We start from the raw sequence: 356422 nt of genomic DNA on the forward strand, positions 1-356422 counted from the left end.
CAAGGCGGTGCCAAGCGACGGGGTTTGCCGGCACCGCCCCCAATCGCACCGGTAACACGGGAAAAGCTAAGACTACTGCAAGGCTACAACCGCATTTGCGCCCTCGGATAGGGAAGCGAGACGAGCAACGCCACATGGGGAAATTGCCGAGTACGACAGACCACAACGCGCCAGTGCTAGTGGATCAGGTCGCGCAAGTTATATGGAGCAGTGATGAAACCGATGAGCCCCTATTACGGGAGAGCTTGCGGTCCTGGGCTGCGGTGCAGGTTCCCAACCGACTGCGGACGGCCGGGCTCGTCGCCGCATCGTTGTTCGTGCTGCTTACGATCGCGGTCGCCTTCATTCCCTGGACACAAACCATCACGGCGCACGGCCAGCTCTCAGCCTATTCCCCTTTCGATCGACCGCAGGACATTCACGCCAAAATCACCGGCCGAATCAAGCAATGGCACGTCTTGGAGGGCGAAGAGGTCAGCCGCGGAGCCCTGATCGTCGAACTCGAAGATGTGGACCCCAAGTTCATGGCGCCCGAACTCTTAGAATTGCTGCGGCAATCCAAAGAGGCCCTCGCCCAAACCAGAGAGGCCGCAATAGATCGGGCGGAGCAATTGTCGCAACGCATCGAAGAGATGAAGAAACTCTCTCAAGCGGCAGTTCCCTCGGCAAAGGCCCGCGTCCTGGAAGCAGAGAACAAAATCCAAGCTGTCACCCAACAGATCGTCTCCGCCCGCATTGCCTACCAGACGGCTCAATTGAACGCCAAGCGCCATCTCCAGCTCGCCGAGAACGGCCTCGTGTCTCAGCGGGAACTCGAGGTTGCAGTTCAGACTCTGATCGCGACTCAGGCGAATCTCAAGGCGGCCCAAGCGGCCCGGGAACAGGCCAAACAGGCCAAACAGGCCCTCACCTTCGGGCGCGATCAAATCGGCGCCGACATGGCACAGCGTCTGCTGGACACAAAGGCCGCCCGCGCCGCCGCCCGGGCAGAAGCCGCGAGCGCGGCTGAAAAATTAGCTGGCATGAAACTGAGGCTATCTAATGCGGCTCAACGCAGACGCGCCGCCCGTGTGACAGCCCCCATCGACGGGACGGTCGTGCGCATGACCCATGTGGGAGCGGGGGAACTGGTCACCCCCGGGGAGAGGCTGGTCCGGATCAGTCCGCTGAGCCATAGCCGAGCCGTGGAGTTCCGAGCGAAAGGGTTGGACGCCCCCCTGCTCCGGCCGGGGCGCAAGGTGCGCCTGCTCTTTAAGGGAATGCCCGCCATCCCGATTCCAGGCTGGCCTGAGATCATGTCCGGGACTTTCGGCGGCGAGATTAAAGTCGTGGATCAGTTGGACGACGGCCGGGGACAATTCCGCTTTTGGGTAGTTCCTGACCCAAATGACCGACCGTGGCCGGATCAGCACCACGCGCGCCAAGGGATCCAGGTGATCGGATGGGTCATCCTGGATCGCGTCCCACTGTGGTACGAGCTGTGGCGGCGCTTCAATCTATTCCCCCCCGATTACCAACCCATGCTGCTCGAAACGGTCCTCCCCAAGGCCGGTCGAGGGGGAAAGTAGCGCCCGGAAGGGAGACACCGCATGATTAGACGCTCACAGGTTGCCTGTGTATTCATTATCTCCTTAGCGGCTGCGGGCCAGGCTCTCGGGGTTGATCTTATGATAGCGCCCTCGGATATACCCACCGCAGCGAAAACGCTCTCTCTGCGTGAGGTGTTTTCCCGAATCGATCACTCGCATCCGCTCCTTCAAGGCGCCGGTACCGAAAGGCTCATCGCCAAGGGCAAACTTCTGCGCGCGCTGGGCGCCTTTGAACCAACCTTGGTCAACGATATCGAAGTAGAGCGCTTCCTGTCAAAGAGCCGCGAAAGTACCCGCACCGCCGGCTTCAACGATACCTTTTTAGACGTGCGTCACCCCTCCGGCGTCCGGGCGATCGCCGGCATTCGACAATCGATCGGAGAGGCGACGATCCCGGATCTCGGTTTCAATGATGACCGGCAGCAGGTTCTGCTGGGCGCATTCATTCCCCTGCTCAGAGGATTCTTGATGAGTCCGGAAAACGCGGAATTGAAGCGCTCCCAGTTGGCGAAACCACGCGCCGAGGTGCAAATCGCCCAGACACGACAAGATCTCTTCTTCGGAGCGGCCACCCAATATTGGGATTGGGTGGCCGCCTGGAAGATAGTCCGGGTCCAGCAACGGATGCTGGCGGTGGCAAAGGATCGGCTGGAGGAGATCCGCCAGCGGGCCAAGGCCGGCGCCTCCGCGCCGCTGGACGTAACGGAGGCGGAACAGGAAGTGCAACGCCGCACAGAGAGCCTTATTGCCGCGCAACGCAAAGGCGAGCAGGAGAGCTTCAAACTCTCGCTATTCCTTTGGGAGGCAGATCAGCCCGCCGTACCGGCGGCGAAGCGTGTCCCTGGATTTCCCATGATCAGGCCATCCCCGTCTCAAACCACGGCGACCACCGACAAACAGAACGCCAAAACACACCGACCGGAGGTTCGGGCGGTCATGCTAGAAGCCAAACTCAACGATATTAATCTGAAGTTGGCAAAGAACAATTTGCTGCCGAAGCTCGACTTGGAAGCGGCGCCAGCCAGGAGCCCGGAAAAGTTCGTTCTGGGTCTAGGATATCGGTTCGGCGCGACATTGCAGGTCCCCTTTTTGCAACGCCGAGCACGCGGCGAACTCATGCAGGCCAACGCCAAGGCGGAACGTTTCGTGCTGATGTTGAAGTATCGCGAGGAGCAGGTAGCCATAGATATGGACAATGCGCTCTCGGCCTTAGCGAGAGCAAAGGAGCGAATCCAAGCCGCCACTCGATCCCTCCGGCTCGCGAGAGCCCTGCTCAAGGGCGAGCAGAAACGATTCGATTTAGGCGCGACGAACATTTTGTTCGTCAACTTGCGCGAGCGTAACGCAGTCGAGACCGAAACCCGGTTGATCCAGACGCGGGCGGATTATGAGAAAGCATGGGCATTCTACCGCTGGGCATCCGGCACTTGGGCGGTCGGCGCGAGCAATGTCGCCCAGAGTCCTTAACTAATTCACCTTTCCGTCTGCCGAGATAAAGAACCATGACTGCTCCGGATTTCGAGGGACAGCACGCAGAGCAACAGCACGACCTGTTGCGCCCGACTCTCACCCGCTTGCGGGCAATCCTGCTCCAGGAACGGCGCATCCTCATCTTCCTGATACTGTATGCGCTGGCAATCGGTTTTTTCTGGCTCATCATTCCCCTCACCGTCCAGGAACTGGTCAACACATTCGCATTCGCCATCCAACCGATCATGGTGGTGACCCTAGCCGCCATCATGGCGGCGGTGCTCCTGTTTGTCGGAGCGTTCCGGATCCTTCAATTCTATGCCGGCGAAATGCTCGAACGTCGGCTTTTCGTCAGAGTCGCCCTGGCGCTCGCATCATACCTTCTACGCTTCAGGCCGGACTCTTTCAGGCCGGAGCATGCCACCCGTTTCTTCGAAACGGTCCTCATGCAGCGCGCACTGTCCTCGCTGCTGGTCGATTTTATCAATGTCCTGGTCGGCGGCACCATTGGAATGGTGCTCCTAGTTTTCTACCATCCGGCTTTCCTCGTCTTCGATTTCTTCTTAATTGTAGCCGTGTTTGTCATTGCGTTCCTCGGCCGGGGTGGCCTCCGGGCAACTCTCGAGATGTCAGAAGCAAAATACGACGTATTTCACTGGTTTCAGGAGGTCACGAGCAATTTGCTCCATTTCAAGGCGACCCGCTGCGCGCCGCTCGTCCTTCGGAAGGCCGATATGCTGTCGGCATTCTACATTGACGCCAGGAAAGCTCGATTCAGAGTGTTGGTCCGGCAGTATGCGGGATCGTTGCTGCTGCAGGTGATGATTCACACCGGGCTGCTGACAATGGCCGGCTGGTTAGTCGCCATCGGCCAGTTGACGATAGGCCAACTCGTCGGAGCGGAAGTCATCATCGCAACCCTGATAGTCAGTCTCGAGTCCGTCGTCAAACGGACCTACGTTATATTCTATTTTTTCACAGCCCTGGTTGAGCTTGACCGACTCTTCTCACTTCCCAAAGATCGACAGCCAGTGGTGCGAATCGCATCCCAGCCCGTATCGTCCAGGCGCGGTCTCAAAGTGACCTGCCGCCGTGTCTCCCTCTCCCTCGACGGGGCTGCTTTGCTGCAGAACGCACACTTCGAGATCGGCGCCGGCGAAAAATGGGGCATCGTCTGCGAGAGCGAGACAGTATGTCATATGCTCTCCCGCGCCCTGGCGGGAATCGAGGTGCCGGCCGCTGGCGTCATTCGATATGATGAAGTCGATCTCCGCGATCTGGGTCCCGATACGGTGAACGCATCTCGAGGCCTCGTAGTCAACTGGCAGATTTCTCTGTTCGAAGGAACACTGGAAGACAACATCACCATGGGGCGAGAAGGCATCCTTGCGGAGGACATCTTGTGGGCCTTGCGACTCGTGAACTTGCTTGAAGACGTCGAACAATTGCCACATGGCCTTGGGACCCCGGTCGGATTGGGAGGCAAAAGCTTCACGCCTAGCCAGAAGCTGAGAATTCTCCTCGCCCGGGCCATCGTAACGCGTCCACCCCTCGTTATCCTGGGTGGCGCACTCGAGGAGATCTCCAGCAGGGTCCGCGAGGCGATTCTGCGGCACCTGTGCTCGCCGGATCAGCCGTGGTCAGTCCTGATTGTCACCACCCACCCCGAGATCAAGAAAATGTTGCAGTACTGCATCGAGGTGCGCTAGCAGGACCTGCTGTGGTGGGTACCGACCGCCCCCTTTAGCGCGCAGGCGCGGCGGCGAGGGATCCCCTCGCCGGCTCCAGCGTGAAATCGTTTTTGCTGCACAGTAGAAGATAGTGGCCGCATCAGGATATCGCCTTCGAGCAGTATCCAGGCGCTCAGAGCGCTGGGCAGGTAGGGGCCAAGGCAGCCGCGCAGTTGGGGATATCGAGGCCATGCCCATAGGCGAACACGGTCCAGATAAGGTATTCAGCGTGAAGGAGCCCGCCGCCCCACGAGTAAACCGATCCGAAGCCGAGAAACACCGGCAGGAATTAAAAGCGTATCCCCTCGAATTGCCGCACGAGGAGGAGAAAAGCAAGATGCGATCACGACTTCTAACAGCCGTGCTGATTCTGTTGTTTGTGCCGTCAGCCGTTTTCGCGACCTCGCCGATCGGGCTGTGGAAAACCATCGATGACGAATCCGGCGAAGCCAAATCCATCGTGGAAATCTACGAGCAGGACAGCACGCTCTATGGCCGCGTGATCGAGCTGCTGAATCCCCCGCCGGACAATCCCAATCCCGTTTGCGAGAAGTGCGAAGGCGATCGAAAAGACGAGCCTATCGAAGGCATGGTCATTCTCCACGGAATGAAGCCGGACGGCGACGCCTGGTCAGGCGGCGCGATCCTGGACCCAGAAAATGGCAAGACCTATCGCTGCAAGCTCTGGGTGGAGAACGGCAAGCTCAAGATCCGCGGCTACGTGACGTTCTTCTACCGTACGCAGGAGTGGTTGCCGGTGGAGCGGTAACGATCACCGCGGTGGGGTAAGCCCGTATCCGCACCGCCAAATCCCGTTTGTTCTGATGCTGCCCCGGCAATTCCCAGCCATGATAGTGGCCTCGAACCGACTCTGACTGGCTCCAAATCAGGTTCGGTTGGCTAGAGCAGCAAGTGGCCGAACGCACACCAACGCGGCGCACGCGGTAGGACGCGCCTGGTTACATGACGCGAACCGCCTTCCAGAAGTGGGATTTCCAGTAGCCACTGTCGAGCCGGCTCATCGTTACGCCGGAACTCGTGGAGGCGTGGATGAAACGCCCGCCCTCGATGTAGATGCCGACGTGGCGTTTGCCCCAGCCTGTGTGAAAGAACACCAGGTCACCGGGGTGCAGCCGGTTCACGCTGACCCGCGGGCCGGCGCGGGCCTGCCGCTCCGTGCTGCGGGGCAGATGGATGCCGAACCGCGAAAGGTAGGTCACATAGACAAAGCCGGAGCAGTCCGCACCCCGTTTGGAAGTACCGCCATACCGGTATTCGACTGCCCGCCATTCGGCAAGCTGGGTGTATAAGGCGCGGGCAATATCGCCGCCACCCGCCGGCATGCTCCCCGCCACCGCGGGCCGCTTCTCCGGGAGCTCTGCGCATCCCGCCAGGGCAAGTAGCAACGCGGCAGCGAACGCGAGCACGAACTCGAACCGGCACAATCGGTCTCCCGGGCCCTGTCGAGTCGGGTTCACGCCGTCGGTGTCGGTCCGTGGCTGACCGGACCGGGAATGCTCTGTGAAGCGCGGCGCGGGGTTGCCCATATCCCAAAGGATGAGCCGTGCCGGCGGGCTTCGCAACTGTGCGTGCCGCTACGCACCATTCCGTCTCAATGGCCCCTTGAACCGGGCCAAGCTGACGGTGCGGGAGTTCGAGAAAGGGAATCGCACCCATTATGCGTGGAGTTTGTGGAGATTGCAGGACCGAGCCTGTTGAAAGCGAGCCTGTTGAAAGCTCGCAACGGTAGGGGTGCCATCGGGCAACCTCCCTAGACATGATGTTTTGAGCTGCCCTCGTAGCGGAGCACGTGGTTGCGTGGGCCTCGATTCATGGCACCCGGCAATTTCAACAGATTGGCGGCCCGCCAGTGGGCGTGTGGCGGGAAGCCCGGCGATCGACCTCTGAACAAAAGGGCATCATCGAAGAAATTCGGCAATACACGGATGCACCAGTAAGAATATTTATTGTCAGGTTTTGTTTTAATACATTGTGCGCGATACCCACGTCACTATGTGCCACTCACTGCGAATCGAGTTCTCCGGTGCGCTCTATCATAGGATGGCGCGCAGCAATGCATGCGAGAAAGCCAGCCGCAACGCCGCAATCGAACAAGGTAAGTTTGAGGGCCATCGGGGAATACTTCGACTTGCGCTACGCCACGGCCAGCCGGATCGTCCGAGACGGAATATGGCAGAGCAAGATGTGACCCGAAAAATGGTTTCTCGCTTTAGCGGTTGTTATTGAATACCCGTAGACGGTAACCGCGGCGCACGCCGAGGGCATCGGACGGCCACGGTTGGGCCCACTGGAGTGGATCACGCGCACGCTGGCACCCTGATAGGGCTCGCTGTTGACCCGTTCCAGCGCGGCAGCCCGCTCGCCCTCGCCCAATTGCCGGGCTCCGAAACCGTCGCCGAGGCGCTGGCGCTTTTGTAATCGCAGATCGTGTTCCCTGGGCTTGCGAGCCCACGATAGCGGCAGCGCAATTCAGCCCAATCTACGGCCTCACCCCGTTGCCCCACAGCTCCACTAGCTCACCGTTGTCAAGCGTGGACATTACGCCATAATAGATCACAAAAACCTAGTCGGGCCGGCGACGGCAGCGTATCTCCACAGCTCCGCCGCGCCAGACCATAACGCCGGCGTGCAGATCGGCCTGCACGGCTCGCACGGACCCGATCCGCGCGACAGCGCAGCTAATGCCGCAGCAGATTGCCGAGTTCGAGGCCGATTCATGGTATTTCACCAGCCACACCCGCAAAAACCCTGGCGACAAGATCCACATCCAGGTGCTCTGCCACTGACCGCAGCCGCACGCCGATGAGCGGTGTCGCGATCGGGATCGACCTCGGCACCGGCGGCGCCCGGGCTGCACTTGTGGATCCCGATGCTTTGGTGCTGGCGACCGGGGCGGCGCCGATCGCGCCCACCCGGAACCGCGATCCCGGAGCCTGGTGGCACGCTGTTGCCCGAGCGCTTGCCGCGCTGCGCGGGCGGGCGAGCCTGGCCGCCGCGTGCGCGCTTGCGATCGACGGCACCTCGGGGACGGTGCTACCGGTTGATGCGGCGGGAAGACCGCTCGGCCCCGCCAGCCTCTACAACGATCCGGCCGATCCTGAGAACGTGGCATCTCTGGTGGACATCTTGCCGGCCACCAGTGCCGCGCACGGCGCCACCTCGCCGCTCGCCAAATTTCTGCACCTGCAGTATCTCCCTGGGCTCGCACGGATGCTGCACCAGGCGGACTGGATCGCCGGGCGGTTCACCGGCCAGTTCGATGCCACGGATGAGAACAACGCGCTCAAGACCGGCTATGACCCGGTTTCGCGACGCTGGCCCAACTTTCTTTCCCGGCTCAGCGCCGATCCGGCGCGGTTGCCTTCCGTGCACCCACCCGGAACGCCGCTCGGGACGATCCTACCCGATGTCGCCGATACGCTCGGCTTGCCGCGCCGAACCATTATTGCCGCCGGCACTACCGACGGCTGCGCCGCCTTCCTCGCCACCGGCGCGACCGAGATTGGTGAGGGGGTGACCTCGCTCGGCACCACGCTCACGCTGAAGCAGCTTTCCGATACGCCACTCTTTGCGCCGCAATTCGGCATCTACAGCCATCGGCTCGGCGATCGCTGGCTCGCGGGCGGCGCCTCGAACGTCGGCGGTGCTGTACTGGCGGCCCATTTCGAGCCGGCGGTGCTCGCGCGTCTCAGTGCGGCGATCGATCCAGCGGTCGAAAGCTCGCTCGATTATTACCCATTGCTGCGGCCAGGTGAGCGGTTTCCGATCGCCGATCCCGCGCTGGCACCGCGTGTAACCCCACGGCCGGATGATGACGCCGCGTTCCTGCATGGGCTGCTGGAAGGGATCGCGCGGGTGGAGGCGCTCGGCTACAACCGGCTGGCTGAACTCGGCGGCCCGCCGCTGGTCGCCGTGCGCAGCGTCGGCGGGGGCGCGCTTAATGCCACCTGGACGGTGATCCGAGCGCGGGTGCTGGGCGTTTCCATGCGACCCGCCGCCGCCGAGCAGGCGGCCGTGGGCGCCGCGCGCCTCGCGCTCGCTGCCCTCAGCTGAGGGGCGCCGTCAAAGCTTGCCAGCAAACGAGTGTATTTAGCGTCAGGTCTTGTTTCCCACACATTAAGCACGATCGCGGTGCGCTGTGCCATATGCTGGCGCGCAGCAATGTCTTTCAGGCAGCCAGCCGCAACTTGGTGTTGCAAATCAAGCACCTCTCGGTGCTCGTGAAGTCGTAGCAGTCCTTACCATCCGCCGCAACGCTATTACGCCGTCGCCTAGCGATCCGTGCTACCGATATAGGCTCAATCCCGCTCGGGATTGTCGTTCCGCGGCTTGTTCACGTGCTTTGCCACCGGTCACTTGGTCAGCACCCCGGCGCCAGGCGTACCGTCTTGCGGGGTGCGTTGGGATCATCCAGGTCAGGATAAAGCCACGCCTCCCTAGAACGAGCCAGGCGATGCGGGACAATAGCGACATGTCCGCCGCTTTGCATAAACGAACACTCGCTATCGCGCTACCAATGATCGTGTCCAACCTGTCAGTCCCGATGGTGGGCATGGTGGACACGGCGGTCGCCGGACATTTGCCGGATGTGGCCTATCTGGCCGCGGTCGCCGCGGGCACGACGATCTTCAACTTCCTGTTTCTGGGACTGAACTTCCTGCGTATGGGCACCACCGGGCTCACCGCCCAGGCGCACGGCCGGGGCAATTTCAGCGCGGCGCGCAGCGTGTTGGCGCAGGCGCTGCTACTGGCGCTGGGGCTGGCGACCGTGCTGCTGATCCTGCAATGGCCGCTGCGCGAACTGGCGGTGGTGCTGATGGCGCCTGGCGAGCAGGCTGCAGGCTACGTCCGCAACTATTTCACGGTGCGTATCTGGAGCGCACCGATGGTGCTGGCTAACTATGCCCTGATCGGCTGGTTTTTGGGCATGCAGACGGCGAAGGCCCCGCTGGCGATGATGCTCACCATCAACCTGGTCAACACCGGCCTGGATGTCGCGTTCGTTTATGGCCTGGGCATGCGTGTGGAAGGCATCGCGCTGGCCTCGGCGTGCGGCGAGACCGCTGGCCTGGTCGCGGGTTCGTGGCTGGCCTACCGCGTGCTGCGTGCCTATCCGGCAGCCTGGGAGGCGCGACGACTGCGTGACTTGCGCTCCTGGCTTGAGCTGATCACCGTCAACGGCAATATCCTGATTCGCACTCTGTGCCTGATGGTTTCGTTCGCGCTGTTCACGGCGCTGGGTGCGCGGCTGGGCGCGGTAGTGCTAGCGGCCAACGCTCTACTGCTGAATTTGCAAAACATGCTGTCCTATGGGCTGGATGGTTTTGCCCACGCCGCCGAGGCGATCGCGGGCCGCGCCTGGGGGCAGCGTGCGCTCGTGTCCTTCCGCGCCGCGGTCAACACCGTGCTGATCTGGTCGTTGGGCATCGCCGGTGGTTTTACCCTGCTCTACTGGCTGGCCGGGCGCGGACTGATCAACCTGCTGACCGATCTGCCCGACGTACGCGCCGCCGCCTACGCGTTTCTGCCGTGGATGGTGCTGTCGCCACTGGTGTCGGTCTGGTCGTTCGTCTACGACGGCGTGTTCATCGGCGCGACCTGGGCGCGCGAGATGCGTAACGCCATGCTCATCGCCACCTTTGGCGTGTTCGTGCCGCTGTCGATCTGGCTAATCAACCTATGGGGCAACCACGGATTATGGCTGGCGTTTCTAGCATTTTTGGGCGCGCGCGGTGTGGCTATGGCCGGCTGGTACCGGTGGCGCGTACAGCGGCCGGCGTCCGCATCCCCAGCAGGGAGCTCCACCGCCCGTGAAAACTTCAAAGCGGGAAATAAGGCGGGTGGATAAGCGAAGAGGCCGTGTCAGCTTGGGTCAGGTCGCCACGCGCGTCGGCGCCTCCGCCGCGACGCTACGGAGACGCCGAAGCGCGCCGCAAACTGCTCCTGTGTCATACCGAGGCGCCGGCGCAGCGCCATTACATCCACCGGTTCCGGCCGGTAGATGCGACCGTGCGTTTTGCTGCCCTTGGCATGGTCGATGGCCTCTTCCAGGCCGGTCTTGATGCTATCGAATCCGCTACCCATGTGAGATCACCTCTTGATCCAAGCCCGCACCTGCACCTGCACCTGCACCTGCACCTGCACCTGCACCTGCACCTGCACCTGCACCTGCACCTGCACCTGCACCTGCACCTGCACCTGCACCTGCACCTGCACCTGCTTGGACAGTTCGTTGCGCTCGGCCTTGCTCAGGTTGGCCTGCTCGTGCTTACCGAACAGGGTCAGCAGGTACAACGGCATCGCCTCGCTGCGGAAGTAGTAGATGACGCGGACCCCGCCACTCTTGCCTCGTCCGCCTCGGCGCCACCGGAGCTTACGCACCCCGCCGGTACCTTCCATCAGGTCACCCGCCCTCGGGTGCGCGGCGAGGTAGTCCATGACGTTCCGGCGCTTCTGATCGCTCAGCAGCTCTCCGCCCGGCGGATGAACTCCGGGACTTCGGCAATGGTTATCATAGACTTGGGGTCTAATCCAATGGATTAGTTCCACGCCAGACCGCATATTGTCAGATTCGGGTTCATGGGCACGACCGCTGACACCCGCCGCCACGCGAGAAATGCCGCAGCGAGTAGATAATCTGCTTTCCTCCCCAATGATGAGGAATCAGACCATGTATCCATATAGCAATGCCAAGCCGGCAGCACCGTGGAACAAGGGCAAAATCATTGGCCAGAAGCCGCCCCTGAAGGTGAGAGAGATCTGGGCGCTCCGCGTGCGCCTGCAACTGGCCCATCGGACTCGCGAGCTTGCGCTGTTCAACCTGGCCATCGACAGCAAACTCCGAGGCTGTGATCTGGTGCGACTCCGCGTCCGCGATGTGCAGCCCGGCACGCAGGTCGCTCGGCGGGCAATCGTGATGCAGTCGAAGACGCAACGGCCGGTGCAGTTCGAGCTGAGTGAGCAGACGCGCGAGGCCGCCAGCGCCGGGATCGCAGAAGCACACTTGAGCGCAGACCAATTCCTGTTCCCGAGTCGAATGACTCGCTCGCCTCACATCTCGACACGGCAGTATGCGAGACTCGTCGAGTCCTGGATGGCACAAATAGGGCTCGATCCGGCCGCATACGGCACACATTCGTTACGCCGCACCAAAGCGACCCTGATCTACCGCCGAACGCGGAACCTCCGAGCCGTTCAACTGTTGCTTGGCCACACGAAGCTGGAGAGCACAGTCCGGTATCTGGGAATCGAGGTTGATGACGCCCTCGAGATAGCTGAACAGACGGAAGTCTAGCCGTCGGAGCCGGTGAGGACCGTCCGTGCGATGGTCGCTCACCGACCCAATGCGGCCAAAGAAGAACTGGCGCTTTCACTCATGAGGAGAAGTTCACTCTGGCCACCGATCTGGTCGGAACCGCACACGAGCGGGCTTTCCCTCTCGGTATACCTATTGGCTAAACCAACCGGCCGAAAGCAGGTATAAAAACCCGCCGAAGCGGGTTTCCATTGGCTGCTTAGAGGAGAGTCTTACGACGCTTTACGAGTGATGCGACACTAGCCTGCACACGGTCGCGAGAGAGCGCGGTGTCGCCATTGGCGGGTTGGTGTTGTTTCGAGCCAAGTGCGATCCCGAATTCACGGCCGAAGATAAGCGTCCATTGACAAAATTGGTCCCTTTCATTACGCATGCGCTGGCCGCCGCGCCCGCCGGCGAGGTTCCGCTGGTGGACAGCGGATATGGGGGATTTATTATCGCCGATCTCAAAGGCAAGATACGCCGTCAGTCGGCGGAAGCGCGCCGGCTCCTGATTTTGAGCCACCCAACCGACGATCATGGCCGGAATCCGCAGCACTGAACTGGAATTGCCTGCCCCGGTCGTAGAGCTTTGTCGGCGCCTGGCTGCGGTTTTCAATGGGCGCGACGCCTGTGCTCCGCCCACCTATCATTACCGTAATTGCTTGGGCGGCTTCACCTTTCGAGCCTACGTTTTGAATCCGGATGGACTGCCGGAAACCACGCCGGAAGCTGTGCCGCTGGTCGGCATTCATATTCGTCATCAGGAGCCGCAAACGGTGCGTATTGTTCGTCGGCTGGGGGACATGCCAGGCTTGTCGCAACGTCAGATGCAGATCCGTCTGCTGCTGGCCACGGGCGTCCCCAATGCAATAATCGCCGGGCAGATGAACATGAGTTCGCACACGGTCGTCACCCACACCCGACGGCTCTACGAAAAGCTGGAAGTGCACAATCGCTTCGAGCTGGTCGCTAAATTAACGGCAGTGTGAGGCGCTGGTGCCGGTTGTGTCCGGTTGATTTCGGAGCCAAGACATTAGACAAAGTGCGAAAGATTCTGGACACTACCGCTTAAGGCGCGCGGCTTCGCTCAACTCGGTTTGTAGTTCTTCTTGCGACATATGTTTCACATCTGACCTGGTCGGGTAGAACCCAATTTTTTCAACGACCTTGTCGGACTACGGGTCAGTCGACAGGCGGCCATTTCACCGTTTCCCCCGGAATGATCTCGCCGTCCCAGCCAACCACTGGCACACCCCCGTCGCGCGAGTGTCGGCGAATTGCAGCGGCAAGGTTCGACGGACGATAGGGCGTATCCGGTGTGTTGTCGTGGACGACCGTCTTAGCCCATCGCTCTAGAGTCGAGACATGAATCCGCTCGTTTATGAACACCGATCCCTCGGGGGGAATATTGCGCCGGTCGAGACTGCGGAAGGTATCGCGAAACCAGTCGCCGATACCGGAGCCCTTCGGTATGCATTGGTTGACCAGTCGCTGGTATGGGAAGGCGACGCTGCCCTTGTACAAAGCAGTTCGGCTGTCGATGCCGTCGCCCCTGATATCGGGTTTGACGTGCTCGCGGATGTATTCCTCGTCGAACGCCAAGCCGGTGTTGGCGGCAACGCGCTTGATCATCCACTCCAGCGCGATGTCGGACAACCCCGCATCGGCATAGGAGCCGCCGATATTCGAGTGAACGCCGCAGAACCACACCTGCTCGACAGTTTGCCCCTCAACCGGTGCGTCATCCTCTTTGCGAACCCACAGCGTCGGCGCGAATGCACTGCGTTTCTCATCGATGGCAACGGCATGCAAAGCGACGTCGACTTTGCTGCTCAGCTGCACGTCGTGAAAGTAATACTTCTTCGCTAACCGCCGACCGAGGTCTCCGGGAATACCCAGTGATCCGACGGTGTCCCAGACACCGACGCAGCGGATACCCACATCCGGGCGACGATTAATGCCCAGCTCGTCGATCCTCTCGCGCTTTTGCGCCAAGCTCAGGTGTTCTTCGCGGTACACCTCGAGCACCCGCCCCAGGTTGCGGCCGAGCTCCAACGGTGAGAGCAGCCCGGCAAGGGCAATGAAACCCACTAAGCTCCGCGCCGTATACGCACCACGGGAGAACCCGAAAACGTAGATTTCGTCATCGGAGTCGACGTTGTTGGCCAGGAAACGGTATCCATTGACCAAATTGGCCGTCAGGCCCTTACCCGATGCGCCGCCAAGCAGGCGATCGACCGGACCGTCGGTTCCCACACCCTTCTCATAGAAACACGTCTGGCTGACCCCGCCCGCCTGATTGCACACGGCGCGCAGCAGCTTCACGACATTGGTCGGCTTCTCCCCAGAGTCCGGAGTGTTCCAAGTACCGTCGAAGCATACAAGAAATCGACGCAGAGCCATTATGCATACCTATGCGCTTAGCACCTAATATATGTATATTTTACGGCATTTCTAATATGAGCTTAGAGCAAAGGATGAGTGTAGAGGACCCGGATTAGCTCTGGTGCGAGTTCCCGACGACATTAAAGGAGTTCGAGCGACGCTTCCCGGATGAGGCGGCCTGCCGGAGTATCTTACCGAGCTCTTCGCTGGGGCGGCGTGCCCAGCTCGTCTACGATGCCAGAGCACGCGCCTCTCGGGGGTTAAGCTCATTTTTGGTGTATGAGGGGAAATAGAAGAGGTAGCGTATCCTGCTGACTGCTCACGACCAAGATCACAGTCAGCAGAGAGGGTGGATACGCCATGAGCGAGTCTACGGTGGGTGCTCCTTCACGACCAGAGACCGCGCTCACTGGTAAGAGGCTGCTCACAATCTTCTAATGAGCAGAACGAGGAACGTCAGATGGACGAACTGCAGACTGGTATTGAGCGTACGCTCGCAGTTCTTCCATAAGCGGCGGCATTTTTCCAGACAGCCGAAGGAGCGTTCCACGACCCAACGCTGGGGCAGCACGACAAAGGTGTGCGCTTCGTTGCGTTTGACCACCTGTACCGTCGCCTGAAGCTTCTTCTGTACGGCTTGCGCAAAAGGGCGCCCCGTGTAACCCCCATCCACCAATACGCTCTGAACCGACTGTAGATTCGATGCGCAGCGATCCATGGCCGCCAAGGCCCCTTTGCGGTCGGTCACATCGGCCGTGGTGATCCCGATGGCATGCGGCAACCCTTGGGTATCCACCGCAATAGGGCGCTTGATTCCCGAGACCTCCTTGCCCGCGTCATATCCCTTGTGTTCGGCGCTGTCCGTGTTCTTCACACTCTGTGCATTAACGATCAAAAAGCTCGTTGTGGCGCTACGCCCCTGTTTGGTACGGGCCGCGCCAACCTGATTTTTTTAACGCCTGCTCCAGCAGGCTGCCATCCTCTCCTCGCGGTTCGCTCCACTTGGCAAAGTAGAAATGAACCGTGCGTCACTTTGGAAACTCGCCTGGCAACATTCGCCACTGACAACCGCTTTTGAGTAGATACAGGATCGCGCAGAACACCTCGTAGAGATCCACCGTCCTCGATTTGGTGTGCTTGCGCGCACTCTCCAGTAAGGGTCTGATCTGTTCAAACTGCTCGCGCGTGATATCGCTTGAATATTGCTTCCTCATCCCCTCATTATCAGGAAAAGAGAGATTGTGAACAGGCTCTTAGGCTTACCCTGCAGAAAACGCAGCTTGTAGCCCCCGTGTGCGAGGTCGAGGTGTACGGGTGCGCCGTTAGCATCGTCGCTGCCTACGCGTACAGAGGTAACCTGGCGGCCTAGCGTGATGCGGCGCTGAGGGAGCTTGAACGCCGAAATCAGCTACTGCCGTCGCGGCCAGATGCAGCGCCTGGTTCGGCGGACTCGCTACTCAGCCGCGGCCCACGGACGCCATCGAGGCTCAGAGGGCCGTTCCCGTCGCCCCGGCGGATGACGCTGAACGATCCGTCCGTCTCCAGGACGACGGCTTCGGCTTCATTCAAGGACGCAAGCCCGGCCGACCGGATCGCCGCCCGCACCTCGTCTTCGGCTACCCGCCCCCGCCGGAGGGCTGCGGGTAGAAACTCGCCGCGGTAAAGCAGCATAAGCGGTTCCCCCGTGACCCATTGCCGCACCCAACGCGCCCGGACGCTGGTCCATGTGACGGCGAACTGAAGCCCGATAAGCAGAGCAAGGGCCAGTATCCCGTCGGCCAGGGAGACGTCCTTGCTCAGCAGCACAGTGGCCAGAGTCGAGCCGAGGGCGACCGTCACAACCAAGTCAAAGGCGTTCATCTTGGAGAGCGTCCGATTGCCCGAGATCCGCAGCAAAACCACGAGCGAGACGTAGGCCAGCACCCCAACGACCAACGTCCGGATGAGGCTCTCCGAGCCGCTATATAGCATGTCTTCCAAGTTATCCCTCCGCCGCCGAACGGTGATTAGGTGGAAGTCTTCGATATTAAACCATTGTGACTTCCTCGTAACTTCGCAGTGTTACCGTTGACGCCCCGTCTAATCTAGCTCTGCCTCCACCGCCTGAGCGATCAGATCCCGCGCGCCTCGGCGCAGCAGCGCATGGAGCGGCGCCGTGATCTCGGTCTCTGGTTGCGAAAGAGCGCGCAGCGTAGGCTCGCTCACGGCGTATCCATCCTCTGCTGACTGAACAATAAGAACAATAAGAACAATAAGAACAATAAGAACAATAAGGTAGAGTAGAGAACAGGCTCTCGCCTGCCCTCCCTCATCAAACCGTGCATGCGATTTTCCCGCACACGGCTTTCCGATGTTCTTCATGCCGAGGCATGCGCCGTTTTCCAGCCGGCTTCCATGGGAGGTTTGTATAGCCCGTAGCGCTCATACAGGTCTCGGCGCGGGAATTTGACCAGCCCCGCCATTCGATTCCTGACTTTGTAGCGCTTCCGCAAGTGGGTACGCAGCCGTTCTTCCGCGTGGTATCTGACCTTGCTCATCCTGTCGGAGGAGTTCCGGTAGTGGAAGTAGTTCGCCCAGCCTCTCAGGCTGCGGTTCACGTTCGCCACCACGTCCCCCAGCGGAATGCAGGTCAGCTCCCGTTTTGTCAGTTCCGTCAGTTGCACCGTAATCTTCTTCACGGCCTTGTCCGACGGACGGACGTTCGGATACGGTTTGCCCGACTTCGCCCCCCGACTCATCTGGATCGTGAGACCCAGGAAGTCGAAGCTCGCTTCGTTGGCGTCCACGATGTGGGTCTTAGCCTCGTTGAGGCTGAGGTCCAGCCGTTCCAGTACGTGGCGCACCACCTTCAGCGGTTCTTCCACACCCTTCTTGCACAGCACCACGAAATCGTCCGCATAGCGGACGAGGTGCGCACCTAGTTTCTCGCGCAGGCGATGCCGTTGCCACAGCCGGTCCAGGATATGCAGGTAGGCGTTGGCCAGCAGCGGCGTTTTGACACCCTGAACGCAAAAGGTAACTTTGGTCGGGGATCGTCACATTGCCATTGGAGGGTGGCGGTTGGGTGCTGGCCGAAGGCGTAGTTGGTTGCGCCGGGATCGAGTGGCGGATGGTGATAGTATCATCATCAACCAAGACCTCCTTAACCAGCAAGCGGACGATTCTCTGGCGGTCACTGATTTCCAAAGTCTCTGCCGATTCCCGCAGTCGCTGGAGGAAAGCGGTCAATGTTTCGGCCAAACGCAGGAACGACATGCGGTCGGCGGCCTGACTGAAGATTGCCTGCAGCTCGGATTTCAATCCCTGTTCGCGGGCCCGCAGTTCGGGCATGCGGCCTCGCAGTTCGTCCAAAGACACGAGGTCTTCCTGGTAGGCGGTCACCAGGCGGTCCATGCTTTTGCTCAGGCGCGTGAGGTCGCGTTCGACAGCGTCCTGGCGTTTCTTCGTCGGTTCACTCGCACGGGCCGCATCCAGGCGGCGGTCAAGCTCGGCGTTGATGAGCCCCGGATCGGCGATCAGCCGCATCACCTCCTGCCACACGATGTGGTCGAGCAGGTCCTGGCGGATCGGGCGACTGTCGCACACGGATCCGCCGAGATGACGCCAGCCATCCGAACCCAGGCAGCGGTAATAGTGGATTTTGCGTGCACTCGTGCGGGTCGACGCGCGGTAGAGCGCGTAGCCGCATTTGCGGCACGAGACCAAGCCCTGCACAAGGCTGGGCTCGATGGTCCGGCGCGGTGCGAAACGCTTGTTGTCGGCCAAGCGCTCGGCCGCCAAAGCGAAGGTTTCCTCGCTGACAAGGGCGGGGACCGGCACTTCGATCCATTCCTCGCGCGGCCGCTCATGTGCGCTGGTCTTCACCATGGACCGACCGACCCGACAGACGGAATGGCTTGGTCACCTTTTGCCTCGGCCCGACCTGTGTCTTGTTGAAGCAGGCGGTGCCCTTATAGGCGGGATTGCGCAACATCCCCCACACGACCGAACGCTCCCAACGGGTCACTCGCCGGCGAGTCGGAGGGCCCATCTCCCGCAACAGCCGGGCGATGGCGCCCATGCTCACACCGTCTACGGTGTATTTCTCACACACCAGCCGCACGACTGCCGCCTCGGCGGCATCCATCTCCTAACGCGCCAGCGTTTCGGGCATCTTGCGAATGTAGCGATAGCCGTAGGGCGCCCCGCCGAGCACGGAGATCTCGCCCGATTTGGCGCGCTGACGCTTGCCACGGCGGGAGCGTTCGAGAATCTGGGCGCGTTCGTACTCGGCGATCATCCCTTGGAATTGCAGCATGAGCTGATCTTCGGGCGTGGCGGAATGCGGCGCCTTGATGAAGATGGCTTCGACACCATGGCGGGCGAACTCTTCGGTCAGCAGAACCTGATAGGCATACTTTCTGCTCAGCCGATCCGGCGAGTGGATGAGCACTGCTTGGATTTGGCCCTCGGCCGCGAGGTCGCGCAGCCGCTCCAAGCCGGGCCGCAGCAGGCTGGCGCCGCTGAAACCTTCGTCCTCGATTATCCATTCATCGGGTACGGTGAACCCCTGCTCGCGGGCGAACTCGATCAATGCCGCGGTTTGGCTGGCGATCGTGTTCGCTCCCTTCTGTTGGTCGGAGGATACCCGGGCATAAATCGCGGCGATCTTCATCGCTCCCCTCCCTTACGCACGGTCCCACACCGGCGACACGGACCCGCTCCGGTACCAAAATCCCATAGACCTGTTCCAGTTTGACGGCGAGGAGACGGTCAAACGCATGCTCGAGACGGACGCTGCGATCACTGGCGCCGCGCCGGTCAGCCATTGCCGCCGGCTTCGTCGAGAAACGCGCGCAGCGCCCGACTGACCATGTCGCTGATCGTCGTCTCCTCGGCCGCAGCCCGCGTTCGAATCGCGTCGACCAAACTGGGCGGAAGCTTGAACGTCACGGCCGTCGTTGGCTCGGTCACTGGCACCGGCCGGCCGATTGCCTGGGCCGCCTCGATGTAGCGATAGGCCTGACGTCGGGACAGCGTGAATTGGCGCGACAACAACACGGCAGCCTCCGCCACCTTCAGCCCACGCGCGAGCAACCCATAGGCCGCATTGAGACGTTGCGCCTTCTGCGTATCGGTCGATCGCGACATATGACATACGTATATTACCTCCTGAGACGCAAATCAAGCACAGAACGGGAACGGTCGAGCGGGATTGTCCGATCGAAGCCGAAGTTACCCTTTGCGTTCAGGGCGTGCTAACGCCGCCTTGCGGCGTCCCTCGGCTGCTACCTTGGCCGCCACCTACCGCCTTACGGGTTCCGCTTTCATCTTCGCCGATGACCGGAGCTTTGAGCCATTGCTTGATCAGGGCGAGAATGCCCCCATCGACAATGCGCTCGGCCACTACGACCAACAACTTGGCGTGCGGGATGCTGTCAAAACATCTCGACAGGTCGGCATCGATGACTTGAGTGTGGCCGGCCCAAAGCGTATTGGCGATGTCGTCCACGGCATCGTGGGCCGATTTCCTGGGCCGGAATCCGTACGAGTTCGGACAGAAGCCGGCTTCGAAGATCGGTTCGATGACGAGTTTCACCGCCATCTGCACCACCCGGTCGCGGATCGTCGGTATCCCCAGCGGCCGTAGACTGCCGTCCGCCTTGGGGATCATCACGCGCCGTACCGGTTGGGCTCGGTAGTTCTTCGCTTGCAGATCACGGGCCAATTCCCGCAATAGCCTGTCTACCCCTTCTCCGTGCTCGATGGCCCCGAAGCCGATCCCGTCGATGCCGGGACTGCCTCCGTTGGACCGGACAAGTCGCCAGGCATGACTGAGGATGTCTTCCCGGCTGACTTTGTCGTAAAGCGCATAGAAACGGTAGGCCGGTTCTCGCTTGGCCTTGGCATAGAGCTTCCTCTGGAGCGTCCTGATCGTAGCCGGGGTGGCTAGCATTTCCGCAATCCCCTGATCCTCCGCCCTTCGGTTGCATGAACAAAGCAGGGTCCCTTCCCTCGGCGGGGGTTGTGTTGTCCCTTCGCCTCGAACGGTACTTCGAACCCCTCCGATTTCCATTTCGGGCCGAAGCGCTTTCGTTTCCTTATACGCATCGGTCGGTGGCCTCCCCACCCCCCGAAATGGATCTCCAGCACTGGACAGCAAATCTTCGAGAACATGCCGACCCTGCTACCCCCGGAGTCGATGGCCGCTACTTCCGTTGTTCCGGCGTCCATCCAGCGGCCTTCCCCTTCTGTCCACAGGGTCGGCTTCTCCAGTTCGTTTACGAGGCTACTCATGGGTTCACTTGCGTTACGGCCTGCTCTCTTGCTGTGCGGAAACTTACGACCCCGCGTTACCGCGACGCCGCTTCCTCATGCTACCGGGGCGTACGGACAACTCCCCGGACGGGACTTTAACCCGCTAGACTTACTGTTGTTACTGCGTACGGACAGACCACGATTCAGTCTGTTAATCTCCGTCGAGAAACCGTGGTCTGTCCCTTATTGTCCCTTATTATTCCGCGCTGCGCGACCTAGGGCTGATTCGGGAGACTGAGTGGCGCACGCTCACTCGTGCGGTGCTCGCCGATACCGCCCTCATGGGCCGGGTGCGCAAGCGCTACGCACCCCTTGGGCTCAGCGAGGATAAGCTCACCGAGGAGGCGGTGGCCGAACTGCACGCCGACTGGGCGGGCGCGGTGAGGCGAGAGGGTTTGTGCGCCGGGCCTTTGAGCGCATCCGCGATTTCCTGCGCGCACTCGGTAATGCGCTGCGCGGGCGCGGCTTCCACACCGCCGATAGCGTCTTCCGCGCAATCGAGCGTGGCGAGGTGGGCGCCCGGCAGCCGCGCGATGCGCAAGGGCGGTTTGTAAGCCCACAGGCGGCTGGTAGCGCCATTGACCCGGCTGATCCTCGGGTTCGATTCCAGACTTCCGAAATAGCCGATGTCCTTGAATCAGCGAGTCGAACTGGCAATCTGCAACGAAAGGCCACGCTTGGGGCTGTGTCCGATTGGCTTGTTGGCGTTGCCAAGGAAAAGGCTGGGTTGGATCTGGCTGGCTTTGTTCACATCATAGACACCTCGGCAGTTCGCCATATCCGCAAGGTCCACGGCGATGCGGCCCGAGAAGAACCTCGCGGTCAAGTGGCCGTCACGGATGAGGATCTGCTGCGCTTGCCGGAGTTGCTGTCTAGCCCGGATACAGTGATCTTCGGCACGAAGAATCGCCTTGGCCGCGATCAAGTGATCTATGTCAAGCGGCAAAAAGACGGTTCGACGTTATACCTTGAGGAGGTTAGAACAGGCCGGAAAAATCTGGCGGCGCAGTCGATGAGGAAGTATCCCGCCACGATGAATGCCGCCAGCATTTTGGAGACCCTCGATCCCAACGCCCGAAGCGATGGCGGGAATACCGTTACTATAGTGCCGGTGCCTGCGGATGCCAACCGCTTCTCCGTAATGGCGCGCCACGCCAACCCCGACATCCGCTACGCGCTGCGCGAGGATGTGACCGACCCGACCGCCCGTGGCGGCGCGCAGGCCCGTCAGCGCGCGGCGAGCCGCTGGTACGACGCCCAGCCGCTCGACCAGGCGATGCGCCTGCCCTTCCACGTCTTCGGCGGGATCAACGAGCGCAACGAATGGATTTGGGGGGCGAGGCTCCACGAGAAGTCCGCGCGCATCATCACCGAGGCGAAGTTCGATGCGGACGGGCGCTTTGCCTGGATCAACCCCACCCTTGAGCGGCGCTTACCCCAGTGGCAGAGCTCTTTTTGCGGCTGATGTTGCGCAACAATCGCAGCTGGACGCGGCCCGCGGGACGGGAGAAACTGGCCGAGGCGTTACGCTTTTACACACAAACCGCCGCAACGGCACAGCCGGGGGCCGATCTGCTTGGCGAGACGGCACCGGCGCCCGAGCGCATCCTAGAGCTTGCGAGGCAACGACAGCATGGCGACGAAGAAGAGCAGCAAGACCTCCTTGCGCAACCCGCTCGCCGCACTCGCGGCGACCCACGACCACATGGCCAAGAGCGAGCCGAACGCGCTGAACCGGATGGATCACAAGCGCGCGGCGAAGAAGGCGCGGGAGCTCGCGAGGGCGCAGCCCAAGCCGAAGGGCTAGATTCCGGCCCGCTCTGGTGGGCGGGCTCAGCAGCCGACTGGAGGGACAGCGGTGCATCTCTGGGCAAGCCCCCATCGTTCTGAGGCCGAAAACCTAAGCGCAGCGGCTGATATCCTGGCGTTCGGTTGCCGTATGGCCGGAACCCACTGGTAACCCGAGCATGGTGCATCAGGGGCGCGGTTTCCTGATGGGGCCTTACTCCGGCCTGCAGTGGGTTCCGCGACCGATATAGCGCCAGGACGGTTGACGGGCCAAGCTGTAACAGGCTGTGTTGACGAACGAGTCGGGTCACGAGGCGTTACGGTCAGCCGGTTTCGCCGCCGCGTAATGCAGCGGTGCGCGGGGCCGCCCGGATGCTGCCATCATCGGTATAGCTCTTGATCAGCCTTGAGGAAAGCATGTCGGCAAAGCGTTTGACGGCGGAGCATAAGGCTTTTTTGGTTCAAGCGTTGGCGCAGTTCGAAACACCCAAAGAAGCGGCCGCAGCGCTCAAGGGCGAATACGGCGCTGCGATTTCTCCACAGGGCGCTGAGGTTTACGATCCAACTAAGCGCGCCGGCAGGCAGCTGAGTCAGCGCTGGTGCGAGCTGTTCTACGAAACGCGGCGGCGTTTCCTGAAGCGCCTAGAGGACATACCGGAAGCGCACAAAGCTGTGCGTATCCGGCGGCTTGCCCATGCCTCACGGGTGTATAAGGCCCGCGGCAACTACCGCCATATGGCCGACATGCTCGAGCGGATCGCCAAGGAGGTCGGTGACGTATACTCAAATCGTCGCGAGCTCACCGGCAAGAGCGGCGGGCCGATGCGCATGGACTACAGCCATCTGACCGACGAACAGCCCAATGCCAGGATCGCCCAGCTCCTCGGGGTCACCGGGTTGACCGTGCTGGGTGAAAAGGAGGGACGGAGCGCTAGCCCAAGTTTAACGTCCCCAAAAATAACTTCGCGATACTCAGAGAGTTAAGATCGGCCGCGGCGGCGAGTGGCACTACATTACGTTCATTTTATAAATCAGCGGGCTCACACGATTGTTTTCTGCACGCCGCCCGGGGCGGGATCGGCCCCGAGGGCCTGATAGATTCGCGCCTGATCGGGCTCGGCGCGGGTGGCCTTGCGCACGTGCAGGGTGCGGCCATCGCCGCGGTTGAACGTGGCGGTGACCCGGCACTGGCCGGCGAGGGTATCGCGTAGCGTGCTCCAACGCTCGCAGATGCCGTGGGCGGCGAGGCAGTGGCGGATGAGCTGGACGAACTGATAGGCGAGCACGGTGATGAACAGGTGCCCCTCGGCACGCTCTTCCTTGTGATGGAAGATCGGGCGCAGGCCGAGCTCCGATTTCAGGCTTCGGAAGACCGCCTCAAGGTCGGTGAGCATGATGTAGGTGCGCCACATTGTCTTCTCGTCCCAGCCGGTCTCGTTGCTGCGCAGGCAATAGACGCCCGGCTCGGTGACCAGAGAGCCTTTCACGGGCAGGCGCTGCCAGTGGATCGCACGGGCGCGCTCGCCGCTGTCACCGGCGATCACTTCAATGTGGTAGTGCTGGCCGAGGCCGCGGCTTTTCTCCTTGAGCCGCCCGATGCGCTCCCAGAGCTTGTCGATGCGCTTGGTGGTGCCCCGCCGGCTGAGTCCGGTCGCAAGCTTGTCGAGCCCAGCCTCGAAGCGGTCCATCAGGCGCCCGGCGATCGCTTGCTCCTTGCGCACGCGGCCCTCGGAGCGACAATACAGGCGCACCTCCTGGCCATCGGCCGAGGGCACTTTGAGTAGCTCCACGGCCTGCCCGCCGGCGTTGTCGAGGGTGATGGCCTCTTTAAAATCGACCGCGCGGCGGCGCTCGCGGCTGACCACCAGATAGCGGTAGCCCTGCTCGGCCAGCCAGGCGAGGTTGGCCTCGGTGGCCACCCCGCGGTCCATGACCACAAGCGCGCCGGCGGGCGCCGCGAGGCCGGTGAGCATCCCCTGGAGGGTCTGCGCCTCGGCCGCATTGCCAGCGAAGACCCGCGAGCGGCGCACAAAGCCGCAGCATCGAGCACCAGCGCCAGGGTGAGCAGCGGGCAGTCGCTGCGCCGCTCCTTGGAGTGGCCGTGGCGCGCGGCCGGATTGACCGGTGCCTCGCCCTCGAAGTAAGTGTTGGTCAGATCGTAGAGCGTGATTGTCGGGGCGAGCGCGAACAGATCGCTCACCCGGGCGAACAGATGCCCTTCGAGGGCCGCGCGGTGGCGCAGCAGGATATCGGAGGTACGGTAGAGCTGCATCGGGCTCATCGCCTCGAAGTCCACCTCCAGCAGCTCGCCGAGGCCGCTGCGCCGGGCGAGCCACTGATACGTCGCCCGCTCCGAGCCCGGGGCGGCCATGCGGGCAACGATCAGCCCCAGCGCCGCCGCACGTTGCGGGCCGGTCAGCCCCAGCGCTTGGAGCTGCTCCTCCAAGCCCGCCTGGCGCAGCGCCCACAGGGCGAGCTGCTCGACGCCCACCGAGCGCGGGCGCACCAGTGAGAGCGAGTCCACGTCCACCGACTGCACGTCACCCCCACCGCCGGGTACACCGCCAGCATCGGCCGGTGCCGGCGTACCGCCCTGCTCGGCGAGCAGCCGCGCCGCAATACGCTCGGCCTGGCGCTCGACGGCGAGCGGGAGGCCCTTCCCCTCCTCGTCGAACAGCGCCGCCTGGCCGCTGAGCCGTTGCTCGATGCGCGCACACAACGCCGACCAGTGTGCCTGCGCCACTGGGAAGTGCCGCCCCAGGTTCAACAGGGTGCGCTGGCGGACCTTACCGGCGCGCTGCTCGGAGCGCACCAGACGATACGTGACATACGACTCGCCGGTGGCCGTGCTGCGGGTCTGGGTGCGGCGGATGAACATGCCCGCGAGGCTAGCGTGGGCGGGCGCTCCGCACAAGGGATAACAATAAATATTATGGCACCACATCCAGCGCGCCACCCTCGCCACTATACGAATCAATAACTTCTCTTCGCATACACGCCCAAATCAGCCCGAAATCAGGCAGAGAGCGTTAAAGATGGGCTAGCAGCCGCCACAATTGAGGAGTCGCGGATTAGGAGCCTCTTTGCGGTGAAGCATGACCGCCTAGCATGCAGCTAGCAGCAGCACGATCCTTGGCAGCGCTGATCGCGGAAGCCGGGCGGAACGTGGCGAACGGGATCGAGCGTCAAGCTGCATACTATCACCCGGCTATGGGCTAACTCTCGCCAATTTTCGCCACCGCTCGCCAGATGTTCGCCACGCCGAAAGCCAAGCGTAGCAACCGTTTTCGCCGGATTCGCCGCTTTCGCCAAGCCACGGCGCTCATATCGCATGTGGAGCTTACTGGTCAGGCAGGACGGAGCCGAACAACACCTGTTGATAATGTTGGTGTGGGTGGCGGCCACTCGGTTCGTTTGCGGTTACGCCTCTACATAGGCTCTACATGAAAAATTATACTGAGTAATACGTTGCAGTAAGCCACTGTTTTTATGGTGGGCCCGGTAGGACTCGAACCTACGACCAAGGGATTATGAGTCCCCTGCTCTAACCAACTGAGCTACAGGCCCGGTGAGGTGTGGTTTGTGGAAACTCCGCAGGGCGCAAGTATAACCCTTGCCAGGGAGCTTGACCTAGTAGCGCGTTGCGTAAGGGGCATACGGAACCCGGGAAGAGAGTGACTGGTCCTGCTTCCGCTGCGTGGGCGACAAGTCCCGAACTAGGACTTACCGCCACGCAACGCTTCGAGTGCTTGCGGCAATAACCACGTCCCGGCAAATGATTTCAGGTCTCGTCCAGGAAACTGCGCAGCGACTCCGAGCGGGTCGGATGGCGCAGCTTGCGCAGCGCCTTGGCCTCGATCTGGCGGATCCGCTCGCGGGTGACGTCGAACTGCTTACCGACCTCCTCTAAGGTGTGGTCAGTGTTCATATCGATGCCGAACCGCATCCGCAGCACCTTCGCCTCGCGCGGGGTCAACCCAGCCAACACCTCGCGCACCGACTCTTTCAGACCCTCGCGGGTTGCCGAGTCGACCGGCGACATTACGGCTGCATCTTCGATGAAATCCCCGAGATGGGAATCCTCATCGTCGCCGATGGGGGTTTCCATCGAGATGGGCTCCTTGGCGATCTTTAGGACCTTGCGTACCTTGTCCTCGGGCATCTCCATGCGCTCGGCCAGCTCATCAGGCTGCGGTTCGCGGCCCATCTCTTGGAGCATCTGCCGCGAGGTTCGGTTGAGCTTGTTGATGGTCTCGATCATATGGACCGGGATACGAATGGTCCGCGCCTGGTCGGCGATCGAACGGGTGATCGCCTGACGGATCCACCAGGTGGCGTAGGTAGAGAATTTGTAGCCACGCCGGTATTCGAATTTGTCCACCGCCTTCATCAGGCCGATATTGCCCTCCTGAATCAAATCCAGGAACTGCAGGCCGCGATTGGTGTACTTTTTAGCGATGGAGATGACCAAGCGCAGATTCGCCTCCACCATCTCCTTTTTCGCCCGCCGTGCCTTAGCCTCGCCGATGGACATACGGCGGTTGATCTCCTTGACCTCACTCACCGCCAACCCGGTAGCCTCCTGGATGGCTGCCAAACCGACCTGGGCTTCGAGCAGCATCTGCCTACGCTCGGCCACGGCCTCGGAATACGGCTTATCCGCCCGGATCAACTCGTCCACCCAGCTCGGATCGGTTTCCCGCCCCGGAAACAAAGTGATGAACTCCTTGCGCGGCATACCAGCCTGCTTGACGCAGATCCGGGTCACCTCTCGTTCGGCACGGCGGATGCGCTCGACGGCTTTACGCAAGTTCTCGGCCATGCCATCGATCACCTTTGGGGCAAGCTTCATGGAGAGGAAGAGATTACCCATCTCCTCGCGCAGCTCGCGGCACTGCTCCGAGCCACTGCCGCGCTCCTGCAAAGCGATCAGCAGCGCTTCGTGTAGCTCCCGAATGCGATTGAACAGCTGGACCGCCTGCTCCGGATTCGGGCCGCTGTCCGCAGCGGCATTGGAAGCGGACTCTTCATCCTCGTCGTCTCCGTCTATGCCCACCGAGACATCCACCGCATCTGCGCCGCCGTCCAGCTCGTCTTCCAAACCCCGGAAGCCGGCGAGGATCTCCTGTAAACGAAGCCGCCCGGCCTCCACGTGCCTGTGCAGGGAGCAAAGCGTGCGTGCCGACTCGGGATACGCTGACAGCGCGCGCAACACCTGATCGAGACCTTCCTCGATGCGTTTGGCAAGCTCGATCTCGCCCTCTCGGGTGAGCAGTTCCACCGTCCCCATTTCACGCATATACATGCGCACGGGATCGGTGGTTCGACCGAATTCCGCGTCCACAGAGGCGAGCGCCGCTGCAGCCTCCTCGGCTTCGTCCTCGTCCGTCGCGACAGCGGCATCACTCAGGAGCAGCGTATCGGAGTCAGGCGCCGTCTCATGGACGCTAATCCCCATGTCATTAATCATGCCGATAATGTCTTCGATCTGCTCCGGATCTACGATATCATCGGGTAGGTGGTCGTTGACCTCAGCATATGTGAGGTAGCCCTGTTCCTTACCGCGGGCGATGAGTTCTCTAATTTGGGACTGCTGATCCTGAATAGTCATAATGGGTCTATTGGCTGGCTTAATGAGATTGTACGGTGTCATAGGCTTATAAATACTATTAAGTGTTAAATATAACCTATTGAGTTCGCATGTCTACTCTGGTAGATATAACGGCTTTGTCTTAGGAGTGCCGCTTGAGGTGCACCCACTCTTGCCACTCTGCGGCGGTCAATTCGCCTCGCTGCAATCGTTCATTTAAGTATTGCAGACGCTTGCGGTGCAGCAATGCGCGCACCCGCGCTAAGGCGTCCCGAAACTCCGCTTCCATCCCAAAATCCGGAACCATAGGGTCCCACGTTGCAAGTTTCCACAGCGCCGTTGCATGCTCACTATCGTGATAACGCTCCAGCAACGCACCACTGCTGATATGCGGTTCCATGTGAATCAACTCAAGTAGTTGCACTAACAGCGGCAAACCTGGGATCGTTAAATCCCGCAGGCTGTCAACTTCATCGTCATCGACCAACTGCGCCAACGCCGGACGGTGCAAAAGCAACGCCAGCGCCAAGCGCACCGGCGTGCGCCGCACCGTCGGCATCCCGCCCAGCCGTCGCGCAGAACGCGGAACCGACTTCAATCCAGAGCGCTCACCCGTACCGACGCAAGCTTCGATATAATCGGGCTCCAGCTGCGCCAGCCCCGCCAACCGCTCGATCAGCATACGCCGGAACACGTCCACCGGTAGCCGTTGCAGCAGCGGTAACGCCTCGTCCACCAAGCGGGCCCGCCCATCGATGCTGGTCATATCCACGCCGACGGTTAGCCGCTCAAGTAGAAAATCCGATAACGGTTGCGCCTCGCGCAGTACAGCCGCTGTCGCCGCCTGCCCGTGCGAGCGCACGAAACTATCCGGATCCTCACCCTCGGGAAGGAAGAGGAAACGCGCCTGGCGCCCGCCCTGCAGCCCAGGCAATGTGTTCACCAGCGCCCGCCACGCAGCTTGACGACCCGCTGCGTCGCCATCGAAGCAAAATATCAAATCGCGAGTTAAGCGGAACAACCGCTCAACCTGAGTCGTGGACGTAGCCGTACCCAGCGTGGCCACTACGCGTGGCAGGCCATATTGCGCCAGGGCCACCACGTCCATATAACCTTCTACAATCAGAATATCGGTCGGTCGCCGGTCCGACTCAAGAACCTTGTCGAGGCCGTAAAGTTCTCGCCCCTTGTGAAAAATTGGGGAATCCGGAGAATTCAGATACTTAGGCTGCCCCTCCCCGAGCGAGCGCCCACCAAAGCCGATTATACGTCCCCGCTGATCGCGAATCGGAAACATAATCCGATCGCGGAACCGATCATAGGTTCGCTTGCCTTCTCTCTGAACAAGCAGCCCAACGGCCACCAAATCGTGATGCTCGGATATCGCCCGAGCGAGGTGGTTCCACCCAGGCGGAGCAAAACCGAGCTCAAAGCGCGCCGCGATTTCGGCATTGAGTCCGCGAGCTTCGAGATAGCCCAACGCCCGCCGACCCTGCGGGTGACGGTGCAACCAATGTCGATAGAGCTCCGCGGCCCGGCCAACCACCCGGTAGAGCTTCTCGTGCCGCTCAACCTTTTCCTCGCGCGCCGCCGCCGGGAGCTCCAAGCCGACCCGCCACGCAAGCCGGCTCACCGCCTCCCGAAAATCCATCCGCTCGTATTCCATCAGGAAGCGGATGGCGGTGCCATGCGCACCACAACCGAAACAATGATAAAATTGTTTAGTTTGGCTGACGGTAAAGGAAGGCGTTTTCTCGCCGTGAAAAGGACACAGGGCGTGATGGTTATTTCCCGTTCGTTTCAGCTGCAGACGCTCGCCGATGACATCGACGATGTCGGTTCGACTGAGCAGCTCATCGATGAAACGCTCGGGTATTTTTCCGGCCATGGCCCGGTTGTCGATTAACCTCCTCGGCGCGTAACAAGCCCGTCCCGGAACATGCACGAGCGTTGACCGGGTACATCATACGCTCGACAAACGCCCTTTCACACGGGCACTAACAACGCTCAATTCGGCTCGGCCTTGTACCTTGGGCTTGAGTAGCCCCATGACCTTGCCCATGTCTTTGATGGACCGGGCTTGCGTCTCGGTGATCGCCGCATCGATGAGCTGGTTGACTTCGGCATCCGAGAGCGGCAGCGGCATGAACTCGCTGATGCATTCAATCTCGGCCTGCTCCTTCTCGGCCAGATCCTGACGCCCGGCGTCGCGGTATTGCGCGTAGGACTCGCGTCGCTGCTTGAGCATTTTGCTAAGAACGGCCAGAACATCGCCATTCGAGAGTTCGCGTCGTTCATCCACTTCACGTTGCTTGATGGCCGCCATGACCATGCGTAACGTGCTGAGACGCACCTTGTCCGCGGCGCGCATCGCGGCCTTCACCGCTTCATTGAGTTGGTCTTTCAGCTCGCTCATTTGGGAGGGCACCAGGTGGTCCGCTGCACTCGATCAATAGAAGCGCTGCCGGCGTAGTTGCTCGCGCTGCAAACGTTTGAGATGCCGCTTGACGGCAGCCGCCTGCTTGCGTTTACGAACTTGTGTTGGCTTTTCGTAGTGCTCCCGACGGCGTATCTCGGAGAGAATCCCAGCCTTCTCGCAAGAGCGCTTGAATCGACGCAGAGCGACCTCGAAGGGCTCGTTTTCGCGCACCTTCACCTGTGGCATGTAGCTAAACACCTCCTCTTGGCTAGCTGTTGTACTATCCGTTTTGATTTAGACTCAAGAAAACCGAACTTGTGGGACAAACGCGTAATAGTAATCAACATGCCGGCTATTTGCAAAACCAAATAACAGCTGCATTCAAACACCCGAGGCCAATGGAGAACCCCACCCCAATGCGTGTACTGGGTATCGAGACCTCTTGCGATGAAACAGGCGTAGCGGTCTATGACGGCCAAGCTGGCCTGCTCGCTCATCGCGTCTACAGCCAGGCCGACTCGCATGCCCGCTATGGCGGAGTTGTACCGGAGATCGCCTCACGCGATCACATTCGCAAGCTGCTGCCGTTGCTCGACGAAACGCTACAGGCCTCGGCCACTGAACGCTTGGCGCTGGGCGGCGTCGCTTATACGCGCGGCCCCGGCCTGGCCGGAGCCCTCCTGGTTGGCGCGGCTCTCGCGCGCAGTCTCGCCTACGCATTAGGCATCCCGGCACTCGGCATCCACCACATGGAGGCCCATCTGCTGGCCCCCATGTTGGAGGAACCTCCACCGCGCTTTCCCTTCCTCGCGCTACTGGTCTCCGGGGGCCACACCATGCTCGTCCAAGTCGCCGGTGTCGGCCGCTACCGGCTGCTCGGTGAGTCCCTGGATGATGCGGCAGGCGAGGCCTTCGACAAAGTTGCCAAACTGCTGGGGCTCGATTATCCGGGCGGTCCTGCATTGGAGCAGCTGGCAAAACAGGGTGATCCGGATCGGTTCCGCTTCCCGCGTCCCATGACCAACCGCCCGGGGCTGGATTTCAGCTTCAGCGGCCTCAAAACATACACGCTCAACACCCTACGCGGCGCCGCTGAATTCGATGATCAAATACGCGCCGATACGGCACGGGCGTTCCAGGACGCGGTGATCGATACACTCTATCTAAAGTGTCGCCGAGCGCTTAGGCAAACAGGGGCGAAGCGTTTGGTGGTGGCGGGCGGAGTGAGCGCCAACCGCAAGCTACGCGAACGCTTGGCACAGCTCGCTCGAACGTCGGGGGCCCGAATTTACTACCCGCGCATCGAATTCTGTACCGACAACGCCGCCATGGTTGCCTATGCAGGCTGGCTGCGGCTCTCTGCCGGAGAACACGATTCGCTCGCCTTTGATGTCACAGCGCGTTGGCCACTGCCCGAGCTGCGCGAACCGCCGGCGCGCTGAGCCGGCACTCGAGCGGCGCCACCAATCCTAAAGCCCGATTTTCTTCTCCTTGCCGGCGACGAGATTAGCGATGTTGCTCCGGTGACGCCAATAGAGCACGAGCGTCATGATCGCCATGGTGCCGGCCAAGACCGCGCTATGTGTTGTCCACCATAGGAAACTGGGCGCGAGCAGAAACGCCATCAGCGCGGAGAACGATGACAAACGTGTGAGCATCGCCACGAGCAACCAGCTGCCGCCGGTCAGGGCCGCCGCCATCCAGGACCAACCCAGCAGCACCCCCAGGCCCGTCGCCACTCCTTTGCCGCCGCGAAAGCCAAAGAAAAGCGGGTAAAGATGGCCTGCAAAGGCCGCCAACCCCACCACAGCGATAGCAGCCATATCGTCGGTAACCGCCCGCGCAATGAGCACCGGGAGCGTGCCTTTGAGAAAATCGCCCACCAGGGTCAAAGCGGCGGGCAGACGCCCACCGATCCGCAGAACATTGGTCGCGCCCGGGTTGCCCGAGCCCTCGCCACGGGGATCCGGTAGCCTCAACGCCCGGCATACTACAACCGCCGTAGAAACGGAGCCAAGCAAATAGCCGAATACGGCAAACCCGATAGTCAGTGCGATCGATGACATGGCCGCTATTGCAATCGCTCCAACTGTGCGGGTCAAGTCGGCGTGATTGGAGATGCCCGCTCAGTATCGATATAGTTGCAAACAGTAACACGCGGCAATACGCGCGGGGGGTGTGATGGATTATATTTTCCTGCGCGAGCTTCGAGTCGAGACTGTGATCGGTGTCTATGACTGGGAGCGGCGCATCCGTCAAACGCTCATCTTCGACCTCGAGCTAGGCACCGACGTGCGGCGTGCGGCAACCTCCGGGAAGCTCGCCGACGCCTTGGATTATTCCACCGTTGCCAAGAGCATCAGTCAGTTCGTGGTGGCCGGTCAATTTTATTTGCTGGAAAGTCTCGCCGAAGGCGTTGCTACGCTCGTGTTGGAGCGTTTCCCGGTATCGTGGCTGCGCCTGAGTGTCGGCAAACTGCATGCACTGTCAAACGCTCGAATCGCCGGCGTCACCATCGAGCGGGGCAAACCGGGAGCGAAATGAAACGCGCCTACGTCAGTATCGGCAGCAACATCGATCGCGAAACTAATGTCCGTTCGGCCATCGCGCAATTGCGCCGTCGTTATGGCCGCCTTATTATCTCGCCGATCTACGAAAGCGAGGCTGTAGGCTTCGTGGGTGCTGCGTTCTACAACGGCGTAATCGGCTTGTGCACCAATGCCGATGCACTGACCCTGAACGCCGAGCTTCGGGCGATCGAACGTGCGCATGGACGGCGGCGGAATGCGGCCAAGTTCTGCTCGCGCAGCCTCGATCTGGATCTACTCACTTGGGGCGATGCCGTGATGCAGCACCCGGAGTTAATTCTGCCGCGCCCCGAAATACTTGAACAAGCCTACGTCTTGCGGCCACTGGCGGACATCGCAGGCGATGTCCGCCACCCCTTGGATGGTCAAACCTTGCATGCGCTCTGGCTGCAACTCAAACCCAGTGCTCAGGCCATGCGCGTTGTCGAGCTCGCGCTCGACTGAGAAAGATCATGCGCCGATCAACACATCGTGCGCCCTTGCCCAAACCGGACCCAAGCGCCGCTGAGCATAGCGCCCGCTTAGCCGAGCGAGTCCGTGCGGCCATTGGGCGAGCAGGTGGTCGACTGCCGTTCGACCGCTACATGGCGATCGCTCTCTATGAGCCCGGACTCGGGTATTACAGCGCGGGGCAGCGGCGCTTCGGCCCGGCCGGGGATTTCACCACGGCGCCGCTGATCTCGGAGCTGTTCGCTCGGACGCTGGCCCAACAAGTCGCGCAGATACTAACAGCGCTCGACGGTGGGGTGGTGCTGGAGCTTGGTGCCGGAACCGGCCATATGGCCGCGGATCTATTGAGCGAGCTGGAACGTCTCGAACACCTGCCCGAGCGTTACCTCATCCTGGAGGTCAGCGCCGCCTTGCGCCAGGAACAGGCGCAAACCATCGCCCGTACCGTACCCAAGCTGCGCTCGCGCGTGGAATGGCTCGATCGGTTACCGGAAACGCCGCTGCGGGGGGTTATCCTGGCCAACGAGGTAATCGATGCCTTACCCGTAAAACGGTTCCAGATAAATTCCAACGGCGTGCAGGAACAGGTGGTGACGCTCGGAGAAGATGCGACATTGACCTGGGCGCTCGCTCCGGCGGACCCCAAGCTCGACACGGCGGTGGCGAATATCGAAGCGGAGCTGGGCAGGCGGCTCCCCCCCGACTATGTCTCCGAGTGGTGCCCCCGACTCGCCCCGTGGATCGCGAGCCTTGCCGGAGTGATGGAGGCCGGAGCAGCGTTATTTGTCGATTACGGCTATCCAAGGGCCGAGTATTATCATCCGCAACGGCACATGGGAACGCTGCTCTGCCATTATCGTAACCGCGTCCATGATGATCCGCTGGTGCTGCCCGGTCTGCAGGATATTACCGCTTTCGTCGATTTTACGCTCGCGGCCCGGGCCGGCATCGAAGCCGGGCTGGAAGTGCTCGGGTTTACTACGCAGGCGCATTTTTTGATCGGTGCCGGCTTGCCTCACCTGCTGGAGGCCGAGACGGCACGCGCTCCCGAGCAGGCCGTACACCTTACCCAGCAGGCCAAGGCACTGCTCTTTCCAGGCCAAATGGGCGAGCGCTACAAAGTGCTGGCTCTAGGCCGTGGCATCCCCACGCCACTGAGCGGCTTCAGCTGGATCGATTTCAGCAACCGCTTGAGCTGTCGTTACAGCGTAACCACAAAGTAAATTGTATAGTTACCCATTTCGAAGATGTTAGGGGGCGGCACAGACAAGCTGGTGACCGACGAACGCAAACCAATCGTACTCGTGGTTGACGATCACCGTTTCTCACGAACGGTCCTCAGTCGCATCCTCAACGCCGCAGGGTATCGCGTCGAAGTAGCGAAAAGCGCCCCGGAAGCGTTGGAGCAGATACGCCACTGTGAACCGGATGCCTTCATCCTCGATACGGAAATGCCGGGGATGGACGGCATCGAGCTTTGCTGGCGACTACGCGAGCAGGCGCGTTTTCGGATCACTCCCATCCTGGTCTGCACTGCCAACGAAGACCGTCATCTACTACGCTCAGCTTTTACCGCGGGCTGCGACGACTTCCTGGTCAAGCCTCTGGAGCCGCTGCTGGTGGTCGCCCGATTAGGCGGTCTTATTAAAAAATTCGACTACTATAAGCAGCTTGAGCGCGTCCGTGCCGATTTGGCACGCTACGTCTCGCCGCGGATCCGCAAGGTCATCGAAAGCCGCGCCGAAGACCCGAGTGCCCTGCCACTACCACAGCAACGCGAGGTATGCGTTCTTTTCTCTGATATTCGCGGCTTCACGGCGCTTTCGCAGTGTATCGAACCCACCGAGCTGTTCCGGGCTGTCAGCCAACACCTCGGGACCCAAGTGGAATGCGTCTACGCCCATCACGGCTATGTTGACAAGTTCAGCGGCGATGGCGTGATGGCGATCTTCGACGGTGAGGAAATGACCCATGACGCCTGTCGCTGTGCCTTGGACATTATGGAGCGGGTCGGCGCTTTACCGCCACTGAGCGACAGCAACTCGGTACCGGTCGGCGTTGGTATCCATGCCGGCCCGGTAGTGATCGGCAATATCGGTAGCGGCGATCATCTCGATTACACGGCCGTCGGCGAGACGGTCAACGTGGCGGCACGGCTATGCGGCCACGCCGATCCCATGGACGTCATCGTCTCGCAAGCGGTGCATGAAGCGGTACGATCGAGCGCGGATTTCGCCTTCGGCAAAGGCGAATCCGTGCTCATCCGGAGTCTCACCGCACCCGTGACCTTATATCATCTGCGCCGCCATACCGCCCGCAGAAGCGATTCCGTAGCCAAACGAAACAACCATTAATATCCAAAATATCCAAGATGAGCTACTTACATGCCTTTTGGTTGGCGCTGGTGCAGGGTCTGACCGAGTTTTTGCCCATCTCGAGTTCCGCCCACCTGATCCTCATGCCGCACTTGTTCGATTGGCCGGATCAAGGCCTGTATTTCGATGTTGCCACGAATACCGGCACTTTGCTTGCCGTACTGCTCTACCTGCGCCAGGAAGTACGAGAGCTGCTGCTTGCTTGGCTAGGCTCGTTCCGCAACGGCGCAACGAACCGAGATGCCCGGCTCGCCTGGGCGGTCGTCTGGGCCACGGTACCCGTTGGAGCCGCCGGTCTACTCGCGGCCAGCCATGCTGAGCTGCTGCGAACTCCGCTGGTGATCGCAACAACCTCGATCGGTTTCGGACTGCTGCTCTGGATAGCGGATCGCAGCCGCGGCCGGCGTAGCGTCTACGAGATCCGCGCTGCCGATGTGGTGGTGATTGGCTGCGCGCAGGCACTCGCCTTAATCCCGGGAACCTCGCGCTCGGGCATCACCATGACGGCTGGGGTATTCCGAGGTTTATCACGGCAAAGCGCCGCCCGTTTCTCCTTTCTGCTGGCGATTCCGGTAAGCCTGCTTGCTGGCGGTCTTGATTTAGTGCACTTCATCACTCATCCGCAGGCACTGCCATGGGGAATTTTCGGTTTTGCCGTACTCGTGGCCTTCATCAGCGGCTACGCCTGCATCGCGCTGTTTCTACGCCTGATCGAGCGGATCGGCTTCACGCCCTTCGTGATCTACCGCGTAGCTCTGGGTGCCGTCTTGCTTCTACTTTATTTATAATAATAACTTAATGAATCGACCGCCCCATCCGAGCCCTGTGGCTCAGAGCCGCGGCCATCGTCGGCGCACATCTGCCACTGCCTCGATACGCCCGCGCTGCAAGGCCTGACCGATCTCCCGGCCCTGCAAGCCTTGCTCGAGCAACGGCTGTATCGGCACCGCCGCAGCCGCCCGATACGCCTCGGTAAGGTAACGCGCCGACGGATAGTCACGATGCTCGAAGCCAGCCCGCCCTCGTGCATCGGCCTCACACGCCGCCAGGAACGAAGGCAGCTGCTCCGGGCGGCGGAATGCATCCAACGCCTCTAATAAAGCCACAACCGTTGCCGGCCGCAGCTCCAGCGCACGGTGACACTTGAGGTGATAGCGGGCAACCCGCTTTGCCAGATCACGACAAGCACGCGGAACCCGAAGACGTGCGCAAACCGCCTCCACCAAGAGAACCCCCCGCTCCTCATGCCCCCTGTGCCGTGGGAGTTCCGTGGCGGGTGTGGTCCCTTTACCTAAATCGTGCATCAGCACCGCAAAACGCACCGCCAACCGATCCGAGAGCTGCACCGACAGGTCAAGGGCAAGCAGGACATGCACCCCGGTATCCACCTCGGGGTGAAAATCCGCCCGCTGCGGAACCCCGAACAAGCGGTCTAGCTCCGGCAATAGCCGCTGCAATGCCGTGCTCTCGCGTAACACTCGGACGAAGGCCGAAGGCGTCGGCTCCATCAGTGCGCGGGCGATCTCTTGCCATACCCGTTCCGGCACCAGGGCATCGACCTCCCCAGCCGCCACCATCTCCCGACACAGCTCCAGTGTCTCCTGCGCAATGGTGAACCCCAGATGCTCAAGCCGAGCGGCGAAGCGGGCAAGGCGCAGAATACGCACCGGATCCTCGCGGAAGGCAGGCGAGACATGGCGCAGAATACGCGCCTCGAGATCCCGCCGACCGCCGAACGGGTCGATGACTCGGCCGTGCTTATCTTGCGCTAAGGCATTGATCGTAAGATCACGCCGTTGCAGATCTTGCTCCAGCGTCACCGCAGGACTGGTATAAAAGGTAAAGCCATGATACCCGCGGCCCACCTTGCGCTCGGTTCGGGCAAGCGCATACTCTTCACCGGTCTCTGGATGAATAAACACCGGAAATTCTCGCCCTACCGGGCGGAAGCCACGAGCGATCAGCTCCGCCGGCTCGGCACCCACGACCACCCAGTCCCGCTCTGTGACCGTTAGTCCCAGCAGGCGATCGCGCACGGCACCACCGACCAAATAAGTTTCCATAAATTACAGTCTACCGAACCCCCTCATCTGAGCGCGCAGGTTGAGCTGTGGATCGCATCATCGTCCGTAAGCCTTGCCTCACTGCGCCGAGCCTGGCTGGTGAGCACGGTCATCAGGGATGCGACAACCACCTAATCCCTCCCTGCCGTTCGGCGAAAATCATCGTAACGTCGCTGGGCGCGCCGCCGGCCGATGTAGCCTGGCACTATGGCCTCTACGGCCGCCGCATGGATTCCGAGCCTGGCCAAGCCATCATCGCTACAAATATTATCGACCTTGCTCGAAAGGTAGTTGTCGTAGCTATACGGTTTACCTGGAACGCGCTCGAGGAGACGCGCCTGACGCTGCGACCAGGCTTCGTTGAGCCCGATGATGAGACGCCTTACACCAAGCAGCGTGGCGACATAATCCACCAACTCGCGCAGCGTGAAGACCTTGGGACCACAAAGCTCATAACACTGCCCGAAGGTCGCCTCATCCTCTAACGACTGCACGAAGGCTTTGGCCACATCGCCGACGTAAACGGGCTTAAGCCGCAGCCGCGGCGTGGGCAACAGCAACACCGGGAAGAATTGCAACAGCTGCGCAAAACGACTGAGGAAACTGTCTCCCGGACCGAAAATCACCGAAGGTCGAAACACGGTAACCGCCAAATTCTCGCTGTGGGCCGCTTTCACCACACATTCGCCGGCGGCCTTGGTTTGTTGATAGCGGCTGGCGGCATCCGGCGCGGCGCCCAGAGCGCTCATATGCAACAGGCGCCCAACACCGGCCGTCCGGCAAGCGGCTATGACATGCTCCGGGAGTTTTACGTGGGCATCTTCGAAACGATGTCCCGCGCCCCGGCCTTCGTTCAACACGCCGACCAGATTGATCACAGCCTGGCAACCCGCGAATTGCTCGGTCAACCTCTCTTGATCGTAGCCGGCCACCTCGATGAGCTGGAGATTCGGGATGGGTAGCAGCTGCCGGTTGCGCTCGCGATTGCGGGTCAAGACGCGTAACCTTACCCGAGTATTGGCGAGATGACCGGCAATGTGGCGCCCGACGAACCCGGTACCTCCGAGCACGCAAATGGTTTCGACTCGCATGTCTGCTTACTCCAGTGCTGTATCAGCCTCGCTACCAACGGCGCGGCGTGATCTTATTTTACGCTACATTAATAGCGCCACTTAGCGGTTGCCGCTTAGTGGACTCTATAAGAGGATCAGCCGACCGGGCTCAGCCTCCGTTGCGGTCGCGTCGGTTTTTCGGTGGTGCCCCTGTCGATCGCGATGGGCAAGAACGGCTGGCCCACCGGCACGAGGCAGTCTCCGGTGGGTGGAATTCGGACGGACGCTTCTCGGTTGAATACGTGCTAGCAGTCGACCGCTAACATCCCTGGCGCTCACCGGATAATTCACGCTGCTCGGGCAACGCCTCACTCATGCACAATCGGTTTTTCCGTAAACAGAAATTCCCTTAACTGCTGATCAAAAACCGGATCTTTACGTCGAATCCACTCGAGGACCATAGCAGCATGCTCTTTTTCTTCATCTCTATTGTGAGCTAATATTGCTTTTAATTCTATATCCTTACAAGCAGCAACCCGTTGGTTATACCAATCGGCCGCCTCCAATTCTTCCATTAAAGAAACAATAGCGCGATGCATATCACGCGTCTCATCAGAAAGCTCTTCAATTGGCTCATGGTAGCCTTCACTCGCCATAATTAACCCTCCTATTACAGGTTGTAAAAATTAAATACTCTATTTATTTGACAAAAAATAAAATTAATATTGCGGATATATTACAATCAATAAAACCCAACTAATTACTCATGTACCACATACCACGAAAATAAATAAACACTATACATAATCCAAAGATTACAAGCAATTCTAGTGCTCCTCACGCAGTTTCATCGATAGACCTTCCCCTCTATGCAGCGCTTTACGATCTTGCCAGAAAGCCAGCGGGCTGACCGAATCCTGTTAATCTCCGAAACTTCCAGACGATTCACGCAACAAGGTCAGCCACTGGCGGATAGCACAGATCCAATTATCAATAGACGAGATTAAACACGTTTGAACGTGGCCCAATACCAGCCATTCTACCCGCCTCCGAAACGCGCGTTGCGCAACTGTGTACGCGCCAATATTTGCCATAATAGCCTAGGATTTGCTGGATCGCTGGCGAAGGCAAGCAGTGCACAGTTATCTTTTCTATTTGGCCACAGGGGCTTGCGCCGGTTTGGCGTCGGGGCTGTTCGGCATCGGCGGCGGGCTGATCCTCGTTCCGGCCCTACTGTTCGTTTTCACCGCTCACGACATACCCGAGTCGATAGCAATGCATCTCGCGGTCGGCAGTTCGCTCGCAAGCATCGTAGCCACTTCCGCCTCCTCCGTCAGTGCCCACGCTTTCTTCGGCAGCGTGCTGTGGCGTGTCTTCAAGCCCATTGCGATTGGATTGCTCATCGGAGCACTGCTTGGGGCGCAAATCGCAGGCCTGCTCTCCGGGCTTATCCTCAAACGGATTTTTGCTGTATTCATGCTGATTACGGCGGCGCAGATGGCCTTTGCTCGCCAACCGCTCGCATCATCTCGACGCTTGCCCGGCAAATACGGGTTAGTGGGCGCCGGCCTGATAATCGGCTCCGTGTCGAGCTTGGTTGGCATCGGCGGTGGCAGCCTAATGGTTCCTTATTTGAGTTGGTGCGGAACGCAAATGCGCCAGGCGGTCGGCACCTCGGCTGCCGCCGGTTTTCCGATCGCCATAGCCGGCACCACGGGTTTCATCCTTGCCGGCTGGAGCGAGCCGATCCTACCGAGCGCCACCACCGGTTTCGTATACTGGCCGGCCGTTGGCGGCATTGTGGTGGCAAGCATACTAGTCGCTCCAATAGGAGCGAGGCTCGCTCATCTCCTGCCCGCCAAGGTACTCAAACGGATATTCGCGGTGTTTCTGCTAGTGGTTAGCGCGCAGTTCTTTATGGAAACGGGCTATTAGCTTAACGCCGCCCGAGCTGGCAGCAGAAACAGTCTATTATTGTCAACGTGCCGCGTCCGTTGAAACGGCCTGATTTAAACCAACAAGCCTCCAAAATTCCATTGACGATTCAAGGAAATAAACAAGATTCTGAGCTCGGCACCCAATTGCGGGTACTGTGTCAGCACGGCGCACCGCACATGCAGGCAGTTCTTGATCTTTTTTGGTTTTCATCAGACCCTACTATTTGAAGCACAGTGCGCGACAGATCGCACGACCTGGGCTCGGCCCACGTCACCTGCGTAAGCATCGCAAGGATGCAGGTTGCATTTATGATCAGCACCATTTCCTCCACCCCGATTCCGACCACCGCATACACAGCCACACCCACACGGGGGAATTCGGTGCAGCACACCGCCACCGAGCGCGACGCCGCGCAGACCGAAACGGCGGCGCGCATCCGAGAGCTGCGGGCGACCGACCGCCGCGTGCGGGCACACGAGGCGGCGCACTTGGCCGCCGCGGGCGCGCTGGCTCGAAGCGGCGCAAACTTTACAATGGTGCGCGGGCCCGACGGGCGCAGCTACGCCGTGGGCGGAGAGGTGTCGCTCGACGTCTCGCCCGGTCGCTCGCCCGAAGAGACTCTTGCCAAAGCGCAACAAATTCGCGCGGCCGCGCTCGCGCCCGCCGACCCCTCGACCCAGGATTTCGCCGTCGCCGCGCAAGCCGCTCAAATGGCGCAGCAGGCGCAGCAGGAAGCCACTGCAGGCGGCGCATCCGAGACCATCACGGAACGCGGTACGCACGAGAAGATCGCCAGTGCGCTCGCCGACTTCGAGACCCGCGAGCCGGCAGGCACACGGATCGATCTTTTCTCCTGAGCCTCGCGCGCCGATCGCTCAAGTAGCGTCAATGCCAGAGTGCTGGCAGCCTTACTGTAGACGTCGGTGTAGGCGGCTAGCAGGCAAAGTCCAAATCATCCGGCTTCTTCGCGGTATCCAGGTACCGCCTTGTTCCGCTACGATCACGCAGTCAAAGGAATGCCTGAGCGGCACAGAGACGATGGCAAGAAAGCAGCAGGCGGCAACCCAGAGCAAACCCCGACGCGCCTCGATCGGCGAAGGCTGACGGACCACGGACGAGATCGAGCGCCGGCGGCGGCGGGCGGAATCGGAGGGTTTGCGGGTCCGCGCCGATGCCGCACAGGGCGCTTTCTTCGGTGACTATATCGTGGGCTCGCGTGAGGGTCACAGCTACCGGGTGGAGTTCCGCTCTTCGGAGCAGCCGATCAACTCCTGCGACTGCGTGGATTACGAGGTCAACGGCCTCGGCACCTGCAAGCATATCGAGGCGGTCCGCCAACATCTGCGAGGCAAACGCATGTCGACGCAGCGGAGCGTCACCGAGGTTTACCTGGACCGCTGCGATCAGTACGGAGAAGGCCCGAGAATCCGGGTGCTATGGGCAGACCAACTGCGCACCGATGACCGCGTCAGCGAAGTAGTGCGGCCGTTTTTCGGCGCCAGCGATGTGCTGCTCGGTGAGCCGGCGGATGCGCTGCCCGCGCTCGACCGCGCAGCCCAAGAAGCGGGACTCGGTCTGGAACGGGTTCGACTCTCCGAACACATCACGCCATGGATCAAACGGCTGCAGCGCCAACGCCGCCGAGCGTCGGGCCGCAGACACCTACTCGCCGACGTCGCCGCAGGCAAGCAGAACCTCGACGTGCTGCGCTACCCACTCTACGCCTATCAGCAAGAGGGCATGCTGCATCTGGCCTTTAAGGGCCGCGCCATCCTAGCGGACGAGATGGGCCTCGGTAAGACCGTGCAGGCCATAGCCGCGTGCGAGCTGCTGCGCCGGCTGCGGGGGGGTGGAGCGCGTGCTGGTGATCAGCCCCGTGTCCCTAAAAACCGAGTGGGAAGAGCAGATCGCCCGGTTCACCACTTTGCCGGCCCAGGTGATCATCGGACGGCGCAGCGAGCGGCTGCGTCAATACCGCCAGGGCCGCCTTCTTCAATCTCGCCAACTATGAGCAGGTTCGCTACGACGGCGAGGACATACAGCGCCTGCTGACACCGGATATCATCATCCTGGACGAAGCGCAGCGGATCAAGAACTGGCAGACCAAGACCGCCGAGGCGGTCAAACGCTTGTCAAGCCCGTACGCTTTCGTTCTGACGGGAACGCCGCTGGAAAATCGCATCGACGAAATCTACTCCATCGCCCAAGTCGTGGACTCGCATCTGTTCGGGCCGCTGTTCCGCTTCAAACGCGACTTCCATGAGCTCGACGAGAAGGGCCGGCCGGTGGGCTACAAGAATCTCGACGCACTGCACCGGCGCTTGCGCTCGGTGTTGCTGCGCCGGCGCAAGGTGGATGTGGAGGACGAGCTGCCCGAGCGCACGATCAACACCTATTTCGTTCCCATGCATGAGGAACAACGCGCACGTTATGAGGAATACAGCGCCAAAGTCGCGCGTCTCATGCAGGCGGCACGTCGGCGCCCTTTCTCGCCCGACGAGTTCCAGCACCTCCAGCAACAACTCGCCTGCATGCGCATGCTCTGTGACACACCCTATATCCTAGACCAAGAGTGTCGGGTATCACCCAAACTGGAAGAGCTGGGCCGAATCCTCGACGAACAACTCGCCGAACCTGAAAGCAAGATTGTCGTTTTCTCCGAGTGGACACGCAGGCTCGAGCTGGTCCGCGAACATGTGGAGACGGCCGCATTCGGTTACGCTCTGCACACGGGGAAGGTGCCGCAGGAGCGGCGCCGCCAGGAGATCAACCGCTTCAAACAGGATCCAGCCTGCCGCCTTCTGCTCTCCAGCGATGCCGGCGCCACCGGCCTCAACCTTCAGGCCGCCAACGTGGTGATCAATCTCGATCTGCCCTGGAGCCCGGCCCGGCTCGAGCCGCGTATTGCCCGGGCTTGGCGCAAGCACCAGCGGCGCCACGTGAGCGTGATCAATCTGGTCTGCGAGGACAGCATCGAGCACCGCATCCTGCATCTGCTGGAGCAGAAACGCTCGCTCGCCGAAGGGGTGCTGGAGGGGACGGGTGAAACCGCAATGGCGCCGCCCTCCGGGCGCAGGATGCTCATCGGACGGCTGGAATCGCTCATGCAAACCCGACTCGCGGAGCAAGTGCCGGCCACGGAACAAGCGCCGCCCACGACTGTGGGCTTGGAGGACTTGTCGCGCGAGTTGGAGGCGCGCCACCCGCAGGGTTTGGAGGCCATGGCCGTATACGGTACCGAACGGGAATGCCAGACGGTACTGGCCGTCGTCCACGGCGACCCCGAAGCGCGCCGCAGCGAACTCGCCGCCGCGGTGGCCCGCATCAACGACCACCCGGAGGTCGAGGTCGTGGACCGCGCCACTATGGCCACGATCCAGCGCTTAGTCGAGGCGGGCGTCCTTTCCATGAACGCGCCCCAGCGGACCCTCCACGGTACACTGGCGGGCCCGACGCAGCCCGCCGGCAACTTGCGGCAGCGCCGGCTCGAGGCGGCTCGCCAGCGGTTCGCCGCCGCCGAGCGCAAGCTGGGCATGGCCCGCCATCTCGCCGAGGGCGGCTTCGAACACGAAGCCGCCAGCGCATTGGCCGAAGCTCTAGAGGAGGCGCTCGGCGCCCTCGGAGACAGCAGCCGCACAAAACTCCCCATCCCGACCCCTTGGCTTACGTCCGCTCGACGCTCGCCCCACTGGCCGGACTCGGCGACAACACGCTCGCCCTATTGGCTATCCTGTGAGAAGGGGACGCCGGCGCGCCGCTGGCTTCTGTCGCGACCGTCACCGAGGCCATCGAGTGGATCGGCGCGAGCCTTGAGCGCCAGGTACTGGAGTAGCTCGCCGATGGGGTAGGTAGGCCTGCCGCCGGTCAAAGGCCGCGAGCGCGCTAAGCATTCTTGCCGTAGACACCGTCTTGTATACCGCAGTCACGCCATTCCATACATTTGAAACGCTTTTTTAGCCGAACCAAAACCAGCCCGACCAATATTCATATGTGACCCCTGCCTCTCATCCATCAGCCGCTTTCACTTTCAAGCTGGCCGATCCAAGCAATTGATTAATATATAATTAACCGCGCTTTTTTTGTTACGCCCCAACAGGAAAAAAACCATCTTCGAACTATACTATCTAATGTAGGAGTCGTTGAAAGAACAGGGATCGTGCAAATTATTTTCAGATCGATTTATGCGAATAGGGAGGCGGCGGAAATGCACAGAGACGAGATGATGTACAGTAATCAGGTCCACGACGCGTGGCACAACATGAGCGGCAACTGGCATATCTTCAAGGGGAGGTTGCGGCAGCGCTGGGGGGAGTTCACCCACGAGGATCTGGATCATCTTGCCGGGGGGTTTTATGAAGAGCTCGCCGGAAAGCTCCAGAAGGTCTATGGCATCAGTAAGGAGGAGGCGGATCGGCAGATCAAAGAATGGTTAGAGAATGATCATGATCCGCATGTCTGGAGCACCAGCGGAACCGAGTATTCAGACATTTGACTCTGCAGACTCTGCGTAAGGAGCAACTCCAAATAGAGTGTGAGAGTGAGTGGCAAAACTTTTCTTGCCTTGACGGGTGGGGGGATACGCAAAAGCAAACCTCCCCCACCCGAGGCAAAGCCTCTTCCACGAGTTTTTCTGTAGCAATCCTACATACACTACTGCAGTGAAGCGTCTATCCACCGATAGGCACACTTTCCATTCAAGCTCATTGTCGTTGGAAGAGGTTGTTTCGGTACACACCAGGCGGGATCTGGCATAATTATTTGTTTGCTTGCCAATCAAGTGACGTTGGATCCCTGCGAGTATGACGCGAAAGATACTGGTTACAAGCGCTCTTCCCTATGCCAACGGCCCGATCCATCTAGGTCATTTGGTCGAATACATCCAAACGGACATCTGGGTTCGCTTCCAGAAGCTGCAGGGTAACGAGTGCTACTATGTCTGCGCCGACGACGCCCACGGTACGCCCATCATGCTCAAAGCCCGCGAGCAGGGCATCACGCCGGAGGAGCTCATCGAACGTTTCGGAACCGAGCATCAGGCGGACTTCGCAGCGTTTCTGATTGAATTCGACAACTACTACACCACCCACTCCGCAGAGAATCGCCACTTCGCCACCCTGATCTACGAACGCCTACGCGATGCCGGCCACATCGAGCGTCGCGAGATCACCCAAGCCTTTGACCCGCAAATGAACATGTTCCTACCGGACCGCTATATCAAGGGCACATGCCCGCGTTGTGCGGCATCGGACCAATACGGCGATAACTGCGAAGTCTGCGGTGCCAGCTACTCTCCTGGCGAACTCAAAGACCCTGTTTCCGTACTCTCCGGCGTGCGCCCGGTCGAGCGGACCTCGGAACATTTCTTCTTCCGGCTCCAAGACTTCGAGAGCATGTTACGCGAATGGGCCAATCCTGCGCACACTCAGGAGGAGGTAGCGAACAAGCTTAAAGAGTGGTTCGATGAAGGCCTGAAATCCTGGGACATCTCCCGCGATGCACCCTATTTCGGATTCGAAATCCCGGATGCACCCAATAAATATTTTTACGTATGGTTGGATGCGCCGATCGGCTACATGGCCAGCTTCAAAAACCTCTGTGACCGCACGGGCCTTGACTTCGATACCTTTTGGCTCCCGGGCTCGGAGGCCGAGCTGTACCATTTTATCGGCAAGGACATTGTTTACTTCCACGCCCTGTTCTGGCCGGCCATGCTCGAGGGCGCCGGATTCCGCAAACCGACCCGGCTTTTTGCCCACGGTTTCCTCACCGTCAACGGCCAGAAAATGTCCAAGTCTCGCGGCACCTTCATCACGGCCCGCACATACCTACACCACCTGAACCCCGAGTACTTGCGCTACTACTTCGCGGCCAAGCTCGGCAGCGGGGTGCACGACCTCGACTTGAATCTGGAGGACTTCGCGCAGCGGGTGAACGCGGATCTGGTCGGCAAGCTGGTCAACATCGCCAGCCGCTGCGCCGGCTTCATTGAAAAGCGCTTTGCGGGGCGGCTCTCAGCAACTCTGGCGGCACCGGCACTCTATCGCAAATTCACTGCTCAGGGGGCTCAGATCGCCGAGCTCTACGAGAAGCGCGAATATGGGCGGGTTGTGCGCCAGGTCATGGCGCTTTCCGACGAAGCCAATCAATACATCGATCAGCAAAAACCGTGGCTGCTTGCCAAACAAGCAGATCAGGCCGATCAAGTCCAAATGATCTGCACCATGGGCATCAATCTGTTCCGCCTGCTAACAGCCTATTTAAAGCCCATACTGCCGCGGATGGCGCAGCGCGCCGAAGCCTTCCTCAACCTGCCGGCGCAAAATTGGGACGATGCCAGCCGACCCTTACTCGACCACACCATTAATGCGTTTACGCCACTCATGACCCGGGTCGACAAGGCTGATATCGAACGCATGATCGAGCAGTCTCAGGAGACCTTAACTCAAGGGGGCATCTCTGCAATGACCGGGCCGAGCGCCGCTACATCGTTCACACTGGAACCGATCGCCGAGCCGATCGACTATGAGCAGTTCGCTCGGATCGACTTGAGGATTGCACGCATAACCGAAGCGCGGCTCGTCGACGGGGCCGAGCGGCTGCTGCGCCTTAGCTTGGATCTCGGCGGCGAGCGGCGTATGGTGTTCGCTGGTCTAAAAACCGCCTACGATCCCGCCGATCTCGAGGGACGCCTAACCGTGGTGGTGGCGAATCTCAAGCCCCGCAAGATGCGCTTCGGCGTCTCCGAAGGCATGCTCCTAGCCGCCGGACCCGGCGGTAAAGAGCTTTGGCTGCTGGAGCCTGATGCGGGAGCCCAACCCGGCATGAGGGTGCGATGATACGGTTCTTCGCTCCGCTCCGCTCCGGTCGACGCCGGCCGGATAACGCGTGAGTTTCGGCATGCTTACTGCGTCCGCCACAGCCCTCACCCGCCTCGCTGCGGCAGCCGGCTGGCTGTTCGGCTGGAGGACCCGCCGCCACGGCAAGCCGCGACCCGATGCCGAGCAAATCGACGCGATCCTGCCGCAAACTCAATGCGGGCGCTGCGGCTATTCCGCCTGCCGCCCTTATGCAGAGGCGATCGCCCGCGGGGAAGCGGACATCAATCAATGCCCGCCGGGTGGAGAGCTCACCGTGCACGCGCTCGCTGAGCTACTCGGGCGCAAGCCCAAGCCCCTCAATCCTAAGCACGGCACGCTCCCACAGGAGCCGACCGTTGCCTGGATCGACGAGACGGCATGCATCGGTTGTACGCGCTGCATTCAGGCCTGCCCCGTAGACGCTATATTGGGTACGGCCAAGCAGATGCATACTGTGATCCGCACCGAGTGCACAGGCTGCGCGCTCTGCATCGCGCCCTGCCCGGTGGACTGCATCCATCTGCGGGCGGTAACACAGGATATCGACGCCGCCCAAACTCGTCCCGATCAAAACCCGGCTGCGGCGAACATTTCTTGTAGCAAGCCCCAACTCCAGAGCTGGGAGCAACTCCGAGACAAGGCTGATCGCGCGCGCGAACGCTACGAGTACCGCCTGACCCGCCTCGCCAGGGAACGCGACGAGCGAGAGCAACGGCAACAATCCAAGAAAGCGATACCCGGGCGTGACCTCGGCAACATCGATAAAAAAGCGGTGATTCAGGCGGCCGTGGCTCGGGCGCGACGACGCCAAGCGGCCTTGGCCACCGCCCGCGGCACATCCTTGCCCCCCCGCCCGAAATAGAACGGCTCGCCCACGGATGAACCGTCAGAAACGCACTGCCATTTTCCATCGCCTAAAGACTGCAAACCCGGCCCCACGCACCGAGTTGTGCTTCAGAACACCATTTGAGCTACTCATCGCCGTCATACTCTCGGCCCAGGCCACCGACCGCAGCGTCAACAAAGCGACCGAGCGGCTGTTCGCTGTTGCCGATACGCCCGGCGCCATGTGGGCGCTGGGTGAGCCGCGCCTCAAGGAATACATCCAGACCATCGGGCTGTTCAACACCAAAGCTCGCAACATCATCGAATGCTGCCGCATCCTGCTGGAGCGGCATCAGGGCCTCGTGCCGAACAATCGCCATGACCTCGAAGCGCTGCCTGGAGTAGGGCGTAAAACCGCCAACGTAGTGCTCAATACCGCGTTTGGCCAGCCCACATTGGCCGTGGATACGCACATCCTGCGAGTCGCCAACCGCACCGGACTCGCCCGAGGCCATACCCCGCGGCAGGTGGAAGACAAACTGACACGGTGGATACCGAAGGAATACCTGCAGGATGCTCATCATTGGCTGATCCTCCATGGTCGCTATGTCTGCACCGCACGCAAACCGCGCTGCGCCGCGTGTGTGATCTATGATCTCTGCGAATTCGAGGATAAAGCGGCCTACGCAAGGAATTAAACGCCCCTCCTGCCACCCGATGGAATCATCCAGTAGATTTCGTTGTCCTATTAATTAGGGCGAGATCTTTTTCGAACCATCGGCTTTCAGGAAGGCAAGACTGGGGCTTGATAGCGGCAAAGCCTATCCAAGGATAGCGGACGTCGGAAGCGCCCACTTTATCGAGCAATGCGCCAAGGATGCGGTAGGCACGGCTCGACTCACGCGGTTAAGTGCATCTCAGCAAGCGATAGGCAATTACCGTCTCGGAAAAGACTCGCCCACCTCCTCTTTTTTCCGGCAACCAACGGTATCATTATGGAGTGGATGCAATGCACCGTGTTGCCATAACCTCTTTCGAGCAGAGTCACAGCGCGGCCCGAGCACAGGCGTTGCTTTCTAAATTAATGAGCGATCAACCAACACGCTGGCAGATGCGTTGCAATGTTTTTCAGCCAAGACCGCAGTGAGCTCCGCCGCTTCTACCTGGAGGCGTGGCACAAGGCCCGAGCCGGTTTACCGATGGCACCGCTGGAGCAGATGGTCGCCGCTGTGGTGGCCGAGCACCCCGAGTACCAGCCTCTGCTGGAGAACGAAGAGCGGGCCTTAGAGCGCGACTACCGGCCCGAACACGGCGAGACCAATCCATTTCTCCACATGGCCCTGCACATCGCTGTGCGGGAACAGGCTGCCGCCGATCGCCCGCGCGGCGTGTATCGCATCCACACCGCGCTGAGTGGGTATTTCGGTGGTCGAACCGAGACGGAACACCGTATGATGGAGTGCCTTGCCGAGACTCTATGGCATGCTCAACGCTATAATGTGTTGCCCGATGAGGCCGCCTATATGGCCTGCCTGGAAGCACTGGCACGGCGAATTCTCGGCAACCGCAATGACAAGCTTTAGCGGCCATCGAGGCATTCAATTATCGTATATATTAATGGTGACATCGGTGAGCCATTTGATCGTACGCGCTGGCGTGCGGAGACAAAACACGCACGATTTGTTTAAGGTCGCCGTAACCAAAGCAATTTAGATAGGCACCTTCCGATGGAAATTCAACCGAAGTTCACGATCGGGCAGCTGGTTCACCATACGCTATTCGATTATCGGGGCGTGATCGTCGACGTCGACCCCGTATTTCAAGGCACCGAAGAGTGGTACGAGATGATGGCAAGGAGCCGCCCACCAAAGGATAAACCTTGGTATCACGTACTCGTACATAATGCCAACCATGGCACATACGTCGCTGAGCGCCATCTGGAGCCGGACGAAAGTGCAGAGCAGATCAATCATCCGGCCTTGAACGAGATCTTCGACCGCTTCGTCGAGGGCCGTTATTATCGTTCCAGGGGCACCCACTGAGCCCACATCGTTACCCACAACTCGACTCTTGCATGGCACGTGTAGCTTCGAGCGCGAGCACAAAATCGCGACCGCGTTGCAGCCCGATCCATATTGTCTGTGGACCCGGAAAGCCATCACCTTTGCGGTTCAGGAATCCGCTGAAACCGGCCACCCTGCGCACCCTCTGATCGAGTGGGGGTGGTTATTCGGGCGGCGGTTTACGTTTGGCGACGATGTAGATGGCTTCCCACTCCTTCTCGGCAAAGACCACATCACACGGCATTTCCGAGCATTCGCGGCCCAGCAGGGTCAGATACAGCACCCGCCAAGCGATGATCATGTAGAGGGCCAGTGTCGGCTCCAGGCGCTCGAGCTTCTCGAGCTGCAATTCCTCAACCTTGCAGCCCGATTTCAGGATGCGAAAATAAATCTCCACTTGCCTGCGACAAAGCTAGCATTGCAGCAGTTCGCCGGCCTGCTCGGCCGTGTCCACCGGTAAACGGCTCAGTAACAGCCACTCGATGGGCTCAGCTCCGGCGGGCGGATCCAGCTCTTGCGCCAGCAACGCGCTCATTTCGACATCGGGTGGTTGGTGGTTGCTGCAAAACGGCGCCTTGAGCGTAACCCGTACCGAGCGCAGGCTCTGGGCGATGCGCCTTACGCTGTCCGCTCTTGAGTATATCGAACTCGATCCGATCGAGCTCGGGGGCCTCATCGAGGGCTTGGCGCAACGTTCTGTCGTCGCTGAGCTTGCGATCGTGCTGGCCACGAGTCAGTCACTCGGCCGCGGGCCTGTTCGCCTCTCGTTCGACGAAGATTTCGTAGACATGATGTCTAAATTCTCCCTATTACCCAAAGAAACAGACGGAATTGGAGTTGTCGGCGTACAAAACGGGCGTGCGCCCTTGAGCTCGCGACTTCTCGGGCACTTGCGTGCAGAATCTCCGCCGTAGCGTTTCCTCCACTTCATGCCGCAGAATAGCGTCATGCCGCGCCGACACCCGGCATCTGAGTTCTCATCGACGAGAGGATAAGAACATGCCCGATCGCGCGCACCGGGGGCGGTTGCCGCTGGATGAGCTGCGCGCCGGCGTGGCGGCCGGCACGCTTCATACCGTGATGCTCGCCATGGTCGACATGCAGGGGCGATTGCAGGGCAAGCGTCTCACCGCCGAGCACTTCCTCGACGAGGTGGTCGAGCGCAAAGCGGAGGGCTGTTGCTACCAGCTCGCGGTGGATGTAGAGATGAACACCGTACCCGGCTACCGACACGCCTCCTGGTCCACGGGCTACGGCGATTTCGTGTTCGCACCGGACCTCACCACCCTGCGGCGCATCCCTTGGCACGCGGGCACGGCGCTGGTGATGAGCGATTTGGAATGGGCGGACGGCGCGCCGGTGGTGGTCTCGCCCCGGCAGATTCTGCGCCGCCAGATCGAGCGCTTGGCCGAGCGCGGACTCATCGCCTTCGCCGGCACGGAGCTTGAGTTCATCGTCTTCCGCGAGAGCTACGAAGAGGCCTGGCGCAAAGGTTACCGTGAGCTCACCCCAGCCAATTTCTACAACGTGGATTACGCGCTGCTCGATACCGCACGCCTGGAGCCGCTGCTGGCACGCATCCGCAATGGGATGCAGGGAGCGGGGCTGCCGGTAGAGGACTCCAAGGGCGAGTGCAATCTCGGCCAACACGAGATCAATTTCCGCTACCGCCCGGCACTGGAGACGGCCGACGGCCACGCCATCTACAAAACCGGCGCCAAGGAGATCGCCGCGCAGGAGGGCTATGCACTCACCTTCATGGCCAAATTCAATGAGCGCGAAGGCAACTCCTGCCATATCCACCTCAGCGTGCGCTCGGCGGACGACACGCCGGTGATGGCCGAGGGCCATGCGCTGTCCGCGCTCGGCGCACACTTCGTCGCGGGTCTACTGGCTGGACTGCGCGAGCTGACACTGTTCTTCGCGCCCAACATCAACTCCTATAAACGCTATGTGGCCGGCAGCTTCGCCCCCACGGCCGTGGCCTGGGGGCGCGATAACCGCACCTGCGCCCTGCGTCTGGTCGGGCACGGGCCGTCGCTGCGCATCGAAAACCGAGTGCCCGGTGGGGACGTGAATCCCTACCTGGCGCTCGCGGCCATGATCGCCGCCGGCATCCACGGTATGGACCACAAACTTACGCTGGAATCCGCGTTCACCGGCAACGCCTATCAGGCCGACAAGCCGTGGGTACCGCACACCCTTGGCCAGGCCCGGGAGCTGTTCGCCGGCTGCGAGCTGGCCCTGGAGGCGTTCGGCGCCGAGGTGGTCGAGCATTACCTGCACATGGCGCAGGTGGAGTTGGAAGCCTTCGAGGCGGCGGTAACGGATTGGGAACGTTACCGGGGGTTCGAACGGCTCTAGCGCGAACCGCCGACGGGAATGACGGAGAACACTGTGACCGGAACCCTTCGCATCGTCAGTCCCGTAGACGGCTCGATCTATGCCGAGCGGGCGTTGGCCGAGCGCACCGAGGCCCTGGCAGCAGTGGGAGCTGCCGCTAAAGCACAACGGGGATGGCGGATGACCCCGCTCGCCGATCGCCAGCGGATCCTCTCCGCCGCGGTGGACCGATTCATCGCGCAGCGCGAGGCCATTGCCGCGGAGCTCGCCTGGCAGATGGGTCGGCCCGTGCGTCAGGGGGGCGGCGAGGTCGACGGCTTCGAAGAGCGCGCCCGCTACATGATCGAGGCGGCCCCGGCGGCGCTCGCGAATATTGATCCCGGCGCGAAGCCGGGCTTGCGGCGCTATATTCGTCGCGAGCCGGTGGGAGTCGTATTCACCCTAGTGCCCTGGAACTTTCCCTACCTGACGGCGGTGAACTCCGTCTGGCCGGCGCTCGTTGCCGGCAACGCCGTGATCCTCAAGCACGCCCAACAAACCGCGCTTTGCGCCGAACGCCTAACCAGAGCACTCGCCGAAGTCGGTCTGCCCAAGGGCGTGTTCCAGGCGCTACACTTGAGCCACGCCACCGCCACGGCGGTGATGCAGCACGAGGCCGTGCGGCTGGTGTGCTTCACCGGCTCGGTACGCGGCGGTCGGGCAGTACAGCGCGCCGCCGGCGCGGGCTTCGCCGGCACGGGGCTTGAGCTGGGCGGCAAGGATCCAGCCTATGTGCGCGCCGATGCGGACCTGACAACGGCTGTCACCGGCGTCGCCGAGGGCGCCTTTTTCAACGCCGGGCAATCGTGCTGTTCGCTGGAGCGAGTCTATGTACACGAGTCGGTCTATGACGGGTTCGTGGCCGGGTTGGTGGCCGAGGCGCAGCGGCTGGTGCTCGGCAATCCGCTGGATCCGGCTACCACACTGGGTCCCATGGTCCGTCCTGCGGCGGCGGCCTTCGTCCGCGCGCAGATCGCCGCGGCGGTGCACTCAGGCGCTCAGGCGTTGATCGACCCCAAGTCCTTTCCGGCCGATGATCCCGAGGGCGCCTATCTGGCACCCCAAGTGCTGGTCGATGTAGACCACGGTATGCGCGTGATGACCGAGGAGAGCTTCGGCCCGGTGGTCGGGGTGATGCGAGTGCGCTCGGACGCCGAGGCGGTGCGTCTGATGAACGACAGCGAGTTCGGCCTGAGCGCCTCCATCTGGACGCGCGATGTAACGGCGGCCGAACGGATCGGCGAACGGCTGGAGACCGGCACCGTATTCATGAACCGCTGCGATTATCTGGATCCCGCGCTCGCTTGGACGGGTGTCAAGCACAGCGGGCGCGGGTGCACACTCTCGGCGCTGGGCTACGAACCGCTTACGCGGCCCAAAAGCTTTCACTTGCAGGTGGAATGACGACGGTGCAGCGCACTTCGGCACCATGCGCACTGCGCGATACGTGCCGGATTCGGGAGGACAATATGGCCGTAAACGGTTTCGATCCTGCAACCATCACCGCTGATTGGGGTTTCCCCAACCGCGTGCTGGTCGGCCCAGGGCGGCTCGCCGAGCTACCGGGGCTGTGCCGGGAGCTCGGTATCGCCCGGCCGTTGCTGGTGACGGACGCCGATCTACGGGCACTGCCGATGATCGAGGATACCCTGAGTGCACTCCGGAACGCGGGTCTCGCCGCGGCGCTGTGCGCGGAGGTTCAAGGTAACCCGGTGGAAGCCAACGTCGACGCCGGTGTCGTGGCTTATCGGTCCGGCGGTCACGATGGCGTGGTGGCCTGCGGCGGCGGCAGCGCGCTCGACGTAGCCAAGGCCGTGGCGTTGATGGTGGGGCAACGCCGGGCCATCTGGGATTTCGAGGATGTGGACGAGAACTGGCGACGGGCGAATGCCGAAGCCATTGCTCCCGTAATCGCCATCCCGACCACTGCGGGCACCGGTTCCGAGGTGGGACGAGCGGCGGTGATCATTAATCCGGCCGACCACCGCAAAGTCATCGTCTTCCACCCCCGCATGCTGCCCCAAGCGGTCATCCTGGACCCCAAGGTAACCGTAGAATTGCCCGCACCGCTCACCGCCGCCACCGGCATGGACGCCTTTGTACACTGCTTCGAGGCATGGTGCGCATCGGGCTTTCACCCGCTGGCCGACGGCCTCGCGTTGCAGGGCATGCGGCTTATCGCCGACGCGCTGCCCCGCGCCTACCGCGACGGTGGCGATCTACAGGCGCGTACCCATATGCTCGCCGCCGCCAGCATGGGCGCGCTCGCCTTCCAGAAAGGGCTGGGCGCGGTGCACGCCATCGCCCATGCGGTGGGTGCGCTGTACGGCACGCATCACGGCCTGACCAATGCGGTGATCCTGCCGTACGTGATGCGCTTCAACCGGCATGCGATTACCGCCCGCCTGGAACCCGTGGCTCAAGCGCTCGACATTGGAAGCGGCTCGTTCGAGGCGGTGCTGGAGTGGGTGTTGCGCTTGCGCGAACGCCTAGGGATCACTCCTACGCTAGCGGGACTGGGTGTAGACGCCGACCGGGCGGAAGAAATCGGCCGGCTGGCCGAACTCGATCCATCCGCGGCAGGTAACCCGCTACCGGTCACAGCCGAAGACTTGCAGCGGGTGTTTATCGAAGCCGTACACGGGCGGATCTAACCCCCCGCACTCATGCACCCAAGCCTTGCCCACCCAGCAGAGCTCAGCGTTATACGCAAGCCCTTTCGAGAGTCAGGATAATGGACTTGCAGGAGGATTTGGGCTGCTGTCGGTATCTTGCGGGGCATTCCTTAGCCGGTACCATTCCCTGAGCTTCTCGTCAGCCTCCTTCTTGCTGATTCCATAGGCCTTTTGGATCTTCCCGGTCAGCTCTTCCTCATAGCCCTCAGTGAGGTGATCCAGATCCTGGTTGGTAAGCATTCCCCACTGCTGCCGGACTTTGCCCTTCAAGATATGCCAATTGCCACCGATCTGATCGCGAAACATTTTGGGTCTCCGTCATGCATCTGTGACTGGCTTTGCGAAGTATGAAACCTCAGGAAAGCACTGTACTTTTAGTATAGTAAATTTGCCGCTTTGCTCAGCACGAGGCATGGCTTAACCGGCCGTTGCCGTATCGCAAGGCTCGGGCCGAGCGATTCACTCCGAAGGGGCTAGCCGTAGTTCGTGGGCAGCACCTCCGAGAATTGGAAATCCAGCAACTGCATGGTCTCGCGGAACTTCTCGTGCAGCTCCTGCTCGCTCTCGCCACCGAGGAACAAATCGGCGATCTCATAGCTGTAACTGTCCTGGGCGCGGAGCTCGGAGAGTTGCATGCCCTCCTCCACGTAGACGTGTACGACCAGCTCGGGGTGATGACGCTTGATGGCCTCGATCTCCGCCGCCGAGGGCACCCGGTTAACCACTGCATTGCCGTAGACCCTAGGCATGAACTTCGCCGCCATGGGGAAGCGGCCCTCTGGGTGCGGAAAATCCGGACGGCGGACCAGCGCGATATCGATGGCCACCTCGTGGTGGGAAGCGCCCGTGGCCATCTGGAATATGGGGCAGTGCGATTTCGAGATCCGCGGATTGATCTCCAGCAACCAGATGTAGTCGGTCTGCGGATCCCAGAAGAACTCCATATTGAACGGGGTCTGGTTCAGACCGATATGCTTCAAAATTCGCTCGGCATAGGCCCGCATGCGGTTCTGGATGCCATCGGGTAGCTGCGAGGGGTATTGATAGCTGAGAAAGCTGACGTTGTTGGAACCCCGCAGGGAATCGATCACAGCGTAGGTCACCACATCGCCCTCGTGGACGTATCCCTCCAAGGTGCAGAGATGGCCGCCGATCAGGCCCTCGGCGAGCACGGTGGCCCCATTGCCGTGCGCCGGTAGCGCCGAGCGGTTCTCGCAGTGCTGCAGCATGTAGTCGAAAGGCTCGGCGAAGACGTGGATATTCTCGCGAATAGTGGCCATAGCCTCGCGGTACCGATCCTCATTGTCGATGCGAAAGCCCAGATACGAGGAGAAGGCCGTGGTGGGCTTGAGCCAGAAAGGGTAGTCCAGCTCCAGGTCACGCACCGGATCGTCGCTGTAGGGGTCGAGCCCCTGAAAAGGCGGCGTACACTCCGGCACCGCCTCTTGGTGGGCGATGCGGCTCCAATACTTGCTCTCGCAGTAGAGCACGCTCTCCAGCGTCGGCGAGGGCAGACCCCACTCCCGGCGCAGGATCGGCAGCATCGAAGTGGTGGGAAAATCCCAATGGCCAATGATCGCGTCCACGCTCGGCGCCTCGGTGAGCGTCCGGCGAGCCTCCGCCATGATCTCCGCCATCGGATAGGAAGGTGGGTTGACCATGGTCTCGTAGGAGACGAGGCCGTGGAATTCGTACTCGGCGGCGTTGTGTACGGTCTGGAGCTCGCGCAGGTTGAACTCGTCCAGGCCAATCACGAACACGTGCTTGGTCATAAAACGAACCTCTATCGTAGCGGCGCTCGACTAATAAAAGCATAAACACCGATTTTGCTCGGGTCGATCCAGTCTCCGACAGACGCTGAGTTCACTCGCCTCCCCTAAAGAAGCTTTGATTTAGTCCGCTCATGCTCCGGGCTATTCGTCAAACTTACGGATCAGCATGAGCAGACACAAAATTACAGAACATCACAATGTCGCCATCGAGCGGCCTGTGCAAGCAAAGGGTGCAATATGGCGACAGGGTCGCGTACCCAATTTGAAACGAAACTTGACCCTCACATTGGTGCTTTGACACCCTGAACGCAAAAGGTAACTTTGGTCGGGGATCGTCACATTGCCATTGGAGGGTGGCGGTTGGGTGCTGGCCGAAGGCGTAGTTGGTTGCGCCGGGATCGAGTGGCGGATGGTGATAGTATCATCATCAACCAAGACCTCCTTAACCAGCAAGCGGACGATTCTCTGGCGGTCACTGATTTCCAAAGTCTCTGCCGATTCCCGCAGTCGCTGGAGGAAAGCGGTCAATGTTTCGGCCAAACGCAGGAACGACATGCGGTCGGCGGCCTGACTGAAGATTGCCTGCAGCTCGGATTTCAATCCCTGTTCGCGGGCCCGCAGTTCGGGCATGCGGCCTCGCAGTTCGTCCAAAGACACGAGGTCTTCCTGGTAGGCGGTCACCAGGCGGTCCATGCTTTTGCTCAGGCGCGTGAGGTCGCGTTCGACAGCGTCCTGGCGTTTCTTCGTCGGTTCACTCGCACGGGCCGCATCCAGGCGGCGGTCAAGCTCGGCGTTGATGAGCCCCGGATCGGCGATCAGCCGCATCACCTCCTGCCACACGATGTGGTCGAGCAGGTCCTGGCGGATCGGGCGACTGTCGCACACGGATCCGCCGAGATGACGCCAGCCATCCGAACCCAGGCAGCGGTAATAGTGGATTTTGCGTGCACTCGTGCGGGTCGACGCGCGGTAGAGCGCGTAGCCGCATTTGCGGCACGAGACCAAGCCCTGCACAAGGCTGGGCTCGATGGTCCGGCGCGGTGCGAAACGCTTGTTGTCGGCCAAGCGCTCGGCCGCCAAAGCGAAGGTTTCCTCGCTGACAAGGGCGGGGACCGGCACTTCGATCCATTCCTCGCGCGGCCGCTCATGTGCGCTGGTCTTTTCACCATGGACCGACCGACCCGACAGACGGAATGGCTTGGTCACCTTTTGCCTCGGCCCGACCTGTGTCTTGTTGAAGCAGGCGGTGCCCTTATAGGCGGGATTGCGCAACATCCCCCACACGACCGAACGCTCCCAACGGGTCACTCGCCGGCGTGTCGGAGGGCCCATCTCCCGCAACAGCCGGGCGATGGCGCCGATGCTCAGACCGTCGACGGTGTATTTCTCAAACACCAGCCGCACGACTGCCGCCTCGGCGGCATCGATCTCGTAACGCGCCGGCGTTTCGGGCATCTTGCGAATGTAGCGATAGCCGTAGGGCGCCCCGCCAAGCACAGAGATCTCGCCCGATTTGGCGCGGTGACGCTTGCCACGGCGGGAGCGTTCGAGAATCTGGGCGCGTTCGTACTCGGCGATCATCCCTTGGAATTGCAGCATGAGCTGATCTTCGGGCGTGGCGGAATGCGGCGCCTTGATGAAGATGGCTTCGACACCATGCGGCGACTCTCGTCAGCAGAACCTGATAGGCATACTTTCTGCTCAGCCGATCCGGCGAGTGGATGAGCACTGCTTGGATTTGGCCCTCGGCCGCGAGGTCGCGCAGCCGCTCCAAGCCGGGCCGCAGCAGGCTGGCGCCGCTGAAACCTTCGTCCTCGATTATCCATTCATCGGGTACGGTGAACCCCTGCTCGCGGGCGAACTCGATCAATGCCGCGGTTTGGCTGGCGATCGTGTTCGCTCCCTTCTGTTGGTCGGAGGATACCCGGGCATAAATCGCGGCGATCTTCATCGCTCCCCTCCCTTACGCACGGTCCCACACCGGCGACACGGACCCGCTCCGGTACCAAAATCCCATAGACCTGTTCCAGTTTGACGGCGAGGAGACGGTCAAACGCATGCTCGAGACGGACGCTGCGATCACTGGCGCCGCGCCGGTCAGCCATTGCCGCCGGCTTCGTCGAGAAACGCGCGCAGCGCCCGACTCACCATGTCGCTGATCGTCGTCTCCTCGGCCGCAGCCCGCGTTCGAATCGCGTCGACCAAACTGGGCGGAAGCTTGAACGTCACGGCCGTCGTTGGCTCGGTCACTGGCACCGGCCGGCCGATTGCCTGGGCCGCCTCGATGTAGCGATAGGCCTGACGTCGGGACAGCGTGAATTGGCGCGACAACAACACGGCAGCCTCCGCCACCTTCAGCCCACGCGCGAGCAACCCATAGGCCGCATTGAGACGTTGCGCCTTCTGCGTATCGGTCGATCGCGACATATGACATACGTATATTACCTCCTGAGACGCAAATCAAGCACAGAACGGGAACGGTCGAGCGGGATTGTCCGATCGAAGCCGAAGTTACCCTTTGCGTTCAGGGCGTGCTGCCGCCTCCCCTTGCAAGCGTTGGTTAGGCGATTTTCTCAGCCACGTTCCTCCCAGCAGTAGGAGGTGGCAGAGGTTTGCCTTCCTGCTTCATAAGCTCAATCCATTCATCAACGATATTACAAAGCTCTGCGTAGACTTGCGCTTCATCGTCGCCATGACAACATGGGCCGATGACGCCTGGACACTGGCCAACGAAGCTTTCGTCTTCGTCGGACCATTCCACAATCTTGATATACCGAGCACTTTCTTTCATTGCTGTGACTCTTGAATCCTTCGTCTCACCTCACGTTCTCGATATGGTTTGGCATTTGCGCCAAGTTTTCCAAACAGAGTAACGCGCATACCTTTGGGATGCTCAAAGCTTCTATGACTTCCCTTGCCACCTCGATTGATGAAGCCCGCTCTCTTCAGATCCCGGATCAGTTCGCTTATCTTCCGAGGCATGTTTTAGCCTGAAGTTCCGCCAGTTGGCGCGCAAATCATTGAAATTATTGGCTCATGAACTTTGTAGCGATGTAATGACATATACAATAATTTCAGTAGGTTAGCGTCGCTTCGCGGAACTTCAAATTAATCTCTAAATGGCGGAGGTTGGCCCTGCTGGCGCGTTGCCCGCCCGTGGTGGACTCGTGCGGGGAAGATCGCACCGGTTTTATGAGCGCGATGGGGGCCGCCGGCGAGAAGCCGAGCTGCGCATGTAAGACATAGTGACGTCATACAAGATGATGCCAACGCATCAAAACCCCTTTGGTTTGGGCCGCGGATGCCCGAAAAACGCCGGCGCCAACTACACTCACCGTGTTATAGCAACAAGGCTACGCAGTGGTGCCATTGCCAACAGAATCGAACAGCCAAGAGGACGATTATGCAACGATCCCGGGGCGCGGCTTTGCCGCTCACGGTCATAGTGCTGTTCGCGGCCGACGTGCCGGCGGCGGCGCCTGATGCGGCGGCGATCACAAACCACGGCGACGAGCGCGGCGCCGCGCCCTGTACGAGTTGCCACGGTGGCGATGGCGGCGGGCAGACGGCAAGCGGGTTTCCACGGCTGGCCGGGCTCGATGCCAGCTATCTGTACAAACAGCTGAATGACTTCGCCTCCGGCGCTCGGGACAACGCCGTGATGCAGCCGATCGCCAAAGCGCTCAGCGAAGATGAACGCAAGGCGCTCGCCGATTACTACAGCCAGATGCCGGTGCCGGCGGCTGCGGCGAAGCCGCAAGGACCCATGCCGGCGCACGACAGCCGCAGCGCGGCGCTGGCCATCCGCGGTCTGTGGACGCAACAGCTACCGGGCTGCGTGCAGTGCCATGGCCCGCAGGGGCTTGGCGTAGGTGAGCATTTCCCGCCCTTGGCCGGCCAGCCGGCGGTGTATATCGCCAATCAACTCCGGGCCTGGAAGCAAGGAGCGCGCCGTAACGACCCGCTGAGGCTGATGCAGCATGTGGCCAAGACACTCGGTGACAGCGACATCCAGGCCGTCGCCAAATGGTTCGCCGCGCAACCGCTCGAAGCGACCGGAGACACGCCATGAAGATCGCGCCCCGCTTGCCGCATGCCCTCGCAGCCAGTGCCGGCCTATGCCTGCTCGCGGTCAGCCCGGCACAATCTTCCCCAGCATCGACACCCACCACCGGGGCCGGCAGCACCGCCGCAGCGGCGACCCCCAACAGACCGGCCCGAGCGAGGACACACGCCGATACAGCCTCGACCTTCACGCCCCCGGCTGAGAAGGACATTCCACAAGGTCCGATGGGTGAGATGATCCGCAAGGGCCTGGCAATCTTCGTGGACACGCCAACTCACGCCGGAGACTATGTCGGCGACGGGCTGTCCTGCAGCAACTGCCACCTGGATGCCGGCCGCCGCCCTAATGCGGCACCGCTGTGGGCGGCGTGGCTGCGCTACCCACGCTACCGCAGCAAGAACGAGCACGTGAATACCTTCGTCGAGCGCCTGCAAGGCTGCTTCAAATACAGCATGAACGGCAAGCCCCCGTCGGCCGACGCGGCGGTGCTCGTTGCCCTGCAAGCCTATGCGTATTGGCTCGCCACCGGCGCGCCGACCGGTGTGGACCTAGTCGGCGCGGGCTTTCCCAAGCAAGGCTTCAAACCACCCCAGCCGCCGGACTATGCGCGCGGCCAGCAGGTGTACCAGGAGCAGTGCGCGCTGTGCCACGGCGACACCGGGCAAGGCCAACGCGTGGCCGGGCGCCACGTATTCCCACCGCTGTGGGGAGCGGATTCGTTCAACTGGGGCGCCGGTATGCAGCAACTCGACAATGCCGCCGCCTTCATCAAGGCGAACATGCCCTTGAGCCGCGGCGGCACGCTAAGCGACCAGGCGGCCTGGGACGTGGCCTATTTCATGAACAGCCACGAGCGCCCGCAGGACCCACGCTTTACCGGCTCGGTCGCCGAAACGCGCAAGCGATATCACGCCACGCCGATGTCGCTGTACGGCGTCGAGATCAATGGCCACCTGCTCGGCTCGACACCGACAGCCCGCCGCGACAACAAGTGAGCGCAACTCATCATCGGCCGGCACGTCGCCGGATCCGCCGCGCCCGCACTCACAATGCGGCCCGGCGCAGACGCCGCGCGTTGGTGATCACCGACACCGAGCTCAGACTCATCGCGGCGGCGAGCGCCTGGGCCCGCTCGGCGAGCGCGGAGATCGTGATGTTCGCCTCGGCCATGGACGCGGCGTTGCCGGCGAGCACCGCCCGACCTTCAACCGTACCGCGTACGCCGCGGCCACCTGGGCGACGATGCGTGCAAGCAGCGTCTCACCCCCCACGTGGGTCGCGCGCATCACGAAGCCACCGTTACCGTTGACGGTCCCGCCGGTCACCGGGTCGCCAGCCGTCTTTTCCACCGGCACCGGCTCACCGGTGACCATGGATTCGTCCACACTCGAGCGCCCTTCGAGCACCTCACCGTCTACCGGCACTTTCTCGCCGGGGCGCACGCGCAGCCGATCATCCCGTTGCACCTGTGCCAGATCGATCTCCTCATCGGTGCCGTCAGAGCGGATACGCCGCGCCTTGGGCGGCACCAAATCCAGCAGTGCCTTGATGGCGCCCGAGGTGCGCTCACGGGCGCGCTGCTCGATCAGCTGCCCAACCAGCACGAGGGTGATGATGACGGCCGCCGCCTCGAAGTACAGCGGCACCCCACCGCCGTGCCCCAGGAAAGCCGCGAGCAACGCGGCAGGAAAAACGAGAGCGAACAAGCTGAACAGGAACGCCACACCAGTACCGAGCCCGATCAGTGTCCACATATTGAAGTTCGCGCCCTTGAGCGACTTCCAGGCACGCACAAAAAAACCGAGCCCCCATAGCAGACGACCGGAACGGTGAGCACGAGCTGCACTCAACCGTAGGCCGTGCCGAGCCAACGCTGGAAATGCACCCCCGGCAGCATATCGCTCATGGTGATCAACAGCAGCACGGCGGTGGGCGGCACGGCGACCCACAACCGTCGAGTGAAGGCCACGAATTCCGCGCTGGGACCTTCCGCGGCACTGGCGGTGCGCGGCTCGAGGGCCATACCGCACTTCGGGCAATCGCCCGGCTGGTCCTGCACGACCTCGGGATGCATCGGGCAGGTGTATTCGACCCGGCGCTGTGGCGTTTCGGGTTCGAGCGCCATGCCGCATTTGGGACAATCGCCTGGACCCTGCTGGCGCACTTCCGGGTCCGTGGGGCACGGTATACATCCCACCCGAGCCCGCGGTTTGCACAGCCTTCGGTCGCGCTCGACCTTCCAGGAAACGCTCGGGTTCGGCCAAGAATTTCTCACGGCAACGCGCCGCGCAAAAATAAAATGCCGTCCCATGATGCTCCGCCGTATGCTTCGTCGTGGCGGGATCGACATTCATGCCGCAGACTGCGGTCCTTAACCGACTTGCGCTCGCTTGCAACACCCGCTTGCATTTTTGCTCCTCACCCCAGGTCGTGGTGACAGCCGGTTTTGGCCTGCTATTCGCCTCTTGCCATACGCTGCTCTCATTTCGGCTCCGGTGCTGCGAGCGAGGCCAGAATCGGGCATTCGGCGGCCGGGCCTTCGCCCGAGCAACTGGCCGTGAACTCGGCCAATCCGCGCCGCATCCGCTCCAGATCACGGATCTTGGCTTCGACCTCGCGCAAGCGCGCTTCGGTAATACGCCTCGCCTCCGCCGCCCTCGCTCCGGCGCGGTGATGCAGCGAGAGCAACTCGCCGATGTCCTCCAGCGAGAACCCCAGCGCCTGCGCCCGGCGAATGAAGAGGAGACGCCGTTCGGCCACTTCCCCATACAGCCGGTAGTTGGCCGCGCTGCGCGCGATGGGCGCAATCAAACCCAGGCGTTCGTAATAACGCAGCGTCTCCGTAGCGACGCCGACCCGGTGGGCCAAAGCGCCGATTCTCACAGCGCGTGCTGTGTCCACGGTAACGCTTACAGCAGCCGATGTAGTAGTGGGCGACTCGTCCATGGTAGAATTAAACTTTACACATTACTGTAATGCCAAGAGATTTCCGGCGGCGATCCGAACGGCAACGCCCTTCGCCGCGGCGCAAGCACGCTCCGCGGGCGCAGGCTATTGCAGTACTGCCGATTGACGGCGGATGCAGAGGGCTTTCAGCGCGTCGGATCGCACCACCCGCCGATGCGGGCCGTCATGGCCTGGGCTTCAGCCGGCCCCCAACTGCCGGGTTCGTAGGCGTAGACCGGTGTTTCCGCCGCGAGCGCGGGATCCACGATCCGCCAAGCGGCCTGTACGCTGTCGCTGCGGGCAAACAACTCCTGGTCCCCCTTGAGCGCGTCGCCGATCAGGCGCTGGTAGGGCGGCTCGTCGGTCGAAGGATCGCTCGCCACATCCAGCTCGGTCTGCTGGCCGGCCATGATGTCACCGGGCTGCTTGGTGCGCGCGCCGATCGCGATCTCGATGCGCTCCGGTCCCAAGCGGAAACGCACGTGATTGGTGTTGGTAGTGACGGGCTCGTTGAAAATATCGTGCGGCAGACGGCGCAGGCGGACCAGGACCTCCTGGGCGCTTGCCGCGAGCTTCTTGCCGGTGCGAATGAAAAACGGCACGCCGGCCCAGCGCCAGTTATCGATATGCAACTGCAAGGCGGCGAACGTCTCTCGGGTGGAGCTGGGCTTCACACCCTTGATCTTGCGATAACCGGTATACTGACCGCGCACCACCTCCTGGGCCGAGAGCGGGCGTATGCCGCGCAGCAGCTTGGCCTTTTCGTCGCGCAGCGACTGCGCATCACTCGCCGCCGGCGGCTCCATGGCCAGAATGGCGAGCACCTGGAGCAGATGATTCTGCACGACATCACGAATCGCGCCGACCTCGTCGTAGAAGGCGCCACGATCCTCCACACCGAAGGACTCGGCCAGGTTGATCTGCACGCTCTCCACATAGGCGCGATTCCAGAACGGCTCAAGGAATGTGTTGGCGAAGCGGAAGTAGAGCAGATTCTGCACCGGCTCTTTGCCGAGAAAATGATCGATACGGAAAACTCGCTCCTCCGGGAAAAAGCGCAGCAGCGTCCGGTCAAGCGCTTGCGCCGAGGCAAGGTCGCGGCCGAACGGCTTCTCCACTACGACCCGCGCCGTCTTGGCCAGGCGCACCTTGTGCAAGGACTCGATCACACTGGGAAACAGGCTCGGTGGGATCGCCAGGTAGCAAAGCGGTCGCTTGCGGCCTTCGAGCCGACGCTGCAGCTCGGTAAAAACCTGATCGTCGCGGTAATCACCGTCGATGTAGTCAAGGCGCTCCAGCAGGCGCGCCAAGGCGTCCGGGTCGTCGTTCTGACCGTAGTCCTGGAGACTGGTCCGGACTCGCTCACGCAGCCGATCGGCATCCCAGCCGGATTTGGCGACACCGATCACCGGCACACCAAGCTCACCGGCCGCCTCGAGCCGGGCCAAGGCCGGAAAGATCTTCTTGTAGGCGAGATCACCGGTGGCGCCGAAGAGGATCAATGCGTCCGACTGCCCGCTGCGCGCTCCCATCTCAGCCCTCCCGCTTGGCGGCATGGCCGCCGAGTTCGCCAACTTTGGCCGAGCAGCGCCCATTGCCGAGCGAGGCCGCACGCCGGGTGGCGAAGCACCCAGGCAGCGTGCTCAGCCGCATGGCCAGTGTGGCACCCCGGGGGCGGTCCCTGCGAGCGGCTCCAATCAGCGTGAGTTGCATCAAGGGAATCTCGAATAACTCCCGAATTCCGTCACTCCGACCTACGCCGGAATCTATTCTCCCTTTTGAAACAGAAAGATGGACCCCGACCGCCGGATCGGTGGCTGGGGCAGGCTTCGCCGAGATGACGGAGCGGATAAAGTTTTTTGAGGTCTCCATCACTCATTCTCCGAACGGTTGTTTATGAGCGAATGCCTGCCGTGCTCAGCAGATCCCCGAGTGTAACCCGGAATACGCGCCGCCCTTGCTCTTCAAGCGCGTGGAAATCGCCGGCGGCCTGGGCTTGGAAGAGTTGCCCGAACGTATAGGGACGGCCGGGAATCTCCAAATCAGGCTGAACCTCGTCGATCACCTGTATGCAGACACCGTTGGCACGCCCGCCTTTGTGTAGCTGTCCGGTGGAGTGCAGATAACGCGGACCTAGACCCAGCGTGGTGGCCACCCGTAACCGATCACGCAGAGCCGTGCGCGCGCGCTGCAGCTGCGCGTAGGGCTCCGAGTCCGTGGCCACGTAGGCCTGAATTGCAAGGTAATCGCCGGGCCGTACCGCTGCGAGCGCTTGCTTGGCGCTCGCAGCGGGAATGGCGGGGAGGCCCTGCGCAAGCATCTTGCCCGCCGCCTTCTTCGCGGCTTCGACATCGGGTTGGTCGAACGGGTTGATGCGCAGCACTTGCCCCGCGATCGCGACCGCGAACTCCCAGCGAAAACACTCGGCGCCGATGCCGTAGGGGTCCATGTAGGGAAGACGGATAATCGGATATCCTTGCTCGGCCAGCACATCGAAACTGTCCGTCGCGCCGAGGCTCACGAAAAAGCGGTCTTCACCGTAGACTTCGGGCGGGCCGAGCGGCTCGTCCGCGACGGGCAGAATGCCCACACCGTGCTTGCCGGTGGACTCGGCGATCAGCTGTTCCAGCCAGCCACCAAAGCACGCGAGCTGCGCAGGCATGAGCAGCGTCAACTTGTCGCGGCCCTGCTGAGCGGCATAGCCAAGCGCCGCACCGAGCTGGACGCCCGGGTGCCGTTCGGCCGGTGTATCGGGCTTGCAAGCCGCGATCATCTGTCCCGCGCGGGTCAGCAGCTCCTCGACGTCCACCCCCAGCAGCGCCGCGGCCACCAGACCGAAGTGAGAGAGCGCGGAGTAGCGCCCCCCGATATCGGGATTGTTGCAGAAGATCTGACGGAACTTGCGCTCCCGGGCAAGCTTATCGAGCTCGGAGCCACGATCGGTGATCACCGCATACTGCGCCGGATCGGCCACCCGGGACCAAAAATAATCGAGGTGACAGCGGGTCTCGAGCGTACCGCCGGACTTCGATGCGAACAGGAACAGCGTCCGATCGAGCGGCAGCTCGTCGGCGGTTTGGTGCACGGTGCGCGGATGGCTGCTGTCGAGCACGCGCAACTCGAGCCCGCCGGCGCCGGCGAAAGCGTGCTGGAGCACCAGCGCAAACAGGCTCGATCCGCCCATCCCGCACCAGAGCACATGAGTCAGACCCGCAGCGCGCACGCCTTCGACAAAAGTTTGCAGACGCGGCACTTCGTCGAGCATCTCGCCCGGCGCATCGAGCCAGCCCAAGCGGTTGCTGATCTCACTCGGATCCGGCTGCCAGAGCGTGTGATCGCGGCGCCAGATACGCTCGACGGCCTGTTCCTCTGCCAGCGTCTCGATCTGCCGGCGCACACCGACTTCGAGCGCCCCTAGGTCGTCTTGCTCATAGCCGCTCGCCTCCCGCAGCTGCGCCAGCTTCTTTTCGATCCCCGCGAGCAGTTTGTGATAGGAATCGCTGAACTTCCGCTTGCCCTCCTCCTGTAACTCGTCTGCGAGCGCCGTGGTGTCGACACCGGCCTCGTTGATGGCCTCAAGCGTACGCTGCGCATCACCGCCGTCGGCATCGAGCAACTCGCCCACCGTGCCGCTCTTAGCAAAGGCAAATAGGGTTTCTTCGGGCAGGGTCGCAATCGTATCGGGGGCGGCCAATGCCGTAACGTAATAGCCTGGCGAGAGGCTCGGATCCTTAGTACCGGTGCTCGCCCAGAGCAGCCGCTGCGTGTGCGCACCCTGCTCGGCAAGCTGCTTCCAACGCGGCGAGTCATAAACTCGGCAATACGCCCGATAGGTCTGCCGGCCGATCGCGATCCCCAGCGTGTTCTCGAGCGGCTCGGGCAATCGGTCCACGCTGGCCTTGTCCCAGCGCGGGATGAAAAGCGAGGCAACGGAGGGGACGTGCGGGTCTTTGCGCTCGGCGAGCCGGCGCTCGATCCCGCGTAGGTAGGCTTCAGCCGCCTGAATATACTGTTCGGCCGAGAACAGCAAGGTGACGTTCACTGGAACTCCTCGGTAGATGAGCTCCTCGATCACCGGCACGCCGGCCGGCGTGCCCGGCACCTTGATCAGCAAATTGGGGCGGTTGGCCCGAGCCGCCAGCTCAAGGGCCTGCGCGATCGAAGCCTCGGTATCGTCGGCAAGATCGGGTGAGAGCTCGAGCGATACGAAACCGTCGCGCCCCCGGCTCTCGTCGTAGAGGGGGCGGAACAAATCAGCCGCCTCGGTCAGATCCTCGAGCGCCAGCTCGAAGAAAATCGCCTCAAGATTTGGATCGACCGCGTGGCGGTGCCGACCGATGCTCTCATCGTAGTCCGCGCTCCCGCCGATGACATGCTCGAAGATCGTGGGGTTGGAGGTGAGCCCGGTGAGGGCGAGCTCCTTGATATAGCGGGTCAGCGCTCCGCTTCTCAGCATACCCCGGCGGATGTTGTCGAGCCAGATGCGTTCGCCTTTTTCGTGCAGGATCTGCAGGGGATTCATCGCGTGCCTCCTTAGACATATCGAACGGGGTAGCAAACGCCTGGCCTTGGCCGACCAAGCCGACTTCGGTTTTCAGTTTAGCAACACCAGGCGCACGCAAGCGCCGTCCTGGATCCTCCCTCTGGTAACCAAGCCGCCAATGTCTGCAAGAAAACCAGCTCGCGCCTGTTGGGCTGCCCGATGGTTGCGGTGGAACCGTGTAGAATATATTGCTGGCTCGAATGGCGTTGTTAACGCTGGCATCAAACCGGCGTGAATGGAATAACCTGATCGCCTATGCACACGCCTGTGGCTCCTTCAGCGTCAACCTCCAGAAACCCACTTGCCGCCCTGGGCGGCGGCGCGGTCATCGGTGCGCTTGGTGGCTTAATCGGGCTGGGCGGAGCCGAATTCCGCTTGCCGTTGCTGATTGGCGCATTCCGCTTCGCCGCTTTGCAAGCGGTCATCGTGAACAAGGCCATGAGCCTGGTGGTCGTCACCGCAGCGCTTCCCTTCCGGGCGCGCGCAGTGCCGCTCGGCGCCGTGTTGGCGCATTGGTCGATTGTCGCCAATCTGCTGGCGGGAAGCCTGGTGGGGGCTTGGCTCGGCGCGGGTTGGGCCACTCGCGTGCACGCCACCACACTCTACCGGATCATCGCCGTGCTGTTGGTGTTCATCGCGACCGTACTGCTGCTCGGTCACGATGCAGCGGCGCCGGCACCGCTGCCCAATGGCCCTGTTCAATCCATTCTCGGCGTTGCGGCGGGTTTTGCCATCGGCGTGGTGGCCGCCTTGCTCGGCGTAGCCGGCGGTGAGCTGCTTATTCCGACCTTGGTTCTGCTGTTCGGGCTCGACATCAAACTGGCTGGCAGCCTGGCTCTGGTCATCAGCCTGCCTACGATGGTCGTCGGATTCACCCGCTACAGCCGGGATCGCAGCTTTGTGGTCTTGGCGGAGAACCGCACCTTAGTGCTTGTCATGGCAATTGGCTCGATCATTGGAGCCGGCATCGGCGGGCAGCTGCTTGGAATCATGCCGAGCGCGGTTCTCCTGCCGTTGCTCGCCGGTATTTTACTTCTTTCCGCAGCCAAGATCTGGCGACATGGGCAATCCTAAACGCCACTCTGGCTCCAGCGGGGCTCAGGCACGCCTTCTTCGGCAAACCGAGACCAAAGGACCAAACATAGTCAATAATAAATCTGACTGAGTACGAAACTCAGTGCAAATCGACAACGCTGTGCCGAGGCCCCACAACGCCTGGCTGCGCAGCACCCGAAAAAGCGTCGGATACCGTGGATTACCCACCCCTGGGAAACGTTCTCTGGTAACAACGGACGATGAAACTGCTGCTGGTTGAAGACTCCGAGCGGCTGCGCCATCAGCGGCGCGGCATCGGCGTTGCCTGTCCACAAAACCGACGGGAGGGGGGAGGAGTGCGCCGGCGAGGCTGTTGCTGATGCGGATTCGGGGGGCGTGACGCCGATCTGCACGCTGATGGGCGAGCCGGAGCGGCCTGCCGACAGCAAGTGCCGACGCCGATCAGGCGAGACTACCCGCTGCGAGCCACCGAAAAGGTGGTTTATACTGCCTATACGCTATACGCTATACGCCTGCAGGACATTCTTTGCCAAATCGACTCCAATGCGCTTGACTGTCATATGGGCTCCCCCTTCTTCACGATTGACTGTTTCACCTCTCAATCTGGCACATCACGATGCCGTGAGACGGGGGAGTCCATATAGCCTCCCTAACCCTCAAAAGACACGGTCCCTCAGGAGGCCCCCATGGCAGCGGAAGAGAAGTCGGGCGGCCAGCGCTCGATGGCATCTAGAAAGTCACTGCGTCTGACATTTCGCGTGTCCGACGGCTCGGTCGAGCTGCTCTCGGTCGAGCATCTTGCGATGATCACTCCGCCGCAGGCCGGGGAGGTTCCCCAAGCCGGCAAGCACAGCGGATTCTGGCTCGAACTGCAAGGGTCGAGGAGCAAGGTGCTGGCGCACCGTCTCATTGACCCGACGCAACTAAATTCCGTCGAAGTTCATTCTCCCGACGGAAAAATCGAACGAAAATTCAGTCCCGTCCGCGACGGTGTTTTCGAGGTTCTTCTCCCCGATATGGACGAGGCGAAGTCGGTCGTGCTGATGGGCGATCCCATCGCCGGCCGCGCCGAGAAGAAGAAGGCCGCGGGTGAAGCCGAAGGCAAGGCCGCCGAAGAGGCCGCGTCAAGCGAAATCGCAAGGTTCGAGCTCCCCCGCTCCGGGAAAGGAAGGTGAGCCATGGGCGCCAGCGACGGATATGTGGTTGGGACGACTAAGGTGGTCGACCACGGACCGGATAATCTCCGGTGGAACCTCGTGATCGTCGGGGACGGTTACCAAGCGAGCGAGCTCGCTAACTATCACACGCACGTTCAGAATTTCATCACCACTCTGCGGGGCACGCCGCCGTTTGACGAGCTTTACTGCGGCATCAACGTGCACCGCATCGACGTGGTTTCGACCGATAGCGGTGCGGACGATCCCGGCTGCGGCGGAAACCCCGCCGTCACTGTGAACACGTACTTCGACTCGACTTTCTGCTCGATGTTCGCCGGTTCGCCCCTCGAGCGACTGCTGACGATTGACTCCGGTCTCGCTCTTTCGGTCGCCACGGGGCAAGTTCCCTTGCGCCATCAGGTGCTGTGCATCGTCAATTCGACGAAGTACGGCGGATCCGGCGGATCCGTGGCGACGGCGTCGGTCAACGCGAGCGCAAGCCAGATCGCCATCCACGAGATGGGACACAGCGCCTTCGGCCTCGCGGACGAGTACGGCGGCAACGGGTCCGGCACTCCGGCGGGCGAGCCTTTGCAGCCCAACGTCACGCGTGACACCAACCGGGCGACGAACAAGTGGCGGACACTTATCGCAGCGACCACGCCGATGCCCTCGCAGTGCGACGGAACGTGTACGTCGTCCACTTGCGTGCCGCCGGCTTCCCCGCCCCCGGCCGGCGCGGTCGGAACCTACGAAGGCGCCATCTACTCCGACTGCAACACCTACCGGCCTCTGCCGTCCTGCTACATGCGGGATTACGGACCGTTTTGTCCGGTTTGCACGGGAGTGATTCGCACCACCCTACAACCCTTCCAGCCGGCTGAGGTCATCACGCTGGTCACTCCGAGCATCTCGTTTACCAACGTTCCGGCAGGCATGGGCGGCGTGGGCGTCACCACGTACCGCGCAATTCGCTGGGATGTCGTGACGTGCCGCAGTCTGACGTTCGAGATCACGGTCGGACCCACCGGCGGCTTCGGCACGCCGCAAGGAGCGTCGGTCACTGTCACCGCTGACTCCAATCTGCCGACTGCCGCGGCCCGGATTTGGCTCTCCTACACCTCGACCAATGCCGGCGACACCGCGAGCGGCAGCGTTACCGTGCGCTGCGTGCAGACGGGACAGTCGTGGACGATCAACATCAACGCCAACACCATCGCCCGTCCGCGCTCGGCCGTTTCGCTCGTCATCGACCGCTCGGGCAGCATGAACGACGACGCCGGCGACGGCATCACAAAAGTGCAGAAGCTGCGCGAGGCGGCCAATGTGTTCATCAACATCATGCTCCCGGGCGACGGCATAGGCTTGGTCCGATTCAACGACACCGCGCAACGCCTGATGGAGATCACCGACGTCGGCGCATCGCCCGGCGGTGCGGGCCGTACGGACGCGCTCAACCATATCGCCGGCAGTGACATCGACCCGTCCGGTGCTACATCCATCGGAGACGGCATCGTCAACGGCCGCAACATGCTCAACGACGCGCAGGCCGCGCCGATGCCCGATTACGACGTGACCGCCATGGTCGTGTTGACTGACGGCATGTGGAATCGTCCGCCGTCGCTCGCCGACGTCGCGGGCAGCATCAACGCCAATACTTACGCCGTCGGCCTCGGCATCCCCTCCAACATCAGCGTTCCTGCGCTTACTACGCTGTGCCAGGGCCACGCCGGCTATCTGCTCGTCACGGGCGCGCTCACCACGAGCCAGTCGATGCTGCTGTCGAAGTACTTCCTGCAGATTCTTGCGGGAGTGACCAACGCGCAGATCGCCGCGGACCCGTCCGGCGTGCTGGTGCGCGGCGCCGAGCATCGCATTCCGTTTTGGATCACCGAGGCGGACTACGGCATGGACGTCATCGTGCTGAGCCCTGCACCCTGCTTCATCGACTTTCAACTCGAAACGCCGGATGGCTCGATCATCACGCCGGCGTCCGGCCCGGGAGGAGCGAACTCGCAATTCGTTCCGAGCCAGTACGCTTCGTATTACCGCTGCGCCCTGCCGGTCTTGCCGGCAAACGCCAACGGCAGTCAGGAGGGTTTGTGGTACGCAGTGCTGCGGTTGGGTAGGCGCGCCGGCGGGAATTATTCATACGATGCTGGGTATTCCAGCAGCCAAGGCCCAAACATCCCGTATGAGATGGTAGCCCACACATATTCTTCGCTCACTTTTTCCGCGAACGTCACACAAACGAGCTATGAAGTCGGGGCGACAGCGGTGATCTCGGCAGCGCTGCTCGAGTACGACGCGGTTCCGTTCGGGCGCGCGTCGGTGTGGGCGGAGATTCGAAGGCCGGACGGCTCGTCCGACGCCGTCGCGCTTAGCCCGGCGCCGGGCGAGCGTTACGCGGCGAACTACAGCCTGGCGATTCCGGGCCTGTATGCGATTCACGTTCGCGCGAGAGGCGAAACCGTGTACGGCCGCTACTTCGAACGCGAGCAAACGCTGACAGCGGTCGCGGTACCGGGCGGCGACCACTGGAACCCGAACGACCCGCCCCACGACACAATCTGCGAGGTCCTCGACTGTCTGCGCCGGTCCGGCGCAATCAACGACGAGTTCCTGCACCGACTCAAGAAACTCGGCTTCGACCTTCAGCCCTTCTTGCGATGCCTTCAAAGCAAGTGCCGGGGGACCGACGACAAGGAGCGTCCAGCCGCTGGGCTGACCCGCGCTGACCTGAGCATAAGTCAGGCCATCCGCATCATCACCGAGGCCTTAACGCGCACCGATCGCGGCCCCGGCGTAGGATGAGTGAAGCATCAGAGGCGCGACCGCGCAGTCGCGCCTCTCGCCCGCTGGATTTCATCGCACGGCTGGCGGCCTTGGTGCCCAAGCCGCGGGTGAACCTCACCCGCTCCCACGGAGTATTTGCATCAAACAGTAAACACCGCGTGCTGGTGACCCGGCCCCAGGCCGTCGCGAAGCGGTCGGAGCGGTAACCCTGATCCAGCGCTTCGGCAGCGCGCTCAACCTCAACGTCCACTTCCACATGCTGTTCCTCGATGGGGTGTATGTCGAGCGTCCGGATGGCTCGCTGCGCTTCCGCTGGGTGAAGGCACCCACCAGCCCATCTTTAACCCATCTTTAACGCTCTCTGCCTGATTTCGGGCTGATTTGGGCGTGTATGCGAAGAGAAGTTATTGATTCGTATAGTGGCGAGGGTGGCGCGCTGGATGTAGTGCCATAATATTTGTTGTTATCCCTTGTGCGGAGCGCCCGCCCACGCTAGCCTCGCGGGCATGTTCATCCGCCGCACCCAGACCCGCAGCACGGCCACCGGCGAGTCGTATGTCACGTATCGTCTGGTGCGCTCCGAGCGGCGCGCCGGTAAGGTCCGCCAGCGCACCCTGTTGAACCTGGGGCGGCACTTCCCAGTGGCGCAGGCACACTGGTCGGCGTTGTGTGCGCGCATCGAGCAACGGCTCAGCGGCCAGGCGGCGCTGTTCGACGAGGAGGGGAAGGGCCTCCCGCTCGCCGTCGAGCGCCAGGCCGAGCGTATTGCGGCGCGGCTGCTCGCCGAGCAGGGCGGTACGCCGGCACCGGCCGATGCTGGCGGTGTACCCGGCGGTGGGGGTGACGTGCAGTCGGTGGACGTGGACTCGCTCTCACTGGTGCGCCCGCGCTCGGTGGGCGTCGAGCAGCTCGCCCTGTGGGCGCTGCGCCAGGCGGGCTTGGAGGAGCAGCTCCAAGCGCTGGGGCTGACCGGCCCGCAACGTGCGGCGGCGCTGGGGCTGATCGTTGCCCGCATGGCCGCCCCGGGCTCGGAGCGGGCGACGTATCAGTGGCTCGCCCGGCGCAGCGGCCTCGGCGAGCTGCTGGAGGTGGACTTCGAGGCGATGAGCCCGATGCAGCTCTACCGTACCTCCGATATCCTGCTGCGCCACCGCGCGGCCCTCGAAGGGCATCTGTTCGCCCGGGTGAGCGATCTGTTCGCGCTCGCCCCGACAATCACGCTCTACGATCTGACCAACACTTACTTCGAGGGCGAGGCACCGGTCAATCCGGCCGCGCGCCACGGCCACTCCAAGGAGCGGCGCAGCGACTGCCCGCTGCTCACCCTGGCGCTGGTGCTCGATGCCTGCGGCTTTGTGCGCCGCTCGCGGGTCTTCGCTGGCAATGCGGCCGAGGGGCAGACCCTCCAGGGGATGCTCACCGGCCTCGCGGCGCCCGCCGGCGCGCTTGTGGTCATGGACCGCGGGGTGGCCACCGAGGCCAACCTCGCCTGGCTGGCCGAGCAGGGCTACCGCTATCTGGTGGTCAGCCGCGAGCGCCGCCGCGCGGTCGATTTTAAAGAGGCCATCACCCTCGACAACGCCGGCGGGCAGGCCGTGGAGCTACTCAAAGTGCCCTCGGCCGATGGCCAGGGGGTGCGCCTGTATTGTCGCTCCGAGGGCCGCGTGCGCAAGGAGCAAGCGATCGCCGGACGCCTGATGGACCGCTTCGAGGCTGGGCTCGACAAGCTTGCGACCGGACTCAGCCGGCGGGGCACCACCAAGCGCATCGACAAGCTCTGGGAGCGCATCGGGCGGCTCAAGGAGAAAAGCCGCGGCCTCGGCCAGCACTACCACATTGAAGTGATCGCCGGTGACAGCGGCGAGCGCGCCCGTGCGATCCACTGGCAGCGCCTGCCCGTGAAAGGCTCTCTGGTCACCGAGCCGGGCGTCTATTGCCTGCGCAGCAACGAGACCGGCTGGGACGAGAAGACAATGTGGCGCACCTACATCATGCTCACCGACCTTGAGGCGGTCTTCCGAAGCCTGAAATCGGAGCTCGGCCTGCGCCCGATCTTCCATCACAAGGAAGAGCGCGCCGAGGGGCACCTGTTCATCACCGTGCTCGCCTATCAGTTCGTCCAGCTCATCCGCCACTGCCTCGCCGCCCACGGCATCTGCGAGCGTTGGAGCACGCTACGCGATACCCTCGCCGGCCAGTGCCGGGTCACCGCCACGTTCAACCGCGGCGATGGCCGCACCCTGCACGTGCGCAAGGCCACCCGCGCCGAGCCCGATCAGGCGCGAATCTATCAGGCCCTCGGGGCCGATCCCGCCCCGGGCGGCGTGCAGAAAACAATCGTGTGAGCCCGCTGATTTATAAAATGAACGTAATGTAGTGCCACTCGCCGCCGCGGCCGATCTTAACTCTCTGAGTATCGCGAAGTTATTTTTGGGGACGTTAAACTTGGGTTAACGCTCTCTGCCTGATTTCGGGCTGATTTGGGCGTGTATGCGAAGAGAAGTTATTGATTCGTATAATGGCGAGGGTGGCGCGCTGGATGTGGTGCCATAATATTTATTGTTATCCCTTGTGCGGAGCGCCCGCCCACGCTAGCCTCGCGGGCATGTTCATCCGCCGCACCCAGACCCGCAGCACGGCCACCGGCGAGTCGTATGTCACGTATCGTCTGGTGCGCTCCGAGCAGCGCGCCGGTAAGGTCCGCCAGCGCACCCTGTTGAACCTGGGGCGGCACTTCCCAGTGGCGCAGGCACACTGGTCGGCGTTGTGTGCGCGCATCGAGCAACGGCTCAGCGGCCAGGCGGCGCTGTTCGACGAGGAGGGGAAGGGCCTCCCGCTCGCCGTCGAGCGCCAGGCCGAGCGTATTGCGGCGCGGCTGCTCGCCGAGCAGGGCGGTACGCCGGCACCGGCCGATGCTGGCGGTGTACCCGGCGGTGGGGGTGACGTGCAGTCGGTGGACGTGGACTCGCTCTCACTGGTGCGCCCGCGCTCGGTGGGCGTCGAGCAGCTCGCCCTGTGGGCGCTGCGCCAGGCGGGCTTGGAGGAGCAGCTCCAAGCGCTGGGGCTGACCGGCCCGCAACGTGCGGCGGCGCTGGGGCTGATCGTTGCCCGCATGGCCGCCCCGGGCTCGGAGCGGGCGACGTATCAGTGGCTCGCCCGGCGCAGCGGCCTCGGCGAGCTGCTGGAGGTGGACTTCGAGGCGATGAGCCCGATGCAGCTCTACCGTACCTCCGATATCCTGCTGCGCCACCGCGCGGCCCTCGAAGGGCATCTGTTCGCCCGGGTGAGCGATCTGTTCGCGCTCGCCCCGACAATCACGCTCTACGATCTGACCAACACTTACTTCGAGGGCGAGGCACCGGTCATCCGGCGCGCGCACGGCACTCCAAGGAGCGGCGCAGCGACTGCCCGCTGCTCACCTGGCGCTGGTGCTCGATGCTGCGGCTTTGTGCGCCGCTCGCGGGTCTTCGCTGGCAATGCGGCCGAGGCGCAGACCCTCCAGGGGATGCTCACCGGCCTCGCGGCGCCCGCCGGCGCGCTTGTGGTCATGGACCGCGGGGTGGCCACCGAGGCCAACCTCGCCTGGCTGGCCGAGCAGGGCTACCGCTATCTGGTGGTCAGCCGCGAGCGCCGCCGCGCGGTCGATTTTAAAGAGGCCATCACCCTCGACAACGCCGGCGGGCAGGCCGTGGAGCTACTCAAAGTGCCCTTGGCCGATGGCCAGGGGGTGCGCCTGTATTGTCGCTCCGAGGGCCGCGTGCGCAAGGAGCAAGCGATCGCCGGACGCCTGATGGACCGCTTCGAGGCTGGGCTCGACAAGCTTGCGACCGGACTCAGCCGGCGGGGCACCACCAAGCGCATCGACAAGCTCTGGGAGCGCATCGGGCGGCTCAAGGAGAAAAGCCGCGGCCTCGGCCAGCACTACCACATTGAAGTGATCGCCGGTGACAGCGGCGAGCGCGCCCGTGCGATCCACTGGCAGCGCCTGCCCGTGAAAGGCTCTCTGGTCACCGAGCCGGGCGTCTATTGCCTGCGCAGCAACGAGACCGGCTGGGACGAGAAGACAATGTGGCGCACCTACATCATGCTCACCGACCTTGAGGCGGTCTTCCGAAGCCTGAAATCGGAGCTCGGCCTGCGCCCGATCTTCCATCACAAGGAAGAGCGCGCCGAGGGGCACCTGTTCATCACCGTGCTCGCCTATCAGTTCGTCCAGCTCATCCGCCACCGCCTCGCCGCCCACGGCATCTGCGAGCGTTGGAGCACGCTACGCGATACCCTCGCCGGCCGGTGCCGGGTCACCGCCACGTTCAACCGCGGCGATGGCCGCACCCTGCACGTGCGCAAGGCCACCCGCGCCGAGCCCGATCAGGCGCGAATCTATCAGGCCCTCGGGGCCGATCCCGCCCCGGGCGGCGTGCAGAAAACAATCGTGTGAGCCCGCTGATTTATAAAATGAACGTAATGTAGTGCCACTCGCCGCCGCGGCCGATCTTAACTCTCTGAGTATCGGGAAGTTATTTTTGGGGACGTTAAACTTGGGCCAGCGCCGAGCTTGCCCGACTGACCCAGAACCTGGCACGACGCATCGGCCGTTTCCTGGAGCGCCAGGACTTGTTGGAACGCGATGCGGAGAACAGCTATCTGGCTGGCGACGCGCTCGAAGCCGGCCCGATGGAACAGCTCCTGGGTTCGTCGATCACCTACCGCATCGCCGTCGGGCCGCAGCAGGGTCGCAAGGTGTTCACGCTACAGACGCTGCCGGCGTGTGAGGAGCCGTTCGATGCCGGGGTTGGCAAGGTGGCGGGGTTCTCACTGCACGCTGGTGTGGCGGCGCGGGCGGATCAACGCCAGAAGCTCGAGCGGTTGTGTAGGTATATCAGCCGTCCGGCTATCTCGGAAAAGCGCCTGTCGCTCGCGCCGAACGGCAACGTCCGGTACCAGCTGAAGACGCCGTACCGTGACGGCACAACGCACGTCATGTTCGAGCCACTGGACTTCATTGCGCGGGTGACACCGGGCAAGCGGGGCAAGGGAGGCCGGCATGCCACGACCGCGGATCCGGAGGAGCGGACAGCGGCCGAACGCCGCGCCGCGATGACCTGGGCGCAGCGCCTGAAGCGGGTGTTCGGGATCGATATTGACAAATCGGCAGGACAGCCGATTTGCACAGCCGTAGGCTACCGTGAAGCGGTCGGGCACAGGGATGTGCCCGATGAAACCTGCCCGACCTGCGGCGGAGCGATGAGGATCATCGCGTGCATCGAGGATCCGGAGATCATCGAGAAGATACTCGCTCACCTGGATGCGCACGTGACTGAGCCGGAAGCCACCAGGCGGCCGCCGTGCCGAGCGCCACCGCAGCGGGGGTTGTTCGACGAGACGGGGTGATTCCAGGATGACTTCGTTTGGGCTGTGCCATCAGCGGCGCGGCATCAGCGTTGCCTGTCCACAAAACCGACGGGAGGGGGAGGAATGCGCCGGCGAGGCTGTTGCTGGTGCGGATTCGGGAGGGCGTGACGCCGATCTGCACGCTGATGGGCGAGCCGGAGCGGCCTGCCGACAGCAAGTGCCGACGCCGATCAGGCGAGACTACCCGCTGAGAGCCACCGAAAAGGTGGTTTATACTGCCTATACGCGTTGACCGGCTCCACCAACTGACGTTCGTTGCATATGCTGTAAAGCACACTAAAACAACTGTGCCTGGATCAGCCGCTCTGGCGGAATGGACTCTCTAGCGTGTCGCAATAGATGCTACTTAAGAGCCAGTTCAGATTCTCCAAAGCCTCATCGAGCAAGGCTCTGATTGGGCGCAGCGGGTAATCAGCTGCTACAAACGACTCCGACCGTGCCGTTGTGAAAAAGGACTCCTGGAAAACATCTTCGCCGCGCACCGAGTAAAATCCTCAAAGAGTTATAATTTTCCGTAATGTATCTGGTTCAGTATTTACAGGCGACAAAATTAACAGCCTCTTTAAGTGTCGATAAAATTTACACCACCTTCATATAACAGAAGAAAATTACAATAAAAATATTATACCCTTATGTTTTACTAGCATTAATCCAGTCTGGCCTGATTAGTGCATGCCAACCACCAAAACCACTTATAGCAGGATATCGAGAAGGACCAGACACCTCTCATGCTGATTGCACGACAGCTTCGAAAAGCCAGTTGCCAAGTTTTGTGCTGTTTCAGTGCGCTGTGCACACTGGCATTGATGAGCCTGAATGCCAGTGCCGTGCAAATTCGCACTTTTGATGGCGCCGGCAATAATACAAATTATGCCTCGTTCGGGCAGGCGGGCACGCCATTGACTCGCCTGCTTGAGCCGGCCTACGCTGACTCGCAGTCCTCCCCTCGCGGCGGGGACCCCACCAGCCTGCCGAGTGCTCGGGCCATCAGCAATAGCGTTGCAAGCCAGCCCCTTTCAAAACCAAGCTCATCCGGTTTGACCAGCTGGATCTGGCAGTGGGGTCAGTTTCTTGACCATGATATTGATTTGACCGGTGCAGCAAGCCCCCATGAAAGCTTTAATATCCAGGTTCCCGCGGGCGACCCATACTTTGACCCCTTTGCCACCGGGACGCAGGAAATCGGGCTGGAGCGCTCTATTTATACCGTCGACAACCAGGGCGTGCGGCAGCAACTCAATCAGATTAGCGCCTATATTGACGGTTCGGGCGTGTATGGCTCTGACAGCATTCGAGCGGATTATCTGCGCACCCTGGATGGTAGCGGTAAAATGAAAACCGGCACCGCCGATAATGGCGAAATATTATTGCCCTACAATCTGGCCAACCTGGATAATGCCATGCAAGGCCCGGATGCCAGCGCCTTTTTTATCGCCGGTGATGTACGCGCCAATGAGCAGCTTGGCCTCACTGCAGTCCACACCCTGTTTGTGCGCGAACACAATCGCCTCGCCGACCAGCTGAGCGACAGACTGGCTCCATCGAACGCCGACCCGGCTGACCCGCTGCTGGCAATTCTGCGTGATCAAGCGATTGCGACAGCGGACAACGGTATCGACAACCAAGGCGATTTCATCTATTACGCCGCCCGTAAAGTGGTGGGCGCACAAATTCAAAAAATCACCTACAACGAATTTGTACCTGTCTTACTTGGCAACGATGCACTGGACGCCTATTCCGCTTATGACGAAAGTATCAACCCCGGCATCAGCAATGCCTTTTCCACCGCGGCTTATCGCGTCGGTCATACCATGCTGCCGTCGCAGTTGATGCGCAGCCATGATCTGGATGCAGCAAATGCCACAGCGACCCCATTAAAGGATGCCTTCTTCAATCCTGCGGACATTCAGACCAACGGCATCGATTCACTGCTACTCGGCCTGATGGTTCAGCCTGCAGAGGAAATTGACAGCTTTATTATTGATGATGTCAGGAATTTTCTGTTTGGCCCTCCCGGAGCCGGTGGTTTTGACCTGGCCGCTCTGAATATCCAAAGGGGGCGGGATCACGGTTTACCGGGATATAACCAGGCACGATTGGAACTGGGTTTGACCGCCCGGGAATCCTTTTTGGACATGACTGACGGCGATCAGTTGCTGGCAGAAGCTTTCAGCTCTCTGTACAGCTCGATCGATGAGGTTGACCTCTGGGCAGGTGGGCTGGCAGAAGCGCACTATAACGGCGGGCTGGTAGGTGAAACTTTTGCCTATATCATCAAAGATCAGTTCACCCGTACTCGGGATGGCGACCGCTTTTTCTTCATGAACCCGGATGAAATGACCGAGTTACTGTTGATTGATCCTCTGTTTATGCGCGATACCAGCCTGGGCAATATAATCGAGCGTAATATTGCTTATGTAGGCATGCCCGACAATATGTTCGTAACAGCTTATGTGGCCACACCCGGTTCATTACTACTGATCCTTGCCGGCTTGGGCGGCTTGCTGGTAACACGCATCAGGAGTTGAAGGCGTGAGGCGAGAACACAATGGCAATCAGCAGCGCTAAATAGAGCCCCGTGCCCGTGCTCTCCTCAATCAGCACATCATCTGCCGTCAACCCCTTCCACACGGCATAACCGGCAACCAGAGCAGCCAGTTACAGCACAGCAAAAGGGCTGCCATGAGTTTTCTGCACCTTGTCGGCCGGCTGCCTCATGGATTGAGGCGCCAGCGGATTTACCGGCAAAGTAGTCTGCAATTTCCGCCTGCTAAAATTCAGCAATAAGAGCGTCTTCAGAGGCTCTTCAATTCCACGGGCGCCCTGTCCGGCTTGGCGTAGGCCATACGCCGCGGGCGCTTCACGCTGTGGTAGGCATCGAGACCGCTGATGGCAACGCTACCGGCACCGGCGATGTCAATCGAACCATCCTCGGCAACCGTCTCATCGGGTAGCAGCAGATGCAGTATCTCGCCAATCACCAAATGGGTGCCATTGAGTCTGATAGGCAAATGTTCTCTGAGCTGCAGACCCATGGCAATGGCCGACTGCTCGACAAAGGGTGCGGTGAAACCCTTCATCCAGCGCTCTTGCAACCCGGTGGCAACAAATTCGGACACTTGTCGCGGGTAGCGCGCTGATGTCTGGTGCGCCTGATCAATGAAACTTTCATGCACATGATTAATGGTGTAATAGCCCACCTGCAGAATGTTATGCAAGGTATGGCGGTCACCCTGATCCGGCCGGATGATCAGGCCCAGCAAGGGCGGATTGGCGCCCACATGCACCACTGAGCTCATAATCGCCAGATTACTGTGGCCGTCGACATCCGCCGTGCCAATCAGGTTGGCAGCCTTGAAGCCGCTCAGGCAATTGATTAAATTTGCCCTGTATGCCCTGTAGCGGCGCTCCATGTCGGCGATGTCAACTCGATTCAAATACATTTTCGGCAATTCCTTGTTTTACCAGGGCAGTTTTGAGCCATTCCAGGACCAGAAACAGCCGCTTTCCTGCGGTGTCAGTTTATCCAGGGTATTGAGCATGTGGGCCGCCGGCACATTGGCCTGAAAGAGTTTGGACAACGGCGTATCAGTGGTACCCGGGTGCAGGGCCGCCACCACACAACGCGGCAGTACCCGCCGCCACTCAATACTGATGGTTTTCAGCGCCATATTGAGCGCGGCCTTGGAACAACGGTAACTGTGCCAGCCGCCGGAACGGTTTTCGGTGATCGAGCCCACCCGTGCAGAGACTGAAGCAAACACGGGCCGCTCGCTTGCCGCCAACGCCACAGCCGCGTGTTTAGCCAGTAGCAGGGTAGGCAGCGCATTGAGTTGCATACTGAACAGAAACAGCTCTGCATTAAATTTGGCAACCGCCTTTTCCGGACTCACTCCCGCCCCTTGCAGAAAGCCTACACAATTGATCAGGTAGTCCAACTCACCCGCATCTTGCAATAAGTCCGCAATGCAGCGCTCCTGCAGAACATCCAGCTCCCGCCACAGCAGCTTGTCATGGCGAATTAGCGGTCGTCTGGTATGCCAGGTAGCCACCACCTGCTCCAAACAATCGCGTTGGCAGAGTTTGAGCGCCAGCGCGCTGCCAATGCCACCACTGCCGCCCACCACCAGCGCTCTCATAGCAACTTTTGGGCAGCGGGATTCATGGCTGGCCCCTCGTCAGCGGGCACTGGCCGAAACCAGTCCGGGATCTTGCGCTTTCGCCAGCTGGCGAAATGAGCCTTGTCGCCGCAGTAGAAGTTGCGGCAGGCCGCTACCGCATCGCCGGGCACCTTGTAGCGGTCGGGCATTGCCTGGGCAAAACCGGTCAAACCGGCAGCTTCGAAGCGTATGCCCTGGATCTGCGTCAGTACCTCCATGGAGGCGTGATCCTGACGGCGATCGTAACGCCAGCAGAACTCACGGTTCAGGGCTTCGGCAAGTGCCACCAGCCACTCGAAGTTATCATAGGACGCACCAGCCCACAGCACGCAGGGGTGCTTGCTATGGGTAGATCGATAGGGCGTATCAAAGCCCTTCAGGTTCAACGCGGTGCAAAGAATCTGGGCGCTTTCCAGCACCATTTTTCCAACGTGCTGATCGCAGTGATAACGGGCACAGCGATCGATATCGGTATCCAGTACAAAAATATTCATAGCTCTGACATACGCCGGCAGCCTCTCCTCTCTCCGCCCCCCAATCCGGCTGACCGCATCACAAATCGTGTGTCTACATGTAGAGGTAGGAGCGAGGGCAGTCTGCGATGTCCCCATATTCGTTAAAAAAGCAAGCCATCGGCCTGGCCGGGTGGTTTCTGGTCAGCTTCATCACCGCCGCCATCGGCGCCGCGGCGTCCGTCCAGGCGAACTCGTTTTACACGCAATTAGCCCGTCCGGATTGGGCTCCTCCGCCTTGAGTCTTCGGGCCGGTCTGGGCAGTCCTCTATACGCTCATGGGTGTATCCGCGTGGCTCGTATGGTGCGCTGGCGCCTCGCGCGCGTCGCGCACCGCACTTGCTTTGTTCCTTGTACAGCTTGCGCCGAACGCGGTGTGGAGCTACCTGTTTTTTGTCTGGCAGCAGGGCGCTTGGGCGTTCGCGGATATTCTGCTCCTGTGCTTACTTGTCGTTGCAACGCTTGTATCGTTCTACCGCGTCAGCCGTGTGGCCGGGTCGCTGCTTATCCCCTACCTACTGTGGGTCAGCTTGGCGGCCGCTCTTAACTATTCGGTGTGGCAACTCAACCCGAAGCTATTGGGCCACTTGGCCTGATAACCTGAGCCGCAGGACGACTTCGCAAGGATGCGATCATGTTGCCTTCGCCGGTTGGCAGGGAAGCCAGTGCGGGTGGCGGCGCGCCGCCGTATGTGCGCCATTGCCCAGAGCGCACCCTCCTTTATTAACTCGTCGAGGAATACTATCCCGCGTTCAAGGCGCACCTGGCGGCGCAAGGGATGGACTTGCCCGGATATGTGGGGCAGGAGTTCGAGGAGTACCTCAAGTGCGGGCGTCTCGAGCACGGTTTTCTGCGGGTGCGCTGCGACAGTTGCCATGCCGAGCACCTAGCTGCTTTCAGCTGCAAGAAGCGCGGCTTTTGTCCCAGCTGCGGCGCCCGGCGCATGGCCGAGAGTGCCGCGCTGCTGGTCGACGAGGTGTTTCCCGAGCAGCCGGTGCGCCAATGGGTGCTGAGCGTCCCGTTTCCGTTGCGCATCCTGTTCGCCAGCCGCCCCGAGGTCATCGGCCATGTGCTCGGCATTGTCTACCGCTGCATCGCCACGCATCTGATCAAAAAGGCAGGGTTCTCGCGTAAGACGTCCCAGACCGGAGCGGTAACCCTGATCCAGCGCTTCGGCAGCGCACTCAACCTCAACGTCCACTTCCACATGCTGTTCCTCGATGGGGTGTATGTCGAGCGTTCGGACGGCTCGCTGCGCTTCCGCTGGGTGAAGGCACCCACCAGCGCCGAGCTTGCCCGACTGACCCAGAACCTGGCACGACGCATCGGCCGTTTCCTGGAGCGCCAGGACTTGTTGGAACGCGATGCGGAGAACAGCTATCTGGCCGGCGACGCGCTCGAAGCCGGCCCGATGGAACAGCTCCTGGGTTCGTCGATCACCTACCGCATCGCCGTCGGGCCGCAGCAGGGTCGCAAGGTGTTCACGCTACAGACGCTGCCGGCGTGTGAGGAGCCGTTCGATGCCGCCGTCGGCAAGGTGGCGGGGTTCTCACTGCACGCTGGTGTGGCGGCGCGGGCGGATCAACGCCAGAAGCTCGAGCGGTTGTGTAGGTATATCAGCCGTCCGGCTATCTCGGAAAAGCGCCTGTCGCTCACGCCGAACGGCAACGTCCGGTACCAGCTGAAGACGCCGTACCGTGACGGCACAACGCACGTCATGTTCGAGCCACTGGACTTCATTGCCCGGCTGGCAGCCTTGGTGCCGAAACCGCGGGTCAACCTGACGCGCTTCCACGGTGTGTTTGCGCCTAACAGCGAACACCGCACGCGGGTGACACCGGGCAAGCGGGGCAAGGGAGGCCGGCATGCCACGACCGCGGATCCGGAGGGGCGGACAGCGGCCGAACGCCGCGCCGCGATGACCTGGGCGCAGCGCCTGAAGCGGGTGTTCGGGATCGATATTGACAAATCGGCAGGACAGCCGATTTGCACAGCCGTAGGCTACCGTGAAGCGGTCGGGCACAGGGATGTGCCCGATGAAACCTGCCCGACCTGCGGCGGAGCGATGAGGATCATCGCGTGCATCGAGGATCCGGAGATCATCGAGAAGATACTCGCTCACCTGGATGCGCACGTGACTGAGCCGGAAGCCACCAGGCGGCCGCCGTGCCGAGCGCCACCGCAGCGGGGGTTGTTCGACGAGACGGGGTGATTCCAGGATGACTTCGTTTGGGCTGTGCCATCAGCGGCGCGGCATCGGCGTTGCCTGTCCACAAAACCGACGGGAGGGGGAGGAATGCGCCGGCGAGGCTGTTGCTGGTGCGGATTCGGGAGGGCGTGACGCCGATCTGCACGCTGATGGGCGAGCCGGAGCGGCCTGCCGACAGCAAGTGCCGACGCCGATCAGGCGAGACTACCCGCTGCGAGCCACCGAAAAGGTGGTTTATACTGCCTATACGCCGGTGGATCTCGCTGCGCACCGTGGTCCCTCGACACCTATGGCCTGTGCACTCTGCGCGGGAATCGCCGGCACCGAAGCGCTCAAAATATTGCTTAGACGCGGCCGTGTCATCATGGCGCCACACGGTTATCATTTCGATGCCTACCGCCAACGGCTGGCGCGTACTTGGCGCCCCCTCGGCAATCGCAACCCGACCCAGCAGACGGCGCTCGCGGTCGGACGAAAACGATTCGGCCAAGCCTTGCGGGCGGAACGCCCGGTGATGACCCCGTTCTCCGAGTCCCCCACGCCGACAGCACTGCGGATACTCGATCTCGCCCGCTGGGCGCCGAGCGGTGACAACACCCAGCCCTGGCGCTTCGAAATCATCGACGGTGATCATATCGTAGTGCATGGCCACGATACGCATGAAGACACCGTCTACGACCTACAAGGTCATGCGAGCCAGCTTTCGCTCGGCATGCTGCTGGAGACCCTATCAATCGCAGCTACGCAATTCGGTCGCCGAGCCGAAATCATGCGCCGACAGCATCTGCCCGACAGAACACCCACCTTCGACGTCCATCTACACATGGAACCACCCCAAGCCGCCGACGTGCTTGCGCCATTCATTTGCGCCCGTACCGTTCAGCGCCGCCCCATGCGCATGCGCCCCCTGCGGCCAGATGAGCGCAAGGCGCTGGAAACAAGTCTACCTAAACCTTACAAGGTGGTGTGGCTGGAAAGGCTCAGCAGCCGTCTGCGGGTAGCCTCGCTGCTGTCACAGAACAGCAAACTCAGGCTGACGATTCCGGAGGCCTACGACGTTCACCATCGAATCATCCGCTGGAACATCCGCTTCAGCGAGGACGGCATCCCGGACGCAGCCCTGGGAGTGGATATGCTCACCCGGCGCCTCATGCGCGTACTGATGAAGAGCTGGAAGCGGGTCGATTTCGCCAACCGCTATCTCGCCGGCACATGGATGCCACGGCTTCAGCTCGACTGGATTCCTGGGATCGCGTGCGCGGCCCATTGCCTGATCGTTGCCGACCGTAGGCCGGCGGGAATCGACGACTTCGTCCGTGCTGGCCGCGCTATCCAACGGTTCTGGCTCACCGCGACCCAGCTTGGCCTCCGCCACCACCACAGTGACCGGGACAGCGCCAGTCATGGCGCGTAGCGCCTTGACTGGCGCATACAAAAAAGAAAGGGAAGCGGATGCCCCCCTTTCTTGCTAAGAGTACCCGAATGGTCTCAGCTAGCTTTGCAGCGTCGGATGAACCCCAACCCTAATATTCCAACTCCTAACAGGGCCAAGACGCTTGGCTCGGGCACCACCTTCGAAGCATCAGCCTCACTGGAAGACCGGATGGCAAGCTGATAGTTGGTACCAGCCTCCAAAGCAACCGTCGTTGCGCTGAAAGCACCCGCATTGGCCATGCCCAAAGCAGCGCCCCTGAAGCTAGCCCCGTTAAACGGCGCGTTCCGGGAAACACCGTCATTCAGGCTGAAAGGATCTGTCTCCGCCATGAGACCAAATGCGGACCGACTGCCAACATCATCTCCTCCATTCGGTGCCCATGTGACCACATTAGTTCCGGCATCGAGGTCATCAATAGTAAAGATTAGGCTGTAGGCTGCAGAAGCGTTGGTCGGAAAGATTGCGTCCGCGTTGGTAAAGGCTTCCAGATAGGCCTCAGCGTCATAAGCGAAAATTAACGAACCACCCGAGCCCATTGCAAAATTGAAACTAACATTTAATCCATTATTAGCTTCGGCAGAACCAGTGTCGACCTTAGTGAGAGAAACATAGGCGCCGTGGCTCGCCTCAGCGCCCGCAACAGCTGGCCCTATGCCGGTTATGGGCGCGCCAGCCTGAAGCTGATCCGATGCGGCAAAGTGAGCTGAGGGATCTGGGGGTACGGCTGCACTGCTCTTAATAGGGAAGCTGCCAGCGGGGGCTATACCTGGTATGCACCCGCCTTGACACGCGATGCCCAGGCCAATCCCGACGGCCGGGATCGCGCCAACGTTAGCTGAGCTTCCCGCCGAACCGGCAACAGAGGCCAACGAGGCTGTGGTATCTGCGGTACTATTACCACTGAGGGCAGTAAAATCGGAGGCATCTAACACTCCAACCCCGTCGGAGATCGTCAAGTCAGTGAGTCTTAATACTGACGTGCCAAGGGCGCCGGCCTGGGCGGACCCAACGAACCCCACAGCGGTCAGCCCACCGACCGCTGCCGCGAGAACTGACTGTTTGAATTTGTTCATTGTCATCTCTCCACAATTGAATTAATAAATTAATAAGCAGATTTTATTCCATAAAAAATAAATAAATATAAATCAGCATATTATAAAAAAAATATAGCAATTACGTTACCTCTCCCACAGAATATGTAAACTATTTTGACAAATCTCCCAGGTGGACCAAATTTGCCTTCGCCGTTGCATAGGACGTCGAACTGAATCTAACGATGATCTCATCGCCCGCCTCTGCTGGCATAGTCCACGCTGCTCGCCGAGCCCGGTCACCTTACATCTATCGCCAGCTTGTAAGGTAGACTTGCATCGATCAAGCATTATGGAAGTTGATATTAAAGTGTCGGGTCCCGAATGATTTAATCAATGTCAGGAGCTATCCTCTGTGGGTAGCTCGAAGCGTTCTCGGTTATGTTGCCCGGGAGACTCGCTGATATGAACATCCGGCTTCATGCAAACGCCACCACGACACCCAAGATCCGGCGCTATATTCAGCGCTCCGAGAAGACCAACCGCGAGCTGGCCGAGGAGCTTGGCATTGCGCTGAGCACGGTGCGGATCTGGCGCGCCCGCCAAGACGTCCACGACCGTTCTCACACCCGGCATAATTTGCTAACCACGCTGAGCCCGGCGCAGGAGGCAATCGCCGTGGAGCTGCGCCGCACACTGCAGCTGCCGCTCGATGATCTGCTTGTGGTGGTGCGCGAGTTCCTCAATCCAGGCGTCTCCCGCTCGGGACTGGATCGCTGCCTGCGCCGCCATGGGGTCAGCCGGCTGGCGGATCTGCGCCCGGCTGAGCAGGCAAAGCGCCCGAGCAAGGCCTTTAAGGCCTATAGGCCGGGCTATGTCCATATCGACTACAAATACCTCCCGCAGATGCCCGATGAGACGGCGCGCCGGTATCTGTTTGTGGCCATCGATCGGGCAAGCCGCTGGGTTTACCTCGAACTCAAGGCGGATAAATCCGCCCGCTCGGCCAGCGCCTTTCTCAAGGCCGTGCGTGAAAAGGCGCCGTTTCGCATCCACCGACTACTCACTGACAACGACAAAGCCTTCACCGACCGTCTGCAGGGCAAACACCGCCAAGCCAGCGGTGAGCATCGCTTTGACCGACTCTGCGCCGAACTCGGTATCGAGCACCGCCTCGCCCCGGTGCGCCACCCGCAGACCAATGGCATGGTTGAGCGCTTCAACGGGCGCATCAGCGAGGTCTTGGCCACGCATCGCTTCGACTCACGCCAGGATCTAGAGGCAACCCTCAAACGCTACTGCTACTTGTACAATCATCACATCCCGCAGAAGGCGCTTGACCACCGAGCTCCCATCCAAGCCCTCAAGGATTGGCAGCACAAACACCCTGACCTGTTTCTACGTCAAGTTTATAATCATCCGGGACCCGACAATTAAGCGAGCGACATGTAAAGTTGCGCTGCGACAGTTGCCATGCCGAGCACCTAGCTGCTTTCAGCTGCAAGAAGCGCGGCTTTTGTCCCAGCTGCGGCGCCCGGCGCATGGCCGAGAGTGCCGCGCTGCTGGTCGACGAGGTGTTTCCCGAGCAGCCGGTGCGCCAATGGGTGCTGAGCGTCCCGTTTCCGTTGCGCATCCTGTTCGCCAGCCGCCCCGAGGTCATGGGCCATGTGCTCGGCATTGTCTACCGCTGCATCGCCACGCATCTGATCAAAAAGGCAGGGTTCTCGCGTAAGACGTCCCAGACCGGAGCGGTAACCCTGATCCAGCGCTTCGGCAGCGCGCTCAACCTCAACGTCCACTTCCACATGCTGTTCCTCGATGGGGTGTATGTCGAGCGTCCGGATGGCTCGCTGCGCTTCCGCTGGGTGAAGGCACCCACCAGCGCCGAGCTTGCCCGACTGACCCAGAATCTGCCACGACGCATCGGCCGTTTCCTGGAGCGCCAGGGTTTGTTGGAACGCGATGCGGAGAACAGCTATCTGGCCGGCGACGCGTTCGAAGCCGGCCCGATGGAACAGCTCCTGGGTTCGTCGATCACCTACCGCATCGCCGTCGGGCCGCAGCAGGGTCGCAAGGTGTTCACGCTACAGACGCTGCCGGCGTGTGAGGAGCCGTTCGATGTCGGGGTCGGCAAGGTGGCGGGGTTCTCACTGCACGCTGGTGTGGCGGCGCGGGCGGATCAACGCCAGAAGCTCGAGCGGTTGTGTAGGTATATTAGCCGTCCGGCTATCTCGGAAAAGCGCCTGTCGCTCACGCCGAACGGCAACGTCCGGTACCAGCTGAAGACGCCGTACCGTGACGGCACAACGCACGTCATGTTCGAGCCACATCGAAGAAAAGCGGGCTGTTCGCCCAGTCGCGGCCATGCGTATCGCTGCCGAAGATGACGATCCGGCCGAGGCGGCTGTCGAAGCAGGCGCCGGCGTGGGCCTGCCGCTTGAAGGTCGGATCATCATCGGGCCCCTGCTCGTGCAGGAGCAGCCAACGACCGGCCGGCATCTCGGCGAGGCGGGGGTTGCGGCGCGTCTCCTCGGCGGCCTGCGCAAGCTCGAACAGGACGAGGAACGCGAGTATGAGGTGGCGCATGGCGTTCGAGTACACCCGGCTCCCGGCCGCGTTCAGGCGAACTCTCCGATCACGCGCACAACCAGTATTAACGACCTTTTCTGCCCTTTGCGGCGGCAGGCGGTCTCCCCTCATCGGTATCGGCATCTGTGATAGGCGATCGCTCCGACTTGCCGATCGGCGGCACATCCACGGTCAGATCGTCGAAAGACCGCTACTTCGATGACTCGCACGACCGAGAACGGAGGATTACGTAGCTTATCTGTCGCACCATTGGAGTCGGCGCTTTAAGGTAGCCGGGGCTCGGCGGGAACGCTCAGCGATCCGGCTGACCCATTGGCGTGCCGGGACTGCGGCGTCCCGGGTCATCGCCCGGAATCGTTCCGAAGATCTTGTTGTTCCCCGGCTGGAACCGGGGCTGGCGCACGCAGCCATAGTGTTCGAGCTCCGGCAGCAGCATAAAGCCCGCATCGCATTTGCAGCTCTGCACATTGCCGTGCCAGACGGGTGTCCCGTGCGGACCGCAATCCTTCACGCCGCGGGCCACGCCTTCCGTCGGCTCGCTCTCCTCGGTATCGAATCCGGGCAGGGGCTCGACCTCGTCGAGTCCTATGCCCATTGCGTACAGGCGCTTTACCGCCCCCCGGTGCCCATGCACATGGGCGGTCTTATACCAGCGCGCCGCCTGGTTGAGGTCTTTGGCGACACCGCGGCCGGTCTCGTAGAGACTGGCAATGTTGAACATGGCCGTGGGGTGCTGCTGCGCAGCCGCTTTACGAAACCAGTACATGGCCTGCGCGTAGTCGCGCTTTACCCCGAGACCGTGGAGAAAAGCGTAGCCGTAGCTGTTCTGCCCCTGCTTCCAGCCGCCCTGCGCCGAGCGGCGCAGCCACACGATAGCGGCCCGAGGATCTTTCGCGACCCCGCGCCCCCGCAGATACGAGCGCCCGAGCGCGTCCATCGCTATGAGGTCGCCGCGTTGCGCCGCAAGGCGAATCCATCGGATCGCGCGAACCTCGTCCACCGCGCCGAAATCACCGGCGCGATAGCACCAGCCCACGCCGTAGGCGCCCGTTGCGTGACCTGCCTCGGCCGCCGCCCGGAATAATTCGCAGCCGCGGCGCTTGTCGGTGGCGACCCCGTTGCCGTAGTAATAGCGGATTGCGCGATCGTAAATGGCCTGCGCGTTTTCCGCGACCGCGCTCGGCGCGAGTGCGCTCAGCATCATCCAAACCGCCAGCCAGGCGGCGGCACGTCTCCCGTACCTAGTCGCCCGAGCGCGCGCAGCGCGCGACGACTTCGGGGTATTTGTCACGGTATTTATCCAGTTGCGCGTTGAGCTGGGCGATTTTCGCCGAGACGCCCGCGACCGCGAGCCGGGCACGGCGATGCGCGTCGACGAACTCAGTCAGGTTGGTGGCGAGCGGCTTGCCGCCGCTGCCGAGCCCCACGTACTCCGCGGCCCTGACGGTATCCGGCACATACCGTCTCTCCTCGCCGGCGATATAGGCGGCGACGTAGTCTTCGAACTTGCGCTTGGCCTCGTTGTAGCGAGCAAGCAGCGCGGCGTCCTTTTTGCGAAAGTCGGTGCAGAACTGCTTTTCGGCGTCCAGCACTAGAGGCCGCTTAGCCGCACAGGTCTCCATGTATTTAACACCGTCATCGCTTGCGCGTCGTTCGTTGAGCTTGCTCAGGCGCCACTTGGCGAACCTGTAGGAAGTGTGCTGGCTCAGCCTTTGCCACTCGCGTTGCAAAAACGCGTAGATGGCCTGATCACGTTGGTACTCGGGGTCGTTTTCGTGCTCCTCGATGGCATCCTGCAGGGCGTGAATGGTGCGGCAGCCGGGCATCTCGTCAGCCCCGAAGACAGGCGCGGCCCCGCCGAGTAGCGCCGCGCAAAACGCGGCCAGCAGAGGCTTCGGGACGGGGGTGCGGACATCTGCGCTCATAACCACCTCCGCAACCGGGTATGCGCGCTGCCACCCTGCCGCGCTTTGGCGAGGCCGGAAAACCCCTCTCTTGTATCGAATATAGTCAGGTTGAGCGGATTTATCGAAACGATGCCGACGCGGCACAGCCGAACTGTTATATCTGAAATTGCATATATCTGAATACACGCATATATTTCCAACCATCGCCGCCCGGCTTCCATGGCCTTCGCCGCCGGATCCCTTTGACTTTGAATCGTTTAGGTCAACGAGCGCATGGACGTACCGCTTGAAACAGACGACTCGACGACACCGCACTGCAGCCCGAAGCGCTCTTCCGCGCCCTGTCCGAGCGCACGCGGCTGCGGGCGGCCGTGCTGCTGGCACGCTCGGGCGAGCTCTGCGTCTGCGAGCTCATGATCGCCCTGCGCGTGCCCCAACCGAAAATGTCACGTCACTTGGCCGTGCTGCGCGAGACGGGGCTCGTGGACGCGCGCCGGGACCGGGTCTGGATCCATTACCGCCTCGCCGGCGCCTTCCCCGCCTGGGCGCGCGAGACAATTCACGCCGTCGCCGATGGGTGTTCTCACCAGCCCCCGTTCACGCAGGACGACGAGCGTCTGCAACGCATGCCCGACCGACCGACCGACCCGGCGGGCGTTGTTCAATCTGACCGGCTGGGAGCGACCCATGTCCAGACCGTTACACGCGCTCTTTGTCTGCACCCGCAACGCCTGCCGCTCCCAGATGGCCGAGCAAAGGGCAGGGTCAGACCCATGCAAGCAATTGACATGCATGGTGGTTCTGCGGTATCCGGGCGCGATTTCTGCCTTAGATGCTGCATTTTGAAGTTGAAAACGACGCTTCAGGGAGGAAGCCGATGCCCCGCGCCCCACCGCTACCATCCGCCAGGTTGCATCTGGCACATCACGCATCGCTGCCACCAAACAAAGGGCGTTTCTGCTCAAGTTCACGCGCGATCGCAGGCGCTGGCAACACGGGCTGTTCGAGGCCAGGAAGCGCTTCGGGTTGCAGGTTCTCAACTGCATCGCGACGTCCAATCCCGTCCACTCCCGGGTGCAAGTCGAGGGCAAGGCGAGATCGCGCCCAGCGTGCAGCTTATCGCAGGGCGTACAGATCAAGAGTTCAACCGGTGCGGCCGGAAGGGGCGTTTTGGGAAGACCGCTACCGTGCGACCGCCGTGGACAGCGCGGGTCATTGGGTCCGCTGTCTGGCCTACATCGACTTGAACATGGTCCGGGCCGGGGCAGTGCGTCATCCTGAAGCGTGGGACGCATGCGGGTCCCGGGAGATTCAACGGCCGCCCAAGCGCTATGCGGTGATTGATCGAGATGCACTTGCCGCTTTGCTTGGGCTCACCGACAGCGGCGAACTCGCCAGTGCCCAAACACGCGGGGTCGCTGATGCACTGCGAGTGCACTCGCGGAGTCGCGAACCCGTTTCGACCGAGCGCCTTGCGGCGGGTCGCCAGTCCTTTGTGGAAGAGATCCGGCTGCGGCTGGGGATCTCCGCTCGCTACCGCTCTGTCACCGCCGTTGACGGCGCCTTTTCACCCCGGGAGCCGGCCGGGGCTTATGCGGGCGATTTCGACCCCGAAACTACGCTTCTAAGCTCATGAAAGCGACTCTTTTAAGAATAAATAAATTATATTTCATATAGTTGCGTTTGTCCGACTCTGAGGCTCTGTCAGCCTGCCTACGATGGTCGTCGGATTCACCCGCTACAGCCGGGATCGCAACTTTGTGGTCTTGGCGGAGAACCGCACCTTCGTGCTTGTCATGGCAATTGGCTCGATCATTGGAGCCGGCATCGGCGGGCAGCTGCTTGGAATCATGCCGAGCGCGGTTCTCCTGCCGTTGCTCGCCGGTGTTTTACTTCTTTCCGCAGCCAAGATCTGGCGACATGGACGATCTTAAGCGCCATTCCGACGCCTCTTGCGAACTGAGCCGGGTGTGCCAACTGCATTATCCCGCCACCTTGCTGCGCAGCGTCCGAAAAAACGTCGGATACCGCGGATTAGTCACCCTTGGGAAACGTTCTCTGATGCCAATGGAAGATGAAACTGCTACTGGTTGAAGACTCCGAGCGGCTGCGCACCAGCCTCCAGCGTGGCCTGCGTGCGGCCGGATTTGCGGTGGGCGCCGCCGTCGACGGCACCGAAGCCCGCGGCTTCCTCGAGACCTATGATTACGAGCTGATCGTGCTCGATCTGATGCTGCCGCACGTGGATTGGCTAACGCTACTGCGCGGGCTAGCCAACCGGCCCGCACGGCCGCGGGTGCTGGTGCTCTCGGCGCGCGATCAGGTCGCCGACCGGGTCGAGACGCTCGATCGCGGCGCCGATGATTACTGGTCAAGCCGTTCGCATTCGATGAGCTGCTGGCACGCCTGCATGCCTTGGCGCGACGGCCCAAACAGGCGCAGCCACCATTGCTCGAGCTCGGGGCGTTGCGCATCGACCAACGTGCCCACCGTGCGCTCGCGCACGGTCAGGTCATACCGCTCACCCCACGCGAATTTGCCCTGCTCTCGCTACTGGCGCGCCATCGCGGCCGCGTGTTCACACGCAACGAAATACTCGAGCGCACCGCCGGCAGCGACTCGGAATCCTCCGAGCGCAGTGTCGAGGCGCTGGTATTCGGCTTGCGCCGCAAACTCGCCGCCGCCTCCCTAGACGGGCTGGTGCAAACCCGGCGCGGCATCGGCTACCTGATCCCGTGAAAACCGGCTCATTGTCCAACCGAGTCGTACTGCTGCTCGGCAGCACCATCGTGTTGGTGCTCAGTATCGCTGCCCTACTCATGGACCATCTGGTCGATGCAGAAATGGAACAGCGCTTCGACTCCAGGGCTGTTCAATGCTGAGAGAATGATGCAGATTGTCTTGTAACCTGCAGGATTACTAGTGATACTCATGCAGCTCAAGGCTTACCTATCAGCGATTCCCGATCATCGCCGGACTCAGGGCCGGATGTATGACCTAACCCACCTTCTGCTGTTCAGCATCCTGGCCGTGGTCTCGGGTGCGACCTCTTACCGAAAGATCCAACGATTCATGGATGCTCACCGTGAACGCCTGAACGCTCTGTGCCAACTGCACTGGAAGCGCGCGCCGGCCCATACCTCCATTCGCTACGCCCTCCAGGGCTTGGCTGCCAAAGCCGTCGAGCTTGCCTTCCGTCGCCATGCCTCTGATCTGGACGGCGAGGGAGCGCAGCACGCTATATCGCCATGGAGGGCAAGACCCTGCGCGGCCGCTTCGATCACTTCGAGGACCGCAAGGCCGCTCAGGTGCTCAGCGCACTGGCCACTAAGAGCCTGTTCATAGCCTTCGATGTGCCCGAGAACGGGAAGATGAGGAAGCAAAGCCTTGCCCAATGACACCTTCTGATTCCCCGGGGCCGCTCGATAGCGGAGGGCGATGAACGAATTCATGTGAGCCTCCCTATGCTGACCCTTACCCATAAGTTCGCTGACATCAGGGCGGGCGTTGACGGGCCGTGAGGATCCGAGTCAGCTCCCGGTACATCACCGTAAGGTCATCGAGTCGCTGCAGGCCACGCCAGATGGTCTGGATGCCGGGCTCGCCGTCGCCCTTACGCCCGAGAAAGCCGCCGAGCTGAGCAACCAAGCGCATAGCCTCGCGCAAGCTGGGCTCATCGCCGGACTGGGGGTCGGCCTTGGCGCCGGTGCGGATCAGCAGCGCCTTCCACTCATCGTCCTCGAAGTACACGCTGGCCGAGGCGTTGGCCTACTCGCGACCCTGCTTGGCCAGATGGAAGACCCGCCAGGCGACCACCAGATCGATCGCAAGGCAGCTCTCCAGGCGCTGCGCACTGCCAAGCTGGCGCTCTTCGCGGCCGCGCTCGAGGCGACGCTGCGGTGGTGGCACGAGTGGAGCGCGCGCTGCGACGTGCGTGGCGAGTACCACGAGCCGGTGGTGCGTTCTTTGATTACGCTGAAGGCACTGACCGACAGTGAAACCGGCGGCATGGTGGCCGCGCCGACCACTTCGCTGCCGGAGCAGCTCGGCGGCGAGCGGCGCCTGCCCGAGCGCGAGCTCGACTGGCTGAGCGGCTATGAAGGCAGCCGCCCGGTGCGAATCGGCAACGGCGCTCATACTCAGACCCTAATACTGCTACCTTAACGAATTCGTTGGCCGACGGATGGCTTGGCACGCCGCATGGCGGGGCCTGGTGAGCAAGGGATAGGGCTTAGGGCGTCGTTTGACTGCACGGGGTTGTGGCAGGCGTTTTTGCCGGCCTATTGGGGACAACGCCATCGCCTGCAGCAATGCGGTGGCAAAAGCTTGCAGTGCCTTTCCAGACAGTAGCAACAGCTGGGAGGCGGCGTTGTTGAGCAATTGTAGCGCCGATTTGAAGCTGAGTTGGCGCGGGATTTTCTCGAAGCACTGCGCGGCTCGGTTCAAGTTGGCGCGCACGAGATTGTAGGCCAACAAATGAGCCGCGATCTCTTTTCTGACCCGCTCTGGGCTCTTGCAGCGCAGCCGCTCCATGGCCATATCGGTTTTGATGCTGCGCAGATCCAACTCGATCGTCCAGCGTGAGCGGTAGTGCTCGGCCAGGGCGCGGCGGGGGTAGCGTTTGGGGTTCGATAGGGTGGTGACGTAGACGATGCCGTTGACTGCCAGCTCGCGAATGGTCAGCGTCGGCGGCAGCTTGAGGTAGTCTTGTGCGCTCATCCACACGGGCTTGCGGGGCGGCTTGGCCCATTTAATGAGATGATCCTTGGCGCCGAGTCGCTCGCCGCGGTGCCAATGCGGCTTTCGCTGGGCATGCTTTTGAAAGAGCCCCTGCACCCCGTGGTGGACCAGCAACGCCATGATCGCGTAGGTGCAGTAGTAGCGGTCGGCGAGTAGCAGGTCGCCCGGCTGCAGGGTGTGCAGGAGGGTGCTGAACAAAGAGCTCTCTCCGCTGCCCTTGCCCTGATAAGGGCCGAGGGCATAATCGAGCACAGCACCCGCGCCGAGCGAAATCAGGGCCACGATGCGCACGATGGGAAACCCGAGGCCGGGTTGTTGGTTGCCCTGTTGGGGGAACTCACGCTGATTATCGAGCGTATCGGGCATCAGTGCGGTAGTGCCATCGGCGAGCACCACGCGATGGCCACGCCAACCCCAGGCTGAAGGCGCGCGTTGGTGCAGCGTCTGTCCGCTCTCCCGGACCGCGTTCTCCAAGGGCGCACGGGGCAGGCGTTGGCGGGCTTTGCAATACGGCCCGGTGTTGATGGAATTGGCGCTTTGGCCGCTTTGCAGCCGCTCGGACAGCACCCGCGCCACCGCGTGTTTGCACGAACCGTCCTGACTGAGCACCTGGAAGAGGAAGGCTTTCAATACCACCAAGGGGGTGAATATCCGATCACGCCCGCCGCACGCGCGTTCGGCGAACTGGCTCAACACACGGGTGGATAAAACATCGAAAAACGGCAGTCCGCGCACTTGTAGGAAGGACCTCTTCAAGCGCTGGATTTGCCATGAGCGGGCGCAGCGAATAGAGTTTTTCATGGCTAGGCTCTCGGGATCGGATGGGAGGGTTTTCTCACAATCAATTCTATCCGAAATGCTCCGAGAGCCTAGCCTTTAATAATCACACAACTTCATGATCAATATACAATTGTGGTCGTTAAGGTAGCAGTATTATACTCAGACCCAGCTCGACATTTACGGCGAGATTATAGATGGTCTGTATACGGCCCGACGCCATGGCATTCAGCCGGATGACGACACCTGGCGCGTCCAGCTCGAGCTGCTCAAATACCTCGAAAAACATTGGTGGGACAAGGGCTCCGGGATCTGGGAGATGCGCGGGCCGCCACGCGATTTCACCCATTCCAAGGTAATGACTTGGGTGGCGTTTGACCGCGCCGTCAAGGCGATCGGACACTTCGGCTTGGAAGGCGATGCTGCGCACTGGCGCGCGCTACGTGAGACGGTCCACAGCGAAGTCTGCGACAATGGGTTTAGCGAACGGCGCAACGCGTTCGTACAGTATTACGGCGGTGAAACACTTGATGCCGCTGGTCGGCTTCCTGCCGCCTGACGACCCGCGCATCAAGGGCACAGTCGAGACGATTCAGAACAATCTGATGAACGACGGCTTCCTCATGCGCTATTCCCTGGCGGAAGGAGCGGACGGTGTACCCGGTGACTAAAGCGCCTTCCTCATCTGCTTGTTCTGGCTGGCCGATACTCTGGCGCTGATGGGGCGCCAAGACGAGGCGCGCGAGCTCTTCGAGCGCCTGCTTGTGATCCGCAACGACGTCGGCTTGCTAGCAGAAGAACATGATCCGCGGCGGCAGCGTCTGCTCGGCAATTTTCCACAGGTTTTTCCCCATGTCGGGCTCATCAATACCGCGCACAATCTGGGCCTGGAGCGGCAAGGGACGGCACTTCATCGCCTCCCCGGTCGATGAATGCAGCGGGCTTTTGCCTGGCTTGCCCGAAAGCCTAAGCCGGCCGGACGACGGCCTGCGGAGCAGCCAGCTGCCCTCACAACGTATCTCGGAATTTAATCACCCCCATCCAAGCCAGGGGAGTCGGCACAGGGCACCGTGAAGTGAAAACTCGTGCTCACGCCGGACTCCGCAGTTGCCCATAACCGGCCCCCGTGCGCCTCGACAATGGAGGCACTGATCGGCAATCCTAGCCCCATGCCCTCGGGTTTGGTGGTAAAGAAGGGATAGAAAAGCAGCTCATGAACGCCTTCAGCGAACCCCCAACCCGTGTCGCGCACGGTAATCGTCACACTATCATCGCCCGCCCGCTCGGCTTGTATCGTGAGCTCCCGATGAGCAACCCGAGGATCGTTCATCGCCTCAAGGCTGTTACGCATCAGACTCGCTAAAACCTGCTGGATTTGAATGGGGTCGACTCTCACCCTAGGCAACGATTCAGCCAGCTCGACCCGCAGACGAACTCTTTCCTGACAGACCTCGGCGGCCATACAGACCTCGGCGGCCATATAGTCGACCGCTCTGCGAATAAGCGCATGCAAATCCATTGATTCTCGCTGCAGCGGTGCCTTGCGCATGAGCGCGCGCAGACGCCGAATGATCTCGGCGGCCCGCTGCCCCTGCTCGGCGATCTGTTCGATTGCCGCGATAAGCGCGTCGGTACTGGCCGTGCCCGAGCGCAGCAGATTAACGCAAGCCTCGCTGTAATTGACGAGCGCGGTCAGCGGCTGATTGAGTTCGTGGGCGATCCCCGCGGCCACTTCCCCAGCAAAGTTAAGCCGCCCTCTTTTCGCGAGCGCTGCACGCAGGTGGCGTTGCTCTTCTTCGGCCAATTTCCGATCGGTGATGTCCATGAGCACATTGATCGCCCCAAGAAGCACCCCGGAATCGTCCCTGATCGGGTTAGCGTTAGCCAGCATAGTCAGACGTTTGCCGTCCGGGCGCTCAAAGATGATTTCCCGATCGTTGTATCCTACCCCCTCACGCAACGCCAACGCCATCCAGCATTGGTCAAGCGGCAGCGGTGAACCGTCTTCTGCGGAATACAGCCGAGAAGAGCCGCAGTATCGGTCTTCGGGATCATTGAGTTTGGGGGCACGCCCCCAGAGCTCGACCGCCCGCTGGTTGTAATACATAATCAGCCCATTCGAATCACATACATACGCCCCGGCCGGTAGCCTGTCGAGCAAATGATGGAACCCCACGCCTCGCTTGAACAGAGTAGTAACCGAACTCCCTGCATGCGGGCTTCGCCTCACAGACCCCCCTTGAACCACCGCCGACTTACTCCCCATCGATAACTCCACCGACTGCAGCAAGCCGGCTTACCAGATCCCTTACCCATAGAACATCCCAATACAAGGATTTTACATACTAATGATAACTTATCTCGGCTATAGATAAGCCTGATCTATGTCAATAGATTTATTGATCGATTGCCTGCCATGTGCCGATGGAAGCGGCCTCATGCAAAGCCCGCTGCTTTTGCTCTTGTAGCGAAGCTATACGACCCAGCAGCCTCGCGTCGGCCCAAGATTTGGATAGGGTAACCCCGAACGGCGCCCAGGTTCGCCCGAATACCCCAACTAGAACCGCTCGGTTATGGTATTTCAGGGATGCGGCACATGGACGTGCCGCACCCCGCACCAACCCATCTGAGCAAACGCTCACACCGCACCGATTCTTATTCGATTCGGCACAGGTGAATACACGATGAGAAGCGGTAGTGCGCCGCAGCCGATTCCGGCTATATCGTCACCGCGGGCGGCATGCTCGCCATCAGCCACCCGGGCCCCAGCCCGGCGCACGGCTATCCAGACGCCGCCGCCTCTGAGCATGGACAGTTGGTCAGGAAATCACTCATGAGAAGCATAAACACCCTTCCACGCAGCGTCCCGCCACGGGTGCTGCTCGATCACCAACTATGCATCGTGCGCGCCAATCGCAGCATGTGTCGATCATTCGGAGTATTGGGGGATAATTTGATCGGTAGCCGGACCGACGACTGGATCAACGTGGATCCGATGTTTCTGCACCGTTTGCGCAGCAAGATCAGAACCGGTACCATGTCGTGCCACGTCACCTTATGGCTGCGCTTGTCCGGATTACAAGTTTTGGTTGTTTCACAATCCTTAGAACCCCTGCATAGTCGGCGTGCTGGCTATATATTGATATCACTGGCTGGTATCGAGGTGACCGAACGCAGGCAAACGGCGTTACATTGCCTTCAATAAGTGTTTGCCCAAGTATTCAATGCTACATGGGCTTACCATGCCCGAGTTCGCGGTCAAACTCAGCGATGCGCATTAAATCGTAGAGTGAATTCGCACGGAGTTTTTCCATGATCTTCTTCCGATGGAGTTCTACGGTTGAAACGCTGACGCCGAGATCGGTGGCTATCGTCTTATTGTAGCGGCCATTGGCAACCTGCCGTAGGATTTCCCGCTCGCGCGGTTTGAGCAACGCCAAACGCGCTGTGAACGTCGCCTCCTCACGGCGTCGCTCCCTGCGCTCAGCATCGAGAATCAGCGCTTCGTCGATCAGGGGCATCAGTGTGGACGGAGCGAACGGCTTCTCGATGAAATCGAGGGCGCCCGCTTTCAACGCACGCGCCGCCATCGCCACATCGCCATGGCCGGTAATAACAATCACCGGCAACGTATAACCTCGTTCATGAAGACAATGCTGCAGATCAAGCCCACTCAGACCGGGCATTCGAACATCTACGATCAAACAGCCACTGGCCTCGGGCGGGCAAGCCTGCAGGAAAGCCCTTGCATCGGCGAAACCGCGGCTCTGCTGTCCCCTCGAGCGTAGCATCATCACCAATGATTTCCGAACTTCCGGACTGTCGTCCACTACATAGATTATGCTCGACTCAGGCATTTACTGCGCCGAGCAAGGTTTGTCGTTCAGGCCTATTTTTTTCGTTGCCGTGGAATACACTCGCGGCCACGAAGTCTCAACGCGAACGCACTTTTCCATGGCCAACTGCAAAGCGGCAAAAGCGCGCACGCAGCTGGCATCGCGCCGCTCGGAAGACCAATCGAGGCGGCGTGCGAAGCGCAACCAGGCTTGAAAATGCTTATGATTGGCCATCGTCTCTCCCGTTACTTTTTCAGCCGTTCGGTTTTTCCTCAACGCAACACCACAAGCTCGGAAATGCGTTGGCATTCGTGGTATTCCTAGTAAGGTACTGCTTTACAAGGTTTCTGTACGAATATCGATCTGACTTTCAAGCGATTCGCCATACTTTAAATATCAATCGATGCTCGGTAAATGCGGGAGAACCGCAAGCTTACTCCGGCTTCTACCCCGCTCCGGATCCTCCCTTAATGAGCCGTAGCGCGGGCCTTGTAGGGTTATGGTCGTTTCGGGACGCGAGGAGACACCCAGCTGGGCGAAGGAGTGCCGGTCATGTTAACAAGTGATAATCCGACAGTTTACGTTATCGATTCCGATGCCCTCATCGTTGCAACACTCCAAAAGCTATTCTCCTCAGTACATATCGAGGCCGAATACTTCAACTCCGCAGATGCGTGCCTCGCGCGAATAATGCGATGCAGCCGGGGCTGCATACTCGCCGATGCCTCGACACCCGAACTCTGCGTGGCCACCTTCCAGCATCGCCTGAGCGAGGACGACATCGAGCTCCCCGTGATTTTTCTATCTAAGGGCAGCGACGTCGCAACGGCCGTTGATGCCCTCAAACACGGCGCCGCCGATTTCCTAGAGAAACCATTCAATGACCAAATGCTACTCGATGCCGTGCACCGAGCAATAGAAATCGACCAAGTTGCAGCAGCGGACAGAGCCGCGCGACAGACTCTGCGAAACCGTTTCGACGCTCTTACGGCGCGGGAATGGGAGGTGCTCATACCAATGATCAAGGGGAGTTCGAACCGCATGATTGCGGGAGAATTAGGGCTCAGCAAGAAGACAGTTGAGGCCCATCGCGCGCGGATTATGCGCAAGACCGAGGCAACCAATCTAGCGGAACTGATCCGAATAGCGCTGCGCATCGATTTACTGGGCGAGCTTACCCAGCGCCCGTTCGGACGGCAGCGGAAAGACCACCCCCCCGTTGGCCTCTCTAGTTTTCTTCCCGAGAGTGAACGTTAGCACAGTGTGCCCCCTTTCAGCGGAGGAGACTACCGCGATTGTACTTGGGTAGCGTACTGGGCATCGATTCGACGCGCACCACCCTCCAGTGAATCGCCGTATCATTTGGCAGAATCGGTTGCCCGACCAAAATTCGGCAGTGCGACGGCAACAAGAAAGTAGGCATCGATATAGATCATGAGTACATTCAAACAGCTCTTCCAGCAGCCGGCAGCGGCGGGCATTCTCCTGATGGGCGCGGCCGCAGCGGCCATGATCGCTGCCAACGCCCCTCCTTTGGCACCACTTTACGAACGCCTGCTGTCCCTCCCGCTCGGCATCCAGGCCGCAGACGCCACACTGGTGAAGCCCCTGTTGCTGTGGATCAACGACGGTTTGATGGCGATTTTCTTCCTGCACGTGGCCTTGGAGATCAAGCGCGAGTGCCTCGAAGGCACCCTTTCCAGCCCCACGCGAGCGGTGTTACCGGGTATTGCCGCCCTCGGCGGCATGCTAGCACCGATCGCCATCTATACCGCGATCGCCTGGGATGACCCAATCGCCCTAGCTGGTTGGGCGATTCCGGCGGCAACGGACATCGCGTTCTCCCTCGGCGTTCTGGCGTTACTCGGCTCTCGCGTACCATCCAGCCTCAAAACGTTCCTGCTTGCGCTCGCGGTGATCGATGACATCGGCGCCGTAGTGATCATTGCGATCTTCTACACAGGCAACCTCGCATTGCCTGCCCTGCTGCTGGCCGTCGCCGCGGTTGCAGGGCTTGCCTTGCTTAACGTCCTGGGCGTGCGCCAAATCGCGCCCTACGTCCTGTTGGGCGCGTTTGCATGGCTCTGCGTGCTGCAATCGGGCGTACATGCCACCCTGGCGGGCGTGGCCGTGGGGCTGACTGTCCCGCACCGTGGCGGCCGCGTGGGGGAGAAATCACCGCTGCAACGCATGGAACATGAGCTGCAGCCGTGGGTCGCGTTCGGCATACTACCGATTTTCGCTTTCGCCAATGCCGGCATTTCGATCGACGCCATCGATTCGGCGGTGCTCACCAGTCCGGTCACATGGGGAATCGCCCTGGGGTTGTTCATTGGTAAGCAGGCCGGAGTATTCACCCTATCCTGGCTCGCCATTCAGATGGGCTGCGCGCAACTACCGGAGCGTGTGGGTTGGCGACATCTCTACGGCGTCTCGCTGTTGACCGGCATCGGTTTCACCATGAGCCTTTTCATCGCTTCGCTGGCTTTTGACCACGTCCAGGGCAACTCGGTAGTGGTAGCACACCGGGTTGGCATCATGCTGGGCTCATTGATATCGGCCGTGACCGGCTACACAGTGCTACGGCTCACGACACCCGTTACCGCCGTACAATGGCAACGGACCACTCAACCGATGATCCCGTCTCACACTTCACAGTAACCCGTCTCCGGACACGCGCGCGCTTTGTCGAGGGTGAACGACACCCATCGTCTCCCCGAAGCACCGGCCTAGTCCACCTTGACGGCATCCACCGGTTTGCGCGCGCGGATACCGAGCTCCCGCAATGCCGCCTCCTCCACCGGTGCCGGCGCCTGCGTGAGTAGGCAGCTGGCCGTCTGGGTTTTGGGGAACGCCATAACCTCGCGGATCGAACCCACGCCGGTCAACAGCATGATCATCCGGTCGAGCCCGAAAGCGATCCCCCCATGGGGCGGCGCCCCATATTCAAGGGCTTCGAGCAGGAAGCCGAATTTCTCCCGAGCCTCCTCCGCCCCGATACCGAGCAAATCGAACACCGCATATTGCATCTCCGGGCGATGGATACGCACGGACCCGCCACCAAGTTCGGTACCGTTTAGCACCAAGTCGTAGGCGCGGGAGAGCAGCCGTTGCGGGTCGTCGCGCAGCTGCTCGGGATCGCTCATGCGCGGTGCGGTGAAGGGGTGGTGCAGCGCATAGAACCGGCGATCGGTTTCGTCGTATTCGAACATGGGGAAGTCGATTACCCATAGCGGCCGCCAGCCCGGTTCCACCAGGCCAAGTTCGTGGCCGAGCTTGATGCGCAGCGCGGCAAGCGATTCGTTGACCACCTTGGCGCGGTCGGCGCCGAAAAATATCAAATCGCCGGCCTCGGCCGCCGTGCGCTCAAGGATGCCGGTCACGGCCGAGCCTGGGAGAAATTTCAGAATTGGTGACTGCAGCCCCTCGCGGCCACGCGCCGGATCGTTCACCTTGATGTAGGCCAAACCCTTGGCCCCGTAGCGAGTCACGAATCGAGTGTAATCATCGATGGCTTTACGACTGAGCTCGCCGCCACCCGGCACGCGCAGCGCCGCCACGCGCCCCTTGGGATCGTTGGCCGGCCCGGCAAAGACCTTGAACTCCACGGCCGCCATGAGGTCGGCCACCTCAACCAGTTCCAACGGTATGCGCAGATCCGGTCGGTCGATACCGAACCGCTGCAGCGCCTCGGCATAGCTCATGCGCGGAAAGGGCTCCGGCAATTCAACCGCGAGCACCTCGCGGAAAAGCTCGCGGATCATGCCCTCCATGAGGGCCATGATGGCCGACTCATCGAGGAAGGAGGTCTCGATGTCGAGCTGAGTGAACTCTGGCTGGCGATCGGCACGCAGATCCTCGTCGCGGAAGCAACGCACGATCTGGTAGTAGCGATCCAGCCCCGAGATCATCAGCAGCTGCTTGAACAACTGCGGTGACTGCGGCAGAGCGTAGAAAGATCCCTGATGCAATCGGCTCGGCACGAGAAAATCACGCGCCCCCTCCGGGGTCGCCCGCGTGAGCATGGGCGTTTCGACATCCACGAAGCCGTGTCGATCGAGATAGCGCCGCAACACGCCGGCGACGCGGGCACGCGTGCGCAGCTGCTGCTGCATCGCCTGACGGCGCAGATCGATGTAGCGATACTTGAGGCGCACATCCTCGCCAACATCCACTTCATCGAGCTGAAACGGTGGGGTTTTAGCCCGATTCAGGATTTCCAACTCCTGGCCGAACACCTCGACCAGGCCGGTATTCAGGCTGAGGTTCTCCGTTCCCTCAGGGCGCCGACGCACTTTGCCCCGCACTCGCAGCACATACTCGCTGCGCACCCGATCAGCCGCCTGAAAAGCGCCCGCCACGTCGGGATCGAAGACCACCTGCAGCAGGCCTTCCCGATCACGCAGATCGATGAAGATGACGCCGCCGTGATCCCGCCGTCGATGGACCCAGCCGCAGACCTCGACCTCCTCGCCGAGCAACGCCTCGGCCACCTCGCCGCAATAGTGAGTACGCATTGAATGAGCCGCTGATCCGTGTGCTGCCAATGAAAATCGCCCTGCCCCACAAGACGGCAACGCGCCGGGAATGGTAAGAGCTCCGCCGGGGTCGCGCAAGCCGCCACCCTGGTCGGGCCGGCAACGCATCAGGCTTCCGAGGAAGCCCTAGTCGAGCTTTCCGGCTTGCCGCCTGAATCCTTTTTACCCTTTACCGATTTTCCTTCAGCCGATTTGCCCTCGGCCGACTTGCCTTCCGAGGACTTTGTTTCCGAGGATTTGCTCTCGGCGGCAGCGTCGCCCGCCAGATTGCGCTTATTGTTGGTCTTGAAATCCGTCTCATACCAGCCACCGCCTTTAAGGCGGAACACCGGAGCGGAGATTAACTTGCGCAGCTCGGCTTGCCCGCACTCGGGGCAGTCCTGCAAAGGCGCTTCGCTGATCGCCTGCAAAGCCTCCATTTCATGGCCGCAGGCATTACACATATACTCGTAGATCGGCATCGTTGGTTACCTTGGCTGAATTCACCGGATCGCGATATAGGGTCCGACCAGGTCCACTACAAGTGGCTAAAGCTCGATAATACCCAACTTCAACGGCGCGCGATACGCACGCCGTCACAGCGAAAACCCGGCTTGATTCCTAACCCGGCGGACCGCCACACCATACCAAGCACCTTCTTGGATAGCGGGGCGCAAGTGTTTCCCTTCCGGCTGATCTTCGCAGCAATGACGTTTGCAGTACTCTTCGCGCTCATCCAAGTAGGGCTGCTGAGCATTGCGTTCGATAAGCTCGGACTCTCGTCGGACTCGGCGATGCTGCTGCTGATTAGCTCGTTACTCGGCAGCGGAATCAACCTGCCGCTGTTCAGCATGGCGGCCGGACCTGGCGCCGACCCGCAGTGGCAACGCCCGCCCACCTGGCTCACTCCGCTGCTGCGCAGCCGACCCGGCCAGATCGTGGTGGCGCTGAACGTCGGCGGCGGACTCATCCCCGTCGCCTTCTCGGTGTTCCTGTTGAACCATAACCCGTTGCCGCTCGGCCAGGCCATGCTTGCCACCGGCATCGTCGCCACGGTTTGCTACCTCGTCAGCCGGCCCATCCCGCGGCTGGGTATCGGCATGCCGATTTTTGTCGCTCCCATTACGGCCGCGCTGGTGGCCATCATCCTGTTGCCGCAACAAAGTGCACCGCTGGCCTACATCTGCGGTACCATCGGCGTCTTGATAGGAGCCGACCTGCTCCGCCTCAAAGACATACGCGCGCTCGGAGCCCCGCTTGCCTCGATAGGAGGAGCCGGCACTTTCGACGGAATTTTCATCACCGGGATCGTCGCGGTCTTACTCGCTTAAATCGCCGCGCGACGCACACTCGAGTGATTCTCCAGCCCCACGGCAGGCGATACCGCAACTTGGCAGCAAATAGAGCATTCCTCCAGCCATGAAGCACAGCAGCAACAACAACGATAAGCGCTCGATCCTGATCACCGGCTGTTCGAGCGGCATCGGTCTGGAAATCGCCAGGGGGTTGCGCAAGCGCGCTTGGCGGGTCTTTGCCACAGCTCGACGAATGCAGGACGTCGAACGATTGAGCCGGGAGGGACTGGAGAGTCTGCCGCTCGATGTCACCGATTCGAACTCGATTCAAAGTGCCGTCGCCGGCGTGCTCGAGCGTACCGGCGGCGGCTTGGACGCCCTGTTCAACAACGCCGGTTACGGCCAGCCGGGCGCCGTGGAAGACTTGAGCCGCGCGGTCCTACGCGCACAATTCGAGACCAATCTGTTCGGAGCCCACGAACTTGCCTGCGCCGTGCTCCCGATCATGCGCCGCCAGGGCTATGGCCGAATCATTCAGCACAGCTCGGTGCTAGGAGTGGTCGCGCTTCCCTACCGAGGGGCCTACAACGCCAGCAAGTTCGCGCTCGAGGGCCTAACCGATACGCTGCGTCAGGAACTGAAGGGCAGCGGCATACACGTCTGCCTATTGGAGACCGGGCCCGTGCGCAGCCGTTTCCGTGCCAATGCCTTGCTGATGTTCCAGCGCCACATCGACCGTGAGCGCAGTGCCCATCGCGAGACTTACCATGCCTTGGAACGACGGTTCGCGAGCTCCACCGATGATCCTTTCACGCGAGACCCGCAAGCGGTGCTGCGCAAACTCGTGCATGCCCTGGAGAGCCCACGGCCGAAACCGCGTTACTGCATCACCTTTCCCAGCCATCTCTTGAGCACGCTGCGCCGGGCGCTGCCGACACGGGCATTGGATACCTTTTTACTGTTCGGCACCGCGTGGGAGCGGCGCTGACCGAGTGGCAGCTTAGGCGATACGGATGACCCAGGCATTTACCCTGGCGGGCCAATCAGGCCTTATATCGGAAACCTGAGCGAAACATTCCCTCCCATACTCCCGGTGAATATTTAGTCCATTTGCTCATAACTCCATCTTCTCAAGAGTTGGAACCTCTGGGGGTAATCAGAACGGTTCAAGCTTTACGAGCACCACGTATATTGCGATACGCCTGCGTGACTCTATAGATTGCTCGTGACGCGGCCCGCAGCCCCTTGCCGGGCACTTTCTGCCATTCCCACCATTTGTTCACAGGTATTGTCAGGAGGTCCGGCCATTCGCGCTCGATCACGCGTTGGTGCACGGCGGACCGCACTTTTGCCTCAGCGGGAAGGCGCAGCATCACCTCCAGCACGCGCCTGTGCGCCATAGGCCAAAAAATCATGTCCGGCTTTGCCACCCCCCAACGCAGCACCCCAGCCCAGCACCCTAAGCGCTGCTCTACATACAGCAGGTCTTGTGGCTCAAGTGAATATGATCGGGATTCACTCCTGTAGTAATAGCCCCGCAGGGCTTCTCCGCCATGCCCTGTAAGTCGTGTTCGTCCGTTATAGGGAAAGGAAGAACCTGCAATGTTATAAGAAGCCCCCGCAGCAGATCTCCCCGCCCGTTTTAGCCATTCGTCTTTTCTTGCCTGCGGCGCTTCAACATTTTTTAGCGTTTGATGAGGGATTGACTGCTGCTTACAAAGACGCGGGGCCGTCACCACATCAAGACGGCCCGTTGCCGGATGGGCGTTGTGGGTGTGGCATTGCAGTTGGGCTACATGATCTCTTGCACATGCAAGGAGCATTCGGCTGTCGTACCCTGCCGTGAGGGGGAGCTGCAAGGGGTGTTTGCTGCTTACGGCATTAATATTGTGTCTTACAACAAGTCCTATAATTGTTGCTGCTTCGTCTATGGTTATTGTGCCGCGGGGGTTTTCTTTGGGCCAAAGCCTGTGCTGCGACCACGAATTAAGATCCAAGTAGTGATTCGGTAGTAACCGGCTTACGCCATTCTTAGGAGTTAGGCCGAAAGGATACCAGTTATCTGGTACCGGGATGTCCATGAGACCCACAAGCGTGGCATTGTCCGAAGCGGGGATTAGGTCAGGATTCGTCGCTACTCGCCCATGCCCGTAGACAAGCGAGAAATGCCCGAAGGCATCCGTGTAGAGCGTGCGTTTATCCAGGTGAAAAACCGCCCACGGACCACCCATTTCATATAGATCATCAGGCAGATCACCCTCTACAAAACGTCCTTCATAAGTTGGCTGCCCGATCAACCAGCCACACTCAATCTCCGTCAGATGTTCGGCCGTGCTGACTTCAATATGATCCGCATCCGCCCATGCCATTGCCATGGTAAATATCAACAACTACGGCGCAGAGTCAGTTTTGCACTACCGATGACATTCGCCACTTCGAAAAAGCCGTTCCACGGCTGCGAGGCCAAACACCTTCAGGGCAATGAAGCGCGCCAGAAAGTGCGAAAAACACGGTCGCGCCAAGGCTCAAGAACAGGTTGGCGAGATTTCACACAACACGTCAATGCCGATCTTTCGACTCATGTCTTGCACGAAACCACACCTTGAGAATCCGCGAGTATATTCCGCCCCTCAGTTAGACTCGCTGGTCTACCGAAATCGTTGCGTAGGCCTGCTCCGCTTGCTGACGGGTATACTCCTCAAGCCACCAGCGGTTGGTGTTTTTGAACTGCAACTCGCCGGTGTACTCATACCGCCCTGGCGGTAGACCGTGTTGCTCGCGAAGGCGGGCGACGATCTTCGCATAGTAGGCCGATGGATCGCGGCAAAAATCCTCGTACTGGATCACAAGCTTGTGGTGCTCCGAAACCGACTCCAGTGCGCTTTGGACGGAACGGTTAATCGCGTGAATCTGCCCCGCCACAGACTCGAGCGGGTCGAGGCCCTTGAGCCGCGGATACTCTTTGATCTTGAAGGAATACCAGGTGCGGATGTCACCATACTGGCGCTTTCGCGCCGCCAGCGCCGATTGTATGTTGAAGATGGGATCGCGCCTGATCCAGACGAACAGCACCTTATCGAATAACGACTCCAGCACGGGAATGTTCTGGTTCATGATCATCGCTTTCAGCGAGAAGGGTTTTTCGAAGATGTTGGCCAGCGCATTGAGTTCATCTCGCAGGCCCGCCAAGTCTGCGCGCGCCCGAAGTTCGTCGTCGGGAAGATAGTCCAAACCGCGAAACGGCAGGAAACGACGCCAGAAATACCAAAACTCGTTAGGCGCCAGGGCGCCCTTGGTCTTGCCGTTTTCGGAGGAGAAATCGATCACCGAGTTGAAATCCAGGATTTCGTTACGGAAATTGTAGCGGGGATCGGTCAGTAGCTGCTGGATTCTCGCGCCGATGAGCGGCGCGCCGTAGAACCTCGAGAGCAGATTGGTCGGATACGCAGTCAGGCTCGTTGTGGCGAGCCACTGGGTGAAAAGAGTCGTTCCGGAGCGCAGCGGCCCCATAACTAAAACTTTGGAGAACCGCTCCTGGGCGTCGACTACTAGCGCCTCGTTAGCCGACTTCAACAGAATGTTGATCTGTTGCAGGAGCTCTTCCAGAGATGCGTTACGTGAGAAACCGCGTGACCGCTTCGTCATTTCACCCATTGGCTACACCAGTGTATTCGCGTCTAGAAGCTCTGTGATCTTGCCCGGCGGGCAGCACATTAGGATGTCGATGATGGACAGGTTTGGGACAAAGCCCGTCCGCCCCTGGTCATATACGACATCCTCCATCTGGAGGAACAGCAGTTCACAACCTTTGGCGGCGAATGACGCCCGGCTGTATAGCTCGCGGCCACCAATACTGTTGACATAGGTCGTCGCCCCCAGCGCCTGGCAGATTTCTATGAGCTTGTCTTCAGCAGAAGCGGCTCTGTCGTACTTAATCTCGCTGGAAAGCATTATGTGCTTCCCAACTCCTAGATACTCGAAGACCTCTTCCAGCCCCGCTCGGCAGACGGAAGGTATGGCCCTGTCTGGGTAGAGAAGAACCCTTTCCACCATCGGATACACAGCATCGAAAAAAGGTGCGCCAGAATAAGAATACTGCAACATTCTCAATATCTTGGAGACGTCCTTGGAAAACTGCAGATCCTTTATGATTTTGTTCTGCGAGGCGCCGGGCACGGGAATGGTGAACCGACACGCTTGCCCGTTGCTCAGCAGAGAGTTCCGATTGATATACCCGCGCTTGATGAAGGTGACGTCGTCGTATAGCACGAACAGGTCGGAACAGTGCACTAGCTGGTAGTAGCCCAGATAAGGGAAGATGTAGGGCTGCATGATGGCGACTCTCACGAAGCCACCCGCTCTACGACGCTCACGATCTTTGCAATGTCCCTATCCGTCAAACCAACGTATATCGGTAGACAAATGATGCGCTTGGCGACGTCGTTCGAATGCCGGTTACGGGTCCCGATACCGAAGTAGTCCACCGAGTCCAGCGAGGGATAGAAATAGCGCCGGGTGTAGACCCCAACCTCCCTCAGCGCCGCCATGGTGGCCTCAACGTCAGTTTCCGAGCTCAGCAGCACGGGCGCATAGGCGTAGTTGTTGCTGGCGTTGGGATTACGGAGCTGCAGCTGGTAGCGCCCCCCCTGCAACGCCGATTCGTAGGCTTGCCAGATCGCCGCTCGCACCTGGAGGTTGGCCTCCATCTCGTCGAGTACGCAGAGTCCCATGGCGGCTTGGAACTCGTTCATCTTCGCGTTGATGCCCAGCCCCTCGATCGTCTCCGGCCCCGTGATGCCGAAGTTGATCAAGCGCTTGGCGTATTCCAGGTGCGCTTCGTCCTTGAAGACGATTGCCCCGCCCTCCAGGGTGTGAAACAGCTTCGTGGCGTGGAAGCTGAGCGTGGTTGCATCGCCGCGTGTCAACAGGCTTTTGCCTTGGTACGCCACGCCGAAGGCATGGGCGGCGTCGTAGATCACCTTGAGCCCGTCCCGCTGCGCAACCTCCTCAAGGGCTTCGACATCGCAGGCGTTACCGAAGACGTGTACCGGCACGATCGCACGGGTACACGATGTAACGGCAGGCCCAACCTGGGCAGGATCGAGGCACCAGGTATCCGGATCGATATCGGCGAAGACCGGTTCGATCCCTTCCCATTTCAGGGAACTCGCCGTGGCGATAAAGCTGAACGGCGTCGTGATGGCTTCCCGGCGCTCGCCAACCGCGCAGCCCGTTACTCCAAGGGCTCGGTATGCGATCTGCAACGCGAGCGTCCCGTTGCTGACTAACAGCAGGTTGCGCACGCCCAGGTAGTCCTCCAGGCGCCGGGTGAGTTCTTGCACCAGAGGGCCCTTGTTAGTCAGCCACTGGCGCTCGTAAATGCCGTCCAGGTACCGGTCGAGTTTTTCACGACTGGGCAGGTACGGCCTGGTGACGGGGATCATGAGCTACGCCTATCGCCTCGGTTCGCGCATGGCATCCAGGCACCATGGTTCGACATTAATTCTCCTTGATCGACTATCCTGTTTGATTGAAATGAAGCGTCTGCAGGCTGAGACCTGTAAGACCTAGAAACTCTAGAACTTTCTCAGAGGCCTGCGGATCGGACAGGTTCATTTCCAAAAGGTGACCAGGCTTGTCGGAAAAATAAGCGGTAGCCTCCTTCAAATGCGTTTGGTAGGCCGCCTTATAGGTCTCCGGATCGTAGAGCGCCCGTTCGTCAATTCCATATCTAAGACGCTGCGCATCCCTCAACCATCAGACATAACAGCAAGGGAAGACTTTAAGGTCGTCTGCAGTGGGCGCCCTTCCTTTACCGACGATCTTCGCGTGAAGGTGAATAAGCAGGTTGGTACCACTCGTCTGCCCTATTGCGCTTGGTTAGAATGAACTTTGCGTCTGGAAAGGCCTCGAATAGCGCGCGATAAGTGCCTGAATAGCTGAATGACACGTCCTGAAGGGCTTCGTATCGTCTGCAAAATTGGATTAGTCGGCGAAAGTCACCTCGCGCCCAATCGCACAACAGCATCTCACCCTTGTGTTGCGGGGCAACTTGAAACCCGGCGTTAGCTAAGAATGCCCCGAGAGATATCGTACTGGACTTGTCCGGTCCGATGCAGAATACCCGCCGGCTGACATTATTGCTAAAGTGGATCGCGGGAAGGTGCCTCAGTTCCAGGCCGATGTTCACTTGGGCGCTTTTGAATCGCATGCCCGCTCCCTCCGTGGCAGGCAGCAACCATAGCACGAGCAGCTCAACAGTTTACAACCGCAAGCCGTGAGTTGCTCCACCCCAGCAGGCTGGGTTTGAATCTGAATTCTAAGCACGCTCAGTAATGTACTGTCAGATCGTTGACGATTGCATCGATCGCTCTTGGCATGCATTGGTTGTCGGCTACGCAGTGATACGAGGCTTTATTGACGGAGAAGGCGCCCCTCATGGACATCCACCTGCGCAAGAACGCCACGACCAGCCCGACCTCTCGGATAGCTACCCAGCGCTCGAACGAGCCTATGCGGCCGCTTGCGCAGGAATTCACCGTCTTGCAGGACAACCACCCGCCGGTGGGCGCGCCGCTTGGCGCGGCATCGGCTGCGAGCACCGCCTGCCGAGCAGGCCCTCGCTGCCCAACGGCCTGGTCGAGCATTGCAACGAGCGTATCAGCGCGATCCTGACCATCCACCCCTTCGACAGCGCCACAGCTGGCTCTACAACCACCGTTTTACCCAGAAGCTTCCTCGGGCACAAGAGCCCGGTCAAGGCCATGAAAAACTGGTACGCTAAACGCCCGATTTGTTCAATCGAAAGCCACGCAGTCAGACGAGGGCCGACAGCTAGATAGTATGCTCCGCCAGAGAACTGCTACAGGTGTACTTTGGAGTTTCTCGCAGCAATTGAGTCAGCGCGGCATCGGTATTCTGGTCACGCTGCTTCTAGCCCATTTTCTTGTGCCCGCCGATTTTGGCCTCATGGCGATGCTGGCTGTTTTTATCACTATTGCGGGCAGTTTGATGGAATCGGGTTTCAAACAAGCCTTGATACGTAAGAAGGATGCCTTACAAAGGGATTTCAACACTGCATTTTACGCCAATATACTTTTAGGATTTCTGTCCTACGGATTGCTTTTTATTATCGCACCCGCTGTTGCGGTATTCTATGATGAGCCCCGACTGACTGATCTGATTCGGGTCGTTGGAATTTCTATTCCAATAACTGCTTTTCAAGTGGTCCAAATAGCTAATCTCAGCCGTAGTCTCAATTTCAAAACACAGCTAAAGGCTACGGTACCCGCAACCATCGCTTCAGGGCTTATAGCGATAAGCTTAGCCTATCTCGGCTTCGGCGTTTGGGCCTTGGTTGCACAAACCCTGATGGTTTCAACGCTGACGACGCTCATTCTGTGGGCCATGCAGTTATGGCAGCCAACTCTAGAGTTCAGCCGACAGTCACTATCTGATATGTTCGGGTTCGGTTATAAACTGTTCTTATCAGATCTGCTCAATATCGTCTTTAAGAATCTTTATATAGTAGTAATTGCAAAACTGTTTTTAGCGCCTATTGCAGGTTTTTATTTTTTTGCTGAAAAAATAAAAGACTTGATTATTAGCCAGCTTGTACTCTCCATTATGACAGTCACCTATCCAGCTTTATCGATTCTTCAGGATGAGGATATTCGCCTGAAGGCCGCCTTGCGCAAAGTAATTCAGGTGACTACCTTCTTACTTTTCCCAGCAATGCTTTTCCTGGCGGCCTTGGCGGAACCTTTATTTCACGTCTTTCTCCCTGATACATGGCTCCCCGCTGCAGTCTATTTGCAACTCATGTGTATAACTGCGTTGCTTTATCCTCTGCATTCCATCAATCTCAATATATTGAAAATTAAGGGACGCTCCGATCTTTTCCTTTACATTTCGATTATCAAGAAATTGATAATCCTTATAATCTTGCTTATCAGCCTACCCTATGGTGTCATAGGCATTCTTATCGGCCAGATCGCCGCATCGGTATTAGCCTACATCCCGAACAGTTATTACTCGGTAAAACTTATCAATTATTCCATTCGAGAGCAGCTTGCAGATGTCTTTCCGGGGCTTTTCCTTAGCGTTTTTATAGCAGGAGTGATTTATGGGGCCATCGAGCTCTCAGTTTTCGCCACGCTGCTACAATTAGTCATATTTAGTGGGATCGCGGTAACTGGCTATCTGCTTGGCGCCCACCTGCTTAGACTTAATGCGCTTCAGCTCGCCATGTCGCTCTATCGAGAAAGATTCGGGAGAATAAATACATGAACGAAAGCACAAAACCGCTGTTAAGTATTTGCTGCACCACTTATAACCATGAAAATTACATCGCACAAACGATTGATGGTTTTTTGATGCAACTGACCTCATTTCCCATTGAGATATTAATTCACGATGATGCGTCTACCGATCGAACGGCAGACATTATTCGTAGGTACGAAGTGGAACAGCCCGATACAATCAAGGTGATTTATCAATCGGAGAACCAATTCTCCAAGGGAAAGCGGCCGATGCTGCTCAATTTTAAACGGGCCCAAGGTGAATATATCGCTTTTTGTGAAGGCGATGACTATTGGACCGATCCGTACAAATTACAAAAGCAAGTCGAGTTCCTAGAAAAGAACCCGACAGTGGCGTTTTGCGGGCACGCGGTCAAGCAGATCGATGCGGATGGAACGACATTACAGGAAAGTCAATTTAACATCCTTGAAGACAAGCACCTTGCACAGGAGGAAATAGCTTTTGGGCATCTTGGCGTCCCGACGCTTTCTCTTCTTTTCAGAAATTATGGGAATTTTCCTTCCCACAGCCTAATTAATGGTGACCGTGTTCTACTCTCTTTTCTTTCGAACTTTGGCGGGGGTTATCTTTCCAAGGAGAACATGGGCGCGCGCCGCATTCATCCAGGTGGGATCTGGTCATTACGTCCGCTAAAAGAGCAAATTGATGCGAGGACGTTGACGCTTTCAAAGATACCACAATTAATCGATTCAGAGAGAAAATCGCTTGCTTATTTTCGGTTTTTTATCCACTCCATAAAAGAAGACTACTCATGGAAAAGAAAACTTAAAAATATCCCCCTCTCCTTTATTATGACACTTTTCTGGTTAAGGCCGACTTCGCTGAGATTTATCTTTGCACGGATCAAGAAAAAATTCTATGGAACCAGCCACTTGCAGCAATCCCCTTGCCAATGACGGCGAGGACAGGTTCTGAGTCTAAACCACATACTACTGACTTTATCCTAGGGTAAGCCTGTTCAAGGCTATAGATATTTATAGGTCAACATCCGCTTGAGACACAGCGCAATTGTCATTCCGATTCTTGCTCGATACCTCCACGCTGTTGCATCGCCTGAGATGTGGGGGCGAAAGCGCGTAGCAAGATGAAAATGCCTATGAGAGTGGAGCCGCGTACGGAAAGGGTTGTGCCACAGTTCGCTACTTACACTTGACTTACACTTGGAAGCAAACCACCTCGCGACAGCATCTCACCGGCCATAGACACGCCATCGCGCCTGCGGCCCGCGCGCTGGAATGGCGAGAGCGGCTTATTCTACCGCTTTCATTTTCCGCTGGCTCCTCTTTGTCAACCTGGACACCCAAGTTCCGCAGCTAAACTCGCAAGCGTTTGATTCGATTGAGGCGGCACTGTCGAAAATGACACTACACGCCGCTCTTAGGGTTTCGGTATCTCCAGCGCGGCGAACAAGTCCAGCTGCTCTTGGGTCGTTTTGCTGACTCCGCTGTAGGCGTGCTCTGCGATTATCGCGCGGTGGCGCTGGATTCGGCGAAGCAGTTCCAATGCCGTCTCCGGGCTCACGGTGCTGCCGTGTGCCTTCAGCCGCATGCGCATGATGCGGTAGAGCACCAGGGCCAGGAAGCAGATCAGCGCGTGAGCGCGGATGCGATCGGGCAGACGGTGGTAGACCGGCGCGATCTCCAGGTCGCTCTTTAGTACCCGAAAGCCTCGCTCGATGTCGGCGAGCGCCTTGTAGCGCGCCACGACCTCGGCGGCGGAGAAGTCCACTACGTTGGTCAGCACCACCAGCTTGCCGTCGAAGAGCTCGGCGCGGGCGATGGCCTCCTCGTCCACGCTGTAGCTGAAGCGATCGGCCTGGTAGTCCGCCTGGATGAACCGGGTGAGTTCGGCCTCGGCCACCGCCCGCTGGAAACGACTGTAGGCGCCACGATCACTGGCCCGTCGTCCGCGCGTGCTCTGTCCCGCGTCTTGAACATCGAGCTTGCGCACCAGCGCCTCGGCGAAAGCCTCAAGCTCTGCGATTCGCTCTCGGCGCCGGCTCGATTGCTCCGCCGCGCGCTGCGGATCGTGAGCAACGACGAGACGCTGCTCGGCGAACCGCCCCTCGGCCAGGCCTTGTGCGAAGTCCATACCCTCCAGCGTGCCACCGAGCTCGGCGTACCGCCGGGCCGGCACCGCGAGGATGAACTGGAGCTTGCGTGCACTGGCCTCGGCCAACGCGACCAACTCCGAGACGTTATCCAGGCTCAGCAAGCCGCGGTCAGCCACCAGAATGACCCGTTCCACGGGAAAACGCTCCAGCACCTGGCACAACATGCCTTGCAGCGTCTTGGTCTCGGCGATGTTGCCGGCGTGCACCGTGTGCATCAGCGGCAGTTCGTCGGCGGACTGCACCACGCCCAGCACGAACTGCCGGGCAATGGCACCCGTTTCCTTGTTCATGCCGAAGGCGCGCACATCCTCGGGCAACTGCCCTTCGCCGTGAATGCGCACGGTGGTGAGATCATAGAACACCACCGAGAGCTGCTGATCGAGCATCGCACGCAGCTGCTCGGCGGCGCGCGCCTCCACCGCCTCAGTGCGATCCATCAGCGCGTCCATCGTGCGCAACAACTGGTCATGGCTGATCGACTCCGGCATGCCGGGGATGCTCACCGTCTCCAGCCATTGCAGACAACCGAGCTTGGAGTCCGGCGCGCAGAGGCGGTTGAACACCATCGCTCTGACCAACGCCTCGGCATCGAAGCTGCGCCGCGAAGAGCGCAGCGCCCGCTTGATGGCCTGCCCGAAACCCAGTCCCTGCCAGAGCTCGTGTAGGGCGTAGACATCACCGAACGCACGGGCGCTGTCGTATTCGACCGGATGCGCGGTGTTCTCAGCCCGGCCCAGGGCCCGGTTGAGGCCGTTGATCAGAGGGTCAAGGTGCTTCGGCTCGAGCTTGTCCAGCCGGCCGAGGTTGGCCACAACGCGCTGGCGCACACCGCCACTGTCGGTGCGATAGGACTCGACGAGTTGAAGATAGGTGCGAGATCCCGAGCGGGTGAGGCGCGTATACATGTGGCTACGATAGCACCGACGCGATACGAAAGGTAAGCCTTTTATACCGCCTGCGTGACACTACATGTGTCCACGACATATACTGCTTCCGTCACGATAAGCGCCTGTTTCTTCAAGCCACTGAATGCCCGAAAACCTCAAAAACAGCTCGCGAACTGCGGAACTTGGGGGGCTCCTCTTTGTCAACCTGGACAGCACTGAGTGTGTATGGATTTAGTGACAGGTTGCCGTCTCTGGCGCTATGCCATAGCCTGATGTCCGCTGACGCTTCGTCCCTGGGTCAGCGACGGTCGGAGCTAACTGCCCGAACCGAGTACAGGCTGAATGCCCAAGTAAAATCGCATAATAATTTCCGTTCATATAGATACGGAGATATACTAATATAGTTTCTAGGAACATAGGGGGTGACGTCGCAAGAGATGCTATGCCATGCGACGGTTCACCGAAATTGACCAGATTGAGCTGCCTTGGTGGTTGCCAAAGGACCGTCGGGTGGTGTGCCTCGCCGAGGCACAGGTGAGCGATTATCAGCCGCCGTTACAACGCGTGCCAACGGGCTTAACCCCGGCGCAACGGCGCGGCGATTTGCCGCTATCGGCAGAAAGACTTTCATACGGTGCATCCTCGAGCGTCGGTTCGCGCTCTACGTCTCCCGGTAGAGTTGCTGTGGCCATCGTAGAAATCTCTGGTAGTCCCGCCCGAGTGCCGCGCCTGCCTGATCGCAAAGCGCGTTTAAGGTGCAGAGATCTTCGCCCGACACCGATCATGCCGCGTTCTGCCACATCGATTCACCCGCGGTCGAGCGGGCCTCTGGAGTGAGTCACTCCCACCTCTCGACAGTCAAGCGCAATTGGATTGCTTTCCGAGGATTCTATGGATGGAAAAAACACGGTCGTGGAGTTAGCCAAACCTCGGCTCGACCGCCGCAAGCCAGCTGCTGACACTCTTTGCGAAATCGATAAAAGCGTTGAGCTGGCTCTAACGAACAGGCGCGTGCACACTGCCCATCGCTTCGCTTGGGATGCCGTCGCACGGCGGGCAACACATGCCCGTCAGGAGCAGAAAACGCCATGAACGAGACAGGCGTACCTGTTCAAACCACCTCGCGGCGTTTCGTGGTCTATTGGCGTCAGGCAGATTGGGGCTTTTTCCACCGGCGCAATGAGGCGTTTACACGAACACTCGCGGCGCAAGGCTCGGTCGATGAAGTCGTTCATCTCGAGACGATCAGCCTCAAGGGATTGGTGGCGAGTGCTGCTCGCGCGCTCCTCCTGCGTAATCCGCGGCTGCGTTCGGTTTACCGCCTGCACGTGCGCAAGGCCCTAGCGTGCCGGCCAGTCCGCATCGATGAACGATTGCTGGTCAAATCAATGTTGATTGTGGCGCGCTCTGAACGAATCTGGCTCGAGCGCCTCAACCGCTGGCTCTTTCATCGGCAAGCGCGGCGCCTACGCGCTTCGAAGCAGACCGTTTTACTGGCCTATCCACCGGCTATTTATCTGCAGGAACTGAGAGCTGCGCTGCAGCCTGATCTCACGCTGGCGGACCTGGTGGATGACGTACCGGCCCAGGAATACGCCCCCCGCCGTCGGGCGGCGCTGGAAAAAGCGTTCGTGGAAATTCTGCCGCTGTGCGCTGCGGTCTTCGCCACTTCCGAAAGCCTAGCGCAACGCTACGGGACCCACGCACCGTCAGGCATCGAGTTTCTTCCTAATGGAGTCAAACCCTTGGACCCCCTTGTCTGCGACGAGCACGAACGAGTGCCCAGCCGGCTCCCACGGGTCGGTTACACCGGCACACTTAATCGCACCCTGGATCGCTCGCTGATCGAGTACCTGTTGAGCCATAACCCGAATGTGGAGTTCGTCCTCATCGGGCCGGTGGAGCCAACGGCAGGGGAGTTCATACAGCGGCTCACGGCACGCTTTCCCAATTGCCGCTATCTCGGCCGCAAACGACACGATGAGCTGCAGTCGCATATGGCGGACTGCGACGTCTTAGTAAACCTCAAGCGCGCCGATGCCGGCACGCGCGGCAATGACTCGATCAAATTGTATGAATACCTCGCCACCGGCAAGCCCGTGGTGAGTACACCCATTGCACCGGCTGACCGCCTGCGCGACGTGGTCTATGTAGCTAAGGATAAGACCCAATTTCACCGTTTGCTGCAATGTGCGCTGGCGGAAAAAGCCCCGGGAAAACGCCAGCAACGCCGTCGCATCGCCGCCGCTAACACCTGGGACCGGCGGGTCGCACGGATACTCGAACGCGTGGAACAACTCTATGGCGGTGATTCCGGCCAGCCACAAGAGGCAAAACGCGCATGAACCTGCATCGAAGCGGTGCCTACGCGGCCGGCTGGGCACTGATCCAGAAGCCCGGCTACCACGCGCGGATCAAGCTCGGCCCGGCCCATAAAGATTGCGCGTTTTGGGCGAGTATCTTCATCGGCGTCGCGGCACCGACTCAGCGTCAAGCGCTCTGGTGGCTGCTCGCCCGCCGAACACCAGCACATGGAGTGCTGCGGTCATGACAGAAGACTCGCCGATTTTCATCGTCGGCATGCCCCATTCCGGAACAACGCTGCTGCAGGCATCGCTCGCCGCGCACCCGCAGATTGCGATCGCTCCGCAAACGCGTTTCTTGAGCTATTGGGTGCCACATCATCCAACAGCCGAGCCGCAGGACGAGCGTGATTTCGAGCGTTTTTGGACCGAATTCGTGGACAGCTCTCAGTTCCAGAATTTGGGACTGGATGCGGACACCTTATACGATCGGCTGCTCGCCAGGGGCGTTCCTACGTTCAAAACGGTGTTCTCGACCCTACTGCGTGCACACGCCTGGCGCTGCGGCAAACCCCAGTGGGGCGAACAGACATCCAGCCACCGCTGCTATATCGGCCAATTGCTGGACTGGTATCCGAGCGCACGCATCATTTACATGCTGCGCGACCCGCGGGCGATAGTCGCATCGTTACTGGACGCGCCATGGACCAACGCGGCCCCGGAATTCCACGCCGCGCACTGGCGTGACAGCATCCAGGCACTGCTGCGTTGGGGGTGCGACGAGCGGCTCTACCGGGTCCACTACGAAGCGCTGTTGATCGATCCGGAAGCCGTGCTGCGCAAAGTCTGCGCTTTCCTCGGCGAACCGTTCGATCCCGCCGTGCTGGCTCGTTGCGAGGCAACCGTAACCACCCCGGCAAGCCATGCAAAGTGGGGGCGACGCCATTTGAGCAATGCCCTCGGCCCTCTTCGCACGGACTGTTTGACCAAATGGCAGTTGCGACTCACGCCGAATCAAGTCGCGATCGTGGAATACCTAACCCGGAAAGGCATGCTCCGCTACGGCTATGAATTGAGCTCGGAGGGACCCGGAGCTCTGCTCTGGTCCACGCTCATGCTCAAGCGCCTTTGGGCACGAGTGAAACTACAGAGCAATCGGCTACGAGGACAAACCGCACGTCCGATCGACCCGCCGTCATGGGTAAGCGACCAAGCGCAACCCGCCATGGGAGTAGACCGAAAAACCGACGAAGAGGCTGCGGACGCTCAGCAACGGCAGTCGCTAGGACCATGATCGGTCGGGCGGAGCAAATGCACAGCCAGCCGGCAAGTACGGTTCGGCATACACGTAAGGCGAGAAATCACGATGATGAACGAGGTCTTCGCATACCTGCTCATTTTCTTATTCGTGGCTCTACTGACCGATTTTCTCCGACGGCAGGCGCACAGTGTCGGTCTGATGGATTATCCTTCCAGCCGCAAACGCCATCAAAAGCCCGTGCCACCGGTGGGCGGGGAAGCGATTTTCATCGGCTGCCTGATCTCCGTTCTGGCGCTCGGCGTACCCATGACGCACGTTGCGGGCCTGTTCGCCATTGGCGCGATCATCGTGCTGACCGGGGCGCTGGACGATTACTATAATTTTTCTCCCCGATCGCGTCTGCTCGCTCAAACCGCAGCCGCGCTCGCCATGGCGCTGCTCGGCGGCGCCACCGTCGAACAGCTCGGCGCCATCGCGCCCGACGGGCAGGTTTTTCATCTACACGCCTTTGCCGTGCCCTTCACGGTGCTCGGTGTCGTAGGCGTGATTAACGCGCTCAACATGGTAGACGGCATGGATGGGCTCTCCGGCAGTCTGGCACTCGTGGCGTTGATCGCGCTCGCATTGATAGCACAGGTAGGCCAGGCACCCGTGATTCTAGCCATGGTGCTGGTCATGGCGAGCGGCATCGCCGCATTTTTGACGCTCAACTTACGCTCCCCCTGGCGCTGGCGTGCATCGGTTTTTCTCGGTGATGCGGGCAGTATGTTTCTCGGATTTGCACTATCCTGGTTCATTATCCGGTTATCCCAGGATCCCGTCTCGGCCATGTCGCCGGTCACTGGGCTTTGGCTTCTGACCATACCGCTATTCGATGTCCTCTTCGCCTTGGGACGGCGTATCCTCAGTGGGCATCACCCATTCCTCGCTGACCGGCAGCATCTACACCACTTCTTCCTGCGCGTGGGGTTTTCGGTCAGTCAGACACTCGGGCTGATTCTCGCATTCGCCATCGCCAGCGCCGCCATAGGTACCGCGGGGGAGTTCCTCGATATACCCGATCGCGCGATGCTGCTCGCTTTCTGTGGTCTGTTCGCTCTGTACTGCCTCACCATGACCCTCGCCTGGCGGGCCTACCCGCGGATCAGATACCGGCTCGCCCAACGCCGGCGTCATCGTGGTGCCAGCACTACCTTGCCGGTGCTGGCCAGGGCGCGCGCCACGGGTATTCGCGAACTGCCGCGCTGATGGCCTAGCCTATGAACAGGAAACGATCGAGCCACCTACTGGAACTTAGAACCGGACCGCAGTCGGCGGCCTATTCACCGGTCGAACCGCACTGGACGGAAACGGCCCAGCCGGGGCAGGAAACCGGGCTGCTCGAGTATCTCCGCGTGTTGGTACGCCACCGCCTACTGATTATCGGCGTGGTGACAATGGCTCTATTGGCGGCGCTGAGCTACGGCCTGCTTCAGACACCCCTGTATCAGGGGGTAATGACCCTGCACATGCGGGCCAATCCGCCGGTCTATGTCCACGCGCTGCAGGACCTGCAGACGCCGACTGATACCAAAATGTTCTATGTCACGCAAATGGACATCATCCGAAGTCGAGCGGTGGCCGAGCGAGTGGCCGAGCGGCTGACCCCAGAGCAGCGCAAGCAGCTACGCAGTCCGCCGGCTGTGACCAACTATTTGGCGAGCCTCGTGAACACGCTCTGGAATCAGGTACGCGACTGGCTGGGCCTCGACGAATCGGATCAAACTGCTCTTGCAGCGGATCCGCAACGGGCGAGCCGTGCCTTAGTCAAACAGATCCAGAATAACCTGAGCGTTATCCGGCGCAAGGATAGCGAGCTCGTGGAAATCCAGTATTATGCACCGACGCCGGAGCTCGCGGCCCGGATCGCCAATCTACTCGGCGAGTCCTACCGTGCCACGCAGATCGATCAACGTCTGACGGTCAGTAAAGAAGTCCACGCCTGGCTCTCTGAACAGCTGAACAAACTCGGCGCGAATCTCTCCCGAGCCGAACGCTCGCTGCAGCAGTACAAAGAGCAACAACAGCTACTCGACTCCAAGAATCTCGAGCAAATAAAGTCTACGCAGCTTTCCGGCCTCACGCAGAATTTGCTCGAAGCACGAGCTGAGCGCATGCGCGCTGAGGTGCTTTATCAGCAGGTTCAAGACGCCGACAGCGTGGCCGCCTTGAGCGCCGTGCTGAACAATCCGGGGATCCAACCACTCAAGATGCAGCAAGGCACCTTGCGCGCCAAGCTTGAGAATCTGAGAACCCATTACGGAGAGAACGCCCCCAAGATACAGGCCATCCGTGCGGAGCTCGAATCCACTTCGGCTCGGTTGCATCAGGAAATCGATCGCGCCGTAACATCCATTCGCGAGCAGTACGAAGAGGCCAAGCAACGCGAACGCCAGCTCGAAAAGGCGGAGCAAGAACTCGGTGAAGGCGTACGCAGCCGATCCGCCGAAGCATTGCAACTCGCCACTCTGGAGCGCGAGGTCGAGACCAACCGCGAGCTTTTCGAGGCGTTTCGCGACCGAATCAAGGAAATCAGCCTCGCAGACACCATGGGCGCCAGCGGCATCCAGATCCTGGACCGCTCGTTACCACCGAATGCGCCTTTCTCGCCGAACTTCTCCCGCCTGCTTGGCATCGCTGGAGTGCTCAGCCTGTTCTTGGGGATCGGACTTGCGTTCCTGTTGGAGAATCTGCGCCGCACCTTCCACACTTCCCAGGCCGCGGGACAGCGGCTTCAGCTCAGAGACCTGGGTGTTATGCCGAGAGTGCGCCTGCAGCGGCCGGCCACCCTATCGCGCCTGGCGGTGCTGGAGCCGGAATCAGCGTTCACCGAAGCGCTTGGCAGCATCCGCGCCCGCCTCCAGGTGAGTGATCCCAGCGGCACCGGACCCCAGTTGGTGATCGTCACCTCCGCGGTCCAAGGGGAGGGTAAGAGCACACTCAGCAACAATCTCGCCTCCAGCTACAGCCAGCTCGGGCCTACCTTGCTGGTGGATGCCGATCTGCGCCATCCCAGCCTCTCCAGCGGCTGGAAGCGTGCCGGGCTGACCGAGTTCGTGCTCGGCAAGGCGCCGTTGGGAGGCTGCATTTACCGCGACAACATCTCTCCGAACCTCTTCGTCATAGGCAAGGGCGACACCCTGGTCAATCCGCTGGAGTTCTTCGCGACCGCGGATCTGGCAGGCGCTTTTACCGAGCTACGCAGGCACTTCAACAAGATCATCGTGGATACCGCCCCGGTGCTCAGCGTAAGCGATGTCGAAACGTTGGGAATGTATACCGACGGCGCCATTCTCGCGGTCAAGGCGGGGAAAACACCCAGCGAGGCCGTGGCCGAGGCGTACCGACGGCTCCAGGAGGCCCACGTACGGGTGCTTGGGATCATTCTGACTCAAGCCAATATGGGGGAGGTGGCCCGCTATGGCGGTTACGTCTATGGACCTTATTGAGCCGAAGGGGGCCGCGCAAGTCTACATCGTAGTGCTGAACTGGAACGGCTGGGAAGATACGCTGGCTTGTCTGGAGAGCATCATGCGCAGCGACTACCCGGCCTTCCGCGTGATCGTCTGCGACAACGCCTCCACCGACGGCTCCCCCGAACGCATCAAAGCCTGGGCAGCCGGGAAGCTTGAACCCTTGCGCTCGCCGGCCGAAACCGAACGCCGATACTCGCCGATCGCCAAACCGATCGCGTGCCTCGAAATAACGCACGCCGAAGCGCAGACAATGGCTCGTTCGCTACCGGATGCCCCACTTACCCTCCTGCATACCGGAGGCAATCTCGGCTACGCCGGTGGCAACAATGCGGGGCTGCGTTATGCCCTGGCTCGAGGCGACGCCGATTACTGTTGGGTGTTGAACAATGACCTGGTGATCGCCTCCGATGCGTTATCCAGGTTGGTGGAGCGCATGAGCGAGCAACTCGAGGCCGGACTGTGCGGTTCGGTGCTGCTTGATTATCACGCTCCGGAACGCGTCCAGGCCCTGGGTGGCGCGACCTACAATCCCTGGCTTGGCACGCACCGCGCCATCGGCGCCGGAGCCTCGGCGGGGAGAAGAATCGATCGAGAGGCAGTGGAACGGCGGATGTCCTATGTCATCGGTGCCGCCCTATTCGTCTCGCGCCGCTGGCTCGATGAGATTGGCCTGCTCTGCGAGGATTATTTCCTCTATTTCGAAGAAATCGACTGGGCAGTCCGCGGCCGCGGGCGCGGGCGCTTTCAACTCGCCTTCGCGCCACGCAGCCGCGTCTACCACAAAGGGGGGGGCTCCACGGGGCGACCCAGCCAATCCCCGGCAGCAGACTATCTGGCACTTCATAATCGCCTTCGGTTCACCCGCAAGCACATCCCCTGGGCGCTGCCGACGGTATGGCTCGGCTTCCTGTTGGTACTTGCCAACCGGCTGCGGCGCGGTCAATTCGATCGAATCATACCGATTTTGGCCATCATGCTGGGCGGGGCGCCGAACACTCGGCAATTTACCTCTTCAAAGAAGTCGGTTGAACGATGGCATGAACGGCAAGTCTAGCTCGAAAACCATTCCGTATGCAGTGGGGCGACGGCATCCGCGCGCGGGTCTTGCCGCCCTCACAAGCATCGCTGTATTGATCATGCTGCCGATCCTAACAGCGCGGGCGGCCGATGCCATTTTGGCGCGGGAGGGTCATACGGCTTATCGCATCGCCCCGGCCACCGAGGGCACCCCGCTCACGGAGCACGCCGCCGCTGAGCTCGCGAGCTATCTCCGGCGCGTCACCGGCGCCCAGTTTGCCATTTCTTCGGCCGACTCCGGCGGGCCGGCAATCAAGCTCTCCACGGAGGCTTCCAGCGAGTTATCCCGCGAGGGCTTCCGGATTCGCTCCGCCGGTCGGGATATTCACATCACCGGCGGCAGCGCGCGCGGACTGCTCTATGGCGTCTACGCTTTTCTGGAGGACTACGTCGGCGTGCACTGGTACGGACCTGATTACACCCACATTCCGCAGCGCCCGAGCTTGACCGTTCCGGCCATCGCCCGAACCGAAGCGCCCGCATTCGCATATCGCGAGGTATTCGTACGAGAGGCGGATAAACCGGAATACAGTGCTCACAATCGGTTGAATGGGCGTTTCGGTCATCGCCTGGTGCGCGCCATGGGCCAGTATCCCGAGGCGTTCGTACCTCTGCGCATGTTACCCATTTTTAAGCTGATCCCCCGCAAGAAATATGCAAAATCGCACCCGGAATACTACGGCGGCGGCCAGTTGCGCTTCGCCGAGCCCGAGGTGCGGCGGATCGCGCTCGAGGCACTGCGCAAAAAGCTCGAGCGATGGTCTCATGCTGATGCGCAACCGTATTACCTGCTCATCGAGCCGGCGGATCGGAACACCTATTACCGGGGTGGCACGGATGGCGAGCTCATCGCTCGCCACGGCAGCCCGGGCGCCGCGTATGTGGATTTTGTGCGCCGCCTCGCCGAACAAGTGGCCAGCGATTACCCCAACGTCACGCTGCTGGCCTTGGCCTATCAGTGGAGTCGCAAACCGCCCCGGGACATGACGCTGCCTAACAACATGGGAGTGATGTTCTCGGACATCGAGCGCGACTTTGCCCAACCGCTGCAGGCAAGTAACAATCGTGCCGTCCGCACTGACCTCAAGGGATGGAATACGCTTACCGGGCAGATACTAGTATGGACCTACATCACCAATTTTGGCGGCTATTTGCAGCCCTATCCCGATTTGCGTGCGTTGACGCAAGATGTGCCTCGGCTCGCACGCGAGCCGGCAATAACCGGCTTGTTCGCCCAAGGCGCCTATAACACGACCGGCGGCGAATTCTCCGTGCTGCGCGCCTGGGTGCTGGCGCACTTGCTCTGGGATCCAGGCCAGGATCCAGAGCAGCTCATCCAATCCTTTCTAGAAGGCTATTACGGCGTAGCGGCGCCGCACATCGCTGCCTACATCCGTTTGCTGCACGATAGCGCGGCGCAGATTGGAGTCCGGCTAAGCGTCAAGATGCCGCCGACCGCTGCCTACCTCACGCCCCCTTTATTGCAGAAAGCAGATCGGCTCTTTGAACGTGCCGAACGCGCCGTGACCGACGATCCGACCCGCCTGCGTCACGTGCGCATCGCGCGCAGCGCCCTAGATTACGCCATCTTGGCTTCCCCTCAGGCCGAGGGCGATGGCTCGAGCTGGATCAACCGCACCGCCCGCCTCGAACGACTACAGGGTTACCTGAGGTTGTCCGGGATGCGAGCGTATCGCGAGGGCGGCGGGGCGTCTCCCAAACGGCTGCTGGAGGCATTGTCCATAGCGCGGAACGCGCCACAACCGCCGGCCGTGTGCCAAAACACACCGGCCGATGACTGTCGTTCGGTGCAGGAGCTTACGCTCGATCTCGCCGGCGGCGCACGGATGGTACCGGACCAAGCTGCCTCCGACGGCGCCGCCGTGACCATGAAAGGCGACAAACGGGTCTGGGGTATTCAGTTACCGCTCGACCGGCTGTTGCCGGACAGCGGTCGGTGGCGGGTATACATTGCGGCCCGTGTCGCCGCAGATGGCCATGCACGCGTATTGCTGCGGACCGGAATCTATCCGGGCAAGCGCCGCAGCGTCACCGTCGAAGACCTCGCTGGCGAGGGCTACCGGCTCATCGAACTGCCTGGCCTCTGGCAGCGCGGAGCGGGGCGTTACCTTTGGGTGGCTCCACCCGGCGCCAAGTCGGTGCAAGCCATTTACGTCGATCGCATCATTGCGGTCCGCGCGGACGACTCATGAATCGTCCGCTAGCACACCCGTATTCGCCGGGACCGCCCGGTATGAGCATGACCGCCACCACGGACTATAGATCGAGCATCGCGACTGCTCCGATAAGCACGCGCAGTTGGCTGCTCTGCGCCTGGGCCGTACTCTGCACGCTTACACTCTCAGCGGTCAAAATCCCCATCGGCTTCGATTTGCGCCTCGGCCAAATTGCGCTCGCCGGCACTTTTTTTGTGCTGATCCTGCACGATATGCACCGTGAACAATTGCACTGGGGTGCTTTGCTCTCGGTCACAGGCTGCGGCCTAATGCTGAGCGCGCTCAGCCTGTTCTCCAATTACCCACAGGTAAATGAGCTTACCTTCATCGTCAAGTACGTGCTGGTCTATCCGATGGCGTTCTATACCGGGATGAGGTTAGTATCACTGGTCCGAGCCGGGCGCATGGCGGAATTGCTGGAGCTGGTGCTGCTGTTTGCCGCGGTGCTCGCCGTCGTGCTGTTTTTCCATCCGATTCCCGCGCTGATTCACGAGCGCCCCGCTTATCTGTCCTATGGGCTCAAAGGCAGCTTCTGGGAGCAGGGGGAATTCGCCTTTTTCAGCGGGCTCTTCTTGCTCGCCGCCCTAGCCCTGCGCCTTGAGCACCGGCACTGGCCGCAGCGACGCTGGCCCATAGCCCTACTCTACTTTTTCGTCATCGGCTGCGCGCTTGCGAGCTATAACAAAACGATCTGGATCGCGCTGATAGGCGCTTGCCTGGCCGCCGCCCTCTTTTATCGGGGGCGCTCGCACATCAGCGGCGTAGCCCGGGGCTGGGCCCTGCGTCTGGCACTGATCGCCACTGTCGGCGCGGTTGCACTGGCCGCCTACAACGAATGGCTGCCCGCTGGCGAGAAATTGGTCACCGCCGCAATGCTCCAAAACAAATGGGATAACGAGCGGGGCGCCGCACTCCGAGTGGCCTGGGATTTGGTCATGCAGGCACCCTTGCTTGGCCACGGTTTCGGATTTGTCGAAGCCTATTTCGGTAATTATCCGTCCGAGATCATTGGCCTTGGCAGCGGTTCCGCTCAGCTGTTCAATGTGTACCTGGATATCTGGCTGTCGGCCGGTGTCCCTGGACTCATCTACGCCCTCGGCATGCTTATTGTCGTATTCAGTGGCCGAAGTCTGTTCTCGGTGCTGGTGGTGAGCTACCTGTTCGTGTTCGCCAACGCCAACCCGGTTGGCCAACACGAATATTACCATCTTTTTCTCGGCATGGCCTTTGCCGCGGGGCGCGACCCATCTCAGCCGGTGACTGCTTCTTAACTACAGCACAGCACATGGGCTTTATATCAACGCACTCTCGGCAAGGAATGTAAGCATGCAGGTGGCAGCAGCAGCAGCAACCAACGAATATCAATCTGAGAAAATCGCACCGCGCATCGTCATTTCGGTGGTCAGCCATGGCCAGGGGGATTTGATCCGTGGGCTACTCACTGACATCCATAAGCACTGGAATTCCGAGGGTCTGCATCTGGTGCTGACTCAGAATCTGCGCGAGGACACGCCCTTGGAGATGGAGCGTCTCGCGTTTCCCACACGAGTGATCCGAAACACCCACCCCAACAGCTTCTCGGCCAATCACAACGCCGCCTTCGAGGTCTTCGATAGCGACGTCTTCTGCGTGGTCAATCCGGATATACGTTGCCCCGAGGATCCCCTGCCGGCGCTGCTGGGGGCGCTGGCACAGCCTGATATCGGAGTAGCCGCACCTCTGGTAAAAACCCCCCAGAGTGTGGTGGAGGGCAGCGCACGGCGGCGAATCACACCGTGGCGCCTAGCCTTACGTATCAGCGGCCTAGCTCGGAGACTGGAGTACAAAATCGAGCGGGACCCGATCTATCCCGACTGGGTAGCGGGTATGTTCATGGCTTTGCATTCGGGAGATTTCCGACGGCTTGGCGGATTCGACGAGCGCTACCGATTGTACTGCGAGGATGCAGATCTGTGCATGAGGCTATGGGCCGCCGGTCGGCGCGTGATGCTCGTACCCAAGGCACTCGTCGTGCATGACGCCCAGCGGGACAGCCACCGCAAGTTGCGCTATCTGAGCTGGCATGTGGCAAGCCTACTCCGGTTTTTCGTCTGCCATCCTTTCTATCGGCGCATTCGTGCTGCTCCGACCGAACGCATGGAGGTTCCGTGCCGACACCTTTGACTAACTCACCCCCCGCTAGCGGATTTAGCCTAACGACATCGTGCGCTCCGACCGCTCGACTGCGGGTGGCCTTCGTAGCCGTATCCTACACGGCGCAACGCGACGGAGTGAGTATCTACGCGGAGAATCTGCTGCTGGAGATCCTGCGGCAGGCACCGCGGCAAGGCTTGGCGCTGCAGGTGGATATTTTCGTCTGTGGTCGGGCCGCTGGCGTGCTGGAAAACATTCTTCGGCAGGAAGACGCCATCACTCCCGAAATACGCATCGTTGCCACCGTCTATGACGGCCCACTCATCAAATATCTGGGGGTGCCATTGCGCCTGCGTTCGCACGGACCCTACGACTGCATATTCGTCCCTAACTTGCAGCCACTATGGTTGCCCGCACGCCGCACGCTCGGGGTACTCCACGATCTTACCTATCAAGTGGCAGGCGCCTATTTCCCGAGTTGGCGGGTGCGCTATATGGATCTGCTGACGCGGTTCTGGCTGTGGCGTGGGATGACCATCGGCTGCATCTCAAGGACGACTATGCATGATCTGGAAAGGTTCTATCCGACAAGTTGCAGCAGACCACACCCGTACTTGCCGAACGGTCTCCCGGCCAAGCTGGCGACTGCTCCACGACCGGGCCGTAAAGAAACGGAGCAAAAATTTACTGCGACACCGCTCGAGTTGATTTTCGTGGGCCGCCTGAACCACCTCAAAGGCTTCGACCGAGTCCGCTCTGTCTGTCTTCGGTTGAGCGAATACGGCGCGGCCTGGGGCATCGAGGTAACCCTCCATGTCGTAGGCAAGGACACGCCCGAGAGCCCACAACTGTTGGCTGAACTCCGGCTGCCACGGATCCGACTAATTCGGCACGGTTATCTGGACGATCGCGCGCTGAACGAACTTTATCGGCGTAGCGGCTTCTGCCTGTTGCTCTCCCGTAACGAGGGATTTGGCCTGCCATTGCTGGAGGCAATCAGGCAGTGCTGTGTACCGCTGCTCTCGGATATTGCCATCTTCCGAGAGGTAATGGGCCCAGAGTATTCCCTGTTCGCCGGGGACGCTGCAGGCATCGACGGCCTGGTGGAGTTCGTGCACCGCATACGCACCGATCAGATGTATCGGGGAGATGTCCTGAACCGGATGGACCGGGTACTCGCTGTTTGGGAAGGAGGTTATAGCCAGGCCGCCCGGAACATGCTTGCCTGGGCTACGGGAAATGCCGAATCGATAGGCGAAGGTGCGTGAGCGGATTCATTATCGATGCGCCCCAATTTCGCATCGCATCACATTTTGTTATCTGAACCGGCTTACGCTTGCAGAAACAGCCGCCCTGAAAAACCACATCGTTTTGTCAGGCACTTTTATCAGGTATATAAAATTCAATAAAACATCGAAACCGTCCAACCCCACCTAGATGGTGTTGGATCGCACAGCGAACCAAACGGCAATCATCGACAATGCCGCCAACATACGCGATAAGCGGATAGAATTAACTTTTATTATTTGGTTTGGTTGCTACTTAAATATGCCTCTAAACATAACGCAATTGATCGCATCATGTCGGGATGAGCCTGTCTCTCGCTTGCACCGTGGCGTCCTCTACGAGACGATTACACCACTCCGGCATGCTATTCCCACGAAGGCGATACTTCAGTAACCGCTGATTGCGTTATGTTTAGAAGCAAGTTGGTTAACTAAAATTCAACACCTAGAGAGAAGTTCACAAGGTGAAAAATGCCTAATATATTCCAGAAATTCGTTCGCACCAATCGAGACTTATCAATACAATTAAGAGAGCGGGTTGGTTTTTTCTATGAAGAAAACTTTTATGACCATCTTAGGGATGCCTTAAACAGCGTTCTGAAATCGAACGGACGACAGACTATTCTTGAGGTGGGCGGCGCCGACAGACCATTTTTAAAAAAAAATAAACGCTACGAATACCATGGCCTGGATATAGTAGACGGTTTGTCATTTAAAGATAAATACGATCGTTTTTATGTTCAGCCAGCAGAACAAAAATTTCCAAATAAATATAATCTTGTGTTCTCCGTATCCGTAATCGAGCACATTAAAGACAATAGGAAATGCTTTAAAACAGTGTATGACAGCTTGCTAAACAACGGAAAAACTATCCATTATTTTTCATGTAAAAACCATCCCTTTAGTTTAGTCACGCGGAGTGTTGGACATAAATTTCAAAATATACTTATAAAATATCTGCGCCCAGAATTTGCTGATCTGACAGGATATAAAACATATTACGACAAATGTTCCAAGCGGGATATAGAAAGACTTTTAACCGAGCTTGGATATAAAAATATAGAAATAAAATGTTTTTTTGGGGCAGCCGATTATTTTGGTTTTTTCCTACCATTTTTTGCTTTAATAACTATTTTTAATAAATTTTGTAGATTGCTCAATCTCTCTGCCTTTGCATCGGGTGTCATCGTATATGCAGAGAAAACTAGCCAAGATTGCTATCAGTCTGGCAACACCCCTGCGCCTGTGGCATAGGGCGCCGACCAGGGGAACCCTAAAATCCCGTTTATGCCGAGTCCTTCAACAGGATTCTCCTAAGCGAAGTGGAAGGGCTATGAACGAGCAAATCAATTAGTCAGCTTCCTTAGGGAAATTGCTTAATTTCTCTCTGGTTATTCTGGTGAAAACTAAAATTCGACCGAACCAATAACCTGGATACCGATCTGCACCGACAAGACGAATAGGTCAGTTTTTCTGAACAGGAGATCGCAAATTGAACCGCTGCACACCGCCAATCATCATCTTGGGCATGCACCGCTCGGGCACCAGCCTGGTTGCACGTATGCTCGAGGAGATCGGGTTGTTTCTAGGTTGGCGCAAAGATATCAATCACGAGGCTTGGTTTTTTCTCAGGCTCAATGATTGGCTGTTGCGCCAATGCGGCGGTGCTTGGGATCACCCTACGCCCATACACCATTTGCTCACTAACTCTCTCGGTCGCAGGATGGTAACCGATTATTTGCGCTTCATGCTCGGTGCGCCACGTGCCGCCACGTACCTGGGGCTGCAGCAATATTTCCGCTATCGATCCATACCGGCGATCGAGCGGCCCTGGGGATGGAAGGATCCGCGCAACACCTTCACATTGCCGCTCTGGCTGGACCTGTTCCCGGAGGCTCGGATAGTACACGTCTATCGACACGGTATCGATGTGGCAGCCAGTCTCACGCATCGCCAAGGCGAAAACCTAGCTCTATCGCAGCGCCGTTTCCGGAGCCGGCAGTGGCTTTACGCGTTCATTACCCCCCGCCAAGACGGGTTTACAGAGTCCTGGCGCTGTGCGGAACTCGACGAAGCATTGCGCCTCTGGTGCGAATACATCTACAAAGCGCGGGCTCATGCGGCGAATCTCGGCAATCGGGTCATGGAGATCCGCTACGAGACTCTGCTGGAGAACCCGCATCGCGAGCTTTCGAGCCTCGCGGCATTCTGCTCTTTGCCCGTCTCGAAGAAACTACTGGAACGGGTCGCGGGTCGTATCCATCCATCGCGCGCATTCGCCCACCGTCACGATCCGATGCTGCGGAAGCTGGCCGAGCGCTGGCGCGAGCAGTTGCAGCCATTTGGTTATTGATTTGGACAGCACAACGAGGTCGTGCATGAAGAGTCATTCCCATATAGATGCTGCGCTCGACGGATGCAGGCGAAAACCACACCCGATCAACACACGCTCGACACCGGAAACCGGCATCGAGCCGATGCTGGCTTTACCGGGAGGGGGGATCCGATGCCCCTAACCCGCCGCGCCCTGCCAGCGTTGTTGATCGCCGCGATAGTGGTGTCTTGCGGTGCTCGGGCCGCGCCGTTGACACCAACACCGCCGCGGCCCGAAGGCAAAACCCTCGGTGCCTACGTCTACGGTGGCGGCATCTATAACAGCAACCCCTTCCTGATTTCGAACGATACCGTAGCCCGAAACCGACTCGGAACCACCGATACCGGCGATTTTATCACCCGGGCCGGGGGCGGGCTGCAAATGACATGGCCGATCGGCTTGCAGATGCTACACTTCGACGGCTGGATCGAGCGTAACAAATACCAGAATTTCACCTCCCTCGATCACACCGCTTTCGATGCCAATCTCGGCTGGGACTGGGAAATCGGCCGATTGTGGAGCGGCACGGTCGAGACAGGCTATTCACGCGGCATCGCAAGCTTCCAGGAATTCCGAGCTCTGGACAAAAACGTCACGACTAGACAGGTGACGTCCGCCGACGCCGGCTTGCGGTTTCTACCCGATTGGGAGTGGGTACTCGGAGCGCACCGGCGCTCCACCTCCTTTGACAAACGCAGTGACCTCGACCGGGTGGAGAGCACCGGTTTTACCGAGGTGCACTACAATTCGGCGGTGAACACCCGCATGGGACTGCGCGCCGAAATCACCCGAGGCGACCTGAACCGGGACGAACGGCTCGCTGACGGCACCGTGCTCGGCAACGATTACATAGAGACTCAATACAGTGTCGTGCTCGGCGTCGAGGGCAGCGAGGAATTGTCCTATCTAACAGGCCGCTTCGGGTTTACCCAGCGCAAGTTCGATGATCGACCCGAACGCGACTTCTCTGGTCCGACGGCACATCTGTCCTACCTATGGAAAGTGACTGCAAACACCGGCCTCAGACTTTCCGCCTGGCGCGAGTTGCAGGCCCAGAACAATGAAATCGCCAACTACCTAATCTCCCAAGGCTACAGCTTGGAGCCGATCTGGCAAGCCACGGTCAAAATCCGGGTTCGCGGTCATTATTCCTTCCAAAACAGGGATTACCAAGGCAGAGAGACACCGGGCAACCTCAACGCCGGCCGAGAGGACGACCTACACACGATCGGACTTGGCATCGACTACCAGGCGCTGCCCAATCTTTACCTGTCCCTGGAAGCCAAGCACCAGTCTCGGGATTCCAATCGCGAAATAAGAAATTTCGACTATGAACAGATATCTGCCGGAGTCACTTATGAATTCTTTTGATCAATCCAACCCGTCTCAATGCAACCTTATGCCCGCCCTTCTGCGTCTAGGCCAAACAGCCATAGGGTTTGTCATGGTGGCCTTGTTCGGCTTTACGCTGCTTGCCTCGGGAATCGTGAGCGCACAACAAGCCGAACCGGAGTCCTACCGACTCGGCACCGGCGATCGAATCTCCGTGAATGTGGCCGGTAGCCCGGAATTCGATACCATCACGCGGATTCGTGAGGACGGTGCCATCGGCTATCCTTACCTTGGCACCGTTCAGGTGGGCGGCCTGACCCTGGAAGAGGCGGAAAACCGCATCGAACGGCAACTGCTGGCGGCCAAACTGTTGCGTAGCCCCCAGGTCACGGTGACAGTGGAGCAATACCTTAGTCGCCAGGTTACCGTGCTCGGCCAGGTCAAGAACCCCCAGCGTTACGGGCTTTCCGGGCCAAGCACTGTGCTGGATCTGATCGCCGAAGCCGGCGGCCGCCGCGAGGACGGTGCCGATTACGTAATACTCATCCGCCGCGAGAACGGCCAATCGAAACGCCACATCCTGACCATAGACGCACTGACGGCCGGCAATGCCGTAGGTACTCGGGTGCAGGCCGATGACGTGGTAATCGTACCGCGGATGAACGTGTTCTATATCGAGGGTGCGGTGCAAAAATCAGGGATGTATCGACTGGAGGAAAACATGACGGTGATGCAGGCCATCTCGGTCGGCGGTGGCCTAAGCCCACGCGGCAGCTATAGCCGCATCGAGATCAAACGACACGAGAACGATGGGCAAATTGCGACCTTGGGTGCGGAGCTCGATGATATCCTCAAGCCCGGGGACTTGCTGCACGTCAAGGAACGCATCTTCTGACGGTTTGCCGGGGGTATTGGGCTGTTCTCGATTTATCGCCCCGCCCAGGCGTTGCCAAGCAGGGCAGCGCTGCCCAATAATGGCAAGACCCACGGAGACAGCTCCTCTTGCCCCCGGCCGACAACATCAACACACCGAACAGCAGTGGCCGCTTTACCAATTCTCTTCGAGCCAGGCGGCGAGCTCCGAGAGATCCAAGTGCTCAGCGTAGTCCACTAGTTCAGGTAATCTAGCGCTTTCATCAAGCAAGATGGGCTTGTCCATCGGCAAGAGCGGAGCGAAGCGGAAATACCGCTCCCGTAAAAGTTGGCGGCACTGAAAATCAGTGATCGCCACACTGGCGTCATTCATGAGATCCAACAACCCGGCGCCGAGCCAGTGAGTACTACCCCAATCGTGCCGGCGGCCGGAAATGTACCTCCCCACGTTGCCATTGCCGAGGGAGAGCACACGGAGTTCCGGTAAGGTAAGCGCCGAGGCTTCGCAGCGGGCACGCACCGCATGCGCGATAGCCACCATGCTCGGGTTGTTGGCGTATACCCCTCCATCTATAAAGCCATCCACCGATGGGAAGTACATGGGGGCCGCGCTTGTGTAGAGGGCCACACGATAGACGAGCCGATCGGCGTCTTCCGAACCCGATAGATTGTGGAATAGCTTCGGTCGCCAGGTGCGCTCCCAGGGATCCACCGCCTCATTATCCAAATCGCAGGCCGGCACGAGAACTTGTTTGTGCAGATCTGCGAGCCGAGTCGCCTCTCCCAGGCTGCCCTTGAGCTCTCGACACAGCGCCCCGTTGTCATAGGCCGCTGTCGGCCGCTGACCCACCTCAGCACCGAATGGCCGGCGGCTATCATGGAAAATGGCCTGCCCCTTGCGCTCATAGAGCTGCCGTAGCTGGGTCGGAGAAAGACCACCGGCCAAACCCAAAGCAAGAATGCCGCCGCTCGATGTACCAGCCAAAAGATCGGCCACGCCGATCAAACTGGGAGCGACTTTGAGCAAACGCTCCAGAAGCACTGCCGTAACCACACCACGCACACCGCCACCGTCGAGCGCCAAGATGCGATATTCCCCCATAATCCAATCCTCTGCTGCCACAGTCTCAACCGTACGAGCGCCACACCTGAGAAAACGCTGCCGCCACAGCGGCGAGTCTGGCAAGCCCTGTGAAGCCGCGTTGCAGCCACCCAACATGCCGAACCGAGGGCTGTTCTACGATAGAATCGTCGAATTCATCGTATACACGATCCAGCGTGCGTTTGTACAAAATCCAATCGCGACTCGGCGCTCACCGCATGGCTCACTTCAGGATGCAATGACGGGCGGGTTGCGGGCTTGCTCTAGTAGACGGTAGGCAGTCCGACGAGAGGCAATTTGCAGGGAGCCGGCCACGTCGCAGTGTGGTGCGGTCCGCGGTAGCAGGAATTTCGGCACCCGCCAATACCCGGAGCAACAGCACACCGTGGAAATTCTGCAAGATATCGTAATCCTGCTCACCGCCTCGGTCATCGTGGTCGCTGTCTTCCGCCGCCTCGCCTTGCCCCCCGTTATCGGCTACTTGTTCGTCGGAGTGGCGCTCGGCCCTTCCGCCAGCGGCGTGGTCTCCGATGCTCTGAACATTCCTCTATTGGCGGAGTTCGGAGTGGTCTTCCTGCTCTTTACCATCGGCTTGGAGTTCTCGTTACCCCAGCTGCGGACTATGCGCTGGACAGTGCTCGGTCTGGGGGGCGCTCAGGTGCTGATAACCAGTGTGCTCGCAGCCGTGGCCGCTTGGTATCTGGGAGCCAGTTGGCCGGGGGCGGTCGTAATCGGCGGCGCCCTGGCACTGTCGTCGACCGCCATCGTGATCAAACAACTGACCGAACAGGCCGAGATTCACTCCCGCCACGGACGCAAGGCGCTCGGCGTGCTGCTGTTCCAAGATCTTGCCGTAGTACCGTTGTTGATCCTCATACCGATTCTCGCCAACACATCCGACGGCAGTATCCCATTGGCGCAAGCGTTGGCCCTGGCTTTGGTCAAGGGTGTGGGGGTATTTCTGCTGATCATCTGGCTAGGACGCAGAGCATTGCGGCCCTTGTTTCATGAAGTGGCGGCCGCTCGCTCAAATGAGCTTTTCACACTGGCGGTACTGTTGGTTGCCCTGCTCGCGGCATGGATGACGCAATTAGCCGGCCTATCCCTGGCATTAGGGGCCTTTCTCACTGGGATCATGTTGAGCGAGACCGAGTACCGTCACCAAATCGAAGCCGATATCCGTCCTTTTCGCGACGTGCTGCTGGGGCTGTTCTTCATTACCGTGGGGATGCTGCTCGACCCACGCGATCTGCTCGACAACTGGCATTGGGTGCTGCTGCTCGTTACGGCGTTGATGCTGTTCAAGGCTGTGCTGATCTATGTGCTGGTCCTGGTCAGCGGAGATGACAGCCGGGTTGCGGCGCGCACCGGCGCAATCCTCGCTGGCGGTGGGGAATTCGGCTTTGCCGTGCTCTCTCTGGCATTGGCGAGCCATCTGATCCAACCGGCTGTTAGCCAGATTGTGCTCGCCACGATCATCCTTAGCATGATCATCACCCCGTTGCTGGTTCGACACAACGGGCTGCTTGCGCAGCATATCGCCAACATCGGTCTTGCAACCCACGGTAGCGGGACCGTACAAGCGATTGCCCAGAGCGCTCATGAGTTGCGTAACCATGTCATCATTTGTGGCTATGGCCGCACGGGTCAGAACGTAGCCCGCTTTTTGGAACGCGAAGGTTTTGCCTATCTCGCGCTGGACCTCGATCCGGCTCGCATCCGTCAGGCCCGGATCGCCGGCGAACCGGTCAACTTCGGAGACGCGGCCCAGCACACCATCCTGGAAGCCGCCGGGCTCAAAAGAGCACGAATGGTCGTCATCAGCCTCGACAACCCTGCCGCGGCCCTTAAGGTAATGCAGCATACGCGCGAGCAACGACCGGATCTCCCGGTTTTGGTCCGCACTCGGGACGACACTTGGCTGGAGCATTTCGAGCAGTCCGGTGCCACGGCCATCGTGCCGGAGATTCTGGAGGCAAGCCTGATGCTCGCCTCGCATACGCTCGCCCTACTCGAGGTTCCTCTCTCCCGGGTCTTTCGCTATGTACGAGAGGTGCGCTCGGATCGCTATCGTCTGCTGCGCGGCTACTTCCATGGCGAAGAACGACTCGATCTGGAGCAAGGCGAGCGGTTCCACGAACAGCTGCACGCCATGGCCTTGCCTCACGGCGCCTATGCAATCGGTAAGCGAATCACGGACACCGGCCTGGAAGAGATCGACGTAACGATCACAGCAATCCGGCGCGGCGGCATTCGTGGGCCACAGCCGGAACCGGATACCCGCTTATTGGCTGGTGATGTACTGGTCCTCTACGGCGCTCCCGAGAACCTGGAAAAGGCCGAGGCTTTACTCCTCACCGGCATATGATCAAACGGAACCTAACCACTACCCACCCCTGCCAGGGCTGTTCAATGCTGAGAGAATAATGCAGATTGTCTTGTAACCTGCAGGATTAATAGTGATACCCATGCAGCTCAAGGCTTACCTATCAGCGATTCCCGATCATCGCCGGGCTCAGGGCCGGATGTATGACCTAACTCACCTTCTGCTGTTCAGCATCCTGGCCGTGGTCTTGGGCGCGACCTCTTACCGAAAGATCCAACGATTCATGGATACTCACCGTGAACGCCTGAACGCTCTGTGCCAACTGCACTGGAAGCGCGCGCCGGCCCATACCTCCATTCGCTACGCCCTCCAGGGCTTGGATGCCAAAGCCGGCGAGCTTGCCTTCCGTCGCCATGCCTCTGATCTGGACGGCGAGGGAGCGCAGCACGCTATATCGCCATGGACGGCAAGACCCTGCGCGCGGCAGTTTCGATCACTTCGAGGACCGCAAGGCCGCTCAGGTACTCAGCGCACTGGCCACTGAGTGCACCCTTGTGCTCGGCCACGTGTGGATCACCGATGAGGAGGGCGAGAAGCATCACGAGATTCAGGCCGCCCAACAGCTGATTGAAACGCTTGGATTATCGGGTCGTCTATTCACCCTGGATGCGCTCCACACCCAAAAAAAACCACCGAGCTCGTGATCGCCACGGGTAACCACCTGCTCGTCCAACTCAAACGCAACCAGCCCTTGCTCCACGATGCGATGTCGAATACACGCGTGGTCATCCCTTCGTGGATGAGCATCACACTCATGAGTTCGGCCGACGCAATCGGATCGAGAAGCGCGCCGTCCATGTCTGGCACCTGCATCCGGGCCTGGGCAGCAAACCCTGGTACGACCATTTCCGCGCGCTGATCCGCGTACAGCGTCATACCGAACGCTTCGATACCCGGCTGAGAGACTGGCGCGTCTCCAAAGAGTGCGCCTACTACCTCTGCGACCTCGTGTTGCCCACCGCGCGGTTCAGCGAAGCTATTCGCAACCATTGGTGTGTCGAAAACCGCGCACACTACGTACGCGATACCCGATTCCAGGAAGATGCCAGCCGCATTCGTCGCAACCCCTGCATCTTCGCACTGCTCCGCTCTTTCGCACTCAACCTCATGCGCTTCAATCGCGTGGAGAACACCAGCCAAGGCCTCTACGACAATGCGCTGTGCCTCGATCGGGTGCTGGCTTATGAGGGGCTGTAGCATTGAACAGCCCTGCCACCCCTGCCACGCAGAATCTGATCCAAGAAAACTTATCTTACCGATCCTCTCCGAAGTTTTCAGAATCGAAACCCCAATTAAAGTGGTGCTCGACATGAGATCTCATTACCCTTTACGATAAACTGCTGAGAGGAATAAATGGAATCTAACAATAGCTAAAGAGGGTTTAGAGTAAATATGAAAAAGATCATCACAGGCTCAATCATTGCTGCCTCCCTCACACTCGGCGGCTGTGCAACTTCCGTGCCATATGGAGCATTCTATACCAAGCTTGATCTCCCAGTTACAGCAACCAGTAACAACGGCCCAGCCATGAAAGTGGGTGTCGCCAGCTGTAAAAGCATCCTCGCCATCGTGGCAACGGGTGATTGCAGCATAGAGACGGCCAAGAAAAACGGTGGTATCACTGAAGTCCATCATGTCGACTGGAAAGCCGAAAACACTTTGGGCATCATCGGCAACTACCAAGTGGTAGTTTACGGTAACTGATTACTGATCGCTGTTAGTCTGATCGTTTTCTAAACTTACCCCGCGTGGCGAGGGGGCTGCCGTCATGGGTATTGGGTCAGGCAAATGCTTGGGCCCGAGAACAAAGCAGTGGGAAACGAGCCAGCGTGGGGCTCCCGAGATACAGCGAGCTCAACAATGGTTCGAAGGTTAGTATCATATAGATAGGCACCCCCTCCCGCGGGATTAGGATCTAGCCGCAAGTCAACCCTTCGCCCTCAGCGAGGTGTTGGCGTACCTCCAACGCCCGTCGACACCTGCCTCGACGAGTATGAGAGTTGTGTATTAAGCACACGCACCCCCTGATGCGCAAAATCAGTTCACCACAGCGCTACGCTTTAAATACAACTTTAATATACAACTATTAGGCACTGGGCACTAATTAAGAAAACTATAAAATGCTACTAATAGATGGCTATCCTAAATTAAGGATTGCTTACACTGGGAGGAATGCTACTCTTAAAGTCCGCTATGCTAAACAGTGCAGTTGCGATGACTGGACCGGGCGTTCAGGTGGACACTATAGTAAGTAGCATTGTGCATGTGTTAGTTGGCATGTGGCGCTTATTGGGAAACACGGTAGCCGAGTTCGACTTCATTCACCGGATTCGGGATAGGGCGGCATACCAATGTCGCGATTACGAAAAGCGAGTATGTTGCCCCCCACCCATCTTACCCACGTGCACCAGGTTGTATTTCGGCCTGTGGTAAAACAGGCTACTCCCAGCTTGGGGTTCAGGACAGACGACGGATGCTTCCTCCTCACCGGCGCTGGGCACGCACGCGCAGGTCGACCCGGCAACAACCGGAGAGACATACTTCGTTGGCCGAGGAACCCGCTCGGCAAAGCATACGGGCACCGCACACTTCATTTCCATCGGCACGGTAAGTGCACCTTCCCAATCGACCACCATTCGCAAGGAACGCACGGCATCCGGTACCGAACGGGACAAATCCGCAGAAAGGGGGCATTCGGTGTCGGTTTCAGCACGGCGCGCGTCCTATTTCAGTTGCAAAATTATTATTTATTGATTAGTAAACTAGGTTTTACTGCCATCGGGGATGCGGCATTAGGCGTGCTCATACCACCGCCGCCGCGGCATTATCGGCAGTATTGCAAGGCCCTGGGACGGGTCGATAACGTGACATAAAACAAAAGCAATAAGGATAAGTTCATGTGTCAGCAAAATATTATAGATACGACAAGTGTCGATTTACGACGAGGAGGCTAGCGACATGAGCGATTCAGAAAAATCTAGGCGACAGGGTAAGCCAACCCATGGCGACAATCCGTCGGTCACGAACCCGGCCGGCAATCCACTGGCGGGAAATCCCAACGCCGCAGCAGCGGGCACGCTACCGGCAGCACCCAGCAACGTTACTGTCGCAGAAACCGTACCGCCGGCGGAGATGGGGGCGGCGATTGCGGCGGACGCGGCAAAGAAGGCCAAATTCCCCGTTTCTCATCTACTGGTCCGCGGTTTTTTGTGTACGCCCTTTCTGGGCTATGGAGCCGCTGTGGTCTTCGCCATGGTCTCCGCCGGCATACCGCTCGGCGCGGCCGGACTGATTTTCCCGGTAGGCTACGTCACGCTGAGCTTCCTGGGCCTGGAGATGGCGACCGGCAGTTTCGCGGTAATGCCCATCGGCTTGTACGCCGGGACCGTTACGCTATGGCAACTCATCCGCAACTGGTTTTGGACGCTGGTGGGGAACCTGATCGGGGGCATCTTCTTCGCCTGGCTGCTCTGGTTCTCCTTGACCTATGGCGGGGCCGTCCCGCCGAATCCCATGCTCGTCCACATCGCCCACGTCGCCGAGCATAAAGTTGCGTATAGCCAGTTCGGTATCATCGGCTGGTGCGCCGCCATCGGCATGGGCGTGCTCTGTAATTGGCTGGTGAGCCTGGGATCGGTCATGTCCAAGTCCTCGCGCAGCACCTTGGGTCGGGCGGTGCTGATGTGGATACCGATCGGGACGTTCTTTGCGCTGGGCTTCGAGCACACCGTGGTGAACATGTGGCTCATCCCGACGGGCATGTTCTCGGGCGCCGACGTGAGCATCTACCAGTGGTGGGTGTGGAATCAGATCCCGGTCACCATCGGCAATATCCTCGGCGCGATGGTCTTCAACGGTACCCTGTGGTACTACACGCATGCACTGAATCCGTAAAACAGCAGAAGCTCAGCTGTTGGATTCTCGGCCTGTTTTTTTTCAGAGAGGGCCGCGAAAGGGACCGCAAAGCATTGATGCCTTACCGATGAACGCCCTTTATTGACCAGATTGCCAAGGGTAATGACAAGACGGCTCGGAAAAATGCTTTTTGACCCAGCCATCTTACCCGAAGCGATGCACAACCACATCTGACTAAAGGCATCAGGAGAGGCGAAATGACAGGGACGTCATTTCGCCTTCAGTAATAAAAGATCGATTTCGGGCCACACCCCACACCGAGCTGCAAAAATACCCACACACTATTGGTCTCTGATCAAGTCCTAAAAATAGCCGCACGAGCAGATATTTTACCTTAGGCTACGGCAACGTGGTGCGCGCCGCACACGAAAACGAGCGCTCCGTCCCGAGCATCTACCTTGATGGTATCGCCAGCGCCAAAACGACCCTCGAGAATGGCTTGCGCGAGCGGATTCTCCAGGCGTTGTTGGATGACCCGCTTGAGCGGACGGGCGCCGTAAACTGGATCGAAACCCGCCTGTGCTAGCATCTCCAAGGCCTCCTGCGTAAGCTCGATGCCCATATCCTGCTCGCGCAATCGGCGATCGACATAGGCGATCTGGATCTCGGCAATTCGCTGAATTTGCTCGCGATCCAGCGAGTGAAATACGACCACGTCGTCGATGCGATTGATGAACTCCGGTCGAAATTGCTGGCTAACGATCTCCATGACCGCCTGCCGCATCGCCTGGTAGTTCTCCTCACCCGCCATCTCCTGGATCACCTGAGAACCCAAATTCGAGGTCATGACGATGACCGCGTTGCGGAAGTCCGCCGTACGGCCGTGACTGTCGGTCAGCCGACCGTCGTCAAGTACCTGCAGGAGAACGTTGAAGACATCGGCATGGGCCTTCTCCACCTCATCGAGCAGAATCACGGCGTATGGCCGCCGCCGAATTGCTTCAGTCAGATAACCGCCCTGCTCATAGCCGACATAGCCGGGCGGTGCACCGATGAGTCGTGCGACCGCGTGCTTCTCCATGAACTCGGACATATCGATCCGAACCATGGCCTCCTCGGTATCGAATAGAAAGGTCGCCAACGCCTTGCACAGCTCGGTCTTACCGACGCCGGTCGGCCCGAGGAACAAGAACGAGCCGTTGGGTCGCTTGGGATCGGCCAACCCTGCCCGCGAGCGACGGATGGCATTGGCGACTGCAGCGACGGCCTCCTCCTGACCTATAACCCGCCCCTGCAGGGCCTGTTCCATGTGTAGAAGCCTCTCCCGCTCACCTTCCAGCATCTTGCTCACTGGGATACCGGTCCACTTGGACACCACCTCGGCAACCTCCTCCTCCGTGACCTTGTTGCGCAGCAGCTGCATATCCTGCATCTCGGCCTCGGAAGCCACCTCAAGCCGCCGCTCCAGCTCCGGGATGCGGCCGTATTGCAGCTCGGACATGCGTGTGAGATCGCCCGCACGGCGCGCCGTCTCCAGTTCCTTGCGCGCCTGCTCAAGAGATTCCTTGATGGCATGTGTCCCTTCGACCGCAGCCTTCTCCGAATCCCAGATCTGCTCGAGGTCCTGATACTGGCGCTCCACCTCTTCGATCTCCCGCTCCACCGTCTGCAGGCGTTTTTTGGAGGCCTCGTCGGCCTCCTTAGCCAACGCCTCGCGCTCGATCTTGAGCTGGATCAAACGTCGCTCGAGACGATCCATCGCCTCGGGCTTGGAGTCGATCTCGATACGGATGCGACTCGCCGCCTCGTCGATCAGATCGATGGCCTTGTCGGGTAACTTGCGCTCGGTGATGTAGCGCTGCGACATCGTCGCGGCCGCGACGATGGCCGGATCCGTGATCTCGACCCCGTGGTGGACCTCGTAGCGCTCCTTCAAACCGCGCAGGATGGCAATCGTATCTTCGATGGTGGGCTCTTCCACGGTGACCTTTTGGAAGCGCCGCTCGAGTGCAGCATCCTTTTCGATATACTGGCGATACTCATCGAGAGTGGTAGCGCCGATGCAGTGCAGCTCGCCCCGAGCCAGCGCTGGCTTGAGCATATTGCCCGCGTCCATCGAGCCTTCGGCCCGGCCCGCACCAACGATGTTGTGGATCTCGTCGATAAATAGAATGATTTGGCCCTCCTGTTTGGCCAAATCCCTCAGCACGGCCTTGAGCCGCTCCTCGAAATCACCACGAAACTTGGCGCCTGCCACCAACGCACCCATGTCGAGCACGAGCAGGCGCCTACCCTTTAGAGCCCCCGGTACCTCGGCGTTGACGATACGCTGGGCGAGCCCTTCCACGATCGCCGTCTTGCCGACCCCGGGTTCACCGATTAGGACCGGATTGTTCTTGGTCCGGCGTTGCAGAACCTGAATCGTACGGCGAATTTCCTCATCACGGCCGATTACCGGATCGAGCTTGCCCTGCTCAGCACGCTCGGTAAGATCGATGGTGTATCGCTCAAGCGCCTGCCGTTGCTCCTCGGCGTTGGGATCGCCAATCTGCTCGCCGCCGCGCAGTTCGTCGACCGCTTTCTCCAGCGCCGCCTTCGATGCACCGGCCCGAGTCAGGATCTCTCCCAACCGGGTACGGCCGTCCGTGACTGCAGCCTGCACCAGTAGCTCGCTCGATATATATTGATCCTTGCGCTGCTGGGCAAGCTTGTCGGTGAGATTGAGCAGGCGCGCCAGCTCTTGGGACATGTGTACCTCACCGCCGGTGCCCTGAACCGTAGGAATGCGATCCAACGCCTCACCAAGCTGCGAGCGCAGGTAGTTGACATTGACGCCGGAGCGTTGCAATAGCTGACGTGCAATCCCCCCTTCCTGATCCAGCAAAGCGGTCATCAGGTGTTCGGGCTCGATAAACTGATGATCGCGCCCGACCGCCAGTGATTGCGCATCGGCGATCGCCATTTGGAATTTGGTCGTCAATTTATCCATGCGCATAAGAAAAACCTCAAATTCAAATTTAGCTTTCTAAAGTCAAAGATGGGGCAAATAGCGGCTATTTCAACGGATTCACGGCAAAGATGCGCATCAATAAAACCATCTTCGCGAGGAGTGAGATCAAGGTGGCTTGCCGGGACCATCGGCCGCCTGGCAATACTCACGTAGGTTTAGTAAGCCAAAGTAAGCTGGCCATCCGACCTGTGCGCCCGTCCCGGCGGTAGGAATAAAAGCGCCGCGCATCGCTGACCGTGCAAAAACCGCCGCCGTAGACGCGCGCCACACCGCAGCACCGAAGTCGGTGGCGGGCAAGATGATAGAGATCAGCCAACCACCGCCCGTGCGGTATGGCGCGGAAGGCGGTGACGAGGTCAGAGTCGACAGCTACAAAGGCGTCGCGCACCTCAGCACCCACCTCGAAAGCCTGCGCTCCGATAGCCGGTCCCAACCAGGCCAACAGGCGCGCACCGGGTACGCCGAGCGCGGCGTGCGCCGCCTCGATTACCCCGGCCGCGAGGCCACGCCAACCTGCGTGGACCAGCGCCACCCGACGACCATCCCGGTCACAAAGGAAAACCGGCAGGCAATCGGCCGTCTGGATAGCGCAGACCACACCGGCACGCATTGTCCATACCGCATCCGCCGCGGTGCTATCGCGCCTTACCTGCTCAGCCGCAGCCACCCTGACGCCATGCAGCTGATGCAGCCAGCGCGGCTCTTCTGGCAGTGCGAGTCCGGAGCGTAGCCGCCGGCGATTCTCGGCCACATGCTTCGGGCAATCCCCCGTGCGAACCCCCAGATTGAACGACGCATACGGCGGCTGGCTCACACCACCGCAGCGCGTAGTCACCGCTGCCCGAACACCCGCCGGGGCGGGCCAATCGGGAATCAGCCAAGATACCGTTGCAGGCACGGCTAAGCTCCTCGCACTCGGCACGGCTTGAAGCCGGTGGAAGCATTGCCAGACGGATCCAATAGAATTTTAGTAAGACCGTAGGCCGCCTGGACGGCGGCCTACGAGCCCACAAGGATGTGTTGACGGCGTGCCTTATCAAGCCCAACCGGACCCGTCCCCACACATCGGCACTCACTTTTGGTAGCCACCATGCAGGGCGCTGCCGAGCGCATCTGGATTAAATTGCACCACCTCTATCGGCAGCCGCGCAAAACCTCCAACAGATAAGCGTAGTCGGCAGGCAACGGACTGTGCCAACCCACGGCTTGCTCCGTAGCCGGATGCACCAGCCGTAGCTCGAGCGCGTGCAACGCTTGGCGTCGAAAACCGCTCAACGCGGTTTTGAGCTCCTCGCTCGCACCCTTGGGCAGCCGGGTCCGACCGCCGTAGACCGGATCGCCCACGACCGGCTGGCGCAGCCAAGCCATATGCACCCGTATCTGATGTGTGCGGCCGGTCTCCAGACTACAGCGTAACAGTGTATGGGCCGCAAAGCGCTCCACTACCCGGAAATGCGTTACCGCCGCTCGGCCATCCTGGCGTACGGCCATACGCGTGCGATCCCGCCGGTGCCGGCCGATTGCGGCCGTCGCCCGGCCACCGCTCGTAACCACCGCCGAGACCAGCGCCAGGTAGTCTCGTTTCACGCTCCGAGCCTGTAGCTGCTCGACCAGTAGCTTATGCGCGGTCAAATTCCGAGCCACCACCATGAGGCCCGAAGTCCCTTTGTCCAAGCGGTGCACGATGCCAGCGCGCGGCAATCCCGCCAGCCGTGGGTCATAGTGGAGCAGGGCATTCTGCAGGGTGCCGCCCGCATGACCGGCGCCGGGATGCACGATGAGGCTGGGCGGCTTGTCGATCACCAGCAGGCTATCGTCCTCGTAGACGATGCGCAGCGCAATCGGCTCGGCCGCCACCGCACCTTCCTCCTCGAGCAGGACGCTCAAGCGCACCTGCTCACCGCCGCATACGAGGTCCTTGGCACGCAGCACAGTGGTATCTACCGTAATCGCACCAGATTTCAACCAGGCCTGTAGGCGGCTGCGGGAGTATTGTGGAAATATGGTGGCCAGCGCCCGATCGAACCGCTGCCCGGCTTGCGCAATGGGAATAATTGCGGTGTGCTCGATTCGCTCGCTCACGGTGCTGGGCGAACCTCACGCTTTCCCCTACAATAAAGTGCTTTACATGCGGTTATCACGCCAAATCCTACTTTTGATATGATCAAGCTGCTGTTGCCCGTCTTGGTTACCGTGCTCATTGGCTGCACCGGCAATCCCGCTGCGGACGAGCCTGAGCAAAGCCAGCAAGCCGCCACGCTGTATGATAAAGCACGTGAGTTGCTTGATGCCGGCGACTACATGGCGGCCGTAAAACGATTAGAGGATCTGCAAGCGCAATATCCGTTCGGGCCTTACTCGGAGCAAGCCCAGCTCAACATCATTTACGCATACTATAAGGCGAACGATACCGTATCCGCCGTAGCCGCAGCCGATCGCTTCATCCGATTCAATCCCCGCCACGCGAAAGTGGCCTATGCCTATTACATGAAGGGCGTAGCGCAACAGGAGCAAGGGCTAGGCTTTATCCAATCGCTGCTGCACATGGACCGCGCCAAACGCGACCCGGAGCCCCTACGGCAAGCCTTCTACAGCTTTCGCAGCCTACTCGAGGCCTATCCTGAGAGCCGCTACGCCGACGACGCTCGCCAGCGCATGGCACAGTTGCGCGACCTGCTTGCTCAACACGAGCTCCAAATCTGCCAATATTATATTCGCCGAGGCGCTTGGGTCGCGGCAATAAACCGCGCGCGCAGCGTTGTGCTGGACTATGCTGGAACGCCGGCGGTTGCCGAGGCGCTGCATCTGCTGCTGCAAGGCTACCAACACATCGAACTGCCGGCGCTCAAAGAGGACGTGCGCCGCGTGCTACGCTTGAACTACCCTCACCACCCAGCGCTCGCGGAAAGCGGCTAAACCGCCTGCTCATCCTCCTCTCCCGTACGAATACGGATCACGCGGTCGACATCGGCAACGAAGATCTTGCCATCGCCGATCCGGCCGGTTCGAGCCGCGCTGCTGATGGCCTCTACGCAGCGCTCGACCTGCTCATCGGTCACCACGACCTCGAGCCGCATCTTCGGCAGGAAGTCGACCACATACTCGGCACCGCGATACAGTTCAGTATGCCCTTTCTGGCGCCCGAACCCTTTCACCTCGGTCACCGTCATGCCGGTAATACCGATCTCGGAGAGGGCCTCGCGGACATCGTCGAGCTTGAACGGCTTTATGATGGCCTCAACTTTTTTCATAGTCTTTGCCTACCCTGCTGAGGAAGCTCTGAAATTCCGTTCATGCTGAGCCCTTCGACTATACTCAGGACAAACTTGTCGAAGCACGAACGGAATTTATAAAGCAATTCTAATATGTTAAATAATGCCCTCTGACAAGCTCTGGGCGAACGGATTAATTAATCAAGAGCTCCCTAATGGATTGCCTGCCTCGCCGAGCGCCTTCCATTGCGCAAAACTCGAAATATTTTAGCCCTCATGCATCAAGGCTTGCCTAATGTAGTACCTCGCCCGCAACTCCTCACATAGAGGCCGCGCCCCGAACCCCGCCTCTAACAACCGATGCGTTCGCTCCTTAGGTGGCACATGGTGGCCGGCAACAGCGCCGTGCCCGATCCATCGATTTCGCTAACGCCCTCGTGCGAAGCCGGAGGTAATCGGGTAGCGCCGATCACGACCGAACGCCTTGGTGGTGACCTTGACCCCAGGCGGTGCCTGGCGGCGCTTGTACTCGTTACGGTGGACAAGTCGCACCACCTCCTCAACCGTCGCGCGATCATAACCCTCGGCAACAATTTCCTCCACCGAGCGATCCTCCTCAACGTAGGCCGCCAGAATTGTATCGAGCACGATATACTCGGGCAGGCTGTCGGTATCCAGTTGATTCGGACGCAACTCGGCCGAGGGCGGGCGCGTTAGTATGCTTTGGGGAATGACCTCACCAAGCTCGTTGCGATAGCGAGCCAAAGAGTATACATCGGTCTTGAAGATATCTTTCAATGGCGCGAACCCCCCGACCATATCGCCATAGAGCGTTGCGTAGCCCACGGCCAGTTCACTCTTATTGCCGGTTGCCAGCACCAATTTCCCCTGCTTGTTAGAGAGCGCCATCAGCAGGGTGCCGCGAATTCGGGACTGGAGATTCTCCTCCGTAACATCCGCCGGTGCATCGGCAAATACCGGTTGGAGAGTTTCCGAGAAAGCCTTGAAAACGCCTTCGATGGCAATGACGCGGTGGCGGATCCTGAGGCTCCCTGCAAGCGCCGCGGCGTCGGTCCAGCTTATCTCAGATGTGTACTGCGTCGGCATCATGACCGTCTCGACGCGCTCGGCGCCGAGCGCATCCACGGCCACACAGGTGACTAGGGCGGAATCGATCCCGCCGGAAAGCCCGATGATTACTCCGGGAAAGCCGTTTTTTTCGACATAATCACGTACGCCCCAGACCAGTGCGTCATAGAGAACCGCCTCTTCCGATGGATCCTCTTCGATCGAACCCTCCAGCGCCTCCCAGCCACCCCCACGCTGGAGCAAGTCCACAGGAACGAGCCCGGGGCGAAAGCGCGGGGCGCGAACACGCAGATCGCCGTGGCGGCCAAAGGCACACGATGCGCCGTCGTAGACCACCTCGTCCTGACCGCCGGCCATGTTGCAATAGAGCATTGCCACACCGGATTCACCGATGCGTTCGCGGATCACCGCCTCGCGGGCGGCCCGCTTATATTGATCGAACGGGGAAGCATTAAGGTTGACGACGACCTCGGCGCCCATCTGCACCGCCCACGCCACGGGCTCGGGATGCCAGGCATCCTCGCAAATGGTCACACCGATACGGCAACCTGCGACCTCGACGACGCACGGCGCACTGCCAGGCTCAAAATAGCGCGTGTCATCGAACACACCATAGGTGGGCAGGTAATGCTTGGCATAGGTCGCCGCGATTCGCCCCTGCTCGATTACGAGTGCGGCGTTCATCAATCCGGTGGCGCTGCGCACCGGCGCCCCGACAATCAGGGTCACATCCCGCACCGCACGACACAATTGTGCGATCGCCGCACTGACTTCACCGAGAAAATCATTGCGCAACAATAAATCATCCGGTGGGTAGCCGGTCAGCGCCAGCTCCGGGAAGATCACCACCCGCGCCCGCAGCTCGTCCCGGGCACGGCACGCCGCGTCAATGACGGCCAGCGTGTTGCCCCGGACATCTCCGACCAACAGATTCAGCTGCGCCATAGCAATGCGAAGGCGATCGTTCATAGCATCAAATCGACGGCGCAGCGGCCAGCCCGCTTCACCCCACGAAAAACTCGTTCATCGTCGAGCCGATCTCGGCCGGTGAGCGCACTGTCGCCACGCCCGCTTTGACAAGCGCGGTAAACTTGTCCTTAGCCATACCTTTGCCGCCGCTGATGATGGCGCCGGCATGGCCCATGCGCTTGCCCGGCGGAGCCGTCACGCCGGCAACATAGGCCACGACGGGTTTACGCACGTTGGACTCGATGAACTCAGCCGCCTCCTCCTCGCTAGTGCCGCCGATCTCCCCCACCATCACGATGCCTTTGGTCTGGCGGTCCTGCTCGAAGCGCTGCAGCACGTCGACGAAGGACAGGCCTTGAATGGGGTCGCCACCGATGCCCACGCAGGTGCTTTGACCCAGGCCGATGTCGGTAATCTGCTTGACCGCCTCGTAGGTCAGGGTACCCGAGCGGGAGACGATGCCGATGGATCCGGCCTTGTGGATTTGACCCGGCATGATGCCGATCTTGCACTCGCCGGGGGTGATCACACCGGGGCAGTTGGGGCCGACCAATATGGCATCGTAGTAGGTGAGCGCCGCTTTGACCCGGAGCATGTCCTGCACCGGTATACCCTCGGTGATGCAGGCGATCACGCGGATACCGCCTTCGGCCGCTTCCAGGATCGCATCCGCCGCGTACACCGCCGGCACATAGATCATGGAGGCATCGGCGTGGACGCTCGCCACCGCCTCTCTGACAGTATTGAATACCGGCCGGTCCAGATGGCGTTCACCACCCCGGCCGGGTGTCACGCCGCCGACGATCTGCGTTCCATAGCTGATGCACTGCTCGGCGTGGAAGGTCCCCTGACGGCCGGTGAACCCCTGAACGATCACCTTGGTGCCCTTGTCGACCAGAATGCTCATGGTGTCGCGCCCCGTCCTGCCCGCTAAAAATGACTCACCGCGCTACTGCGGCAACTGCGCGCTGAGCGGCGGCGGTGAGGTTGCCGGCAGCGATGATGTCGAGCTCACTTTCGGCAAGCAGCTCCTTGCCTCGCTCGACATTGGTTCCTTCGAGACGCACGATGACCGGCACGCTGACCCCCACCTCCTTGACCGCGTTGATGATGCCCTCGGCAATCATGTCGCAGCGCACGATACCGCCGAAGATGTTGACGAGGATGGCCTTTACGTCAGGGCTCGAACAGATGAGCTTGAACGCCTCGGTCACCCGCTCTGTGCTAGTGCCTCCGCCCACGTCCAGGAAATTCGCCGGCTCGCCCCCACAAAGCTTGATAACGTCCATGGTGGCCATAGCGAGCCCGGCGCCGTTGACCATACAACCGATGTTGCCACCCAGAGTGATGTAGTTCAGCCCATGCTGCGCAGCCCGGATCTCAGTTTCGTCCTCTTGGGAGAGATCCCGCATGTCGGCGATTTCGGGCTGACGGCCGACCGCGACGGCGTTGTCATCGACATTGATCTTGGCATCCAATGCCAACAACTCATCCTGGGTGGTGAGGATTAACGGATTAATCTCGATCAGGCTGAGGTCGCGCTCGATGAAGCAGTGGTAGAGACTCAGCATGATCTTTACCCACTCTCCGACCCGTTTGCCCTCCAGTCCCAGCCCAAAAGCCAGTTGACGGCACTGATAGGCTTGCAAGCCGACGACGGGATTTACCCGTGCGGTAAGAATCCGCTCGGGGTGATGGGCGGCCACTTCCTCGATGTCCATGCCACCGGCGGCCGAAGCCATGAACAGAATGCGCTTGCTCACCCGGTCCACCAGCGCGCTCAGGTAGAGCTCGCGCGCGATATCCAGCCCCTCCTCGATCAGCACGGCATTGACCGGTAGGCCCTTGGTTGGGCTCTGAGCCGTGACCAAGCGGGTGCCGAGCATGGACTCGGTATACTGGGTCAGCTCATCGAGACTCCCCGCAAGCTTGACACCACCGGCCTTGCCGCGGCCGCCGGCGTGGACCTGCGCCTTTACGACCCAACGATCGCCGCCGATTTGCTCGGCGGCCTTGCGCGCCTCAGCAACGGAGCGTGCGACATAGCCGCGAGGGATCGGAATGCCGAACCGGGAGAAGAGGTGCTTCGCCTGGAATTCGTGGAGATTCATCTCTGTGCCTTTCGCCCAAGACAAGCCTCGCTATTCTCCCCCCAAAGCCCACGCAAAGCAAAACCGGCTCATAAAAGGACGCCTCGACTACACACCAAGGCCAGCTAACAACCGACAAGCAACGGGTGCAGAACCGGAAATCCGTCGCAGAAATGCAAGGCCAGTACCGATCATTATAAATGTGTGTATTAGAGAAGAATTCCGGTCTAGAGGTGCGCCGCCGCCATTCGGGGTCCATTTAACGCTTGCTGGATTCCGGCTAGCGCTGGAGCGACAAGCGAGCGATTAATCCTTACACCGGCACATTGAAAAACCGGGGCGAGCCGATGCAAAGTCAAGCATATGCAGCTCAGCAACCCCAATCCGTCGTAGCCGCCATGCTCCGGGAAATAAGCGATTGGCGCCCACTGCGTATCCTGTGCGGCTACCGTATAGCGGTCGCAGCCATTTTGCTGCTGGCTTTCGCGGCCGGCCACCGCAACGAGCTGTTCCCCCTCGTCTACCCCGCGCTGTTTCTCGAGATCTGCCTGGGCTATCTGATACTTGCTTTGCTCGCCTTCACAATGGCCTATGCGCAGCAACCAGCCTTTGCGCTGCAGCTGCACAGCCAGATTCTTCTGGATATCTTCGCGATCGCCGGGCTTATCCATGCCAGCGGCGGTTTGCAGGCGGGGCTCGGCATCCTGATGGTAATCGCGGTCGCCGGCGGCAGCCTGCTTGCCGGGGCGCGAATGAGTGGCTTCTATGCTGCGGTCGCCACCCTCATCCTGTTGTTCGAACAAGCGCTCGCCGAGCTCGCCGCGAACACGGGACACGGCAGTTACACTCAAGTGGCCGCACTCGGACTCGCCACCTTCGCAACGGCGTTTGCCGGATCGATGCTCGCTCGGCGGGCCCGGGAGAATGAGGCGCTGGCAGCGCAGCGCGGTTTGGACGTGGCCGATCTCGAGGTACTCAACGACCAAATCGTGCAGCGTTTAGAGATCGGCGTGATCGCCTTGGATTCCGGCGATCGTATTCGTTTACTCAACCGCGCCGCCCGGGAATTGGTAGGTGATGTGGATACCCGCCGCCGGCCACCCTTAGCCGAAGTTTCGCCGGGGCTCGCTGGCGCTTACCGGCGCTGGCGCGAGACTTGGGCTGGCGCGCTCGAACCCCTCACCGCACGGCGCGGCGGGCAGGAATTCGCGCCGCGCTTTCATCCGCTTGGATCGCAGGGACGGGCCGGCGTGCTGATTTTTCTCGAGAACCTCACGCAAATGCGCGCCCAAGTGCAGCAGGTCAAGCTCGCCTCCATCGGCCGCCTGGCCGCGAGCATCGCCCACGAGATTCGCAACCCGCTGGCCGCTATGATGAATGCCGCTCAGCTGCTCAGCGAGGCTCAAGACGCACGATCAGCTAACCGCCGCTTGGTGGAGATCATCTACCAACAAGGCAAGCGGCTGAACACTACGGTCGAGAACGTGCTGCAACTCTCCCGGCGGACCCCTCCCAGCCGCAACCGCATTCAACTGGCGCAATGGCTGCCAATGTTCGTCGCCGATTGGCGCGAGCAACAAGGGCCCGACCTGAACCGGGTGAGCTTCGAACTCGAAGGCGCCGCCGTGGCGGCATTGTTCGATGCCGATCATCTGCGCCAGGTTCTTGATAATCTAACGCGCAACGCCGTCGAGCAGGTCGAGCAAGCAGGTGGCACGCCGCGGGTTGTGCTGCGCATGGGCCGGGATCCGAGCGCCCACCCGTTCTTAGAAGTGGCTGATAATGGCCCGGGTGTACCCCTGGCGATTCGGGAGCACCTCTTCGAGCCGTTCGCCACCGGCTCGGCCAATGGTACCGGTTTGGGGCTTTATCTCGCTCGAGAACTCTGCGAGGCAAACCAAGCAAGGATCCATCTCAACGAAGAAGTGGCCGCCGGCGCCTGCTTTCGAATTACCTTCGCCGATCCGCTCAAGGAGGACGACTAACCGATGCCGCGACCCCTCGCATTGATCGTCGACGACGAACCAGACATCCGCGAACTAGCCCAGCTCACGCTGGAGCAGATGGACCTCGAGGTTCGCACGGCGCCGGATCTGCACACCTCCCGCGCGCTGCTCGCTGCCCAACCGTTCAGCCTGTGCCTAACCGACATGCGCTTGCCGGACGGCGATGGCCTGGATCTAGTACGGCTCATGCAAAAACACCATCCGGACACGCCGGTGGCGGTGATCACCGCACACGGCAGCATCGAGACCGCCACCGCGGCCTTGAAGGCCGGGGCATTCGATTTCGTAACCAAACCGGTCGACCTCCATGTACTGCGCCGGCTGGTCGAGCATGCGCTGCGCTTGAGCGAGTTTCCGGAGATCGACCGGCGCTCGCGCAATACCCTGCTCGGCGATTCCTCGGCGATGCAGCAGATTCGCGCGACGATCGTCAAACTCGCCCGCAGCCAAGCACCCGTCTACATCTGCGGCGAATCCGGCACCGGCAAGGAACTCATCGCCCGGCTCATCCACGACAAAGGTCCGCGCCGCGATCGAGCCTTCGTGCCGGTCAACTGCGGCGCGATCCCGACCGAGCTGATGGAGAGCGAGTTCTTCGGCCACAAAAAGGGCAGCTTCACCGGTGCCTCGGCGGATAAGCCGGGTTTGTTCCAGGCGGCGGACCGGGGCAGCCTGTTCCTGGACGAGGTGGCCGAGTTGCCCCAGCACATGCAGGTCAAGCTGCTACGCGCCATTCAGGAGAAAGCCGTGCGCCCGGTCGGCACTCTGCGGGAGGAGTCGACCGATGTGCGCATCCTCAGCGCCACCCACAAGGATCTCGGTCAGCTCGTTACGGATGGCGCCTTCCGGCGCGATCTCTACTATCGGATCAACGTGATCGAGGTCCGCGCGCCGAGCCTGCGCGAGCGCACCGAGGACATCCCGCTGCTGGTCGAGCATACCCTGCGCCGCATGGTCGGCGAGGCCAACCCTTTGCCGCGTCTCGACGACGCAGCCCTCGCCGCACTCAGCGCCTACCCCTTCCCAGGCAACGTCCGCGAGCTCGAGAACATCCTGGAGCGCGCCCTCACGCTCAGCGAAAACGATCTCATCGGCGCGGCCGACCTGCAGCTGCCACAGAAAAGCCGGGAGGTTCAAGCCCCCACCACGGTCGAGCCGGCTCAGGACTTCGAGCTCGAGAGTTACCTCGGCGAGGTGGAACGCGAGGTCATCGTCAAGGCGCTCGAAAAAAGCCGCTACAACAAGACCGCCGCCGCGCAACTGCTCGGCATCACCTTCCGCGCGCTGCGTTACCGGCTGAAGAAGCTGGGGCTGGAGTAGTCAGTCAAATACTGACGCGCATTTCGCATGCGTCATTCCGGCGCAGGCCGGGATCCACCTCCTGTCCCTAACGCGGTTGTCACTGACGCAGATTGTCACCTCGAAGGCGGCAGGTGACGCAGCCGGTCCATGACGAAGGCACGTCGAGCGCCGATAATTTAATTCTAGATCGAGGTATATTTTTTAACTTACTAATTTAATTGGCTATATAAATATCTTCCTCATTTGGCGAACTCTTTTTTTAAAAGTTGGCATGACATATGCATTTAATCAGTGCACTAGGGACTGCGCCGAATACTTCTGCAGGGGGAGGAGGCGGCGAACCCGCCGGGCACTGTAATCGCTGTCTACAGAGATTTATCTTGCAAACACCTTGCTAAATACGGAGTTGAATTATGCAAAAGGTCCAGCAGGGCTTCACACTGATCGAACTGATGATCGTGGTCGCGATCATCGGCATCCTGGCCGCCATCGCCATCCCGGCCTATCAGGACTACGTCGCCCGGTCGCAGATGACCGAGGCATTCAGTCTCGCGAGCGGCCAGAAGACCAACGTCGCCGAGATCTGGACGTCCGAAGGCTCGTTCAATAGCGCTGATAATGGGAAGTTTGGAATTCCGACCAACACCACTATCAATGGTAAGTATGTCAACAAAGTAGATGTCTTGAACGGCAAAATTACGGCAACCATGCAAACAGCTGGAGTGTCTTCTGGCATCAGTGGCAAAACACTGAGTCTGAGCCCGCAGACCCACAGCGGGTCGATCGAGTGGAAATGCTCCAGCAACGCAGCGCAAAAATACATACCCAAAAACTGCACCGGCACCTGATACTCAAATGTATTGAACAAGGGAAAGCGAACCCCTCTTCGAGAGGGGTTCGCTTTTTAAGAGCCACCGGATTCGAACAGGCACAAAAAGGCACATTATGCCGACAACCGATACCCTCGTCAGGGCCGCACTGTTCAGCGCGCTCCTAGCTCTGGCTTGGCTGGTCTATGCCCCCGGGCTCCACGGCCCCTTCCTGTTCGATGATTACGCCAACCTGCCGGCGCTGGGCGACTACGGAACGATCAATAACACCGAGCGCCTGATCAGCTACCTGACCAGCGGCATCGCCGGTCCCACTGGGCGGCCGCTCGCCCTGCTCAGCTTTTTGATCGACGACAACAAATGGCCGACCAGCCCTGAGGCCTTTAAATACACCAGCACCTTGCTGCATCTCCTCAACGGGGTGCTGCTGATCTGGCTTTCCACCCGGCTGGCCCAAGCACTGGGGCATACCCGCAAACACGCCGAATGGATCGGCCTGCTCGCCGGTGGCCTCTGGCTGCTGCATCCGTTCTGGGTATCCACCACCCTCTACATAGTTCAGCGCATGACGCTGCTCTGCGCCACCTTCGTGCTCGGCGGGCTACTGGCTTATGTACATGGGCGGCAGCGCCTGCTAGCGGGCACTCGGCAGCGGGCGTATCTATGGATGTCGGGCGGCATCGTTTTTGGGACGACGCTCGCTGTTCTGAGCAAGGAGAGCGGTGCCCTACTGCCACTTTTTGCCCTGCTGATCGAATGGCTGGTGTTCAGTCGAGCGGAAGAAAAGACCGTTAGGGAGACTCCGATTTATTTGTCACACCGGCGTAGACCGATGTCCAGCTTTTTGCTTTTTCTAGGTTCCGGCTTCGGCCGGAATGGTAAAAAAGCGATTAATCAAAGTTGCCATAGCATGTCGGACTCAACGTTCCGCTGGTGGCGGACCATCTTTCTCATAGCGCCCACAATCCTTCTGCTGGCTTATCTGGTCCATCAAACTCCCGGCGCGATCACCGGGGCCGCACACAGCCGCGATTTCACCTTGGCACAGCGCCTGCTGACCGAGCCGCGCATCGTCCTGACCTATATTAAGCATCTATTCCTGCCTGAGCCGTACACCGCCGGCCTGTTCCAGGACAGCATCACGGTATCGACCAACCTCGTGCGCCCCTGGACGACCTTCCCGGCGATGGCGGTCATCGCGGGACTGCTTTTTTTGGGTTGGAAAGTCCGCCGCCGATACCCAAGCCTGGCGCTCGCTATTTTCTTCTTCTTCGCGGGCCATCTCATCGAATCCACGGTCGTGGCTCTCGAACTTTATTTCGAGCACCGCAGCTACACACCCGCGCTGTTTATTTTCCTGCCGCTTTCGATCTGGATCGTCACCGCAGCGGCACCGGCACCAAAGCTCCGTATCGAGCTGGCCGTCATGTTATTGGTCGTGATCAGCAGCCTGACATGGCTGCGCGCGGATCTGTGGGGGAATGCGGCCCAGCAAGGCCTCATGTGGGCCCAAAAAAACCCGGACTCCCCGCGTGCCCAAACTTACGCGGCATTGATATTGGAACAGAAAGGGTCATACGAGACCGCCCAAGGGATTCTGAACAAGGCATCGGAAAAACATCCCGATTCGGTGATGATCGAGCTGAACCGATTATCGCTGGCTTGCAACATAAACCGGGTGAAGCAGGAAGAGGTGATGCAAGCGGCCGAAGCTTTGCGCACCGACAAGCGCACGGAGCGCCTCGCCTATCAGATTATCAATAAATTCATCCAAAAATTGGATCGCCAGCCCTGCACGGGCTTAGGCACAGCCCAGATCGAGCGGCTGATTCTTGCCGCACTAGCTAACCCGGCGCTTGCTCGCTCGGACGGAAGCCGCCAATCAATGCTCAATCTCTATGGGCTATTGGCGCTGAAAACCGGGCATCCCGAAACTGCAGCGCAGCGTTTCATTCAAGCGCTTCAGGTCAAGCCAAGGCCGGGTGCCGCACTGACCGAGGCCGCTCAAATGGGATCAGCCGGCCATCCATGCATGGGGCTCGCTATCCTGGCGGAATACCATGCTGCCTCCACCCATCAGAGCGCCAGGCTCGGCTTCAGCATGGTCTCCCTCCACCGCTGGTGGTTGCAGCGAAGCAAGTATTACTCCAGTGAGTTCGACCGAATTTCAAGGCTGCTACGCCAAGATGCATTAAAAAGCGGCGGCAGTTGTGCCCAGGCATCTTTGGCAACAACTCGTAGGGCGCAATAGCGAAGCGTATTGCGCCGCATGCTCTGACAAACCCAACAACACGGTTTCCAATACCGACGATCACGGAATTACGCGCCATGCCCGACTACCGCCGCGCCTGGAATCCCGGTGGCATCTATTTCTTCACCATCACACTGTTACAGTGGTGCGGCAACGATCAGCTGGTCCGACATATCGATCAGCTACGGGATGCCATTCACGGGCTCGACGGATATACCCCTTCACCATCCACGACTGGCTGGTGTTATCTGATCATATGCATTGCGTACTGGAGCTGCCGGTCGACGATACGGACTTCGCGCTGCGTTGGCGGCTGATAAAAGCGGGCTTTGCCAAGCAGGTGCCGGTACGGGAGTGGCGCTCGGAGGTCTGAACGCGACGCGGCGAACGGGGCATATGGCGGCGACGGTTCTGGGAACACTTGGTCCGCGATGCAGTGGACTTTTCCACACATATGGATTATTGCACTTCAATCCAGTCAAGCATGGGCTGGTAGCCCGGGTGGCGGACTGGCCGTATTCGACGTTTCATCGGTGCGTGACGGCGGGGATGTACCCGGTCGACTGGGCAGGGAGCGCGGTGATTGATGAGGCAGGCTTTGGAGAATGAGCTCGCGGAGAACATCCGGCGCATTACGGCCTTCGGCTTAATGCACCCACATTAGTTCCCTTCTGGCGGCCATTGCCGCGAGGTATGCACAATCGCCAGCATTAGAATTGTTTAGCCGTCGATCGCGCAGATGAGGATATAGTGCGGATGAGCGATCAACTCTCGTGTCCCCGCTATTCGCCCGAGACGGCCCATTTCGGAGTGATCTCCCAGACGCTCGGCGGCCACCCTAAGCTGGTCATCCAGCATGGCCGCCGCCCATGGATCGTCGGCCTCGATATGCTCATATATAGCGATGCGATCGGCCAGCGCCGGTGTAGTCCATACCAGCTTCACGCCTCGCTAGACCGGCGCCTCGAGACCGCACGCCGCTCGGCAAAATAGGCCTCGACCTCTTCACTCGGTGTAACCTGTCCCGCTGTTGCGGCGGCGATTCCCGCTTCGACTTTACGCCGAAATCAAGCATCATAGCCGGCCGCCGCTTCCTGCGCCCGCAAGTAATCGCGCATGAATGCGCGCAGCAGTTGCGCGCCGGTCCGGTCGTGGGCCTTTGCGGCCGTCGTAAAGGCGGACTTTAGCTCCTCTTCGACACAAAATGTAAAGGTGGTCTCGGCCATCTCCGATACCTCGTAGCTGTTGGGTAATCGTTATGCAATGTGACACACTACGAGTTGCTCATATAACCGGACATGGGCCTCAACTATCCCTTTACATGAATAAATAGCCTGTTCCCAAGCAAATATGAGCCCAGCGAGGGATTCTGTGCGATCTTTGGCAGAACGATAAATATTAAAGCGGTTTAATCGGAAGCCATGAACATGGCGATGCACAGCAAACCGGTGCCGGCTCACCGAGCCGCGACGTTAGGCATCGTTCTCCCCGCCAAGAACGAAGCGGCCGCGCTGCCCGAGCTGCTCGACCGGCTGCGCGCGATCTATCCGAAGACGGAGATCCTGCTGATCGACGACGGCTCGAACGACGCTACGGCACGACTCGCGCGCGCACACGGCGCCCGCATAATCACCCATCCTTACAGCATGGGCAATGGTGCCGCCATAAAAGCCGGCGCCCGGGCGGTCAACGGCGAGATCATCGTCTCCCTGGATGCCGACGGTCAGCACCGGCCCGAGGACATCGAGAAGCTGCTCGCCAAGCTCGACGAGGGCTATGACATGGTCGTCGGAGCGCGGGATAACGCCTCGCAGGCGAGCGTCGGACGCTCGCTCGCGAACCGGTTTTACAACGCCTTGGCGAGCCTGCTGGTGGGGCATCGCATCGCGGATCTCACCTCCGGCTTTCGGGCCGTACGGGCCGCCAAGTTTCGCGAGTTCTTGTACCTGCTGCCCAACGGCTTTTCTTATCCGACCACGATCACCATGGCCTTTTTCCGCGCCGGCTACAGCGTGGCCTATGTCCCCATCGAGACCGGCCAGCGCAACGGCCATGGCAGCCACATCCGACCGCTGCGGGACGGGGCGCGCTTTTTGCTGATCATCCTCAAGGTCGCCACGTTATACTCGCCGCTCAAGCTGTTCGCGCCCGCCAGCGTACTGTTCTTCCTGCTCGGACTGGGAAATTACGGCTACACGTACGCCGTCGAGGGCCGGTTTACGAACATGAGCGCGCTGCTGTTCAGCGCTTCGGTCATCGTGTTTCTGATCGGTCTGCTATCAGAGCAGATCACGGCTCTTATGTACAAAGACGGACGCTATTCGGATTCTCGGGAAAGCCATTGAGTTTCCTGAAGCAGCGGCACGCGAACCTTCTCGGATAAACCCTTCTCTTTTCGCTCATTCCGCCCATAACGCAGCGAGCGGAAGAGGCACGGCGTCGAACGGCTCGGCGGCCACCTCGGCCTCGTCAACGAAGCTCGCCAACAAAAGCCATTGGCCGCGTAGCGGAGCATTTTCGACATGCGATCGAGCTTCGCCGTGGCCGGTGAGAGGACCTCGCAGACCCAGCCCGGGCTCACTTCGAATCAGGCGGTCGCCGGCGGCGCTTAGCGGGGGGGGGCGGCGCGCCCCACGAACTCCGACCTGACCTTTCAGATCAAGGGAACCAGCACCACGAGCACCGTCCAGAGCCGATTGCCGTGGCGCTCTGGGGTCTTGGGTTGCTCGGCCTCAGCGCAGGAGCAAGACGCCGGCACCGTTGAGATCCATTGCAGCAAAGCTCCGTTGGCCTCGCCAGAAACGGCAAGGCCTGCTTCCATATCGCCCGGTACGGCTGTCATGGAACCTTCAAAACCGCTTCACGGAAAGCCCCAGTGCCTGGCGCTCAGCGCCGCACGTGCGCAATCGCCCCGCTCGTGAAGCCTGGCTACGCGCCGCCGGGTTGCTGCGGCATATTACGCTACAATCGGATTAACGCTACATCAATTATTCAAATTAAGGAAACTCTGATCAATCACGTTCTCATCATTCCGGCGAAAGCCGGACAAATCCGTAGGAACGGCTTTGAACAGCTTCAGCTGGCTCAGAGGGCGCAAACCAGGGAAGGTTTACGTAATTCAGTCAAATCAATAATCTGGACACCGGCCTTCTCTGGTGTGACGAATAAATCAGAGGCTCCTTAAAAAACGAGAGCGACAGGCCATCTTGCAACTATGGCGAGATGAGGCGAGCAAGCATTTGAGTTTAGGACATGCAAAGGATGAACATCCATTCTCGCCTCATCAGCGCAATTGCCGTAGCAATAACAGCGGGGGTACTAGTAAGCCACGGCGTTTGGGAGCTCAGCGTGGCGAGCAAGCCCACCTCCAGCATAGGCGCGCTACTTGAGCTGTTCGTCGCCGTGGTGCTGGCGGCCTGGTCATGGTACCAGCTGCGTCATACGCAGCATGCTCTTCCCACAACTCGCGTATCCCTTCTGACACTTCCGGCCCCACGTCTGGGTTTCGCCTGGATCAACGTCAAGGCGCACACGCAACTCGATGAAAATCCCTGCTACCATGCCATGATCCTCGACAGCATGGCCGACGCCGTTTTCATCATCGATCATGGTTTTCGGATCCTGGACTGCAACCGAGCCGCCGAGGCCCTGCTCGGTCGAGATAACGCCGAGCTCAAGGGAATCGCTCTGAACCAACTGCTGCGGGCACAGCAGGTCGATACCCTGCTCAAAGCGATCGATACCACAGTCACGCATACCGGGCGCTGGCAAGGCGAACTCTGCTTTGGCAACAGCCAAGGCATCTTGACGGAAGCCATTTTCGTGCCGCTAATGGATAGCAGCACCAAGCGACAGGGCACACTGCTTGGCGTGGTACGGGACATCCGCGAGCGCAAGGCGGCCGAAACCCACCTCGGCTATGCAGCCAATTACGATCCGTTGACCGCACTGCCGAATCGATCGCTCTTCCGCGATCGACTCGATCAAGTCTTAGCCGACGCCAGTTGGCAGCGGCGACAAATAGCACTGCATCTCATCGATCTGGACAATTTCAAACTGATCAATGAGGGGCTCGGTCACGCGCAGGGCGATCAAGTTCTGCAGAGAATCGCACAGCGGCTCGGCGCGGCGGTGCATCGGAGTGATACCCTGGCCAGGGTCGGGGGCGACAAGTTCGCCCTCATACAAACGAGCCTGCACCGCGTCGAGCAGTCCGCTTTCCGCGCCCAACACCTACTGGATGTAGTCGAACCAACCCTGACCATAGCGGGTGAACGCGAGCTCAACGTCACCGCCAGCATCGGCATAGCCCTATACCCCGAGAACGGGCTCGCTACCGAGGAACTCACTCACAATGCCGAGCTCGCTCTCTCCCGCGCCAAGCTGGAGGGGCGTAATGCTTATTGCTTCTTCGTCCGCGGCATGGAAGAGGAAATGCGGGTGCGCTGCGCGCTCGAGCACGATTTGGGGCAGGCCTTAACGCACGATGAATTTCTGTTCCACTACCAGCCTCAGGTGGAACTGACGACTGGACGCGTAATCGGCTGCGAGGCATTGATTCGCTGGCACCACCCAAAGTATGGCCTGCTCTATCCGAGCCGATTCATCTCCATGGCGGAAGAGAGCGGCGCCATCATCCCTCTCGGCGAGTGGAGCTTGCGAGAAGTTTGCCGGCAACTCAAAGTCTGGCAACGGGAAGGGCTGCCGATCGGGCACATCGCCGTGAACCTTTCCGCCGTGCAGTTCCGCTACCCGGAGTTCGCCTCCCTAGTCGATCAGGTCTTGCGAGATGCCTCAGTCGACCCCGCCTGCCTGGAGCTCGAGGTCACCGAGTCGCTCGCCATGGAGAACCCCGAGCTAGCGGCTAGCCTTGTCGCTCAGCTCAAGCGGCTGGGCGTGAAACTGGCAATCGACGATTTCGGCGCCGGTTATTCATCACTGGGCTACCTGAAACGCTTCCCCGTACAAATGCTCAAGATCGACCGCTCCCTCATCGACGAGCTTGCTACCAACGGCTGCGACGCCGCGATAACTATAGCCGTCATCGAACTGGGCCATAGCCTCGACATGCACGTGCTGGCCGAGGGCATCGAGACCCGGGAGCAACTTGATTTTCTGCGCCGCCATCACTGCGATTTCGGCCAGGGCACCTCCTTTGCGGCCGCGATGCCGGCCGGCGAATTCGCGGCCTGCGTAAGGCGGTTCGCCGTAGGCGATCCGCTCTGAGCGCTGCCACCCAAAAGCGGTCGCCTACCCGTTCGAGCAGGGAAAATTAAGCTACGATTCATCGATGCCTCGTAGGCTTGTAGCCGACGACCGGCGTGGAAAAAAGCTTATGTCGCATGATAATCAAGTCAAAGTGTGGGATCCGGTGGTGCGGGTTTTTTACTGGACCCTGGTGGTCGCCTTTTTTGCGGCCTATTTCATCACCGACGACGACTTTCTGTGGCTGCATTCCTGGGCCGGCTATCTGATCCTCGCGCTGGTCGCGCTGCGGATCATCTGGGGCTTCGTTGGCACCCGCCATGCCCGGTTTGCGAACTTCGTTACTGAGCCATCGGAGTCGTTACGCTACTTATCGGAGGAAATCACGGGCCGGGCCAGCCGTTACCTCGGTCATAACCCCGCCGGGGCGGCGATGGTCATTGCCATCCTCGTGTTTCTCTTACTGGCTACGCTGTCGGGAATCGTTTTATATGCCGCCGACGACGGCACCGGGCCGTTGGCAGGTTGGATCGCGAAATCCGAAACTCTCGCAGCCCCCCTGGAGGACATCCATGAGTTATTCGCCAATTTGACCTTGGCGCTGGTCATCGTGCATACCGGCGGGGTTCTATTGAGCAGCGTGACCCACCGTGAAAACCTGATGGCCTTGATGTTCCATGGCTACAAGCGGCGTGAGGATGCGCCAGGGAGTCCTAGCGCAGAGGTTCAAGGAGAAGATGTTCGCGGTGATGCGTAACCGTTTCACAGGGCTTGCGCTCCTATTATTGGGTTCGCTGACGCACGCCGAGGAGCTGGATCAGGACGACGCCCGGCGTCTGCTGGAGGCCGGAGCAATCCGGCCTCTGAGCGTTATTCTGCAGACTGCCCAGGCTACGCGCCCCGGCCGCGTACTCGAGGTGGAGCTGGAGCGCGAGTCCGGGCAAGTCATCTACGAGGTGGAGGTAATCGACCGGCGCGGCCGCATCTGGGAGCTGCACATCGACGCGGCCACCGGCCGGCTACTCCGCACGGAGCGCGAGAAGTGACATGCTGATCCTGGTCGTGGAAGATGATTACGTGCTGGCTGAAGGTTTGCGACGGGACCTGAAGCGGGCCGGATTCGCGGTCGATCTGACCGGCAGCGCCGTGGATGCCGCGCATCTTGGCCGCGAAGCGCTCTACGATCTGATCGTGCTCGATCTCGGCCTGCCGGACGGCGCCGGCTTGGAGATGCTGCGCGGCTGGCGCGCGGCGGGCAATCCGATTCCCGTGCTCATCCTGACTGCACGGGATGCTTGGTATGAGCGGGTAGACGGCTTCAAAGCCGGTGCCGATGACTACCTAGGCAAGCCTTTTCATACTGAGGAACTGCTCGCTCGAGTGGGTGCATTGCTACGGCGGGCACACCGACAACAGCCCAGCGGACCGCTGCAAAGCGCCGGACTCGTGCTGGACGAGGAGGAGCAAAAGGTAATCCTTCCCGATCAGCAGCCGGTCCGGCTTACGGCAACGGAGTTTCGCCTGCTGCGCTATTTCATGCTCAATCCGCAGCGCCTGCTGTCGAAAGCACGGCTGACTGAACATGTTTACGCCGAGGATGGCGACCCGGACAGTAATGTGCTCGAGGTCTATGTCAATCGTCTGCGCCGTAAGCTCGGTTCGGATTATATCGAGACCCGCCGTGGCCAAGGTTATCGGTTCCGTGACCCAACCGCGGCATAGAGCCCAGAGGTATGAGTATGAGCGCGCCGCTCAGCCTCGAACGCCGCCTCGCCCGCCTGTTGCTGCTCAGCGTGGCGAGTCTGCTGCTGGTAGCCGTGCTGGCGACGGGCATCGGGATCGCCCGAATAACCCGAGACTTCGTGGTGACTCGGCTCATGCACGACCGCGACAATCTGATCGCCTCTTTACAGAGTGCGCGCTGCGCGCCGAACACCCTGCCGGTCATTTATCAAAAAGTCTACTCCGGTCATTACTATCAAATTGAGCACCCTGGCAAGCCTACGCTGCGTTCACGCTCGCTCTGGGACGCACGGCTGGCTCTGCCAGGGTTACAAGCAGGGCAAAATTGGCGGGGCTTTCTAGCGGGTCCAGACGACCAATATCTGCTGGTCTTGGTGACTGGAGTACTACAAGGCGGCGCCACGGTCCAAGTTGCGGTAGGCGAGGACGTCTCAGCGTTACGCAACACCCTCTTTGTAATCTACGGCGGCACCCTGGCAGCCGGAATTCTGCTCGCCTTAGGGCTTTGGCTATTGCAACGGCGGCTGCTGCGCAGTCTGCTGAACCCCTTATTCGAAGCCCGCGCTGACCTGACGCGCCTAGAATGTGGCGAGCTCACGCAACTTCCACAGGCGGGAATACCCATAGAGATTTTGCCGTTGGTCAACCACATCAATCGCCTGCTGGAAATCATGGGTCGGCGCCTGGCGCGCTCCCGAAGTGCGATCGGCGATCTCGCCCATGCGCTCAAAACGCCGCTGGCGGCTCTGGCGCAGCTAGAAGGCGAGCCTGCTATACGCCGCGATCCGCAGACGGCCGAGCAGCTGCGGCAGCATGTACAGCGACTGGACATGCTCATCGATTCCCAACTACGTCGTGCCCGCTTCGGTGGTGGCGGGGCTCCGGGAGTGAGCGTGCCGTTGCGGGAACAAATTGACGATCTCATCGCCACACTCCACCGTATCTACCGGGACAAACCTATCCAATGCACCGTCTCGGTAGCGCAATCCACGCGCTTCCCCGGGGATCGCGAGGATTTACTCAAGCTGCTGGGCGTGATCCTGGACAATGCCTTTAAATGGGCACGGGGGTACATCGCCATCCGCGCTGAACCCGGCCCCCCGTTGCAGATCTGGATCGCCGATGACGGGCCAGGTATCGCCGCGGAGGACGTCACCCGACTGGCCCGCCGTGGCCAGCGGCTGGATGAGTCCGCCCCCGGCAATGGTCTGGGGCTGGCGATCGCCAACGACATCGTTGCGCAATACGGAGGCCGCCTCGACATTACCCCACAGGGGTGTCTTGGCGGCCTCACGGTCTGTATCACGCTCCCTCGCGAAGCTCAGAGTCTAGCCGATTAGTCTTTATGAGGATGGCGTTCATCATGAACTGAAACCTTGTTACCGGCGCGATTAACATCAAACTCGCTCTCCCGGCCATCAACACCAAGAAACTCGACCTCATAGAGACCCTGCTGGCCGTCATCCTCGCGCTCGATCCCAAGGACTTTACCGCCATGGCGACTTTCAACCTCGTCGATCAATGCCTTGAGATCCGGCGCCTGCTCGAACACCTGAGCCTGCGCCGCCGGCGTCATGACTTCGTCATGGGTCATCGCGGCGACCAACAGCGTCGCGCCAAACAGCGCCGCAGCGCCCATTAAGGTAGTCAGTATTGCATTGACTCGTTTCGATATCATTAGCGTAATCTCATCGATTGCTTAAACACGGCATCAAGATTAAATGGACGAGCTGAATTCAAACTTAATCGCAGCTTCTTGGCACGACTGAGTCACCCGAATACACACGATGACTACGCCATAGCGCTGCCAACCCAACTGACAGGCGCTAATATGATCTGATATTGACTTTGAGAACGTATCTGGGATCACTCTGCGCTGTTACGCTATGGAGACTCTGAACTATTCCCGGCCACGCCAGTATAATTGCGGCATTGCCACGGACCCAGGCGGAACCGATGAAACAAACCACCTTTGCTTCGATGAGTTTTGCGGCCAAGAAGCGGCGCACGCGCCGGGAGAAGTTTCTCGCCGAGAGGGAGCAGGTGGTGCCTTGGGCAAAACTGGTGGCGCTCATTGAGCCGCACTACCCCAAGGCGGGCCGGCGTGGCCGCCCGCCGATGCCGCTTGAGTCGATGCTGCGTATTTATTTCATGCAGCAGTGGTACGCGCTCTCCGACCCGGCCATGGAGGATGCGCTCTATGAGATCGAGTCGATGCGCCGCTTCGCCGGGCTTGAGCTCATCGACGACGCGCTGCCCGACGAGACCACGATTTTGAAGTTTCGCCGCCTGCTGGAGCGCCACGGCCTGACTGCCCAGATGATGAACGTAATCCACGACGTGCTCGCCGAGCGCGGGGCGCTGCTCAAGGGCGGCACTATGGTCGATGCCACGATTGTGCACGCTCCGGCCTCGACGAAGAACAAGGCGCGCCGGCGCGACCCGCAGATGCACCAGACGCGGAAGGGCAATCAGTGGTATTTCGGCATGAAGATCCACGTGGGGGCCGATGTCAACAGCGGCCTTGCTCACACGGTTTCGGTGACTGCAGCCAACGCCTCGGACATCAGCCAATTGCCGCGCCTGCTGCGCGAGGACGACCGCGCGGTCTTTGGTGATAAGGGCTACGTCGATAACACCCTTAAGCGCGCGGCGCGCCGGGCGGGTGTCTACTGGGGCGTGTCCTTGAAGGCAAGCTCCAAGCACAAACTCACCGGTGCGAACAAGCGCACCAACCGCAAGCGCTCCTCGGTCCGTGCCCGGGTGGAGCACATTTTCCGGGTGATCAAGCGCCAATTCGGTTACACCAAGGTGCGCTACAAGGGGCTTGCCAAGAACGCCGCCCAGGTGTTCACGCTGATCGGCCTGACGAATCTGTATCTGGTGAGGAGGCAACTGATGACGAGCTGACAGGCAAACTGCGCCTGCTTGCTCCGAAAAGGGGTTCAGCGGCGCCAAACGGCCCCGTAAATCAGCACTCGGCGGCGGGAAACCGAGCATTTTTACCCTTCCTCTCGTCAGAGACGAATGCGTTTGACTTCAGCTCGAATAGTTCAGACGTTCCCTATGGAGATGCCGAAATGAAAACGCGCAGCAACTCACGATAAATAAAGTAACGAGGCAACCGTTGCAGCCGACCACAGCAATGAACAGGATGAGGATCACGACCCGCGGGACCGGCGCGCTCGTAATGGCTTGCAGTCTCTGGGTGACGGCATGCACCACCTCCCCGACCGGACGCAGCCAGCTCAAGCTGTTCCCGGAGCAACAAGTGGAGTCGATGGGGACGCAAGCCTATAAGGAAATGAAACAGAAGCAGCCCATCGCCGACGACCCGAGAGTGACGAGCTATGTGCGCTGCGTGGCCGATGCGATTACGCGAGTCTTGCCGGGGGAACACGGCAAAACCCACTGGGAAGTCACGGTGTTTCGCAGCGATCAGATCAACGCCTTCGCATTGCCGGGCGGTAAGATCGGCGTCTACAGCGGCTTGCTCAAAGTGGCGCAGACACCGGGGCAGCTCGCCACGGTGATCGGCCACGAAGTGGGTCATGTATTGGCCGGGCACGCCAATGAAAGGCTATCGACCAATGCTGCCACCCAAACCGGCCTGGACTTGCTCTCGATCTTCGTCGGCTCGGGGGGCTTTATAGAGCAACAGGGCCTGGCGCTGCTCGGCCTGGGCGCTCAGGTGGGTATCATCCTGCCGTTTAGCCGCACGCAGGAAAGCGAGGCCGATGAAATCGGCGCAGAGCTGATGGCGCAGGCCGGGTTCGATCCGCGGCAAGGCGTCGAATTATGGCAGAATATGAGTAAAGCAGGCGGCGATCAGCCACCGCAGTTCCTCTCCACCCATCCATCGCCGTCGAATCGTATCGAGGATTTGCGTGACCACATGCCCCGGGCAATGCGACTCTACGAGCGCGCCCAGTTCGACGGCCGCAATCCGGAGTGCACCCGCCCCGCCACCAAGTAGCTCGAAGACCGATAGGCTGCGCTCATGCAGCCGAGGTGCACTTGCGCCACGACTACGCGCAAGTGAACTCGATTTCGCAAAATAGCTTTTGCATCTTCATTCCAGCGTAAGTCGAAATGACGGAATTAGGGAACCATTCGAGGTTCTCCGCTAGCCATAGCGAGAGCCCACATCCCGTCCGGGTTAAGCCAGCCCGGTGACGCTTTGGTAGCGGGCGACTAATCGAAAATCACCGTGCGATTTTCATAGCAAAGTACCTTGCGCTGGATGTGCGCCCAAACGGCCCGTGCCAGAACCAGCTTCTCCAGGTCACGCCCTTTGCGGATCAGCTCCTCTACCGGATCACGATGGGTGATGTGCACCACATCCTGCGCGATGATTGGGCCGGCATCGAGCTCGGCGGTGGCATAGTGGCTGGTCGCGCCGATGATCTTGACGCCCCGGGCGTGCGCGTTGTGGTAGGGGCGCGCACCTGGGAAAGCGGGCAGGAAAGAGTGGTGGATATTGATAATGCGATTAGGATAATTGGCGATGAGTTGCGGACCGAGGATCTGCATATAGCGGGCGAGCACGATCAGATCGACCCGTTGCGCTCGTAATAACTCAAGTAACCTCTGCTCCTGATGCGCTTTGTTCTCCGGGGTAACCGGCAAGACGTGATAGGGCAAACCGAACTGCTCCGCCACGTCTCCCAAGTCTTCGTGATTGCTGATGAGCACGGGGATCTCCACACGCCACTCCCCGGATTGCCAGCGTGAGAGCAGGTCATAGAGACAATGAGGCAGCCTCGAGACCATGATGGCGATACGTGGGACCTCATCTGAAAACGAGAGTGTCCAATGCATTCCGAACCGTTGCCCGATCGCCTCGTCGAATGCCTTGTCAATCGCCTCGACGGCCACACGAAAACGCGCGAGCTCCCACTCGACACGCATAAAGAATATGCCGCGCCGCTCGTCCACGTGCTGATCGAGATAAACGATATTGCCCTCGTTACGGGCGATAAATTCACTGATAGCCGCCACTAACCCCTGCTGATCCGCACAGTGCATGAGCAGAATCGCTGTACGCTCGGTCGCCATGCCCGTCATGATGCCCCCCCAGTGCGTGCCCGCGTATAGAAAACATTAGCGGTTTATATCGGAGCGGGCATCGAGCCCGACCAGCTTATCGAGGTGAGCCGCATCGAGTTGCCAAGTGCATCGCAATAGCGCTCTGCGGGCAAGCCATCGCGAGTGTTGCAATAAATTAACACTACCCCGCGGGCCTCCGTGCGCGGCATTATCCACATACCGGCTGACGAAACGCTCTAAGGCTCCTGCGACAGCCGTAGAGCCTCCTCGCGGCTATAGAAACGCCCCCCGTAGAGAAATCCGGCAATCAATCCAGGCTTGGCTTCCAGCACGTGGCCGGCCTCATCGCGACTGACCACCAGCTCGTCCGGCAGTCCTTCGAGGCAGTGCACCGCAGCCAAGCGTCCATCGGCTTGACATGAGGGATAAACAATATTCGTATCAGGATCCAGAAAAGCCGGGCGGAAGCCGTCCGAGCGGTTGCCCTCACTGACGGCTTTCGTTCCTTGATAGCGCCGGTTGTCCTGCAACAGACGAACAAGACTCAAGGGATAGATGCGGCCTGCGTCTGATCTCACACTCATGATGCCACTCCCGTTGCGTCCCATGCCGCCTCGAACAAGCCACCCATTGGGGCTGGGTCGCGGCCTCTTTTAATCGATTGCCGCCGATCCAACCACCGTGGTGGACCCAAAAGCGACACCTCCAGCTGATACCAAGCACCATATATGCCAATCTTGGCTAAATAATTATATATTTATATTTCAAATACTTACAAAAACACTTTCAGAGAAGGTCGAAAAAGTGTTCAAGAATCCGACACTGCGCGTCACTCGAACTGGTCGATTGGGCAAGTGCCGACTCAACATCACACGCCAGGGATGCGATCAATCAGGCCAGCCGCCGGTATTTAAGCCGGTGCGGATTAACGGCTTCATCCCCGAGCCGCTGCCTTCGATCGCGCGCGTAGTCGGCATAGTTGCCCTCGAACCACTCCACTTGGCTGTCGCCCTCGAAGGCAAGGATGTGGGTGGCGATGCGATCGAGGAACCAGCGATCGTGCGAGATCACCAGGGCGCAGCCGGGGAAGGCCAACAGCGCTTCCTCCAATGCACGCAGGGTTTCCACGTCCAAATCGTTGGTGGGCTCGTCAAGTAGCAGTACATTACCGCCGCGTTTGAGCAGCGCGGCCAGGTGCACCCGGTTACGCTCACCTCCCGAGAGCTCTCCAATGCGCTTTTGCTGATCCGCGCCCTTGAAGTTGAAGCGGGCGACGTAAGCACGCGAGGGGACCGTGTAGCGCTGGATCTCGATAAGATCCTGGCCTCCCGAGATCTCCTCCCATACGGTCTTACCGTCGTCCAGGTGGTCGCGGCTCTGATCAACATAGGCCAGATCGACCGTCTCGCCAAGCCGGACTTCACCGGCATCGGGACGCTCCTGCCCCGTCAGTATCCGGAACAACGTCGTCTTACCGGCGCCGTTGGCGCCGATGATGCCGACAATAGCCCCCGGGGGAACCTTAAAGCTCAGATCATCGATCAACAGGCGCTCGCCGTAGCCCTTGACGAGGTGGTTGGCCTCGATCACGAGGTCGCCCAACCGTGGACCCGGCGGGATATAGATCTCGTTGGTCTCGTTGCGCTGCTGAAACTCCCGTGACTGCAACTCATCGAACTGCCGCAGACGGGCCTTGCTTTTGGCCTGCCGGCCTTTGGGGTTGCTACGCACCCATTCCAGCTCATGCTGGATCGTCTTGCGGTGCGCCGCCTCCGCACGCGCCTCTTGCGCCAATCGCGCCTCCTTCTGCACCAACCAGGAAGAGTAATTGCCCTTCCAGGGGATACCGTAGCCGCGATCGAGCTCCAAAATCCAACCGGCCACGTTGTCCAGGAAATAACGGTCATGGGTCACGGCAACCACCGTACCCGGGTACTCGGCCAGATAGCGCTCGAGCCAGGCAACCGATTCGGCATCCAAATGGTTGGTCGGCTCATCGAGCAATAGCATGTCGGGACCGGCGAGCAGCAATTGGCAGAGTGCCACCCGGCGCCGCTCACCACCCGAGAGGTTAGCAATCTCGGCCTCCCATGGGGGCAACCGCAACGCATCGGCGGCCTGTTCAAGCTTGCGCTCCAGATCCCATGCGCCGGCGGCCTCGATCTGGTCCTGCAGATGGGCCTGCTCGGTCAGCAAAGCATCGAAATCGGCATCCGGCTCCGCGAACCGAGCACTGACCTCATTGAACCGGTCCAGCAGCGCTTTGATCTCGGCCACGCCGTCCTCGACGTTGCCGCGCACGTCCTTGCTCGCATCGAGCTCCGGTTCTTGAGGCAAGAAACCGATTTTGATTCCCGGTTGCGGCCGCGCTTCGCCTTCGAAATCACGCTCGACGCCAGCCATGATGCGCAACAGCGTGGACTTGCCGGCGCCGTTCAGCCCGAGCACACCGATTTTGGCGCCCGGAAAGAAGGATAACGAAATATCGCGCAGTATTTGCCGTTTTGGGGGGACGAGCTTGCCCACCCGATTCATGGTAAAGATGTACTGTGCCATGGTGCCTCGAAACGATGGGTACCCAAACCGACGATTCCGCCCGCACCGATGTGTCTTGGTGCGGCTATAGATCACCTACCGCCGGAGAGACGCCGCATTCTATCGAACTCAGCGTACGTTAACCATTGCCAGGTAGGAGTGAGCAGGTCATTAACCACGCCCCCGGGTGCGAGTCTTGCCCGCGCGGGCGTGCTTTTCGATGAACTGGATGATGGCCGCGGCAATGTCCTTACCAGTGGCCCGCTCAATGCCCTCTAAACCGGGAGATGAGTTCACCTCCAACACAACGGAACCATGGTTGGAGCGCATAATGTCCACACCCGCGACGTTGAGCCCCATGATTTTGGCCGCGCGGACCGCACTCGAGCGCTCCTCGGGGGTGATGCGAACGCTCGAGACTTGGCCGCCACGGTGGACGTTCGAGCGAAACTCGCCTTCCTTGGCTTGGCGCATCATAGACGCCACCACCTTATCGCCCACCACGAAGCAGCGGATATCGGAGCCGCCGGCCTCCTGGATGAACTCTTGAGTCAGAAAATAGGCATTGAGCCCATGAAAAGCATCGATCACGCTTTCGGCCGCCTTGTTGGTCTCCGCCAGCACCACCCCCATGCCCTGCGTGCCCTCGAGCAGTTTGATCACCAGCGGAGCACCGCCGACGAGGTTGATCAGATCCTCATTGTCATCCGGCGAGAAGGCGAAGCCGGTGACCGGCAGGCCAATACCCCGCCGTGCCAGCAGCTGCAGCGAGCGCAACTTATCGCGGGAGCGGCTGATGGCCACCGACTCGTTGAGGGGAAAGACGCCCATCATTTCGAATTGGCGCAGCACGGCGGCGCCGTAAAAGGTAATAGAGGCCCCGATGCGCGGAATGACCGCATCCACGGATTTTAGGATTTCGCCCCGATAATGGACCTCCGGGCGGTGCGCGCTGACTTTGACGTAACACCGCAAAGGATCGATCACCCGGACGCTATGCCCTCGCTCGCGTGCGGCCTCGACGATCCGGCAGGTGGAGTAGAGCTTGGTGCTGCGAGAGAGGACGATGATGTTCATGCTTTTTCTTTTGGCATCGATTTACCTCGGCTCGTACTCAACGGGACCGATGCCGTCGGCTGCCGGCGGCGAACTCGCCATCAGCAGCTCCGGCTAAGTAAGAAGCGCCCGGATCGACAAGCAAACGCCCCTTCATGGCCCGACGGCCAAGCAGCATACGAAAACCCATATTATCGCGATTGGTAAGGGTGAGTTTAATCGACCAGCGCCGGCCTGCGATAAGCACAGGGGTACGGATTACGAGCCGTCGCTCACGATGCCCGGTCGAGCTGGTCACGACCCGCTCGGCAACGACATCGGCTAAGCAGTGCACCGTGGTACCGGTGCATCGTTGGACCGGGTGGACCTCGAAGCTTACTCGGTCCGTTCCATTATCCCGGTAACGCCGCACATGAATGGCATGCAGCGCGGAGGTTGCCGCGCCGGTATCCACCTTGGCCTTGATGCGCGCTACACCGAGCGTGGGTAGCGCAACCCATTCGCGCCAACCGACCCAAAGCCGAGACCGCGAGCGGGCGCCGCTTACCCCAACCATAGGGCTTCATCTCCACACAGGCGGACAACGCGGTCCAGATTATGACAGACTCTGATTGTTTGATAAGTGGCTCAGCCAAACTGAATATACTGTATATAAGGTAGTGGCTATGATCCGGAATGACACGGCGCAGTCGGATCGGCCCGAGGCGCCGACAATCGGGCCGCCCACGAGCGACTCGTCCGAGGGTCCACGGTTTCTCTGCGATCGGATGCTGATACGGCTGTGCCGCTGGTTGCGCGCCGCCGGCTACGATACCAGCCTGGCCGGTGAGCGCACGAGTGACCACCGGCTGCTGACGACGGCCGTGGTCGAGCAACGTTATCTGCTCACCCGCGACCGCAAACTGCTCGAACATCGCGGCGCCGCCGGCCGAGTGATCCGACTGCAAGCCGTACGCCCCGCCGGTCAAGCCGCCGAGCTCGCGCAACGGCTTTCGCTTGACTGGCTGCACGCCCCCTTTAGCCGGTGCCTGCTCTGCAACGCGCCGTTGCACGTCGACTCGGGGCACGGTGCTCCCCCGGGTAGCCACGGCCCCTTTCGCCGGTGTCCGTCCTGCGCGCGCCGCTATTGGGACGGCGGGCACGTGCGGCGCATGCGCGCGCAGCTTACCACGTGGCGTCACGCGGCCAGCACTGGAATGCACCGCGCGGATGAATCATTTATCCTATAAAGCCTAACGGGGTTGCGCCGGCGATCCACCGAGCGGCACTCTGGTGCAGTAACCGCGCGGTCGTGGAACCTTAGCTCGCCCCGCTGAGTCCGAATCCTGGCGCTGCAGGCCCAATCACGGCGGGCGTGAGCTTTAGTATGCATGCCCCGGATGCCAAATCGCTTTTGCTCAATTATAGAGGGGGTCGCATGTTCTCCAGTGAGATGACCATTGCCGGACTTGATCCTGAACTGGCCGAGGCGATCGAGCGGGAGAAACATCGCCAGGAGGAGCACATCGAGCTCATCGCATCCGAGAACTACGCCAGCCCGCGGGTGCTCGAGGCCCAAGGCAGTGTTCTGACCAACAAATACGCGGAAGGCTACCCGGCCAAACGCTACTATGGCGGCTGCGAGTACGTGGATATTGCTGAGCAACTGGCCATCGACCGGGCTAAGCGACTGTTCGGCGCGGCCTACGCCAACGTGCAACCCCACTCGGGCTCCCAGGCCAATGCCGCCGTCTACCTGGCGCTGGCCAAGCCGGGTGACACCATCTTGGGCATGAGCCTCGATCACGGCGGCCACCTGACCCATGGCGCCAAGCCGAATTTCTCGGGCAAACTGTTCAACGCCGTGCAGTACGGCATCGATGCGCGAACCGGCGAGATCGACTACGCGCAAGTCGAGCGCCTTGCCCTCGAGCACCGGCCCAAGCTGGTAATCGCCGGTTTTTCAGCCTATTCACGAGTGATTGATTGGCAGCGTTTTCGCGAAATAGCCGACGAGATCGGCGCCTACCTGATCGTCGACATGGCTCACGTAGCGGGTCTCGTGGCCGCCGGCCTTTATCCCAACCCGGCTCAGATCGCCGATGTCACCACCACGACGACTCACAAAACCTTGCGTGGCCCACGCGGCGGCCTGATTCTGGCACGCGCTAACGATCGGGTCGAGAAGGCCTTACAATCCCTGGTCTTTCCAGGCACTCAGGGTGGACCGCTGATGCATGTCATCGCCGCCAAAGCGGTCGCGCTGAAGGAAGCGTTGGAACCGGCCTTCACCGATTATCAACAGCAGGTTCTGGCCAACTCCCGAGCGATGGCGGCCACCGTTATGGACCGGGGCTTTCAGGTGGTCAGCGGCGGCACCGATAATCACCTGTTCTTGATCAACCTCATCAAGCAGGGCTTGACCGGCAAGGAGGCCGACGCCGTTTTGGGTCGAGCGAATATCACGGTGAACAAAAATACCGTACCGAACGACCCGCAATCGCCATTTGTTACCAGCGGCTTGCGTATCGGCTCACCGGCCGTTACCACCCGCGGTTTTGGTGAGGCGGAAGTCCGGCAATTGGCGGGGTGGATATGCGACATCCTGGATGACATCCATAATGAGCAAATTATCGCCCGGGTCCGCAGTCAAGTACTGGAGATCTGCCGACGCTTCCCGGTCTACCAGGCAAGTGCTTGAGCCGGGAAGACCGGCCGAAGCCATCCCATCCAACCGGAACAGGAGCGGTCGTTACGGCTCACGCTCGACTGCTCGGTCCATCCGCAATGACCCGGCGAACCCGGATACCCGCGCACCGGCGTCTTGTTGTAACACCGCGCCGATCGGCGCGGTGGCGGGGTAGGCTAGCATGCGCTGCCCGTTCTGCCAGGCCCAGGAGACCCGCGTGATCGATTCCCGTCTCGCCGGTGAGGGCGATCAGGTACGTCGTCGCCGCGAGTGCCTGCAATGCGTCGAGCGTTTCACTACTTACGAAAGCGCCGAGTTGGTAATGCCCCAGGTCGTCAAACGCGATGGCTCGCGGGAGGTACTGGACCATCGAAAATTGCGCACCGGATTGCTGCGAGCGCTCGAGAAACGCCCGGTCGCCACCGAAGCCATCGAAGCGGCGATAAGCCGCATTCTCAAGCGAATCCGCCACAGCGGCGAGCGTGAAATACCGGCTCGACAGATCGGGGAATGGGTTATGGATGAGCTGCGTGAGCTCGATCAAGTCGCCTACGTGCGTTTCGCCTCCGTTTACCGCAGCTTCCAGGACGTGAGCGCCTTTCGCGAGGTGATCGATGGGCTGGAGCAGCTGCAGCCTAGGGAAAGTCGCTTGCCGCCGTCCGACGACGAGCCAAAGGATCAGTAGAGTGCGACGGCGCGATGAGGTGACCGATTTTACGGCCGCTGACCGGCAATACATGGCGCACGCCCTACGCTTGGCGAAGCGTGGGCTTTTTTCGACCGGACCCAACCCGCGGGTGGGCTGCGTAATCGTACGCAACGGGCAACTGGTCGGCGAGGGCTGGCACCGCCGGGCGGGCGAGCCGCATGCGGAAATTAATGCCTTGGCGGCTGCGGGCCAAGCGGCACGCGGCGCCATCCTGTATGTGACCCTGGAACCTTGCTGTCATCACGGCCGTACACCTCCGTGTACCACAGCACTGCTCAGCGCCGGGATCACGCGGGTCATTGCAGCCTGTAAAGATCCTAACCCACGGGTCGCCGGGCAAGGACTGGAGCAGCTAACGGCTGCGGGTATCACCACCCGCCACGGGCTAATGGCAGAACAGGCGCAAACCCTGAATCCCGGCTTTTTCAAGCGCATGCGCACCGGCCTACCCTACGTACGCTGCAAGCTCGCCATGAGCCTAGACGGACGCACGGCGATGGCCTCCGGTGAGAGTCGCTGGATCACGGCCGCCGCGGCACGAGGCGATGTCCATCGACTACGGGCCCGCAGCGACGGCCTACTCACCGGCCACGGTACCGTCCTGGCCGATGACCCCCAACTGACCGCTCGTGATGTGGACACTTCTTGGGATCTGGTCCAGCCTTGCCGACTCGTGCTCGACTCGCGTTTGCGTATCCCCAAACAGGCCCGCATGCTGCAGGAGCCCGGCAAGGTTGCCGTGCTATACGCTCATCACGACCGCCGGCGCGCCCAGGATCTCACTGCTGCCGGCGCCGAGTTATGGCCGATCGAACCGGATAGCGACGGCCGCGTAGAGCTCCGCCAGGCCTTGACCGCGATCGGCAATGCCGAAATCAACGAGCTACTGGTCGAGGCCGGCCCCACCTTGAGCGGAGCCCTATTGCAGGCTGACTTAATCGATGAGCTGGTGGTGTATATCGCCCCTCACCTCATGGGAGACGAGGCGCGGCCTTTGTTGCGGCTACCCGGGCTGGTTCGAATGGCGGAGCGAATCCCGATCACGATCACTGATATGCGGGCCCTTGGTCCGGACCTGCGCTTGACGGCTCGCTTGGAGAAAGGCTGAATGTTCACGGGAATCGTGCAGGCGGTGGGAACCGTACGGCAAGCGAGCCCATATGGGCAGGACCGGCGGCTCCTTATCGAGCCGGGGGATTTGGACAGCAATGGGCTGCAGCCAGGCGATAGCCTCGCAGTCGATGGCTGCTGCCTCACACTGGTTAGCAAAGCCGCCGATGGCTTCGTTGTCGACGTCTCCGCTGAGACCTTATCGCGCACCACCCTAGGGGATCTCACGGCGGGCAATCAAGTCAACCTCGAGCCAGCGCTCACCCTAAGCAGCGCGCTCGGCGGTCACTTAGTGAGTGGGCATGTGGATGGCGTTGCCGAACTGCTTTGGCGAAGTCCGGCCGGACGTTGTGAGCGCTGGTGCCTCCGGGGCCCGCAGCGGCTGGCCCGGTATATCGCGGAGAAAGGCTCGATCTGCCTGGCGGGCGTCAGCCTTACCGTCAATGCGGTGGCCGGAGCCGAATTCGAAGTGGCTCTCGTGCCGCATACCTTGCAGGTGACGACGCTCGGCACGCGCCGCCCGGGCGAGTGCATGAACTTGGAGATCGATCTTGTTGCCCGCTATCTGGAGCGGCTCATGCTGAGTGCTGCGGTACCCCCCGCCGACTATGAGAGATAGCACGGGGCCGCTCGCTCGCTACGCCCGGCCAAGACTCGAATGGAATGGTAACGCTAACCGGGAGGCGAAGGGGATATCCTAATGTTCAACAGTATCGACGAGATCCTCGAGGATCTACGTCAAGGCCGCATGACCATTATCATGGATGAGGAGGATCGCGAAGACGAGGGTGACTTGGTCATGATCGCATCCATGGTGCGCCCCGAAGATATCAACTTCATGGCCCGCTACGGCCGCGGCCTGATCTGCCTCACGCTTACCCGCGAACGCTGTGAACGGCTACGGCTACCGCTGATGGTCAACGAGACCGAATATCGGCAGGCCACCAATTTCACCCTCTCCATCGAAGCCGCGAGCGGTGTCACCACGGGAATTTCCGCAGCCGACCGAGCACGCACGATTCAAGCGGCGGTAGCTCCCATGGCCCGCCCCGAGGATCTGGTCCAACCCGGACACATATTTCCGTTGATGGCCCAGCCGGGGGGCGTGCTCACGCGGGCCGGCCACACCGAGGCGGGCTGCGATCTGGCTCGTCTCGCCGGCTTCGAGCCGGCCGCGGTCATCGTCGAGATCCTCAACGAGGACGGCACGATGGCGCGCCGTACCGATTTAATGCGCTTCGCCCAAGAGCATGGCCTCAAAATCGGCACGGTCGCAGATCTCATCGCCTATCGCATTCGTAACGAGCGGACGGTGGAGCGTGTGGCCGAGTGCGATCTACCGACCGAATACGGAACCTTCCATCTGTATGCCTATCAGGATGCTGTGGATGGCGCCTTACATTTCGCGTTGATTAACTCGACCATAGAGCCGGAGCAACCGACGCTGGTGCGCGTGCATATTCAAAACACCCTCGCGGATGTCTTCGCCGGCATAGGGCCTCACTGCGGCTGGCCGTTGCGCTCGGCACTCGAAAAAGTGAGCACAGACGAACCCGGTGTCATTGTCGTGTTGCGACGGGCCAATGATGCGGTAGATATTCTCCAACGCATGCGCCAGTATCAAACTGCCCCTACCGACGATGCCCAGAAGACGAAGACGGCTTCTCCACAGCACAGCGAGGACCTACGCACCTACGGGGTCGGAGCCCAGATATTGACTGATCTGGGCGTGCGGCGGATGCGCGTACTCAGCGCACCCAAACGCATGCATGGGCTATCGGGTTTCGGCATGGAGGTCGTCGAGTACGTGGAACCGCCCAGCGATGAGCATTGAACGAGCGGCTGCTCGGTTTATTCCAAGCGCCGATCGAAACCGGCGGCAGGCAAGTTCCGACCGCAGCAGCCCAGCCGCATACATGTTTTGCTGTTTGCAGCCATGGCGCTACGTTATAAAGTGCTCTGGCGACACCTTTAGGAATACGCGCTGCTATTCCTTCGCCGCGGCGGATTGCACTAGGGCCGTTCACTGGAAGCAGGGTGGAAACGCCCTCATCAGGCCCTAGGCAGACGCCTTCCTGCAAGATTTTCTTGATGAATACGAGAATATGCTCAAAACCATCGAGGGTGATTTCACCGCCTGCGAAGGTCGCTTCGCGATCGTTGCCAGCCGGTTCAACCGCTTCATTGTGGACAATCTGCTCGAGGGCGCACTCGATACTCTGCGACGCCATGGAGTAGCCGAGCATGCAATTACCGTCATTCGCGTCCCCGGCGCTTATGAGATGCCGTTGGTGGTCAATCGGGTGGCCCGTTCCGGCCAGTACGACGCGATCATTGCCTTGGCTTGTGTCATTCGTGGCGGCACGCCACACTTTGATTACGTCGCCGGTGCGTGCGCCCGGGGCATTGCCGAAGCTTCATTGGCGCATGATGTGCCGATCGGCTTCGGTGTGCTCACCACCGATACGATCGAACAGGCCATCGAACGCGCCGGTACTAAAGCCGGCAACAAAGGCACCGAGGCCACGCTCTCCGCTCTGGAGACGGCCAGCCTGCTGCGCCGACTGGATTAAAGCGAAAGCAAATGACTGCAAACGGCAAAACCCATGCACCGCGGCACCGGCGCAGCCGCGCTCGTCGCCGCGTGCTCCAGGCCCTGTATCAATGGCAGCTGACCGCTCAGGACAGCGCGGAGATCGAACGGCAGTTCCTCGAGGAACACAACATGGCGCATGTCGACCTCGAATACTTTGCGGAACTGCTCTACGAAATCCCCGCCCGGCTAGCCAGCCTCGATGCCCTCATCGAGCCGGCCCTGGACCGACCGCTAGCCGTTATCGACCCCGTTGAAAAAGCCATTCTCCGAATGGGGACCTATGAGCTCACCCAGCGTCTTGATATTCCCTACCGGGTGGTCGTCAACGAGGCTGTGGATCTGGCCAGACTGTTCGGTGCCGAGCAGAGTCACCGCTATATCAACGGCGTGCTGGATCGGGTCGGGCACCACACCCCCTTGCGGGCGGCCGAAATTGGCCGTCGACGAGCCGAAAAACATTAGTGCGAAGCGCGCCGCCGAGCGCTGAGTGTGCACGTGTATTCGTGCTCGGCGGTGGTCAAGCGAGGTGGCCATGGCGGACTGTTGGGTTCTACCCGAGGGCTAAAGCGATGGCGCTCTCCGAATTCGAACTCATCGAGCGCTATTTCACGGGAATTGGCGCCCGCCGCGACGATGTCATCCTCACCGTAGGTGACGACGCGGCGCTCGTGGCACCACACAGCGGGCGACGCCTAGCGCTCAGCACGGACACCTTGGTGGCGGGTGTTCATTTCCCGGTCGATGCCCCCGCGGAGGCCGTGGGCTACAAAGCGCTTGCCGTCAATCTCAGCGATCTGGCGGCGATGGCTGCCGAGCCGGCCTGGCTGTTGCTTGCCCTGACACTGCCACGGGCCGACCCGGACTGGCTCGAGCGCTTCGCCGGCGGACTGGCCGCGCTGGCGAATGGAGCCGGGATGGCCCTCGTCGGGGGTGATATCAGTCGCGGGCAGGCCATAACGGTTACGGTTCAGGTGGCCGGCTACGCCGATCGGCCGCTGCGCCGCGACGGCGCGCGCCCCGGCGATGGCCTATACGTATCCGGAACGCTCGGGGATGCGGCCCTTGGCCTACAATTCTGGCAAGGCGGTCAGCGTGAGGGCGTCGATGCTCACTTTCTGATCGAACGCCTACACCGCCCCACCCCACGAACCGCGCTGGCACGGGCTCTCGCCGATCTCGCCACGGCCGCCATCGATGTGTCCGATGGACTGTTGGCGGATGCGGCGCACCTGGCCGAGCGCAGCGCGGTCGCCGTGCTCATCGAGCCCCACCGGCTGCCGCTGTCCTCGGCTTTGCGCCGTTCAGCATCGGCAACGCACGCAACGACATTGGCTTTGACCGGCGGCGATGATTACGAACTTTGCCTGAGCCTGCCGCTGGATCGGGAAAAAGAAGCCCACGCCCGGGCCCGACAGGCGGGTGTGAGTCTGACCCGCATCGGTCGAATCGAGGACGGCCGCGGTATCCGACTGATCTCCGCCACGGGCGAGGCTTTAACCTATACGCACCACGGCTACAAGCATTTCCCGGTGCCCAGCCGCTGAGGGAATCTCGCCTCTGTAATCCGCAACCGATTCCTGAGCCATCGATTTGAGAGCCGCCCGCGGCGCCCGCACGCCTGCGGCCAATAAGTCAAACCCGCCAGCTAATGTCCCGGCCTTAGCCTACCTGCTTGAGGTAGTCCCAGTAGGTATACCAGGTCCGATTCTCCCAGACCTTCACCTGCGGGTTATCCGCATAGCGACGCTGCAAATCGTGGGTATGCCACCACAGCGCACGCGCCTGTGCCACAGTGGACTGATTGGGGCGAGAAGCTTTTATGGTCAACCATTGCTGCTGAATGGTGTGGATTTCATTATGAAGCTGGCGAACGCCCGACCCACCGGCCACCAGCCCGAGGAAAAAAAGTCCTGCCAATAAGCCCAAGATCGCTTTTCTCATTCACTCTCCCTGCTTGAAGGTAAGCGTTCTCCCCATTTGGCAATCCGATCTTACCTAAGATGAAGAAGTTCCCTTGCTCACCAAATTTTTTAATTGACTCCCTGAGCATAATAATGGCAGTCAGCCGTTCTCACCATGCTTTTGGGTACCCGGCTAGAGCAGACCGGTCTCAAGTTGGGCCGCCTCCGACATCATGTCCTGGGTCCACGGCGGCTCCAAGACGATCTCGATCTCAGCCTCCTCCACCGTCGGCACCCGACTCACCTTCGTTTTAACGTCATAGGCGAGGATATCCCCCATGCCGCAACTCGGCGCGGTCAGGGTCATACGGATATAGACGTGCCGGCGATCCTCGGCCAGCTTCTTGATGTCGCACTCATAAACCAGACCCAGCTCGACGACGTTAACGGGGATCTCAGGGTCATAGCAAAGCCGCAGCTGATCCCAAACCGTTTTTTCCACATCCTGGTCGGTCGCACACTCCGGTAGTGTGGGCGGTGGGTCGGGCTCCCGGCCGATGGCATCGGCGTTCGAGCCGTCGATCCGAAACAGACTGGCCCATAGATTGACCGTATAGCTGCCGCCCAGAGCCTGGGTGATCTCCCCCTCGGACCCCTTGTGGATGATTCCCGTCTCACCAGTGGGAACCAATGCGACCTCACAATCGCGGAGGAACGTAACCGCGGTATTGGTTTCCGATGCCATAAGCACCTCCTCATCCGTCGGCCATCAACCGAGCCCAAACGAATCACCAACCGGCCAAGCCGACGCTAAGCGATATAAACTGTCTTAAGTTGAATTTTAACAGCAGGCCGCCATCTAGTGTAGTGCGTCGCCCGCAGCCAAACGCGCGCCAACACATAAGTATATTTAATCCTTCTCATCGTTTGCTGTATTTTGTTTGGTTTGGCAGCGTTTTGGTAGCTACGACCGATGACCGACTCAACGAATCGGCTGCAGGAGGAACTCGAACACCGGGTCCTGCTGCTCGACAGTGCGACGGGCACGATGATCCAGCGCTATCGCCTGGCGGAAGAGGACTTCCGCGGCGATCGTTTTCGTGATCATGGCTGTAATCTGCAAGGCAACAACGATTTACTGGTCTGCACTCGACCGGATATCGTCGCTGAGATTCATCGATCGAACCTGCAAGCCGGCGCTGACATTATCGAGACCAACACCTTCAATGCCACCACGCCCTCGCAGGCGGATTATGCGACCGAGCATTTGGTCCCTGAGATCAACCTGACCGCCGCGCGCATCGCCCGCAAGTGCGCCGACGAGTTCTCGCGCGCGACCCCGCAGCAGCCGCGTTTCGTCGCCGGAGTGCTGGGGCCAACGAGCAAGACCGCCTCCCTCTCTCCGGACGTCAACAACCCAGGCTATCGCAACACCAGCTTCACCCAGCTGGTCGAGGCCTATACCGAGGCGGCGCAGGGGCTGATTAGCGGTGGCGTCGATCTGCTGCTGGTAGAGACTATTTTTGACACTTTGAACGCCAAAGCCTGCCTGTTCGCCCTAGATGGCTTATTCCAGCAGCTTGGTACCAAGGTGCCGGTTATGGTCTCGGGCACAATCACCGACGCGAGCGGCCGCACCCTCTCGGGTCAAACCACGGAAGCGTTCTGGAACTCGGTGCGCCATGCGCAACCCTTCGCCATCGGGCTCAACTGCGCGCTCGGCGCCGAGGATCTCCGCCCCTACATCAAGGAGCTCTCGCAGATCGCCGAGTGCTACGTCAGCACTCACCCCAACGCCGGGCTGCCCAACGAGATGGGTGAGTACGAACAAAGCCCGCACGCCATGGCGCAGTTGCTGCGTGAGTTCGTCGAAAGCGGCTACGTCAATATCGCCGGCGGCTGTTGCGGCACCACACCGGAGCATATCGCGGCCATCCGCGAGGCTATCGCTGGATTGCCGCCGCGACAGCGGCCCGAGCGGCCGCGCGCCCTGCGCCTATCCGGTTTGGAGCCGCTCACCCTCGGCACGGATTCCCTATTCGCGAACATCGGCGAACGAACTAACGTGACCGGCTCGGCTCGGTTCCGACGCCTGATCAAGGAAGATGACTTCGAAGCCGCCCTGGAGGTGGGGCGTGATCAAGTCGAGAGCGGGGCGCAAATCATCGACGTCAACATGGACGAAGGGTTGCTGGATTCCAAGGAGTGCATGGTGCGCTTTCTCAATCTGGCCGCCGGCGAGCCCGATATCGCTCGCGTCCCCTTCATGGTGGACTCCTCCAAATGGGAAGTAATCGAAGCTGGTCTGCAATGCATCCAGGGCAAGGCCATCGTCAACTCCATCAGTCTCAAAGAGGGGGAGGAGGATTTCATCGCCAAAGCCGGCCTCGTACGCCGCTACGGGGCGGCCGCCGTGATCATGGCCTTCGACGAACAGGGCCAGGCCGATACGCTCGAGCGGCGAGTAGCGATCGCCGAGCGTGCCTACCGGATCCTCACCGAAGAAGTGGGCTTCCCGCCCGAGGACATCATCCTCGATCTCAATATCTTCGCCATCGCCACCGGCCTCGAGGAACACAATAACTACGCTGTGGACTTCATCGACGCCACCAGAGAGGTCAAGACGAGGCTGCCACACGTCAAGGTCTCCGGCGGACTGTCCAACCTGTCCTTCTCGTTTCGCGGCAACGAGCCGGTACGCCGGGCCATGCACTCGGCCTTTCTCTATCATGCGATCCAGGCCGGCATGGATATGGCTATCGTCAACGCCGGCCAGCTCGAGGTCTATGACGACATACCCAAGGATCTCTTGGAGCGGGTCGAGGATGTGCTACTCAATCGACGCGACGATGCCACCGAGCGGCTGGTGGAGTACGCCGAGCAGTTCAAAGGTCAGGGCGCGAAGAGCAAGGAGGAAGATCTCGAGTGGCGCACCCGGTCGGTCGCTAAGCGCTTGGAGCACGCCCTGGTCAAGGGGATCGTGGAGTATATCGAAACGGATACCGAAGAGGCGCGAACGCAGCACGCACAACCCATCGAGGTAATCGAAGGGCCGCTGATGGACGGTATGAACGTGGTCGGCGATCTGTTCGGCTCCGGCAAAATGTTCCTACCGCAGGTGGTCAAAAGCGCCCGGGTGATGAAGAAAGCAGTCGCCTACCTACTTCCCTTCATCGAAGCGGAAAAGGCAAAGCACGGCAACAGCGAACCCAATGCCCGCATCGTGATGGCGACGGTCAAGGGTGATGTTCACGATATCGGCAAAAACATCGTCGGCGTTGTTCTGCAATGCAACAATTTCGAGGTCACCGACCTTGGCGTCATGGTGCCCAACGAAAAGACGCTGGCCATCGCCCTTGAACAAAAAGCGGATATTGTTGGCCTGTCAGGTCTTATCACACCGTCGCTGGACGAAATGGTGGGCATGGCCAAGGAGATGGAACGCCAAGGGCTGGACATTCCGCTGCTGATCGGTGGCGCGACCACCTCACGCGTGCACACGGCGGTCAAAATCGCGCCGCAGTATTCCGGCGATGTGATCTACGTCAAGGACGCCTCCCGGGCGGTCGGAGTTTGTTCGAAGCTCATGAGCACCACTCAGCGCGCGGCTTACGTGCAATCCATCAAGGAAGAGTACGAGGGTGTCCGTCAGCAGCGCGCCAAGCGGCAGCGCAAACAGAAATGGCTGCGCATCACCGAGGCACGCGCGAACCGCTACCCGATCGATTGGACGACCTACGAGCCGCCGCAGCCGCAGCAACCGGGTCTGCACGTGCTCGATGAGGTCGCGCTGGAGACACTCGAGCCCTACATCGACTGGACGCCGTTTTTCTCCGCCTGGCAACTCGCCGGGCGCTTTCCGAAGCTTCTCGACGATGCCCTCGTCGGCGAGGCGGCGCGTAAGCTCTATGCCGACGCGCGCGCCATGCTGACCCAAATCATCGAAGAGCAGTGGCTGCAAGCCCGTGGGGTCTGCGGGCTGTTTCCCGCCAATGCCGTGGGCGAGGATACTGAAGTCTATACCGATGAATCCCGCACTCAAGTCCGGCTCGTCACCCATCATCTGCGCCAACAGACCGAAAAACCGGCCGGACGACCCAATATGAGCCTGGCCGATTTTGTGGCACCCAAGGAGACAGGCCTCCCCGATTGGCTGGGAGCCTTCGCGGTCACCACCGGCATCGGCATCGAAGCGCACATTCGCCGCTTCGAAGCCGAGCACGATGATTACAACGCCATTTTGCTCAAAGCGCTGGCCGACCGCCTTGCGGAGGCTTGCGCCGAGATGCTCCACCACCGGGTTCGGACCGAATACTGGGGCTATACCACCGGGGAAGCGCTCGATAACGAGGCACTCATCCAAGAGCGATACCAGGGGATTCGGCCCGCACCGGGTTACCCGGCCTGCCCCGATCACACCGAGAAAGCGCTGGTCTGGGAACTGCTGGATGCCGAGCGCAACGCCGCCATAACGCTCACCGAGAGCTGGGCTATGGTACCCACCGCGGCTGTGAGCGGATGGTATTTTGCCCATCCGAATGCGCGCTATTTTGGCCTTGGACAGATCTACCGGGATCAGGTCGAAGACTACGCCAAGCGTAAAGGCATGAGCCTTAAGGAGGCTGAACGCTGGCTCACGCCCAATCTGGGCTATGATCCCGAGGAGCTGGCATGAACCGATTGCGCCGACCGGACCAATTGGAGCTAACCCGGAAGTTTCAGTGCGCCTTTCCACGGTGCACTGAAACTTCTGGGCTAGGCAAAAGTCGCTGACCTGGGTATAAAGGAAAATGTGAGTCACGCTGTGCCAAGCAGCGCAGCATCATGCGTGTGTCCACAGCCGAGGGGATTGACGCGTCCGCAGCCTCGGTAGATGGATTTAATACCCACCAGTGGAGGAAAGAACAATGGCCCGCCTCGCGATCAAAGACCTGCATGAGAACATCGAGCTCGATCAGAAGGCTATGAAGAACATTCGTGGAGGGGCCCGGGGGACGATGGGTGCCGGCGCTAGGGCGCGCACCTCAGTCCGGCCTCTGCGAACCTCGCTGCGGCGCCTTTTTCCAAACAAATAGCCCCGCCTAAGACACTCTATAACCAACGATCCGCCCGAACAACGGCGGTCGAGGTGACGTGGCGCGCTAGCTAACCCGCGCAAAAAAACGGCAGGGGCCATTGATAACGCTTGCGAACACCTCCAAATTTGATGGTGGCATGCAACGTGTAATTACTCATGCAAGATCCATCAGTCCCGTCGGAGGTGAGGCATGAGCCTGCTACTGGATGACCTGCCCAAGAATTCAGGGCTCGATCAGCTTGCTACCCACCACGCCCGCAACCGCAAAGAGGTAGCTTGCCGTCCCTTGGGACCGCTTTTCCAGCCCATGAATGCCGACCGGCTAATCAAAGATAACGTGGCTCACATCGGTAGCGCAGGAGTCAGCGAGGGCAATCATGATTGCGGCTTTCGCCCGGCTTTTCGCAACCTGGAGACCGGCTGCGCCGTGCTCGCCCGCTTCAAAAACGGCGCCCCCGCCCCCATGCACCTACTCGACGGGCTGCCTGATGAATGGGTACTAGAAAGAGACGCAGCAGACCGCGTCGTCAGCGTCAAACCCTCGGTGATCGCGGGCTTCCTGCGCCAGGGACGCTTTTACACCCGTGAGCAGGCCGCCGCGGCGGCGGCAGCAGAAGCCGACGACTGACGATAAAATATCGAATTATCAAAAAGTTAAAGTAGACTGAGTGTAAAAATAGGCTGTATCGCCATTACCGGCGGCATTCGGTGCCTTTTTCAGAAACTCGCCATCGAACAGATAGGCTCCGCCGAACTCCATACCGAGGTTCCCCGGTAGAACGTCCGCCCGCACCCGTGCTTCGATCTGATGCCCGACGAAAGAGCCGGAAGCGCCGCCTGGGTCACGCACCTCAGCCGTCGTCAGAGCATCGCGATCGCTTGCGAGCCAGACCGCCCGGTAGCCGACGAAGCCATTCAAATTTGGACTCGGCTTGATCTCGATCCTGGTGCCGGGCGAATTGATGTTGCTGCGCGCTAACGCCCCATAGATCCCCGTTGGTCCGAATTCCCAGCGCCGCGCCCCGAACAGGGTATCGAAGCGGTTGTTCTCGCCGTCGTTCGGATCGCCATCGCCGCTGGCAAAGTCATATTGCAATACCAAGCGTGGCGACCACGGCGCATCGAACGTGTGCGCGAGATGGGCATGGACAAAACCCGCACGATGATCCAGATCGGTCGTATCCGCCGACGATGTCGTCGATCTTGATTTGCCGACTTGGCCAGCGGCCTCGACCTCGAAATCCCAGGCCCCCTTCGCCGGAGCGCTAAAAAGCCGAACACCGGGCGTGAGCAGGCGGCGATTCGCCGTTGGCACATCCGAGCCATCATCCTCGTGCAGGCCAAAGACATAGGCCTCGCCGGTCGCCCCCCCGAACAGGTTTTCCTGCCTGAGATCAACGGCCCAGAAGCGGACCTTGAAGCTCTCGGTGTCGGTGACGATATCGTTGTCATCGAGACGATCTCGATCAGTCGGACGGCGGTGCACCGGCAGCGTGTAAAAGGTTTGCAGCTGCGTTCCGGCCGGTCCCTGCCAAAGCGCGTTAACCCCGGTAAACCCATTGATGGTGTTGCGAAACCGGTTGCGAGCGACCAGCCGACGACTGCCAAGATCGATGGTAAGCCGCCCCGCGGTAACGTCAAGCTGATCACCCGCTGCGAACATATTCAAACCTTTGGCGCCGATATAAGCACGCAGCAATGCAATGGCGTCGACATCGTCCGTGCCGAGCGGCGTGTCGGAATCGTCTAGCTGAGAGCGGGAATCCTCGAGCTCGGCGCCGATGTAGAACGGGTCAAAATTTGCCTGGACGCCAAAGAGCAATCGCCCGACCAGGATTTGAGTCGAGCCGCTCGAACCCGCGCGAAAATCACCGTCTAAGTGCTCGAACCGGGCCCGGTAGGTACCACCGACATCCAACCACGCCGGCGCCGACAAGGCCTCGTGCAAACGCCATGGTTTGGCATCGGCGTAAGCCGATCCGCCGGACAATAACGTGAGAATGAGGATGCCCCCGAGAGCGGGCAAGGCGCGAGGTAAACGCTGGCAAGGCATGTGAACTCTGTTATGCAAAAAAATGCATAACGGAGAATATCCGCGGATTTCAGAACATTCAACCGGTATTTTGCGGGAACGATCCACGCGGCTGTATACACACTCTGCCACACATCGCCGGGCAGAGGTGCTCCCGAACGCGCTCGTCTCTGCGCCGAAATAGCCCAATGCGCCGGCAGAGCGCGGTCCTGCGCTGAATCATGCGGATTCAACGGCGCCACAAATAGAGCCCGTAGATAGCAACGTTGATGAGCAACACCGCAGCACCCAAAACCAGCGCCAAAGTGCGCGTGAACGCCTCGGGATAAAGCAACGGCAGGATATAGTGTTCGACCCATCCGCCTTCGTAGCCGGCGCCCCCAGCCTGCCGGCGTAACGCGTTTTCCAGCGGTGTGAGTGGGCAGGCCCAACCGACCCACTCAATCAACAACCCGTATAACGCGGCCGGCAGGTGCGCCCAGGCGAGCCAAGGCTTCCAAAACACCAGCCCCCCCCCGAAAATCACGAACAGAACAAACAGGAAATGCACTAGGACAACGAGATCGGCCAACACATAATAAGACATGCTACGAACCCCGCGAGACCGGATGGCACGGTGAGCCAACCCATATGTATCGCGCCAATCTCGTCAGCACGAGTGGCATACTAGGCATCCCAACCGTTCCCGTTTAGCACATGATGGAAATTTTTGCGGATCCCACGGTCGGGCTTGGCCTGCTGACGCTGATCGTGCTCGAGCTCATCCTCGGCATCGACAACCTCATCTTCATCGCCATCCTCGCCGAAAAGCTACCACCTCATCAGCGCGACAGGGCACGCCTTATCGGTCTGAGTCTCGCGCTGATGCTGCGCCTTGGCCTGCTCGCCGGCATGTCCTACCTCGTGACGCTCACCGCTCCGCTGTTCAGCGTGTTCGAACACGGCTTCTCGGGTCGTGACCTCATTTTGGCGGCGGGCGGCGTGTTCCTGTTATTCAAGGCTACGATGGAGCTGCATGAGCGTCTCGAAGGCGGCGCGCAGCGCCGCGAAGGGCCTAAAGCGCACGCGGCTTTCGGCATCGTGATCACACAAATCGTCGTACTCGATGCGGTGTTTTCGCTGGACGCCGTCATTACGGCCGTCGGCATGGTCGAGCAATTATGGGTGATGATGGCCGCGGTCGTGATCGCCATAGCCGCGATGATGTTGGCGAGCAAACCACTGACGCACTTCGTCAATGAACGCCCGACCGTAATCGTGCTCTGCCTTGGTTTCTTGTTGATGATTGGCTTTAGCCTCATTGCCGAGGGCTTCGGCCTGCATATTCCGAAAGGCTATCTCTACGCGGCCATCGGTTTTTCGGTGTTGATCGAATTCTTCAATCAAGTAGCCCGCCGCAACCGCGCCAAGCAGGCCATGAAGCGCCCTCTGCGCGAGCGCACCGCCGATGCCGTGTTGCACCTACTCGGTGGGCACATCGAGGCTGAAACACCATTGCCCGTCATTGCAGCCGGCGCCGAAGCCGTATTCGCACCCACCGAACGGCAAATGATTCGCAGCGTACTGGAACTCTCGCAACGCGAGGTCGAATCCATCATGACGCAGCGCCGCGACATCGTCTGGCTGGATTTGGACCGCGCCAAAGAGGCGCTGCTCGAGTCGATCAAAACGGCGCCGCACACGCGCTTGCCCGTCGCGCGTGGCGCGTTGGATGCCTTTGAAGGTGTGGTGCAAAGCCGCGATCTGTTACGCAACCTGCTGGAACAGCGAGAGCTGGACATCGAGCGCGCGATCACCCAACCCCTGGTCGTCCAGGAGGGCGCGAGCGCGCTGTGCGTATTGGAGCAATTGCGCCACCATCCGGTACCTCTGGCGATCGTGGTCGACGAATACGGCAGCATCGAGGGGCTGATCACCGTCAATGACATTCTGGCCGCAATTGCCGGCGACTTCGTCGATACGGCGGATACCGATGCGCTGCCGCAACCGATAGGCGAGGACGTCTGGCTAGTCCCCGGCGCCTTTCCGATCAAAGAACTAGACCGTCTGCTGGATACGGCTCTGCCTTATGACGGTGAATACCGCACGCTTGCGGGTTTGTTGCTGGATCGTCTCGGCCGCATTCCGGCCGTGGGCGAGTCACTGCAATGGCAGGGCCACCGCTTCGAGATCCGCGAACTGGACGGACCGCGGATCGTGCGGGTATGGATTCAAAAGGCGGAAACACAGCCCGCCGAGAGAGTACCGTAGTGCAAACACGTTCGCGCGCTCCGCCTGCGCGCAGCCCGCCCATATCTGCTACTACTTGGAAATACGCAGCCCGGCGCCTCACAACTCTCAGAGCTCGGCGAATTTCGCCTGTAGCGCTCGGTCGCCGCACCTTGCGAGCGCATCCCGCAAGCGCGCTGCCAGTTTTACGTTGCCTTTATGGGGCACCAGCGTTTCCACCATGTCGTCAACCACGCGCGGACCGGATGCTTCGATGAGCGATGCAAGCCAATCGAAAGCGGGTTCACTGCGATGTATAGCCGCGGCGCGGAGCAGCGCGCGACGGAAAGCCGGCGGCAGCAGCACGTCGTTCCAAGCCTCCTGCAGCGCATCCAGCGCACCTTCCAAGCGCGATTCGCCAAGCGCCAGCGCGGCCAGTTCGCGGACCGTCTCGTCCGGATCCGACAAGTAGCGTGCGACGAATGCGAGCGACTCATCCGGCTCCACCCCGAGCAATCCCATAAAGCATTCACCAATGACGTGGCCCTCCGGATCACCGGCAAAGACTTTGGACCGCAGCAACAACTCGGCTTCGCGCGGATTGCCGCAGGCAATCGCACGCGCGGCGCCCGCGCGGGCCTCGGCTTCCGGGTCGTGGAGCAATGCTGTCAATTCCACCAATGCGTGCGCATAACCGGTGGCGACGAGGCCCATGGCGCAGCTACAGCGCACATCGACAGCCGTGTCGATCGCACCGCCCCATACCGGCCCCTGCTGCCGATACCGCAAACCAGCGAGAAAAAATGCCGCATCATCGCACTCGAGGTCCACGAGTGCGCGCGCGATGGCTTTTTTTGCGAGGCAATTGGGGTCGCGCTTGACAGGCTGCTCGAGAAAGCACGGATACGCAGCCATGAGATTCGGCACCGCCTCGTAGAGTAAATCGTTGGCGGCCAAACGCGCGGCCTTTGCCACGACCCGATAACGCCGCTCACCAAGCGCGTCTTGGATTCGAGCAAGCTTAATTGACGGGTCACGCTCCACCGCCAAAGCATCCAGGGCACTCAGCTTTTCATCGATTGATTTTCGTGTTGGCATCGTTGGCGGCGGGCCCGACTTTCCGACAATCGCCAGGCTTGCGTAAAGCGCGCTACCCACCCAGCGCTTAAGCAATGGCTTCACACTGTCTTACCGGGCCGGAACGACTTGGCGCTGAGACCGTGCTTTTTGAGCAGGGTCTGCAAATAAGAGCGATTCATTCCCGTGTGCTTGGCGAGCACGGTCACCTTGCCCCCGACCTCCCGTAACCGTTGCTCGAGAAAAATGCGTTCGGCCTGATCGCTGGCGATGCGTTTGATGTCGCTCAGCGAATCCGTCGCACCAGACGAATCGGGCTCCACCAAAATCCGCTCGGGTGAACGCGCCCGGGCGCCCTCCGGCAGATGCTTTAGATCCGCCGTTCCGTCGGCCAGACAGGAGATACGAAAAATGATGTTGCGCAGTTCTCGGATATTGCCTGGATAAGCATAGCTCAGCAGAAACTGGCGCAGGCGCGCCGCGAGTTGAACCGGGGGCCGTTGCAACTGCTCTGCGGCCTCATCGCAGAAATAGTCGATCAGTAACGGGATTTCGTCGCGGCGCTCGCGCAGCGCAGGAATGACCACGTGAATGACGCTCAGCCGGTAGTAGAGATCCTCCCTGAAACGCCCTTCCTGACTCATTTGGTAGAGATCTCGGTTGGTGGCCGCCACGATTCGGGCATCCACCGCAATCGACTCATCGGAGCCAACACGCTGGACCTCCTGGGACTGCAGGACACGCAACAGCTTGACTTGGCCCTGCAGCGGCAGTTCCCCGATCTCATCGAGGAAGATCGTGCCACCGTTGGCGCTCTCGAACTTACCTTTACGATCACTGGCCGCGCCGGTAAAAGCACCCCGCTTGTGCCCGAACAGCTCCGATTCGATCAAATTCTCCGGTATGGCGCCGCAGTTGACCGAGATGAATGCCCCGCTGCTGCGTGGGCCGTTTGCGTGAATCACCTTGGCGAGGAGTTCTTTGCCGGTTCCGCTCTCCCCTTCGATGAGCACGGGCAAATTGGTCGGTGCGGCTTTCTCGCCGATCTCCAGGGCCTCGAGGAGCTTCGGACTCTCACCGAATACCCCCTCGAAGATAAAGCTGCGATCGATCAGCGCCTGACGGCGTTGCGGCGCACCCGCCGGGTGCTCGGCAACCGGTGTGGCCGCCTCGGAGACTTGCCCGGCGCTGGCCTGGACAAACCGCTCCTTGCGGGAGAGCGTCATCACCTTGGTGCGCAACTCATTGCAGCGGCCCAGCAGCTTCTGGATTTCCGTGCGGTCAAGCTGTTGGGCCCAGCGCAACGTCGATCGCAGAATCTCGAGTTGCTCCAACAACTCGCCGTAGGCGCTTGTGGCAGGTTTCTTGAATGTAAATTGTTTCATCGGGCACCGGCGATCTGTTTCTGCACTAATTGATAGTACATGCCCTTCTTGTTTACCAGATCCTGATGCGGCCCCTCCTCCACGAGCCGCCCTTGGTAGAGCACCAAGATTTTGTCGGCTTCCATGACCGTGCTCAGCCGATGCGCGATAACCACCGCCGTGCGGCCTTTCAGGATTTCACGCATGCTCTTGAGAATGTTGCTCTCCGATTGGGTATCGAGCGCCGAGGTCGCCTCGTCAAACACCAGCAGGTTAGGGTCATGGTAGAGCGCACGCGCGATGCACAGGCGCTGAACTTGACCGCCGGAAAGCCCCATGCCGCGCTCGCCGACGACCTGCTGGTAGCCGAGCGGGAAATTGCTGATAAAGCCGTGCGCATCGGCAAGCTTGGCGACTTCAACGATCCGGCGTTGATCCGGATTCTCTTCCCCGATGGCGATGTTCTCGGCCAGCGTGCCCGAGAAGAGCAGATTGTTCTGCATCACGTAGCCGATATGGGCGCGGAAGTATTCCTTGTCGATCAGGCTCAAATCATAGCCATCGACGCTGATCCGGCCCTCCGTCGGCAGATAGAACCCCACCAGCAGCTTGGAGAGCGTGGTCTTACCGGATCCACTTTGGCCGACAACCGCAACCACCTCCCCAGGTTTGATCGCGAAACTGATATTCTCCAACACATAAGGGTTTTCCCTGCCGCCATAACGGAAATAGACACCCTCGAAACGGATATCGCCACGCAAATCCGGCAAAACGATCCGCGTGCTGACCTCTGCAGCTTTTTGTTCGGGTTCGAGATCCAGCACGTCCCCCAACCGTTCCATGGCAACGCCGGCCTCGTTGATCTGATCCCACAGCCCGACCAGCCCCATCAGGGGTGACATGACGCTGCCCATCAGCATATTGAATGCAATCAGCTGGCCAATGGTCAGTTCCTGGTTGAGCACCAGATTAGCACCCACCCAAAGAATAACGATGGTCGTTGTGGCGCTGAACAGTTGCCCCAACGTCCCGACGATGGTCTCGAAGCGCTGTGCCTGATAATTCACTTCGAGCGATTTGGCGTATTTTTTTTCCCACTTGAGACGCAGCGAGCGCTCGATGCCCATACCCTTAACCGTCTCCGCCGCGGCAAGCGTCTCCATCAAGGTCGACTCCGCATCGGTGGAAGCCGTAAAGCTCGAGCGGGCATAGTTTTTTATCTTCGGCGTAATCAAAACCGTCAACAGCACGATCGGGACGATCAGCATAATCAGCAGCAACGTCATCTTGACGTTGTAAAGAAACAGCACGATGAAATAGACGAACACCATCAGCAGATTAAGCAGGGTGGTGATGGTCGACTGCGTGAGAAAGGCCCGGATCGTCATGTTTTCTTGGAAGCGGGCGAAAATGTCCCCGGTCTTACGGGTGGAGAAAAACGAAATGGGTAACGACAGTGTGTGCTTGAAAAACTGCGACATCATGGCGAAATCGAGATTTCGGACCATGAAGCTCGCAAGAAAGCCGCGCAATAAATTAGTGAGCTGAGTAAAAAGATGCGCGATCACCAGGCCGATGATCAAAATATGCAGCAGCTGAAAGCTCTGATGCACAACCACCCGATCGAGGATATTCTGCACGATGATCGGTGGCGCAACCCCGAGCAGCTCGATGACCAACGTCGCCATAGCCAAATACCCAAGAATGCCCTTGTAGGGCCTGAGATAGCCTACAAAGCGTACCCACGGCGAGCGCCCGGTGGCGATCTGCACCATTTCCGTACCGGGCGTGAAGAGCAAACAGGTGCCGCTCCAACCTTTCTCGAACTCCTCCAGCGTCATCTTGTTGAAGCCGAGCGCCGGATCGGCGATCCAGACATGGCTTTTGGAAACGCCGTAGACGACGATGTAGTGGTAGCCTTCCCAGTGGGCAATAAAAGGCAAGTCGAAGCCCAGCAACGCTTGATAAGTGCATTTGACCGCCCGTGTAGTAAACCCGAGCGACTCGCCCACACGTGCCAAGCTATCCAACGTCGCACCCTCGGTCGTGACATTGGCCAGCTCACGCAGCTTGCCGAGCGTCATGGGGATGCCGTAATGCTTGCAGATCATCGCCAAGCAGGCCGCGCCGCAGTCCATCTCCTCGGCCTGCGCCACCAGCGGGAAGCGTTTTAGCACACGCTCGCCCAGCCCGGGCCGGCTCGTAAGGTCGAGCAGCACTCGTCGACCACGGCGCTCGGCGAGCTTCTTCTGCCGCAGCAGATCGCGTTCGAGGAAACGGATGCGCTCCTCGAGCAGTTCCCTGAGCTTCGGATTGCGCTCGAGAATGAAATGAACCGTTTGCTGCGTAATAACAATAAGCGTGGTGTCGCTATCGGCAATCGCGCTGGCCACTTGCTCTTGTTGGAGCAGGCAGGCCTTCTCTCCGAACACGTCGCCTTGACGTAGACTGGCCAGCGGATAATCCCGCCCTTCCTCCGTGCGCATCAACCGAACCCGGCCTTTGCGGATCACAAAGAGCCGTTGCTCATCGCGCGCGTCCTGCTCCACGATCACTTGACCGGGTCTGACCCGCTTGACCCCGATGCTGCGGATGAGCTCCTCAAGCTCGTTTTTGTCCACTTTGCGGCGCAGGTCGAACAACCGGGTGACAAACCCTCCGGCCGCTTGGATGGCGGCGTAATGGGCGATATAGGTTTCCGCCTGCTTGTTGTCCGCGAGAATCGCGCTAAAGGCCGCTCGCGGGATATGGATCAGTTCGGTTCGCGACGAGGCACGCACCGAGGATTCATGGCGGTAATCACGCAAGGCGGCGATCTCGGCGAAGACCTCGCCTTCCTTGCGAATCCCCATGCTGATTTCTTTGCCCCGATCCTCGGTGAAAACCCTGACCGCGCCGGATTTGATGATGTACAACCCAGTTTCTGGCTCGCCGGCGTTGCAAACCGTATCGCCGAAATCGTACACCTTGATCTCGGCCTGACTTCCCAGTACGGCCAGCTGCTCGCGGCTGAAGGCAGAGAGGATTTCGACTGTGGCGAGAAAATCGGTGAGCGCTACTGTATCCACTGGTTGCTCTCCCTCACGCCTTCGCTTCGGGGCCGTGCTCAGCCGCCGCGCCAAACTCATCGCTGCTTAGTAAAACCCATCCCCCTAAAAGCAGCCATCACGAGAAACTAAAGCACTTCCAGGCGATGCTCTTGAGCGCGGGCCTCAAGCCAGGCCCGGTAGACCAGACGGCGCACTTCTTTCTCGGTTTCAGTATCGAGAATGGCCGGATGCCTCGCCTCGACCTTGAAGATTTCATAGAACAGCTCATCGGGGGTTTGGAACGGCCCCAGTAATTCGCCTGCCGAAGCGTTGAAAACCTTGGCTTCGATCTCGTCCTGCAGCTCGCCGCGCAGTACCTTACCCACCAGCCCACCGTTGTGCTTGGTATCATCGTCGAGTGAGTGCTCGCGCGCGAGCTCCGCGAACATATCGGGCTCTTCCTCGGCGAGCGAGAGGATCTCCCTGGCCTTGTTCTCGGAGTCCACGACGATGTGGCTTATTTCGATGCCTTCGAATTTGGGTGAGTTGAGACTGAAATACTCCTGAATGGCCTCGTCCCGACGAACTTCCTCCAGCATTTTCTCCTTGTATAAGGTATCGCTTATATAGGCCTCAAAATCATCTAGGCTGACCCCCAACTGCTGTAGGAACTCCTGCGTATCCTTGGCCCGATGCAGACCTTCGACGCGGCGTATTTGATCGAAACGCTCCTGAATCTCCTCGAGCGTAATATTGATGCCCGCCCGTTTCGCGGCATGCACCGTGAGCTTTTCGCTGACCAGCTCTTCAATCAAATTATCGAAGGTCCCATTGAGTTTTAACCACTTCACCAGCCCATCCGCGCTGATTGTCTCTTCGTCGATTTTTGCAACTTGCATTATGGGTTACCTCAGTTTTCCGCGCCTGGTGCGCAACCGAATCACCAGGCTGTTACCTCGCGCAGCGGATCCAGCGCTAGATCGATCAGACGCCGCTTGCGCACAACGATCTCGGCCGTACCGCTCATGCCGTAGCGCAGCGGAATCTGCGTGTTACCTACGGAAAAGGAGTCCCGCTGCAACCCGATACGGCCTTTGTAAGTCGGCTGCTTGTTTTGCGCATTTGCGCTGGCCGTCGGAGAAATATACTCCAGGGTCCCTTCGATCAAGCCGTAGCGCTGGTACGGAAAGGCAGGAAACTTTAGCTTGGCCGGCATACCCTCCTGCAAAAAGGCTCGCTCCGTCTCCCCGATGGCCACCTGCAGCACCGGGCGCGCGCCGGCCGGTGCGATGCTCGCGATGGGCTGCGCCGCGACCACTTTGTCCCCCGGCTGGGTCAACGCCAATCTCGTAATCACACCGGCGACGGGTGCGCGCACCAACAGCAAATTCTCCTCATCAATGTCATCGAAGCTGACCCTTGCCGCCCCTTCGGCGGTTGCTCGCGCGATGCGCAGCTGCAATTGCCCCTCATTTTCCAGGGTGGCCAACTCGAGTTTCTTTTGCGCATACTGGGTACGCAGGCTCAAGAGCTTCTCTGCAGTCTGCTGGACCTCCGCCTGGCTGCTTTGGTACACCTTGCTCAAATCGACCTCGAACTGTGCCAGCTCGGCTCTGGCCAGATCATAGGTGGTTTGCTTGGCCGCATACTCGCGGCGCTTGGTGTCCACTTGCTGGCGTGAGAGACCACCACCGCCCGGCGAGCGGAATAGACGTTCATACTTTTCGGCTTCCGCACGCGCGTAGTCGAGCTCGTTTTTCGCCTCCCTCAGTTGCGCGCGCGCCTTACCGAGCCTGATGCGCTGCTCTTCACCGAGCTTGGCGATGGCTTGATTGACGCGCTTATCATGCAACCGCTGCGCTTGGTCGATTTGAACCCGCAATAGGTTGAGCTGCTGCTCTAAGACACGGATGCGATCCGGGAGCAAATCATGTTGCTGCTGGGCATCAGTCAGCTTCAACTTAGCCTGCAGGGCCTGGGTCGCGAGCTGGATGGCATCGACGGCTTCGACCCGGGCCAGCACGTCACCTTTGGCAACGGGCATCCCCTCTGCGAGATAAATATTGACCAACTCACCATCGACCGGCGAATAAATGCGCCGCTCTTCCCCGTCGGGCCCGAGTACACCGCCGGCTTGGACGATGACATCGGCATGGCCGATAAAAGACCAGGCGGCACCCGCCAGCAGCAGCGCGAAAAGCAATAAAATCAATACCCGGATCAGCCGCGACGGCTCGGAGGAGAGAATCGTGATTCCTTCGGCACTGTGATCCTCCAGAGCGTCTTGCAAACGCGGCTGGTAAAGTACAGGCCTTTTATCGCTCATGGTCAACCGCCTCCAATGGGCCCGGCAGCAGCGCCAGTTTGGCCTTCAACAACGAGGCATTCATTACGATGCGCATGTCCTCGAGCCACTGGCGCTGACGTTTGATCTCGGCGAATAAATTCTCATAGAGCTGCTGAGCCGGTGCTGGAGCGGCCTTCTGGAGCAGCGCATAGGTGCGCATCATGTGGCCCGCCTGCTCGAAGGCGCGCGAGAGCGCCCCGGCCTGGCGCCGGAAGGCAGCCGAGACGACATCCTCCAGGCGCAGCAAACCATCGATGCCGCCCTTGGCCTGATAGCGCGACCACTCCCTGCTGGCCTGTTGGAATTGGTGCTGCACATCAAGCAGCGCCTGTGCTCGATAAGTCTGGAAATCACCGTTGAGGGCGCGGTGCATATGCGCATCACCGATCGGATCCAAGCGATTATAGAAGGCGAGCAACCTGCCTCCGTAGTCTGCACTGTCTCGGGCCTGCTGCAACGCGCGGTAATCTTGCAAAACCTTTTTATAGCGCTGCAACCGTTGCTGCGCCACCTTACTCCACGGCTGACCGGCAAGCCCCTGCAACAGCTCGAAGGCGGGATCCCAATCACCCCCAGCCCAGGCGCGCTCCGCTTTTTCATACTCTGCGGCGATTTCGGGTGGCGGGAGCTTTACGGCGATCTGCGCCTGTGCCGCTTCACGAAACAGCGGCGTCGCGAATTGGCCATGCCGACTCAGCCGCAACGCCGCATCGAGGTCCTGGCTGCGAATCGCCGTCTGAATCGCCTGCCAACGCTCCAGATCCAGCCAAACGCGTTGCATACCGCCGATGCGCGGATATTGGCTCTGGAACGCCTTGAGTACGTCCGTCAATTCGCCCGCGCGATCGGCCGCCAAATCATTCCGAATGGTTTGCGTAAGCTGGGCAATCGCATGCAAATAGCTCGATTTCTCATTTTGCAGGCCCGCCAAGTGGCTTGCCACGCGTGCCCCTACGGGCCGGCATTCGGGCACATAGTCCATGAGCCGGGTCAGCCGATTCCGATGGCCACGGGAGTCGTTCTCCCACCACTCGACCAATTCGCTGATCAACGCCTCGTCGTGGAAGATGACGATTGGGGCTTGGGGGCCGCCGCGCTCGACTATGAATCGCTCCAAGCGGCCGGCCCATTCGAGCAGGGCCAGCATCTTCCGCGCATCGTCATTGAACCGGCTCAATTGAGCGGCGGATGCGAGGGCCTGCTCAGCCCCTTTGAAATCGCCGTCCTCCAGCCGTGCTATCCAGACAGGCACCACCTGGTTAGCTACAGACTCCGTACCGAGTAGACTGATCCGTTCGTTGTCGGGATGCGCCTCCAGATAGCGCTCGGCCATTGCGGCGCTGTCGGCATACCGCTGCTCGGCCATGAGTTCATGGATGGCTCGCTCAGGACTGCCTTTGAGATAAAAGCCCAACGCGAGCGCCACCGTCAGCAACCCGCCGGCCGGCAGAAGCCAGAGCCAGCGGCGTCTCGGACGATTCGGCTGCTCATCGGTAAAAGCCAGTTTGAGCTCGGCCAAGAAAATGCGCACTCGCCCGAACAACCCCTCGCGCCGCGGCTTGCCGACGCCTCGCTTGGCCTTGGCCTTGGCAAGGGCCGGGTTGTCCGCGCTGGCCTCGTCGGTATCGGCCGGAGCATCGACCTCCGGACAGAACGCATCGAGGAAAGAGTCCGCCGCCGTGACGAAAATGGTTCCCGGCTCTTGGCTGAACGCCTCGGCCACAACCGGCCCCAACTCCATGCGATAGCTGAAAAATTTCCCTCCGAAGGCAATGTTTGCGCGGTCTTCGAGCCGAGCACCGGTCACCAGGCGCCGTCCATCTAGGAAAGTACCGTTAGTGCTGCCCAAATCCTCGACATACAGGCCGTCTTGCTGCCGAAAGATCAGCGCATGACGGCGGGATATATAGCGGCTCTCCTCGGGAAAATGCGTCTTGTAGCCTGAAAACACACCCACATCCTTGCCGATCAGGAAGGGGAAGTGATCGATGACGATGGGCTCGAGTGGAGTGTTCTCGGACGTCGGTACGAGAACCAACGTCAACGGCGCAGCGCCGGGCTCGGGCCGTTGTGGCTCGGAAATTTCGATTCGAAAGCATATCTGCCCCGCAAAACACAGCTCGTCGCCATCCTGTAGAGTCACCGCACGCTTGTGCACGGCCCGGCGGTTGACGGTCGTGCCACCACGACTGCCGAGGTCTACCACATGCAGCGTATCCTGCTGGCGGAACAACTTCGCGTGGCTCGCTGACAAGCCCACGGCCGCCCCATCAGAAAGCGCGGCAAAAGGTGCCTCGTTGCGACCGACGGTAAAGAGATCGTCACGCACGACGATCTCTCCGAGCTCTGGATGAGACAGCGGCTTGAGCGTGAATTTCATAGCCGACCCGCCCCCAAACGGCGCACTCGGGGGCTGTTACTCCTGCAGCGTTTTGGAGACGATTTCCGACGGCCAACCGCCTCCCAACGCCTTGTACAACGTGATGGTGTCACTGAGAATCTGCTGGTGTAACGTAAGCGCCAACAGCTCGGCCGACAACAGCCTACGCTGCGATTCAAAGACCTGCAGCTGCGAGACCAGGCCGATCTTAAGCTGAGCCCTAACCTGTTCATTAACGGTTCTGAGATCCTTGAGCTGATCCTTGAGCGCTTGCATCTGCCTCTTACGAAAAGCCAAGCTCACCAACGCGTTTTCGACTTCCTCATAAGCCGTGATAACGGTCCTGCGGTACTGCTGCGCTGCGATTTTGGCGCGCGCCTCGTTGACATTGACGTTCGCCTTGAGCGAGGCATCGAAGATCGGCACGTTAATGGCCGGAGCAAGTCCAAACGTAAAGCCTTTGAGCAATGATGACAGCACGCTGCTTACGGCCCCACCATTGGCCGTCAGGCTAAAAGACGGTAAGCGAGCGAGCCGGGCCTGCCCGATCAGATCATAGGCCTGCAGCACACGATACTCGGCGGCAATGATATCAGGCCGGCGCGAGAGCATATCGGCTGGCAACCCAGCTGGGACATGGGGTACGCGCACACGCTCGAGCTGCCCCACGACCGGCACCTTGAATTCACCAGCCGGCGTACCCAGGAGCGTAGCCAGCTGGTTTTCCGCGACTTGGCGCTGGCGCTCGAACTCCAATAGCAGCTGCCGCATATCGCTGCCCTCGGCGCGCTGCTGCAGCACCGCGGTCCTTGCTACCAGCCCGTCCCGGTACTGTCTCTCATAGATCGCCAGAATCTGCTGGTTATTTACCAGGAACTTTTGCTGCTGGCCACGCTGCTCATCGAGTTGGCGGATCAAAAAATAAATACTGGCAACATCGGAGGCAAGCGTCAGGTAACCGGCGCGCCAATCCGCCTGCGAAGCACGCACGGCCGCCTGCTGAGCCTCGACCCCCTTACGCAGCTTACCCCAGATGTCGATCTCCCAGTTCAACGCGCCACGCGCACTGTACTGGTGGGTAGTGGTCGGATCGGCAAACTCTCCAGGGAGAATCTCAACACGAGAACGGGTCACGCTTGCCTGCGTCGTCGCATTTACGGTCGGCAGCCTCGTTGCCTGCGCCTGCCCTACGGCCGCGCGGGCTTCTGCGATGCGCCCCGCCAGGATCCTGAGGTCTATGCCCTGAGCAACGGCTTGCCGAATGAGGCTATTAAGATAAGGGTCCTGAAAACCACGCCACCAGTCGGGTTGAATGGCGTTGGCAGCAGCAATCCCGGTGGGATTCGCCGACCAGGTCGACTTGCTCGGCGCCTGCGGGGTCGTGTACTCGGGGCCGAAAAAGCTACTGCAGGCACTCAGCAGCCCAAGACTCATTCCGACAAAAAGAGTGCGGCAGGCATTCATCGACGGCCGTTCGGCGCATTCATTGCCGCTTTTCGAGCGCTGGACTCCCATGGTCTGGTGGCCCTCTTCAAAGCCTACCGCCCTAGGTATAGAAGGGCTGCTATGGATTCGTTTTCCTAAAGTCTGGTACATGCTGCTCAGCGGTCAATGCGGGCACGCGCACAAAATGGACCGCCGAATCCGCCGCCGCCCAATCAGGCCTTTTGATTCTGAACGATGACGGCATTTTGTTCGATTCGATTGTTGTCGCCGATAGCCAGCGCAGTCTGCTGGACAACGGCATGCTGCACCTGAGAGGCACCCGCGCCGAGCGCCAGAGTCTGCGCAAAGACGAACGGCAACGGGAATCGGCGGCTGAACTTCTGCAGCATGCGTTGCATCGAGTATTGACGAGCCAGAGCCCCAAACAGAGCGCTACTGCCCCCTACAACACGCAGCCGCGCTTGCCGATCCAGGGTTTTCTCGACATTGAGGTCTTGGATCGTGAGTGCTGACATGATGCTCTCTCCTGTAATTACCTAGTCAAAATAGGCGGGGGGTTGTCGCAGGAAACCCCCGCCTATTTAGGGCCGGACGCTCAGGCGCGCTGGCCTTGACCAATGATTCCGCTTACACCGAATGGCTTCAAATCGCCAAACCCCACCACCGTATTGTTGATGACGGCGACCTGAATCTGCGGAGTGATCGTTTGATTCAGAACAATAGGAGACGGGAAAGGCTTCAAATACCCACCACCCCAACCGCCATTCACTCCACCCTTTACTCGCCGGCTCGCCTGCCGGTCCAACGCTTTAGCCACGCTCAGGTCACGAATCATAATGTTCGCCATATCTTGCACTCCTTCCTAACTGTCGATTGCAGAGATTTTCATTCCGAGAGCACAATGCCCTCGTTGCCTAACGTAATGCAAATTGCATGCCGTAAATTGCAAAAGGTGAAAATTAAAAGTACCTATATGATTTTCAATAATTTAATTATAGGACGGAGATTACGATGAGCCACCAGGATGCGCCCCGGCCAATCAGAAAACGTTTTTTATTAGCAAACCTTTTCTATTGAAAGAGTTGTCCGGGTAAACAATCGAACATAACCCTGTGAGCCTCCCGGCCAGATCACCGCCCGAAGCTCACCCATACAACCGGTCGGATGGCCCTAGGATCGATACAGAATCTAGAATTAAGGTAGAGCAGCATCGCAAGACCCTGGTGGGCTCTAGCGGATGCAACAATCACAAGGGGCATGACGATGGCGCAAATCGTATCGGTACACTCCTACCGAGGCGGAACCGGCAAGAGCAACATCACAGCAAACCTCGCCTTCCTGCTGGCAAAGCGAGGACAGCGCATTGCCGTGCTGGATACGGACATCCAATCGCCCGGGGTTCACCTGATCTTCGGTATCGAGCCCGAGCGCATGGTCTACACTCTCTCCGATTTCGTATTCGGCAAATGCGAGCTGGCTGAAACGGTCTACGATATCGATCACAACTGCGGCTTGGCTGATTCAGCCGGCAAGCTCTATTTGTTACCCTCCAGCCTGGCGGTGGACGACATATCCCGCGTGGTTGGCGAAGGCTATGATGTCCACTGCTTTAGTAGAGAGTTCAAGCAGCTCATCGCCGAGTTACAACTCGATTTCCTGTTTCTGGACACGCATCCGGGACTCAACCGGGAAACCCTGCTCACCGCCGCCATCTCCGATCAATTGCTGATCCTCCTGCGGCCGGACAAACAGGATTACCATGGAACAGCGGTCCTACTGGAGGTGGCAAGCCGCTTGCAAGTGCCTAACATTTATCTGGTGGTCAACAAAGTAGCCGAACGCGTTGATTCGGAGACGATGCGCAACCAGATTCGTTCAGCCTATGGCTATGAGGTGATCGGTATTCTGCCTTTGGACGCAACGATGGCCATACTCGGCAGCCGGGAGCTGTTCGTCGGATGCCAGCCACAGCATCCGTTGACCAAAGAACTGATCGCCATCGCCGCACGTCTTATGACCGACGGAAATGCATGCTAACCATAGGAAGCCGCAAACGCTCGGGCCGAATCCGGTGGCCATCCCGCGGCCGGAACATGGCCGCAACGAATAGCCTCGATCGTCAAAAAACGATCGAATCGCAACTGGAAGCGGAGGACTACAGCACGCTGCACCGCCTGGCAACGGCCGGCGAACATCGCCTGGTCGTCTCGCTCGGTGGTGGCTCCACCGCGGGATTGTGCGGCAATATCGCCCTCATCCACCTGCTTGAAGAGCTGGAACTTAAGCAGCATATTAGCGAGCTTTGGGGAACCAGCGCCGGTGCAATCGTCGGAGGAAGCTGGACCACCGGCACCACCGCCGCCGAGATGCTCGCCACAATCCGTAATCTCGACTCTAAAGATACGGTCGATCTATGCCACGTGGCCATCCTGCGCTCCTTGCTGCTACGCCCGTTCGGGCGATTCCTACCCGATGGCCTCATCCAAGGCCGACGGCTTGCTTTGTTGATCGATGCAGGCCTGAAGGTCAAAGACTTTCAAAGCTGTACCATCCCGTTTCGCTGCATCGCCTGTAGCGACGACGGCCGCAATCGCCGCAAGGTCTTCCGCAAGGGACTGCTGTTACCCGCTATCCTCTCCAGTATGAGCCTGCCCGGCATTCTGGCCCCGCGGCCTGCCCTCGAAGGCGAGGAATGTGGTTACTACGACGGCGGATTAGTAGAGAAGACCCCATTGATCTCGCCGATCGCCGAGCACCTGCGCAGCGGGGACAAGCGCAAGCTCTTGCTGATCGCCACCCATTTCAGCGGCGATGAGCGCCGCAAACCCGCACACGGCTTCATCCACCGCTTCGTGCAGAGCATCTACGCACTCGAGGAGGCACTATGGGGGTATCAGCTCAAGGAAGCGCGGCAGCGCTACCGGGATAAGGTTACCCTCTTGCTCTTGAACCCTCATATCGTCGAACCAACGCTGTTTGACTTCAGCCACGTTACCGAGCACTACCTGCGGGCACGCGAGAATTTCAAGCACAAACTGCGCAACGGCTCGCTCGCCTTGACTTTCGGCGCCGACTAGCGTGTTGTCGTCTTATCCGCCTCGACGAGACGGCGCTGGGTACCGCCGTCAGAACCGAGAACGCGAATCAGCAGGTCATCGACCTCCTGTTTGACCTTGCCTCGATCAATACTGATCTCAAACAAGCCTTGCGAATTGAACAAACGCTGGGGACAATGAAACAAGAGCAGTTGCTCTCCCAAAGCGAGGCTATCACCGTGGCTCAGACACCACTCCCGGCCGGCCGGAATCTTCTGTCCATTGACATAAACGCCGTTGCGAGAGCCGCTATCCACAATGGAATAGCGATCTTCCTCACAAGCAACGTAGGCGTGCTCACGGCTTACGGTAGCCGAAGCCAAGATAAGATGATTCGTATCACGGCGCCCGATAGTGATGCGCGGGCGGTTTAGCTCAACTTTTTGACCGACGCCGCGGCCGTGGATCACTATCAGCTGCGCCGTATTTGCAGCCACGCCATCATCTCGCAGCAAAGCACACACATTGAACACCTGGGTCGAGGTGTCGTTCTCCTCCGTCATTTTTCACTTCCAAATGGTTGCGGCAGGTACACAAGAAAGTATACGGTACGCGCTTCACACCATTCCCACCCGATCGTCTCAGCCTGAGTTACGCACCACCGCACCAAGGTGGCGCAAGCGGCCCGCCCCATGCGGGGTGCGATCGGGAAACGCTGGACTTTATTCGGCGCAACATCGGTTAGCCGATCTCGTGCTGCATTTCCGCAAGCGAATGCGCCGGCGGGATGTCGGCGTTAATATTCTCGCCTAGCTGGCGCCTGATTTGGCTAGTCGAGAACAAGCCTCGCACCCGCTGAGCCTTGGTGGCCTCATCGACCTCCAAGACGAGCACATGCTGGCGTTCGAGCGCCCGCAATGTCTCGACGATATGGCCTACCAAGGCATTGCGAACGCTGATTATATTAAGAGCGACGATTTCCGGTTGCGGCGTCATTATGGCTTCCACGCGAATCGCAGCATGCGGGATTCGGGTTTCCTGAACCAGCTTAACGGGCCGCTCGCCCTGAATGTCTCTAGCGGTAATGACGCCGATGATCCGCTCGTGCTCGTCGATGACCAGCAGCAGGCGTACACCGACCCGCTTCATCCTCTCTAAAGCCGTATCGATCGAGACCTCCGGGGGGACGGTTATTGGCCTCACACGGCGGAAATCCGTCATGACCTCCACGGCCGGGCTATCCCAGTGCACGATTTCGGGAGGTTCGGCCGGGCGCTCAAAAGTTATTTCCGGCTGCAAGTGGATATGGGAGAGAACAGCAAACTCATGCTTCATCGCTGGCTCCTTTACCTACGTCCCGCTTACGGTACCGGCCTGGAGATATTCACCCCGGAAAGCCTTCTCTCGGACCGAGCGGTGAGCCGCCGAATCCAAGGACTGGAGCCGTGCGCCGTAAATGCGCGGCGAACAAGTTTGCACACTCGCGCTGTCTCGCCTCACCCAAACGCCCACGGCCATCGGTACCTTCCGCAATATACCTATTGGTGCGTCATAGCGCAGCACAGTCCCTGATAAGCAGTATAGATGATTGTCTTCCCGTCTCAGGTCGGGCGGCAGGTCATGGCGGCGGTCCTAACCACGAGGACCGCGCCTGCCTACCCCCAGGCCAGTTCTTCCGGTGGTTCGACCCCGCACCACCTGAAAATGCCAAGCCAGCGACTGAGAAAGCGACAAGATAGGATTAATGGTTCGGCTAAAATTATATGTATTTCCCAATTAAAAACTTTCCGACCCCATATACGATCAATCCTGATAAAATCATTACCATGCCTATGGGAGGCTTAAAAAAGAAAAGCGCCAATGCACCGGTCGATGCCATGAAAAGACCGGCAGACTCCCATTTGGGTCCCTCATGTTGACTTGCCGTAGGATTCCCCTTGGCAAGGACCGCCTTGCAATATGAACACACGGAGTTTTTATCCGAGACATATTTGGCACACTCACTACATTTAATTAAAGCCATTTCGTGAACCTGCCGCGTAGAAGGAAAGCTCAGTGAGAGATTAGCATAATGTCGCTACGGATTGGCCGAAACCGGGAGGGATTTCCGAGCAGGCGGTTAGCAATCCGACTACGCTATTGCCACCTCGGCGGGATAATCGGCGCACACCGGAGTCGATATGCAGTAGGAACCGCCCCGGCTAAAAGGGTAACAATCGCTCACCGAGTTGGCATGATGTGCCTATTTAGCGGTAGGCTCGCGCAACACGCTGAGATCGCGACAAGGGAGGCTACCCAATGCTTATCGACGTTGATGCCCTAGCCGATGAGGTGGCCGAGTTGTGCCGGCGCCTCGATGCCGCGGAATCCGGTCGGGAGGCTAGCGATTGCACCACCCTCACCGAGGACCGGCAACGACTCCGGGAGATCGGGGAGCTGGCCCATCAGCACGGCGGCACCGAGCTGATGGGCCAGCTAGTCTATGTAGCAAGCTGGAATTATCGCAACACCGTTGATACCACCGATGTGCATTGGCGGGGGATCGGCGGGGGGCAACAGTGACCCGCAGCGGCTCTCGACGCTGGTGGCTCGCGAGGACTTCGCTCGGCTTGCGACCGAGGTGATCCAGGTCGAGCTGAGACGGGGGCCTACAAGAAAATCCGTGCTGAAGCGCATGGATAGTGCAGTGCCTCGCCAGCAGTGAAGAGACCATTAAGGCCTGGATAATCGACTCGGTTCTCAAGGCAGCGCTATGAACCAACCCGATGACAGGCTCGCGCTCGTGCAGCGGTTTTTTGCTGGCACTGGCCGAAGCTACGATTTTATGGTCAACCTCGCCACTTTTGGTATCGATCGGCGCTGGAAGCACCGGCTCGTAGCGCTTATGCCGCATAATCCCGAACGTATCCTAGATCTCGCCTGCGGCACAGGTATATCAACGCGGACCATCGCCAAACGTTATCCACGCTGCCATGTGGTTGGAGTGGAATTGCGACAAGAGTACCTGGATATTGCCCGTGAGAAAACCGAACGGCTCGGGATAAACAACATCGAATGGGTGTTGAGCCGCGCGGAGGACTATTACTCAAAAATGCCCTTTGACTGCGTGAGCTCTTCCTATCTCGCCAAATACGCCGAACTGAAGCGCCTCACTCATAACAGCAGGTCGATGCTCAAAGACGGCGGCTTATTATTAATGCATGATTTCACCTTTCCACCCAAACCTTACCTCGTCATAATTTGGCGAATTTATTTTAAATTTTTACAGGTATTTGGCACGCCATTTTTCCCTGAATGGCGAGAAATATATTACGGGTTGCCGCAACTCATAGAGAAGTCTCGCTGGGTTTCCGAACTTAACGATCTGCTCAAGACGAACGGGTTTGATAGCATCTGCACAGAGCATCTAACGCTCTATGGCTCAGCAATCGTTACAGCCAGAAAGCTTCACCTTTAATTACAATGGTACAGCCAAATTCAAGTCGATGGGTCTAGAGCAGAAAAACAAGACATCATTGCCACTATTTTAGCAGGTGCTTCCGCCAACATTTTACCATAAATGTTACTGGGGAATTGCCCAACATAGGATTCTGCTGATTTCACACGCGCATCAATTTCATGCTTCATATAGCCGATAAAATCCATTCCTATGTATTGGCACCAATCGTGTAGGCTATGTTGTGACTCAGCGAGATGGCAGGGAATGGTCAGTCCGGTTTTATAGCAAAAGAAGTTCAGTACAGGAAATAGAGCTGGCGATCTTTCGGTGTGTTCCTGTGGGGCCCCCCATACGCTAACAAACTCAACGAGGTCATCGGCGATCTGATAAGCTTCTCCGGTTCGAGCACCAAAGGCATAAGCATGGGCACATCGTTCCTCGGGAGCGCCTGCGGCAATGGCACCCAACTGACAGGCGGCCCCAAAGAGTGCTCCCGTCTTAAGATAGATAATGCGCTCGTAAATAGTTTGTTCGTTTAGGTCAAGCGCTCTACCCGCTGCGGGCTTTGCCAGCAAAAGGGGCTCCTGGTAAGCGCCGTTGGCCACCGTGGCAATGGCACGCGTTACCGCGATCCCGTCTGCATTACTCAGCTCCACCATCGACTGTATTGCCGTTGCAAACATCATGTCGCCCAGCAACACGGCTCGTCGCGGCCCTTCAACTGTCCAGGTTGCGGGGCGCTTACGGCGGATCGTGTCATTATCTACGTAGTCATCGTGTATGAGCGAGGCCGCCTGAATGCACTCGATGGCCACTGCCCTCGGCAACGCATCCGCGATCTGGCCCCCCAAAGCGTGGTTCACCAAGCAGACCAGGCAGCCGCGGATACGCTTGCCATTGTTGATAATATACTGAACTGTTTTGATTTGCTGCGGTCCGAAAGCGGAAAAAAGCTTAGGTATTTGTCTTGTTAGCTCTTTGTCCAGCCGGGCTCGGATGTCCACCCAATAGTCAATGAAATCCATGCCCAGACTCCTTATTCTTTTAAGACAAAACCCGCCAAACTATCAAGCCAAGGCCAAGCAGTATAACGCCCAGGCTAATGCTTTTTAATATTTGCTCTAGAATCTGTATTCGCGCCATATGGTCTTCGAACTCGTCTTCACAGTGAGCGCGCTTTAACACCTTGTAGGAGCGTGATGCCTTGATTTCTACCAGGCTAAAAAAACCCATCGAAGCGGCGATCGGCAGAATGGTCCAAGAAATCTGATTGGTTTGCAAAACATAACCAGCAAGCACCGGCAGACTTCCCCAGGAGACGGCGAACCATCCGTCAGTATGAAATCGGCCATTGAACCACTCCAAATTATAGGCTAAGACAAAAAAACCCTCTGGAATAGCGATCGCCCAAAGTAGCGGTGCATAAAAGAGCATATAGTAAATACCGATAGCGTACGCAACACTGAGTGCTAATATTGCCAGCGCGCAGAGCTGTACTGCGGTGAAGACTTCGCCCCAGGGCTTGACTTCCTTGCTGCCAAAGGCATCGAGAGCGTGAGCTCCAATCCCTAGCGCGAGAAAATAAATTACTAGAATGGCAATAGCACGATCCCCATGTATGACAGGGGCCAGCATTGAGCCAATCATCGTGTAAGAAAGCACCATACCCGTATAGGGTAAAAACAGCAGCCCGACCAGGACACGAAATTTTAGCGGGCCGAAGGCAGGCACAAACCACTCGTTGATACGATTACCTTTATTTACTTGCCCCATTCTGGCCATTCTGGTTTACTCCGCTCGTGTTTCGACCGTTCGTCAAGCTCACGGCTCAGCACGAGCGGGCACAAAGTATGGAGCATCAATAGATTAGTCGTTCACCCTGAGCCTTTCGGCTACGCTCAGGAGAACCCTGCCGAAGGGCGATTATCGAATAAGTCAGACGATATGGACTCCCCTCCTCTCTCGACTCCGCGTACCGGCGCCACCCTGGGTCGCGTTCAATAAACGTTGAACTCTTCGCCGACCGCGCGCGACTGTCATAAAACGGTCATTCTAGTAAATTGTAATGCATAGGAGTCTCGCGGGATGCAGGCGAGTGATGGTCAAGATCTTGATAGTCGAGGACGAAGCGGCCATTCGCGAAATGATTGCGATGGCGCTGATCCGGAGCGATTACAGCGTGCACCAGGCCGACTCGGGAGAGGCGGGCCTTACCCTGCTTGATGAAATCGTACCGGATTTGGTGCTGCTGGATTGGATGCTACCGGGCATGAGCGGCATCGATTTTGCCCGGAGGGTGAAGCGGCATCCGACCTATCGTGATGTGCCGATCATCATGTTGACCGCCCGTGGCGAGGAGGAGGATAAAATCCGCGGCCTAGAGGTAGGCGCAGACGACTTTGTGACCAAACCCTTCTCGCCGCGCGAACTGCTCGCGCGGATCAAGGCGGTGCTGCGCCGGGCGGCGCCGCTGTCCGGCGATGAGCGGATCGAGGTGAAGGGCTTAACGCTCGATCCGGTGGCCCACCGCGTATGGATCGGTGAGGATACGCTCGAGATCGGCCCCACCGAGTTCCGCCTGCTGCGCTTCTTCATGACCCACCCGGAGCGCGTGTTCAGTCGCGGCCAGTTGCTGGACCACGTATGGGGCACCAATGTGTATGTCGAGGAGCGTACCGTGGACGTGCACATTCGGCGCCTGCGCAAAACGATCGCCGGTCGCGGCCACGATCGCCTAATCCAAACGGTGCGGGGCACGGGCTATCGCTTTTCGACGAAATCGTGAGGCACGGCCGAAATGCCCGAAGCACCAACCCGTCAATGTGTTAGGAGTTGTTCAAGGCCGACTAGATGCCGATGTCCGGGTCAAGCTCCTTATTCTGATGGCTCTGCACGGCTGAGCCATCACCGCAGCTGGGCCCATGCAAAAAAGTCTTCGTCACATCGATGAGACCGAGACTTTGAATGGTCCGCCGACCCAACAAGATTGGGTAATTCATATCATCGCGATCTTCCAGGCTGAACTGCTCTTCGTAAACCGTATCCCCTAGGCAGAGCTTCATAAGAACGACGGGGCGATGGTCTTGACCGCCGGCACCCTGGACCGTCAAATCGCGGTATAGCGGCCTTTCGAACGTTTTCGATACGATCTCGCCCTTGGCCTCGTCTTTGATCTCGACGGTGAAACGCACCCACTGCTCACCGTTTTTTTCAAACCCGTCAACGTGTTCAGCGTGCATGGATGAGGTAAGAGCGCCGCTGTCGAGCTTGGCCTTCGCTTCGGCACCCCAGGGCTCGATCGTCGCCATTTCCACCCAACCGAAAACACGCTGCTCATCGCCCTCAGCGAAGGCCACGCCGAACAATCCAGCCAGCAAAACGGTAATAATTATAATCTTTGTTGGCATGATACTTAGGCCTTCAAATTCCGGTGGATCCCTGCCAGCGGCCGCGGCAGCTGGCGCTTCCAGAAGAGACGATTAAGCGAGGTCTCTCTCGTAGCCGATGATTCCAACCTCGCCATCCTTATCGCCACACTTCGTCTCGTCGATTCAGACATCTGAACCGCGCACTCTTACTTCGGAGAAAATACCTCGTCGGCGTCTTCATGGCCCATTTTCTCAACAATTGGAGTCTCCGGGAAAATCGGGGCAGTTCAACTAAACCGTATTTCATTGTGGTGCGCACTGCGCCGCTCGCCTACCGGTGGTCCCCGAACCAATCCGACTCGAGCGCCGCTCAGAATTGATACACGATCTTGGCCCAAACGTAGTCGCCCTCGAGACGCCGCTTGACGCTCAACTCCGGCAACCAACGCAGCTCGGCGATCAAGTTGCCATTGCTGCCAGGGAGGAAGTAGTTCAGCACTGGACCAACGCCGGCGGTGTGCCCCTTAAAATCGCCGTTGACGGCGCCGGCACCGCTGTCACCGCTGATCTGCGTGAGATAGAAACCCTCTGTGCCAACACCGAGAAACCCCGGCCCCAGGGGCAGCAGTTGCTGAAGGCTTGCCTCCAAATGCCACTGGTTGCCACTCTGGTAGTCGGTCTCCGAATTCTCGGTATTAAACGATAGGCCTGTATGCAGTGCCGCATTAAAGCCGTTTTGATCATTATTGTAAGAAACCCCGACCGTCGGATCGAAGGTCCAGTAGTTAAGACCGGTATTGGCCAAACGGCCTTCTTTATAGCGGCCGGAGGGAGCGTAAATTGGCAGAAGAGCGTTGAACTGCCAGTAGTCCTTTTCCCAGGCAAGCATGGCCGGGAGCAGTATGATATCGCCAATACCCGACACGCTGTCGCTTCGGCTGATACTACGCCGCGGGGTATCGATCCGCCCCTTTACATCCATCCAGACGTATGGCAGAAACCCTCCGGCGCTGTAGCGGGCACCTAATACCGTCTGATCCAGCGTATAAAAACCGCCGAACAACAACGCATCCATACGCGCATTAAGCCCGGCCACTACTTCACCCGCCACCGGCAGGCGGCGGGAAGCCGATGCATCGGCCTCATAGTGCAGGTACGCCGTCTCGGCCACCCAACCGGGTTGGGTGGGTGCCAGATCGATCAGCGTTGCTATAGCCCCTGGCACGTAGTGTGTGCTGCCATTTTCGGTAGCAAGACTGGGGGTGGCCACAGCAAAGACACAAACGACTGGCAGTGTGCGAAGCAACAATTTTATTAGAGCCTTCCGCATGGCAGTCCTCATCTACACTACATGGCGGGGTTCCGCCTGGAGAGGGCGGATTTGCGCGGCTAGTGCATCGAAGGCTGCCCCGGCGCGCCGCCGCTGAACCTGCGCGGCATGTGCTGCGTGGCGCCAGGCTCGAAGGTACGCTCTTGCAACACGTCGATCTGGAAGGGGCAAACCTCACCGACACCCAACTGCCCGTGCCGAGTGCCTGCGGGTGCGGACCCGATCCACGCGCTTCGCCGGCGCCGATCTGACCGGCACCGTGTTCCGTGATGGGCTCCTTAACGAGGCCGACTTCGAGGGCGCGCACTGCTACCGCAGCCAATGGTTGCGCCGCCGTGTGGACGGCGCGGTGGATCTGCCGCACACTGCACCATAGGCGCTGTACGCGCCGGCCGCAACTTTTCGTACCCACACGCCAAGGAATGCTGTTCTCGGCGTATTCGACGGTCATATAGGCGCCCTGTTCGCGGCTGCGGCTGCGCCTTCGCCCTCGACGGCCGCCGCCTCGGCTCGACCTCCTTCGGCGGCACGCTGCGGCTGTGGGACTTGGCGAATGGCAAGCAATCCGCACCATTTTTCACTTCGCTGATCGGGCCTGGGCATCGTTAGACCCGTTGGCCAATCGCATCGTGCAAGTCTCCGGCGAGGCTTGGCGCTGGCTCGGCTGGCTGGGCCGCGATCCCGCCAGCAGGCGCCTCGAGCGCTACCCCGTTGCAACCCGCGCTCCCTTGCCATGGTCCACAGCCGGCGATCGTGACGGGTAAACCGAAAGGCGCTGACCCAGCCAAAGAAACCGGTACCCGCTGACGGCCCGGTATCGACCCCCGCCGCCAGTTCTGCAATCATGCTGTGTCTAAACATCGCCTTCGAAGTACTGATGGCCCGCATCGCAAACCTGATCGCCACAGGCCGCTATATTCCGGCGCACCGGGTCACCAATGAAGCGCTGCAGGCTCGCTTCGCCGCCCTGGGGCGAGCCGAGAGCATCGTTAAGCTCGCCGCGAGCTCCGGTATCCGCCAGCGCTGGTATGCCCCCGATGATTGGGCCACCTCCGATCTGATCCTGCCCGCCGCCCGCCAAGCCTTGGAGCGTGCCGGGCGCTCGCCCGAGGCAGTGGATCTGATCATCGTCGGCACAGACTCCCCGGACTACCTCACCCCGGCCACCGCCACCGTCGTTCAGGCCAAGCTCGGCGCGTTCCGCGCCGGCACCTTCGATATCGGCTGTGCCTGCGCCTCGTTCCCAACCGCATTGGCCGTCGCCGCCGGGCTGCTGGCGACCAATCCGGGGCTGCGAACCATACTGGTCACCGGCGCCTACCTTATGCATCGGCTGGCTGATCCGGAGGACCCATTGATCTTCCTCTACGGCGACGGCGCCGGTGCCGCCGTTGTGGAGCCCGGCGACGAACCCGGCTTTCTCGGCAGCGCCTTTCGAGCCGACGGCCGCTACGCCCAACACTGGGGCATTTATGCGGGTGGCACGGCCGAGCCCGCCTCGCAAGCCGCCGTGCGGGCCGGGCGAACGCGCGTCCGATTGCATGAACGCTACCCGCCCGAAATCAACCATGAAGGCTGGATCGCGCTTGTGCGCACGCTCGCCACGCAGTGCGGGTTTCGAATTCAGGATGTGGCGCAGGCCATCTTCACGCAGATCAATCAGCGCACAATTTGGGATGTGTGTGGCGCCTTGGGGCTACCGGTCACTCGGGCCCATACCATTATGGACAAATGGGGCTATACCGGCTCGGCCTGTCTGCCCATGGCGCTCGATGATGCCATAGAGCAAGGGCTCATCCGCCCAGGGGATTTGGTGATGATGGTCGGCTCCGGCGTAGGATACAACCTGGCTGGCGTGGCATTGCGGATAACCGAGCAATTGATGGCGCCACAACCGCCGCGCGCCGGCCAAACTCAAGGGCAGCAAAACCTGTAAGCCACAGCGACCTGCCGCTGCGGTGGCGCCGCATCCGCAGGATACCGCACGGCCGGTGAGCACAGCCGATCAACCCCACAGCGGCAAATGGTTCACACGGCAGAGTATTGCCCTTGGTAGGCCGGCGAAATATCCTCGATCGTAAGCATCAAGCTCCCGGATGACCTGAGTAACCCGGCTCGACGACGAGTACAGGGCGCACGCACGGAGGACCAGAAGTATGAACCAGGGCACCGATAAGGGACAGAAGACCCGTGCGATCGAGGCCGTGATTGCGCAAGCCCAGGCACACTGGCCGATCGATACGGCGCCGCAGGTCGGGAGCTTCGTGCGCCATTATTTTGCAGGGGTCGCGCCAGAGGATATGGCTATCCGCAGGGTCGACGATCTCGGTGGCATCGCGCGCTCTCACTGGGGACTTGGTTGCACGCGTGAGCCAGGCCAGCCGCTGATCCACGTGTACAACCCCGCCCCGGAACAGCATGGCTGGCAGTCCAGTCATACGATTCTCCAGATCGTCACCGACGACATGCCGTTTCTAGTCGACTCTGTGAGCATGGCGCTCAACGGCCTCGGGCTCACCATCCACCTCGTTATCCATCCGGTGCTGACGGTGCGGCGCGATCAACAGGGCCATCTACAGCAAGTCTGCGAGCCAGCCGAGCAGCAAGCCACCCGGCACGAGGCGTGGATGCACTTCGAGATCGACCGTCAGACCGAGCCGCAGTGCCTGCAAGAGATCCAGCGGGCCACCGCGGCGGTGCTGGAGGATGTGCGGGTGGCGGTCGAGGACTGGCAACCCATGCGCGAGCAGCTCGCGCGGGTGATCAGCGGACTGCCTCGAAACCGCCCGCCGGTGGCGGCGGATGCCCTGGAAGAAGTCTTGGAATTCCTATGCTGGATACGCGACGATCATTTCACGTTTCTCGGTTATCGTCGTTACGATCTATGCCGCAGCCGTACCGGTGATGAGCTGCGCGCGGTTGCGGACTCCGGGCTCGGTCTACTGCGCCAGACGAGCGCTCACCAACTCTCCAGCAGCTTTGCCGTACTGCCCGAAAACGTACGCAGCCGCGCCCGCGACCCCGAGCCGTTGATCCTGACCAAATCGAACAGCCGCTCTTCAGTGCACCGCCCCGGCTACCTGGATTACATCGGCATCAAACGTTACGATCACGAGGGTGAGGTGATCGGCGAACACCGCTTCCTCGGCCTGTTCACCTCATCGGCTTACAACCGCAGCCCACGCGCGATTCCGTTGTTACGGCGCAAAGTCGCGTGTGTTCTCGAGCGGGCCAAGCTGCGTGCCAATAGCCACGCCGGCAAAGCCCTGGCCAACATTCTCGAGACGCACCCGCGGGATGAACTCTTCCAGGCCTCCATCGATGAGCTATACGACATCGCCCTTGGCATTCTGCACCTGCAAGAGCGCCAGCGGGTGCGATTATTCGTGCGCTACGACGCCTACCAACGATTCGTCTCCTGCTTGGTATTCGCGCCGCGCGAGCGCTACAACACGGAGATTCGCCAACGCATGGAGGCGATTTTGCAGGAGGCCTTCGGCGGGTCTCAGAGCGAATTTTCGGTGCAGATCTCAGAGTCGATACTCGCGCGCATCCACTTCATCGTGCGCCTTAAAGAGTCCGGCCGGCCGGCCTACGACCACGCGGCGCTGGAGCAAGCGCTGGCCGATACCATGCGTTCTTGGCCTGGCCGGCTTGCCGAGGCACTGCGGGATCATTACGGCGAAGAGACCGGCAATCGCCTGTTCAATCGCTACGGCAAGGGTTTCAATGCGGCCTACCGGGAAGACACCGACCCACGGACGGCCGTCCATGATATCGAGCTTTTGGAGACGTTGCAGCAAGCCGGGGACCTCGCCATTCGTCTGTATCGGCCACCGCAGGCCAGGGAGGGCTTGCTGCGCTTCAAGCTCTTTCATGCCGAACGCCCGATCATTCTCTCCGATGTGCTCCCGGTGCTCGAAAACATGGGCGTGCGAGTCATCGATGAGCGCCCGTATACCATGGAGTGCAGTGGCGAGGGCGTCGCCTGCTGGATCGACGACTTCGGACTTTGCTATGCGGGCCCGGGTCAGCTGGAGGCCGAACGTATCCGCGAGACGTTCCAGGAGACCTTCGCCGCGGTCTGGCGCCGCCAGGCAGAAAACGACGGCTTCAATCGCCTGGTACTTACGGCGGAACTCGCCTGGCGGGATATCGTCATTCTGAGAGCTTATGCCAAATACCTGCACCAAGTCGGCACGGCATTCAGCCAAAACTACGTCGAGGATACGCTCGCCGGCAACCCTCAGATCACACCAGAGCTCATCACGCTTTTTAAGGCCAGCTTCGATCCCCGCTACCAGGGAGATGAACGCCCCGCAGCCATCGCCGAGCGGATCGAAGGTTTGCTCGAGGCAGTAGCAAGCCTCGATGAGGATCGTATTTTGCGACGCCTGTTGGCCGCCATCCAAGCCACTGTACGCACCAACTACTTTCGCACCGACAGCGCGGGCAACCCGCAAGATTTCCTCTCCCTCAAGCTCCGGCCACAGGCAATTCCCCACATGCCCAAACCGGTGCCGGCCTATGAGATCTATGTTTACTCGCCGCGCGTGGAGGGCGTTCATTTGCGTGGCGGCAAGGTGGCGCGCGGCGGCATTCGCTGGTCGGAGCGGCGCGAGGATTTCCGAACCGAAATCCTGGGCCTGATGAAAGCACAGATGGTGAAAAATGCCGTGATCGTCCCCGTCGGCGCCAAAGGCGGCTTCGTGTGCAAGAATCTGCCCGAGGACCGGCAGGCGCTGCCCGCAGAAGTCCAAGCTTGCTATCGAATCTTCATTCGGGGGTTGCTGGATGTCACGGACAACATCACCGAAGGTCGCGTGGTACCGCCACCGAATGTGGTACGCCATGATGATGACGACCCCTATCTGGTTGTGGCCGCGGACAAGGGAACGGCTCGATTCTCGGATTTTGCCAATGAAATCGCTGCCGAATACGATTTTTGGCTATGCGATGCCTTCGCCTCCGGTGGTTCCACAGGCTACGACCACAAGAAAATGGGCATCACCGCCCGTGGTGCCTGGGAGGCGGTCAAGCGGCATTTCCGGGAAATGGGCCGGGACGTGCACAGCGAGCCGTTCACCGCGATCGGCATCGGCGACATGTCAGGCGATGTCTTCGGCAATGGCCTGCTGCGTTCCCGACAAACACGGCTGATCGCGGCCTTCGATCATCGCCACATCTTTATCGATCCGAATCCCAACGCCGAGTCGAGCTACCGGGAGCGGCAACGTCTGTTCGGTTTAGAGCGCTCGAGCTGGGCCGACTACGATCAAACCCTAATCTCGGAGGGAGGCGGTGTCTGGTCGCGCCATGAGAAATCCATCACCTTATCACCGCAAGTGCAATCGGCCCTGGCAACCCGCGCCGAGCGGCTGACACCGAACGAGCTGATTAGCACCATCCTGCGCGCGCCAGCGGATCTGCTCTGGAACGGCGGTATCGGCACGTACGTAAAAGCATCGACAGAATCGCACGCCGAAGTCGGGGACAAAACCAACGATGCCGTGCGTATCGACGCCGACGAGCTGCGCTGCCAAATCATCGGGGAAGGCGGTAATCTAGGCCTATCCCAGCTCGGACGCGTGGAGTTCGCGCTCGCCGGTGGCCGCATCAACACCGATGCCATCGACAACTCAGGCGGAGTCGACTGCTCTGATCATGAAGTCAACATCAAGATTTTGCTTAACCGCGTGGCAGACGAGGGAGGGCTGACCCTCAAGCAGCGCAACGAGCTGCTTATGGATATGACCGAGACCGTCGCAGAGCTCGTACTGCATAATAATTACCGTCAAAGTGAGAGCCTGACTCTATACCAGGCGCGGGCGCCGGAGCTGCTCGATGAGCAACTGCGTTTCATGCGCGAACTCGAGCACCGCGGACATCTGGACCGTCGAGTCGAGCAACTGCCGGATGACGAGGGTATAGCCGAGCGCCAAAAAGCCGGCATTGGCCTGACGCGTCCGGAGTTGGCGGTGCTGCAAGCCTACGCCAAAATCGACGCCTATGAAACGATTCTGCGCGCCGAAGAGCCTCCCACGGAGCATTTGGCCAGCGAGCTGAGCGATTATTTTCCGCCGCCCTTGCGTGAGCGCTTTCCCGGCCCGGTGGCCAAACACCCGTTGGGCGCGGAAATCATTGCGACCCAAGTGGCGAACCACATCGTCAATCGTATGGGCAGCACCTTCCTATTCCGAATCCGCGCCCAAACAGGGGGTAGTGCTATAAACGCCGCGCTAGCCTATTTCGCGGGCCGCGACATCTATGACTTAAGAGAGCTGTGGCGGGCGATCGATCGCCTCGACAACCAAGTGCCTGCCGAGTTACAAACCCGCATGCTGCGACGGCTGAGCGATCTCCAAGAGCGCGCGACGCTGTGGCTGCTGCGCAATTTGCAGGCGCCGATCGATATAGGGGAAACCGTAGCTCGGATACGCCCGGCGATTATTCAGCTCGATGCCTGGCTCGACGAGCTGCTGCCGCAGAGCGATCGTGATCGCCTGCACACCGAAACCACCGAGTTGACCCAGGCCGGGGTTCCTCCAACCCTCGCCCGCCAGGTGGCTCACCTAGAACCGCTGTATTCAGCACTGGATCTGGTAAAGGTCTGCGCGGAGACGAAGGCTAGCCTCGAGCGTGCGACCTGCCTCTATTTCGGCATCGCGACCCATCTGGAGCTGAATTGGCTGCGCGACACCCTAGTGCAATTCGAGGCCGTCGATTCCTGGCAGGAACGCTATCGTGCGGGCTTGGAGGACGAATTCTACGTTCAGCTGCGGCTGTTGACCATGCGGGTGCTCACCAGCGCACCGAGCGAACAACCCCCGCAGGCCCAAATAGCCCACTGGGCTGAGGAATACCGGCCGATCGTGGCGCACTTGCGCGGCACTCTCGACGAGCTCGAGGGCGCCGCGCAACCGGACCTCGCCATGCTCGGCGTGGCCGTCCAAGAGTTGCGCACAACGGTCCAAGCCGGCGCGGCTCAGAGGCAGTGGCTAATCCACAATCAGCAACCTTCCGAAGCAAAGTGGGCTTGATCGAGTATGCTGGCAGAGCCGCAGCGGGTTCGACTTCATTGCCAAACCAGTGGTACAGGCTCGCCCGTATTGTTCCTCCACGGCTTGTTCGGCTCCGGCAGCAACTGGAAGCGCCACGCCCAAGAGCTTGCCGAGCGCTACCGCGTGCTGCTGCCCGATCTGCGCAACCACGGCCGCTCTCCGCACGTGCCGAGCATGGATTATCGCGTCATGGCCGAGGATGTGATCGGCCTGCTCGATGCCGAAGCGCTCGACAAAGTGGCGCTGGTGGGGCATTCCATGGGCGGTAAAGTCGCCATGGCGCTGGCCCTGACCCGGCCCGAGCGCGTCGCCGCCCTGGTGGTCGCGGATATCGCCCCCGTTGTCTACGGTCGGCATCTGCGCAGCTACGTCGATGCCATGCGCCGTCTGAGTCTGACTGACATCGGCTCCCGGGCCGAAGCCGACCAGGCCTTGGCAAGTGCCGTTACCGAACCCATGATCCGGCAATTTCTACTGACCAACTTAGAGCGCCGCGCCGAGCATTACCATTGGCGAATCCCATTGGACATACTGGCTGATCAGATGCCGTTGCTCGAGGGCTTTCCCGAGCTGACACCGAACTATTCGGGGCCCACTTTATTCATTCATGGTGGACGCTCGCAGTATGTGACGAAGGCTCGCCACGGGATCATCCGAAAACTGTTCCCGCAAACCGAGTTCGCGTGTATTCCCGAAACCGGGCATTGGCTGCATGTGGAGGCGCCGGAGCAAGTTGCCGAGCTGTTATGGGGCTTTCTTGCGCGCACCTCATTCGCCGCATGAAACCGGTTGTCGGCGTCCCGTCACGTCGACTGGCCCCTGTAGTCGATCCATCCTTATAATGCCTAACTTACACCTTTAAGAAGCCACGCTTGGAGAGAGCAGAGCACGATGCCCGATGACCTGCGCGACGCCGCTCTCGAGTACCACCGCCTGCCACAGGCCGGCAAAATAACCGTTACACCATCCAAACCGTTGGCCAACCAGCGCGACCTGGCGCTCGCCTACTCGCCAGGCGTGGCCGCGGCCTGTGAGGTGATCGTCGAAAACCCGGACGCTGCCGCCGAAGTCACGGCCCGTGGCAATCTGGTAGCGGTGATCACCAACGGCACGGCCGTACTCGGGCTGGGTGCCATCGGACCATTGGCGGCCAAGCCGGTGATGGAAGGCAAGGGCGTGCTCTTCAAGAAATTCGCCGGCATCGACGTCTTCGACATCGAGATCGACGAGCGCGATCCGGACAAGCTGGTGGATATTATCGCCAGCCTCGAACCCAGCTTCGGTGGCATCAATCTGGAGGATATCAAAGCGCCCGAATGCTTCTATATCGAGCGCAAGCTCGAGGAGCGCATGAACATCCCAGTTTTCCACGACGATCAACACGGTACGGCGATCATCACCGCCGCGGCGGTTCATAATGGCTTGGCCCTGTTAGGGAAACGCTTTTCGGAGGTAAAGCTGGTGACCTCAGGCGCCGGCGCCTCCGCAATTGCGTGCCTAGATTTACTGGTAAGCATGGGTTTGAAGCCCGAAAACGTGATCGCCACCGATAGCAAAGGCGTGATCTATAAAGACCGCACCGAGTACATGGACGCCCGCAAGGCCTGTTATGCGACCGATGCCAAAGCCCGCACACTGGCCGAGGCGATCGAAGGGGCGGATATCTTTCTCGGTCTCTCGGCGCCGGGGGTGCTGACGGAAGACATGGTCAAGCGCATGGTCAAAAGACCGCTTATCCTGGCGCTTGCCAACCCGACACCAGAGATCTTGCCGGAACTCGTCCACGCGGCTCGGCCGGAGGCGATCATCGCCACCGGTCGCTCGGATTACCCCAACCAAGTCAATAATGTCTTGTGCTTTCCGTTCATTTTTCGCGGCGCCCTCGATGTCCGCGCGACCGCCATCAACGAACAGATGAAAAAGGCCTGCGTAATGGCCATTGCCGAGCTCGCCCAAGCGGAATCCTCCGACATCGTGGTCGCAGCTTATGGCGGCAAACCGCTCAAGTTCGGCCCAGCCTACCTCATACCCAGGCCGTTCGATCCGCGGCTGATCACCCGCGTCGCTCCGGCCGTCGCAAAAGCCGCGATGGAAAGCGGCGTAGCACGGCTTCCCATCGACGACTTCGACACTTATCGACTGCGGCTCAATCAGTTCGTTTTCCAATCCGGTCTGGTCATGAAACCGATTTTCGAGCGCGCCCGGATCGACCCGAAGCGTCTGGTCTACGGTGACGGCGAAGAAGAGCGCACGCTGCGCGCGGTGCAAGTGGTGGTCGACGACGGGCTCGCCAAACCCGTATTGATAGGCCGGCGGCGTGTGGTACGCATGCGTATCAAACGCCTCGGATTACGGTTAAAGCTGGATCAGGATTTCGAGCTGGTCGACCCCGAGGACGATCCACGCTACCGGGAATATTGGACGCTATACCATGCCATCATGGAGCGCCATGGAGTCACACCCGATTACGCGCGGGCCATTGTCCGCACCCGCAACACCGTGATCGCCGCGTTGATGGTCAGACGCGGCGAGGCCGATGCCATGCTCGGCGGCATGATCGGGCGCTACCACCGGCAGATCGGCTACGTCGACCAAGTGCTGGGCAAGCGCCCCGGGGTGCGCGATCTCGCCGCCATGAGCGTCATCATCTCGCCAAAAGGCGCATTGTTTCTATGTGACACCTATGTCAATGAGGATCCTACCCCGCATCAGATCGCGGAGATGACGGTGCTCGCCGCCGATGAGATCCGCCGCTTCGGCCTCACTCCCAAGGTTGCGCTGCTTTCACATTCGAGCTTCGGTACTTCGCGTCTGGCCTCGGCAACGAAGATGCGCGAGGCACTGCCACTGATCGAAGATCGCGATCCGACTCTGGAGGTGGAAGGAGAAATGCACGGCGATGCCGCCATCAATGAACAAATCCGCCAGCGCATCTTCCCTAACTCCCGGCTCAAGGGACAAGCAAATCTGCTGATTCTGCCCACGCTGGATGCGGCCAATATCGCTTTCAACTTGCTCAAGACGATTACCGAATCGGTCTCGATCGGCCCCGTATTGCTCGGTGTCGCCAAGCCGGCTCACATCCTCACACCTTCCATTACCGTCCGTGGTCTGGTGAACATGAGCGCCCTGGCGGTCGTCGACGCCGCCATGCAGGAGGCAACCGCCAGCAAGGCTTGAGTACGCACCAACAAGTCTCAGTTGCCCGAAGTCAGCGCCGTGAGATGGCGCCCCACCCATTGCAATACCCCCGCGGCAAGTCATACAGTTGCCATCGTCTTTGCCCGTAAGAAAGAATGTCGATGACCGATCCACACCGCGCCACCGGCGTACTATTGACCAACCTTGGCACACCCGCGGCACCGACCCCGCAAGCGCTGCGTCGTTATTTGGCCGAATTCCTTTGGGATCACCGCGTCGTGGAGCTGCCACGACCGCTGTGGTGGCTGGTGTTAAACGGCGTGATTCTCTGGATCAGGCCGCGGCGTTCCGCGGCGGCCTACCAACGCATATGGACACAACAAGGCTCGCCCTTGCTCACCATCTCGCAACAACAGGCGGCCCGACTCGCCGAGCGGCTCAACGAACAGCACTCAAGCCAATTCAAAGTTGCCCTGGGGATGCGCTACGGGCAACCGTCCATCGAGTCGGCCTATGCGGAGCTGGAAACTGCCGGCTGTGAGCGCATACTGGTACTGCCGCTCTATCCGCAGTACTCGGCCGCCACCACGGCCTCGACTTATGACGCGCTCGGAGCGGTTCTGCGCAAACGCCGTGTCATGCCGCATCTGCGCTTGCTCAGGGACTACCACGATCACCCGGACTACATCAGCGCCCTGGCGGCCTCGATCCGGGAATACTGGCAGCAACACGGCCGCGGCGAGCGACTGCTCATCTCCTTCCACGGCATCCCAAAGCGTTATGCCGAACGTGGCGACCCCTACCCCATACAGTGCGAGCGCACGGCCCAAGCACTGGCCAAACATCTGGACCTCGCAAGCGAGGAATGGCAACTGGTGTTCCAGTCCCGGTTTGGCCCCCAGCCCTGGCTCGAGCCCTATACCGATCGTACCTTGGAACATCTAGCGCGCAATGGGGTCAAGCGCGTGGACCTCGTTTGTCCGGGATTCGCGGCCGACTGTCTGGAGACGTTGGAGGAGAACGACATGCTCAACCATGAACGATTCTTGGCCGCCGGCGGGAACGAATTCCACTATATTCCCTGTCTCAACGACCGCCCCGACCACATCGACGCGCTGGGCGAGATCATAAAAGAGAACCTCGCCGGCTGGTTGTAGTCAGCTTAAGACTTCCCTCCCTGTCAGGATAGATGTCGTCTCACCAGTTATCCTTCTAATAAAGATGGGGGGCGATAGGGGAAACGATGTCCAAGTATCCTGACGAGCGCATGGCGGCGGCACTGGAGAAACTGGCGGCCATTTCCACTCAGGAATATCTGGAGGCCCGTGCTGCACATGGCAGCTATCAAAAGTTTTAAGATGCTCTGACTCAGGTACCGGATACTGATCCAGACCCTGTGGAGCACTGAAACTCTGGAGAAATTGGGGGCAAACCGCGGCTTCTTGTGTGACGTCCATTTTTGCTTGCACCGCCCGGCAGGCTACCAGGAAAACGTGGCCCCTATTATTGATTAGACTGGGGCCTCAAATCATAGCCGAATCTATTTTCCGGTTAATGGAACCAGAGAAACGAGTGATCTGAATAACAAGCTTTCATGATTAATAACACCATAGCACTCATAGGTTTGCTGAAGAGATGATGCACTGTTCTTATCCTCTTGAATTAAACGAACCAGCAAGTGGAGGCTATCATTGCTTTTCAGATGTGAGAGGTGGTGTCGGTCTATACTTATTTTGTGCGAGGTATAAACCATTGGGTTACGCTTGAAGTCTAGCTTTTCTTTGATAACGTTCTCCAACAAGGCACACGAGATCAGAGCACAGGGAAACATTTCTGGAAAATTAGCCTTTCCTTCTATTTCGTCAAAATAATCAGATTGCTCAATTAACGAGCCTGCCAAGAAATTTTTCGCATTACTCGTATTCATAAACTTTCGCTTAATGAAAAATCCGGTATCACCTAGAAATTCTCTGTCGGATGCATTGATCAATCTTTTAAAATCAGGCAAATCTGGATTGGGCAAAAACAGAGGTTTCTGGGATTCCTTCTTATAACCTGCCATGCTGAGTTTTCCGCCAGATTTCAAGCTGACTCTGTTGCTTAAAATCGGGTTCAGGAGATCATTGGAAAACAAGCTCCTATTGATTTTAATATCAATAACTTGCTCAGGTTTTACCGGATTTGCAAATGAAAATTGATAGTTGCTGTACTGAAGGTTTTTTTGAGCAATCAAGATATCATCTTGATATGTTATTCTATGCTCACGAACCGCACCTTCAATAAAAGCTTCCAACTGGAAGCCTAGCACAATAGGTCCGCCAAATGGGTTGTGGTGGATTTGATGCCATTTTTTCTTATCATGGAAAAGATTGAAATCGTCGGTAGAGTTTCTGGCGATATCAATATGCAACAAACTAAAAATATGTGTTTTTTGTAGGTATGACATTTTACAACTCTTTGATTTTACTTGCCAAATCTTCCATGTTCAATTTATAGGATAATAGGGAACCTCGAAAAATCATACTTCGCATCGTCATCCCAGCGTAGGCTAGGATCCATCTTGCTGTTGCAAAAGGGAGAATGGATTACGCACGCCATCCTTGGCACGCGCCCTATCGGGCCAGCTAAAGCTGTTTACAAATCGTTCCTGACGATTTTTGTCCGGTCTACGACGCCGGAATAACGGAATTCGAAAGTTATTCGAGCTTCCCAATAGAATTTTATAATGCAAAATAATACTTTGTGCGCTGACGCGGCGGGTGAAGAGATTGCAAAGAGGTCGTTGCAGTGCGCACCGGGCTGCTGTCTGTCAGTTCTCATCTGGCGTCGTGGAAGATGACGCCGAGCGTGTAGCGCTCGCCACGGCGCACGGTGCTGACACCGTGCTTGAGTTTGACTCGGTAATCCCCGCGCTGGCCGGTCACCGGCCGGCTGTTGACGGCAATGATCGCCGCCTCACCCCGCTGCAACGGTACGACCCGTGGACGGGACTGCCGGCGCGGGCGCTGCTCTACGAGCACCAGTTCGCCACCGTCGTAGTCCGTGACCAACTCGCTCAGCATTACGATGACTTGCAGCGGAAACGCGAGTTCGCCGTAGAGATCCTGGTGCAGGCAGTTGTAGTCGCCCGCGCCATAGCGCAGCAGCAGCGGGGTCGGGCGGCGCTGACCAGCGGCGTGGCATTGGGCGCGGAATTCGGTGTGTGCCGCCGGAAACGTTTGCACTTCCCGCAAACGCTGCACCCAGGCATTAGCCAGGGGCACCAGATGGGGGTAAATCAATTCCCGCAGCGCCTGGACGACGGACGGCAGCGGCTCGGCGAAATACTGATACTCACCCCGGCCGAAGCCGTGACGGTCCATCACTACGCGGGAACGGAAACGCTCCGCACGAGCATAAAGGCCCCGCAAGGTCGTGCATTGGCGGGTGTCGAGCAGCCGGGGCAGCACGGCGACACCCTCGGCATCGAGATCGCGCACGGCTTGCGGCCAGTCGACCGCCGCAATGCTCCGCGTCAGAGCCATGCTCATACCGCGCACCAGAGGTAGGTGGCAGCATGGGCGCGATACGGTCGCCAGCGCTGCGACAGCGCCCGCAGAACGGTCGGAGAAGCCGCACCGGCCGCACGCAGCAACCCGAGGTCGGTCTCCGGCAGGATGTCGGGTTGCCGGCCCAGGCGGATCGCCAGATAGGCCCGGGTCCAGGGGCCAATGCCGGGCAGGCGCGAGAGCCCGGCGTCGATCGCCGCCCAGTCGGCATGCTCAAGCGCCAGCTCGCCGGTGGCCACCGCTTCGGCGAGGCGACGCAGGGTAGCGACGCGCCGGCCCGGCATGCCGATGGCGTCGAGATCGGCCGCGCACAGTGCCGCCGGGGAAAGCTCGCCACAACGCTCGGCGAGCCGGCGCATCAACGTGGCCGCGGCAGCGACACTAACCTGCTGGCCCACCACAGTACGCACGCACAGCTCGAACGGGCACCAACAGCCCAGCGGCCGCAGCCCCGGCATCCGGTCGACGCGCGGTCTCAAGAGCGGGCAAGCGCGGAGCTGTCGGTCCACGGCGCGGGTATCCTGGCCGGTGTCGAACAGGCGGATGACGCGCACCGTGATCTCGTCGCCGCAAACCGCGTCATCGGCTGTTATCCGCAGGCACTTGCCTCCCGCATGATAGGTTACCCGCACGGTCGCGCCGTTGTGGCGGCGCTCGTAGCCGTCGTCAACAATCCGCTCGGCGCCGGGGATCAGCCGGGCATCGAGATAACCCAACAGGGCCGCCCAGGGGAATGGATCGATAACCGTCGGCTCGGCAATCACGAGCATAGTTGAGCTAGACCGATTCGGCGCGGGCCACGCGCTCCCGCTCGATCAGCGCGCGCTTGCGCTCGATGCCCCAGCGATAACCACCCAGTCCGCCGTCGCCGCGGATGACGCGATGGCAAGGGATGGTCAGCGAGAGCCGGTTGGCGGCACAGGCGTTGGCGACGGCGCGAACGGCCCGGGGCCGGCCGACGGCCGCGGCCACCTGCTTGTAAGTGCGGAGTTCACCGTAGGGGATAGTCCGCAGGCAGCCCCAGACCTTCATCTGGAACGCCGTGCCTCGTACATCCATCGGCAAATCGAGTTCGGTCCGGACATCCTGCAGATAATCGCACAATGCCCGCATCCACTGTTTGAACGACCCCTTGGCCGCGGCTGGCATGACCGAGAGCGTCGCCGTCGGGAATTCGCAGCGCAAGCACTCGCGCATCTGTACCTCATTGTCACCGAGCTGGACGAAACACAGGCCGCGCTCGGTGGCAGCCATCATCAACAGCCCCAGCGGCGTCTCGGCCGTGGAGTAGGAGATTTCCACGCCCGCGCCGTCGGCGCGGTGCCGGCCTGGAGTGAGGTCAATTGGGGACGCGCCCCGCGCCAGCACAGCCGGCCATCGCCGTTTCTCGTTCATGAGACCACCCCACATAAGTCATTTGACAGAAGGCTCAGCGTGCCGCCAAAGAGGCAATCTGACAATCCGTTGTGGGATCGATATCACCAGGGGAAGCCGGCCTGGGAGAGGCCGGCAATCATAGGGAAGGGAAAATTCCGTCGCTTCAGGCCGAAGCAGACGCCATAGCGCCGGTATCCTCGGCGGCTTTGTGGGCGTCGCCGCCCTCCAACGCCAAGCCGTCCAGATACTTCTCGGCATCCAGCGCTGCCATGCAACCACTGCCGGCCGAGGTCACCGCCTGGCGGTAGACATGATCCATGACATCGCCGGCGGCGAACACGCCCGGCACGCTGGTGGCGGTGGCGTTGCCCTCCAGCCCGCTTTTGACCTTGATGTAGCCGCCCGCCATATCGAGCTGGCCCTGGAAGATGCCGGTGTTCGGTGTGTGGCCGATGGCGATGAACACGCCGGTGAGATCGACGTCCTCGGTTGCGCCGGTCTTGGTGCTTTTAATGCGCATGCCAGTCACGCCTGTGGCGTCGCCCAGCACCTCATCGAGCACGCTATCCCAGCGAATGGTGATCTTGCCCTCCTCGGCCTTGCGGAGCACCTGACCCTGCAGGATCTTCTCGCCGCGGAAGCGGTCCCGGCGGTGCACCAGGGTGACGTGCCGCGCGATGTTCGAGAGGTACAGCGCCTCTTCGAGCGCCGTGTTGCCGCCGCCGATCACCGCCACATCCTGCTTCCGGTAGAAGAACCCATCGCAGGTGGCGCAGGCCGACACACCCTTGCCCATAAACCGCTCCTCGGACTCGAGGCCGAGGTATTTGGCGCTGGCGCCGGTGGCGATGATCAGCGCCTCGCAGGTGTACTCGCCGCTGTCGCCTTTGAGCCGGAACGGACGGCTTTCGAGATCAGCCTCGTTGATGTGGTCGAAGATGATCTCGGTGTTGAAACGCTCGGCATGGGCTTTCATGCGCTCCATCAGCGCCGGCCCCTGCAGGCCTTCGACATCGCCCGGCCAGTTGTCCACGTCGGTGGTGGTGGTGAGCTGGCCGCCCATTTCCAGACCGGTCACCAGCACGGGATTCAGGTTGGCTCGGGCCGCATACACCGCCGCGGTGTAGCCGGCCGGACCGGAGCCGAGTATCAACAGCTTGGCGTGTTTAACCTCACTCATTCAAAATGCTCCCGGTAGCGGCTTTGAGATCGAAAAAAGACAAGCTTGCCGGCTGCGGCATGGCCACAGCCGGGCCGACTTGCAATCGAATGGCGGCCTTACAATTGTTTGGCATGCTCGGCCAGATAGCTGGCCACACCACCGGCATCCGGCTTCATGCCCGCTTGCCCCTTCTGCCATCCGGCCGGGCAGACCTCACCGTGCTGCTCGGTGAACTGCAAGGCATCGACTACGCGGAGCATCTCGTCCACCGAACGGCCCAGCGGCAAATTATTGATCACTTGGTGCTGCACGATCCCCTGCTGGTCGATGAGGAACGAAGCCCGTAGTGCAACCCCCTCCTGCGGATGCTCGATACCGTAGGCCCGAACGATCTCGTGGCGCTTATCGGCAACCAATGGGAAGCGCACCGCGCCGATGCCACCCTTGTCCACTGGCGTATTGCGCCAAGCGAAGTGCGTGTATTCCGAGTCGATCGAGACGCCGACTACGGTCACGCCGCGCTCCTCGAACTGCGCCATCCGATTGTCATGCGCAATGATCTCGGAGGGGCAGACGAAGGTAAAATCCAGCGGCCAGAAAAATAAAACCACGTACTTGCCGCGCAGCTCGGACAGGCGAAAGGCTTCGTTGATGCGGCCGTCCGGCATGACAGCCGCGGCAGTGAAATCGGGCGCTTCCTTTCCTACCAGTACGCTCATGGCTTTTACCTCCGGTTGAGCTGTCTCTGTGACTTCGACAAGTGTATGGGAATGAAAACAATCAGTAAAATTGACTGTTTTTATTTAATCAATAGACGACAACTATGGTTCGTCCGCTGCATGCACTCGATTAATCGATCCGTCCCGGCGCAATCAGTTTGCTCATTCAGGAAGATTGTTCCTTCGCCTGGATCGCCTCTCGGTTCGTGGGTCGCCTGAGCGAGACGCTATTTTGCCGTGCCGCGGGCAATGCCCTTGCGCCGGTCTCGGATCGACGCAGCAAATACGTAACCAGAACAATGGCCGGCACCCCCAACAACGCCGTGTAGAGAAAGAAAGCCGCGTAGCCTTGCGCGTCCACGACCATACCCGAAAAGCCGCTGACGAGTTTACCGGGCAGCGTCATCAGCGAGCTGAATAGCGCATATTGAGTTGCCGTGTACATGGTATTAGTCAGACTGGAGAGATAGGCGATGAAAACGGCACCGGCGAAACCGCCGCTCAAGTTATCCGCGCTGATGGTCAGCGTCAGCAGCCCCATACTCTTCCCTTGAACCGCCAGATAAGCAAAGAGCACATTGGTCGATGAGGCCAGGATGGCCGCCAGCAGCAGCGGGCGCATCAGCCCGTAGCGAACCACGACCGTACCGCCTACCATGGCACCGAGGAGGGTCATGCACAAACCGTATACGCCACTGATGTTGGCGATTTGCGGCTTGCTGAAACCCAAGTCGATATAGAGCGGGTTAGCCATGCTGGCCATCGCGATATCGCTGATACGAAAGCAGCCGATGAACGCCAAAATGGCAAGTGCGAGCCAGCCGTTGCGGGCGAAGAAGTCCACCAGCGGAGCGATCACGGCGCCGCCGAACCAAGCGGAAAAAGTATGCAGCCCGTAGCGGATACGTTCTGTGCGCATCACGACGGTGCCGACGGGCCGCTTAACCAGCCCAACAACCGCGCGGGGCGGGTGCTCAGGCTCCCGGCTCAACAGCACCGTCGCCATGCCCAGCAGCATCAGGCCGGCCATGACCTGATAGGCCATATGCCAAGAGCCAATCGATGCCAAGTAGAGCACGCCGGTATAGGAAACCACGTTGGCGATCCGATAGCCGATCTGATAGGTGGCCGCCATCGCCCCCTGATAGATTTCCTCCTCGGCCTCGATGCGAAAGGCGTCTACGGCGATGTCCTGGGTAGCGGAACAAAAGGCCACAATGAACCCGAACCCGGCCAAGACTCGGAGATCCGCAGCCGGATCGATGCAGCTGATGCCCAGTAAACCGGCGGCGATACCGATCTGTCCCGCAAGCATCCAACTGCGCCGTTTACCTAGCAATCGAGTCAATCCGGGCACCGAGAGATGGTCGATCACCGGCGCCCACAGCACTTTGATGGAGTACGTCACACCGAGCCAGCTAAAAAAGCCGATCTCGGTATGATCCACACCAGTTTCGCGGAGCCAAACCGTCAACGTGGCGAAGATCAACATGAAGGGCAGCCCTGCGGAGAAACCCAGGAATACCATCGTGATCACGGACCGGCGCAGATAAATGCCTAGCGCCGCTCGCCAATTACAAACCCCAGGGGTTACCGATGCCATCGAGTCAGTTCCGATTTGGCCGGAAAATCTAACCGCATCGTCTGTTATTCATCGGCTAGGGACAAGCAAGCCGATAAAGTGGCCTTTTGGCCGTCACTATTTGACGTTGCACGTCACTGAAATCCGACATTATCCGACCGATAGATGGTGCCAAAAATTGGCGTCGGGGTGCTGTGGGCGGCATCCCATCATCTTTTAAGTGATTGATAAATATCTATCATAGAGCGTATGGAGCGGCCGGATGACAAATCAGATCGCTAGGTCGTTCATTCGCTGGCCTATTTTCTGCATATCATAAAGCGGCGCAGGCCGGAATAGTGCTTAAAGGGGGTAACAATGGTCTCGCAAGCTATCAAGGCCCGGAACGATTACCTGCGGGGACGCCGCTTGGAGACGGGGGACGGCTGTCCGGTGGATTTGGTCTTCGCGGCCTATTTCTATCGGCGCGCAGCGCTCCGGGGGCTTGCCGAGGCCCAGCATGCGCTTGGCTTCTTGTACGCGACCGGACAAGGGGTGACATTGAACGAAACAATGGCTGTCCATTGGTTTGAGGCCGCCGCCCGGCAGAACCAAGTCTCCGCGCAACACAATTTGGGGGTGATGTACGCGGAGGGACGCGGCGTACCAAGGAACGAGGAAATCGCGGTTCGCTGGTTCTATCAAGCGGCGCTTGGGGGTAGCGCCGAAGCACGGGAGTGGTTGGCCAGGTGCGAACCCGGTCAGGCAATCGGGAATAACCCATAAGGATGCCTACAGGCCGGTTATATGTGCCAAGCCGCCGGACGGACGCACGCTCCTCGCTCGCTACAGTCGATCAACGGCGTGCAGCAACCCGCAACGAACGAGGCATTAAGCCCCGTTTGCATCCGTCCGGCGGTTTTCCTTTCGCGGCGCAGGCCTCGCATGCACTCTACGTATCTAGCACCGGCACGCTCGGCCATCTTATGGCATGCCACGAATTAACCCGGTTGCTGCGCAACAAAATTTATGGAGTCACCGTAGATGATTCAGGTCAAAAAAGCCCTCGTGGTTGATGACTCGCGCCTTGCCCGCATCGCGCTCAGCAAGCTTTTGCGACGACGCAATGTCGATGTAGATATGGTGGCTACCGGTACCGAAGCCCTCGATTATCTTCGCACGGCGCGGCCGGACGTGGTCTTCATGGACTACATGATGCCGGATATGGATGGCTTCGAAGCGACCCGGCGGATCCGCTCGCTGCCTGGCGAGACGGAGATCCCAGTTGTCATGTACACCGCCCAGGAAAACGCGGAGGACCGTGAACGTGCCGAGGCGCTCGGAATCGCGGGGTTCCTTACCAAACCCAGCGGCGAGGACAGCCTGGAAGAGATATTGGAAGCCCTGAGGCGACGCTCCAGTGAGCCAAGCCCGACAACAGTGGGCGCAACACCCGAACGCTCTACGAACGCGGCGCCGAGACAATCCGTGCCAGCGGCCACGAAGTCCACACCGGCGCCTGCCGAACGAGCCGAGCCGCAGAGGGAAATTGCTTGGCAGAATATCCAGACCGCCGCTCGCGAGGCCGCTGAAGCAAAAGCCATCGAGGCGACCCAACAACTCGTGCAACAACGAATCGACGCCCTCCGCGGGGAGCTCGAAGGAACGATCCGCCAAGCCACCGCCGCCGACCAAGGCGCCACCAAGGCTCTGGCTGAGAAGACGGCACGGCGTATCGCCGAGGAAAGCGCCCAGCAGGCTATCGAGCGCTTCGGCGAGGAGTTCAGGCCGGAGCAAGCTGCGGAGAAGATCAAAGCCGAGCTGCGCCGCGAACTTCGGGGCCATATGGCCGAACTGCTGGCCGCCGATGTTTTCCGCCAACAGTTCACCGAGATCATCCTCGAAACCGCACTGCCCCGCCTACGCGATGAGATAATCGAAGAGGCGCTGCCACGCATCCGAGATCGGATTCTGGAAGACACCCGGCGCTTGGCGCGCGAGGCGGCCACGAAAGCGGCGGGCGATGCAACGAGCGAACAAATCGCCGTATCGCTGACCGAGCATCGGATGCAGGCGGATGACCGTATTCGCGAGTTGGTGCATACGAGTGCCGCTCGTCTGCAACGATCCTTGCGCATTAGTGTAGGCGTCGGTCTGGTGCTGCTCGTTGTCGGGGTAGCCGGCAGCGTCTACTTGTCAACGCACGGAATTCCTTTCTGAGCCCCGGCGAGCCGAAGCCACCCGATCCGCCATACGAATCGGTTCAGGCAAACGGTAGCGCCCCGTGCAGGCCAGCGTCCACTCAACCGCACTGACATGGTCGGTGCGGTGACCCGGCGAGATGAACAACGGGCGTACCGCGCGGCGCGTGCGCACGACGGTGCCGATGCGCTGCTTTGCATCCATAAGTGGTGCTACGCAACCTTTCTCCATACCCGGTTCCCGATAGTCGCCGATCAGACGAGACTTACCAACACCGATCGTCGGCAACCCGGTTACGACTCCGAGGTGGGCAGCGATACCCAGACGACGGGGGTGGGCAATGCCTTGACCGTCGCACAAGACCAAATCAGGCAGAATCGATAGTTTCTCCAGGGCATGCAGCACCACGGGCAACTCACGAAAGGACAACAAACCCGGAATATACGGAAATGGGGTCGGCTCCAAGGCGATCCGGGTCTCTAACGGCACAAGCTCAGGAAAGCTCAGCACCACCACCGCGGCCCTCGCCATGCGACCATGATCGACGAAACCGGTATCCACGCCCGCCACACAACGAACCTGCTTCGGGCCAGACTGTAAATGAACCCGCGCCGCCAGTATGCGCTGCAGTGCAATGGCTTCCTTCGGGGTAACACTCCAATCATGGCCCGGATCAACGGGCATGAGCATGCGGCGGCGACAACCAACCTGGCATCGCCTCAGTCCTTGTCGTTGATATCCAGCTCATCGAGAGGATTTTTGGGACGGTATGGGTTAGCCCGATCCTCCATCCCATAGTCCTCACGCATGATATCGACCGAGCCGGACCAATCTTCGGGCGGCTCGATGGGCTCGGCGCTGAGCTCGAGCCAGGTCTCGAGCTCGAACTCCTCCACCGCACCGTCAAAGTACTGGATTTCGACCGTCTCCTCCTCATGATCGTAGGCCACCACCTCGAAGCTCTCACCTCTAGGTAACATATACCACTCGCCCACCATGGGCGGCCCAATCGTTGACATCACTCGATCTCCCAAAGTCCGCAAGGCGGCTGGTCAATCCCTTATTTTTTAATGGCTTTGAACCTCATATAGGAAGGTGATCGATCCACGTTCAACCTCGTGGACCGCCAGTGCCTCCGCCACTCAGTCATCCGCCGCGTAGCGAAGACTCAAATAGAATACCCGGCCGAGGGTATTGAAACCGAATGCGTTCTCGTATTGCTTGTCCGTGACATTCTCAATTCGGCCCTCTACGGACCACGCTTGGGCGAGCCGAATCTGGCCGCTGAGGTTGAACAATGTATAGCCACCAAGCGTTTCGTCACCGACGTCGGCCCGTTGACCGACCCTCAATAGCTCACCGCGGATCAGTCCGCCGTTGCCCAGCGCGCGCGCCAACACCAGGGAGAACTTGCTGTCGGGCCGGCGCAGCAGCCGCGCATGCGTGCTGATGTTGCGCGGTCGCTGCAGCGTGAGACTCGAGTGCAGGCTCCAGCGGCCGATACCATCCGTATACTGTAGCTCAAGCCCTGGGATCTTCGCTTCGTCAATGTTGATCGCCTGGGACATCTCACCCTCGAAAGCAATGAGATCGTCGATTCTGGTATAGAAGAGGTTAGCCTCCAGACGTCGTCGACCGCCCGGCTGATGGTAGCGCACAGCCAGCTCGGCCGAACGCGAGCGCTCCGGTTCGAGATCCGGGTTCCCCGCGAAAAAACCACCAAATCCGGGATGAAATAGCTCGTTGAGGTCCGGCGCTTTGAAAGCCGTACCGTAAGAGAGGATCACACGATAGCCAGCACCGAGACTATAGCCCCACGCAAACTGGCCCGTCACGTAGCCGCCGAACTCGCTTTGGTGATTATAGCGAACCCCCGCCTCCAAATCGCTGTTACCGAAAGCACCCAACCAGTTTGCGTAAACTCCCGTGTTGGTGGTGAAGTCATTGAAAACGACCACTGAGGTGGCCGGGTCGCTGTTCTTACCGATGTTGCGGCGCCAAGTCAGTCCCAAGGTCAAGGACTGCGTCTTGCTCAGATGCAGATTATTCTGCCAATCGAGGGTCGTGCGCTGAGTGCTGATCTTGCTCGGGAAAGCCGATTTCGTCTCGATATCGTCCTGATTGAAGCCGAGCGTCAGAGCGTAACCCCAAACCCGTGCCGGACTGTCGGTGAGGCGCGCGCTGAAGTTGCCATTAACGATACCCTGAACGCCTTGGTCGAACTCTACATCGCCATTGGCATACCAGCCAGACAAGCGCAAGGCCGCATTTCCCCACAGTGGCGCCGTGAAGCGGGCGTTGAGGCTGCGATTGATGAAGCCATCGTCATCGGGATCATAGCTAGGATTGCCGGGATTGGTGGCAGAAATACCGTCGGTACGGACAAAGGAGGTGTTCAGCGTCAGGCGCGTCGCCGCGCCGAACCCGAAACCCGCCTCGGCGCGTTGGGTATCCTGCGAGCCGGCCGTCACCGACGCCGTCACCCCCTCCGGCTGGCGCGTAAAAATCTGGATGACACCACCCACAGCGTCCGAGCCATAAAGCGTAGCGCGCGGACCGCGCACGATCTCAATGCGCTCGATTTGTGCCGGCGACATCTGCCGCCAGGCGAATAGACCGCTCGCCGGCGAGCTCGCCCTCACCCCATCGATGAGCACGAGCACATGGTTGGAATTGGTACCCCGCAGAAATACGCTGGTGTTACCGCCTAGACCCCCACTGCGTGCCACATCGACACCTGGCTGCAAGCGCAGCAAATCGTCGATGCTCTGAGGATTCGTCGCTTCGATGTCCGCACGGGTAATCACCGTTACCGGGGCAAGCGTCTCATCGACCGAGGTCGGTAATCGCTCGGCAGTGACGACAATGGGAGGGGTTTCGAGGGCGCTCGCCGCGACCGGCAGCCCCATCATTACGGCTACCGCAGCGAAATAGCTCGCCTGCTGTTGCATGCTATGGTCCTTCTCGCGCGCACCCGCACGGATTTGGAATCACGGCGGCCAAGAGCAGCGAGGAGGCAACACGGAGGTAAACGGAACGCCGTCACACCCGTAGCACCGCCCACCGCAGCACTGAACCGGCAAGAGCTCCAGGTCGGTCTCCGGGCTTGCAAGCAGGCATCATGCCTGACGCCGCGCCTTCCCATGCGTTAAGCACAGTGGCATAAAGCAGCGCCTTGACTCGCTTACCGTTGCGGGGGCAGCGCCGGACTTCCATACCCTCTATTGGATATCCCGAGCCCACTGATTACTCAGCGGCTCTCGTGCCAACGGTTGGCAGGGCACCGGCTTCCCGTTTCATCCCCGGCCAGCGGGCACGGGGAACCAGAAGCAGATAAGACAAAAAGAATTTCGACTACAAAGCGGTCACCTCTTCTGACCAAGAATTAAGAGAAAATGCATACTTCCGGCGGCACGGCGCATCACCTGCGAACGAAGAGGAGATCCCAAACGCCATGCCCTTTATCACGACCTCGACGTTCGAATCGTGTCGCGGGACGATCGCCGGGACCGGGGGCGAACTGCCCAGGCCCCGCCGTATTTATGAATCGCGCCGAGCGCTCCACGACCGCCAGCATGTGCTCTGCATAGTCTTGCCAATCAGTTGCCAGACGCAAGAAGCCACCGGCGATCAGTTTGCAAGCGGCAAGCGCCACCCAATCAGGCTGCACCAACCGTCGCTTGTGGTGACGTTGTTTGGGCCATGGATCGGGGAAGAACACCTGAATACCAGCCAATGTGGAATCGGCGATGTTATGCCGCATGATCTCCACGGCGTCGGCGCACACCAGTCGAACATTGTCGATGGCTTCCAGCTCGAGCCGACGCAGCAATTGTCCCATACCCGGGCGATAAACTTCGATGCCCAGATAACCCTGCTGCGGATACCGCGCGGCCAGCTCCGCCAACGCCTCACCGCTGCCAAAGCCAATATCCAGGATCATGGGAATCCGAGGACCGAACAGCGCCTGCGGATCAAGCCGCTCGTCACCGCATTCGAGGCCATAACGGGTGAACAGCCGCGCCAAGGTGCGAGCCTGGCCGCGCGTCAACCTACCCTCTCGGCGCACGAAACTGCGCACGCGGCGGTGTTGGGAAACGTGCTCCGCCTGTGTCTGTCCCATCGAGGCCGGGTCCTGCCGGTTAGAAAAACCGTCCTTCTAGTGGTGAGGAGGCCTCGGCAAAACGCTTCTTCTGGATGCGACCAGCCAGAAAAGCCTCGCGGCCCGCCGCCACCGCCTGGCGCATGGCCGAAGCCATCAGCACTGGATCCTTGGCACCCGCGATCGCGGTGTTCATGAGTACGCCGTCGCAACCAAGCTCCATGGCGATTGCCGCATCGGATGCGGTTCCCACGCCGGCATCCACCAGCACCGGGATACCGGCATTCTCGACGATGGTGAGGATATTGTAGCGGTTCTGGATACCGAGCCCCGAGCCGATCGGGGCGGCAAGCGGCATGACCGCCACACAACCGAGTTCTTCCAAGCGCCGGGCGGCGACCGGATCGTCGTTGGTGTAGACCATGACATGGAAACCATCGGCTACGAGCCGTTTGGCCGCCTCGAGCGTCGCCGGAATATCCGGATAGAGCGTACGGGCATCGCCCAGCACTTCGAGCTTGACGAGATCATGGCCGTCCAGCAGTTCACGTGCCAACTGGCAGGTACGCACGGCATCCTGTGCATTGAAGCAACCCGCGGTATTGGGCAGCAACGTGAACTCATCGGGCGGGATGACATCGAGCAGATTCGGCTCGTGCGGGTTCTGACCGATATTGCTGCGCCGGATCGCAACGGTAATGATTTCTGCCCCGCTCGCGCGGACGGCGCGCTGGGTCAGTTCCAAATCAGGGTACTTACCGGTGCCGACCACCAGTCGGGAACGGAACTCGCGCCCTGCCACGATGAGCTTATCTTGCCGCATAATGTCGTTGAGCTCTCTCAATCACAAAATGAATTCAGCTCCAGCCGGTGCCGCCAGCCACCACCATGGTATTACCCGCCGCCGATGGCTTGCACGATTTCGATCCGATCACCGCTGCGGATTCGATACTCGGTCAAGTGGCTGCGCGGTAAAACGGTTTCATTAATCTCAACGGCAAACCGCCGGCTCGCGAGCTCGAGCTCGGCGATGAGCTCGGCGGCGGTTAGCCCGGTACGAACTTCGCGCACCTCGCCGTTGACGGTGATGCGTATCATCTCAACTTGCCTGCTCCGGTTATTAAACTGCTACCAGGGTACTCCGATCTCAATTCTAACGCGCGAGAGCATCACACGTCGCCTCGCTGCCCAACGCGGCGCACCCAGCCCCGGCACCACGCCACCGCCCTTCGAGCGAACACCACTCGTGCCGGCTTCCCGACGGGAAAAGCCAACGCCTAAGGCAGCGCATATCCATTGCGGGCGACCCGCCGGTCGCACTTTGATGCCGATGGACGGCTGGCACTTGCGAGCCACAACAAGTTCAGTTACTAATAAGCATCTAAGAACCTGGGTGACGGGCCGGATGCGGCTGCTCCAGACTAAGCGGGCGTAGTTCAATGGTAGAACCTCAGCTTCCCAAGCTGATGACGTGGGTTCGATTCCCATCGCCCGCTCCAACCATCACTCGATCATGAACGTCCGCTAGACCAACGCCTCGTTGAAGAGGTTTTCGCGCGAGGCGCGCCACCCAAACGAAGTGGCGATTAAAAGCCGCTGTCGAGCCGCTTTCTTTCATGCCCGACACCCAACCATTTGGTGCGGGTGGGGGGTGCTTCTAACCTGCTTGCAATCCGCAGTCTGTGGCGGTGGATTCGCTGCTACGGTGAGACGGCAGCGAGCCATCGGATAACCGTTTGCCATTGCCTCAAAGCAAATCGTTGAGAGGCAATCAACCAGACTGCGCCCACCGCTTCCGACAAGATATGTTAGCGTAGACTTATGGACAACAAGAGCCCGTCGGCTCATAACAAAAACCGCTAGCCAAGGGGCAGGGGCGGTATGCTACAAGATAACTATGAAGCGGGGTGGACAATTTAGCGGAAACAAATACGCCTCAACAAGTTCTAATTACCGAAAGGGCTGGGCCCGCCCAACCGAGGGTCAGGGGCCGACTGCAGGGGGTAGTCGGTTGTAGAGCCAGGAGGTGGTTGTATGGCAACCCAAAACAGCGGCAGAGACAACCAGCATCAGCGGTTTATCCAGTCGCTGAATGCATTCACCCGCGAGCACCGAGCCAAGCATTGGCAGGGCACGTTCACCGAGTTCCTCGACCAGATCGTAGCTCGTCAGCCTGCTCTGGTGACACGCACGAGTCACCAGTATATCTGGGACATGCTGCGCTGGATGCAACGCAAGGAAACCAACGAACCCGAAGAATCCGAGAACAACGGGGTGCAGCTGTTCAGCCACGAGCTCTTTGGCATGGAAAACGCTCTACGCCGCATCACGGATTATTTCAAGGCGGCAAACGCCGGCTCCGAGGTAGGGCGACGGCTTTTGCTGCTGCTCGGTCCTCCTTCAGGTGGTAAATCCAGCCTGGTGATACTGCTCAAGCGAGGGCTTGAGGAATACAGCCACACGGATGAGGGTGCGCTGTATGCGCTGAAGGGATCGCCACTACACGAAAACCCCCTGAACCTGGTGCCCTACACTCTGCGCTCCGAGTTTCGCGAGACCTATGCCGTGGACATTCACGGCGAGCTCTCGCCATTCTGCCGCGCCATCCTCGAGCATGAATTCGACGGCAACTTTATGGACTACCCGGTAGAGCGGATCTTCCTCTCGGAATCCAATCGAGTGGGCGTAGGTACCTACGCCCCCCATGATCCCACGACCGCAGACATCGCCGATCTGATCGGCTCGGTGGATTTATCCAAGGTCTCAGAATACGGCGATGAGGGCGATCCCCGTGCCTGGTCCTGGTCCGGCGCAGTATATGCGGCAAGCCGCGGCCTGCTGGAGATGATCGAAATCCTGAAGGTCAAACGCGAGTTTCTCTACCTGCTGCTGACGTTGACCCAGGAAAAAAACGTCAAAGTTTCACGTTTTCCCCTAATCCATGTGGACGAGACGATACTGGCGCACACCAACTTGGCCGAGTTCCGTAAGTTCCTCCAGGAAAAGGAGAACGAAGCGCTGCTCGATCGGATGGTCATCGTACAAGTGCCCTATACTTTGCACTATCGGGATGAGGCCCGTATTTACCGCAAACTCATCGCCCAGGCCCCCACCTTCCGCGAGATCCACCTCGATCCACATGCGCTCGAGGTGGCTGCCGTATTCGCCGTGCTATCGCGGCTCAAGCCTTCGGAGCGTGAGGATCTGGATTTCTCTAAGAAGGTTCGACTGTATGCCGGCGAGGACGTCGAGGGCTATTCGTCGACCGAGGTCGATCGGATTCGGCATGAATTCGAGGACGAAGGCCTAGCTGGGGTGAGCCCGCGCTTTGTGGTCAATGCGTTGTCCAACGCCATCTCGCGCTCGGAGGTGCGCAGCCTTACCAGCATGGAATTGCTCGTCACGCTTAAAGATTCCATCGAGCACGATGCCCGCATCGACCCGAAACAGAAGCGCTCATGGGTGGACTTCCTCGTGACCGCCCGGAAAGACTTTTACAACCACTGGGTCAAGGAAGACGTGCACAAGGCATTGTTCGTCTCCTTCGAGGAGGAGAGCGAGAACCTGCTCGAGAAGTACCTCGATGAGGTGGAGGCCACCTTGGATAATCGAGAGGTGGTCGATCCGATCACGGCCGAGAGTCGACAGCCCGATGAGCGTTTTCTGCGCGCGGTGGAAGAAAAGATCAACATTTCCGATGCCGGCAAGCATACCTTCCGTCAGGAGGTGGTGCGCAAGGCCATGGTCGCCTACAAGCGCGGCGAGAAATTCACCCTAGACAGCCATGCCCGACTGAAAGAGGCTATGGAGAAGTATCTCTTCGAGGAGCGACGCGACGTCTTGCGTTTGGTTACCTCCGTAGCCCGACCCGATGAGGAAGCACGCGAGAAAATCGCCGCAGTGGAAGAGCGGTTAATCAATGACTATGGCTACGACCGCCACAGCGCCCGCGAAGCCCTCAACTATGTAACCACCCTGCTGTCCCAGGAATAAAGCCTGGGGGGAGAGAGTGATATGTCCCTGCACGAAAGCACGTCCAGGGACGGCGTTGGCCGCTGGTACGATCTCTTCTCGCGAGGAACGCGGGATTGGCTACGTCACAACGAAAAGATCCGCGAGGCGGTACGAGAACAACTCCCCGATCTGGTGGCCGGGTCGGATGTGCTGTCGCGGCCGGATAACCGCACGGTCAAAGTACCCGTACGGTTTATGGAGCATTATCGTTTTCGGCTGCGTAACCCCGATGTGCGCACCGGGGCGGGGCAGGGCAAAGCCAAGCCCGGCGATGTCCTGCGCCCAGCCCAGCCGGCACGACCCGGGCAAGGCAAAGAAGGCAGTGGCGAGGGCGAAGGCCAAATCACCTTCGCGCTGGAATTCCAGATCGATGACATCCTCGACTGGCTATGGGACGAGCTGGAGCTGCCGCACCTCAAGCCCCGGCTCGGCACCCGCATCGAGGAAGACGCCTACATCCGCGAGGGTTGGGATCGACGCGGGGCCCGCTCCCGACTGGACCGCCGTCGCACCATGAAGGAGGCGATCAAGCGCCGGAGTGCGCAAGGGCCGGAGGCCATTCCGATTGTCAATGATGACCTGCGCTTTCGCCAACTCGCCCGTCGTCGGCGCCCAACGACCAACGCCGTCGCCTTCTTCCTGCTCGATGTCTCCTCGAGCATGGACGAGCATTGCCGACGCCTGGCCAAGACCTTCTTTTTCTGGGCCTTGCAGGGCGTGCGCCGACAATTCTCCACCATAGAGATCGTATTCATCGCCCATACGGTGGAGGCCTGGGAGTTCGAGGAGGAGAATTTCTTCCGCATCCACGGCCAGGGGGGCACCAAAAGCTCTACAGCTGTCCACAAGGCCCAACAGATCCTGGAGGAACGCTACGATCCCGCGATGTACAACTGCTATCTCTTCTACGCGACCGACGGACACAACTTCAGTGAGGACCGTCGACGCGCCACCGAGGCATTGCTGCGGCTCGCCCCATTGATGAATTTTTTGGGCTACGCCGAAGTCTCCCATCAAAATCATCGGCGCTTGGATACGGAAGTGGCAGGGATCTGGCGCGGGCTTGGTGCCGAAGGGTGGCCGGTCGGCAGCTACTCGTTGACGCGCGAGGCGGACATCTGGCTGGCGATTAAGGCGTTCTTCACCGATCAGGCCGCCGAGGCCGAGGCTCAATGAAATGGCGGAAAAACTCGAGGATTTGATCCCGAAAGTCGAAACACTGGCTAACGATCTGGGGTTGGAATACTACCCTGTCGAGTTCGAGCTGGTGCCACCCAGCTTCATGATGGAAGTAGCCGTCTACGGCCTGCCAGTGCGAATGCCACACTGGTCGTTCGGTGTGCGCTGGATTTATCAGATGGTCCAACATCGCATGGGGCACTCGCGCATATTCGAGGTGGTCTTCCCGGGCAACCCCAACCGGGCCTATCTGGTCAACACCAATAGCCTCGAGGAGAATATTCTCGTTGTAGCCCACGTGCTTGGTCATGCCGATTTCTCGCACAACAATCTGACCTTTGTCCGCAGTCAGGAGCAGGTGGGTTACCGTATCGTCGAGCAGGCAGCCGCCCATGCCCGGCGTATTGCTGAAGTGATCGAGGAAATCGGTGAGCAACGCGTCGAACAGGTACTGGATGTCGCACTTGCGCTGGAACCGCACATCGACACCAACCTGCCCCTGAACCGGTCCAAATACCGCCCGCTCGATAAGCGTACGGAGCCCGAACCGGAGGGGTTCCGCGGCCGCTACCAGCAGTTACCGGGCGAGGCACAGCCGGAGCGCAAGACGCGCGGCGCTCCCGAACCATTGCATATCCCGCCGCATCCCGAGCGCGATCTGCTGTGGTTTATTGCCACCCATGCCCCGGAAATGGAGGATTGGGAGCGGGATATTTTCCTGGCGGTACGCAAGGAAGCCTATTACTTTCAGCCGGTGTTCAACTGCCAGATTATGAACGAAGGGTGGGCGAGCTATTGGCACTCACGGCTGCTGCGCGAGGCCGATTTCCTGTCCGGACAAATCTACGTCGACTCCATGAAGACCCACTCCGACGTCGTACGCCCCTATGCTGGCGAGCACCAAGTGGCGCTGCAAGTAAACCCCTACCATCTAGGCTATTCACTGTGGGAGCATCTGTTAGAAAATGGCGGCCTGGAGGCCGCTCGAGAAATTAGGCGGGAAGAAGATGATTTCGGATTCATCCGTAACTACTTTACGGCGGAGCTTGCCGATGAGATGGGTCTGTTCGTCTACAGCGCCAAAAAAAACGGCGAAATTCGTGTTACCAGCTCTAATATCCACGAACTTCACGAGGCGATCTTGCAACCTAAGTTCAATTTCGGAGCGCCACGCGTAGTAGTCGACGAACTCAAATCCGATGGTACCCTGATCCTGCGACACGAGCACGAGAACGACGGCCGAGGCCTTGATCTGGAACGGGCACGCCATGTCCTGGAATACATAGACCGAATCTGGCGCCGTCCCGTAAAGCTTTACACCATCGATGAGCGAGGCCGCCAAATCAATATCAAGCCGAGCTGGGAGATCGACTGACCGCACGCTTCGCCGCGTTTGCCGGAGCACATCTCCTACCCCTGCCGGCCAACCAATCCCGCCCTGATCGAATCAGCATACGCTACACCACCTGCACCACAACCCAGATCTTAGATCCACCGGTTGATACGGAAGGTTTGCTAGGCTGTAGGTATCGGAGTCTGCTTTGACGACCGATCAATCGAGCCGTTGCGCCCGAGGCTTCGAAGAAGCATTCGTATCGGCGCCAACCTGTATCAACCGGAGATGAAAGCGACTCCATGATGAGCAGGCACAACGATTACGCTACGCGCGAGACGCGGCGAAACCATTATTTGATGTTGACCGTGGAATGCGACGCGGGCGCTAACGGTGAGCGCGAACCTCATGCCTTCAGCATGGGTAAACGGCGGGTGATCGTAGACGAGATCATCGATCGCTGGCTCGCCACTGATCATCAGTATTTCAAGGTTCGCGCCGATGACAGTGGAACCTACATTCTTCGCTACGATGCGAATCGCGCCCTCTGGGAACTGACCCTAATACTGCTACCTTAACGAATTCGTTGGCCGACGGATGGCTTAGCACGCCGCATGGCGGGGCCTGGTGAGCAAGGGATAGGGCTTAGGGCGTCGTTTGACTGCACGGGGTTGTGGCAGGCGTTTTTGCCGGCCTATTGGGGACAACGCCATCGCCTGCAGCAATGCGGTGGCAAAAGCCTGCAGTGCCTTTCCAGACAGTAGCAACAGCTGGGAGGCGGCGTTGTTGAGCAATTGTAGCGCCGATTTGAAGCTGAGTTGGCGCGGGATTTTCTCGAAGCACTGCGCGGCTCGGTTCAAGTTGGCGCGCACGAGATTGTAGGCCAACAAATGAGCCGCGATCTCTTTTCTGACCCGCTCTGGGCTCTTGCAGCGCAGCCGCTCCATGGCCATATCGGTTTTGATGCTGCGCAGATCCAACTCGATCGTCCAGCGTGAGCGGTAGTGCTCGGCCAGGGCGCGGCGGGGGTAGCGTTTGGGGTTCGATAGGGTGGTGACGTAGACGATGCCGTTGACTGCCAGCTCGCGAATGGTCAGCGTCGGCGGCAGCTTGAGGTAGTCTTGTGCGCTCATCCACACGGGCTTGCGGGGCGGCTTGGCCCATTTAATGAGATGATCCTTGGCGCCGAGTCGCTCGCCGCGGTGCCAATGCGGCTTTCGCTGGGCATGCTTTTGAAAGAGCCCCTGCACCCCGTGGTGGACCAGCAACGCCATGATCGCGTAGGTGCAGTAGTAGCGGTCGGCGAGTAGCAGGTCGCCCGGCTGCAGGGTGTGCAGGAGGGTGCTGAACAAAGAGCTCTCTCCGCTGCCCTTGCCCTGATAAGGGCCGAGGGCATAATCGAGCACAGCACCCGCGCCGAGCGAAATCAGGGCCACGATGCGCACGATGGGAAACCCGAGGCCGGGTTGTTGGTTGCCCTGTTGGGGGAACTCACGCTGATTATCGAGCGTATCGGGCATCAGTGCGGTAGTGCCATCGGCGAGCACCACGCGATGGCCACGCCAACCCCAGGCTGAAGGCGCGCGTTGGTGCAGCGTCTGTCCGCTCTCCCGGACCGCGTTCTCCAAGGGCGCACGGGGCAGGCGTTGGCGGGCTTTGCAATACGGCCCGGTGTTGATGGAATTGGCGCTTTGGCCGCTTTGCAGCCGCTCGGACAGCACCCGCGCCACCGCGCGTTTGCACGAACCGTCCTGACTGAGCACCTGGAAGAGGAAGGCTTTCAATACCACCAAGGGGGTGAATATCCGATCACGCCCGCCGCACGCGCGTTCGGCGAACTGGCTCAACACACGGGTGGATAAAACATCGAAAAACGGCAGTCCGCGCACTTGTAGGAAGGACCTCTTCAAGCGCTGGATTTGCCATGAGCGGGCGCAGCGAATAGAGTTTTTCATGGCTAGGCTCTCGGGATCGGATGGGAGGGTTTTCTCACAATCAATTCTATCCGAAATGCTCCGAGAGCCTAGCCTTTAATAATCACACAACTTCATGATCAATATACAATTGTGGTCGTTAAGGTAGCAGTATTAGGAACTGACCCTCTTTGATAGCGGTCGAGCGCCGGAGGGACTGTGACCAGCCAGCGAAGATCTTCATAGACGGCTCTGCGACTAAACCTTGGTGGTCGCGCCAGTGCCCGGCAATGATAGCAAGCGTGCCGCTCGGCCCGAGGGGATTTTACGACCCGGGGCGTTCCAACACGACCTGATTGGCGGTATCGCTCACCAACCGATACGGTGTCGCGCTGCTGGCGAAGCGCCTGATAATGCGAGCCGCTTCACGGTGTATTTCGGTCGATGAGCCACTGATTACGATCCGCTCACCCTGGTACTCGACCCGGCAGCTCTGGCGTCGAGGCTCCCGCATGACCTATCTCCTATTCTTCCAATTGCTTACGCCTGGATTAGGAAGATTGCGCGCTAGGGTTGCCGGTCCATCGTCAAACAGGAAGGCGCTTACGAGGCGCAACGCGTTTTTGCAACGCAACAATTGTTGCGCTTGATCGGGCCTCATGCAAATATTTCGGGTACGGCGGCCGATGATTCGCCCCGAACGGCGTAAATGCGGCCGCTCGCCCGTCCTTGCGACTCACGGCCTTCATTCAACTTACGAACTCGCGCTATGATGCGCAGTCAACGGCGTGCTGGCAAGTAGCCATTGCGTGCCAATCGATCGTGCAGATCCCGCACGCTGAGCTTGGCAAAATCCTTTGCTACTTCGATGATATGCACCTCGCGCGGAATCCGTCCATTGAGCGCCTGACGGAGGAAGCCGAGCATGCGCTTTTCGGCACAAAGGATGAGACGTCGCGTTCCATTGGTACGCATCAGGCCATCGAGGTGCTTGATGATATCGCGGGCGAATCGAGCCTCCATCTCATCGTCAAATCGTTGTCGATGCTCATCGTAGCCGTGGGCTTGACCACCCACCTTACGGTTCTTGCCGCCGCGGGTATCAGCATAGATGCTTTGCTGATGGGCTTTATGAATGGGGTTCGCGAGGGAGTCATGCTCTATAAGATTGGGCCCAGATTCGAGCTCGGGCAATTCGACGGGTTCCAGTGTAAAGAAACGGGACCGAGCACCTTCTGCCACGACCACGCTGTACTCGCTCATAATTTTCCCCCTACAGTGTAGATGGAGCTTAATCAATAGAGCCGACACCGACCTCCTTGTAGAATGACAAGCAGCGGGAGTTCAATGTTGATAATAACCCCCCTCTTTAAATTATAGAGAAATCCCTCCTCGATCCGCACCGCAGCGGCGAGCGTATCCAGAGAATATACGGAGATCCAATGGGACGTATCGTCAAGTGGCTAATGATCGCCATAACCGGTGTCCTCACACTGCTGATTATCGTCATAACAGCGGTGATAGTGCTAGTCGACCCCAACGATTACCGAGACGAGATCGAACGCGCGGTCGCTACTCAGACAGGCCGGGAACTTGCCATGGAAGGCGACTTAAAGTTGATGTTTTTTCCTTGGATCGGCTTACAGGTCAATAAAGTTCAGCTCGCCGATGCGCCGGGCTTCGGCCCGGCACCATTCCTCCAGGCGGATCATGCCCAGCTGGCGCTGAAGCTGTTGCCGCTATTGCAAGGCAATCTGGTGCTCGACACGCTCATGCTGAATCAGCCGCGGGTTCATTTGATTCGTAACGAGCAGGGTCTTGGCAATTGGCAGACATTCGGCCGTCCACCCCAAGCGCCGAAGCGCCCGCCGGAGCAGCCCGCGGTGGATTTGGAACCGGGCGTGCAACCCCAAGCTCAACCCCTGCCGGCTATACTCCAGGCCGCCAGCCTGGCGGGCCTGCGGATTCGCGATGGCCGGGTAACCTGGGACGATCGACAATCCGGTCAACATGTGGTCATTACATCACTCAACACCACCGCGGAGGACATCCGGCTTGGCGCTCCGATCAGCATCGAGTCGGATTGGCAGGGCCAAATCAATGACGGCATGGATATCGGCGGTAAACTCACCGGCACCGTCATGGCGGACCCGCAGCTGCAGCACTTCGATGCCCGTGATCTCGACCTGGCGCTGAATGTTGCCGGGGTGGATATTCCCGGCGGTAAGCAACAGCTACGGTTGCGCGCCCAGGCGGCCGCCGATCTGGGGCAGGCCACCTACCGCCTTACCGAGTTGCGCCTGGATGCGGCAGGTGTACAGATAACCGGTCAGCTATCGGCCCAGCAGGCCAAGGATGCTGTTACGGCAACGGGTCAACTCCAGATTCCGGAATTCAGCCCCAGGGAAGTTCTGCAGCGGCTCGGCATGGCTGTGCCGAATACCGACGACCCCGATGTTCTCAAGCGGGCCTCGGCCCAGACCGAGTTTGGCTACCATGGTGGAGCGCTCACGATCGAACCGCTCACCGTACGCATGGATGATTCCGTACTCACTGGGCAAGCTAAACTACGCAACTTCACCGGGCCGGCCGCCGACTTCGATCTGAGCCTGAACGGCATCGATGTCGATCGCTATCGACCACCGTCGCGCGAGGGCAAACAGGCCGCCGCCACGCCGGCGGAGACGGCGGCTGCCGGGGCCGGTCAGCTGCCGCTTACGACGCTGCGCAGCCTGGATCTCAACGGCCGCCTGCGCATCGGCACACTCAAAGTGAACGGCGCGACGATCAGCGATGCCGACATGACGGTACATGCCAAAGACGGCCGGCTGCGGGTACACCCTCTGACCGCCGCCCTCTATGGCGGCACATACCGAGGCGATATGCAGCTCGACGCGACCGGCAAGACGCCTCGGATCGAGCTGAACGAACAGCTGAGCGGGATTCAGGCCGGACCGTTGCTGACCGATGTCGCCTCGTTCCAGAAGCTGCTCGGCACCACCGATTTCAACCTGCGGGCCACGACCCACGGCGCGGCACCTGAGGATTGGCTGCAAGCGCTCACCGGCTTGGCTCGTTTCACATTTCGGGATGGCACGGTCAAGGGCATCAATCTCGCCCAGGCCATCCGAGCGGCGTTGGCCCGCGCGCAGGGTAAACCCCCACCCCCGAGTGAAGGCCCGCTGCAAACTGATTTCAGTGAGCTTGGCGGAACTTTGAACCTCGCTGGCGGTGTCGTGCGTAATACCGATTTCAGCGCCAAAAGCCCGCTGCTACGTATACAGGGGCAAGGCGTGGCCAACCTGCTCAAACAAACCGTGGACTATCGCCTCACAACCAAGATCGTCGGCACGCTTAAAGGCCAAGGCGGCCAGGATCTGGAGCAGTTGCGCGGTATACCGATCCCACTGCGCTTTACGGGCAAGCTCAGCGAGCCTCGCCTCACTGTGGACTTGGCGGGCCTGTTTAAAGAACGCTTCGAGCAGAAACGAGAGGAACTCGAGGAAAAGGGTAAGAAAAAGCTGGAGCAAAAATTGGACCAGCAGCTGGAGCGGCTGTTCAATCGCTGATGGACGGGAACATAACCCCTTTGCCGGCCAGCGCGTCGGACCCGGATGGCTTCGCCCACGCGGTAATCGCCTGGCAGGCGCAGCATGGCCGCCGTGATCTGCCTTGGCAGAACCCGGCGACCTCCTATCGGGTATGGGTCTCGGAGATTATGCTACAGCAGACCCAGGTGGCTACCGTCGTGCCCTATTTCCAGCGGTTCATGGCACGCTTTCCCACGTTAGCAGCACTTGCTGGCGCGGAGCTCGACGACGTGCTGCAGCTATGGACCGGGCTGGGGTATTACGCGCGCGCGCGCCATCTGCATCAGGCGGCCCGGCGCATCGATATCGATCACGGCGGGCGCTTTCCCACAACGATCGATCGACTCCTGGAACTACCCGGCATCGGTCGCTCCACCGCCGGCGCTATCCTCTCGTTGGCGCTCGGACAGCGCCATCCGATTCTGGATGGCAACGTCAAGCGCGTACTCGCTCGCTACCACGCCGTTCCCGGGTGGCCGGGTCGAGCCAAGGTCCAGCACAGGCTATGGACGCTCGCGGAGCATCACACACCGCGGCAGCAAAATGCGGCCTACAATCAGGGCATGATGGATTTGGGGGCATCGTTGTGCATCCGGGTGCGGCCGCGCTGCGAGCTTTGCCCCCTAGCGGGGGGCTGCGCGGCCCGCCGCCTCGCTCGCCAGAACCAATTCCCCGAACCGCGCCCAGCGAAGGTCAAGCCCGTGCGTCAGACCCGGATGCTCCTGCTGCAGCAGGCTGGTCGGGTACTGCTGGTACGCCGCCCACCCGCCGGCGTCTGGGGTGGACTCTGGTGCCCACCGCAGTGTGATCTCGAAGCCGATTATGTTGCCTTGTGCCGACGACAATTCGGGTTACGGATCGGTCCGGCACGGGCATGGCCGATGCGGCGACACACATTCAGCCACTTCCACCTGGAGATCCATCCGGTATATGCCCCAGTGCAAGCCGAGGACCCCAGCATCATGGATAGACCGGGACACCTCTGGTATAACGAGCATTCGTCGAACCGCTGCGGGCTTGCGGCACCGGTGCGACAATTGCTGCAAGACCTGGAGGAAATACGAGCATGAGTCGAACGGTATACTGTATGAAGCTCGGCAAAGAGGCCGAGGGCCTCGAGCGCCAACCTTATCCTGGCGAGATCGGCAAGCGCATCTTCGATAACATCTCCAAGGAAGCTTGGCAGATGTGGATGAAGCATCAGACCATGCTGATCAACGAATATGGCCTTACGCCCGTGGATCCGAAAGCCCGCCAATTCCTCGTGCAAGAGATGGAGAAGTTCTTCTTCGGCGAAGGCTCGGAGCCACCGCCGGATTATAATCCCAAGTAATTCCGGCGGCACCTAAAAGCATGAAGTGCCGGCTCGAGTATCCGCTCCAAGCACCGCCCATCGGCGGCTGGCGCGCCGTCGCCGACGGGGTGTGTTGGCTGCGGTTACCGCTGCCCTTCGCCCTCGATCACGTCAATGCCTGGCTGCTCAAAGACCACCAGGCATGGACACTGGTCGACGCCGGCGTTGCGCTGCCACCGAGCCGAGCAGCCTGGGAGTTGCTCATCACCAACGTGCTCTCCGACCGGCCGCTGCACCGCATCGTGATCACCCACTTCCACCCCGATCACTACGGGTTGGCCAGCTGGTTCCAGCAACGCTTCGGGGCCAAGGTGTGCATTACTCGGCCCGAACAGGACGCGGCCGCTAGTCTGTACGCTTGCTCTGATGAGCAGGCAGGCAAGCGCATCGATGAGCTTTTCGCCGACCATGGCCTCGAGGCGGAGCGCCGAGCACGGTTAGTCGCCCGCGGCAACTTCTACCGACCCTTGCTGGCCGGCGTCGCCAGCGTAGACGAATATCTAACCGATGGCAGCGAACTGCAAATCGGTGACCGACGCTGGAAGGTTATTATCGGCCGGGGCCACTCGCCCGAGCAGGCTTGCCTGTATTGCGAGGACGAGGACTGGCTCATCTCGGGTGACCAAATCTTACCGGGAATTTCCAGCAACATCAGCGTTCGCCCCGAGCAGCCCGATGGCGACCCGCTCGCCGGCTATTTGGACTCGCTGGCAAGGCTGCGCCGCCTTCCCGCGGATGTCCTGGTGCTGCCCTCTCATGGCAACGCATTCAGAGGTCTGCACGAGCGGATTGCGGCGCTTGAACGGCATCACAAGGCGCGTTTGGATCGACTGCGCTCGGCATGCAGCGAGACGCCGCTCAGCGCCGCCGAGACGTTGCCGATCCTGTTTCGGCGCCAACTCGATAGCTATGCCCTGTTCTTCGCCATGGGCGAGGCCATCGCCCATCTGCACCGCCTATGGCACACCGGCGAACTCTCCCGCTCTCGCGATACGCAGGGCGTCTACCGTTTTGCCCCGGCCTAGCACGATGATCGCACTCGCCCTTGACGGCGCCTACACGAATCGGGTTGAATAAAGCGCCCCATGGCCAGGTAGCTCAGTCGGTAGAGCAGGGGACTGAAAATCCCCGTGTCGGCAGTTCGATTCTGTCCCTGGCCACCAATAAAACCAGATACTTATAGTAATTTCTCTCAAAATTTTGCCTTCCATGGAAGCAATTTGGAAGCACGCCAAACGATATATCTGTTTCGTAATCAGTAGGTCCGCCGTTCGAGTCGGCGCACCGGAACCAATAAAAAACAACGGCTTACGCAAAATTTGCGTGAGCCGTTTTTATTTGTGTAGTCGCCATGTAAACGGTGTTCGTTTAGCGACCAAAATTCGCGCGGGCAATTCCCGCCGGGTTAGCAGCTGGAGGACCGCCAGCTGGCCTTCGCGCACGATGCTGCCGAGCTTCATGTTCAAACCGAGAGGTGTGCTCTGTTCGTCATATGCTGGGGAGCTCGTGGCCGGGCAGAAATTTGGATCGCACGAGTGCGTCCTAATGGTCAAGAATTCAAATAAGAGGTTTCAGAGTGTCGCGACTGACGGATCTGATCGCACGGGCGAAGGCGAAAGATCGGGCTCTTGGAGACGAGCTGGAACGTGAATTTAAGGCGCTGGCGTCGCGGCGCGCGTTCGGTCTCAACTTCGAAAGGCACCGCCCCGAGAGCGTCGAGCTGCCGGGGCGGCCGATCCGCCGGGGCGACAAGGTGCGCATCCTGCCGCCGCGCGGGTCTACGGCCAAGGGCGATCAGCGCTTGTGGAAGGTGCCTGGCATCGACGAAATGAATGGCACGCGAACAGCGCACGTCTCGCTCATCGACGCTGGGGAGCCTGAGACGGCCAACGTCGCAACCGATGATCTGGTCGTCGTGGCAGAGTTCCGCGACTACATTTATCCGGGGCTGGTCAGCACTGGGAAGGTCGAGCGCGGCGGTGACAAGCCGTATCACACCGTGATCAACGGTGAGAACTTCCATGTTCTTGAGGCGCTGACCTACACGCATCGCGGGAAGATCGACGCGATCTATATCGATCCTCCCTATAACACCGGCGCTCGCGACTGGAAATACAACAACGATTACGTTGAAGGGGAGGATCTTTATCGTCACTCCAAATGGCTTGCCTTCATGGAGCGCCGCCTCAAGGTTGCGCGGGAATTGTTGCGTCAAGAATCCTCGGTTCTAATTGTCACAATTGATGAAAAAGAATTTCTTCGGCTTGGCTTGCTTCTTGAACAAATTTTCCCAGAAGCCGACATCCAGATGGTTTCGAGTGTTATAAATCCAAAAGGAACAGCCAGATCAAGTGAATTTGCGAGAATTGATGAGTATATATTTTTCGTCAAACTCGGGGACATCTCGATCTCACGTTGGCGTTGGGACATGCTAAATGCTCGGGATTATGGGGAGGACCAAGAAGTCCGCTGGAGAGGGCTCGCAAGAACAGGACGAAAAGGCCTCCGCAGCAATAATCCGGGCTCATGGTATCCGATTTATGTGTACAAGGACGGGTCTGGAATTCACTCGATCGGCGATACCGTCTTATTAGGGAGACTCTGAACTATTCCCGGCCACGCCAGTATAATTGCGGCATTGCCACCGACCCAGGCGGAACCGATGAAACAAACCACCTTTGCTTCGATGAGTTTTGCGGCCAAGAAGCGGCGCACGCGCCGGGAGAAGTTTCTCGCCGAGATGGAGCAGGTGGTGCCTTGGGCAAAACTGGTGGCGCTCATTGAGCTGCACTACCCCAAGGCGGGCCGGCGTGGCCGCCCGCCGATGCCGCTTGAGTCGATGCTGCGTATTTATTTCATGCAGCAGTGGTACGCGCTCTCCGACCCGGCGATGGAGGATGCGCTCTATGAGATCGAGTCGATGCGCCGCTTCGCCGGGCTTGAGCTCATCGACGACGCGCTGCCCGACGAGACCACGATTTTGAAGTTTCGCCGCCTGCTGGAGCGCCACGGCCTGACTGCCCAGATGATGAACGTAATCCACGACGTGCTCGCCGAGCGCGGGGCGCTGCTCAAGGGCGGCACTATGGTCGATGCCACGATTGTGCACGCTCCGGCCTCGACGAAGAACAAGGCGCGCCGGCGCGACCCGCAGATGCACCAGACGCGGAAGGGCAATCAGTGGTATTTCGGCATGAAGATCCACGTGGGGGCCGATGTCAACAGCGGCCTTGCTCACACGGTTTCGGTGACTGCAGCCAACGCCTCGGACATCAGCCAATTGCCGCGCCTGCTGCGCGAGGACGACCGCGCGGTCTTTGGTGATAAGGGCTACGTCGATAACACCCTTAAGCGCGCGGCGCGCCGGGCGGGTGTCTACTGGGGCGTGTCCTTGAAGGCAAGCTCCAAGCACAAACTCACCGGTGCGAACAAGCGCACCAACCGCAAGCGCTCCTCGGTCCGTGCCCGGGTGGAGCACATTTTCCGGGTGATCAAGCGCCAATTCGGTTACACCAAGGTGCGCTACAAGGGGCTTGCCAAGAACGCCGCCCAGGTGTTCACGCTGATCGGCCTGACGAATCTGTATCTGGTGAGGAGGCAACTGATGACGAGCTGACAGGCAAACTCCGCCTGCTTGCTCAGGAAAGGGGTTCAGCGGCGCCAAACGGCCCCGTAAATCAGCACTCGGCGGCGGGAAACCGAGCATTTTTACCCTTCCTCTCGTCAGAGACGAATGCGTTTGACTTCAGCTCGAATAGTTCAGACGTTCCTTAGGAGAAGAAAGTCCAAACGCTGCGCCGATCGAAACCGTTGCAATCTGGCCTCCATCAAATCGAACCCAACAATTCAGTTGGTCGGTAGTGCCAGCAACTCTTAGGTCGCTCATGGATAAGGGGGCGGTCCGTACTGGCCGAATCGATTTGTCAAAGAATTCTGTTCCGATTTATTACCTTTCGTTCAATCAGTTGGCAGCCATCGAAAACGGGACTCTAGAGGTTACAGGAAGAGCGGAAGACGGTTCGCTCATTGTCCGATACGCAGAGGGGGCACGTGCTGCGGCACCGCGCACCGTATGGAATATGACAGCTCACGATGCGGGTAGCCATGGAACGACCCTGCTGAGCACGATAATGCCTGATCGACGTTTCCCGTTTCCTAAGTCGCTTTATGCCGTTGAAGACGCTCTTAGGTTCTTCGTTAAAAAAAATCCGGATGCGATAATACTTGATTTCTTCGCCGGCTCTGGCACGACCGCCCACGCCGTGATGCGCCTCAATCGACAGGACGGCGGCGGGCGCCAGTGCATCTCCGTCACCAACAACGAGGTCGCCGCTGACGAGCAAGTTGCGCTCCGAAAGGTAGGCCATCGGCCGGGAGACCCAGAATGGGAAAAAATCGGCATCTGCGATTACATCACGAAGCCCCGGCTTAGGGCGGCGATCACAGGCAAGACGCCCGAGGGCGAAGACATCGACGGCGACTACAAGTTCACTGACGAATTCCCGATGGCTGAAGGGTTCGAGGAGAATGCAGAGTTCTTCACGCTAACCTACGAAACGCCGGTCGCGGTTCACCACAACCTCGCCTTCCAGCGCGTCGCGCCGCTCCTCTGGATGCGCGCTGGCGCCGAAGGGAGCCGCATCGATGGACCGCCGGAGCAGGGCTGGGCCGTCGCCGACACCTATGGCCTCCTGATCGATCTGGACCGCTCGGCTGAGTTCTGCGACGCCGTCGATGCGCGCGAGGGTCTCCGCATCGCTTATATCGTCACCGACGACGACGGGCGTTTCCAGTCCGTCGCGCGTAGGCTGCCCGACTCGGTCGAGCCGATCCGGCTCTATGAGTCCTACCTATCCAATTTCCGCTTTTCGATGGGCCGCTAAGCCATGAAGTTCACGCTCAAAGATTATCAGGACGATGCCGTCAAGGACGTGCTCACCAACCTTCGCAAGGCTGCGAAGCGCTGGCACGAGGATGGCGACCGGCATGCTTTCTCGCTCACCGCGACCACGGGCGCTGGCAAGACCGTCATGGCCGCGGCTGTGTTTGAGGCACTGTTCCACGGCGACGACAACTTCGACTTCGAGCCCGATCCCGGCGCCGTCGTGATCTGGTTCAGCGACGACCCCGCGCTGAACTCGCAGTCGCATTTCCGCCTGCGTGAGGCGTCAGATCGGCTCACGCTATCGAACCTGGTCATCGTCCAGAATAACTTCAGCCGAGAGAAGCTCGAGGCGGGGAAAGTCTATTTCCTTAACACCCAGAAGCTGAGCAAGTCGAGCCTTCTGGTGCGCGGCCATGACTCGGACGATCCGGGCGTCGAGACCGCCAGTGGCCAGATTGTCATGCCCGACATGCGTGCGTTTACGATTTGGGACACGATACAGAACACAATCGAGGACCCGGATTTGACCCTCTACCTCGTGCTCGACGAGGCGCACCGTGGCATGAAGGCTTCGAACGGGAACGGCGGCGGCGAGAAGCCCACCATCGTCAAGCGGCTGATCAACGGGTCCGGCTCGGTGCCCGGCATCCCGATCGTTCTCGGCATCTCGGCGACGGTCGAGCGCTTCAACGCCGCGATGGCCGACATGCAGGGCCGCGCCACCCTTCCGAACGTGGTGGTCGATTCTGGCAAGGTGCAGGCCTCGGGCCTGTTGAAGGACGCGCTCATTCTGGATGTGCCCAACGACGTCGGCCAGTTTGACACCGTGCTAGTTCGGCGCGGAACCGACAAGCTGAAGGAGATCACGGCCGCTTGGGAGGAGTACGCCAAGCAGCAGGACGACGCGGACACCGTGGTGCCGCTGATGGTCCTGCAGGTGCCGAACGCGCCAGACCAAGACGAAATCGGGCGTGCGCTCGATACGATCTACGAGCGCTGGCCCGAGCTTGGTGACGACGCCGTGGCCCACGTGTTCGGGGACCACACGACCCAGACCTTCGGCAGCCACTCGATCCCCTACATCTCGCCGGAGCGCGTGCAGGAATCGACCTGGGTGCGAGTGTTGATCGCGAAGGATGCAATCAGCACTGGCTGGGATTGTCCGCGGGCAGAGGTGATGGTGTCGTTCCGCCCCGCCAAGGACACAACCCATATCACACAGCTTCTCGGCCGGATGGTGCGCACTCCACTCGCAAGGCGGATTCCGGGTAACGAGCGGCTGAACGCCGTGGACTGTCTGCTGCCGTTCTTCGACGCGCAGTCCGTGAAGGACGTCGCGAAGGCGCTGACGTCTGGCGGTGACGGGGGCGAGGAGCTTCCCGGTCGGCGCGTGCTGATCAATCCCGAGGAGATGAAGCCGAACCCGGCGATTCCGGAGCACGTCTGGGACAAGCTGCTCTCGCTTCCCTCGCAGTCTCTCCCGAAGCGGCGAGCCAAGCCGGTCAAACGGCTCACGTCGCTAGCTCATGAGCTCGCGGCTGATGGGCTGCTGCCCGAAGCCGGCAAGAAAGCCCATGCCGAGATGCACAAGGTGCTGAACGGCGCGAGGGAACGTTACAAGTCGGAGATCGCGAAGGCGCGAAAGACCGTGCTCACTGTCGAAGGGAAGAGCCTCAAGACGAATCTCGAGACGCGAGAGATGTCATTCGACGACTTCGTCGAGACCGCGGACTTCGCCGTAATCGACGACGCATACCGACGGGCTGGACGAGCCATCAGCCCAGCTCTCGCGACGTCCTATAGCGAATCTCTCGCGAAGGCGGAGGGCGACGAGGATGACCTTGAAGCCGCTCTGATCGAGGCTCGCGTCACGGTCGCTGCTCTCGGGCTGGTACCGGAAGTGAAGGATTACCTGGAGGCCGAGGCCGAAAGCCTCGCGAACAAGTGGCTCACGAAATACCGTGTTGAGATCAAGAGCCTCTCCGACGAACGCCAGGAGGTCTACCGCCAGATACGAGAGATGAGCACGCATCCTCTCGATGTCGACCTGGCTAAACCAACATCTTGGATGCAGCCTACCACCGTCCGCGAAGCTGACGGGTCGCAGAAACCACTTCCGCGTTTCGAGCGGCACCTGCTGTGTGCAGCCGACGGTATGTTCCCCGAGGACTTCAACTCCTGGGAAGGAGATGTGGTGTCTGCTGAGCTGAAGCGTCCGGGCACGATCGCGTGGTATCGCAATCCTTCTCGTGCCAGTCAGGACTCTCTCGGCGCGACCTATGAGGAGGGTGGTGACGTTAAGATCATGCGCCCCGACTTCATCTTTTTCGCAGAGTTGCCGGACGGATCGATTGCCGCCGACATCGTAGACCCGCACGGAACCCAGTTCAGTGACTCGATCCCGAAGCTGAAAGGGCTCGCAAAGTACGCAGCGGCCTACGAAGAGATTTTCCGTCGGATCGACGCGGTCGCGAAGGTGGGCGATGCATTTCGCATTCTCGACCTGAAGGAAGCATCCGTTCGATCGGAAATAGATGCCGCAACGTCAATCAAAGCGCTTTATGACTGTGCTTGCGTTGGCGATTATGCCTTTGACCGGAGGTAATGTTCTTGAGTGATGGGTAGTCTTTTCCGACCCCGTCGAGTGGCTATTTGTTAATTCGTGGTTCGGCGGCTCAGCGCGCGTACAGTTATTGACAGGACTCCAAGGGCGCAACGCTCGCTGCCGCTCGCGCCGCGCAGCAGCCGGAGTTAACAGCCCCTTCCTCAACTCATAGCTGTAGGCTGCTACGTCGCCGTAGTGGAATTCCCAAGCGCCGCTCTGATTTCTTTCCTTGGATGGCCCCTCGATCCTAAAGGGTCCACTTGGATCCTCTAAAGTAAAGGGTTCCCCGCCGTCGCCGGGTGCCCCTTTTAAGCTATAGGGGTCTGGCTTGTCCTTTAGATGCCCGCCTTCCCCCCTATAGTGGATTCGAAGCTCCCAGACCCGTTTTCGGGTGCGAACGACTTGCGCGCCGCAGGCGAGCCCGATGATCCTATAGCCCACTGGTTCGCTATAGCGGTTTGGCTGATCGCCCCATTCCTTGTGCAGCTTGACCGGCTGTACCGCTCGCTTGGCCGTGGGCCCGTTCATTACCTCCACGAATGCAGCCCAATCGCCGCTATCGGCTGCCTGGCGGGCCGTTTCCAGCAGCGCTAGGTCGGGGTTTTCGTCAATGCCCTTTAGTTCGGCAAGTCGGCGCAGCTGTCGCCAGACGGTTACCGGGGGCCCGCCGATCTGCTGGAATTGGCGAATGCCCCAAAGCGAGGCCCATGCAGTCACCCGCTGAGACGATACCTTGGCATCGTGGCCGTGGAGGTCGGAGTCGATGCCGTGGCCATCGACGCTCTTGGCAACATATTTCGCAATGTAACCGGTCGCCGTACCCTTGCTGTAGTCAATCACCCGTATGTCAAAGCGTCGTTTCTCGGCTCCCGGCTGGTCGCCGTCTTCGGCCAAGCAATGCTCCCGAAAGATTGCTCGCACGGCTTCCACATGCTGGGGCGCCATGAATAGGAGCGTGTGCCAATGCGGCGTCCCGGCGTGATGCGGCTCGGCCACCCGAAAGCCATAAACCTCAATGCCCGAGCGCTTGAGCTTCGCACGGATACGACACCACAGGCGATTCAAGTAATCCTGCGCAGCCTTTGGCGTGAGATCGGGATCGTGGCGCTTGTTGCGCTCGCATGACTCGCTATGGCGCGGGTGGTACTTGCTCGGACAAGTGAGGGTATAGAACTCGGGCGCGTGGCCTAGCATGAAAGCGAGCTTTTGAAAGCCCGCCATCCGGGCCATCAGCTCATTGCGCCGGTTCTTTAGGCTGGCAGTGGAGAGTGCCACCAGCTCAGCCAGCGTGTATTTTTGGCCCAGGTCATTGATAAGCTCCGCCACTTGGAAGAGCTGCGCGTTTCGGGTGCGCTTTTGCTGATAGCGTTTGAAACTTTCGTCGCTGATGTATATGCCGGCGCGCTTATGGACCAGGCCCCACTGAATCGCCAAGCCTTCTAGCGCCTGAGCATGGACTTGACGCAGCTTTCGCCGCCACCATTGTTCGTCGCAGAGGCGCTTTACCGCACCTTCTAACCCGTGCTTTTCCGGGTCCGGTGGCGCGAGGCCGTAACGCTGCGCCGTATCCGCGAGCGCTTGGTAAGCGGTTCGCAAATCCACCAGCTGACCAACCACCTCCCGAGCCCGCTTTTCCCGGCGCTTGGCCCATTCGATCAACTCATCATCGCTTACATTGAGTGAGAACGGGATGGAATCGACCTGCTCCTCCAGTTCCAAAAGACATAGGTTGGCGGCCACCTTTCCTCGTTGCTCATGGATCGCGACGTATTCCTTGGCTGCGGCCTTGGCAAGCTTGCTAGCCCAAGTTTAACGTCCCCAAAAATAACTTCGCGATACTCAGAGAGTTAAGATCGGCCGCGGCGGCGAGTGGCACTACATTACGTTCATTTTATAAATCAGCGGGCTCACACGATTGTTTTCTGCACGCCGCCCGGGGCGGGATCGGCCCCGAGGGCCTGATAGATTCGCGCCTGATCGGGCTCGGCGCGGGTGGCCTTGCGCACGTGCAGGGTGCGGCCATCGCCGCGGTTGAACGTGGCGGTGACCCGGCACTGGCCGGCGAGGGTATCGCGTAGCGTGCTCCAACGCTCGCAGATGCCGTGGGCGGCGAGGCAGTGGCGGATGAGCTGGACGAACTGATAGGCGAGCACGGTGATGAACAGGTGCCCCTCGGCGCGCTCTTCCTTGTGATGGAAGATCGGGCGCAGGCCGAGCTCCGATTTCAGGCTTCGGAAGACCGCCTCAAGGTCGGTGAGCATGATGTAGGTGCGCCACATTGTCTTCTCGTCCCAGCCGGTCTCGTTGCTGCGCAGGCAATAGACGCCCGGCTCGGTGACCAGAGAGCCTTTCACGGGCAGGCGCTGCCAGTGGATCGCACGGGCGCGCTCGCCGCTGTCACCGGCGATCACTTCAATGTGGTAGTGCTGGCCGAGGCCGCGGCTTTTCTCCTTGAGCCGCCCGATGCGCTCCCAGAGCTTGTCGATGCGCTTGGTGGTGCCCCGCCGGCTGAGTCCGGTCGCAAGCTTGTCGAGCCCAGCCTCGAAGCGGTCCATCAGGCGTCCGGCGATCGCTTGCTCCTTGCGCACGCGGCCCTCGGAGCGACAATACAGGCGCACCCCCTGGCCATCGGCCGAGGGCACTTTGAGTAGCTCCACGGCCTGCCCGCCGGCGTTGTCGAGGGTGATGGCCTCTTTAAAATCGACCGCGCGGCGGCGCTCGCGGCTGACCACCAGATAGCGGTAGCCCTGCTCGGCCAGCCAGGCGAGGTTGGCCTCGGTGGCCACCCCGCGGTCCATGACCACAAGCGCGCCGGCGGGCGCCGCGAGGCCGGTGAGCATCCCCTGGAGGGTCTGCGCCTCGGCCGCATTGCCAGCGAAGACCCGCGAGCGGCGCACAAAGCCGCAGCATCGAGCACCAGCGCCAGGGTGAGCAGCGGGCAGTCGCTGCGCCGCTCCTTGGAGTGGCCGTGGCGCGCGGCCGGATTGACCGGTGCCTCGCCCTCGAAGTAAGTGTTGGTCAGATCGTAGAGCGTGATTGTCGGGGCGAGCGCGAACAGATCGCTCACCCGGGCGAACAGATGCCCTTCGAGGACCGCGCGGTGGCGCAGCAGGATATCGGAGGTACGGTAGAGCTGCATCGGGCTCATCGCCTCGAAGTCCACCTCCAGCAGCTCGCCGAGGCCGCTGCGCCGGGCGAGCCACTGATACGTCGCCCGCTCCGAGCCCGGGGCGGCCATGCGGGCAACGATCAGCCCCAGCGCCGCCGCACGTTGCGGGCCGGTCAGCCCCAGCGCTTGGAGCTGCTCCTCCAAGCCCGCCTGGCGCAGCGCCCACAGGGCGAGCTGCTCGACGCCCACCGAGCGCGGGCGCACCAGTGAGAGCGAGTCCACGTCCACCGACTGCACGTCACCCCCACCGCCGGGTACACCGCCAGCATCGGCCGGTGCCGGCGTACCGCCCTGCTCGGCGAGCAGCCGCGCCGCAATACGCTCGGCCTGGCGCTCGACGGCGAGCGGGAGGCCCTTCCCCTCCTCGTCGAACAGCGCCGCCTGGCCGCTGAGCCGTTGCTCGATGCGCGCACACAACGCCGACCAGTGTGCCTGCGCCACTGGGAAGTGCCGCCCCAGGTTCAACAGGGTGCGCTGGCGGACCTTACCGGCGCGCCGCTCGGAGCGCACCAGACGATACGTGACATACGACTCGCCGGTGGCCGTGCTGCGGGTCTGGGTGCGGCGGATGAACATGCCCGCGAGGCTAGCGTGGGCGGGCGCTCCGCACAAGGGATAACAACAAATATTATGGCACTACATCCAGCGCGCCACCCTCGCCACTATACGAATCAATAACTTCTCTTCGCATACACGCCCAAATCAGCCCGAAATCAGGCAGAGAGCGTTAAAGATGGGCTAGGAACACGGCGGAAGATTCGCTCGCGAAACCGCCGGTCCTCTCCGTCGCCGATGCCCCATGTCAACTGCTCGGCTGCAACGAAGCGCCTCGGACCTGCAGGGGCTGAAGCGGAAACGGCTTGCTCCATCATGCACCCACCTCCGCTTCGCTGGTGGTGCGCTGTCGGGGCGCGGCGTTTATCCACACAAGAAGGTCCGAGAGCGGATACCGCACGGCGCGCCCCCACTTTACGAACGGTGGGGGCGGATCGCCGTGAGGCCGCCCGCTGACGCGCCAGGCGCGCAGGGTGTTTTTCGAAAGCCCCAGAAGCTCGGCTGCTTCCACCTCCGTCAGAAAATGATCAGGTGACATATATCCGTGTCTCCTCATGGATTCCGATACCACGAGGACTATTAAGGCGCTGAAAAAACGAGAAAAAAAGGGGAGAGGTTATGGCAAAAAACAGGGGAGAGGTTTTCAACCCAGGCGTTTCGCGAGGGATGTCACCTGCAGAAACAACGACTTATAGCCTAAAAACGTAACTTCTCATTAACCCCTGGCACAGAAGTGTCAAAAAGGGGTTCCGGGGGCTGGACATACTTCGCCGATCGTGCGTGACTGCGAAGCATGAGCACGAGCGGTTCTCGCAAGCCTCCTCAGATCAGCGACTTTCCGCCTCAGGAGGTCACCCCGGCGGTCCTGCTGCTGCTGGAGATCTGCTATCAGCTGCATGAGGAGAGCCAGGCGCTGCGCGATGAGATCGCGCGCTTGAAAGGCGGCAACCCGAAGCCGCCGATTAAGCCCTCGAAGCTGGAGAGCGCGGAACAAGATGCCGAGAGGCACAAGGACAAACGCCGAGGTAAGCACAAACGCAGCAAGACCCAGCGCCTCGAGATCCACGATGAGATCGTGCTCGCGCCCGTGCCGGCGCCGCCTGCGGGCAGCCGGTTCAAGGGCTACGATGAGTTCACCGTCCAGGATCTGCACATCGGCGCGCACAACACCCGCTATCGGCTCGAACGCTGGGTGACGCCACAGGGCGAGATGCTGCGTGGGCAACTGCCGGCGGCGCTTGGCAGCGGGCATTTCGGGCCGACACTGCGCGCGTTCATCCTCTATCAGTACCACCACGCCCACGTCACCCAGCCGCTGCTGCGCGAGCAGCTCGGCGAATGGGGCATCGAGATTTCCGCCGGCTAGCTCAATTGGCTCATCACCGAGCCGCACGCGGCCTTTCACACCGAGAAGGAGGCGCTGCTGCGCGTCGCCCTGCAATGCAGCAAGTTCGTCCATGTCGACGACACCGGCGCCCGTCACCAGGGTCGCAACAGCTTCTGCACCCACATCGGCAATGAGCTGTTCGCCTTCTTCGCGAGCACGGCCTCCAAGAGCCGTATCAACTTCCTCGAGCTGCTGCGTGCCGGCGACGAACGTTACCTTATCAACGATAAGGCGCATGCTTACATGCGTGACCAAGGGCTGCCACAAGCCCCGTTGGCGAGGCTCGCGGCGCTCGAGCCGAGTGCGATCGAGGATTACGCCGCGTGGCAGGCCACGCTCAAGCGCCTTGGGATCAGCAACGAACGCCATGTGCGCATCGTCACCGAGGGCGCGCTGCTCGGCACGGTGATCGCCACCGGGATCAACCCCGAGCGGGTCATCGTCAGCGACGACGCCGGACAGTTCAATGTCCTGACTCACGCGCTGTGCTGGATCCATGTTGAGCGCGGCATCCAGAAACTGCTCGGCTTCAACGCCGATCAGCGCGCCGCACTCGCCTGGGCACGTAGCGAGCCCTGGACGATCTATCAGGCGCTCAAAGCCTATAAGGCCGAGTCGAACGCCGCGGCACGTGGTGCGATCGAGGCCCGGTTCGAGGCGCTGTGCACCACCAAGACCTGCTTCGAGAGTCTTAACCGCGCGCTCGAGCGCTTGCATAACAGTGGTGCCGAGTTGCTGCGCGCCCTCGATAGCCCCGAGCTCGCGCTGCACAACAATCTCGCCGAGCGCGACATCCGCGAGTACGTCAAAAGGCGTAAGATCAGCGGCTCGACCCGCAGCGCCGCCGGCCGGCGCTGCCGCGATACCCTCGCCAGTCTCAAAAAGACCTGCCGCAAGCATGGCCTCTCGTTCTGGGCCTATCTGCTCGACCGGCTCGCCGGCGCCAGCACAATCCCGTGGCTGCCGAGCGCGATCTTCGGCGCACACAGCGAGCCTGCTGCGATCAACTACGCACATCCCTCGGCCGGCCCCTGAAGCCGTGCGCTTGCCCAGCCGCGTTACGGTTATCGGTCCGCGCGCCTAGAGACCTTCGTCGAGCGGCCGCGCTTGCGCGGCGCCGTCGACCAAGCCGCGAACTGGCATCGAGTCGGTGGGACCCCAGGATCAGGGCAAGCTCGACGTCCATCAAATGCCGAGACTAAACACCTAAGAAAGCCGTCTGGGTCTATCCCCTACGGCGCGAGCTCCGGTGTATCATGTGCGCAATGGAGCTCAGTACCTAAGCGTCGGTACGCCCGGGGTTAATGAGAAGTTACCGGCACCTAAGCTAAGGCGTTGAACACTAAGCATGATCGGCGGCAGATGAGGGAGAGAGGTGACTGACGATAAGGACGCTGCCGAGCACCCACACAAGAGTGAATGCGTGACTATTAGTGCGATATAGGAGTTCATGTGGAAGAAAAAGAAAAAATCGAATCAAGGAGAGTGCAGCTTAAAGTTCTTCAAAGTAGAATCGCATTGCACGGTGCCCGCATGTGGCAACTTCCTCTTACATACTGGGGCGCTATCGCAATTGCTCTTACTGCAGCATCTAAAAATGGCGGAAAACTACCATTGACAATTGTTTTTTCTGTCATGGCTGTTATTGGGGTGATACTTGTTTGGGCTCTAAGAGGCGCTGAAAAAGGATATACAAGAGCTGCTATAAACATGAATGAGACGGAGGGATACCTCGAAATACCTCGGTACACGAGAATAAAATCATCATATAGGTACCCCTATTACATATTAATAGTATTTGGGGTGATTTCCTGTGTTATTGCGGCTTGGCATTTCCGTTAAGGTTAGTAATAACCGCCGGATCCCGCGTGTTTTAGTAGATGTCAGAAAACACCTCCTGGAGATGCCCGATAAGAGCGTGAGCCTACCCACTAGCGCGCCGGTATTTGCTTGTGGCCATCGATCGGCGATCCCCTGGGTTTGCCTCGCGCTCAAGGTGGACGAATCCAGCCCCTCGGCCAGTGGTCGTTTCGTATCCACCGACTGCTCCCTGACAACGACAAGGTCTTTCCAACTGATTGCAGGACTAACCCACCACATCAGCGGTGAGCATCGCTTCGACTCACACCAGAATCTAGAGGCGATCCCAAGCTTATTGCTACTTGTCTAAAAATCACACCCCGCAGGAGATGCTTGAGGACCAAGCATTCACCCAAGCCCTTAGGGATAGACAGCACAAACACCCTAAGCTGGGGTCACGTCAGGTGAGGTGGACCAGTGTGGCGCAATATAAAGAACTGAAAATCCCCGTGTCGGTGGTTCGATTCCGCCCCTGGCCACCATTAATTCTCTGTGTTTGGTCGTCTAGCGCCTCCCCTATACGATAGGGCCGCGTCCACCCCTTAATAGTAAAGAACGCCGGCCTTTCGCTGAGACCTCCCATTAAGCTATAGGGATCGGCAACCTCTGGGCGTAAATCTTTCATGCTATAGCGCATGCGAAGCTCCCAGGTCTGCTTTTGGGTGCGAACGATTTGCTCACCACAGGCGAGCCCCGCACCCTGTAGCCTACGGGCTCACTATAGCGGTTCGGCTGATCGCTCCACTCTTTGTGCAGCGAGACGGGCTGCCCCGTCCGTTTGGCCGTCGGCCCGTTTATCACCCTCCACGAGCGCGGCCTAGCCGCCGCTGTCGGCCGCTTCCCGAGCTTTCTCCACTAGCGCCAGACCTGGGTCCTGGTCGATGCCCTTTAGCTCCATGAGTCGGCTCAGCTGCCGCCACATCGTCACGGGTGAGCCGCCAATCTGCTGGAGCTGACGAATGCCCCACAGCGAGGCCCTGGCGGTCACCCGCTTGGACGATTCTTTGGTATCGCGGCCATAGAGGTCGGAGTCGATGCCGTGGTTATCGACGCCGGGATAGTCGGGGCGGCTCAGTAAGTAAATAGTGGCGCGGCTGGTGTTTGACTGAACGAAAGTGACGCTCACCCGCCTGCCGCATCCGACTTGCAATCCCCGTCAACATTCGTCAGCCTTGTATTCCCTAGCTCAAATCGTGCAGCGGTTGTGCGCGTGTCGCCCCCGATGCACCGACAACCTGCCGGCGGGCCACAGGCCCCCGCGGCGGATAGATGCCGCCCCCCATGGGCCCACGGCGGATCGCTCGGCTGACGACCGACTCGTGTTCGTCGGCAACCTTCGAGTAGGTCAGCCAGATTGCGCGGCGCTAAACCGATACGCCTTCATACGTCGCTCGAGCTGACGAAGGGGGTGGTGAGATGGTGTGCGTGACCGAGAAACACCGGCAAGGCTGCCGCGAGTGATCCAATTGCTGATCGCCGGTGTTCCACAGCATGAAGCACCGGCTAGGGTTCTGCGGCCGTAATAGCCGGCGAGCGGCTCCAACGCGGGCCGGAGAAAAAGCGAACAGATGAGTCAATCACAGGCCAGGCAAGGGCACGATTCGAGGGGTTTGCGGGCCTGCGCGCCTAGCCCTGGCTGTCTTCAGATGGAGTGGAAGGTCCTATGGCTACGCCACAACAAAAGAAGCAATGTTTCGGAGCGGACCCGGTCGCCTGCCGGGAAACCAATCATTACCGCGAAGAGTACATCGAAGCGTTTGTCAACAAATGGGATGCGCTCATCGATTGGGAGAGCCGAGCGCAAAGCGAAGGCGATTTCTTCATCAACGTCCTGCGCGAACGTGGCGCCAAGAGAATATTGGATGTCGCCACCGGCACAGGGTTCCATTCCGTCCGCCTGATCGAGGCCGGCTTTGAGGTCGTGAGCTGCGATGGCAGCGCCGAGATGCTGGCGAAGGCCTTTCAGAACGGGCGTCAATATGGGCATATCATGCGCACGGTCCAGGTTGATTGGCGCTGGCTCAATCGCGACATCCACGGCCATTACGATGCCATCATCTGCCTGGGTAATTCATTCACACACCTCTTCTCTGAAAACGACCGCCGCAAGGCGCTGGCGGAATTCCATGCCACGCTCAAGCACGACGGCTTTCTCATACTCGATCAACGTAACTACGACGCCATCCTCGATCACGGCTACACGACCAAGCACACTTACTATTATTGTGGCGATAACATTTCAGTGTATCCCGAGCATATCGATGACGGTTTAGCGCGCTTCAAGTACTCCTTCCCAGACCGCTCGACGTTCCATCTGAACATGTATCCCTTGCGAAAAAACTACACGCGCCGACTCATGCATGAGGTTGGCTTCCAGCACATCGAGACCTTCGGCGACTTCCAAGAAACCTACCGGGAAAACGACCCCGACTTTTTCATCCATGTTGCTGAAAAAGCCTATAGGGAGGAGCCTGATAGTGACTAGCCGCTATTCAGGCGCGGTCGAGACAGCGCGCGATTACTACAACAGCAACGACGCCGATACCTTCTACCATACCGTCTGGGGTGGTGAAGATATCCATGTCGGCCTTTATGAGGCGCCCAGCGAGCCAATTTTCGATGCGAGCCGGCGGACCGTGGAGCGTATGGCCGGTTGCATTCCCAAACTCGATGGAGATACGCGGGTGCTGGATATCGGTGCCGGCTATGGCGGCGCCGCCCGATTCCTGGCGCAGCGTTACGGCTGTCAGGTGGTTGCCCTCAATCTCAGCGAGAAAGAAAACGATCGGGCCCGGCAGATGAACCGGCAGCAAGGGCTCGATGAGCTGATCGAGGTGATCGACGGCAGCTTCGAAGACCTTCCATTCAATGATAGGCACTTCGACGTGGTATGGTCCCAGGACGCCATTCTACACAGCGGCAATCGGCGCAAGGTCTTGGAAGAAGTCGCAAGAGTGCTGGCCCCTGGCGGTCACTTTCTTTTCACCGATCCGATGCAAGCCGATGACTGTCCTGCGGGCGTGCTACAACCCATCCTGGAGCGCATCCACCTCGCAACGCTGGGCTCACCTGAGTTTTATCGCCGAACACTAACGGAACTCGATCTTGAGGAGGTATCCTTTGATATACACTCCGATATGCTCGCAGTGCACTACGGTCGCGTTCACGATGAGCTCACAAGCTGCGAGGAGAGGCTCGCGGAATACGTCAGCCGCGACTATATCGAACGGATGAAGCACGGCCTGCAACATTGGATCGAAGGTGGCCGCAACGGCCATCTGACGTGGGGTATTTTTCTCTTTCGTAAGCCGGGCGACGCGCCGCGCTAGCCCATTCGCACGCTGTGTACGAGCGAATGCCGAACCGGGTGCCCGCCTAAGCGCAGGCCGGCACCTAGGCAGCGCAAAACGGCATACTGCTCAGAATCGTGTGCGGCGATCAGGCGAAAAACACGGGTAGCCAGCCCAAAAAACGCGCGGCACCGCCCACCGGGATGGGCGATACCGCGCGCGATCTGCAGCCGTTGAGGCTGTGGCTTTACCAGCGTCGGGCTTGGCGGGGTCCCCCGCTGGGGCGCTCCTTGCGCTCCTGAGCCTCGTTGACGCGCAGATTACGACCACCGAAGTCCTTGCCATCGAGTGCCTCGATAGCAGAGGCGGCATCGGTGTCGGACATGGTGACGAAACCGAAACCACGCGGCCGGCCGGTGTCCCGGTCGGTCATCAGGCGGACGGAATCGACATTACCGTAGGCGGCGAACAGCTCGCGCAGCTCGTCTTCGGAGGCGGAGAAGGGCAGGTTGCCCACATAGATCGACTTCATAGAAATATCATTCACTCAATTTTCAATAGCGGTACCCGATCATCATTAAGCGATGCCGGTCTGATACGGACAGATTGCGAGGGCAACCGACCATGCCGCTGGCCAGCGCAACGCACCACGAGATCCACCCGTGGTCGTATCCCGTCGTCTCTTGAGCCCAGCAGGAAGGCGAGCTATACGCCCCCGGAACCGGCAGGGTTTACAGAAGAAGAGCGGAACTCGACCAGTAATAACACTAGCGCAGGCCGCAAGCTGACGCAATGAAATTTTTGATATTTATTGGTGCCATTTTCGAATCGCAGCGGCGCAGCATTAAGAACGGCCGCGCGCCGCTGGAGAGCCCGTTCCCACCCGGAGATAGTTGCGATAGGTTTGTAAATCTTGCGTGCGGATTCAGCGTAGCAGTGCGACGACAGCGTTCACAACTTACGATGCGACAACTCGAAAAGCGGTAGTAGCAACGCATGAAAATCACACTCAGCATCATAAAAGCCGACATCGGCGCCATCGGCGGCCACATGGCACCCTCCGCCCGGCTGGTGGAGACGGTGCGCCGACACGTACTGGAGACGAGCGGGGATCTCCTGCTCGACAGCTACCTAAGCTATACCGGCGACGACATCGCCATGCTGCTGACGCATAACCGAGGCACAGCCGATAAAGCGGTGCATCAGCTTGCCTGGGACGCGCTCATGGCGGGAACTGAAGTGGCACGGGCGCAAGGTCTCTACGGCGCCGGTCAGGACCTCGTGCAAGAGGCCTTTTCTGCCAACGTGCGTGGTATGGGGCCGGCCGTCGCGGAAATGGAGATCGACGAGCGCCCGAACGAGCCATTTCTCTTTTTCGCCGCCGACAAGACCGACCCCGGGGCCTACAACCTGCCTCTCTACTTGGCCTTCGCCGATCCTATGAACACGCCGGGCCTGATTCTCTCGCAAAAGCTTGCCCAGGGATTCCGGTTCGTGATCATGGATGTCACCCACACCGCGTGCGACCGTGTCATCGAACTCGTGGCCCCCGAGGAGCTCTATGACATTGCCGCCTTGCTGCGTGACCCGCAACGCTATGTGGTCGAATCCGTCTGGTCGCGCACCAGCGGCGAGCAAGCCGCGGTCGTATCCACCTCCCGCCTGCGTGATATCGCCGGCAAGCACACGGGCAAAGACGATCCTGTGCTACTGATCCGAACGCAGATGCACTTCCCGTCCACGGGCGAGCTGCTGGCCCCCTTTCAGGTGGGCCATTTTGTGGCGGGCGGGCTGCGCGGGTCACACAATATGCCTCTCATGCCATGCCCTCTGAACACGCCGGTGAGCTACTTTGATGGTCCACCCACCGTTACTTGTGCCGCTTTTGCCTGCCACGAGGGTCGACTCACCGAGCCGGTGGACGCGTTTGCACACCCCTTTTGGGACTCGGTACGTGAACGAACCGCTGCCAAGGCCATGGAGATACGACGCCAGGGCTTTTTCGGCAGTGCCATGCTGCCGATGGCGCAGCTTGAGTATACGGGCGTGGCAGAGCGCATCGAGCAGTTACGGGAGCGGTTTCAGAACCGGACCGAGTAGAAGCGGTGGACACCGAGGATAGTAGCCACCGGGCGCGGCACAGCGTGGGCTCGCGCCCCGGGCTTTTCGCCACGCGGTTGCGGCAGGGGATTTTCTTCGTCTGATCGATTTTGCGCGCGAATTGCGCCGTTTTGTTATCCTGTGACCGCCCAAGTGATTCCATCGGTACGAAACAAGAGGCTAATCGTCATGGCGGCAGCAGAGACGCAGAACGAATTTCAGATCGACACCGAACAGCTCTACCATGAGGAGGTCTTTACCGACCGCCGGGTGGGCAGCATTCTGCGGCTGACACCGGTGACTTCCGATGGTAGCCGGGACACCAGCCGAGCGGTTGTATTTTTAGGGCAGACCCAGGTTCTAACCCAGGCCGGCGCCCTACCGATCAACTTCGAGATCAAGGCCGATTCGCTTAAGCAGGCCTTAGAGCAGTTCGAACATGGCGCCGAGCAGGCAGTCGACGACACTCTCGAGCAAATCAAGCAGCTGCAGCGCGAGGCGGCCTCGTCCATCGTCGTACCGGGGGGATCGGGCGGCGCTGCCGGTCCAGGAGCCGCCGGCCCAGGGGCTCTCGGCAGCGGCCTTCTCGGCGGGGGCGGTGTCAAATCTCGGTAGCGACACCGACCGGCTCAACCAACCTAACGAGCCGGTACGAATAGATACTCAGTACCGAAGCGTTTACGGCGTTTTCCCTGCCAGGAGAGCCCTGGCAGTGGACGATGCTAGCCGGCCTCGCCGCTCGACGCCCCCGGTTGGCGCTCGGGGCGAGCCCGATCGAAAGCAGCGAGCTCCAGACAAGCATCGTTGATGCGCCGTATATTACGATAATTAGCTAAATCCACCTCGAAGCGGTTGGCGTTGAAGACCTGGGGCACTAAGTAAAGATCCGCCAGGGTCGTCTGGTCGCCATAGCAGTAACGCCCGGCCTGCGGATCAGTGGCGAGCATGGACTCCAGCGCCTCAAACCCTTTGTGTATCCAGTGATGATACCAAGCGCTTTGCTGCGGATTGCCGGCATCCAGCGCCGTGCTGAGGTAACGCAATACGCGCAGGTTGTTGAGCGGATGGATATCACAGGCGATCGCTTGCGCCAAAGCCCGGACGCGGGCACGGCCGATGGCCTCGGCCGGCAGCAGGGGTGGCTGTGGATACACCTCCTCCAGGTATTCGCAGATGGCTAGCGACTGGCGCAGCAAGCGACCGTCCTCCGTCTCCAGAGTCGGCACCAAGCACTGCGGGTTCAGGCTACGATAGTCAGGGTGAGACTGCTCGCCCTTGCGCAGATTCACCGGCGCTTGGCTGTAAACCACGCCCTTGAGATTCAAAGCGATTCGCACCCGATAGGCGGCCGTGGAGCGATAGTAGTCATAGAGCTTGATCATTGCGCTCGGTATTCCCGTAGGCGCTGGTCGATGGCCCCGAAGAGGCTATGGCCTGCCGCATCGAGCATCTCGATACGGACCCGGTCACCAAAGCGCAAATACGGTGTCCGCGCCGCCCCGTACGTGAGAACCTCGAGCATACGCCGCTCAGCCAAACAACAAGCGCCTTGGCTGCGATCGGTATTGGACACGGTCCCGGAACCAATTACGGTCCCGGCACTGAGGTGTCGGGTCCGCGCCGCATGGGCGATCAGCTGCGGGAAATCAAACGTCATGTCCACTCCGGCATTGGGCTGACCGAACGGCTGTTCATTGAGCCATACCCGCAGAGGCAGATGCACTTTGGCCCCATCCCAGGCCTCGCCCAGCTCGTCCGGGGTCAGCGCCATCGGCGAAAAAGCCGAGGCCGGCTTGCTTTGAAAGAATCCGAAGCCTTTGGCCAGCTCGCCCGGAATGAGATTACGCAGCGAGACATCGTTGACCAGCATCAACAGCTTGATGTGCGGACCGGCCACCGCGGCTGCGATACCCATCGGGACATCGTCGGTTATCACCGCCACCTCGGCCTCGAAATCGACGCCCCACTCCTCGCTGGCGGCAAGGATATCCTCACACGGGCCGTAGAACCCATCCGAACCGCCCTGATACATCAGCGGATCTGTCCAGAAACTCTCCGGCATCGCCGCGCCGCGGGCTTGGCGCACCAACTCCACGTGGTTCACATAGGCGCTGCCGTCCGCCCACTGGTAAGCGCGCGGCAACGGCGCAGCCAACGTGGACGGGTCCAACGGGAATGCATCGGCAAGCTCACCCGCATGCACTCGCCGCGAGACTTCCTGCAACTGCGGCTCGACGCGGACCCAATCATCCAGGGCTGCCTGCAGCGTGGCTGCGATATCCGGCACCTTGACGGCGCGCGATAGATCACCCGCCACCACAAGTAGCTCACCGTCCCGCCCGTGTCTCAGCGAAGCAAGTTTCATGTTCTCTCCTTTGTCACACGGCACATCACCGCCCGAATTGCGTTCGGCCCGGCCGGGTCCGACCGGCCAGCCGCGCTTGCCGAGCCATCCCCCAGGCCCTCACGCGCAATGCGCAGCGCCTCGTCAAGAATCGCCTGATCGCCGATGTGATTGGCCAGCAGCAGAATGAGCTTGGCGTTGGCAAGGCGGCTTTCCTCATCGGTGAGCCCTTGATGGAGCTCCAGCAGCGCCTGATAGAAATCATCCGGACGCGCCAGCTGCGGTTCGACATTCAGTCGGCTCGGCTTCATGCGATCTGCTCCGAGTGCCGCAGCGTTTGCCCCAAAGCCCGGCGCAGAGCACAGCGCACCGCTTTGAGCTCCAACCGCCGCCAACGGGCACACACGTGCTGATCCGGACGAATCAAATAGAAGGTGCCTGGAGAGCCCCCGTAGCGCCGCTGCACCAACCCGGCCACATCGACGATTTCGCGCCCGTCGGGCCCTTTGCCCGACAACCGCTTGCCCACGACCCGCACCGTGACCGGCACGGCGTCGCTGGCGAGCGCTTGGATGATTCCGGCAACGCGGGCCGATATCTGCCCGTGTGCTGCGGCGAAATAAACGCCTGTGAAGCGATTGCCGAGCTGGTGCAGCAACCAATCCTCGCCCGCGGCCGTTTGGATGGGGGCATCGGCACAGGGTGCGCCCGGACATAAGGCACTGCCGAAGGTCCCGGTATCGGGCGTATTCAATGGCGAGCCGCGCAGCATCGCCGGCACCGAGAGCCGACCGCTATTCACCAGTCGGCGGGCAAACGGATAGTGCTCGGCGAGCATCAGCGTGGCGTCGCGAAAGGCGCGGCTCGCCTCGCTTTTGGGGGTGATAAAATCGGTGCTGCGGGTGGAGTTGAGGATGTTCTCGTCCGCCGCCGGGATGCGTTCAGCATCATAGCTTTCCAGCAGTGCCGCCGGCGCCTTGCCCGCCATCACCAACGCCAGTTTCCAAACAAGATTATCCACGTCCTGGATGCCCCCGTTGGCTCCTCGGGCACCGAACGGCGAGACTTGATGGGCGGCATCGCCGACGAAGAAGATGCGCCCGGCGTGCTGAAAACGTTCCATGCGCCGGCACTGAAACGTATAGACACTCACCCAGTCGAGATCGAACCGGACGTGCTCGCCCAGCATGGCCTTGATGCGCGCAATCACCCGCTCGGGCCGCTGCTCCTCGTCCGGAACCGCGTCCCGACCGAGCTGGAAATCGATGCGCCAGACGTTATCGGCCTGGCGGTGCAGCAACGTCGATTGCCCGGCATGAAACGGCGGATTGAACCAAAACCAGCGCTCCGTGGGAAAGTCCGCCTGCATCACCACATCGGCGATCAGAAAACGGTCCTGAAAGACCTGGCCCCGGCAGGGCAAATCGAGCAAATGGCGGATCGGGCTGCGGGCGCCGTCGGCGACGATGAGGTAGTCACAGAGCATGCGGTAGGCACCATCGGGCGTATCCACCGTCAGGCCAACCCCGTCGGCACGCGGCTCAAGCGCCGTGACCGTGTTACGCCAGCGCAGATCCGTGCCGCCGAGTTCGGCCAGCCGCTCGATCAGGTATTCCTCCAGGTAATACTGCTGGAGATTTATGAACGCCGGGCGCTGGTAGCCGGCCTCGGGAGCCAAATTAAACGCGTAGATCTGGCGCTCGCCGAAGAACACTCGGCCGAGATTCCAGACAATGCCTTTGTTCACCAGCCGCTCGCCGCAGCCGAGGCGGTCGAAAATCTCCAGGGAACGCTTGGCGAAACAAATAGCCTTGGAGCCTTCGCACACGGTGTCCTCGGCGTCGAGCAACACATGAGGCAAGCCGTGGACCGCGCAGTCGAGCGCCGCGGTGAGGCCCACCGGCCCGGCACCGACGATCACTATCGGGTGATAAGCCGGCCGCCTGGCCTCCTGATCGGCCGCCCGTCGATAGGCGTACACCGGCCGCTTGTGCGCGCGTGCCATCGGCCAATCCTCGCTTAGCCGCTCTCGAGCGCCTGCCACATCGCCCGGTCGCGCTCGGCGGTCCAGATCTGCGGCTCCGGATGCTCGCCAGATTCGTCGTAGGCCCGACTCACATTGAAAGGCAGGCAATGGTCGAAGATCACCCAATGGCCGTATTTCGGCTGCAAAGCGCAATAAACCTCATCATAGACCGCCTTCAAGGTCTTGCCGGACTGCCGTGCCTTACGCACCCCTTCGAACAAATCGGTCAGAAAAGCCTGCGTGCCGGCGATGGCCTGCTCACAGCCCGAGCGCGAGGTGAGCGCCGCGCCACGCCCCGGCACGAGTTGCTCGGCTCCCAGTTCGCGCAGGCGCGCCAGCGTGTGCGGCCAGTCGCGCAGATAGGCATCGCCGGTATAGGGCGTAGCGCCGTACTCCACCAAATCGCCACTGAACAGCACCTTCTCGGCGGGCAGCCAGACCAGCGTATCGCCCTTGGTGTGGCCGCGCCCGAGGTGCATAATCTCGACCCGCCGTTTGCCCAACCACACGCTCAGGCCCCCATCGAAGACCAAGCTCGGCCAGGTAAGCCCCGGTATCGAATCGGCGTCTTGGAACAGGCGCGGGAAACGCCCCAGCTCCGAGTCGTAGTCCTGCTGACCGCGCTCGGCGATCAGCTCGTAAGTGCCCCGGCTGGCAATGATGTGCTCGGCGCTGTAAGCCGAAGCACCCAGCACCCGCACCGCATGATAGTGGGTCAGCACCAGATGGCGGATCGGCTTATCGGTAACCTCACGCACCCGCTCGATCAGCGCCTGCGCCATAGTCGGCGTGGCTTGGGCATCGACGACCATGACACTGTCATCGCCGACGATGACACCCGAGTTCGGATCACCTTCGGCTGTGTAAGCATAGACCCCATCGGCCAGCGCCACGAAGGTGATCGCCTTGGGCTCCAGATCGCCCTGAGATGCAAACTGCTTGGCCATCGTCTTGCTCGCCTCCACCGCCCACTTCGCAGCAAGCGCGCTTGCCAAAGTCTTACAAAACGACTTCTATACTATGCCTATAGTGTATCGGAAATTTTAGGAATTGACGGTGCTTCAGCCGCATTTTCAACCATAGATAAGCTTGTACGGGCAATAGTGGGCCAGCGTGTATACGATACAAAATCAAGCGTTAGTGATGATTGTTTTGTGGTTTATTGAAAAACTGAAACCAGCCCTGGGTCAGCATGCCGGAGCGGACTACGCGGGGATGGCGATGCGCAAGGCGGTTTTTTGAGGTTCCCGTAAGGGATATCCGGGAGGATAGGGACCATGGCCGCGGCTGACCGTGAGCTCCAATACATGAGCGGCTTTCACAACGATTTCCAGACCGAGGCGCTGCCGGGCGCGTTACCGATCGGGCGCAACTCGCCCCAGCGCGCGCCTTATGGACTGTATCCGGAACAGCTCAGCGGCACCGCTTTTACCGCACCGCGCGCGGCGAATCGGCGCAGCTGGCTCTATCGCACCCAGCCCTCGGTCGTGCAAGCGGAGTATCGGCGCAGCGGTACCGCCGGCCTGCAGCTACCGAACTGCGACGAGCCACCGGACCCCAATCCGATGCGTTGGGACCCGCTGCCGATCCCCCAGGCCCCAATCGATTTCATCGCCGGTCTGCTCACTTATTGCGTCAACGGCGACATCGCCACCCAGGCCGGCTGCGGCATTCATCTCTACGCTTGCAATCAAGACATGACGGATACTTTTTTCTACGACGCGGACGGCGAGTTGCTAATCGTACCGCAGCTCGGCGAATTGCTCGTTCATACCGAAATGGGGCGTCTTGCGCTCGCTCCCGGCGAGATCGCCGTCATCCCGCGCGGGGTGAAGTTTCAGGTGCGACTTGCGCCCGGCACGAAGACCGCGCGCGGCTATGTCTGCGAAAATTTCGGCACTTTGCTCCAACTCCCCGAGCGGGGACCGATCGGCGCCAACGGTCTGGCGAGCGCACGCGACTTTCTTACACCGATCGCCGCCTATGAGCAGCGCATGGGCGATTTCACACTGCTCGCCAAGTTTCAAGGCCATCTCTGGGCGTGCACCTTGGATCACTCGCCGCTCGACGTGGTGGCCTGGCATGGCAACTACGCCCCCTACAAGTATCCGCTCACGCGCTTCAACGTCATCAACACGGTCAGCTTCGATCACCCGGACCCCTCTATTTTCACGGTGCTGAGCTCACCAAGCGCTACACCAGGAACCGCCAACCTCGATTTCGTCATTTTCCCGCCCCGCTGGCTGGTCGCAGAAGATACCTTTCGCCCGCCGTATTTCCATCGCAATGTCATGAGCGAGTTCATGGGGCTAGTGCACGGTGCCTATGATGCCAAGGCCGAGGGCTTCCAGCCCGGCGGCGCCAGCCTGCACAACTGCCTTACACCGCACGGCCCGGATGCGAAGGCCTTCAAGACGGCCACGCAGACCCCACTGCAACCCGTCTATCTAAGCGATACGCTCGCCTTCATGTTCGAGAGCCGCTACCCCTACCGCGTCACGGCACAAGCGTTGAACGCCTCTTTCCGCCAACACGACTACGTGCAAGTGTGGCAAGATCTAGCCCCGCAGTTCGATCCGCCTCCGGGTTGATCGCCAACCTTGCGGCTGGTTGCGGAGCTACTAAACCCGACCCCAAGTAGCGCTAGAGGGAGGAGGTGGCTAGCCCAGCACGCGGGTCACCCGAGCATGTCGAAGATCCAAAGCATCGAACAGCTCATCGAGGAGTTCCGCTCGCAGCGTCCCATCCGCGCCGGCTCTCTGATCATCACCGCCTATGGCGATGCCATCGCGCCGCGCGGAGGCACGGTCTGGCTGGGCAGCCTGATTCAGCTGCTCGCGCCACTCGGACTCAATCAACGCCTGGTGCGCACCGCGGTGTTCCGCCTGACCAAGGAAGGCTGGCTCAGCTCCGAGCAAATCGGCCGACGCAGCTATTACAGCCTCACCCGCTCGGGCTGGCGCAGCTTCGAGAAGGCCTATCAGCGCGTCTATGCCGGGCCACAGCAGGATTGGAGCGGCGAATGGACCCTGCTGCTGACTTCGCTGATCGCCAACGGCACGCGCGAGACGCTGCGCAAGGAGCTGGGTCAGCTCGGCTTTGGCAGCATCGCCCCCGGGGTCATGGCCCACCCGATGCCGCCCCCGGGCGCGTTCACGGCCACGCTGCAGGACCTCGGGGTGCAAAACGAACTTGTTATCATGAAGGCGCGCAACGAGGGACTCCCCACCTCGCAGCCACTCAACCGTCTGGTACGGACCTGCTGGAACCTGGAGCAGCTTGCCGGCGACTACCAGCAATTCCTGGAGCGTTTCCGCCCCGTTTGGCGAGCGCTCAAAAGCGCCAAGCGGCTCGATCCGCAGCAATGCTTTCTGGTACGCACCTTGCTGATCCATCAGGTGCGGCGGCTGCTATTGCGTGACCCTCAGCTGCCCGATGAAGTGCTGCCGCAGGGTTGGAACGGCACCGCGGCGCGGCGGCTCTCCCGCAATCTCTATCGGCTGACTTATCGACTCGCCGAGGAGCATCTGGCGCGGGTCCTGCAAACGGCGGAGGGGCCGCTGCCGGAACCGGCGCAGTACTTCTACCAACGCTTCGGTGGCCTGACTTGAGCGGCGCGGCCGTACGACGGCTGAATACATGGCTTTTGGCAAAAACATCAGCAATTGTCACTGGCTAACCTGTAGGCACACGCATTGATTCCCAGCGCCCTCCCGCTTCAATTCCAGATGTGGACTCTTCGACGCGACGTATCCAAGCGGCTGGTCGAGCACGAATGGATAGATCACAGCCAAAGACGCCAGCGACGGAACCGACACTGCTTTGCCGATGTAACGTAATGCCGCCTCGATCAGCCACGCCACCATCTGCGCATCGCCAACCACGATCGACTCTAGCCGCACGAGGCGTTTACCTTTCTCGACGCGTTCGATCGCCCCCCAGCTAGTCTGCGACTGCAGCACCATGTTGGTCATCCGGTAGGTGCCTTCTCGCTCGCCGTAGGTCTCGCTCATTCGACGATGGACCTCCGCAGAAGCGCAGTCACCTTGTAGCGCCGAAAGGCGCCCCACGAGCTCTGACACTTTCCCGAAGAACGGATAGGTCGCAATGGCCATCCCCCAGGTCAGCGCAGAGACAGCCACTCTCGGGTCGGCTTTGAAAATCCCGGTACCCCGGTCTGCGAAATCGACGAGTTCAGGCCGTGGATCCAGCCATAGCCGATTCAACACGGTTCGTGTCTTCTTGCGCGCCGCCACACCCAGGCCAGCCGCGTCCAGCAAGTAATTCAGCTCATCGAGCGAACCGAGTTCAGCACGCACTCTGAGTGCAGCAGCCGCCCACTCGAGCGGTATGAACCGATCAAAGCCAATTTGCGGTGCTGACGGCGCCATGCGATTCAATTTACGTAACTCACTTTGACGAAGGGCACCAGCAGCTCCTCCACGGAGACTCCCCCGTGAACAACGACCTGCTCGTCCTTCGGCACAAACGCGCCTCGCGCGCCTGCGAATAGGGGCATGAAGTTCGCCGGCAGTCCCGCTACGTCCAAACGAAATGCTTCGGGATTGGCGGCTGCCGCATCCGCGACCAATGCCTCACTACGATAGGTTCTGACCCGCTCGCCGCGCAGTTCGGAGGCAACGCCCTGGTTTGGGCGACCGATCCCTACAGCTTCGACGTTGCCGTGGTCTGCGGTCAGGTAAACATGAAATCCATTGTCCAGCAGGAGCGCAAACAGGCGATCCACAAAGCCCGATTCGCACCAGCTTGCGATCTGTGCCGATATGCCTCTCTTACCAAGCACGGCGCCATGGATGATCTCGTCGACCGTGTCTATGACGAGTCCGACCACCTTCACGGCAGGATTCGTCAGCGCTGCCTCGAGCGCCGGCAGGTCGTCGGTACGCTTGATAGACTTGCGGTACAGGACCTCGTTCGCACGAAGACCATGGTCTTGCCAGAACCGAGCCCAAAGGGAAGGCTCGCGCGAAGTTGTTTCGATGCTGTCGGCGAACTCGCGCGGGCGCAGCCCGGAGAACAGCGCCTGCCGGGACACTGACGTCAAGGTTGGCAGCCACGCGAAGCAGGCATTCTCTTCGAACATCAATCGCTTCGACTGATTGATGACGCTCTCACGAATCTGGGTCCACTGGTCAACGGCCAGCCCGTCGAACACCAGAAGCGCAAGCCGTTCCTCGCCGCTATCCCTGCGCATAGCTAGAAAACGAGGTACATGGTGAACCATAACGGGCCCTTTGGCCGCCGGCAACGATGGTAGATCCGCGAAATGCTTCCCCACCCATTCACGGAGCCTACCGTCGGCAGAGACGACCAGGTCCAGCAGCGCTTCCTTGACGCTCTCGGCGCGGGCTGAATCCAATCGATGAGAGCGCGATATGACCTCGCCCAGGCGACGCGAGAAATGGGTCCAGTCGCGGTGCGGGGACTCGATCGCCGGCATCTCGGCGGCCAGATTCTTTATCCCTTCGATCACCAGATTTCGCATCGACGCCGGGTCCTGGACGACCCCCGTCCTGGCCCATTCCGGCAAAGCCGCCGACTCGCCCGCAACCGCCAGCGGGTGCAGCTTGCCATCCAGGAACATCGAGTCGACGATCACCCGCACGTCGTGATGATCGAAGGGTATGTCAATCTGGGGAACGTAGTCCGGCGACGCAGGCTCCCCTGTTCTTGTACCCGTCAGCCCCAGCTTGGCCAGGTAGCGGTACCAGGCGTCTTGCACCACACGCAGCGTGAGGCTCTTTTGCGAGAACAACTCGGAGATCGGCAGACTTTTGAAGGCGCTATGCTCACCGACGACCTGTCCCACGTGCAGCGCGAGCAGCGGCGGCAGTGCCGCCTCGCGGTAGTGCAGCCGAAGAAGTTCACGCCAAAGGTCCTCTGGACGCGTGATCAGATGTGGACTGAGCCGGAAAATATGCGTCAGCATGAACTCTTTGGTCGCGGCTTCGCCCAGCGCCTGATGGGCGTGCCGCGCCTGCGCCTCGAACAACGGCTCGAGCATCTCACCGCCCAGCTGCCGCACCACGCCGTAACTCAGCTTGGGGAACAACTCGGCGAGGCTCAGGCTCAGCCTCCGCGCTTGACGCAGATAGTCCCAGGGTAAGTCACTGACGTTCGTGCTTCGCAAATGCAAGACCAAGGCGGGGGATGGAGCCGGTTGGCCCTGATCCCACGCTGCTCGATAGCGTCCCTCGTACTCCGTACGGAAGGCAACACTGTCCTCGAAGGGCAGCACCTCGAAGCCGCGCTCGCGCAGCCCAGACAGCACCTGCTCGTCTAACAGCACATCGTCCGGATCGGCGATAATCCAGAGCCGGGCCAGATCGGCCGGAAACTCCTTCAGGATGCGGCCCACCCAAGCCGTCATGCTCAGGCGCCCTCCGGGTGACCCACGCGAAGCAACAACACCGCGTCGAGATCCGGCGTGCAGACTTCCGCATCCGCTAGCGACGCCATACGGGCCTCGTGTTCAGCTTCGAGCCTCCTGCGTCGGTGCTCTCTGACCGCGGGCAATCCGATGCGGCCTATCGCCTGATAGCGCGACTCGAAAGCATACCGCGTCCGCTCGCGTTCCTCGGCGAGCCAAGTACGGTGCTCTTCCAGCAGATCCGCAAAAAGCCGCTCCCCTTGCGCCTTGGCCGCAGCCAGCGATGCTTCGAAGCTGCTTGAAGCGTTCTCCACCTCGACGTCCGGCGCGAGCGACACCGACTCCGTCAACAGCAAATCCCAGATCCGCTTGGCGGTCGGCACAAAGGTGCGGCCGTCTTCGGTAACGAAGATGGGTAAGAATCGTCGCCGGCTGAAATTCTCGGAGACGTGGGACGCGCTCAGGCTGATTTCCCACAGTGACCACACCCCTCGCACCGTATCGGGCAAGCCTGTGACCGCGGCTACAGCCAACGGCTGTCCAGCGACGTGGCGCGGCAGCTCACTGATCACTGCGCGTGCGCGTGGGTCCTCGAGTGTGATCCACTCCATTTCTGGGTTCTGCTCCGCGGTGCGCGCGTCGAAGCAGACACAGGGTGACTCGCTGCCGTCGACCCACTTCACGCGCCATGCGTCGCCAACTCTCTCAGCTGCGCCACCGCGCGATGGCAATCCAGCGGTGATGGCACGCTCCAGCCAATATTGCGCCGGATGGTCGCGCCACTTACGGGCATCATCCACTTCAAGCGTATGCTCCTCCGCCAGCAGGTCAGCATCCTGGCGATTCGCCGCTACCCTCTGTCGTACCTGGTCGATGACCGCATCGCATTCCTTGTCGATTGAAGCCGGGTCTTGCAGTCCATGCACGAACAGCTCGTCGAAGATCGGTTCTACCTCTGCCGAGTCCATCACATCGGCCGCCTTATCGACGCCGAACTCTTGTGCAATGACGGAGAGCTTCTCCCCCAACACCTCGCGCACCCGGTGTTCGACCGTGTCTTCCAGCACGAAGTTTATGGCTCGTACGACATGCGGCTGGCCGATTCGGTCCACGCGGCCAATGCGCTGCTCTAGCCGCATCGGGTTCCACGGCATATCAAAGTTGACGATGACATGACAGAACTGCAGATTCAGGCCCTCGCCGCCTGCGTCCGTCGAGATAAGCACTCGTGCGTCTCGCGAGAAGACCTGCTGTGCACGCGTGCGCGCGTCCAAGTCCATTCCACCGTTGAGCAACGCTATAGAAAAGCCCCGGCTTTCCAGGAACTCCGCCAGCATGGCCTGTGTGGGCACAAACTCGGTGAAGATCAGCACCTTGAGCTGTGGGTCGTTCTCTTCCTGCTGGAGTTTGTAGATCAGCTCGAGCAGGGTCTCCGCCTTGGCATCTGTTCCTTGGTGTTCCGTCTCGATAGCAAGGTCGAGCAACAGCCCGACCTCTGCCTTCTCGCGCTCCCAGCCACTACCCTGGATCACCACGTCGAGCTGCGCTTGGCCGTCAAGTTCGGTCCACTCGTCCAACTCGGGCCTATCAACGAGCTGCGTCTGCGCCTGCGGGGTCTCCAGCAGAGCCCTGCGCTTCTCCAGGGTCGTGCGGATGGCAGCCGTACTAGACGTCACCAGCCGCTGCATCAGGATCATCAGAAATCCGATATGTCGCTGCTTGGCCGCCATTGCCTGGTTGTAACCATGACGCACGTAGTCGGTCACAGCCTCGTACAGTCTTTGCTGGGCGGCATGGCGCTCCTGCCACGCCACCGCCTGCAGGCGCGTCGTCCGTGGCTTGAACAGGGGCTGTCCCTCGGCATCAATGGCAGCACGCTTTTCCGTACGGATTACGAACGGCCGCACCCGGTCACGGTTGATGCTGCTCTCATCCGGAAAGGTTTCCCGGTCCAGCAACTGCATCAGCCGCATGAACTGGTCGGTCTTGCCCTGGTGAGGGGTAGCGGACAGCAACAGCAGATATGGCGACGCCTCGGCCAACGCAGCGCCCAGCTTGTAGCGGGCGACCTGATCAGTGCTACCGCCAAGCCGATGCGATTCGTCGATGATCACGAGATCCCAAGAGGCGGATATCAGGTCTTCGAAGCGTTCGCGGTTGTAGGTGGCCAGCTGCTCCACGCTCCACCCGCGCCGACCATCAATCGGCTTCACCGAGTCCAGCGAACAGATCACCTGATCATGCATACGCCAGAGGTTTTCGTCCCCCTGGGTACCGTTGTCACGCCACTGACGGAAGGCAGCCAGTTCAGATGGTTCGATGAAACGAAAGTGCTCACCGAAGTGAAGGCGCATCTCCGCCTGCCATTGGCGTACGAGTCCCTTCGGTGCCACCACCAGCACCCGCTGCGCCATGCCACGAAGCTTCAATTCGCGCAGAATCAGACCGGCCTCGATAGTCTTTCCCAGCCCGACCTCGTCTGCCAGCAGGTAGCGGATGCGGTCGCGGCTCATGGCACGATTCAGGGCATAGAGCTGATGCGGCAGCGGCACCACGCTCGACTGGATCGGTGCCAGTAGCAGGTTGTCCTCGATCGCGTCGAGTAGTTTTGCCGCTGCCGCCGTGTGCAGAATCTGCTCCACGGTCGGGCGCACACAGGAGAGGTCGCCAAGATCCTGGTCTCGGGCGCGCACCAGCGCATCCTTGGCCGGTAGCCAGACGCGGTAGGCAGTCTCACCCCAAACGTCTTGGCGATCGACTACCCGGCAGGGTGATCCCTGTCGGGCGTGCCAGCACCAGTCGCCGATGGCGAAGCCCTCGCTCATGCGCCCTCCTGCTTAAGCGACGCGCGCCCCAACTCAGGCAAGCGGCACCTCTGCTTGCTGCTCTTCGGCTTGTCGGGAATCGTCATCTCCAGCGCGCCATCTCCCCGGACACCTTCACCAGCAGCGCGAGGCCTTGGGGGGAGACTTGCGGGGTCACTTGGGGGATCACTTGCGGGGTCACATGAAGGGTAACTTGCGGGGTGGCTTGCCCGGCCGCCTGGGTGAATCGCTCCCCCAGGGCAACCGGAACCTCGAACAGGGTCTCGCCGACCGGCTGGAGCAATTGCTGCCGGATCAGATCCTCGGCGACTTTTGGTGTCATACAGCACCTTTTGCCGCAAGACAGCGCAGTCCATCGCGCAGCTTGGTGAAGCTGGGTGAGACATTTCGTTCTGGATCAAGCAAAGGGCCAATTTCTTGCGCCCACTCGTGCTTAATCTGACCCGGCAGTGGCCATCCGGCCTTCTTGACTGCAGCAGAGCCTCCGGAATACACTGCGTCGGCAAGCAGCTCCCAAGTGTTGCAAACGCTGTCCTGTACATATCTATTCAGTACATCGCGCTTGGCATTAGGATAGGCTTGTTCCAGGGCCTGTCTGTCCCCCAGATACCAGGCTTCCACTTCCTCGATGGCCAACCGGAAAAGTGTGTTCGGCAACGGATTGCATCCAGCAGCCAGCGCTTTCAACTCTGCAAGAAATAGCGTGCAATCCCGACAGTCGGAATCCAGTACCACTACGACAGCATCGATGCCGGGTGTCCTGCCATAGCCCTGCAACAGCCGTGGCAGTTGATCCAACAGAATGCGTTTTCCCGGATCGGCTTTTCCTCTCAGGTTTCTCGGGATGCGTCCTATTCCCTTGTACGCATGGGTACGCCAAGTGTGCGGATCACCCCGGTCGCCCAGTATTTTCGGCAGCACGGCTTCCAGCAGCTTTTCCCCAGAACTGTCCTCCACCAATATCTCGATATGCATGCTCATCTCGCATCGAGATAGTCGGCATACCACAGACCGCCCAGCGGCAGGCCTTCAGCCACCATGTTCTTGACGATTTCAATATCGGACGCACGCTGGATGCGTGAATAGCCATCATCTCCCTTGCTGAGGATCCAGACTTCCTCCGGTGCCAGAGCATCGACAAAATACGGTTGATGGGTGGTCACGAATATTTGTGGTGCTCCTTTTCTCCCGGTAGCATGCGCCCGGAACTCCTGAGCAAGGGATTCCAGTAGCTTGTGGTACAACCCATTTTCCGGCTCCTCAATGCAGATAAAGGGCGGCGGGTCAGGGTCTTCCAGCAACAGCAGGTAGCAAAACACCTTCAAGGTGCCATCCGACACCTGCTGGGCAAAGAACGGATCGGAAAAAGCCCCATCATTGAATCGCAGCAAGACCCGCTTATCGTCCGTCACCTTGGTGCCGATACTTTTGATGCCAGGAATCTTGCTGGCGATGCGGTTCAAAATGGACTGGAAGCGGGACTTGTGCTCACGCTCCATGAATTGCACCACGTTGCCGATGTTGTCGCCATGCATGTTCAGATGCCGCTGCGGGCCAGCACTGGGCAGGCTGCGCGCCGCATCTGGATAGAAATAGGAGAGATACCAAGCCTTGAGGAAATTGCGAAACTTGCTGATGCGCGGATGTTCTCTCAGTGTCCCCAAAGTGGCAATGCCCAACTCACGGGAGTCCGTTAGTTCCACCGAGCTGCTGGTGCGGTCTTCCTCCTCTGTACCTTCCACAGCGTCCTCACCCGCCCAGACTGTTCCCTTGCCATATTCCAACCGAAGAAATGGAAACGGCCGGCCATATCTTTGCCCTTTACGCCGCTGCCTCAGTGCCTCTGAAAGTACGAAAGGCCGGCCGCTGTTATCGAGATCAATGGCAAGTTCATAGGTGATGGGGCGCTCATTCGGCGCTTCACGGTAATAAATCTCAAAGCTTATCGGCTCATCGACATTTTTAGATCGCAGCCGCTCAAAACCACCGCGCTGCTTCATGTCGCAGGCGGCCTCCACGTCGGCCGACAGACAATCCGCTACAAAACCGAAGGCGTCGAACAAAGAACTCTTGCCCACGCCATTCTTGCCGATCACCACAGTGAATGGTGTGAGTGGCTCGCCGCTTTGCTGCCCGGATAGCTTGCCTAAAGTTACATCGCGCAGCGCGCGATAGTTTTGCACGCGAAAGCCTTCGATAGTGGCCATTTACGGCTCCTCCGTGCGCGTCAGCGCCTGGTCGTACCAGAGGAGCAGCTTCTCGTCTTCCTGTAGTGCCGCTTCAGGGATCTTCTGGGCTACCTTGATGATGGTCTGGTAGTCCTTATTACCCCAGGCCGCCTTGAACCCCGCACGCAGCGCTTCCAGCCTGAACTCCTTGAGTCGGCGACCCGTCGCGGCCCGGTAGCTTTCGAATTCCTTCAACAGCACCTTCTCGCGTTTCTTTTCGAGATCCTGCGCCTTATTCGGGTCGGGGACATACCAGCGATCCTTGGCCTTGGCGACCAAGCGCGGATCACTCTTTTCGAGACCGCGCAGGTCCTTGTGGTTGGTGGAGAGGTAGCTGTGAATCTGGCTTGGCACATCACCCGCGCCGTCGTATCGAATGAAGTTATCCTCGAGCAGCTGTGAGAGCTCAGGCTTGCTCTCATGTTTCTTCCAACCGGCGCCAAGTTGAGTGATGAACTCAGGATGCAGCCCCTGATACGTCGAAGGGCGTTTTCTCAGGAAATCCGTCAGCCAATCGATGGCGCTGCGCTCGTCGGACACGAACAGCTCCATCTGCGGTGCCTGTGCCATCTGAGCCCGCTTCTTGTCGTACTCGGCGACCTGTTCCGGCAGGAACACCATGCCGTCACGCTCGGGAAACCGGCTCCGCACCCCACTCAGGAATTCGTCGCTGGACAAGGGCACGGGCGCGTCATGGCGCACGAACCAGGCTACCAGCCGGTCGTAGATGCGCCGAGGGTCACGCTCGACGATGAGTTCCATCTCCCCGTTCCTGGTTTTGGTCACCGACAGGTTCCTGAGATGGGTTTGTACGAAGTCCCACGCGGATTCAGGCGTAGCGCCTCGCTGGGCAAGGCGCTGCTCCAGGCCGCCATTGGGTTTGTAGGCTGAGATCACCAGATCCTGCTTCACTGCGGTGGTGGAGGTCACTTGCCGGTAGCTGCCCTGCAGCTTGTCCAGCGCCGTCACTTCGGCGACCACGAAACCGGCCTGCTGCAAGGCTACCTGGATGGCGTTCCACACCGCCGCCTTGCTATTGGAGAACACCACCGTCATCCAACGCCCGGGCTTGAGTACGCGGTGGTACTCGGCGAAGCAGCGTTGCATCAGGTGCTGGTACTCGGGCAGTGCCTTCTTCTTAAAGCGGTCGATGATGGCTTCGGGTTGGGCATCGGTCGTCACTCCGTGCCACGACTCGACCAGGAAGTTCAGGTCAGCGTAGTAGATGTTCTCGCCAAACGGCGGGTCGGTGAAGACGTAATCGATAGAAGCATCAGGCAGTGGCAGTTGGGCGGCTGCTCCGGTGTTGATACCAGCGAATCCGAATTGGGATCGATACCCGTGGAAGGCTTTTTCTAGTCGGCTCAGCTTTCCATCGAGGATGTACCAGGGGCTACATTCCGAATGCTGCGACGCGATGTAATATACGCCACTCAGGTACTGATTGACCTGCGAGAAGTGTGTAGGCGTGTACCGTGCAAGTACCGACATACCCCAGATAGCTTGTTCAACAAAGAACAACAGGAAAGCCCGAGTCCGAGCACCAGGGTATGCGTTGGCCTTCTCCCACAGCTTGCCCATGGCCTGCGCGGCACGTGGCAGAAAAAAGTGGTGAATGTGTGTGACTCCCGCGTAGTCCATGCGAGCCCGCTCATGAGTCATGTGCATCGGCGGGATTTCGATGGTGGGCACTTGAAACGGGAGCGGCAATGACTCAATGCGCTGGATCACAGCCAAGTCATCGTGGGTCGGCTTCTTTTCGTAGCGCGTCTTGCCGTCGGTGTATGAGATCAGCGTCGCCGCCCGTTTGGGCACCTGTATCGTATTGCCTGTACTCGGATCGAGCTTTGCTGTGTATAGGCGGTCGAGCCGAGATTTGATCAGCTCGGCGCCGCAGTGTGGACAAGGAAACGACTCCTTGACTCGCTTGGACTTCTCATCAAGTGCCTCCTCGGTGAAGTTCACCTCACCTGCACACTCCGGGCAACTGTAGAGCTGGCTCCAAACGGTGTACCCGATACGCCCCTTGGTCTTGCCGTCGGTGTGCAGGGTTTCATACATCCAGCCGACATCCTGCTCGACCGACTTGAGCAGTTGCTTGCCTGCCTGCGCGAAGGCATCGACGTCGAACGGCAGGTTGTAGTTGGCTGCAATGAAGGTGGCCACCGGCGACAGGTCGTTGAGCACCACTCGCCGCGCACCCCATTGCGGCGCCGGCCGACCTTCCTTCTTCCGCGCCAGCTCGACCTCGTGTCGATACTTGGCTGGCGCCGTGCCGCACCACTGAGCGGCTACACCCGTCATGCCAGAGCCCGCAAACCCGTCGAGCACGATGTCGCCCGGCTTCGTGTAGTGCAGGATGGACGGCACGATGGCCAGATGCGGCACCTTGGTGTGGTAAGAGTGCGCCTTGTAGATCGGATCGGTCTTGCCCACCGACACGTCGATCGCCAATGGCTCGCGCCGATAAGATTCGGCCGGGTCATAAGGCTTCCCATACTGCTGAACGAAATCGGCCAACCAGGGATTCGGGCACGCGGTGTAGTACGGCGGATCGGACATGGCCAGAATGGCCTCGTCCGTCCCCTGCGGAAATCCTTCCTGCTTGCGGAATGCCGGGTCTTTGAGTTTTTCGGCCAGCAGTTTCAAGTAGTGCTTGCGACGCGCTTGGTCGCTTGGGAATGTCTGCCCAAGACATTCCACCGAGCCGGAGATCTGCTTGCCTGCTTCAAAAAGGGATGTCATCGTCAAATTCCCCGGCATTACCGACTGCTTGGTTGTTTGCGTTTTGTTGTTCGGGCTGCGTCTGCTGCCAATCTGTGGCAATAGCAGCCCAATCCACCTCACGCTGAGTCTGGCCAGACCACACGGCCCAGAAATCGGGGTCATCCGATTTCGGCCGATGGAGTTCCGGCAAGGCATTGATCTGCACGAGCACTGGCAGCTCGGAGGCCCAGCCCAACAAAATGGCGTTGCGCGACGGCAGGGAGGGCAGATCGCGCAGCAGGCCGCGCAAATTATCAGGTACGAGCTTGTGCACCAGCTCCTGATCGCGATCGTTGCTGATGCGATGGAGCAGATAGCTGTTGCATTGGGACAGCACCGTGGGCGACAGCTCGCTCGGACGCTGAGACGACAGCACCAGCCCTAGACCGAACTTGCGGCCCTCGCGGGCGATCTTCTCGAAGACCTGGCAGCAGATGGCGGCGGAATTCTGATTCTCCGTGTCGTCCTTATAGCGTTTGATGAAGGTATGCGCTTCTTCCATTACCAACACGGTGGGTAAAGTCTTGCCGCGGCTGAGCTTGCGGTAGCGCTGCAAGGCTTCCAGCGTCATGCGGGCAATGACCGCAGTGATGATATGGACGACCTCGGCTGGCACCAACGAAAGGTCGATGACAGTGACTGTGCCGTTGGAGGCTTGATTGTCTCCGATGTACTTGCTCAGCCAGCCGTATAGGGATACCTCTTTAGTACCACCAGTGATGGTCTTCATGCGACTATCCGAAAGAATTGTTCGGATTCGCATGAGCATGGTTTCGACGTACTCGGAAACGTTCAACAGTTCAGCATTGGCCTCGACGCTGCGCAGGAGTTGATCGCCGGTGAATGGGCGTGGCACGTCGGCATCGATAGGGAGAATATCCACATCGCTACCACCGAAGGCAGCATGAGCCGACTTCACTAGGCTTAGAAACTCATCGATCTCTGCTTTAGTGAAGTCATAAGTTGGATACTGACCACCACGTGCGCTTGCGAACGCCGTAATCTTATCTTTCACCGCCTTCAGCGCGGAAACTTCTTCCGCGCTGAACGAGGCGTCCTCTGCAAGCCCTTCTTGCCACTTCTTGATCTTCTCGAAGAAGTTCTTTGGATGAGGAAAGTTGGCCCAAGGCCTGCCGGCATTCCGTTCGATCTGAATTACACTCACCACGGTTCGCAGGAAACGCCGCATCTCATGGCTTGGCGTGGCTGAAGCATCTACCGCGCCATCGCGAACCGAGCGAAGCGCCTGAATCAACGTCGGACGCTGCGTCCTGGCACTCGCCTGAGTGAATGCGCTCCATTCGGCGCTATTCCAGAACCACAGGGGCACCTGGAGCTGCTCGATACCTTTGGCGGGCTCAACCGCGAACACCCGCACGTTGCTCATATCCCGGAAGGTGTTGGCGTATTCTCCATTGGGATCGAGCACGATGAAGCGGGCATTGGGGTCAGAGCCGCCGCGCGCCTTCTGCGCCTCATCCATTGACCAGCGGATCAGTCCCGCCACCGAGCAAGATTTGCCACTGCCCGTGTTGCCCAGCACAGCCAGATGGCGGCCGAAGAGACGGTCCGGGTCGATCCGCACCTCCGCGTTGGCGGCCAGCGGACTGATGCCGATCTTGACGCGGCGGTTCTTGCCGGACTCGACGATGGCGCGCAGTTGGCTCTGCGTCGGAAGCAGTACCGGATCGCCGACCGTGGGATACGCCTCTACGCCACGCCGAAACTCATAGCGCTCCTTGTCCCCATCCAGGCCTTCGTAGATCAGGCACCCCAAGGGATTGAGACTCATCTTGCGCAGTGGATAGGGTAAATCCACCAGGCCAAAGTCCTGCATACCCTTGCGCTTCGGGTACTGCGAGCGCTCGACGGTGATCCACTCCACCTGCGCCACGAGATGGCCCTGGTCGCTGGGCACCAGCGCATAGCCATTGATGCGAGGAAACGGACGCGGTGTTCCAGTATTCAGCGCGACGGCATCCGGTGCTTCGATGTCCAGCAGCACCTTGATCTCGTCCGGCGAGACGAAATCAATCTTGCCGATGCGCAAGGAATCGGCATAGGCTATCGGCGACACGCTCATGTTTTGGCCTCCGCGTCCGGGGAACCGTCACCCTGAGTATTGTCTTGGGGTGGGGATTCCGCGCCATAACGTTGCTTGAGCAACTCGCTCATGCGGAACGTGGCCCTGTCGATGGCAGCCTTGGGCAGGAAGTATTCGGTCAGTGTTGTCAGATCGGCCAACTGCGGCCCGACCAACAGGCTGACTTGGGACTTCCGCTCCTCCGCAAGCGGCAAGATTCGGCCAAGGTTGTCATCCCTCGAAATCACTACCAGATGCGCGGATGGAATGGTGAGCATGTCGCGGATCACGCGATTGATATGTTCGTCGCCAAAGCTGTAGCCGTAGGTAACCAGCGTGCTGTTGGGACGGCACACAACGGCGGCCAGATCGCGGAACAACTCCACATAGGGATAGGCCAGCGTTTCCCTATCCTTAGCGGCGTTGGGGTAAATCATCAGTTGAAGGGGGCTGGCTCTCGTCAAACCGGGTGCCTCCAAATAGGGAGCAACCTCGACTACGCCAAACGGCAGGCCGATACGACGGATTTCTTTGCCCGCTTGCACCCAGTCCACCGAACCATGCAGCTTGGTGAAGCGGGCGACGCCTTCCAGATAGCGCGGCTCGCCGCGAATGCCTGGCGGGTTATAGTGCATATCCAAATCGAGCCGGGACGAGCGGAAGATCGGCATTAAATTGCCGAGGAAGCGGTCTAGCAGATAAAGACCCGCCAGTTCGGCTCCTGCTTCAATCAACCGATCGTAGTTGGTCGTGAAGATGTTCAGCCGATCCCGGGTTCCGGTGCGGCTGGCAAAACTCATCAGGAACGTGACCAGGCCAGTGAAGGCCTTTTCTCGCTGCTGTTCCAAGGCGGTGGCAATGCCAGCTTCGCCTTTAAGAATGGATTTGGCAAAGTTCCGAAGTGTCGTCGACAGGTCTTCTCGCAGTGCATCAGCCTGCTTGCGGACACCGAAGATCTCCAGTCCCCGCAATAGCTCGTTGGCTATCCGAATATGGTCTTCGATATTGCTCTGATCACGTCCCGCTGCCTTTGCGGATGCGTGGGCGGCTGCATGTATCTTTTCTTTGAAACGTCCCTCGGAAACACTACCCGACATGCCGGATGCAAGTTTTCCGGCCGCTATCTCATGCACCGCGTAGGTCAACCCTGAACCGACCAAGAGCGAGAGATGCTCAGACTGAAACAGAGATGTCAGCCAGGGTTCGATGCGACTGCGCAGTTCCTTGAGACCGAATTCCTGCGCACTGACCCACTGTACATCGACCCCTTCGCAGAGCTTGAACTTTCCTTCTTCGACTCCCTCGAAGCGAACGGTCTGATGGTCGTCCCTGACCTTCAGCAGGTTGATCGTCTTCGGACCTGAGCCAGCTTGGATCGAGTCGCCTGTTTGTTGTTCATCCGTTGGCATGGTCACCTCCTGGGGTAGTCTTTAGCTGCAAGCTCACGTCATGAGTGATTGTTGAATTCACTCCACGACAAACCGCAGCTTGCTCGCATCCTTGCCTTTGCAGCGCTCATTCAGAAACGACTCAAATCGCTTGCGCAGGTCATCGGGCGTCGCGGGCGATCCGCCAGCGAGCAGCGCCTTCTTGATTTCATCGTCGGTGACGAGGATCTTCTCGAGGCCGGAGAGTGCCTCCTGCACGGCGGCGACGAACTCAGGCGTAACAGGGTCAGGCAACGCCTTCGAGACTAAAAAGCCCTTGATCAGGTCGTGTTGCACAGCTTTCAGTAGCTCGAAGTTGGCCTGGATGATCGGGTCGTCGAGGTTGTCGAGCAGCGCCTGCTGCCAACCCTGCTGTAGTCTGTCCAGTTCGTCGTCCAGAGTCTTGAGCACATTGGCTGCGGGTAGGAAATCACCCTGCTCGTTCGCTGGGCGGAAGCTGCAGTGCGGACAGACGGGGCTGGCGGCCAGCTCGGACTCGATCAAGGAGGCACAGCTCTTCAGCTTGTCGAGCTTGTCTTCGAACGCCGTAAGCTGGCCGGGGTGCATGAGAGAGATGCCAGCGAGTGCGCGCAGGGTCACAATGCGCGGATCTTTGCGCATCGCGGACTTGGTCTTGTCCTCCGCTACGCCGAGCCGCGCTTTGCTGTGTTGGGCCACGTAGGCGGTGATGTAGTCTTTCTTCAGTGCCGCCAGACGCTGGCGGTATTCGGCGGCGTGCTGCGCACTGCGGTCATCGGCGAGCTTGTCGAGGATCTCCTTGCGCGCCGCCTGCGCCTGCTGGACCCAAGTGTGGTCAGCGACGAGCACCATCTCGGCCTGTGAAAGATAGGCTGCTATGGCTCCCAACTCGGCCACCAAGTCACGGAGCTTCTCGACGGACGACAGGACCTCAAGGTTCTTCTTCTGAGCGTCGATGTCCTCTTGGGTGATGCGCAGGTTTTTGAGCTTGCCAACGGTGTTATAAGGCGAGAGCCCTTCGAGGAAACCCTTGAGCGCTTCGAGCCGCGTGCGCCAGTCACGCAGCTCTTCCTCACGCAGCAAGGGCTGGCCCCAGAAGCTGAGCCGGGTCTGCAGATCAGTCCCGACCGCCAGCACGCGGTTGACGAGCTTCGCTACAGCATCCAGAAGTTCCTTGACCGGCTCCTCCTTGCCTTGGGTCGCCATCTGGGCAAGGCCAGACGGCAGGCCCAGCAGCTCAAACAGCGAGCGCAGGACGGCGACATTGATCTCCTTTGGTGCCTCGACGTGCTTGAACTGTTTGAGCTCGTCCAGCCCCCGCTCGACCAGCAGCGAGATCTTGCCGGAATCGATCTTGTCGCCGGTGATGGCCAGGACGATATCGCCCGAGTACACCAGGCTGCCCAACACGGTGACGAGCAAGTCCGGTTCCAAACGGAATCGAACCGGGGCGAAATACTCGACGTCGGTCGGTCCACTTACCAGTTCACCGCGGTTGAGCACCTGGCCCTGGCCTTTTGCCTTCAGTCGGCTTAACACTTCCTGGGCATACTTCGATCGCGTAGGCTCGATGCGGTCGCCGTCCAGCATCTCCAGCGCATCCAGGATGGCGACCGCGTCCTTGGTGCGCGTACCGCCCGCCAGTGCCTTGAGCGCGTTGCCGATGAGCTGCTTGCGGTTCGATTCGGTGACCAGTACCGAAAAGGTCGGATACTCCGGAGCCAGGTCCGTGAAGTGGGTACCCAGCGCCAAGCCAGACGTCACATTGACGATGTCTCGGAAGTTGGCGCGCTCGTCTGAACCCAGTCGGAGCTTGTCGCGCATCGACACCCCCTTGGCCCATTCCTGCAGGGTCTTGGTCTTACCCTGATGGGTCACCTCGAAGGCGGTCATCTGCTTGTCCTGGAGCCACTTGCTCATGCCACGTAGGGCATCCTTGGCCTTGTCCAGGTAGACGGCCTTGGCCGCCCCGCTGGCTGTCGAGGCCAGCTCCTGGGCCGCGGCATAGAAGGCCAGATGGCGTTTGATGGCGTCGTCCAGCCCTTTCAGGCGGAAGAACACTTCGTCGGCCTTCGCTTCATCGCGAAAGCGTGGCGGCTCGAACGGCTGGATGAAGTAAATATAGAAGTCGCGCTCCGGCTGGGCGGTCGGTCGATCATTGGGCGCCCCGAGGAACAGGTAGCCGTTTCGCTCGACACCATGGTCTTGCCATTCAACCTGGTATTGCCAGATCTTGTAACCGGTTACATAGGCATGCTCATCGGTGCGTTCCATGAGCTGCATAAGCGCGCTGTAGTAGGCGCGGTCGAGTGCATCGTCAGACAGCGCTTCGGCGCGCTTTTCGACCTGGGCGTCGTAGTCGACGTCTTTCTTGAGATCGAGGTAGTACTGCTCGGTGTCGGGCGCCTTGGAGATGAACTGGCCATTGACCGTCTTGACGATCTCACGCAATGTCGTCTGCACTGCTGTAAGCAGGTCGTCGGAGGGCTCGCCGCCCAAGCCCTCGATGCCGGGCTGGTACAGGCAGAGCGTATCCCGCAGTTCCTCGGCGGTTGGACCGACCGGCACGTAGATATCGCCACCGGTGGTCAACCGGTGCACGGACAGCCCCTTAATCACGCGCATGGCCATCGCTTTGTATGGTGGGCGGGTGAAGGCTTTCTGAACGCGCTCGCCAAGCACTTCCGAGACCTTCAACACCGGGCCAATGTTTGGGTCCGAGCGCAGCACGGAGTTCGAGGTGACCGTATCCCAGAACCTGTCGAACCCGATCAGACCGGGGCGATCGGTCGGAACCTCGTCATCCAGAAGAGCCTGAATCTGGTCGCGCAGGGTGACCAATGCGCCGCGCTTCTCGGTGAAGATCAGCTGTTCGAAGGTGCCGATGTAGTCCGGGTGAACCGGAAACAGGCGGACGTACTCGTCCATCCGCTCATTCATGTTGCTGTAGAACTTGGCAAAGGGCGTAAGGTAGGTGCGGATTTTGTGCTGCTGGTCGGCTGACTTTTTGAGCAGACGCTCCGCCACCACAAAGCTCACATCTTGGCGGGCCAGCAGCACTTGCGTAAAGCGCTCGTTCACCCGACGCAGGCTGTCCGCCACATGCTGGAAGCGGCTGCTGTCAAAGATGGCTTCCTGCACTCCCGCCACGAACCGGAAGCGCAGGTGCTTCGTTACTTCACCCAGTTCGCGCAGGAACGATAAGTCCAGCACCAAGTCGTGGTCCTTTCGGGAGCGCAAAAACTCCAAGAATTCATCCACAACGAGGAGTACGCCTTGGTTGGGGTGGACCTCATCGAAGGTTGCCATCATCTCCTCGAAGGCGGCTTTGTTATTGACCACCCTGTCGCCCGGCGGGAACGCGTAGCTGACGCCCTGCTTCTCTAAGAAGACTTCGAGTTCTTGCGTAATGATGTCGCGCAACGACATCTGGCTGGAGATTTCGATGCGGTGCACCTTGAACTTGCCGGCTATGGAGCTTGCCGCCTCGGCGACTTTGGGGTGGCGGAGCATCGGCACATAGGCGGCGTCTTCGGCGATCAGTGACAGCGCGGACATCAAGTGCGATTTACCGGTGCCGTAGTTGCCGACCACGAGCACGCCTTTGTGATCCACCGATTCATCGAACGATATCTGCGCGATCATCTGCTTGGCGATTCGATCGGCCATGTCATCGGAGATCACGTAAGTGGCGACGAGCTTCTTCGCCTCATCGGGCCGGTTGGCGTCGAGCAGCTGAATGACCGACTCGATTGGCTCGAATTGAATGAGATCCCCGTAGCGCATGCGTTTTCCCTTTTACCCTGCCGTTTCAATTTCGAACGGGATCAGGCCGTCCAGTCCGTAGTCCTGATATTCCGGATGCCCGATCTCCGCGTAGCTCAGCCGGCCTTCGCGGAGCTGGCCGGGCCATGCCGCCACGACTCGACGCGTATGGGCGTGGCGCTTGAGTAAATCCAGCGGGTCGAGCCTGAGCGACTGATCGAACAGGAGCTCAATGTTGTCGAGCAGGAGCAGGTCGCCGCTCGCGTACTCATCGGCCAGTTCGCGCATCGCGACATTGGCATGGAGCGGCCGCTGTCGCTGTGGCAGCGCCGCGAGGCGTTTTCCCAGTTCGGCTCCGACATTCATTACCTTCGCAGCTCGCCTATTGGCCAGCTCGCCCAAGAGCTTGGTCTTGCCGCACCCATCGGGCCCGACAAGCAGGATCAACTTGCTGTGCAGTGCCGCGATTTCATCTACCAGGCGATCCAGTCTTGTGAGCATGAGGCAGCCCCTCACCCATTTTCACCACGAGGCTCGCCGTGAACACCGTTGCCCTGGGCTTCCGCCGTCTGCCGCTTGATCCACTGGTCGATTTCCCGGCGCTGGAATCGCCACGTTCCTCCGACTTTGAATGCCGGAATTTTCTTTGCCGCCGCCAAACGATAGACCGTGCGCTTACCCACTTTGAGGTAGGCCGCCACCTCCTCGAGAGTGAATATCTCACCAGAGTCGTCTTTCATCGCGTCCTCACCCGGCACCGGGGCAGTGGCTGGTTATGGTGGTAATATTGGCAACGATACGACAATCTTGAGCATTAAATCCCCATGGCCACCATCTTCATGTCGTACTCACATGCCGACGAGGCCCTGCCCGACGAATTGGAGAAGCATCCCTCGGGACTTCGCCGCCAGGGACTGATAACCACCTAGCACGACCGGCGCATCAGACCGGGCGAGGAAATCCATGGCCAGATCAGCGCTCAGCTGGATTCGGCGGAAATCGTCCTCCTCCTCGTCAGCGCGGACTTCCTGGCGTCGGATTACTGTTACGACATCGAGATGGCGCGGGCCATAACGCGCTATGACGAAGGTACTGCTCGCGTCATACCCGTCATCCTCAGACCCTGTGACTGGTATGGGACGCCTTTCGGGCGCCTAAAGGTGGTCCCAACCGATGGGAAGCCCGTCGTGAAGCACGCAACGCTCGACGACGGCTTCCTTGAGGTCGCGCAAGCGGTGCGCCAAACAGCCGAATCGCTTGGTAGCCCTGCGCCAGCTGCGATGCCCGCCATGGGTGCCGCAAGCACACCCGCCCAACCAGCCGAATTCATTTTGATTCAACACGCTAAGACAGCCAATTACTTGACCGTTCGCCCTGATCCTGCTGAAGGATTTCCCTCAGTTCTTCGGTCAGCTCAGGACAGGCCCGGCGAAGCGCGAGCGGAATAAATCGGAAGCGCTTTCCGGTTACCGGAGTAACTTTGCCAGCGCACGTCCAAACACCCACTTAATGACACACCACATTGACGCAACACTAATTGCTTGTATCATTTTTAGAGAAGAGTCATCCGCTGTAATCCCACGGATCGCGGGTCCATCGCTCATGACCGGGAAGACCCTGATGCACACCCAGCCCGCCCACACCGAAGTTGAGCTAACGCGCTCCGCGGAGGCGATCGCGGAGCTGGAGCAGGCGTTCCAAGCGAAAATCGACGCCGACATCAAAATCGAGCCTAAAGACTGGATGCCGCAAGCCTACCGCCAAAGCCTGGTGCGGCAGATCTCGCAGCACGCTCACTCGGAGATCGTCGGCATGCTGCCGGAGGGCAATTGGCTCACCCGTGCCCCGAGTCTGGGCCGCAAGCTCATTCTGCTCGCCAAGGTGCAGGACGAAGCGGGCCACGGGCTCTATCTCTACAGCGCCGCCGAAACCCTCGGGGCCTCTCGCGAGGCGCTCATCGAGGCGCTGCATGCCGGCAAGGCCAAGTACTCGAGCATCTTCAATTATCCCACGTTGACCTGGGCCGACGTCGGGGCCATCGGCTGGCTGGTGGACGGCGCGGCGCTCATCAACCAGATTCCGCTTTGCCGCTGCTCTTATGGACCCTACGCACGGGCCATGCGGCGCATCTGCAAAGAGGAAAGTTTTCACCAGCGCCAGGGCTACGAAATCATGCTCACGCTCTGCCGCGGCACCGCGGCGCAAAAGCGCATGGCCCAGGATGCGCTGAACCGCTGGTGGTGGCCCTCACTGATGATGCTTGGACCACCCGATGCCGAGTCTTCGCACACGCAGCAGTCCATGCGTTGGAAGATTAAGCGTCATACCAACGACGCGCTGCGGCAAAAATTCGTCGATCAGAGCGTGCCGCAAGCCGACTATCTGAGATTGGCGCCCCCCGATCCGAAGCTCAAATGGAACGAACAAACCGGTCATTACGAGTTCGGCGCAATCGACTGGAACGAATTCTGGCGCGTGCTCAAAGGGGACGGCCCCTGCAACCGCGAACGCATCGAGGCGCGGCGCCGAGCCTACGACGAAGGCCGCTGGATACGCGAGGCCGCGCTCGCCTTTGGTGCAAAACAGGCTCGACGGGCGCGCGGCGCCGACTAAAAGATAACGGTCATTCGAGGTATAGCACCGTGAAAGATTGGCCGCTCTGGGAAGTATTCATCCGCAGCCGCCACGGCCTGGCGCACAAGCACGTCGGCAGCCTGCATGCCTCGGATGCGGCGCTGGCACTCGCCAATGCCCGCGACGTCTATACTCGCCGCGGCGAGGGGGTGAGCATCTGGGTCGTGCGCTCCACGGACATCATCGCCAGCGCGCCCGGCGACAAAGCCATCCTATTCGATCCGAGCGAGGACAAGGTATATCGGCATCCGACTTTCTACGACGTCCCGGACGAGGTCGATAACCTGTAACACGCCGGACCGCGCCATGAACCAACGCCAAGCCCTCTACGAGTACCTGCTGCGCCTGGGCGACAACGCGCTGATCTTGGGGCAGCGGCTGACCGAGTGGATCGGCCATGCCCCGGCACTTGAGGAAGAACTGGGCAGCGCCAATATCGCGCTGGATCTGATCGGCCAAGCACGCGGTTGGCTTGCCTATGCCGGCGCAGTGGAAGGCACGGGCCGCGATGAAGATGCCCTCGCCCTGCAGCGCGACGTTCTGGATTTCCGCAATGCGCTGCTGGTGGAGCAGCCGAACGGCCACTACGGCGACACCATCGCCCGGCAGTATCTGTTCGACGCCTTTCACTACCCGCTGCTCGAAGCACTGAGTGGCTGCGCCGATCAGTACATCGCCGCCATCGCGGCCAAATCGTGCAAGGAGGCCGGCTATCATCGGCGGCGCAGCGCCGAATGGATGATCCGCCTCGGCGACGGCACCGCCGAGAGTCACGCTAAGCTCCAGCGCTCCGTCGACACGCTGTGGCCGTACACGGGCGAGCTGTTCGCAATGGATGAGATAGACCGCACCCTGCAGTCAGCCGGTGTAGCGGCGGATTTGGCTGGGGTGGGCCGGACCTGGGACGAAGATGTCGCACACACCCTAAAGACGGCTACCTTGCAACGCCCGGCAGCGGGCTGGATGCAATCCGGCGGCAAACAAGGCCGCCACTCCGAACAGCTCGGCTACATTCTGGCGGAAATGCAGTTTCTACCGAGGGCCTACCCCGATGCCCACTGGTGACGGTTCGCAACCTAGCCAGAAAGTCACTCCGGCCCGGGTGCATGCCTGGCTCGAGACGGTTACCGACCCGCAGATCCCGGTACTGAGCATTGCCGAGCTCGGCATTCTGCGGGAGGTGCAGTGCCGTGCCGGCGAAACGGTAGTGGTGATCACTCCGACCTACTCCGGCTGCCCGGCCATGCAAACCATCGAGCAGGCGATCGCCGCGCAACTGCGCCGCCACGGCGTAACGGCTTTTCATATCCGTACGCGCCTCGCGCCGCCCTGGAGCAGCGACTGGATCACCGCGACCGGCCGTCGCAAGCTGCTGGAATACGGCATCGCCCCGCCGGTGCGCGCCGGCGGCTGCGGGCCCGCCGGAGTCGACAATCAACCGTTCGTGGCCTGCCCCCAGTGCGGCTCCACGCAGACCGCACGGATCAGCGAATTCGGCTCCACCGCCTGCAAGGCACTCTACCGCTGCGAGGACTGCCTGGAGCCGTTCGACTATTTCAAGTGTATTTAAGAGCGACCAAGAATGGCACTTTCTTTACCGACTTGCGGAACGCGGAACCCCCATCACTTAAGTTAAATGCCATTCAGGACGACCGACAATAGCAGCGCGGAGTCCGAACGCATCGAGGCAGCGATAGCTATGGCCACCTTCCATGAGCTTACCATCGCCGAGCTCCGCCCCGTGACGCGTGAGGCCGTGGCCATCACCTTCGCCGTACCACCCGCGCTGCGCGAGACGTTTCGCTACCGCCAGGGCCAACATATCGCACTGCGCACTCGGATCGCCGGCGAGCAAATCATGCGCACCTACTCCATTTGTGCCGGCGTGCCGACCAACGCGCTGCGCATCGCTGTCAAGCGTCAGCCGCACGGCATGTTTTCCAACTTCGCCAACGACGAACTGGAGCCCGGCCAAACGCTGGAAGTCATGCCACCGCGAGGCCACTTTTATACCCCGCTGGATCCCAACCAGGCCAAGCACTATCTCGCCTTCGCCGCCGGCAGCGGCATTACCCCGGTACTCTCGATCATCGAAACCACCCTGGCCGTGGAACGTGCGAGCCGATTCACACTGGTTTACGGCAACCGCATCAGCGCCAGCATCCTCTTTCTCGAGGAGCTGGCGGATCTGAAGAATACCCACCTGGAGCGGTTCAACCTACTTCACGTGCTCAGCCGCGAACCGGCCGACAGCGGACTCTTGCATGGCCGCATCACCGAAGAGAAATGCGCGCAACTCTGCGAACGCTGCATCGACATCGCCGGCGTGGACGAGTGCTTCATCTGTGGGCCCGAACCCATGCGGCAGGCAGTTACCGAAGCATTGCACGCGCATGGTATCGAACGCCGGCGTATTCACGTCGAGCTGTTTACGGTCCCGGGCGAGCGCAAGCGCTCTTTGCCGCCGCGCCACGCCGCGACCCAGGCCGATCACGCCGTCAGTCGGGTCGCCATCATCGTCGAAGGCCGGCGGTTCGAATTCGATCTGGCGCGCAACACCGAGAGCCTTCTCGAAGCCGGGCTGCGGACCGGTGCCGATCTGCCGTTCTCCTGCAAGGGCGGGGTCTGCGCCACCTGTCGGGCCAAGCTCCTCGCGGGCAAGGTGGAAATGGCCGCCAACTACGCCCTGGAGGACGATGAACTTAAGGCGGGCTACGTGCTTACCTGCCAGAGTTATCCACTCAGCAAAAACATCGTGTTGGACTACGACGCCTGAAGGGAGCTGGCACACGTACTATCCTGGCGCTAAGGCCTACCTGTAAAATCACTACTTCGTCATCCCGGCGTAGGCCGGGAACCATTCTCCCCTTTGAAACAATAGCAAGATGGATTCCGGCCTACGCCGGAATGACGGAATTCGGGAACTATTAGAGATTCCCTAACCGCAAGCATCCGTGCACTGAGGATCGAAACACCATGGGCAAGGCCTCTCGCGGCAAACGCCGGAATATCACCCGCGACGACGATCAAGCGCTTCGCCTCGCCGCGGAAATCATCCTCGATCCACGCCTGATCGAGACCTTCCAAAGCATCAAACTGCACGAAAAGCTCGAATCTTTTCGCTCGGAAGACTTCGTCACCGAGGCGGTGCCTTTGCTCGAACACTCGCACAAGGCGCCGCAAGCGCAGGACGAGAAGACCGCGGAGTTCACCAGTGGGCCTCACCACCAGACGCCGGCATCGTGGGCGGCCGGCCTACACAAAGGACTTCGCAATCGGCCGTTTCGCGACCGTCTGAACGCCACGATCGAGGCGGGTCGGCAGGCCCTGCGCCGCGAATCCGACTTCGAGCACCACACCGATCGATTCGACCTCGATGACTCGACCCGAGCCCAGGCTGAACACGCTTATTCGGCCACGCGCGAGCGGCTGCTCGCTGAACCCGCCGCACCCGGCTGGCTCACGCTGGCGATGGCCTGCATTGCCCGGACCATTGCGACCAACGCCCACGAGCGCTTTGCCGGGGAGAGCTGGGACGAGCTGACCTCGTTTATGTACGAGCTCGAGCGCGACTTTCTGGGGGCTGCAGGCGAGGCGCTCGCCAACAAGCTGGTGGAGTTCGATCACATCTTCTATGAGGACCGCTTGCCCGAGATCGTCGGTTCACGGATGCCGTTCGGTCTCGCCGAGCTCGCCTGCAACATGGCCGATTCGAGTTTATTCAAGCCATCGAGCCAACCTTGAACCCTCGCCGCGCGCCCCGCTGTTGATCGGCTCCGGAAAAGCCTCATCGTGCGACTTGCCACCGCAGATAAAAAATCTTTTACCAGCGCATCCACCTCGCCCGGGTACTCGCGCAGATACTCCGAGAGCTCCTCGATATGGTGCAGGCACATCCGCCACCATGTGGCAGCGATCTTCCATATCGCCCACGAGGAGACCGGGGAGGTGATCGAAAACCTCGCCCACAAGACCCTGCGCCCGGGTGACGCTGCTCGCCGTGCCCACTGCGCTGATCGATCGCGACGAGCGAGTGCGGCCGTCAAAGCGAGCGCCGGAGTCACTCGCGCCCACCTTCGGGTTAGCCGGCAGGTCGAGCGCATCGAGATCAACTCTGCCGCTAGTGTAGTGCCCCGCGCTATAAGCGCTAAATAGGGCGGGGCACTACACTAGGCAAGGCCCGCGCGTTCGGCTGATTGCGTTGCATTTGATCATTACGGGTGCAGAGCCGCCACACCACTTACCTCAGTTCGACCGCAACCGGCCGACCCGGTGTTGACGGCCGCTTCATTTCCCGCCCATCCTATCCGCACGCTCGCCGCTTGCTTGTAAGTGGCCGATTGAGTTTGCCCTACTACCCCGAGCGGTCTTTCCGAGCTCGGCTAGAGCGTCTCAGGCTTGCTCGTCAAATTTTCAGCCGGCTTGCTCCATACGGCATTTTAAGGCCGCCTCAATTGCGAGGCTCCAATGCCGCGGCGAGATGCGCCACTTCTTGCACTCCTCCGGGTCGGCATCCTCGGGCGTATGCGGCTGTTGCAGCTCTTCCAGGGTTCTGTTCTCGTAACAGTCCACGGCAAAGCTCTTGGTCTGCCCGGTGAGCTCGTCTATTGGAATCATCGCGTCTTCTATTGGCTTCATGGCCGCCCCTTTATCGCTATGGATCAAACGCCAATAATAATAGTAGAGGAGCCGTTGTGGGAAACCGGTCCGAGCTGCTTATTTTGCAAAAAAATACAGCAGATCAAATACTTTTTATTTTCTTGCCGTTCCGAAAAATTTGAAATTCTGTAAAATCAATAGAATGGATATTGGTCCTGATCGTATCCGAAGCCTATTCGAGCTTCCCACCAGCCAGCCCTTCTTGCAGAATTCATGATGAGGCAAAACGTATGAGTACAGAGATGGGCACCGCAGCCGGAGTCGCCCGGTTCAACGATTTCGACGAGGACCCAGCCACCACGCGGGGCCTGATCTGGGGTCATCGGGCCGGTCTACTGCGCGATATGACCAAAATCACCAGAGTACCCACCGGCACCCTGGCGATTTATCCATCTGCGACCAACTACGTCGAAGTCAACCGCGAAGGCCGGGTCGTCGTCAACAAGGGCGGGTTCACCAGTGGGCACATCCCACTGCGGCAAATCACAACCGATGCCGAAAGCATTACGGAGTCGATCGACCAGCGCGCCTTGTTCATTCTCTCGTTCGACGATTTCAAGTGCGACGGCAGCATCCCTATGACCGGTGACCTGCGGATGCAGCGCAACGCCATCAAGGCGTATGCCGAGACTCTGGCCAAACCGAAGATCTTCGGCGGGGCGCTGAAGATCATCCTCTCCGTGGGGAACGTGTTCGCGGTCACGTTGACCGCCGATGTCAAGAACCTCAGCTTCGAGAGCGCCCCCGAGGGCGACAAAGCCTATTCGTTCACGCTCATCCTCACCCAGGACGAAACCGGTGGCCGCAATATCAGTTGGCCCAAAGCGGTCAAATGGCCGGGCGGCGCTGCGCCGGACATTAGCACCGCACCTAACGGCGATACCGTGCTGCGGTTTGTCACTCTCGACGGCGGAGTGGCCTGGCGCGGCTTTCTGGCCGGCAAGGACTTCGCATGATCCCGTATCGCACGATCATGGCCACCGGCCGGCCCGCGTATCGTGACTTCGTACTGGCCGATGCACCCTATGCCTACTACCGATTCGAGCCGGCCACGGGTACCCTCGCCGCAGACGAAACTGCCGCGCGGCGCGACGCTACCTGCCAAGGGGAGATACAATTCAGTGAACCGGGCCTGGTAGCGGGGTCTGTGGCGGCCCTTCGCTTCGGTGGCAAGGCCGCCTACCTGGACGTGCCCTTCGCACTTGATCCCACCGCATCGGCGGTGACCTTCGAGGCGTGGATTCTTACCCCGGCAACCCTACCCGAGAACGGCCGGCAGACCTTACTCGCCCAGCGCGACGGTTCGACAGCGGGGCGCCGCTGGCTCTACATCGATGCCGGCAATCACGACCAATTGGGGACCAACAGCCTGAACACAGCCCTCGGCGGTGCGCCAAGCGCCACCGGAGTGGTGACCGCGGCGGCGACACGCTACCACCTGGTATTAGAGATCACGCCGGAGAAATGGCGGCTCTATGGGAACGGCCAGGCCCAAAAAAGCGGGGAGGTGACGCCGGAAACCGCCACTGGAGCATTTGTGGTAGGGACGGACCCGTCGTTGACTCAGGAGCCGTTCCAAGGCGCCATCGATGAAATCGCCTTCTATACCCATGCCCTTGGCGGCGCGCGTGTAAAGGCTCATTATGATGCCAGCAACCAGGGGTAGTGCGAGCGCCGGCTCGACGACGCACGGCAACCCTCCGTCGCGCGCGGGCGGTAAAGCGCCGTTGCGTTGCCTTGACCGTGCAGCCATTCACGCCGTTACGTATTGACTACGCTTGATGGGCTTGAAGTTCAAAGACGATATCAATATAGGCCGTCGGCAGTTTCTGTACCGGTTGGCCGGAGTGGCTGGTGGCCTGCTGGTCGCCACCTTGGATCAATCGAGCGCATGCGCCGCTTCACGCCGCGGCAGCGGCGCGGATGAAGGTGCGCCTGAGGCGTCTTTCTCCCAAGCCGACAATGCCTTTTCCACATACGAATTGGCTGCTGACGGCAGCCCGCTGATCGGCCGGGCCCATCGAGTAAGCGTATGTGCCGACGAGACTTTGCTCGATATCGGCCGGCGTTTCGATCTGGGCTATTGGGATATCGTTCTGGCGAATCCGGGGATCGATATCTGGATGCCCGGTGTCGGCACGCGGGCGCTCATACCCAGGAAATTCATTCTCCCCCGCGCCCCCCGAGAGGGCATCGTCATAAATATCCCGGAGCTGAGGCTGTACTATTATCCGCCGGCCGCCAAGGGTAAAGCTCGGCAGGTCATTACCCATCCGGTCGGCCTCGGCCGGCAGGACTGGGCCACACCACTCGGCCGCGCCTCGGTCGTTGAAAAAATCCCGCAGCCGACCTGGTATCCGCCGGCCTCCATTCGTGCCGAGCATGCCGCTCGAGGAGAAAAGTTGCCTGGGATCGTGCCGCCGGGCCCGAACAACCCGCTCGGCGAGTACGTGCTACTCCTAAGTATTCCGGGCTATTTGATCCACGGCACCAATAAACCCTATGGCGTTGGAATGCGAGTATCTCACGGGTGCATACGGCTCTACCCGGAGGACATCGCCCGCTTTTTCGCTCGAGTGAGCCGGAAAACGCCGGTGCATATCGTCGACCAGCCCTACAAACTCGCTTGGCACCAAGGTGAACTTTGGCTCGAAGTGCAGCCATCGCCTGAGGCGGATGACTTCACCAGTATGAACCGGGAGCGACATCTGGCCATGCTCGCGCGACTACACCAGGAAGTGGAGCACACGGCTCACGCCGCCGGCTACACTGTCGCCCACCGCGAATTCGATTTGCAGTTGCGCCGCTTCTCGGGCGTGCCCGAGCCAGTGCCCCTCATATGAACCGGACCCGGCGCGAGGATACCCGGCCAGGCCGGCAGCCAATACAGCACGGGGTCGAGATGATCCCCAATCCACCACGCTATGGCTTGGCTCCCGCTCGCCTTACTTAGCGCGTTCAGCCTGGCTTCGGCGGACGCCTGCTCGAAAAAATTCCTGCCCAGCTACCGTGCCCGCGAAATGGTGCTGGTGCGATTTGCCTATTCCGCGCTGTTATTGGCGCCATTGCTTTATTTCAGCCCACTGCCGGCGGTACCACCGGCGTTTTGGGGTTGGCTTGCGCTGGCCTTGCCGCTGGAAATCCTCGCCATGCTGCTCTATATGCAGGCGATCCGTGACAGCCCGCTCTCGCTCACCCTGCCTTATCTCGCGTTTACCCCCGTATTCACAACCTTGGCGGGTTATCTGCTGCTGGGCGAGCGGATTTCGACACAGGGCTTGCTCGGTATCGTCCTGGTCGTCAGCGGTGCTTACCTCCTCAATCTAGAGGCCTCCGGCACACCCGGGAGAGATCACCTGAGCAAGCCTTTGCGCGCCATTGCGAACGAGCGCGGCTCCCGTATGATGCTCGCAGTGGCGATTATTTACGGATTAACCTCGGTGATCGGCAAGATCGAGCTGCAGTACGCCTCGCCTTGGAGCTTCGCGGCCATCTACTTCGTCTTGCTGGGCCTGTTGAGCCTGGTCTTGTTCGCTTGCTCGAGCCCTCGGCCGCGGGTACTGCACGTGCTCGGGCGCAAACCGGCGATTCACCTATTGATCGGTGGCCTGTTCACGGCCATGATCGTCACTCACTTCATGGCGCTCGAGCAGGTCGCGACGGCTTATATGATCTCGGCTAAGCGCACCAGCATCCTCTTCGGCATGCTCTACGGCGCACTGCTATTCGGTGAGCAAGGCTTGCTCAGACGCTTGACCGCCGGCGCCCTTATGGTGGTAGGGGTAACCCTTCTCGCTGTTTAGTAGCGAGAAGCATACTCTCGGGTTGGCCGGCGACAGCCCTACACGTTCGTTAATCGACGGCCACCATGACATGGGAGGCTTTGATGACGGCATAGCAGGTTTTCCCCAGCGCTAGGCCGAGCTTGTTGGCGGAATCCTTCGAGATGATGGAGACGACCTTATCACCGCCCGGCAACTCGATGACGACCTCCGTGTTGACGGCTCCGACGTTGACATCTACGACTTTACCCTTGAGGGCATTCCGAGCGCTGATGTTCATCTGCATGACAGTTTGTCCTTTTTAAGGTCTACTTTTGATAAACCTACTCGGCGACGACCACCCGATGCGGCTTGTTTATGCCCGCAGGCACCTCATAGCCGTAGGATTGAATTATCTGGCCTGCCCGCGGTCCACGGATGAACTCCAGGAAGGCTCGGGCCACCGGTATGTCCTGAATCAAGACGGCCTGCTGAACGATGGGCTCATAGAATGTGGAGGGCACCGGCCAATAGCTGCCCTGCACGGCCTGACCGGGCCGCTGGATCTGCGAAAGCGCCATGAAGCCGAGCGACACACTGCCACTCGCGATCAACTGGTGCGTCTGCCCGATGTTCTGCCCCATCACTAACCGATCGCCCCGCTGCAGGGTTTCCCAAAGGCCGAGTTTCCGCAATGTCTGCTGCGCGGCCAGGCCGTAGGGGGCGAGTTTTGGGTTAGCGAGAGCGATGTGCTCATAGCCACCTTCGCGCAACACATTGCCATTGCCGAGCATATAGTCCGGCTTTGTACTCCACAGCACGAGCTTGCCCTCGGCATAGGTGAAGCGACTGCCCGGCACGATGGCACCGTCTTGCTCCAGGCGCCTCGGGCGCTCCACATCGGCGGCGAAGAAGGCATCGAACGGCGCGCCGTGACGAATCTGGGCGTAGAACAGGCCCGTCGAACCAAAGCTGAGCTTGATCCGGTCACCGGTTTCCTGCTCGAATGCGGCGACGAGTTGCTTGGCGGGCGCCTGAAAGTTGGAGGCCACGGCGATTTTCGCCACGCCGGCCCAGGCCGCACCGTGGCCGAGTAAAATCACGCCGACCACCCAGGGGACCACACCCGCCCAGTTCCTCAACCGGTGGCCCCAAAAGCCTCTCATATTGTTCTCCCATGTTGTCAGGTTCGGGGGGATGTGCTGAAACACGGGCGCATTGCGCCCCACCGTTATGTGCCATTATTCATAGCGTCGTTATATTCTATATTGCATAGCGCCATGTCAAGCACCCGGCTAGGTGCAGCGAACGCAGTCACCCACGTTGATCGGCCTGAGACCCTTCGCGAGGTCGCGAATCATAGCGGCTGGCTGGTAACAAGTGCCGATCCGGCATCGCCTTGCCCTATGCAAGATATCGGCTCGGAAGTACGGGTGAAGGGAATGCAATTGCCCGTCCGCTACGGAGCTGCATCCGCGCCAAACGGACGCTTCCGTAGCTCGGGCCGAGGGCACACCGCTTAGCGATGCTTAAATTTCGGCGCGCGTTTAGCCACAAAGGCGGCCATGCCTTCCTTATGATCCTCGGTAGCGAAGGTGGACTGAAACAGCCGGCGTTCCAATTGCAGCCCTTCCCGCAGCCCGGTTTCGAAGGCCTCGTTGACGGCCTCCTTGATCATCATCGTTATGGGCAGCGAATGCGAGGCGATGGTGGCCGCCGTCTGTTGCGCCTCCGCCAATAGCTCGGCCGCCGGCACGACCCGGGAAACTAGCCCGGCACGCTCGGCCTCCGCGGCATCCATCAGCCGCCCGGTCAGGCACAACTCCATAGCCTTCGACTTGCCCACCGCCCGTGCCAATCGCTGCGTACCACCGGCACCGGGCATCGTGCCGATGGTGATCTCCGGCTGGCCGAACCGCGCGGTATCGGCGGCGATGATCAGATCACAGGCCATCGCCAGCTCGCAACCGCCGCCCAGCGCATAGCCGGCCACCGCGGCGATGATGGGCTTGCGCGCCCGCCGCGCGGCGCTCCAGCCTGCGGCGCTGGGGAAATCGCGGCGGAACACGTCAAAGAAGTTCTGCGCTTGCAGCTCCTTGATATCGGCGCCGGCGGCAAACGCCTTATCACTGCCGGTGATCACGAGACAGCCGATCCCATCGTCGCCATCGAACTCGGCGATGGCCGTCCCGAGTTCGTCCATGAGCTCGTCGGACAAGGCGTTCAGCGCCTCCGGCCGGTTCAGCGTAATGAGCGCCACCCGCTCGCGAGATTCGATCAAAATGCATCGATAGCTCATGCGCATACCTCTTCATCGCGGCCCGGTACGTGTGCTTAATCGGGCGGTCTGCTCCGGATCAGACCGCATGCCGCCGAGTCTGCACCACGCGGAAGCGGTTGGCGACGAAGGCGGCATCACAGAGACAGGCATTGGCTGCCGGGTTCGCGCCGGTAGCGTGGAAGTCACTGAAGGCGGCCGATTGATTGACGTAGACACCATCGGTGAGATTGCAGGACAGCGCCACCCCAGCCTCCAGCGCGGCGTGCTGCGTGCGCTCCAGCACGGCGGCCTCAGTGGCGTAGACCGACCAGGTAATCGCCCCATGTGCCAAAGCCGACCCGCGCGAGCGTTCGATGCTCTCGTCAGTGGACTCGGTGGCAACGACGAAGGCGATCGGGCCGAACCATTCCCGATCGTAGCGGTCGCTCGGTTCGGCGCCCACCTTGAGCAGCAGCGGCGTGTGTACGCGTGCATCCGCAAACCGTGGGTGCCCCCGCGGCTCGGAGGCCAACACCACCTCACCGAGCCGCGCCGCTTCCGCGATGCGCCGGGCGGTGTTCTCGGACTGAAGGGCGCCCAACAACTCGGCGGCCCGCTCACCGTCAGCGAGCAGCCGTGTGATGCCCTCGGCGATGGCCTGGGCGAACTCATCGGCGCCGAGCCAGCCCTGCTCCGTCTCGATCCCGTCGCGCGGTACGTAGATATTCTGCGGCGTGGTGCACATCTGCCCCGAGTAGAGGCTGAGCGAGAAAGCAAGATTATGCACCAGGCCTTGCAGATTGTCGGTGGAGTCGACAATCACCGAGTTCACGCCCGCCTTCTCCGTATAGAGCTGGGCTTGGCGGCAGTGCTCCTCCAGCCAGTTGCCAAAGGCCGTGCTCCCGGTGTAGTCAATCAAACGGATCTCGGGACGCCGCGCCAGCTCCTTGGTGACCGGCGCCTCGCGGCTGTCCGCCACGAGTGCAACGAGCCAGGGGTCGAAGCCGGCCTCCGCCAACACCTCCTGCGCCACCTCTACGGTGAGTGCCAACGGCAGCACGGTTGCCGGATGCGGCTTGACCATGACCGGATTGCCGGTCACCAGGCTTGCGAACAAGCCCGGATAACCGTTCCAGGTCGGAAAAGTCGAAACCCCGATCAGCAACGCCAGCCCGCGCGGAACCACATGAAAAGTCTTGTCCATGCGCAGCGGCTCGTGCTTGCCCTGGGGCTTAATCCAGCGGCTGTGCGGCGGGATCCGGCTCATCGCCTCGTAGGCGTAAGCGATGGCCTCCAACCCCCGATCCTGGGCATGGGTCGCGCCGGCTTGAAAGGCCATAACGAAACCCTGGCCGGTGGTGTGCATAACCGCCTGTGCCATCTCGAAGCTGCGCTTGTTCAGCCTCGCCAGGATCTCTAGGCACACGCCCGCACGAGCCTCGGCACCGGCGTCACGCCAGGCGGGTAAAGACGCCTGCATGGCCGGCAGGAGCTGATCGAGCTCGGTCTTGGGATAGCGCACGCCGAGGCCAAAACCATACGGTGAGACCTCGTCGCCGACATCGGCCACGCTACCCGGCTGCTGCAGCACGAAACGCTGGTGCAGCCGGCCCTCGAAGGCCGCCTGGCCGGCAGCGGCGGCGGCCTCGCCATAGATTTTGCCGCTCGGAACCTCGGGGTACGGGCTCCAATAATCGCGGCAGCGCGTGATTTCGATGGCCTGCTCCAGAGTGGCGCGATGCTTAGTGAAAAACTCCTGGCTCATGGCGCCTCCTCGACTGGCCGCCCGCTCGGGCGGGAGTTCAACTCCTGTTTGCAATATTGATACGTATTTGTCTTGTGTCAATTCGTTTTTGTATCTCATCGGCACACTGCCCACTCATGGCCAACCCGCCGTGCGCTGCGGCGGCCGTCAGCCGCAACAGGCCCCATCGCAGGCTTATGGCATGAGCCGCCGATACGCTTCTATACTCGCAGGAGGGCACGTCGGTGTGGCCGCAATAGCGCAATGCCGTCGAACCCCGCCGCGACAGCGTCGAAGTGCAAACGCCGTTTAGGAACGCTGCTGCCATGAGCTATCAGACCATCGAATTGACAACCGCCGCCGGTGTGGTCACGCTGACCTTGAACCGACCGCAGCGGCTGAACAGCTGCAACGCTGCAATGCATGCCGAGCTCCGCGACGCTCTCCGCGGCATCGAGAGTGACGCGGCCGTGCGCTGCCTGCTCATCACCGGCCGCGGACGCGCGTTCTGTGCGGGCCAGGACCTCGACGCGCGCGATATCGCCCCGGGCGAGCATGCCCCCGACCTCGGCGCATCCCTCGAGCAGCATTACAATCCACTGATCCGTACCCTCCGCTCACTGCAGATGCCAGTGGTCTGCGCCGTCAACGGCGTTGCCGCCGGCGCCGGCGCCAATCTGGCACTGGCCTGCGATATCGTGCTCGCTGGACGCTCGGCCAGCTTCATCCAGGCGTTCTGCAAGCTTGGTTTGGTGCCCGACAGCGGCGGCACTTGGCATCTTCCTCGCCTGATCGGCCACGCCCGGGCCATGGGCTTGGCATTGTTGGGAGAACGCCTGCCAGCGGAGCAGGCCGAGCAATGGGGCATGATCTGGAAATGCGTGGACGATGCGCAGCTGATGCAGGAAGCCCAAAGCCTCGCCCAGCATCTCGCCGCGCAACCCACGCGCGGCCTCGCCCTGACCAAGCAGGCCCTCAACGCCACTTGGCACAACAGCCTGGCAACACAGCTCGACCTCGAGCGCGACTTACAGCGCCAGGCCGGACGCACGGATGACTACCGCGAGGGCGTGGCTGCCTTTATGGCCAAACGCGAACCGCGCTTCCTAGGGCACTGAAATGGCGGCATTGCCACCTACCGCCACCATCGGCGTGGTCGGTGCCGGCACCATGGGCGCGGGCATCGCTCAGGTCGCAGCCGCAGCTGGACACCCGGTTTTGCTCTTCGATATCCGAACCGAGGCCCTACCGGCGGGACTCGAACGCATCCGCGGTGGACTCGAGCGGCTCATCGACCGCGGCAAACTGACCCGCAAGGCCCTGACCACGCTGATGGAACGAATTCGGCCCATCGAACAGTTGGCGGAGTTGGCCCCGGCCGCGCTGATCATCGAGGCCATCGTCGAGGAGTTGCCGAGCAAGCGCCGGCTCTTCGAGCAGTTGGAGGGGATCTGTAGCGAACAGGCTATTTTGGCGAGTAACACCTCGGCACTGTCCATCACCGCTCTTGCCGCAACCCTGCGGTGTCCCGAGCGCGTGGTCGGAATGCACTTCTTCAACCCAGCGCCCATTCTCAAGCTGGTCGAAGTGGTGAGCGGACTTGCCACGGCCGATGGGGTGGCTGAAACCGTTCAGGCGACTGCAGCGAGCTGGGGCAAGCAATCGGTTCGGGCCCGCTCGACGCCGGGATTTATCGTCAACCGGATTGCCCGACCCTACTATGCCGAGGCACTGCGGCTGCTGGAGACGGGCGGCGCCGATGTCGCCACCATTGACGCTGCGCTGCGGGAGGCCGGCGGCTTCCGCATGGGGCCGTTCGAGCTGATGGACCTGATCGGTCAGGATATCAACTTCGCCGTCTCCCGCACGCTGTTCGAAGCCTATTTCCAGGATCCGCGCTACCGCCCCTCGCTGATCCAGCAGGAATTGCTCGACGGGGGACGCCTCGGGCGCAAGAGCGGTCACGGCTTCTATGATTATCAACCCGGCGCCGAACGCCCGGCGCCGCACGCGGCGCCGCCTGGCCCTCGGCCCACGCGAATCGTCGTGCGTGGCGAACTCGGCCCGGCGGAGCCACTGGCCGCGGCTTTGGCGGAGGTAGCCAGCGCGGTGCAGCGCACCACCGGAGCCGGACTCATCGCCCTGCCGGAAACGACGCTTGCGCTCACCGACGGGCGCAGCGCCACGCAGCGGGCTGCCGAAGAGGGCGTGCCAGAGCTGGTGTTGTTCGACCTCGCGCTGGATTTCGCCCAGACCGCTCGTGTGGTCATCGCTGCCGCTGATCAGGCCGGGCCGACGGCGCTCGCGGCCGCCGCCGGGGTCTTTCAAGCGCTTGGCAAAACCGTCTCGGTGATCGATGACAGCCCCGGCCTCATCGTCTTGCGCACCGTATGCATGCTCGCCAATACTGCGGCCGAAACGGTCGGCCAAGGTGTTTGTACCGCCGCCGCCTGCGACGCCGCCATGCGCGGCGGAGTTAATTATCCGCGCGGCCCATTGACTTGGGCCGAAACCATCGGGCTTGCGCGAGTGGTCACTGCACTCGATCATCTCAGCGAGTGCTATGGCGCGGATCGCTACCGGCCGGCGCCACTGCTGCGACGCAAGTGCTATGGAGGCAACCGATTCCATGACTGATCCTCCGCTACAGGCCTTGCCCGCCCAGGAAGTCGCTGAAGCCTGTGCCAGGACCCTGTGGGGAGGCGATCTCGCATCGCGCGTGCTCGGCATGGTGCTCGAGGAGATACGGCCCGGCTACGCCCGGCTGTCCATGCCAGTGCGCGCGGATATGGTCAACGGCCATCGCAACTGCCATGGCGGACTCATCTTCGCCTTGGCCGATTCCACCTTCGCCTTCGCTTGCAACTCGACCAACCACGTCACGGTGGCCGCCGCCGCGAGCATCGATTTCCTTGCCCCCGCCAAGCTCGGCGATGTGCTCATCGCCTGCGGCGAAGCGCAATCCGCCGTAGGTCGAACGGGAGTCTACGATATCCGGGTAGAAAACCAGGCCGGGCAGCTGATCGCCTTGTTCCGTGGCCGATCGCACCAGCTCAAGGAGCAATTGATACCGGGGTTGGAGGTGGCGCGATGAACGAGGCCTATATCGTCGATGCGCTGCGCACGCCGTTCGGCCGTTACGGCGGCGCGCTCGCCACGGTGCGCACCGATGATCTCGCCAGCCTCCCTATCCGAGCGCTCATGCAGCGCAATCCTACGGTCGACTGGGATGCGCTGGACGATGTGATCTACGGCTGCGCCAATCAGGCCGGCGAGGACAACCGCAACGTCGCGCGTATGGCGGCCCTGTTGGCCGGTCTGCCGGTGGCGGTACCCGGTACCACCGTCAACCGCCTCTGCGGCTCCGGCATGGACGCACTCGGCCTCGCCGCACGCGCCATTCGCTGCGGCGAGGCCGAACTGCTGATCGCCGGTGGCGTGGAGTCCATGTCCCGGGCGCCGTTCGTCATCGCCAAGGCGGAAAGCGCCTTCTCACGCCAGGCGCAGATCCATGACACGACGCTTGGCTGGCGCTTCGTCAACCCGCTGCTGCAGGCGCGCTACGGCATCGACTCCATGCCCGAGACGGCGGAGAATGTCGCCGAAGCGTTCCGAATCAGCCGCTCGGACCAGGATGCCTTTGCCCTGCGCAGCCAGCAGCGTGCGAAAGCCGCCTTGGACTCGGGTCGCCTGACCGAGGAAATCACGGCGGTTTGCGCCCCTCGACCCAAGGGCCCGCCCGTGCGCGTGGGCACCGATGAGCAGCCGCGACCCGATACCACCCTGGAGGCGCTTGCCAAACTGCCGGCACCGTTTCGGGCGGCGCGGGGCACGGTTACCGCCGGCAACGCCTCGGCTCTCAACGACGGCGCGGGCGCACTGCTGCTCGCCTCCGAGGCGGCGCTCGAGCGCTACCGCCTCACGCCGCGGGCGCGAGTGCTTGGCATGGCGGTGGCGGGAGTGGCGCCGCGCCTCATGGGCATGGGACCGGTGCCGGCCAGCCACAAGCTGCTGGCGCGCTGCGGCCTGCCGCTTGCGGACATCGAGCTCATCGAGCTCAACGAGGCATTCGCCGCCCAGGCGCTGGCGGTGCTGCGCGAGCTCGGCCTACCGGATGACGCCGAGCATGTTAATCCCAACGGTGGGGCGATCGCCTTGGGCCATCCGCTGGGCGCAAGCGGCGCACGCCTGGTAGCGAGCGCCGCCTACCAATTACAGCGCAGCGGCGCCCGCCACGCCCTATGCACGATGTGCATCGGCGTCGGCCAAGGGATCGCGATCCTCATCGAACGGGTGTGAAGACAGCCAGTTCGATCGGTTTCGATTGGGATCAGAGTTGGGAATCCGGGAATCTCGAATAGCTCCCGAATTTCGTCATCCCGGCGCAGGCCGGAACCCATCTTGATTGTCGCAAAAGGGGAACTGGATTCCGGTCTGCGCCGGAATAACGGTATGAAATAGGGTGTTCTAGGGGCTCGACTTATGGGCAATGAAGCACTGCAAACTACCTAGCTCAGGAGGTGGAGACGAGCTCGTGCCAGCCGACCCCGCGTGCCCAGCTCGCGCGCGCCAGCGCGGCGATCTCGCCGAGAATGGCCGCCGGTACGGCCGCCGGATCACCGAGCTCGCGAGAATTGTAGTGGAAGACGTAAAGCCGGGCCGCAAATTGCTTGAACGGCAAGGATGATTCGCCGGGGAATTCACCGTGGCCAGCGGTGGAGGTGACAATGCCCTGCCCCCAGTCCTGACCACTGTCATTATTGGGATTGTAGAAGTAAGCCCGCACTTCGCCGTCTTGATCCACGGTCACCCGCTGGATCGATACGGCATGCCAGCCGATGAATTGGCCGTTTTTATCGGTTGCCGCGATGCCCGCCGGCTGGGCATAGATAAGCTGGCGCGCGCCATTGTAGGCGGGATGGTAACTGATGTAGAACAGCCGCATGAAGCCTTCGAAGTCGATGACATCACCGCTCGAATACTGAATCACCGTGGCAAAACCGCGCTGGACCCACCAGCCATGGAACTCCGGATTGATCCATTTGTGCCCATCCTCGCCGCGCCCGGCGATGCGCCGCCCCATTTCCCAATAGATCCGGTCGAGGTGCGGCACGAGCACCAGCGAGGCCGGATCGAGCTCGGTATGCAACTCCGCCACGCCCCCGCTCTGCAATTCGCTGGAGCGCAGCAGCTGCCCCTCGAAATGCATATCGACTTCGTTATCTCGCGCCGCCCAAGTAATCAGCTCGAGCAGAAATCCCGGATCGCATTGTGACCAGAGACTTATGGCCCGGGCCGACTGACAAGTGGGATTGTCGCCTTGGCCGACGCCAAGCGGTTGACCCAGCACGCTCACGGTGCCGGCCAACAGCACGGCATTGGCCGATAACGTGGGGCTCTCATCAACCAAGCGCTGCAGCGCTGCCGCAACCTCCGCCTCGATTTGCAGGCGCGTCAAACGCCACAGCCCCGGGGCGAGCGGCGGGAAAAAGAGCACCCCACGGTTGAGCATGCAGGCCAAGCCGTAAATGGATTGTGCGAGCAATGGATGGGCGAGGCTGGCGATGAGCCGACGCACGAGCTCACCATAGACATCCAAGCTGTCCCGCCCCACGGAGTCGAGACCCAGAACCCGGGCGATCCCGTCGCCACTACCCTTTGCACAGACATGCTCGAGCAGTACCGCGTGCTGGGGGCTGACCAAACCAGTCTCGTGCATGGAGCGAGCGAAGGCCTGCGCTTCCTCCGCCAAAGCCCTAGCATCCAGCTCAGCCAGTGCCTCCCGATAGCGCTCGAGCGACGCCGCGGATCGGCTCAATGCCGAAGGGCCGTGAACGGCATTGGTGAGCTGCCGGGCCTGCTCATAGATGGCGTCGCTACCACCCCCGGCCAACGTCTGGGCGGCGGCATCGATCATCTCCCGGACGCGGTGCACCAGTATGGGGCGTTGCTGGAGGATCCGTATGGCCTCGCTGACCGTACTCTCAAGAATCCCCTGCGCGCCAAGGCGCTCGGCAATGAACCGGAACAACCGATGGACACCTTCCAGCAGCGGCGTGCGCTCGGCGCGAGCCGCTTCGCTGGACGACGGAAACAGCAGGTCCAGATTCCGGGCGATAGCGTCTTCGAGAAACGTGCGTGCCCCCTCGGGCGTAATTTTGTCGCTGGCTGCCTGCCCGGTCGCGATAGCGAGCAGCCGCAGTTCGCTCAGGCATTCGATCGCCACGGAAAGCGCCGGACCGCGCACCGAAGCCGACACTAGAGCCGGCTGCAGCGAGGCCGGGTGAGCCCAATCACCGCCGTAGAACACGCCAGCGCGGTCGAAACGGGCCGCCTGCCCATAGAGCCATTGCACCCCCTGCGGCTCTTTGAGCAACCGCAGGGTGAGATCGCAGATATGACCCTGATAGTTCAGCTTAGCAAATGGCTTGACGGCCTCGAGCTGATCGAGCGCCTCGGCAAGCTGCGCCGCTAAGCGCTCAGCCTTATCGCACCCCGTTTCGCTCATCTCGATACGCCCGGCCGGCTAACGATAAAAATCATACTCTTCCTGCTTGAGTAACAGCTCCCGCATTCGATCGGAATCGTCACCAAAGAAATAGACCGTGCCGTAATGGTTGCCGAAGGCGACTCGCTCGGCAACTTTCGGATTGGCCGGCATGAACAGGTCATGTTTTTCGTAATAAGGATCGTTTTCGACCGCGTCGGGCATGTCGATATCACTGATCACGCGCTGCTTCGGGTATACCAAGAAGCAGCCGGCAAACCCTTTGGCGTCCACGACTTCCCTGGGGAAAAAGGCCTGGATCTCCGCCTCGGTCGCCTTGGGGTCGCTGACCAGCACTTGGGCCTGATAGGCGTTGAAGCCATAGGCCCGCTCGATCAGCTCGAAAGCATTGCCGCCCGGCACCCGGTAGGCCACCTCGCCGAAATGCAGATTACCGTCATGGGTGATGAAGAACTCCGGGTGAATCAGGCCGTGCTCGATCTCGAAGGCCTGAATGAGGTGCTCGACGGCTTTGCGGATCTGGGGTCGCCATTCTTCGAGCGCCGGCGAGGCCGGAATGAACACCGAATAGCCGAGGTGGACATATTCGGAGATGTTTAGGAAGCGAATTTTGCCCTCGTGAATGAAGACCTCGCAAGCGAACTCCTTACCGTCCAGATGGCTCTCTAGAAGACACGGAAACTCATCGTCGCTAATGGCGTCGATGTCCTCATTGGTCTTGATCACCCGGTGGCCATAAGTGCCGGCTTTGTCGAACGGCTTCATGTGGATGGGATCGTTGGGATCGCCGTCGAGCTTGAGCAGGGCCTTGTTGACGCGCATAAGAAAACGCCGGACGTCGTCGCGATCATGCGCCTCCTCGAAGACCCCGACTCGGATGCCGGCCAATTGCGCCCGACGCTTCATCAACGATTTGTCGCGAAACAACAGCGATTGCGGAAACAGCCGCGGCTTGTTTTGCAGCCGAGCATTGATCGCCCCGGCCCACTCGACCGTCTCCTCGAACAACGGCACCGCGACCTCTACCCCCTCTTCGGCGAGCCGCTCATAGAGCTCGATGGAACGGTCGTTGAGTCGTTCGAACTCCCAGGGAATATAGGGTATCGCATTGTCTTTGGCATACTCCTCAGCCCAACTCGGGGCGACCACAACGTATTTGCGGTTGAAACGATCGATCGCTTCGATCGCCCGCAAACTCCAACCAAGGACTGCGACATAACTTGTATTGGGGGCAATTTCAGCCATAAACAGACCTCCTTATCAGCGAGATTTGCACCGAATTTCGCGCCTACTTTCACCCTAGTGTAATATCCCACCCTATTTAGCGCTTATAGCGTGCCAAATAGGGTGGGACACTACACTAGTTCAGACTCGAGGGTCGCACAACCGAGCGGCTCGACAATCACGCCGTCAGCGGCCGACTTGAAAAAATGTGACCCGTGTCACATTAAACTCATCGGGCGGTTCAGTTTAAACTGACTACGCGGCGCCGAGGTCTCCTATGCGACTCAAACGATCGCTCACCTTTCTTACTCTAATCACAGTAATCGCCCTCATTACCGGCGTAGTGATTTACCATTTGACGGTTTATTCTGCCGAGCTCACCGAGACCACGGAAATCACCCAGCGTGAGCTGCGCTTGCTGGATCGTTTGCTCGATGCCCGTCTGCAAGCCATGCAGACCGCCGCCCGGGTGGCACTCAACCCACGTATCGGCAAGCCCAACCTGGACGGTCTGCGCCAGGCCACCGGAGCAAAGGCCGTACTGCGCTTGAACAGCGCGGATCAAATCATCGCCGCCTCCGGACCAGATGAGTGGTTCGCCAACCCACCGGCGGAGCTCGCCCGCGCGCTCTACCCCGATGCCGCGGCGCGTCTGGTGGTGGACCAAGTCACGCCCAACGGGGCTGAGGTGTATTTGGTCACCGCGCGTTCCATGGAAGGCCAACGGCTCGTGATCTGGCTCAAGGCCGCAGCGCTCAACCCGATACTGGCCATTCTGGATCAAGGGCCCGTGTTGCTGGTCGATCCAGGAGGGGATGTCGCTGCCACGACCCGCGCCGAGCTGCAGGGGCGTAAACTATCGGCTCTGGCCGGCAATTCACCCTGGCGACTGTGGCTGCACGGCGATGAATGGCTTGTGACGGCACACGATTCCATAACTTTCCCGGGCTGGCGGCTGGTTAGCCTCATCGACCGCGGTGCGCTGCTCTCACGGCTGCTGAAGCCTTTTCTATCGCCCATCGGGGCCGTCTATGTCGTGCTCATCGCAATCCTCGCCATCGCGTTACGCGCACTCTATCAGCGGGCCGACCGGGAAGTGCACCACCGCGCCGAAGTCGAGGAACGACTCAGGAGCAGCGAGGCGATGTACCGAGAACTCGCCAGCAGCGACAATTTAACGGGGCTTTATAACAGTCGAAAATGCCGTGCCGATCTAAATTACGAGTTGGAACGCCACCGACGTTATGGTCATCCGTTGTCCATCGTCGTGCTGGACGTGGACAAGTTCAAACATATCAACGATTCTCTCGGACACGCCGAAGGCGACCGCGTGCTGCAACTGATCGGCAACGTGCTGCAGGAGTCGCGGCGCAAGGCTGATTCAGCCTACCGCATTGGCGGTGAAGAATTCCTCATGCTGCTGCCCGATACCGAGCCAAAGGATGCCTGGATCGTGGCGACGCGCATCCGCGATCGCCTGCGGCAGAAGGCTTTCGAGACGCTTGACGGCACGCGGCTGCTCATTACTCTTAGCGGCGGCATCGCCGGCTACCGCGGTGATGAAACCGAGCGCGAATTTTTCACTCGAGCGGATCAAGCCATGTACGAGGCCAAAAGGAGCGGCCTGGGTGAACTTCGCTTGGCCAGCGAGCAGTGGCCCGATAAAGGCATCGTGGATAAGGACACTACGCTCGGCAATTGAAGAGCCTGTTCCCACAACGCAGCGCAATCAGCTTGTATGGGCCCATACCCGCAGCTGCCCATGCAGCCGCCCTATTCCACCAGCATGACGCACTCCGGCAATTCCACCTCCATGATGACTGGCAGATGGTCGGAGAGCGGGTAATTCAATGCCTCGGCACTGCGCACCTGCAAAGTAGGCGAAACTAAGATGTGATCGATGTTGCGATGCGGCCGCCAACTCGGATAAGTATGCAGGTTATGGATCGGCTCACACAGATCGGTATGCTTGTCTAAATAATCGAATTCCACGCTGCGCGAGAGGCAGTTCAAGTCCCCCATGACGATCACGTGCCGGCACGCGTTAACCAACTCAGCCACATAGGCGAGTTGGCGCAGGCGCGTGCGCTGCCCGAGCGCCAAATGCAGCAAAACGACGTCCAGTCCTTCCGCAGGTCCGCCGAAGCGCAGATGTAAGGCGCCGCGGCCAGGAATCATGCCCGGTAATCGATGATTGCGGACCTCCAATGGCCGAAAACGACTAAGTACGCCATTGCTATGCCGGGCCAGTCGGCCGATGCGGCGATTGGTCTGGAAGTGCCAAAATGGAAAACCGCCCCGTTGCGCCAAATACGCGGCTTGGTTGATGAAACCGCTGCGCAGGCTCCCGGCGTCGATCTCCTGCAGACCGACGATATCGAAGTCGGCGATCAGCCCACCGATGCGGTCTAAATTGCTGAGCCGATTGTTGTCGGGTAGCAGATGACGCCAGCTGCGGGTAATGTAATGATGATAAAATCGGGTCTCGATGCCGGTTTGTATATTGTAGGTCATCAAGCGCAGGCATCGTTCACCGCTTGCCTGACGTCCGTCGTTACCATCGACTATTAAGCTTTCTTTATCGAACATCGTGCTGCTATTCACGTTGGCTTGCACGGGCCGTCATCCGTCTCAACGGGTGGCGCATCCATACGTGACCGAAACCCACGGTAATGAATGACTCAGCGCTTGAGTAAGGACCGCTCCTTATCGATTAAAAAATCCACGACATCGAGCATGCCCTGCTGCCCCCCCGTCTCACCCGGATCTACCAAATACTTACCGGCTACGGCCAGAGACGGCGTTGCACGCACCTTATAGGCCCGCACCATACGCTCGGCGCGGCGCAGATCCACATCGACGGCGAAAGAATCAAAGGCATCCAACACCGCTTGGCGGTCGACCCCATGCTGAGCAAAGAACTCCGCGAGCGCCTGTTCGTCGGCAAAGCGCCGGCCATCGACGTGAATGGCCTCAAACAGCGGCTCATGGATCTGGTCGACCACATTCAGAGCCTTCTCAGCGTAATAGGCCTTAGCCAACAAGGCCCAGCTCGACCGACCGAAAGTCACCGGCACCCGCACCAGCTCGACGCCTTTGCCCGCCTGCTCCAGCCAGCTATGCAGCTTGGGTGCAAATTCGAAACAATGCGAGCAACCGTACGAGAAGAACTCGACGAGCTCGATCCGATCTTCGGTCGCCGTCGGTTGCGGTGGCTCGACCCTATGATACTGCTTACCGGCCTGGTAGTCCTGCGCAAATGCGCAGCCCGCCGTCAAAGCCAACGTCAACATCGCAAGAGCGAACGCCCGCATACCCGCTTCTCCTTCAAAAAGGTAGCTTTCTTTCAAGCCCTCACGGTGCTCGTATCCTTGGCCCCGCTCAGCGCTGTAGCCCCAAAAGGTCTAACAAGGCCATCGCGCTGCGGTTGCTAGCCACCACGATTAAGACCCATGCTCGAGGAGGGGGCGAGCGGTCACGCCACAAAAAAAGTGCGGCGGGCGCACCGTGCGTCAGTTTGCCGGCTGATTACCGAGGTGCAACCCGGAAAGGAAAGACGCCAGCGCCTCGATCTCTTTATCGGTAAGCTCGGCGGCCACCCCTTGCATGACCTTGCCCCGCGGATAATCGCTGCGCTTACCGGCTCGGTAATCCTGCAGCTGCTGAACCAGGTAAGCCGCTTTCTGGCCGCTGATTCTTGGATACCTGGCGGGAGGATTGCCCATACCGGCCGGCCCGTGGCAACCAGTGCAAGCCGGCACGCCCTTGGCCGAGAGGCCGCCACGGAACAGCTGTTCGCCCTGCTCGACAAGCGCCTTGTCGGCCACGCCTATCCGCAGAGTCTGCCCGGCAAAATAGGCCGCCAAATCCTGCATGTCCGGATCGCTCAAGTTGGCCGCTTGCGGCTGCATGATCGGATTTTTGCGCTGGCCGCTTTTGAAAAAACGCAGCTGCTCGTAGAGGTAGCTCGCATGCTGCCCGGCAAGGCTAGGGAACTGTCCGGAAGGGCTGTTGCCATCGCTACCGTGGCAACCCGCGCAGACAGCGGCCTTTTGTTGGCCCGCCTGTGGGTTCCCCCCTTCGAAGGCCATTACCCCTGCGCTTAGCGGAATAAGAGCCAAAAACGCGATCCAATGCTTCATCAGCATGCAGCGCTCTCCTGATTCGGGACGCGCTTGCCTTTTCAAAGATACGGCTCAATCAACAGTTCAGCCGGAGGCAAGGTCGTTGCAATTTATATCAGTGGCCGCCGAAGCGGTCAATTTCTCTGCCATGGACGACACCGGCGTTATCCTCCAAAATCCACCCTGGACGACACCAGCCAACCGGCTCCTGAATGCGCCTGCCGCGCAGCGAGCAAACCGGATGAACCCAATTTACCGCAAGGCCCGATTCCTGCTCAGCGCACCGGATCTGCGCCACCTCCCCCCGGATACCGGCCGCGAGGTTGCCTTTGCGGGGCGCTCCAATGCCGGGAAATCGAGTGCCATTAATACCCTCACCGGGCAAAAGGCGCTGGCCCGCACCAGCAAAACACCCGGTCGAACACAGCAAATTAACGTTTTCCCGGTTAGCGACCAGCGTTATCTGATCGACTTGCCGGGCTATGGCTTCGCTAAACTGCCGCAGGCGATCCGCGCCCACTGGCAGCGGACATTGCCAGAGTATCTGCAGCGGCGGCGATCCCTGCGCGGGTTGATGCTGATCATGGACGTTCGCCACCCATTAACCGCCCTCGATCAACAACTGCTCGCCTGGTGTGGCGCGGTGGGTTTGCCGGTGCACGTGCTACTGACCAAGGCCGACAAGCTCAAACAGGGGCCGGCGGCACAGGCCCTGCGGCACACCGCGGAGTGCCTAGCACGGGACCACCCCGATACCAGCGTGCAGCTATTCTCCGCGCTGCGAGCGCGGGGCATTGAAACCGCCCACGGCAAGCTCGACGAGTGGTTGCAACTCGAAACCGCAGCCCACAGCTCAGCCGCAGCTAAGCAACCGCGGTCTTGACGCGGAACGAGGCACCGCCGGGGAAGTGAGCAAGAAAAGGCCCCAGGGACCATGGGGGGTGGTCTCCCGGGGCAAAGCACCTAGCCTTGGGGGCAAGGCCAGGTTATTGGCCCGCTGCAAAGAGGAGGGATTAGCGGGCCGCGCCGGGCACTGGCGCTATATCTAATGACAGAGAAAATTTAGAAAAGTTCATTCGCCGACGACAAAGAATTCATTCAACTCATTCGTGCGGCATCGCTGCTCAGGATAGAGTCCGCCCGTTACCGGCGACGCTCAGTGGGCTTCTTCCCAGTTATCCCCCCACCCGGCTTCGACAGTCAACGGCACGCTGAGCTCCGCCGCGCCGACCATGAACGCACGGATGCGCTCGGCCACGGCCTGCACATCCGGCGTCGGCACCTCGAATACCAGCTCATCGTGCACCTGAAGTACCATGAACACGTCCTCGCGTTCACTTTGCAGCCACTGATCCACACGGACCATCGCCCGCTTGATGATATCGGCTGCGCTGCCTTGCATGGGGGCGTTGATGGCGGTGCGCTCTGCGGCCTGCCGGCGCTGCGCATTGCTCGCATTGATCTCCGGGAGATAGAGACGCCGGCCGAAGACGGTCTCCACATACTGGCGCTCGCGCGCTTCGCGCCGAATGCGCTCCATGAAAGCCTTGACGCCCGGATAGCGTTCGAAGTAACGCTCGACATAGTGCTGCGCCGCATCGCGCTCGATGCCGAGCTGCCGCGCTAGACCATAGGCGGACATGCCGTAGATCAGGCCGAAATTGATGGCCTTGGCCGCGCGCCGTTGCTCAGCAGTAACCTGCTCCAACGCGGTAGCGAAAACCTCCGCGGCAGTGGCCCGATGAATGTCCTCGCCCGCGGCGAAGGCGCGGTGCAGCCTTTCATCGCCCGAGAAATGGGCCATGATCCGCAGCTCCACCTGCGAGTAGTCCACCGCCAGCAGCCGGTAGCCTTGCCGCGCGATGAAACCCCGTCGGATGCGCCGCCCTTCCGGTGAGCGCACCGGAATATTCTGCAGGTTGGGGTCGGAGGAAGACAGCCGCCCGGTGGCGGCCACCGCCTGCCGATAGGAGGTGTGTACCCGTCCGGTGCGGGGATGGATCAACAACGGCAATTTGTCGGTGTAGGTGGATTTCAGCTTCGCGAGCGCTCGGTGCTCGAGGATCATACGCGGCAACGGGTACGTGGCGGCGAGCTCCTGGAGCACGGACTCGGCCGTGGACGGGGCGCCTTTGGGTGTTTTGGCCAACACCGGCAAGCCCTGCCGATCATAGAGTACGGCCTGGATCTGCTTGGGCGAGCCGAGATTGAATTCGCAGCCCGCTGCACGGTATACCGAGGCCTCGATCTCGGCCAGGCGCTGCGCGAGCTCCGCGCTCTGCGCGGCGAGAAGCTCGCGGCTTACCAGCACGCCGGTACGTTCCATGCGCGAGAGCACAGGAAGCAAGGGCATTTCGATGGCATGGAAGACTCGCTCGGGTCCGGGTAACTGCCGCAGCTTCGGATAAAGCACCCGGTGCAAGCGCAGGGCAATGTCGGCGTCTTCCGCCGCATACTCGGTGGCACGCTCGATTGCCACCTGGTCGAAGGTAAGCTGCTTGGCGCCCTTGCCGGCCACGTCCTCGAATTTGATGGTCCGGTGGCCCAGATATTTGAGCGCGAGCGAGTCCATGTCGTGTCGGGTCGCGGTGGAGTCGAGTATATAGGACTCGAGCATGGTGTCGAAGCGTACCCCGCGCAGCGCAATATCGTAATGCGCTAACACGCTCATGTCGTATTTCAGATTCTGTCCCAGCTTGGCGCGGCGCGGATCCTCCAGCAATGGCCTGAGTTGCTCCAGGACGTGCCCGCGCTCAAGCTGTGGCGAGACTCCTTGGCCGATATGTGCCACCGGCACATAGGCAGCACGCGCTGGCTCCACCGCGAAGGAGAGGCCGACGATCTCGGCATCCATATAGTTCAGGCTGGTCGTCTCCAGATCGAAAGCGAATACTTCGGCGCCCGCCAGACGTTGCAGCCATTGCTGCAGCCCAGCCTCCTCGAGCACGGTCTCGTAGTGGACCGCGGCCTGCTCCGGGTCGCCGGCGCCGGGGTGTTCGTCGCCGAGCTGGGTGAGCCAGCTGCTGAACGCATGCTGCCGGTAGAGTCGCGCCAACGCATCCACGTCCGGCGCCCGAGGCCGCATGGCCTTTGGGTCCAGGTCCAGGTCCAAATCGCAGCGAATCGTTGCCAGCTCCCGCGACAGGGCGAGTTGCTCGAGATGCTCACGCAGACTCTCCCCGACTTTGCCCTTGATTTCATCGACACACTCCAATAAGGCATCCAGCGAGCCGTACTGGCCAAGCCACTTGGCTGCGGTCTTGGGCCCCACCCTCGGCACGCCCGGAATGTTATCGACGGCGTCCCCCACCAGGGCTAGATAGTCGACCATCCGCTCGGGCGGCACGCCGAATTTGTCCTGCACCGCGGCCGCATCGAGCCACGTCCCGGACATGGTGTTGAGCAGCACCACATTGTCGTTGACGATCTGGGCCATATCCTTATCGCCCGTTGCGATTATAGTGCGCAGCCCGGCCACGCTGGCGCGTACCGCGAGCGTGCCGATGACATCGTCGGCCTCCACTCCCTCGATCTCGATCCGCGATAAACCCAAGGCGCAGACGATCCGCTTGAGCGGCTCGAGCTGTACGCGCAGCTCATCCGGCATGGGTGCCCGGTTAGCCTTATAGGCCTCGAAAAGCTCGTCGCGGAAGGTTTTACCCTTGGCGTCGAACACCACGCCGAAGTAAGCCGTGTCGTACTCGGCGAGCAACTTGCGTAGCATGCTCACTACGCCGTAGACCGCTCCGGTCGGCTCGCCGGCGGGGGTCGTCAACGGCGGCAAGGCGTAATAAGCGCGGTACAGATAGGACGAGCCGTCCACCAAGATTAACAGGGGGTATTGTTCGCTCATTGCGACACAACCGGTCCTCAAAGGTTGCACCCATTGAGACCCCGGTCCAAGCCTGCGGGGAGGAAGATCATAACACCAACCTAAGCGGCCGTGCGCGGTATCCGAAGACCCTTGATAGCGGGCTGGGGCGCTATTTATGGTACAAAGACTGGGACGGCGTTACATTGAATAGTGTGCGCTCGCCGGGCGGGGCAGGGGTAGACTCGGAGCGATGGCCACGATGAAACAGCACGATAAGTTCAAAGAACATGAGCGTCTCCCGATCAACGATTCCATAATGACGCGGGAGTCTTGGAAGATCTTCCAGATCATGGCCGAGTTCGTCGAAGGCTTCGAACGGTTGGCGCAAATCAAACCCTCGGTCAGCATGTTCGGCTCGGCGCGCACGCCGACCAACCACCCCTGGTACAAGCTCGCCGAGGAAATCGCCTATGCGCTATCACAGGCAGGGTTTTCCGTGGTCAGCGGCGGTGGCCCAGGCGTTATGGAGGCCGCCAATCGCGGCGCCTTCGCGGGCAAATCGCCCAGTATTGGGCTGAACATCCAGCTGCCCCAGGAACAAACCGGCAACGCTTATCAGGATATAGCGCTACACTTCCGGCATTTCTTCTCGCGCAAGGTCATGTTCGTTAAATACGCCTCGGCCTACGTCGTGCTGCCGGGCGGCTTCGGAACGCTGGACGAGCTGGCGGAGATTCTCACTTTGGTTCAGACCGGCAAGACCCGGCGCATCCCCATCATCCTTGTCCACACGCCGTTCTGGGACGGGCTGATCGATTGGTTCCGCGACACGCTGGTCGCCCAAGGTGCGATCGATCCGGAGGATTTGACCTTGTTTAAGGTGCTCGACGAGCCGAGCGCGGTCGTGGATGCCATCTTTGATTTCTACGAAAACCGTGGCCTCGAGCCCTCCGATGCAGAACAGGAAATCCTGTTGGATCTGTAGGTAGCCAACCCATGTACCAGGCTCGTGTTTTCATCGTCGCCGCTGCGCTCGCTCTGCTCGGCAGTGGCGGCACCGTTACGGCCGCCGACAGCTCTGGAGCTACGGTGAGGCAGAGCTCGCCGCCGCAGGCGCCCCACATCGTTCCCCCGCCACCGCCGCAGGAGCTGACCAAAGGCGAGGCGATCGAGCCAGGGGTTACCATCATCCATCGCGACGGGGCGGAGTTCCACGAATACAGCGCCGGCGGCCGCGTGTACGCCGTCAAGGTCATCCCCCGGGGGGGCATTCCCTATTGGTTTTATGACATCGACGGCGATGGTCGGGTCGGGGAAATACTAGAGGATCCCTTGCAGGAAATCCCCCAGACCGTGCAGTGGCAGATTCTGAGTTGGTAAAGTTCAGAAGAGCAGGATGACCCACCCCACTCGAGGTCTCTCAGCCGCGTGGTCTCAAGGGCACGGCTTGAGATTGGCGTAAGCCGCCACCAACCATTTGCTACCACTGTGCGCGAAGTTCACTTGCACGCGCGTGTTTGGGCCGCTGCCCTCGCAGCTGAGCACGATACCTTCACCGAAGGTTGCATGGCGGACGCGCTGCCCCAGACTGAACGCGGCGGTGTCGGCGGTTACCATCGGCTCGACGGCATGCACCTTGGTCTGCGGTCGGGTAACGCTGAATCGGGCGCGCACTTCCTGCACCAGTTCCGTTGGGAGCTCCAGGAGAAACCGTGAAGCCGTTCCATAATGATCCTGGCCGTGCAGGCGACGCCGTTCGGCGAAGCTCAGCAAAAGCCGTTGCCGGGCTCGGGTGATCCCGACATAACACAACCGTCGCTCCTCCTCGAGTCGCCCCGGCTCATCCAAAGCCATCCTATGCGGGAATAGCCCCTCCTCGAGGCCCACTAAAAACACCACCGGAAATTCCAAGCCTTTGGCGGAATGCAGAGTCATGAGCTGAACACCGTCGTCTTGCTCGCCGGCTTGAACCTCGCCAGCCTCCAGCGCCGCATGCGCAAGAAACGCCGTCAAGCTATCCGCCTCGTCATCGGTCGGCTCACGAGCTTGCTCGAAGGTGCGCGCGGCGCTAATCAGCTCATCGAGGTTCTCCAGTCGGTCCAAGCCCCGCTCGCTGCGGTCCTTCGCATAGTGCTCGTGCAAGCCGCACTGCGCCAATACAACTTCAATTCGCGCCGCGAGCGCCGGCTCGGCGAGCGGCCCACTCAGACGGTCGATTAGTTCGATAAAGGCCGTGGTAGCCCGCGCCGCCCGGCCGGAGAGCGCGCCGGCGCGCAACAGCTCGCCGGCGGCCTGCCAAAGACTTGTTTGCCGTTGGCGGGCCTGGCTGCGCAGCGCATCGAGGGTTTTGACGCCGATACCACGCGGTGGCGTATTGATCACCCGCTCGAAAGAGGCATCATCGTTGCGATTCACGAGCAGCCGCAGATAAGCCAGGGCATCTTTGATCTCGGCCCGTTCGAAAAAGCGCAGCCCTCCATAGACCCGATAGGGAATCTCGCGACCGAACAAAGTCTCTTCGAAGGCGCGCGATTGGGCATTCGAGCGGTATAGGATCGCGCAATCACTGCGGGCGTAACCCTCGGATTCGATCAAGCTACGGATACGCTCGACGACGAAGCGTGCCTCATCCTGCTCACTGAAGGCGGCGTAAACTGCGATGGGCTCGCCCGCAGCCCCCTCGGTCCACAGATGCTTGCCCAACCGGCGGCTGTTGCGGGCAATCAGCGCGTTGGCGGCCGCCAAGATGGTGCGCGTGGATCGGTAATTTTGCTCCAGGCGCAGCACCCGCGTGCTCGGCTCGTCGCGCTGCAGCCGCTGCATGTTCTCCACCTGTGCCCCACGCCAGCCATAAATGGACTGATCGTCGTCGCCGACGATGAAGACATCGCTTTCAGAACCGGCAAGCAGGCGCAGCCATTCATACTGAATTCGGTTGGTATCCTGAAATTCGTCGACCAGAATGTGCCGAAAGCGGCGGCGATAGTGTTCGAGCAACGCCGGCTGGTGGCGCAACAATTCATAGCAGCGCAGCAGCAGCTCGGCAAAATCCACCAACCCGCCACCGGCGCGGCACGCTTCTTCGTAGGCTCGGTAGAGCTGCCGCATCTGCTCGCTATACGCATCATGCGGCTCAAGCGCCTCGGGTCGGCGACCTTCGTCCTTGCGGGCATTGATAAACCCCTGGATCTGGCGAGGCGGCCAGCGACTCTCATCGATCTCGAGGTTGCGCAGGGTGCGGCGGATGAGGCGACGCTGATCCTCGGCATCCAGAATCTGGAAGTGCTGCGGCAACCCAGCCTCCCGCCAGTGCAAGCGCAGCAGCCGATGGGCCAAGCCGTGGAAGGTGCCGATCCACATACCCCCGGCGGCAATACCTACCAGCCCAGCAATCCGTCCACGCATCTCCGCGGCCGCCTTGTTGGTAAAAGTCACCGCCAGGATGGAGTAGGCGGAAGCCTCCTCCGCTTGCAGCAGCCAGGCCGCCCGGTGCGTGAGCACCCGGGTCTTGCCGCTGCCGGCTCCGGCCAAAACCAGTGTTCGGCCGCACGGCGCGGTCACCGCCTCGCGCTGGGCCGCGTTTAGGGAGTCGATGAGATTGGAGCTATCCACGATCGCTGATTCCATGCCGCTCGCCGCGCCCATCTTGCCACAGGGCGGCACGAAGCTGCGACCGCATCGCCCGCTCGGCCATCCGCCGAACACATTCGGCCGGTTCTGTTGCCGTGTCTTGTGCGGTATGGAGCGCCGCACCGATCAGGCCGCGCTGTGGTTCGCCTGTTTCGGCTCACGCAAGGCGCGCACCACGCTCAAATTCCGGATGAGGTCGGCTAAAGCATGCAGAGCCGGCTCGCGGGCCGCCCCTTTGCGCCAGTAAAGCGCCATTTCTCGCTGCGGTACGGGTTGCTGGAAAGGCCGCAATTCGATCGCCGCATGATTGGGAACGGCGGCGTTGGCCGCAGCGGCCAACGCCGGCAACAAGGTCACACCGGCGCCTAAGGCCACCATCTGGCGCAGGGTCTCCAGGCTGGTCGCATGAAACTCCGCAATATCGCTTGCCCCCGCCAAATCGCAAACATCCAAGGCTTGGTCGCGTAGGCAATGGCCTTCCTCCAATAAGAGGATGTGTTCCCCCTCCAAGTCGCCGAGTTCGATGTGTTGGCCCCGCGCGAGCCAATGCTCCGCGGGCAGCGCCAAATAGAAGGGTTCATGAAAGAGAGAGGTAAAATGCAGCCTCGGGTCGTTGACCGGAACGGCCATCAGGGCGGCATCGAGCTCACCTCGGTGCAGCCGAGTCACCAGCGCCCGGGTTTGTTCCTCATAGAGCAGCGGCTTAAGGCGTGGACACACATCCCGCAGGACCGGAATCAGGTGCGGCAGTAGATAGGGACCGACCGTGGGGATCAAGCCAAGCCGCAGATCCCCGGCCATCGGGTCGCCGGCGGCGCGGGCGGCATCAACGATATCCGCCACCTCGTTGAGCACGCGATGGGCACGCTCGGCGATCATTTTACCGGCCTGGGTCAGCATGACCTGCTTGCTGTTGCGCTCGATGAGTTGAACGCCAAGTTGTTGCTCCAGCTTTTTGAGCTGGGTACTCAACGTCGGTTGCGATACGTAGCAAGCCGCGGCAGCACGGCCGAAGTGGCGATGATTCGCCACGGCAACCAGATAGCGAAGGTCTCGGAGATTGATCTGTACCATCACCAGCCAACTCTAGCAGCTACACGTCAGCTCCCTGCTGATTGCATTACTCGCTCACATCCTGTTTAAAAGCGTACCCAGCGCCTGGAGACGCATTTAAAGATGCATTCTCTTGTTCGCGCACTGCGCAATCGGCTATTTTGACATTTATAAGAGTGTAATCGCGACTGGATATTGACGCGCCGTGCGATAAGGCCGCAAAAAATCCTTAAAGAGCAATCCACGCCAAGCATAGGCAATATAACCGCTCTCCTCGTTTGAGCGAACCAGCGCTTCACGCCCGCCCGCGCCACTGGTCAGCCGTCGATCTGCTTCTCGAGGTGGCTTTGACCTGAATTTCAGCGGCTCGAAGACGACCCACGTGGTGCGCTCACCAGAACGATGCGCATCAAAGCGGCCGCGGCGGTGTGCGCGGGGGACTGAGCGAGGCGAGTGAGCTCAGCGCTCGTCGACGCCTTCGCCCGCCGTGCAGTTATCGCAAAAACCAGGTTTGCAACCAGATCGGAGGCCTGAGAAAAACGATGCATGCAAATTATTGAAATAAAAACAGCTCGCTACCGACATTTTTGACACCTGGTATCGGAAACCCACTATAGTGTGGTTCTATGTCTGTGGCTCAGGAGTACTAGGCCATGGCAAAAAAGCATTTCCTGATACCCGCATGGATAGTCGCCAGGTTGCCTGCACTGCGCCGGGTGGGCTGGATCCTCGAAGCACTCATTGTCAAATCATTGGTCCGGCTAATGCAATTGATGTCACCGGAACGGGCCACCCGGTTTGCCGAAGTGATATTCAGGAATCTAAAACCACTGCTGCCCTTCGCAGGCAAAATACAGCGCAACCTGGCCGTTGCTTTTCCGGAAAAAGATGAGCGCGAGATTGAACGGCTGACTCGTGGTGTATGCGGCAATCTCGGTATCGCGGCGGCCGAACTGGTGATTGCCAAGCGCGTTTTGGCCGAACATGCTGAACGATTCGAATTCGTAATACCGAACGACCTCGACCTCGCTAGCTACCGGGACCATCCGCTCGTTTTGATTACAGGGCACATCGGCGCATGGCAATACGGAGGTTTTCTGTCGGCTGCATTCGGTCAGCGCATGACCACCGTCTACGCACCGGATGTAAACCCGTATCTACACGGCTTTCTTCTCAAGCTCCGCAAGGCTCTGCCTTGCAATTTCATTTCGCGTGATGGTTGCATGCGCGGCCTCGCAAAAGAGTTGAAGCAGGGAAACGTCGTCGGACTTACCTCCGACACGCGCCTCGACAGCGGCGATCCGCTGCGCTTTTTTGGCATACCGATGCCGGCGAATACAACCGCTGCGAGACTTGCATTACGCCACAATTGCGGATTCTTTCCGGTTCGTGCCGAAAGATTGCCCGGTACGAAATTTCGCATAACGTTGTGTCCAGAAATCCGGCCAAGCGATCCGGATGCGCCGGTTGCAGACCAGGCGCGGCAGATGACCCAGCAAGTACTCGATCTTTTCGAATCGTGGATTCGGGAGGACCCCGAGCAATGGATGTGCTTTGGGCGACGCTGGCCGCGCGCAGTGTATGCCAATTCCTCTGGCATGAGCAGCGATACGGGGCGACCCCGCGGTTGATAACTTTCCAGGCCGTTCAATACCATAGCCCTTCATAGGCCAACACCCTGTCGAGATTGAGTATGTTGTCGCATAGCCCCTGGCTAAAAAAATCAGATTCGCGCGGCTCGTACCCGAGGGACGCAGCGCCACAACGAGCTTCTTGATCGTTGATGCACAGAGTGTGAAGAACACGGACAGCGCCGAACACAAGGGATATGACGCGGGCAAGAAGGTCTCGGGAATCAAGCGCCCTATTGCGGTGGATACCCAAGGGTTGCCGCATGCCATTGCGATCACCACAGTGGATGTGACCGACCGCAAAGGGGCCTTGGCGGCCATGGATCGCTGCGCATCGAATCTGCAGTCGGTTCAGAGTGGATGGGGGCTACACGGGGCGCCCTTTTGCGCAAGCCGTACAGAAGAAGCTTCAGGCGGCGGTACAGGTGGTCAAACGCAACGAAGCGCACACCTTTACCGTGCTGCCCCAGCGTTGGGTCGTGGAACGCTCCTTCGGCTGGCTGGAAAAATGCCGTCGCTTATGGAAGAACTGCGAGCGTACGCTCAATACCAAGTCTGCAGTTCGTCCATCTGGCGTTCTTGGCACTGTTGCTCCGGAGATTGTAAACAGGCTCTAAGAGGGAACTCGCCAGCGCGACGCGGGCCCTGCCAGCAGAGGGCCTGCAAAATGCAGCTCAGGCGTTGGCGCACGCATTGGGAAGTGCGGGCGAGCAGCGCGTCGACTATTGGAAAAACCGTGTGCGGCCGTACTTGCGCTCGATCTGGCCGAAATCGCGCGACCTAGCGACTCCGACAGTCTCGGAAAATCTTGCCAGGCTGTGCATCGCCGCACAGGAAGCATTTCCAGAGGCATTGGAGGAGCTTCGGCACTGGCTGCAGCCGTTGCAAGACCCTGATTATCCAGTGCAGCGACTGCACCAAGCCGGACTATGCCGAGAGTTCCCTGCCGACGCGCTCACCTTCTTGAATCTGATAATCGGCGAGGGCACGCAATGGATACCGGACGATTTGGCGAATTGCCTGAAATTGATCCGAGATAAAAAGCCTCAATTAGAGGCTGGTCCACGTTTCCAAAAGCTTCTGGAGTATGTGCGCCGCGCTGGGCAGGACTTGACGTAGTGCAGGTTCTATATACCACGCCCTTGCCCGCTACTCCACGGTGACCGACTTGGCGAGATTGCGCGGCTGATCCACGTCCGTGCCCTTGAATACCGCCACGTGATAGGCCAGCAGCTGCAGCGGTATGGTGTAGACAATCGGCGCGGTGATCTCATCGCTCTGCGGTACCGTTTGCACCACGTAGCCGTCTTCGGTGGCGATGGCCGTGGCCGCGTCAGCAAAGACGTACAAGCGCCCGCCGCGGGCTCGGACCTCCTGGAGGTTGGACTTCAGTTTCTCGATCAGCTCGTCGTTGGGGGCGACGGTCACCACTGGCATCTCGGCGTCCACCAGCGCCAACGGCCCGTGCTTGAGCTCGCCGGCGGGATAGGCCTCGGCATGGATGTAGGAAATTTCCTTGAGCTTGAGCGCGCCCTCCATGGCGATGGGGTATTGAACGCCGCGGCCGAGGAAAAGGCTATGGCGTTTGTCGACGAACTCTTCAGCCAGTGCTTCGATCGATGGTTCCAGGGCCAGTGCCGCTTCGAGCTGCCGGGGCAGATTGTGCAGAGCGCGGACGAAAGCGGCTTCACAATCGGCCGAGAGTTTATGGCGCCGACCGAGCGCGATGATCAGCAGCAACAAAGCAGTGAGCTGTGTGGTGAAAGCTTTGGTGGAGGCGACTCCGATCTCGGGCCCCGCCCGCGTCATCAAAATCAGGTCGGATTCGCGCACGAGGGAACTCTGTGGCACGTTGCAGATGGCGAGCGTCGCCAAATAGCCCCGCTCCCGAGCGTCGCGCAGGGCCGCGAGCGTATCCGCCGTCTCACCCGATTGCGAGATGGTAACGAGCAGAGTCGCCGGCGCGAGCACGTGCGAACGGTAGCGGAACTCACTTGCCACCTCCACATCGCAGGGCACGCCAGCATGACTCTCACACCAATAACGGGCAACCAAGCCGGCATGATAGCTGGTCCCGCAGGCAACAATCTGAACACGTTCGACTCGGTCGAGAATGGCACCCACCTCGGAACCGAAGGCTTCCTCCAATACGCGGCTCTGCGAGAGGCGCCCTTCCAAGGTTTCACTCACCGCACGCGGCTGCTCGTGGATTTCTTTGAGCATGAAGTGTCGATAGTGACCGCGGTCAACAGCTTGCGCGCTGAGCTCGGAGGTCTGTACGGGTCGGTTGACCGTTACGCCGTTGCGGTCGCGGATTACCACCCGCTCGCAGGAGAGCTCGGCAATGTCGCCGTCCTCGAGCAAAATGAATCGCTGCGTCACCGGCAACAGGGCGGAAATATCGGAGGCGATGAAATGCTCGCCGATTCCGACTCCTATAATCAAGGGGCTGCCCTTGCGGGCCGCGATCAACCGACCGGGCGCGCGGGAACTGATGACCCCCAAGGCATAGGCGCCCTCCAGGCGTTGCACCGTGCGGGCAACGGCTTGGCCGAGATCGCCGGTCGCGGCCAGCTGCGCATGAATTTCGTTGACGATGACCTCGGTGTCGGTCTGCGAGTGGAATGCATAGTCTTGTGCGCGCAGCTCGCGGCGCAAGGCTTCATGGTTCTCGATAATGCCGTTGTGCACCACCGCGACCTCATCGCATGCGATATGCGGGTGCGCATTGAATTCGGTGGGTGCGCCGTGGGTAGCCCAGCGCGTGTGTGCAATGCCCGTGTGGCCGTACACGGGTTGGGCGGCCTGAGCCGCCGTCAAAGCGGCCACCTTGCCGATCGTGCGATGGCGTTGCAAGCGTTGGCCCGCATCCAGCACCGCCAGGCCGGCGGAATCATAGCCGCGGTATTCGAGCCGCCTGAGCCCTTCGAGCAGAATGGCCACGGCGTCGCGCTCGGCTACCACCCCCACTATTCCACACATGGCGTTGGCTCCCCCGCTTTATAAACTGCGACGCTAGTGTAGTGCCCTCGGCCGCATTAGGCCTCCGACTTAGGTTTCTTTTGGGGCCGCCGCCAGCCGGTTATCGTTCTCTGTGCTGTCCCTGACACTGTAAGCGTGCCCGCCGGTGTATCGCGTCGAATCGTCGAGCCGGCGCCGATGGTCGCGCCCTGACCAACCCGTACCGGCGCAACCAATTGGGTACCGGAACCGATAAACGCATTGTCTTCGACTACGGTGCGGTGTTTATTGGCGCCGTCGTAATTGCAGGTGATGGTGCCGGCCCCCACGTTGACGCCCGCACCGAGCTCGGAATCACCGACATAGGAGAGATGGTTGACCTTGGAACCCTGGCCGATGGCGCTGTTCTTGGTTTCGACGAAATTACCCACCTTGGCGTCGGCTGCCAGCCGGGTACCCGGGCGCAAGCGAGCAAAGGGACCCACCTGGCAGGCGCCCTCGATTATCGCGCCGTTTATGTCACAGTGCCCGGCGATGTGGGCATCGACGCCGATTCGGCTATCCCGAATCAAGCAATTTGGTCCGATGTAGACGCCGGCAGCGATTTCCACATCGCCTGCGAAGATGCAGTTGACATCGATCGTCACATCGGTGCCGCAAACGAGCCGGCCACGTAGATCGAATCGCGCCGGATCCATGAGGCTGACCCCCGAGCTCATGAGCCGCTGCGCCTCACGTTGCTGATAAACTCGTTCCAACCAAGCGAGCTGAGCACGGTCATTGACCCCCTGCACCTCGCTTGGATCGTCGACTGTCAGAGCCTGTACGTCGACACCATCTCGGCGGGCCAAGGCGACGACATCGGTCAGATAATACTCTCCCTGGGCATTGTCGCAGTGCAGTGCATTCAACCAACCACGCGCACGACCCGCCGGCAAACAGAGGATGCCGGTGTTCACCTCTTGAATGGCACGCTGCGCCGCGCTGGCATCGCGTTCCTCGACAATCGCCGCGACACCGCCGGATGATGTGCGCACGATCCGGCCATAGCCACTGGGATCGGCCAACTGCACCGTGAGTAAGCCGAGGCCCGCGCCGGCCGCCTGCCTGAGCTTCTGCAGGGTCTGCACGCGCACCAACGGCACGTCGCCGCAGAGCACGAGCACTTGCTGATCATCGGCAATCGTCGGCATGGCTCGTTGCAGCGCATGCCCCGTTCCGCGCGGCGGCGCCTGCTCTACCCAGTGGATATCCGGGTCGGGCAACGCCGCACGTACCTGCTCCCCACCATGACCATGAACCACGTATAGGGCGGCGGGTTGTAGCGCCCGCGCGGCGTCGAGCACATAACCGAGCATCGGCCGGCCGGCGATGGGATGGAGTACTTTGGGTAAACTCGAGCGCATCCGGGTTCCCTGCCCGGCGGCAAGCACGACCACGCTGAGCATTGCTTGGCGACCCTCCCTTCGCCCTCGGCAGTAGGGCTCCAGCTTAGCGGATTTGCAGCGCTAGGGGCAGCCCCGCGTGTCGATCCCGGATCGGAGTCCCCGCTAACACCGCGCTACGAGCCGCGTCGACGCCGTAGCCGCTCAAGGGTGCGCAGCTGTGCCACGGCCTGCGCGAGCTCGGCTTGGGCACGCGCATAGTCGATCTCCGATTGTCGATCTTGGATAGCCTGTTCGGCATGCTCTTTGGCGGCAAGGGCCGCCGCCTCGTCGACATCGATGGCCCGCAGTGCGGTATCGGAAAGTACGGTCACGACATGTGGCTGCACTTCAAGAATCCCGCCCGAAACGTAAAAGACTTCCTCGTCGCCCTCGGCGGGCTGCACTCGAACCTCGCCCGGCCGGAGCGCCGTGATCAGGGGGGAATGGCGCGGTGTGATCCCCACCTCTCCCATGGAGGCCGGGGCGAACACCATCAACGCCGGGCCGGAGAAAATCGCCGATTCACTGCTAACGATGTCCACATGGATGGTCATAGCCATGTCTATACCCCTTGTAGAGCGCTAGCATGGAGCTGGCGCTCTTTTCTCCGGCATCCCAAAGTACGACGGCCCTTGCCGCGGCTCCCCAAGATCCAACTTATCGAAGTTGTGCCGAATCGGCACGGCCACTAGAGCGTTTTGGCCTTCTGCGCCGCCTCTTCAATGGAGCCCACCATGTAGAACGCTTGCTCCGGCAGATCGTCCATTCCGCCTTCGACGATGGCCTTGAAACCGGCGATGGTGTCTTTGAGGCTCACATACTTGCCGGGTGCTCCGGTAAAGATCTCAGCCACGAAAAACGGCTGCGAAAGGAAGCGCTGAATCTTGCGCGCCCGCGCGACTATCAGTTTGTCCTCATCCGAAAGCTCGTCCATGCCGAGAATGGCGATGATGTCCTTCAACTCCTTATAGCGCTGCAATGTACCCTGCACTTGGCGCGCCACCTGATAATGCTCCTGACCTACGACCAGTGGGTCGAGCTGACGGCTGGTGGAGTCGAGCGGGTCGACGGCCGGATAGATGCCGAGCTCGGCAATTTGGCGCGAGAGCACCACGGTTGCATCCAGGTGCCCGAAAGTGGTCGCCGGAGACGGGTCGGTCAGGTCGTCGGCCGGTACGTACACCGCCTGAATCGAGGTGATGGAGCCGGTTTTAGTCGAGGTAATACGCTCCTGCAGCTTGCCCATCTCTTCGGCCAGAGTGGGCTGGTAACCTACGGCGGAAGGCATCCGGCCGAGCAGCGCCGAGACCTCGACGCCAGCGAGCGTGTAGCGGTAGATGTTGTCGATGAACAACAACACGTCACGGCCTTCGTCACGAAAATACTCGGCCATGGTAAGACCACTGAGCGCCACCCGCAGGCGGTTACCCGGCGGCTCGTTCATCTGCCCGTATACCATCGCCACTTTGGATTCCGGTAGATCGTCGAGCTTGATGACACCGGATTCCGCCATTTCATGGTAAAAATCATTGCCTTCACGGGTCCGCTCACCAACGCCGGCAAACACCGACAAGCCGCCATGTTCCTTGGCGATGTTGTTAATCAGCTCCAACATATTGACGGTCTTGCCCACGCCGGCGCCGCCGAACAGCCCCACCTTACCGCCCTTGGCGAACGGGCAGATCAAGTCGATCACCTTGATGCCCGTCTCCAGCAGCTCGGTGCTTGCGGCAAGCTCGTCAAACGCCGGCGCCTGACGATGAATCGACATCGTCTCCTTAGCGCCGACTGGTCCGCGTTCATCGACCGGACGCCCGAGCACATCCATAATGCGACCGAGCGTCTTCACCCCCACCGGCACCGAAATCGGTGCACCGGTGTTCGACACCTTAACGCCTCGACGCAAGCCGTCGGTGCTGCCCATTGCGATCGTGCGCACCACGCCGCCGCCGATCTGATGTTGCACCTCGAGCGTCAACTCTTGCCCATCGATCAAAAGCGCGTCGTAGACCTTCGGCACGGCCTCGTAGGGAAACTCCACGTCCACCACGGCACCGATGATCTGGACCACGTTTCCTGCATTCATATCCGTTTCCTTTTCCTCAAGCCGGAGCTACCGCGCTTTTGTTTGCGCCGGAGTGAGCCGCCGTCCACATCCGACCCGGTTGCCCACGCTAACCGACCGTTAAACGGCGGCTGCACCCGCCACGATTTCGGATAGCTCTTTGGTAATTGCCGCTTGTCTTGCCTTGTTGTAGACGAGCTGCAGCTCTTCGATGAGATTGCCGGCGTTATCGGACGCCGCTTTCATCGCAACCATGCGGGCGGCCTGCTCGCAGGCAATATTCTCGACCACGCCCTGATAGACCAGAGCCTCGATATAGCGCACCAGTACGTGCTGCAGCACTTCTTGCGAACCGGGCTCGTAGAGGTAGTCCCAATAGTGTTTGAGCTCCACCTCCTCGGAGGGCACCAGCGGCAGTAACTGCTCGATCTCGGGGCGCTGCGTCATCGAGTTGATGAAGCGGTTGTACACGAGATAGAGACGGTCGACGCGTCCCTCGCTGTAGGCATCGAGTGCCACCTTCACCGCCCCGATGACATCACTGACCCCCGGAGCATCACCCAAGTGCGTGGTTTGCGCGATGACGTGCGCCCGTATGCGCCGGAGAAACATGGTCGCCTTGTTGCCAATGACGCCGAATTCCATCTCCACGTTCTGTTTACGCCACTGCTGCATCTCGCGGAGTAGCTGACGGAACTCGTTCGCGTTCAATCCACCGCATAGCCCGCGATCAGTGGAGATAACGATAAACGCTACCCTCCGCACCTCGCGCTCGAGCATGAACGGGTGCTTATACTCCGGATGAGCATTGGCGATATGCCCGATGACGTTGCGCAGCTTATCGGCGTACGGGCGGGCCGCGCTCATGCGCTCTTGGGCACGCCGCATCTTGCTCGCCGCCACCATCTCCATGGCACGCGTGATCTTCTGCGTATTTTGGATGCTGCGAATCTGCGTTCGTATCTCTTTACCGGCGGCCATGACTCACCCGCTTAATCTCACTATCGAAATCGGCGCTTGTCGCCTCGCTCAGCGAAGGCGAGGCCGTCTTTTTGCCCAGATCCGAATCAATCGAAGGCTACCAAGAATAGCGCTGTTTGAAATTTTCCAGCGCCGCCTTGAGCTTGGCTTCGATTTGCTCGTTGAATTGCGGGTTTTCATTGATCTCGCGCATCAACTCGGTCTGCTCGGAGTCCATATAGGCCTGCAACGCCGCTTCAAAATCACCGACCTTGCTCAGATCCACATCCTCGAGATAACCGCGGTCTACGGCAAACAACGAAACCGCCATGGCCGCCACGCTCATTGGCGAATACTGCTTCTGCTTCATAAGCTCGGTCACCCGTTGGCCATGCTCGAGCTGCCGACGGGTGGTTTCATCGAGGTCCGAGGCGAACTGCGCGAAGGCGGCCAACTCTCGGTACTGTGCCAACGCCAAGCGTACGCCGCCACCGAGCTTTTTGATGATGCCGGTCTGCGCCGCCCCGCCCACACGAGAGACTGAGAGACCGGCGTTGATGGCCGGCCGGATACCGGCATTGAACAGATCGGATTCGAGAAAGATCTGCCCATCCGTAATAGAAATCACATTGGTCGGCACGAAAGCCGAGACATCGCCGGCTTGCGTCTCGATGATCGGCAGCGCGGTGAGCGATCCGGTACGTCCCTTGACCTTTCCTTTGGTGAGCTTCTCCACCTCGTCGGCGTTGATGCGCGCGGCACGCTCGAGCAGTCGCGAGTGCAGATAAAACACGTCGCCCGGATACGCCTCCCGCCCAGGCGGGCGCCGTAACAGCAGCGACACCTGTCGGTAGGCCCAGGCTTGCTTGGTCAAATCATCAAAGATGATCAGCGCATCCTCGCCTCGATCTCGGAAATACTCGCCCATGCTGCAACCGGCATAGGGCGCGATGTATTGCATCGCAGCGGATTCCGAGGCCGTCGCCGCAACCACGATGGTGTGGTCCAGTGCGTCGTGTTCCTCAAGCTTGCGCACCACCGCCGCAATGGACGAGGCTTTTTGGCCCACGGCGACGTAAATGCATTTGATGCCGGTATTTTTTTGGTTGATGATCGCGTCCACCGCCACCGCGGTCTTGCCGGTCTGGCGATCGCCGATGATCAATTCACGCTGCCCACGACCGATCGGTACCATGGCATCAATCGCTTTGAGACCGGTCTGCACCGGTTGGCTCACCGATTGGCGGGAAATCACGCCGGGTGCGACCTTCTCGATCGGCGAGGTGCCGTCGTGCTCGATTTCCCCTTTGCCGTCGATGGGCTGCCCAAGCGCATTCACTACCCGCCCCAGCAGACCCGATCCAACCGGGACTTCGATGATACGGCCGGTGCACTTGACGACATCGCCTTCTTTGATGTGCTCATAGTCGCCCAGAATAACCGCACCAACGGAGTCACGCTCGAGGTTCAGCGCCAGCCCGTAGGTTGCGCCCGGGAACTCGATCATCTCCCCCTGCATGACTTGACTCAGCCCATGCAGCCGAGCGATGCCATCGGTGAGCGTGAGCACGGCGCCTTCGCTGCGTGCCTCTACGCCGATATCGAAACGCTCGATCTTCTTCTTGATAAGATCGCTGATTTCTGTCGCACTAAGTGGTTGCATGGCCGGACCTCTGTTGTTATGGCCTATGACTCGCGCCGGACTCATCAACGCCAAGGGTTGTGCTAGCTTAACTCCTGGGCAAGCTGCTGCAGCCTGCCACGCAGCGAGGCGTCGATGACAAGGTCACCGGCACGGACGATCACACCACCGATGATCGATTTATCGATTCGGATCGTGAGATCCACCTCCCGGTCAAGGCGCTTTGTCATTGCTTGCGCGATGGCGTCGGCGTGCGTCGGCGAAAGCTTGAACGCCGAGACGACTTCGACGCGGGCTTTGCCCTCCTCGTCACGCCGTTGCTCTTCAAAAAGCTCGGCAATCTCCGGCACCAGAGTAAGGCGCCCGTGGTAGACCAGCACTTTGAGGAAATTGTGGGTCGTCTTGGCGAATGTCTTACCACCGATGTTCGAGATCAGCTCGATGAGCTTGGTCCGTTCGACCCGCGGATTAGCGATGATCTCCGCCATCGCAGGATCCGACACCACGGCCCGGAACAACCGCAGCATCTCGGACCACCGCTCCACTGCCCCTTCCTCTTGTGCCTGGCGGAAGGCCGCAATTGCATAAGGACGTGCCGTGCTTCTATCTGTCATATTTCCCGCTCTAGAGCTGCGCTGCCAACTTCTCGAGGGCTTCGCTGTTCGTCTTAGCGTCGATCTTGCGCTTCAACACTTGCTCGGCACCCTCGATCGCCAATGCCACGACTTCACGCCGCAACCCTTCTCGAGCAAGATTGATCTGCTGATCAACCTCGGAGCGAGCCGCCGACACGATGCGCTCTCCCTCGATACGCGCGTCATCCTTCGCCCCTTCGACAATTTCATCGGCACGCCGCTGGGCATTCGCGATAATCTCGTTGGCCTGCTCCTTTGCCTCAAGCAGCACTTCACGAGCGTGCTTCTCGGCCAGTTCCTGCTCGCGCTGCCCGCGTTCGGCCGCCGCGAGTCCGTCGGCGACCCGCTTGCGCCGCTCCTCCAGCATGTTCGTGATTGGATCCCAAAGGAAGCGGTAAACCAAGTACGAAAACAATGCAAAGCTGGCCAACTGGCCAAACAAGGTCAGATTCACCTCGGGAACTCCTATCCGTACGGGCGAATACGCCCCCTACTGCCGCAGCAGAGAGGAGATGGAACGGCGGTTGACTCTAACCCCCTAGACCGCTGATGGCCTCCAGCGCACCACCAATGAAAGGATTGGCAAACGTGAAATACATAGCAAAAGCCAGAACAATAAACGGGAATGATTCCATCAGGCCCGCCGTAATAAACATCTGGATCAGAAGCCGCGGCTGCATCTCCGGCTGGCGGGCAATGCCCTCCATATACTTCGAGCAGATCAACCCCCAACCAAGTGCCGAACCGAGGCCGGCCAAACCCAGAATAATCCCCACACCGAGGGAGGTGGCTGAGTAGATCAGGGCGATGGTATTGGCGTCAGCGGTCATTATTATCTCCTAACTGATTTTCCTGATTTCGTAATTCGAGTTTTGAGCCGGGCTCCCGCGCGGGCTAGTGCTCCTCATGACCCATATGGGCCAGCGCCAGATACATGACGGTCAACACCATGAAGATAAAGGCTTGCAGCACCACGACGAGGAGGTGAAAGAGCAACCATATGGTACCGGGCACGGGCTGCACCCAAAACGGTAGCAATGCGACCAGCAAGAACCCCAGTTCGCCGGCGAACAAATTACCGAAGAGTCGCAGCCCGAGGCTCAGCGGCTTGGCAATCTCCTCGATCAGTTTCATGACGAAATTGATCGGAAATAGCCAGATCCCGAACGGATGCGTCAAAAACTCCATCATATACTGATAAAAGCCCTTGATCCGGATGTTGTAGTAGAGCATGAGCACGAACACGAGGAGTGCCATACCGAGCGGGGCCTGCGGATCGGCCGTGGGCACAGCGCGAAAGTGATCAGCCCCGAACAACCCGACCAACCAAGGGATCAGATCAACCGGGATCATGTCCATCAGATTCATCAGTAGAACCCACAGGAACGCCGTCATCGCAAGCGTGCCGATCATCGTATGCCCCCTGCCGAGCACACTTCGGACCAGGTCATCAACGAACTCGAGTACCGCCTCCAATATATTTTGCATCCCGGAAGGGCGCTCGAGACTCAAATCGCGGCCGACTCGATAGCCGGCATAAATAATAGCGCCGCCCAATAGCCAGCTAATAAATAGCGTATCGAGATGAATGGCCCAAAATCCCTCGCCAATACTGAGATTGACCAGGTGATGCTGAATATATTCAACGGGATTGCTCGAATCCGGCAGTAATCCGCTCACGTCCGCGTTTCCTTGTCATCCACGGAGGACGCGGGCGTGCGCCCGATCCCCCCGATCAAAAAAGCAACTTGCGCCCCGGCAAAACCGACGATTAATGGCAGTGGCGGCAGCCCTAACACGCCCATCCCCACCGCGAAGAGGGTGAGCACGAGCAAAAACCGCTGCACGGCACCGAAGTACAGCATCCAAACGCCCTGCTTCGGTTCGCGCTGTGCCGTCGCGCCAGCGGCTCTGAGGCTGCGACCCAAGAGCGCACTATTCGCCAAGGCGAGCCCTCCGCCGTACAAGGCAGAAAGGGCGGCCTCCAGTCCATTCAGGAGGAACCCCCCCGCGATCCCAACGACCAGGCAGGCCTGGATGCAGAAAAGCGGATAAAGACTACCGCCCTGGATGTTCATGGTCTATGTCCGCGCATTAACACTCCTGTTTCAGGCGCCTCCGCCCAAAGCTCAGGAGGATGCTCCACGCACATGCGTTGTCGCGCCGCGCGTATTCGTGACTGTTATTGGGTGCCGTCCCGTAGGCAGGCGACGAATGGTGCAGCAGTATAAAGTTCGGCCCGCATCCCAATCAAGTCTGCTGGGCAAATCACGTGAACGCGAGCCGCTATTATTTGATGCGCTCGAGAATACCGTCGAGTTCCTCGACGCTATTGTACCGAATGATCATCCGGCCCTTGCCGGCTTTGCCGTGTTGGATGCACACCTCCGCACCCAGCCGGGCTGATAAGTCATCCTGCAGCCGCCGAACGTTGGGATCGCTCGCCGCGGCAATTGGGGGCGATGCTCGGTACTCGAGCAACCGGCGCACAAGCGCTTCGGTCTCCCGCACGGACAGTTCCTTGGCGATGACCCGATGCGCGGCCTCGACCTGGCGTGACGGCTCAAGCGCAAGCAGCGCACGTGCGTGCCCCATTTCCAGTCGGCGCGCGTCGATCAGACTTTTGACCTCTTCGGCCAACTCGAGTAAACGGAGCAAGTTGGATACCGCTGCCCGCGAGCGACCAACGGCGTTTGCCACCTCCTGATGGGTCATCCCGAACTCGCTGGTCAACCGTTGCAATGCACCGGCCTCTTCAAGCGGATTGAGATCCTCGCGCTGAATATTCTCGATCAAAGCGACGGCGACGACCGCTTCGTCCGGGAGGTCACGCACGAGCGCCGGTACGCCGTCTATGCCGGCCAGTTGGGCGGCGCGCCAACGTCGCTCACCGGCGATGATCTCATAGCGCCCATCGTGCGCCGGGCGCACCACAATGGGCTGCACTACGCCCTGAGCACGGATGCTGTCGGCAAGCTCCTGCAGAGCAGCGGGATCAAAGCTGCTGCGTGGCTGATAACGACCGCGCTGGAGCAGGTCCAAGGGTATTTGGCGCAGCTCGCCGTGCTCAGCCACGGGCTGTATATTGCTCTGCTCCTCCGGTACGTTCTTGAGTAGGGCATCCAATCCACGGCCCAATCCGCGGCGCTTGTTGGTCATGGCTCCGGTGTTTCTCCTTATCAACTCGACGCATTCACCTGCGCTGCGGCCTCCCGCCGCAACATCTCACTTGCCAACGCCATGTAGGCAATCGCGCCCCTCGATGTTCGATCGTACTGCAGGGCCGGCATGCCATGGCTGGGTGCCTCGGCAAGCCGAACGTTGCGTGGAATCAGGGTTCGGTACACCTTGTCGGCGAAATGTTGGATCAGCTGCGCTCCCACTTGGTTCGCCAAGTTATTGCGCGGATCGAACATGGTCCGCAGCAAACCCTCGATTTCCAACTCCCGATTCACGCTGCCTTGTATCTGGCGTATGGTATCGAGCAGCGCGCTGAGCCCCTCCAGAGCATAATATTCACACTGTATGGGAATGAGCACCCGGTGGGCGGCCACCAGAGCATTGACCGTCAGGATGTTCAATGAAGGCGGACAATCGATGAGGACGTAGGCGTATTCATCAAGCAGGGGCTGAAGCAGTTCACGCAGGCGCCGCTCGCGCCCAGCACTGTCCATGAGTGCCACCTCGGCAACCGTAAGATCGCCGTTGGCCGGCAGAAGATCATAACCGGGCGGCGCCAGTCGGTGCAGCGCTTCCGCCACGGATCGCTCGCGCATAAGAATGTCGTAGTTGGTGACCTCAAGGTCATCCTTATCTAACCCGCTGCCGATGGTGGCGTTACCTTGGGGATCCATATCCACCAACAGCACGCGACGTCGATTGGCAGCCAAAGAAGCGGCTAGATTGACGCATGTTGTGGTCTTACCCACACCACCTTTCTGATTGGCGACCGCGATGATCCTGGCCATTAGTCCATTGACTCTACGTTACACGCTCCAGTTCGCGGTGGCGGGTGGCTCGAGGACGATTAGGCAACGCTCGGCAGCCAAATTGGGTACCTTGAGCCGATGACACCGCCATGCAACTTCGTCACCGGCAAGACGCCGCAGCTCAGCACCCGGTTCACGCCCCTTCATCGCCAACACTCGACCCGCGGGTGCCAACAACGGCCATGCGATTCGCAACAAGGCCGGCAGGTCAGCAAAGGCGCGGGCAATAACCGTATCGAATGGCAGCGCCGGCCGGAAACGCTCGGCCCGCGCCTGGACCACCGTTACGTTGGTAAGTGCAAGCTCGAACACCACCTGACGCAAAAACCGGATCTTTTTACCATTACTGTCGAGCAGCACCACACTGTGCTCCGGGCTCGCAAGCGCCAAGGGTATTCCGGGCAGCCCGGCACCAGAGCCCACGTCCAGCACACGATCGCCTCTAACATACGGATGCACGGTAAGACTGTCCAGCACGTGGCGGACGACCATATCGAGCGGTGCACGAATTGCGGTGAGATTAAAGGTGCGGTTCCAGCGTTGTAATAGCTCAATATAGCGCAAATGCCGCTCTACCAGGTCCGCCCCGGCCTGCGGCAATATTTGCACGATCCCCCGTTCCAGGCACTGACGGACAGGCCTATTCTCGGGCAAGACGTCGGCAGGCGGGCTCACACGAGCTTTTTTACGTCGACCGTTTTGCTCTCGGTCTGATCGATGCGCCGGGTGATCAGCCATTGCTGCAGGATAGACAGGGAATTATTTACCGTATAGTAGAGTACAAGCCCGCCCGGAAAGAAAAGGAAGAAACCGGTAAACACCACTGGCATGAACAACATGATCTTTTGCTGAATCGGGTCCATGGGTGCTGGATTGAGACGCTGCTGAGCCAACATGGTCAAGCCCATGATGATTGGCAGGACATAGTAGGGATCCGGCGCCGATAGATCGCGCAACCACAATATGAACGGCGCCTGGCGTAGCTCCACACTCTCCAACAACACCCAATATAGCGCAATGAATACCGGGATCTGGATCAGGATGGGCAGGCACCCCCCCAACGGGTTCACCTTTTCCCGTTTGTAAAGCGTCATCAGCTCCTGGTTCATACGCTGGCGATCATCGCCAAATTGCTCCTTGAGCTGCTGCATACGCGGCTGCAACTTGCGCATGCGCGCCATGGAACGATAGCTCGTCTCCGAGAGCTTAAAGAAGACCGCCTTGATCAATACGGTCAGAAAAACAATCGCCCAACCCCAGTTGCCCACTACGGCGTGAAACCAGGATAAGACTACGAACATAGGTTTGGCGATGATAGTAAAGATACCGTAATCCACCGTCAGCTCGAGACCGGAGGCCACGCTCGCCATGCGCTCTTGATCCTTGGGACCAAGATAGAGCTGAGTCTGGAACGTCCCGCTTTGCCCCGGCTGGATTGTCTGCCACGGTGAACTCATTCCCAAGCTGAACAGATCCCCACCGACAATACGACTGTAGAATCGCTCCGTCATCCCCCGAGGCGGCACCATGGCAGCCAGAAAATAATGTTGCACCATCGCGACCCATCCGTTTTGAACGGTTCGATCAAGCGCCTGCTCCTGCATCTCATCAAAGGAGATTTTCTGGTATTTGTCGTCCGGACTATAGATTGCCCCACCGATGTAGGCCACCTGCCCGGCAAGCCCGCCCGTCTTGTTTTCCTCCCCCCTGAGTAGTTGCGTGTACTGGTAGGCGGACCAAGGTGCAGCGCTCGCGTTCTGCACTTCTTGCTCTATATCGATGGTGTATTTTCCGCGCTGAAAAATATAGCGGCGTGTAACGGTGATGCCGTTCGGACCATGCCAGACCAGCGGAACCACCAGTTGCTGCTCGCCTGAGGCAAGTTGATACGCTTTCTGTCTTGATTGGAATCGAGCTTGAGTACCCGGTGCCGAACCTTCCTTTGCCCTGAGCCCCGCTTGAACCACAAACAGCGGTTTCCCCTGATCGCGTAACAGAGTAAAAGGCGCCGGGTCATCGGTCGAAGTCGCGTGCTTGAGCAACTTGGCCGAACCGATACCGCCACCGACGGTGTTGATCTCGATAGCGAACAGGTCTGTTACAACCGAAATGCGCATCCCCTGCGCCGCTAACCCAGCCTGCTGGCGCAATTCGGTAGGCAATTCCTCTGCCGGACCATCGGCCTGGGGTGCCTGGACGGCTTGTTCCGTGCTTTGCGGGGTCGGCGGACGCGGCCCATAATCCTGCTGCCAGGCATCCCAGAGCAGGAACAAGACGGCACCGAGTGCAAGAAAAAGGAAGAGCCTTTGATTCTCCATCAAGGATTATCCATGGGAGCGGGAAGGCGGAACGGGATCAAGACCACCGGTGTGCCACGGATGACAACGTAATACCCGACGCGTACCCAGGTAACCACCAAGAGCCGCTCCATGCATCCGAATCGCCTCGATGGCGTATTGCGAACAACTCGGATAATACCGGCAACTGGGCCCGATCAGTGGGCTGATCAGCCATTGATAGCACCGTAGCAAGCCAATTAGGAGCGTTCGCATCGCTGGTTCACCCGTTGCCACAGCCGACCCAAGGATGTGTTCAATGTGGCTCCTTGCGCCACACGAGCAGGGAGCTTGG

Annotated in this window: 315 protein-coding genes, 3 tRNA genes, 20 pseudogenes and 1 riboswitch; of the genes and pseudogenes, 174 read left to right on the forward strand and 164 right to left on the reverse strand. The window is 60.2% G+C overall.

Annotation, left to right across the window (positions count from 1 at the left end):
- Nucleotides 1-134: 134 nt before the first annotated feature.
- The 4 genes from NB231_RS08680 (at nucleotide 135) to NB231_RS08695 (ending at nucleotide 5558) form a co-directional block, all read left to right on the forward strand.
- Nucleotides 135-1568 (forward strand): HlyD family secretion protein, encoded by a 1434-nt coding sequence (locus NB231_RS08680; RefSeq protein ID WP_005001725.1) that lies wholly within the window; start codon nucleotides 135-137, stop codon nucleotides 1566-1568.
- A 21-nt stretch (nucleotides 1569-1589) separates the two neighbouring features.
- A complete protein-coding gene (locus NB231_RS08685; RefSeq protein ID WP_198007267.1) occupies nucleotides 1590-3056 on the forward strand; it encodes a TolC family protein in 1467 nt (488 codons plus the stop codon).
- Nucleotides 3057-3091: 35 nt separating this feature from the next.
- A complete protein-coding gene (locus NB231_RS08690) occupies nucleotides 3092-4768 on the forward strand; it encodes an ATP-binding cassette domain-containing protein (protein WP_005001730.1) in 1677 nt (558 codons plus the stop codon).
- A gap of 250 nt (nucleotides 4769-5018) precedes the next feature.
- Nucleotides 5019-5558, forward strand: a complete 540-nt coding sequence (locus tag NB231_RS08695; protein WP_232210427.1) for a DUF2147 domain-containing protein — start codon at nucleotides 5019-5021, stop codon at nucleotides 5556-5558.
- 190 nt (nucleotides 5559-5748) lie between these two features.
- Here NB231_RS08695 and NB231_RS08700 read toward each other — a convergent pair whose 3' ends face one another.
- Nucleotides 5749-6372: an NlpC/P60 family protein gene (locus NB231_RS08700; protein WP_198007268.1), complete on the reverse strand. Its 624-nt coding sequence runs from the start codon at nucleotides 6370-6372 to the stop codon at nucleotides 5749-5751.
- Nucleotides 6373-7612: 1240 nt separating this feature from the next.
- On the opposite strand from NB231_RS08700, the gene NB231_RS08705 reads away from it, so the two are divergent.
- Both NB231_RS08705 and NB231_RS08710 read left to right on the forward strand, forming a co-directional pair.
- A complete protein-coding gene (locus NB231_RS08705; protein ID WP_005001744.1) occupies nucleotides 7613-8863 on the forward strand; it encodes an FGGY-family carbohydrate kinase in 1251 nt (416 codons plus the stop codon).
- Between the two features lie 400 nt (nucleotides 8864-9263).
- Nucleotides 9264-10658: an MATE family efflux transporter gene (locus NB231_RS08710; protein ID WP_040662094.1), complete on the forward strand. Its 1395-nt coding sequence runs from the start codon at nucleotides 9264-9266 to the stop codon at nucleotides 10656-10658.
- Nucleotides 10659-10672: 14 nt separating this feature from the next.
- Here NB231_RS08710 and NB231_RS08715 read toward each other — a convergent pair whose 3' ends face one another.
- Nucleotides 10673-10894 (reverse strand): helix-turn-helix domain-containing protein, encoded by a 222-nt coding sequence (locus NB231_RS08715; RefSeq protein WP_005001748.1) that lies wholly within the window; start codon nucleotides 10892-10894, stop codon nucleotides 10673-10675.
- Between the two features lie 6 nt (nucleotides 10895-10900).
- Nucleotides 10901-11359, reverse strand: a complete 459-nt coding sequence (locus NB231_RS08720) for a type II toxin-antitoxin system RelE/ParE family toxin (protein ID WP_232210428.1) — start codon at nucleotides 11357-11359, stop codon at nucleotides 10901-10903.
- A gap of 121 nt (nucleotides 11360-11480) precedes the next feature.
- Between NB231_RS08720 and NB231_RS08725 the strand changes: the two genes are divergently transcribed.
- Nucleotides 11481-12104 (forward strand): tyrosine-type recombinase/integrase, encoded by a 624-nt coding sequence (locus NB231_RS08725; RefSeq protein WP_005001753.1) that lies wholly within the window; start codon nucleotides 11481-11483, stop codon nucleotides 12102-12104.
- Nucleotides 12105-12324: 220 nt separating this feature from the next.
- On the opposite strand, the gene NB231_RS18520 is transcribed toward NB231_RS08725, so the two are convergent.
- Nucleotides 12325-12645, reverse strand: a complete 321-nt coding sequence (locus NB231_RS18520; protein ID WP_156776955.1) for a hypothetical protein — start codon at nucleotides 12643-12645, stop codon at nucleotides 12325-12327.
- On the opposite strand from NB231_RS18520, the gene NB231_RS08735 reads away from it, so the two are divergent.
- Nucleotides 12644-13096 carry a response regulator transcription factor gene (locus NB231_RS08735; protein WP_005001757.1) on the forward strand — a complete coding sequence of 151 codons (453 nt, stop codon included), beginning with the start codon at nucleotides 12644-12646 and terminating at the stop codon, nucleotides 13094-13096. The two genes, NB231_RS18520 and NB231_RS08735, sit on opposite strands and share 2 nt — an antisense overlap.
- Before the next feature lie 193 nt (nucleotides 13097-13289).
- Here the strand turns inward: NB231_RS08735 and NB231_RS08740 are convergent, their stop codons facing one another.
- The 10 genes and pseudogenes from NB231_RS08740 to NB231_RS08775 form a co-directional block, all read right to left on the reverse strand.
- Nucleotides 13290-14510: a DUF2235 domain-containing protein gene (locus tag NB231_RS08740; RefSeq protein ID WP_005001758.1), complete on the reverse strand. Its 1221-nt coding sequence runs from the start codon at nucleotides 14508-14510 to the stop codon at nucleotides 13290-13292.
- A gap of 406 nt (nucleotides 14511-14916) precedes the next feature.
- A pseudogene (locus tag NB231_RS17650) lies at nucleotides 14917-15706 on the reverse strand (IS5 family transposase).
- A 190-nt stretch (nucleotides 15707-15896) separates the two neighbouring features.
- Nucleotides 15897-16463, reverse strand: a complete 567-nt coding sequence (locus NB231_RS08755) for a DUF421 domain-containing protein (RefSeq protein ID WP_005001764.1) — start codon at nucleotides 16461-16463, stop codon at nucleotides 15897-15899.
- Between the two features lie 108 nt (nucleotides 16464-16571).
- Nucleotides 16572-16697 carry a hypothetical protein gene (locus NB231_RS20030; protein WP_005001767.1) on the reverse strand — a complete coding sequence of 42 codons (126 nt, stop codon included), beginning with the start codon at nucleotides 16695-16697 and terminating at the stop codon, nucleotides 16572-16574.
- 152 nt (nucleotides 16698-16849) lie between these two features.
- A complete protein-coding gene (locus NB231_RS08760; RefSeq protein WP_156776956.1) occupies nucleotides 16850-17479 on the reverse strand; it encodes a group II intron maturase-specific domain-containing protein in 630 nt (209 codons plus the stop codon).
- 598 nt (nucleotides 17480-18077) lie between these two features.
- A pseudogene (locus tag NB231_RS19555) lies at nucleotides 18078-18359 on the reverse strand (recombinase family protein); the annotation flags it as partial.
- Nucleotides 18337-18618 carry a recombinase family protein gene (locus NB231_RS19560; RefSeq protein ID WP_005001780.1) on the reverse strand — a complete coding sequence of 94 codons (282 nt, stop codon included), beginning with the start codon at nucleotides 18616-18618 and terminating at the stop codon, nucleotides 18337-18339. The gene NB231_RS19560 and the pseudogene NB231_RS19555, both read right to left, overlap by 23 nt.
- Before the next feature lie 3 nt (nucleotides 18619-18621).
- Nucleotides 18622-19146, reverse strand: coding sequence for a recombinase family protein (locus tag NB231_RS19565; protein ID WP_005001782.1), 525 nt, complete (start codon nucleotides 19144-19146; stop codon nucleotides 18622-18624).
- A 146-nt stretch (nucleotides 19147-19292) separates the two neighbouring features.
- Nucleotides 19293-19622, reverse strand: a complete 330-nt coding sequence (locus NB231_RS08770) for a ribbon-helix-helix protein, CopG family (RefSeq protein WP_005001121.1) — start codon at nucleotides 19620-19622, stop codon at nucleotides 19293-19295.
- Between the two features lie 97 nt (nucleotides 19623-19719).
- Nucleotides 19720-20427, reverse strand: a complete 708-nt coding sequence (locus tag NB231_RS08775; RefSeq protein WP_005001785.1) for a reverse transcriptase domain-containing protein — start codon at nucleotides 20425-20427, stop codon at nucleotides 19720-19722.
- Between the two features lie 759 nt (nucleotides 20428-21186).
- Between NB231_RS08775 and NB231_RS08780 the strand changes: the two genes are divergently transcribed.
- The 3 genes from NB231_RS08780 (at nucleotide 21187) to NB231_RS08790 (ending at nucleotide 23561) form a co-directional block, all read left to right on the forward strand.
- On the forward strand, nucleotides 21187-22254 hold the full coding sequence (locus NB231_RS08780) for a PBECR3 domain-containing polyvalent protein (protein ID WP_005001789.1): 1068 nt from the start codon (nucleotides 21187-21189) through the stop codon (nucleotides 22252-22254).
- Between the two features lie 168 nt (nucleotides 22255-22422).
- Nucleotides 22423-22596 carry a hypothetical protein gene (locus NB231_RS18530; protein WP_156776957.1) on the forward strand — a complete coding sequence of 58 codons (174 nt, stop codon included), beginning with the start codon at nucleotides 22423-22425 and terminating at the stop codon, nucleotides 22594-22596.
- Between the two features lie 398 nt (nucleotides 22597-22994).
- Nucleotides 22995-23561 carry a DUF2280 domain-containing protein gene (locus NB231_RS08790; protein WP_005001793.1) on the forward strand — a complete coding sequence of 189 codons (567 nt, stop codon included), beginning with the start codon at nucleotides 22995-22997 and terminating at the stop codon, nucleotides 23559-23561.
- A gap of 56 nt (nucleotides 23562-23617) precedes the next feature.
- Here the strand turns inward: NB231_RS08790 and NB231_RS20435 are convergent.
- The 6 genes and pseudogenes from NB231_RS20435 to rpsU all read right to left on the reverse strand — a co-directional run bounded on the left by NB231_RS20435 (nucleotide 23618) and on the right by rpsU (nucleotide 30832).
- A pseudogene (locus NB231_RS20435) lies at nucleotides 23618-25455 on the reverse strand (IS1634 family transposase).
- A 612-nt stretch (nucleotides 25456-26067) separates the two neighbouring features.
- A tRNA-Ile gene (locus NB231_RS08800) sits at nucleotides 26068-26144 on the reverse strand.
- 214 nt (nucleotides 26145-26358) lie between these two features.
- On the reverse strand, nucleotides 26359-28188 hold the full coding sequence (gene rpoD, locus NB231_RS08805; RefSeq protein ID WP_005001801.1) for an RNA polymerase sigma factor RpoD: 1830 nt from the start codon (nucleotides 28186-28188) through the stop codon (nucleotides 26359-26361).
- Between the two features lie 121 nt (nucleotides 28189-28309).
- Nucleotides 28310-30055, reverse strand: a complete 1746-nt coding sequence (dnaG, locus tag NB231_RS08810) for a DNA primase (protein WP_005001802.1) — start codon at nucleotides 30053-30055, stop codon at nucleotides 28310-28312.
- 75 nt (nucleotides 30056-30130) lie between these two features.
- Nucleotides 30131-30583 (reverse strand): GatB/YqeY domain-containing protein, encoded by a 453-nt coding sequence (locus NB231_RS08815; protein ID WP_005001811.1) that lies wholly within the window; start codon nucleotides 30581-30583, stop codon nucleotides 30131-30133.
- Nucleotides 30584-30616: 33 nt separating this feature from the next.
- Nucleotides 30617-30832 carry a 30S ribosomal protein S21 gene (gene rpsU, locus NB231_RS08820; protein WP_005001815.1) on the reverse strand — a complete coding sequence of 72 codons (216 nt, stop codon included), beginning with the start codon at nucleotides 30830-30832 and terminating at the stop codon, nucleotides 30617-30619.
- 170 nt (nucleotides 30833-31002) lie between these two features.
- Between rpsU and tsaD the strand changes: the two genes are divergently transcribed.
- A complete protein-coding gene (tsaD, locus tag NB231_RS08825) occupies nucleotides 31003-32028 on the forward strand; it encodes a tRNA (adenosine(37)-N6)-threonylcarbamoyltransferase complex transferase subunit TsaD (RefSeq protein WP_040662107.1) in 1026 nt (341 codons plus the stop codon).
- Between the two features lie 27 nt (nucleotides 32029-32055).
- Here tsaD and plsY read toward each other — a convergent pair whose 3' ends face one another.
- Nucleotides 32056-32652 (reverse strand): glycerol-3-phosphate 1-O-acyltransferase PlsY, encoded by a 597-nt coding sequence (plsY, locus tag NB231_RS08830; protein WP_005001819.1) that lies wholly within the window; start codon nucleotides 32650-32652, stop codon nucleotides 32056-32058.
- Nucleotides 32653-32767: 115 nt separating this feature from the next.
- Between plsY and folB the strand changes: the two genes are divergently transcribed.
- The 5 genes from folB to NB231_RS08855 are packed head-to-tail and all read left to right on the forward strand — an operon-like array spanning nucleotide 32768 to nucleotide 36787.
- Nucleotides 32768-33130 (forward strand): dihydroneopterin aldolase, encoded by a 363-nt coding sequence (folB, locus tag NB231_RS08835; RefSeq protein ID WP_005001821.1) that lies wholly within the window; start codon nucleotides 32768-32770, stop codon nucleotides 33128-33130.
- On the forward strand, nucleotides 33127-33618 hold the full coding sequence (gene folK / locus NB231_RS08840) for a 2-amino-4-hydroxy-6-hydroxymethyldihydropteridine diphosphokinase (protein ID WP_005001824.1): 492 nt from the start codon (nucleotides 33127-33129) through the stop codon (nucleotides 33616-33618). Before folB ends, folK begins: the two co-directional genes overlap by 4 nt.
- Nucleotides 33619-33626: 8 nt before the next feature.
- Nucleotides 33627-34847, forward strand: coding sequence for a class I SAM-dependent methyltransferase (locus tag NB231_RS08845; RefSeq protein ID WP_040662110.1), 1221 nt, complete (start codon nucleotides 33627-33629; stop codon nucleotides 34845-34847).
- A gap of 51 nt (nucleotides 34848-34898) precedes the next feature.
- Nucleotides 34899-35978, forward strand: coding sequence for an adenylate/guanylate cyclase domain-containing protein (locus tag NB231_RS08850; RefSeq protein ID WP_198007269.1), 1080 nt, complete (start codon nucleotides 34899-34901; stop codon nucleotides 35976-35978).
- A 17-nt stretch (nucleotides 35979-35995) separates the two neighbouring features.
- The gene (locus NB231_RS08855; protein WP_005001832.1) at nucleotides 35996-36787 is read left to right on the forward strand and encodes an undecaprenyl-diphosphate phosphatase; all 792 of its coding nucleotides are present in this window, start codon (nucleotides 35996-35998) and stop codon (nucleotides 36785-36787) included.
- 42 nt (nucleotides 36788-36829) lie between these two features.
- On the opposite strand, the gene NB231_RS08860 is transcribed toward NB231_RS08855, so the two are convergent.
- The 3 genes from NB231_RS08860 to NB231_RS08870 form a co-directional block, all read right to left on the reverse strand.
- The gene (locus NB231_RS08860; protein ID WP_005001835.1) at nucleotides 36830-38062 is read right to left on the reverse strand and encodes a multifunctional CCA addition/repair protein; all 1233 of its coding nucleotides are present in this window, start codon (nucleotides 38060-38062) and stop codon (nucleotides 36830-36832) included.
- A 131-nt stretch (nucleotides 38063-38193) separates the two neighbouring features.
- Nucleotides 38194-39153 (reverse strand): complex I NDUFA9 subunit family protein, encoded by a 960-nt coding sequence (locus NB231_RS08865; RefSeq protein ID WP_005001837.1) that lies wholly within the window; start codon nucleotides 39151-39153, stop codon nucleotides 38194-38196.
- A 329-nt stretch (nucleotides 39154-39482) separates the two neighbouring features.
- Nucleotides 39483-39770, reverse strand: a complete 288-nt coding sequence (locus NB231_RS08870; protein WP_005001839.1) for an encapsulin-associated ferritin-like protein — start codon at nucleotides 39768-39770, stop codon at nucleotides 39483-39485.
- Nucleotides 39771-40248: 478 nt separating this feature from the next.
- Here NB231_RS08870 and NB231_RS08875 point away from each other — a divergent pair, with 478 nt between their 5' ends.
- From NB231_RS08875 to hspQ, 10 genes are all read left to right on the forward strand, one after another.
- Nucleotides 40249-41049, forward strand: coding sequence for a sulfite exporter TauE/SafE family protein (locus NB231_RS08875; protein WP_005001841.1), 801 nt, complete (start codon nucleotides 40249-40251; stop codon nucleotides 41047-41049).
- A 311-nt stretch (nucleotides 41050-41360) separates the two neighbouring features.
- Nucleotides 41361-41909, forward strand: coding sequence for a putative metalloprotease CJM1_0395 family protein (locus tag NB231_RS08880; protein ID WP_156776958.1), 549 nt, complete (start codon nucleotides 41361-41363; stop codon nucleotides 41907-41909).
- A 298-nt stretch (nucleotides 41910-42207) separates the two neighbouring features.
- Nucleotides 42208-43104: a DEAD/DEAH box helicase gene (locus NB231_RS08885; protein ID WP_005001844.1), complete on the forward strand. Its 897-nt coding sequence runs from the start codon at nucleotides 42208-42210 to the stop codon at nucleotides 43102-43104.
- The gene (locus tag NB231_RS08890) at nucleotides 43089-44900 is read left to right on the forward strand and encodes a DEAD/DEAH box helicase (RefSeq protein WP_332247721.1); all 1812 of its coding nucleotides are present in this window, start codon (nucleotides 43089-43091) and stop codon (nucleotides 44898-44900) included. Before NB231_RS08885 ends, NB231_RS08890 begins: the two co-directional genes overlap by 16 nt.
- Before the next feature lie 356 nt (nucleotides 44901-45256).
- Entirely contained in the window at nucleotides 45257-45544 is a 288-nt protein-coding gene (locus tag NB231_RS08895) for a CsbD family protein (RefSeq protein ID WP_005001852.1), read from the forward strand.
- 307 nt (nucleotides 45545-45851) lie between these two features.
- Nucleotides 45852-47888: a methionine--tRNA ligase gene (metG, locus tag NB231_RS08900; RefSeq protein WP_005001854.1), complete on the forward strand. Its 2037-nt coding sequence runs from the start codon at nucleotides 45852-45854 to the stop codon at nucleotides 47886-47888.
- A 61-nt stretch (nucleotides 47889-47949) separates the two neighbouring features.
- The gene (gene rsxB, locus NB231_RS19570) at nucleotides 47950-48771 is read left to right on the forward strand and encodes an electron transport complex subunit RsxB (protein ID WP_040662116.1); all 822 of its coding nucleotides are present in this window, start codon (nucleotides 47950-47952) and stop codon (nucleotides 48769-48771) included.
- Between the two features lie 16 nt (nucleotides 48772-48787).
- Entirely contained in the window at nucleotides 48788-49432 is a 645-nt protein-coding gene (gene nth / locus NB231_RS08910; protein ID WP_005001858.1) for an endonuclease III, read from the forward strand.
- A gap of 423 nt (nucleotides 49433-49855) precedes the next feature.
- Nucleotides 49856-50317, forward strand: coding sequence for a DUF1841 family protein (locus tag NB231_RS08915; RefSeq protein WP_005001860.1), 462 nt, complete (start codon nucleotides 49856-49858; stop codon nucleotides 50315-50317).
- 144 nt (nucleotides 50318-50461) lie between these two features.
- Complete coding sequence (gene hspQ, locus NB231_RS08920; protein ID WP_005001863.1) at nucleotides 50462-50776, forward strand: heat shock protein HspQ; 315 nt, start codon at nucleotides 50462-50464, stop codon at nucleotides 50774-50776.
- A 10-nt stretch (nucleotides 50777-50786) separates the two neighbouring features.
- Here the strand turns inward: hspQ and NB231_RS19575 are convergent.
- Together NB231_RS19575 and NB231_RS20035 are read right to left on the reverse strand one after the other, a co-directional pair.
- Nucleotides 50787-51098: pseudogene (locus NB231_RS19575) on the reverse strand (IS4 family transposase).
- A 111-nt stretch (nucleotides 51099-51209) separates the two neighbouring features.
- Nucleotides 51210-51332, reverse strand: coding sequence for a hypothetical protein (locus NB231_RS20035; RefSeq protein ID WP_005001866.1), 123 nt, complete (start codon nucleotides 51330-51332; stop codon nucleotides 51210-51212).
- Between the two features lie 22 nt (nucleotides 51333-51354).
- Between NB231_RS20035 and NB231_RS16865 the strand changes: the two genes are divergently transcribed.
- From NB231_RS16865 to NB231_RS08940, 4 genes are all read left to right on the forward strand, one after another.
- Nucleotides 51355-51711, forward strand: coding sequence for a hypothetical protein (locus NB231_RS16865; RefSeq protein ID WP_005001869.1), 357 nt, complete (start codon nucleotides 51355-51357; stop codon nucleotides 51709-51711).
- 85 nt (nucleotides 51712-51796) lie between these two features.
- Complete coding sequence (locus tag NB231_RS08930; protein WP_005001871.1) at nucleotides 51797-53161, forward strand: glutamine synthetase family protein; 1365 nt, start codon at nucleotides 51797-51799, stop codon at nucleotides 53159-53161.
- A gap of 18 nt (nucleotides 53162-53179) precedes the next feature.
- The gene (locus NB231_RS08935) at nucleotides 53180-54583 is read left to right on the forward strand and encodes an aldehyde dehydrogenase family protein (protein WP_005001873.1); all 1404 of its coding nucleotides are present in this window, start codon (nucleotides 53180-53182) and stop codon (nucleotides 54581-54583) included.
- 65 nt (nucleotides 54584-54648) lie between these two features.
- Nucleotides 54649-55833, forward strand: a complete 1185-nt coding sequence (locus NB231_RS08940; RefSeq protein WP_040663671.1) for an iron-containing alcohol dehydrogenase — start codon at nucleotides 54649-54651, stop codon at nucleotides 55831-55833.
- A 72-nt stretch (nucleotides 55834-55905) separates the two neighbouring features.
- Here NB231_RS08940 and NB231_RS08945 read toward each other — a convergent pair whose 3' ends face one another.
- The 7 genes and pseudogenes from NB231_RS08945 to NB231_RS17680 all read right to left on the reverse strand — a co-directional run bounded on the left by NB231_RS08945 (nucleotide 55906) and on the right by NB231_RS17680 (nucleotide 60608).
- The gene (locus NB231_RS08945) at nucleotides 55906-56160 is read right to left on the reverse strand and encodes a CsbD family protein (RefSeq protein WP_005001880.1); all 255 of its coding nucleotides are present in this window, start codon (nucleotides 56158-56160) and stop codon (nucleotides 55906-55908) included.
- A gap of 167 nt (nucleotides 56161-56327) precedes the next feature.
- Nucleotides 56328-57626, reverse strand: coding sequence for an ATP-grasp domain-containing protein (locus NB231_RS08950; RefSeq protein WP_005001883.1), 1299 nt, complete (start codon nucleotides 57624-57626; stop codon nucleotides 56328-56330).
- Between the two features lie 192 nt (nucleotides 57627-57818).
- The gene (locus NB231_RS08955) at nucleotides 57819-59225 is read right to left on the reverse strand and encodes a recombinase family protein (protein WP_005001886.1); all 1407 of its coding nucleotides are present in this window, start codon (nucleotides 59223-59225) and stop codon (nucleotides 57819-57821) included.
- A gap of 142 nt (nucleotides 59226-59367) precedes the next feature.
- Nucleotides 59368-59577 (reverse strand): annotated as a pseudogene (locus NB231_RS20040) (recombinase family protein); the annotation flags it as partial.
- Nucleotides 59578-59723: 146 nt separating this feature from the next.
- Nucleotides 59724-60053, reverse strand: a complete 330-nt coding sequence (locus NB231_RS08960) for a ribbon-helix-helix protein, CopG family (protein ID WP_005001121.1) — start codon at nucleotides 60051-60053, stop codon at nucleotides 59724-59726.
- A 133-nt stretch (nucleotides 60054-60186) separates the two neighbouring features.
- Complete coding sequence (locus NB231_RS08965; RefSeq protein WP_005001888.1) at nucleotides 60187-60417, reverse strand: hypothetical protein; 231 nt, start codon at nucleotides 60415-60417, stop codon at nucleotides 60187-60189.
- Complete coding sequence (locus NB231_RS17680) at nucleotides 60414-60608, reverse strand: type II toxin-antitoxin system HicA family toxin (protein WP_005001891.1); 195 nt, start codon at nucleotides 60606-60608, stop codon at nucleotides 60414-60416. The genes NB231_RS08965 and NB231_RS17680 overlap by 4 nt, the downstream gene beginning before the upstream one ends.
- A 421-nt stretch (nucleotides 60609-61029) precedes the next feature.
- Here NB231_RS17680 and NB231_RS08970 point away from each other — a divergent pair, with 421 nt between their 5' ends.
- Together NB231_RS08970 and NB231_RS08975 are read left to right on the forward strand one after the other, a co-directional pair.
- Nucleotides 61030-61698, forward strand: coding sequence for a c-type cytochrome (locus tag NB231_RS08970; RefSeq protein WP_005001894.1), 669 nt, complete (start codon nucleotides 61030-61032; stop codon nucleotides 61696-61698).
- Nucleotides 61695-62687 (forward strand): c-type cytochrome, encoded by a 993-nt coding sequence (locus NB231_RS08975; RefSeq protein WP_005001895.1) that lies wholly within the window; start codon nucleotides 61695-61697, stop codon nucleotides 62685-62687. The genes NB231_RS08970 and NB231_RS08975 overlap by 4 nt, the downstream gene beginning before the upstream one ends.
- A 108-nt stretch (nucleotides 62688-62795) precedes the next feature.
- On the opposite strand, the gene NB231_RS19070 is transcribed toward NB231_RS08975, so the two are convergent.
- From NB231_RS19070 to NB231_RS09000, 6 genes and pseudogenes are all read right to left on the reverse strand, one after another.
- Nucleotides 62796-63542, reverse strand: a complete 747-nt coding sequence (locus tag NB231_RS19070; protein ID WP_198007388.1) for a P-type ATPase — start codon at nucleotides 63540-63542, stop codon at nucleotides 62796-62798.
- Nucleotides 63539-63967: a heavy metal-binding domain-containing protein gene (locus tag NB231_RS19075; protein ID WP_198007389.1), complete on the reverse strand. Its 429-nt coding sequence runs from the start codon at nucleotides 63965-63967 to the stop codon at nucleotides 63539-63541. Before NB231_RS19075 ends, NB231_RS19070 begins: the two co-directional genes overlap by 4 nt.
- A 19-nt stretch (nucleotides 63968-63986) precedes the next feature.
- Nucleotides 63987-64046, reverse strand: a pseudogene (locus tag NB231_RS20270) (hypothetical protein); the annotation flags it as partial.
- 127 nt (nucleotides 64047-64173) lie between these two features.
- Nucleotides 64174-64593: a heavy metal-responsive transcriptional regulator gene (locus tag NB231_RS08985; protein ID WP_040662123.1), complete on the reverse strand. Its 420-nt coding sequence runs from the start codon at nucleotides 64591-64593 to the stop codon at nucleotides 64174-64176.
- A 191-nt stretch (nucleotides 64594-64784) separates the two neighbouring features.
- On the reverse strand, nucleotides 64785-66170 hold the full coding sequence (gene zwf / locus NB231_RS08990) for a glucose-6-phosphate dehydrogenase (protein WP_005001904.1): 1386 nt from the start codon (nucleotides 66168-66170) through the stop codon (nucleotides 64785-64787).
- Between the two features lie 362 nt (nucleotides 66171-66532).
- Nucleotides 66533-69160: a bifunctional transaldolase/phosoglucose isomerase gene (locus tag NB231_RS09000; protein ID WP_005001909.1), complete on the reverse strand. Its 2628-nt coding sequence runs from the start codon at nucleotides 69158-69160 to the stop codon at nucleotides 66533-66535.
- A 288-nt stretch (nucleotides 69161-69448) separates the two neighbouring features.
- On the opposite strand from NB231_RS09000, the gene NB231_RS09005 reads away from it, so the two are divergent.
- The 10 genes and pseudogenes from NB231_RS09005 to NB231_RS09045 all read left to right on the forward strand — a co-directional run bounded on the left by NB231_RS09005 (nucleotide 69449) and on the right by NB231_RS09045 (nucleotide 82130).
- Nucleotides 69449-70255 carry a sulfite exporter TauE/SafE family protein gene (locus tag NB231_RS09005; protein WP_232210429.1) on the forward strand — a complete coding sequence of 269 codons (807 nt, stop codon included), beginning with the start codon at nucleotides 69449-69451 and terminating at the stop codon, nucleotides 70253-70255.
- Between the two features lie 668 nt (nucleotides 70256-70923).
- The gene (locus NB231_RS09010; protein ID WP_005001912.1) at nucleotides 70924-71412 is read left to right on the forward strand and encodes a hypothetical protein; all 489 of its coding nucleotides are present in this window, start codon (nucleotides 70924-70926) and stop codon (nucleotides 71410-71412) included.
- Between the two features lie 3 nt (nucleotides 71413-71415).
- Nucleotides 71416-74208, forward strand: coding sequence for a M64 family metallopeptidase (locus NB231_RS09015; protein WP_005001913.1), 2793 nt, complete (start codon nucleotides 71416-71418; stop codon nucleotides 74206-74208).
- Nucleotides 74205-74360, forward strand: a pseudogene (locus tag NB231_RS19085) (transposase); the annotation flags it as partial. The gene NB231_RS09015 and the pseudogene NB231_RS19085, both read left to right, overlap by 4 nt.
- Before the next feature lie 26 nt (nucleotides 74361-74386).
- A pseudogene (locus NB231_RS17690) lies at nucleotides 74387-74542 on the forward strand (transposase); the annotation flags it as partial.
- Nucleotides 74543-74696: 154 nt separating this feature from the next.
- Entirely contained in the window at nucleotides 74697-76535 is a 1839-nt protein-coding gene (locus tag NB231_RS09025) for an IS1634 family transposase (RefSeq protein WP_005001916.1), read from the forward strand.
- A 260-nt stretch (nucleotides 76536-76795) separates the two neighbouring features.
- Nucleotides 76796-78628 carry an IS1634 family transposase gene (locus tag NB231_RS19585; RefSeq protein WP_005001919.1) on the forward strand — a complete coding sequence of 611 codons (1833 nt, stop codon included), beginning with the start codon at nucleotides 76796-76798 and terminating at the stop codon, nucleotides 78626-78628.
- A 107-nt stretch (nucleotides 78629-78735) separates the two neighbouring features.
- Nucleotides 78736-79581: pseudogene (locus NB231_RS09035) on the forward strand (transposase); the annotation flags it as partial.
- Nucleotides 79582-79588: 7 nt separating this feature from the next.
- Nucleotides 79589-79834: a hypothetical protein gene (locus tag NB231_RS18540; RefSeq protein ID WP_156776960.1), complete on the forward strand. Its 246-nt coding sequence runs from the start codon at nucleotides 79589-79591 to the stop codon at nucleotides 79832-79834.
- Between the two features lie 574 nt (nucleotides 79835-80408).
- The gene (locus tag NB231_RS09045; protein ID WP_005001923.1) at nucleotides 80409-82130 is read left to right on the forward strand and encodes a peroxidase family protein; all 1722 of its coding nucleotides are present in this window, start codon (nucleotides 80409-80411) and stop codon (nucleotides 82128-82130) included.
- A 267-nt stretch (nucleotides 82131-82397) separates the two neighbouring features.
- Here NB231_RS09045 and NB231_RS09050 read toward each other — a convergent pair whose 3' ends face one another.
- Genes NB231_RS09050 through NB231_RS09060 form a run of 3 tightly spaced genes read right to left on the reverse strand, consistent with a single transcriptional unit; the run spans nucleotide 82398 to nucleotide 84184 of the window.
- Complete coding sequence (locus NB231_RS09050) at nucleotides 82398-83015, reverse strand: flavin reductase family protein (protein ID WP_198007271.1); 618 nt, start codon at nucleotides 83013-83015, stop codon at nucleotides 82398-82400.
- A gap of 48 nt (nucleotides 83016-83063) precedes the next feature.
- Nucleotides 83064-83741, reverse strand: coding sequence for an SDR family NAD(P)-dependent oxidoreductase (locus tag NB231_RS09055; protein WP_005001931.1), 678 nt, complete (start codon nucleotides 83739-83741; stop codon nucleotides 83064-83066).
- Nucleotides 83738-84184, reverse strand: coding sequence for a hypothetical protein (locus tag NB231_RS09060; protein WP_408634373.1), 447 nt, complete (start codon nucleotides 84182-84184; stop codon nucleotides 83738-83740). Before NB231_RS09060 ends, NB231_RS09055 begins: the two co-directional genes overlap by 4 nt.
- Nucleotides 84185-84528: 344 nt before the next feature.
- Here NB231_RS09060 and NB231_RS19590 point away from each other — a divergent pair.
- The 3 pseudogenes from NB231_RS19590 to NB231_RS19095 form a co-directional block, all read left to right on the forward strand.
- Nucleotides 84529-84870 (forward strand): annotated as a pseudogene (locus NB231_RS19590) (TspO/MBR family protein); the annotation flags it as partial.
- A 41-nt stretch (nucleotides 84871-84911) separates the two neighbouring features.
- Nucleotides 84912-86486: pseudogene (locus tag NB231_RS09070) on the forward strand (transposase).
- A 250-nt stretch (nucleotides 86487-86736) separates the two neighbouring features.
- Nucleotides 86737-86985: pseudogene (locus NB231_RS19095) on the forward strand (ThiF family adenylyltransferase); the annotation flags it as partial.
- Nucleotides 86986-87971: 986 nt separating this feature from the next.
- Here NB231_RS19095 and NB231_RS09080 read toward each other — a convergent pair.
- Nucleotides 87972-88991 (reverse strand): EDSAP-1 family PEP-CTERM protein, encoded by a 1020-nt coding sequence (locus NB231_RS09080; RefSeq protein WP_040662138.1) that lies wholly within the window; start codon nucleotides 88989-88991, stop codon nucleotides 87972-87974.
- 423 nt (nucleotides 88992-89414) lie between these two features.
- On the opposite strand from NB231_RS09080, the gene NB231_RS09085 reads away from it, so the two are divergent.
- The 3 genes and pseudogenes from NB231_RS09085 (at nucleotide 89415) to NB231_RS09095 (ending at nucleotide 91667) form a co-directional block, all read left to right on the forward strand.
- Nucleotides 89415-90386 (forward strand): IS481 family transposase, encoded by a 972-nt coding sequence (locus tag NB231_RS09085; RefSeq protein WP_005001944.1) that lies wholly within the window; start codon nucleotides 89415-89417, stop codon nucleotides 90384-90386.
- An 11-nt stretch (nucleotides 90387-90397) separates the two neighbouring features.
- Nucleotides 90398-91276: pseudogene (locus tag NB231_RS09090) on the forward strand (transposase); the annotation flags it as partial.
- Between the two features lie 37 nt (nucleotides 91277-91313).
- Nucleotides 91314-91667, forward strand: a complete 354-nt coding sequence (locus tag NB231_RS09095; protein ID WP_040662141.1) for a hypothetical protein — start codon at nucleotides 91314-91316, stop codon at nucleotides 91665-91667.
- Between the two features lie 163 nt (nucleotides 91668-91830).
- Here NB231_RS09095 and NB231_RS16880 read toward each other — a convergent pair whose 3' ends face one another.
- The gene (locus tag NB231_RS16880; RefSeq protein ID WP_050756083.1) at nucleotides 91831-92742 is read right to left on the reverse strand and encodes a tetratricopeptide repeat protein; all 912 of its coding nucleotides are present in this window, start codon (nucleotides 92740-92742) and stop codon (nucleotides 91831-91833) included.
- Nucleotides 92743-92779: 37 nt separating this feature from the next.
- Entirely contained in the window at nucleotides 92780-93463 is a 684-nt protein-coding gene (locus NB231_RS09105; RefSeq protein WP_040662144.1) for a hypothetical protein, read from the reverse strand.
- Between the two features lie 353 nt (nucleotides 93464-93816).
- On the opposite strand from NB231_RS09105, the gene NB231_RS19595 reads away from it, so the two are divergent.
- From NB231_RS19595 to NB231_RS19615, 8 genes and pseudogenes are all read left to right on the forward strand, one after another.
- On the forward strand, nucleotides 93817-94692 hold the full coding sequence (locus NB231_RS19595; RefSeq protein WP_232210430.1) for a metalloregulator ArsR/SmtB family transcription factor: 876 nt from the start codon (nucleotides 93817-93819) through the stop codon (nucleotides 94690-94692).
- Nucleotides 94596-95081 (forward strand): hypothetical protein, encoded by a 486-nt coding sequence (locus tag NB231_RS19600; protein WP_005001958.1) that lies wholly within the window; start codon nucleotides 94596-94598, stop codon nucleotides 95079-95081. Before NB231_RS19595 ends, NB231_RS19600 begins: the two co-directional genes overlap by 97 nt.
- Nucleotides 95082-95163: 82 nt before the next feature.
- Nucleotides 95164-95379, forward strand: a complete 216-nt coding sequence (locus tag NB231_RS09115; RefSeq protein ID WP_005001959.1) for a hypothetical protein — start codon at nucleotides 95164-95166, stop codon at nucleotides 95377-95379.
- A 140-nt stretch (nucleotides 95380-95519) separates the two neighbouring features.
- A pseudogene (locus tag NB231_RS20275) lies at nucleotides 95520-95753 on the forward strand (response regulator); the annotation flags it as partial.
- A gap of 107 nt (nucleotides 95754-95860) precedes the next feature.
- Nucleotides 95861-96184 carry a winged helix-turn-helix domain-containing protein gene (locus NB231_RS19105; protein WP_005001964.1) on the forward strand — a complete coding sequence of 108 codons (324 nt, stop codon included), beginning with the start codon at nucleotides 95861-95863 and terminating at the stop codon, nucleotides 96182-96184.
- On the forward strand, nucleotides 96181-96327 hold the full coding sequence (locus tag NB231_RS18560; RefSeq protein ID WP_005001966.1) for a hypothetical protein: 147 nt from the start codon (nucleotides 96181-96183) through the stop codon (nucleotides 96325-96327). Before NB231_RS19105 ends, NB231_RS18560 begins: the two co-directional genes overlap by 4 nt.
- A 106-nt stretch (nucleotides 96328-96433) precedes the next feature.
- Nucleotides 96434-96589: pseudogene (locus tag NB231_RS20280) on the forward strand (transposase family protein); the annotation flags it as partial.
- Between the two features lie 104 nt (nucleotides 96590-96693).
- Entirely contained in the window at nucleotides 96694-96843 is a 150-nt protein-coding gene (locus NB231_RS19615; protein WP_005001974.1) for a hypothetical protein, read from the forward strand.
- 97 nt (nucleotides 96844-96940) lie between these two features.
- Here the strand turns inward: NB231_RS19615 and NB231_RS20285 are convergent, their stop codons facing one another.
- Nucleotides 96941-97195, reverse strand: coding sequence for an IS4 family transposase (locus tag NB231_RS20285; protein WP_005001975.1), 255 nt, complete (start codon nucleotides 97193-97195; stop codon nucleotides 96941-96943).
- Nucleotides 97196-97237: 42 nt separating this feature from the next.
- Between NB231_RS20285 and NB231_RS20290 the strand changes: the two genes are divergently transcribed.
- Nucleotides 97238-97609, forward strand: a complete 372-nt coding sequence (locus tag NB231_RS20290) for a hypothetical protein (protein WP_198007273.1) — start codon at nucleotides 97238-97240, stop codon at nucleotides 97607-97609.
- On the opposite strand, the gene NB231_RS09135 is transcribed toward NB231_RS20290, so the two are convergent.
- Nucleotides 97601-98986: an IS4-like element ISNmo2 family transposase gene (locus NB231_RS09135; RefSeq protein ID WP_040661712.1), complete on the reverse strand. Its 1386-nt coding sequence runs from the start codon at nucleotides 98984-98986 to the stop codon at nucleotides 97601-97603. The two genes, NB231_RS20290 and NB231_RS09135, sit on opposite strands and share 9 nt — an antisense overlap.
- Nucleotides 98987-99164: 178 nt before the next feature.
- Here NB231_RS09135 and NB231_RS17730 point away from each other — a divergent pair, with 178 nt between their 5' ends.
- From NB231_RS17730 to NB231_RS16895, 3 genes are read left to right on the forward strand one after another with little or no spacing between them, the layout of a single operon-like run.
- A complete protein-coding gene (locus tag NB231_RS17730) occupies nucleotides 99165-99521 on the forward strand; it encodes a glycoside hydrolase family 15 protein (protein ID WP_232210534.1) in 357 nt (118 codons plus the stop codon).
- A complete protein-coding gene (locus tag NB231_RS18565) occupies nucleotides 99493-99633 on the forward strand; it encodes a hypothetical protein (RefSeq protein WP_005001981.1) in 141 nt (46 codons plus the stop codon). The genes NB231_RS17730 and NB231_RS18565 overlap by 29 nt, the downstream gene beginning before the upstream one ends.
- Before the next feature lie 18 nt (nucleotides 99634-99651).
- Nucleotides 99652-99894 (forward strand): glycoside hydrolase family 15 protein, encoded by a 243-nt coding sequence (locus NB231_RS16895; RefSeq protein ID WP_005001982.1) that lies wholly within the window; start codon nucleotides 99652-99654, stop codon nucleotides 99892-99894.
- Nucleotides 99895-99989: 95 nt separating this feature from the next.
- Here NB231_RS16895 and NB231_RS09145 read toward each other — a convergent pair whose 3' ends face one another.
- The 3 genes from NB231_RS09145 to NB231_RS09160 form a co-directional block, all read right to left on the reverse strand.
- Nucleotides 99990-101192 carry a sensor histidine kinase gene (locus tag NB231_RS09145; protein ID WP_408634404.1) on the reverse strand — a complete coding sequence of 401 codons (1203 nt, stop codon included), beginning with the start codon at nucleotides 101190-101192 and terminating at the stop codon, nucleotides 99990-99992.
- 997 nt (nucleotides 101193-102189) lie between these two features.
- Nucleotides 102190-102819 carry a response regulator transcription factor gene (locus NB231_RS09155; RefSeq protein WP_005001988.1) on the reverse strand — a complete coding sequence of 210 codons (630 nt, stop codon included), beginning with the start codon at nucleotides 102817-102819 and terminating at the stop codon, nucleotides 102190-102192.
- The gene (locus tag NB231_RS09160; RefSeq protein ID WP_005001990.1) at nucleotides 102820-103032 is read right to left on the reverse strand and encodes a hypothetical protein; all 213 of its coding nucleotides are present in this window, start codon (nucleotides 103030-103032) and stop codon (nucleotides 102820-102822) included. It abuts the gene before it with no gap.
- A 318-nt stretch (nucleotides 103033-103350) separates the two neighbouring features.
- Between NB231_RS09160 and NB231_RS09165 the strand changes: the two genes are divergently transcribed.
- Complete coding sequence (locus NB231_RS09165; RefSeq protein ID WP_005001992.1) at nucleotides 103351-104055, forward strand: response regulator transcription factor; 705 nt, start codon at nucleotides 103351-103353, stop codon at nucleotides 104053-104055.
- Nucleotides 104056-104232: 177 nt separating this feature from the next.
- The gene (gene nhaA, locus NB231_RS09170) at nucleotides 104233-105459 is read left to right on the forward strand and encodes a Na+/H+ antiporter NhaA (RefSeq protein WP_005001998.1); all 1227 of its coding nucleotides are present in this window, start codon (nucleotides 104233-104235) and stop codon (nucleotides 105457-105459) included.
- A 68-nt stretch (nucleotides 105460-105527) separates the two neighbouring features.
- On the opposite strand, the gene aspS is transcribed toward nhaA, so the two are convergent.
- Nucleotides 105528-107315, reverse strand: coding sequence for an aspartate--tRNA ligase (aspS, locus tag NB231_RS09175; RefSeq protein ID WP_005001999.1), 1788 nt, complete (start codon nucleotides 107313-107315; stop codon nucleotides 105528-105530).
- A 128-nt stretch (nucleotides 107316-107443) separates the two neighbouring features.
- Nucleotides 107444-107797 carry an FmdB family zinc ribbon protein gene (locus NB231_RS09180; protein WP_040662148.1) on the reverse strand — a complete coding sequence of 118 codons (354 nt, stop codon included), beginning with the start codon at nucleotides 107795-107797 and terminating at the stop codon, nucleotides 107444-107446.
- A 132-nt stretch (nucleotides 107798-107929) separates the two neighbouring features.
- Between NB231_RS09180 and NB231_RS09185 the strand changes: the two genes are divergently transcribed.
- Nucleotides 107930-108646 carry a DUF1614 domain-containing protein gene (locus tag NB231_RS09185; protein ID WP_232210432.1) on the forward strand — a complete coding sequence of 239 codons (717 nt, stop codon included), beginning with the start codon at nucleotides 107930-107932 and terminating at the stop codon, nucleotides 108644-108646.
- Between the two features lie 88 nt (nucleotides 108647-108734).
- Nucleotides 108735-109598: an SDR family NAD(P)-dependent oxidoreductase gene (locus NB231_RS09190; RefSeq protein ID WP_005002003.1), complete on the forward strand. Its 864-nt coding sequence runs from the start codon at nucleotides 108735-108737 to the stop codon at nucleotides 109596-109598.
- Between the two features lie 178 nt (nucleotides 109599-109776).
- On the opposite strand, the gene NB231_RS18570 is transcribed toward NB231_RS09190, so the two are convergent.
- From NB231_RS18570 to NB231_RS20295, 6 genes are all read right to left on the reverse strand, one after another.
- Complete coding sequence (locus NB231_RS18570; RefSeq protein ID WP_232210433.1) at nucleotides 109777-110997, reverse strand: hypothetical protein; 1221 nt, start codon at nucleotides 110995-110997, stop codon at nucleotides 109777-109779.
- Nucleotides 110998-111244: 247 nt separating this feature from the next.
- Nucleotides 111245-112255, reverse strand: coding sequence for a sulfotransferase (locus NB231_RS09200; RefSeq protein ID WP_232210434.1), 1011 nt, complete (start codon nucleotides 112253-112255; stop codon nucleotides 111245-111247).
- Nucleotides 112256-112267: 12 nt separating this feature from the next.
- Nucleotides 112268-112957 carry a WbqC family protein gene (locus NB231_RS09205; protein ID WP_005002010.1) on the reverse strand — a complete coding sequence of 230 codons (690 nt, stop codon included), beginning with the start codon at nucleotides 112955-112957 and terminating at the stop codon, nucleotides 112268-112270.
- Nucleotides 112954-114054 (reverse strand): DegT/DnrJ/EryC1/StrS family aminotransferase, encoded by a 1101-nt coding sequence (locus tag NB231_RS09210; RefSeq protein ID WP_005002015.1) that lies wholly within the window; start codon nucleotides 114052-114054, stop codon nucleotides 112954-112956. Before NB231_RS09210 ends, NB231_RS09205 begins: the two co-directional genes overlap by 4 nt.
- Before the next feature lie 73 nt (nucleotides 114055-114127).
- On the reverse strand, nucleotides 114128-114364 hold the full coding sequence (locus NB231_RS19625; RefSeq protein WP_005002016.1) for a hypothetical protein: 237 nt from the start codon (nucleotides 114362-114364) through the stop codon (nucleotides 114128-114130).
- Between the two features lie 58 nt (nucleotides 114365-114422).
- The gene (locus NB231_RS20295; RefSeq protein ID WP_040662154.1) at nucleotides 114423-114821 is read right to left on the reverse strand and encodes a sulfotransferase; all 399 of its coding nucleotides are present in this window, start codon (nucleotides 114819-114821) and stop codon (nucleotides 114423-114425) included.
- A gap of 632 nt (nucleotides 114822-115453) precedes the next feature.
- On the opposite strand from NB231_RS20295, the gene NB231_RS09230 reads away from it, so the two are divergent.
- Nucleotides 115454-116899: a lipopolysaccharide biosynthesis protein gene (locus NB231_RS09230; RefSeq protein ID WP_005002019.1), complete on the forward strand. Its 1446-nt coding sequence runs from the start codon at nucleotides 115454-115456 to the stop codon at nucleotides 116897-116899.
- Complete coding sequence (locus NB231_RS09235) at nucleotides 116896-117828, forward strand: glycosyltransferase family 2 protein (RefSeq protein WP_050756085.1); 933 nt, start codon at nucleotides 116896-116898, stop codon at nucleotides 117826-117828. Before NB231_RS09230 ends, NB231_RS09235 begins: the two co-directional genes overlap by 4 nt.
- A gap of 481 nt (nucleotides 117829-118309) precedes the next feature.
- Here the strand turns inward: NB231_RS09235 and NB231_RS09240 are convergent, their stop codons facing one another.
- The gene (locus tag NB231_RS09240; RefSeq protein ID WP_005002021.1) at nucleotides 118310-119950 is read right to left on the reverse strand and encodes an IS1634 family transposase; all 1641 of its coding nucleotides are present in this window, start codon (nucleotides 119948-119950) and stop codon (nucleotides 118310-118312) included.
- A gap of 1070 nt (nucleotides 119951-121020) precedes the next feature.
- On the opposite strand from NB231_RS09240, the gene NB231_RS09250 reads away from it, so the two are divergent.
- The 14 genes from NB231_RS09250 to NB231_RS09310 all read left to right on the forward strand — a co-directional run bounded on the left by NB231_RS09250 (nucleotide 121021) and on the right by NB231_RS09310 (nucleotide 138345).
- Nucleotides 121021-122277: a glycosyltransferase family protein gene (locus tag NB231_RS09250; RefSeq protein WP_005002022.1), complete on the forward strand. Its 1257-nt coding sequence runs from the start codon at nucleotides 121021-121023 to the stop codon at nucleotides 122275-122277.
- A complete protein-coding gene (locus NB231_RS09255) occupies nucleotides 122274-122483 on the forward strand; it encodes a hypothetical protein (RefSeq protein ID WP_005002023.1) in 210 nt (69 codons plus the stop codon). The genes NB231_RS09250 and NB231_RS09255 overlap by 4 nt, the downstream gene beginning before the upstream one ends.
- The gene (locus NB231_RS09260) at nucleotides 122480-123529 is read left to right on the forward strand and encodes a sulfotransferase family protein (protein WP_005002024.1); all 1050 of its coding nucleotides are present in this window, start codon (nucleotides 122480-122482) and stop codon (nucleotides 123527-123529) included. The genes NB231_RS09255 and NB231_RS09260 overlap by 4 nt, the downstream gene beginning before the upstream one ends.
- A gap of 72 nt (nucleotides 123530-123601) precedes the next feature.
- On the forward strand, nucleotides 123602-124744 hold the full coding sequence (locus tag NB231_RS09265; protein WP_005002025.1) for an MraY family glycosyltransferase: 1143 nt from the start codon (nucleotides 123602-123604) through the stop codon (nucleotides 124742-124744).
- 11 nt (nucleotides 124745-124755) lie between these two features.
- Nucleotides 124756-126984: a GumC family protein gene (locus NB231_RS09270; RefSeq protein WP_005002026.1), complete on the forward strand. Its 2229-nt coding sequence runs from the start codon at nucleotides 124756-124758 to the stop codon at nucleotides 126982-126984.
- A complete protein-coding gene (locus NB231_RS09275; protein WP_198007276.1) occupies nucleotides 126956-128065 on the forward strand; it encodes a glycosyltransferase family 2 protein in 1110 nt (369 codons plus the stop codon). The genes NB231_RS09270 and NB231_RS09275 overlap by 29 nt, the downstream gene beginning before the upstream one ends.
- Nucleotides 128049-130301, forward strand: a complete 2253-nt coding sequence (locus tag NB231_RS09280) for a DUF4838 domain-containing protein (RefSeq protein WP_005002028.1) — start codon at nucleotides 128049-128051, stop codon at nucleotides 130299-130301. The genes NB231_RS09275 and NB231_RS09280 overlap by 17 nt, the downstream gene beginning before the upstream one ends.
- Before the next feature lie 41 nt (nucleotides 130302-130342).
- Nucleotides 130343-131596: an O-antigen ligase family protein gene (locus NB231_RS09285; protein WP_005002030.1), complete on the forward strand. Its 1254-nt coding sequence runs from the start codon at nucleotides 130343-130345 to the stop codon at nucleotides 131594-131596.
- 55 nt (nucleotides 131597-131651) lie between these two features.
- On the forward strand, nucleotides 131652-132488 hold the full coding sequence (locus tag NB231_RS09290; RefSeq protein ID WP_005002032.1) for a glycosyltransferase: 837 nt from the start codon (nucleotides 131652-131654) through the stop codon (nucleotides 132486-132488).
- A 65-nt stretch (nucleotides 132489-132553) separates the two neighbouring features.
- Nucleotides 132554-133726: a glycosyltransferase gene (locus tag NB231_RS09295; protein ID WP_005002036.1), complete on the forward strand. Its 1173-nt coding sequence runs from the start codon at nucleotides 132554-132556 to the stop codon at nucleotides 133724-133726.
- A 489-nt stretch (nucleotides 133727-134215) separates the two neighbouring features.
- The gene (locus NB231_RS17735) at nucleotides 134216-134998 is read left to right on the forward strand and encodes a methyltransferase domain-containing protein (RefSeq protein WP_084766289.1); all 783 of its coding nucleotides are present in this window, start codon (nucleotides 134216-134218) and stop codon (nucleotides 134996-134998) included.
- Between the two features lie 238 nt (nucleotides 134999-135236).
- The gene (locus NB231_RS09300) at nucleotides 135237-136097 is read left to right on the forward strand and encodes a sulfotransferase family protein (protein ID WP_005002039.1); all 861 of its coding nucleotides are present in this window, start codon (nucleotides 135237-135239) and stop codon (nucleotides 136095-136097) included.
- Nucleotides 136098-136250: 153 nt separating this feature from the next.
- Entirely contained in the window at nucleotides 136251-137489 is a 1239-nt protein-coding gene (locus NB231_RS09305; RefSeq protein ID WP_198007277.1) for an outer membrane beta-barrel protein, read from the forward strand.
- A gap of 28 nt (nucleotides 137490-137517) precedes the next feature.
- A complete protein-coding gene (locus NB231_RS09310; protein WP_232210435.1) occupies nucleotides 137518-138345 on the forward strand; it encodes a polysaccharide biosynthesis/export family protein in 828 nt (275 codons plus the stop codon).
- 153 nt (nucleotides 138346-138498) lie between these two features.
- Here the strand turns inward: NB231_RS09310 and NB231_RS09315 are convergent, their stop codons facing one another.
- Nucleotides 138499-139425 (reverse strand): patatin-like phospholipase family protein, encoded by a 927-nt coding sequence (locus tag NB231_RS09315; RefSeq protein WP_005002044.1) that lies wholly within the window; start codon nucleotides 139423-139425, stop codon nucleotides 138499-138501.
- Between the two features lie 385 nt (nucleotides 139426-139810).
- Between NB231_RS09315 and NB231_RS09320 the strand changes: the two genes are divergently transcribed.
- From NB231_RS09320 to NB231_RS09340, 6 genes and pseudogenes are all read left to right on the forward strand, one after another.
- Nucleotides 139811-141793 (forward strand): monovalent cation:proton antiporter family protein, encoded by a 1983-nt coding sequence (locus NB231_RS09320; RefSeq protein ID WP_005002052.1) that lies wholly within the window; start codon nucleotides 139811-139813, stop codon nucleotides 141791-141793.
- Nucleotides 141794-141950: 157 nt separating this feature from the next.
- A pseudogene (locus NB231_RS20300) lies at nucleotides 141951-142106 on the forward strand (transposase family protein); the annotation flags it as partial.
- Nucleotides 142107-142164: 58 nt separating this feature from the next.
- Nucleotides 142165-142455, forward strand: a complete 291-nt coding sequence (locus NB231_RS19635; protein WP_005002059.1) for a hypothetical protein — start codon at nucleotides 142165-142167, stop codon at nucleotides 142453-142455.
- A gap of 91 nt (nucleotides 142456-142546) precedes the next feature.
- Complete coding sequence (locus NB231_RS09330) at nucleotides 142547-143008, forward strand: ISAs1 family transposase (protein ID WP_005002065.1); 462 nt, start codon at nucleotides 142547-142549, stop codon at nucleotides 143006-143008.
- A gap of 195 nt (nucleotides 143009-143203) precedes the next feature.
- Nucleotides 143204-143515, forward strand: a complete 312-nt coding sequence (locus NB231_RS09335; protein ID WP_005002068.1) for a TRL-like family protein — start codon at nucleotides 143204-143206, stop codon at nucleotides 143513-143515.
- Nucleotides 143516-144769: 1254 nt separating this feature from the next.
- Nucleotides 144770-145705 carry a formate/nitrite transporter family protein gene (locus tag NB231_RS09340; protein WP_005002072.1) on the forward strand — a complete coding sequence of 312 codons (936 nt, stop codon included), beginning with the start codon at nucleotides 144770-144772 and terminating at the stop codon, nucleotides 145703-145705.
- 355 nt (nucleotides 145706-146060) lie between these two features.
- On the opposite strand, the gene clpB is transcribed toward NB231_RS09340, so the two are convergent.
- The 3 genes from clpB to rluD form a co-directional block, all read right to left on the reverse strand.
- Entirely contained in the window at nucleotides 146061-148661 is a 2601-nt protein-coding gene (gene clpB, locus NB231_RS09345) for an ATP-dependent chaperone ClpB (RefSeq protein ID WP_005002074.1), read from the reverse strand.
- A gap of 160 nt (nucleotides 148662-148821) precedes the next feature.
- Entirely contained in the window at nucleotides 148822-149574 is a 753-nt protein-coding gene (gene pgeF, locus NB231_RS09350) for a peptidoglycan editing factor PgeF (protein ID WP_005002075.1), read from the reverse strand.
- A gap of 236 nt (nucleotides 149575-149810) precedes the next feature.
- Nucleotides 149811-150758, reverse strand: coding sequence for a 23S rRNA pseudouridine(1911/1915/1917) synthase RluD (gene rluD / locus NB231_RS09355; protein WP_005002077.1), 948 nt, complete (start codon nucleotides 150756-150758; stop codon nucleotides 149811-149813).
- A gap of 78 nt (nucleotides 150759-150836) precedes the next feature.
- Here rluD and NB231_RS09360 point away from each other — a divergent pair, with 78 nt between their 5' ends.
- Nucleotides 150837-151592, forward strand: a complete 756-nt coding sequence (locus NB231_RS09360) for an outer membrane protein assembly factor BamD (RefSeq protein WP_005002078.1) — start codon at nucleotides 150837-150839, stop codon at nucleotides 151590-151592.
- Here the strand turns inward: NB231_RS09360 and NB231_RS09365 are convergent.
- The 4 genes from NB231_RS09365 to sucC form a co-directional block, all read right to left on the reverse strand.
- On the reverse strand, nucleotides 151589-151927 hold the full coding sequence (locus NB231_RS09365; RefSeq protein ID WP_005002079.1) for a P-II family nitrogen regulator: 339 nt from the start codon (nucleotides 151925-151927) through the stop codon (nucleotides 151589-151591). The genes NB231_RS09360 and NB231_RS09365 overlap by 4 nt on opposite strands.
- 387 nt (nucleotides 151928-152314) lie before the next feature.
- Nucleotides 152315-153946 carry an NAD+ synthase gene (locus NB231_RS09370; RefSeq protein WP_005002082.1) on the reverse strand — a complete coding sequence of 544 codons (1632 nt, stop codon included), beginning with the start codon at nucleotides 153944-153946 and terminating at the stop codon, nucleotides 152315-152317.
- 34 nt (nucleotides 153947-153980) lie between these two features.
- Complete coding sequence (gene sucD / locus NB231_RS09375; RefSeq protein ID WP_005002087.1) at nucleotides 153981-154853, reverse strand: succinate--CoA ligase subunit alpha; 873 nt, start codon at nucleotides 154851-154853, stop codon at nucleotides 153981-153983.
- A 34-nt stretch (nucleotides 154854-154887) separates the two neighbouring features.
- Nucleotides 154888-156057, reverse strand: coding sequence for an ADP-forming succinate--CoA ligase subunit beta (sucC, locus tag NB231_RS09380; protein ID WP_005002088.1), 1170 nt, complete (start codon nucleotides 156055-156057; stop codon nucleotides 154888-154890).
- Nucleotides 156058-156383: 326 nt separating this feature from the next.
- On the opposite strand from sucC, the gene NB231_RS09385 reads away from it, so the two are divergent.
- The 5 genes and pseudogenes from NB231_RS09385 (at nucleotide 156384) to NB231_RS09405 (ending at nucleotide 163034) form a co-directional block, all read left to right on the forward strand.
- Nucleotides 156384-158021 carry a sensor histidine kinase gene (locus NB231_RS09385; protein ID WP_050756086.1) on the forward strand — a complete coding sequence of 546 codons (1638 nt, stop codon included), beginning with the start codon at nucleotides 156384-156386 and terminating at the stop codon, nucleotides 158019-158021.
- A gap of 3 nt (nucleotides 158022-158024) precedes the next feature.
- The gene (locus tag NB231_RS09390) at nucleotides 158025-159362 is read left to right on the forward strand and encodes a sigma-54-dependent transcriptional regulator (RefSeq protein WP_005002090.1); all 1338 of its coding nucleotides are present in this window, start codon (nucleotides 158025-158027) and stop codon (nucleotides 159360-159362) included.
- 395 nt (nucleotides 159363-159757) lie between these two features.
- Nucleotides 159758-160192, forward strand: a complete 435-nt coding sequence (locus tag NB231_RS09395; protein WP_005002092.1) for a pilin — start codon at nucleotides 159758-159760, stop codon at nucleotides 160190-160192.
- Between the two features lie 97 nt (nucleotides 160193-160289).
- On the forward strand, nucleotides 160290-162425 hold the full coding sequence (locus NB231_RS09400) for a tetratricopeptide repeat protein (protein ID WP_005002106.1): 2136 nt from the start codon (nucleotides 160290-160292) through the stop codon (nucleotides 162423-162425).
- Nucleotides 162426-162502: 77 nt separating this feature from the next.
- A pseudogene (locus tag NB231_RS09405) lies at nucleotides 162503-163034 on the forward strand (REP-associated tyrosine transposase).
- 111 nt (nucleotides 163035-163145) lie between these two features.
- On the opposite strand, the gene NB231_RS09410 reads toward NB231_RS09405, so the two are convergent.
- Nucleotides 163146-163370: a type II toxin-antitoxin system RelE/ParE family toxin gene (locus NB231_RS09410; RefSeq protein ID WP_005002109.1), complete on the reverse strand. Its 225-nt coding sequence runs from the start codon at nucleotides 163368-163370 to the stop codon at nucleotides 163146-163148.
- A 122-nt stretch (nucleotides 163371-163492) separates the two neighbouring features.
- Nucleotides 163493-163651, reverse strand: a complete 159-nt coding sequence (locus NB231_RS19645) for a hypothetical protein (RefSeq protein ID WP_005002111.1) — start codon at nucleotides 163649-163651, stop codon at nucleotides 163493-163495.
- 195 nt (nucleotides 163652-163846) lie between these two features.
- On the opposite strand from NB231_RS19645, the gene NB231_RS09420 reads away from it, so the two are divergent.
- Nucleotides 163847-164770, forward strand: a complete 924-nt coding sequence (locus NB231_RS09420) for a glycosyltransferase family 2 protein (RefSeq protein ID WP_005002114.1) — start codon at nucleotides 163847-163849, stop codon at nucleotides 164768-164770.
- Nucleotides 164771-165078: 308 nt separating this feature from the next.
- Here the strand turns inward: NB231_RS09420 and NB231_RS09425 are convergent, their stop codons facing one another.
- Complete coding sequence (locus NB231_RS09425) at nucleotides 165079-165267, reverse strand: hypothetical protein (RefSeq protein ID WP_005002117.1); 189 nt, start codon at nucleotides 165265-165267, stop codon at nucleotides 165079-165081.
- A gap of 419 nt (nucleotides 165268-165686) precedes the next feature.
- Between NB231_RS09425 and NB231_RS09430 the strand changes: the two genes are divergently transcribed.
- The 5 genes from NB231_RS09430 to NB231_RS09450 all read left to right on the forward strand — a co-directional run bounded on the left by NB231_RS09430 (nucleotide 165687) and on the right by NB231_RS09450 (nucleotide 170713).
- Nucleotides 165687-167651 carry a putative bifunctional diguanylate cyclase/phosphodiesterase gene (locus tag NB231_RS09430; protein WP_005002118.1) on the forward strand — a complete coding sequence of 655 codons (1965 nt, stop codon included), beginning with the start codon at nucleotides 165687-165689 and terminating at the stop codon, nucleotides 167649-167651.
- Nucleotides 167652-167760: 109 nt separating this feature from the next.
- Nucleotides 167761-168387: a cytochrome b/b6 domain-containing protein gene (locus tag NB231_RS09435; RefSeq protein WP_005002120.1), complete on the forward strand. Its 627-nt coding sequence runs from the start codon at nucleotides 167761-167763 to the stop codon at nucleotides 168385-168387.
- Nucleotides 168380-168676 carry a PepSY domain-containing protein gene (locus NB231_RS09440; protein WP_040663714.1) on the forward strand — a complete coding sequence of 99 codons (297 nt, stop codon included), beginning with the start codon at nucleotides 168380-168382 and terminating at the stop codon, nucleotides 168674-168676. The genes NB231_RS09435 and NB231_RS09440 overlap by 8 nt, the downstream gene beginning before the upstream one ends.
- Before the next feature lies 1 nt (nucleotide 168677).
- Nucleotides 168678-169352 carry a response regulator transcription factor gene (locus tag NB231_RS09445; RefSeq protein WP_005002123.1) on the forward strand — a complete coding sequence of 225 codons (675 nt, stop codon included), beginning with the start codon at nucleotides 168678-168680 and terminating at the stop codon, nucleotides 169350-169352.
- A 17-nt stretch (nucleotides 169353-169369) separates the two neighbouring features.
- Nucleotides 169370-170713 (forward strand): sensor histidine kinase, encoded by a 1344-nt coding sequence (locus NB231_RS09450; protein WP_198007281.1) that lies wholly within the window; start codon nucleotides 169370-169372, stop codon nucleotides 170711-170713.
- Here NB231_RS09450 and NB231_RS09455 read toward each other — a convergent pair.
- Entirely contained in the window at nucleotides 170710-171012 is a 303-nt protein-coding gene (locus NB231_RS09455; RefSeq protein WP_005002127.1) for a PepSY domain-containing protein, read from the reverse strand. The genes NB231_RS09450 and NB231_RS09455 overlap by 4 nt on opposite strands.
- A gap of 317 nt (nucleotides 171013-171329) precedes the next feature.
- On the opposite strand from NB231_RS09455, the gene NB231_RS09460 reads away from it, so the two are divergent.
- Complete coding sequence (locus NB231_RS09460) at nucleotides 171330-172283, forward strand: IS5-like element ISNmo4 family transposase (RefSeq protein WP_005002129.1); 954 nt, start codon at nucleotides 171330-171332, stop codon at nucleotides 172281-172283.
- Nucleotides 172284-172527: 244 nt separating this feature from the next.
- Nucleotides 172528-173349 (forward strand): M48 family metallopeptidase, encoded by an 822-nt coding sequence (locus tag NB231_RS09465; RefSeq protein WP_005002138.1) that lies wholly within the window; start codon nucleotides 172528-172530, stop codon nucleotides 173347-173349.
- 218 nt (nucleotides 173350-173567) lie between these two features.
- On the opposite strand, the gene purU is transcribed toward NB231_RS09465, so the two are convergent.
- The 5 genes from purU to NB231_RS09490 form a co-directional block, all read right to left on the reverse strand.
- A complete protein-coding gene (purU, locus tag NB231_RS09470) occupies nucleotides 173568-174440 on the reverse strand; it encodes a formyltetrahydrofolate deformylase (RefSeq protein ID WP_005002140.1) in 873 nt (290 codons plus the stop codon).
- Nucleotides 174441-174658: 218 nt separating this feature from the next.
- Nucleotides 174659-175006, reverse strand: coding sequence for a hypothetical protein (locus NB231_RS09475; protein WP_156776965.1), 348 nt, complete (start codon nucleotides 175004-175006; stop codon nucleotides 174659-174661).
- Nucleotides 175007-175313: 307 nt separating this feature from the next.
- A complete protein-coding gene (gene ettA, locus NB231_RS09480) occupies nucleotides 175314-176978 on the reverse strand; it encodes an energy-dependent translational throttle protein EttA (protein ID WP_005002143.1) in 1665 nt (554 codons plus the stop codon).
- Nucleotides 176979-177128: 150 nt separating this feature from the next.
- Entirely contained in the window at nucleotides 177129-178034 is a 906-nt protein-coding gene (rimK, locus tag NB231_RS09485; RefSeq protein WP_005002145.1) for a 30S ribosomal protein S6--L-glutamate ligase, read from the reverse strand.
- Between the two features lie 37 nt (nucleotides 178035-178071).
- The gene (locus NB231_RS09490; RefSeq protein ID WP_005002148.1) at nucleotides 178072-178569 is read right to left on the reverse strand and encodes an ATP-dependent zinc protease family protein; all 498 of its coding nucleotides are present in this window, start codon (nucleotides 178567-178569) and stop codon (nucleotides 178072-178074) included.
- A gap of 109 nt (nucleotides 178570-178678) precedes the next feature.
- On the opposite strand from NB231_RS09490, the gene NB231_RS09495 reads away from it, so the two are divergent.
- The 9 genes from NB231_RS09495 (at nucleotide 178679) to thiL (ending at nucleotide 186640) form a co-directional block, all read left to right on the forward strand.
- Nucleotides 178679-179242, forward strand: a complete 564-nt coding sequence (locus tag NB231_RS09495) for a Mut7-C RNAse domain-containing protein (RefSeq protein WP_005002149.1) — start codon at nucleotides 178679-178681, stop codon at nucleotides 179240-179242.
- 188 nt (nucleotides 179243-179430) lie between these two features.
- Complete coding sequence (gene glyA, locus NB231_RS09500) at nucleotides 179431-180693, forward strand: serine hydroxymethyltransferase (protein ID WP_005002150.1); 1263 nt, start codon at nucleotides 179431-179433, stop codon at nucleotides 180691-180693.
- Nucleotides 180694-180862: 169 nt separating this feature from the next.
- A complete protein-coding gene (nrdR, locus tag NB231_RS09505; protein ID WP_005002152.1) occupies nucleotides 180863-181366 on the forward strand; it encodes a transcriptional regulator NrdR in 504 nt (167 codons plus the stop codon).
- Nucleotide 181367: 1 nt separating this feature from the next.
- Nucleotides 181368-182498 carry a bifunctional diaminohydroxyphosphoribosylaminopyrimidine deaminase/5-amino-6-(5-phosphoribosylamino)uracil reductase RibD gene (gene ribD / locus NB231_RS09510; RefSeq protein ID WP_005002153.1) on the forward strand — a complete coding sequence of 377 codons (1131 nt, stop codon included), beginning with the start codon at nucleotides 181368-181370 and terminating at the stop codon, nucleotides 182496-182498.
- Nucleotides 182499-183119, forward strand: a complete 621-nt coding sequence (locus NB231_RS09515; RefSeq protein ID WP_005002154.1) for a riboflavin synthase — start codon at nucleotides 182499-182501, stop codon at nucleotides 183117-183119.
- A gap of 81 nt (nucleotides 183120-183200) precedes the next feature.
- Nucleotides 183201-184334 (forward strand): bifunctional 3,4-dihydroxy-2-butanone-4-phosphate synthase/GTP cyclohydrolase II, encoded by a 1134-nt coding sequence (gene ribBA, locus NB231_RS09520; RefSeq protein ID WP_005002155.1) that lies wholly within the window; start codon nucleotides 183201-183203, stop codon nucleotides 184332-184334.
- A gap of 271 nt (nucleotides 184335-184605) precedes the next feature.
- Nucleotides 184606-185073 (forward strand): 6,7-dimethyl-8-ribityllumazine synthase, encoded by a 468-nt coding sequence (ribH, locus tag NB231_RS09525; protein ID WP_005002158.1) that lies wholly within the window; start codon nucleotides 184606-184608, stop codon nucleotides 185071-185073.
- An 11-nt stretch (nucleotides 185074-185084) separates the two neighbouring features.
- Entirely contained in the window at nucleotides 185085-185558 is a 474-nt protein-coding gene (gene nusB / locus NB231_RS09530) for a transcription antitermination factor NusB (protein ID WP_005002160.1), read from the forward strand.
- Between the two features lie 107 nt (nucleotides 185559-185665).
- On the forward strand, nucleotides 185666-186640 hold the full coding sequence (thiL, locus tag NB231_RS09535) for a thiamine-phosphate kinase (RefSeq protein WP_005002162.1): 975 nt from the start codon (nucleotides 185666-185668) through the stop codon (nucleotides 186638-186640).
- 115 nt (nucleotides 186641-186755) lie between these two features.
- Here thiL and NB231_RS09540 read toward each other — a convergent pair whose 3' ends face one another.
- Together NB231_RS09540 and sufT are read right to left on the reverse strand one after the other, a co-directional pair.
- The gene (locus NB231_RS09540; protein ID WP_005002165.1) at nucleotides 186756-187037 is read right to left on the reverse strand and encodes a hypothetical protein; all 282 of its coding nucleotides are present in this window, start codon (nucleotides 187035-187037) and stop codon (nucleotides 186756-186758) included.
- Nucleotides 187038-187190: 153 nt separating this feature from the next.
- Entirely contained in the window at nucleotides 187191-187742 is a 552-nt protein-coding gene (gene sufT, locus NB231_RS09545) for a putative Fe-S cluster assembly protein SufT (protein ID WP_005002167.1), read from the reverse strand.
- 228 nt (nucleotides 187743-187970) lie between these two features.
- Here sufT and metH point away from each other — a divergent pair, with 228 nt between their 5' ends.
- Entirely contained in the window at nucleotides 187971-191672 is a 3702-nt protein-coding gene (metH, locus tag NB231_RS09550) for a methionine synthase (RefSeq protein ID WP_005002169.1), read from the forward strand.
- A 592-nt stretch (nucleotides 191673-192264) separates the two neighbouring features.
- Nucleotides 192265-192702 carry a hypothetical protein gene (locus tag NB231_RS09555; protein WP_005002173.1) on the forward strand — a complete coding sequence of 146 codons (438 nt, stop codon included), beginning with the start codon at nucleotides 192265-192267 and terminating at the stop codon, nucleotides 192700-192702.
- An 18-nt stretch (nucleotides 192703-192720) separates the two neighbouring features.
- Here NB231_RS09555 and NB231_RS09560 read toward each other — a convergent pair whose 3' ends face one another.
- The gene (locus NB231_RS09560; protein WP_232210436.1) at nucleotides 192721-194100 is read right to left on the reverse strand and encodes an alginate export family protein; all 1380 of its coding nucleotides are present in this window, start codon (nucleotides 194098-194100) and stop codon (nucleotides 192721-192723) included.
- Between the two features lie 235 nt (nucleotides 194101-194335).
- Nucleotides 194336-194692 (reverse strand): DUF2784 domain-containing protein, encoded by a 357-nt coding sequence (locus NB231_RS09565; protein ID WP_005002176.1) that lies wholly within the window; start codon nucleotides 194690-194692, stop codon nucleotides 194336-194338.
- Between the two features lie 110 nt (nucleotides 194693-194802).
- Between NB231_RS09565 and NB231_RS09570 the strand changes: the two genes are divergently transcribed.
- Complete coding sequence (locus NB231_RS09570; protein ID WP_005002178.1) at nucleotides 194803-196356, forward strand: TerC family protein; 1554 nt, start codon at nucleotides 194803-194805, stop codon at nucleotides 196354-196356.
- An 87-nt stretch (nucleotides 196357-196443) separates the two neighbouring features.
- Here the strand turns inward: NB231_RS09570 and NB231_RS09575 are convergent, their stop codons facing one another.
- The 9 genes from NB231_RS09575 to NB231_RS09615 form a co-directional block, all read right to left on the reverse strand.
- Entirely contained in the window at nucleotides 196444-197412 is a 969-nt protein-coding gene (locus NB231_RS09575; protein WP_005002179.1) for a HEAT repeat domain-containing protein, read from the reverse strand.
- A gap of 80 nt (nucleotides 197413-197492) precedes the next feature.
- Complete coding sequence (locus tag NB231_RS09580) at nucleotides 197493-198776, reverse strand: sigma-54 interaction domain-containing protein (protein ID WP_005002181.1); 1284 nt, start codon at nucleotides 198774-198776, stop codon at nucleotides 197493-197495.
- Nucleotides 198773-201823, reverse strand: coding sequence for an ABC transporter transmembrane domain-containing protein (locus NB231_RS09585; RefSeq protein WP_198007282.1), 3051 nt, complete (start codon nucleotides 201821-201823; stop codon nucleotides 198773-198775). The genes NB231_RS09580 and NB231_RS09585 overlap by 4 nt, the downstream gene beginning before the upstream one ends.
- 107 nt (nucleotides 201824-201930) lie before the next feature.
- Nucleotides 201931-202683, reverse strand: a complete 753-nt coding sequence (locus tag NB231_RS09590; RefSeq protein WP_005002185.1) for a peptidylprolyl isomerase — start codon at nucleotides 202681-202683, stop codon at nucleotides 201931-201933.
- Between the two features lie 41 nt (nucleotides 202684-202724).
- On the reverse strand, nucleotides 202725-204110 hold the full coding sequence (locus NB231_RS09595; protein WP_005002187.1) for an HlyD family efflux transporter periplasmic adaptor subunit: 1386 nt from the start codon (nucleotides 204108-204110) through the stop codon (nucleotides 202725-202727).
- Nucleotides 204100-206511: an FHA domain-containing protein gene (locus NB231_RS20045; protein ID WP_005002189.1), complete on the reverse strand. Its 2412-nt coding sequence runs from the start codon at nucleotides 206509-206511 to the stop codon at nucleotides 204100-204102. Before NB231_RS20045 ends, NB231_RS09595 begins: the two co-directional genes overlap by 11 nt.
- Before the next feature lie 36 nt (nucleotides 206512-206547).
- Nucleotides 206548-207975 (reverse strand): efflux transporter outer membrane subunit, encoded by a 1428-nt coding sequence (locus tag NB231_RS09605; RefSeq protein ID WP_232210437.1) that lies wholly within the window; start codon nucleotides 207973-207975, stop codon nucleotides 206548-206550.
- A 194-nt stretch (nucleotides 207976-208169) separates the two neighbouring features.
- On the reverse strand, nucleotides 208170-208472 hold the full coding sequence (locus NB231_RS09610; RefSeq protein ID WP_005002191.1) for a hypothetical protein: 303 nt from the start codon (nucleotides 208470-208472) through the stop codon (nucleotides 208170-208172).
- Nucleotides 208473-208552: 80 nt separating this feature from the next.
- Nucleotides 208553-208804, reverse strand: coding sequence for a hypothetical protein (locus tag NB231_RS09615; protein ID WP_005002193.1), 252 nt, complete (start codon nucleotides 208802-208804; stop codon nucleotides 208553-208555).
- A 416-nt stretch (nucleotides 208805-209220) separates the two neighbouring features.
- Between NB231_RS09615 and NB231_RS09620 the strand changes: the two genes are divergently transcribed.
- Both NB231_RS09620 and NB231_RS09625 read left to right on the forward strand, forming a co-directional pair.
- Nucleotides 209221-209994: a MinD/ParA family ATP-binding protein gene (locus NB231_RS09620; protein ID WP_040663734.1), complete on the forward strand. Its 774-nt coding sequence runs from the start codon at nucleotides 209221-209223 to the stop codon at nucleotides 209992-209994.
- Nucleotides 209995-210050: 56 nt separating this feature from the next.
- Nucleotides 210051-211034 (forward strand): patatin-like phospholipase family protein, encoded by a 984-nt coding sequence (locus NB231_RS09625; RefSeq protein WP_005002201.1) that lies wholly within the window; start codon nucleotides 210051-210053, stop codon nucleotides 211032-211034.
- Here NB231_RS09625 and NB231_RS09630 read toward each other — a convergent pair.
- Entirely contained in the window at nucleotides 211031-211555 is a 525-nt protein-coding gene (locus NB231_RS09630) for an FHA domain-containing protein (protein ID WP_005002203.1), read from the reverse strand. The two genes, NB231_RS09625 and NB231_RS09630, sit on opposite strands and share 4 nt — an antisense overlap.
- Before the next feature lie 178 nt (nucleotides 211556-211733).
- A complete protein-coding gene (locus NB231_RS09635; protein ID WP_005002204.1) occupies nucleotides 211734-212327 on the reverse strand; it encodes a CBS domain-containing protein in 594 nt (197 codons plus the stop codon).
- Between the two features lie 963 nt (nucleotides 212328-213290).
- Between NB231_RS09635 and NB231_RS09640 the strand changes: the two genes are divergently transcribed.
- Nucleotides 213291-213554, forward strand: a complete 264-nt coding sequence (locus NB231_RS09640) for a hypothetical protein (protein WP_005002206.1) — start codon at nucleotides 213291-213293, stop codon at nucleotides 213552-213554.
- Nucleotides 213555-213744: 190 nt separating this feature from the next.
- Nucleotides 213745-214449 (forward strand): class I SAM-dependent methyltransferase, encoded by a 705-nt coding sequence (locus NB231_RS09645; protein WP_005002212.1) that lies wholly within the window; start codon nucleotides 213745-213747, stop codon nucleotides 214447-214449.
- Nucleotides 214450-214469: 20 nt separating this feature from the next.
- Here NB231_RS09645 and NB231_RS09650 read toward each other — a convergent pair whose 3' ends face one another.
- Both NB231_RS09650 and NB231_RS09655 read right to left on the reverse strand, forming a co-directional pair.
- On the reverse strand, nucleotides 214470-215456 hold the full coding sequence (locus NB231_RS09650; RefSeq protein ID WP_005002214.1) for a polyprenyl synthetase family protein: 987 nt from the start codon (nucleotides 215454-215456) through the stop codon (nucleotides 214470-214472).
- A 19-nt stretch (nucleotides 215457-215475) separates the two neighbouring features.
- Nucleotides 215476-216213: a UbiA prenyltransferase family protein gene (locus NB231_RS09655; RefSeq protein WP_232210438.1), complete on the reverse strand. Its 738-nt coding sequence runs from the start codon at nucleotides 216211-216213 to the stop codon at nucleotides 215476-215478.
- 316 nt (nucleotides 216214-216529) lie between these two features.
- Between NB231_RS09655 and phoB the strand changes: the two genes are divergently transcribed.
- Entirely contained in the window at nucleotides 216530-217216 is a 687-nt protein-coding gene (phoB, locus tag NB231_RS09660) for a phosphate regulon transcriptional regulator PhoB (RefSeq protein WP_005002220.1), read from the forward strand.
- 61 nt (nucleotides 217217-217277) lie between these two features.
- Here phoB and rloA3 read toward each other — a convergent pair whose 3' ends face one another.
- Nucleotides 217278-217838: a retropepsin-like aspartic peptidase RloA3 gene (rloA3, locus tag NB231_RS09665; RefSeq protein ID WP_005002222.1), complete on the reverse strand. Its 561-nt coding sequence runs from the start codon at nucleotides 217836-217838 to the stop codon at nucleotides 217278-217280.
- A gap of 331 nt (nucleotides 217839-218169) precedes the next feature.
- Entirely contained in the window at nucleotides 218170-219024 is an 855-nt protein-coding gene (locus NB231_RS09670) for a SphA family protein (protein WP_232210439.1), read from the reverse strand.
- A gap of 215 nt (nucleotides 219025-219239) precedes the next feature.
- Here NB231_RS09670 and NB231_RS20305 point away from each other — a divergent pair, with 215 nt between their 5' ends.
- Nucleotides 219240-219380, forward strand: a complete 141-nt coding sequence (locus tag NB231_RS20305) for a pentapeptide repeat-containing protein (RefSeq protein ID WP_408634405.1) — start codon at nucleotides 219240-219242, stop codon at nucleotides 219378-219380.
- Nucleotides 219341-219505 carry a pentapeptide repeat-containing protein gene (locus NB231_RS18580; protein WP_005002226.1) on the forward strand — a complete coding sequence of 55 codons (165 nt, stop codon included), beginning with the start codon at nucleotides 219341-219343 and terminating at the stop codon, nucleotides 219503-219505. The genes NB231_RS20305 and NB231_RS18580 overlap by 40 nt, the downstream gene beginning before the upstream one ends.
- Nucleotides 219506-219576: 71 nt before the next feature.
- Here the strand turns inward: NB231_RS18580 and NB231_RS19660 are convergent, their stop codons facing one another.
- Complete coding sequence (locus tag NB231_RS19660; protein ID WP_232210440.1) at nucleotides 219577-219975, reverse strand: hypothetical protein; 399 nt, start codon at nucleotides 219973-219975, stop codon at nucleotides 219577-219579.
- Between the two features lie 31 nt (nucleotides 219976-220006).
- Here NB231_RS19660 and NB231_RS09680 point away from each other — a divergent pair, with 31 nt between their 5' ends.
- The 5 genes from NB231_RS09680 to hemH all read left to right on the forward strand — a co-directional run bounded on the left by NB231_RS09680 (nucleotide 220007) and on the right by hemH (nucleotide 230488).
- A complete protein-coding gene (locus NB231_RS09680) occupies nucleotides 220007-221065 on the forward strand; it encodes a 3-oxoacyl-ACP synthase III family protein (RefSeq protein WP_050756089.1) in 1059 nt (352 codons plus the stop codon).
- 220 nt (nucleotides 221066-221285) lie between these two features.
- Nucleotides 221286-226169, forward strand: a complete 4884-nt coding sequence (locus NB231_RS09685) for an NAD-glutamate dehydrogenase (RefSeq protein WP_005002233.1) — start codon at nucleotides 221286-221288, stop codon at nucleotides 226167-226169.
- A gap of 6 nt (nucleotides 226170-226175) precedes the next feature.
- Nucleotides 226176-226973, forward strand: a complete 798-nt coding sequence (locus NB231_RS09690) for an alpha/beta fold hydrolase (protein WP_005002234.1) — start codon at nucleotides 226176-226178, stop codon at nucleotides 226971-226973.
- A 108-nt stretch (nucleotides 226974-227081) separates the two neighbouring features.
- Complete coding sequence (locus NB231_RS09695) at nucleotides 227082-229370, forward strand: NADP-dependent malic enzyme (protein ID WP_005002235.1); 2289 nt, start codon at nucleotides 227082-227084, stop codon at nucleotides 229368-229370.
- 122 nt (nucleotides 229371-229492) lie between these two features.
- Entirely contained in the window at nucleotides 229493-230488 is a 996-nt protein-coding gene (gene hemH, locus NB231_RS09700) for a ferrochelatase (protein WP_005002236.1), read from the forward strand.
- Between the two features lie 383 nt (nucleotides 230489-230871).
- Here hemH and NB231_RS09705 read toward each other — a convergent pair whose 3' ends face one another.
- From NB231_RS09705 to NB231_RS09735, 7 genes are all read right to left on the reverse strand, one after another.
- Complete coding sequence (locus NB231_RS09705; RefSeq protein WP_005002238.1) at nucleotides 230872-231777, reverse strand: hypothetical protein; 906 nt, start codon at nucleotides 231775-231777, stop codon at nucleotides 230872-230874.
- Nucleotides 231778-232147: 370 nt separating this feature from the next.
- Complete coding sequence (locus NB231_RS09710; RefSeq protein WP_005002239.1) at nucleotides 232148-232861, reverse strand: 2OG-Fe(II) oxygenase; 714 nt, start codon at nucleotides 232859-232861, stop codon at nucleotides 232148-232150.
- Nucleotides 232858-233649: a DNA-3-methyladenine glycosylase family protein gene (locus NB231_RS09715; RefSeq protein ID WP_005002240.1), complete on the reverse strand. Its 792-nt coding sequence runs from the start codon at nucleotides 233647-233649 to the stop codon at nucleotides 232858-232860. Before NB231_RS09715 ends, NB231_RS09710 begins: the two co-directional genes overlap by 4 nt.
- Nucleotides 233650-233656: 7 nt before the next feature.
- Complete coding sequence (locus NB231_RS09720; protein WP_005002242.1) at nucleotides 233657-234274, reverse strand: methylated-DNA--[protein]-cysteine S-methyltransferase; 618 nt, start codon at nucleotides 234272-234274, stop codon at nucleotides 233657-233659.
- 145 nt (nucleotides 234275-234419) lie between these two features.
- Nucleotides 234420-235436: a thioredoxin-disulfide reductase gene (gene trxB, locus NB231_RS09725; protein ID WP_005002244.1), complete on the reverse strand. Its 1017-nt coding sequence runs from the start codon at nucleotides 235434-235436 to the stop codon at nucleotides 234420-234422.
- 98 nt (nucleotides 235437-235534) lie between these two features.
- On the reverse strand, nucleotides 235535-236137 hold the full coding sequence (locus NB231_RS09730) for a peroxiredoxin (RefSeq protein WP_005002248.1): 603 nt from the start codon (nucleotides 236135-236137) through the stop codon (nucleotides 235535-235537).
- A gap of 166 nt (nucleotides 236138-236303) precedes the next feature.
- Nucleotides 236304-237740, reverse strand: coding sequence for an AmpG family muropeptide MFS transporter (locus NB231_RS09735; protein ID WP_005002249.1), 1437 nt, complete (start codon nucleotides 237738-237740; stop codon nucleotides 236304-236306).
- A gap of 336 nt (nucleotides 237741-238076) precedes the next feature.
- On the opposite strand from NB231_RS09735, the gene NB231_RS09740 reads away from it, so the two are divergent.
- Both NB231_RS09740 and NB231_RS16900 read left to right on the forward strand, forming a co-directional pair.
- Nucleotides 238077-238484, forward strand: a complete 408-nt coding sequence (locus tag NB231_RS09740) for a tetratricopeptide repeat protein (protein ID WP_005002251.1) — start codon at nucleotides 238077-238079, stop codon at nucleotides 238482-238484.
- 258 nt (nucleotides 238485-238742) lie between these two features.
- A complete protein-coding gene (locus NB231_RS16900) occupies nucleotides 238743-239918 on the forward strand; it encodes a response regulator (RefSeq protein ID WP_005002253.1) in 1176 nt (391 codons plus the stop codon).
- Here NB231_RS16900 and nfi read toward each other — a convergent pair.
- From nfi to thiS, 6 genes are all read right to left on the reverse strand, one after another.
- Nucleotides 239895-240590 (reverse strand): deoxyribonuclease V, encoded by a 696-nt coding sequence (gene nfi / locus NB231_RS09750; RefSeq protein WP_005002256.1) that lies wholly within the window; start codon nucleotides 240588-240590, stop codon nucleotides 239895-239897. The genes NB231_RS16900 and nfi overlap by 24 nt on opposite strands.
- A 29-nt stretch (nucleotides 240591-240619) precedes the next feature.
- Nucleotides 240620-240919, reverse strand: coding sequence for a DUF6763 family protein (locus tag NB231_RS09755; protein WP_040662175.1), 300 nt, complete (start codon nucleotides 240917-240919; stop codon nucleotides 240620-240622).
- A 123-nt stretch (nucleotides 240920-241042) separates the two neighbouring features.
- Nucleotides 241043-242851, reverse strand: a complete 1809-nt coding sequence (locus tag NB231_RS09760) for a TonB-dependent receptor domain-containing protein (protein WP_005002261.1) — start codon at nucleotides 242849-242851, stop codon at nucleotides 241043-241045.
- 123 nt (nucleotides 242852-242974) lie between these two features.
- A riboswitch (cobalamin riboswitch) is annotated at nucleotides 242975-243243 on the reverse strand.
- A gap of 78 nt (nucleotides 243244-243321) precedes the next feature.
- Nucleotides 243322-244023, reverse strand: a complete 702-nt coding sequence (gene trmB, locus NB231_RS09765; protein WP_005002262.1) for a tRNA (guanosine(46)-N7)-methyltransferase TrmB — start codon at nucleotides 244021-244023, stop codon at nucleotides 243322-243324.
- Nucleotides 244024-244042: 19 nt separating this feature from the next.
- Entirely contained in the window at nucleotides 244043-244825 is a 783-nt protein-coding gene (locus NB231_RS09770) for a thiazole synthase (RefSeq protein WP_005002264.1), read from the reverse strand.
- A gap of 71 nt (nucleotides 244826-244896) precedes the next feature.
- Entirely contained in the window at nucleotides 244897-245097 is a 201-nt protein-coding gene (thiS, locus tag NB231_RS09775; protein WP_040663742.1) for a sulfur carrier protein ThiS, read from the reverse strand.
- Between the two features lie 330 nt (nucleotides 245098-245427).
- Between thiS and NB231_RS09780 the strand changes: the two genes are divergently transcribed.
- The 5 genes from NB231_RS09780 (at nucleotide 245428) to NB231_RS09800 (ending at nucleotide 251106) form a co-directional block, all read left to right on the forward strand.
- Nucleotides 245428-245501: transfer RNA gene (locus tag NB231_RS09780), tRNA-Gly, on the forward strand.
- 535 nt (nucleotides 245502-246036) lie between these two features.
- Nucleotides 246037-247995 (forward strand): prkA protein, encoded by a 1959-nt coding sequence (locus tag NB231_RS09785; RefSeq protein WP_005002267.1) that lies wholly within the window; start codon nucleotides 246037-246039, stop codon nucleotides 247993-247995.
- 21 nt (nucleotides 247996-248016) lie between these two features.
- Complete coding sequence (locus NB231_RS09790) at nucleotides 248017-249192, forward strand: DUF444 family protein (RefSeq protein ID WP_005002268.1); 1176 nt, start codon at nucleotides 248017-248019, stop codon at nucleotides 249190-249192.
- A gap of 1 nt (nucleotide 249193) precedes the next feature.
- The gene (locus NB231_RS09795) at nucleotides 249194-250570 is read left to right on the forward strand and encodes a SpoVR family protein (protein WP_005002269.1); all 1377 of its coding nucleotides are present in this window, start codon (nucleotides 249194-249196) and stop codon (nucleotides 250568-250570) included.
- Nucleotides 250571-250830: 260 nt separating this feature from the next.
- Nucleotides 250831-251106: a hypothetical protein gene (locus NB231_RS09800; protein WP_005002272.1), complete on the forward strand. Its 276-nt coding sequence runs from the start codon at nucleotides 250831-250833 to the stop codon at nucleotides 251104-251106.
- A 24-nt stretch (nucleotides 251107-251130) separates the two neighbouring features.
- On the opposite strand, the gene NB231_RS09805 is transcribed toward NB231_RS09800, so the two are convergent.
- From NB231_RS09805 to NB231_RS09815, 3 genes are all read right to left on the reverse strand, one after another.
- Nucleotides 251131-252483 (reverse strand): IS4-like element ISNmo2 family transposase, encoded by a 1353-nt coding sequence (locus NB231_RS09805; RefSeq protein ID WP_040663745.1) that lies wholly within the window; start codon nucleotides 252481-252483, stop codon nucleotides 251131-251133.
- 283 nt (nucleotides 252484-252766) lie between these two features.
- Complete coding sequence (locus tag NB231_RS09810) at nucleotides 252767-252955, reverse strand: hypothetical protein (RefSeq protein WP_005002276.1); 189 nt, start codon at nucleotides 252953-252955, stop codon at nucleotides 252767-252769.
- 266 nt (nucleotides 252956-253221) lie between these two features.
- Nucleotides 253222-253704 (reverse strand): host attachment protein, encoded by a 483-nt coding sequence (locus NB231_RS09815; RefSeq protein ID WP_005002278.1) that lies wholly within the window; start codon nucleotides 253702-253704, stop codon nucleotides 253222-253224.
- A gap of 179 nt (nucleotides 253705-253883) precedes the next feature.
- Here NB231_RS09815 and NB231_RS09820 point away from each other — a divergent pair, with 179 nt between their 5' ends.
- The 9 genes from NB231_RS09820 to NB231_RS09860 all read left to right on the forward strand — a co-directional run bounded on the left by NB231_RS09820 (nucleotide 253884) and on the right by NB231_RS09860 (nucleotide 264875).
- On the forward strand, nucleotides 253884-256010 hold the full coding sequence (locus tag NB231_RS09820; protein ID WP_040662178.1) for an AsmA family protein: 2127 nt from the start codon (nucleotides 253884-253886) through the stop codon (nucleotides 256008-256010).
- Nucleotides 256010-257101 (forward strand): A/G-specific adenine glycosylase, encoded by a 1092-nt coding sequence (mutY, locus tag NB231_RS09825; RefSeq protein WP_005002281.1) that lies wholly within the window; start codon nucleotides 256010-256012, stop codon nucleotides 257099-257101. Before NB231_RS09820 ends, mutY begins: the two co-directional genes overlap by 1 nt.
- On the forward strand, nucleotides 257098-257364 hold the full coding sequence (locus NB231_RS09830) for an oxidative damage protection protein (RefSeq protein WP_084766296.1): 267 nt from the start codon (nucleotides 257098-257100) through the stop codon (nucleotides 257362-257364). Before mutY ends, NB231_RS09830 begins: the two co-directional genes overlap by 4 nt.
- 20 nt (nucleotides 257365-257384) lie before the next feature.
- Nucleotides 257385-258410 (forward strand): MBL fold metallo-hydrolase, encoded by a 1026-nt coding sequence (locus tag NB231_RS09835; protein ID WP_005002285.1) that lies wholly within the window; start codon nucleotides 257385-257387, stop codon nucleotides 258408-258410.
- A 62-nt stretch (nucleotides 258411-258472) separates the two neighbouring features.
- Nucleotides 258473-258548 (forward strand) — tRNA-Phe (locus tag NB231_RS09840).
- 413 nt (nucleotides 258549-258961) lie between these two features.
- Nucleotides 258962-259990: a DNA methyltransferase gene (locus NB231_RS09845; protein ID WP_005002288.1), complete on the forward strand. Its 1029-nt coding sequence runs from the start codon at nucleotides 258962-258964 to the stop codon at nucleotides 259988-259990.
- 57 nt (nucleotides 259991-260047) lie between these two features.
- Nucleotides 260048-261001 carry an IS5-like element ISNmo4 family transposase gene (locus NB231_RS09850; protein WP_005002289.1) on the forward strand — a complete coding sequence of 318 codons (954 nt, stop codon included), beginning with the start codon at nucleotides 260048-260050 and terminating at the stop codon, nucleotides 260999-261001.
- A 268-nt stretch (nucleotides 261002-261269) separates the two neighbouring features.
- Nucleotides 261270-262268, forward strand: a complete 999-nt coding sequence (locus NB231_RS09855) for a DNA methyltransferase (RefSeq protein ID WP_084766297.1) — start codon at nucleotides 261270-261272, stop codon at nucleotides 262266-262268.
- A gap of 3 nt (nucleotides 262269-262271) precedes the next feature.
- Complete coding sequence (locus NB231_RS09860) at nucleotides 262272-264875, forward strand: DEAD/DEAH box helicase (protein WP_005002291.1); 2604 nt, start codon at nucleotides 262272-262274, stop codon at nucleotides 264873-264875.
- Here the strand turns inward: NB231_RS09860 and NB231_RS16905 are convergent.
- The 3 genes and pseudogenes from NB231_RS16905 to NB231_RS09875 all read right to left on the reverse strand — a co-directional run bounded on the left by NB231_RS16905 (nucleotide 264816) and on the right by NB231_RS09875 (nucleotide 269137).
- Complete coding sequence (locus NB231_RS16905) at nucleotides 264816-266615, reverse strand: replication endonuclease (RefSeq protein WP_050756091.1); 1800 nt, start codon at nucleotides 266613-266615, stop codon at nucleotides 264816-264818. The two genes, NB231_RS09860 and NB231_RS16905, sit on opposite strands and share 60 nt — an antisense overlap.
- Before the next feature lie 167 nt (nucleotides 266616-266782).
- A pseudogene (locus NB231_RS20440) lies at nucleotides 266783-268620 on the reverse strand (IS1634 family transposase).
- Between the two features lie 292 nt (nucleotides 268621-268912).
- Nucleotides 268913-269137 (reverse strand): helix-turn-helix transcriptional regulator, encoded by a 225-nt coding sequence (locus NB231_RS09875; RefSeq protein WP_005002300.1) that lies wholly within the window; start codon nucleotides 269135-269137, stop codon nucleotides 268913-268915.
- 255 nt (nucleotides 269138-269392) lie between these two features.
- Here NB231_RS09875 and NB231_RS17755 point away from each other — a divergent pair, with 255 nt between their 5' ends.
- From NB231_RS17755 to NB231_RS18585, 3 genes are all read left to right on the forward strand, one after another.
- Nucleotides 269393-269965, forward strand: coding sequence for a hypothetical protein (locus NB231_RS17755; protein ID WP_005002302.1), 573 nt, complete (start codon nucleotides 269393-269395; stop codon nucleotides 269963-269965).
- A 264-nt stretch (nucleotides 269966-270229) separates the two neighbouring features.
- Nucleotides 270230-271021 carry an IS66 family transposase gene (locus NB231_RS17760; protein WP_005001415.1) on the forward strand — a complete coding sequence of 264 codons (792 nt, stop codon included), beginning with the start codon at nucleotides 270230-270232 and terminating at the stop codon, nucleotides 271019-271021.
- A 417-nt stretch (nucleotides 271022-271438) separates the two neighbouring features.
- Complete coding sequence (locus NB231_RS18585; protein WP_156776972.1) at nucleotides 271439-271828, forward strand: hypothetical protein; 390 nt, start codon at nucleotides 271439-271441, stop codon at nucleotides 271826-271828.
- 835 nt (nucleotides 271829-272663) lie between these two features.
- Here NB231_RS18585 and NB231_RS09885 read toward each other — a convergent pair.
- A complete protein-coding gene (locus NB231_RS09885) occupies nucleotides 272664-272972 on the reverse strand; it encodes a hypothetical protein (RefSeq protein ID WP_005002310.1) in 309 nt (102 codons plus the stop codon).
- A gap of 537 nt (nucleotides 272973-273509) precedes the next feature.
- Between NB231_RS09885 and NB231_RS09890 the strand changes: the two genes are divergently transcribed.
- Entirely contained in the window at nucleotides 273510-274331 is an 822-nt protein-coding gene (locus NB231_RS09890) for a glycine/sarcosine N-methyltransferase (protein WP_005002311.1), read from the forward strand.
- Nucleotides 274324-275175, forward strand: a complete 852-nt coding sequence (locus tag NB231_RS09895) for a class I SAM-dependent methyltransferase (RefSeq protein WP_005002312.1) — start codon at nucleotides 274324-274326, stop codon at nucleotides 275173-275175. The genes NB231_RS09890 and NB231_RS09895 overlap by 8 nt, the downstream gene beginning before the upstream one ends.
- A 208-nt stretch (nucleotides 275176-275383) precedes the next feature.
- Here NB231_RS09895 and NB231_RS09900 read toward each other — a convergent pair whose 3' ends face one another.
- Complete coding sequence (locus NB231_RS09900) at nucleotides 275384-275668, reverse strand: RNA recognition motif domain-containing protein (protein ID WP_005002315.1); 285 nt, start codon at nucleotides 275666-275668, stop codon at nucleotides 275384-275386.
- 464 nt (nucleotides 275669-276132) lie between these two features.
- Here NB231_RS09900 and fbp point away from each other — a divergent pair, with 464 nt between their 5' ends.
- Nucleotides 276133-277236, forward strand: coding sequence for a fructose-1,6-bisphosphate aldolase/phosphatase (gene fbp, locus NB231_RS09905; RefSeq protein ID WP_005002317.1), 1104 nt, complete (start codon nucleotides 276133-276135; stop codon nucleotides 277234-277236).
- Between the two features lie 189 nt (nucleotides 277237-277425).
- A complete protein-coding gene (locus NB231_RS09910) occupies nucleotides 277426-277851 on the forward strand; it encodes a hypothetical protein (RefSeq protein ID WP_040662182.1) in 426 nt (141 codons plus the stop codon).
- A 107-nt stretch (nucleotides 277852-277958) separates the two neighbouring features.
- On the opposite strand, the gene maiA is transcribed toward NB231_RS09910, so the two are convergent.
- From maiA to NB231_RS09935, 5 genes are read right to left on the reverse strand one after another with little or no spacing between them, the layout of a single operon-like run.
- Complete coding sequence (maiA, locus tag NB231_RS09915; protein ID WP_005002321.1) at nucleotides 277959-278618, reverse strand: maleylacetoacetate isomerase; 660 nt, start codon at nucleotides 278616-278618, stop codon at nucleotides 277959-277961.
- On the reverse strand, nucleotides 278615-279601 hold the full coding sequence (locus NB231_RS09920) for a fumarylacetoacetate hydrolase family protein (RefSeq protein ID WP_005002323.1): 987 nt from the start codon (nucleotides 279599-279601) through the stop codon (nucleotides 278615-278617). The genes maiA and NB231_RS09920 overlap by 4 nt, the downstream gene beginning before the upstream one ends.
- On the reverse strand, nucleotides 279598-279891 hold the full coding sequence (locus NB231_RS09925; protein ID WP_005002324.1) for a DUF2783 domain-containing protein: 294 nt from the start codon (nucleotides 279889-279891) through the stop codon (nucleotides 279598-279600). Before NB231_RS09925 ends, NB231_RS09920 begins: the two co-directional genes overlap by 4 nt.
- A complete protein-coding gene (locus NB231_RS09930) occupies nucleotides 279888-281585 on the reverse strand; it encodes an FAD-dependent oxidoreductase (RefSeq protein WP_005002326.1) in 1698 nt (565 codons plus the stop codon). Before NB231_RS09930 ends, NB231_RS09925 begins: the two co-directional genes overlap by 4 nt.
- 14 nt (nucleotides 281586-281599) lie before the next feature.
- Nucleotides 281600-282553, reverse strand: coding sequence for an MBL fold metallo-hydrolase (locus tag NB231_RS09935; protein WP_040662186.1), 954 nt, complete (start codon nucleotides 282551-282553; stop codon nucleotides 281600-281602).
- 166 nt (nucleotides 282554-282719) lie between these two features.
- Here NB231_RS09935 and NB231_RS20050 point away from each other — a divergent pair, with 166 nt between their 5' ends.
- From NB231_RS20050 to paaX, 3 genes are all read left to right on the forward strand, one after another.
- Nucleotides 282720-282848, forward strand: coding sequence for a hypothetical protein (locus NB231_RS20050; RefSeq protein WP_005002329.1), 129 nt, complete (start codon nucleotides 282720-282722; stop codon nucleotides 282846-282848).
- A 35-nt stretch (nucleotides 282849-282883) separates the two neighbouring features.
- Nucleotides 282884-284197: a homogentisate 1,2-dioxygenase gene (hmgA, locus tag NB231_RS09940; RefSeq protein ID WP_005002330.1), complete on the forward strand. Its 1314-nt coding sequence runs from the start codon at nucleotides 282884-282886 to the stop codon at nucleotides 284195-284197.
- Between the two features lie 96 nt (nucleotides 284198-284293).
- On the forward strand, nucleotides 284294-285217 hold the full coding sequence (gene paaX / locus NB231_RS09945) for a phenylacetic acid degradation operon negative regulatory protein PaaX (RefSeq protein WP_005002332.1): 924 nt from the start codon (nucleotides 284294-284296) through the stop codon (nucleotides 285215-285217).
- 57 nt (nucleotides 285218-285274) lie between these two features.
- Here paaX and NB231_RS09950 read toward each other — a convergent pair whose 3' ends face one another.
- From NB231_RS09950 to mads1, 12 genes are all read right to left on the reverse strand, one after another.
- Nucleotides 285275-285997, reverse strand: coding sequence for a hypothetical protein (locus NB231_RS09950; RefSeq protein WP_005002333.1), 723 nt, complete (start codon nucleotides 285995-285997; stop codon nucleotides 285275-285277).
- Nucleotides 285998-286002: 5 nt separating this feature from the next.
- Nucleotides 286003-287997, reverse strand: coding sequence for a BREX-3 system phosphatase PglZ (pglZ, locus tag NB231_RS09955; protein ID WP_005002335.1), 1995 nt, complete (start codon nucleotides 287995-287997; stop codon nucleotides 286003-286005).
- Between the two features lie 2 nt (nucleotides 287998-287999).
- The gene (locus NB231_RS09960; RefSeq protein ID WP_005002336.1) at nucleotides 288000-290822 is read right to left on the reverse strand and encodes a helicase-related protein; all 2823 of its coding nucleotides are present in this window, start codon (nucleotides 290820-290822) and stop codon (nucleotides 288000-288002) included.
- An 82-nt stretch (nucleotides 290823-290904) separates the two neighbouring features.
- The gene (locus NB231_RS09965) at nucleotides 290905-291144 is read right to left on the reverse strand and encodes a hypothetical protein (protein ID WP_005002337.1); all 240 of its coding nucleotides are present in this window, start codon (nucleotides 291142-291144) and stop codon (nucleotides 290905-290907) included.
- Nucleotides 291141-291797: a hypothetical protein gene (locus tag NB231_RS09970; protein ID WP_156776974.1), complete on the reverse strand. Its 657-nt coding sequence runs from the start codon at nucleotides 291795-291797 to the stop codon at nucleotides 291141-291143. Before NB231_RS09970 ends, NB231_RS09965 begins: the two co-directional genes overlap by 4 nt.
- Before the next feature lie 2 nt (nucleotides 291798-291799).
- Nucleotides 291800-293029, reverse strand: coding sequence for an AAA family ATPase (locus NB231_RS09975; RefSeq protein ID WP_005002339.1), 1230 nt, complete (start codon nucleotides 293027-293029; stop codon nucleotides 291800-291802).
- A complete protein-coding gene (locus NB231_RS09980; RefSeq protein ID WP_232210442.1) occupies nucleotides 293030-295813 on the reverse strand; it encodes a DNA methyltransferase in 2784 nt (927 codons plus the stop codon).
- A complete protein-coding gene (locus tag NB231_RS09985) occupies nucleotides 295779-297899 on the reverse strand; it encodes an ATP-binding protein (RefSeq protein WP_005002342.1) in 2121 nt (706 codons plus the stop codon). Before NB231_RS09985 ends, NB231_RS09980 begins: the two co-directional genes overlap by 35 nt.
- The gene (locus tag NB231_RS09990) at nucleotides 297896-299308 is read right to left on the reverse strand and encodes an SIR2 family protein (protein ID WP_005002345.1); all 1413 of its coding nucleotides are present in this window, start codon (nucleotides 299306-299308) and stop codon (nucleotides 297896-297898) included. Before NB231_RS09990 ends, NB231_RS09985 begins: the two co-directional genes overlap by 4 nt.
- Before the next feature lie 57 nt (nucleotides 299309-299365).
- On the reverse strand, nucleotides 299366-303091 hold the full coding sequence (locus tag NB231_RS09995; RefSeq protein WP_005002347.1) for a DUF6079 family protein: 3726 nt from the start codon (nucleotides 303089-303091) through the stop codon (nucleotides 299366-299368).
- A gap of 12 nt (nucleotides 303092-303103) precedes the next feature.
- Nucleotides 303104-303571: a BREX-3 system P-loop-containing protein BrxF gene (gene brxF, locus NB231_RS10000; RefSeq protein WP_005002350.1), complete on the reverse strand. Its 468-nt coding sequence runs from the start codon at nucleotides 303569-303571 to the stop codon at nucleotides 303104-303106.
- Nucleotides 303572-303582: 11 nt separating this feature from the next.
- Nucleotides 303583-303810 (reverse strand): methylation-associated defense system helix-turn-helix domain-containing protein MAD1, encoded by a 228-nt coding sequence (gene mads1, locus NB231_RS10005; RefSeq protein ID WP_005002352.1) that lies wholly within the window; start codon nucleotides 303808-303810, stop codon nucleotides 303583-303585.
- A 201-nt stretch (nucleotides 303811-304011) separates the two neighbouring features.
- On the opposite strand from mads1, the pseudogene NB231_RS20310 reads away from it, so the two are divergent.
- A pseudogene (locus NB231_RS20310) lies at nucleotides 304012-304215 on the forward strand (TIR domain-containing protein); the annotation flags it as partial.
- Nucleotides 304216-304224: 9 nt separating this feature from the next.
- Here NB231_RS20310 and NB231_RS19665 read toward each other — a convergent pair.
- Entirely contained in the window at nucleotides 304225-304413 is a 189-nt protein-coding gene (locus tag NB231_RS19665; protein ID WP_005002362.1) for a hypothetical protein, read from the reverse strand.
- A 259-nt stretch (nucleotides 304414-304672) separates the two neighbouring features.
- On the opposite strand from NB231_RS19665, the gene paaA reads away from it, so the two are divergent.
- The 7 genes from paaA (at nucleotide 304673) to NB231_RS19670 (ending at nucleotide 309859) form a co-directional block, all read left to right on the forward strand.
- Nucleotides 304673-305683, forward strand: a complete 1011-nt coding sequence (gene paaA / locus NB231_RS10015) for a 1,2-phenylacetyl-CoA epoxidase subunit PaaA (RefSeq protein WP_156776975.1) — start codon at nucleotides 304673-304675, stop codon at nucleotides 305681-305683.
- Between the two features lie 29 nt (nucleotides 305684-305712).
- Nucleotides 305713-305994 (forward strand): 1,2-phenylacetyl-CoA epoxidase subunit PaaB, encoded by a 282-nt coding sequence (gene paaB, locus NB231_RS18590; RefSeq protein WP_005002365.1) that lies wholly within the window; start codon nucleotides 305713-305715, stop codon nucleotides 305992-305994.
- A gap of 16 nt (nucleotides 305995-306010) precedes the next feature.
- Nucleotides 306011-306769 (forward strand): 1,2-phenylacetyl-CoA epoxidase subunit PaaC, encoded by a 759-nt coding sequence (gene paaC, locus NB231_RS10025; RefSeq protein ID WP_005002367.1) that lies wholly within the window; start codon nucleotides 306011-306013, stop codon nucleotides 306767-306769.
- Complete coding sequence (gene paaD / locus NB231_RS10030) at nucleotides 306756-307274, forward strand: 1,2-phenylacetyl-CoA epoxidase subunit PaaD (RefSeq protein WP_005002373.1); 519 nt, start codon at nucleotides 306756-306758, stop codon at nucleotides 307272-307274. The genes paaC and paaD overlap by 14 nt, the downstream gene beginning before the upstream one ends.
- Before the next feature lie 66 nt (nucleotides 307275-307340).
- Nucleotides 307341-308480, forward strand: a complete 1140-nt coding sequence (gene paaE / locus NB231_RS10035; RefSeq protein ID WP_005002376.1) for a 1,2-phenylacetyl-CoA epoxidase subunit PaaE — start codon at nucleotides 307341-307343, stop codon at nucleotides 308478-308480.
- Between the two features lie 200 nt (nucleotides 308481-308680).
- The gene (locus tag NB231_RS10040; RefSeq protein ID WP_005002378.1) at nucleotides 308681-309448 is read left to right on the forward strand and encodes a hypothetical protein; all 768 of its coding nucleotides are present in this window, start codon (nucleotides 308681-308683) and stop codon (nucleotides 309446-309448) included.
- 162 nt (nucleotides 309449-309610) lie between these two features.
- A complete protein-coding gene (locus NB231_RS19670; RefSeq protein ID WP_232210443.1) occupies nucleotides 309611-309859 on the forward strand; it encodes a hypothetical protein in 249 nt (82 codons plus the stop codon).
- 258 nt (nucleotides 309860-310117) lie between these two features.
- Here the strand turns inward: NB231_RS19670 and NB231_RS10045 are convergent, their stop codons facing one another.
- Nucleotides 310118-310342, reverse strand: coding sequence for a hypothetical protein (locus NB231_RS10045; RefSeq protein ID WP_005002381.1), 225 nt, complete (start codon nucleotides 310340-310342; stop codon nucleotides 310118-310120).
- A 263-nt stretch (nucleotides 310343-310605) separates the two neighbouring features.
- Here NB231_RS10045 and NB231_RS19125 point away from each other — a divergent pair, with 263 nt between their 5' ends.
- The 4 genes from NB231_RS19125 to NB231_RS10065 all read left to right on the forward strand — a co-directional run bounded on the left by NB231_RS19125 (nucleotide 310606) and on the right by NB231_RS10065 (nucleotide 314166).
- Complete coding sequence (locus NB231_RS19125; RefSeq protein ID WP_005002383.1) at nucleotides 310606-311319, forward strand: hypothetical protein; 714 nt, start codon at nucleotides 310606-310608, stop codon at nucleotides 311317-311319.
- The gene (locus NB231_RS10055) at nucleotides 311316-312029 is read left to right on the forward strand and encodes a LamG domain-containing protein (RefSeq protein ID WP_005002385.1); all 714 of its coding nucleotides are present in this window, start codon (nucleotides 311316-311318) and stop codon (nucleotides 312027-312029) included. Before NB231_RS19125 ends, NB231_RS10055 begins: the two co-directional genes overlap by 4 nt.
- Nucleotides 312030-312144: 115 nt before the next feature.
- Nucleotides 312145-313206, forward strand: coding sequence for a L,D-transpeptidase family protein (locus NB231_RS10060; protein WP_005002388.1), 1062 nt, complete (start codon nucleotides 312145-312147; stop codon nucleotides 313204-313206).
- Between the two features lie 81 nt (nucleotides 313207-313287).
- Complete coding sequence (locus tag NB231_RS10065) at nucleotides 313288-314166, forward strand: DMT family transporter (protein ID WP_005002389.1); 879 nt, start codon at nucleotides 313288-313290, stop codon at nucleotides 314164-314166.
- Between the two features lie 49 nt (nucleotides 314167-314215).
- Here the strand turns inward: NB231_RS10065 and NB231_RS10070 are convergent, their stop codons facing one another.
- From NB231_RS10070 to paaN, 4 genes are all read right to left on the reverse strand, one after another.
- Nucleotides 314216-314431 carry a TOBE domain-containing protein gene (locus NB231_RS10070; protein ID WP_005002391.1) on the reverse strand — a complete coding sequence of 72 codons (216 nt, stop codon included), beginning with the start codon at nucleotides 314429-314431 and terminating at the stop codon, nucleotides 314216-314218.
- Nucleotides 314432-314468: 37 nt separating this feature from the next.
- Complete coding sequence (gene modA / locus NB231_RS10075; protein WP_156776976.1) at nucleotides 314469-315290, reverse strand: molybdate ABC transporter substrate-binding protein; 822 nt, start codon at nucleotides 315288-315290, stop codon at nucleotides 314469-314471.
- Nucleotides 315291-315643: 353 nt separating this feature from the next.
- Nucleotides 315644-316423: an enoyl-CoA hydratase gene (locus NB231_RS10080; RefSeq protein WP_040662193.1), complete on the reverse strand. Its 780-nt coding sequence runs from the start codon at nucleotides 316421-316423 to the stop codon at nucleotides 315644-315646.
- 58 nt (nucleotides 316424-316481) lie between these two features.
- The gene (gene paaN / locus NB231_RS10085; protein ID WP_005002396.1) at nucleotides 316482-318149 is read right to left on the reverse strand and encodes a phenylacetic acid degradation protein PaaN; all 1668 of its coding nucleotides are present in this window, start codon (nucleotides 318147-318149) and stop codon (nucleotides 316482-316484) included.
- A gap of 305 nt (nucleotides 318150-318454) precedes the next feature.
- Between paaN and paaG the strand changes: the two genes are divergently transcribed.
- From paaG to pcaF, 4 genes are read left to right on the forward strand one after another with little or no spacing between them, the layout of a single operon-like run.
- Nucleotides 318455-319246, forward strand: coding sequence for a 2-(1,2-epoxy-1,2-dihydrophenyl)acetyl-CoA isomerase PaaG (paaG, locus tag NB231_RS10090; RefSeq protein WP_005002397.1), 792 nt, complete (start codon nucleotides 318455-318457; stop codon nucleotides 319244-319246).
- 1 nt (nucleotide 319247) lies between these two features.
- A complete protein-coding gene (gene paaH, locus NB231_RS10095) occupies nucleotides 319248-320765 on the forward strand; it encodes a 3-hydroxyacyl-CoA dehydrogenase PaaH (RefSeq protein WP_005002399.1) in 1518 nt (505 codons plus the stop codon).
- Nucleotides 320758-321222 (forward strand): hydroxyphenylacetyl-CoA thioesterase PaaI, encoded by a 465-nt coding sequence (gene paaI / locus NB231_RS10100; protein WP_005002402.1) that lies wholly within the window; start codon nucleotides 320758-320760, stop codon nucleotides 321220-321222. The genes paaH and paaI overlap by 8 nt, the downstream gene beginning before the upstream one ends.
- Nucleotides 321219-322427 (forward strand): 3-oxoadipyl-CoA thiolase, encoded by a 1209-nt coding sequence (pcaF, locus tag NB231_RS10105; protein WP_005002403.1) that lies wholly within the window; start codon nucleotides 321219-321221, stop codon nucleotides 322425-322427. Before paaI ends, pcaF begins: the two co-directional genes overlap by 4 nt.
- 214 nt (nucleotides 322428-322641) lie before the next feature.
- Here pcaF and NB231_RS10110 read toward each other — a convergent pair whose 3' ends face one another.
- Together NB231_RS10110 and NB231_RS10115 are read right to left on the reverse strand one after the other, a co-directional pair.
- Nucleotides 322642-324636 carry a hypothetical protein gene (locus NB231_RS10110; protein WP_005002405.1) on the reverse strand — a complete coding sequence of 665 codons (1995 nt, stop codon included), beginning with the start codon at nucleotides 324634-324636 and terminating at the stop codon, nucleotides 322642-322644.
- A gap of 18 nt (nucleotides 324637-324654) precedes the next feature.
- Nucleotides 324655-325881: an ATP-grasp domain-containing protein gene (locus NB231_RS10115; RefSeq protein WP_005002414.1), complete on the reverse strand. Its 1227-nt coding sequence runs from the start codon at nucleotides 325879-325881 to the stop codon at nucleotides 324655-324657.
- Nucleotides 325882-326137: 256 nt separating this feature from the next.
- Here NB231_RS10115 and NB231_RS16910 point away from each other — a divergent pair, with 256 nt between their 5' ends.
- The gene (locus tag NB231_RS16910; protein ID WP_005002417.1) at nucleotides 326138-327562 is read left to right on the forward strand and encodes a GGDEF domain-containing protein; all 1425 of its coding nucleotides are present in this window, start codon (nucleotides 326138-326140) and stop codon (nucleotides 327560-327562) included.
- A gap of 71 nt (nucleotides 327563-327633) precedes the next feature.
- Here the strand turns inward: NB231_RS16910 and NB231_RS10125 are convergent, their stop codons facing one another.
- The 3 genes from NB231_RS10125 to NB231_RS10135 form a co-directional block, all read right to left on the reverse strand.
- Nucleotides 327634-328449: an endonuclease/exonuclease/phosphatase family protein gene (locus tag NB231_RS10125; RefSeq protein ID WP_232210444.1), complete on the reverse strand. Its 816-nt coding sequence runs from the start codon at nucleotides 328447-328449 to the stop codon at nucleotides 327634-327636.
- A 92-nt stretch (nucleotides 328450-328541) separates the two neighbouring features.
- Entirely contained in the window at nucleotides 328542-329174 is a 633-nt protein-coding gene (locus tag NB231_RS10130; protein ID WP_005002421.1) for a thiol:disulfide interchange protein DsbA/DsbL, read from the reverse strand.
- Nucleotides 329175-329372: 198 nt separating this feature from the next.
- Nucleotides 329373-330008 (reverse strand): c-type cytochrome, encoded by a 636-nt coding sequence (locus NB231_RS10135; RefSeq protein ID WP_005002423.1) that lies wholly within the window; start codon nucleotides 330006-330008, stop codon nucleotides 329373-329375.
- Nucleotides 330009-330225: 217 nt separating this feature from the next.
- Between NB231_RS10135 and yihA the strand changes: the two genes are divergently transcribed.
- Entirely contained in the window at nucleotides 330226-330867 is a 642-nt protein-coding gene (gene yihA, locus NB231_RS10140; protein ID WP_050756164.1) for a ribosome biogenesis GTP-binding protein YihA/YsxC, read from the forward strand.
- A 273-nt stretch (nucleotides 330868-331140) separates the two neighbouring features.
- Here the strand turns inward: yihA and polA are convergent, their stop codons facing one another.
- Nucleotides 331141-333837, reverse strand: coding sequence for a DNA polymerase I (gene polA, locus NB231_RS10145; RefSeq protein WP_005002427.1), 2697 nt, complete (start codon nucleotides 333835-333837; stop codon nucleotides 331141-331143).
- A 220-nt stretch (nucleotides 333838-334057) separates the two neighbouring features.
- Here polA and NB231_RS10150 point away from each other — a divergent pair, with 220 nt between their 5' ends.
- Both NB231_RS10150 and NB231_RS16915 read left to right on the forward strand, forming a co-directional pair.
- Complete coding sequence (locus NB231_RS10150) at nucleotides 334058-334783, forward strand: LOG family protein (RefSeq protein WP_156776977.1); 726 nt, start codon at nucleotides 334058-334060, stop codon at nucleotides 334781-334783.
- Between the two features lie 11 nt (nucleotides 334784-334794).
- Nucleotides 334795-335178: a DUF2782 domain-containing protein gene (locus tag NB231_RS16915; RefSeq protein WP_005002433.1), complete on the forward strand. Its 384-nt coding sequence runs from the start codon at nucleotides 334795-334797 to the stop codon at nucleotides 335176-335178.
- 54 nt (nucleotides 335179-335232) lie between these two features.
- On the opposite strand, the gene uvrD is transcribed toward NB231_RS16915, so the two are convergent.
- Nucleotides 335233-337425 (reverse strand): DNA helicase II, encoded by a 2193-nt coding sequence (gene uvrD, locus NB231_RS10160; protein ID WP_232210445.1) that lies wholly within the window; start codon nucleotides 337423-337425, stop codon nucleotides 335233-335235.
- A 129-nt stretch (nucleotides 337426-337554) separates the two neighbouring features.
- Nucleotides 337555-338502, reverse strand: a complete 948-nt coding sequence (locus NB231_RS10165) for a LysR substrate-binding domain-containing protein (RefSeq protein ID WP_005002438.1) — start codon at nucleotides 338500-338502, stop codon at nucleotides 337555-337557.
- 632 nt (nucleotides 338503-339134) lie between these two features.
- Between NB231_RS10165 and NB231_RS16920 the strand changes: the two genes are divergently transcribed.
- The 3 genes and pseudogenes from NB231_RS16920 to NB231_RS10180 all read left to right on the forward strand — a co-directional run bounded on the left by NB231_RS16920 (nucleotide 339135) and on the right by NB231_RS10180 (nucleotide 341231).
- Nucleotides 339135-340112, forward strand: coding sequence for a lysophospholipid acyltransferase family protein (locus tag NB231_RS16920; protein WP_050756093.1), 978 nt, complete (start codon nucleotides 339135-339137; stop codon nucleotides 340110-340112).
- Between the two features lie 109 nt (nucleotides 340113-340221).
- A pseudogene (locus NB231_RS17775) lies at nucleotides 340222-340718 on the forward strand (transposase); the annotation flags it as partial.
- Nucleotides 340719-340805: 87 nt separating this feature from the next.
- Nucleotides 340806-341231 (forward strand): hypothetical protein, encoded by a 426-nt coding sequence (locus NB231_RS10180; protein WP_005002449.1) that lies wholly within the window; start codon nucleotides 340806-340808, stop codon nucleotides 341229-341231.
- 30 nt (nucleotides 341232-341261) lie between these two features.
- Here the strand turns inward: NB231_RS10180 and glmS are convergent, their stop codons facing one another.
- From glmS to yidD, 16 genes are all read right to left on the reverse strand, one after another.
- Nucleotides 341262-343094 (reverse strand): glutamine--fructose-6-phosphate transaminase (isomerizing), encoded by a 1833-nt coding sequence (gene glmS, locus NB231_RS10185; RefSeq protein WP_040662198.1) that lies wholly within the window; start codon nucleotides 343092-343094, stop codon nucleotides 341262-341264.
- A gap of 56 nt (nucleotides 343095-343150) precedes the next feature.
- Nucleotides 343151-344521 carry a bifunctional UDP-N-acetylglucosamine diphosphorylase/glucosamine-1-phosphate N-acetyltransferase GlmU gene (gene glmU / locus NB231_RS10190; RefSeq protein WP_005002451.1) on the reverse strand — a complete coding sequence of 457 codons (1371 nt, stop codon included), beginning with the start codon at nucleotides 344519-344521 and terminating at the stop codon, nucleotides 343151-343153.
- Nucleotides 344522-344634: 113 nt separating this feature from the next.
- On the reverse strand, nucleotides 344635-345060 hold the full coding sequence (locus NB231_RS10195; RefSeq protein ID WP_005002453.1) for a F0F1 ATP synthase subunit epsilon: 426 nt from the start codon (nucleotides 345058-345060) through the stop codon (nucleotides 344635-344637).
- Between the two features lie 128 nt (nucleotides 345061-345188).
- Nucleotides 345189-346586: a F0F1 ATP synthase subunit beta gene (atpD, locus tag NB231_RS10200; RefSeq protein WP_005002456.1), complete on the reverse strand. Its 1398-nt coding sequence runs from the start codon at nucleotides 346584-346586 to the stop codon at nucleotides 345189-345191.
- A gap of 99 nt (nucleotides 346587-346685) precedes the next feature.
- Entirely contained in the window at nucleotides 346686-347546 is an 861-nt protein-coding gene (gene atpG / locus NB231_RS10205; protein ID WP_005002459.1) for a F0F1 ATP synthase subunit gamma, read from the reverse strand.
- Between the two features lie 97 nt (nucleotides 347547-347643).
- On the reverse strand, nucleotides 347644-349188 hold the full coding sequence (atpA, locus tag NB231_RS10210; RefSeq protein WP_005002462.1) for a F0F1 ATP synthase subunit alpha: 1545 nt from the start codon (nucleotides 349186-349188) through the stop codon (nucleotides 347644-347646).
- Nucleotides 349189-349250: 62 nt separating this feature from the next.
- Complete coding sequence (locus NB231_RS10215) at nucleotides 349251-349781, reverse strand: F0F1 ATP synthase subunit delta (protein ID WP_040662201.1); 531 nt, start codon at nucleotides 349779-349781, stop codon at nucleotides 349251-349253.
- 10 nt (nucleotides 349782-349791) lie between these two features.
- Nucleotides 349792-350256 carry a F0F1 ATP synthase subunit B gene (locus NB231_RS10220; protein WP_005002468.1) on the reverse strand — a complete coding sequence of 155 codons (465 nt, stop codon included), beginning with the start codon at nucleotides 350254-350256 and terminating at the stop codon, nucleotides 349792-349794.
- Between the two features lie 76 nt (nucleotides 350257-350332).
- A complete protein-coding gene (gene atpE, locus NB231_RS10225) occupies nucleotides 350333-350632 on the reverse strand; it encodes a F0F1 ATP synthase subunit C (protein WP_005002470.1) in 300 nt (99 codons plus the stop codon).
- Nucleotides 350633-350696: 64 nt separating this feature from the next.
- The gene (gene atpB, locus NB231_RS10230) at nucleotides 350697-351482 is read right to left on the reverse strand and encodes a F0F1 ATP synthase subunit A (protein ID WP_005002471.1); all 786 of its coding nucleotides are present in this window, start codon (nucleotides 351480-351482) and stop codon (nucleotides 350697-350699) included.
- On the reverse strand, nucleotides 351479-351880 hold the full coding sequence (locus tag NB231_RS10235; RefSeq protein WP_005002472.1) for an ATP synthase subunit I: 402 nt from the start codon (nucleotides 351878-351880) through the stop codon (nucleotides 351479-351481). Before NB231_RS10235 ends, atpB begins: the two co-directional genes overlap by 4 nt.
- 211 nt (nucleotides 351881-352091) lie before the next feature.
- Entirely contained in the window at nucleotides 352092-352961 is an 870-nt protein-coding gene (locus NB231_RS10240; RefSeq protein WP_005002473.1) for a ParB/RepB/Spo0J family partition protein, read from the reverse strand.
- Between the two features lie 20 nt (nucleotides 352962-352981).
- The gene (locus NB231_RS10245; protein ID WP_005002474.1) at nucleotides 352982-353770 is read right to left on the reverse strand and encodes a ParA family protein; all 789 of its coding nucleotides are present in this window, start codon (nucleotides 353768-353770) and stop codon (nucleotides 352982-352984) included.
- 18 nt (nucleotides 353771-353788) lie between these two features.
- The gene (rsmG, locus tag NB231_RS10250) at nucleotides 353789-354466 is read right to left on the reverse strand and encodes a 16S rRNA (guanine(527)-N(7))-methyltransferase RsmG (RefSeq protein WP_232210446.1); all 678 of its coding nucleotides are present in this window, start codon (nucleotides 354464-354466) and stop codon (nucleotides 353789-353791) included.
- Nucleotides 354463-356109 carry a membrane protein insertase YidC gene (gene yidC / locus NB231_RS10255; protein ID WP_005002478.1) on the reverse strand — a complete coding sequence of 549 codons (1647 nt, stop codon included), beginning with the start codon at nucleotides 356107-356109 and terminating at the stop codon, nucleotides 354463-354465. Before yidC ends, rsmG begins: the two co-directional genes overlap by 4 nt.
- Before the next feature lie 6 nt (nucleotides 356110-356115).
- A complete protein-coding gene (yidD, locus tag NB231_RS17780; protein WP_084766425.1) occupies nucleotides 356116-356343 on the reverse strand; it encodes a membrane protein insertion efficiency factor YidD in 228 nt (75 codons plus the stop codon).
- Nucleotides 356344-356422: the final 79 nt, after the last annotated feature.

Origin of the sequence: Nitrococcus mobilis Nb-231, assembly GCF_000153205.1 — a bacterium.
GTDB classification, from domain to species: domain Bacteria; phylum Pseudomonadota; class Gammaproteobacteria; order Nitrococcales; family Nitrococcaceae; genus Nitrococcus; species Nitrococcus mobilis.

Coding starts and splice junctions, on each gene's coding strand:
- NB231_RS17755 (WP_005002302.1), top strand. CDS start 269,393: ATGAGCACGAGCGGTTCTCGCAAGCCTCCTCAGATCAGCGACTTTCCG.
- NB231_RS09625 (WP_005002201.1), top strand. CDS start 210,051: ATGGCCGCAACGAATAGCCTCGATCGTCAAAAAACGATCGAATCGCAA.
- yihA (WP_050756164.1), top strand. CDS start 330,226: ATGAACCCAATTTACCGCAAGGCCCGATTCCTGCTCAGCGCACCGGAT.
- NB231_RS09210 (WP_005002015.1), bottom strand. CDS start 114,054: ATGATCCCCGTCACCAGGCCGTACCTGCCCAGTCGTGAAAAACTCGAC.
- NB231_RS09095 (WP_040662141.1), top strand. CDS start 91,314: ATGCGTATCGCTGCCGAAGATGACGATCCGGCCGAGGCGGCTGTCGAA.
- ribH (WP_005002158.1), top strand. CDS start 184,606: ATGCTCAAAACCATCGAGGGTGATTTCACCGCCTGCGAAGGTCGCTTC.
- NB231_RS09835 (WP_005002285.1), top strand. CDS start 257,385: ATGAAGTGCCGGCTCGAGTATCCGCTCCAAGCACCGCCCATCGGCGGC.
- NB231_RS10165 (WP_005002438.1), bottom strand. CDS start 338,502: ATGGTACAGATCAATCTCCGAGACCTTCGCTATCTGGTTGCCGTGGCG.
- trxB (WP_005002244.1), bottom strand. CDS start 235,436: ATGAGTGAGGTTAAACACGCCAAGCTGTTGATACTCGGCTCCGGTCCG.
- NB231_RS08965 (WP_005001888.1), bottom strand. CDS start 60,417: ATGAAAGAAAGTGCTCGGTATATCAAGATTGTGGAATGGTCCGACGAA.
- NB231_RS09575 (WP_005002179.1), bottom strand. CDS start 197,412: ATGCCAACACGAAAATCAATCGATGAAAAGCTGAGTGCCCTGGATGCT.
- NB231_RS09490 (WP_005002148.1), bottom strand. CDS start 178,569: ATGGTTGGGGTAAGCGGCGCCCGCTCGCGGTCTCGGCTTTGGGTCGGT.
- NB231_RS09920 (WP_005002323.1), bottom strand. CDS start 279,601: ATGAAACTTGCTTCGCTGAGACACGGGCGGGACGGTGAGCTACTTGTG.
- glmS (WP_040662198.1), bottom strand. CDS start 343,094: ATGTGTGGAATAGTGGGGGTGGTAGCCGAGCGCGACGCCGTGGCCATT.
- NB231_RS19585 (WP_005001919.1), top strand. CDS start 76,796: ATGTTCATCCGCCGCACCCAGACCCGCAGCACGGCCACCGGCGAGTCG.
- NB231_RS09715 (WP_005002240.1), bottom strand. CDS start 233,649: ATGCTCGTGATTGCCGAGCCGACGGTTATCGATCCATTCCCCTGGGCG.
- yidD (WP_084766425.1), bottom strand. CDS start 356,343: ATGCGAACGCTCCTAATTGGCTTGCTACGGTGCTATCAATGGCTGATC.
- NB231_RS09340 (WP_005002072.1), top strand. CDS start 144,770: ATGAGCGATTCAGAAAAATCTAGGCGACAGGGTAAGCCAACCCATGGC.
- NB231_RS19565 (WP_005001782.1), bottom strand. CDS start 19,146: ATGAAGATCGCCGCGATTTATGCCCGGGTATCCTCCGACCAACAGAAG.
- NB231_RS09285 (WP_005002030.1), top strand. CDS start 130,343: ATGAGCATGACCGCCACCACGGACTATAGATCGAGCATCGCGACTGCT.
- NB231_RS09010 (WP_005001912.1), top strand. CDS start 70,924: ATGGCAGCGGAAGAGAAGTCGGGCGGCCAGCGCTCGATGGCATCTAGA.
- fbp (WP_005002317.1), top strand. CDS start 276,133: ATGAAAATCACACTCAGCATCATAAAAGCCGACATCGGCGCCATCGGC.
- NB231_RS09960 (WP_005002336.1), bottom strand. CDS start 290,822: ATGAGCGAGGGCTTCGCCATCGGCGACTGGTGCTGGCACGCCCGACAG.
- modA (WP_156776976.1), bottom strand. CDS start 315,290: ATGAGAGGCTTTTGGGGCCACCGGTTGAGGAACTGGGCGGGTGTGGTC.
- NB231_RS08865 (WP_005001837.1), bottom strand. CDS start 39,153: ATGCGAGTCGAAACCATTTGCGTGCTCGGAGGTACCGGGTTCGTCGGG.
- NB231_RS09265 (WP_005002025.1), top strand. CDS start 123,602: ATGATGAACGAGGTCTTCGCATACCTGCTCATTTTCTTATTCGTGGCT.
- folK (WP_005001824.1), top strand. CDS start 33,127: ATGAAACGCGCCTACGTCAGTATCGGCAGCAACATCGATCGCGAAACT.
- NB231_RS09970 (WP_156776974.1), bottom strand. CDS start 291,797: ATGCATATCGAGATATTGGTGGAGGACAGTTCTGGGGAAAAGCTGCTG.
- paaD (WP_005002373.1), top strand. CDS start 306,756: ATGCCCACTGGTGACGGTTCGCAACCTAGCCAGAAAGTCACTCCGGCC.
- paaI (WP_005002402.1), top strand. CDS start 320,758: ATGACTGATCCTCCGCTACAGGCCTTGCCCGCCCAGGAAGTCGCTGAA.
- ettA (WP_005002143.1), bottom strand. CDS start 176,978: ATGGCACAGTACATCTTTACCATGAATCGGGTGGGCAAGCTCGTCCCC.
- NB231_RS08680 (WP_005001725.1), top strand. CDS start 135: ATGGGGAAATTGCCGAGTACGACAGACCACAACGCGCCAGTGCTAGTG.
- NB231_RS09450 (WP_198007281.1), top strand. CDS start 169,370: ATGAGCGCGCCGCTCAGCCTCGAACGCCGCCTCGCCCGCCTGTTGCTG.
- rsxB (WP_040662116.1), top strand. CDS start 47,950: ATGCTTACTGCGTCCGCCACAGCCCTCACCCGCCTCGCTGCGGCAGCC.
- NB231_RS17760 (WP_005001415.1), top strand. CDS start 270,230: ATGCGTGACCAAGGGCTGCCACAAGCCCCGTTGGCGAGGCTCGCGGCG.
- NB231_RS10110 (WP_005002405.1), bottom strand. CDS start 324,636: ATGAGCGAAACGGGGTGCGATAAGGCTGAGCGCTTAGCGGCGCAGCTT.
- NB231_RS09615 (WP_005002193.1), bottom strand. CDS start 208,804: ATGGCGAACATTATGATTCGTGACCTGAGCGTGGCTAAAGCGTTGGAC.
- NB231_RS09115 (WP_005001959.1), top strand. CDS start 95,164: ATGGTCGTCGGATTCACCCGCTACAGCCGGGATCGCAACTTTGTGGTC.
- rimK (WP_005002145.1), bottom strand. CDS start 178,034: ATGAACATCATCGTCCTCTCTCGCAGCACCAAGCTCTACTCCACCTGC.
- atpA (WP_005002462.1), bottom strand. CDS start 349,188: ATGCAACCACTTAGTGCGACAGAAATCAGCGATCTTATCAAGAAGAAG.
- paaG (WP_005002397.1), top strand. CDS start 318,455: ATGAGCTATCAGACCATCGAATTGACAACCGCCGCCGGTGTGGTCACG.
- NB231_RS09990 (WP_005002345.1), bottom strand. CDS start 299,308: ATGCCAACGGATGAACAACAAACAGGCGACTCGATCCAAGCTGGCTCA.
- NB231_RS16915 (WP_005002433.1), top strand. CDS start 334,795: ATGTACCAGGCTCGTGTTTTCATCGTCGCCGCTGCGCTCGCTCTGCTC.
- NB231_RS09200 (WP_232210434.1), bottom strand. CDS start 112,255: ATGACGAAGCGGTCACGCGGTTTCTCACGTAACGCATCTCTGGAAGAG.
- hemH (WP_005002236.1), top strand. CDS start 229,493: ATGACCGATCCACACCGCGCCACCGGCGTACTATTGACCAACCTTGGC.
- NB231_RS08715 (WP_005001748.1), bottom strand. CDS start 10,894: ATGGGTAGCGGATTCGATAGCATCAAGACCGGCCTGGAAGAGGCCATC.
- NB231_RS09455 (WP_005002127.1), bottom strand. CDS start 171,012: ATGGGCGCTGCGGCGCTGTTTGGCGCGACGCTGTTGGTCGCCGCGATG.
- NB231_RS18565 (WP_005001981.1), top strand. CDS start 99,493: ATGCCGCTGGTCGGCTTCCTGCCGCCTGACGACCCGCGCATCAAGGGC.
- pcaF (WP_005002403.1), top strand. CDS start 321,219: ATGAACGAGGCCTATATCGTCGATGCGCTGCGCACGCCGTTCGGCCGT.
- NB231_RS20295 (WP_040662154.1), bottom strand. CDS start 114,821: ATGCGATTCAAAAGCGCCCAAGTGAACATCGGCCTGGAACTGAGGCAC.
- thiL (WP_005002162.1), top strand. CDS start 185,666: ATGGCGCTCTCCGAATTCGAACTCATCGAGCGCTATTTCACGGGAATT.
- NB231_RS09860 (WP_005002291.1), top strand. CDS start 262,272: ATGAAGTTCACGCTCAAAGATTATCAGGACGATGCCGTCAAGGACGTG.
- NB231_RS10235 (WP_005002472.1), bottom strand. CDS start 351,880: ATGAACATCCAGGGCGGTAGTCTTTATCCGCTTTTCTGCATCCAGGCC.
- NB231_RS09980 (WP_232210442.1), bottom strand. CDS start 295,813: ATGCCGGGGAATTTGACGATGACATCCCTTTTTGAAGCAGGCAAGCAG.
- NB231_RS09335 (WP_005002068.1), top strand. CDS start 143,204: ATGAAAAAGATCATCACAGGCTCAATCATTGCTGCCTCCCTCACACTC.
- NB231_RS18540 (WP_156776960.1), top strand. CDS start 79,589: ATGACTTCGTTTGGGCTGTGCCATCAGCGGCGCGGCATCAGCGTTGCC.
- NB231_RS09645 (WP_005002212.1), top strand. CDS start 213,745: ATGAACCAACCCGATGACAGGCTCGCGCTCGTGCAGCGGTTTTTTGCT.
- sufT (WP_005002167.1), bottom strand. CDS start 187,742: ATGGCATCGGAAACCAATACCGCGGTTACGTTCCTCCGCGATTGTGAG.
- NB231_RS08735 (WP_005001757.1), top strand. CDS start 12,644: ATGGCCGGAATCCGCAGCACTGAACTGGAATTGCCTGCCCCGGTCGTA.
- NB231_RS09085 (WP_005001944.1), top strand. CDS start 89,415: ATGAACATCCGGCTTCATGCAAACGCCACCACGACACCCAAGATCCGG.
- NB231_RS10245 (WP_005002474.1), bottom strand. CDS start 353,770: ATGGCCAGGATCATCGCGGTCGCCAATCAGAAAGGTGGTGTGGGTAAG.
- NB231_RS16900 (WP_005002253.1), top strand. CDS start 238,743: ATGATTCAGGTCAAAAAAGCCCTCGTGGTTGATGACTCGCGCCTTGCC.
- paaC (WP_005002367.1), top strand. CDS start 306,011: ATGAACCAACGCCAAGCCCTCTACGAGTACCTGCTGCGCCTGGGCGAC.
- NB231_RS10130 (WP_005002421.1), bottom strand. CDS start 329,174: ATGCGGGCGTTCGCTCTTGCGATGTTGACGTTGGCTTTGACGGCGGGC.
- NB231_RS09810 (WP_005002276.1), bottom strand. CDS start 252,955: ATGCGGGAGCCTCGACGCCAGAGCTGCCGGGTCGAGTACCAGGGTGAG.
- uvrD (WP_232210445.1), bottom strand. CDS start 337,425: ATGGAATCAGCGATCGTGGATAGCTCCAATCTCATCGACTCCCTAAAC.
- NB231_RS20045 (WP_005002189.1), bottom strand. CDS start 206,511: ATGAAATTCACGCTCAAGCCGCTGTCTCATCCAGAGCTCGGAGAGATC.
- phoB (WP_005002220.1), top strand. CDS start 216,530: ATGGTCAAGATCTTGATAGTCGAGGACGAAGCGGCCATTCGCGAAATG.
- NB231_RS09760 (WP_005002261.1), bottom strand. CDS start 242,851: ATGCAACAGCAGGCGAGCTATTTCGCTGCGGTAGCCGTAATGATGGGG.
- NB231_RS17735 (WP_084766289.1), top strand. CDS start 134,216: ATGCCTAATATATTCCAGAAATTCGTTCGCACCAATCGAGACTTATCA.
- NB231_RS09565 (WP_005002176.1), bottom strand. CDS start 194,692: ATGTCTTATTATGTGTTGGCCGATCTCGTTGTCCTAGTGCATTTCCTG.
- rloA3 (WP_005002222.1), bottom strand. CDS start 217,838: ATGCCAACAAAGATTATAATTATTACCGTTTTGCTGGCTGGATTGTTC.
- NB231_RS09015 (WP_005001913.1), top strand. CDS start 71,416: ATGGGCGCCAGCGACGGATATGTGGTTGGGACGACTAAGGTGGTCGAC.
- NB231_RS09160 (WP_005001990.1), bottom strand. CDS start 103,032: ATGGCCAATCATAAGCATTTTCAAGCCTGGTTGCGCTTCGCACGCCGC.
- dnaG (WP_005001802.1), bottom strand. CDS start 30,055: ATGGCCGGAAAAATACCCGAGCGTTTCATCGATGAGCTGCTCAGTCGA.
- NB231_RS09555 (WP_005002173.1), top strand. CDS start 192,265: ATGAGCCTGCTACTGGATGACCTGCCCAAGAATTCAGGGCTCGATCAG.
- NB231_RS08930 (WP_005001871.1), top strand. CDS start 51,797: ATGCCCGATCGCGCGCACCGGGGGCGGTTGCCGCTGGATGAGCTGCGC.
- NB231_RS09445 (WP_005002123.1), top strand. CDS start 168,678: ATGCTGATCCTGGTCGTGGAAGATGATTACGTGCTGGCTGAAGGTTTG.
- brxF (WP_005002350.1), bottom strand. CDS start 303,571: ATGCTCACAAGACTGGATCGCCTGGTAGATGAAATCGCGGCACTGCAC.
- NB231_RS19635 (WP_005002059.1), top strand. CDS start 142,165: ATGCCTCTGATCTGGACGGCGAGGGAGCGCAGCACGCTATATCGCCAT.
- NB231_RS08880 (WP_156776958.1), top strand. CDS start 41,361: ATGATCAGCACCATTTCCTCCACCCCGATTCCGACCACCGCATACACA.
- NB231_RS09930 (WP_005002326.1), bottom strand. CDS start 281,585: ATGGCACGCGCGCACAAGCGGCCGGTGTACGCCTATCGACGGGCGGCC.
- NB231_RS09570 (WP_005002178.1), top strand. CDS start 194,803: ATGATGGAAATTTTTGCGGATCCCACGGTCGGGCTTGGCCTGCTGACG.
- NB231_RS09155 (WP_005001988.1), bottom strand. CDS start 102,819: ATGCCTGAGTCGAGCATAATCTATGTAGTGGACGACAGTCCGGAAGTT.
- NB231_RS08945 (WP_005001880.1), bottom strand. CDS start 56,160: ATGTTTCGCGATCAGATCGGTGGCAATTGGCATATCTTGAAGGGCAAA.
- atpE (WP_005002470.1), bottom strand. CDS start 350,632: ATGACCGCTGACGCCAATACCATCGCCCTGATCTACTCAGCCACCTCC.
- NB231_RS09540 (WP_005002165.1), bottom strand. CDS start 187,037: ATGAGAAAAGCGATCTTGGGCTTATTGGCAGGACTTTTTTTCCTCGGG.
- NB231_RS09000 (WP_005001909.1), bottom strand. CDS start 69,160: ATGAATCCCCTGCAGATCCTGCACGAAAAAGGCGAACGCATCTGGCTC.
- NB231_RS10195 (WP_005002453.1), bottom strand. CDS start 345,060: ATGGCTATGACCATCCATGTGGACATCGTTAGCAGTGAATCGGCGATT.
- aspS (WP_005001999.1), bottom strand. CDS start 107,315: ATGCGTACTCACTATTGCGGCGAGGTGGCCGAGGCGTTGCTCGGCGAG.
- NB231_RS09190 (WP_005002003.1), top strand. CDS start 108,735: ATGAAGCACAGCAGCAACAACAACGATAAGCGCTCGATCCTGATCACC.
- NB231_RS09655 (WP_232210438.1), bottom strand. CDS start 216,213: ATGGCCAGAATGGGGCAAGTAAATAAAGGTAATCGTATCAACGAGTGG.
- NB231_RS09855 (WP_084766297.1), top strand. CDS start 261,270: ATGGATAAGGGGGCGGTCCGTACTGGCCGAATCGATTTGTCAAAGAAT.
- NB231_RS09850 (WP_005002289.1), top strand. CDS start 260,048: ATGAAACAAACCACCTTTGCTTCGATGAGTTTTGCGGCCAAGAAGCGG.
- paaN (WP_005002396.1), bottom strand. CDS start 318,149: ATGAGCCAGGAGTTTTTCACTAAGCATCGCGCCACTCTGGAGCAGGCC.
- NB231_RS09925 (WP_005002324.1), bottom strand. CDS start 279,891: ATGAAGCCGAGCCGACTGAATGTCGAACCGCAGCTGGCGCGTCCGGAT.
- NB231_RS09680 (WP_050756089.1), top strand. CDS start 220,007: ATGGCCCGCATCGCAAACCTGATCGCCACAGGCCGCTATATTCCGGCG.
- hmgA (WP_005002330.1), top strand. CDS start 282,884: ATGGCCGCGGCTGACCGTGAGCTCCAATACATGAGCGGCTTTCACAAC.
- NB231_RS09275 (WP_198007276.1), top strand. CDS start 126,956: ATGGCGGTTACGTCTATGGACCTTATTGAGCCGAAGGGGGCCGCGCAA.
- NB231_RS09240 (WP_005002021.1), bottom strand. CDS start 119,950: ATGTATACGCGCCTCACCCGCTCGGGATCTCGCACCTATCTTCAACTC.
- NB231_RS09395 (WP_005002092.1), top strand. CDS start 159,758: ATGCAAAAGGTCCAGCAGGGCTTCACACTGATCGAACTGATGATCGTG.
- NB231_RS08935 (WP_005001873.1), top strand. CDS start 53,180: ATGACGGAGAACACTGTGACCGGAACCCTTCGCATCGTCAGTCCCGTA.
- NB231_RS08975 (WP_005001895.1), top strand. CDS start 61,695: ATGAAGATCGCGCCCCGCTTGCCGCATGCCCTCGCAGCCAGTGCCGGC.
- NB231_RS09060 (WP_408634373.1), bottom strand. CDS start 84,184: ATGGTGCTGGAAAGCGCCCAGATTCTTTGCACCGCGTTGAACCTGAAG.
- NB231_RS09385 (WP_050756086.1), top strand. CDS start 156,384: ATGCAAAGTCAAGCATATGCAGCTCAGCAACCCCAATCCGTCGTAGCC.
- NB231_RS09440 (WP_040663714.1), top strand. CDS start 168,380: ATGCGTAACCGTTTCACAGGGCTTGCGCTCCTATTATTGGGTTCGCTG.
- NB231_RS09950 (WP_005002333.1), bottom strand. CDS start 285,997: ATGGCGCCGTCAGCACCGCAAATTGGCTTTGATCGGTTCATACCGCTC.
- NB231_RS09965 (WP_005002337.1), bottom strand. CDS start 291,144: ATGACACCAAAAGTCGCCGAGGATCTGATCCGGCAGCAATTGCTCCAG.
- NB231_RS17680 (WP_005001891.1), bottom strand. CDS start 60,608: ATGCCTCGGAAGATAAGCGAACTGATCCGGGATCTGAAGAGAGCGGGC.
- NB231_RS08770 (WP_005001121.1), bottom strand. CDS start 19,622: ATGTCGCGATCGACCGATACGCAGAAGGCGCAACGTCTCAATGCGGCC.
- NB231_RS09135 (WP_040661712.1), bottom strand. CDS start 98,986: ATGAAAAACTCTATTCGCTGCGCCCGCTCATGGCAAATCCAGCGCTTG.
- NB231_RS10135 (WP_005002423.1), bottom strand. CDS start 330,008: ATGCTGATGAAGCATTGGATCGCGTTTTTGGCTCTTATTCCGCTAAGC.
- NB231_RS20035 (WP_005001866.1), bottom strand. CDS start 51,332: ATGAGCGCGTTGCTGGCGCAAGAGCTGGATCCGCCCGCCGGAGCTGAG.
- mutY (WP_005002281.1), top strand. CDS start 256,010: ATGGACGGGAACATAACCCCTTTGCCGGCCAGCGCGTCGGACCCGGAT.
- NB231_RS09770 (WP_005002264.1), bottom strand. CDS start 244,825: ATGCGGCAAGATAAGCTCATCGTGGCAGGGCGCGAGTTCCGTTCCCGA.
- NB231_RS09370 (WP_005002082.1), bottom strand. CDS start 153,946: ATGAACGATCGCCTTCGCATTGCTATGGCGCAGCTGAATCTGTTGGTC.
- glmU (WP_005002451.1), bottom strand. CDS start 344,521: ATGCTCAGCGTGGTCGTGCTTGCCGCCGGGCAGGGAACCCGGATGCGC.
- paaX (WP_005002332.1), top strand. CDS start 284,294: ATGTCGAAGATCCAAAGCATCGAACAGCTCATCGAGGAGTTCCGCTCG.
- NB231_RS09475 (WP_156776965.1), bottom strand. CDS start 175,006: ATGAGTGTGAGATCAGACGCAGGCCGCATCTATCCCTTGAGTCTTGTT.
- NB231_RS09495 (WP_005002149.1), top strand. CDS start 178,679: ATGATCCGGAATGACACGGCGCAGTCGGATCGGCCCGAGGCGCCGACA.
- NB231_RS19645 (WP_005002111.1), bottom strand. CDS start 163,651: ATGGCCGAGACCACCTTTACATTTTGTGTCGAAGAGGAGCTAAAGTCC.
- NB231_RS09290 (WP_005002032.1), top strand. CDS start 131,652: ATGCAGGTGGCAGCAGCAGCAGCAACCAACGAATATCAATCTGAGAAA.
- NB231_RS09830 (WP_084766296.1), top strand. CDS start 257,098: ATGAGTCGAACGGTATACTGTATGAAGCTCGGCAAAGAGGCCGAGGGC.
- NB231_RS08915 (WP_005001860.1), top strand. CDS start 49,856: ATGTTTTTCAGCCAAGACCGCAGTGAGCTCCGCCGCTTCTACCTGGAG.
- NB231_RS10070 (WP_005002391.1), bottom strand. CDS start 314,431: ATGCAGATGAACATCAGCGCTCGGAATGCCCTCAAGGGTAAAGTCGTA.
- NB231_RS08690 (WP_005001730.1), top strand. CDS start 3,092: ATGACTGCTCCGGATTTCGAGGGACAGCACGCAGAGCAACAGCACGAC.
- NB231_RS09580 (WP_005002181.1), bottom strand. CDS start 198,776: ATGAAACAATTTACATTCAAGAAACCTGCCACAAGCGCCTACGGCGAG.
- NB231_RS09365 (WP_005002079.1), bottom strand. CDS start 151,927: ATGAAAAAAGTTGAGGCCATCATAAAGCCGTTCAAGCTCGACGATGTC.
- NB231_RS09605 (WP_232210437.1), bottom strand. CDS start 207,975: ATGAATGCCTGCCGCACTCTTTTTGTCGGAATGAGTCTTGGGCTGCTG.
- NB231_RS19560 (WP_005001780.1), bottom strand. CDS start 18,618: ATGGATGCCGCCGAGGCGGCAGTCGTGCGGCTGGTGTGTGAGAAATAC.
- atpD (WP_005002456.1), bottom strand. CDS start 346,586: ATGAATGCAGGAAACGTGGTCCAGATCATCGGTGCCGTGGTGGACGTG.
- NB231_RS09635 (WP_005002204.1), bottom strand. CDS start 212,327: ATGAAGCATGAGTTTGCTGTTCTCTCCCATATCCACTTGCAGCCGGAA.
- NB231_RS10150 (WP_156776977.1), top strand. CDS start 334,058: ATGAAACAGCACGATAAGTTCAAAGAACATGAGCGTCTCCCGATCAAC.
- NB231_RS09310 (WP_232210435.1), top strand. CDS start 137,518: ATGCCCGCCCTTCTGCGTCTAGGCCAAACAGCCATAGGGTTTGTCATG.
- NB231_RS09280 (WP_005002028.1), top strand. CDS start 128,049: ATGAACGGCAAGTCTAGCTCGAAAACCATTCCGTATGCAGTGGGGCGA.
- atpG (WP_005002459.1), bottom strand. CDS start 347,546: ATGGCCGCCGGTAAAGAGATACGAACGCAGATTCGCAGCATCCAAAAT.
- NB231_RS09235 (WP_050756085.1), top strand. CDS start 116,896: ATGAACGAAAGCACAAAACCGCTGTTAAGTATTTGCTGCACCACTTAT.
- NB231_RS08960 (WP_005001121.1), bottom strand. CDS start 60,053: ATGTCGCGATCGACCGATACGCAGAAGGCGCAACGTCTCAATGCGGCC.
- NB231_RS10080 (WP_040662193.1), bottom strand. CDS start 316,423: ATGAGCTATCGATGCATTTTGATCGAATCTCGCGAGCGGGTGGCGCTC.
- NB231_RS09795 (WP_005002269.1), top strand. CDS start 249,194: ATGGCGGAAAAACTCGAGGATTTGATCCCGAAAGTCGAAACACTGGCT.
- NB231_RS09420 (WP_005002114.1), top strand. CDS start 163,847: ATGAACATGGCGATGCACAGCAAACCGGTGCCGGCTCACCGAGCCGCG.
- NB231_RS09080 (WP_040662138.1), bottom strand. CDS start 88,991: ATGAACAAATTCAAACAGTCAGTTCTCGCGGCAGCGGTCGGTGGGCTG.
- nrdR (WP_005002152.1), top strand. CDS start 180,863: ATGCGCTGCCCGTTCTGCCAGGCCCAGGAGACCCGCGTGATCGATTCC.
- zwf (WP_005001904.1), bottom strand. CDS start 66,170: ATGGGAGCGCGCAGCGGGCAGTCGGACGCATTGATCCTCTTCGGCGCC.
- NB231_RS09435 (WP_005002120.1), top strand. CDS start 167,761: ATGTCGCATGATAATCAAGTCAAAGTGTGGGATCCGGTGGTGCGGGTT.
- NB231_RS09650 (WP_005002214.1), bottom strand. CDS start 215,456: ATGGATTTCATTGACTATTGGGTGGACATCCGAGCCCGGCTGGACAAA.
- NB231_RS09890 (WP_005002311.1), top strand. CDS start 273,510: ATGGCTACGCCACAACAAAAGAAGCAATGTTTCGGAGCGGACCCGGTC.
- NB231_RS08705 (WP_005001744.1), top strand. CDS start 7,613: ATGAGCGGTGTCGCGATCGGGATCGACCTCGGCACCGGCGGCGCCCGG.
- NB231_RS09900 (WP_005002315.1), bottom strand. CDS start 275,668: ATGAAGTCGATCTATGTGGGCAACCTGCCCTTCTCCGCCTCCGAAGAC.
- NB231_RS09910 (WP_040662182.1), top strand. CDS start 277,426: ATGGCGGCAGCAGAGACGCAGAACGAATTTCAGATCGACACCGAACAG.
- NB231_RS09640 (WP_005002206.1), top strand. CDS start 213,291: ATGCTTATCGACGTTGATGCCCTAGCCGATGAGGTGGCCGAGTTGTGC.
- nfi (WP_005002256.1), bottom strand. CDS start 240,590: ATGCTCATGCCCGTTGATCCGGGCCATGATTGGAGTGTTACCCCGAAG.
- NB231_RS10060 (WP_005002388.1), top strand. CDS start 312,145: ATGGGCTTGAAGTTCAAAGACGATATCAATATAGGCCGTCGGCAGTTT.
- NB231_RS19660 (WP_232210440.1), bottom strand. CDS start 219,975: ATGATTGCAGAACTGGCGGCGGGGGTCGATACCGGGCCGTCAGCGGGT.
- NB231_RS10045 (WP_005002381.1), bottom strand. CDS start 310,342: ATGAAGCCAATAGAAGACGCGATGATTCCAATAGACGAGCTCACCGGG.
- NB231_RS10125 (WP_232210444.1), bottom strand. CDS start 328,449: ATGTTCGATAAAGAAAGCTTAATAGTCGATGGTAACGACGGACGTCAG.
- nhaA (WP_005001998.1), top strand. CDS start 104,233: ATGAGTACATTCAAACAGCTCTTCCAGCAGCCGGCAGCGGCGGGCATT.
- NB231_RS08895 (WP_005001852.1), top strand. CDS start 45,257: ATGCACAGAGACGAGATGATGTACAGTAATCAGGTCCACGACGCGTGG.
- polA (WP_005002427.1), bottom strand. CDS start 333,837: ATGAGCGAACAATACCCCCTGTTAATCTTGGTGGACGGCTCGTCCTAT.
- sucD (WP_005002087.1), bottom strand. CDS start 154,853: ATGAGCATTCTGGTCGACAAGGGCACCAAGGTGATCGTTCAGGGGTTC.
- NB231_RS09720 (WP_005002242.1), bottom strand. CDS start 234,274: ATGAACGAGAAACGGCGATGGCCGGCTGTGCTGGCGCGGGGCGCGTCC.
- hspQ (WP_005001863.1), top strand. CDS start 50,462: ATGGAAATTCAACCGAAGTTCACGATCGGGCAGCTGGTTCACCATACG.
- NB231_RS09230 (WP_005002019.1), top strand. CDS start 115,454: ATGCTCCGCCAGAGAACTGCTACAGGTGTACTTTGGAGTTTCTCGCAG.
- glyA (WP_005002150.1), top strand. CDS start 179,431: ATGTTCTCCAGTGAGATGACCATTGCCGGACTTGATCCTGAACTGGCC.
- NB231_RS19125 (WP_005002383.1), top strand. CDS start 310,606: ATGGGCACCGCAGCCGGAGTCGCCCGGTTCAACGATTTCGACGAGGAC.
- NB231_RS09995 (WP_005002347.1), bottom strand. CDS start 303,091: ATGCGCTACGGGGATCTCATTCAATTCGAGCCAATCGAGTCGGTCATT.
- NB231_RS10115 (WP_005002414.1), bottom strand. CDS start 325,881: ATGGCTGAAATTGCCCCCAATACAAGTTATGTCGCAGTCCTTGGTTGG.
- NB231_RS09050 (WP_198007271.1), bottom strand. CDS start 83,015: ATGGAGCGCCGCTACAGGGCATACAGGGCAAATTTAATCAATTGCCTG.
- sucC (WP_005002088.1), bottom strand. CDS start 156,057: ATGAATCTCCACGAATTCCAGGCGAAGCACCTCTTCTCCCGGTTCGGC.
- NB231_RS10065 (WP_005002389.1), top strand. CDS start 313,288: ATGGCTTGGCTCCCGCTCGCCTTACTTAGCGCGTTCAGCCTGGCTTCG.
- NB231_RS08855 (WP_005001832.1), top strand. CDS start 35,996: ATGAGCTACTTACATGCCTTTTGGTTGGCGCTGGTGCAGGGTCTGACC.
- metH (WP_005002169.1), top strand. CDS start 187,971: ATGACCGACTCAACGAATCGGCTGCAGGAGGAACTCGAACACCGGGTC.
- NB231_RS09875 (WP_005002300.1), bottom strand. CDS start 269,137: ATGTCACCTGATCATTTTCTGACGGAGGTGGAAGCAGCCGAGCTTCTG.
- NB231_RS09360 (WP_005002078.1), top strand. CDS start 150,837: ATGATCAAGCTGCTGTTGCCCGTCTTGGTTACCGTGCTCATTGGCTGC.
- NB231_RS18530 (WP_156776957.1), top strand. CDS start 22,423: ATGGCGACGAAGAAGAGCAGCAAGACCTCCTTGCGCAACCCGCTCGCC.
- NB231_RS09705 (WP_005002238.1), bottom strand. CDS start 231,777: ATGTCATACCTACAAAAAACACATATTTTTAGTTTGTTGCATATTGAT.
- NB231_RS08845 (WP_040662110.1), top strand. CDS start 33,627: ATGCGCCGATCAACACATCGTGCGCCCTTGCCCAAACCGGACCCAAGC.
- NB231_RS09975 (WP_005002339.1), bottom strand. CDS start 293,029: ATGGCCACTATCGAAGGCTTTCGCGTGCAAAACTATCGCGCGCTGCGC.
- NB231_RS09630 (WP_005002203.1), bottom strand. CDS start 211,555: ATGACGGAGGAGAACGACACCTCGACCCAGGTGTTCAATGTGTGTGCT.
- NB231_RS09610 (WP_005002191.1), bottom strand. CDS start 208,472: ATGTCAGCACTCACGATCCAAGACCTCAATGTCGAGAAAACCCTGGAT.
- nth (WP_005001858.1), top strand. CDS start 48,788: ATGAACCGTCAGAAACGCACTGCCATTTTCCATCGCCTAAAGACTGCA.
- NB231_RS18520 (WP_156776955.1), bottom strand. CDS start 12,645: ATGATCGTCGGTTGGGTGGCTCAAAATCAGGAGCCGGCGCGCTTCCGC.
- NB231_RS09685 (WP_005002233.1), top strand. CDS start 221,286: ATGAACCAGGGCACCGATAAGGGACAGAAGACCCGTGCGATCGAGGCC.
- NB231_RS09785 (WP_005002267.1), top strand. CDS start 246,037: ATGGCAACCCAAAACAGCGGCAGAGACAACCAGCATCAGCGGTTTATC.
- NB231_RS08790 (WP_005001793.1), top strand. CDS start 22,995: ATGTCGGCAAAGCGTTTGACGGCGGAGCATAAGGCTTTTTTGGTTCAA.
- NB231_RS09270 (WP_005002026.1), top strand. CDS start 124,756: ATGAACAGGAAACGATCGAGCCACCTACTGGAACTTAGAACCGGACCG.
- NB231_RS10040 (WP_005002378.1), top strand. CDS start 308,681: ATGGGCAAGGCCTCTCGCGGCAAACGCCGGAATATCACCCGCGACGAC.
- NB231_RS09595 (WP_005002187.1), bottom strand. CDS start 204,110: ATGAGCGATAAAAGGCCTGTACTTTACCAGCCGCGTTTGCAAGACGCT.
- NB231_RS09460 (WP_005002129.1), top strand. CDS start 171,330: ATGAAACAAACCACCTTTGCTTCGATGAGTTTTGCGGCCAAGAAGCGG.
- NB231_RS09710 (WP_005002239.1), bottom strand. CDS start 232,861: ATGAGCATGGCTCTGACGCGGAGCATTGCGGCGGTCGACTGGCCGCAA.
- NB231_RS09305 (WP_198007277.1), top strand. CDS start 136,251: ATGCCCCTAACCCGCCGCGCCCTGCCAGCGTTGTTGATCGCCGCGATA.
- NB231_RS09025 (WP_005001916.1), top strand. CDS start 74,697: ATGTTCATCCGCCGCACCCAGACCCGCAGCACGGCCACCGGCGAGTCG.
- NB231_RS09985 (WP_005002342.1), bottom strand. CDS start 297,899: ATGAGCGTGTCGCCGATAGCCTATGCCGATTCCTTGCGCATCGGCAAG.
- NB231_RS09820 (WP_040662178.1), top strand. CDS start 253,884: ATGGGACGTATCGTCAAGTGGCTAATGATCGCCATAACCGGTGTCCTC.
- NB231_RS09695 (WP_005002235.1), top strand. CDS start 227,082: ATGCCCGATGACCTGCGCGACGCCGCTCTCGAGTACCACCGCCTGCCA.
- NB231_RS09425 (WP_005002117.1), bottom strand. CDS start 165,267: ATGACAGCCGTACCGGGCGATATGGAAGCAGGCCTTGCCGTTTCTGGC.
- nusB (WP_005002160.1), top strand. CDS start 185,085: ATGACTGCAAACGGCAAAACCCATGCACCGCGGCACCGGCGCAGCCGC.
- NB231_RS09165 (WP_005001992.1), top strand. CDS start 103,351: ATGTTAACAAGTGATAATCCGACAGTTTACGTTATCGATTCCGATGCC.
- paaH (WP_005002399.1), top strand. CDS start 319,248: ATGGCGGCATTGCCACCTACCGCCACCATCGGCGTGGTCGGTGCCGGC.
- rpoD (WP_005001801.1), bottom strand. CDS start 28,188: ATGACTATTCAGGATCAGCAGTCCCAAATTAGAGAACTCATCGCCCGC.
- NB231_RS16920 (WP_050756093.1), top strand. CDS start 339,135: ATGGCAAAAAAGCATTTCCTGATACCCGCATGGATAGTCGCCAGGTTG.
- NB231_RS09620 (WP_040663734.1), top strand. CDS start 209,221: ATGGCGCAAATCGTATCGGTACACTCCTACCGAGGCGGAACCGGCAAG.
- NB231_RS08815 (WP_005001811.1), bottom strand. CDS start 30,583: ATGAGCGAGCTGAAAGACCAACTCAATGAAGCGGTGAAGGCCGCGATG.
- trmB (WP_005002262.1), bottom strand. CDS start 244,023: ATGGGACAGACACAGGCGGAGCACGTTTCCCAACACCGCCGCGTGCGC.
- yidC (WP_005002478.1), bottom strand. CDS start 356,109: ATGGAGAATCAAAGGCTCTTCCTTTTTCTTGCACTCGGTGCCGTCTTG.
- NB231_RS09105 (WP_040662144.1), bottom strand. CDS start 93,463: ATGAGCGCAGATGTCCGCACCCCCGTCCCGAAGCCTCTGCTGGCCGCG.
- NB231_RS16910 (WP_005002417.1), top strand. CDS start 326,138: ATGCGACTCAAACGATCGCTCACCTTTCTTACTCTAATCACAGTAATC.
- NB231_RS08955 (WP_005001886.1), bottom strand. CDS start 59,225: ATGCTGCAATTCCAAGGGATGATCGCCGAGTACGAACGCGCCCAGATT.
- NB231_RS08870 (WP_005001839.1), bottom strand. CDS start 39,770: ATGGCGAGTGAAGGCTACCATGAGCCAATTGAAGAGCTTTCTGATGAG.
- NB231_RS08950 (WP_005001883.1), bottom strand. CDS start 57,626: ATGACCAAGCACGTGTTCGTGATTGGCCTGGACGAGTTCAACCTGCGC.
- NB231_RS09805 (WP_040663745.1), bottom strand. CDS start 252,483: ATGAAAAACTCTATTCGCTGCGCCCGCTCATGGCAAATCCAGCGCTTG.
- plsY (WP_005001819.1), bottom strand. CDS start 32,652: ATGTCATCGATCGCACTGACTATCGGGTTTGCCGTATTCGGCTATTTG.
- NB231_RS09815 (WP_005002278.1), bottom strand. CDS start 253,704: ATGAGCGAGTACAGCGTGGTCGTGGCAGAAGGTGCTCGGTCCCGTTTC.
- NB231_RS09740 (WP_005002251.1), top strand. CDS start 238,077: ATGGTCTCGCAAGCTATCAAGGCCCGGAACGATTACCTGCGGGGACGC.
- NB231_RS09465 (WP_005002138.1), top strand. CDS start 172,528: ATGAGGATCACGACCCGCGGGACCGGCGCGCTCGTAATGGCTTGCAGT.
- NB231_RS09400 (WP_005002106.1), top strand. CDS start 160,290: ATGCCGACAACCGATACCCTCGTCAGGGCCGCACTGTTCAGCGCGCTC.
- NB231_RS08755 (WP_005001764.1), bottom strand. CDS start 16,463: ATGCTATATAGCGGCTCGGAGAGCCTCATCCGGACGTTGGTCGTTGGG.
- NB231_RS08775 (WP_005001785.1), bottom strand. CDS start 20,427: ATGCTAGCCACCCCGGCTACGATCAGGACGCTCCAGAGGAAGCTCTAT.
- NB231_RS08710 (WP_040662094.1), top strand. CDS start 9,264: ATGCGGGACAATAGCGACATGTCCGCCGCTTTGCATAAACGAACACTC.
- paaE (WP_005002376.1), top strand. CDS start 307,341: ATGCCATTCAGGACGACCGACAATAGCAGCGCGGAGTCCGAACGCATC.
- NB231_RS09935 (WP_040662186.1), bottom strand. CDS start 282,553: ATGGCCAAGCAGTTTGCATCTCAGGGCGATCTGGAGCCCAAGGCGATC.
- NB231_RS10240 (WP_005002473.1), bottom strand. CDS start 352,961: ATGACCAACAAGCGCCGCGGATTGGGCCGTGGATTGGATGCCCTACTC.
- ribBA (WP_005002155.1), top strand. CDS start 183,201: ATGTTCAACAGTATCGACGAGATCCTCGAGGATCTACGTCAAGGCCGC.
- NB231_RS09735 (WP_005002249.1), bottom strand. CDS start 237,740: ATGGCATCGGTAACCCCTGGGGTTTGTAATTGGCGAGCGGCGCTAGGC.
- NB231_RS09055 (WP_005001931.1), bottom strand. CDS start 83,741: ATGAGAGCGCTGGTGGTGGGCGGCAGTGGTGGCATTGGCAGCGCGCTG.
- NB231_RS09250 (WP_005002022.1), top strand. CDS start 121,021: ATGAACGAGACAGGCGTACCTGTTCAAACCACCTCGCGGCGTTTCGTG.
- NB231_RS10215 (WP_040662201.1), bottom strand. CDS start 349,781: ATGACAGATAGAAGCACGGCACGTCCTTATGCAATTGCGGCCTTCCGC.
- NB231_RS09390 (WP_005002090.1), top strand. CDS start 158,025: ATGCCGCGACCCCTCGCATTGATCGTCGACGACGAACCAGACATCCGC.
- NB231_RS09730 (WP_005002248.1), bottom strand. CDS start 236,137: ATGAGCGTACTGGTAGGAAAGGAAGCGCCCGATTTCACTGCCGCGGCT.
- NB231_RS09430 (WP_005002118.1), top strand. CDS start 165,687: ATGAACATCCATTCTCGCCTCATCAGCGCAATTGCCGTAGCAATAACA.
- NB231_RS08685 (WP_198007267.1), top strand. CDS start 1,590: ATGATTAGACGCTCACAGGTTGCCTGTGTATTCATTATCTCCTTAGCG.
- NB231_RS09690 (WP_005002234.1), top strand. CDS start 226,176: ATGCTGGCAGAGCCGCAGCGGGTTCGACTTCATTGCCAAACCAGTGGT.
- NB231_RS08970 (WP_005001894.1), top strand. CDS start 61,030: ATGCAACGATCCCGGGGCGCGGCTTTGCCGCTCACGGTCATAGTGCTG.
- rpsU (WP_005001815.1), bottom strand. CDS start 30,832: ATGCCACAGGTGAAGGTGCGCGAAAACGAGCCCTTCGAGGTCGCTCTG.
- NB231_RS09315 (WP_005002044.1), bottom strand. CDS start 139,425: ATGGGGGAATATCGCATCTTGGCGCTCGACGGTGGCGGTGTGCGTGGT.
- NB231_RS09260 (WP_005002024.1), top strand. CDS start 122,480: ATGACAGAAGACTCGCCGATTTTCATCGTCGGCATGCCCCATTCCGGA.
- NB231_RS09045 (WP_005001923.1), top strand. CDS start 80,409: ATGAGCCTGAATGCCAGTGCCGTGCAAATTCGCACTTTTGATGGCGCC.
- NB231_RS09255 (WP_005002023.1), top strand. CDS start 122,274: ATGAACCTGCATCGAAGCGGTGCCTACGCGGCCGGCTGGGCACTGATC.
- NB231_RS16880 (WP_050756083.1), bottom strand. CDS start 92,742: ATGATGCTGAGCGCACTCGCGCCGAGCGCGGTCGCGGAAAACGCGCAG.
- mads1 (WP_005002352.1), bottom strand. CDS start 303,810: ATGAAAGACGACTCTGGTGAGATATTCACTCTCGAGGAGGTGGCGGCC.
- NB231_RS09790 (WP_005002268.1), top strand. CDS start 248,017: ATGTCCCTGCACGAAAGCACGTCCAGGGACGGCGTTGGCCGCTGGTAC.
- NB231_RS09755 (WP_040662175.1), bottom strand. CDS start 240,919: ATGTCAACGATTGGGCCGCCCATGGTGGGCGAGTGGTATATGTTACCT.
- purU (WP_005002140.1), bottom strand. CDS start 174,440: ATGACGGGCATGGCGACCGAGCGTACAGCGATTCTGCTCATGCACTGT.
- pglZ (WP_005002335.1), bottom strand. CDS start 287,997: ATGACGGCTTGGGTGGGCCGCATCCTGAAGGAGTTTCCGGCCGATCTG.
- folB (WP_005001821.1), top strand. CDS start 32,768: ATGGATTATATTTTCCTGCGCGAGCTTCGAGTCGAGACTGTGATCGGT.
- NB231_RS10055 (WP_005002385.1), top strand. CDS start 311,316: ATGATCCCGTATCGCACGATCATGGCCACCGGCCGGCCCGCGTATCGT.
- NB231_RS08725 (WP_005001753.1), top strand. CDS start 11,481: ATGTATCCATATAGCAATGCCAAGCCGGCAGCACCGTGGAACAAGGGC.
- metG (WP_005001854.1), top strand. CDS start 45,852: ATGACGCGAAAGATACTGGTTACAAGCGCTCTTCCCTATGCCAACGGC.
- NB231_RS08940 (WP_040663671.1), top strand. CDS start 54,649: ATGGCCGTAAACGGTTTCGATCCTGCAACCATCACCGCTGATTGGGGT.
- maiA (WP_005002321.1), bottom strand. CDS start 278,618: ATGATCAAGCTCTATGACTACTATCGCTCCACGGCCGCCTATCGGGTG.
- NB231_RS09515 (WP_005002154.1), top strand. CDS start 182,499: ATGTTCACGGGAATCGTGCAGGCGGTGGGAACCGTACGGCAAGCGAGC.
- NB231_RS09590 (WP_005002185.1), bottom strand. CDS start 202,683: ATGCAAGTTGCAAAAATCGACGAAGAGACAATCAGCGCGGATGGGCTG.
- clpB (WP_005002074.1), bottom strand. CDS start 148,661: ATGCGCATGGATAAATTGACGACCAAATTCCAAATGGCGATCGCCGAT.
- tsaD (WP_040662107.1), top strand. CDS start 31,003: ATGCGTGTACTGGGTATCGAGACCTCTTGCGATGAAACAGGCGTAGCG.
- NB231_RS08860 (WP_005001835.1), bottom strand. CDS start 38,062: ATGGAAACTTATTTGGTCGGTGGTGCCGTGCGCGATCGCCTGCTGGGA.
- NB231_RS20290 (WP_198007273.1), top strand. CDS start 97,238: ATGGAAGACCCGCCAGGCGACCACCAGATCGATCGCAAGGCAGCTCTC.
- NB231_RS09180 (WP_040662148.1), bottom strand. CDS start 107,797: ATGCCGATCTACGAGTATATGTGTAATGCCTGCGGCCATGAAATGGAG.
- NB231_RS08740 (WP_005001758.1), bottom strand. CDS start 14,510: ATGGCTCTGCGTCGATTTCTTGTATGCTTCGACGGTACTTGGAACACT.
- NB231_RS19615 (WP_005001974.1), top strand. CDS start 96,694: ATGGAGGGCAAGACCCTGCGCGGCCGCTTCGATCACTTCGAGGACCGC.
- paaA (WP_156776975.1), top strand. CDS start 304,673: ATGACCGGGAAGACCCTGATGCACACCCAGCCCGCCCACACCGAAGTT.
- NB231_RS09800 (WP_005002272.1), top strand. CDS start 250,831: ATGATGAGCAGGCACAACGATTACGCTACGCGCGAGACGCGGCGAAAC.